This window comes from Acidovorax sp. SUPP2539, from assembly GCF_030158975.1.
Lineage (GTDB): Bacteria > Pseudomonadota > Gammaproteobacteria > Burkholderiales > Burkholderiaceae_C > Paracidovorax.
Window position 1 is genome coordinate 734,976 of record NZ_BQXJ01000001.1, and the last position, 448,212, is coordinate 1,183,187.

Consider the following 448,212-nt stretch of genomic DNA (forward strand, 5'->3'; position numbering starts at 1 on the left):
CGAACATCACGGCGATCAGCAGCACCTGCAGGATCTCGCCCTTGGCGAACGCATCGACCACCGTGGTGGGGATGATGTTCATCAGGAAGTCGGTGGTGGTGCCCATCTTGCCGGGCGCGGTGTAGGCGGCGATCGACTTGGTGTCGATGGTGGAGGCATCCACGTTCATGCCGGCGCCGGGCTGCAGCACGTTGACCACGATCAGGCCGATGATCAGCGCGACCGTGCTCACGATCTCGAAATACAGCAGGGCCAGGCCGCCGGTGCGGCCGACCTTCTTCATGTCTTCCATGCCCGCGATGCCGATCACCACCGTGCAGAAGATGATGGGCGCGATGATCATCTTGATCAGCTTGATGAAGCCGTCGCCCAGCGGCTTCATCTGCTCCCCCAGTGCGGGGTAGAAGTGCCCCAGCAGCACGCCGACGACGACGGCGAAGAGCACCTGGATGTACAGCGAGCGGTAAAGGGGTCTCTTGGGAGGGAGCGTGCGTGTCTCTTGCATAGGTCTGCGCGTACCGTCGCCAGCAGCGCTCATTTTGGAGGTGCGTGAATGTATGCCCGTGCCATGGCCTGCGCGATTGTGGAAATCCACATGGTGGGAAATACGTACATGCAGCGCGCGCCGGGGTGGTGGGAGGCTGCGCGCACCCTGCCACCATGGCGGAATGCGCCGGTTTTGGGGCGGCGATCCGGTCCATGCCGGCCGCGCGGGAGGGGCCGCCGGATCGCCGAGATGTCAGCCAGGTGACAGACTTCGCGGCCGGTGGAGCGTGCGCCGGCGCCCAGCCCTCAACGGGCCGGACAGGCGAGAAACGCCGGCAACCGCTCCGCCTGTTTCGCATACGCGGCCAGGGCGGGGTGGTCGGCGGCCAGGACGGTATCGGCGACCATGCTCTGCATGAAGTCCCACGCCACGGCGATGGTGACGCCGGCATCGGTGATGGCCTGCTCGGGCGCCGGCAGGGGTGTACGGGCCAGTTCGGCTTCGAGCTGCCCGCAGGCCGCCAGCAACTGGCCGCTTACGCGGTCGATCCAGGGGGCATGCTGCTTTTCCGCAGGACGCAGGTTCTGTTCGTACACCCGCTGCACGGCCTTCTCGCAGGCGGCCAGCGCCAGGCCGGTGAGGCGCAGATCGCGCAGCAGCGCGGGCCCGCCGAGCGGCTGCAGGCGGTGGCGCGACAGGGTGCCGGCCCACTGCAGGATCAGCCCCGAATCCATCAGCACCGTGCCGTCGTCGGCCACCAGCGTCGGGGCCTTCACCACCGGGTTGATGCGGCCGAAGGCCTCGAAGGTGCTGAACACCGAGAGGGGCAGGTGCTCGAAGAGCAGTTCCAGCAGCCGCAGCGACACGGCGACACGGCGCACATAGGGGGAGTCCAGCATTCCAACCAGCTGCATGGGAAGGGTTCCTTGAGAAAAGGGGCCGAAGAAAGCCAGGGCGCGGTCCGCGAGGACGCCGGTGGCACGGCCTTGCACGATAGGCGCGCGGCCCCTGCTGACGAAGGGCGGGGCATCGGAAATGCCGCCTCCAAACCGATGGATGATCGGAACCTCCCTTCCCGACCCCGCAACCCGGAGCGCTGGCATGACCCTCGACAAGAAAGACTGGCTGATCCTGGAGGCCCTGCAGACCGATGCCCGCCAGAGCCTGGCCGCGCTGGGCAAGCGCATCGGCCTGTCCCAGCCCGCCATGAGCGAGCGGGTGCGCAAGCTGGAGGACGCGGGCGTGATCGAGGGCTATGGGGCGCGGGTCAACCTGCGCGCCATCGGCGTGCGGCTGCAGGCCATCATCCGCGTGCAGACCGACCATGCCGGCATCGCGCCCTACGTGAAGCTCTTCGAGTCCATGCCCGAGGTCCTCGAGGCCGATCGCGTGACGGGCGAGGATTGCTTCATCGTGCGCTGCGCCATCGCAGAGCCCGAAGACCTGCAGTCCGTGGTCGATGCACTGGCCCAGCACGGCGCGGTGACCACGTCGCTGGTGCTGTCGAGCCCCGTGCGCAAGACCACCACGGTGCACGCCCTGCGGTCCCCGCGGCGCTGAGCGGGCCAGCCGGGCCGGCCCCGCGGCATCGGGGCCGTGTACGCCACTTGGCGTATTGGCGGCCCGGGGGGCAGTCTCCAGAATCCATTCCATCGACCGGACAAAGGCGCCCTGCGGGGGCCCCGGGCGAGCGGTTTGAACCCCATTCATCGGAGCTGCACCATGCAACGTCGTTACTCTCTCAAGGCCCTCGCGGCCATCGCCACGCTGGCCGGCCTGTCGGCGCTGCCGGCCCATGCCGCCGACACCATCAAGGTGGGCGTGCTGCACAGCCTGTCGGGCACCATGGCCATCTCGGAGACGGTGCTGAAGGACACCGTGCTCATGGCCATCGACGAGATCAACGCCAAGGGCGGCGTGCTCGGCAAGAAGCTTGAGCCCGTGGTGGTGGACCCGGCCTCCAACTGGCCCCTGTTCGCCGAGAAGACCAAGCAGCTGCTGGGGCAGGACAAGGTCTCGGTCATCTTCGGCTGCTGGACCTCGGTGAGCCGCAAGTCCGTGCTGCCCGTGGTCGAGGAAATGAACGGCCTGCTGTTCTACCCCGTGCAGTACGAAGGCGAAGAGCTGTCCAAAAACGTGTTCTATACCGGCGCCGCGCCCAACCAGCAGGCCATTCCCGCGGTGGACTACCTGATGAGCAAGGACGGCGGCGGCGCCAAGCGCTGGGTGCTGCTGGGCACCGACTACGTGTACCCCCGCACCACCAACAAGATCCTGCGCGCCTACCTGAAGTCCAAGGGCGTGAAGGACAGCGACATCGACGAAAAGTACACGCCCTTCGGCCATGCCGACTACCAGACCATCGTGGCCGACATCAAGAAGTTCAGCCAGGGCGGCAAGACGGCAGTGGTCTCCACCATCAACGGCGACTCCAACGTGCCCTTCTACAAGGAGCTGGGCAACGCGGGCCTCAAGGCCAAGGACGTGCCGGTGGTGGCCTTCTCGGTGGGCGAGGAAGAACTGCGCGGCGTGGACACCAAGCCGCTGGTGGGCCACCTGGCGGCATGGAACTACTTCATGTCCATCAAGAACCCCACCAACACCGCCTTCATCAAGCAGTGGAGCGACTACGCCCGCGCCAAGAAGATCCCCGGCCACATGGACAAGCCGCTCACCAACGACCCGATGGAGGCGACCTACATCGGCATCCACATGTGGAAGCAGGCGGTGGAGAAGGCCAAGAGCACCGATGTGGACAAGGTCATCGCCGCCATGGCCGGCCAGACCTTCCAGGCGCCCAGCGGCATCGTGAGCAAGATGGACGAGAAGAACCACCACCTGCACAAGAGCGTGTTCATCGGCGAGATCAAGGCCGACGGCCAGTTCAACGTGGTGTGGAAGACGCCCGGCCCGGTCAAGGCCAAGCCCTGGAGCCCGTACATCGAAGGCAACGACAAGAAGAAGGACGAGCCCGACGGAAAGTCGAAGTGAAATCGAAGTGACACCCCCCTGAGGCGCTGCGCGCCTTCACCCCCTCTCTCGCTGCGCGGGAGGGGGGACGACGCCAGCGGCCCGGCAGAGCCGGTTCCGCGGCGTCTGCTGGCTTGGGGCCGCGCTGGTGCAAACGGCGTAACGAAGTCAGAGCCGTGGTTGCAGTCCTCCCTCGTTCGCGAAAACCACCCATCCCAATGTTTCCCACCTTCTTTCACCGCCTGATCGCCTGCCTGCTGCTGTGTGCGGCGGTGCAGGCGCACGCGCTCACGCCGCAGGCCGCGCGTGCCATGGCGGCGGGCGAGACCGACGAGCGCATCGCCGCGCTGCAGCAGGCCATCGCCACGCCCGACGATGCGACGCTGGCCTTCATCCGCGCGATGGCCGACGATGCGGTCAAGATCGCGGGCGACCGTGCCATCACCATCAAGGACGGCAAGGGGCTGGACCCCGCCACCGGTGCCGAGGTGCCGGTGCCCGACGATGCGGAGGACATCGTCAACAACAACCGCATGCGCGGCGAGTTCGATGCCGCGCTGGCCTCGCTGCAACTGCTGTCGCCCGACGCGGCCCAGCGCCGCGCCGCCATCGAGTCGCTCAAGGAAGAGACCGACGCCGCGCGCCTGCCCCTGATCGAAAAGGCCCTCGCCGCCGAGAAGGACGCCGGCCTGCGCGGGCGGCTCGAAGCCATCCGCGCGCGCATGCTGCTGGCCGACAGCGACGCGGCCCACCGCCTGGAGGCCGCGCAGTACCTGGCCGCCAGCGGCACCCCCGCCACGCGCACCGTGCTGCTGGAGCAACTGCGCCAGGAGGCCGATCCCAAGGTGAAGGCGGCCATCCAGTCCGCGCTGGCCTCGGTGGAAGGCCGCCTGCAGTGGGGCGAGAAGCTCGCCGCGCTGTTCTCGGGCGTGAGCCTGGGGTCCATCCTGCTGCTGGTGGCGCTGGGGCTGGCCATCACCTACGGGCTGATGGGCGTCATCAACATGGCGCACGGCGAGCTGATGATGATCGGCGCCTACGCCACCTACGTGGTGCAGGGCCTGTTCCAGAAATACCTGCCCGGCGCCTTCGACTGGTACCTGGTGGCCGCCGTGCCGGCCGCGTTCTGCGCCTCCGCCCTCATGGGCGCGGCGCTGGAGCGCAGCGTGATCCGCTTTCTCTACGGCCGGCCGCTGGAGACGCTGCTGGCCACCTGGGGCATCAGCCTGATGCTGCAGCAGCTCGTGCGCACCGTGTTCGGCGCGCAGAACGTGGGCGTGGAAAACCCCGCCTGGATGAGCGGCGGCGTGCAGCTCATGGACAACCTGCAGCTGCCCTGGAACCGCGTGATCATCGTGGCCTTCGCCTTCGCGGTGCTGGCCGGCGTGGCCTATCTCATCGGCCGCACGCGGCTGGGTCTGTTCGTGCGCGGCGTCACGCAGAACCGGCCCATCGCCTCGTGCATGGGCGTCAACACCGCCCGCGTGGACACTTATGCCTTCGCCCTCGGCTCCGGCATCGCCGGCCTGGCCGGCTGCGCTTTAAGCCAGGTCGGCAACGTGGGGCCCGACCTGGGCCAGGGCTACATCGTCGATTCGTTCATGGTCGTGGTGCTGGGCGGCGTGGGCCAGCTGGCGGGCACCGTGTACGCGGCGCTGGGCCTGGGCGTGCTCAACAAGTTCCTCGAAGGCTGGACGGGCGCCGTGCTGGCCAAGATCGCCGTGCTGGTCTTCATCATCGTGTTCATCCAGAAGCGGCCGCAGGGCATCTTCGCGATGAAGGGGAGGGAGGCATGACCGCCCATCGTCGTCGTCATCGCCGCCCGCCGCGCCACCTGCCCCTGCCTGCCTAGAAGAAGCCCATGCCCCATCGAGACATCTCCCTTCCTGCGCCAGCGCCGCTGCTCACGCGGTCCGGCTGGTCGGCGTTCATCGTCGCGCTCATCGCCGTGTGCGCGGTGGCGCCCGTGCTCAACCTGTGGCTGCCCGCCGGCAGCCCGCTGCACCTGTCCGACTACGCGGTGGCGCTGCTGGGCAAGATCATGTGCTACGCCATCTGCGCGCTGGCCATGGACCTCATCTGGGGCTACACCGGCATCCTGAGCCTGGGCCACGGCCTGTTCTTCGCCCTGGGCGGCTACGTGATGGGCATGTACCTCATGCGCCAGATCGGCCGCGACGGCAACTACCAGAGCGACCTGCCGGACTTCATGGTGTTCCTGGACTGGAAGGAGCTGCCCTGGCACTGGGCGCTGTCGGACAGCTTCGCCGCCACCTTGGTCCTCGTCGTGGCCGTGCCGGGGCTGGTCGCCTTCGTGTTCGGCTACTTCGCCTTCCGCTCGCGCATCAAGGGCGTGTATTTTTCGATCATCACGCAGGCCATGACGTATGCCGCCATGCTGCTGTTCTTTCGCAACGAGACAGGCTTCGGCGGCAACAACGGCTTCACCGATTTCAAGCGCATCCTGGGGCAGCCGATCGCCACGCAGAACATGCGCATGCTGCTGTTCGTGCTCACGGGGCTGGCGCTGCTGGGCTCGTTCCTGCTCGGGCGCTGGCTGGTGCGCAGCAAATTCGGCCGCGTGCTGCAGGCGGTGCGCGATGCGGAGACGCGCGTCATGTTCTCGGGCTACTCGCCGCTGCCCTACAAGCTCACCATCTGGACCATCAGCGCCATGATGTGCGGCGTGGCCGGGGCGCTGTACGTGCCGCAGGTCGGCATCATCAATCCCGGCGAGATGAGCGCCGCCAACTCCATCGAGATCGCCGTGTGGGCGGCCGTGGGCGGGCGCGCCACGCTCATCGGCCCCATCGTGGGGGCCTTCCTGGTGAACGGCGCCAAGAGCTGGCTCACCGTGACCGCACCGGAGTTCTGGCTGTACTTCCTGGGGGCGCTGTTCATCGCCGTCACCCTGTTCCTGCCCAACGGCATCGTGGGCCTGCTGCGCCGCCCGTCCAAGGCGAAGGCGGCGGTGGTGGACGACGAAGCACGCGAGCCCCTGCGCAGCAGTGTAAGGAAAGAGGAGGGCGCGCAATGACCCCCGATCTGATGGAAGAAGGCGCGCGCCGCATCGCGGGCGACGCCCCTGCGGCACGCACGGGGCAGACCGAGTCCGGGGGCCGCGCGGCCGGCTTCTCGCGCGTGGCCGTGCCCGGCGAGGTGGACGTGGCCCACGGCCGCATCCTGTACCTGGAAGACGTGCACGTGAGCTTCGACGGCTTCAAGGCCATCAACGGCCTGAACCTGGACATCGCCCCCGGCGAGCTGCGCTGCGTGATCGGCCCCAACGGCGCGGGCAAGACCACCATGATGGACATCATCACCGGCAAGACCCGCCCGGACCGCGGCACCGTGTTCTTCGGCAGCACGATCGACCTGCTGCGGCACAACGAGCCGGAGATCGCTGGCTTGGGAATCGGCCGCAAGTTCCAGAAGCCCACGGTGTTCGAGCAGCTCACCGTTTTCGAGAATCTGGAGCTGGCCTTGAAGACGCACAAGGGCGTGGCCTCGAGCCTGTTCTTTCGCCTGGACTCGGCCCAGTCGGACCGGCTGGCCGAGGTGCTGCACACCATCCACTTGGCCGGCAGCGTGGCGCGCATGGCGGGCAATCTGAGCCATGGGCAAAAGCAGTGGCTGGAGATCGGGATGCTGCTGATGCAGGACCCGAAGCTGCTGCTGCTGGACGAGCCGGTGGCGGGGATGACGGACGAGGAGACGGCGCGGACGGCGGAGCTGTTCCTGACGCTGAAGGGGCGGCACTCGCTGATGGTGGTGGAGCATGACATGTCGTTCATCCGGACGATTTCGGAGAAGGTGACGGTGTTGTGCGAGGGGGCGGTGTTGGCGGAGGGGACTCTGGATCAGGTGCAGGGGGATGAGAGGGTGATTGAGGTTTATCTGGGGCGGTGACGCTGTGGGCTTTTTTGCGAAATTGCTCGATATTTACGTTCCGGGGCCGGGTCTCGGCCCGGCGGCCGAGGTACTTTTCTTTGCTTCGCCAAAGAAACGTACCCAAAAGAAAGGCGACCCTACTGTCCGTGTCCCCTGCGCTGCGCTCCGGGGCAACCTGCGGTGCTCGCGGCTGGCGGGGTCCGCGCAAACTCGCTCCACTGCGTTGCGCTCAAACAGCGCGCGGCCCTTTTTCCGCCAGCCGCTGCGCTCCTCGGCACGGCCAGAAGGGAACCCGACAGCCCCCACACAGGCCATCGCTGCGCTCGGCCTGGCCGCCGCGGCGCGCAGCGCGTGCGCGTTGGGGGCCGAGCGTAGCGAAGGCCCGTGTGGCAGATGCCCTTCTGGATGCGCCGAGGAGCGCAGGGCGCGGGGTGGGCAGGTGTGCCGCAGGACACACCTGCTTCGTGATCTGACTCGCCGTGGTTGTCCGAGCGCAGCGCGCAGCGCGAAGCGAGTTCCACGGCGCACCCCGCGCACGAGCACCGCAGGTTGCCCGGAGCGAAGCGCAGGGACGCAGCCAGCAGGGTCGCCTTTTCTTTGCTTACTTTCTTTTGGCGAAGCAAAAGAAAGTGAGTGCGCCGCCGGGCGCATACCCCGGCCCCGGAAACTAATCATCCAAAAGCTACAAAAACAATAGCAACAAGGCCAATCAACACTAGGGCATCAAGCCCAAAAGACATCAAAAGCCATGCTCACCGTCCAAAACCTCCACCAGTACTACGGCGGCTCCCACATCCTGCGCGACGTGAGCCTCACCGCCCCCCCGGGCAAAGTCACCGTCCTCCTCGGCCGCAACGGCGTCGGCAAGACCACCCTGCTCAAGAGCCTCATGGGCCTCGTCCCCATCAAAAGCGGCACCATCACTTGGGAAGGCCACCCCATCCAGTCCAGGACCCCCTACGACCGCGCCCGCGCCGGCATCGGCTTCGTCCCGCAGGGTCGCGAGATCTTCGGCCGCCTCACGGTCGAAGAAAACCTGCGCATGGGCCTGGCCTACAAGAGCGGCTCCACCCCCGTGCCGCCCCATCTGTACGAACTCTTTCCGGTGCTCAAGCAGATGCTCGGCCGCCGCGGCGGCGACCTTTCGGGCGGGCAGCAGCAGCAGCTCGCCATCGCGCGGGCGCTGGCGCCCAGCCCGCGCCTGCTGATCCTGGACGAACCCACCGAAGGCATCCAGCCCAGCATCATCAAGGACATCGGCCGTGTCATCCGCCAGCTGGCCGACCACGGGCTGGACGGGCACCCCGTGTCCATCCTGCTGTGCGAGCAGTACTACGACTTCGCCGAGGAACTGGCCGACGAGTACCTCGTGATGGAGCGCGGCGAAGTCATCGCCCGGGGCCCGGGCAGCGAGATGCAGGCCAAGGGCATCCGCCACCTCGTGGCGATCTGAACCGGAGCGCTGGCGGGCGATCGCCGCGGCCAGCGCGTGAACCCCTCGCCCTAGGCCGGCTGCGCCGTGGCCACCGCCCCGGCATCCCCCGGGGGCGAAACCAGCCCCTCCACCAGGAGCTGCGTGAACGTGTCGTGCAGGGGCGATGCCGCCGCCTGGGCCACCGTGGCGATGCCCAGCTGGTAGGCGATGCGGGGGCGGAACGGGCGCGAGGCGATCGCACCGTGCGGGCAGTGCTGTGCGAGCAGGGCGTTCACGATGGAAACGCCCAGCCCCTGGGCCACGTGGGCGCAGGCCTCGCTGATGGAGTGCACCTCCAGGGCCACGCGCGGCTGCACCCGCCGCTGGCGAAACGCCATGTCGATGTCGTGGCGTATCTGCCGCTGCCGGCCCAGCAGGATCAGGCTGGCGTCGATCAGGTCGGTGGCGCCGACCTCGTTCAGGCGTTCCAGCGGGTGGCCCCTGGGCATGATGCACACGGCCTCGGAGTCGAGGTGGGCGCGGGTGGCGAGCCCGGGCATTTCCATGGGCAGCCGCACCAGCCCGATGTCCGCGTCGCGGCTGAGCAGTGCGCGCTCCGCGTCGTTGTACGAGCCCGACAGCACTTCCAGCACCACATCGGGATGGGCCTGCATGAAGCGCCGGGCCAGCACGGGCATGAGCGTGGTCGCCAGGGTGCTGGGCACGGCCACCTTGAGGAGCCGGCGCTTGAAGCCACCCAGGCGCAACTGCTCGGCATGGCGGCGAAAGCACTGGGCCGAATCCATCAGGCCCTGGGCGTCGTGCAGCAGCGCGTGGGCTTCGGCGGTGGGGCTCAGGCGGCCTTTCTCGCGCACGAACAGGCGCAGGGCTAGGTCCTCCTCCAGTTGGGCCAGCAGCCGGCTGATGGCGGGCTGCGACAGGCCCAGGCGCTCGGCCGCGCCGGTGGTGGAGCCGCTGAGCATGATGGCGTGGAAGGCTTCGAGTTGCTTGAAGTTCATGGGCATGGAACGGTGCGCCGGCCCCCGGGATGCGCGCGCCGGCGAACGGGCGCGCGGGGCCGTCCCGCATCTTTGCACCGCTCGCGCCCCGGCGCAAACATGCGGCCCGCTGCATAGGGTCATCCGCCTTTGTCATAGCGTTGTGGCGAAGGACCCCGCTCCACAGAATCGGCAGCGTCATCCGCCAACACCGGCACGACGCCACCCAAGGAGCAAGACTTTATGAGGCCCCCATTTCCCTTCGCGCTGGCTGCCTGCGGCCTGTTCTTATCGGCCGCGCCGCCCGCTCGGGCGCAGGACCTGCAGGCGTACGGGCAGGTGCGCCTGACCGTCAACCATGTCAAGACCGGCAATGCGGGCTCGGTGACGGAGGAGCGCGACAACGCGTCGCGCCTGGGCTTTCGGGGCAAGGAGGACCTGGGCGACGGCATGGCGGCCCTGTTCGGCGTGGAGATGGGTCTGGACGCGGACACCGGAGCCGCCACCACGCCCGCCTACCGCAACAGCTACGTGGCACTGCGCGGCAGCGCGGGGACGGTGGCGCTGGGCCGGCTGGATTCCGCCAATCCGACCGGATCGCCCCTGTATTCGCAGGTGACGCGCATCACCTCGTTCGCGGCCAACGACGCCGGGGCCACGGCCATCGGCACGTCCATTCTCAACGCACGCAACCGCACCTCGAACGCGGTGGGCTACCAGAGCCCCACGTGGGGCGGCGTCAACGTGCGGGCCCGCTATTACCTGCGCGGCGACACCCGGACGCCGGATCAGGAAAACGGCGCCAAGTCGCTCGACCTGGGGCTGAACTACGCGGACGGGCCCTGGTCGGCGGGCATCGGCTACGGCCGGGACGCGCGCCCGGGCGGCCTGCTGGCCAACGAGTTTTCGAGCAAGTGGCAGGTGGGTGTGCGCTACGACTTCGGTGCCATCGAGCCCTATGTGCTGCTGGGCCGCGATGCGTATGCGAAGGCCTCGGCCACCGCGCGCACCGATGTGGACTACTGGCTGGTGGGCAGCCGGTTCTCCGCCGGCCCGCACGCGCTGGTGGTCAACGTGATGCAGCGGGACGTGCAGGCCTCCGTGCGGGGCCTTCGCAAGCGCCAGCAGGTGGCGTATACGTATGCGCTGTCCAAGCGCACGGAGTTGCAGGCGTTCATCGACCGCGACGGAATCGATTCGAGCCGCAGCAATGTGGCGGTGCGCGCCGTGGGCGCAGGAGTGCGACATGATTTCTAAGGCAAGCTGTGCGGCCCTGCGGGCCTTCTTTTCGCGCCCCGTTTCCGGGCACCGGGTCCGGCCGTTGCTGGCGGCCGGTCTGGCGGTCCTGGCCCTGTGGGGGGCTGGCGCCCGTGCGGCGCCGGCCGCCGAGTTTCCCGACAAGCCGGTGCGCATCGTGATTCCGTTCCCGGCGGGTGCCGCGGCCGACACGGCCATGCGGGTGGTGGCGCGCAAGATGTCGGAGCAGTGGCGCCAGCCGGTCATCATCGACAACCGGCCCGGCGCGCCCGGTTTCCAGGCGGTCGCATCGGCACCGCCCGATGGCCACACCCTGCTGATGGGGGCGGGCTCGGGCATGGTGACGGCACCGCTGCTGTCCAGCAAGCTCACGTACAACCCGTCGCGCGACTTCGTGCCCGTGGGGCGGGTGGTGGTCAACGTGCCCATCCTCACCACGCACCCGAGCCTGAAGGTCCGCACGGTGCAGGAACTCATCGCGCTGGCCCGCAAGGACCCCGGCGCGCTCAACTACAGCACCAGCGGCAACGGCAGCCCGGGGCACCTGTCGATGGAGTTGTTCCAGGCCGCCACGGGCACGCGCATGGTGCAGATCCCGTACAAGGGGGGTGGCCCGGCGGTGAACGAGCTGGCGGGCGGGTACGTGCAGCTGGGCATCAACGCCGTTCCCAGCGTGGCGGCGCAGATCAAGGCCGGCAAGCTCGTGCCGCTGGCGGTGGCCAGCGCCAAGCGGTCGCGCGCTTTCCCCGAAGTGCCGACCATGGCCGAGGCCGGTTTGAAGAACTTCGAATACGACATCTGGTATGCGCTGTTCGCCCCCGCGGGCACGCCGGCGGACCGGGTGCAGAACATCAGCAAGGTGCTCGGCGCAGCGCTGAACGACGCCGAGGTGACCGCCCTGCTGGTGGCGCAGGGGGCCGAGCCGGCACCTACCACGCCGCAGGAGCTGGCGCGCTTCATGCAGGAAGACACGGCCCGCTGGGCCAAGCTGGTCAAGGACCGCAACCTCAAACTCGACTGAGGCGAGCCGTCCATGAACACGATGACGATTCCGTCGGCGGACGCCGCCGCCAGCGCCACCACCACTACCGCCATCGCCAGCGGCGTGACCCGGCACACCTGCTGGGTCCCCATGCGCGACGGGGTGCGCCTGGCCACCGACGTGTACCTGCCGGCCCCCGGCGCCGGCCCGCTCCCGGTGTTGCTGGAGCGCACGCCCTACGGCAAGGATGCCGAAACCCGGCGCGAGCGCACGGCGGCCGACCCCACGCCGATGCGGCGCGGCGAAGTGGCCGAGCGGTTCGCACGGGAGGGCTACGCGGTGGTGGTGCAGGACTGCCGCGGCCGCTTCGGCTCCGAAGGGCAGTTCACCAAGTACCTGGGCGAGGCCCACGACGGCGCCGACACCATGGCATGGATCACGGCGCAGCCCTGGTGCAACGGCGCGGTGGGCACCTACGGGCTGTCGTATGCCGCCCACACCCAGACCGCGCTGGCCAGCCAGCGGCCCGCGGGGCTCAAGGCGATGTTCCTCGAATGCGGCGGCTTCGCCAACGCCTACCGCGGCGGCATCCGCCATGGGGGCGCGTTCGAGATGAAGCAGGCGGTCTGGGCGCTGCGCAATGCCCTCAGCGGCAGCAACCGCATCGGCGAAGCGGCACGCCGGGCGCTGGAGCAGGCCGACATCGGCGAATGGTTCCAGCGCCTTCCCTGGACGCGCGGCGACTCGCCCCTGCAGTGGGCGCCCGAGTACGAGGACTATCTTTTCGGGCAATGGGAGCGCGGCCGCTTCGACGACCACTGGCGCCAGCCCGAACTCTATGCGGCAGGGCACTACGCCGCGTTCGAGGGCGTGGCCGTGCTGCTGATGTGCGGCTGGTGGGACCCGTACGCCCAGACCACCACCGACAACTATCTTGGCCTTTCGCAGCGCTCACACGGCGACGTGCGCATGGTGCTGGGCCCCTGGACCCATGGCGAGCGCAGCGTGCCGTATGCGGGCGACGTGGACTTCGGGCCCGATGCGGTGCTCGACGGCACGCTGGCACCCGACTATGTGCAGATGCGGCTCGCCTGGTTCAACCACTGGCTGCGCGGGCAGCCCCTGCCCGAGGGACAGGCCGATGCCGTGCGCTACTTCCGCATGGGCGGGGGATCGGGGCGGCGCACGCCCGAAGGCCGGCTCGACCACGGCGGGGCCTGGCACCGTGCCGCCGACTGGCCCCTGCCGGGCACCACCCTGGCGCCGTGGTATCTCGGGCCGGGCGGGCTGCTGACCCGGGACGTGCCGGAGCGTGCGGGTGAGGCGACCTTCCGCTTCGACCCCGCGAACCCCGTGCCCACCATCGGCGGCTCGGTCACCTCCGGAGAGCCCCTGATGGTGGCCGGCGCCTACGACCAGTGCACGCACGGGGGCGTGTTCGGCGCGCGGGCGCCGTTCGGGCCGCTGGCCGGACGGGACGACGTGCTGGTGTTCCAGACGCCGCCGCTCGAGTGCGACGTGGAGGTCACCGGCCCCGTGGTGATCGAGCTGTGGGTTTCGTCCACGGCGCCCGACACCGACTTCACGGCCAAGCTGATCGACCAGTACCCGCCGAGCGAAGACCATCCCGAGGGGTATGCGATGAACCTGACCGACGGCATCCTGCGCTGCCGCTACCGCGACTCGTGGGAGCACCCCGGACTGATGGTGCCCGGGGAGGCCGTGCAGATCACGATCGAGCCCATGCCCACGTCCAACCTGTTCCGCCGGGGCCACCGGATCCGGCTCGACATCTCGAGCAGCAACTTTCCGCGGTTCGACGTCAATCCCAACACCGGTGCGCCCGAGGGGAGCGCGGGCCCCCGGGTGGTGGCGTTCAACACCGTGCACATGGGGCCGGGGCGCGCGTCCCGCGTGGTGTTGCCGATGCAGCCCATGGGTGGGACGCCTGCCGCGGGGGCCGGCACGGGCGGATGACGCTGGCCCGGCAGGGGGCGAAGGCGCCGTAGGGGAGAATGGCCGCCCGCCTTGACCATGGCAACGCGGGCCCTCTATGCTTGCCGTGCGAGCGCCTGCCGCGCGGCTGGGTGCCCTCCCGCCCTCCCTGCGAAGAAGGCCGGCGCGTCGCCCGCAGTTCCCAAAGGCCACCCCGAAGAGAAAGCACCGCGCTCCCATGTCCTCTTTTCCCCCTGGCGACGCCCCGGCAACCCTCCCGCACCCGCAGACCTCCGTTTCCCCTTCCTTGCCCCCCGCCGCCGGCCCGCACCTGCAGCCGCGCGAGGTGACGCTGCTGAAGATCGGCCTGCGCGACTTCTCCCAGCTGGCCGCCCAGTTGCCGCCCGACCAGTCCCTGGCCTGGGTGGAGCGCATCCTGGCCTGCCTGCACGGCGTGCTGGCGCGCTACGGCGCCGAGGTGGACCACCTCACCGGCGATGCCGGGGCGGTGGTCTTCGGACTGGCGGCGCCCGCCGAGGCACCGGGCGCCGATCCGGCCAGGAGCGGTGGCCCTGACGACGACGTGCACCGCGCCGCCATGTGCGCCCTGGCCCTGCAGATGGCCACGCGCGATCTCAACGACGCCTTCCTGCAAGACCGCCTGCCGTCCATCTACCTGGGCATCGGCATCGCCTGCGGCCCGGCCCTGGTGGGGGGCTTCGGCGGTGCGCCGGGCGTGCGCCAGTCGCCCGTGCTCTTGGGCGACGTGGTGGTGGAAGCCCAGCAACTGCGCACTTTCGCCCTGCGCGGGCAGGTGCTGGTCAGCGAGGCCGTGTACCAGCGTTGCTGGAGCATGGCCTCGGTGGCCCCGCCCATGCAGGTCTTCGTGAAGGGGCGCGACGAGCCGCTGTCCATGCGCGAACTGGTGGCGGTGCCCAGCCGCAAGCTCAAGGTGCCGCGCCAGGAGTTCCGCCGCAGCCACCGCGTGGAGGCGCGCCTGCCGTGCAGCTGGCAACTGGTGCAGGACGGCATGGTCATGCCCCATGCCGTGCCCTGCATCCTGCGCGACATGGGCTACCACGGCGCGCTGCTGGAGCTGAACGGCACCGTGCCGCTGCATGGCGAGCTGCGCCTGGCCTTCGACCTGCCGCTGGTGCACTACCCCGCCCGGGACGTGTACGCCCGCGTGGTCACCCTCAAACCGGTGGGCGATCAGTTGCTGGCGGGGGTGGAGTTCACCGCGACCAGCGCGGAGTTCGATGCGCGCGTGCGGCGGTTCGTGCAGGGGATGGTGGCGGGTTGAGGCGACGGCGCGGTGTCGCCCTAGGGCGGGCGGCAGCCGTGCTGCAACGCCGCAGGGCCCCAGCGGCTAAGAAGGCTCTTCGCTTTGATGGATTTTGATTCTGTTGCCATCGAACAGCGCTATCTGGTCGGTCCTGAAACGTGTGCCGGGCGGAAACAGCACTTCTTTTTCGTGCGGGTTGGCTGAAAAGGCCGAGATCCGCTTTCCGCTCAGTGATTGGGTCTCCCACTCCACGGACATGTTCTGCCAGGCGCCTTCCTTCGTTTCCGACGTCGCGAAAAAGCGCTGATTGACGGCGACCTTTCCCTCGCTGTACCGTGCCCGGACCCACTGCGCATCCTGGGTTTCTCCGGTGAATACGGTGGCCCCGGTGTGGGTGTAGCTGTCGGGCAGCGAGTGCAGCGCCGAAATCAGCAGCTTGGCTTGCGCCAGGCCGATCGGCTTGGGCGTGTGGGTGGATTCCAGGACATCCTGGACGTCGATGTATTCGCCGGTGGTCCACATCCGCAGGGCCACGAGGTCATCCAGTTCGACGTTTTCCAAAGCGGGATCGCCTGCTTTCACCGAGGCCATGATCTGCGCGGTCTCGTTCCACATGTATTCGGCGTCTTCTCTTCCGTACTTCGCAAAATAGGCCGCTTTGAATTCCGCCCGTTCCTCACGGGTCGAGCGGAAGTTCGAACCCTCGGACAGGACTCTTTTCATCAGCTGGTCTCTGTGCCTTTGCAGCGCCTGGGGTGATGCGTTGTGCAGCGCGCCCAGTCCGTGGCGTGGTGCCATCCCCGCGCTGGAAGTGGCCAGCGGGCGTGATGACAGGGCATGCGGCGAAGCCTGGCTTGGGCGGGGAGAGGATGCCGGCGATGGCGACGATTGCACCGAAGGGGGGGAATCATGGCGCCTGGTGGCACCGGACCCACTGTGTTTGGTAAGGCAAAGGCCCATATCGACTTTCTCCCAACAAGGAATCGGTCGACTATGAAGGCCGTGCAGAAAGTGTGAATGTTCCGCGCGAATCCTTGCGTATGAAATCCGAAGCATTTGCCACGTCGGCATGGTGCGACCGCCATGGCTGGCTGGCATTGGCACGTTCTGAGTTGGCGCTTCCTGACGCGCATTCAGGTCGCCAGCCGATCGGCCAGCCCCACCAGACTCTCCGCATGCCAGTCGTTTCCCGCCTGCGGTGACACGTCTTTCGGCCTGGCCCTCCCGAACTCCCACGGCCGCTCGATGTAGGCCGTCCGCAGCCCGCATTCCCGCGCCGCCGCCAGGTCCTCGTGGTGGGCCGCGACCATCATCACCTGCCCGGGCGCCAGGTCGAACGTGCGGGCCACGCCCTCGTACACCGAGGGATCGGGCTTGTACGCACGGAACACCTCGGCGCTCAGGATGCAGTCCCAGGGCAGGCCGGCGCGCTTGGCCATGTTCGTCAGCAGGCCGATGTTGCCGTTGGAGAGCGTGGTGATCGTGTAGCGGCGCTTCAGGCGCTGCAGGCCCTCCACGCTGTCGGGCCAGGGGTCGAGCCGGTGCCACACGCGGTTCAGGTGCTGGCGCTCGGGCTCGGTCAGGTGCTGCAGGCCGAAGCGGGGCAGCAGGCCGTCCAGGATCAGGCGGTGCAGTTCGTCGATGCGGGTCCAGCCCAGTTCGCCGCTGCGCACGCGCTGCATGGCGGGTTGGTAGCCCTCGCGCCAGGCCAGCGCGAAGGCGTCGGCGTCCACCTGCGGATAGAGGGCATGCACCTCGCGCACGATGCTGCCGTGCCAGTCCACCACGGTGCCGAAGATGTCGAAGGCCAGCACGCGCACGCCGTGCCAGGGTTGGTCGTTCATGGGGGCTCCTTGGAGGGGATGGATGCGAGGCGGCTCACCTGAGTGGCAGACCGATGCAGCCGCAGCATAGCGGGGCGTGGGGCGATGCCCCCGGGGCCTGCGGAGCACTGCGGGGCGTGATATGGTCTCCGGCCTGCGGGTTAACCCTGATCCGCCCCGCCGGCCATTGCTTCATGACCACGCCTTCCATCCCTTCCCCATCCCCCGACGCCCTGGCGGCCACGCCTTCTCCCGCCGCCCCCGCCAGGGACGACCGCACGCTGCTGCGCGCCGTGCTGGCGCTGGGCCTGGGCGGGTTTTCCATCGGCACCGGCGAGTTCGTCATCATGGGCCTGCTGCCCGAGGTGGCGCGCGACATCGGCGTGAGCATCCCGCAGGCGGGCCATGTCATCAGCGCCTACGCGCTGGGCGTGGTGATCGGCGCGCCGGTGCTGGCCGTGCTGGCGGCGGGCTGGGGCCGGCGGGCGTTGCTGATCGCGTTGATGGGGGTGTATGCGCTGGGCAATTTCGCCTCGGCGATGGCGCCCGGGTATCTGTCGCTGAACGTGCTGCGCTTCGTAACGGGGCTGCCGCACGGCACGTATTTCGGCGTCGCGGCGCTGGTGGCGGCGTCGCTCGCGCCGCCGGGGCGGCGCGCCCACGCGGTGGGGCTGGTGATGCTCGGGCTGACCGGGGCCACCCTGCTGGGGGTGCCGATCGCGGCGTGGCTGGGGCAGGTGTTCGGCTGGCGCGCGGCGTTCGTCTTCGTGGGGCTGATCGCGGTGGCCGCCATGGCCATGGTGCGCCGGGGCGTGCCCTACCAGCCGCCGGCCGAAGGCGCCAGCCCCTGGCGCGAGTTGGGCGCCCTGCGGCGCAAGCAGGTGTGGCTCACGCTGGGCATCGGGGCGATCGGCTTCGGCGGCATGTTCTCGGTGTTCAGCTACATCAAGCCCACGCTGACCGAGGTGGCCGGGTTGCCGCTGGCCGGTGTGCCGCTGGTGCTGGCGCTGTTCGGCGCAGGCATGGTGGCGGGCAACCTGGTGGGCGCCCGCCTGGCGGACAAATCGTTGATGCGCACGATCGGCGGGCTGCTGCTGTGGTCCATCGTGGTGCTGGGCGGCTTCGTGTTCGCGGCGCACCATGTGGTGACGGCGGCCGCGGCGACGTTCCTGCTGGGCACGATCGTCGCCATCGGCCCGGCGCTGCAGATCCGGCTGATGGACGTGGCCGGCGAGGCGCAGACCCTGGCCGCGGCCCTCAACCACTCGGCCTTCAATTGCGCCAACGCGCTGGGAGCCTGGCTGGGCGGCGTGGCGATCACGGCCGGGCTGGGCTGGACCTCCACCGGCTGGGTGGGCGTGCTGCTGGCGCTGGGCGGGCTGGCGGTGTTCGGCTGGTCTCTGGCGGCGGACCGCGCGGGGCGTGCGGCGGGCTGAACACGTTCTCAGGCCACGGGCGCGGCGCGGGAGCGCCGCCAGTGGCCGATGCCCGACATCACCATCACGCAGCACACGAGCCATGCCCCGCCGGTGAGCCAGCCGGCGAGCACGTCGCTGGCAAAGTGCACCTGCAGCACCACGCGGCTCCAGCCCACGGTGAACACGGTGGCCACCGCCAGCAGCACGGCCGGCAGGTGCCAGCGCGCGGGCAGCAGGCGCAGCGCCAGATAGGCCAGCATGCCGTAGGCCACCAGCGAGCTGCTGCTGTGCCCGCTCGGAAAGCTGAAGCCGTCGGCCACGGCGATCTCGTGCGTGTGCACCGGTCGCACGCGTTCGAAGGTGTGCTTGAAGCCGCGCGTGAGCAGCCCGTTGCCGGCCAGTGCCGCCGTCCAGCCCAGGGCCAGCAGGCGGTAGCGGCGCAGCCAGAGGGCGCCGGCCACCGCCACGGCCAGCACCGTCAGCACGGCGGTGTCGCCGGCATGGGTCAGGTTCGCGAACAGGGTGAGCGTGGCCACGCTGGCGGTGGCGCGCAGCGTGGCGGCCAGGGTGTCGTCGAACAGGGCCCACGCGGTGGGCGCGGCCCATTCCTGGGCGATGGCGGCCAGCGCCTGCGCGCACGCCAGCAGCAGCAGGGCGGCCACGCACAGGGTGGCCAGCAGCCGCGCGCCGGCATTTTGCGGCGCGCCCCAGCGCTCGGCCCAGGGGGCGACCCACCGGGCCCCGTGCGTGTGCAGCGGCCCGTTGGCCGCCCAGGCCGCAGCGGCGGCCACCAGCGCGATGGCCAGGCCCCCGGTCCAGACGGTCAAGGGGTGCGATCCGGCCCACAGGGCCATGGCCTGGACGTCCATCATGCGCGGGCCTCCGGCAAGGCGGGCCGCGGGGTCGGGCGTGGCTGCGCAGGGCGGGCAGGGCAGGGATGGCGGCGGGGCAGTGGCATGGAGCGCGCAGCAAGGGAGTGGATCAGGGCGGCAATGGTGGCAGGCGCGTGGCGGGCGGCCAATCCCATTTCCTGGCGATCCGTCGGGGTTTGCGGGCGGCGCCGTGGCGTGTCGGCCATGGCTGACAAGGGGTGCGCCTGCCTGCCGATGCCCCCTTGCCCGGGCCGTGTGCAGAATCGGGCGTCCCGCGGTGCGGGCACCGCCCCCCGAGCCCGATCGGATCCAGCCCTGCGCAGGGTGATACTCCCCTCGAAAGCCTTCCCGACATGCCATCCAACGACCTGCCAGCGTCCATGCCAAAGGGCCGTGGCCCGATCCATCTGGTGGTGCCCCACCGGCCCGGTGCCGACCATGGCCAGCTGCGAGCCCGCCTCGAAGGCCTGGCGCCCCTGCAAAGCAATGCCGTGCAGTGGCACGTGCCCGCGCAGCGCGCCGGCATCGTCCAGGCGGCCGAAGAGGCCGCGCTCGCCGCCCAGGCCGACGGCGGCCTGGTGGTGGCCGCGGGTGGGGACGGCACCATCAACGCGGTGGCCACCGCTGCCTGGAAGCACCAGGTGCGCATGGGCGTCATTCCGGTGGGCACCTTCAACTATTTCGCGCGCGAGCAGAGCCTGTCGCTCGACCCCGAGCAGGCGGCCAACGACATCCTGGCCGCCATGGACTCGGGCGATGCACGGCCGGTGAGCGTGGGCTTCGTCAACGAACGCATGTTCCTCGTCAACGCCAGCGTGGGGCTGTACCCGCGCCTGCTGGAGGAACGCGAGCTGGCCTCGCGCCGCTTCGGCCGCTCGCGCTGGGTGGCCATCGTGTCGGCGGTGTGGAGCTTCTTCCGTCCTGCCTCGGCGCGCCGCTGGCGCGTGGCGCTGCGCCAGCACCGGGTGGCCGATCCCACGCGTGAAGAGTTCTTCGCCTCCACGCTGTTCGTCGGCAACAACCCCCTGCAACTGGAACGCCTGGGCATTCCGCAGGCCCAGGACGTGGCCGACGGTGACCGCCTGGCGGTGTTGCTGCTCAAGCCCCAGAGCCGCGCCGCCACCGCGCGCACCGTGTGGAATGCCGCCGTGGGCCAACTGGCGCGCGACGAGGCCGTCATCAGTCTGGCGTGCGCCGAGATGGTGGTGGAGCCCACCTGGCGGCCGCACCGCGTGAAGGTGGCCTTCGACGGCGAGCGCGAATGGATGGCGCCGCCGCTGCGTTTTCGGGTGGAAGAGCGCCCGCTGTGGCTGGTGGCCCCCACCGCCACGGCCCGCGACGACGATCCCGCCGCCGAGGGCGCCGTGCCCGTGGCCGCTCCGCCCCCCACCGCCGTCCCGGAGGGCGCCCCGGTGGCCGTGCCCGGCCTGGCGGCCGGCTGAGCCGCCCGCCCCGAAGGCCGCCCATGAGCGTTCTCATGCACCTGTCGGACCTGCACTTCGGTGCGCACGATCCGCGCGTGTGCGCGGCGGTGGCCCGGCTGGTCAAGACGCTGGACGTATCGCTGCTGGTGGTGTCGGGTGACCTTACGCAGCGCGCCACGGCCGAGCAGTTCGCGCAGGCGCACGCGTTCATCGCCGGGCTGGGAGTGCCGCGCCTGCTGGTCATGCCCGGCAACCACGACGTGCCGCTGTTCGCCTGGTGGGAGCGGCTGGGCCGGGCCTACCGCCGCTACGAGCGCTGGTGGGGGCGCGACCTGGAGCCCGTGTGCGACGTGGACGGCTTCCTGGCCGTGGGGGTCAACACCACGCGCCCCTGGCGGCACGAACGCGGCAGCCTGTCGCATGCCCAGATCGACGCGGTGGCGCAGCGCCTGGCCACGGCCCCGCGCGACCGGTGGCGCATCGTGGTCACGCACCACCCGCTGGTGGTGCACCCCACGAGCGACACCGAGCACCGGCCCCACCGAGCGGGCGAGGCCCTCGCGCGCTGGCGGGAGGCGGGTGCGCAGCTGCTGCTGTCCGGCCATGCGCACGAACCGGGCCTGGCCGAGGTGCTGCCCGGCCTGTGGGCGGCCCGGGCGGGCACGGCCGTGTCGGTGCGCCTGCGCGCCCATGCGCCCAACAGCCTGGTGACGCTGGAGCACCCGGCGCCCGAGCGGTCCGGCACCGAGGCGCTGCCCGCGCGCCACCGGCTGACGCGCTGGGACTACGACGCGCGGCTGCAGGCTTTTTTGCCGCTGCCGCCCCGGGACCTCGGGAGCGCCGCAACGTAGCGCCGGCATGGCAAGATCCAGGGCGTTGTCGTCGTCCTGAATTGCCCCATGCTGATCAATTGCGTTGCCTACCAAAACGGTGCCAAGCTGGCCGATATCTCGGTCGACCACATCAGCGATTACGTCTCCCTGCCGGGCTGCTTCGTCTGGGTGGCCCTGGCCGATGCCACGCCGCAGGAGCTCGCAGAGATGCAGCAGGAGTTCGGCCTGCACGAACTCGCCGTGGAAGACGCCCAGCACGGCCACCAGCGCCCCAAGATCGAGGAATACGGCAATTCGCTGTTCGCCGTGCTGCATCTGGTCGAGCCCGACCCGGAGCAGGGCGGCATCAACGTGGGCGAGGTCGATGTCTTCGTGGGCAGCAACTACGTGCTGTCGGTGCGCAACCGCAGCAAGCTCGGGTTCCTGGGCGTGCGCGAGCGCTGCGAGCGCCAGCCCGAACTGCTGCGCACCGGATCGGGCTTCGTGCTGTATGCCCTGCTGGACGCGGTGGTGGACCGCTACTTTCCGGTGATCGACGCGCTGGAGGTGGAACTGGAGCAGATCGAGCAGCAGATCTTCACCAAGGGCGCGCCGCACAACAACATCCAGCGCCTTTACGAACTCAAGCGCCACGCCATGGTGCTCAAGCGGGCGGTGGCGCCGCTGATGGAAGGGGTGGGCAAGCTGCACGGCGGGCGCGTGCCCCAGGTGTGCATGGGCTCGCAGGATTATTTCCGGGACGTGCTCGACCACCTGAGCCGCATCAACGGCTCGATCGACGCCATGCGCGACACCATCGGCACCGCCATCCAGGTGAACCTCTCGATGGTGACGATCGAGGAAAACGAGATCACCAAGCGCCTGGCGGCCTGGGCCAGCATCTTCGCGGTCTGCACCGCGTTCGCCGGCATCTGGGGCATGAACTTCGAGGGCATGCCCGAGCTGAAGTGGACCTACGGCTACCCGGCGGCGCTGGTGCTCATCCTGAGCGTGTGCGGCTACCTGTACTACCGCTTCCGGCGGGCGGGCTGGCTCTGAGCCGCGGGTCGGTGAACGCGTGCCGGCGGCGGCCGGCCGCGGGGCATCCGGTGGCGCGCCGTGCCGGGCGCGCGGGTGTTGTCAAACGGATCGCTCCTGGGTCGCTGCCCATTGGTCAAATCGCGGCAAGATGGTACAAAAGCCGGGGAGGGAGAAATCTCTGGCGGCGACACGGCAACAAGAACCACGGCGTTCCTTCATGCAACACCTTTTCCTGACCCGCGCACTGTGCCGACTGGCTCTGGCCTGGCTCTGCTTCGCTTCCTTGGCAGGGCACGCCCAGAGCCCCCCGGCCGCCAGCGCCGGCGGACCGGGCGCATCGGCACCGGCCCCCACCCCCGCGCCGTTCATGCTGCGCGTGGTCGGCAGCCTGGGCGCCCTGTCGCAGTACACGCAGCGCGAGGCGCCGTTCTGGACGCAGGAGCTCGCCCGGCTCAGCAATGGCCGGTTCTCGTCCACCATCGTGCCGTTCGACCGCGCGGGCGTGCCGGGCATGGAGATGCTGCGCCTGGTCGAACTGGGCGTGGTGCCCTTCGGCACCGTGCTGATGAGCTCCCTGACCGCGCAGTACCCGCAGTACACGGCGCCCGATCTGCCGGGCCTCAGTCCCGACATCGCCAGCCTGCGCACCACGGTCGCCGCGTTTCGCCCCTATCTCCAGGCGTCGCTGCGCCAGGAGCGCAACATGGAGATGCTGGCCATCTACGTCTATCCGGCCCAGGTGATCTTCTGCAAGAACGCCATGACGGGCCTGGCCGACCTGTCCGGCCGGCGCATCCGCGTGGCCTCGGCCTCGCAGGCGGACTTCATCAGCGCGGTGGGCGGCATTCCGGTGCACACGGGCTTCGGCCAGATGGTGGCCAGCCTCAAGGCCGGCGACAGCGAATGCGCCGTGACCGGCACCATGTCGGGCAACACCATGGGGCTGTACGAGGTGACCCAGTACGTCTACCCCATGCCGCTCACCTGGGGCCTGTCGATCTTCGGGGCCAACCGCGATGTGTGGAACTCGCTGCCCCCTGACCTGCGCACCCTGCTGCAGCGCGAGGTGCCCCGCCTGGAGGCCGCCATCTGGGCCGATGCCGAGCGCGAGACGACCGAGGGGCTCGCGTGCAACACGGGCCGGCCCACCTGCGTGAAGGGCGCCAAGGGGGCCATGGTGGTGGTGCCGGTGTCGGCGGCCGACGATGCGCGGCGCGTGGAGATCCTGCGCACCACCGTGCTGGCGAACTGGCAGCGGCGCTGCGGCCCCGCCTGCGTGGATCTCTGGAACCGCACCGTCGGCCCTGCGCGCGGCATCACCGCCCCCCGGGCCCCGTGATGCTGTCCATTTCCAGGCGCATCCGCATCGCCGTCGGCAGTGTCGTGGCCGTGTTTCTGCTGGCCCTGGCCGGGGCGGCCGCATGGCTGGTGTGGAGCACGCGGCATGCCGCCCTGGCCGAGAGCGAGGCGCAGGTCACGCGCTTTGCCACCGGCGCCGAGGCTGCGGTCAACCGGTCGCTGCTCGGCCTGGATGTGCTGCTGGCCAGCACCGCCGACCTGATGGCGATGCGCGAGCAGGTGCACGAATCCCGCGATCCCGGCGCGGTGAGCCAGCTGCTGCGCGCGGCCGCGCGCCAGAACCTCATGGTGCGCTACGTGGCCCTGCTGGACGGGCAGCGCAAGGTGGTCGCCTCCTCGGACACGGCCGGCGGGCGCGTGGGGATGGAACTGCCCTCGGGCTTCTTCGAAGAAGTCATGGGCCAGCCCGTGCCCACGCTGGCGATCAGCGTGCCGACCATCAGCTTCGCCAGTTCCGAGCGCGTGCTGTACGTGGCCCGCCACGTGCGCGCCCTGAACGGCGAGCGTTTGATCGCCGTGGCCCAGGTGCCCACCAGCATGCTGGTGTCGGTGCTCACGCAGGCGGTGGACATTTCCGGGCTGGAGGTCACGCTGGAGCGCGGGCAGGGGCAGATGCTGCTGGGGTTCTCGGGCCGGGGCGATGCGCGCCACCGTGCGCGGGTGCATCCGCTGAGCGAGGTCGGCGTGCCCATCAGCGCCTGGGGCCAGGGCGCGCGCATCACCGGCGTGTCGTCGCTGGTGGTGGCGCGGCCCATCCTGTACCCGGATTTCTGGATCTCGGCCAGCCTGCCCGAAGCGGCGGCGCTGTCGGCCTGGCGCAGCGAGCGCACGGCCATCGTGCTCGTGGCCTTGTTCTTCGGCGTGACCGTGGCCGTGGCGGGCCTGTTCACCATCGCCTACCTCACGCGCATGAACCGCGCGCGCATGGCGCTGGCCAGCTCCAAGTCCACGCTCGACCAGGCGCTGGGCTCCATGGTCACCGGCTTCGTGCTGCTGGGCCGCGACCTGGAAGTGCTGCAATGGAACCGCCGCTTCGAGGACATGTTTCCCTGGCTGCGCGGCGTGATGACCAATGGCCTGCCGTTCCGCGCGCTGCTGGAGGCGACGGTGCTGCACCACCTGCCCGAGGCCAGTGAGCGGCAGCGCCGCGAATGGGTCGACCAGCGCCTGGCGCTGCAGCGCCACCCGCAGGGCACGCACGAACAGATGCTGCCCAACGGCCACTTCATCCAGATCACCGAGCGCGCCACGCCCGAGGGCGGCCTGATGATCTCCTACCACGACGTGACCGACCTGCGCCTGGCCAGCGCCGAGATCGAGAACCTCGCCTTCTACGACCTGCTGACCGGCCTGCCCAACCGGCGCCTGCTGCTGGACCGGCTCAACCAGGCCGCCGCCACAGCGGCGCGCTCGCGCGAGCTGGGGGCGCTGCTGTTCCTCGACCTGGACCATTTCAAGACCCTCAACGACACGCAGGGCCACGAAGTGGGCGACCTGCTGCTGCAGCAGGTGGCGGTACGCCTGAAGGATTGCGTGCGCACCACCGACACCGTGGCGCGGCTGGGCGGCGACGAGTTCGTGGTCATGCTGTGCGATCTGGCGCGCGATCCGCAGGAGGCCGCCACGCTGGCGCGGCGCATCGGCGAGAAGATCCTGCTGGCGCTGAGCAAGCCCTACCAGTTGCGGGCGCAGACGCACCACAGCAATTGCAGCATCGGCGCCACCGTGTTCGGCGACTCGCGGCAGTCGGCGGCCGAGCTGCTCAAGCAGGCCGACATCGCCATGTACCAGGTCAAGGCCCGGCGCGGCCACGGCCTGTGCTTCTTCGATCCGCAGATGCAGGTGGTCATCACCCAGCGCGCGCAGCTCGAAGTGGACCTGCAGGTCGCCATCCAGCAGGGCCAGTTCGTGCTGCACTACCAGCCGCAGTTCACCTTGCCCGGCACCATGGTGGGCGTGGAGGCGCTGCTGCGCTGGCAGCACCCCGAGCGCGGCCTGGTGGCCCCCGGCCACTTCATCGCGGTGGCCGAGGAGAGCGAGCTGATCGTGCCCATCGGCATGTGGGTGCTGCGCACGGCCTGCGAGCAGTTGGCCGAATGGCAGCGCGATCCGCGCCTGCGCAACGTGCACGTGTCGGTGAACGTGAGCGCACGGCAGTTCCGCCACCCCGACTTCGTGGCGGGCGTGGTCGAGGTGATCCAGGAGACCGGCATCCGCCCGCACCTGCTGGAGCTGGAACTGACCGAGTCGCTGGTGCTGGACAACGTGGAAGACTCGGTCGCCAAGATGCACCTGCTGCGCACCAAGGGCGTGCGGTTCTCGGTGGACGATTTCGGCACTGGCTATTCGTCGCTGGCCTACCTCACGCGGCTGCCGCTGCACCAGCTCAAGATCGACCAGTCGTTCGTGCGCAACCTGGGCGTGCGCCCCACCGACGACGTGATCGTGCAGACCATCATCGGCATGGCGCGCAACCTGGAGCTGCAGGTGATCGCCGAAGGCGTGGAGACCGCCGAGCAAAAGGACTTCCTGGCGCTGCACGGCTGCGACCTGTACCAGGGCTACCTCTTCGCACGCCCCCTGCCGGTCGAGGAGCTGGTGGAGCGCTTTGCCGGCACCGCCGCGCCGAGCGCGCCCCTGCCCGGGCCGCTCTGAACCGCCCTGACCCGGCGGCGCCTGTGCTTCGGTCCGGCCGCGTCAGCGACCCGGCCCGCAGGCGGACTGCCGGTTTACTATATTTTTAATAGCAACATGCCCTAGTATCGATTGTGCTGGAGGCCGTTTTGCCTCAGAGGGCCGTTCAGACCTTGTGGGGCCGGGACGAGGCGACGATGCCGCCCACGATCAGCAGGAACGCCGCCGCGTGGTAGGGGCGCGGCGTCTCGCCCAGGAACATCGCCGACATCACGGCGGCGAAGAGCGGCGTGAGGTTGATGAAGAACCCCGCCACCGCCGGGCCCGCGCGCTGCACGCCCACGCCCCAGCACCGGTAGGCCAGGATGGCCGGCCCGAGCGCGATGAAGGCCAGCGCCGCGGCCAGCGGCCAGCCCCATTCGATGTGCGTGTGGCCCAGGGCCCATTCGCCGCTGGCGAAGGCGCCCGACCAGGCCAGGCCGAACACCATCTGCGCCATCAGGAACGCCGCCCAATCCGAGCGCACCGTGGCCGGCTCGTGCGTGCGCGACAGCAGCCAGCTGTAGAACGCCCAGGAGATCGTCGCCAGCACCATGAACAGATCGCCGGGCACCAGGCGCAGCGCAAGCAGCTGGCCCCACTCGCCCCGGCTCAGCACCAGCAGCACCCCGGCCATGGACAGCACCGCGCCGATCAGCTGCGGGCGCCGCACGGGCGCGCCGAAGCACAGCGCGCCCACCGTCAGCATCCACAGCGGCAGGCTGGAGCCCACGAGCGTCACGTTCAGCGGCGTGGAGGTCTGCAGCGCCATGTACTGCAGCGCGTTGTAGCAGCCGATGCCCAGCAGCCCGAGCGCCGCATAGCGCCGCCAGTGCGGCCACAGCGGGCTTTGCGGCCCCAGCACGCGGAACGCCAGCGGCAGCAGCACCAGGAACGCCAGCGCCCAGCGCATGAAGTTCAGCGTGACGGGCGGCACCAGCGTGTGGACCAGCCGGCCAACCACCGCGTTGCCGGCCCACAGCAGCGGCGCGGTGGCCAGCAGGGCGATCGTGCCCGGGGTGAGTCGTTGCGTCATGGGCGAGGACTGTAGCGCCTCGCCCCGGCAGGCCGCGGCAAAACATGGCAGGATTCACCCGCTTTCCGTCAGCCGGTCGCCCGCTTTTCGTTCTCTCGTTCCTTCCCCCTTCTCAGCTTGCAGGAGTGTTCCCCATGAGCCTTGCCGTCCAGATCCGCCAGCATGGCGGCCCCGAAGAACTCCATGTCGTCGATGTGGCCGTCGGCGACCCCGGCCCGGGCGAGATCCGCATCCGCCACCATGCGGTGGGCCTGAACTTCATCGACGTGTACCACCGCACGGGCCTGTACCCGCTGCCTATGCCGGCGACCATCGGCATGGAGGGCGCGGGCATCGTCGAAGCTGTGGGCGAGGGCGTCACGCACCTGAAGGCCGGCGACCGCGCGGCCTACGCCAGCAACCCGCCCGGCAGCTACTCCGAAGTGCGCGTGATGCCCGCCAAGACCGTCTGCAAGCTCCCCGACGCCATAAGCTTCGAGACCGGCGCGGCCATGATGCTCAAGGGCCTCACGGCGCAGTACCTGCTCAAGAAGACCCTGCCCGCCGAGGGCCTGCAGCCCGGCGACCACGTGCTCTTTCACGCGGCCGCCGGCGGCGTGGGCCTGATCGTCTGCCAGTGGGCCAAGGCCCTGGGCCTGCAGCTCATCGGCACGGCCGGCAGCGACGAAAAATGCCGCCTCGCGCTCGCCAACGGCGCGGCCCACGCCATCAACTACCGCACCGAGGACTTCGCCGCGCGCGTGAAGGACATCACCGGCGGCAAGGGCGTGAAGGTGGTGTACGACTCCGTGGGCAAGGACACCTGGGAGAAATCGCTCGACTGCCTGCGTCCCTTCGGCCTCATGGCCACCTTCGGCAATGCCTCGGGCCCGGCGCCGGCGTTCCCGCCCGGCCTGCTGGGCGCCAAGGGTTCGCTGTACGTCACGCGGCAGACGCTCTTCACCCACATCGCCACGCGCGAGGCCACGCAGGCCATGGCGGACGACCTGTTCGCGGTAGTGCAAAGCGGCGCGGTCAAGATCCACATCGAGCAGCGCTACCCCCTGCGCGACGTGCAGCAGGCGCACCGCGACCTGGAGGCCCGCAAGACCACGGGCTGCACCATCCTCACCCTCGAATGAGCGGGCAGCCCGTGCCGGGCTGGGTGCCTGCCGCGCGCCGCCAGGCGCAGCAGCCCCCCGCCGCGCCGCGCCTGCCGTTCCTGGTGGCCGGGCATGCCGTGGGCTCGGTCGCCGAGGGCGTTCTGGATGAAATCGCCCTCACGCCGGGGGATTCATTGCCCTGGTTGCTATCAAAAAAGGAGCATCTCGGTGCAGCTGCATGGCACCTCGATGCCCCGGCCGGCGACGTGACTGCCGCCCTGGCGGCCCTGGCGCAGGCGCTGCGCCAGGCCGGCCGCTGCGGGGCCTGGCGCGACGAGCAACTCGCCGTGCGCAACGCCGCCGGCGAGCGCATCGGCACCGTGGAGCGCGGCGCGGTGCGCCCCTTGGGGCTCGCCACCCAGGCCGTGCACCTGGTGGCCAGTGCGCCCGACGGTCGCGCGTGGGTGCAGCAGCGCGCCTTCGACAAACCCACCCACCCCGGCCGATGGGACACGCTCATGGGCGGCATGGTGAGCGCCGCCGACACGCTGGACACCGCCCTGGAGCGGGAAACCTGGGAAGAGGCGGGCCTGCGCATCGGCGCGCTGCACGCCGTGGCGCACGGCGGCCACGTGGAGTTCGCCCGGCCCAGCAGCGACGGCGAAGGCGTGGGCTACATGGTCGAGCGCATCGACTGGTTCCACGCCACCGTGCCCGAGGGCCTGGTGCCAGAGAACCAGGACGGCGAGGTGGAGCGGTTCGAACTGCTGCCCGCCGCCGAGGTGCATGCGCGGCTGGCGCGGGGCGAGTTCACGCCGGAGGCGGCGCTGGTGCTGGCGGGGTTCTACGGCTGGTGATCCCGGAGCGCTGCGTTCATTGAAATCTTGCTTCGCATCATGGGCTGCGCGGGCAGACTGCGGGACTAAAGTGAACCCATGTTCTCACCCGAGGGAAGCACTCCATGTTCGGCCTCAGCAAATTAGGCATCGGGCGCAAGTCATCCGATGCGCAAGCACAGCCCAAAGAGGGGGACACAAAGTCCTCCGGAAGCTCTTCAGGAAAGACATCGCGCCATTCGCATGCCGCTCCACCCGGAATGCCTTCTTCTCGTGCCCAATCGGGAGCCGCTGCGTCTGAGCAGGGCGCTCGCCCCCGCACGCGGATCGGTGGGGAGTCGTCTTCGGGCCGCCCACTCAGCGTCAAGGAGCAGCGGCACCAACAGTTGATGGCGCAAGCGGCCGCGCAGGGCGGTGTCTATGCACAAGGCAGCTACACGCCCAAACCGAAAACGGAAAAACCGCCAGCCTCTGTGCCTTCTCCGTCCTCTAGCTTCACGCGTCAGGAATCTTTCGACCCCGACATGCAAACCATGATGTTCGACACGCCCGCTGCGAAGGAGTTTTATCAGCACAGGGTGAACCCTGGCGCGCACGCCCAAAGCAGTGCGTCTGCCGACGCTGCCGCGCCACCGAGCGGTCGTGTTCTTGGACGCAGCGGGCCGATCCAGAACCGCGATTACAACGCTGGGCCGGCGCCTCAGCGTTAGGGCGCTGGCGCAAGCCGCTGAGAGCGGGTTTCGAAGGCTTGGCGATGCAAGTCTTATGACGTCGCTTCGGTCGAGTGCCTTGGCTCTGCACGGGTCGGACTTCTTGTCTGCCGCTCCCGGGCCACCGTCCGCACCAAGTCCCACGCGGCCTGGGCCACCGGCGCCAGCGCCCGGTTGCGGCGGTGGACGAGCACGATTTCGCGGTCTACGCGCGGGCGCAGCGGGCGCACGGCCACCCCGGGCAGGCCCTCTGGCGGCAAGGCCAGGGTGGGCACCACGGTGATGCCCAGGCCCGCGGCCAGCATGCGGAAGATCGTGGTCGGGTGGCCGACTTCCTGCGCCACGGTGGCGGCCACGCCCTGGGCGGAAAACGCCTGGTCGATGAGGCGGCGGCTGCCCGAGGCATGGTCGAGCAAAACCAGCGGCTCGCCCGCCAGATCGGTCCAGCGCACGCTGCGCCGGCGCGCCAGGGGATGGCTGGGCGGGCAGGCCACGCAAAAGGGCTCGGTGAGGATGGCCTCGCAGGTGAGCGACTCGCGGTCGCCGGGATCGATCACCACGCCGAAATCCACCTCGCCCGACAGCACGCTCGCCAGCACGTCGTTCTGGATGCGGTCCAGCAGCACGATCTGCAGGCCCGGAATCTCGCGCTGGCAGCGGGCGATGCAGTCGGGCATCAGGTGGGCTGAAAGCGTGGGGCTGCTGGCCACGCGCACCCGGCCCCGCCGTTCGGATGCCATGCCGCGCACGTCCAGCAGCACCGCGTCCAGGTCTTCCAGCACGCGCTCCAGGCGGGCGGCGAGGCTGCGGCCCGCCTCGGTCAGCTCGACCTCACGCGTGGTGCGGTTGAGCAGCTGCAGGCCCAGTTGCGCCTCCAGTTCGGTGATGCAGCGGCTCACCGCGGGTTGTGTGAGGCCGATCTGCTCGCCCGCGCGGCTGAAATGGCGTGTGGCGGCGACCGCGCGAAAGACATGGAGCTGGCGCAGCGTGACATTCATGATTTCCAATCATAAAACCATCAGATAAATCCATTTCTCTTTGGATCGCGCGCCGGGCCTAATGGCGGCCATCCGATTGCAAAGGTTCAGTGTTCCATGGCCCGCTCCCGCTTCCTTCCCGACAATTTCACCCTCGCGCTGCTCGCCACCGTGGCGCTGGCCAGTCTGCTGCCCGCCTCGGGGCGGGTGGCCCAGGGCTTCGAGCAGGCCACGCTGGCCGCGGTGGCGCTGCTGTTCTTCCTGCACGGCGCCAAGCTGTCGCGGGAGGCCATCGTGGCCGGCCTGTCGCACTGGCGCCTGCACCTCGTGGTGGTGGCCTCCACCTTCGTGCTCTTTCCGCTGATCGGCTGGGCCCTGCGGCCGGTGCTGCAGCCGCTGGTCACGCCCGAGCTGTACCTGGGCGTGCTCTTCCTGTGCGTACTGCCGGCGACCGTGCAGTCGGCCATCGCCTTCACCGCCATGGCGCGCGGCAACATGCCTGCCGCCGTGTGCGCGGCCTCGGGCTCGACGCTGCTGGGCATCGTGATCACGCCGCTGCTGGTGGGCTGGCTGCTGCCGGGCGTTCCCATGGCGCATGGCGCGGGCGGCGCAGCGGGTGGGGGCACACACGATCTGCTGGCCAGCATCGGGCGCATCACGCTGCAATTGTTCGTTCCCTTCCTGTCGGGCCATCTGCTGCGTCCGTGGATCAGCGGCTTCGTGCAGCGCCGTGCCGCGGTGCTCAAGTTCGTGGACCAGGGCTCGATCCTGCTGGTGGTCTATACGGCCTTCAGCGCGGCCGTGATCGAGGGGCTGTGGCGGCAGATTCCGCTGCCGGCGCTGGCCGGGCTGCTGGTCGTGTGCGCGGTGATTCTGGCCATCGCCCTGGCGGCCACGACCTGGATCAGCCGGCGGTTCGGGTTTTCGAAAGAGGACGAGATCACGGTGGTGTTCTGCGGCTCCAAGAAAAGCCTGGCCAGCGGCGTGCCCATGGCCAAGGTGCTGTTCGCCTCGCACGCGGTGGGGGCCATCGTACTGCCGCTGATGGTGTTCCACCAGTTGCAGCTCATGGTGTGCGCCGTGCTCGCCCAGCGCTATGCCCGCCGGCCCGAGGGCCTCGCCCCCGCGGATCGCATCGCTGCCCATGCGGCAGCGGCCCGCGCGGCCGAGACGCCGCGGGTTCCGTAGGGGCGACGGAAGGGGGCTGATGGAAGGCGTTGCGGGGCCGGGTGGCTGGCAGAGACGGCGCACCCCCCGCTTCGCTCGGCGCGCAGCCGGTTCGCGCGGGTGGGCGCGATGGCGCCCGGGGCGTGCCATCTTGCCTTGTGCCCGCCGATGGCCGGAGGGCGTCCCTCCTCCGCCGACCCCATGCCCCGCCCCGTTCCTTCTGTTCCTTCGTCGTCCCGCCGGCCCCGTCCCGCCACTGCGCAGGAAGCCGCGACTTCCGCGGATCAACGCCCCGCGCAACGACCGCGCCTGACCGGTCCCTCGTCCCTGCCAGGGCAGGCCGGTCCGCCTCTGCCGCCGCGGCGTTCCGGGCCTGCGCTGCCGATGACGCCCGCCCGCGCTGCGCTGTGGCGCTGGGCAAGGGCCCATGCGGATGCGCCGTTGCTGAACAATGCGCCCGCGCTGTCGCGCCTGGGCATCGAGCCCGCCCGCTTGCTGGCGCCCGCGCCCGATCGCCCCGGCGCGCCCACTCCCTCGGTCCTGCCTGGCGCCCTGTGCCTGCCCATGGGGTTGCCCCTCCCCGCGGCTCCCCGTGTCGCCCTGCCAGAGGGCGATGCGGCGGCCGTGCAGCGGCGGCAGGTGGTCGATTGGTTGAGCGAACTGCGTGGGGTGGTTGCCGGCCTGCACGGGGAAGGTGCCAGCCCGGACGACGAGCCCGATGCCATCCGCAAGCTGGACAAGCTGGCCATGCCGGCGGTGGTGGCCGCGCTCAATGCGGAGGACCCGCGACTGCGCCTGGTCTATGCGCACGTCAACGAGCCCGACGACCGGGGCGTGCTCCCCGACAACGAGGGCTTCGGCTCCGCGGAGTGGACGCAGTTCCTGAAGGCTGCGCCGCCGGGGCGCTGGCGGGTCGTCCTGGACAACTCGGCCCACAACCTTGCGCTGGACGTGCGGATCGACGGGTTGCCGGGTCAGCCCGGCCGCCGTGGCTCGATCGTGCACCTGAGCCCGTCCTTGGCGGGGAACGCCGAGCCGCTCATCACGGCCGCCGAGATGGCGAGCCATCTGCACCTGCCGGACGATTGGCCTCTGGTGCTGCTGGACGTGCCAGCCCAGAAGAGCCTGCGCTCCTGCAGGATCTTTGCGCTGTCGATGGCCCTGAAGTGCCACCAGGACGCTTCCGTGGATGCCCTGCATGACCAGCGCCTGCGCGGCGCGCCGCTGCCGTTCGCTGCGGTGCCCGTCGAGGCCGAGTTGCTGCAGCCGGCCGAATACTCCAGCGACGACGACAGCTTCGGCAGAGAAAGCGATGGTGACGGCGTGGCATCTTCGGATTCAGGATCCGATGCCGATTCTTCCTCGCGGCTGCGGCGGGACGCCGGCAAGCGCGGTGCAAGCGCCGTTGCGCAAGACCGGCACCTTGCGTTAGCCGACCCTGCCGTGCCTCCGCAGGGGCCGCGGACCGGCCTGTTGGGGCACTATGCCCTGGACGCAGCGGCCTGGGTCGGTCTGCCATTCATGAAGCACGCCCAGTCCCGCAACGAGGTGCTGGCCTATCTGGCCCGGAGCCCGATGAACCCATCGGATCCCTTGAACCGCAAGGGACAGACGCTGGTGCAGCGCCACGATGCGCACCGGGTCGCGCGCTGGCCGCAAGCCGATGCGCGGCACTCCGGCCCGCTGATGCAAAGCGCATCGATCGAGCTCAAGCGCATCGCCTTCCTCGACAAGGCCTTGCAGCATGCCGCCATTTGCCCGCCGGGAGAGGTGCAGGACTTGTGCGCGTTCATGGACGGCGTGGACCGCCGTTGGCAGGACCGTTACCGCAATTGAACGCGCTGCGGCGCCCATCGCCGCGCGGGCGGGCCCGGGTGGCGGGCACCGGCCTCATTCCTTTTCTTCGCCGGGCGGCACCTTCAGGCGGTCGTTGCGGACCTCCTTCATCATGGCTTCGCCATCGGGGTCTGTGTCGTCCACCGGCACGCTGTCTTCCTGGGTGATTTCCGGCTCGTCATCGCCGTGGGGGTGCTTGGGGGTGTTCATCGTGTCTCCTGGGACGGAAATACAGGCCGGGCAGGCCCTGGCAGGGCTGGCCCGGGCGGTCGGCGAGCGCCGACTGTGCTCGATCAAGGCTGCAGCAATTCTGGCTGCGTGCGGATCGAGGTGCGATCGCGCTGGTCCTTGAGCTTGCCGAGGGCGCTGTCCAGCGCGCGCTGCAACTTGGCTTCGGCGCCGCGGAAGGCTTCGTCCACCGTGGGTGCGTTGTGGGTGGCAACGACGGGCGCATGCTGGGGCACCAGCGCTTCGATCACGCAGCGCTTGTCGTCCGCGCCGCCCCGGTCATGGTTGACGTCCGACAGGTGCACCTCGACGCGCCGCACGCCTTCGTTGAACCGCGACAGATTCTTGCGGATCTCCGCGTCCGCCCAGCGTTCCAGGCTCTCGCGGTTGTCCATGCCATTGCCCGTGTTGATGTGAATTTCCATGAGATCTCCTGATGCAGATAAGAGCGCCCAGAGTGCCTTGGGCGGTCCCGCCGCCCTGTAGGCCGAGGGAGCATGGGGCCGTGCGCAGGGTCCTTTGTCACGTTGCGTGACACCTGGGCTGAGGCTCCCCTCACATCGCTCAGCCGTGGCGCTGTGCCCCGTGGAAATCGGAAAAAAAAGCCATGCGGGTGCCTTGGCACAGGGCGGATTTGCCTGTTAAATTTCGTAAGAGGGGTGAGAGGTGCTGCAGGCGTCGAGCCATGCACCAGGAGCGGAAAACGCAGCCGTTTTCCGGACAGCGGCCCCGAGTCTTTGCCGCGACCCGAGCGTCGTTGTACGTCCTGTCCCCCGGTTCGGGAAGGGGCATCCGGCAAAGAAGTCGTTTCTCAAAAAATCAGAACGGGTTGCGCCATGCACACGATTTCTTCTTGCCCGCGGCATCGCCGCCATGCCATCGCGGCGTTGATCGCCTGTACAGCTTCTCTGCATTTCGCCGCGGCGAATGCCGCCGATGTCAGCATCACGCTGCCCCCTGGCGGCGGCTTCAGCGTGCGCAGCAGTGGCGGCACCGATGAGCGCCTTCGGGTGCAGTCCGATGGCGCGGTCCTGTTGCCTGCACTGCCTGCCTCGCCGCAGCAGGGCCAACTGGCATGTTTCGACGGCGCTTCGGGCCGCCTGGGGAATTGTTCCCCGGCCGCTGCTTCGGCCTTGGCGGGGCCCACCGGCGCGACCGGTCCGGCCGGGCCTGGCGGAGCGACAGGTGCTACGGGCGCCACGGGCGCTCAGGGGGCGACCGGCGCAACCGGGTCATCGGGCGCGACCGGCGCGACGGGGCCCATCGGATTGGCCGGCGCCACCGGTCCGGCGGGCCCGCAAGGCCTTCAGGGCGTGATGGGGGCCACGGGCCTGACCGGTGCGGCGGGCGCCACCGGCACGGCGGGTGCGACCGGGGCCACCGGCCCTGCGGGCACTGGCGGGGCAGTGAGTGCGGTGTCGATGGCTGCGCACAACACGGCCGGCTCCACCATCGCCGTTCTGCTGGGGGGCACCAATGTGCCGATGCCGCAGGCGCAGAACCTCGGCGGTGGCTTTCTCGCCAATGGTTCCAGCGACGTCTTCACGGTGCCCACCACGGGCCGCTACCGCGTGAAATACGCCATGCGCACCACCGCCTCCACCCTGGCGAGCGCCCGGGTGCTGATCAATGGCGCCTCCTATCCCGCCTTGACCGAGGTGCCCAGCACGTCGACGAACCGGTATCTCGGCGAGACCATCGTGACGCTGATCGCGGGCTCCACCTTGCAGGCCCAGTTCTATGGGATGTTGGGCTCGGTGACCTTGGACGGCGGGGCGGGCGCGACCCTGATCGTCGAGCAGATGGACTGACCCCATCCGATGGGCGCACGGGCGAGCGCCGGGCCCACCGCTTCGCTAGCGGGCGGGCAGAAGATCCGCCACCCGTTCGGCGGGCCGGCACAGGCGCACGCCCCGCGGCGATACCACGATGGGGCGGTTGATGAGTGCGGGGTGGGCGGCCATGGCATCGAGCAGCCGGGGATCGTCCAGGGCCGGATCGGCGAGTCCCAGTTCCGCATGCAGCGGGTGCTTCTCGCGCAGCATGTCGCGCGCCGGCACGCCTGCCCGCGTGACCAGCCATGCCAGCATGGCACGCGAAGGCGGGGTCTTCAGGTACTCGACCACATGCGGCTCGATGCCGCTCGCACGGATCATCGCCAGCACGTTGCGCGAGGTGCCGCATTCCGGGTTGTAGTAAATGACGACGTCGGGTTCGAGGGCGCGGTCGGGCAGGGCAGGGGAGGTCACAGGCGGGGCTCTCGGCAAGGGGTCTGGCTGCAGCAATGGCGCGGCAATCGCAAGGGGCACATGCGTGGGCGGCGAGCCCGTCATTTTCCGATCGTGGCGTCCTGCGCCGCGCCGGAGGCCGAGCGCAGGCGGCTGGGCGCCAAGGCACCGGCTGAATCCAGGATGGGATAGGCAATCGAGCAGATGTGCGAGTTGATGCGCTTGAGTTCGCTGATCAGGTCGATGTGAAGCGAGCTGGTTTCCATGCTCTGCACCGTCTTGTCCGCCAGGCGCACCAGGTGGGTGGCGGCGTAGGCGCGCTCCAGGTCGCGAAAGCGCGCTTTTTCTTCGAGCAGCTTCTGCGCGTCGCGCACCGTGCCGTTGAGGAACACGCTCATTCCCAGGCGCAGGTTGTTGATCAGGCGCTCGTGCAGCTCCGTGATCTCGGCCATGCCGGCGTCGGAGAACTGGCGGCCCTTTTTGATCTTCTTGTCTTCGATGTCCAGCAGCACGCGTTCGATGATGTCGCCGATCTGCTCCATGTTGATGGTGAAGCTGATGATGTCGGTCCAGCGCCGGCTTTCGTCCTCGCCCAGCGCCTCGCGGGAAATCTTGGTCAGGTAGTACTTGATGGACGAATACAGCTCGTCCACCTCGTCGTCCATCTTGCGCAGGCGTTCGGCCAGTTGCACGTCGTTCTTCTTGATCACATCGAGCACGCCCAGCAGCATGGTCTCGACCACATCGGCCTGGTGCAGCGCCTCGCGGGCGGCGCAGGAAATGGCCAGCGACGGGGTGGACAGGGCCGAAGGGTCCAGGTGGTGCGGCCGCAGGCTCTGCGCGCCCACGGGCTTGGGCAGCAGCCGGGTCACCCAGGTGGCCACCCATTGCGTGAACGCGATGAACCCCAGGCTGATGACCACGTTGAAGCCCAGATGGAACAGCACCACCCCCTGTGCCGTGCCCGGCATGTGGGGCTGTACGTAGCGCAGCCAAAGCCCCGCGAAGGGGGCCACCAGCGCCACGCCCATCAATTTGAAGACCAGGTTGCCCACGGTCACCTGCCGCACCTCCACGGCCGACTTGGCCGTGGTCAGCACGGCCAGCAGGCCGCTGCCCAGGTTGGCACCCAGCACCAGGCCCAGGGCCACGTCCAGCGGCACCACGTGCGACGCCGCCATAGCCGAGATGAGCAGCACGATGGCCAAGCTGGAGTACGCGATCACGGCCAGCACCGCGCCCATGACGATCTCCATCACGATGTCGCTGTTGAGCGAGCCGAGCATGGCCTTGATGATTGGCGAGGCCAGCATGGGGCCGCTGGCCTGCACCACCATTTCGAGCGCCAGCAGCATCAGCCCCAGCCCGATGAGCACGCGCCCCACGCGCCCGGCCGAGCTGGACTGGCGGGTGATGAACAGCACCACACCCACGAAGATGAAGAGGGGGGACAGCCACGACAGGTCGGTGGAGAACAGCACCGACATGAGGGCCGTGCCCACGTCGGCCCCGCGCATCACCGCCAGCGCGGCGGGCAGGGTGATGAGCCCCTGGCCCACGAACGACGAGGTCATGAGCGAAGTGGCTGTGCTGGACTGCACCAGGGCCGTCACGCCGATGCCCGACAGCGCTGCCGTGAAGCGGTTGCCCATGCTGCGGGCGAGCACGGTGCGCAGGTTGGCGCCGAACACACGCAGCACGCCCGTGCGCACCAGGTGGGTGCCCCAGACCAGCAGTGCCACGGCGGCCAGCAGATTCAACAGGTGCTTCATGAAAGGGATCGGATGCTTCACCCGGGGGCGGTGCTCAGGGCTCCTGGCCTGCCTGCCGTTCCGGGAGTGACAGCATACTCCTGAATCCATAGCAGCCGGCCAGCAACCACGGGCCTGGGCGGGTCGGACCGCTGTGCCGGGTGGCCTGGGTGGCACGGGGTGGTCCGGGTTTCGCGTGCCGGGCAAGGGCTTCGGGTGATGCGGAGCGGCGGGTAAGGCCCGTTCCTACCCTCGGCCCTTCCACTCAAGCATTCAAGGGAGAAGCCATGGTCCAGCTCACAGAAATCACCTCGCCGCCGCGCGTTGCCCGCTCCGTTGAGGAGCGCATCCAGGAGGTTGCACCGCAACGCAGGTCGAGTTCCATGTCCGCGGCAACACTGGGGCTGCAGGGCAGGGCGCTAACCCTGCAAACCAAACCCGAGGATTCGGGGCCGCCGCCCACCCGCCGCCCCCCTCCGCCGAAACTTTCCCGACCAGCCGGGGTGCTTCACCGGGGACCGGCCGTGTCCGGCACCGCTGCGTCAGCCTCGGCGACCCGTGCTGCGGAGCTTGCCGAGGCGCGCGCCGGCAAGGCCAAGGCCGTTGCCTCTCCAGGCCGCTCAGGCCCTCCCCCCGTGGAAGACACCGCCCAATGGCGCGACGTCGCAGCCGGAGCGATTCTGAAGATGGAATGGTATGTGGGCGATCCAGGAAAATCGGTGAGCGAAAGCCCGGCAGCGATGCAGATCCGGATCAATCGTCTGCTGGGCATGGCAGACCTCAAAGCCGACGCGCTCCGCTTTCAGTCGGAAATGCGCAAGCAGATGAATGGCGTGGACGGGAGCGCGGAGCCGGAGCGTTATAAAAACTGGGTACAGGCGGTATCGGTGAACCTGGAAGCGGTATTCCAGAAGGCCGAGGTGGCGGCTGAGGCTGCGGCGCATGGCATGCAGGCGTTGCTCAATGCCGTCTCCGAGGCTGGCGCTGATTCGGACTCCGACTCCGATACGGACTTTCTCGACGCGTCGGCAGAGTTTGTTTCGGACTCGGACTCAGATCCGGGCTCGGATTCGGACGTGGAGCTGGAAACCGAAGTGGACGCTGCAGCGTCTACGCATGTGACCACAGCGACAGGTATCGATACTCCGCCAGCCCTGTCCGGGCCGTCGCCGCAGGCCGAGATTTCCGGCATGCAGCCCCCTGCCCGTTCCTTGTCTGCGGAAGGGATCGGACTGGATTTCAGGCCCAGCGGAGCGGCTTCGGATCAGGAAAACGGCTTGGCGCTAAGAAATAAAATCGAACAGTTGGAGAGGCTGCAAGCAAGCCGAGACCAATTCAGCCCGGCCGACGCTGCCAGGATCGACCGGGCGCTTGACGACCTGAGCGGCCGGATGAAAGAACTGAAGCAACACCTTAGGGAAAAAGGCATTCCCGAATCGCTCTTTTTCCGCATGCCGACGCCCCTGCATGAGATCGAAGCCACGCGTGAGCGCCGCCGGCGCGAAGCCCAGGAAGCGCTGGATCTGGGTCATTACACCTTCTGAGGCGCCCGCTCTAATCGATGAGCCGTCCCCCGTCGTGGAACGGGTAGGGCCCCTCGTACCGCCCGCTGGCTGCCAGGTGGCTCACGAGCCGCCCGCCCTGCGGCAGCGCATGCACCGCGAAGCCGGGCGGCTCCAGCGTCCAGGCCGAGGCGGCGTCGGGCGCCAGGTCCAGGCACACCTGGTGCGCGGGCGATGGCACGGTCGCTGCCAGCGTCCCGCCGAAGCGCACCTGGATGGCGCGGTGCAGGTGGCCGCAGACCACCCGCTCCACGTTGGCGTGCCGCGCCACGATGGCCTCCAGCGCTTCGGCGCCTGCCAGTAGGCCGATGGCGTCCATGTGGCCGATGAGCGTGCGAAACGGCGGGTGGTGCATGGCGATCACCACGGGCCTGCCGCGGTGCGCTTCCAGTTGGCGCTCCAGCCAGTCGAGCCGTGCTTCGCACAGGCCGCCTTCGCTGGCGCCGGGCACCACAGTATCGAGCGCGATGAGCTGCAGCCCACCCACTGGCACGCTGTATTGCACGAAGCCTTCTTCGCCCAGGTAGGCGTGCTCGGGAAAGCTGGCGCGCAGTTGCTCGCGGTCGTCGTGGTTGCCGGGCAGCAGGTAGAGCGGCATGGCCCCGAGCGGCGCCAGCAGTTCGCGCAGGTGGTCGTATTCCGCCGGCCGGCCGAAGTCGGTCAGGTCGCCGGTGACCACGACGGCATCCGGGCGCTGCGGCATGCGCAGCACCGTGTCCACGGCCTGGCGCAGGTAGGGGGCAGTGTCAAGCCGGCCATAGGCCAGCCGGCCGGGCTCGCGGATGTGCAGGTCGGAGAGCTGCAGGAGCAGGGTGGTGGTGTTCATGCGGGTCATGCGCTGAGGCTTTCAGTGACGGACAGCAGGCGGTGCGTGGCGATCCGAAAGCCTACCCGCTCGCCTTCGCGCGCGGGATGGTCGCGGTGCACATCGGCCAGCAGGGGCGCATGCCCCGAAACGGCCAGCGTGAGCTGCACGCGGTCGCCCAGGAAACTGCGGCGCGTCACGGCGGCGCTGCCCCAGTCGGGCAGGGTCGGGCCCACCTCGACGTCCTCGGGGCGCACAAGCAGAGCGTCGGCCGAAGCCGAAAGGGCGTCGCAGACCTGCAGCGCCGTGAGGTGCGGCAGTCCCCGCGCTGCGCTGGGGTCCACGGCCGGCACGATGCGGTTCACCCGGCCCAGGAACGTGGCCACGAACGGGTGGCTGGGCGCGCGGTAGAGCGCCTCGCCGTCGCCCACCTGCACGATGCGGCCGGCATGCATCACGGCCAGGCGGTCGGCAATGGCCAGGGCTTCCTGCTGGTCGTGGGTGACGTGGATCGCCGTGATGTGCAGGCGGCGCAGCAGGTCGGCCAGTTCGTCGCGCAGCGATTCCTTGAGCTTGGCATCCAGCGCGGTGAGTGGCTCGTCCAGCAGCAGAACGCGCGGCCGCGCGGCCACGGCGCGGGCCAGGGCCACCCGCTGGCGCTGGCCGCCGGAGAGTTCGGCCGGGCGTTTTTTCTCCAGGCCGCCCAGGCGCACCAGATCGACGAGTTCGCCCACGGTGCGGCGGCGCTCGCTTTCGGCCACGCCGCGGATCTTGAGGCCATAGCCGATGTTGGCCTGCACCGTCATTTGCGGAAAGAGCGCGTAGTGCTGGAACACCATGCCCACGCCGCGCTGCTCGATCGGCATGCGGGTCACGTCGGTGCTCCCGAAAGCGATGCGGCTGCCCGCATCGGGGGCCTCCAGCCCGGCGATCAGGCGCAGCAGCGTGGTCTTGCCGCAGCCCGACGGTCCGAGCAGCGCCATCACCTCGCCGGGCTCCACGGTCAGGTCGGTGGGCTGCAGGCCGCGGGTGCCGTCGGCATAGGTTTTGGCGCACTGGACCACGTCCACGCGCGTGCGTTCAAGTTCCATGGTGTTTCTCGATGAAGGTGCCGATGGCCTGCAGGCCCCACAGCACGGGAAGAATGACGATCAGAAAGACCAGCGTGTAGGCCGAGCCGATCTCGATGCGCATCGATGCATAGCTGTCGGCCAGCCCCACGGGCAGCGTGCGGGTGAGCGGGGTGTGCAGCATCCAGGTGAGATTGAATTCGCCCACCGAGAGCGTGAACACCATCAGGCTGCCCGCCACGATGGCCGGCAGCACGGCCGGCACCAGCACGCCCAGAAAGCGCTGCGCGAAGCTGGCGCCCAGCGAGCGCGCGGCCTCTTCGAGCGAGCGCAGTTCGTTCTTTTGGAATGCCGATCCCACGGTGCGCACCATGAAGGGCAGCGTGAACACCATGTGCCCCACCAGGATGAAGGCGAAGCTCTGGCGGAAGCCCGAAAGCTGCCCGTAGGCGAGGATGAGCGCCAGCGCGCTGGCCAGGCCCGGCACGGCGACGGGCAGGGTGAGCAGTTCTTCGAACAGCCGGGCCCAGCGCGAGCGGCTGCGCGCCAGGGCATAGGCGCAGGGCACGCCCAGCAACAGGTTGCCCAGCACGCACAGCAGCGCCAGCACCAGGGACCAGCCCACCGTGCCGCCGTAGTTCTCCCACACCTCGCCCAGCCAGCGCAGCGTGAGCCCGCTTTTCAGGCCCACGCTGTAGTTGTTGACCAGCCCGGCCACCACCGAGAGGGCGATGGGCGCGATCATGAACAGCGCGACCAGGGCGGTCAGCGCCATCAGCAGCGCCGGGGCCTGTCTTGCGTTTCGCATGGTTTCGGCTCCTTCAGAAAGCGGTGGTGCCGGACACGCGGCGCGACACCCACAGCACCATCCAGGTGATCAGCCCGAGCGTGATCGACAGGCTGGCCGCCAGCGCGAAGTTGGCATAGTTGGTGAACTCGTTGTAGATGGTGATGGGCAGCACCTCGAACTTGGCCGACAGCGTGAACGCCGTGCCGAACGCGCCCATGGCCGTGGCGAAGACGATCGCGCCGCAGGCCAGCGTCGTGGCCGCCAGTTCGGGTATCCACACATCGCGTGCCACGCGCCAGCGCGAGGCGCCAAGGGAGCGGGCCGCTTCTTCCAGCTGCGCATCCATGCTGCCGGCCGCCGCCGTGTAGGTGGCGATGGCCCGCGGCAGCGAGAAATACAGATACGCCAGCAACAGGCCGGTGAGCCCATAGGCGAACGTGGTGCGGCCGGCGCCCAGCGCCTCCGACAGGTCGGCCACCAGCCCCTGCCGCCCGCCCAGCAGGATCATGAAAAAGCCCACGATCACGCCGGGGAACGACAGCGGCAGCGTCAGCAGCGACAGCAGCAGCGCACGGCCATGAAAGCGCTGGCGCGCGAGCGTGATGCCCACCAGCGCACCCAGCACCAGCGTGGCCAGCGTGACGGCGAGCGACAGTCCCAGCGTCTGCAGCAGGCTCTGCAGATAGCGCGCATGGGTCAGCACCGCGAAGTAGGTCTCCCAGCCCTTGGCCGCCGGCAGGGCCAGCAGCAGGGCGACGGGCAGCAGCCAGAACGCCGCGAAGAACGCCACGGCAGGCGCGGCGCACGCCAGCAGCACCGGGCGCGAGGGAGCGGAACCACCGTGGCCCATGGCGTTACTGCACTTCCTTCAGATAACGGTCGGAGAACGCCTTTTGCGCAGCCGCCATGCGGCCGTAGTCCACGGTCTTGGCGCGCGCGTAGTCGCTGGCCGGCAGGAAGCGGGCCTGCACCTCCTTGGGCATGGCATTGGCGCGCACCGGGCGCAGGTAGGCGTTGGCCCAAAGCGCCTGGCCTTCGTCGGACAGCACGAAGTCCAGCACCTTCCTGGCATCTGCCGCATGCGGGGCATTGGCCACCAGGCTCATCACGTAAGGCACGACCACGGTGCCTTCCGCAGGGATGACGAACTGCACGTTGGCCTGGTCCTTGTACTTGGCGCGGTAGGCGTTGAAGTCGTAGTCCAGCAGAACAGCGATTTCGCCCGACAGCACGCGGGCGTAGGCCGTCTGCTTGGGCACGATGGGCTCGTTCTTCTGCAGTGCCTTGAAGTAATCGATGCCGGGGGCGAAGTTGTCCATGGAGCCGCCGCGGGCCTGGTTGACCGCCACCGCGCCCACGTAGCCCACGAAGGCCGAGGCCGGATCGAGGTAGCCGATCAGGCCCTTGTAGTCGGGCTTGAGCAGGTCGGCCCACGATTGCGGCACCGGCTTGCCCTTGAGCGCATCGACGTTCACCATGAAGCCGAGCGTGCCCGAGTGGATGGTGAACCAGTGGCCCGCCGGGTCCTTGAGGCCTTCCGGAATGTCCTTCCAGCCGGCGGGCTGGTAGGTGCCCACCACGCCGTCTTTCTGCGCCTGGATGGCGAACGTCACGCCGAGGTAGGTCACGTCGGCCACGGGGCTTGCGCGCTCGGCCACCATCTGGGCAAGGGCCTGGCCGGAGTTCTTGTTGTCCGGCGGCACGGTCACGCCCGTGCGGGCCTTGATGGCCTTGAGCTGGCTGCCCCAGTCGGCCCATTCGGGCGGGCAGTTGTAGCAAATGGCGGTTTGCGCCATCGCGGCGGTGCCGCAGGCGAGGCCGAAGGCCAGCACGGTGGTGCGGATCAGGGTTTGCAAGGTGTGTTTCATCGGGGGCTCCAGAAAAGCAGAACGAAGGAAGGGATGGGTTGGGGGAGTGGGTTGCGGGATCTGTCGGTCAGGCGCCTGCGCAGGATTCGCCGGCGCGGAAGTGGTGGGGCAGCGTCAGGCTGGCCTGCGGCGTCAGCGGCGCATCGGCGGCCATGGCCTGGATCAGCAGTTCCACGCTGCCGCGGCCGATGTCCGCATTGGGCTGGGCCACGGTGCTCAGCACGGGGGTCAGGTCCTGCCCCAGCGCGATGCCGTCGAAGCCCACCACGCTGAGATCGCGCGGCACGGCGAGGCCCGCCTGGTGGGCGGCCCGCAGACAGCGGATCGCAATCAGGTCGTTGGAGCAGACCAGGGCGGTCGGGCGCTCGGCCCCGCGCAGCCACTGCGCCACGTCCTCCACCGCGGTTTCCACGAAAGGCACTTCGATCACCGGCGCCTGCGCGAGCCCGGCAGCGGCCATGCCGCGTCGAAAGCCGCGGCAGCGCTGCTGTGCGCGGTCCGATGCGGCCAACTGGCCGCTCACCATGGCGATGCGCCGGTGCCCCAGGGCCACCAGCCGTGCCACCAGGTCGGCCACGGCGCGTTCGCTGTCCACCGAGACGCAGGGGTGGCCCGGGTGCCGGTTGTAGGCCAGCACGTAGGGCAGGGCCGCCGCCGCCAGGCGCGCGAGCGCTGCGGAGGACTCTGGCTGCGAGACCACGAGGATCATGCCGTCCACGTCGCCCGCCAGCAGCAGATTCACGGCGCGCTCTTCCTGCGCGATCACGTAGTCGGTGGTGAACGGCAGGATGGCATAGCCCGCCAGCGCCGCGGCGCGCGCGATGCCTTCGAGGCATTCCGCGAACACAGGATTGAGCAGCGTGGGCAGCACCACCCCGATGACGCGGCTGCGCTGCGTGCGCAGGGTGCGGGCACTGGCGTTGGGCGCGTAGCCCAGGCGCTCGGCCACGCCGAGCACGAGGTCGCGCGTGGCGGGGGTGACCTTGTCCGGCAGATTGAACGCGCGGGACACGGTGGCGACCGAAACCCCAGCTTCGCGGGCGACGTCCTGGATGGTCATGGGAATGGAATGGGGTTGGAAAAGGCCATGTAATCGATTTCATGGCATTGGAGCGGGGCGGTGTGACGGTGTGATGACGGCGTGGGCTTACCCATGGGATTGCGCTTCGTCTGCGCACAAAATTGTTCGCACGGCGCATTCGCGAAAGGTTCCTGGTCGGACATCCTCTGGCCGGCATAGACTTGTTTTTCTCGCGATCGCGCTGGAGCTGCCATGGTTACGCCTCTTACCTCTCGCGAGGCCCGGCCTGCGCAGCGGGCCGTGGTGCCTGGCGCCGATGCGTTGACGGTGCCTCATGCCATCTCCGCGTCGGCTTCCCGAACGTCTTTTGCCGGACTGCCAGCGCGTGCGCCATCGTCCGGGGGGCTTCCTCCGCGCCAGTACTTCCCTTTTTCAGGCGCGGCAATGCACCAGCAGAGCGACGCTCGGCTGCGTCCCTACGTCATGGCCCGCGCAATCGATGGCCGGGTGGTGGACGGCGCAGACCTTGCCCGGCTGAGGCTGGCCAATCGAACGGTCGATGCAGTTCGCGAAATGCTGCCTTTAGGTCGAGGCAATGTGGCCAGCGATATCGAGCGCACGCGGGGAGAAAGCTCACGCAGAAGCGTTGCTTGCAATGCCATGACGTACCAGTTGATCCAGATGGCAGGGTGGCCACCGGTGCAGGCACGGGCTACCGCTGCACTGTTCGCGCAGGCGGGAACTTGCGACGAGCATGCTGCGCTCGGCGTCATGTTGCATGCACCCTTTATGCGGCAGGGCGAGGTGCTGTATCAAGTGACCTCTTCGCAGATCGGCCATGTGTGGGCCGAGTGGAGGCAAGAGGCGAATCCTCACAGTGCCTTTGCTTTGGTCTTGGACCCGTGGATGGATGGCCCTGCCGTGTTCGCGTCCGATGGCCAACTGTCGGACGTGCCCAAGAGCACCCAGTCTTATTTCAACTTTTCTCAGGCCTCCGGCCTGGCCGCAAAAGCCCGGACGGATTGGCTGATTGCGAGTAACGGGCAGGGGCTGGCTGCGATGTTCTTTCAGGCGCGCGCAACGGTTGCGCCGGATTACCGTTGGCCGCCCCACCACACCTATCGTGGCATGCCGGTGATCAGCCGGGCTTTCGAGTTACGCGTCCAGACCAAACTCAATCGTGCGATCGACATCGCCAAGGCCACCCAGTTCGGTGTTTCCAGCGATGCGCTAGCGGCACCACCCCGTCTGCAAAAAGCCCGGCGCAGGCTGCTCAATGACACCCTCGCAGTTGGCGTGGCCCGCGAGATGAAGCCCGGCCTCAACATTCGGGATGCGCAAAAGGAAGTGCCTGGCCTTCTGTATGGCGCGAAGTACCAACTTCGCAAAAGCCGCTGAAATTTCCGGGTGCGAGCCCTCCGCAGTCGGGCCCACCCGACCACGGCTCAGGACGAGCGCTTCACCCGCAGCAGTTCATCCAGGATCAGGCAGGCCGCTCCCACCGTGATGGCCGAGTCCGCCAGATTGAAGGCTGGAAAGTGCCAGCCCCGCGCGTGGAAGTCCAGGAAGTCCACCACGTAGCCGTGCATCATGCGGTCCACCACGTTGCCTACGGCGCCGCCCAGGATGCTGGACAGCGCGAAGCAAAACAGTTTCTGCCCGGGATGGGCGCGCAGCTGCCACACGATGAACAGCGTGGCCGCCACGCCGATGCCCGTGAACACCCAGCGCTGCCAGCCGCCCGCATCCGCGAGGAAGGAGAAGGCCGCGCCCGTGTTGTGCGCACGCACGATGTTGAAGAAGCCGGTGATGTAGGTGGCATCGCCCAGCCGGTAGTAGCCCAGGATCAACGTCTTGGTGAACTGGTCTGCGATCAGGATCAGCAGTGCCCAGACGAGCCAGGGCCACATCTTGCCGCCCGCGGAGGATGAAGACGAATAACTGCTGCGGGCCATCACGCGTGCTCCCGCGCTTCGCCGGCGCCGTACAGGTTGCTGGTGCAGCGGCCGCACAGCGTCGGGTGGGCCGGGTCCTGGCCCACATCGCTGCGGTAGTGCCAGCAGCGCTCGCACTTGGTGTCGGTACAGGCCTGCACGCTGATCCGCAGTGCATCGCCCGCCACCAATTCGATCGCGGACGTGATGAAGACGAACTTCAGGTCGTCGCCCAGGCTGGCGAGCAGCGCGTGGTCTTCGGGGGCGGCGGTCAGGGTGACCGTGGCCTGCAGCGACGAGCCCACCTGGCCGGCCGCGCGCAGTGCCTCGATTTCCTTGTTCACCGCATCGCGGATGGCGCGCAGGCGGGACCACTTGGCCAGCAGCCCTTCGTCGGCGCCAGCAATGGAGCCATAGGTTTCCAGGAAGATCGATTCGGACGTGCCGAACACCTTCCACGCCTCTTCCGCCGTGAACGACAGGAAAGGCGCCATCCAGCGCAGCATGGCGTGCGTGATCTGGTAGAGCGCGGTCTGGGCGCTTCGGCGGGCGAGGCTCTTGGGTGCCGTGGTGTACAGGCGGTCTTTCAGCACATCGAGGTAGAAGCCGCCCAGGTCTTCCGAGCAGTACAGCTGCAGCTTCGCCACCACGGGGTGGAACTCGTACACCTGGTAGTGGGCCAGCACTTCGGCCTGGAATTCGGCGGCCCGCGTGAGCGCGTAGCGGTCGATCTCCAGCATCTGGTCGAACGGCACGGCGTCGGCCTTGGGGTCGAAGTCGCTCACGTTGGCGAGCAGGAAGCGCAGCGTGTTGCGGATGCGGCGGTAGGCGTCCACCACGCGCGCCAGGATCTTGTCGTCGCCGGCGATATCGCCCGAGTAGTCGCTGGCGGCCACCCACAGGCGGATGATCTCGGCGCCGAGCTTCTTGTTGATCTCCTGCGGGTCGATGCCGTTGCCGAGCGACTTGCTCATCTTGCGGCCCTGGCTGTCCACGGTGAATCCGTGGGTCAGCAGGCCCTTGTAGGGCGCGCGGCCCTCCAGCGCGCTCGCCAGCAGCAGCGAGCTGTGGAACCAGCCGCGGTGCTGGTCGTGGCCTTCGAGGTACAGGTCGGCCTCGGGGCCGGTGTCGTGGTGCACGTTCGGGTGCGTGCCGCGCAGCACGTGAAAGAAGGTGGAGCCGGAGTCGAACCACACTTCCAGGATGTCGGTGCTCTTGGTGTAGCAGGCGGCGTCCTCGGCACCCAGGATGTCTTCGGGCGTCACGCGGCTCCAGGCCTCGATGCCGCCCTTCTCGACGATATCGGCCGCCTGGTCCATGATCTCCATGGTGCGCGGATGCAACTCGCCCGAGTCCTTGTGCAGGAAGAACGGGATGGGAACGCCCCAGCTGCGCTGGCGCGAGATGCACCAGTCGGGCCGGTTGGCGATCATGTCGTGCAGGCGGGCCTTGCCGTTCTCGGGGTAGAAACTGGTGTGCTCGATGGCTTCCAGCGCCGTCTGGCGCAGGGTCTTGGGCGCCTTGTCCTTGGTGAACACGCCTTCGCCTTCGTCCATGCGGATGAACCATTGCGCGGCGGCTCGGTAGATCACCGGGGTCTTGTGGCGCCAGCAGTGCGGGTAGCTGTGGGTGATGTCCTTGGTGGCCATCAGGCGGGAGGCAGCGCGCAGCGTTTCGATGACGACCGGCACGGCCTTCCAGATGTGCTGCCCGCCGAACAGGGGGAAGTCGGCCGCGTAGGTGCCGTTGCCCTGCACAGGGTTCAGGATGTCGTCCAGCGCCAGGCCGTGCGCGCGGCAGGAGTTGAAATCCTCCAGGCCGTAGGCGGGGGAGGAGTGCACGATGCCGGTGCCGTCGTCGGCCGTGGCATAGTCCGCCAGGTACACGGGCGACAGGCGCCGGTAGCCATGGCTGCCGTCTTCGCTTTTCACGTCGTAGAGCGGGTGTTCGAACTCCAGCCCGCCGAGCTTTTCGCCCAGCGCCGTGGCGAGCACCTGGCCGGTGAGGCCGTAGCGGGCCATGCAGTCTTCCACCAGCGATTCAGCCAGCACCAGCAGGCCACGCTCGGTGTCCACCAGCGCGTAGGTCAGCGCAGGGTTCAGGTTCAGCGCCTGGTTGGCGGGAATGGTCCAGGCAGTGGTGGTCCAGATCACCACGAAGGCATCTTTCTGCAAAGCGCTCAACCCGAAGGCGGCAGCCAGCTTGGCGGGTTCGTGCGCCTTGAAGGCCACGTCCAGCGTGGTGCTCTTCTTGTCCTGGTATTCGATCTCGAATTCGGCCAGCGAGGAGCCGCAGTCGAAGCACCAGTACACGGGCTTCAACCCCCGGTACACGAAGCCGCGCTCCATCACGCGCTTGAAGGCCCGGATTTCGCCCGCCTCGTTGGCGAAGTTCATCGTCTTGTAGGGGTTGTCCCATTCGCCGAGCACGCCCAGGCGCTGGAAGTCGCCCATCTGCTGGGCGATCTGCTCGGTGGCATAGGCGCGGCTCTTGGCCTGCATGTCGTCGCGGCTCAGGTTGCGGCCGTGCTTTTTCTCGATGGCGTTCTCGATCGGCAGGCCGTGGCAGTCCCAGCCGGGCACGTACAGCGCGTCGAAGCCTTCGAGCTGGCGCGCCTTGGTGATCATGTCCTTCAGGATCTTGTTCACCGCATGGCCCATGTGGATCTGGCCGTTGGCATAGGGCGGGCCGTCGTGCAGGATGAACTTCGGTGCGCCGCAGCGGGCGTTGCGCAGCTTCTTGTAGATGCCTTTTTCGTCCCATTCCTTCACCCAGCCCGGTTCGCGCTTGGGCAGGTCGCCGCGCATCGGGAAGGCGGTGTCGGGCAGGTTGAGCGTGGCGCGGTAGTCCGTGCCGGTGGAAGGGGTGGGGGTAGCGTTCGTGTTCTCGGACATGGCAAGACCTAAGGAGCGGGCCGTTCCGGGCCATGGCCTGGAACGCAGGAAGAGAAAGAAGATGAGGGGGCGGACGGGGCCGCAGGGCTGCGCTGCGGCACGGGGACCGTCAAATTCGGTCGCGCGTGGTCTGGCGACGGGTCTCGGCGTGCGTGGAGGCGGAGAAATACGCCCGCGCGTCATCGCAGTCCCTGGCGATGCCGCGGGTGAGGGCGTCGAAGCTGTCGTATTTCAGCTCGTCGTGCAGTTTGTGCAGGAGTTCCACGCGGACGATTTTACCGTACGCCCCTTCGGCCCCCAGATCGCGGGGCCAGTCCAGGCAGTGCGTCTCCAGCAGCACGCGGCCGCCGTTCACGTCCCGGGGATCGAGCGACGGGCGCACGCCCAGGTTGGCCACGCCCGGCAGGGGCTCGGCGGCCAGGCCGTGCACCCGCACCACGAAGATGCCGCCCGCAGCGGGCTTCCAGTGGGCAAAGCGCAGGTTGAGCGTGCGAAAGCCGTCGCCGGCGCCCTCGCGGCTGGCGCCCAGCTCACGGCCGAGCTTGCGCCCGTGCACCACGTGGCCCGAGATGGCATAGGGCCGGCCCAGCAGCCGCGCGGCGTCTTCCATGCGGCCGGCGGCCAGGGCCTCGCGCACGGCCGAGCTCGATACCCGCAGGCCATGCACCTCGTAGCTGTTCATGCGGGCCACCTCGAAGCCCTGGCTGCGTCCGGCGCCGTCCAGCATGGCGTAGTCGCCCGCGCGCTGCGCGCCGAAGCGGAAATCGTCGCCCACCAGCACGTAGCGCGCGCCCAGGCCGCGCACCAGCACGTCCTCGATGAACGCCTGCGGCGGCTGGCTGGCCAGCCGTTCGTTGAAGGGCAGCACCACGGTCTGCTGCACGCCGCAGCGGCGCAGTTCGTCCAGCTTGTCGCGCAGGGTGCCGATGCGGGCGGGGGCCAGTTCGGGGCGCTGGCGGGCGCCGGCGAAATAGTCGCGCGGGTGGGGCTCGAACGTTAGCACGCAGCTGGGCACGCCGCGGTGGGCCGCCTCGTTGTTCAGCAGCGCCAGCATGGCCTGGTGGCCACGGTGCACGCCGTCGAAATTGCCGATGGTGAGGGCGCAGGCCGATGCAATGTCGGGGTGATGGAAGCCTCGAAAGATCTTCATCGGAGTGCTTTACTTTTGATAGCGCCTTGCGCAGGTGTAGCAAGCGCTGGACGCCAATTTGTCATGAACGGAGTATATTGTGAGCCACAGGCCGGCCTTGGCACGCCGCCCGTGAGACATCAGCGTTCCGAATCCTTGTGTGCATCGTTGTTCCAGGAGGCGAGTTGTGAAGGTCTTGAAGTTGTCGGCCCAGGGGCTGCCCCAATCGTGGATTTCGCTGGAACAGGCGGTCATTCACTATGCCGCGGGCGAGGTGCGCTGGGAATCCGGCGCGCAGATCGCCCGGTTCCGCGGCGGCCACAATGCCGTGACGGGTGAGCAGTCGGTCATCGGCGTCAACAGCATCATCGGCACCAAGGGCGTGCCGTCCATCAACCCGTTCAACCTCAAGCCCAGCCTGACCAACGGCAAGCTCTTCGCCCGCGACCGCAACGTCTGCGCGTATTGCGGCGGGCACTTCCACGATGAAGACCTCACGCGCGAGCACATCGTGCCCTATGCGCGCCAGGGCGTGGACCACTGGATGAACGTGGTCACGGCCTGCCGCCCCTGCAACCACCGCAAGGGCCCGCGCACGCCCGAGCAGGCGCACATGCCGCTGCTCTATGCGCCCTACGTGCCCAGCCTGTGGGAGGACTTCATCCTGCGCAACCGCCGCATCCTGGCGGACCAGATGGAGTTTTTGATGGCGCACGTGCCCAAATCGTCCCGCCTGCTGGACTGATCGAAAAAAAGCGCCTGCGCAGGTACTTTCCCCGAGGGCCGGGCGCCGGGGCTGCGGGAATAATCCTGCCTCCTTTGTCACAACGCCCCCTGGGGGCCCAGATCGGACCGTTTCCATGCGCATTGCTTCCCGCCGCCTGTTGCTGGCCGCCGCCGTTGCCGGCTTGCCCATCCTTCCCGCTTTCGCCCAGCAGGCCAAGGAAATCAAGGTCGGCTATGCGCTGGCGATCAACTCGCACTACGGCGCGGCCGCACAGGCCTGGGCCGACACGGTCGAGAAAGGCACCAACGGCGCCTTCAAGTTCAAGCAGTTCCCCTCCAGCGCCCTGGGTGGCGAGCGCGAGCTGATCGAAGGCCTGCAGCTGGGCACCGTGGAGGCGGTGATCGTCTCCACCGGCGCCCTGAGCAACTTCGTGCCCGACGTGGGCGTGGTGGACATTCCCTTCCTGTTCCGTGACACGGCCCACGCCCGCGCGGTGCTGGACGGCCCGTTCGGGCAGGACCTGCTGGGCAAGTTCAAGGGCCGGGGCCTGATCGCCCTGGCCTGGGGCGAGCAGGGCTTTCGCCACCTGACCAACAACAAGCACCCGGTGAGCACGCCAGCAGACCTCAAGGGCCTCAAGATCCGCGTGACCGAGAACCCCGTGCACATCACGGCCTTCCGCACGCTGGGCGCCTCTCCCACGCCCATGTCCTGGCCCGAGGTGATCGGTGCGCTGCAGCAGGGCACCATTGACGGCCAGGAAAACCCGATGTCGGTGATCGTGTCAGCCAAGCTGCCGCAGGTGCAGAAATACCTCTCGCTGACCGGCCACGTCTATGCGCCCATGGCGCTGATCGTGTCGCCCAACCTCTGGTCGAGCCTCACCGATGCGCAGAAGGCCAGCTTCACCCAGGGTGCCAAGGCGGGTGCGGCGGCCTCGCGCAAGTTCGTGGACGACGTGGAGCAAAAGGGCCTGACCGACGTCAAGGCTGCCGGCATGCAGGTCGTGGAGTCGGTCGACAAGTCGGCCTTCCAGAAGGCCCTGGAGCCCGCCTACAAACAGTACGCCACCAAGTTCGGCCAGAAGACGCTGGACCAGATCACCGGCACGAAGTGATGGTGGCCGGCGCGTCCGGAGCCTGTCCGGCGTGCGCTTTTCCTCTGCCCGGCCTGGCCGGGCTTTTTCCTTTGTGATCGACCGACCGATAGATTGGCACCGGCAGGTGCCCGCCCTCCCATGCTGAACCGATTCGAGCGCGCGCTGGTGGCCTGCAACCGCTGGCTGCTCATCATCTTGCTGCTGGCCATGGCCTGCATCGTCTTCGCCAACGTGGTGCTGCGCTACACCACGGGCGATTCCATCGTCTGGGCGGAGGAGGTGGCCCGGCACCTGATGATCTGGGGCACGTTCCTCGGGGCCGGACTGGTGCTGCGTTTCGGCGGGCACGTGGCCATCGACAACCTGCACCACACGCTGGGGCAGACTGGCGCGCGCTGGCTGCGCGGACTGATCGTGGCGGGGCTGGGCGTGTTCTTCCTGGTGATGGCGTGGTTCTCGGTGCAGTACGTGTGGGCCACGCGGTTCCAGACCACGCCGGCCACCGACATCGCGTTCGCCTGGATCTATTCGGCGATGCCGGTGGGCTTTCTGCTGCTGTTGGTGCACCTGCTGTTCATGGCCCGGGGCTATGTACGGGATGGGCACTATGTCGAGTCCGACGAGATGGACGCCGAGTCCGCCGCGTCGCTGTGATGTTCCGAAGGACCTAACCATGGCCATCACCCTCTTCGTTTCCGCCATCGTCCTGATGGCGCTGGGCTTTCCCGTCGCATTCGCGCTGGCCATGTCGGCCGCGATCGCGGTGTTCGTGGGCGGGCGCTATCCGCAGCTGATCGTGTTCAAGGAGATGTTCACCGGCATCGACAGCTTCCCGCTGATGGCGGTGCCGTTCTTCATCCTCGCGGCCGAGATCATGTCTGGCGGTGCGCTCACCGTGGTGCTGCTGCGCTTCGCGGCCCAGTTCGTGGGCCACCTGCGCGGCGGGCTGGGTCATGCCAACATCCTGTCGCTCACGCTGTTCTCGGGCATCTCGGGCTCGGCCCTGGCCGATGCGGCGGGGCCCGGCTCCATGATGGTCAAGATGATGGACAAGGCCGGCTATTCGCGCGCCTACGCGGCGGCGCTCACCGCCAGTACGGCCATCGTCGGCCCCATCATTCCGCCCTCGATCATCATGATCATCTATGCGCTGCAGGACGAGCAGGTGTCGGTGGGGGCGCTCTTCATCGCCGGCTTCGCGCCCGGGCTGCTGATCGCCGCGGCCATGGCGCTCGTCAACTGGCGCGTGTGCGTGCGCCGCGACTACCGCTCGCGCGAGCCGCGGTCGAGCAGGGCGGAGATGCTGTCCAACAGCATCCGCGCCATCCCGGCGCTGATGTTGGTCGTGCTGATCCTGGTGGGCATCCGCTTCGGGATCTTCACGCCCACCGAGGCGTCGGTGGTGGCGGTGTTCTATGCGCTCATCTGCGGCAAATGGATCTACCGCACGCTGGAATGGAAGGCGCTGCCCCACATCGCCGCGCGCTCGGCCTTGCTGACAGCATCGGTGCTGCTGGTGGTGGCGGCGTCGGCCGCGTTTGCCTGGGTGCTGACGATCGAAGGCATTCCCCAGCAATTGGCGGAGACCATCGTGGGGTGGAACCTGTCGCCCGTCACCTTCCTGATCGCGGTGAACATCCTGCTGCTGCTGTTCGGCATCTTCATGGAGCCGCTGCCGGGCGTGATGATCCTGGTGCCGATCCTGGCGCCCATCTCGGCGGCGCTGGGCATCGATCCGATCCACTTCGCGATGGTGGTGATCGTCAACCTCACCCTGGGCATGATCACGCCGCCCGTGGGCGGGCTGCTGTTCGTGACCTCGGTGGCCACCAAGGTGCCGCTGGCGGCCCTCACGCGGGAACTGCCGCCCTTCCTGCTGGCGCACCTGGCGGTGCTGATCCTGCTGACTTTCGTGCCGGCCATCTCGACCTGGTTGCCGCACGCGCTGGGGTTCTGACCCCGCGCACGAGGGCATGAAAAAAGCGCGGCAACGGCCGCGCTTTTTCTTTGGGGGCGCCGTGGGCGCCCCGCCGTCAGACCGCCTTGCGCGCCGTGACGATGAAGCCCTGCACGGGCGCGTTGTTCTCGTAGCGCAGCACGGTGTCTTCCACCTCCACGGTCTCGAAGCCCGCCGCCTTGCACAGCGCCACCACATGGCTGCGCTTGTGGGCATAGCGGCCGCTGGGCTGCAGCACCATGTCGGGGCCCGCTTCGTCCGAGGTCTCGCAAGAGAAGATCAGCTCGCCCTGGGGCACCAGGATGCGCAGGGCGTTGGGAACGGTCTCGGTCAGGTCGCCCGTGTAGATGAACACGTCCAGCGCGGCCAGCACGTCGTAGATGGCGTCGGGCGTTTCCTGCAGCGCGTCGAGCAGGTTGACGTGGTGGAAACGGTCGTACACGTTGTGGCGGCCGGCCTGTTCGATCATCTTCATCGAGATGTCCACGCCGATCAGAAAGCCGTCCAGCCGGCCCAGGCACACGCCGAGCAGGCCCGTGCCGCAGCCCAGGTCCAGCAGGTTGAGTTTCTTGTCCGGAAAGCGTTCGAGGATCTTGTCCGCCACGCGCTTGGGCAGCTGGTAGCGCAGGCCGCGCACCATGTGCTGGTCGTACATCTCGGCCAGGCTGTCGAAGAGGCCGCGGTTCAACTCCGGCGGCTGGTGCTTCGGCGTCACGCCATGGGCCAGCGCGGCGTAGTAGGCATAGACCGAGTCGCCAGGGGCCAGTTCCAGCAGCGTGGTGGTGTCGGCGACGGCACGGGCGGGCGTGCCCGCGGCGAGGTGCGCCTTCACGCGGCCGAGCAGCGATTCGGTGTCGGCCGGGTTCTCGGCGATCAGGCCGCTCCACAGCTCGACGGATTCGGCGTGCGCGCCCTGGCCGCTCAGGTCGCGCGCCAGCTGGCGGCGCAGCTGCGCATCGCCCGGCACGAGTTCCAGCCCGCGGCGCAGGTGGCGCACGGACATGTCCAGGTGGCCCGCGCGGTGCGCGACGTCGATCACGCCTGCCAGCACCACCAAGTTGTTGGGCTCGATCAGGGCGACCTTCTCCGCGGTGCTCACCGCTTCGTCGAACTGGTTCTGGCGCGCCAGCAGCAGGGCCAGTTCCAGCAGGCCAGGGCCCCAATCCGGCGAGATCGCCACGGCATGGCGCAGCGCCTCGAACGCCTTGGGCAGGTTGCCGGCCTTCTCCGCCATCAGGCCCGCCAGCATGAACACGCGCGGGTCGTTGGGGGACTGCTGCTGGGCCTTGTTCAGCGTCAGCGCGGCTTTCTGGAGTTCGCCCTGGGCGATCTGCGTCCTGGCGGTTTCAAGGTGTTGGCGGTTGGGGTCTGCGAGGGGTGTTGCGCTCATGTCGGGAGGGGCAAATAGGGGGAGGCGCGCATGCTCGGCGCCTTCAGGATGGGTGGACGATTATCCCGGATTCGCTGCGGGCCCTGTTCGTGCATTGGCCGCGCTGCGACGAGGGCGTTGCACCATGCCTGCGCGGGGCCGGCCCGGGCCTGAAAAAAGGCCGCTGCGACCCGACGGGCGGCAGCGGCCTTCCACCTTTGGCGATCCGCGATCGTTCAGCGCGAGAGTTCGTCGCCCACGGCGCGCACCAGCTCGCCGCCGTCGCCCGATAGCTCCCAGAACATCATGCCGCGCAGGCGGGCCAGCTTCACGAAACGCGCCTTCTCGCGCAGGGTCTGCGCATCGTCGAAGGTCCAGAACGTGGTGCCGTCGAACAGCCAGGCCGAGCGCGCATGGGCATCCCAGTAGCGGGTGAAGCCCGGCTTGGCCTGGAGGGTCTGGTAGTCCTCAATGCCCGCCTCGTACGTGCCGGCGGGAATGCCCGTGGCCGGCTGGTACAGGCCGCGCTGGGCGTTGGTCACGCCCGTCCAGCCGCGCGAATACAGCGGCGCTCCGACGACGATCTTGTGCGCAGGCACGCCCGCCTGCAGGTATCGGCCCACGGTCTCGACTACCGAGAGTTTCTGCGTACGGGCCGGGTCGTTCGGGTTCGGCGCGAGCGCGGCTTGGTGGTTGGTGGTGCTTTCCCAGGCGCCGTGCAGGTCATACGCCATCACGTTGATGAAGTCGAGCGACCGGGCCACCTCGGCCAGTTCGATCTTGGCGGCGGTCTGCGGACCGGCCGGCGCGGCGATGGTCAGGCGCAACTGCGGATCGATCGCATCGAGCTGGCGGCGAAATTCCTGCAGCAGCAGCGTGAAGTTGCGGGTGTCTTCGGGCCGCACGGTGTTGCCCTCGGCGCCTTCCGCGGCCGGGTATTCCCAGTCGATGTCGATGCCGTCGAACACGCCGGCGGCCGGCCCGTTGCCCGTGGTGCTGCCGTCGGTCCGGCCCTTGATGAACAGGTCGATGCAGGAGGTGACCAGCGCGCTGCGGGATTCGGCGGTGAGCGCGGCGTCGGAGAACCATTTCGACCCGTTCCAGCCGCCCAGCGCGATCAGGACCTTGGTGCCGGGGTAGGCCCGCTTGAGTGCGAGCAACTGCTGGAAGTTGCCGCGCAGCGGCTGGCTGGCATCGACCCCCTGGCCGTCTACGCTCTCTTCGGCGGCCCAGGCGCGCTCCACGTCGGCGTAGGCATCGCCCAACTGGCAGACCACCGGGCCGGTGCCGCCGGCCTGCACAGGCTGCACGTTGCCGAACGCGTAGTTGATGGTGGTCACCGCCGGAACGCCGCCCTGGGCGACCAGGTCCTTGACCTTGAAGTTGCGCGCGTAGATGCCCCACGAAGTGAAGTAGCCGACGACTTCGCGCGGCGGGGCGCCGCTGCCCCCGCCAGGGCCGTGGCCCGGTCCGTGGCTCCAGGCGCTGGTGGCCACGAGGGCCATCAGGGGGATGGCGGCAATCTGTCGGATCAAGGTGCGCATGGCGGGAAAACCTCCGGAACTGTTGTTGGGGCGGTCACTATAGCGAAATTCCACCTTTTGGAATGTGTGAAATTTCCCTGCAAAATGCCGGGCCGCGAGCGCCATCAACTTGTCATGCGGGCCCGCTAAGGTCCGGCGCTGTCCACCCTTGCCATCCACCTTGTCCGAAGAGCCGTCCATGTTCAGACCCCTTGCCTGCGCTGCCATCCTCTCCGTGTGCCTTGCCGCCTGTGGGGGCAGCGACGGCGGTGCCCGCGACATCAGCGTGCGCCTGATCGGCGAGCAGACCGTGCCGAACACGCTGCAGGTGGGCGGCACGCTGGTGGGGGGGCTCTCGGGCATCGACTACGACGCCGCGCGCGACACCTGGGTGCTGGTCAGCGACGACCGCTCGGACAAGAACCCCGCGCGCTTCTATACCGCGCGCCTGCAGTTCGACCCATCCACATTCGCACCCGTGCAGTTCCTGGGCACCATGCCGTTGCGCCAGGCGGACGGCAGCGTGTACCCCGCGCGCACGGCCTCCACGGCGACCAGCCCCGTGCCCGATCCGGAGGCGATCCGCATCGATCCGCGCGACGGCAGCCTGTGGTGGACCAGTGAGGGCGATCGCAGCTTGGGCCTGGACCCGTTCGTGATGCATGCCGATGCCAGCGGCCGGGCCCTGGGCGCGCTGCCCTGGCCTGCGGCTTACCGCATGTCGCCCACGCAGGCGACCGGCGCGCGCAACAACCTCACGCTGGAGGGACTCAGCTTCTCGGCCGACGGCGCATCGCTGTGGGCCGCCATGGAGGCCCCGCTCTATCAGGACGGCCCGGTGCCCACGCCCACGGCGGGCGCGTATTCGCGCATGCTGCAGTACAACCGCAGCGGTGCGCTGCTGCGCCAGGTGGCCTATCCGGTCGATCCCATCCAGGCGGTTCCGGGCACGGGCAAGAACGCGGACAACGGCGTGTCGGAAATGCTGGCGGTGGACGACCACCGCTTCCTGGTGCTGGAGCGCTCGGGCGTGCAGGGCAGCGACGACCTGTACCGCATGTACATCCGCCTGTACGAGATCGACACCCGGGATGCGACCGACGTGAGCGGCATCGCCTCGCTGGCCTCGGGCGGCTTTACCGCAGTGCGCAAGCGCCTGGTGCTCAACCTGAACACGCTGGGCCTGCGCACGCTGGACAACATCGAGGGCATGGCCTGGGGCCCGCGTCTGGCCAACGGCCACCGCAGCCTGGTGATGGTGTCCGACAACAACTTCAACGACACGCAGATCAGCCAGTTCCTCGCGTTCGAGGTGCTGTCCGAATAGCCGGCCGCGCCAGGCCCGCCCCGTCAGGCGAAGACGCCGGCCGTGTCCTGCATGCGCGCCGATACCTCGCCCAGGTGGTGCAGCGTGTCGCCGTAGGTCATCTCCAACTGGGTGAGCCTCTTGAAGTAGTGGCTGCCGATGTATTCGTCGGTCACGCCGATGCCGCCGTGCAGCTGTACCGACTGCTGGCCCACGAAGCGCATCGACTGGCCCAGCTGCACCTTGGCGCGGGCGATGGCGCGGCGGCGCTCGTCCGCCGGTGCGTTGAGCTTGAGGCTGGCGTAGTAGCTCATCGAGCGCGCCAGCTCCAACTGCATCTTCATGTCGGCCACGCGGTGGCGCAGGGCCTGGAAGCTGGCGATCACCACGCCGAACTGCTTGCGCTGGTTCATGTAGTCCACGGTGAGCGATACCGCCTGGTCCATCACGCCCACGGCCTCGGCGCACACGCCGGCGATGCCGGTGTCCACCGCCAGGGCCAGCGCGGCCAGGCCGTCGGTGGTGACGAGGGTGGCGGGTGCGTCGGCCAGCTGCACCTCGGCCGCGCGGCTGCCGTCCTGCGTGACGTAGCCGCGCGTGGTGACGCCCGGCGCGCTGCGTTCGACCAGGAAGAGGGCGATCGCGCCATCCAGTTGGGCAGGCACCAGGAAGGCATCGGCCTGGTCGCCGGCCGGGACGATGCTCTTGAGACCGGTCAGCGCATGGCCTGATGGCGCCGATGTCGCCGTGGCTTCGCACACGTCGAGGCGGTAGCGGGCTTTGCGCTCCTGCTGCGCCAGCACGACCAGGGTCTCGCCGCTGGCGATGCGCGGCAGCCAGTCGGCCTGCACGGTTTCGGGCGCGTACTGGCCCAGCACGCTGCTGGCGATGAAGGCCTGGGCGAGCGGCTCCAGCACGATGCCCCGGCCCAGTTCCTCCAGGGCCACCATGGCGTCCACCGGGCCCTGGCCCAGGCCGCCGTGCGCCTCGGGCACGGTCAGGGCCGTGAGGCCCAGCTCGGCCAGTTCGTTGTAGGCCGCGCGGTCGAAGCCGCCGGCCGCGACGATGCCGCGGCGGCGCTCGAAGGTGTAGCCCTTGTCCACCCAGCGGCGCACCGCCTCGCGCAGCGATTGCTGGTCGTCCGAGAAATCAAAGTCCATTTTTTTCACTCCTGGCGAAGTTCTCGCCCTGGCGGGAGGGGGTGGGGTTCAGCCCAGAACGGTCTGGGCGACGATGTTGCGCTGCACCTCGTTGGAGCCGCCGTAGATGGTGGTCTTGCGCAGGTTGAAGTAGTTCGCGGCCAGCGGGGCATTGGCCACCTCGCCGCCCGGGAAGCCGCCCAGCGCGCCGGCGCCCGCATCGCCCTGCCAGCCGGCCTCCATCGCCTCTTCGATGAAGGGCAGGCTGAAGGGGCCGGCGGCCAGCATCATCAGTTCGGCATAGCGCTGCTGGATCTCGCTGCCGCGGATCTTGAGCAGGCCCGCGATGTCAAGCGAGTTCTTGCCCGATTTTTCGGCCGACAGCACCCGCAGCACCAGCATTTCCAGCGCCACGATGTCCACCTCCAGCAGGGCGATCTGGTCGCGAAAGCGCAGGTCGTCGTACAGCCCCTCGGCGCGGGCGATGCGCTTCAAGCGCTCCAGCTCGCGCTTGCTGCGGTTCACGTCGGCGATGTTGGTGCGCTCGTGGCTCAGCAGGTGCTTGGCGTAGGTCCAGCCCTTGTTCTCTTCGCCGATCAGGTTCTCGGCGGGCACCTTCACGTTGTCGAAGAAGACCTCGTTGACCTCGCACTCGCCGTCCAGCAGCTTGATGGGCCGCACCGTGACGCCGGGCGACTTCATGTCGAGCAGCAGGAAAGAGATGCCGGTCTGCGGCTTGCCTTCCGTGCTGGTGCGCACGAGGTTGAACATCCAGTCGCCGTACTGGCCCAGCGTGGTCCAGGTCTTCTGGCCGTTGACCACGTAGTGGTCGCCCACGCGCTCGGCGCGCGTCTTGACCGAGGCCAGGTCCGAGCCCGCGCCGGGCTCGCTGTAGCCCTGGCTCCACCACACCTCGCCGCTGGCGATGCCGGGCAGGAAGCGCTTTTGCTGTTCGGCATTGCCGAAGGCCATGATGACGGGCGCCACCATCACCGGGCCGAAGGGGATGATGCGCGGCGCGCCGGCCAGGGCGCATTCCTCTTCGAACAGGTGCTTTTGCACGGCGGTCCAGCCCGGGCCGCCGAACTCCTTGGGCCAGCCGAAACCCAGCCAGCCCTTCTTGCCCAGGATCTTGGCCCAGCCCTGCATGTCGCCCCGCGTCAGGCGCAGGGCGTTGTGCACCTTGTGCGAAATCTCCGGGGGGAGATGCTCTTTGACCCAGGCGCGAATCGTTTCGCGGAAGGCCTGTTCTTCGGGGGTGAATGCGAGATCCATGCGGTGTGTCTCCTCGGGCTGCCGGTTCGAGCCGATCCGCCGGTTGTAGCACGGTCGTGCTTTTTACTCCTGTCCGGGCGGCGACACGGGCGCAGCGCCTTGCGGCTCCGGTGCCTCCAGCCCCAGTTCCTGGCACAGGCGCTGCACCGTGGCGCGCAACTGGGCCACTTCGGCCTCCAGGGCGGCCACGCGCGGGGCCAGTCCCTGGGCGGCGGGGGCTTCGGCGGCCGAAGCACCGGCGGCGTACTGGCTCGCATCGACCGGGCCGCACAGCAGGTGGGCCCAGCGCTGCTCGCGGGCGCCGGGCGCGCGCGGCAACTGCACCACCAGCGGACCGCCCTTTTCTTCGCTGCGCGACTGCAGCTCGTCCAGGAAGGCCTCCACCGAGGAGATGTCGGCGAACCGGTGCCAGCGTTCGGAGTTGATGCGCAGCTCGCCCGCGGTTTGCGGACCGCGCAGCATCAGCAGGGAAAGCAGCACCGCCGATTGGTCGGGCACGCCGATGCCGCGCGGGAAGTTGTGCTCGAACTTCGTCGCCCGGTTGCCGCCGATCTCGACCGCCAGCGTGCGCAGGCGCAGCGAATCGAGCGCCTCCTGGGCTTGGGGCTCGGTCAACTGCATCACCGGGTCGCGGCTGCTCTTTTGGTTGCAGCCGGTCAGCACGCCGTTGAGCGTGAGGGGGTAGCTGTCGGGCACGGTGCGGGCCTTTTCCATCAGCGTGGCGAGCACGCGGGCCTCGGTGGGCGACAGGGGGCGGGTGCGGGGATCGAAGGGCATGGCGGGGGATAATTTCCGGCAATGAAGAACATCGTGATTTTGATCTCCGGCAGCGGCTCCAACATGGCAGCCATCGTGAATGCTTCGCGCCAGCAGGATTGGGCCGGCCGCCACGGCGCCCGGGTGGTGGCCGTGCTGAGCAACAAGGCCGACGCCGCGGGCCTGGCCTGGGCCCGGGCCGAAGGGATCGCCACGGATTCGCTGGACCACCGGGCGTTCGATTCGCGCGAGGCCTTCGATGCGGCGCTGGCCGAGCGCATCGATGCGCATGCGCCGGCGCTGGTGGTGCTGGCGGGGTTCATGCGCATCCTGACGCCCGCGTTCGTAGCGCGCTACGCCGGGCGGCTGGTCAACATCCATCCCTCGCTGCTGCCCGCCTTTCCGGGGCTGCACACGCACCAGCGCGCCATCGATGCGGGCTGTGAGGTGGCCGGCGCCACCGTGCACGAGGTGACGGCCGAACTCGATTGCGGCCCCATCCTGGCCCAGGGCGTGGTGCCGGTGTTGCCCGGCGACACCGCGCCGGTGCTGGCCGCGCGCGTGCTGGCGCAGGAACACGCCATCTACCCCCGCGCCGTGCTCAAACTGCTGCACCGGCTGGGCTGATCCGGACCGCCGGGCGGCGGCCCCCGCTCAGGACCAGCCGTCGAACACGCAGACCCGGTTGCGTCCCGAATCCTTGGCCACGTAGAGCGCCCGGTCGGCCCGCGCCAGCAGCGCGTGGGGATCGCTCACCTCTTCGAACCCCGCCGTGGCCACCCCGAAGCTGGCGGTGACCGGCCGGTGCGGCCAGGTGCTGGCATTCAATGCCGCATGCAGCTTCTCTGCCACGAGGCGGGCGCCGGTGGCGTGCGTCTGAGGCAGCACCACGCAGAATTCCTCGCCGCCGAAGCGGGCCACGAAATCGCCCGCCCGCACGTGGCTGCGGACCACCTCGGCCGCATGCCGCAGGATGGCGTCCCCGGCCGGGTGGCCCAGGTCGTCGTTGACGCTTTTGAAGTGGTCCAGGTCCACCATCACCAGGCTCAGCGGCTGCCCGGCCCGCTTGCCTTCGTCCCAGCTGGTGCGCAGCTGGCGGTCCAGGCAGCGCCGGTTCCACAGCCCGGTGAGCCCGTCGGTCATGCTCTCCAGTTCGAGGCCGGCCATGGCCTGGCGCAGCTCCAGCTGGGTCACCACCTGGCGGGCCAGCGATTCGAGCGCGCGGCGCTCGGCGTCCGTCAGGGTGCGGGGCTCGCGGTCGATCACGCAGACGGTGCCGATGGGCATGCCGTCCGAGGTCACCAGCGGCGCGCCGGCATAAAAGCGGATGCCCGGCTCGCCGGTGACCAGCGGGTTGCCGGAAAAACGCGGGTCCAGGTGCGCATCGGGCACCTCGAACACATAGTCGGGCTGCAGGATGGCATGGGCGCAGAAGGCCAGCTCGCGCGGCGTCTCGGGCGTGTCGATGCCGGTGCGCGACTTGAACCACTGCCGCTCCGCATCGATGAGCGAAATCAGCGCGATCGGCGTCTGGCACACCGCCGACGCCAGCATGGTGAGGTCGTCGAAGGCCTGCTCGGGGTTGGTGTCGAGCACCCGCAGCTTGTCCAGGGCCTCCAGGCGCTGGGCCTCGTTGAAGGGCAGGGGGGCGCCCTGGGCCGGGTCGGGGGCCGGGGGCGTGGCGTCGGCGGGAGCGTCGGGTTTCTGGGTGGGGGACATCAATGGCTTCACTGAAGGAACGACAGTGAGTGTGTACGCAGCATCCGGCCATTCCGTTGTATCCATTTGATACGGCCAGGGTCTTTTCCTGGGTCACAGAACGGGAGCAGCGTGGGCGTATCGATGCTTTTGCTATAAAAAATATAGCGATATGCCCTAGAGGATATTGTGCTGGAGCCGCTTTTGGCTCAAAGGCCAGCGGCGCAGGGTGCCGGTCCACGCAGCTCGTCCACTGACGGGCTGTGCAGCACTGCGTGGACCGGCAAAACCAGGGGCCGGGCGCCCGGTGCCTGCGGGCGCGGCTGGCTGCCGACTCAGGCCATGGCGCTCAAGGTGCTGGCGTTGCTGCTGCTGGTCCACGCGCTGGCGGCCGCCGCGTATTGCCGGCGTGCCTGTTCGGCCAGCTGGGTCAGGTCCAGCCGCTGGCCGCTGCGGGAGGCGCTGGCGGTGCCGTCGTCCTGGCCGGTACTGCTGCTGCTGCTGCTGCTGGTGGCATTGGCCGTCGCCCACTGCGTCAACTGGTCGATGAACGACGACGACTCGCTGGCGCTGAGCTGCTTGTCGCCGTCGGTGTCGATGGCATTGAACAGCGCGGTGACCGCATCGGTCGAGCTGCCGGACGTGTTGGTGGTGCTGGCTGCCGCCAGTTCCGAGGCCGACACGACACCGTCTTCGTTCGTGTCCAGCACGTCATAGGTGGTGCTGCCGGACGATGCGCTCGCGCTGCTGGCACCCCCCGCTCCACCTGGCCCGCCCGGGCCACCCGGTCCGCCGGGCGGCGGGGGCGGCATGCCGCCCGCCTGCGGTCCGCCCGCGCCGCCCTGGCCCGAGGGCCGGCCGGCATCGAACTCCGCCTGCGACAGGCTGCCGTCGCCGTCCGAATCCAGCTGGCCGAACAGTTCGTCGCTGCTGGTGCCGGTGGCGCTGGCCGTGCCGCCGGAGACTTTCTCCAGCAGGAACTGCAGTTCGTCCTGGCTCACCTTGCCGTCACCGTCGCTGTCCACCTTGCCGAACAGGTCGTCGCCGGCCTGGCCGGTCGCGCCGCTGCCGGCGTCGCTGCGCGACTGGGCGAAGTCCATGGTGGAGCGCTGCGGCAGCACGCTTTCCAGCGTCTTGGACAGCTCGTCGCTGCTCAGGCTGCCGTTGCCGTCGCTGTCGTACTTCTGGATCAGGTCCGAAGCGCTGGTGCTGCTGTCCACACCGCTTTTCTTCGCCACCTTGTCCAGCAGCCCCTGCAGCTCGGTGCCGTCCACGCCGCCGCTGCCATCGGCATCCAATTTTCCGAACAGGCGCTCCGGCGAAGGCCCGGGGCGCGAAGCCCGCTGGACGCTCGCACTGGACCACGCGCTGCCGACACTACTGATGGTCGTCATCATCGTTCCTTTCGTTCCAAGGGTTGGCGGCTGCCGCGCCGTCGTGCGTCCCGGGAGCGGGGCGCGCGCACCGGCAGCAGCCTGCAGCCCATTCTTGGAAGCGCCGGTAACGGCGGTTTGTCCCGTTTGTATCGGGCCTGGTACGAAAGGGTTCGCCAAGGCGCGAACAGCGGGGAAAAAGCCCGCCAGTTCCCGCGCAACGCCGCGCGGGCGCTGCGTACACTGGGGCGGCAACCCCGCTTTTCCGCCCGCTCCCATGCAACACATCCTGGTGGTCGATGACGACGACGACATCACCGCGCTGCTGACGCAGTACCTCGCCCGCTTCGGCTATGCCACCCATGCGGCGCGCGATGCGCAGACCCTGCGCGAGCGCATGGCCGCGCAGGCCATGGACCTCGTCGTGCTGGACATCATGCTGCCCGGCACCGACGGCATCACCCTGGCGCGCGAGCTGCGCGAGCGCTCGGCCGTGCCTATCATCATGCTCACCGCGCGCGCCAATCCGTACGACTGCGTGCTCGGGCTGGAAATGGGCGCCGACGACTACATGAGCAAGCCCTTCGAGCCGCGCGAGCTGGTCGCGCGCATCCAGAACGTGCTGCGGCGCGCGGCGGGCCGTCCCGCCGCCGCGCCCGCGGTGCCGGACGACGTGGTGCGCTTCGACGGCTGGGCGCTGCACAGCGTGGAGCGCCATCTCGTCTCGCCCTCCGGCGTCACCGTGCCGCTCACCAACGCCGAATACCGCCTGCTGTGCACCTTCCTGCGCATGCCGCGGCGCGTGTGCAGCCGCGACCAGCTCATGGAGCATGCGCGTGGCCGCACCATGGATTCGTTCGAGCGCAGCATCGACCTGCTGGTCTCGCGCCTTCGCCACAAGCTGTCGGACGACCCGCGCGCACCCGCCTTCATCCGCACGGTGCGCGGCGTGGGCTACCTGTTCCACACCCAGACCGTGCAGGGGCTGGCGGGCAGGGCGCAGTGACGCAGGCCGCGGCCACGGTGCCGACGGCGCCCGCGCGCACAGGGTGGCGGCGCTGGCTGCCGGACACCCTTTTCGGCCGGCTGGCGCTGCTGCTGTTCGTGGCCGTCACGGCCAGCCACGTGCTGGCCCTCACGCTGATGTTCGAGCTGCGCCCGGCCGGCATGGGCCCGCCACCACCACCGGAGGCCGCCATGGATGGCGATGCCGCGCGGCGCCCGCCACCCGCCCGGCCGCCCGAATCCGGCGGCCCCTCGCGCGAACGCCGCCCCGGCTTCCTGCACGCGGGCCTCGCGCTGGACATCGGGGTGCGGCTGCTGGCCCTCATGCTCGCTGCCTGGTGGGGCGCGCGCTGGCTGTCCCAGCCCATCCACCGGCTGGCCCGCGCCGCGCGCGACCTGGGTGGCGATCTCCACGGCCCGCCACTGCCCGAGGACGGCCCCGCCGAATGCCGCGAGGCCAGCCGCGTCTTCAACCAGATGCAGGCGCGCATCCGCCAGCAACTGGCCGAGCGCGACGGCTTCGTGGCCGCGGTGTCGCACGACCTGCGCACGCCGCTCACCCGGCTGCGGCTGCGCGCCGAAACCCTGCACGACGACGGCGAGCGCGAACGCTTTTGCCGCGACATCGGCGAGATGGACGCCATGATCACCGCCACGCTCGACCACCTGCGCGGCGTGGCCCATGCCGAGCCGGTGGCGCCGCTGGACATCGGGGCGCTGCTGCAGAGCCTGGTGGACGACGAGCAGGACTGCGGCCACGCCGTCACGCTGCAGGGCAGCGCGCGGCCGCTGCCGGCGCGGGTGGGCGCGCTGCGCCGCTGCATCGGCAACCTGGTGGGCAATGCCGTGCGCTACGGCGGCGGCGCCGAGATCACGCTGAGCGACGATGGCGCCGCGGTGCGCATCGCCGTGCGCGACCACGGGCCCGGCCTGCCCGAGCAGGAGCTGGACCGGGTGATGCAGCCCTTCTACCGCGTGGAAGGCTCGCGCAACCGGCACAGCGGCGGCGTGGGCCTGGGGCTGTCGATCGCGCACGACATCGCGCAGCGCCACGGCGGCAGCCTGCAGCTGTGCAATGCGCCGGGCGGTGGGCTGGTCGCCACCGTGACCCTGCCGCGCGGGGGCGGGGCCGGCCAGGCAATGCGTTTGCTATAAAAACAATAGCTATGGAGGCAATCAATCTCCTGGCGCTGGCACGTTGGCGCATCGAATCGCCCTGGCAGGGGCCCGGCAGGGGATGGCCCGCGTCGCCCGCGCTCCGGCTAAGACCGTTGGAAGAAATGGCGCAGCCGCTGCGCGATTCCCCTGGAGGGCGCATGCGCCGGCGCGGTGGTGGCCGCCGCCGCCGGCAAACTGGCCTGCGCCTTGGCCTGGGCCTTTGCCTTCGCATGGTCCTCGTCATCGAACAGATCCTGCAGGGTGACCCTCGCCGCTTGTGCCTCCAGCTCGGGCTCCTCGGCGATGGTGAACAGGGTCCGGCCTTGCAGTCGGGCCATCGCGGCTTGCACCTCGGGGCTCTCGTCGGTCTGGATCTCCTCGGCGTGTGCCGAATCCGGTAAGGGCTGCGCTGTGGGCGGCGGCTCCTGCCGGATCTCCGGGTGCGTCCCGGAAGGGGCTTGCGCCGCCGGTGGCTCCGCTGCGGGGCGGGGGATTGGGGCGGTAAAAGCCGATCCGGCGCTCACGTTCATGTAGCGGATGGCGGAGGCCACGTCGGACGCCCGCTGGCTGGCAGTGCTGTCCAGGGGCTGGCGCGGCCGGGGCGCTGCCTGCGGCCTGGAATGGCGCCCCACCAGGCCGGACAGCAGGCCGCCACCGCCGTGGCTGCTGCTGCTGCTGCTGCTGGCTTTGGGCGCCGTACCCGATGCTTTCCCGGGCGAGGTCGACGGGGCCGCGTTCGGGGTGGGGCGGGAGTGCGGCAGCAGTTTGGAAAATTTCACGGGCCAGGCCTTTGCTTCGACTGGCACAGGCCAGAGGATGAAGCAGGATGGTGTTCCTGGCGCAGTGGAATTTGCTTTGCCGCACGAACACGCCATGGTCCATCCGAAGCTGGCGTATCGCAACGGATTAGCATTAATTTGCTATAAAAATAATAGCTATCAAGGCAATCGGATCTAGGGCATTTGGCCTTTTTATGGCTTGGCCGTGGGCACGGCTTCCGGCGATGCCTGCACCCGCTGAAAGCGCGGCTGCTCCCGTCCGTCGATCACCACGGTTTCCTCGAACATCGCGGCGGGCCGCACCCACAGCCCGCGCTCGCCGTAGAGCGCGCGGTACAGCGTCATGGGCTCCAGTGTCTCGCTGTGGCGCGCGGTGTCGATCACCTCGTACAGAAGGCCCTTGTAGTGGCGATAGAGGCCGGGCGGGGTGGGGCGCAGGGCGGGAAGGTCGTCGGTCATGGATACGATGGCGGATTGGCAAACGGGGGATGGCGGGACATGGACCAGGCGGATTTCGTGCACATGGTGCGCATGAGCGAGCACGCGAGCGCTGAAGACTCCAGCGCGTACCGGCGCAGTGTCGCCGCTTTCGCGGCCCTGGGGTACGCCTGGGTGGTGGGTTGCCTGCTGCTGTCGGCGGGGCTGCTGGCGTGGGTGTTGCCCCAGTTGTGGCATGGCCGCTTTCGCGTGGCCTACGTGTGGGTGGTGCTCGGGGCGGGCGGCCTGCTGTGGACCTGCCTGCGCGCACTCTGGGTGCGCATCGATGCGCCCGATGGCCTGCCCATCACGGCGGCCGATGCGCCCGGCCTGTTCGAGGCGCTGGAGCGCATCCGCACCAAGGTCAAGGGCCCGGCGCTGCACGGCGTGTACCTGGACGGCGACTTCAACGCCAGCATCCGGCAGACGCCGCGCTGGGGGCTGTTCGGCGGCGCGGTCAACCACCTCACCATCGGCCTGCCGCTCGTCATGGCGCTGGACAAGCCGCGCCTGATGGCCGTGCTGGCGCACGAATACGGCCACCTGCGCGGTGGCCACGGCCAATTCACCGCCTGGATCTACCGCACGCGGCTGGGCTGGCTGCGCCTGCACGAGGGCCTGCGCGATGGCAGCGGGCCGGTGGCGGCGGCCACGCAGGCCTTCCTGCGTTGGTACTTCCCGCGCTTCGCCGCGCGGACGTTCGCCCTGGCGCGCCAGGACGAATACGAGGCGGACCGCATCGCCGGCCGGTTGCTGGGCCCCGACGTGGCGGCCGCGGCGCTGGCCGAGATCGAGATCAAGGCCGCCTGGCTGGCGGACGAGTTCTGGCCCGGGCACTGGCGCACGGCAGCCGCCCACCCGCTGCCGGCGGGCCCCTACGGCGCCCTGCGCCGCCTGCTGGCGATGCCGGTCGAGGCCAGCTTCGCCCAGGAGGCGCTGCGCCAGGCCGTGAGGCGCATCAGCGGCGTGGACGACACCCACCCGGTGCTGCGCGACCGGGTCGAGGCGCTCACCGGTGCGCGACCCGCCCTGCCCGAAGGCTCGCGCCGCGGCGCCCTGTCGCTGCTGGGCCGCGACCCGCAGCGCTGGATCGACCATTTCGACCGCCTGTGGTGCCAGGAAAACGCCACCGGCTGGAAGGAACACCACGCCTGGCTGACCCGGGTGCGCGAACGGGCCGAGGCGCTGAAAGCCAGCGCGGCCCGCAACAACGCCGACGAAACCGTGGAATGGGCCACGCTGCTGCGCCACCTGGACCCCGCTGCCGATGTGCGCCCCCTGTACGAGGCCGCCCTGCAGCGCAGCAGCGAGCACGCCGGCGCGCTGCAGGGGCTGGCCCGCTGCCTGCCGGCCCCCGACCGGGAGGCCCGCCTGGCCGTGCTGGCGCGGCTGTGGGATGCAGCGCCGGCCCGGCGCTGGTGGGCGGCCAATGCCGCCGTCGCTGAACTGGAGACGACGCGCCCGGGCCTGGACTACGACGCCGAAGGCCTCAAGCACTGGCGCGAGCGGCTGCGCCAGGCGGGCGAGGCCGAGGAGCGGGCGTGGGAGGAGCTGTCCACCCCGCCGTACTTCAGCCGGGTGGCGCGACACGATCTCTCGCCGTTCGAACTGAGCGAGGTGCAGTCCGAACTGGCCCGCTGCCGCCCGGTGGTGAAATGCTGGATCGTGTCCAAGGCCCTGCGGGAGTTTCCGCAGCGGCGGGCCTACCTCGTCTTCGTGCTCCTGCCGGCCATGGACGATGAGGACCGCTACGGGCTGTGCCGCTGGCTGGAGCGAACCCTCAGCCTGCCCGGGCCGGCGCTCGTGCTGTGGGCGGGGGAGTCGCCCACGCTGCAGGAGATCGAGCGCTCGGCCTTCGCGCCGGTGCTGTCGAGATAGCACCGGCGAGGGCCCCGGCAGGCCGGGGCGGCGCCAGTGGGACAATCGGGCGATGCACCCCAAAGCCCTTCTGGACGCCTGCGCTGAACTCGTCAGGCTGACCTTGACCCTCGAACACCCCGCCGACGCGGTGGTGTCCCGTTTTTTCCGTGACAACCGCTCCCTGGGCCCGCGCGAGCGCGCCACCCTCGCCGAGACCGCCTACACGGTGCTGCGCAAGAAGCTGCTGTTCGAGCAGCTCGCCCGCTCGGGCAGCGGCCCCAAGGAACGGCGCCTGGCCATCCTGGGCTTCGCGCACAGCCAGGACGAGCAGGCCCGCCGCGCCGGTGCAGGCAATGCCTCCAGCGCGCGCGACTTCCTGCGCGGCGCCCTGAACGATCAGGAAAAGAACTGGCTCGACCAATGCGATGCCGTGCCGGCGGACGACCTCATGGACCGCCACCGCCACAACCTGCCCGAGTGGCTGGTGGCGCCGCTCAAGAGCCAGCTGGGCGATGGCTTCTGGCCCCTGGTGGACAGCCTCTCGCAGAGCGCACCGCTCGATCTGCGCGTGAACGCGCTGCAGGAAAAGCGGGCCGATGTGCAAAAGGAACTGGCCAAGGCCGGCATTCCGGCCCAGCCGACCCCGTACTCCCCCTGGGGCCTGCGCGTGGACGGCAAGCCCGCGCTCACCAAGCTCGATGCCTTCACGCGCGGCGCCGTCGAGGTGCAGGACGAAGGCTCGCAGTTGCTCGCGCTGCTGCTCGATGCCAAGCGCGGCGAGATGGTGGTCGACTTTTGCGCCGGCGCCGGCGGCAAGACGCTGGCCATCGGCGCGGCCATGCGCAACACCGGGCGCCTCTATGCCTTCGACGTGTCGGCCCACCGGCTCGACGCGCTCAAGCCCCGGCTGGCCCGCAGCGGCCTGTCGAACGTGCACCCCGCCGCCATCGCACACGAGCGCGACGACCGCATCAAGCGCCTGGCCGGCAAGATCGACCGCGTGCTGGTGGACGCGCCGTGCTCCGGCCTGGGCACCCTGCGCCGCAACCCCGACCTGAAGTGGCGCCAGAGCCCCCAGGCGGTGCAGGAACTGGTGGCCAAGCAGACGGCCATCCTCGCCAGCGCCGCGCGCCTGCTCAAGCCGGGTGGCCGGCTGGTGTACGCCACCTGCAGCGTGCTGCCCGAGGAGAACGAAGCCATCGCCGAAGCCTTCGGTGCCGCGCACCCCGACTTCGTGCCGGCCGATGCGGCCGAACTGCTCACCCAGCTCAAGGTCGAGCAGGCCGGCGCGCTGTGCAGCGGAACGGAATCGGGCACTGGTTATCTGCGCCTTTGGCCCCATCTGCACCAGACCGACGGTTTTTTTGCCGCCGTGTGGACGCGCAAGCCCTGAAAGCCGTGCCGCGCACCCCCGCAAGACACCGGCGGTGTTGCGGGTATACGCGGCTTCGTGCCTGCATCGCCCCCTAAAATCATTCAGTTGCCCCCGAAAGGGGCGGCATTCACTTTGTTTGCTAGCGAAGGCTCCCTATGCTGTTACCCGACTGGGCTGTTCTGAACGCCGCCATCGACTGGCTGGGCTCCGGCCTGTGGAACCTGTCGTGGTGGCAGGTGGTGCTGTACACGCTGTTCACCACGCACATCACCATCGCGGCGGTGACCATCTTTCTGCACCGCGCGCAGGCCCACCGTTCGGTGGAGCTGGGCGCGGTGCCCTCGCACTTCTTCCGCTTCTGGCTGTGGCTGGGCACCGGCATGGTGACCCGCGAGTGGGTGGCCATCCACCGCAAGCACCACGCCAAGTGCGAGACCGAGGAAGACCCCCACAGCCCGCAGACCCGCGGCCTGGACACCGTGATGTGGCGCGGCGCCGAGCTGTACCGTGCCGAGGCGAACAATGCCGAGACGGTGCGCAAGTTCGGCCACGGCACGCCCGACGACTGGGTGGAGCGCAACGTGTACAGCAGGTTCGCCTGGCAGGGCGTGGGCCTCATGCTCATCATCAACTTGGTGCTGTTCGGCGGCCTGGGCGCCACGGTGTGGGCCGTGCAGATGCTGTGGATTCCCTTCTGGGCGGCCGGCGTGGTCAACGGCATCGGGCACTTCTGGGGCTACCGCAACTTCGAGGCGCAGGATGCCAGCACCAACCTCGTGCCCTGGGGCGTGGTGATCGGCGGCGAAGAGCTGCACAACAACCACCATACCTATCCGACCGCGGCCAAGTTCTCGGTCAAGCCCTATGAATTCGACATCGGCTGGATGTACATCTCCCTGATGCGCGCCGTCGGCTGGGCCACGGTCAAGAAGGTGCCGCCCAAGCTGCGCCTGGGCGCCGTCAAGCCGGTGGCCGACGAGCACACGCTGGAGGCGCTCATCGCCAACCGCTACGAAGTGATGGCCGGCTACGCCCGCGGTGTGCGCCAGGCCTGCCGCGAGGAACTGGCAGCGCTCAAGGCGCGCAAGGGCGACGTGTCCGTGCTGCGCGCCGCCCGCCGCTGGGCCCATCGCGATGCCGAGAAGGTGCCCGCCCGCGCCAAGCCGCACCTGGCCCAGGCCCGCGCTGCCCATCCGGTGCTCGACAAGATGATGACCATGCGCGAAGAACTGCGCCAGCTGTGGCTGAACACCTCGCAGTCGCGCGAGCAGCTCACGGCCGACCTGCAGGCCTGGTGCCACCGTGCCGAGGAGAGCGGCGTGGCGGCCCTGCGCGAGTTTTCGCTTCGGCTGCGCGCGGCGCAGGTCTGACCCTCACGGACTGCCGGGTCGGCAACGCTTCGGTTGCCCGGGGCCGACCCGTGTCGGCTGCGGCTCAGTGCGCTGCGCCGACCTCGCCGGACGCCCGTGCTCCGCTGGCCGCGGCAGCGTGCCACCGGGTCTTCATCCATGCCCAGGCCTGCGCCAGGGCGCCGGGCTGCGGCACCGCTTCGATCAATACGGCGCGCACCGGCCGGCGGCCCGGGTTGCCCAGGCTTACCCAGGCGGTGGGCGCACCGCCGTCCTGGGTGAGTGCTTGCCCGGCCACCAGCGTCTGCTGGCCCACATGCAGCACCTGCCCGCAGACCAGCGGGCCGAAGCCCAGTGCGATGTCGCCTTCCAGCGCCCGGAGCGTGCTGGCCGGGGGCAGGCAGGCCAGCACATGCTGCCCCGGCGGGATGTCCAGAACAAGGCGCAGGGCAGGGGTGGCGGAGGTGGTGGCAGTGGCGGTCGGGCGGGGGGCTTGCGTCATGGCGGACTCCTTCGGATGAGGACTCCAGCGTAAGAAAAGCCGGCCTTTTGGGGCAGGTACAAGCGCCACCGGCGGCAGGTAGAACAGCCGCGATCGGCAGGGGGCTGTTATGGTTCGCCATGTTCCATCCTGTATCTGTTCCGGTGCACCGTGCCGGGGCATGATGGGATTCCCGCTTGCCGCGCGCGGGGCCTGGCGCGCGGGTTCTTCCGATGCCTGCCATGTCCCGCTCTGCCGATCCCCGAGAGACCACCCCCCTGTACCGCCAACTGGCGGCCCTGTACGAGCAGGCGATCGCCGCCGGCAGTTTGCAGCCGGGCATGCGCATGCCGTCGGTGCGCGAGCTGTGCCAGCGCCACCAGGTGAGCCTGACGACCGCGCTGCAGGTGCTGCGGCACCTCGAATCCCAGGGCAGCGTGGAGGCCCGCGAGCGCGTGGGCTACTTCGTGCGCGAGCCCGGCGGCATGGCGCTGCCCGGCGCGCGTGAGCCCGAGTTGCTGGAGCCGCTGCCGGACGACCCGAGCGTGTTCGCCGGCATCAACGAGCGCATCTCCATGTTCCTGGAAAAGGCGCGCCGCGCCGGCCCGGTGCCGCTGGACCTGGGCAGCGCCATGCCGGCGCCCAGCCTGTTCGATGCCCGGGCGCTGAACCGGCTGGCGCAAAGCCTGCTGCGCGAGCAGCCCGATATCCTCGTCTACGGGCCCTCGGCGCCCACCACCCATGTGGAGTTCCAGCAGGCGATGGCCCGCCATGCGCTCACGTTCGGGGTGTGCCTGGCGCCTTCCGACATCAGCGCCACCCACGGCAACTCGGAGGCGGTCACCCTGGCGCTGGATGCCATCGCCGACCCGGGCGACGTGATCGCGGTGGAGTCGCCGACGTTCTTCGGCATCCTGCAGGCCATCCAGGTGCGGGGCCTGAAGGCGCTGGAGATTCCCTGCAGCCCGCACACCGGCATTTCGCTGGAGGCGCTGGAACTGGCGGCGCGCAACGAGCCGCGCCTCAAGGGCGTGGTGGTGGTGCCCCACCTGCAGATGCCCCAGGGCAGCGTGATGCCCGATGCGCACAAGGAACGCCTGGTGGCGCTGTGCGTGGAATACGGGCTGGCGCTCGTCGAGGACGACATCTACCGCGAGTTCGTCGAGTCGCCCCGCGCACTGCGGCCCGCCAAAGCCTGGGACAAGGTGGGCGATGCCGGGCAGGTGATCTATTGCGCCTCGCTCAGCAAGAGCTTCGCGCCCGGCCTGCGCCAGGGCTGGATGAGCGCCGGGCGCTGGCAGGCCCGGGTGCAGATGCTCAAGTTCGCCCGCACGCGCAACATGCAGACCTGGTCCCAGTTGCTGGCCGCGCGCAGCGTGGACTCGCCGGCCTACGAGCGCCACATGCGCCGCATGCGCACCCAGTTGCGTGTGCAGCGGGAGCATTCGGCGCGCGCCGTGGCACGGTACTTTCCGGTCGGCACGCGCCTGAGTTTGCCGCCGGGTGGGATCAGCCTGTGGCTGGAACTGCCCCCCGACATTTCCACCACGCGCCTGTACGACCAGGCCCTGCAGTGCGGCATCCGGATCGCGCCGGGCCCGATGTTCTCCAACACCGGGCGCTACGAAAACTTCCTGCGCCTGAGCTGCGGCATGCCGTTCACGCCCGAGGTGGAGGAGGCCTACCGCACGCTGGGCACGCTCATGGCCCAGCAGCGCGCCGAGCCGGCACTGCGCCGCGCGGCCTGACGCGCCCGCTGCCGGGGCAGGCGCCGATAAGCAACACACCGGCCAGCGAACATGCACGGCGCGGCGGGCATAAAAAAACCGCCCGGGGTGCCGGGCGGTTCTTGAAGGGGCCTGAGGCTGGATTACTTCAGCTTCATTTCCTTGTATTCGACGTGCTTGCGAGCTTTTGGATCAAATTTCATGATCAGCATCTTCTCGGGCATCGTCTTCTTGTTCTTGGTGGTGGTGTAGAAGTGGCCGGTACCCGCAGTGGATTCCAGCTTGATCTTGTCGCGTCCGCCTTTGCTTGCCATGGTGCTTCTCCTTAAGCTTGGCCACGTGCGCGCAGGTCTGCGAGCACGGAGTCAATACCGTTCTTGTCGATCAAACGCAGGCCGGCGTTGGAGATGCGCAGGCGCACCCAGCGGTTTTCGCTCTCGACCCAGAAACGGCGGTATTGCAGGTTCGGCAGGAACCGGCGCTTGGTTTTGTTGTTGGCGTGGGAAACATTGTTCCCGACCATCGGGCCCTTGCCCGTGACTTCACATACGCGTGCCATGAGGACACTCCAATGTTTTCAACGGCCTTCGAGCGGGTGCCCTGCGGATCGCCAGCGAAGAACGCTTTGGATCGCAAGGCCTGCCGTCGGCCTCACCTCGCCAGTTCAGGGTGGCGGTAACCCGATTGCCGTGTCCAGGATGGCGCAAAGCCCGCCCAATTTCAGCAAAGCCGCGGATTATAGCCCGCTTTGTTCAGATGACGCCATCCTGCTCGAGAAAGCGCTGCGCATCCAGCGCGGCCATGCAGCCCGTGCCCGCGCTGGTGATGGCCTGGCGGTACACATGGTCCTGCACGTCGCCTGCGGCGAAGATGCCCGGCACGCTCGTCTGCGTGGCGAAGCCCTTGAGGCCGCCCTGCGTGACGATGTAGCCGTTCTCCATGGTCAACTGGCCTTCGAAGATGGCGGTGTTGGGCGAGTGGCCGATGGCGATGAAGCAGCCCTGCAGCGCGATGTCCTCGGTGCGGCCGTCCACCGTGCTCTTGACGCGGATGCCCGTCACGCCGCCGTCGTTGCCCAGCACCTCGTCCAGCGTGTGAAAGAGCTTGAGCTCGATCTTGCCGGCCGCCACCTTCTCGTTGAGCTTGTCCACCAGGATGGGCTCGGCCTTGAACCGGTCGCGGCGGTGCACCAGCGTGACCTTGCGAGCGATGTTGGACAGGTACAGCGCCTCTTCCACGGCGGTGTTGCCGCCGCCGACCACGCACACGTCCTGCTCGCGGTAGAAGAAGCCGTCGCAGGTGGCGCAGCCCGACACGCCGCGGCCCATGAAGGCCTCCTCGGACGGCAGGCCCAGGTACTTGGCCGAGGCGCCGGTCGCCAGGATGAGCGCGTCGCAGGTGTAGGTGCCGCTGTCGCCCTTGAGCGTGAACGGCCGCTGGCTGAAGTCCACCTGGTTGATGTGATCGAACACGATCTGCGTCTTGAAGCGCTCGGCATGCTCCAGGAAGCGCTGCATCAGGTCGGGGCCCTGCACGCCGTGCACGTCCGCCGGCCAGTTGTCCACTTCCGTCGTGGTCATCAGCTGGCCGCCCTGGGCGATGCCCGTGATGAGCACGGGGCTCAGGTTGGCGCGCGCTGCGTACACGGCGGCGGTGTAGCCGGCGGGGCCGGAGCCGAGGATCAGGACTTTGGCGTGTTGCGTGTTGGACATGGAAGGAAGGTAAATGTTTGTATGCCCGCGGCCGGGCTGGATGGGCAGATGGGACCGCAGCCGCGGAGTATCAACCCGCCGCCACGGGCGGCAGGCGCCGCTTTTTCAATCGCGCCCATTGTAAGAAGCGATGAAAAGCCGGGCGCTCCACCGGGGCGCTCGATGCCGCGACCGGCGCAAAAACCGCGCAATGCGCATGGGGTAAGCTTGGCCGCGCACGTTTATGACCTACTCCCTCAATACCCTCAATGCCTCCGCAGGCAAGTCGCCGCCCCGCAGCGGGGCCGCACGTTTCGGCCACGAGATCAGCCTGGTGCTCGGTCTCGTGGCCCTGGTTTTCTGGCTGCTGGCGTTGGCGACCTATTCGGGGCAGGACGCCGCCTGGTCCACCTCGGGCGTGGGCGACGGCCGGCTCATGGCCAACTGGGCCGGCCGCTTCGGTGCCTGGCTGGCTGACAGCAGCTATTTCGCGCTGGGCTTTTCGGTCTGGTGGTGCGTGGCCGCGGCGGTGCGGGCCTGGCTGTCTTCCCTGGCGCGCTGGATGCGGGGCGGCGAAGACGCCGGCGCCAATGCGCACAGCCCGATGGTGCGGCGCGCGATGTTCTGGGGCGGCCTCGTCGTGTTGATGGCGGCCAGCACCGGGCTGGAGTGGTCGCGCCTGTACCGGCTGGAGTCCCTGCTGCCCGGCCATGCGGGCGGTGCGATCGGCTATCTCACCGGGCCTGCGGGCGTGAAGTGGCTGGGGTTCACCGGCTCGGGCCTGGTGGGCGTGATCCTGGTGGTGCTGGGCGCGGCACTGGTGTTCCGCTTCTCGTGGGGCCACGTGGCCGAGCGGCTGGGCGGGCGCATCGATGCGCTGGTGCAGCTGGGCCGGGCCAAGCGCGAGAAGGCCAAGGACGTGGCCGTGGGCAAGCGCGCCGCGCGCGAACGCGAAGAGGTGGTGCTGGAGGAACGCCACGAGGTCGAGCAGCACCATCCGCAGCCGGTGCAGATCATCGAGCCGGTGCTGTCCGACGTGCCCCAGAGCGCCCGCGTGGTGAAGGAGCGCCAAAAACCCCTCTTCACCGACATGCCCGACAGCCGCCTGCCGCAGGTCGATCTGCTGGACGGCCCGCCCGCGCAGCGCCAGGAGACGGTCTCGCCCGAGACCCTGGAGATGACCAGCCGCCTCATCGAGAAGAAGCTCAAGGACTTCGGCGTGGAAGTGCGCGTGGTCGCCGCCATGCCGGGTCCGGTCATCACCCGCTACGAGATCGAGCCTGCCACCGGCGTGAAAGGCTCGCAGATCGTGGGCCTGGCCAAGGACCTGGCGCGCTCGCTGTCGCTGGTCTCCATCCGCGTGATCGAGACGATCCCGGGCAAGAACTTCATGGCGCTGGAGCTGCCCAACGCCAAGCGGCAGTCGATCCGGCTGTCCGAGATCCTCGGCTCGCACGTCTACCACGAGGGCAAGAGCATGCTCACCATGGGCCTGGGCAAGGACATCGTGGGCAACCCCGTGGTGGCCGACCTGGCCAAGATGCCGCACGTGCTGGTGGCCGGCACCACCGGCTCGGGCAAGTCGGTGGGGATCAACGCCATGATCCTCTCGCTGCTCTACAAGGCCGAGGCGCGCGATGTGCGCCTGCTGATGATCGACCCCAAGATGCTGGAAATGTCGGTGTACGAAGGCATTCCGCACCTGCTGGCGCCCGTGGTCACCGACATGAAGCAGGCCGCCCACGGCCTGAACTGGTGCGTGGCCGAGATGGAGCGCCGCTACAAGCTCATGAGCAAACTGGGCGTGCGCAACCTGGCCGGCTACAACGTGAAGATCGACGAGGCCAAGGCGCGCGAGGAGTTCATCTACAACCCGTTCAGCCTCACGCCCGAAGAGCCCGAGCCGCTGCAGCGCCTGCCGCACATCGTGGTGGTGATCGACGAGCTGGCTGACCTGATGATGGTGGTGGGCAAGAAGATCGAAGAGCTGATCGCCCGCCTGGCGCAAAAGGCGCGCGCGGCCGGCATCCACCTCATCCTGGCCACGCAGCGCCCCAGCGTGGACGTGATCACCGGGCTGATCAAGGCCAACATTCCGACGCGCATCGCCTTCCAGGTGAGCAGCAAGATCGACAGCCGCACCATCCTGGACCAGATGGGCGCCGAGGCCCTGCTGGGCATGGGCGACATGCTCTACATGGCCAGCGGCACCGGCCTGCCGGTGCGCGTGCACGGCGCCTTCGTGTCCGACGAAGAGGTGCACCGCGTGGTGAGCTACCTCAAGAGCCAGGGCGAGCCCGACTACATCGAGGGCGTGCTGGAGGGCGGCACGGTCGATGGCGACGACGGCCCGCTGGGCGACGGGGACGGAGGCAGCGGCGAGAAGGACCCCATGTACGACCAGGCCGTGGAGGTGGTGCTCAAGGACCGCAAGGCCAGCATTTCGTACGTACAGCGCAAGCTGCGCATCGGCTACAACCGCTCCGCCCGTCTGCTCGAAGACATGGAGAAGGCCGGCCTCGTGAGCGGCCTCACCACCAGCGGCCAGCGCGAAGTGCTGGTGCCTGCCCGCGGCGGCGGCGAATGAGCCGGCGGCCCTGGAAAAGCCGGCACCCGGCCTCAGATACCGAGAACCCATGAAAAAAATCATCCTCACCGCCCTGATCGCGGCCGCTGCCCAGTGCGCCAGCGCCGACGGCCTCAAAAGCCTCGAGTCCTTCATGAAGGGTGCGGCCGCTGGCCGTGCCGATTTCACGCAGACCGTCACCGCTCCCCCGAAGGACGGCGAGGCGGCGCGCACCAAGACGTCCAGCGGCACCTTCGAATTCCAGCGCCCTGGGCGTTTTCGCTTCACCTACCAAAAGCCCTTCGAGCAGACCATCGTGGCCGACGGCAAGACGCTGTGGCTCTACGACGCCGACCTGAACCAGGTCACCCAGCGCGCGCAGGCCCAGGCCCTGGGCACCACGCCGGCAGCGCTGCTGGCCTCGGCGCCTGACCTGCAGGCGCTGCGCGCCGACTTCGCTCTGGAGTCGCAGCCCGAGCAGGACGGACTGCAGTGGGTGCTGGCCACGCCGAGGGCCAAGGACGGACAGCTCAAGAGCGTGCGCGTGGGCTTCCAGGGCGAACGGCTCGCGGCGCTCGACATCCTGGACAGCTTCGGCCAGCGCTCGGCCATCCGCTTCACCAACGTGCAGTCGAGCGCCTCGCTGCCGGTCTCGACGTTCGACTTCAAGCCGCCAGCGGGCGCGGACGTGGTCAAGCAGTGACCGGCTAAAAGTCTTTTTGCTATCGTATTTGTAGCGTAATGCCCTAGTACTGATTGCGCTGGCGGGTATTTTGATGCATGGCCTGCACCCTGGCGCCGCAGCGCACCGGATCAGGCCAGCAGCACGAGGGCCAGGCCCACGGCGGCCGGAATGGCCTGGATGAACAGGATCTTGCGGGACGCCGTGGCGGCGCCGAACACGCCGGCCACCAGCACGCACAGCAGGAAGAACACCTTCACGCCCAGGCCGGCGCCGCCCAGCCACAGGCCCCAGAACAGGCCCGCCGCGAGAAAGCCGTTGTACAGCCCCTGGTTGGCGGCCAGCACCTTGGTGGCGGCGGCCCGTTCGGCGCTCTGCCCGAAGGCGCGCAGGCCGGCGGGCTTGTCCCAAAGGAACATCTCCAGCACCAGGATGTAGACGTGGAGCAGGGCGATCAGGGCGACGACGGCATTGGCAGCGATGGACATGGGGGGGCTCCTCCTTGGGTTTTCGAATCGAAATGGGCGCCGCGGCATTGTGCGGGAAATTCCCGCATGCCCATGGGGACGACGCGCCCTAAGAGGGGACAGAGAATAATCGGGCGTCGGGGGCCATGCCGCCTGCCTTGCCGAGCTTCCTCCCGCGTAACCCCGCGCCCGGCCCGCCGCCGGTGGCTCTTGGTCTTTTGCCCCCATCGCGTTCACTTCTTCACTGAGCCTACCCATTGACCCCCAAGACCATGGCCGATCTCTTTTCCTCCGCCCCCACCGCGCCGCTCGCCGAGGCCCTGCGCCCGGCCAGCCTGGACGAGGTCATCGGCCAGTCGCACCTGATCGGTGCAGGCCGGCCGCTGCGGCTGGCGTTCGAGTCGGGCAAGCCGCATTCGATGATCCTCTGGGGCCCGCCCGGCGTGGGCAAGACCACGCTGGCGCGGCTCACGGCGAGCGCGTTCGGCTATGAGTTCATCGCCCTGTCGGCGGTGTTCTCGGGCGTGAAGGAAATCCGCGCCTCGATGGAGCAGGCCGAGCACAACCTGGCGCTGGGCAAGAAGACCATCCTGTTCGTGGACGAGATCCACCGCTTCAACAAGAGCCAGCAGGACGGCTTGCTGCCGTTCGTGGAGTCGGGCCTGGTGACCTTCGTGGGCGCGACCACCGAGAACCCGTCGTTCGAAGTCAATTCGGCATTGCTCTCGCGTGCCCAGGTGTATGTGCTGCAGGTGCTGACCGACGACGAGTTGAAGCAGCTCGTGCGCCGGGCGCAGGACAAGGTGCTCACCCACCTGCAGCTGGACGACGCGGCGGTGGACACGCTCGTGGGCTATGCCGACGGCGATGCGCGGCGCCTGCTCAACCTGGTCGAGCAGACCGACACCGCCGCGCGCGCCGCCGGGGTGCAGCAGGTGGACGCCGCTTTCCTGGAGAGCGCGCTCACCCTCAACGCGCGCCGCTTCGACAAGGGCGGCGACAACTTCTACGACCAGATCTCGGCGCTGCACAAATCCGTGCGCGGATCGCACCCCGACGCGGCGCTGTACTGGCTCAGCCGCATGCTGGATGGCGGGGCGGATGCGAAATACCTCGCGCGCCGCATCGTGCGCATGGCCTGGGAGGACATCGGCCTGGCCGACCCGCGCGCCATGCAGATTGCCAACGACGCGGCGCTCACCTACGAGCGCCTGGGCTCGCCCGAGGGCGAACTGGCGCTGGCCCAGGCCGTGATCTACCTGGCGGTGGCGCCCAAGAGCAACGCCGGCTACATGGCCTACAACCAGGCCAAGGCGTTCATCAAGAAGGACAAGTCGCGCGAGGTGCCCAACCACCTGCGCAACGCGCCCACCAAGCTGATGAAGGAACTGGGCCATGGCAAGGCCTACCGCTATGCCCACGACGAGCCCGGCGGCTACGCGGCGGGCGAGACCTACCTGCCCGAGGACATGCCCGAGCCCGGCTGGTACCAGCCGGTGCCCCGCGGGCTGGAGGCCAAGATCGCCGACAAGCTGGCTCAGTTGCGCCAGCTGGACCAGGACGCGGTCAAGGATTGAGGGGGAAGGGGAGGGCGCTGCGAGGCTGCGCACCCCCGGTCCCTCACCGGGCAGCATCTCCGCCCGGCCCACCGGCCGCCCCCTCGGGCGGGGCGGTTGGCGGCTGCTGAACCGTATAAGCCACCCGGGCCAATCCCTCGGCTGCATCACCCCGGCTAATGGTGACGTCGCCCCGCTGATGGCGCCCGAGTCCAAGGGAAAACCCCGCCAAACGTGCTAAAGGCGCACGGTTTCGACTGGCTACAATCCCGTCCACCAAACCCGCACAGCTTTGCTCCTGGCGGGTTTTTTGCTAGGTGGCATTGGGGGCTCACAAGGCACTGCCGATCTTGGCTTGCGAAGTGCGCGCGTTACAAACACGAAGGACTTTTTTTATGGACATCTTGCTGCAGCAGATCATCAACGGTCTGGTTCTCGGCAGCATGTACGCCTTGATAGCCTTGGGCTACACGATGGTGTACGGCATTATTCAGCTGATTAATTTTGCCCATGGGGAAGTGCTGATGATCGGCGCTCTCACCAGTTGGAGTTGCATTGGCCTGATGCAAGAGGCCATGCCCGGGGCTCCGGGCTGGATCATCCTTCTCCTGGCCACCCTGATCGCCTGCGTCGTCGCCGCGGCGCTGAACTTCGTCATCGAGAAGGTCGCCTACAAGCCGCTGCGCAGCAGTCCGCGCCTGGCGCCCCTGATCACCGCCATCGGGATGTCGATCCTGCTGCAGACGCTGGCCATGATCATCTGGAAGCCCAACTACAAGCCGTATCCCACCCTGCTGCCCACGACCCCGTTCCAGGTCGGCGGCGCGGTGATCACCTCCACCCAGGTGCTGATCCTGAGCGTGACGGTGGTCGCACTGGCTTCGCTGGTGTATCTGGTGAACTACACCAAGCTCGGCCGCGCCATGCGCGCCACCGCGGAAAACCCCCGTGTGGCCTCCCTCATGGGCGTGAAGCCCGACATGGTGATCTCGGCGACCTTCATCATCGGCGCCATCCTGGCGGCCATCGCCGGCATCATGTATGCCTCCAACTACGGCACCGCGCAGCACACCATGGGCTTTCTGCCGGGCCTCAAGGCCTTCACGGCCGCGGTGTTCGGCGGCATCGGCAACCTGGCCGGCGCGGTGGTGGGCGGCATCCTGCTCGGCCTGATCGAGGCCATCGGCTCGGGCTACATCGGCACCCTCACAGGCGGCCTGCTGGGCAGCCACTACACCGACATCTTTGCATTCATCGTGCTCATCATCATCCTCACGCTGCGCCCCTCGGGCCTGCTGGGCGAGCGTGTGGCCGATCGCGCCTGAGGAACCCATTGTCATGAAGCAAAACAAAACCGCACAGTGGATCGTCGGCGGCATCGCGCTGCTGCTGCTTCCTTTCATGCTGCAGTACTTCGGCAACGCCTGGGTGCGCATCGCCGACCTGGCACTGCTCTATGTGCTGCTGGCCCTGGGCCTGAACATCGTGGTGGGCTACGCCGGCCTGCTGGACCTGGGTTACGTGGCGTTCTATGCCGTCGGGGCCTACCTGTTCGCGCTGATGGCATCGCCGCACCTTTCGGAAACCTTCGCGTCGTTCGCGGCCATTTTCCCCAACGGGCTGCACACGTCGCTGTGGCTGGTCATACCGCTCGCGGCGCTGGTGGCCGCGATCTTCGGGGCGGTGCTCGGGGCCCCCACGCTCAAGCTGCGCGGGGACTACCTGGCCATCGTGACGCTGGGCTTCGGCGAGATCATCCGCATCTTCCTGAACAACCTGGACCACCCCGTCAACCTGACCAACGGCCCCAAGGGCATCGGGCAGATCGATTCGGTGAAGGTCTTCGGGCTCGACCTGGGCAAGCGCCTGGAGGTGTTCGGGTTCGACATCTCGTCGGTCACGCTGTATTACTACCTGTTCCTGGTGCTGGTGGTGCTGAGCGTCATCATCTGCTATCGCCTGCAGGACTCGCGCATCGGCCGCGCCTGGATGGCCATTCGCGAAGACGAGATCGCCGCCAAGGCCATGGGCATCAACACCCGCAACATGAAGCTGCTGGCCTTCGGCATGGGCGCTTCGTTCGGCGGCGTGTCCGGCGCCATGTTCGGTGCCTTCCAGGGCTTCGTGTCGCCCGAATCGTTCAGCCTGATGGAGTCGGTCATGATCGTCGCCATGGTGGTGCTGGGCGGCATCGGCCACATCCCCGGCGTGATCCTGGGTGCCGTGCTCCTGTCGGCCCTGCCGGAAGTGCTGCGCTACGTGGCCGGTCCGCTGCAGGCCATGACGGACGGCCGCCTCGACTCCGCCATCCTGCGCCAGCTGCTGATCGCGCTGGCCATGATCATCATCATGCTGCTGCGTCCCCGCGGCCTGTGGCCCGCGCCCGACCATGGCAAGAGCCTGACGCAAAAGACCTGAACAGCACTGAAAGTTAGAAATGGCAGAGAAATCCAACGATGTGGTGCTGAAGGTCGCCGGCATTTCCAAGCGCTTCGGCGGCTTGCAAGCCCTGTCCGACGTCGGCATCACGATTGAACGGGGTCAGGTCTACGGCCTGATCGGTCCCAACGGCGCCGGCAAGACCACGTTCTTCAACGTGATCACCGGTCTTTACACGCCCGACAGCGGCAGCTTCGAGCTGGCAGGCAAGCCCTACCAGCCCACGGCCGTGCACGAAGTGGCCAAGGCGGGCATCGCCCGCACGTTCCAGAACATCCGCCTCTTCGCCGAAATGACGGCGCTGGAGAACGTGATGGTGGGGCGGCACATCCGCACCAAGTCGGGGCTGCTGGGCGCCGTGCTGCGCACCAAGGGCTTCAAGGAAGAAGAGGCCGCGATCGCCCGCCGGGCGCAGGAGTTGCTCGACTACGTGGGCATCGGCAAGTTCGCCGACTACAAGGCGCGCACCCTGAGCTACGGCGACCAGCGCCGCCTGGAGATCGCCCGCGCCCTGGCCACCGACCCGCAGCTGATCGCGCTCGACGAGCCGGCCGCCGGCATGAACGCGACCGAGAAGGTGCAGCTGCGCGAGCTGATCGACCGCATCCGCAACGACAACCGCACCATCTTGCTCATCGAGCACGACGTGAAGCTGGTGATGGGCCTGTGCGACCGCGTCACGGTGCTCGACTACGGCAAGCAGATCGCCGAAGGCACGCCTGCCACCGTGCAGAAGAACGAAAAAGTGATTGAGGCCTACCTGGGCACCGGAGGACATTGAGAATGGCCGAAAAATCCAACAACGTGTTGCTCAAGGTCTCGGGCCTGAAGGTGGCATACGGCGGTATCCAGGCCGTGAAGGGTGTGGACTTCGAGGTGCGCGAGGGAGAGCTGGTGTCGCTGATCGGCTCCAACGGCGCCGGCAAGACGACCACCATGAAGGCCATCACGGGCACGCTGCCGTTCGCCGATGGCGACATCGAGTACCTGGGCAAGAGCATCCGGGGGCAGGGCGCCTGGGACCTGGTGAAGAAGGGCCTCGTGATGGTGCCGGAAGGCCGAGGCGTGTTCGCGCGCATGACCATCACCGAGAACCTGCAGATGGGCGCCTACATCCGCAACGACAAGGCCGGCATCGCGGCCGACATCGAGAAGATGTTCACCATCTTCCCGCGCCTGCGCGAGCGCAAGGACCAACTGGCCGGCACCATGTCGGGTGGCGAACAGCAGATGCTGGCCATGGGCCGCGCGCTGATGAGCCAGCCCAAGGTGCTGCTGCTGGACGAGCCCTCCATGGGCCTGTCGCCCATCATGGTGGACAAGATCTTCGAGGTGGTGCGCGACGTGTACGCCCTGGGCGTGACCATCGTCCTGGTGGAGCAGAACGCCAGCCGCGCGCTGGCACTGGCCGACCGGGGCTACGTGATGGAGTCGGGCCTCATCACCATGACGGGCCCCGGCCAGCAGCTGCTGAGCGATCCGCGCGTGCGGGCGGCTTACCTGGGCGAGTGAGCCCCCTGCACCGCTGCCTCCATGCGCTGCCAGCCGGCGCATGAAGGCCGGCGTCTGGAATCGGGATGAATGCGCGTGAAGCGCACGAAAAAAGGGCCCTGCGAAGGGCCCTTTTCGTTGGGGGACGCGTGCGTACCCGCGCGCTCAGTAGCGGTACTGCACGCCCACCGTGGTCATGTCCACATCGGACTTGCCATCGGCGAAGTTCAGGCGGTGGCGCTCCCATTCGACCACGGCCGCCCACTGCGGGTTGAACGCCCAACGTACGCCGGCGCCATACGACAGTCCGAAGCCGTTGTCGTCGCCGGTCGTCACGCCAAAGCCGGGGTTGCCCGAGGTCTTGGTGCGGCCGTAGGTGGTACCGACCTTGCCGAACACGTCGAACTGCTCGCTGAGCGGCAGGCGGCCGACCAGGCTGAGGTTCAGGCCCTGCGCCTTGGTCTCGCCGCCCACGCGGGTGGCGTTGCCGAAGTTCAGGTAGCCGAACTCGATGCCGAAGTTCTGGTTGAAATAGCCGCCGGTGTAGATTTTCCAGGCGGTGTCGTTGTCGTCGAACGCGAAGCCGCCCGTGCCGCTGCGCAGATCGTATTTGGACTGGCCACCGCTCAGGCCGACGTAGCCTTGCTGCGTGCTGGGAATGAACGAGTCGCGGTTGGAGGCGCGATTGGCCGTCTGCGCGTGGGCGGTGACGGCACCGAACGCAAGCGCGAGAACGCACGGAAGAACGCGAAGCGTGTGTTTCATGGGGAAATCCTTTGGCATGGCGATGAAAGAGGCGGTTGCGTCTGAGCGTCTGAAAGAGGGCGGATCAAAGACTGCCGATTCAATGTAAGCCGCGCCTCGCCAGGGTCATGTGGGCAGCGCGGCGCGATGTTTGTAGGAGTTGCCTGACACGCCCGCCGCCGCCCGTCGGCACACGATGGGCCGCAGTGCATGCAAACGGCGCGGTTAAACTCGCGCCTTTCGCAAAAGTGTCATCGTCCTGTCACATCCGTGGCGACCGTGGGCGATGGGTCCGTCTGTTCAGGAGTCCGCATGTTTTTTGGAAAGCTGTTGCCCCGCGAGGGCAATTTTTTCGAGATGTTCAATCAGCATGCTGACCGCATCGTCGAGGCCGCCCGCGCTTTTTCGCAGTTGGTGGCCAACTACAACGATCCCCACCTGCGCGACAAGTACAACCAGGACGTGGACAACGCCGAGCGCGCCGCCGACCGTGTGACCCACGAGGTCAACCGCTCGCTGCACAAGACCTTCATCACCCCCATCGACCGCGAGCAGATCCATTCGCTCATCAACACGATGGACGATGTGGCCGATCTGATCCAGGACTCGGCCGAAACCATGGCGCTGTACGACGTGCGCCACATGACCGAAGAGATCACCCGCCTGACCGACATCAGCCTCAAGTGCTGTGAACGCGTGCGCGACGCCGTCAAGCTGCTGGAGAAGATCGCCGATCCGGCCGTGGCCGAGGCCGCGCTCAAGACCTGCGAGGAAATCGACCGCCTGGAGGGCGACGCCGACCGCGTGATGCGCAGCGCCATGAGCAAACTGTTCCGCGAAGAGCCCGACGTGCGCGAGGTGCTCAAGCTCAAGGCGATCTACGAACTGCTCGAGACGATCACCGACAAGTGCGAAGACGTGGCGAACCACATCGAGGGCATCATCCTCGAGAACTCCTGATCCCGGCCTGCCAGAAGAAATACACGCTCTCTACGCATGGAAACCGTCCAAACCGCCCTGTGGGTCGTGATGCTGCTGGTGGCGCTGGCCATCCTGTTCGACTTCATGAACGGGTTTCACGACGCCGCCAACTCGATTGCCACCGTGGTCTCCACCGGGGTGCTCAAGCCGACCCAGGCCGTCCTCTTCGCCGCGTTCTTCAACGTCATCGCCATCTTCATCTTCCACCTGAGCGTGGCCGCCACCATCGGCAAGGGCATCGTGCAGCCCGGCGTGGTGGACACGCACGTGATCTTCGGGGCCCTGGTGGGCGCCATCACCTGGAACGTCATCACCTGGTACTACGGCATTCCGAGCAGCTCGTCGCATGCGCTGATCGGCGGCATCGTGGGCGCGGTCATCGCCAAGGCGGGCGCGGGGGCGCTGATCTCGGCCGGCATCCTGAAGACGGTGGCGTTCATCTTCGTCTCGCCGCTGCTCGGCTTTCTGCTGGGCTCGCTGATGATGGTGGCGGTGGCGTGGATCTTCCGCCGCGCGCGTCCGAACAAGGTGGACAAGTGGTTCCGCCGGCTGCAGCTGCTGTCCGCGGGTGCATACAGCCTGGGCCATGGCGGCAACGATGCGCAAAAGACCATCGGCATCATCTGGCTGCTGCTGATCGCCACGGGCTACGCGTCGGCATCCGACGCCTCGCCGCCCACCTGGACCATCGTGTCGTGCTACCTGGCCATCGGGCTGGGCACCATGTTCGGCGGCTGGCGCATCGTCAAGACCATGGGCCAGAGAATCACCAAGCTCAAGCCCGTGGGCGGCTTTTGTGCCGAGACGGGCGGGGCGATGACGCTGTTCGTCGCCACGGCGCTGGGCATTCCGGTGTCGACCACCCACACCATCACGGGCGCCATCGTGGGCGTGGGCTCCACCCAGCGCGCCAGCGCCGTGCGCTGGGGCGTGGCGGGCAACATCGTCTGGGCGTGGATCCTGACGATTCCGGCCAGCGCGTTCGTGGCGGCCATCGCCTACTGGGTCAGCCTGCAGCTCTACTGATCGCGATCCAGGGGTGGTTTGCTATTGTTTTAATAGCTACCGCCGCATGATTTTCTAAGGCGTTGGGCATATTTGGTGCCCAATGCCGTCACTGGGAGATCTTGCGGGCCTCTTCGATCTGGTATTCGAAGTAGCGCTGGAAGCTGAAGGCCAGGCTGGCCATCAGCACCGCGGTGCCCACCAGGAGCGACAGGGCGATGGCGAAGATCGTGAACCAGTGCGTGCGACCCGGAGCGGCGTCCGGTGCCGCGGCCGGGTTGAAGCGGGCGTTCCATTGCTCGGGCGTCATCAGTCCATAGAGGATGGCGCGCAGCGCGCAGCCCGCGATGGTGAAGCCCAGCAGCGGGATGAGCAGCCAACTGGCGTGGTCGTCCTGCCCCATCGCCTGCACGCGCTGGATGCCGTAGATGCCCAGCGCCGTGGGAATGGGCAGGAGCCAGCCCAGCATGTCCGACAGGCCGTGCAGATAGAAGCGGTGCAGCCCCAGGGGCCCTCCGACGAAGGCCAGCCATGCGGCGACGGTCTTGTTTTTCATGGCAAGGCGTTCATTCCGGCGACGTGGTGTCGCCCGCGCCCAGGGTCTTTTCCATCAGCACGATGTCGCGCCAGGCGCCGAACTTCCAGCCCACCGAGCGCATCACGCCGATCTCGGTGAAGCCGGCAGCGCGGTGTACCCCGATGGAGCCGGCATTGGCGGAATCGCCGATCACCGCGAGCAGCTTGCGAACCCCCGCCGCCTCCGCCTGCTGCGCCAGCACATCGAGCAGCTTGCGGCCCAACCCCATGTCCCGGGCGGTGTCGGCGACATAGATGGAGTCTTCCGCCGAGAAGCGGTAGGCCGGGCGGGGCTTGAACCAGTTGGCGTAGGCGAAGCCGAGAACCTGGCCATCCTTTTCCGCCACGATGTAGGGCAGGCCCCGGGCCAGCACGTCGGCGCGGCGGGTGGCCATGTCGGTTTCGGTCGGTGGGTCCACCTCGAAGGTGCCGGTGCCGTGCAGGACGTGGTGTTGGTAAATGGCGGTGATGGCAGCGATATCTTCGCTGCGGCTGTCGCGGATGGTGGGCATGTGGGGTGAAGTGGCTATAATCGCGGGCTTTGCAGCGTGTCGCTGGCCGGGTGGCCATGTCGCGTGTCTCAACGCAGCAAAAAACCATGCAGCTTTACGCTGCGACCACCCGAAGGATTCATTATGGTCGTTATTCGACTCTCCCGCGGCGGCTCCAAAGGTCGTCCGTTTTTCAACATCGTCGTGGCCGACAAGCGTGTGCGCCGCGATGGCCGATTCATCGAGCGCCTGGGTTTCTACAACCCCACGGCCAAGGAAAGCGAAGAAGGTCTGCGCATTGCGCAAGACCGTCTGACCTACTGGAAGAGCGTCGGCGCCCAGTCGTCGCCCACCGTGGACCGTCTGATCAAGCAGGCCGCCAAGAAGGCTGCCTGATCCGCGTCCTCCGGACAAAAGGCGGGTTCCGTTGGTTTTTCTGACGGGCCCCGCCTTTTTTCATTTCCGAAACCCCGTTGCACACCATGCCCAATCTGCCCGTTCTTGAGCCTGCCGAATTGCCGTCCGATGCGGTGGAGATCGGCCGCATTGCCGATGCCTGGGGTGTGAAGGGCTGGTTCAAGGTGCTGCCTTACAGCGCCGATCCGGAAGCGCTGTTTTCCTCCAAGCGCTGGTTTCTTCAGCCCAGCGAAAAAGGCGCCAAGAGCTTCTTCGAAGGCACGGTGGTGCTGGCGGTGAAGCAGGCGCGAGAACATTCCGATACGGTGGTCGCCACCGCCCAGGGCGTGGATGATCGCGATGCGGCCGAGGCGCTGCGCGGCGCGCGCATCTTCGTGCCCCGCTCGAGCTTTCCGACCGCCGCCGAGGACGAGTACTACTGGGTCGACCTGATCGGCCTGGCGGTCGTCAACCGCGAGGGCGTGGACCTCGGCACGGTGCGCGAGTTGCTCTCCACCGGCCCGCAGACCACGCTGGTGCTGGCTTACGAACACGAGGGCAAGGCGCAGGAGCGCATGATTCCCTTCGTCTCGGCCTTCGTCGACAAGGTGGAGCTGGCCGAGCGCCGCATCACGGTCGATTGGCAACCCGACTACTGATGGATCGACCGACCGATTGAAGGACGGGCCGCGTCGCCATTCCTTCGGCGGCCCTGGCCCCCTCTGCCCATGCGTTTCGACGTCATCACCCTGTTTCCCGAGCTGTTCGCGCCGTTTCTGGCCAGCGGGGTGACGCGGCGCGCGTATGCGTCGGGCCAGGTCGAGGTGCGGCTGTGGAACCCGCGCGATCACGCCGAAGGCAACTACCGCCGGGTGGACGATCGGCCCTTTGGGGGCGGCCCCGGCATGGTGATGATGGCCGAGCCCTTGTCGCGGTGCCTGGCGGCCATTCGGGCCGACCGGGCCGAGGCGGCGGGGCAGGCAGCCCCGGTGGTGCTGTTTTCGCCGACCGGGCAGGTGCTCGATCACGCGGGCGTGACCCGCTGGTCCGGCAGTGCGGGCGCCATTTTGCTGTGCGGGCGGTATGAGGGCATCGACCAGCGCTTCATCGACGCGCATGTGCAGATGCAGCTCAGCCTGGGCGATTTCGTTCTGTCGGGTGGCGAGATCCCGGCCATGGCCCTGCTGGATGCCGTCGCACGCCTGCAGCCGGGCGTGCTGAACGATGAGGGGAGCCACCAGTTCGACAGCTTCAACGAGGCGCTCGACGGCTTGCTCGACTGCCCCCACTACACCCGGCCCGAAGAGTGGAACGGCCTGCGGGTTCCTGCGCCGCTGCTCTCTGGCCACCATGTGCAGATCGAGCGCTGGCGCCGGGATCAGCGCCTGTCGATCACCGCGCAGCACCGTCCCGAGCTCATCGACGCGGCGCGCGCGCGCGGGCTTTTGGGCAAGGCGGACGAGGCCGTTTTGGCAAAGAACGGCAACTTGCTATAATCGCGGGCTTTTCGATCCTCTGGCCGGCCGCTTTCGCCTTTGCTGCGAAAGCACCCCACGTCAATCCCGACGCTTGCCAATCTTGGCGCGGACATGATCGTTGGATGCAAACATGAATCTGATCCAGACTCTCGAGCAGGAAGAAATCGCCCGCTTGAACAAGACCATTCCCGAATTCGCCCCTGGCGACACGGTCATCGTGAGTGTGAACGTGGTGGAAGGTACCCGCAAGCGCGTGCAGGCCTACGAAGGCGTGGTGATTGCCAAGCGCAATCGCGGCCTGAATAGCGGCTTCACGGTGCGCAAGATCTCCAGCGGCGAAGGCGTGGAGCGTACGTTCCAGACTTACAGCCCGCTGATCGCCAACATCGAAGTCAAGCGCCGTGGCGATGTGCGCCGTGCCAAGCTGTACTACCTGCGTGAACGCAGCGGCAAGTCGGCACGTATCAAGGAAAAGCTGCCTTCGCGTGTCAAGGCCGCGCCGGTCGCAGCCGCATAAGGCGCCTTGCGCACTGCCCCGAAGCCGCTACAGCGCAAGCCGTAGCGGCTTTTTCTTTGGCCGCTTGGCCGACCAGGCCCACTCCATGACGCCGCCAGATTCTTCGTCCCCTTCACCTTCCATGCCTTCGGTGATCGCTCCGCTGTCCTCGCTGCCGCAGTTCGACCCGCGTCGCGTGCCCGTACTGGGGGTGGACGCCCATCTCCCCCGCGTTCCCGCTGCGGCGCAAACGGCGCAAGCGCTGCGGCTGCGCTTCGCCTCGGCGCCGGCGTGGGTGCCAGAGGTCGTGCATGAGCGTGCCTTCACCGACCGGCCGCTGCGCCATGCCGCCGTGCTGATCCCGATCGTGATGCGCGAACGCGCGACGGTGCTGCTCACCGAGCGCACCGTGCACCTGTCCACGCACTCCGGCCAGGTGGCCTTTCCCGGCGGCAGCGCCGACCCGGAAGATGCCAACCCTGCCGCCACGGCGCTGCGCGAGGCCTGGGAGGAGGTCGGCCTGGAGGGGCGGTATGTGGAGGTGCTGGGGGAACTGGCCACGTACAGGACGGGCACCGGGTTCAGCATCACCCCGGTGGTCGCTCTGGTGGAGCCCGATTGCACGCTGAATCCCAATGCCTACGAAGTGGCGGACGTGTTCGAGGTCCCGCTGGACTACCTGCTCGATCCGTCGCACCACCGGCGCCATGCGTTCGAATGGGAAGGGGTCACCCGCGAATGGTTTTCCATGCCCTATGAGGATGCCGCCGGCAAGACGCACTTCATCTGGGGCGCGACAGCGGGCATGCTGCGCAATTTCTACCGTTTCATGCTGGCCTGACATCGGGCGATCTTTCCGGTGGCGATGACGGCTGGGCACCGAACCGGGCCGCTATCATTGCCCACCATGAGTTTCTTTGCCATCCTGTTCGCGTTGCTGATCGAGCAGGCACGCCCGCTGGCGCGCAGCAACCCCATCCATGCGGGCGTTCGCGCCTGGGCGCTGTCGATCAGCCGCAACTTCGATGCGGGCAAGGCCCACCACGGGTGGGTGGCATGGGCGCTCGCCGTGCTGGTGCCTTCGCTCGCGGTGCTGGCGGTGCACTGGCTGCTGTTCTACGGCGTGGGCTGGCCGGCGGCGGTGGTCTGGAATGTCGCGGTGCTTTACGTCACCCTCGGGTTCCGGCAGTTCAGCCACCATTTCACCAATATCCGAGATGCGCTGGAAGAGCGCGACGAAGACAGCGCGCGGGCCCGGCTCGCGGCCTGGCAGCAGGTGGACGTGGGCCAACTGCCCCGCAGCGAGATCGTGCGGCACGTGGTCGAGTATTCCGTCATCGCCGCGCACCGCCACGTGTTCGGCGTGCTCGCCTGTTTTTCGGTGCTGGCCGCATTGGGGCTGGGGCCGACCGGTGCGGTGCTTTACCGGCTGGCTGAATTCGTCTCGCGCTACTGGAAGGCCGGCAGCCCGCATCCGGCCAGCGCATCGTTGCAGCGCGCCTCGGCGCGGTCCTGGACCGTGATCGACTGGTTGCCTGCCCGCCTGACGGCCCTCAGCTTCGCCGTGGTGGGCAGTTTCGAAGAGGCTATCGATGGCTGGCGCTTCCATGCGCAGCGCTTTCCCAACGACAACGATGGCGTCGTGCTGGCGGCCACGTCCGGCGCCATCAACGTGCGCCTGGGCGGTGAGGCTTTGCGGGCGCGGGTGGACCCGCTCTCGCCCGCCGGCTTCGATGGTGACATCGAGGCCGCAAGCAGCGACGTCACGCCGGGGCGGGAGCCCGAAGTGGGGCATTTGCGCAGCGTGGTCGGCCTGGTCTGGCGCTCGGTCGTGGTATGGATGCTGCTGCTCGCCCTGCTGACCCTGGCCCGGTTGCTGGGCTGAGCCGGGCTTCTTTTTGAAGTTTTGCGGCGAAGTCGCTCCGCCTTTGACGCGGCCTTGTTCGTTACCGATGCCCTGCCCCCGAGCAGGTGCCACCAGGACTGTCCATGAACCGATCTGAATCCCCCTCCCGCGAGCCTTCCACGCAGGAGATGTCCGCCGCCGCGGACCGCTTCTGGGCTGCGGTCCTGGGCGAACAGGCCGATTTGCAGGGCCTGGAGTCCGTTCCGTTCATGGAGCGCCTCAATGCCCTGCTGGAGCCTTGCGTTCCCGGGGTCACGGTGGAGGTGGCCGGCGCGGGCAAGGAGGGGCCCGTGGAAGGCCTGGCCCGGCTGGTTTTTACGGCCCATGGGAGTGCCGAACGGTTTGCCGATGTGCAGGCGTTGACCGCACAGGCACCGGCGCAGTTGCCATGGCGGGTGGAGGCCTTCCGCCAGCGGATGCCCGGCGGCTTCGGCATGCGCATGGATGGATTCGACCTGGCCACCCATGAGCTGCTGGTGCGCGTGGGCCAGATCGATGGACGCATCGCATTGGCGCTTTCGTTTTCCAAGCCCGTGCCCATGGACCTGCAGGACCATGCCCGCCACATGGCGTTCATCTTGCTCGACCATATGCTGGGCGAGTACGATTTTTCGGTGAAGGTCGGGGTGGTGGAATTCGACACCGATGGGCTCAGCGACGACGCGGGCTTCGAGGACTGGGAGCCCGCGTCGCTCGATGACAGCGTTTCGCGCATCGACACCTTCTGGCGTGAGACCCTGGGCCGCTCGGCGGTCTATCCGCCCGAGCCGGTGCGCTGGGCCGCGCTGGAGGGGCGGGATGCCCAGGGCGATCCCATCATGGTGCAGGTCAATCTGAGCGCCAATGCCTTGGTGTCCCGCGCGGATTTCGGCTGGCGCGTGCAGGCCAGCCTGCCGGCGCAGGACAAGTCCGCGCTGCAGCAGGCGCAGGATTTCGAGGACGCCTGGGTCAATGCGGCCACCATGTACCAGCAAGGCATCTGCAGCCACATCGTGCTGCGCGGTGGCACCCGCACGGTGCATTGCTATGTGACCAGCGCCGACCACGCCCTGGAGGCCGCGCGGCGCGCTGCCGAAGCGGTGCCGGGCATGGACCCCCCCGTGCTGGAGGCCGAGCACGAGCCGGCCTGGAGCGACTATCTGGGGTGGTACGTCGAGTGCCGGGACTGAGCGCCGCCGTTCCGTCCCATCACCAATGCCGGTGCTCGCTCAGCTCGGCAAACAGGTTGCTATAAATCTGATAGCGATTCGCGCTGATGGAATCTGCGCCGGTGCGTGATTCGCCTTGCAATCCGTCCACCTGCGCCATGACCGCGCAGCCGGGCTCGTGCAAGTGCGTGCAGTTGTAGAACTTGCATCCCTGGGCATGCAGGCCGATGTCGGGCATGTAGCGCGGCAGATCGGCCGGTCCGATGTGGTGCAGGCCGAACTCCTGGAAGCCCGGCGAGTCGATCAGGGCGGTGCGGCGTTCGGCATCTACCCAGTACCAGGTCGTGGTGGTGGTGGTGTGCTTGCCGGAGTTGAGCGCTTGGGAGATCTCGCCTGTGAGCGCCGTGGCGCCCGGCACCAGCAGGTTGATGAGCGTGCTCTTGCCCGAGCCCGACGGGCCGAGCACCAGCGTGGTCTTGCCCGACAGGCGCTCCATCAGTGCGGCCTTGTCCACCTCGCCCGATTCGGACAGCGACAGCGGCATCACGCCATAGTGGTGGCCGTCCGCCGCGCTACCGCCCATGTGGCGGTAGGGCAGCAGCCGCTCCCACGCCCGCGCGAAGGGCTCGACCAGGTCGCTTTTGTTCAACGCGATGATCGGCGTGATGCGCTCTGCTTCCGCAGCGATCAGCGCACGGGCCAGCTGGCTCTCCGAGAACACGGGTTCGGCGGCGATCAGGATCAGCACCTGGTCCAGGTTGGCGGCGAAGGACTTGGTGCGGATTTCGTCCTGCCGGTAGAACAGGTTGCGGCGCTCCTTGACCTTCTCGATGGTGCCTTCGTCTCCCTGGCCGGCTGGCGCGGCCTGCCAAAGGACGTGATCGCCCACCACGGCCTGGCTCTTTTTCCCGCGGGGATGGCAAATGCGGCACTGGCCGTCGGGCGACTCGACCAGGCAATGGCGGCCGTGGCTGGCCACCACGATGCCGTCGAACAGGGCGCTGCGCTCAGCCATGGCGGGGAAGGGGTGTGGTCATGCGGCGAGCAGGCCATCGAAGCGCGATGCGCATTCGATGTCGGTCGCCGAGATGCCATTCACGTCGTGCGTATTCAGTCGCACCACGCAGCGGTTGTAGTGCACCGACAGGTCCGGGTGATGGTCCTGCGCGTTGGCGACGAAGGCCACGGCGTTCACGAACGAGATGGTCTCGTAGTAGTTGGTGAAGCGGTAGGTCTTTTCGATGGCCACATCTGCGCCGTCGCCGGTCAGTTTCCAGCCGTCGAGGTCGGCCAGCTTGGCGACGATTTCCGTCGCCGTCAAAGCACGTCGCGTCTGCGTGGACCAGTCTTTTTTCTTGAGCATCGAAGTCATGGTGTCGGGGCCAGGTTGGGCATGCGCGCCAGCCGTTCGGTGGCCGGCGGATGCGAGTAATAGAACTTCACGTACACCGGATCGGGCGTGAGGGTGGAGGCATTGTCTTCGTAAAGTTTCAGCAGGGCCGTGGCGAGGTCGCTGCCGTTGGTCTGGGCCACGGCATAAGCATCGGCCTCGAACTCGTGGCGGCGCGACAGCTGCGCAAACAACGGGGAAATGAAGAAGGTGAACACCGGCACCGCCAGCAAAAACAACAGCAGCGCCAGGGCATCGTTGGGCGCAGAGCCGGCCACGCCTTCCAGCGACAGGTTGGGCAGCACGCCCAGCCCCGTGTAGAACCAGCCCTGCGTGGAAAGCCAGCCCAGCAGCGCAAAGCCCGCGAGGCTCAGCGCGAAAAGGCTCACGATGCGCTTGACGATGTGGCGGTGCTTGAAATGCCCCAGCTCATGGGCCAGCACCGCCTCGACTTCGCCAGGGGACAGCTGGCGCAGCAGGGTGTCGTAGAACACCACGCGTTTGGCTGCGCCGAACCCCGTGAAATAGGCGTTGGCATGGGCGCTGCGGCGGCTGCCGTCCATCACGAAAAGCCCTTTGGTTGCAAAGCCGCAACGCTGCATGAGGGCCGTGACGCGGGCCTTGAGGGATTCGTCTTCCAGCGGCTGAAATTTATTGAACAGCGGCGCGATGAAGATCGGATACACCACCATGAGCAGCAGGTTGAACCCCATCCACGCGCCCCAGGCCCAAAGCCACCACAGGGGGCCGGCCGCGCCCATGAGCCACAGGATCAGTGCCGCGATGGGCAGGCCGATGGCCGCGCCCATCAAGGTGGACTTGGCCAGGTCTGCCAGCCACAGGCGCACCGTCATCTGGTTGAAGCCAAAGCGTTGCTCGATCACGAAGGTCTGGTAGAGCGTGGCGGGCAGGTCGATCAACCCGCTGATGGCCGCGAAGGCCGCCAGCAGCGCCAATTGCTGCACCATGCCGCCACCCAGTGCATCGAGCAGGAACTGGTTCAGTGCATCCAGTCCGCCCAGCAGGGTCCAGCCCAGCAGCACCGCGGCGCCCAGTGCCATCTCCAGCAGGCCGAAGCGGGCCTTGGTGATGGTGTAGTCGGCCGCTTTCTGGTGGGCTGTGAGTGGTATGCGGTTGGCGAACGCGGCAGGCACGGCGTCGCGGTGCCGGGCCACATGGCGGATCTGGCGCGATGCCAGCCAGAACCGGAGTGCGAGCCCCGCCACCAGAAAGGCGGCGAACAGCAGGGTGAGAAGGGTGGAGGGCGCGAGCAGCGCGGAAGGGGCAGGGGTGGGCATGTCCGGCGAGTTTAGGCCATCGGCGACAATGCCGGCCATGTCCGATATCGCCAACCCCACTGTGCCTGTGCTACCCAAATCCGACCAGAACCTCGTCTGGCTCGACTGCGAAATGACCGGTTTGAACCCGGAAACCGACCGCCTGCTGGAGATCGCCGTCGTGGTCACGGGACCGACCCTCAGCCCTCGTGTGGAGGGCCCCGTGTTCGCCATTCACCAGTCGGATGCGCTGCTCAACGGAATGGACGCATGGAACAAGGGCACGCACGGCCGCAGCGGCCTGATCGACAAGGTGCGCGCATCCACGGTGACCGAAGCCGAGGCAGAGCAACAGATCATCGAATTCCTCTCGCGCTATGTGCCGAAGGGCACGGCGCCCATGTGCGGCAACAGCATCGGGCAGGACCGCCGTTTTCTGGTCCGGTACATGCCGCGGCTGGAAACGTTTTTCCACTACCGCAACCTGGATGTCAGCACCCTCAAAGAACTGGCCAAGCGCTGGAAGCCCGAGGCCTACACCACCTTCAAGAAGGCGCAGCGGCACACCGCCCTGGCGGATGTGCACGAGTCGATCGACGAACTCGCTCACTACCGCACCCACCTGCTGGCGCTGTGAGCGCTGGGGGCGCTCATTGCGGGGCTGCAACGCACGCGGATCGTTCGATTCGGGCAGGGCGGCTCTAACGCGTTATTTAACCGATTGCATTGCGGGAAAACCCCAGCCGTGCAATAATCGCCGGCTGCGCGGAAATATCGCGCAGTTTGTGCATCTCCCTTCACACACTGGGCCTGCGGCCTGCTGAACCCTTCAGCCTGGATCCCGCGCTAATGCCCACCTGCCCAGCAACATGCTGGCGCTGGTTTCGTTTGATGGTTGATGTTTTTTAACCATTGACGAAGCCTCCGCAGGCCACGCCTGCGGCCGTCTTCGTGTGAGAAAAATATGACCGACACTTTGCAAGTGCAGGGCGAATTCGCGCCTGCTGAATCTTCCATGGCCGTTGAAACGCTGGAATCGTCCGCGATCGAAACCGGCGAATCCATCGAATCCACTGAATCCGCCGCCGTGGCGGAAGACGCGGCACCCGCGCTGCCCAACGGCTTCGTGCGTCTGGGCCTGGCCCCCGAACTGGTGCAGGCCGTGGCCGACCTGGGCTACACCCAGCCCACCGGTGTTCAGGAGCGTGCCATTCCCCTGGCCATGGGTTCGGGCGATGAGTCCAGCCAGTTCATCGACCTGATGGTTTCGAGCCAGACCGGCAGCGGCAAGACCGCCGCGTTCCTGCTGCCCGTGCTGCACACGCTGATCCGCCAGCAGGCCGAAGCCGATGCGGCCGCCCGCGACGAGTTCGACCGTTCCGTTGCCGAAGCCCTGGCCCGTGGCGAGCCGGCCCCCAAGCGCAAGCGCAAGGACCCGACCAATCCCCGCAATTTCAAGGCTGCCGCCCCTGGCGCCCTGATCCTGTGCCCCACCCGCGAACTGGCCCAGCAAGTGGCCCATGACGCCATCGAACTGGTCAAGCATTGCCGCGGCCTGCGCGTGGCCAATGTGGTGGGCGGCATTCCGTACCAACTGCAGATCGCCAAGCTGCAGAACGCCAACCTCGTGGTGGCCACGCCCGGCCGCCTGCTGGATCTGCAACGCTCGATGCAGATCAAGCTCGACCAGGTGCAGTTCCTGGTGGTGGACGAAGCCGACCGCATGCTCGACCTCGGCTTCTCGGACGATCTGGCCGAACTGAACCAGCTGACCGCCCAGCGCCAGCAGACCATGATGTTCAGTGCCACGTTCGCACCGCGCATCCAGCAACTGGCCATGCGTGTGATGCACGACAACGGCGCTTCGGTGAAGAAGATCCAGATCGACTCCCCGCAGGAAAAGCACGCCAACATCAAGCAGGTGCTGTTCTGGGCCGACAACGCCCAGCACAAGCGCAAGCTGCTGGACCACTGGCTGCGTGACACGACGATCAACCAGGCCATCGTGTTCGCCAGCACGCAAGTCGAATGCGACGGCTTGGCCAACGATCTGCAGCAGGAAGGCTTCTCGGCCGTGGCGCTGCATGGCGCCCTGAGCCAGGGCCTTCGCAACCGCCGCCTGATGGCGCTGCGCAGCGGCCAGGTGCAGGTGCTGGTGGCCACCGACGTCGCTGCCCGCGGCATCGACGTGCCCACGATTACGCACGTGTTCAACTACGGCCTGCCGATGAAGGCTGAGGATTACACCCACCGCATCGGCCGCACCGGCCGTGCAGGCCGTGATGGCCTGGCGGTGACGTTCGCCGAGTTCCGCGATCGCCGCAAGATCTTCGACATCGAAGGCTACAGCAAGCAGCAGTTCAAGTCGGAAGTGGTGCCTGGCCTGGAGCCGCAGCAACGCGCGCCGCAGGCCCGTCCCGAGTTCGGTGGCCGTGGCCGCCAGGGTGGCTACGAGAGCCGTGACGGCTTCTCGCGCGATCGCAAGCCGGCCGGCGCAGGCCGTGGCGGTTTCGGTGGCGGCTTTGCGGGCAACGACCGCAGCGGTTTCGGTGGCCGTGGTGCTCCCGCTCCCCGTGCTGCTGGTGGCGGCTACCAAGGTGCTGGCGGCCATGCCGCTCCGCGCGATGACCGCGGCTTCGGCGGTGGTGCCCGCCGCGATGGCGATGGCTATGGCCGCAAGCCCGGCTTCGGCGACGCAGCCCGTGGCAATGGCTTCGGTGGTGGCCGCAACGAAGGCGGCGCTCCGCGCGGCGACTTCGCTCCGCGTGGTGATTTTGCCCCCCGTGGCGAGTTCGCTCCCCGCAAGCCGGCGTTCGCGAAGCCCGGAGCCGGCGGCGGCAAGCCTTTCGTGCCGCACGATGCACGCAAGCGCCCTGCACGCCCTGCCCGCTGATCGGCGCGCGGACTGCCGCTGACTGCAAAAGCCAACCCTTCGGGGTTGGCTTTTTTTATGGGCGGACCACACGATGGAACGGTACGGTCGGCGTCTGCCCGACAATCGTCCGCTTGATTGGAGGTTCCCGATGCCGTCTTCTTTGCCCTCGTCCTCGGACGCGGACTTCGAACACATGTTCGACCTTGCGCCCGTGTCGCTCTGGCTGGAGGACTACAGCGCGCTCAAGCAACTCTTTGCCCGCTGGCGCAGCGAAGGGGTGCAAGACATCGCCGAGCACGTCCGAAACGACCCCTCCTGCCTGCGGCAGTACAGCCATTGCCTCAAGGTCATCAAGGTGAACCAGCGGACGCTGGAGCTGTTCGCCGCGCCGGACCAGGCCACGCTGGAGGCCTCTCTCGGACAGGTGTTTCGCGACGACATGCACGAGCAGGCCTTGCCCGAGATCCTGCAGCTGTGGTCCGGGGCGACCGAGTTTTCCAACCAGGCGGTCAACTACACGCTCGATGGCCGCCGGCTCGACGTGCAGATCCGCGGACGCATCCTGCCCGGGCATGAGGACGACTGGAGCCGCGTGCTGGTGTCCCTGGAGGACAACACCGCGCAGCACCAGGCAAGCCGTGCCCTGAAGGAGAGCGAACTGTATGCGCGCGGTCTCTTCGAGAATTCGCCGGTGTCGCTGTGGGTGGAGGACTTCAGCGCGGTCAAGCGGCTGCTGGATGACGTGCGTTCGCAGGGCATCCGCGATTTCAAGACCTTCCTCAAGGTGCACCCCGAGTTCGTGGTGCGGTGCATGCACGAAATCCGCGTGATCGACGTCAATCAGGAAACCCTGTCGATGTTCGGGGCCGACTCCAAGGAGATGCTGCTGCACCAGATCGGCAAGGTGTTCCGCGGGGAAATGCAGGAGTCCTTTGCGGAACAGTTGCTGGACCTGTGGGACGGCAGGCTTTTCCAGCAGCGCGAGGTGGTGAACTACTCCCTCTCCGGCGATGCCGTGAACATCCATATGCAATTCGCCATCCTGCCCGAGCATGCGCACGACTGGAGCATGGTGCTGCTTTCGCTGGTGGACATCACCGCGCGCAAGAAGGCGGAGGCGTACCTGGAATACCTGGGCAAGCACGACGTGCTGACCCAGCTGCGCAACCGGGCCTTCTATGTCGAGGAACTGAACCGGCTCACGCGCAAGGGCCCCTGGCCGGTGGCCGTTCTCGTGATCGACATGAACGGCCTGAAGTCGATCAACGACGAAGAAGGCCATGCGGCCGGCGACGCCATGCTGCGCCGCGTGGGCGAGGTGCTGGCCAAGGCCGTGGATGCGCCGGCATGCGCCGCGCGCATCGGCGGCGACGAGTTCACCGTGCTGATGCCCGCCACCGACGAACGCGGTGCGCATTCCCTCATGGAACGCATCAGCTCGCTGCTGGACCTGAACAACCAGTTCTACCCCGGCCGGCCGCTGAGCCTATCCATGGGAACGTCGAGTGCCTCGTCGGGCGACCAGCTGGAGGCCGCGGTGAACCGGGCGGACCAGGCCATGTACGCCGAGAAGATGCGCTACTACCAGGCCCGCGAGACGGATCGCCGCCGGGGCAACTGAGCCGGCGGCTCGCGCTGCGTCCGGCGGGGCATGCCCGTTCCGGGTCAGCCCGCCGATGCCGTGCGGCCGACGTCCGGCCAACGGTGATGCAGGTAAACCCAGGCACCCAGGCCCACGCACATCATTCCCAGTGAGGCACCGGCCAGCCACAGCGTGGAATGCATGACCAGCGGCGCGACGACCCCCGCCACCAGGCCGTTGGCGGACGACCCCACGAAGGCCTGCAGCGACGAGGCCATGCCGCGCCGCTCCGGATGCAGGTCCAGCACCAGCAGGGTGACCACGGGCACCATGAGCGCCCAGCCGAACGCAAACACAGCGATGGGCAGCAACGCCCAGGACACGTGCGCCTTGAACAGCCAGTTCGCCAGCAGGTTCAGGATGGACATGGAGAACATGATCAGAAAGCCGTGGCGGATCTGCCGCTTGGGCGCGATTCGCCCTGCCAGCCGCCCGCTGAGCCAGGCGCCGCCCATGATGCCCGAGATCGTCAGCACGAAGAACCAGAAGAAATGCGTGGGAGCCAGCCCCAGGTGGTCGCCCAGGAAGGCCGGCGCGGCCAGCACGTACAGGAACATGCCGTTGAACGGCACACCGCTGGCCAGTGCCAACAGCAGGAAGCGGGGGCTCGAGCCCAGCTCCCAGTAGCCCCGCAGCAAGTGCCGCGCATTGAAAGGCTGGCGCTGCTCGGCATGCAGCGTTTCCGGCAGCAGGCGGTAGTTGGCCAGCCAGAGCGTCGCGCCGACGCCGGTCAGGAACCAGAACACGCTGTGCCACCCCGCGTGCACGAACAGCCACCCGCCGATGATGGGTGCGATGGCCGGTGCCACACCGAAATAGATGGTGACCTGGCTCATCACCTGCTGCGCCTGGGCGGGCGGGAACATGTCGCGGATCACCGCGCGCGACACCACTATGCCCGCGCCCGCCGAAAGGCCTTGCAGCGCGCGGAAGATGACCAGCTGGCCGATGCTCTCCGACAGGGCGCAGCCGGCCGACGCCAGGGTGAACACGGCAATGCCCCACAGCACCACGGGCCTGCGCCCGAAGCTGTCCGACAGCGCCCCGTGGAACAGCGTCATGAAGGCGAAGCCGAACAGGTAGGCCGACAGCGTCTGCTGCATCTCCACCGGCGATGCGCCCAGCGCGGCGGCGATCCCCGAGAACGCGGGGATGTAGGTGTCGATCGAAAATGGGCCCAGCATGCCCAGCAGCGCCAGCAGGACGGCCAGGGCCCAGCGCGGTGCGCGCCAGATGTTGTGGGCTTCAGGGTTCATGGATTCGGTGTGGAGCAGGGGACGGGCGAAAGGGCCGTGCCGCCGTGGGGTGGGAGCGCGGTCCGCATGCCTGTCAGCACGCCCCGTCGCCGCAGGGCACAGGGTCACGATTATGGTGCAGGCTCCACTTTGGGAGGTGTGCAGGCCGCGCCGCCTGTCCCGCGGGAGACGGCTCGGCGGGTTCCCGGATAATTCCGCAGTCACGCCGTCTGCGGCACCGAAAGAACCGATATGCAAACGTCCAAGATTCCCGCCACCATCGTCACCGGCTTCCTGGGCAGCGGCAAGACCACGCTGCTGCGCCACATCCTCGACAACGCCGACGGCCGCCGCATCGCGGTGATCGTCAACGAGTTCGGCGAACTCGGCATCGACGGCGAGATCCTCAAGGGCTGCGGCATCGGCTGCGACGACGCGGGCAACGAGCGCGAAGGCGCGCTCTACGAACTGGCCAACGGTTGCATGTGCTGCACGGTGCAGGAAGAGTTTTTCCCGGTGATGAAGCTGCTGGCCGAGCGGCGCGACCAGATTGATGCGGTGCTCATCGAGACCTCGGGCCTGGCCCTTCCCAAGCCGCTGGTGCAGGCCTTCCAGTGGCCGGAGATCGCCAACGTGTTCACTGTGGATGCGGTGGTGACGGTGGTGGACACGCCGGCCGCCGCCAGCGGCCAGTTCGCCGCCAACCCGCAGGCCGTGGACGCCCTGCGCCGCGCGGACCCCAACCTCGACCACGAATCGCCGCTGCATGAATTGTTCGAGGACCAGCTCTCCGCCGCGGACCTGGTCGTGCTCAACAAGACCGACCTGGTGGACGCCGATGCGTTGGCCCGCGTGCAGGCGCTGGTGCGCGAGGAGATCCCCTCGTCCGTGAAGGTGGTGCAGTCCGAGCAGGGCCGCCTGCCGCTGGATGTGCTGCTGGGCCTGTCCAAGGCGTCCGAGGCCTCCATCGACCAGCGCCAGAGCCACCATGACCACGAAGAAGACCACGACCACGACGAGTTCGACGCGCACGTGATCGATCTGCCGGCCGTGGACCGCGACCGCCTGTTGACCGCCTTGGCGGGCCTCGTGGAGCAGCACGCCATCCTGCGCGTGAAGGGCTTCGCCGCCATTCCGGGCAAGCCCATGCGCTGGCTGCTGCAGGGCGTGGGCCGGCGCCTGGATCACCACTTCGACCGCGCATGGCGCGAGGGCGAGGACCGCCGCACGCGGCTGGTGTTCATCGGCCAGGCGCTGGATGCCACCGCGCTGCGGGCCGGGCTCGACGGCGTGGCCGCCTGATGCGGGCGCGATAGTCCGGCCCGGCCCGCCCGCATGCACCTGCTGAGCACCCGCCCGGGCGGCTTCGTCGAGGACGAGACCGTCATCACCCGCCTGGACCAGAGCCCGGCGGACATCGTCGTGCTCAGTTCGGCCGACACCACGCTCTCGCTGCTTTCGGCCGCCTGTGCCGAACTGGCGCGCACGCAGCCGGGCTTTCCCTCGGTGCGGGTGGCCAACCTGCTGTACTTGCGCCAGCCCGCGTCGCTGGACCTGTACCTGGACGAGGTGCTGCGCCACGCGCGCGTGGTGATCGTGGACCACCTGGGTTCCGAATCGGCCTGGCCCTACGGCATCCAGCAGATCGGCGCGCTCGCGCGCCGGCAGGGGCAGCGACTGGCCATGTTCTCGGGCGACCTGCAGGAAGACCCGCACCTGGTGGAGCGCAGCACGCTGCCCCCTTCGGTGTGCCATGGGCTGTGGCAGTACCTGCGCGCCGGCGGCGCGGGCAATGCGATGCAGTTCCTGCGCGCGGTGGCCTTCCACGGGCTGGACCATGGCGATGCGCCGCTGCCGCCGCGCAGCCTGCCGCAGGCCGCCGTGCATGTGCCGCCGGCGCTGGGCGTGGCGCGTCCGGCGGGGCACACCGTGCCCGGCATCGACGATTTGCGCGCGGCCTGGGTGCCGGGCGCGCCGGTGGTGGCGCTGGTGTTCTACCGCTCGCACCTCATGGCGGGCAATACCGCTGCGTTCGACGCGCTGGCGCTGGCGCTGGCCGGCCAGGGGCTCAATCCCTTGCCGGTGGCGCTCGATTCGCTCAAGGACCCGCTGTGCCTGTCCACCCTGCAGGACCTGTGCCGCCAGCATGCGGTGCAGCTCGTGCTGAACACCACGGCCTTCGCGGCGCTGGAGGAGGGGGCCGCGCTCGCGGGCGATGCACCGGTGCTGCAGGTGATCGCCAGCGGCGGAAACCGCGAGGACTGGTGGGCGGACAGCCAGGGCCTGCGCCCGCGCGACATCGCCATGCAGGTGGTGCTGCCCGAGATGGACGGGCGCATCGTCACGCGCGCCATCAGCTTCAAGGGGCTGTCGCACCGCTGCGCCTTCACGCAGGCCGACGTGGTGGCCTACCAGCCCGAGCCCGACCGGGTGGCGTTCGTCGCTGCACTGGCCCAGCGCTGGTGCCGGCTGCGGGGCCTTCCCAACCCGGACAAACGGCTGGCGCTGGTGCTGGCCAACTACCCCGGCAGCGAGGGGCGCCTGGGCAGCGGCGTGGGCCTGGACACGCCCGCGTCGGTGATCGGCATCCTGCAGCGCCTGCGCGCCGAGGGTTACGCCCTGGGCGATGCCGTGGCCGTGCCGGCCGATGGCGACGTGCTCATGCGCGTGCTGCAGCAGGGCATTGCGAACGATCCCACGCAGTGGCCGCTGCGTCCCGCCTGGCAGAGCTACGCCCTGGCCGACTATCGCGCGCGGCTGGACGCGTTGCCGGAGGGCATGGCGCAAGCCATCCACGACCGCTGGGGCCCGCCCGAGGCCGACCCGCTGCTGCGCCAGGGCCGCTTCATGATCGCGGGCCTGCGGCAGGGGAATGTGTTCATTGGCATCCAGCCGGCGCGCGCCAATGCGGCGGCGCCAGGGCAGAACACTGCCGGTGCGCAGGACTACGCAAGCTACCACGATGCCGAGCTGGTGCCGCCGCACGGCTACCTGGCCTTTTACTTCTGGCTGCGCGACGTGTTCGCCATCGACGCGGTGGTGCACGTGGGCAAGCACGGCAACCTCGAATGGCTGCCGGGCAAGAGCCTGGCGCTGTCGCAGGCGTGCTGGCCTGATGCGATCCTGGGGCCGCTGCCCCACCTGTACCCTTTCATCGTGAACGACCCGGGCGAGGGCGCGCAGGCCAAGCGCCGCAGCCAGGCGGTCATCATCGACCACCTCATGCCACCGCTCACCCGCGCCGAAAACCACGGCCCGCTGCAGGACCTAGAGCGCCTGGTGGACGAGTACTACGACGCGCTGCTGGTGGATGCGCGCCGCGCCACGCTGCTGCGCCGGCAGATCCTGGATGCGGTGCGACGCCAGCACCTGCTCGAGGAGCTGGACCTGGCCGCACCGGCCGGCGGCGCGCCGGACGACGATGCCATCCTCGCGCGCATCGACGCCTACCTGTGCGAGCTGAAGGAAACGCAGATCCGCGACGGCCTGCATGTCTTCGGCGCCTCGCCGACGGGTCGCCAGCGGCGCGACACGCTGCTGGCGCTGGCCCGCTACCCAGCTGGCGACGGGCAGGGCGCTCAGGCGGGGCTGCTGCAGGCCCTGGCCGACGACCTGTTGCCCGGCGATCCCTTCGACCCGCTGCAGATCGAGGCGGCGCAGCCCTGGCAGGGACCGCGGCCCCAAGCGTTGCAGGCAGTGGACGCCAGCCCCTGGCGGCACCACGGCGACACGCGCGAGCGGCTGGAGCTGCTCGCCCAGCAACTGCTGGAGGACGGCGCGCCGGCCGCAGCCTGGCCGCGCACGCAGGCCGTGTTAGCGCGGGTGCAGGGCACGCTGGCGCCCGCGCTGGACGCGTGCGGTGACCAAGAACTGGGGCAGCTGCTGCGCGGCCTGCGCGGGCTGTTCGTGCCGCCGGGCCCGAGCGGCTCGCCGTCGCGCGGCCGGCCCGACGTGCTGCCCACGGGGCGCAACTTCTACACCCTGGACACGCGCGCCATTCCCACCCGCACCGCCTGGGAGCTGGGCCAACAGTCCGCCCAGCGCATCCTGGAGCGCTACCTGCAGGAGCACGGCGAGTACCCGCGCACGCTGGGCCTGTCGGTCTGGGGCACGGCCACCATGCGCACGGGCGGCGACGACATCGCCCAGGCCTTCGCGCTGATCGGCGTGCGGCCCCGCTGGGCGGCGGGCAGCCAGCGCGTGGTCGATTTCGAGGTGGTGCCGCGCGTGGGGCTGGGCCGCCCGCGCATCGACGTCACCCTGCGCATCTCCGGCTTTTTCCGCGATGCCTTCCCCGGCACGGTCCAGATGTTCGATGCGGCCGTGCAGGCCGTGGCGGCGCTGGAGGCCGAGGACGCCGAGGAAAACCCCATCCGCGCCCGCATCCTCGAAGAATGCGCCGCGCTGCAGCAGCGGGGCGTGGATGCGGCCGCTGCACGCCGCCAGGCCGGCTGGCGCGTGTTCGGCGCACCGCCCGGCCACTACGGCTCGGGCCTGAACGGCCTGTTCCAGACCGGCGACTGGCAGGACGACGGCGATCTGGCCCGCGCCTACGTGGGCTGGAGCGCCCATGCCTACGGGCAGGACGCCGCGGGCGAGCCCGCGGGCGATGCGCTCGCGCGCCGGCTGCAGGGCCTGGACGTGGTGGCGCAGAATCAGGACAGCCGCGAACACGACCTGCTCGACTCCAGCGACTACTACCAGTTCCAGGGTGGCATGGCCGCCGCCGTGCGTCACCTGTCGGGCCGGCAGCCTGCCCTGTACCACGGCGACCACGCCAACCCGCAGGCGCCCCGCATCCGCACCCTGAAAGAAGAGATCGGCCGGGTGGTGCGTGCGCGCGTCACCAACCCCAAGTGGATCGACGGCGCCAAGCGCCACGGCTACAAGGGCGCCTTCGAAATGGCAGCCACGGTGGACTACCTGTTCGGCTTCGATGCCACCACGCGCCAGGTGAGCGACCACCACTACGCGCTGGTGGCCGATGCCTATGTGCTGGACGCTGGCACGCGCGACTTCGTGCGCACCCACAATCCCGCCGCCTTGCGCGACATGCTCGAGCGCCTTTTGGAGGCCATGCAGCGCGGTCTGTGGCAGGCGCCGGGCGACTACCGTCAGGCGTTGCAAGACCTGCTGCTGGAGCACGAGCAAGCGCAGGAGGGCACCCGCGGATGACACCCCACGCACCCCGATCTGCACAACAGGCCGCAACACGGCCCACAACACCGCCCCTGGCAGCCGGACCGCATCGACCGCATGGCCAAGGCCGCGATCGACGCTGACATCGCCTTCCCCACCCCTCAGCATGCAAGACGCCACTCCTTCACTGCCCGCGCTTTTTCCCTTCGCCGCCGTTGCCGGCCAGCCGCAACTGCGCCAGGCGCTGCTGCTCGCCGCCATCGATCCGCAACTGGGGGGCGTGCTGATCGAAGGCCCGCGCGGCACGGCCAAATCGACCGCCGCGCGTGCCCTGGCCGAGCTGATCGAAGGCGCGCCCTTCGTCACGCTGCCGCTGGGCGCATCGCTGGAACACCTGGCCGGCACGCTGGATCTGGAGCAGGCCATGGCCGGCAACGCGGTGCGCTTTGCGCCGGGGCTGCTGGCGCGCGCACACGGCGGCGTGCTCTACGTGGACGAGATCAACCTGCTGCCCGATGCGCTGGTCGACGTGCTGCTGGACGCGGCCGCCAGCGGCGTCAACGTGGTGGAGCGCGACGGCATCTCGCACCGCCACGCGGCGCGCTTCGTGCTCGTGGGCACCATGAATCCGGAAGAGGGCCAGTTGCGCCCGCAGCTACTGGACCGGCTGGGCCTTTGCGTGCGCCTGGCGAACGTGGTGGAGCCGGCCGAGCGCCAAGCCATCGTGCGCTCGCGCCTGGCGTTCGACATGGACCCGGAAGGCTTTCGCGCGCGCTTTGCCGACGCCCAGGCCGACCTGTCGCAGCGCCTGCGCGCGGCGCGCGAGCGCATCGCCCAGCCCGGCGCGTTGCCGTGGCCGGATGCGGTGCTGGCCGATGTCGGCGAGCGCTGCATCGCCGCCCGCGTGGACGGGCTGCGCGCGGACATCGTGATGCTGCGCGCCGCCCGCGCGTTGGCCGCGTGGGAGGGCGCCTCTGCCGTGGAGGCCTGCCATGTGGCGCCGGTCGCGGAGCTGGTGCTCGCGCACCGCCGCCACGTGGATGCCGGGGCGCCGCCACCGCCCCTGCCGGCCCCGGGGCCGAGCGCGGAGAAGCCCCCGGGTACACAGCGGGAGGGCCGCCCGAGCGAAAGTGCCACACCAGGCGATGGGAGCGAGGGAGATGGCCCTGCCGACAGCGGCGGCGCCCTTTCCACCGGGGCTGCGGACTGGGGCGCCTTGCCCCCCGAGCCCGTGGGCACCCAGGCCTTCAAACCCGTGCGGCCGCTGGTGCCGCGCGGCGGGCAGGACAGCGCACCAAAAAAAGCCTGAGCCCCCGCCCCGGGCGTGCCGCGGCGCGCCAGGGAGAACGGGGGCGGGGCGATGGAACGCCTGACCTGCGCGGCGGCGAGCCGGGGCCCTGGGACTGGCCGCGCACCTTCATGGCGCGGGGTGCGGCCGCCCAACTGCGGCGGGAGCACCTGCGGCACCAGCCCGCACAGGCCCGTACCGGGCGGCTGCATTGCTTCGTGCTGGACTGCTCGGCCTCCATGGTGGCGAGCGGTGCCCTGGCGCGCGCCAAGGGCGTGCTGCTGGCGCTGATGGGCGAGGCTTACCGCCATCGCGACGACGTGGCGCTGCTGTGCTTCGGTGGCAGCGGCGTGCAGTTGCGCGTGCCGCCCCAGCGCGCACCCGCCTGGAGCGACGGCTGGGTATCGCCCATCGGCGGCGGGGGCGGAACGCCGCTGCACGGCGCGGTGGACCGGGCGGCCCAGGTGCTGCAGGGCGCGCGCGACCGGCAGGGGTGGCTCTGGCTGCTCACCGACGCCCGCACGCGCGAGCAGCCAGGCCGGCCGGCGGTGGCGCGCGAGGCCTGCGTGGTGGACTTCGACGTGGCGCGCGTGCCCTTGCACCGGGCCGAGCGGCTGGCGCAGTTGTGGCAGGCGCGCTATTGGAGGTCGGATGGCGTGGAGGACCTTCCATCTGCTATGGAAAAGTGAGCTGCCACCGCTGAATCAGCGGCGTTCTCAGTGCCAAAATGGCCTGGAGGACAATTGATACTGGGGCATATCGCTATATTTTTGATAGCGCTCTTGCTTGTCCGTGCCATCGCTGCCGCCATGGCGGCCACGGCCCTCACGGTGGCGTGGAGCGCCGGTCCACCGATGCCAGGCAATCCAGGATTTCCCGCGCTGCCTCGTCGATGCGCGGACCCGGCCGCACCATCACGTCGAAGTGCGATTCGGCGATGCGGCAGAACCGACCGCGCTGCACCGCCTCCATGGTGCCCCAGCCCGGGCGCGCAGCGATCGGCGGCGTGCCGCGGCCTTCGTTGGTGATCAGCAGGTCGGGCTCGGCCCGCACCGCGTATTCCGGGCCCAGCTTGGGAAACGCGCCCAGGCTGCCGGGCACCACATTGCGCAGTCCCAGGCGGGCCAGCGTTTCGCCGATGAACGAGGCCTCGCTCGCCGCTGCCGAGCCGCCGTGCAGTTCGAAGTACACGCGCCGGCCTTGCCATGCGGCCGGCACCCGGGCGCGGGCTTCGTCCAGCCGCACGTCGGTGCGGTGCCACAGCGCCTCGCCCGCCCCCGGCTTGCCGATGGCCTGTGCCACCGCCTCCATGTTGCGCCGCATGTCCGCATGCGTTTTGGCGTCCAGCGCCAGCACCTTGATGCCCAGGCCCTCCAGCCGCTCGACCACGCGGTTGCGCGGGCGCACCAGCACCAGATCGGGCCGCAGCGCGATGATGCGCTCCACGTGCGCGTCCGCCAGGCTGCCCACCTGCGGCAGCTGGCGCACCGACTCGGGCCAGTTGGAGTGCCGGTCCACGCCGACGAGGCGATCGCAGGCGCCCAGGGCGCAAAGCGTCTCAGTGAGCGAGGGCTGCAGCGACACGATGCGCGCTGCCGGCCGTGGCAGCTCCACGGTCTGCTGCCGGTCGTCGGCGATGCGGATGCCCGCGTGCGCGGCGCCCGCCATCCACCAGGCCAGCAGGCACCACCACAAAGCGGACGATCGAAAGGGGTGGGAAGGGCGCAAGGCGGTAGGCAAGGGGTGGGGGCGGCATCGTGGGGGAGCGCGGTATTGTGCCGGTCCGCGGCCCTGGCCCGCGCCTTGGCCGAGCGCGCGAGGCCCAAAAAAGGCATGGCGTGCTGCGCGCTGCGCGCTGCACGCCATGCCGCTCGCCAGATCAGTGCTTGTGGTCGCCGTGGGCCGCCGGTGCCTGGCTGGCGCTTACCGCGCGCGCCTGGGCCTTCACCTCCAGGGACTCGCGCTTGCCGTCCTGGCCTTCGAAGACCAGTGTGAGCGGCACCGTGTCGCCTTCCTTCACGGGCTTGGTCAGGTCCATCAGCATGACGTGGTAGCCGCCGGGCTTGAGGTCCACGGCCTTGCCCGCGGGCAGGTCGATCGCGGGCACCTCGCGCATCTTCATCACGTCGCCTTCCATCTTCATCTCGTGGATTTCCGCCAGCGGCGCGGCGGGCGAGCTGACCGATACCAGGCGCGTGCTCTTCGCGGCGTTCAGCCGCATGAAGGCGCCGGTGGCCTTCTGGTTCGGCACCGAGGCGCGCACCCAGGCGTCCTGCACGGTGACTTGGGCATGGGCGGCCGTGGCCGTCAGAAGGGCCATGGCGATGGCGAAAGCGGAAAAGGGGGTCTTGGGCATGAAAGCTCCTTGAATGCGGAAAACGGATCAACGGCCTGCGCGGGGCTGCGCAGAAAGCCAATGCCCGCAGCGGTCCGTCAACGGGGGGGCGGGGGCAAGGCGACGGGCCGGTCAGCACGCTGGGGACCGGCCCGGTGTTCATACCGCCAGCGGAGGTGCCCGAGGGGGAAAGGGCGCACCGGCCAGCGTGGTCGGCGGAGCGCGGTAGAGCGGCGCGGGAAGGTGCGTCGGCAGCGCCTGGGCATGCGCGCTCGCCTCGATCGAGGGCGGCGGCAGGACCGTCGGCAGGCACAGCGGACACTCCAGGCCGTGGTGCGCAGGCACGGCGGCATCTTCGCCCGCGCCGGCCACCATCCACCGCGGCTCGCCACCCGCCGAGCACACCCATTCGATGCGCTGCGGGTGCACCAGTGGTGCGGCCACCGCCACGCCGAGCGACGCCACGAACCACGCCAGGATCAGGCGGGCGAGGAAGCGGACGTGGCGCAGGGCAGGCATGTGCGCTGCATTATCGCCGCGTGCTTTCCTGGCCTTCACCGCGCTGGGTCCAGGGGCTGGTGCGCCCACTAAGCGCGCACCCCGTCGATCGCAAGGCCGTCCCCGAGGGACCTCTTGCATTCGGACGGCGCGTTTTCCGACGCGATCGCCCGGGCTGCGCACGCAGCCTTGTGCGTCTTCGTCGGCCGGCCCGCCCTTCAGCGGGCGCACCGTGCCACGGTCCGCCATTCCCTCAGGAGCCTTTCATGCCCACCTCTCCCTCCTCCAAAGCCAAGACCCGCAACGGCACACCCGGTGCCACCAAAGCCCGGGGCAATGCCGGCACGGCGGAGAGCCCGGACACCGAAGCGGTCGCACGCAAGCAGGTGCGAATCCAGCGCGAGCAGGACGCGAAGGACCAGGCCAAACCCTCTCGACCTGCCGCCCCAGCCAAGAAGGGCGCTGCGGCCAAGACCGCCGCCCCCGGCGCCGGCCGTGCAGCCCCCGTGCCGCCCATGCCGCGGCAGCACCTGGAAAAGCCGGGGCGCGAGGCCGATATGGAACTGGCGCCGCAGTTCGAGGCGCCCCAATACCGGGGCAGCGGCAAGCTCGAAGGTTTCTCCGCCATCGTCACGGGCGGCGATTCCGGCATCGGCCGGGCGGTGGCCGTCCTCTTCGCCCGTGAAGGCGCTGACGTGGCCATCGTCTATCTCAACGAACACGAAGATGCCGAGGTCACGCGCCAGCATGTCGAGCAGGAGGGGCGCCGCTGCATCCTGATCCCCGGCGATGTGAAGAGCGCAGCGTTCTGCCAGCGGGCCGTGCGCAAGACGGTGTCGGCGTTCGGCAAGCTGGACGTGCTGGTCAACAACGCGGCCTTCCAGGAGCATGCCGAATCCCTGGCGGACCTGACTGAGGAGCGCTTCGACGAAACCTTCAAGACCAATGTCTATGGCTATTTCCACATGGCCCAGGCGGCGCTGCCGCACCTCCAGCGCGGGGCCGCGATCATCAACACCGGCTCGGTCACCGGGCTGCGCGGCAGCAAGGAACTGCTGGACTACTCCGCCACCAAAGGCGCGATCCATGCGTTCACCAAAGCGCTGGCCAGCAACCTGGCCGAGCAAGGCATCCGCGTCAACGCCGTGGCGCCCGGCCCCGTGTGGACACCGCTGAATCCGGCGGACCGCAGCGAAGAGGGCATCGCCGAATTCGGCAGCAAGACCCAGCTGGGCCGGCCCGCGCAGCCGGAAGAGATTTCGCCGGCCTACGCGTTTCTCGCCTCGCCCGTGTGCTCCAGCTACATCACCGGCATCGTGCTGCCGATCACCGGCACGGCGGGCGACGGAGGCTGATGCCCGCCAGGGCCTGCACGCTGATGGGTTGCGGCACGCGCCCTGCGGGTGCAGAATCGCCCGAGTGCGCCAAGTGATGGCGCCATGGCATCAGACGGTGATGTCGCCGCCGTCTTCGCCATCCCAGTAGTGGATGCGGGAGGCTTTCACCCGGATCATGACGAGCCCCTGGGTGTCGATGCCATCCTTGAACCAGTGGTCCAGGTCGGGCGTCCAGTGCTCGGCGAAGGCGGTCCGGTCGCGCACCAGCTCGGCGTTTCCCTGCACGGCCACCAGGAAGGCCTTGGCGCCCTGGAAGGCGAGCGATACCTGGGGCGCACGTTCGATGTCGGCCACCATGCGGGATTGCTCCCAGGTGAAATAGCACGACGTGCCGTCGTAATCGACCTCGCGGTTGTTGCTCATCGGCCGGCCGGCAATGGTGCCGCCGTCGGTGTGGGTGGACAGCATGGCGATGTCGATGTCGCGCATCTTCTCGGCCAGATCGGCCAGGGTCTTTTGGGTCATGGAGGGCGATCGACGGGGTTCAGCGGTCAGCGCCGAGCTGTTCCACGCGGTCATCGTTGGTGATGCTGCGTGAACCCTTGAGGTGCATCTCCACATCGGCCGCCTTGTCGCCGACGGCTTGCACGGCCTCTTTCAGTTGCAGCTCGCTCACTGCGAGCTTGTCGGCCCATTGGGTGACGAGGGCGGCGTCGTTGACGTCGATGCGATCGGGTTGCACACCTGCGGCTTGGTTCATGTCGGTCTCCTGAAGAAAAGAAAGGGGAAGACATGAACCTAAGGCGCACGCAGCGGCGGCGGCTGTAGGCAGAACGCGCCCACTGCCGGAGGGATTGCCCGACAGGACGCCGTGGCGCGCATGGAATGCAGAGGTGCTGGGTGCTTTCCACGAAGCGGCGGCGGAAATGCAAAAAGCCGGCGCTATGTTTGATAGCGTCGGCTTTTTTTGCCTTGCGGCTTGTATAAGTGGTGGGTCCTGAGTGACTCGAACACTCGACCTACGGATTAAGAGTCCGCTGCTCTACCAACTGAGCTAAGAACCCACTTTTTGAAAAGTTGTCTGCATCGCTGCAGAGCCTCGAATTATGCACCAAGATTTGAGGCGTCTGCAAGTCCCGCAGAAAAAATTGCCGTCATCACGTGCTGATCGCCGGCCGTCCGGCGGTCTTTCACATGAGCAGATGCTCGCCTGCGTTGTCGCCACCCAGGATCACGTAGTTCACCTTGCGGATGTCCATGAGCTTGCGGCCGCCGGAGTAACTGATCGAGCTTTGCACGTCCTGCTCCATCTCCACCAGCGTGCTGGCCAGCGTGCCCTTGATGGGCTCGAGGATGCGCTTGCCCTCCACGTGCTTGTACTCGCCCTTGTTGAAGTCGCTGGCCGAGCCGTAGTACTCCTTGAACAGCGCGCCGTCCACTTCCACCGTCTGGCCCGGGGACTCTTCATGGCCGGCGAACAGCGAGCCGATCATGACCATGGTCGCGCCGAAGCGGATGCTCTTGGCGATGTCGCCATGGTCGCGGATGCCCCCGTCCGCGATGATGGGTCGGGTAGCGACGCGTGCGCACCATTTGAGCGCCGACAGCTGCCAGCCTCCGGTGCCGAAGCCGGTCTTGAGCTTGGTGATGCACACCTTGCCCGGGCCGATGCCCACCTTGGTCGCATCGGCGCCCCAGTTTTCCAGGTCGATGATGGCCTCGGGCGTGCCGACGTTGCCGGCGATGACGAACGCGCCGGGCAGCTTGTCCTTGAGGTAGCCGATCATGTTCTTCACCGTGTCGGCGTGGCCGTGAGCGATGTCGATGGTGACGTACTCGGGCACGAGGCCGGCGGCGGCCAGTTGGTCCACGGTGTCGTAGTCGGGCTGCTTCACGCCCAGCGAGATGGAGGCGAAGCACCCCGCCGCATGCATGTCGCGCACGAACTGCACGTTGTCCAGATCGAAGCGGTGCATGACGTAGAAGTAGCCGTTCTGCGCCATCCAGCGGCAGATTTTCTCGTCCACCACCGTCTTCATGTTGGCCGGCACCACGGGCAGGCGGAAGCTGCGCTGGCCCAGCGTCACGCTGGCGTCGCACTCGGAGCGGCTTTCCACGCGGCATTTGCGCGGCAGCAGCAGGACGTTGTCGTAGTCGAAGATTTCCATCAGATTTCCAAGCTCCATTGAAGGACGCGGCGGAAGGATTTCCGCCACGGTGGGCGCTTGGCTTGCTGACCGGCTCTGCGGGTGCCGCCGCAATGGACGGCACCGGACCCTGCTGTGCGCAGGCACAAAAAAACCGGGCGTCAAGAAACTTGGGCCCGGTGACTGATTCTACCCGCCGCTCAAGACCCTGCTGCGCAGCGGGACTGCGCCGCGGCCACGATGCGGCCCTGCGCATCCTGCAGCCAGCCGGCGACGAACAGGCGCTCGGCATCGGTGCCTTCCGGGGTTCGCATGGAGCGGTTGTCGATCCAGGCGGATTGCTCCTTTTTCGATAGCGGGATGCCGGCGTTCCAATTGCCCTGGAGGGCATTTCGAACCACATACCGTTCGACCGGCGTCCCTGCGGTGCCCGCGGGCACCCGCTCCACCAGCACCAGCGTGTACGCGTAGCGGCCCGCCGGCAGCAGATTGCGGGGCGCGGGCTGGAAGGCGATGCCGGTGCCGAGGTAGTCGTTCATCGCCAGGCCATTGGCCACGCGCAGCCGGCCGGGCAGGGGCTGCACCTCGGCGGTGTGGGTGTCTGAAAATGGCGGCACGCCGCGGCCGAGGTCCTGCAGTCGCTGCAGGGCATCGCGCGTGGCGGCGGCGGACAGGGGGGCATCGTCCGCCAGCCCGCCGGGCACGATCCAGTCGAGCACCAGTGCACTGGCGCCGGGCGCGTGCGCAGGCGGCCCGGCCCAGCACGATTCGCAGTCGGCGTTGATGAAGCGCTCGTACAGCGCCACGGGCTGCGCCACGCCGTCGCTGGAGCAGGACGCCTGGGCCTGGGCCAGCAGCGGGGCGCCGCCGAACGTGGCCAGCAGGGCCAGGGCGGTCAGGGAGTGAAGGGGTGGGCGCATGGGCAGCGGAGCAGCGGCAGTGGTGTTGCGCGCCATGTTCCCACAGATGCGCCGGGCTTGGGTGCCGCCCGCGCATGTGGAGCCCCGGCCCCGAAGCGGCGTGGGCGGGGCGGGAGGCCGGGTGCGCGGCTTACTCGGGCTTGACGTTGGCGCGGCGCACCACGTCGCCGTAGGCCACCAGGCGCTCGGCCATCATCTTCTCGAAGCCGGCCGGTGCCATGTCTTCCGGCGCGATCACGCCGCGGCCGCGCAGGTTCTCCAGCATGGAGGGTTCCGTGGCCGCCGTGCGGATGGCCTTGTGCAGCGTGGCCACGATGGCGGGCGGCGTGTTGGCGGGCGCGGCGATGCCGGTCCACGACGTCTGGTTGAGCGGGGCCTGGCCCAGTTCGGCGAAGGTGGGCACGTCGGGCAGTTGCGGCAGGCGCTGGGGCGACGCCACGGCCAGCGCGCGCAGCTTGCCCGCCTGGATGTGCGGCAGGAAGATGACCAGGTTGTCGAGCGTGAACTGCACCTCGTTGGCCAGCACGGCGGTGATGAGCGGAGAGCCGCCGCGGTAGGGCACATGCACGGCCTGCGTGCCGATGGCCAGCTGCATCATTTCGACATTCAGCTGTCCCATGCTGCCGGCGCCGGCGCTGCAGAAGTTGAGCTGGCCCGGGCGCTGCTTGGCGTAGGCTACGAACTCGGCGAAGGTCTTCACCGGCAGGCTGGGGTGCACGACGAGCACGTTGGGCTGGCGGCCCAGGATGGCGATGTTGTCGAAGTCCTTGATGGGGTCGTAGCCCAGGTTGGGCTGCACGAGCGGATTGGCCAGGTGGCTGCTTTGCGACGAGACCACGAGCGTGTAGCCGTCGGCCTTGGAACGGGCCACGAACTGCGCGCCGATCGATCCGCCCGCGCCGGGCTTGTTGTCGATGACCATGGGCACGCCCAGGATGCGGCCGAGCGGCTCGGCGTATTGCCGCGCCATCACGTCCACCGAGCCGCCGGGCGGGAAGGGCACGACGAGCGTGATCGGGCGCGCGGGGTAGGTCTCTGCCGCGTGGCTGGCCACGGCGGGCAGGCCGGCCAGGCCCAGCCCGAGGCTGGAGGCGAGGATCTGGCGGCGGGTCAGGTGGCAGGCGTCAGGCGAGGAAGGGGCAGTGCGAACAGGCATGGCAGGGGCAATGGCAAATGAAAAGACAAAGGTGAAAACAGGGCGCGGCCTGGCCCGCCGTCAGCCCAGCGCGAGCAGGGTGAGGGCCAGCGCCTGGGCCCGTGGCACGAAGGTGGTCAGGTCGCAGAACTCGCGTTCGCTGTGGGCGTATCCGCCCACCGGGCCCAGCGCGCACAGCGAGGGAATGCCCATCGACGAGGTGATGCCGCTGTCGGCGGCCCCGCCGGTGAATTCGCCCTCGACCGCGAAGCCAACCTGCGCCGCGCTGCGCTGGTAGGCGGCCAGCAGGTCGGCCGGGGTTTTGGCCATGGGCAGCGTGCCCGTCTGCTCCACGATGCGGCCGCTGGTGCGGGGCAGCGATTCTTCTTCGATCACCGCGCGGATGCGGGCCAGCACGGCCTCGAGGTCGTTCTCGGCCGTGTAGCGCAGGTCCAGATGGGCCCGCGCCAGCGGCGCGACGACGTTGGAGGCCATGCCGCCCTGGATGAAGCCGACGTTGAGCGTCACGCCCGGCTCGCAGCCGTTGAGCGCGTGCAGCGCCACGGTCTTGCGCGCCAGGGCCTCGATGGCGCTGGCCCCTTGCGCGGGGTTGATGCCCGCATGCGCAGCCACGCCCTGCACTTCGAAATCGATGCGGTACGAGCCCTTGCGCTCGACCACCACGTTGCCTGTGATGCGGCCGGGCTCGGCGTTGAGCACGGCGCGCGCGCCCTGGGAGATTTCGCGGATCACCGTGCGGCAGGCGGGCGAGCCCACTTCTTCGTCGCACGAGAAGAACAGGTGCACGGGCGAGGCGTTGCCGCCGAACCGGGCCAGCGCCTCGGCCACGAAGACGTTCATGACCAGGCCGGATTTCATGTCCGCCACGCCAGGCCCGAAGGCCTTGCCGGCGTCCACCCGCCAGGGGCGCTCGGCGGCCGTGCCCAGGGGGAACACCGTGTCCATGTGGCCCATGAGTTGCAGGTGGCCTGCGGCCGCTGGGTTGCTGCCCGGAATGCGGGCCAGCAGGCATTCGCCCCAGCCCGGCTGCGGCAGGGTCTGCACCGCGATGCCGGCCGCTTCCAGCCGCCCGCGCAGCAGGGCCGCGACCTGCTGCACGCCTGCCACATGGCCGCTGCCGCTGTCGGTGTCCACCACCTGCCGCAGCAGATCGAACATGGCGCTTTCCTGCGAGGCCAGCCAGGCCAGCAGGGGTTGCGCAGCCGGCGGCAAGGCCTGGCCGGTGGCAGGGGAGGCGGCTTCGATGGTGGTGGTCATGGGCATCGGAAATGAAATGAATATTTCAATAATCATATATTCATGAAACAGTCATTGCAATGTGCTCACGGTGCTTCGCCATGCCGGGCCGCGCTGGATTACGCTCGCCCATCCCCGTCGACTTCCCCCATCCCTGCCATGCTCCTGACCGAACGGCTCGTCCTCCACGCCCCCACCCTGACGGCCAGCGAACGCGCGCTGGCGGACGACCTGCAGCGCCACTATCCCGACGGATTGCTCGACTCGGCCAGCGCCATGGCCGCGCGCGCGGGCACCAGCGCCTCCACCGTGGTGCGCCTGTTCGCCAAGCTGGGCTATGCCAGCCTGGCCGAGGTGCGCCGCGAAGCCCGCAGCGAGGTGACCGTGCTGCTGCAGACGCCCGCCCAGCGCACGCGCGCCACCATCGGCAGCGACCGCACCCTGGCCGAGTGCGTGGACGATGCGCTGCTGCACGACCAGCACAATCTCACCGCCACCCGGCAGGGGCTGGACATGGGCGTGTTCGGGGCGGTGGTGCAGGCCATCAGCGGCTGCCAGGGGCGCGTCTTCGTGATGGCCGAGAAAAACAGCGTGCCGGTGTCCTCCTACCTCACCACCCACCTGAACATGTGCCGGCCGCAGGTGCTGGAACTGGGAGCGGGCGCGCCCTTCGCGGTGGACCGGCTGCTGTGGACCGAGCCGCAGGACGTGCTGCTGGTGTTCACCATCCGCCGCTATTCCAACGGCGCGCTGCTGGCCGCGCAGCATTTCCGGCAGCAGGGGTGCACCGTGGTGGCGATCACCGACAGCGCGGCGGCGCCCATCGTGGCCTGCGCCCACCACAGCCTGCTGGTGGGCACGGCCAACGCGTCCCCGTTCGACTCCTACACCGCCGCGTTCTTCCTGTGCAACGCGCTGGTGTCCGCCGTGGCGCAGCAGCGGCATGGCGAAGTGGCGCAGACCCTGCAGCGCCGCGACGCGCTGTGGAAGGACTTCGAGGCCGACGCGGTGGACGGCCTGCGCCGCATGCCGCCGCTGCAAGCCCGCCCGCGCAGCGGAGGGTAGCGCCGAGCAGCCCCACGGCGGAGGGCGGCCGGTGGAGGTTCCTACAATGGCGCCATGCTCCCACACGACCTGTTTTCCGGCGCGCCAGCGCCTTTCGGTGCTGGCGACGCCGGCCCCGCGCCCCAGTCCGATGCCGCCTCGCCCCTGCTGCAGAACCTGAACGACGAGCAACTGGCCGCGGTCACGCTGCCTGCCGGGCACGCCCTGATCCTTGCGGGCGCGGGCTCGGGCAAGACCCGGGTGCTCACCACCCGCATCGCCTGGCTGCTGCAGAACGGCTATGCCACGCCCGGCGGCATCCTGGCCGTCACCTTCACCAACAAGGCCGCCAAGGAGATGGTCCTGCGCCTGTCGGCCATGCTGCCGGTGAACGTGCGCGGCATGTGGATCGGCACCTTCCACGGGCTGTGCAACCGCCTGCTGCGGGCGCACTACAAGCTGGCCGGCCTGCCGCAGGCCTTCCAGATCCTGGACACGCAGGACCAGCTTTCGGCCGTCAAGCGGCTGTGCAAGCAGTTCAACATCGACGAGGAGCGCTTTCCCCCGAAGCAGGTGCAGTACTTCATCAGCGGTTGCAAGGAAGAGGGCCTGCGCCCGGGCGACGTGGACGCACGCGATGCCGATGCCCGCAAGAAGGTCGAGCTGTACCAACTGTACGAAGAGCAGTGCCAGCGCGAGGGCGTGGTCGATTTCGGCGAACTGATGCTGCGCAGCTACGAACTGCTGCGCGACAACGATCCGGTGCGCGCGCATTACCAGCGGCGCTTCCAGCACATCCTGGTGGATGAGTTCCAGGACACCAACAAGCTGCAGTACGCCTGGCTCAAGCAGCTCGCGGGCGACGTGGCGGACGGCCAGTTCCAGGCGCGCGGCAGCGTGATCGCCGTGGGAGACGACGACCAGAGCATCTATGCCTTTCGCGGTGCGCGCGTGGGCAACATGGCCGACTTCGTGCGCGAGTTCGACGTGCAGCGCCAGATCAAGCTGGAGCAGAACTACCGCAGCTACAGCAACATCCTCGATTCGGCCAACGCTCTCATCAGCCACAACAGCAAGCGCCTGGGCAAGAACCTGCGCACCACGCAGGGTCCCGGCGAGCCGGTGCGCGTGTTCGAGGCCACCACCGACCTGGCCGAGGCGCAGTGGATGGTGGAGGAGATCCGCCAGCTCGTGCGCAGCGATGGTTTCGAACGCAAGGAAGTGGCCGTGCTCTACCGCAGCAATGCGCAGAGCCGGGTGATCGAGTCGGCCCTGTTCAATGCCGCTGTGCCTTACCGCGTGTATGGCGGCCTGCGCTTCTTCGAGCGGGCCGAAATCAAGCACGCGCTGGCCTACCTGCGCGTGCTGGAGAACCCGCACGACGACACGAGCTTTCTGCGCGTGGTCAATTTCCCGCCGCGCGGCATCGGCGCGCGCACGGTCGAGGTGCTGCAGGACGCGGCGCGCAGCGCGGGCTGCTCGCTGCACGATGCCGTCACCGCGGTGCCGGGCAAGGCCGGCGCCAACCTGGGCAGCTTCGTCGCCCTGGTCGACGTGCTGCGCGAGCAGACGCAGGGCATGACCCTGCGCGGCATCATCGAGCAGATGCTGGAATCGAGCGGCCTGCTGGAGCACTTCCGCACCGAGAAGGAAGGCGCCGACCGCATCGAAAACCTGCAGGAACTGGTGAACGCGGCCGAGAGCTTCGTCACGCAGGAAGGTTTCGGGCGCGACGCCATCGCGCTGCCGGTGGACGAGCATGGCACGCCGCTCACGCAAAGCCCGGCGAGCCAGGGCCTGGACCCGTCGCTGCCCACGACCGACGAGCCGCTGCCCAGCGGCGTGGCGGGCATCGTGGACACCGATACCGGCGAGACACTCTCGCCCCTGGCCGCCTTCCTGACCCACGCGGCGCTGGAGGCGGGCGACAACCAGGCGCAGGCCGGCCAGGATGCCGTGCAGCTCATGACCGTGCACGCCTCCAAGGGCCTGGAATTCGACGCCGTGTTCATCGGCGGCATGGAAGAGGGCCTGTTCCCCCACGAGAACGCGATGAGCGACCGCGAAGGGCTGGAGGAAGAGCGGCGCCTGATGTACGTGGCCATCACCCGCGCGCGAAAGCGCCTGTACCTGAGCCATTCGCAGACCCGGCTGCTGCACGGCCAGACGCGCTACAACATCAAGAGCCGGTTTTTCGACGAACTGCCCGAAGCCGCGCTGAAATGGATCACACCCAAGCAGCAGGGGTTCGGCACGTTTGCTCCTAATTCAGGAGCGGGCGGTGCATATGGATCTAACGCGAGAGGCGGATTTGGATCCAAGTCGGAATCGTTCGCCAGCCCGCCGGTCCCGGTGCAGAAGGCCGCGCCGTCGCACGGGCTGCGCGTGGGGCTGGGCGTGTTCCACACCAAGTTCGGCGAGGGCAAGGTGCTGGCGCTGGAGGGCACCGGCGACGATGCGCGCGCCCAGGTGAACTTTCCCCGGCATGGCACCAAATGGCTGGCGCTGTCGGTGGCCAAGCTGACCGTGGTGGATTGATTGCGCACCATGGGGCGGGCCAGCATGCGCTGCCCCGCGGCGTGCCTCAATTTCGCGCCGGAAAGGTCCCTACGAGCGCGATGATGAAGTTGAGGGAGAGATAAGGCTGCATGTTCTCGTGCGGCACGCTGTTTCCGGCCAGCCCCGTCGTAATGCCGGCCAGGTTGCCGTCGGGGGCCTGGTTGGTGTATTGGTTGTCGCGCCGGTCGGAAGCGGCCAGATACCGGCCGTTGGGCGCTGCCGAGTTGCCCGCGCCGCTGTTCACCGCCACGGTCGTGGTGTGGTTGTGCATCGGCATGTTGTTGATGTTGAGCGTGACGCTCTCCTGCCCGCCCATCTGCCCCTGGCTGTAGAAGCTTCCGCCAGGCAATTGGCCCATGCCCAGCGGTATACGGCCGCGCAGATCGGGCAGCGCAAAGGTGGTCTGGCCATTGCCGCCGTAGGTGGTGCCCAGCAGCGAGAACAATGCGCTGTTGCTGGAGATCGCCAGCAGCTGGCCCCAGCAGAAAGCCCAGTTTCGGGGCGCGTAGTTGCCTGCGAACACGGAGATTTCACCGAGGAATGGGTCTGCAGCCATGATGTTCTTCCATTAAGTCACGAGATAAGGGGTGGCCCAGCCGCTGCAGCCGGGGGCTCCGAGCGGTGCCGGGGTGCCGCGCGTGGCCCATGCCAGCTCGGTGGCAACGCCCGTTGCGGGCGTGCCGCCGCGAAGCCAGTGGGTGCCGTTGCGCTCGCCGCTCACCAGATCGTGGGGCTGGACGCCGCGGGGGCCATTGTCCGGGGCCGCACACAGGAGGGCCAGTTGTTCAACCCCCGCGCTGTTGCTCTGCCACTGCGCGAAGCGCTGCCCGGCCTCGAAGCCGAGCAGGGCCGGGCCGCTCAGGTCCGTTAGCGAACCGGCGCCCCGAGGCGTGCAACGGGCGGCGATCGACCGGCAGGCATCGGACCCGGCGTTCCAGGAGGCCACGCTGGCCCAGCCTCTCGGCAGCGCCTGGACAGCGTCCGCCGGCCCTTGCGAAAAGAGGGTGCCCACCACGGGGGGCGGGCTGTGCGGCTGCAACTGGCTCCACTGCCGCTGAAAGCGCAAGGCCTGCGCGCCGGAATACAGGCCCACCACGAAGTCGGCGCGGGCGGAATGCCAGGCCGAACGCAAGCCGGCGAACTCGTCGGAGCCGTCGGGCAGGCCGGAGACGTGCACTGCGGACACCGTGCCGCCTGCGGCCTCGAACGCGCGGCGAAATTCATGCGGAAAGTCGTAGCCGCTTTCCAGAAAGCCCATGCACAGCAGGGCGCGGCTGCCCCAGCGCCGCGGGGCTTCCTGCCCCAGCACCGCGCAGGACTGCCACAGCCCCAACGTGTGCGCAATCAGCCACGGCGAGCGGGCGGCCAGCCGTGTGGGCAGCCGGTCGGCCCCCGTGTCGCTGGCCAGAAAAGGCACCTGGTTCGCTTCCAGGAGCGGCACCAGATCCCGGGCCGACTGCATCGGCAGCCATCCTGCCAGCGCGTCGACCGCACCGGATCCGACGGCGGCACGCGCCTGCCGCAGCGCGGCCTGGGGACTGCGCCCGTAGGGCAGCGGCAGCCAACGCGGGGGGTGTTCCGAGGCTTCGGCGCCCACTTGCAGGCCGGCCAGGAACTCCGCGGAAAGGGTGGGGTAGCGCGACGATTCCGGCAGCAGGACGCCGACCGTCCGCCGGATGCCGTGTCGCGCCAGGGGCTGCTGGTCCGTCGGCGCTGCCAGGGCCGGCGCGGCGGCGCAGGCCACGGTCGCTGCCGTGGACACGGAGGCGCCCAGGAAGCCACGTCGGCCGAGTCGCGCAGGAGAGGGGGGCGAAAAAGTCATTGCGTGGTCAACCGGCTTCAAGGGCTTCGGAAGGGGTTCCGCCGGCATGCATGGAGGCCTTACCCGCCGCCGCGCGCATGGCTTCCAAAGCGCGGTAGTGGGGATCGATCCATTGCATGGCCAGTTCGTGCAGGCGAGGCGAAGCCTGGCTGTGCTTGCGCTGCGCGTCGGGTGCGAACGGGTGGTTGGGGTGCTTCGCATGGACAGCGAAGGTGAGTTCGGCCTGCTCGGTGGCCGCAGCGTCGAGCGCCATGCCGAAATGCGGCGCGACCTCCGTGAGGATGGCCGATGGAAGCTGCCGGTAGTCGAGCAGCAGCGTGCGCTCCGGCCGGAACTGCTGCACCATGGTTTCGTAGAGGGCGCCCAGGCTGCGGGCGCAATAGGCTTCGGGCCCCATGTGCAAGGCATCGTCGAACGCGATGCTGGCGGGGTTGACGCCGAGGGGCCCGCCCGGGATCAGGTAGGCCGCGCGCTGCTGCAATTGGGACACCAGCACTTCCAGTGGGTCCCGGTACAGGAAAAGCCATGGGGTGTCGGGCCAGGTTTGCGCGATCTGGTCCGCATAGCCTGTGGCCCAGCAATCGCATTTGATGACGAGGTGGCTGCGCCTTGCCCCGTGGCCCGGCCGCAGCGGCTGCGACCAGGCGCTGGCCACCGCCCTGGCCGCGGGAACCGCCAGTGCCCGATCCATGCCGGGCAGCAGGGCGTTCGCGCGCATCAGATCGTCCAGCAGCGGAGGCTCCGATAGGGTGACGTGGCTGTCCAGCGCCGCGAAGGCCTGCGTCACGAGCGTCGAGCCGCAGCGCGACACGTGAAAGACGATGCCCGAGGGCGCCAGGCCCGGCGAGGCCTGGGCCCAGTCGAGCAGATCGGACAGCGGTGTCTGCCGGCGAAACCCCTGGTGGAAGGGGTGATGCATCGCATCCTGCACCCCGTCCGAGAAGAAGGGTGCGCGCGTGACTTCGGGCGGCGCGCGCATCCAGTCCACCAGCGTCTCGCCGCCGGCCCCGGGATAGATGCGGATGGGCGACCAGCCCTCGAAATTCAGACGACCCATTGCTGCATCCATGCCTGCCGCCCAGAGGCCATGGCGGACAGGACTTCCGCCTCGGTGAAGGCCCATCCACGGGCCTGGCCTAGTTCCATGCAGGCCTGCGCGAATGCCTCCCGCGAGTGGATGCCCAGCAGGCGATCCTGCAGCGCCGGCTCGTCGAAGACCTGGTCCCGAAACCGCGCGAACCGCCACTGCGGGTCCTGTTCGGGCGGGTAGGGCCGCCCGGCATCGCCCGCGGCGATGGCCTGGCGCAGGCGGGGCGTCGCCTCGCAATCCACCACCAGATGCAGCCGCTCGACCGTGCCCCGGTTGCAAACCCGGTGCGGCAGGGAGAAATCGGCATACCACCACTCGCCCGTGCGCATGGGCACCCGCTGGCCACCCACATGGAAAAAGACTTCGTCATGCGTCTGCAGCGGCAGGTGCAAACGCACCTCGCCATCCCGCAGCCCCACGCCGGCATCGGCGTGTTCCAGGATGGTGCCACCGGGCGCCAGGCGCAGCACGCGCACCGATTTGAGCGGCGCGCCTTCCGTGATGCCGGCCACCAGGGTCCGAATGGCGGGGCATTGCGCCATCGTGGCTTCGTCCTGGAAGAAGTCCGCGGCGAACTCGCCTGGCGCGGCAGGCAGCGGCGAGCGGGATGTGCTGCGCAGGGCCGCCACGTGCCAGCCGCCGTTGTGCTTCGCCAGATTGAAATGCGGGCCCCAGAGGCTGTCCGGCAATGCATGGACCTCTTGCAGCGCCGCAGCCACTTCGGCCATGCCGTGCGCCAGCCGCCGCATGGGCGGGAAGTCGTTGGGCGCAAGGGGTGCCACGGTGGGCTGGGCGGTCATGGGGCGATGCGGGCCGTGGGTGAAGCCAGCGCCGTTACTGGGCGCAGATCGCGTAGGCCGTGCAGCTTTGCAGGTCCGAGCGATAGGAGTTGAGGGCGCGGATCGTCCAACCGAAGGTGCCCGCATTGCCGCCGCAATTGGCCACCGGGCGGCTCTCGCCCAGATAGACGCCGATGTCCTCGGGCGATGTCTGGCCGGTGCTTGCGGAATGGCCGCCGCCCAGCACCTTCTCGCCCGCATTGCAGCAGGAGGTGACGGCGCAGGCCTGTGCATTCACCGGTTGCAGCGTGATCTCGCGCACGGTGACTCCCGTGCTCACCGAGCCTGCCGCGCCGGTCGGGCCCGCAGGGCCGGTGCCACCGGTGGAGCCTGTGGCGCCCGTGGCGCCTGCCGATCCCGTGGGGCCCGTGGGCCCGGCCACTCCCGCGCTGCCCGTGGGGCCGAGGGCCCCCGTCGCTCCGGTGGTGCCCGTGGGTCCTGTCACGCCGGTCGCCCCGGTGGGCCCGGCACTGCCTGTGGCCCCGGTGGCGCCGGATAGGCCGGTGGTCCCTGTCGGGCCGGCGATGCCCGTGGGGCCGGTCGGACCCGCGATGCCGGTCGCCCCGGTGGCGCCAGCCGGGCCTGTAGCGCCCGTGGCACCTGTCGCGCCGGTGGCCCCCACCACGCCCGCACAGTTGCCGAGGGCGCCTCCGGGGCCATGGCACACCGGCGTCGCCTGCGACGGCGCCGACGCCAGTCCGGGCACCGTCACGGAGCCTGACGCCTCGTCCACGCGCAGGCGGATCTGGGTTTTGTCGGTGTTGGTCACCGTGAAGCCGCCATTGGGCGGCGGTGCAAGCACGATGTCCGCCGCCATCACTGCATGGCAGTGCAGGGCCCCAGCCACCAGGGCCGCGATCAGATGTTTGCGTTGCGGAGGAAGAAAGGACATGGGCACCCCGTGATAACCGGCGGAGTGTAAGGAAAAGTCCTAAATTTTTGCCATTTTGTAATGAGTTCGATAGTTTTTATTTTTGGTGTTCCGCGATGCAACATCTCTCAAGAGGGCGTGTGCAGGGTTTACCCGGTGATGTACCAGTGGTTGTCCACACGCGCCTTGGCCAGGCCGCTGCGGTGGAGATGGGGCTGCGGTGCGGCGCCGCGGGCGTCTTCAAGGGTGTGGTCCAGCCCGGCAGCCCACAGTGCGGTGCCGTTCACGGCGAGTGCGCAGACCTCGGGCAGCGCCACCAGGCGCTGCCAGTCCCCCTGCGGGCTGAAGGTGGCGATGCCCTGGGCGCGCGGGCAACTCACGGCCCATCCCTCGGGGGTGGCGGCGATACTGCCGCCATACCCCCGCAAACCGCCTTGCAAACCGCCCCGTGGGCCGCCAGGCCCCTGCGCGGGGACGGGCGCGGCGGCCCGCAACGCCTTGCCATCAAAGAGCGCCAGCACGGGCGCCGCCTCCCGGTCCGGCTGGCCGTCGTGTTCGGCTTGCAGGGCGATGCCCAGCACGCGGCCATCGGCGCTCCAGGCCAGGTGCCGAAGGCTCAGCCGCCGGTCGTCCAGCCGCCATTGGCCCAGCACGCCACCGGTGCGGCCATGCAGCCGCACGACGGACGAGTCCATGGTCTCCAGCGCGCGTTTCACGCGGCCGGTCTCCGGCGCGGTGGGCACGCCGCCGTTGGCGACGATCAAGGTGGGCACGCCATCGGCGAGCGTGTGGCGGTCCCAGATGAGTTCGTGCGCGTCGATGCCCTGCGTGGGCCATTCGCTCACCGCCTCCAGCCGCTCGGCGCTGCGCTGCACGACCAGGCTCTGGCCGGTGTCGGCATCGGTCTCGGTGGTGTAGAGCAGGCGTCCGTCCGGCGATGCGATCACGTGGCCGTTGAACGAGCGGGTGCCGTCCGTCCACTGCCAAACGGGTTCGCGCGGGGTGCCTGGCCACCAGCGCACCAGCCAGTCGCCGGGCCGGCGCGACGCCGCCACGATGCTCCCGTCCGGCAAGGGGCAAAGGCCGTGGGCACGGGTGGGAATGTCCAGGGTGTGCGTTGCGCGCAGCGGTGCGTCCTGGCCGGGCCGGGCCTGCAGCACACCGATGCGGTAGCTGCCGTCTTCCTGCTGCCATGCCGCTGCCAGGCGCAGCGAGCCCGCGGCGGCGGCCGGGCCGGCCCAGGCGGCGGCCAGCGGCACGGCCAGCCCCAGGCCTGCGCCGAGCCGCAGCGCCTGCCGGCGCGACAGCGGTGCCGAGGCGGCAGGGATGCCTTCCGGTCGCTTGGTTGGCATGGCGTCAGTCCCCGTCGGCGTCCGAAAACCCGATGCTCACCTGCAGCGCCGGCGCGATCTCGGCCTCGGCCAGGCGCTTGAGCGCGGTCAGCTCCTTGGCCGCCTGCAGCACCTGCGGCCCGGTGTTCTTTCCGGGCTGCGCCAGGGCGGCAAAGGCGGTGTCGATGCGCTGCGTGGACTGCAGCAACTGGTCGGCCAGGGGGTTCAGGCCCCGACCGCGCAGATAGGTTTCGAGCGGCACGAGGGCCTCGCCGGGCTTGGGCAGGGCGGCGCCCTGCGGCAGCACGGCCAGCGTGCGCAAGGCCTTCCATTCGGCGGCCCAGGCTTCGGGCGTGAGGCCGCTGGCGGCGCGCGGGTAGTCCGGCGTGCGGCTGCCCTGGGCGGCGCGCAGCGGCTTTTCCATGTGCGCCCAGCGCAGGCGTTCGATGCCGCCCACCCACTGGTTGATGAACTCGCCCATGGCCTGGGTGGAGCGCTCCTGCTCGTCCTCGGCTGCCCAGTCGGTGGTGGCGGCGCTGTCGAACGCCGCCTTGAGCGCCACGGCCTCGCGCTCCACGTCCAGCGCCGTCTCCACTGCGTACCGGCAGGCCGGCGTGGCGGGCTGGGCCGGCTGCGTCCACAGCAGCCATTCGAGGGCGGGCAGGCCCTTGGCGGGCGTGCCCACGCGCTCGAACGCCTTGGCACCCTGCGGCTGGGCCTTGATGGCGCGCTCGATGAGCGGGGGCCGGGTGGGTGCGAAGTCGATCTGGCGCTGCGTGCGCCGGGCGATCACCGGGCCCACAGCCACGGCGCCCAGGCTCTCCCACGCGAGCATGGTGCTGCGCCAGGCGCCGCGGGCGGCGTCCAGCGCCGCGCCGGCCTGTGCCGGCGGCGCATCGCACAGGGCCCGCAGCGCGGGCGGCAGGGCCTGCGCCGCGGTGGCGAACTCGCCCGCGCGGGGCAGGGCCCAATGGCCGTAGAGGCTTTGCAGGGCGTGCGTGGTGTCGTAGAACGGCACGGCGTCGTGCCGCCAGTTGGTCTGCGCGGTGGCCGCAGCGCCGGCCAGGGCGCACAGCGCCACCGCGGCCAGGCGGGGCAGGGGGCGCAGAGCAGGGGATTTCGTCATAGCGACTCCACGAATTGCACGAGCGCATCGCGCTCGGCCTTGTTCATCTTGAGCACGTTCTGCTTGGCTTCCTCGGCCTCGCCGCCGTGCCACAGGATGGCTTCGAGCACGCCGCGCGCGCGGCCGTCGTGCAGCAGGCGGGTGTGGCCGTTCACGTCCTGGATCAGGCCCGTGCCCCACAGCGGGGGCGTCTTCCACTGCCGGCCGTTGGCCGCGAAGTCGGGCCGGTGGTCGGCCAGGGCTTCGCCCATGTCGTGCAGCAGCATGTCGGTGTAGGGCCAGATGCGCTGGCCCGAGACGGCCTTGCTGGTCAGGCGCGGGAACGGCCCTTCCTTGGTGACGTAGCTGGGGCGGTGGCAGGCGGCGCACTGGGCCTGGGCGAAGAGCGCCTGGCCGCGCTGCACCTGCACGTCGTTCACCTTGCGGCGGGCGGGTGGGGCGAGCGTGGCCTGGTAGAACACCACGTCGTCGAAGGTCTTGTCGTCGATCTCCACGCCCGGCTGGCCCTGGCGGCCCGCGCTCTTGCCGCTGGGCGCGGCCAGGCAGTCCTTTTGCGCGGGCGTGCAGGCCTCGTGCGGGAAGTGGCGCGAGGTGATGCCCATGTCGCCCACGAAGGCGCCGCCGGTCTGGTGCGCGATGGTGGCCACGTTGCCCTTCCAGCCGAAGCGGCCGATCATCATCCGGGCCGATGGCGCATCCCACACGCGGTTGGGCACGCCCTTGATGGGGCCGGGCGCCTTGGCCTGGTCGGCGGCATTGGCCAGGATGTCGGCCTCGTCGATGGCCTCCAGCAGGCCCACGCCGATGATCTGCGGCGCGATGCGCGGGCTGACCATCACGTCCGGGTGCATCGGCCCGTACCCTAAGTCGGCAAAGCCGTATTTCGGGTCGAGCAGGGTGTAGGGCGTGCCGTCGGCGAACTGGCCCTGGATGGTCTGGTAGCGCAGGGTGACGCGGCCCTCGGGCTTCACGCCGGTGATGCCCGCGTTGTTGAACTGGTCGCCGTACACGGGCTCGTGCAGCGGTCCGCCGTGGCCGTCGGCACCGGGGATGGACAGGCGGATCAGCAGCGCCACCGTGGGGTCCTTGGTCTCGCCCAGGCGGTTGAAGATCTCGGGCGGCGCGCCGCGGCCGTCCTGCACATGGCAGCCGCCGCACGAGCGCGCGATGAAGTGCGGCCCCAGGCCGTCGCGCGCCTTGGTCGAGGCGGGTGCCTCCACCCAGTTGCGGCGAAAGAACGAGTTGCCGATGACGAAGCGCGTGCGCTCCTCGTCCGGCAGGTTGGCCGCGGGGAACGAGAAGGCGTTGCGCCCGGTGGCGAACACGGTGGTGTCGCCGCCGGGCTTCTCGCCCAGCGGGTCCGGGTGGCCGCTGGCCACGAGGCCCGTGGCGGCCGCCGCCAGGCCTGCGCTGGCGGTCGCGAGGCGCCAGGTGCGGCGGCGGTGGAAGGCTTTCAGGAAACGCATTGCGGGATCAGGGTTGCACGAGGGTCAGCCGGGTGATGCCGATGGCGTTGGCGGCGGCGACCAGGTCCTTGGACTGGGCGCTCAGGCTGTCGATGGTTTTCTGGATGCGCTGGCGGCCCGGCGCGTCCTTCTCGCCGATGATCTCGCGGTCGAACGGCGCCTGGATCGCCTCGGCCGCCTTCACCGACGCGGCGATCTGCTGCGTGGTCTTTTCGGCCAGGGCCGCGTCCTTGGCGGCCACCAGGTCGCGCAGCGAGGGGCCCTGCACCTGGCTGCCGTCGGCGCGCCGGTACTGGCCCAGCCACACGTTCTGGATGCCTTGGGCATTGGTCACCGCGTCGCGGTGCGTGTTGTCGGAAAAGCAGGAGTGCTCGTCTTCCTGGTCCTGGCTGTTGAGCGCGACCTCCAGCCGCTCGCCGGCCAGTTCGCCGCGCGAGAGCGAGCCCAGGCCCACCAGCATCTTGCGCACCGATTCCTGCCCGCCCTTGGCGAACTTGGCGCGGTAGTTGTTCCTGGCCTTGGGGTCCCAGGCCTTGACGAGGAAGGTGAGGTCGTCGATCAGCAGGTCGGTGACCACGGTCAGGTACTGGCGGCGGCGGTCGGCGTTCTTGCCCTTGCCATCGACGAAGTCCTCGAAGTTGCGGTCGCCCGGGCCGGTTTCCGACAGGTCCTGGCCCCACAGGAAGAACTCGATGGCGTGCCAGCCGGTGGCGATGTTCTCCTCGCCGCCGCGCTCGTTCTGCGCAGCGAGGTTCTTCTTGGTGATGGCGAATTGGCGGTTGTTCACCAGGCCGGCGTCGGGCTTGCCTTCGACGCTGTCCACGTACGACTCGTCCATGGGCCAGGCGTTGATCTGGCCTTCGGGGCCCTTGTCGTCGTCGATCGGGCCGCCGTAGAAACGGAACGCCTCGGTCTGGCCATAGAACTCGCGCGCGGCCAGCCAGGTCTTGCGGGCCTCGGCCAGCGTCTCCACCGACGGCTTGGCCGTGAAGGCCTTGATGGCGGCCTGCATGGCCTTGGCTGCGTTCAGCGTGTCTTCGTAGTTGGCGTGCACCAGCGTGGCGTAGTGGGCGGCCACGGCATTGGCGGTGGCGGGCTGGGAAGCCTGGACGGCGGTGCCTTGTGCCTGGGCCACGCCCACGGCGCCGAGCGGACTGGCGGCCAGCAGGGCGGAGAGGGCGGCGGTTCTGAACAAGGGGGTCGTCATGGGCATCTCCAGGTTGGGTAAAAACGGACCGGGCGGACGCTTTCCGGCCTGCCGGAGGCAGGGCGCCGGGCCGCGTGCCGCCGGGCTCGGGCCCGGGGCAGCGGCCGGTGGAAGCGGCAGCGGGAACAGGCGGCAAGGTGGGGGCATCCGGCCGCCGGTCGGCAGCACGGCGCCCGGTGCGCCTGAGTGAGCGGGCATTATAAGAATGCGATTTATTATCATTTGAAGACAACCCTTCGCCCCGTACCGCCATGCGCGGAGCGGCCGAGAAGGGCGGGTCTCCATGAGAGAGGCTATTTGCTATTGTTTTTGTAGCTGTATGCCTTAGAAGAATATGTGCTGGAGCCGGTTTTTGCTCCAATCTTCTGTGGCGGTGCGCCATAGGTGCCGCCGTGTGCCAAACCCATGAAAAAAGCGAGGCCAAGGCCTCGCTTTTGGGTGGGCACCGGCCGTGCCGCGCTGGCACGGGTCCGGGGCCGGAGGAGCGGCTGCGCTCAGCTCAGCTTCATCTGCGACGGCGTGCCCGTCAGGTAGCCCACGGCCGAGCCGAACTTGTCCTTGTAGTTGGCGCGCACCAGCGGGTCCAGCGTGTCCTTGACCTTGCTGTGGATGCTGCCCCAGTCGCCAGCGTGCTGGAAGTTGCTCATGATGTAGGTGAAGCCGTTGATCTCGTCCACCGCATGCAGACCGGTGGATTCGCCGCCCGCGGGCACCGACATCAGGCGCGACAGCTGCTTGGTGTCCACGTTGTACGCCCACAGGAAGTTGTTGACGTGCTGGCTGCTGTCCTCGCCGATGAACAGCGTGCGCAGCTTTTCGGAGAACTTGAGGTTGTCCGGGTTGGCGATGTTGTTCGGGTTGGCGGTGTTGCCCAGGGCGTCGGCCGTGATGTCTTCGCCGGCCAGCAGGGCCTTGGTGTCCACGGGCATCCAGTCGCTGTTGATCGCGGCGCCGGTGGTGTCCTTCTGGCCGCCGCGCAGGTTCAGCGCCATCACGGCACCGGCCACGAGCTGCTTGGGCACCGAGATGCCGTTGCCCGGCACGTTGGCCGCGTTGCCCGCCACCATCGAGGTCTGGATGTTCTGCAGTGCCGAGTAGGCGATCTTGTCCTTGGCGTTGACCGTGGTGCCTTCCATCTTGGTGAAGCCCAGGCTGGCGCCCAGCAGGGCGGCGTAGCGGTGGGTTTCCAGGAAGGCGGCGGCCTTTTCCATGCCGGCGTTCAGCTTGATCCACTCGGTCTTGCCGTTGGCGACGATCTTGGTGAAGGTCGTGTCCTTGGGGTCGGCGCTGGCGACGGTCATGATGTCCGTGGGCTTGAGCTTGCCGGCCAGGGCCTCGATCTCGGCGCTGGTGGCGGAGCCCAGCTTGATCCAGGTGAGCGGCGCGGCCGTGGCCGCGGCGGGGTCGATGGAGAAGCCCGCGCCGACCTTGGCGGCGTACAGCGTGCCGGAGGACAGGTCCTTTTCCTTGTCGGCCACGAAGACGAAGTAGGCGCTGTTGGTGGCGTCGTCACCCATCAGCGCGGTGCGCTGGTCGGGCATGACCTGCACCAGCTCGTGCGAGATGCGGCCCATGCAGAAGTGCTTCTTGATGCTGGCGGTGCCGTCGGCGTTCACCGTCACTTCGGGCATGTGGCCGTAGTGATAGGGGTTGGCCGCCGTCTCGCTGCCGTACAGGTTCTTGCTGTAGGCCTTGAACTGCGCGTTGGAGGCGATGGTGAAGGCGTCCGGCTCGTACTCTTCGCTGGACAGGTGGGTGCCCCAGGGCGACAGGCTCGCGCCGCAGGTGATCCACAGGCCGTGCACCTTGGAGGTGTCCACGTTGTGGTACTTGACCAGCGACAGCTTGCCCGTGGCGGGGTCCTGGTCCAGGCTCAGCACGGCGATGGGGGAGGGCAGCTTGCCGTACATGTCGGTCTTGCCGTCCTGCGCCCAGGTGGTGTACTCGAACTGCACCACGGCGAACACGGGGTTGCCCTTCACGCCGTCCACCTTGGCATTGGCCACGGTCAGCAGCGAGGTACCGTCCGGCGAGTCGGAGAAGAACTGGCGTTCCTTGCCGGCCACGGTGGTGTCGGTGATGGCCTTGTTGTTGATGTCCACATAGCCGCCCGCGAGGATCTTGCCGCCCTTGCCGTCGGACACCATGTCGCCCGTCACGAAGAAGGGCTGGTAGGCCAGCTGGTAGTTCTGCACCGAGTTGTCGCTGAACTTCACGCTCATCGTGGAGCCCACGGACGTGGTCGCCATGGCAGCCGGGTTGGACAGCGTGGGCGCGGCCATCGAGCTGAAGCTGGCCGATGCGAACGTGGCGCCATCGCTGCCGCCGCCGCAGGCGGTCAGGAAGGATGCGGAGGCGCTGGCGCCCAGCGGCAGCATCGGCACGCCGGCGAGGAATTGCAGGGCCTTGCGGCGGGTGGGCATCGGGGTGTGGGACATCGTTTTGTTCCGGAAAGGAGAGGGGTGCGATACGCCGCCGGCAACGGCCGTGGGGAGCGGCAGGCCGGCGAGCCAAACGCGGAAACGACGCAATGCCGCTTCCACTGCCCGGATGCTAGGAATCGCCCGTGACAGCGATTTGAAGGAATGGTGACAGCCGCGTGACGCTGGCGGCCGCGTTGACCGCTGCCTCGGGCCCCATGCAGGGGATCGGAGCGATCGACGGGCGGATGCGGGCCCGTCGGCCGGACCGGACCGCGCTCGTCCGGTCGGCGGTGGCCCGGGGGCTTTGGCCCCGTGGCCGGGCCCCGAAGGGCATGCGCGTCAGAGCGGGCCGGGCGGCTCGGCGGCGGCCTCGGACGGAGGCGAGACCAGGCGCCGCTCCGGTGGCTCGAAGCAGTCGCGGAACGAAAACACCACCGAGGTGAAGAACATCGCCGCCAGCATGAGCGCCGTCGCCACCATGATGCCGCCTGCCACGCCGCTGCCCAGGCCCAGGAGCGCCAGCAGCGTGACGCCAATGCTGACCACGATGCCCGCGCCCAGGAACACGCCCGTCCACACCAGGCCATAGACGGTGAAGGCGCTGAAGTTGCGCAGGCAAGCCACCATGCTGAAGAACAATGCCTTCACGGGCGGCACGCCGTGCCAGTGCACCAGGCCCGGCGCATGCCAGAACAGCAGCGACAGCGGCACGTACAGCGCCAGGGCCAGCCACATGGCGGCCTGGAAGTCCCCCGCCTCGGCCACCTCGCGCGTGAGCTGCTCGCCGCCCAGGTACACGCGGGCGAACTGCCCGTCGTCCACCAGGGCCGAAATCGCCATCACCGCCAGAAAGCCCACGGCGTACAGGGCGCCCAGGATGAGCATGTCGCGCAGCCGCTGGCGCCCGGTGCGAAACGCCACCAGCAGCAGCGCTGGCGTGGGAAAGCGCCCCTGCGTGGCCTCGCCCGCGGCCACCATCATGGCCAGCGTGGCCGAGGGCAGCAGGGCCAGCGCGACGGCCGGGCCGATCAGGGGCAGCAGGGTGGCCAGCGACATCGCGGCCATGGTCATGAAGAACAGGGCTGCCAGCGCCATCGGCTGGCGCCAGAAGACGCGGATGCCGAGCCGGACCCAGTCAAGGCCGGTACGGGCGGGAACGATGTGGAGTTTCATGGGTGGATTGTGGTGGAGGGGCCCCAAGCCGTGCACGGGCCAGGGACATGCGGCCGGCGGCGGGCCGCCCGCGTCCGTTCAGGCATGCACGGGGTGTGCCAGGCGTTCGCGCAGCACGCGCTCGAAGTGCGTGGGGTCGTGCGGCGTCAGCAGCGAGGCCTCGCGCGGCAGGTGGAAATCCCACAGCCGCGAGATCCAGAAACGCAGCGCGCCGGAGCGCAGCATGGCGGGCAGCAGGGTGCGCTCGTCGGCGGTGAGCGGGCGCACGCTTTGGTAGGCGTCCAGCATCGCGCGGGCCCGCGCGTCGTGGTGCGCGCCCGTGGGCAGGTCGATGCACCAGTCGTTCAGGCACACGGCCAGATCGAAGAGGAAGGTGTCCACGCCCGCGAAGTAGAAGTCGAAGAAGCCAGTCAGCTCTTCGCCGTCGAACATCACGTTGTCGCGGAACAGGTCGGCATGCACCGGCCCGCGGGGCAACGCGGCATAGCCGGCGGAGGCCGCCACGTGGTTCTGGTAGGCCAGCTCGGAGCGCAGCAGCGCGGCCTGTTCCTCGCCCACGTGGGGCAGCACGGCGGGAACGGTCTCGTTCCACCAGGCCAGCCCGCGAAGATTGGGCTGGCGGCGTTCGTAGCCGTGCCCGGCGAGGTGCATGCGCGCCAGCGTGGCGCCCACGGCGGCGCAGTGCGAGGCTTCGGGCGCCAGCTGGCTCTTGCCGCGCAGCTTGCTCACCACCGCGGCCGGCTTGCCGGCCACGCTGTGCAGGATGTCGCCGTGCTTGTCGGCCCGCGGGTCGGGCACGGGAATGCCGGCGTGCGCCAGGTGCCTCATCAGGTGCAGGTAGAACGGCAACTGCTCGGCGGTGAGCCGCTCGAACAGCGTGAGCACGTACTCGCCCTGGTCGCTGGTGAGAAAGTAGTTGGTGTTCTCGATCCCGCCCTCGATCCCGCGCAGCGATACCAGCGTGCCCAGTTGCAAACGGCGCAGCAGGTCGCGCGCCTCTTTCTTGGAGACTTCGGTGAAGACGGCCATCGCTCAGCGCAAACGAAGAAAAGGAAAAAGGAGGGGAGAGGAAAAAGGCACGGAAGTGCGAATGCAGGGAAGGCAGCCGAAGCCGCCGCGCGCCGGATCTCCCGGTGGCCGCGCCGTGGCGGGCGGCCGGGGGTTCAGAACTTCATCACGTTCCACACGCGCGGGGCGGTGTTGGTCTCGGCGCCGTTGCGTGGGCGGGTGCGGGCGCCTTCGCCGGGCTGCACTTCGTATTCGGGCATGCTGCCGGTCTTGGGCTGCACGGTGATGCTCTGCGTCTGGCCGCCCACCCGCAGCTCGTTCACGCGGCTGCCTTCGTCTTCGACCTGGATGCGCTCGACGCGCTGGTTCTGGCGGCCTGCCGATTGCTCCTGATTTGGTAGCTGCTCGCGCTGATCAGTCGTGCGCTGGGCCGCGTTTTGATCAGGGGTCTGGGCCAGGGCGGGGCCGGCGATGAGGGCCAGCAGGAGGAGGGTGTGGGCAGCGCGCATGGGGCGGATTGTAGAGCGCTGCACCTGGGGGGCGCGCAGCGCGGGGCACAATCTGCGGCTATGAGCAAACCCAAGACCCTGGTGCTGGTGGACGGCTCCAGCTATCTGTACCGCGCCTACCATGCCATGCCCGACCTGCGGGCCGTGCCGGGCGACCCCGCCAGCCCGGCCACGGGCGCCATCCGCGGCATGGTCAACATGATGCAGGCCCTGCGCCGCGAAGTGCGCGCCGACTATGCGGCCTGCGTGTTCGACGCCTCGGGCAAGACCTTCCGCGACGACATCTATCCCGAATACAAGGCGCAGCGCGCGCCCATGCCCGACGACCTGCGCAGCCAGATCCCGGCGATCCACGAGGTCGTGCGCCTGCTGGGCTGGGCCGTGCTCGACGTGCCGGGCGTGGAGGCCGACGACGTGATCGGCACGCTCGCCGTCACCGCGGCGCGGCAGGGCGTGGAGGTGATCGTCTCCAGCGGCGACAAGGACATGAGCCAGCTGGTGGATGCGCACATCACCATCATCGACACCATGAGCGGCAAGAAGCGCGACATCGCCGGCGTGACGGCCGAGTTCGGCGTGCCGCCGCACCTGATGGTGGACTACCAGACCCTGGTGGGCGACACCGTGGACAACGTGCCCGGCGTGCCCAAGGTCGGCCCGAAGACGGCCGCCAAGTGGCTCATGGAATACGGCTCGCTCGATGCGCTGATGGAGCGCGCCACCGAGATCAAGGGCGTGGCGGGCGAGAACCTGCGCAACGCGCGCGACTGGCTGCCCACCGGGCGCCAGCTGGTCACCATCCGCACCGACTGCGACCTGGAAGGGCATGTGGCCGGCCTGCCGTCGCTGGACGCGCTGACCACCGGCGCGCAGGACGCCGCGGCCCTCAAGGCCTTCTACGAACAGTACGGATTCAAGGGCTTGGCCCGGGCCATCGACATCCAGGAAACCGCCCCCGAACTGCTGGAGGAAGGGGCCGCCAAGGCGTCCAGGGGGCGTGGCGCCGCCATGGACCCCACGCCCGGCCTGTTCGACGAGCCCGCCGAAGTGGCCGCGGCCAAGGTGAGCAACCTGCAGTACGACACCGTGCTTACCTGGGAGGCGTTCGATGCCTGGTTCGCGCGCCTGCAGGCCGCTGAACTGGTGGCGATCGACACGGAGACCACCTCGCTCGACGAGATGCGCGCCGAGATCGTCGGCATCAGCTGGAGCGTGGAGGCCGGCACGGCCGCCTACGTGCCGCTCATGCACGACTACCCCGACGCCCCGGCGCAACTGCCCCGCGACGAAGTGCTGGCGCGGCTCAAGCCCTGGCTGGAGGACGGCACCCGCAAGAAGCTCGGCCAGCACGTCAAATACGACCGACATGTGCTGGCCAACCATGGCATCGAAGTGCAGGGCTACGCCCACGACACCATGCTGCAGAGCTACGTGCTCGAAGTGCACCGGCCGCACGGCCTGGGCAGCCTGGCGGAGCGGCACCTGGGGCGCAGCGGCATCCACTACGAAGACCTGTGCGGCAAGGGCGCCAAGCAGATTCCTTTCAGCCAGGTGTCGATCGAACTGGCGGCCGAGTATTCGTGCGAAGACTCCGACCAGACGCTGGACGTGCACCGCGTGCTGTGGCCCCAGCTGCAGGCCGACGACAAGCTGCGCGGCATTTACGAGCTGGAGATGGCCAGCAGCGAGGCGCTCTACCGCATCGAGCGCAACGGCGTGCTGGTGGACGCGCCCATCCTCGCGCAGCAAAGCCATGAACTGGGCCAGCGCATCCTGCAGTTGGAGACCGAGGCGTACGAGATCGCGGGCCAGCCCTTCAACCTGGGCAGCCCCAAGCAACTGGGCGAGATCTTCTTCGACAAGCTGGGCATGCCGGTGGTCAAGAAGACCGCCACCGGCGCGCGCAGTACCGACGAAGAGGTGCTGGAAAAGCTGGCCGAGGACTACCCGCTGCCCGCCAAGCTGCTGGAGCACCGCAGCCTGTCCAAGCTTAAGGGCACCTACACCGACAAGCTGGCGCAATTGGCCCATCCCTCCACCGGCCGCGTGCACACGCACTACGCCCAGGCCGTGGCGGTGACGGGGCGCCTGTCCAGCAACGATCCCAACCTGCAGAACATTCCCATCCGCACAGCGGAAGGGCGGCGCGTGCGCGAGGCCTTCGTGGCGCCACCCGGGCGTGTGATCGCCAGCGCCGACTACAGCCAGATCGAGCTGCGCATCATGGCCCACCTGAGCGGCGACGCCTCGCTGCTGCATGCCTTCACCGAAGGGCTGGACGTGCACCGTGCCACGGCGGCCGAGGTGTTCGGCGTCGAGGTCGGCCAGGTCAGCAGCGAGCAGCGGCGCTACGCCAAGGTCATCAACTTCGGGCTCATCTACGGCATGAGCAGCTTCGGCCTGGCCAAGAACCTGGGCATCGAGACCAAGGCCGCCGCGGCCTACATCGACCGCTATTTCCAGCGCTATCCCGGCGTGAAGCAATACATGGACGACACCAAGGCCCTGGCCAAGACTAAGGGCTATGTGGAGACCGTATTCGGCCGGCGCCTGTACCTGCCCGAGATCAACTCGCCCAACGGCCCGCGCCGCAGCGGCGCCGAACGCGCCGCCATCAACGCGCCCATGCAGGGCACCGCCGCAGACCTCATCAAGAAGGCCATGGTCGCCGTGCAGGATGTGCTGGACGCCGAAAAGCCGGGCGTGCTCATGATCATGCAGGTGCACGACGAACTGGTGTTCGAGCTGCCCGAGAGCGAGGTGGACTGGGTGCGCCGCGAGATCCCCCGGTTGATGGCGGGCGTGGCGGACCTGAAGGTGCCGCTGCTGGCCGAAGTCGGCGTGGGGCCGAACTGGGACAAGGCGCACTGACGCGGACGGGCTGGGGCCGGTCAGGGCCGGCCCGACTCCGGCTTTACTGCCCCATCAACGCAGGCAGCGCCTTTTCGCACGCGGCCTGGCAGAGAAACCGCTGCGTCTGGCCGGTGGCCTCGGCCGTCAGGTAACCCGCTCCTGCTGCGTGGATGCGCCACGCGTATTTCGCCCCGCCTTTCATGAGCGTGCCGGAGAAGCTGCACGGAAGGATGATCGATTCGGCATGGAATGTCGCGGCAGAGACCTCCTTGGCGCTCGAGAAATAGGTGGCTACGTCTTTTGGCGTGAGGGACAGCGTTTCGCAGCCCATGGTGTCGGCTGCGTTGTCCACCTGTCGCTCTATATCGATGACAGCAAGCCTGGTATTTGTTGGCCCGGGCCGGCTGATGTGGGTGCCCAACACAGCCAGAAGGGCTGCACTGACTAAGACAAATAGGACGGAGGAGATTCTTAGATCCTGCATCTCATGCGCCACTGAAAAGATATTTGAGCAACTGCGCGCCTTCTGCAGGTTGTTTTCGGGCTATGGCGCCGTGTGAGTAGACGTCCGCATTCAGCTTGAGGCCATACTCAGTCAATAAAAGTTGGGTAAGCCATTTGGTCTGATATAGCTGTGCGGAAGTCGGCGTCTCATAGACCTGATTGCCGGTTAGAAAGAGACCCACCACCTCGATCCCGATAGAGTCGCTGTTGGAGGGGTAACGCAGCGGGTAGACCTTCCGATTTTCGGAATCCGACACATTGGTGGCCCTACGCCCAAAACTCATGCCCCGCTCGTGCAACATTGCATTAATGTTTTTTAGATCTTCTGGTGCGCAGCTGTTTTCATTGAGACAGCGAGGTTGCAAAATGCCAACATGCCAGCACGTTTTCAGCAGGCTGGCCGTTTGATAGATTTTTCCTGATTTGTCTATCAGGAAATGTGCCCCGGTCTTTTGACCTGCTTTGTATGCGTTCAGCGAACTGCTCGCTGTCGACGAATCGGTGCGATGCAAGACAATGGACGTGACCTTTTTCAACGCGTCATGCTCGATGGACGGGAATGTTTTTACTTCAATGTTTTTGTCTGCAATCAATCCGTTTTCAAATTTCCCCAATTTCTTCCTCCCTTGATTTTTGAAGCGGCCCGAATTCTAGAGGGATCGGTTTGTCCGCTTCTGTATTGACCCAGCGAAACCTGCTCAGGTCATTCCGCTAATGCAAATGCCTCAGCGGGTGTCCTCATGTTCAGCGCCTGATGCGGGCGCTGGTGGTTGTAGAAATGGATCCAGTCCGCGATCACCCGGCTGGCGTGCTGCAAGGATTCGAATCGATGGCGGTGCACGCACTGCTCCTTGAGCGTGCGAATCACCCTCTCGACCAGGCCGTTCTGCTCGGGGCTGTGCGGCGTGATGAACTCCTGTCGCAGGCCGTAGCTCCTGACAAGCGCCGTGAAGCTGCGGCTGGTGAACACCAGGCCGTTGTCCGAGCGCAGCAGGAACGGCCGCGGTACATGTCCCAACGTGCCGAACCGCGAGATCAGCGCCTGCTCCAGCGCCGACTCGGCCGTCTTCGATCTGCCGCTGCGCGACAGGTGCCAACCCAGCAACTCCCGGCTGTGGCAGTCGATCACCAGCGCCATCGTCGCCCAACCATCACGGCCCGCCCACACTCGGCACATGTCCGTCGCCCAGCGTTCATTCGGCGCTTTCGCCACCGATGGCAATGACTCGATGCGAGGTCTGAAACCCACGGGCCGCTTGCGCACCTGCCAGCCCTTGAGCTGGAAGATGCGCTGCACGGTGTTCTTGTTGAACCCCAGCAGGTGCGCCACCGTGCGGTAGCCGAACGAGGGGTTCTCCTCGATCATGGCCTTGACTGGAGCGACCAACCTGTCCTGCAGTTTCGGTGCAGCCTTCACCGGCTTGTAATACACGCTGCGGCGCGGCACGCCGAACCACCGGCACAGCTTGCTGATCGAGACGGTGATGCCTTCGGCCTGCAGTCCCTGACGGATCGTCTCGATCACTTTTCGTCCTCGCCCAGCAGGGACTGCAATTTTTTTCGGGCACGCAACTCCAGCATCGCCTCGCCGTAGGCCTCCTGCAGATCCTTGAGCTGGCGCTCGTACTGCTCGCGCACGTCCTGTGGGTTCGCCTTCAGGGCGTTCTCCATGCCCTTGCGGCCATCCTCCACCCAGCCCTCGATCTCCGAGGGCGGCAGGTCATAGGCCCGGCTCGCCTCGGACACGCTGGTCTTGCCCTGGATGATCTCCAAAACCAACGCCGTCTTGCGCTTGGCCGTCCAGCGCTTGATCTCTTCTTCCATCAACATACTCACGGTGTCTTCCTTTCAAAGATAACACCTGAGCAGGGTTTCACTGGGTCAATACACTTCATCACAAAAGAGTCAAGGAGGGCAATCCGGTGTTACGTCCGCTCCCAGCGGGAGGTAGTAATGCGCCTTCGGCACCCATTGCCCCTTGGCGCCGCTCTCTGCGACCTTCACGTGCATGCCTTCGCTGGACAGGCAATGGTCCACGCGCAGGCGGGCCTTGCGGTCCGGCCATCGCAGTACCACGCGGTGGGCATTGGTGCGCGAGACCACCGCGTTCTTCGCCAGCAGCAGGCTCACGAAGCCTTCTTCGGGCGCCTTCTGGAATTTCGCATCCCGTTCATCCGCAGGGACCGCGTCTTCACCGCGGTATTGCAGGATGGAAGCGTCCTGTACGGCCGCGCCGGCCTCAACGCAGCACTCCGGCTTCTTGCCCATGGGCGGAGACAACCGAAGGTAGTGAAGTGCCTCGCCTTCAGGCTGCGGCTGGCCCAACACCAGCCGGGGCGCGTCGGGCCGGCGGGCGTCGAGAAGGCCCACGCGCGAGGACACGGGCGATGCCGAAGGCACGGGCTGCGCGGTGTCGGCCTGCGCGCTGGTGCCGCCGAGGACCAGCCCCGCCAGCGCCAGAAGGACCGAGGCCGTGGACCGGCTGAAAAAACGGCCGTCGGCCATCTGGCCTGCCGTACCGCTCAAGGGGCGGCGGGTGCTGCTGCAATCAGTGACCATCATCGGACCAGTGCGGCGGGTCGGACGTGAGCTTGTAGACCCCGTAGGTCGCGCCCAGGGCATGCAGTTGCGCAGCGGTGGTGACAGTGGTGCTGGTGCCTGTGGCATCTTTGAAGGCCTTCCCTGAATAGTTGGTGATCGTCATGTCGATGGCGCGGCCCTCGGAATGGCGCGAGGTGAGTGCGGGCGCATACACGATGCCATAGCCTGCCACCATCTGGTTGGCGGCGACCCGGGCAGCGCCCGCATTGACCGCACCCGTGGCACCGCGGTGGACCCATTCGATGTCCACACCCGCCATCGCGGGCACCGTGGCGGCGTCCGCGTTTTCGCGGGCGATGCGCCAGGCGTGATGCATGAGGTAGGCCCGCTCCGGCGGGCGCAGCGTGGCGGAGATGGAGACCGAGGCGCCCCCGGCTTCCAGCGCGGCGATGAACGTGTCCACCTTGGTGCGGAAACTGGCGATCAGATCGCTGGTGGAGGTACTGGTCGGGAACCGGGCAACCCACGCGCTGCCACTTGAATCTGCCATGCCTTGTCTCTTTCTGAAGGGAGGGAAGGGTGCTGGATGCAATCCAGAGGAATGGGCAACGCGGCGCGCCGACGGGATCGAAAGACGGCACGCCTCCCAGAGCCACCGGGGCCGTGGGTTGTCACGCACCGCGGCGAGCCTATCCGCACCCCATGACTGCACCGCGACATTTGTTTCCAATTGCGTCCTGCGCACAGCGGGTGCAGATGCTTTTTGATGCAATATGGTCGGCTTCGCTTCTTTCGAAAAAGCCTGCCTCTGCCATGCGCCTGCGCCACATCGAAGTCTTCAATGCGGTGATGCTCACCGGCAGCGTGAGCGCCGCCGCGCGGCTCATCAACGTCACCCAGCCGGCGGTGAGCCGCATCCTCGCGCATGCCGAACTGCAGTTGGGTTTCGCGCTGTTCCACCGCATGAAGGGGCGGCTCGTGCCCACGCGCGAGGCGCAGACCCTGTACCCGCACATCGAGCGGCTGTTCAACCAGCTCGACGACGTGCAGCGCTTGGCCAACAGCCTGCGCGGCCAGCAGCGCGAGGGCGAATTGCATGTGCTGAGCGTGCTGGCCCTGAGCCACGAGGTGATGCCGCGCGCGCTGCAGGCCTTCCGTGCGCAGCACCCGGACGTGGTGGTGCGCATCGATGCGTTGCACTCGCCGCAGATCGTCTCGGCCCTGGTGCTGCAGGAGGCCGACATCGGCTTCGTTTTCAGTGCGCTGGTGCACCCCTCGCTGGCGCAGGAGACGCTGGCGGAAGGGCGCGTGGTGTGCATCGCTCCCAAGGGCACGCTGGGTGCGGACGTGGTGCAGGCCGGCGTGGTGCACCTGGCCGATCTGGCCCACACGCCGGTGATCCGCCTGGAGGCGAACGACCCGCTCGGCACGATGGTGAACCACGCCAGCCGCGAGGCCGACGTGGGCCTGCAGGCGGCCTTCACGGTGCAGACCTACCACGCGGCGCTCGCGCTCGCGCACCACGGGTTGGGCGTGGCGCTGGTGGATGTGTGCACCGCGGCGTCGGCCGACCGCACGCGGGTGGACGTGCTGGCGCTCGCGCCGCGCATCGCGGTGCCCGTGAAGGCGCTGCGCATGGTGAATCGGCCCGCATCGCTGCTGGCGGACACCATGGTGCGCTGCATGCGCGATGCGGTGGCGCAGACGCTGGCGTCCGCCGGCCTGGCAGAGAGCGACTGACAAGCCGAGCGCGGCGGCCTTCCCCTGCCGTGAATCAGGCGGGCGCGCAGGCCTGCAGCATCTGCTCGGCCACGATGGCCGCGGTACCGAACGCCAAGGTGAAGCCCAGTGCCCCGTGCCCCGTGTTGAGCCACAGGTTGTCGGCCTCGGCGGCGCGGCCGGCGATGGGCAGGCCCGTGGGCGTGGCGGGGCGCATGCCGGTCCAGGGGTGCAGCGATGCGGCGGGCGCTTCGTGCCCCAGCACGGTGCGCACCGTGGCGCGCAGGCTGTCGATGCGTTCGGGGCGAATGCGGCGGTCGTCGCCCACCAGCTCTGCCATGCCGGCCACGCGCAGGCGCTGGCCCAGGCGGGCAAACACGACCTTGCGCCCCGCGTGCGTCACGTTCATGCGGGGCGCCCAGGGTGCATCGGCCGGGGCGTCGAGGGTGATGCTGTAGCCCTTGATCGGATAGACGGGCAGGTGCACGCCCACCATCCGGGCCACGGCCACGCTGCCGCTGCCCAGCGCCAGCACGAAACGGTCGGCTTCGATGGTGCCGGCGCTGGTGCGCACCGCCGCGATGCGCCCCTGTACCCGGTCGAACCCCTGTACCTGCGCACCCCGTTCGAAGCGCACGCCGCGCTGCGCCAGCAGGGCATGCAGCCCATCGCACACCTTCTGGCAATCGGCCGCGCACTCGCTGGGCGTGTGGATCGCGCCGGCAATGTGGGGCGCGTGGTGGGCGAGCGCGGGTTCCAGCTCCACGCAGCGCTGGGGGGACACCGAGGCCTGTTCGCTGCCCCAGGCCCGCTGCAGTTCCATCTGCCGCTCGGCCGCGGCCAGGCCATCGCGCGTGCCGTACAGCACGAGCTTGCCGGTGCTGGAGAAGTCGCATTCCAGCGCCTCGCGGGCGCGCATGGCTTCGAACCCGGCGCGGCTGCGGGCCGCCAGCGCGAGCAGTTGCGCCGTGGTGCGGCGCGAGGTGGCGCCGTTGCAGGCCGCCAGAAACTGCAGGGCCCAACGCCACTGGTGCGGGTCCCGCTGCAGCCGCACCTGCAGTGGCGATTCGCGCGACAGCAGCAGCTTGGGCAGCTGCGCCCACAGTGCGGGGTCGGCCAGGGGTTGCACGTAGCTGTAGCTCAGCTGCGCGCCGTTGCCGCCGCTGGCGCCGCCGCCCACCGGGCCCTGGTCGATCACCGTCACGCGCATCCCCTGGCGCTGCAGTTCGTAGGCCGTCGCCAGGCCCACGATGCCTGCCCCCATCACACATGCATCCATATCGCTCGATTCCCGTTGGTTGTCCGTCCTGGGCACTCTAGGGACGGGCGCGGCCTTTGAACAATGCCAAACCGCGGGGCAGGCATGCCGGGAAGTTATGCGCCGGCGCCGGGCGCGAAGATTGCATGGGGACCCTCTGGTCGATGCGGATGGCATAACTTTTCGTCATGGCCCATGCTGCCGAATGAATTGTTCAAAGCCGCACCGAGTTCCTAAAGTGCCTGGGCACCTGCACCGTTCCATTCCCCCTTTTTGTTCCCGTCAAGGAGTTCCCCATGAAGTCATTCCTGTCTGCCGCCGTCCTCGCTTGCGGCGTGTGGGCTGCGGCCACCGCAGCCCACGCCGACACCCTGCAGAAGATCGCCGACTCGGGAAAGATCACGCTGGCCTACCGTGAATCGTCGGTGCCCTTCAGCTACTTGGCGGGCCCGGGCGAGCCGATCGGCTTCTCGGTGGACATCTCCAACGCGGTGGTGAATGCGGTGCGCGCCAAGCTCAAGAACCCGGCGATCAAGGTGGAGCTGCAGGCCGTCACGTCGCAGAACCGCATTCCGCTCATCACCAACGGCACGGTGGACCTCGAATGCGGCTCCACCACCAACAACTCCGCGCGCGGCAAGGACGTGCAGTTCGCCGTGAACTATTTCTACACCGGCACCCGGCTGCTCACCAAGAAGACCTCGGGCGTGCAGAACTACGCTGACCTGGCCAAGAAGAAGGTCGCCAGCACCAGCGGCACGACCAATGCGCAGGTGATCCGCAAGTACAGCCGCGAGAACAACCTCGAGATGGACATCGTGCTCGGCAAGGACCACGACGATTCCATGCTGCTCGTCGATTCGGGCCGTGCCGAGGCGTTCGCCATGGACGACATTTTGCTGTTCGGCCTGAAGGGCAATGCGCGCAACCCCGCGGACTGGGTGGTGGTGGGCGATTCGCTGCAGGTCGAGCCCTATGCCTGCATGCTGCGCAAGGACGATCCGCAGTTCCAGGCGCTGGTGAACGGCGTGATCGGCGGGATGATGAAGTCCGGCGAGTTCGAGAAGCTCTACACCAAGTGGTTCATGTCGCCCGTGCCGCCCAAGGGCCAGAACCTGGGCCTGCCCATGTCCAAGGAACTGCGCGACAACCTGGTGGCGCAGAGCGACAAGCCCGCCAACTGATCGTCCCCCGCGCCAGCGCTTTCCGGAGGTTGTCCATGACGCCGTCGATCCCCCCGATCTCCCCGGTGCCCCGCATGGTGGGCATCCTGGGCGGCATGGGGCCGGCCGCCGGGGCCGACTTCGTGCGGCTCTTCGTGGAGGCGTGCACGCGGCGCATGGCCGCGCTCGGCATTCCCGTGCGGGACCAGGCCTATCCGGAGCACTGGCTGGCGCAGGTGCCCATTCCCGATCGCACAGCGGCCCTGGGCGACCGCACGTCCGGCGCCCACCAGCCGGCAGAGCCGATGGCGCAGGCCACGGGCCGGCTGGTGGCGCTGGGGGTGCAGGCCGTGGCGATCGCATGCAACACGGCCCATGCCTGGCATGGGGAGCTGCAGCAGCGGTTTCCGCAATTGCAGGTGTTGCACGGCATGCGCGAAGTGGCGGCCGGGCTCGCGGCTGCGCAGGTTCCGCGCGTGGCGCTGCTGGCCACGCAAGGGTCTTACGACAGCGGGCTGTACCAGGCCGAACTGCAGCGCCACGGGGTGGCCTGCGTGCTGCCGCAGCCTGGTGAGCGCGAGCAGCTCATGCAGGGCATCTACGACGGCGTGAAGGCCGGCGACTATGCGCTGGCCCGCCACCGCTTCGCGGCGGTGGCACAGGCGCTGCGCGAACGCGATGGGGTGTCGACCCTCATCATGGGCTGCACCGAAATCCCGCTGGCCCTGGACGAGGCCGCGGCGGGCGCCCGCCTGGTCAACCCGTCGCAGGTGCTGGCCGAGGCACTGGCGCGCTGCGCCTATGCCGGGATCAGGCCGCGAACGCCCGCACGTGCGGGCGCCGACGCCATCGCCTGAACGGCCATCAGCCCCACAGCGCGGGCTTGTGCACCATCAGGAAGAACACGGCCAGCATGGCCACGAAAGCCGGGTAGCCCAGCGCTTCCCACCAGCGTGCGTAGCGGGTGTAGAGCGCCGGCATCGGCGTGCCTTGCGCGGCGGCGTCCCGTGCCATGGCGGCCATGCGCCACTGCAGCCACAGCACCGGCAGCCAGCACAGGCCCGCCAGGGCATACAGCGCGATCGAGGTGGCCAGCCATGGCGTGGACAGCGGCCAGCCGGCCATCATCGCCATGGCGGCGCCGGTCACCGGCTGCACGATGCCGGCCGGCGTGGTGAACCACGTGTCGGCCCGCACCACCAGCCGCGACACCACGGCCTGGGCGGCCACGCTGCCGCTGCGGTTGGCAAAGAACAAATAGAACGCCGAGCCGAAGCCGGTGCCCACCAGCAGCACGCTGGACAGGATGTGGACCCATTTGAGTGCGAGATAGGTGTTCATGTGCGTGGTGCTTTCAGGAGGACGACGAGGATGGCGGCGATGGGCAGGTTTTTGAGCAGCGGCCCCAGCGGGTCCAGCCACAGCGCGGGCAGCAGCACCGTGGCGACCACCGTCATCACGCCCATCAAGGCCAGGGCCAGGGCATCGGTGGCCCGGCCGGGGCGCAGCCACAGCGCGAGCCCGATGGCCGTGTCGGCGGCGATGCCGCCCCACACCAGCGCCTGGATCCAGGCTTCGCTCTGCAGCCCGCCACGCACCAGCAGATCGCGGCCCTGGCCTTGCGATTCGATGGCACTGGCCAGCGCCGTGCCCAGCCACACCAGGACGAGGCTGCCGCGCAGCCAGCGGGTGGTTTCGGCGTTCATCGTGCGGACGGCGCCCAGGCGCTTTCGACCAGATGGCGGTAGTGCGTCGCTTCATGGCCCAGCAGGCGCCGCAGCGCGGCCGGGTCTGCCGTGTTGTCGCTGCCCAGCAAGGCGAGCGTTTCGCTGCACCAGGGCAGGGCCGGCACCTGGTCGCCCAGGCGGGCGCTCAGGTGGCTGAGCGCATCCGGCAGGCGCAGCACGCGGGCGGGCCCGTGGCCCGATTGCAGGCGCAGGTTGGCGATCAGTTCGGCCATGGGCACCGCCTCGGGCCCGCTGCATTCGATGAGGCCGGTGGTGTCCAGCGCGGGGCCCATCAGCGCGGCCACCGCATCGGCCAGATCGTGAACCGCCACGGGCTGCACGCGGGCCTGCAGCACCGGCCCGGGCAGCACCAGCACCGGCAGGCGTGCCAGGTTCATGAAGAGTGCGCTGCTGGCGCCACCCCGGCCGAACACGATGCTGGGCCGCAGCACCACGCCCGACACGGCCCCTTGTGCGGTCAGACCGAGCAGGTGGGTGTCGGCCGCGCGTTTGGTGGTGGCGTAGCGTGTGGCGCTGCCCGCGATGCCCAGCGCCGATATCTGCACGATGCGCCGCACGCCGGCCTGGGCGCAGGCGTCGAACAAGGCCACCGGTGTGTGCTGGTGCAAGGCGTCAATGGGGCGTGCGCGGGTGTCGCGCAGCACGCCGACGGCATTCACCACGGCGTCGATGCCTGCCAGGCGCGGCAGCCACGCGGCGGGCGCCGTGTCGTGCGCGAAATCCATGGCGACCTGGCCGGGGCGGCCTGCCGCGCGGCGCGGCGAGACGCCGCCGTGCACGGTGTGGCCCGCACGTTCGAGCGCGCGTTGCACCGCGCGGCCGATGAATCCGGTGGAACCGGTGAGAAGGATGTGCATGGAACTGCTCCGTGAAAGGTGTAAGGGGCGTCGTCAGAGCCGGCACTGGTGGTAGCCCGGCCCGCAGCGGCGGGCAGCGGCCCGGCGGGCGGCCGCGCCGCTGGCCTTCTCGAACAGGCCGTGCACCAGCCACTGCGGCAGGCGGTAGCGGTTGCGTGCCAGCACCGGGTACACCCGGTCGGCCAGCGGCCCGATGACCGGCCAGCGGGTGGCGGCGGTCAGCCAGCCCAGGCCCACGGCCTCGTAGGCCGCGCGGAACACCGCGACGCCGCGCAGCAGCCGGCCGTCGGCCTGGCGCGCATGGATCAGGGTGAGCAGGTCGTCCCGCGTGGTGCCTGTCGGCGGACCTTCGAAGTCCGGTGCCCACACGTCGGCAAAGCGCAGCAGGCCGCCGGTATTGCGCAGCATCAGGTTGCCCATCTCGGCGGCGCACAGGCGGCAGCGCGAGTCGAAGTAGAGGGTGAGGGGATAGACGGCGGGGTTGGGGGTGGCTGCGGCATTCATGTTTATTTCTTCCGAAATTTCATTCCAAACAGAAACATCAGGGCAAAAAAAGCCTAGTCCGGGGTTGCCTTGTCGGCGGCTCCGCCGCGCACGAACTTCTGCACGCTGGCCCCCAGGCGCAGCACCTTGTCGAGCGTGGCGGGGGACAGGCGCAGCATTTCGTCGGCCCACACCCCCAGCGAATCCATGAGGTGCAGCGTTTCGCGCACGCGGTCCTGGGCATCGGCGGTTTCGCTGGCGAAGTCGGGGCGGGCCACCAGTTCGCGCAGCATGCGCACGGTGGGGTCGAACTCGCGCTCCTTGCGTTCGCGCACCACGGTGCGAAACAGCTCCCACACGTCGGTGGAGGTTTCGAAATAGTCGCGCCGGTCGCCCAGCACGTGGGTGGTGCGGATGAGGTTCCAATTGAGCAGCTCCTTGAGGCTGTTGCTGGCGTTGGAACGGGCCACGCCCAGCGTCTCGCAGATTTCCTCGGCGTGCAGCGGGCGGCCATGGAAGAAGAGCAGCGCGTGGATCTGGGCCACGGTGCGGTTCACGCCCCAGGCGGTCCCCATCTCTCCCCAATGGACCACGAAGCGTTGGGCGATGTCGGTCAGTTGCATGGGTGCAGTTTAGGTTTTTTCTTTTATTTCTGTCAATACAGAAATAAACGCCATGCCAGCACCACACCTTCGCTGCACCGGCCCTGGGCGAACGGCGGCAAACCCGTTCAGCCCTACGGGTCATGCCGCCGCGCGCCGCAGGCCCTAGACTCTTGCGCTGCCGATCCTTTCACCCAACCAGGAGCCAGACCATGCTGCGTGATGACCTCAAGACCGATTTCGACGCCCTCTTGCCGGGCCAGAGCACCGAGGCGGGAGCCACCCGCCGAACCGCGATGCGCGTGGCCCTGGGTGCCGGTTTCGGCGTGGGCTATGCCGCCGCGGCCATGCCCGTGATGGCGCAGACCGCGATCCAGACGCCCGCGGACGGGCTCACGGCGGGCAAGGTCAGCATCGAGGTCAACGGCTTCAAGGTGCCGGCCTATCGTGCCGCGCCCGCCGGCAAGACCGACCTGCCGGTGGTGCTGGTGATCCAGGAGATCTTCGGCGTGCATGAATACATCGCCGACACCTGCCGCCGTTTCGCCAAGGCCGGCTACCTGGCCATCGCCCCCGAGCTGTATGCCCGCCAGGGCGATCCGCTCCAGTACACCGAAGCCGCCAAGCTGATGAGCGAGCTGGTCTCCAAGGTGCCCGACGCGCAGGTGCTCGCCGATCTGGACGGCACCGTGAAGTGGGCGGGCGAGAACGGCGGCGACCTGAAGAAGGTCGGCATCACCGGCTTTTGCTGGGGTGGCCGCATCACCTGGCTGTACGCCGCCCACGGCCCCGTCAAGGCGGGCGTGGCCTGGTACGGCCGGCTGGTGGGGCAGGCCAGCGAGCTCACGCCCAAGCACCCGGTGGACATCGCCCCGATCCTCAAGGCGCCGGTGCTGGGCCTGTACGGCGAAAAAGACAGCGGCATCCCCCTTGACACGATTGATAAGATGAAAGCGGCTCTCCAGACCGGCTCCGCCGCCGCCAAGGCGTCGCAGTTCGTCGTGTACCCCGACGCGCCCCATGCCTTCCATGCCGACTACCGGCCCAGCTTCCGCAAGGAAGCGGCCGAGGACGGATGGAAGCGGGCGCTGCAGTGGTTCAAGACACACGGCGTGGCCTGAGAGACCATCGCCGGCGGCGTTCCTGCCCCAGCGGTCCCGCCAAAGCCCTTCGGGGCTTTTTTTGCGCGCCGGGCGCGCCGAATCGATTCGATACAAAAGGCCGACAGGCCTTGCAGGGAAAGCACGAGAAGCCATGACTTTGGTAGCAATCATCCTGGCCACGCTGGCGGCCGGCATCGGCAGCGTGTGGGTGGCCGCCCTGTTGATGCGTGCGGGGCTGGGCGACGGCCGGCGCGGCGTGGGGCCGCAGCACCTGCTGAGCCTGGCGGCCGGCGCGCTGCTGGCCACGGCCTTCATGCACCTGCTGCCCGAGGCGTTCGAGAGCCAGGCCGGCGCGCACGACCTGTTCGCCACGCTGCTGGTGGGGCTGGTGTTCTTCTTTCTGCTCGACAAGGCCGAGCTGTGGCACCACGGGCACGAGCACGGTCACGGACACGGCCATGCGCATTCGCACGGGCATGCCCATGGCCATACGCACGGCCACGCCCATGACCACGCGAACGGTGATGCGCACGCCCATGCTGAAGGCGAGGTGCGGCGCGGCGGCGGCTGGGCACTGCTCACGGGCGACAGCGTGCACTGCTTCGGCGACGGCATCCTGATCGCCTCGGCCTTCATGGCCGACCTGCGCCTGGGCGTGGTGGCGGCCCTGTCGGTGCTGGCGCACGAGGTGCCGCACCACATGGGCGACCTGGTGGTGCTGCGCCAGGCCAGCGCCAACCGCCGCATGGCGCTGCTGAAGGTGTCGCTGGCCGGCGCGGTGACCGCGCTGGGCGGGGTGGTGGGGTATTTCCTGGTCGGTGAGCTGCAGGACTGGCTGCCTTACTTCCTGGCCATCGCCTCCAGCAGCTTCATCTACGTGGCGCTGGCCGACCTGATCCCGCAGCTGCAAAAGCGCTTGAGCGCGGGCCAGACGGTGGCGCAGATCGCCTGGCTGGTGGCGGGGATGACGGTGGTCACGCTGGTGAGCGGCATGGCCCACGCGCACTGACCGGCCGTGGGGTCCCCGGTGTGGCGGCGCTTGATGGTCTGGTTTTGCTATTAAATCAATAGCGGTATGCCGGCGGTTTGATTGTGCTCGCGGCCCAAAACACCTTCGGTCTTCAGCCGGCCAGTTCTTCGCGCACGGCCGCCACCTGCCGGCGCGACACGGCCAGCAATTCGGTCAGCCCGTGCAGCCGCACGGCCCAGCCTTCGCCCTCCTCGGGGTCGTAGTGCTTTTCCAGCGCCCGCACCGCGCGGCGGGCCACCAGCGCGTTGCGGTGGATGCGCAGGAATCGGTCGCCATGGCGCGCCTCCAGCTCGCTCAGCGAGCCGTCCAGGATGTAGCTGCGCACGGCGGTGCGCACCGTCAGGTATTTCTGCTCGGCCTTGAAGTACAGCACCTCGGCCAGCGGCACGCGCTCGGTGCGGCCCCGGTCCTGGATCAGCAGGGCCTCGCCATCGGGAATGGGCGCCGTGGGCGCGGGCGGGGCGCCCGGGTGCCGGGCGCGCAGGGCCTTGCCCAGGGCTTTTTCCAGCCGCTCGCGCCGCACGGGCTTGGTGAGGTAATCCACCGCGTCCAGCTCGAACGCGCTCACGGCGTGGTCCGCATGGGCCGTCACGAACACGATGGCCGGCGGGTAGGGCAGGGTGCGCATGGCATGGGCCAGGGCCAGGCCGTCCTGCCCGGGCATGTGGATGTCCAGCAGCACGGTGTCGAAGGCGCGGCCGCCCGAGGGCTGCAGCTGCGCCAGCGCGTCGGCGGCGTTGGCGGCCTCGGCGGCGGTGTGCCGCGCGTCGCAGTCGGCCAGCAGGGTGCGCAGGCGGCTGCGGGCCAGGGCTTCGTCGTCAACGATCAGGATGTGCATGGCAGGGGCGAAGGGGGAAAGGTCAGGACCGCGCGGGCAACGAAATGCGCACCTGGTAGCGGCCATTTTGCATGCCGGCGCTGAACTCGCACTGCACGTCGTGCAGCAGCCGCAGGCGGTCCCGCACGTTGGCCAGCGCAATGCCATGGCCGCGCGGCCTGCCGCCCTCGCGCTGCGGCGCGGCGGGCACGGTGTTGGTGATGACCACGATCACGCGGCTGCCGCGCAGCTCGGTCACGATGCGCAGCCGCCCGCCCGTGGCGCTCGGCTCCACGCCGTGCTTGACCGCGTTTTCCACAAGCGGCTGCAGCAGCAGCGGGGGCAGGCGGGCACCGTCGGCGCGAGCGTCCAGCGACCACTGCACGCGCAGCCGTTCCTCGAAGCGCACCTGCTCGATGTCCAGGTAGCGGCGCGCCAGGGTGATCTCTTCGCCCAGCGTGGCCGACTCGCCCTGGTCCACCAGCGCGTGGCGGAACAGGTCGCTCAGGTCCTCCAGCAGCGCCTCGGCCTTGGCCGGCTCCGCCCGCACCAGGGCGATGGCGCTGTTGAGCGTGTTGAACAGAAAATGCGGGCGGATGCGCGACTGCAGCTCCGACAGCCGCGCCGTGGTGGCCGCGGGCGTGCGGGCGCGGGCGCGAAGCACCAGCGCCGCCACCAGCGCCGCCGACAGCAGCGCGCCGCTGGCGGCACTGGCCAGCCAGGGCGGATCGGCCGCCACGCCCACCAGCGCGAGCATGCCGCAGGCATACAGCCCGGACAGCGTGCCCAGCGCCACGCCCGCCGCGTATTGCAAGGCCACCGGCAGGCGCTGCAGCACGGTCTTCAGGCTGCAGGCGGTGACCAGCCAGGCCAGTGTGGCGGGCAGGGCGCCCCCCGTCAGCAGCGACAGCCGGCCGAGCCATTCCAGGGGCGTGGCGGTGTTGAAGAGAGCGCCCACGCCCAGCACCGCCTCCACGAAAAGCACCGCGCGCAGGATCACCCCGACATGGCAGGCGTCGAACACCAGCACCCGCCGGCCCAGGGGTTGGCGGGGGTCTTCGGTCAGGGCCTGCGGCCGGGTCGATAAAATTTGCGTCTCTTGCATTGCGGCATCCGGGTGTTCCGGGTGTCTGAACCACCGGATTATTGCCCTCCATGTCCACCAGCCCCGCCTCCAGCCCAGCGTCCGCCCCCTCCCACAACCAGCTCGACACCAAGGCCCAGGCCTGGTCGGCGCTGTTTTCCGAGCCCATGAGCGACCTGGTCAAGCGCTACACGTCGAGCGTGTTCTTCGACAAGCGCCTGTGGCAGGCCGACATCGCCGGCAGCCTCGCGCACGCCGACATGCTCGCCGCGCAGGGAATCATCTCGGCCGCCGACCACGCCTCCATCCAGCGCGGCATGGCGCAGATCAAAGAGGAGATCGAATCCGGTGCCTTCGAGTGGAAGCTCGACCTGGAAGACGTGCACCTGAACATCGAGGCGCGCCTGACGCAACTGGTGGGCGACGCCGGCAAGCGCCTGCACACCGGCCGCAGCCGCAACGACCAGGTGGCCACCGACGTGCGCCTGTGGCTGCGCGGCGAGATCGACCTGATCGCCGACCTGCTCAAGGAGCTGCAGGTGTCGCTGGTGGATGTGGCCGAGCAGAACGTGGAGGTGATCCTGCCCGGCTTCACCCACCTGCAGGTGGCGCAGCCGGTGAGCTTCGGCCACCACATGCTGGCCTACGTGGAGATGTTCGCGCGCGATGCCGACCGCATGGCCGACGTGCGCCGCCGCGTCAACGTGCTGCCCCTGGGCGCCGCCGCCCTGGCCGGCACGACCTACCCGTTGGACCGCGAGCGCGTGGCGAAAACCCTGGGCATGGACGGCGTGTGCCAGAACAGCCTGGACGCCGTGAGCGACCGCGACTTCGCCATCGAGTTCACCGCCGCCGCCAGCCTGTGCATGGTGCACGTGAGCCGCCTGTCGGAAGAACTCATCATCTGGATGAGCCAGAACTTCGGCTTCATCAAGATCGCCGACCGCTTCACGACCGGCTCGTCGATCATGCCGCAGAAGAAGAACCCGGACGTGCCCGAACTGGCGCGCGGCAAGACCGGCCGCGTGGTCGGCCACCTGATGGGCCTGATCACCCTGATGAAGGGCCAGCCCCTGGCCTACAACAAGGACAACCAGGAAGACAAGGAACCGCTGTTCGATACCGTGGACACGCTGAAGGACACGCTGCGCATCTTCGCCGAGATGGTCGGCGGCCAGCCGAACCCGGCCACGGGCAAGAAGGAAGGCGGCATCACCGTCAACGCGCCGGCCATGGAGCAGGCCGCACTGAAGGGCTACGCCACCGCCACCGACCTGGCCGACTACCTCGTCAAGAAGGGCCTGCCGTTCCGCGATGCGCACGAGACCGTGGCCCATGCCGTGAAGGCCGCCGTGTCGCACAACGTGGACCTGTCGGAGCTGCCCCTGGCCGTGCTGCAGGGCTTTCACCCGCAGATCGAAAAGGACGTGTTCGACGCCCTCAGCCTGCGCGGCTCGCTCAACGCCCGCAACACGCTGGGCGGCACCGCGCCGGCCCAGGTGCGCGCCCAGCTGGCCCGCCATCGCGCCCGCCTGGCCTGATTGCTGCTCACCTCACCCTGTCCGCACACTTTCACGGAGCCCTCCATGCATCGTTCTTCCTCGCGCCGCCACTGGGTCTTGCGCATGGCCCGCGCCGCGGTCTGGGTGGGCGCCACGGCGGTCGCCGCCGTGGCCTCGGCCCAGACGCCGCCGGCCGGCCCGCCGATCCGCATCCTGGTGGGCTTTCCGCCGGGCGGGGGCACCGACGCGATCGCGCGGCTGCTGTCCGACAAGCTCAAGGACGAGCTGGGCGCCCCGGTGGTGGTGGACAACCGCCCCGGCGCGGGCGGGCAGATCGCCGCCCAGGCCCTCAAGGCCGCGCCGGCCGACGGGCACACCGTGTTCCTGTCGCACGACCACACCATCTCCATACTGCCGCAGGTGGTCAAGCACCCGGGCTACGACCCCGTGCACGACTTCGTGCCGGTCGGCGGCGTGGCCACCTTCGTGAATGCCTTTGCCGTGTCCGGCGCGTCGCCGGCCAGGTCGTTCAACGACTACGTGCAGTGGGTCACCACCCAGGGCAGGGGCAAGGGCGCGGTGGGCATCCCGGCCCCGGCCTCCACGCCGGAATTTCTGGTCAAGCTCATCGGCGAGAAGTACCGCATCGACCTGGTGGCGGCGCCCTATCGCGGCAGCGCGCCCATGATCGCCGACATGCTGGGCAACCAGATTCCCGCCGGGGTGGCTTCGGTGCAGGACTTCATCGAAAACCACAAGGGCGGCAAGGTGCGCGTGCTGGCCGTGCTGGGCACCCAGCGCCAGGCCGCGCTGCCGGACGTGCCCACGTTCGACGAGCTGGGGCTGAAAGACTTCGAGGACCTGCCCTATTACGGCTTCTACGCGCCCACCGGTACGCCGGCCGCGTTCGTCACCCGCTTCTCGCAGGCGCTGGCCAAGGTGGTCGCCCAGCCCGACGTGAACCGCCAGCTCACGGCCCTGGGGCTGACGGTGGCGTCGATGACGCCCCAGCAGCTGGCGGCGCGCCAGCAGGCCTACACCCAGGCCTGGACGCGCATCATCCAGCGCAGCGGCTTCGTGCCCCAGTGAGGGTTGCGCGCTGTCCCGCCGCGGCGCCGTAGGCCGGCCCGCTGGGCCCGGCGTTGCCCGCCTTGAGGTGACGCAGGCCCGCCATGTTCTATGCCATCCCGCTGGACAACCGCCCCACCTGGCGCAACCCGCCATGGATGACGGTGCTGATCATCCTGGTCAACCTGCTGGTCTTCTGGGGCCCGCAGCGCTGGGAGGCCAAGGCCGTGGACCGGGCGGCGCAGGTCTATCTGGACAGTCCCTTGCCCGGCATCGAACTGCCGCCTTTCGTGCAGTGGCTCAAGGACGCCGGCCACCGCGATGCCGAGCAGGCGCGGCGCATGCTGGCAGCGCACCGGGAGCACGCGCTGCTGCGGTGGATGGAGCACGAGGAAGGCTTTCAAAAGCGCCTGCACGCCGGCCTGGTCGTGCGCGCGGACGACCCGCAGTACGCCGACTGGAAGGCCGCCCGCGCCCGGTATGAGGCGGCGCTGCCCGAGCCCTTCACCCGCCGCTGGGCGCAGAGCTACGAAAAGGACGCGCCCCCGCGGCCCGTGACCTGGATCACCGCCGCCTTCCTGCATGCCAGCACGGGCCACCTGCTGGGCAACATGGTGTTCTTGTTCCTGTTCGGTTGCTCGGTCGAGGTGGCCCTGGGGCGGTGGCGGTACCTGGCCTTCTACCTGCTGGGGGCCGTGGGCGGGTCGCTGATGGCCGGGTGGGCCTACGCGGGTCAAGGCAGCTACGGCCTGGGTGCGTCCGGTGCGGTGTCGGCCCTCATGGGCATGTACGCGGTGCTGTACCGGCTGCGCCGCGTGCGATTCTTCTACCAGCTGTTCTTTTATTTCAACTACGTCACCGCGCCCGCCCTGCTGCTGTTGCCGGCGTGGATCGCCAACGAGTTGCTGCAGCACTGGCTCAGCGGCCGGGGCGTGGCCTACATGGCCCACCTGGGCGGGCTGCTGACGGGCGCCGCGCTGATGTGGGGCGCCGGACTGTTACGGCGCAAGGCGATCGAGGCACCGCCGCCCGAGGCGCCGGCCGCGCCGGACGACGGCTTCGATGCCCACGTGGCCCAGGCCCGGCAGTCGGCCCAGGCGATGCAGTTCGAGCGGGCCCTGGTGCAGTGGCGGGCGGCGGCGCAGTTGCGCCCGCGCGACGTGCCGGTGCTGAGCGCCTGGTTCAAGACCGCCAGCCTGTGGCCAGCGGGCGAGGATTTTCACCGCGCTGCCCGCCGCATCTTCCGGCTGCCGGGGCAGGACGCCGCCACGCTGGACTTCCAGCACGCCAGTTACCGCACCTACCTGGACCATGCCCGGCCCAGCGCCCGCTTGGTGCCCGACGACATGGCGGGCCTGGTGCGCCGCTTCGTGCGTGCGGGGCAGTGGAGCGACGCCGAGAAGCTGCTCACGGCCCTGCACCGCACCGCGCCGCAGCATGCGGCGCTGGGCGAACTGGTCGGCATGCTGGTCACGGCGCTGCTGCAGTCCGGGCGGCGCGAGCAGGCCATGGCCTGGCTGCCGCAGTTGCAGCAACTGGCACCCGGCAGCGCGCCGCTGCGGCTGCTCGAAGGCCGGTAGGGCGGGCCGCCTGCCAGGCAACCCTGGATTTGAAGCAAAAACCCGTTCCAGCACAATCAGTACTAGGGCGTATTGCTATTAATTCAGTAGCAAATCGATGGCGCCTGCCTGCGTCGCCTCAAGGCGTGGAGGGCGCTTCGCCGCCTGCCGCCGGCTGCGGCAAATGGGCGCGCAGCAGCCATTGCACCTCCGCCACCGAAGGGCTGTCCGCATGCCGCGCCTGCAGGGTGGCGAGCACCTTGAGCGCCATGTCGGGGCGGTTCATGCCCTGCAGCAGCACGCGGGCGACCAGTTCGTAGGCCTTGGGCACCAGCGCATGCCCCTTGAAGCGCCGGTCGAACCCGCCCAGCAGCGCGATGGCCTGCCTGGCATCGCCGCCGTTCCACGCCGTGTTGGCCAGGGCCAGGGTGTGGCCCGCGTCGGCGATCACGAACTGCGCGTCGCGCTCGCGGCAGGTGACGAACGCCTTGAGCGCCTCGGTCGTCTGGCCCGCGTTCAGCAGCAGCGGGATGAAGCGCTGGGCATGCAGCAGCAGGGTGTCGGTCTTGTCGGTCAGCGCCAGCACGCGGTGGTAGCGGCGCTGGGCGGGCAATTCGTCCCCATGCAGGCGCTGGTCTTCGTAGGCCGTGCCCAGGGCGCCCGCCAGGTCGCCGTCGGTGATCTGCTGGGCCACCAGCGCGTCGGTCGCCTCCTGCGCGATCTGCCGGGGCGTGCGCCGGTCCGGCGGGGCATCGTCGTCCAGCCCGCCGCCGGGCAGCAGGTCGATGCCGAAGGCCTCGTGGTTCTGGTACATGGCGTAGCCCAGCAGGCTGCACATCACCCAGCCGAAGTAGATGAACAGCCAGTTGCCCAGGGGCAGCAGGAGCCAGCCCTTGAACAGCGGCATCAGCAGCGCCAGCGCGATGGCCGCGCCCTGGCTGAGCAAAAACAGGAAAAAGCACAGCAGCCCATAGGGCCAGCCGATGATCCGCACCACGCCCCAGGCGGCGGCGGGGTTCAGCGACGCGAACAGGCTGCCCGTCTGCACCAGCAGGATCATGGTGGCCGGCAGCAGGAAGCTCACGGCCAGCCAGGCGAGTTCCGCCAGGCCCGTGCTGACCCGCTGCAGCCAGCCCACCACGATGCCCTGCACGAGCAGGATGCCGAACAGCTTCCAGGGCAGGGCGGTCCACTCGTCGTCCAGCCGGTCGGGGAAATCCTCGGCGCGCTGCAGGCCGCGCGAGCCCATCGCCACCACCTTGAAGCCGTAGCGCGACGCGGCCAGCAGGATGCCGACCTCGATGAGCAGCACGGCCAGCACGTCCGGCAGGAAGAACAGCACGCCGTACAGCATGCTGCACACGGCCAGCACGGTGCTGTAGAACAGCGGCTTGCGCTGCAGGGGGAAAGCGAAGAACTGGTTGAGCCGGTGCCAGAACGGCACAGGGCCCGCTGGGGCCTGGGAAGCGGAAGACATGTCGATGGAAACCCGGCGGCCGGTGTTGGTGTAAATTTGTAAAAATTGTATGCTTGCGGAACGCGGGCCAGCACAATCGCTCACACGCCGCTGCAGTCCTTTTTGGAGTCGCCATGCATTCTCTTCGGGCTTTCCCGACGCGTTCCCTTGCGACCCTGGCCCTGGCCTGTGCGGGATTCGCCGCCCAGGCGACCCCCGCCGACTCTACCGCTCCATCGGCGGTTGCCACGTCGCCCTCGGCCTATGCGCGCTGGCAGTCCAGCATGGACGCCTTCGCCGCAGCCGACAAGGAACGGCTCCCGCAGGCCGGCGGCGTTCTCTTCGTCGGCAGCTCGACCATCCGTTTCTGGACCGACGTGGCGGAGGATTTCCGCCAGTTGCCCGTGGTGATCAACCGCGGCTTCGGCGGCTCCACCATGGCGGACTGCAACCATTTCGTGAGAAACCTGGTGCTCCAGTACCGCCCGCGCCATGTGATGGTCTATGCCGGCGACAACGATCTGGCCGAGGGCCGCACGCCCGAGCAGATTCTGGAGAGCTTCCGGTCGTTCGTGCAGACGGTACGCACCGAACTTCCCGACACCCGCATCAGCTACATCTCCATCAAGCCCAGCCCTTCGCGCGTGGCGCTGATGCCCCAGATGCAGCAGGCCAACGCCCTGCTGGCGCAGTACGTTCGCACGGTGCCCAACAGCGACTACATCGACGTCTTCTCGGCCATGCTCGATGCCTCCGGCCAGCCGCGGGCGGAACTCTTCGGCCCCGACCGCCTGCACATGAACGATGCCGGCTACGACCTGTGGCGCACGGTGATCGGCGCGTTCGTGGCGCCGGCCCCCGCGATACGGGCGGGCGGCGCTTCGCCCACCGCCACGGCCGCCATGCCTGCCGCCACGGTAGCCACCGGCAGCCCCGCACTGGTGCGGGTGAGCACCAGGCGCTGAGACCCGCTCGGGTCGTCCCGGCCGGCACTGGCGCCGCTTGGCGGCAGTGCGCCGCTGGCCCCCGCGGCTGAGGGGCCGCCGCCGGCATCGGGTGCGGGCTGCACCGGGCGACCATCGTCGTTGGGCGGATTGTCCACCCACAGGCTCACGCGGGCCACGGCATAGAGGGTGGCAAAACAGGCGATCAGCAGGGCGATGTCCTGCGGCCAGGGCCGCTCGTAGTCCGCTCCCATGAAGACCAGCGTGAGCAGCACCACCACCAGGTGGGCGCAGAACACCGGCAGCGAGGCCGCGCCCAGGGTTTCCAGCCAGTGCTGGCGCGGCAGCTTCGCGGCCAGCATGGGCCCGAAGCGGATGGTCAGCGCGGTGAGGGCCATCAGGTCGATCAGGCGCAGCGGGCCCAGAGCCCATTTGTCGAACAACAGGTTGAGCTGCGGGTTGGCGTCTCCGAACGGCACCTGGCCGACCACATGCCGCCACACCATGCACACCACGGGGATGGCGCCGGCCACCCACAGCGACCAGCGCGGGAACTCGAACGGCGGCGCCTCGGGGTCGTTGCGGCTCGCGCCCATCCAAAGGCCCAGCACCCACAGGAACTGCCAGCTCCACATCACGAAGGCGCCGGTTTCGGTGAAGGGGATCGGCATGGGCAGCACCGCCGCGAAGCCGTCATAGAACCAGCGCGCCAGCCCAAACTGCGCCAGCAGCCACAGCAGCACGCTGCCGGCCATGATGGGCGCCCAGCCGCGGCGCAGCGCGAACGTCATCAGCCAGGGGCTGGCCAGCATGAACAGCACGTACAGCGGCAGGATGTCCAGCAGCGGCGGTTCGTACACCAGCAGCAGCCCGCCCACCAGGGCCTCCAGCGGGTGCAGCAGGTAGAAGGTCATCATGCCCTTGATGGCGGGCTCGTCCACGCGAATGCCGATGAAGGCGATCACCGTGAACAGGAACAGCAGCGTGGCCGCCTGACAGCCGTAGATCTTGAGGGCACGGCGCCAGAAGGCCTGGCGCATGTCCGCCACGGTCTTGCGCCAGGCGAGCCGGCCGTAGACCATGCCGGCCATGTACGCCGAGAGCAGCACGAAGCCCTCGGCCGCCGAGACGAAGCCGAACGGCTGCCCCAGCGGCTGCGTGAGCCGGGTGGGCAGGTGCGTGACGGTCATCAGGGCGAGCATCAGGCCCCGGACGGCATCGATTTCCCAGCGGCGGGTGGAGGAGGGGGGTGGCATGGGCGCGCCCGGGGTGGAATTGAAACCATTCTCACGGAGCGAGGGGGTCGGGCGGTGTAGGCCATTTACAACTGCGTCACTGCGCTGGTGGTTCGCCGCCTGCCGATGGGCTACGCTGCCGGGTTCGAAAGGGTGCCGGTCCGTTGGGCCGGGCCCGTCGCCGTTTTTGCAAAAGCCATGACAACAACGCATTCCTTCCGCGCCCTGGCGCTGGCCTTGGCCCTGGGCGCGGCCGCCCAGGCCCATGCCCTGTCCATCATCAGCTTCTCGCCCCAGGGCGAGGTGTCCCGCGTCCGGCAGGCGGTGGCCAAGTTCGATGGCCCGGCGGTCAATTTCGGCGACCCCAAGGCCCCGGCCCCGCTCTCCGTGAGCTGCTCCGACGCCGAAGCCGGCCAGGGCACGGGACGCTGGACCAGCGAGCGCGAATGGGTCTACGACTTCAAGGGCGACCTGCCACCCGGCGTGCGTTGCACGGCCCAGGTGAAGTCGGGGTTCAAATCGGCCGCCGGCGCCGAGCTGTCGGGCACGAAGAGCTATGCATTCAATACCGGCGGCCCATACGTCCAGAACATCCGCCCCGGCACCTACCAGCCCATCGACGAAGAGCAGTTCTTCATGCTGCAGCTGAACGGCCCGGCGACCCTGGCCAGCGTGCAGGCCAACGTCTGGTGCGTGGCCGACGGCGTGGGCGAGCGGGTTCCGGTGCGCCTGATCGAAGGCGCCCAGCGCGAGGGGCTGCTGGCCTCCCAGGGCCTGGACAAGACAGCCGCCAAGGAGCCGCTCAAATACGTCACCCTGGCCTGCAACCGGCGGCTGACCTCGGGCGGGCGGGTGCAACTCGTCTTCGGCAAGGGCGTGGCCACGCCGAGCGGCGTCGGCAACACCATCGAAAAGCGCTACGAGTACAAGGTGCGCGAGCGCTTCGCCGCCGATTTCCGCTGCGAGCGCGAGAACGCCCAGTCGGCCTGCCTGCCGATCCGTCCGATGTTCCTGTCGTTCAATGCACCCGTGCCGCGCAAGCTGGCCGAGGCGGTGCGCCTGCGCTCGGACAAGGAAACGCTCAAGCCCCGGATCGACGGCGAGGGCGATGGCGACACCGTGGTGAACGGCGTGCGCTTCGACCCCCCCTTCACGGCGCAGACGGCTTTCACGGTGCAGTTGCCCAAGGACTTCAAGGACGCCTCGGGCCGCACGCTGCGCAATGCCGACAGCTTCCCGCTCAAGGTGGGCACGGGCGCCATGCCGCCCCTGGCCAAGTTCGCCGCCTCGCCGTTCGGCGTGGTCGAGCGCTATGCGGAGGGCCCCAAGGAGCCCGCCTTGCTGCCCGTGACCTTGCGCAACGTCGAGGCCGCGCTCAAGGTCCAGGGCCTGGAGGCCGGCAAGCCCGCCGATGGCGCGGCGCCCGCCAAGGTGAGCACCCTGCAGCCCGGCAGCGACGCGGACATCATTGCCTGGTACCGCAAGGTGCGCCGCTACGACGGCTACCTCGTGAGCCGCAAGAGCGCTCGCCGCGACGTGAAGGGCGCGCTGCCCGCTGCGCTGGAGAGCGACAGCAGCGAGTACGTGCAGTCGCGCATGGTCTCGCTGCTGTCCGGCCAGGGTGGCGTGAAGACGCTGGACCTGCCCAAGCCGGTCAACAACGACCCGCGGCCCTTCGAGGTGGTGGGCATTCCGCTGCCCACGGGCTTCCATGTGGTGGAGATCGCCTCGCCGCTGCTCGGCAAGTCGCTGCTGGACGAACGCCACGGCGAAGGCCGCACCATGTACGTGCGCACTTCGGCGCTGGTGACCAACCTGGGGGTGCATTTCAAGCTCGGCCGCGAGAATTCGGCCGCCTGGGTGACCACGCTGGACAAAGGCCAGGTGGTGGCGGGCGCCAAGGTGCGCGTGTCCGACTGCAACGGCCGCGAACTGGCCACGGGCACGACCAACGCGCAGGGCGTGGCGCTGTTCGACGGCCTCTCACCCGAGCCTCCGTCGTGCCAGGGTGACGATGGTGGTGAACAGGCCTACTTCGTGAGTGCGCGCGCTCCGGGCGCCGATGGCGCGCAGGACATGGCCTTCACCTGGAGCGACTGGCAGCGCGGCATCGAGCCCTGGCGCTTCAATCTGCCCACCAGCATGGAGCCCCGCCCCGACGAGCGCGCCCACACCGTGTTCGACCGCACGCTGCTGCGCGCCGGCGAAACCGTCTCGATGAAGCACCTGCTGCGCACCGAGAACCGCAAGGGCTTCGGCCTGCCGGACGAGCAGCCCGACACCCTGGTCATCACCCACGTGGGCAGCGGCCAGCAATACACGCAGGACCTCACTTGGCGCAAGACCGCCACGGGGGGCTTGAGCGCAGAGAACACCTTCGCCGTGCCCCCCGCCGCCAAGCTCGGCGTGTACCAGGTGCAGTTGCAGGGCGGCTCGAACAGCCGCAACAGCTTCGAGTCGGGCCAGTTCCGGGTCGAGGAGTTCCGCCTGCCCGTGCTGGAAGGCCGCATCACGCCCACCGACAAGAAGCCCCTGGTGCGCGTGCGCTCGGTGCCCACCGACGTGCAGGTGAACTACGTGGCCGGTGGCGGCGCCGCCAACCTGCCCGTGCGCGTGTCGGCGCTGGTGCGCGGAAAATCCGCCCAGTGGAGCGATTTCGACGCCTTCAGCTTCATGCCGCCCAACCAGCGCGGCGCGCAATCGCAAAGCCATAGCGACGACGAAGAAGCGGCCGCCGGCCAGGACGCCCGCGTCATCGCCGACAAGCTCGCGCTGACGCTGGACAAGAACGGGGCCGGCAAGCTGGCCATCGACAACGTGCCCCTGGCGCGCCGGCCGCAGGAGCTGGTGCTGGAGGCCACCTACGCCGACCCGAGCGGCGAGGTGCAGACGCTGCGCAGCACGCAGACCCTGTGGCCCGCCGCCGTGGTGGCGGGCATCAAGACCGAAGGCTGGGTCTCCGCCGCGCAGAAGATCCGCTTCCAGGCGCTCGCGCTGGGGCTGGACGGCAAGGTGCAGGAGGGCGTTCCGCTGCAGGTGCAGGCCATCGCCCGCATCACCACCACCAGCCGCAAGCGCATGGTGGGCGGCTTCTACAGCTACGACAACAAGACCGAGACGAAAGACCTGGGCACCGTCTGCACGGGCAAGAGCGATTCGCGCGGCCTGCTGCTGTGCGAGACCAAGCTCGAAGAAGCCGGCGAAGTGGAGCTCGTGGCCACCGCGCGCGACAAGGACGGCAACACGTCCGAGGCGGCCTCGTCCGTCTGGGTCACGCGCCAGGGCGAGATCTGGTTCGGCGGCGAAGACCACGACCGCATCGACCTGCTGCCCGAAAAGAAAACCTACCAGCCCGGCGAGACCGCCAAGCTGCAGGTGCGCATGCCGTTCCGCCACGCGACGGCGCTGGTGAGCGTGGAGCGCGAAGGCATCATCGACACGCGCGTGGTGCAGCTCAACGGCCAGGACCCGACCGTGCAGGTCAAGATCGAGGAGGGCTGGGGACCCAACGTCTACGTGAGCGTGCTCGCCCTGCGCGGCCGCCTGCGCGAGGTGCCGTGGTACAGCTTCTTCACCTGGGGCTTCAAGGCGCCGACCGAGTGGTGGAGCGCCTTCTGGTACGAGGGCAAGGAATACGTCGCGCCCACCGCCATGGTCGATCTGTCCAAGCCCGCCTACCGCCTGGGCGTGGCCGAGATCCGCGTCGGCACGCAGGCCCACCAGATCCAGGTGAAGGTGGTGGCCGACAAGGAAAGCTACCCCGTGCGCGGCAAGGCGCAGGTCACCATCACCGCCACGCTGCCCGGCGGCAAGCCCGCGGCCGGCGCCGAGGTGGCCCTGGCCGCCGTGGACCAGGCGTTGCTGCAGCTGATGCCCAACACCAGCTGGAACCTGCTCGATGCCATGCTGCAGCGCCGCTCCTGGGGCGTGCAGACCTCCACCGCGCAGATGGAAATCATCGGCCGGCGCCATTACGGCCGCAAGGCCGTGCCAGCGGGCGGCGGGGGCGGCCACAGCCAGGCGCGTGAGTTGCTCGACACGCTGCTGCTGTGGCAGCCCGCGATCCAGCTCGATGCCAACGGCCAGGCCAAGGTGACCGTGCCGCTCAACGATGCACTCACCACGTTCAAGATCGTGGCTGTCGCCGATGCGGGCACGGGCCTGTTCGGCACTGGCGCGACCCAGATCCGCGCCACGCAGGACCTGCAGATTATCAGCGGCCTGCCGCCGCTGGTGCGCGAGGACGATCAGTTCCGCGCCCAGATCACCCTGCGCAACACGACCCAGGCCGCGATGAAGGTCGAGGTGGCTGCCCGCGCCACCCTGCTGCAGCTGGACAAGCAGAGCGTGGACATCCCGCCCGGCGAATCCCGCGAGGTGGCCTGGACCGTGACCGCCCCCGCGCAGCTGGCGCAGACGCGCACCGAGGCCATCCTGTGGGAGATCGAAGCCCGCGACACGGCGGGCGCCAACGGCGCGCGCGACGCGCTAAAGGCCACCCAGCGCATCATCCCCGCGGTGCCGCTCACGGTGCAGCAGGCCACGCTGGTGCAGGTGGACGGCAGCTTCAACCTGGACGTGAACCCGCCAGCCGATGCGCTGCCGGGCCGCGGCGGGCTGAAGATGTCGCTGCAGCCCAAGCTGGCCGAAGGCCTGCCGGGCGTGCGCGACTGGTTCGCCAACTACCCCTTCGCCTGCCTGGAGCAAAAGACCAGCAAGGCCGTGGGCCTGCGCGACGGCACCCTCTGGCAGACCGTGGTGGCGCAATTGCCCACCTACCTGGACGCCGATGGCCTGGCCAACTACTTCCCGCCCCAGGCCGGCAGCGCCAATCGGGGCAGCGACACGCTCACCGCCTACCTGCTGTCGGCGGCGCACGAGGCCTCCAGCCTGCATCCCGAGTTCGCCCTTCCGGACGAAGCCCGTGCCGCCATGGAGCGCGGCCTGACCGCGTTCGTGGAAGGGCGCATCCAGCGCGACTTCTGGAGCCCGCGCAAGGACCTGGACATGCGCAAGATCGCGGCCATCGAGGCGCTGTCGCGCTACGGCAAGGCCTCCGGCCGCATGCTGGGCAGCGTCACCATCGCGCCCAACCAGTGGCCCACGCACACGGTGATCGACTGGCTGAACATCCTCAAGCGCGTGAACGACGTGCCCCAGCGCGACCAGCGGCTGGCCGAGGCCACGCAGGTCCTGAAGGCCCGCCTGAGCTACCAGGGCACCAAGCTCATCTTCAGCACCGAGCGCGACGACTACTGGTGGTGGCTGATGCAGAACGGCGACGTCAACACCGCCCGCCTCATGCTCGCGTTGATGGACGACCCGGCCTGGAAGGACGACATGGGCCGCCTGGCCAACGGCTTCATCAGCCGCCAGCAGAACGGCGCATGGCACACCACCACCGCCAACCTGTGGGGCGGCCTGGCGCTGGAGAAATTCAGCGCCAAGTTCGAGGCCACGCCCGTCGCGGGCGTCACCCGCGCGGCCCTGGGCAGCGGCAACGCCGGCGTGGACTGGGCGAAGGTCGAGCGCGTGAAGGCGAGCGACGCCACGGGCGCGGCGCACCAGACCACCTGGTTCGGCGCACCCGCATCGCCCGGCAACTTCAAGAACAACAGCATGTTCCTGCCCTGGTCGGCCACGGGCGGCAAGGAGAACCTGGCGGTCACTCACCAGGGCACCGGCAAACCGTGGCTCACGCTGCAGTCGGTCGCGGCCATTCAGCTCAAGGCGCCGTTCGCGGCCGGCTACGCCATCAAGAAGACCATCACCCCGGTCGAGCAGGCCGTGCCTGGCAAGTACACCCGCGGCGACGTGCTGCGCGTGACGCTGGAGGTGAACGCCAGCGCCGACATGACCTGGGTGGCCCTGACCGACCCCATCCCGGGCGGCGCCACCATCCTGGGCAGCGGTCTGGGGCGCGATTCCGAGATCGCCACGCAGGGCGAGAAGCGCTCGGGCAGCGCCTGGGCGGCCTTCGAGGAGCGCAGCTTCGAGGCCTACCGCAGCTACTACGAGTACCTGCCCAAGGGCACCATCAAGGCGGAATACACCGTGCGGCTGAACAACGTGGGCGACTTCGCGCTGCCCCCGAGCCGCGTGGAAGCCATGTACGCGCCCGAGATGTTCGGCGAGACGCCGAACGCCCGGGTGAAGGTGGAAGCCGCCGCCCGCTGAGCGGGCTGTGCACGCAGTCCGCGATTGCATTCAACAGGAGAAATCTTTCCGTGGCCTACGTTTCCGCCAATTACGCAAACAACGCGCTTGCACCGGTCGGCAAATGGACCTGCGCACCCACTTCATCCCAGGCGCCGTTCACGACGACTCCTTCGGGGGCCGACACCAAGGGTACCGAGTTGTGCGGGCAATGCGTTTCGTATGTGAAACGCGTCTGCCCCACGCTGCCCTCCACGAGTGCCTGGAAGAAAGGCGCGGCGGTGAAGAACAACACCAAGCTGGTGCCCGGCACGGTCATCGCCACCTTCAATGCGGCAGGTCGATACCATGGTCATGCAGCCGTCTACGTCGGTCAGAACGCAGCGGGCATCCATGTCTATGACCAGTACGTCACCCCGCCTCGGCCCAAGCCGGTGGGACCTCGGATGTTGCGCTGGGGGGCCCATGGCAACTCGAACAACGGAGACAACTTCTATGTCGTGGACTAAGCCCCTCTTCGCCGTTTTGCTGGTGGCGATGGCCGGCTGCGGCGGTTTGCCCGCCCAGGCGGCCGGGGTCTGCCCCGCGCAACCCGGCCAGCCCTTGCGGCAGGTCGATGTGTTCGACGGCCCGGTCGAAGACCTGGCAACCCTGGTGCCCGACGTCGCGAAGGAGCGCGCGGGGCACTGGCAGCTCGGGTACGTGTATGCGGCGGGACGCACCGTCAACGTGCGCTGCCATTACGCCGATGCGCGCACGGTGGATGTTGAATTGACCCAGAAAGTGGAACGCTGCGACTACCGCATCGACGCCCGCAAGACGCTCGATCTGCGCTGCAAGTAAGCCGTTCCATGAAGCCGTTCGAGAAGCCGGCGCGGCGGCGGTAAGCGCCCGGGCTATCACATCCCGTCCTGCTCGCCAACTGCTCCTTTCGAGCGGTTGTGGTTTGCCCGTCGCACCTCCCGCGCGAAGCGCTTGCTACGGCTGAGTCCCCCTCGGAGAATGCGCAGGCCATGTCGGCGCGCCCCCAGCGAAATGCGCTGCCAGGGCACGATGCCGTGCTGGCGGACAGGCATTTTTCGAACACTTGGGGGACACGATGCGCAAGATGAATTTTCCGGTGCTTGCATCGGCGGCGGTGATGGCCATGGCGGCGTCGGTACCCGTGGGGGCCCAGACGCCGCTGCGGGCCTGGAACACCCACCCCGACGGCTACCCGGTCACCGAGGCGATGAAGAGCTTCATCAGCGAGGTGGAAGCCTCCACCCAGGGCCGCTACACCATCAAGCTGTTTTCCGATGCGGTGCTGGGCGACCAGGGCAAGGCGGTCACGATGATGAAGGCCGGCGAGATCGACCTGGCCGAATTCAACCTGGGCCCGCTGGCCGAGGCCGCACCCGGCCTGCAGGCGTTCAACCTGCCCTTCCTGTTCGGCGATGCCGCCCACATGTTCCGCTACCTCGACGGCGCCATGGGCGAGCGCCTGTCCGAGAAGCTCAAGGCCTCCGGCTTCGTGGTCCTGGGCTGGTACAACGGCGGCGCGCGCTCGTTCTACTGCGCCAACAAGCCGATCACCCGGCGCGAAGACCTGGCCGGCCAGCGGGTGCGCGTGCAGCAGTCGGACACCTACATCGAGATGGTGAAACTGCTCGGCGCCACGCCGGTGGTCGTCCCCTACAAGGAAGTGCTCGACAGCTTTCGCAACGGCACCATCGATTGCGCCGAGGGCAACCTGGTCTCCTACGAATCGACCGGCCACTACAAGCTGGCCAAATACATGCTGCTGGACCAGCACACCATCTCGCCCGAGGCCCTGGTGGTGTCCACCAAGCTCTGGAACCGGCTGAATGCGCAGGACCAGCAGGCCTTCCAGAAAGCGGGCAAGGCCTCTGCCTTGCTGATGCGCAACCTGTGGGAAAAGCGCGTGGTCTCGGCCCGTGCCAATGTGGCCAAGGAAGGCGTGCAGTTCGTGACTGTGTCCGACTTCTCGCCCTATGTGCGCCGCATGGCGCCGCTGTACAAGAAATACACCGACAACCCCGACGTCCGGGGCGATCTGCTCACCATCATCTCCAACCAGTGAGCACCGCCCGGCCCCGGCGCAGGGCGCGCGGGGGGGGGGGGGGGGGGGGGGGGGAGCGGGCCTGTTACTGGACGACGGTGGCGCGCGGCGTGCCGTGCGCGGTCCGCCGGCCCTTGAGCAGCGCGATCAGGACGTGGACCCCGAAGGCAACCGCCAGCAAGATCACGGCGCCCAGGCCCCACAAGGCCCAGGCCAGCACGGTCACGGCGCCGGCCAAGGCGGGCACGGTGTCCAGCGCTGCCTGAACCATCGGGCCGGCGGAGGCGATCATGGCCGCGAGCTCTCGGGCCAGCTCGGGCGGTATCCAGCCCCTGATCCATTCGGGCACCACCACGGCATTCATGGCAGACGTGCCCCCGGCCAGCGCGCCTGCGCTGGACACCGCCCAGACCGCCATGGCATGCATGCCCCAGCAGGCCAGCGACCAAAGGGCGAGAAGCGTTAGAGAGAGAAACCAGCTGATGGCATAAAACATGGAGGTTGTCCTTTCGAATGGGCGAGCGCCCAGTATGGCCATGGCGGCATTCGATGGACACCAGCTTTTATCGAACATAGCATTCGGTTTTTCCGATCCGGAGGCTGCATGTTGAACTACCGCCATCTCTACTATTTCTGGATGGTCGCCAAGGAAGGCGGCTTCGCCCGCGCCGCGGACCGCCTGGAGATGGCGGTGCAGACCATCAGCGCGCAGGTGCGGGATCTGGAAAAGGACCTGGGCCACCAGTTGCTCAAGCCCTCGGGCCGAGGCATGGTGCTGACCGAGGCGGGACAGGCGGCCTATGCGCGGGCGGAAGAGATCTTCCAGCTGGGGCAGGGCATTCCCGACGAGGTGCGCGAGGCGGCCAGCGCCAAGGTCGCCCGGCTGTCGGTGGGGCTGTCGGACGGCATCTCCAAGCTGGCAGCGCATGCCCTGCTGGAGCCGGTGCTCGCCACACCGCACCTTCGCCTGGTGTGCCACGAGGGCGAGTTCGACGAGCTGCTGTCCGAGCTGGCCCTGCACCAGCTGGACGTGGTGCTGGCTGGGCAGGCCGCGCCGCGAAACCCCAACCAGCGCCTGACCAGCGAGCGGATCGCGCGGTCCACGCTGCAGTGGTACGGGCCGGCATCTTTGGTCAGGAAACACGCGCGCGACCGGTTCCCCCAGTCGCTGCAGGACCTTCCCGTGCTGTTGCCCACGCCCCATTCGCCACTGCGGTCCACGCTGGACCATTGGTTCGAAGACCTCGGTGTGCGGCCCCAGGTGGTGGGCGAGTTCGAAGACAGCGCGCTGCTCGCGGTGTTCGCGGCCCGTGGGCTCGGGGTGTTCCCCGTGAGCCAGCTGGGCGCGCAGGACGTGGGGCTGGTGCGGGGCCTGCGCCTGCTGGGCGACTGCCCCGACATCGGCGAGGAGGTGCACGCCATCTGGTCGCGGCGCGGGCAGCACCATCCGCTGGTGCGCCAGATGGTCGCGGCGGCCCACGCGGTGGCCGCGGCCTAGCCTTCGGCGGGCCCGTGCGCGGCCCTGTTCAAAGGCCGGCCGCGACCGGCGCGGCCTTGGGCGCATCGGATGCCTCGCCCATGCGCCAGTGTTTGAGCGCGGCTTCCATGATCCAGGCCTCGGCGGCCGCCAGGTGGTGGTCCGCGGTCGCCGCCGTGCAGGCGAAGTGCAGCACGCGCTGCTGCAGTTCGGGTTCGGTCACCTCTGCCATCAGGGCGGCCAGCGCCGCTTCGTCGAGGTTGCCGGTCAGCAGGCGGCGCTCGCGCGCCCCCATCAAGAGGTCTTCGCACAGCGCGTGCAACACCTGGGCGAAGTCGCCGGGCGCCAGGCCGAGTTCGCCTTCGATGTCCAGCCTCTGCAGGGCGTCCGTTTCCGAACGGCTGACGTGGCCGTCCGAGATCAGCAGCAGGCCGACGATCCGGGCCGCTGCTTCGGGGCTGTTGGTGGGGTAGCTGCGCATGGAGTGTTCCTTTGTGAAGTGTTGTGGTGGCGAACGGTGTTGGGCGATCAGGCGGCGTCAGTCGCGGTAGCGGCGGTGGCGCGCCGGCTGCGCAGGGCGTGCGGCGTCGATCCGCACGGGAACGCGCACCGGTGCACGCAACGCGCCGCTGCCGTGCGACACCTGCTGTAGCCACTGCAGGGCCCGGGCGCGCAGGGAGGAGAGCAGGTGGGAGACAAGGGGCAATGGCTTCATGGGGCGATTCATGGGGGGCTCCTGTGGTGATGACAGCCTTGAATGTGCAGCCGGTTGACCGATGGAAGAAGCAGGTTTTCTGAGATGGCTGCATCGGTATGACCGAAGCCTTGCGATTGACGGGTTGGCTGCAAGGCAGCAGGTTTTTCAGAGGGTTTTGGCAGAGGAAAACTGCTGTGCCCCTGCAAGCGTGCGGGCTAAGGTGCCTGCTCCAACGAAGGAGAACGCTGATGCAGATTTTTTTCCAGTCCCGCCATCCCGAAGCGACCGCGATGCGCGATACCGTTGATCGCCGCGTGCGCTTCGTGCTCCGGCGCCTGAGTGCGCAGGTGCCGCGTGCCGATATTCAGCTGGCCGACGTGAACGGCCCCCGGGGCGGGGTGGACAAGCGCTGCCGGATCGAGCTGCGCACCGACGGCGCGGGCCCCGTGGTGGTCTCGTCGGTGGCCAGGGACTGGCTCACTGCGCTCGACGAAGCCCTGGCCCGCGCGGCCCGGCATGTGCTGCGCGTGTGGCGCCGCGCGAACGCGGCCCGCAGGCCGAGCCGGCGTTTGCCTGAGACAGGGCCATGACGGCCCGCCGGAGAGCCATGGGCGATACCCCACCGCGCGCCGTTACGGTCGGGCACTGAGCAAATTTGAGGATTGAAACATTGCCTCACCACAAAGATCGACGGGCCCGCGCCGCCGGCGCGGCCGGCAGATATAAATCCGCCGTGTCCATCGATTCTGAAAGGGGAGTTTCATGAAGCAACTATTGGCCCGCTGCGTTCTCGCGGCGGCGATCGTCCTGCCGGTGGCGGCCCACGCCCAGGTGCCGGTGGTGGAGCAGCCGGACCACGAGCAATTGCTCATGAGCCACGACTGGCGGCTGGCGTGGAACAAGCGGCTGGTCTACAACTTCTGGCGCGAGGTGTTCGAGGCGGGCCACATGGACCTGGCGCCCAAGTACATGGCCGAAGACTACATCCAGCACAACCCCACGGTGGCCACGGGCCGCGCGGCCTTCATCGCGTTCTTCTCGCAGTTCGTGCCGCCCACGCCCATCGAGCCGCGCGTGAAGGCGCCTTTGGTGGCGATCACGGCCGAGGGCGACAAGGTCATCCTGAGCTTCGTGCGCGAAATGACGGACCCGCAGGACCCGACCAAGAAATACACGACGACCTGGTTCGACATGTTCCGCATCGAGAACGGCAAGATCGCCGAGCACTGGGACGCGGCCACCAAGAACTGACGCGGTCGCCCCGACGGACCTCGGGGCGCGGCGCGCGGCCACGCAAAGTGGCCCGCGCTGCCGCCCGTCAGTCCAGCGGCCAGAACCAGATTTCCTTGGAGTCGAAATAGCAGGCCGAGCTGCAGACGGCCGCGGCGTTGGTGGACTCCACCAGATCGATGTGGCCGCCGTTGTAGCTGGCCATCTTCCAAAAGAAGATCACGCCACGCTTTCCCTGGATCTTTGCCTGCACGTTGTCGGGCGTGAGGATCTGCGGGTAGCCCAGTACGCCCCGCTGCATGAGCTGGTCGGCCAGCAATTTCGCGCCCGGCTCCACGAACCGGCCTTTGAGCGGGCCCTCCTTGATTTTCAGGCGCCCGGTGATGCCGGTGCCCGACTTCAGCAGCGCCAGGCTCATGCGGACCGCGCAGGTGTTTTCGTAGCCGGCGTTCTGCCGCTTCAACTGGCCCATGTCGTATCCGATCTCGCGGTACACGCTGTCGCCGTCCATGAATCGGGTCGGCTGCATGCGGTCGGAGGAATAGTGATGGGACTTGAGGTTCTCGAAGATGGGCTTGGTCAACGCGGGCTCCGGCAAGGGAATTGCTTGGACAGGATGGCGACCAGGGTTTTGGAGGCGCGCTGCTGCAGGGCCGGGCCTTCGACCTTCTTCAACTCGGTGAACAGGCGCTCGTCGATGGTGATGGTCTTGAGCGTGGGGTAGCCGCACCACGCACGCCCCTCGGTGGCGTCGAGCACGCCCGTGAGGTAGAGCTCGGCCTGCTGCCGCACCTGAGGAGTCTGGCTGAGGTAGGCCTGCCGGAAATCGTCCGTCGTGATCTGCGTGTTGTTGATCATCGCGTTCTGCGTGGTGGGCAGCGGGGCCGACAGGCGCGGCGGCATGGCTTGGGCGAACGCGGCGCTGCCGGCCAGGCCGGCGGCGGTTGCCATGGCAGCGGCCAGGAAGCGGGGTGCGGAAAAGCAAGGCAAAGCAGTGGCCTTTCAAAGGGGGTGGTGCGCAGTTGCGCGGTGTGCGCCGCAACGGTTCTGCAAGAGCGCATGAATGGCCCGCCAGCGCAGCGCGGGCTGCGGCCCGGGGCACGGCGAACATGAAAGCGGGAGGTCCCCTGGGGCATGGCACCAAGGCCCGCCAGAGAGGACCCGCCAGCTGGCTCCGTGACCAATGCCGGAGCGAAGTGGCGTTGCGCCAAAGGTTACACGAGGGTGCGGCGCGATGCTCGAAAGTCCCCAGGGTCCGTTCGGGTCCTGCGCGACGCGCGGCGGCTTCTGCGCGAGAATCGGAAGGGCCCGCCCTGCGTCTGCGATCCGGGGTGCGGCCATCGCCCGGTGCAACGCCGGGTGGGACGGCGTCACGGGAGGAGGCGACAATCTCCGGTCGCCGCCGGCCTGCGGGCCGGCCTCCGCTCTCCTTTTCTCCGACCCATCCTCCTTCTTCCCATGTCCATGGACTTTCTCGCGGTCGTGCGCAGCATCGCCACCTGGCGTCGCAATGGGCGGGGCCGCCACGAGGTCTGCGCCGGTATCGGAACCGCCATCGTCCGCCATGGCGCAGTGGCCGTGGGGCGGGCGCTGCTCGCGCTGGGTCTTGCCGGCATCGGCGCCCCGGCCGCCTGGGCCTTGCCCACCTTCAACGAGGTGCGTGCGGACTATCGCCCCTCCGACACGCTGGTGCTCTCGCGCGAGGGCGAGGTGCTGCAGCGCCTGCGCACCGATGCCACCGTGCGGCGCGGCCAGTGGGTGCCGCTGGCCGAGGTGTCGCCCGCGCTGCGCACGGCGCTGGTGCTCAGCGAGGACAAGCGCTTTTACGAACACAGCGGCGTGGACTGGCGCGCGGTGTCGGCCGCCGCCTGGGGCAACCTGTGGAACCAGCGCACGCGCGGCGCGAGCACGCTCACCATGCAATTGGCCGGCCTGCTCGACGGCGACTGGCGCCAGGGCGCGGGTGGGCGCAGCGTGGTGCAAAAGCTGGGGCAGACCGTGGCCGCCCAGGTGCTGGAGCGGCGCTGGCGCAAGGACCAGGTGCTGGAGGCTTACCTCAACCTGGTGCCGTTTCGCGGCGAGATCGTGGGCATCGACGCGCTCTCGCGCACGCTGTTCGGCAAGGCCGCGCACGGGTTGGACGAGCGCGAGGCCGCCGTGGCCGCCGCGCTGGTGCGCGCCCCCAATGCCCGGCCTGCCCTGGTCGCGCAGCGCGCCTGCGGGGTGCTGCGCGAGCTGCAAAAGCCCGTGGTGCCGTCCTGCGATGCGCTGGACCTGTTCACCACCGCTGCGCTGCAGCGCCGGGCCTTCGACGGCGCCGATGGCGTGGCCCCGCACTTCGCGCGCTACCTGCTGCGTCAGCCCGTGGCGGCGCAAGCGGTGCCTTCGGACACCCCGGCCGCGGACGCCGAGCCGGCGCGCCGCGAGCGCGTCACCTCCACCCTGAGCGCACCGCTGCAGCGCTTTGCGGTGCAGACGCTGCACCAGCACCTGCGCGAGCTGCGGGGCCGCAACGTGGAGGACGGCGCCGTTGTGGTGCTGGACAACGCCACGGGCGAGGTGCTGGCGTGGGTGGGGTCGTCCGGCGCTTTGAGCCAGGCCGGCGAGGTGGACGGCGTGCTGGCCCCGCGCCAGCCGGGCTCCACGCTCAAGCCGTTCCTGTACGCGCAGGCGTTCGCCGAGCAGCGCCTGACGGCGGCGTCCCTCATCGAGGATTCGAGCGCGCACATCCCGACGGCCAGCGGGCTCTACATTCCGCAGAACTACGACCGCCAGTTCAAGGGCTGGGTGTCCGCGCGCACGGCGCTGGCGGCGTCGCTCAACGTGCCGGCGGTGCGCACGCTGGTCATGGTGTCCCCCGATGCCTTCTTTCGCCAGCTGCGCGCGCTGGGGCTGCCGCTGCGCGAGAGCGGCGACTATTTCGGCTACAGCCTGGCCCTGGGCAGCGCCGAGGTGCCGCTGCTGCACCTGACCAATGCCTACCGGGCGCTGGCCAACGGCGGGCGCTACGGGCCGGTGGCCGTGACGCCCGTGCAGCAGGGCGCCGGTGCACCGCGCGCGGCCACGCCAGCGGCGCCGGCGATGGACCCGCGCGCGGCCTTTCTGGTGGGCGACATCCTGTCGGACGGCAATGCCCGCGCACGCACCTTCGGCACCGACAGCGTGCTGGCCACCCGTTTCTGGACCGCCGTGAAGACCGGCACCAGCAAGGACATGCGCGACAACTGGGCGCTGGGCTGGTCGCGCCGCTACACGGTGGGCGTGTGGGTGGGCAACGCGAGCGGCGCGCCCATGCACGACGTGAGCGGCACCAGCGGCGCCGCGCCCGTGTGGGCCGAGATCATGGGCTGGCTGCACCGCGCCGGCGCGGGCGTGCGCAGCCGCCCGCCCGCGCCGCCCGAGGGGCTGGTGCAGGCGGCCGTGCGCTTCGGCCCCGAGCCCGGCGGCGCGCGCCTGATCGAAAGCGCGCGGCAGGAGTGGTTCATCGCTGGCACGCAGCAGCCCCTTTTTGCTATCGATAACGTAGCAGAACAGCCAATGAAAGCCCTGGCGTCCGGCCCAAATCGCCCCAACCCGGCCTCCAGCGCACCCGAAGACGGCCTGCAGGCGCCGTCGCCGCGCATCCTCTCGCCCGCGCCCGGCACCATCGTGGCGCTGGACCCGGACATTCCGCCCGACCGTCAGCGGCTGCAGTTCGCGGCGACCTCGGCGCAGCCCCAGGCGCACGCCGGCCTGCGCTGGCGCATCGACGGCCGGGTGCAGGGCCGGGGCGCGCAGTGGGCGTGGCTCCCGTGGCCCGGGCGGCACCGCGTGGAGCTGCTGGACGGCGGAGGGCAGGTGCTGGACACGATCAGCCTCGAAGTGCGGGGCGCAGGACTCAAGAAATGAAACCATGCTTTGCGTTCGGCGCCTGTGCGCAGCTCCCCGACGGCCGGTGCGCGCGGCGCCGCCGGGCGCCGGCCGTGGCGTGCGGGAGGGCGGCATGACCGCCATCGCGCCGCTGCTCTTCGTCGTCATTTGGTCCACGGGCTTCCTGGTGGGGCGGGGCGTGTCGGCGCACGCCGATCCGTTCTGGTTTTTGGCCGTGCGCTTCATCGGCGTGGCCGTTCTTTTCGGCGCGGCGGCCCTGTGGGCGCGCGTGCCGTGGCCGCGCGGGCCGCGCCGCATCGCGCTGCACCTGGTGGCCGGAGCGCTCATGAGCGGCCTGTACGTGGGGCCGAGCTGGTGGGCCATGGCGCAGGGCCTGCCCTCGGGCGTGATGGCGCTGATCGGTGCGCTGCAGCCGCTGTTCACCGCGCTCATCGCGGTCACCTTGCTGGGTGGGCGCCTGCGGGCCGCCACCTGGGCGGGCCTCGCGCTGGGCTTCAGCGGCGTGGCGATGGTGCTGTGGCCGCGGCTGGCGGTCAGTGCCGGGGCGGCCGGGCTGACGCTGCCGGTGCTGCTCGCGGCGGCCGGGAGCATTCTGGCGCTCACGGTGGGATCGATGGTGCAGAAGTCGCCGCTGGCCGCTGGCGACCTGCGCAGTGCCAGCGCGGTGCAGAACGTGGGGGCCGTCACGGTGCTGGTGTTCATGGCGCTGGTCTTCGGCGAGCCGCGCTGGGACGGCTCGCCGCTGCTGTGGGGCTACTTGGCCTATGCCGTGCTGGTGCTGTCCATCGGTGGCGCAACGCTGCTGATCTGGCTCATGCGCCACGGCGAGGCCACGCGCACCGCGGCGCTGGTGCTGGCCGTGCCGCCGCTGTCGGCGCTGCAGGCGTGGTGGATCTTCGGCGAGACGCTCACCGGCCTGCAGATCGTGGGCTTCGTCGTCGCCATCCTGGGCGTGGCGCTGGCGCGCCGGTAGGCCACCCGGCGGGGCAGGAGCCGGGCAGGGCCCGCGCGTCCGGCCCGTCAAAAAATCTCAGGGGCCAGGGAAAAGTCTTCAGCATCCGTCCGGCGGGGGCGCCGCTACGATGCCCGTGCGCCGCGCTATCCCTTCGCCGTGGAGGGGCGTGGCCTCCCTATTCCATAAAAACACCCAGGAGCGTTTCCCTTGGCCGACCTGTCCAAAATCACCTGCATCGAAGACCTGCGCGTCGTCGCCAAGCGCCGCGTGCCGCGCATGTTCTACGACTACGCCGATTCGGGCTCCTACACCGAAAGCACCTACCGCGCCAACAGCGAAGACTTCCAGCGCATCAAGCTGCGCCAGCGCGTGGCGGTCAACATGGAAGGCCGCACCACGCGCACGCGGATGGTGGGGCAGGAGACGGCCATGCCCGTGGCGATCGCGCCCACGGGGCTCACGGGCATGCAGCATGCCGACGGCGAGATCCTGGGCGCGCGCGCGGCCAAGGCGTTCGGCGTGCCGTTCACGCTGTCCACCATGAGCATCTGCTCGCTGGAGGATGTCTCCCAGCACGCCGGGCCGGGATTCTGGTTCCAGGTGTACGTGATGCGCGACCGCGATTTCATCGAGCGCCTGATCGACCGCGCCAAGGCGGCGGGCGTGTCGGCGCTGCAGCTCACGCTGGACCTGCAGATCCTCGGCCAGCGGCACAAGGACATCAAGAACGGCCTGTCCACGCCGCCCAAGCCTACGGTGGCCAACCTGCTCAACCTGGCGACCAAGCCGCGCTGGTGCCTGGGCATGCTGGGCACGCAGCGGCGCAGCTTCGGCAACATCGTGGGCCATGCCAAGGGCGTGGGCGACCTGTCGTCGCTGTCGTCGTGGACGGCCGAGCAGTTCGATCCGCAGCTCAACTGGCGCGACGTGGAGTGGATCAAGAAGCGCTGGGGCGGCAAGCTGATCCTCAAAGGGATCATGGACGCCGAGGACGCCCGCCTGGCCGTGGCCAGCGGCGCCGATGCGCTGATCGTCAGCAACCACGGCGGCCGCCAGTTGGACGGCGCGCCCTCGTCGATCCATGCGCTGCCGGCCATCGTCGAGGCGGTGGGCCAGGAGATCGAGGTGTGGATGGACGGCGGCATCCGCGGCGGGCAGGACGTGCTGAAAGCCTGGGCGCTGGGCGCGCGCGGCACGCTCATCGGGCGCAGCTTCCTGTACGGGCTGGGTGCGTTCGGCGAGGCCGGGGTGACCCGCGCGCTGCAGATCATCCAGAAGGAACTGGACGTGACCATGGCCTTTTGCGGCCACACGGACATCCACCGCGTGGACCGCTCGATCCTGCTGCCGGGCACCTATCCGGTGTGAGCCGCGGCGGGCCGCTGCCTGCCGGTAGGGCTCGCCAGGGGCATTTGGAGCGAAAAAGGGCTCCAGCGCATGTTTTACTAGGGCGTATTGCTATAAGAAATATAGCTGTATGCCCCCTGCGCCGGCGGGCGCTCGCCGGCCTCCCTGGTTTGGTGCCGGCACACCGGCGTTTTCGCGGCGGGAAGGTCGCCCAGTAAGTCGCCGGTAATGCGGGGGCGCCGAACATCGGTTTTCCAGCAACCCTGTTCCCGCCCATGACCCTCGCCCTCACGCCCCTCAAGAAATGCCCGCGCGCCTGCCTGGGCGCCGCCACCGCCACCCTGTGCCTTCTGGCCGCGACGCAAGCCGCCGCGCAGGAGCGGTCCACCGACGCCGCATCCGCCACCGGTGCGCCGGACGCTGCATCCAGCTGGGGCATCGGCATCGGTGCCTCGGCCGTACGGCGCCCCTACGCGGGGGCGGAGAGCAAGAACATCGCCGTGCCGCTGCTGTTCTACGAGAGCCGCTGGCTTCGCGTCAGCGGCGCCACGGCCGACGTCAAGCTGCTGCAAAAGGAGTTCGGCCCCCAGAGCAGCATCGGCCTGACGGGGCGCCTCAAGTACGAGGATGGCGGTTACGAGGCCGGCGATTCGCCCCGGCTCGCCGGCATGGCGGACCGCGATGGCGGTGTCTGGGGCGGCGCGGCCGTCACCTGGAACACCGGCTTCGCCCGCGTTTCGGGCGAGTGGCTGTCCGACCTGTCCAGCAAAAGCAAGGGCCAGAAACTGCAGCTGCAGGTGGACCGGCGGTTCGGCTTCGGCAGCTTCGGGCTGACGCCCCGGGTGCAGGCGCAGTGGCTCGACGAAAAATACGTGGACTACTACTTCGGCGTGCGGCCCAACGAGGCGCAGCCCGGCCGCGCGCAGTACACCGGCAAGGCGGCCACCACGATGGAGCTGGGGCTGCGGCTGGACTACGCGATCCGGCCCCGGCAGACGGTGTTCCTCGACGTCAGCGTGACGCGCCTGCCCGACGAGATCAAGAACAGTCCCATCGTGGGGCGCTCGAGCATGTCGCGCGCCACCGTCGGCTACATCCACCGGTTCTGAGATGCGTGGCGCTGCGCGCATTCCCGGCGGGCCCGTGCCGGGCGGGCCGGCCTTCGGGCCGGTCAGCGGCCTGCCCTGGGGGCGAACCCCTGGCCGGGCGTGCGCGCGGCGGGGCCGGCGCGGCGGGCCGAAGGGCTTTTCCGAGGAGGTCTTCGACGACTACGTGGCAGACTTTCGCCGCTTCCTGGACGACGCCCTGGCCGCCGAGCCCTGCGGCCCGGCACGGCATCTGCGGGCCTACCTGCGCGCCATGGGGGCGAGCCTGGCGGCCCTGCGGAGCCACCAGCGCCGGGCGGTGGCTGCCGTGCTCGGCGATCCGCAGTATCCGGCGATCTGGTCGGATTTCGTCGAGGAGATGTGCGCCACGGATTCGGTGGACCTCGCCACGCACAGGGTGTGCCGGTATGCCATCGAAGGCCTGCGGCTCGACCTCGTGCAGGGGCGGGTGTCCGGCGATGGCAGCAGCATCGGCCCCCTGGTGGACCGGCTGCTGTCGCTGACGGCCCGCTGATTTTCGGGGCCTGCGCCGCGCGCAGGCCGCCAGGTATTTTTGGATGGACCCGAGGATGAACCGCATCGCACTGGTAGAAGACCACGAACGGCTGGCCGATCTCATCCGCCAGGCCATGGCGGGGGCCGGCATTGCCGTGGATGCCTTTTCCGACATCGAATCGGCCTGGCTCGCACTGCGCGACATTCCCTACGGCGCCTTGGTGATCGACCGGGGGCTGCCTGACGGAGACGGCCTGCAGCTGGTGCGGCGGCTGCGCGCGGGGGACCAGACCGTGCCCTGCCTGATGCTGACGGCCAGGGACGCGCTGCACGACCGGGTCGACGGCCTCGAATCCGGCGCGGACGACTACCTGACCAAGCCGTTTCCCATGGAGGAGCTGATCGCCAGGGTGCGGGCGCTGCTGCGGCGGCCCTCCCACCTGAAGGCGCTGGACCCGGTGTACGGCGACCTGCGCCTGGACGCGGGCCGGGGGTGCCTGGTGTGCGGCGGGGAAACCGTTGCGCTGCCGCTCACCGAGGTGCAGATCATGCTGTGCCTGCTGCGCAAGGCCGGCCAGGTGGTGCGCCGCTCGGAGCTGGAGGCCGCCGCCTGGGGCATCGCCGAGGCCGTCACGCCGAACGCGCTGGACGTGGCGCTGCACCGGCTGCGACGCAAGCTCGTGGCCGTGGGGTCGAGCGTTCAGATCTCCAATACCAGGACCCATGGATATGCCGTCCGCGAAAAGCCACTGGCCCCGTAGCTTTCGCGGGCGCCTGCTGCTGCTGTACGTGGCCGGCATACTGCTGAGCGGCGGGCTGGTCATGGCCGTCGTCATGGTGCTGCTCGAACCGCTGGAGCGGTACATGCTGCAGCACAGCGTGATCGAGCGGGCCGAGTCGGTCGCCAGGATCATCCGCTTCGACGGCGCGGGACTGCCCGTGGGCCTGGACCGATCCCGCATCGACGAATGGCCCTTCGCCAGCCTGAGCGAAGAGGTGGTGCTGCGCATCGTCGATCCGCACGGCGCGGTGTTCTACACCACCGACGGGAAAAGATTCCCGCTGGCGCCCGAGGGCCTGGGGTTCGATCCGCAGCGCAAGGGCTTCGCGCTGCAGCGCGACGGCGTGGCGATGCATGCCGCCACGGTGCCCCTGCAGCGGCCCGACCGGCTGTGGTACGTGCAGTTCGCCATCAGCGACCGCATCGTTCTGCTGTTGCAGCACAGCATCGGGTTGCCGGCGTTGCGCAAGGGCATCGTGGCCACCTGCCTCACGTTCCTCGTGACTTTCGTGATTGCCATGCACCTGACGCTGCGCCGGGTGCTCGAGCCGCTGCGCATCGCATCGCTGCAGGCGCAGCGCATCACGCCGCAGTCCCTGGGCGACCGGCTGGCGCTGGGCGATCTGCCCAGCGAACTGGTGCCGCTGGTCGATGCCTTCAACCGGGCGCTGGACCGCGTGCAGCTGGGGTTTCAGACGCAGCAGGAGTTCCTGGCGAACGCCGCGCATGAATTGAAGACCCCGCTGTCGCTGATCCGCGCGCAGGTGGAACTGGGCGGCCAAGGCGGTGGCAGGGGCGGTGGCAGCGAGCACAACCGCTACCTGCTCCAGGACATCGACCGCATGGCGCGACAGGTTCAGCAGCTGCTCCACCTGGCCGAGGCCAGCGAGCAGCGCAACTATCGGATCGAGCGGTGCGACCCGCGCTCCGCGATCCTGGAGGCCAGCGATTTCATGGACCGCGTGGCCGAGCGCAGCCAGGTGCAGATCGCGCTGTTTTTCGACGAGGGCGTGGGACTCTGGGATGCCGACCGGGGCGCGCTCTTCACGCTGCTCAAGAACCTGCTGGAAAACGCCATCCAGCACAGCCCGCCGCATCGCGTGGTGCGGCTGCAGGTGCATGGCCGGGGGTTCGTGGTGTCCGACGAAGGGCCGGGGGTGGCGCCGGAGCACCTGGACAAGCTCTGCGAGCGCTTTTGGCGGGGTGCGTCCCGGCGCGACGAAGGGGCCGGGCTGGGCCTGTCGATCTGCCAGGAGATCGTCGCCGCCCATGGCTGGACCATCGAAGCGCGCAACGGCGCGGTGGGGCTGGAAGTGCGCGTGACGCACGCATCGGCGCCCGGCCCCGGCCAGTAAGGATTCAGCAATGCGGGCGCGGTGACGATGGCGGCCCATGGGATGCGATGCACTCCATCCCTCAAGTCTCCATCACCCACTGTCACCGGAGGTACGAATGCCCTCTCGCCTGCATCCCTCAGCACCCTGGAATCGCCGCATGCCGAATGCCCGGTATGCCGTCTGCGCCTTGGCGGTCCTCAGTACCGGATGCGCCTCCCTGGCGCAGCCGGACCCGCTGGAGCCCGTCAACCGCAAGATCTTTTCCTTTAACGAAGGCGTGGACCAGGTCGTCCTGCAGCCGGCCGCCAAGGCCTACAAAACCGTGGTTCCCGACGTGGCCCAAACGGGCGTGAACAACTTCTTTTCCAATTGGCAGAACCCGTGGTCGTCAGTCAACCTGATGCTGCAGGGACGGGTGGGCGAGGGCATGACGACCCTCGCGCGCTTCGGCACGAACACCACGGTAGGCGTCCTCGGCCTGGTGGACGTGGCCAGCGGCTGGGGCATGCCGCACCGCAAGGAAGACTTCGGCCTGACCCTGGACACCTGGGGCGTGGGCACGGGGCCGTATCTGGTGGTGCCGCTCTTCGGCCCGTCCAATGCAAGGGACGTGTTCGCATCGCAGGTCGATGGCCTGGGCAACCCGAAGAACCAGATCTCCAGCGTCTCTGTGAAGAACAGCCTGACCGCCGTCCAGGTGGTCAGCCAGCGTGCCAACTATCTGGGGGCCAGCGAATGGGTGGACCAAGTGGCCCTGGACAAGTATCTGCTGATGCGCGACGCCCATCTGAAAAAGCGCAACCGCGCCGCCCAGGCGAAGGAAGCCTTAACCCAGATGGCGATGGAAGAGTCTAGCGACTCCTGGCAGGGCGGGGCTGCGGCTGACCGCTAGCGAGGCAACCCCGGTGGGCGCCGGGCGATCAGCCAGTTACCGCCTGCACGGCCGCGCCCGCGGCCGGCAGTTCGTGCGCCACTGCGCTCTTGCTGGCGTAGAACGCGCCGGCCGCCAGCAGCAGCGCGCCGGCAGCGAAGGTGGCACGGCGCTTCATGGAACGCAGGTCGCCGAAGGGAAGGGCCTTGGATCGGTTGTCTCGCATGCTGTCTCCTGGTGGGTCGGGAACGAGGGCTGCGTGCCGCAGGTGTCCTTCATACGCCGGCCGTGGCCGATCGGATTCAGAGTCCTTGTCCGAAGCAGGGCTTTGTATCCGCCAACCCACACCCACCGTATTCCGCTGCATGGCTGAGACCGCACTTTTTCTCACACAATGCGTGCATGAGCACCTCCCTCACGGACACCCAACTGATGGCCCTCATTGACCAGGTCGCGGGACGCGACGATGCCGCCCTCAAGCGCTTGTACGACCACACGTCGTCGCGCCTGTTCGGCGTGGCCCTGCGCGTGCTGCGCAACCGCGAGTGGGCCGAGGACGTGCTGCAGGAGGCCTACCTCACCATCTGGCGCGTGGCCGGCAGCTACCGCGAAACCCTGAGCCCGCCGATGGCGTGGATGGGCCTGATCGTGCGCAGCCGGGCGCTGGACTTTCTGCGCCGGCGCACGGCCGACCGGGCGCAGCTCACGCAGGAGTTCGATGACGAACTGGCGCAGACACTGCAGGCGGACCAGCCATCGCCGGCGGACATCGCGCAAGCCAGCGAGCAGGCGACCGCGCTGCACCAATGCCTGGGCCGCCTGGAGCACCGCCACCGCGAAGTGGTCAGCCTGGCGTACCTGCGCGACCTGAGCCACGGCGAGCTGGCCGAGCAGCTGAAGCTGCCGCTGGGCACGGTCAAGACGTGGATCCGCCGGGGGCTGGGCCAGCTGCGCGACTGCCTGTCGCGCTATGCGTGAGGTGCTGCCATGAATCTTTCGCAATCCCCTGAACTGCTGGACCGCCTAGCGGCCGCCTATGCGCTGGGCACGCTGCGCGGCGGTGCGCGGCGCCGCTTCGAGACCCTGGCGCGCGAGCATGCCGGCGTGCGGGCGGCGGCGCTGGTGTGGCAATCGCGCTGGTCCGGCCTGACCGAGCTGCAGGCCGAGCAGGCCCCGCCGCCCGAAGTGTGGCTGCGCATCCACAACCTGGTGCAGGCCGAAAAGGAACGCGAGGCCATGCGCGCGGCGCGGCAGGGGGCCGTCCCGGCGCGGGCCGAGGGCGACGGCCACCGTGCGGGCTCTGGTGGATGGCTGCGCAGCGTGCGCCTGTGGCGCGGGGCTGCGGCGCTGGGCGCGCTGGCCACGGTGGCCGCCGTGGTCGTCGGGCTGCAGACGCACCAGCGGCTCCAGCAGGACAGCGGGGCGCAGATCGCGCAGTTGCGCCAGCAGTTGGCGGCCACGCCGCAGGTGCGCTACGTGGCGGTGCTGGCCGATGCGAAAGCCGCGCCGTCCATGCTTGTCACGTTCGATGCGCAGAAGAACGCGCTGGTGCTGCAGCGCGTGGGCGGTTTCCAGGAAGGCAGCGACCATTCGCTGCAGCTGTGGGCGTTGCCGCCCGGCGGCGGTCCGCGCTCGCTCGGCGTGCTGGGGCCGCAGGCGCTGCTCACGCTGGCCACGCCGGAGAGCGCGGTGAAGAACGTGCCCACGCTGGCCATCAGCCTGGAGCCGCAGGGCGGCGTGCCGGGCGACAAGGGCCCGACCGGGCCGGTGCTGTTCACGGGCGCGCTGATCGAACGCATGCTGTAGCGAAACGGCCTCATATTCTGCTTTGCGGAATGGGGGTTTCGTCGGGCGTCGATTTAGGTAACACTCTGCTACAGCGCAGGTTGGCGCTCCTTTGCGGACGGACCCCCATGCACCCCATTCACTGGATCTCCACGGTGGCATGCACCACCGGACTTTGCACACTGCTGGCCGCCGCCAGCACGGCGCGGGCTGAAACCGGCAAGCTGCTGCTGACGGGCGGCGTGAGCAGCATCTCCGGCTCGGCCGGCGGCGGGCTCACCCCCTGGGCGGTGGTGGGCTCGAATGCCACCGAGGGCGAGATCGGCATGAGCGCCTTCACCACCCGCACCCGCACGCGCGATTACGGCCTCACCAGCTACGGCGCGGCGATGGGCTGGAACGAGCGGGTGGAGGTGTCGGTGGCGAAGCAGGATTTCGATGCCGCCCCCGCCGTCGCGCTGAACGGCATCGCGGCATTCGGCGTCGAGCCCGATCTGCACCTCAAGATGGACATCGTCGGGGTCAAGGTCCGCCTGCTCGGCGATGCGGTGCTCGAGGCCGACAGCGCCATGCCGCAGGTGGCGGTGGGCGTGGAGCACAAGCGGCTGCACCCTGCTTCGGCCAGCAGGGTCATCGAGTTCCTGGGGGCCGACACGAGCGGCACCGATGTCTACGTGACCGCCACCAAACTGCTGCTGGACCGCAATCTGGTGCTGAGCGCCACGCTGCGCTCCACCAACGCCAACCAGAACGGCCTGCTGGGCTTCGGCGGCTCGGCCCCGGGACGCAGCCGCCGCAGCCTGCAGCCCGAATTCTCCGTGGCCTACCTGCTGCGCCGTGACCTGGCGATCGGCGCCGAATACCGCTTCAAGCCCAACAACCTGCAGGCGATCGGCGCCTCGGCGGGACTGGGCGCCGCGCTGCGCGAGGACGACTGGCGCGATTTGTTCATCGCCTGGGCGCCCAACAAGCACATGTCGATCACCCTGGCCTACGTCAACCTGGGCCTCATCGTGCCGGGCGTGACGGGCTACCGCCGGCAAAACGGCTTGTACCTGTCGGTGCAGGCCGCGTACTGAGCCGCTGGCCGAAAGACGAGAGGAGGCCCCATGCCCATCCCTGCCACCCCCCGATTCGCGGTGCCGCCATGCCGCGCGCCGCGCGCCGCCGCCCTGGCGCTCGCGCTGGCCGCAGCCCTCGCCACGGCCGTGCCCGCTGCGGCGCAGCAGCCTGCCGCTGGTGCCACGCCACCCGGGGCCGCGGCGTCTGCTGCGGTGCCGGCCACTGCCGCGCCCGAAGGCCTTTACGACGCGCTGGGCGGCAAGCCCGGCATCGCCCGCATCATGAATGGCCTGGTGGACCGGGCATTCAAGGACGAGCGCATCGGCCCCCTGTTCAAGGAGACCAAGCCCCAGGCGCTCAAGGACAGTCTGACGGACCAGATCTGCGTGCTCTCCGGCGGCCCGTGCCGCTACGAAGGGGCCGACATGAAGTCGGCGCATGCCGATTTGCCCATCCGAAAGCGCGACTTCAACGTCCTGGTGGAGTTGCTTCAGGATGCCATGGACGAACAGGGCATCGCGTTCACCCAGCAAAGCCGGCTGCTGGCGCTGCTGGCCCCCATGCACCGGGACATCATCACTGTGCGCTGACTGGCACCAAGGCGGTGCGCTCATTGCGAGTGCACCGATCTGGTGAAAAGTCAAATTTTTTGGTATCTTTGTGTATCTGTACGCCTAATGCGTCAGCTGTCGGCGTGCGTCCGGCTGAATCAATAAAATGATGGAATCGCTAAATTTAGCTGGTAATCGGCGAAATAAGGCGTTCTCCTACGGCCCGGTATTGGATGTTTCTATCAAATCCGTGTTGTTTTAATTTTTACAACTGGTGACGCTGTTGCCAGTGAAGACCTATGACCCACTGGATCAACAACCTCCGGATTTCGCGCAAGTTCTTGCTTATCGGCGCACTGGCGTTCTTCATGTTCGCCATTCCCACCACCCTTTTGGTGCATCTCAACTGGGACACCCTGCGCACGGTGGAGCGTGAAAACCTGGGCATCGCCCCCGCCAAGGAACTGCTCAAGCTGGTGCAGCTCACGCAGCAGCACCGCGGTTTGTCGGCGGCTTTCCTGGGCGGCGATGCCTCCTTGAACACGCCGCGCCAGGCCAAGCAGTCCGAGGTCGAAGCCGCGATCGTGCGGGCCCAGGCGGCCGCTACCGGACTGCAGGACCGGGAGCTGTCCGCCAAGCTGGACGCGTTGTCGGGCGATTGGCGCACCCTGGTCGCGGGCGTGGGGGCGAAATCCATCACGGGTGCCCAAAGCAATGCCCGCCATGCCGCGCTGGTGGCGAGCGAACTGGGGCTGATCGACGATGTGGCCAACAGCTCGGGCATCTCCCTGGATTCGGAGCCCGCCAGCTATTTTCTTCAGCGGGCTGCTCTGGCCCATCTGCCGCACCTGACCGAATCCCTGGGCCAGATGCGGGCGCGCGGGGCCTTGGTGCTCGCACGCGGCGACGCATCGCCCGAAGAGCGCGCGCGCATCGAAACCCTGGCCGACCGGGCCCGCCAGCATTACGGTGATGCCCGCAAGACGCTCGAGCTGGCCTCGGGCGGCAAACTGCCGCCGCAAGTGGAAGCCGCACGCAAGGCCGCGCTGGCGGCGGCGGAAGAGGGCTTCAAGCTCGCGGACGACAACATCGTGCAGGCGGCCACCTTGTCGATGCCTTCCACGCAGTGGGTGGCGCAGATGACCCGCATCATCGACACCCAGTTCGCGCTCGTGGCCGTGTCGTTCGATGTGCTGAGCGACACGCTGGGCACCCGGATCCAGGCGCTGCGCCGGGACATGCTGCTGATGGTGACCGCCGTGGCCTTGCTGGCCGCGCTGGCGGCCTGGGTGATGTGGATCGTCACCCGCGCCACGACGCGCTCGGTGGCCGTGGCCGTGCAACTGGCCGAAGCCGTGGCGCAGGGTGACCTGAGCACCAACGTGCGCACCGAGGGCCGCGACGAGATCGCGCGCCTGCTGCAGGCCCTGGCCACCATGAACGACCGGCTGAGCGCGGTGGTGGATTCGGTGCGTGGCAATGCCGAAAGTGTGGCCAACGCCAGCGTGCAGATCGCGCAGGGCAATGCCGATTTGAGCCAGCGCACCGAAGAGCAGGCCAGCTCGCTGGAAGAAACCGCCGCGTCGATGGAAGAGCTGGGCTCGACCGTGCAGCACAACGCCGACAGCGCGCAGCAGGCCAACCAGCTGGCGCGCAGCGCCTCCGGCGTGGCGGTGCGCGGCGGTGAGGTCGTGAGCCAGGTGGTGCAGACCATGAAGGGCATCAACGACAGCTCGCGCCGCATTGCCGACATCATCAGCGTGATCGATTCCATCGCCTTCCAGACCAACATCCTGGCGCTGAACGCCGCGGTGGAAGCCGCCCGCGCCGGCGAGCAGGGCCGGGGTTTCGCCGTGGTGGCCAGCGAAGTGCGCAGCCTGGCCGGACGCTCGGCCGATGCAGCCAAGGAGATCAAGGCCCTCATCACCGACAGCGTGGAGCGCGTCGAGCGCGGCACGGCCCTGGTGGACGAGGCTGGCACCACGATGAGCGAGATCGTGTCGTCGATCCAGCGCGTGAGCGACATCGTGAGCGAGATCAGCGCCGCCACCGCCGAGCAGAGTTCGGGCGTGTCCCAGGTCGGCGAGGCCGTGAGCCAGATGGACCAGGTCACGCAGCAGAATGCGGCGCTGGTGGAGGAAAGCGCCGCCGCGGCCGAAAGCCTCAAGGCGCAGGCGCAGCAACTGGTGGACACGGTGGCCGTGTTCCGCCTGGCCGGCCACGGCCAGCCGGGCGCGCTGCGCGTGCGCTGATCGCCCAGCGCGCAGGTGCTTGCGGGGGCATCCCGGCGGGCCCGCGCAGCTGGCGGGGAGCGCGTGGACAATGGCGGACGTGACCGCCCCCGAAGAGCCCGCCGCACCCCTGCCACGCCGCATCGCCCACCTGGACATGGACGCGTTCTATGCCTCGGTGGAGTTGCTGCGCTACCCGCAGCTCAAAGGGTTGCCCGCCGTCATCGGTGGTGGCCGGCGGGCGCAGGACGAGGCCCTGGTGGCCGAGTACGCCGGCCGCGAGGCGGAGATTCCCGTCGCGGCCTTCCCGCTGCTCAAGGACTATGTGGGGCGGGGCGTCATCACCACCGCCACCTACCCCGCGCGGCAGTTCGGCGTGGGGTCGGCCATGGGGCTCATGAAGGCCGCGCGCCTTTGCCCACAGGCCATCCTGCTGCCGGTGGACTTTCCCTCGTACCGGCGCTTTTCGCGGATGTTCAAGGAAGTGATCGTGTCCATCGCGCCCGTCATGGAAGACCGCGGGGTGGACGAGGTGTACATCGACTTCACGCACGTGCCGGGCGGCCAGCGCGATGGCGGCCGGTCGCTCGCGCGGCTCATCCAGAAAAGCATCCTCGACGCCACCGGCCTGACCTGCTCGATCGGCGTGGCGCCCAACAAGCTCCTGGCCAAGATGGCCAGCGAGTTCAACAAGCCCAACGGCATTTCCATCGTCCACGAAGGCGACCTGGAAACCCGGGTCTGGCCGCTGGCCTGCCGCAAGATCAACGGCATCGGCCCCAAGGCCGACGCCAAGCTGCAGTCCCATGGCATTCACACGGTGGGCGAGCTGGCCGCGCGCCCGCGCGACTGGCTGGTGCGCCACTTCGGCAAGGCCAGCGGCGCCTGGCTGCACGAGGCCGCCTGGGGCCGCGACGACCGCCCCGTGGTGACCGAAAGCGAGCCCGTCTCCATGAGCCGCGAAACCACCTTCGACCGCGACCTGCACGCCGTGCGCGACCGCGCCGAACTGGGTCGCATCTTCACCGACCTGTGCGAGCGCGTGGCCGGCGACCTGCAGCGCAAGGGCTACGTGGGCAAGACCATCGGCATCAAGCTGCGCTACGACGACTTCAAGATCGCCACGCGCGACCTCACCATCGACCATCCCACGCAGGACGCGGCCACCATCCGCCGGGCGGCCGGGCAGTGCCTCAAGCGCGTGCCGCTGGACAAGCGGCTGCGGCTGCTGGGCGTGCGCGTGGGCAACCTGCTGACCGAGCAGGCCGCGCGTGAGGCGCCGGTGGCCCGCCAGGGGCCGGTGACGCCGGGGCTGTTCGACTGAGTGAGCCAGGCTTGCGGGCATCCGGACGGGCAGGGGCCTTCGCGCAGAGCCTCCCTGCCGCTCAATCGGGACGTGCAGCCTGGCTTCCAGTCCTTCGGCGCAGCCAGGCCCGGTAAAGCCCGTCGAGCCCCAGGCCGACCACCACGCCCACGGCATAGGCCGCCAGATCCATCGCGTTGAACCGCGACCCCAGTACCAGGTGGCCCGGCGTGGTGCTGCGGATCGCATTGATCCACGGTGCCTGGTACCGCTGCGAGAACTCCACCGCAAACGAAGTCGCCAGCGCCAGCAGGGCCAGCCGGCCCAGGGCCATGCGCGGCCAGAGGCAGGCCCAGCCGAACATCACCATCAGCGCCCACAGCGCATCGCCGGGGTACTTGCCCAGCGCTTTGGGAAACAGCACGCCGGGCCACCGGCGCGAGGCCAGTCCCAGGGCGATGCAGAGGGCGATGCCTGCCACCAGCACGGCGCGATGGCGTGGGGTGGGCGATGCGAGCGGATGGTCCATAAAAAGGCTGGAAAAGCAGGGTGCAGAAAAGCGGGTGGAGGAGGGCTGCTGAAAAGGCGGCGGTGCGCAGTATCCACCGGCCACGCCGTGCTGGCGCCCGGCAGCTGTCCGGTGTTTCGCCCCGTTGCCATCGCCGCCCGACGAACGGCGCTCAGTGCCGGCTCAAGCCGCCGGGTCCTTCTCCGGCAGCAACGCTTCCAGCACGAAACGCGTCGGCCCGCTGGCCCCCCGGTCGCTCACGGCGAGGCCGAGCTGCCGCCACAGCGCCGGGCGGAGCGGGCGGATGGCGATGCGTGGGTCGCGCGTGGCCTCGTACGATTCCTGCGGCAGCAGCGCCGCTCCGTAGCCGGCGGCGACCAGCGTGCGGATCGCGTCGTTGTAGTTGAGCTCGATGCGGGGCCGGCAATGGACGCCTGCTGCCGAGAACCATTCCGCGGTCTGCCGGTACAGGCGGGTGGAGGCGTCGTTCATGATGAGCGGCCGCTCCGCCAGCCATTGCGCCGTGAGCCGCTGCGGCGCCTTCCAGGCCGATGGCAGGAAGGCGACCACCGCCTCGCGCCGCAGGGGCGTGACCTGCACGCCGCGAACGGCCGGCTGCGGCAGCGCCACCACCGCCAGGTCCAGGCTGCCGGCCGCGAGCCGGGCCATGCTTTCGTTGGAGGTCAGCACCTGCACGTTCACATCGACCCCGGGGTGTTGCCGGGCCAGGCGCTCGAGCGCTGGCGGCAGCAGGTGCGCGATGGCGCCGGTCGAGGCCCCAACGCGCACGCGGCCCGTCTGGCCGGCGAGCTGGCGCCGAACGTCTTCGACGGCGTCGTCCGCATCCGCCAGCAGCCGGCGCGCCCGCGCGATGAACCGCTCGCCCAGGGCCGTCGGTTGCGCGGGCCCCCGCCCGCGAACGAGCAACTGGCCGCCCAGTCGCGACTCCAGCTCCGCGATCTGCACGGTGACGGTGGGGGCCGCCAGGTGAAGGGCGCGCGCCGCATTGGCCAGGGAGCCGAGATCGGCGATGGCAACCAGGGTGCGCAAGTGGTCCAGGCTCAGTTCTCGCATGTCGGCAGTTTAATTTTTCTTAACTTGGGGTTGCCGATATTTCGCTGGAGCCATCGAGGCGGTCTCCCTACGATCGCGTTCCATGAACCACCAAATCTTCATCGACGGCGACCAGGGCACCACGGGCCTGGACCTGCAGAACCGGCTCCAGGGCTCGGAATTTCGCATCCACACCTTGCCTGCGGGCTTGCGCAAGGACCCGGCCGCGCGAAAGGCGGCGATCAACGATTGCGACATCGCCATCCTGTGCCTGCCCGATGCCGCGGCGCGCGAGGCGGTCGCGATGATCGACAACCCCGGCGTGCGCGTCATCGACGCCAGCTCCGCCCACCGCACCAGCCCTGGCTGGGTGTACGGCCTGCCGGAACTGGATGCGCATCAAGGCGAACGCATCGCCAAGGCGTCGCGGGTCACCAACCCGGGCTGCTACCCCACCGCCGCAGTCGCCCTGCTGCGGCCCTTGACGGATGCGGGCCTGCTGCCCGTCGACTATCCGCTCACCATCCATGCCGTCTCCGGCTATTCCGGCATGGGCCGGGCGGGGGCCGAAGCGCACGAGGCGGGACTGGGCGCGCATTCGCTCACGGTCTACGGCCTGGCCCTGGAGCACAAGCACGTGCCGGAAATCCAGGCTTACGCGTGCCTCACGGAGCGGCCTCTCTTCGTGCCGGCTTACGGCAGCTACCGTCAGGGCATCGTGCTCACCATCGGGTTGCATGCGCGAATGCTGCCCGCACAGGCTTCGGGCGCACGCATCCACGAATGCCTGGCGCAGCGGTACCGCGATGCGGCGCATGTGCACGTGCTGCCGATGTCGGCCGAGCCGATGACCGAACGGGACCCGCAGGTCCACAACGGATCGAACGACATGGGCCTGGCCGTCTCATGGAACGAGCGCACGGGGCAGATCGTGTTGAGTGCGGTGCTGGACAACCTGGGCAAAGGCGCGGCGGGCGCGGCAGTGCAGAACCTGAGGCTGATGGTGGACGGTCCGAACTAAGTGGGAGTCCGAAGCGCCCACGGTCGGTGGGGAAGGGCTGGCACCCCATTCGTTTTCGAACCTCACGTTGCAGCGCCATTCAGCCGGCGATGGCTGCGGGTCAAAAAACCTTTGGGCGCGGATCGTTCTTATCGGACCGAATTAGAAACAACGCCTCTTGCGGGCGATGCCGTTGGACCCAACGGGGGCGTCAAGGGTGCAACCCGGCCGGTATTATTTTTTCTTCTTCTTCTTGCCTTGATCGTGGTGCCACTTGATGGCTAAAAACATGCCCGTTCCGAGCACGATGACCTTGAACGCAATGAAGACGATAGGGAACCAATCCATTTTCTGAGCACTTCCTGGCGATTGCGTGAAAAGATCAATCGTGAGGTGCATGGCCTCCAAATGCTTTTCCGGTGGTTTCGTCGGCGCCGAGGCGGGTGCCGAACCCGGCCCCGATTGTTGCACTCGGCACGGCATTTCAGGGTCGGGCGGGGTGGGGCATTTTGCCTCACCGATCAGGGGCCCGGTGTGGTGAAGGGCGGTGTTCCTTAAGCGCCGGATCTTTCCGCGAGCCGCCGCCTTGGCGCCTTCTTTTTCCTTGCCGGTTCTGGCAGGAATCACTCCCAGGCGGCGAGCAGGCGGTCGAGTAAGGGCTCGACGAGGGGCTTTCCTTGAAGCTGCTCGCGCCATCGCAGCGGAATGCCTTGCTCGCCATAGAGCAGTCCCGCCCATCCCCCCGCGACGCAGGCGGTGGTATCGGTGTCGTTGCCAAAACCGATCGCGCACCGCACGCAGTCTTCGAAGTTGCGCGTGCGAAGGACGGCTGCAACGGACGACCAAAGGCAGTCCACCACATACCCGCTTCCGCTCAGGGGATCAAACCGCCCGTTCAAAAGGATGCGAAGTTCAAATCGCTCGGATTCGGATGTGTTCTCTTCGAGGTGCTCCTGGGCCCCGTCGAGCGCCTCCACGAACGAGAGGCCCCTGAGAAGGCGGGCGGATACCAAGGTCGCCAACGCGCACGCGAGCAGCGACCTCGGGTGCCCATGGGTGGGAAGGCTTTGCCTTCTCGCGCGGTCGATCAGGACCCGGTCGTCTGCAGCGGGAAGCAAGGCCGCGGGAAGCACCCGCATGAGCGACCCATTTCCATTGTTCCTCTCTTCGCAAGGGCCGCTCTGGCTGGGCGGCACACCTCGCCGGAGGTTCGCCAAGGCTTCCTGCGTCTGGATGCCGATGTCGAACACGCGGCCATCGGGTGTCAGTTCACCGGAGGAATGCCAGGACTGCAAGCCATCAGCGAACCTGCTTTCCAGTGCGTGGTCTCCATCGAGAAGAACCTTCAGCAGATGCAGTGCTTGCGCTCCGTCATCGCTCCAGGTGCCTGCAGGCACTCCCGGATGGGCGCGGCGAAATCCATCGGGCGGTGCCATCTCGATCAAGCGGAGTTCCGGCAGTTCTGCGGCATTGGAGAACTCGTAGGGCACCCCCAGCGCATCGCCAACGAGCAGGCCGTAGACCGCGCCCCGCAGGCGCGATCGGATGGAGAGGGGTGTGGGTTGGGTCTGTGGCATGGTGGATGACAGCAGTGAGCGGCTGGGCCGTTGGCAAAGTATGCCCTTCACAAGGCCCGAGTCAGCAGCGGCCCCCGCTTGGCGCTCCCACGCCCTTTGCGAACAGCCTTTCGCCGACGACCGGGTGGCGCTGCCCTGCACCCCGTGCCAGCAACCCGCCGAAAGCGGCCGCCCCGGACGCAGGCGCGCGCTCTAGAGGCCCGGCGGCCCTGCGCGGCCACCCGCTCCCCCGAGCTGCGACGGCGTCCCACCCCGCCCGAACTGCTTCCACGCCCGGCGCAGCTGCGTATCCGAACTGAACCCCGCCAGCGCCGCCGCCTCGGTCACGTTGCGCCCCGCCCGCAGCGCGGCCTCGGCAGTGGCCAGGCGGATGCGGCGCAGGTACTGCAGCGGCGCGATGCCGGCGTGGTCCAGGAACAGGCGGGTGAGGTGGCGCGGCGAGGCGTGCGCCACCTCGGCCATGGCGGGCACGCTCCAGTCGGCCTGGGGCTGCTGGGCGACCGCGTCCTGCACGCGGTGCAGCGCGCCGTGCAGGTGGTTGCGGTGGTGCAGGAAGGGCGACATTTCCGGGTCGTGCGGGCCGCGCCGCAGCGCCACCACCATGGTCTGCGCCACCTCGGCGGCGATGGCCGGGCCGCAGGCATCGGCGATGCGGTGCAGCACCAGGTCGATGCCCGTGGTCACGCCCGCGCTGGTGTGCAGGGCGCCATCGGCCACGAAGACGCGGTTGGCCACCACGTCGCAGCAGGGCTCCACCTCGGCCAGTTCGGCCAGGTGCTGGTGGTGCGTGGTGGCGCGCCGGCCGGCCAGCAGCCCCGCGTGCGCGGCCAGCACGGCGCCGGCGCACACCGTCACCAGTTCCAGGCGGCCCGTGGCCAGCCGCAGGCCGCGCAGCCAGTGCAGCAGTTCGCGCGCCTCGCTGCGCTGCACGTCGATGCGCTGCCCGGGCAGGCCCACCAGCACCACCCAGGCGGGCTGCGGCAGCGTGGCCGGCAGCGGCGCCAGCCCGGTCAGTGACACGCCGACCGAGGTGACCGATTCGGGCGCCGGGTTGACGAAGTGCAGCACGAAGCCCGGCGGCCCGCCCCGCGCCTGCAGCACCTGGTTGGCGATGCGCAGCGCCTCGGCGGGCCCGGCCCAGTCCAGCACCAGGCTGCCGGGCAGCAGCGCGAAGAAGACGTGGATGGGCGCGCCGGGGCCGCTGCTCATCGCTGTGCGGGCGGAATCTGCCGCAGGGCGGCGGAAAAGGCCGCGTGGGCGGCCGGGTCCACGGGCCGGTGGCGCACCACGGTGCTGGCGGGGTCGTTGCCCAGGAAGTTGTTGCCCTTGTGGTTGTGCGCCGGCCGGATCGGGCGCGGGGCGAAGCCGCCGCCGCAGTTGGGGCACACGTTGCCGAGCACGTGGTCCACGCAGTCGGCGCAGAAGGTGCATTCGAAGCTGCAGATGCGCGCGTCGGGCGAGGCGGGCGGCAGGGCGGTGTTGCAGTGTTCGCAGGTGGGGCGCAGTTCCAGCATGGCGGGTGTTCTTTCGTCGTGATGGCGGAGGGGCGGGGTGGACGGGGCGGAGGAGGGGGAGGGGGAGGGGGAGGGATCAGGCCGCGGCGGCCGCGCGCTCCAGCGCCTGGGCGGCGGTGCACACGGTGGCGAAGCGGTCCTGCAGCACGGTGGCCGTGCGGTCCCGGATGTCGGCGGCGGTGAGCGTGCGGCCGTCGGGCTGCACCATGTCCCAGGTGAGCGTGGCATCGAGGGCGTAGTCCACCTGCCAGCCCAGGTCGGAGGCATGGCGGGTGGTGGTCTCGCAGCACTGCTCGGTGCGGATGCCGCTCACGATCAGGCGCTGGATGCCGTGCTGCGTCAGCCAGACGGCCAGGCCCGTGTCCACCAGCGCGCTGTGGCGCGATTTGGTGAAGGTGGCGGCGGCGTCGAACGGCGCCAGCCCCTCCAGCGGGCGCACATGGCCGGACTCGATGGCGAACGGGTTGCCGGTATCGGCGGGGCCGTCGCTGTGGAAGATGCGCACCACCGGCACGCCCCGGGCCACGCAGCCCTCGATGAGTGCGTTCTGCGCGGCCAGGTAGGGCGGAAGGCTCTGCGCGGTGAAATAGGGCCGCTGGCGGAACGATTCCTGCGCGTCGATCACTATGAGACAGGTTTTCATGGGGGCGCTTCGATGGGTGGTGGAGTATGGCGCTGATTTTGAAAGCGGCGGCGGCCCGCGTCCGGCCCGGGGCGGCCAGGGATCGATCATTTCAGGACATGCTTCGATGGCACGCGGCCGGCGGGGTTGTAGGCCATGGCGCCCAATTCCAGTTCTGGCAGGCCTAAAAAATGCTGCACTGCAACAAAACTGGTATGGTGAACCCGCTACCCCGCCGATTGGACGACCGCCCATGCCCCGCAGCTCCCGCCTGTTCTCCCTGTCCGTTTTCACCCGGGCCTACCAGCGCAACCTGAAGGCGCTGGCCCGCGCCACGCGCCCCGCGCGGGTGAAGGCGGCCGCCAAGCCCCTGCTGTCGCTGGTGAATGCCGCCACCCCCAAGGCCCGGGCGCCGCGCAAAGTGCCGCCCGGGGCCGGCGAATGGATCGGCGGCATCGCCCCCGGCCCGGCCGGCGCGCGGCGCTTTCACCTGCACATTCCCCCGGGCCTGGCCCTGGGCGCGGGCGAAAAGCTCCCCATGATGGTGATGCTGCACGGCTGCGGGCAGACGGGGGCCGATCTGGCCGCCAGTTCGCGCATGAACCGGCTCGCCGCCCGCGAGCGTTTTCTGGTGCTGTACCCCGAGCAGGAGCGCATCGCCAACGCGCAGGGCTGCTGGAACTGGTTCTCGCACCGCAACGGCAAGGCCCACGCGGAAGCGGCCACGCTCATGGCGGCGGTGGAGCAGGTGGCGCGGCGCCATCCGGTCGATCTCACGCGCGTGGCGGTGGCCGGCCTGTCGGCCGGCGCGTGCATGGCGGTGCTGCTGGCGGCCCGCTATCCGGAACGGTTCTGCGCGGTGGCCATGCATTCGGGCGTAGCGCCGGGCACGGCGGAGTCGTCCGCCCAGGCGCTGGCCGCCATGAGCGGGCGCCGCGAGGCCCTGCTGCCCGAGCCTGCGCCCCCGGTGCTGGGCATGGGACCGCCCCCGCCCGAAGGCCCGCTGCCCTTGCCCCCGCTGCTGGTGCTGCACGGCGAGGCCGACGGCGTGGTGTCGCCCCGCAACGCCTGCGCCACGGCCGAGCTGTGGGCGCAGGCTTTGGGCGCCAAGGCCGGCGCCGCGCGCATGCAGCAGCGCGGCAAGCGGCACACCACGCGCCTGACCGAGTTCAAGCGGCAGGGCCGCACCGTGGTGGCGCTGCGCGAAATCCTGGGCCTGGGGCATGCCTGGAGCGGCGGCCTGGCCAGCGTGCCCTACAGCGATCCGGACGGCCCGGACGCCTCCGCGCTGATCTGGGCGTTCGTGGTGCGGCAGTTCCCACCGGCGCCATGAGGGATTGATGGTGAAAAGAGGCTGATGCCCTAGATCTATATGTGCTGAGTGCTATTAAAAAAATAGCAAATAACGTTTCTTGGACACCCTGGTGTGGGCCGGTGCCACCACCGCAGCGAGCGCTGGCGTCAGTTCAACTGCCGACGGGCCGGCCCCGGCCGACGCAGCACAGCCTGCCCCGTGCCTTGCCCTGAACCTTCCGAGCCTTCCGCGGCCCGGTACAGGTGAAAGGCCGCCACCACCTGCTTGAGTTCGTTGGCCTGCTGCTGCAGCGAGGCGGCAGCGGCGGTGGCCTGCTCGACGAGGGCGGCGTTTTGCTGCGTGCCTTGGTCCATCTGCGAGATGGCTTCGTTGATCTGCTCAATGCCGTCGGTCTGCTCGCGGCTGGCCTGGCTGATGTCTTCGATCACGGCGGACACGCGCAGCACGCTGTCCACGAGGTTCTGCATGGTCGTGCCGGCTTCCTGCGCCAGCTGGGTGCCGGCCTTCACCTGCTCGGCGGAGTGGCTGATCAGCGCCTTGATCTCCTTGGCCGCCTCGGACGAGCGCTGCGCCAGGCTGCGAACTTCGGTGGCCACCACCGCGAAGCCACGCCCTTGTTCGCCGGCCCGCGCTGCCTCGACCGCTGCGTTCAGGGCGAGGATGTTGGTCTGGAACGCGATGCCTTCGATTACCCCGGTGATTTCGGACACCTTGCGCGACGACGCATCGATGGAGCCCATGGTCTGCACCACCTTGTCCACCACCGTGCCGCCCTGGCGCGCCACGTCGGACGCCGATTGCGCCAGCACGCTGGCCTGCCGGGCGTTGTCCGCGTTCTGCTTCACGTTGGAGGTCATCTCCTCCATGGAGGCGGCAGTCTGCTCCAGCGCGCTGGCCTGCGATTCGGTGCGGGCCGACAGGTCGTGGTTGCCGGCGGCGATCTGTTGCGAGGCGCCCGCGATGTGCTCGGTGCCGTCGCGCACGCGCTGCACGATGCGGTGCAGGCTATCGCGCATGGCCTGCATGTCCAGCAGCAGGCTGGAGTGGTCGCCCTGGCGCGTGTCCACCGCCACCGACAGATCACCCTCCGAAATGCTGCGGGCAATGGTGCGTGCGTACCCGGGCTCGCCGCCCAATTGGCGCAGCAGGTTGCGCGATATCAAGGTGCCTATCACCAGCAGCGCAGCCCCCAGCAGCGCCGCCACCAAGCCGAACCCCAGGGCGCGCTGCCAGATGGCGGCGTTGACCGTGTCGATGTACACGCCCGATCCGATCACCCAGCCCCAGGGCGCGAAACCCTTGACGTACGACGTCTTCTCGACCGGCGCTTCGCTGCCGGGCTTGGGCCACAGGTAAGGCACGAAGCCTGCGCCGCTGGCCTGTACGGTGCGCACGAATTCCATGAACAGCGGCTTGCCGTTGGGGTCCTTGTTGTCGGTCAGGTCCTTGCCGTTCAACTCGGGGCGCACCGGGTGCATCACCATGCGAGGGTGCATGTCGTTGATCCAGACGTATTCGTTGCCGCTGTAGCGCAGTGCCTGGATGGCAGCGGCCGCGCGCTTGCGGGCCTCTTCGTCGGAGAGTCCGCCCTTGGTGCTCAGGTCATGGAAGTGCGTAGCGATGCCGTGCGCCGCCTCGACCACCTGGCGCACGCCGGTCTGGCGCTCTTGCAGGATGAGCTGTCGCTCGGAGATCAGGAACCACGCCGTCATCACCGCGATGCCGAGAATGGCGCTCAGCAGGAGGAGGGCCAGTTTTCTTGCGATGGTCATGGGAACCCTTTGAGGCAAGCGATTGGGGTCGTGGGACGCTGCACGCCGTCCCACGGGCTGCGTGGCGCGCCGGACAAGCGTAATGCTGGAGTGGAAGGCGCTGGCTCGGCACAAACCCGTGGGGCGGTTTTGTGACATGGGCTTTGCGCGCGGGGGGCGGGCCGCGATGGAGGTGCGGGTGGCAGGGCAGGGCTCCGCTGCCAGGCGCAGGTCCGCGCTGCCTGGAAGATCTGCCTGAACGCGCGGCCTGGAGCGTGTGATGAACTTCCTGCCCGAGCCAGCACTTTTGCGGTGGTGGGCCGCATGAGCATCGCAAAGACAAGGAACGGTAGCCCGCCGGGCACTTTGGGCAGTCGCTCGCAGTCCCGCGAGAGCCCTGCGGAATCTCGCCCGCCAGCCGAAGCTGCGCTCCACCACCCAGCGCCGGGGCAGCAAGACGAAGCCCTTCTTCGCCTCCGGCAACGTCATGGTCTGCAGGTCGATCCCGTTGTCCTGCGCCGCCTTTGATGCAGCCTACACCCGTGTAGCCCTGGTCCGCCCAGGCACGCTGCACTGTGCGGCCCGTGGCCTGCGTCACGTCCTTGCACAGGCGGTGCAGCTGGGCACGCTCCTGTTCGTCAGCCGGCGTGACAGGCACCGCCAGCAGGTGCCCCAGCGTGTCCACGGCCATGTGAACCTTGCTGCCGCGCTCATCTGCACGTGCGCCCATTCATCACCACGGCGCTGGGCTGGCCTTGGCGACCCTGCGCCACGCGAATGATGGAGCGCAGTTCGAGACCATCGCCTCGAAGCAACCCGCGTCCAACCAGCGCCGGCGTGCTGATAGACCACCTCCCAGGGCGGCGGGACCATGGGGCTGCATCCGCCAGGGCGGTCCCGCGCGTAACAGCCAGTGCAGGCATTGAAGACTTCCCGCAGATCGTGCCCTCGCTGGGAGCGTGCCGGTCCATCAGGGGCAGATAGGGTGCCGCGAAGCTCCATTCTTCATCGCTGACGTCCCTTGGGTACGGCTCGCGGGGCATCCGCAAACGCTGCTCACGGCTTTGCTCTCACTGAGAAAAGTGCATAACACGCACTAGACGAGCTGCGCTGCCTGCAGTTCCTTCTTGAGGTACGCGTAGAACAGCGGCGCCGCCACCAGCCCGGCCGGGCCGAACACCGCTTCGGCCACGAACATCACCGCCAGCAGTTCCCACACGCCCATGTGGGTGCGCTGGCCGACCACCTTGGCGTTGATGACGTATTCGGCCTTGTGGATCAGGATCAGGAACGCCAGGCAGGCGATGGCCGCGGCCGGCGACACCGACAGCCCCACGATGGTGATGACCGCGTTGCACAGCAGGTTGCCGACGATCGGCACCAGCCCCGCCAGGAAGGTGAGCGTGATCAGCGCGGGCGTGTAGGGCAGCTGCAGGTCCCACAGCGGCAGCACGCCCAGCAGGAAGATCGCCGTCAGCAGCGTGTTGAACGCCGCGATCCAGAACTGCGCCGCCACGATCTGGCGGAAGGCCTCGCCGAACCAGGTGATGCGCGCCGAGAGCGCCTCGGCCAGTGGTCCGCGGGCCCCGTCCAGCGTGCGCACGGCGGCCAGGGCCCCGATCAGCAGGCCCACGTAGGCATGCAGCAGGCCGCTGAGCCACGCGCGGCCGGCCATGGCCAGCGCGCCCGCCTTGGCGCCCAGGTAGCCGGCGATGGTGCGCTGGATCTCCACCGCGCCTTCGGGCAGGTGCGAGGCGATGTCGGGCGGCAGCTTCAGGCGCAGCTCCAGCACCGTGCGGGCGAGAAAGTCGAGCAGTTCGCGGTACTGCTGCGGTGCCTCGACGATGTAGCTGCGCGAATGCGAGGCCGCCAGCACGATGAGCGACAGCGGCGCCAGCATGACCACGGCCGCCGCGATCACTTGGCCCGCCGTGGCGCCGCTGCCGGACGGCCGGTGCACGCTGCGCCCCGGCGGCCAGGCCAGGCGCGGCGCCAGCCAGCGCGTGAGCAGAAACCCCAGGCAGGCGCACAGCAGGCCGGGCAGCAGGCCCTGCCACATCACCAGCAGCAGGGCTGCGGCCATGAGCACGTAGCTGGCCGTGACCACGCCGCGGGGCCGGGCGGGGGGAGTGGCCAAGGCCTGGGAAGGGGCCGCCGCTGCGGTGCCCGCAGGCACGCCGGCTCCGGCCGGGCCGGGCTCGGTGGGGGCCGCCCGCACGGGGCCGGCGGCGGAGGGCGGAACGTCGTGCGGTGCGAGCGGCTCCATCATGGGCGGCGGGGTGCGGCTGAGGGGGTCAGCCCACCACCACGGGCGCGCCGTCGCCGCGTTCGGCGATGGTGCCGATCGTGTAGACCGTCTCGCCCAGCGAGCGCAGCGTGGCGGCCGTGGCTTCGGCCTCGGACGCCGAGACCACCACCACCATGCCGATGCCGTTGTTGAAGGTGCGGTTCATCTCGATGTCGTCGATGCCGGCCGTCTTCTGCAGCCAGGCGAACAGCTCGGTCTGCGGCCAGCTGCCGGCTTTCAGGTGGGCGGCCAGGCCCTCGGGCAGCACGCGCGGAATGTTCTCCAGCAAGCCGCCGCCCGTGATATGGGCCAGGGCCTTGATGCCGCCGGCCGATGCCGCATCCTGCGGCGCAGGGTGCTTGGCCAGCGCGGCCAGCACGTTCTTCACATACAGGCGCGTGGGTTCCATGACGGCTTGCTTGAACGGCTTGTCGTCCAGCGTGGCGGGGACCGACTCGCCGGCCCGCTCGATGCACTTGCGCACCAGGCTGAAGCCGTTGGAATGCACGCCGGCCGAGGCCAGGCCCAGCACCACGTCGCCGGCCGCCACGGTCTTGCCGGTGAGGATCTTGGATTTTTCGACCGCGCCGACCGCAAAGCCGGCCAGGTCGTACTCGCCGGCGGGGTACATGCCGGGCATTTCGGCCGTCTCGCCGCCGATCAGGGCGCAGCCCGACAGTTCGCAGCCCCGGGCGATGCCGCCCACCACGGCCGCGGCCGTGTCCACGTCCAGCTTGCCGCAGGCGAAGTAGTCGAGGAAGAACAGCGGCTCGGCACCCTGCACCAGCACGTCGTTCACGCTCATGGCCACCAGGTCGATGCCCACGGTGTCGTGCATGTTCCATTCGAAGGCCAGCTTGAGCTTGGTGCCCACGCCGTCCGTGCCGCTCACCAGCACCGGCTCCTGGTAGCGCTTGGGCACCTCGAACAGGGCGCCGAAACCGCCGATGCCGGCTAGCACGCCCTCGCGCATGGTCTTCTTGGCGAGCGGCTTGATGCGCTCGACCAGCGCGTCGCCGGCATCGATGTCGACGCCAGCGTCTTTGTAGGAGATGGGGGTGGAGGAGTCGGAGGAGCTCATGGAAGGGTTCGTGAGTGCTGGTGGGCCCGCGCGGCGGGCTGGAGCGGCGGATTTTAAAGGCCCCGCCCGCCTTGCCCGCCAATGCCCCCGCGGGCCGGCGGATGGCGTGGCCGCGGGTGGCCTGTGGCGCCATGGCCGGACGGGGCGCCGCGGCAGACTAAAATTCGCGCCGGCGTGTCCCGCGCGCCCTGCCATCCGGCCCTTTGCCATTCCCACTTCCATGCCGCCTCGCCCCCCACTGCCGCCCTTCGTCCCGCACCGCGCCTGCCGCTGCGGTCCGGGTGCGCGGCGCGTGTGGTGCGCCATGCCGGGGCGCGGCGCATGAAGCAGCTCGCGCTCGACATCGGCCTGGCCACCGGGCCCACGCTGTCCCGGTTCTTTGCCGGCACCAACGAGGCGGCCCTGCAGCACCTGCGGCTGGCCGTGGGCGACGGCGCCGTCGAGGTGCTGCGCTCGCCGGTGCCCACTTATCTCTGGGGCGAGTCGGGCAGCGGCAAGACTCACCTGCTGGAGGCCGTGCGCGAGGCGCTGCGCGAGCAGGGCGCCTCGGTCGGCTGGCTCGATGCCTCGGTGGCCGAGCCCACGGCGTTCGACGACCGCTGGTCCGCCGTGCTGCTGGACGAGGTGCACCTGTACAACACGGCCCAGCAGGCCGCCGCCTTCAACTGGTTCGTCAATGCCATCAGCCCCGCCGTGGGCGAGCCCCGCTGGGTGCTGGCCGCCGGCCAGACGCCGCCGGCCGACCTGCCGCTGCGCGACGACCTGCGCAGCCGCCTGGGCTGGGGCCACATCTTTCAGCTGCACCTGCTGGGCGAGGCCGAGCGCCGCGCCGTGCTGCGCCAGGAGGCCGACGCGCGCGGCATCTTCCTGGGCGACGATGTGATGGACTACATGCTCAAGCGCTTCTCGCGCGATCTGGGCAGCCTCATGCAGCTGCTGGACCAACTGGATAGCTTCGCCCTGCGCACCCAGCGCGCCATCACCATTCCCCTGCTGCGGGCCATGCTGGAGTCCGAATAGCCGCGCACGCTGCCGGTTTTGCCTCCCCCCTTCCGCCCCTTTTTCCACACCCCACACCGCATGAACCCTGAACCCCCGGCGCAACGCCCTCGGCTGGCCCTGTTCGACCTCGACCACACGCTGCTGCCGCTCGACTCCGACTACGAGTGGGGCGAGTTCACCATCCGCATCGGCTGGAACGACCCGGTGGAGTTCGGGCGCCGCAACGACGAGTTCTACGCCCATTACCAGGCCGGCACGCTGAACGTGCACGACTACGTGCGCTTTGCCATCGAGGCCGTGCGCCAGCGCGGGCCCGAGGCCGCCGCAGCGGCGCATGCGCAGTTCATGCGCGAGGTGATCGGGCCGGCCATCCATCCGCAGGCGCTGGAGCTGGTGCGCCAGCACCAGGCGGCGGGCGACCAGGTGGTCATCATCACTGCCACCAACGAGTTCGTGACCGGCCCCATCGCCCAGGCGCTGGGTGTGGACGAACTGCTCTCCATGGGCCTTGCGCGCGACGCGCAGGGCTGGTACACCGGCGCCATCGAGGGCACGCCGACCATGCGCGAAGGCAAGGTGCGGCGCATGGAAGAATGGCTGGCGGCGCGCGGCCTGGCCTGGAGCGGCGTGGAGAGCACGTTCTACAGCGACTCCATGAACGATGTGCCGCTGCTCGAAACCGTCGATCACCCGGTGGCCACCAACCCCGACCCCCGCCTGCGGGCGATCGCGCAGCAGCGTGGCTGGCGCATATTGGATCTCTTTCCCACCCAACCATGATCAAGAAGTTCATCGACAAACTGCTGGGCAAGGGCGCCCCCGGCGCCGGCCGCGGAAAGAACCGCTTCGGCAAGCGCGAGGAAGTGCCTGCCTCGGTGCACGGCATCAACCCCGAACTGGTGGACCGCCGCGCGGCCGACGTGGTGCGCACGCTCAAGGCGGCGGGCTATGAGGCCTACATCGTGGGCGGCGCCGTGCGCGACCTGCTGCTGGGCCTGCGGCCCAAGGACTTCGACGTGGCCACCAATGCCACGCCCGAGCAGGTCAAGGGCCTGTTCCGCCGCGCCTTCATCATCGGCAAGCGCTTTCGCATCGTGCACGTGGTGCACGGCCGCGGTCGCGAGCACGAGGTGATCGAGGTCTCCACCTTCCGCGCCTACCTGGACAACACCGCCATCGAGCAGCAGGTGAGCGGCAACGAAAAGACCAGCAAGCAGCAACTGGTGGGCATGCAGCACGCCGTGGACGCCAGCGGCCGCGTGCTGCGCGACAACGTCTGGGGCCCGCAGGACGAAGACGCCACACGGCGCGACTTCACCGTCAACGCGATGTACTACGACCCCGAAACGCAGGTCGTGGTGGACTACCACAAGGGCATCCAGGACGCGCAGAAAAAGCTGCTGCGCATGATCGGCGACCCGGCCACGCGCTACCGCGAAGACCCGGTGCGCATCATCCGCGCCGTGCGTTTCTCGGCCAAGCTCGCGGGCCTGGGTTTCACCATCGAGCCCAAGACGGCGGGCCCGCTGATCGAGTCGCAGGCGCTGCTGGCCGACGTGCCGCAAAGCCGCATGTTCGACGAAATGCTCAAGCTGCTGCAGACGGGCCACGCGCTGGCCACGATCGCGCAGCTCAAGAAGCTGGGCATGGCGACCGGCATCTACCCGCTGCTGGACGTGGTGGTCGAGCGTGCCGATTCCTCCTTCGTGAGCGCCGCCCTGGCCGACACCGACCGCCGCGTGGGCGAGGGCAAGCCCGTGGCGCCGAGCTTCCTGCTGGCCTGCGTGCTGTGGCAGGACGTGAAGACCGGCTGGGACCGGCGCATCGCGCAGCGCGAGCAGCCGTTTCCTGCGCTGCAGGACGCCATCGACGACGTGTTCGAGCGGCGCATCGGCGACGTATCGGGCCGCGGCAAGCTGGCCGCCGACATGCGCGAGATCTGGGTCATGCAGCCGCGCTTCGACAAGCGCGTGGGCTCCACGCCCTACAGCATGGTGGCCCAGGCGCGCTTTCGCGCCGGCTTCGACTTCATGCGCCTGCGCGCCGATGTGGGCGAGGTCGAGGAGGCGCTGGCCGAATGGTGGCAGGAGTTCCAGCACGCCGACGACATGCGCCGCGACGACATGATCGACCAGGCCCGCGAAGAGCAGAAGTCCCGCCAGCGCAAGGCCCAGCCCGTCGTGCGCCGCGTGCCCCGGCCTGCGGCGGAGGCGGACGGCACTGCCGCCTCCCCTGGCGAGGCCCGCCCGGCCGCAGCCCCCTCCCGGGGCGATCAGGAAGGGCAGGACGGCCAGGACCATGAACCCGATGGCGGCGAAGACCCGGCCGGCGACGGCCAGGCCGCCCCCAAGAAGCGCCGCCGGCGCCGCCGCAAGCCTTCGGGCGGTGGCGGTGGCGGCGGCGAGGGCGCGGCCCCCGCGGCCTCGTCCGGCCCTTCGGGCGATTGAACGGGGCGGGGCACGGCATGGCGGCGGTGTCCTTTCCTGCGGGCGGCCCCGGCACCCCCGTCTCCGCCTGGATCGGTCTGGGGGCCAACCTGGGCGATGCGCGGGCAGCGCTGCTCGGCGCGCTCGATGCCATGGCGCGATGGCCCGGCAGCCGACTGTTGCGGGTGTCGTCGCTGTACCGCAGCGCGCCGGTGGATGCCGGTGGCCCGGACTACTGGAATGCCGTGGCCGAACTGGCCACCCCGCTGGCCGCCATCGACCTGCTGCATGCTCTGCAGGCCATCGAGCAGGCGGCCGGCCGTGAGCGCCCCTACCGCAACGCGCCGCGCACGCTGGACCTGGACGTACTTCTGTACGGCGACGAGCGCATCGACACCCCGGAACTCACCGTGCCCCATCCGCGCATGGGCGAGCGGGCCTTCGTGCTGCAGCCACTGGCCGAGATCGCACCCGGGCGCGTCGAGCCCGCCCGCCTGGCCGCCGTGCAGTCGCAGCGCATCGAGCGGCTCGGACCCTTCTGGCCCTGAACAACCCCCCGCGCTCCGCAGGGAGCGCCGACGGGTCGGTGTTCGCCGCTACTGCGCTACTGTTCAGGCGGCCTCGCGCCCGCGCTGGTTCGACGAATACACATCGCCCTTCGGCAGGGTCTGGCCGGCCTGCACGGCCGCCAGCCAGTCCCGGGTCGTCGCCACCGCCGCGAAGTTGCTGTGGAACACCACGCTGAACACGCGGTGGATTTCCTCGGCGCTCACGCGGCCGGCCGCATTGGCATAAGGCAGGGCGCCGCTGGCATCACTCAGGAACTCCACGGCCAAACCCCGGTGCGCCGCTTCGAACACCGTGCTGGCGTCGCAGTTGTGCGTCATGTAGCCCACCACGGTCAGCGTGTCGATGCCGCGGGCAGCCAGCCAGTCGGCCAGGTCGGTGTTCGCAAAGACGCTGGCGAGCTGTTTTTCGATGCGGTGGTCGGCAGGCCGGCGCGCCACTTCCGGGTGCAGTTGCCAGCGGTCCGTGGCCTTGTCGAACACGGGCGCGCCTGTGGGCGCGGTGTGCTGCACCACCACCACCGGCACGCCGGCGGCCTGAGCGGCGTCCATGGCGCGGGCGATGTTGGGCAGCGTGTCCGCCACCGGCGGGTATTCGATGGGCAGGTTGCCGCCCGCGAAGTATTCGTTCTGCACGTCGATGACGACCAGGGCGCGGCGGGGAGGGGTGGGGGTGGGGGTGGAGGGCATTCTCGAAGTCCTTTTGAAGGGTGGTTGCCTGAAGCGGCGGAAGGGTCGGAGGTGATTGTTCGCCTTTCGTGTCACCGCTGAAAGTGGCTGGATTGACACCGATCGATAGAATCGGGCCATCATGCGCAGCATCTCCCAGCCCGCCCCCGATACCGTGGCCGTCGTGGCCTTCGACGGCATCAGCCCCTTTCACCTTTCGGTGCCCTGCCTGGTGTTCGGCGAGGACCGCACGGCGCAAGGCGCACCGCGCTATCGGCTGCGCGTGTGCGGCGTGGCGCCCGGCCCGATGCGTACATCTGCCGGGTTCGGCATCGACGTGGCGCACAGCCTCGCGATGCTGCGGCGCGCGCAGATCGTGGTGGTGCCGTCCTGGCACGAGAACCTGGCCCCCGCGCCCCCCGAGCTGCTGGCCGCGCTGCGGGCCGCGCACCGCCGCGGCGCGCGCATCGTGGGTCTGTGCCTGGGGGCGTTCGTGCTGGCCGAGGCGGGGCTGCTCGACGGCCGCGCCGCCACCACCCACTGGGCGCTGGCGCAGGCGTTCGCGCAGCGCTACCCGCAGGTGGCGCTCCGGCCCGAAGTGCTGTACGTGGAAGATGGCACGGTGCTGACCTCGGCCGGCACCGCCGCAGGCATCGACTGCTGCCTGCACCTGCTGCGCCAGCAGCACGGTGCCGAGGCCGCCAACTGCGCCGCGCGCCGCATGGTGGTGGCCCCGCACCGGCAGGGCGGGCAGGCGCAGTACATCCAGCAGCCGGTAGCGCCCTCGGTGCGGGGGGATCGGCTTGCGCCGCTGCTGCAGTGGTTGGGCGAACACCTGCACGAGGCGCACACGCTGGAGGCGCTGGCCGAGCGTGCCGTGATGAGCCCGCGCACCTTCACGCGCCGCTTTCGCCAGTCCACCGGGACCACGGTGGGGCAATGGCTGCAGAACCAGCGCATCGCGCTGGCGCAGCGCCTGCTGGAGGGTGGAGACCAGTCGATCGATGCCGTGGCCGTGGCGTCGGGCTTCGGCTCCGCCGTCTCGCTGCGGCAGCATTTCTCGGCGGCGGTGGGCATTGCGCCCTCCGCCTACCGGCGGCAATTCCGCGCCGCCGCCTGAAACGATTGCTATTGAAAATATAGCTGCCGGAGCACGATGGGTATGCGCTGGTGGCCGTTTTGATCCAAGGGCGGCTGCGTGCCCTGGCCTGGTCAGTCGACCTTCGCGCCGGAAGCCTTCACCACCTGCTGGTACTTGGCCCGCTCCGACGCCATGAAGGCATCGAACTGCTCGGGCGTGGTGCCCACGGGCTCGGCCATGAGGGCTGCGAAGCGCGTTTTGGTCTCCGGCGCGTTGAGGGCGGCCACGAAGGCCTTGTTCAGCTTGGCGATGACGGGCTTGGGCGTGCCGGCTGGCGCCACGAGGCCCCACCACGTCTCGATCGCAAAGCCCTTGAACGTGGCCGACAGCGGGGGCACGCCCGGCAGCATGGCGCTGGCCTGCGGCGAGGTCACTGCGAGCGCCTTGAGCTTGCCCGAGCGGATGTTGGGCGCGGCGGCGGCCAGGTTGTCGATGTTGAAGTCCACTTCGCCGGCCAGCAGCGCCAGTTGCGCGGGACTGGCACCGCGGTAGGGAATGTGCAGGGCGTAGATGCCGGCGCGCTGCTTGAACATTTCGCCGGCCAGGTGGCCTGCGCTGCCGTTGCCGCCGCTGCCGTAGTTCAGCTTGGCGGGGTTGGCCTTGGCGTAGGCGATCAAATCGGCCACGGTGTTGATCTTGAGTTCCGCCGCCTTGGCCGCATTGATGACGAGCACGTTGGGCACGCTCACCATTTGCGTGATGCCGGCAAAGTCCTTGGCCGCGTCGTAGGGCATGCGGCTGTAAAGCCAGGGGTTGACGGCATGCGTCGCCGTGGCGGCCAGGCCGATGGTGAGACCGTCCGGCGCGGCCTTGGCGACGGCATCGGCGCCGATGTTGCCGCCCGCGCCCGCCTTGTTGTCGATGATCACCGTGCCCAGCGTGTCGCGCACCCGCTCGGCCAGCGCGCGGGACGTGACGTCCAGCGGCCCCCCGGGTGCGTAGGGCACGATCAGCCGGATCGGCGCATCCTGCGCGTAGCCCAGCGGGGATGCAAACGCCGTGGCGAGGGCGGCGGCCGAGAGAAGGAGGTTTCTGCGATTCATGCTGCCATTGTGCAAAAAATTGAAAGGGGGTCCGGCGGTGCGAGGTCGCAGCGCCGTCCTACAGGTTCCGTGAGGGGGCATTTCTATAAACGTCGAAGCCGTTTCCCAGTTTGCACCCCATCACGCGCCGCCGCACCGGCGGAAAAAGGACATTCCATGCCGCAGGCCGCCCCACACGACACCGTCACCGCATCGCGCTATGCCGAGTGCATTCGCGCCTGCAACGAATGTGCCGATGCGTGCGACTACTGCGCGGCCGCGTGCCTGCGCGAGCCCGAGCCCCGCTGCATGGTGCAGTGCATCGCCCTGGACATGGACTGCGCCGCGCTGTGCCGCGTGGCCGCCGCCGCCATGGCCCGCGAAAGCGCCCACGCGCCGGAGATCTGCGCCCTGTGCGCCCGACTGTGCGATAGCTGCGCCAACGAGTGCGCCCGGCACGGCATGGCCCACTGCCAGGCCTGCGCCGAAGCTTGCCGCCGCTGTGCCGAGGCCTGCCGCGCGCTGTCGCGCTGAAGACCGTCCATCAATGCCGGTGGATGGCTATTACCGGTTGTTACTTCTGCGATACCGTGCGGAAGTGACCGCTTAAGGTCCGGGGCGTTGAATGGCGTCTCGGACCCCGCACCAAGGAGCCACCATGTCCATCCGCCTCATCACCCTCGCCGCCGCTTCGGTGGCCACCAGCCTGCTCACCGGCTGCGTCGTGGCCCCGGTCGGCCCGGGCTATTACGCCGGGTCCGGCTATTACGGCGGGCCGGGCTACTACCAGACCGAATCCGTGTACGTGGCGCCGCCGCCCGTGGTGGTGGCGCCGACCATCGGCTTCTTCGGCGTCTATGGCCGGGGCGGCTATGGGCGTGGCTATTACGGCCGGCCGGGCTGGCGCCGCTGAAGGCCGCGCACCGGGGCGCGCTCCTTGCTGCAAGCTGGCGCCCGGACCGCGTCAGCCTGAGGTGGCTCCAGAGGGTTGGGCGGAAGGCTCGCTCGCCCCGTGCTTGTCGGCCTCTGACGTGAAGGCATCCGCGTAGAACTCATCGGGGGGGAGTTGGCGTTCCGCGCTGTACACCACCCGTGCCGTATCGACCACGATGGGGGCGCCGCAGGCATAGACCTGGTGGCCCGACAGGTCGGCATGGTCGTCCATCACGGCCTGGTGCACGTAGCCCGTGCGGCCCGCCCAGGCGTCTTCCGGCAAGGCATGGGACACCACGGGCACATAGGCCAGTTGGGGCATCGTGGCCATGCGTTCGCGCACCCAGTCATCCATGTACAGATCGCCGGGACGGCGGCCGCCCCAGTACAGCGTGACCGGTCGCTCGATGCGCTTGGCCTGAATGTGTTCGAGCAGCGCCTTGATCGGGGCGAACCCCGTGCCCGAGGCCAGCAGGATGATGGGCTTGGGGCTGTCCTCGCGCAGGAAGAAGCTGCCGAAGGGGCCTTCCACGCGCAGGATTTCCTTTTCCTTCATGGCGCCGAACACGTGGTCGGTGAAGCGCCCGCCCGCCATGTGGCGGATGTGCAGTTCCAGCCCCGGCGCGTCGGCCTGCGTGTGGGGCGCGTTGGCCATAGAGTACGCGCGGCGCGCGCCGTCACGCAGGATGAATTCGATGTACTGGCCAGCGTGGTAGCGGAACGTGTCCGCTGCAGGCAACTGCAGGCGCACTTGCATGACGTCGTGCGACACCCGCGTGAGCGTGGACACGCGCACCGGCAGCTTCTTGATGGGGTAGGCGCTTTCATCGGTCACCTGGCGCGATTCGAGCACCACGTCGGTCAGTGGCTGGGCGCAGCAGGTGAGCACGAAGCCCGCGTCGGCCTCGGCCGCGCTCAGGGCCTTGGACTGGTGCTCGCCGTGGGCCACGGCGCCACTGAGCTTCTTGCACTTGCACGAGCCGCAGGCCCCGTCCTTGCAGCCGTAGGGCAGGCCCACGCCGCTGCGGATGGCGGCGGCCAGAATGGATTCGCCGGGCTGTGCGGCAAAGGCCCGGCCGCTGGGCTGTATGGTGATCTGGTGGGCGGCTGCGGCCGTCTCTGCGGGGGTCATGGAGTGGGTATCCTTGGAGGTTCTTCTCGCCAAACGGATCCGATTTTGCCCTCAAACCAAAGCCCCCTCGGGGCCCTGCCGGCGCGATTTCGCCGCCAGCGCGTGCTCATCATCGGCTGTGGCGACGTGGGGCTGCGGGCAGCCCGGGTGCTGGGCGCATCGGCCGGCGGTCCCCGGCCCCGGGTGCTGGCGCTGACTTCCAGCCCCGAGCGCAGGGCGCCGTTGCGCGCCGCCGGCATCACCCCCCTGCTGGGCAACCTGGACGATGCGCCCAGCCTGCGCCGCCTGTCCGGCCTGGCCACCCGCGTCCTGCACCTGGCGCCCCCGCCGGGCGATGCGGTGGCCGGCGCCGCCAAAGGGTATGACGGCCGCACGGTCGCCCTGGCGCGGGCGCTGCGCCTGCGCACCTTGCCGCGCGCGCTGGTGTACGGCTCGACCAGCGGGGTGTATGGCGATTGCGGCGGAGCGTGGGTGACCGAGGCGCGTCCCGTCGCGCCCGCCACGTCCCGCGCGCAACGGCGGGTGAATGCCGAGCGCGCCGTGCGCCACCTGGGCCGCAGCGCCGTGCGCGCCAGCATCCTGCGCATTCCCGGTATCTATGCGCCCGATCGCGAAGGCGGCACGCCCGAAGCCCGCCTGCGCCGTGGCACCCCGGTGCTGCTGCCCGAGGACGACGTCTACACCAACCACATCCATGCCGACGACCTGGCCCGCGCCTGCGTGGCGGCCCTGTGGCGCGGCCAGCCGCAGCGCGTGTACCACGTGAGCGATGCGAGCGACATCAAGATGGGCGATTACTTCGATCTGGCCGCGGACCTGTACGGGTTGCCGCGCCCGCCGCGCATCGCGCGCAGCGCCGCGAAGGCGCATTTGCCCGCACCGCTGCTGAGCTTCATGGGTGAGTCCCGCCGACTGGATGCCACGCGGCTGCGCAAGGAACTGCGCGTGATGCTGCGCTACCCGACCGTGGCCCAGGGCCTGCGCGCGACCTGACGCGCCCACCCGCACGCATCAGCGCGGGTGGACGTTCCCTTGCTGGTCGTAGCAGCGGAACACGTTGCAGTGCGAAATCGGGGCGGAGGGCACCGGGAGCGCGGGTTGGACCACCACCGGGCGCCGGGGCGGCAGCACCACGACGGCGGGGGGCGCGTAGTAGTCGCCACTGCCGCCGCTGTAACTGCGAGACCGTTCGACCTCCGCATAGCCCTGCGGGCCGAGGCAGTCGAGGTCCATCTGGCGCTGGGCCGCGGTCAGGCGGGCCTGGCCGTCGTAGTTGCCCCCGCCCGATTCGTTGGCCACCCGGTCGAGGTTGCGGCGCGAGCGGGCGCATTCGGGCGATCGGGACGGATCGGCTGGGGCCCGCGCGGCGGCGCGCTCACGGTCCTGGCGTGCCTCCTGCTGGGCTTCCTGGCGCTCGATCTGCTGGCGCTGCTGCTTGAGCTGCAACGCCTGCAGGGCCTGGGCCCGCTCCTCCTCGATTTCCTCGCGGCTCTTGCGGGCCTCGACCTCGCGCGCGGCCGTGCCTTTGTCGCAGGCACCGTCGGTGTAGGTGACCTTGCCGGAGGCGGGGTCGGTGCAGCGCATCACCTGGGCATGGGTGGCCAAGGGGGCTGCAGCGCACGCCGCCACCGCCAGCGCGGCGCCGAAGCGCCATGCGGCGGAGCGAGAGGCTAGAAAGGCAGGGCGCTGGATCATGGCCGTTTCCCGTGGGCGATCGGTCGGTTCAGGTCGGTGGTGCCGGGCGGTCAGGGCCGGTTCTGGGGATTTTGCTCCAGGCGCCAGCCCGGTGCCGGCCGCTGGTCTTGCGCGCCCGGCGGGCGGCGGTCTTCGCCACGCTGGCGGTCGGCCTGTTCGCGACGCTGCCGGTCCAGCTCGGCGCGCTGGCGGTCCATCTCGGCACGGCGCCGGTCGGCATCCGCACGCTGGCCGTCCCGGTCCCTGTCGCGGCGGCGGTCGGCGTCGCGCGCTTCCCGGGCCTCGCGGTCCCGGCGGTCGCGCCAGGCGCGCTCGCGGTCTTCGCGCATCTGCCGTTCACGCCAGTCGTCCCGGCGATCGTCACGGCGGTCCCAGCCATACGCCGGCACGGGCGTGGGTACATAGACGGGGTAGGCGGGCCGGCTGTAGCCATAGGCCGGCTGTTCGTACACGGTGATCGACGTCGAGCCATTGGCCGGGTAGGGATAGGACGGCGCTGCCGGATAGTTGGCGGACGGATAGGCGGGCTCGTAGTACGGGTCGCCGGGCACCGCGCAGCCCGTGGCCAGCACGGCCAGGGTGCCGGCGGCAAGGATTCGGAGGGCGGGGTGGAACATGGAAAGGCCTCGCTGGCTGGTGGCCGCGCTGCAGGGAGCGTCTGGCGGCCGATGGGTGACGGCGGCGGTCAGGCGACACGCCGCGCCCGTGTGTGACGCGCTGATGACCATTTTGGTTGACCTTGCGCGGGCGCCATTGTCAGGCTTTGCCCCGTCTTCACACGGCGGCGGGGCGCGGCGCGGCAGAGGCATTTTGCAGGCCGGCCACGGGGGCGTAATGCAGCACGGTCGGGAACGGATCGTAGAACCCGTGCAGCAGCGACTTCCACGCCTGGTATTGCGGTGACTGCCGAAAGCCTTGTTCGTGCGCCTCGACCGTGGTCCAGCGCACCAGCAGCAGGTATTCCTGCGGGCGCTCCACGCAGTGGTGCAGTTCGTGCGAAAGGTATCCGGGCATGCGGGCGATGAGGCCCTGCGCCTCGGCGAAGGCCTGCTCGAAGGCGGCGTTCTGCCCGGGGCGGATGGTGAGCGGGGCGGTTTCCAGGATCATCCGGGCAGTCTATGCGACGGCCTCCCGGATGGATGGAGATGGATCGTGCCTCTGGTGGTGTGCCATGCGCGTCCCGCTCTACACTCTGCGGCTTTGCCTTCGGACGGCCTCGGTGCGGCCGAAGGCCCCAACTGGCCGACATGACCGAAGACTCAGAATCCACCCCCGTGCAGGAACCCCGCCTGTGGAGCGACGAGCGCTGGACCGCGCGCGTCGTCAAGAACGAAGACGACGACGGCTGGGCCGTCGAGATGACGCTGCGGGGAGAGTCCGAGCCCGCGCTGGTCGGCCCCTGGACCATGGGGCGCGACAAGAAGAATCCCAAGCCGCTGGATGTCTCGGCCTTCCACACGCTGGTCAAGACCGCGTCGGAGGTGCTGCGCCGCCATGAGCAGCAACTGCATGCCCAGTTGAACAAGAGCGTCACGGTCACCGTGCGGGACCAGCGCGTGCGCGTGTTGCTGGCCATCGAGCCGGACGATGAACATCCCACCGCGACGCTGAGTGCGCATTCGGCGCTGGACGACGAACTGCTGGCCCGCGTGGGCGTGTCGCCCGGCTTCGTGCTGACCAGCGCCAGCGCGGCGGCCTGGGTGGAGAACGGCTACCCGCGGCCGCGCTGAGCGGCGGCGAGGCCGCCGTGGCCCCTGCGGCGCTGGGTTGGCTGGATTGATTGACTTACTTGGGCAGCACGCGGCGCATGGTCTCGGCCAGGTCCTCCGCGACGAACTTCGCCACGTAGCCGTCGGCCCCCACGCTGCGCACATGGTCCTCGTTGGCCGAGCCCGACAGCGAGGAGTGGATGACCACCGGAATCTTGTTCAGGCGCGCGTCCTGCTTGATGTTGCGGGTGAGCGTGAAGCCGTCCATCTCGGGCATTTCCAGATCGGTCAGCACCAGCGCGACGCGGTCGGCGGCGGTCTTGCCATCGGCCTCGGCGGCGCGGGCGATGGCGTTCAGCCGGTCCCACGCTTCCTTGCCCGACTTGGTCATTTCGTAAGGCGCGTGCAGGGCCTGCAGTTCCTTCTCGATGAGCGAGCGGGCCACGAACGAGTCGTCGGCGGCCAGGATCATGGTGCCGGGCTTGAGTTTGAGGCGGGGGCCGACCTTCTCGGGATCGACCTTGTGCTCGTCGGACGGCGAGACCATCTGCAAGATGGCTTCCACGTCCAGCACCTGCGCCAGGCGGGAGCCGTCGGTGTTGCCGTCCAGCCGGGCGATGCTGGTCACCAGCTGGCCGCCGGTGCCGCTGGCTTCGGCGGAGAGCACCTGCTTCCAGTCCAGGCGCACGATGTCTTCCACCGATTCCACGGCGAAGGCTTGCGTGGTGCGCGCATATTCGGTCACCAGCATGATGTTCAGACCGGTCTGCGGCTTGCAGCCGACGATGGAGGGCAGGTCGAGCACCGGAATGATCTGGCCGCGCAGATTGACCACACCCAGCGAGTGCGGCGTGGCGCCGGCAATGGGCGTGATGCTGGGCATCGCCACGATCTCGCGGATCTTGAAGACGTTGATGCCGAACAGCTCGGACTTGCCCAGGTTTTCGTCGATGCCCAACCGAAAGAGCAGCAACTCGAATTTGTTGGTTCCGGTGAGGTTGGTCCGCTCGTCAATTTCCTGCTGCACTGCCTTCATCGCTGCCTCCTTCGCATTGGATACGCGTGTTTACAAATTTTAGAGCGTGATGGTGTAGGCCCGGTCCTAATATTTTCCCGTGTTGCGCCCGCGCTCCGATTCAGGCGGGGCGACGCAATCTTCTTGCCAGCCGGCGAGGCAATGGGTAGCAGATGGTTTTCGAGGGCCATCTTTCAGGGTAATCCCGAGCGCCCGGCCCATGTAAAAAAGCCTTGCGCGAAGGCAAGGCTTTTTCCGGATGGTGCCGATGCCGTCGGCTGGGGTGGGCTAAACCACGTTCGCCGCGCGCAGTTGCGCAATGCGTTCGGCGTCCAGCCCCAGGCCCGCCAGTACCTCGTCGGTGTGCTGCCCCAGGGCCGGGGGCGCCCGGTGCAGCACCGGCGGCGTGGCGGACAGCCGCAGCGGGCTCGCCACCCCGGCGATGCGGCCGATGCCGTCGCCGGGCTCGCCCTGTGGCCACCGGGCCTGCTCCACGCGCAGGCCCCGGGCCTGCACCTGCGGGTCGTCGAACGCCTCGGCCAGCGTGTTGACCGGGCCGCAGGGGACGGCCTTGTCCTGCAGCAAGGTGATCCAGTCGGCCGTGGTGCGGGTGCGGGTGACCTCCTGCAGGGCGGGGACCAGCTCTGTCCGGTGCTTGACCCGCAGCGGGTTGGTGGCGAACCGGGCGTCCTGCGCCCATTCCGGCCGGCCGGCCGCCGCGCAGAACCGCGCGAACTGCCCGTCGTTGCCGATGGCCAGCAGCATGGCGCCGTCGGCGGTGGGAAAGTCCTGGTAGGGCACGAGGCTGGGGTGCGTATTGCCCTGGCGGGTCGGCGCCTGTCCGGTGGCCAGGAAGCCCGAGGCCTGGTTGGCGAGCACGGCCATGCCCACGTCCAGCAGCGCCATGTCGATGTGCTGGCCTTCGCCGGTGCGCTCGCGCACGTGCAGCGCGGCCAGGATGGCGTTGCTCGCGTACAGCCCGGTGAACAGGTCGATCACGGCCACTCCTACGCGCAGCGGGCCGGCGCCGGGCTCACCGTCGGCCCGGCCGGTGATGCTCATCAGGCCCGTCATGGCCTGGATCATGAGGTCGTAGCCGGCGCGCTCGGCGTAGGGCCCGTCCTGGCCGAAGCCGGTCACCGAGCAGTAGATGAGCCGTGGGTTGGCCGCGCGCAGGCTGGCGTGGTCCAGTCCGTACTGGCGCAGACCGCCGACCTTGAAGTTCTCCACCACCACGTCGGCCTGCTGGGCCATCTGGCGGATCAGCGCCTGCCCATCGGGCGTGGCCATGTCGATGGTGACCGAGCGCTTGTTGCGGTTGCAGGCCGTGAAGTAGGCGGCCTGCGCCGTGTCGTTGCCCGCGTCGTCCTTCAGGAACGGCGGGCCCCAGTGGCGCGTGTCGTCGCCCACGCCGGGGCGCTCCACCTTGACCACGTCCGCCCCCAGATCGGCCAGCACCTGGGTGCACCAGGGGCCGGCGAGCACGCGGGACAGATCGAGCACGCGGATGCCGGCTAGGGCGCCCGCCGGGGCTTGGGGGGTCGTGGTCATGCAGAAATCGCTTTGCTATGAAAAATGTAGCAATACGCCCTAGTACTGATTGTGCTGGAGGCCTGAAAGGCCATGAACCGCCCGGCAGCGCCCGCCCTGGCGGTCCAGGCCGGGGGCGCGTGGGTCGGTCCGCCGGTTCAGTTCGCGAAGGCAGCGATGCCGGTCTGGGCCCGGCCCAGGATCAGCGCGTGCACATCGTGCGTGCCTTCGTAGGTGTTGACAACCTCCAGGTTCACCAGGTGGCGCGCCACGCCGAATTCGTCGCTGATGCCGTTGCCGCCCATCATGTCGCGCGCCATGCGGGCGATGTCCAGCGCCTTGCCGCAGCTGTTGCGCTTGATGATGGATGTGGCCTCGACCGAGGCGGTGCCGTCGTCCTTCATGCGGCCCAAGCGCAGGCAGGCCTGCAGGCCGATGGCGATCTCGGTCTGCATGTCGGCCAGCTTCTTCTGGATGAGCTGGTTGGCCGCCAGGGGCCGGCCGAACTGCTTGCGGTCCAGCGTGTACTGGCGCGCGGTGTGCCAGCAGAATTCCGCCGCGCCCAGGGCGCCCCAGGCGATGCCGTAGCGGGCGCTGTTCAGGCAGGTGAAGGGGCCTTTGAGGCCCTGCACTTCAGGGAAGGCGTTTTCCTCGGGCACGAACACCTCGTCCATCACGATCTCGCCGGTAATGCTGGCGCGCAGGCCCACCTTGCCGTGGATGGCCGGGGCGCTCAGGCCCTTCATGCCCTTTTCGAGCACAAACCCGCGGATGGGGCCGACCGCGCCGCCTTCGGAGACTTCCTTGGCCCAGACCACGAAAACGTCGGCGATCGGGCTGTTGGTGATCCACATCTTGGCGCCCGACAGCGAATAGCCGCCCGGCACCTTCTTGGCGCGCGATGCCATGCTGCCGGGGTCGGAGCCGTGGTCGGGTTCGGTCAGGCCGAAGCAGCCGATCCACTCGCCGCTGGCCAGCTTGGGCAGGTATTTCTGTTTTTGCGCCTCGGTGCCGAACTCGTGGATCGGCACCATCACGAGGGAGCTTTGCACGCTGGCCATCGAGCGGTAGCCCGAGTCCACGCGCTCGACCTCGCGGGCGATGAGGCCATAGGCTACGTAGTTCAGGCCGGGGCCGCCGTATTGCTCGGGAATGGTGGGGCCCAGCAGGCCTACTTCGCCCATCTCGCGGAAGATGGCGATGTCGGTCTTTTCATGACGGAACTGTTCCAGCACGCGCGGGGCGAGCTTGTCCTGGCAGAAGGCGGCGGCGGCGTCGCGAACCATGCGCTCGTCGTCGGTCAGTTGCTGGTCGAGCAGGAACGGGTCGCTCCATTGGAAGGCGGCGTGGGCCATGGGGGGGTGTCTCCGGGGAAGGTTGGTTCGGATCGGTGCCGGTGTGCGAAAAGCGCATGGGCGGCCGGGTTGATGCGATGGTAGGCGCATGGATCGTGCGGTGCAAGCGAGGATGCTGCATCCAGACATGCAATCAATTCATATCTGGATGGCCAGTGGGGTGGGCGTTTCGGCACAATCGCGCCATGCGCCGAACCTTGCCCTCCACCCAGTCGCTCGCCTGCTTTGAGGCCGCTGCCCGCCATGAAAGCTACACCCGAGCGGCCCAGGAACTGGCGCTCACCCAGGGCGCCGTGTCGCGGCAGATCATGGCGCTGGAGGATTTCCTGGGCGTGGCGCTGTTTCGCCGCACGCGGCACGGCGTGGCACTCACCCCGGCGGGCACCCATTACGCGCGGCAGGTGGGCCGCTGGCTGCAGGGGCTGGAGCGCGACACGCTGGACGTGATGGCGCACCAGGGGCAGGGCGGCTCGATCGCGCTCGCCGCCGTGCCGACCTTCGCCACGCGCTGGCTGATCCCGCGCCTGCCCCTTCTGTCCAAGGCACACCCGGACATCGTCGTGCACATCGAGACGCGCACGCGGCCCTTCCTGTTCGCCGACACCGGGTTCGACGCCGCGCTGTACGCCGGCACGCCCGAGCAGGTCAGCAACTGGCCGGGCACGCAGGCCCTGCGGCTCTTGCAGGAAGACGTGGTGCCCGTGTGCAGCCCGCGCCTGTTGCCCGGTGGGCGGCCGCTCGAACCCCAGGCGCTGGCGAGCCTGCCGCTGCTGCAGCAGACCACGCGCCCCTATGGATGGCGGCAATGGTTCGAGGCGATGGACGTGCAGGCGCCGCGCGCGCTCGACGGGCCGCGCTACGAGCTGTTCTCCATGCTGGCCGTGGCCGCTTCGCACGGGCTGGGCGTGGCGCTCATGCCCCCGCTGCTTATCGAGGCCGAGCGGGCCCGGGGCGAACTGGTGCTGGCCTGCGAGCGGCCCCTGCGCGGCGAACGCGCCTACTACCTCATCACCCCGGCGCAGCCCCAGCCCCCCGTGCTGGCCGCCTTCGCCCACTGGTTGCAGGACATGGCCGCGAGTTGAGCCCCCGGGCGCCTTCCGTGCCGCCGGCCGATTGCGCGCGGGTGGCGGCGCGGCTACGCTTTGGTCAGCTGCAACTCAAGCGCAAGGCCGTGGGCCAACGAACTGCAGCGTCTGTGCAACCAACAAGGAGAAAGCTTCATGGGAACCGTTTATCACGCACCGCATTTCGACCCCACGGTGGATGAGCTCGAAGCGCTCAAGCAACTGGAGCTGGGCCGTGCCATCAGCGTGCCCGAGGCGCTCACGCACCACCTGTCGGGACGGCTCTACGAACGCGGCTACGTGGCCAAGAATCCGGCCGGCGATCTGGCCATCACCGATACCGGCCGCCAACTGATCCGCCGACAGGAAAGCTGAAGGCCCGTCGTTCCCCCTGCCTGACCCGGCCCCCACGCCGGTGTCCACGCCCGGCGCAGCCCCTCCAGCCATGGAGGGGCCGCCGGGTTTTTTGATGGCCAGGCCGAGGCAAGGCACGCCTTTCAACCGCCTTCGTCCTACAGACGACCCGCAGGAGGCGGTTTTAAGGTATCGCCTGTGCTGCTTCATGGCGTGTTGAACCCCAAGCGGCACGACAAACCCATCCGAGGAGCAGCCATGCCAAGAGGTGACAAGTCGGCGTACACAGACAAGCAAAAACGCCAAGCCGAACACATCGAAGACAGTTATGAACACCGCGGTCTCAGCAAGCCGGAGGCCGAGCGCCGGGCCTGGGCCACGGTGAACAAGGATTCCGGTGGTGGCAGGAAGTCCGGCGGCGGACGCACCAAAGCCACCCGCTGAAGCGAGGAGATCCTTCTCGCTCTCTTTTGTGCCCCCAGCGTCGTGGATGCCAGTCATAGCTTGCTTCCGATGGTCTGTTCCTATTGAAGGATTGAACATATGAAAGAAACTCTGACTGTCCTCGCCGGATTCATGCTGTTTTCCAGCCTTGGAATCGCCTACCTGGCCGCTTCGGTCATGAGCGGTCTCTGAGCTGTAGGAAACAGAGCATCTCGGTCCGCATCCCGACGCCGGCACCCGGCACCTTGTACCGCCTTCCATCCCGCCCGCCACCAACCTTCACATCCTCCATGGCTTCCCATCCTCCCGCTCCTGGCAAGGCCGATCTGCCCGTCGAGCCCGATGTGCCCGCGCCCCCGCCTGAACAGGCGGATGAACCACCGCATGTGCAGTGCGCGAGCGGCAGCGCCGCAGGGAGCCTCCGATGAATCGCGGCGGCACCGAGCGGGAGGTGTCGGACGCGGAAAAGCGCGTGGGTGCCGTGCTCGAGAAGCTGGAAGAACAGACGGACTCCGAGGTGGAGAAGATCGCCCTCGAAGACGTGGTCGACACCAATGCGGAAACCGGACGCCCCGAAGTGCGCAAGGCCGTGGACATCCGGGTCAAACCCAAGGTGCAGCGCAAGTGGACCAAATGAGCCATTCAGCCGCTTGAGCCCGGTACTGCATCGAACAATCAGTGCCGCGATCCAGTTTTAATTGAAAACTGCTTTCGAAATCTGCCGACCCGCACGCTACCCTCGCTGCGGGTTTTTTTCTTGTGTAGGCAGTTGCTGACGCCAACGGATGGCTTCGGCCCGCGCGGGCCCTGCGGATCGGGTCTTAGCCTTCAGGTCATGCAAAGCCATTTTGTTTTGCACTTACCTCACCGAAAGGAATCACCATGAATACCGATCAAGTCAAGGGCGCATTGAAGGACGTGGCAGGCAAGGTTCAACAAAAGACCGGCGAGCTGATCAACAGCCCCGAGCAGCAAGCCAAGGGCATTGCCAAGCAGGTCGAGGGCACTACCCAGAAGAACTACGGCGATGCCAAAGAGAACATCAAGGACGCCGTGAAGTAATGCCTGCGGAGGCGATGCCTCTGCGGATGAGAAAGCCCCAATGCGGCAACGCATCGGGGCTTTTTGTTTTGAGTCGGGGATAGAAGCACCGTGCATGGCTTTGCGCTGTCGAGAGCATCGGACTGCTGAAAGCAAAAAGCCCGCGAAAGCGGGCCATTCATTCAGAGTGTGCAGGATGCAGCGGGGAACAAGCTGCTATGCATTCATGGCAAGAAAGCCATGGTGCCCGGGGCCGGAATCGAACCGGCACGCCTTGCGGCGGGGGATTTTGAGTCCCCTGCGTCTACCAATTCCACCACCCGGGCGACGCGAAGATCGAAGCCGCGAATTATGGCACAGTAGCGCGCTATGAAGACCTATCCCACCATCGAAGACGCGATTGGACACACCCCCTTGGTCGCGCTGCAGCGCATCGGCGCGCAGGAGAACGCAGAGCGCGGCACCGTGGTGCTGGGCAAGCTGGAGGGCAACAATCCGGCCGGGTCGGTCAAGGACCGGCCTGCGCTGTCGATGATCCGCCGGGCGCAGGAGCGCGGAGACATCCAGCCGGGCGACACGCTGATCGAGGCCACCTCGGGCAACACCGGCATCGCGCTGGCCATGGCCGCTGCCATCAAGGGCTACCGCATGGTGCTGGTGATGCCGGAAGACCTGTCGGTGGAGCGCGCGCAGACCATGAAGGCCTTCGGCGCCGAGCTGATCCTCACCCCCAAGAGCGGCGGCATGGAATACGCCCGCGATCTGGCCGAGACCATGGTCAAGCAGGGCAAGGGCGTGGTGCTGGACCAGTTCGCCAACCCCGACAACCCGCGCATCCATTACGAGACCACGGGCCCCGAGCTGTGGGAGCAGACCGAAGGGCGCATCACCCACTTTGTGAGCGCCATGGGCACCACGGGCACCATCACGGGCGTGTCGCGTTTCCTGAAGGAAAAGAACCCCGCCATCCAGATCATCGGCGCACAGCCCAAGGAAGGCTCGCGCATCCCCGGCATCCGCAAATGGCCGCAGGAATACCTGCCCAAGATCTACGACCCGAGCGCGGTGAACGAAACGATCAACGTGGGCCAGGACGACGCCGAGGACATGTGCCGGCGCATGGCGCGGGAAGAGGGCATCTTTGCCGGCATCTCGGCGGCGGGCGCCTGCTGGGCCGCGCAGGAGATCGCGCGGCGCGAATCCAATGCGACCATCGTCTTCGTGGTCTGCGACCGGGGCGACCGCTACCTGTCCACGGGCGTGTTCCCGGCGTGAGCCGGCCGCTGGGATGCCTTGGATGGGGCGCCGCACCGGCTTTCAGGCTCAAAAAGGCCGCATGCCGGGGTATCCATTGCCTTGTCTGCTATTGAAAATGTAGCGCCTATGTACGAAACCCGTTTCTGCACCCACTGCGCCACGCCCCTGGCGCGCGTCACGGTGGCCGAGGATGGCGGCGATGTGGAGCGCCTGCGCTGCCCGGCCTGCGGCTGGACGCACTGGAACAACCCCACGCCCGTGCTGGCGGCGGTGGTGGTGCGCGACGGGCAGGTGCTGCTGGCGCGCAATGCGGCCTGGGCGGGCAAGCAGTACGCGCTGATCACGGGCTTCATGGAGGCGGGCGAGACGCCCCAGGAGGGCATCACGCGCGAGATCAAGGAAGAGACGAACCTCGATGTGAGCGCGCTGGCGCTCATCGGCGTGTACGACTTCCAGCGCATGAACCAGGTCATCATCGCCTACCACGCGGTGGCGCACGGCGAGGTGCGGCTGTCGCCCGAACTGGTGGACTACCGCCTGCTGGCGCCGGAGGCCGTGAAGTGCTGGCCGGCCGGCACCGGCTACGCGCTGGCGGATTGGCTGCGAACCCAAGGCATCGAACCCGAATTCGTGGATCTGTTCCACAGCGGCGCAGCCCCTTCCGCTGCTTAGAATGGGGCTCATTCGCCCAGGAAGCATGTGATGGACATCCACAAGGAAATCGACACCCGCGGTCTCAATTGCCCGCTGCCCATTCTCAAGGCCAAGAAGGCCCTGGCCGACATGGTGAGCGGCCAGTTGCTCAAGGTGGTCTCCACCGACAACGGTTCGCTGCGCGACTTCCAGGCATTCGCCAAGCAGACGGGCAACGAGCTGGTCGAGCAGCAGACCGTAGGCGACGAATTCATCCACCTGCTGCGCCGGCGCTGAGCGCCAGCAGGGCGGCCTTTCCGTCTCAGGAGCTGATCCGGCCCGGCACCGCGCCGACGCAGCGGTGACCGGGCCAATTTGCGTTCGCAGTGCCCTCAGTGCAGGGCGGCACCGGGCCCCGCGCCTGTTTCAGATATCCACGGTCTTGAGGTATTCGCGGAAGGCGGCACCCACCTGAGGGTGTTGCAGCGCCAGTTCCACCGTCGCTTCCAGAAAGCCTTCCTTGCTGCCGCAGTCGTAGCGCTTGCCTTCGTAGCGGAAGGCGTATACGGCCTCGCGCGCCATGAGGCGGGCGATGGCATCGGTCAGCTGGATCTCGCCGCCCACGCCCTGGGGCTGGTTGCGGATCTCGTCGAACACGCCGGGCGTGAGGATGTAGCGGCCGGCCACGCCCATGCGCGAGGGGGCGTCTTCCGGTGCGGGCTTTTCCACGATGCGGTCGATGCGGATCAGCGGGCCGCCGGCGGGCTCGCCGGCCACGATGCCGTAGCGGCGCACCTGGTCGGCGGGCACTTCCTGCACGGCCAGCAGCGAGCGGCCCTGCTTGCGGAACGCGGTGGCCATCTGCGCCAGCACGGGCTGGCCGCCGGGCAGGCCGACCATCAGGTCATCGGCCAAAAGCACGGCGAAGGGCTCGCGGCCGACCAGCGGCTCGGCGCACAGCACAGCGTGGCCCAGGCCCAGCGAGCGGGGCTGGCGCACGAAGGCGCAGTCCATGTCGCTGGGGGCGACCGAGCGCACCAGCTGCAGCAGGTCGTTCTTGCCGGCGGCTTCGAGTTCGTTTTCCAGCTCGTAGGCGGTGTCGTAATGGTCTTCGATGGCGCGCTTGCTGCGGCCGGTCACGAAGATCATGTGGCGGATGCCAGCGGAATAGGCTTCCTCGACCGCGTACTGGATCAGGGGCTTGTCCACCACGGGGAGCATTTCCTTGGGGGATGCCTTGGTGGCGGGCAGGAAGCGGGTGCCCAGGCCTGCCACGGGGAACACGGCTTTGCGGATCGCGGAAGTGTTGTCGGTCATCGATGGTCCTTCTTGGGGTCGGTCAGTCGGTGTCGTAAAGGGTGAACGTGGGGGCGAAGCCCGCGCTATCAAGCCAGCCGGGCCAGCTGGTCGCGCAGGCGGGCCAGCGTGGCGCCGAAATCGGCCACGCGCTTTTTCTCCTGGTCGATCACGGCGGGCGGTGCCTTGGCCACGAAGGCCTCGTTGGACAGCTTGGCCTGCGCCTTGGTGATCTCGCCGTCGATGCGGGCGATCTCCTTGGACAGGCGGGCCTTTTCGGCCGCCACGTCGATCTCCATGTGCAGGCACAGGCGGACATCGCCCACCACGGCCACGGGCGCGGCCTGCGCGGCAGCGGCCCAGGCGGCATCGTCCTCGAACACCTGCACCTCGCTGAGCTTGGCCAGGGCCTGCAGCGCAGGCGCGGCCGAGCGCATGAAGGCCGCATCGCCTACGGCGTAGAGCGGCAGGCGCGTGGCGGGCGAGACGTTCATCTCGCCGCGCAGCGTGCGGCAGGCGTCCACGAAGGCCTTCAGGCGCGCCACGTGGGCGATGGCGGCTTCGTCGACCTTCTCCAGCTGCGCCTGCGGGTAGGCGGCGATGCTGACCGATTCACCCGCGCGGCCGGCCACGGGCGCGACCTTCTGCCACAGGGCTTCGGTGATGAACGGGATCAGCGGGTGCGCCAGGCGCAGGATGGTTTCCAGCGTGCGGATGAGCGTGCGGCGCGTGGCGCGCTGCTCGGCCGGCGTGCCGGTCTGGATCTGCACCTTGGCGATTTCCAGGTACCAGTCGCAGAACTCGTTCCAGACGAAGTCGTAGATCGTGTTGGCCACGTTGTCCAGGCGGAACTCGGCAAAGCCCTTGGCCACCTCGGCCTCGACCTGCTGCAGCAGCGAGACGATCCAGCGGTCGGGCTGGCTGAAGGCCAGATAGCCGCCGCCTTCGCAGTCGGCCGGGGTGTGTTCCTGCAGGCCGCAGTCCTGGCCTTCGCAGTTCATCAGCACGAATCGGCTGGCGTTCCAGAGCTTGTTGCAGAAGTTGCGGTAGCCCTCGCAGCGCTTGCTGTCGAAGTTGATGCTGCGGCCGAGGCTGGCGAGCGCCGCGAAGGTGAAGCGCAGCGCATCGGCGCCGTAGGCGGGAATGCCCTCGGGGAACTCCTTTTGCGTGTTCTTGCGCACCTGGGGCGCGGTCTCGGGGCGGCGCAGGCCGGTGGAGCGCTTTTCCAGCAGGGGGTCGAGCGCGATGCCGTCGATCAGGTCCACCGGGTCGAGCACGTTGCCCTCGGACTTGCTCATCTTCTTGCCCTGCGCATCGCGCACCAGGCCGTGGATGTACACGTGCTTGAACGGCACGCGGCCGGTGAAGTGCGTGGTCATCATGATCATCCGGGCGACCCAGAAGAAGATGATGTCGTAGCCCGTCACCAGCACGGAGGAGGGCAGGTAGAGGTCGTAGTCCTTGGTGGCGTTCTGATCGTCAAGGGCTTCGGGCCAGCCGAGCGAGGAGAAGGGCACGAGCGCGGCGGAATACCACGTGTCCAGCACGTCCTCGTCGCGCGTGAGCACCTTGCCCGCACCGGCCTGGGCCTGCGCCTCGGCCTCGTCGCGCGCCACGTACACGTTGCCCGCTTCGTCGTACCACGCCGGGATCTGGTGGCCCCACCACAGCTGGCGGCTGATGCACCAGTCCTGGATGTTGTTCATCCACTGGTTGTAGGTGTTGACCCAGTTCTCGGGCACGAACTGCACCTCGCCCGAGGCCACGGCGTCGATGGCTTTTTGCGCGATGCTCTTGCCGGTCGGGTCTTGTTCGCTCACTTTGCCCATGGCCACGAACCATTGGTCCGTCAGCATGGGTTCGACCACCTGGCCCGTGCGGGTGCAGATGGGCACCATCAGCTTGTGCTTCTTGGTCTCGACCAGGGCGCCCGCGGCCTCCAGGTCGGCCACGATGGCCTTGCGGGCCACGAAGCGGTCCAGGCCCTGGTACTTGGCCGGCGCGTTCTCGTTGATGGTGGCCTGCAGGGTCAGCACGATGATCATCGGCAGGTTGTGGCGCTGGCCGACCTGGTAGTCGTTGGGGTCGTGCGCGGGCGTGACCTTGACCACGCCGGTGCCGAATTCCTTGTCCACGTAGGCATCGGCAATGATGGGGATCTCGCGGCCCACCAGCGGCAGCGTCACCGTCTTGCCGATGAGCGCGGTGTAGCGCTCGTCCTCGGGGTGCACCATCAGCGCCACGTCGCCCAGCATGGTCTCGGGGCGGGTGGTGGCCACCGTGAGGCTGCCGCTGCCGTCGGTCAGCGGGTAGGCGATGTGCCAGAGCGAGCCGTCCTTCTCTTCGTTCTCCACTTCGAGGTCGGACACGGCGGACTGCAGTTTCGGGTCCCAGTTCACCAGGCGCTTGCCGCGGTAGATCAGGCCCTGCTGGTACAGGCGCACGAAGGTGTCGGTGACCACCTTGGAGAGCTTGTCGTCCATGGTGAAGTATTCGCGGCTCCAGTCCACGCTGTCGCCCATGCGGCGCATCTGCGTGGTGATGGTGTTGCCGCTGTGTTCCTTCCACTCCCAGACCTTGGCGACGAAGTTCTTGCGCGCCTCGGGCGGCGTGGCGCCCATGTCGTGGCGGCTGATGCCCTGCTCCTGCAACTGGCGCTCTACCACGATCTGCGTGGCGATGCCCGCGTGGTCGGTGCCTGGAATCCACGCCGTGTTGAAGCCCTTCATGCGGTGGTAGCGCGTGAGGCTGTCCATGATGGTCTGGTTGAACGCATGGCCCATGTGCAGCGTGCCCGTCACGTTGGGTGGCGGCAGCTGGATGGAGAAGGCGGGCTCGCCCACCTGGGCCTGGCGCGAGCCACGGTAGCCCGCATCGCCATAGCCCCGGCGTTCCCACTCGGGGCCCCAATGGGCCTCGATGGCAGCGGGCTCGAAGGATTTGGACAGGCTTTCAAGGCCGGGTTGGTTCAGGGGCGAGCTCATGGGGTCTGGTGGGTGCAAGAAGAGGCCAACGGGCAGGCGGCTGCCTGGGCTTCGGGTCAGGAAGGGGACCGGGCATTTTAAGGCAGCAGCACCGGCGCTCCGCGGGCGCTGGGCCCGGCGGGCGGGCCGGATCTGCTATCGCTTTGTTACCTTTTGCCGAAGGCTGCAAGGGGATGTGAGCAAGATGGCTGCCGATAATCGTCGGCCTCGGAGCCATCCGGCGCACCCGCCAGGGAGTGGCCGGCTCCGTGCCGTGCCGCCAAGGTCCCATTCCCATTCCAACAAATCCGCACCCATGGCCCTTCATCCCTCGCTGCGCGCCGGTCTCGGCAAAGCCTTTTTCTGGTCGGTGCTGTCGCTGTTCGCGGTGCCGCTGGTCACCCTGTTCTTCGCGAACCATGTGCAGCGCGACCTGGACGCCAGGTTCCTCGCTGCCATCGAATCACGCATCGACGCCGCCACAGACCTGTCTCCGGCGGACCGGCAGGAACAGAAGGACTACTACCGGGCCCATCCACCCTCCACCATCTGCACCGACCGCACGCCCGATGCGCAGGAATACCGCGAGGCCATGTGCCCGCCGTACTCCAACAACTGGCAGTTCTTCGTGGCGCGCACCGTGGCGCTTTGGACGCTGGTGGCCGGCGCGCTGGTGCTGGTGGCCGCGCTGGCGCTCGGGGCGCTGGCCTTCGTCAACCGCCGGCTGCAGCACGCGAGCTTCGTGGCCGGCTGGCGCCTGATGACCGCCGCGAGCGCGCTGGAGGTGGTGGTGCAGGGCGCGATGGTGGCCTGGCTGTCGTTCTGGGTGACCGCGTATTTCTGGCACCGCTATTCGCCCAAGCTCATCATGGCGGTGGCGATCGGCGTGGCGGTGGCCGTGGTGCTGGCGGTGGTGGGCATCTTCAAGCGGGTGAACCGCCACAGCGAGGTCGAGGGCGAGCTGGTGCAGGAGGCCGACGCGCCGCTGCTGTGGCAGCGCATCCGCCACATGGCCGCGCGGCTCCAGACCGCGCCGCCGCAGCACATCGTGGCCGGCATCGACGCCAATTTCTTCGTGACCGAAGCGCCCATCCACGTGGCGGGGCAGGCGCTGACCGGGCGCACGCTGTTCGTCAGCATTCCGCTGCTGCGCCTGCTCGACCAGTCCGAGGCCGATGCGGTGTTCGCCCACGAGCTGGCCCACCTGGGCGGCGGCGACACCGAAAGCAGCGCGCGCCTGGGGCCGAAACTGGTGCAGTACGACCAGTACCACCATGCCATGCGCACCTCCGGCCTGACGGCGGTGGTGTCCCCGCTGCTGGGCCTGTACCGCCTGATCTTCGAGTGGGCCCTGGCACGCGACAGCCGGGCGCGCGAGTTCCAGGCCGACCGCATCGCCGCGCAGTTGGTGTCGCCCCAGGCCATCGGGCAGTCGCTGGTCAAGATCGCGGCCTATGCCAGGTACCGCCACAAGATCGAGAGCGACCTGTTCGACAAGGAAGAGCAGCTGGCGGGCGATCTGGGCATTGCGCACTTCATCTCGAGCGGGCTGCCGCCCTATGCGCAGTCGGCGGAGTTCCGCACCGCGATGCAGACGGCCAACGTGCCCCATCCGTTCGACACCCACCCGCTCATGCCCGAACGCATCCGCAACGTGGGCTGGGTGCTGCCCGAATCAGACTACGGCGCCATCGTGGTGCGGCCGCCCGAGCGCACCTGGGCGCAGGACATCCTCACGGCAGACGCCATCGAGCAGCGCCTGTGGAGCGATTACGAGCAGGCCTTCGCGCAGGGTCACGAACGCAGCCTCGCCTACCGCTACGAGCCAGCCACCGCCGAGGAACTGGCGGTGGTGCTCAAGTACTTTCCGGCGCGCCAGTTCGCCCTGAAGGGCGGCCACACGGTGCAGGTGAGCCATGAAGGCATCACGACTTCGGCCGATGGCGCCACGGTGCCCTGGGACGCGGTGAAGGCCATGGCCTTCAAGGACAGCATCCTGGGCGATTCGCTCACCATCACGCACCCGGAAAAAAGCCTGCTGCGCGCCAAGAGCACGAAGCTCAAGCTGCCGGGCCTCAAGAAGGACAAGCAGCGCTTCAAGGCGACGCTGGAGCACTACTGGGAGCGCCACTAGGTCATGCGCGGGCGCGAAACGCTGGACGATTGAGCGGCCGGCCCCGGCCCCAGGCTGATGCCCAGGCCGAGGCGCCGCGATGCGGGCCGGTCAGCCCTTGGCGTATTCCGGCCGGTCGTTCTGCGCAGGCTTGAGCGGCGCGGCGCTCTTGCCCTCGGCACGCTCCTTGCGCCACTGCTCCTTGCGCGCGGTCCAGTCCTTCAGGCGCTGGTGCGCCACGGTGCTGTCCTTCTCCATCTGCTGCGCATCGGCCAGTTGCGCCGACAGCTCCAGACGGATGCCGTTGGGATCGAAGAAGTAGATGCTCTTGAAGATGTGGTGATCGGTCACGCCGAGCACCTCGACGCCATGCGCCTCCAGGCGGGCCTTGGTGTTCTCCAGCTCCTGCACCGTGTCCACGCGGAACGCGATGTGGTTGACCCACAGCGGGGTGTTGGGCGAGGGCTCGGCCTTCACGTCGTCGCCCAGGTCGAAGAAGGCGATGAACGAGCCGTCCTTCAGCCGGAAGAAGAAGTGGGTGTACGGGCAGTACTCGCCCGTGCTGGGCACGTAGTCGCTCTGGATGATGTGGTAGAGCGGCAGGCCCAGGATGTCTTCGTAGAACTGCCGCGTTTCCTCGGCGTCGCGCGCCTTGTAGGCGTAGTGGTGCAGCTGCTGCACGGCGGCGGGCGGGGGCAGGGTGGACAGGTCGGGTTTCGGTCTTGGCACGGCGTTCATGGCAGTCTCCGTCGGATGGATCTGAAAATTGTACTATCCGTAATGCATTTCACCTAAGTGAATTTGCATTGCCGTTCCTGCGGCCGTATAGTCCGGCCCTTCGATCGCTCCGATCGCCGCCACCGAGGTTCTTCACCCATGCGCCTGTAAGCCCCCTCCGTTCGTTCCGCTTGCCCCACCGATCCGGGGAGGCGGCCGATTCGATGGCTTGGAGCTCGACCATGGCGACATTCAACGCGGACGCCCGTCCGCCCCGCGGTGCAGCGCGCACCGCACCCGTTTCCCTTTCCTCTTCTTCCACGTCTTCTCCCCTGGCGGCTTGCGCGCCGGGGCGGGAGGGCGCGCTGCTGCGCCTGGCCCGGGTGCAATGGCGGCGACCCGACGGCGAGGCGCTCTGGGCCGAGCCGCCCACACTCCACCTCGCCCCCGGCATCACCGGCCTGGTGGGCGACAACGGCGTGGGCAAGAGCGTGCTGCTCGCCCTGGCGGCCGGCACGCTGGCGCCGGCCTCGGGCACGGTGGAGCAGCCGGGCCGCCTGCATGCGGTGGACCAGCACCGCGCGGGCGCCACCGTGGCGGCGCTGGCGGGCATCGACACCGTGCTGGGGGCGCTGGCCCGGCTGGAGGCCGGGCAGGGCGATGAAGCCGACCTGCTGCTCGCGGACGGGCAGTGGGACTGCGCGGCCCGCTGGCGGCGCGCGCTCGACGGCGTGGGGCTGGACCACCTGTCCCCGGATCGCGAAGCGGCCTGCCTGAGCGGTGGCGAGCGGGCCCGCGTGGCGCTGGCGGGCGCTTTTCTTTCGGGTGCCGACGTGCTGCTGCTGGACGAGCCCACCAACCACCTCGATGCGCCCGCCCGGCGCTGGCTGCTGTCGGCCCTGGCGGACTGGCGGGGCGCGGTGCTGGTGGCCACGCACGACCGCGCGCTGCTGGAGGCGGTGGACCGCATCGCCGAGCTCACCCCGCAAGGCCTGCGCCACTACGGCGGTGCGTGGGATGTCTATGCGGCGCAGCGCGATGCCGAGGCCCAGGCGGCCCAGGCCGCGCTGCACCATGCGCGCGCCGAACGCGATGCCGCACAACGCGATTTGCGGCGGCAGCACGACGCGCAGATGCGGCGCGCCGCCCGGGGCCGCGCGGCAGGGCAAGACGCGAACCAGTCGCCGCTGCTGCTGGGCCTTCAAAAAAACCGTGCAGAGGCCTTCGCGGGCCGGGAGCATGTGCGCCGCGAAGAGGCGGGCGAGCGGCTGGATGCCGCCGTGCGCGAGGCCGCCGGCCGGGTGGCGCCCGCTGCGGCCCTGGCAATGCCGTTGCCGGACAGCGCCATCCCGCTGGCCAAGCCGGTGCTGCAGTTGGAGCGCGCCGTGCCACCCCTGCCGTGGTCGCCACGGCGCAGTAGCCCGCCCATCGCCATCACCGGCCCGAACGGCTGCGGCAAGACCACGCTGCTGCGCATGGTGGCGGGGCAGCTGCCGCCCGCCTCGGGACGGGTGCAGTGCATGGTGCGCACGGCCTGGCTCGACCAGCACAGCGCGGCGCTGCTGCCACCGGGGCTGAGCGTGCTGGAGCGGCTGGCGCAAACCGGCTCGCCTTTGCCGCCCGCCGCCTTGCGCACCCGGCTCGCGCAGCTGGGGCTGGACGCCGCCTGCGTGCAGCGGCCGGCGGGCACCTTGAGCGGCGGGGAGCGCATCAAGGCCGCGCTGGCCTGCGCGCTGTGGAGCGGCGATCCGGCGCAGATGCTGCTGCTGGACGAGCCCACGAACCACCTCGATGCGCGGGCCGTGGCGGCGCTGCAGTCCGCGCTGGCGTCGTTCACCGGCGCGCTGCTGGTGGTGTCGCACGACCGGCATTTTCTGCAGGCGATTGCACCGCAGGTGGTGTGGGCGTGGGAGGAGGGCGGCTGGAATCTGGATGCGGCGCCGGCGGTCGCGCTGGCGTAACGCGGCCCACGGCCAAGAGCGGAGCGCGGCCTTCAGCGGCCGCAGAGAGGGCGGTGGTCGCAGGCCCCGGCACGGCGCCTGGGCCCGGCCTTGCGTCAGGACGCCAGGACGGCGTTCTTCCAGGCCGTGGCCGCCGCCGTGGCGTCGCCGCGCTGCTCGGCCAGTTCGGCCAGGTGGCGCCACGCGCTGCAGCGCAGGCTGGCATCGCCCAATTGCCCCGTGGACTGGGTGAACAGTTGCTGCGCCTTGCCCCACAGCTGGCGCCGCAGGCAGGCCATGGCGGCCAGGTACTGCAGGCGCGCATCGCGGGGGTTGGCCTGCTGGGCCGATTCGATGCGGGCGAGCCAGGCGGCGTCGAGCGCGTCCAGGTTGTTTTCCAGGGCGCGCACCAGCTTGAGCGCCTGGTGGTCGGGAATGGCGTGCGGCAGTTCCACCATGCGTTCCCACACGGGCAGCAGCCACTGGCGCACCTGGCCGGCGTCGCCGCCCAGGGTGCTCAGGCGCTGCGCCGCATGGATGGCCAGTTCGGGCATGGCGCGTTCAGCGGGCTCCAGCGACATCCAGACCTGTTGCAGCTGGGCCGGGTCATGCGCGCCGTTCAGCAGCTCCATGGCCAGGCCGCGCACGATGCTCTGCGCCGCGGCGGGCGAAAACGCCCGGTGCTTGCCCAGCAGCCGCGCGGTCTCCAGGGCTTCCTGCGTTTGATGGGCCAGGCGCGTGGCCTTCAGCCGCGCGCGCAGCGCCAGCGTGCGCCGGGCCGCGCCCTGGGGCAGGGCGGCCAGGCGTTCGAGCGCGGCGTTGGCATCGCGCTCGTCCAGCGACCAGCGGGCCGCGCGCAGGTGCGCGCCTTCGCGCAGCTCCAGCTCGGTGACCGGCGCGCGGTCGGGAATGTTGTTGAGCGCGTTCTGCAAATGCGCCTCGCGCGTGGCGCGGTCCTGCAGGGCGTGCGAGCTTTCGGCGGCCACCAGATGGGCCAGCGTGCGCAATTGGCGGCCGTGCGGCACGGCCTCGCCCGATGCCTCCAGCGCGCTCTCTTGCGCGAGGGCGGCGGTCGCGGCCTTGCGCGAGCGGATGAAGCGCCCGGCCAGCAGCTGCGACAGCGCATCAAGCAGCGCCGCGTGCATGGAGCGCTCCTTTTGCTGTGCGCGCCAGCGCCGCGCCTGGCGGGGCAGCTCCAGCAGCGCGGCCAGGGCGCGCAGCGCCGCATACAGCGTGGCGAAGCCACCGACCAGCAGCAGCAGGACGAGGTTGAGCGAGAGATCGACGCGGTAGGGCGGCCAGAACAGGGTCACCGTGCCCTGGTTGTTGCCCGCGAACAGCGCGGCCGCGACGGCCACGCCAAAAAGTGCCAGAAACCAGAGTGCGGCGCGCATGGGTGGGCGGTCCTCCGGCGGCTCAGCGGCCCGCCGCGGCCGTGGCCAGGGCAGACAGGGTTTCGTCCAGCGGCGGCAGCTCGGCCGTGCGGATGTGCGACTGGGCCTGCTGCAGCACCGTGGCGGCCATCTGCGTGCGGCGCGACGCGGGGTCGAAGTAGCGGTTGAGCGCGGCGCTGGCGGCGGCCAGGTCGGCGCGGGCCGAGTCGAGCTGGCGGGCCAGCACGCCCAGACGGGCGTTCATGAGCTTGAGCTTCAGGTTCTCGCGCAGGAAGAATGCCTGGTCGGGCGACACCAAAATGGCCTCGGGCCGGTCGATGCGGCTCACGCGCAGCAGGCCGCGGGCCTCGTCGCGCACGACCTCCCACGCGCGCTGCAGCACGGACTGCCACCAGGGGCTGGGCGCGGCGGGCGACGCGGCGGCGTCGCCCGCGGACACCTGGGCGTTCATGCGGCGCGTGGCCGCGGCCTGGGCGACGGCGTTCTGCAGGGGCAGCTCGTCCACTTGCCGCACCAGATCGTCGAGCCGCGCGAGCAGGCCGGCGGTGTCGGTCACCTGGGCGGCGCCGATGCGCTCCAGGTCGCGGCCGATGGCACGCGACAGGGGCGCGAGGCGAGGCTGGGCGGCGCGTTCGATGCGCTGGTTGGCGCTCTTGAGGGCGGCCACCAGCGGCTCCAGACTCCCGGTCAGCTGGGCCTGCTGTTGGGCCAGGCGGATGCCGGATTCGATGTCCACCACCAGGTTCTCGTCGCGCGAGCGCGACAGGCTCTGCATCAGCTCCTCGAGCTGCGCGCGCTGCAGGGCCACTTCGCTCACGCGGGTTTCGTTCACGGTGAGCCGCGCTGCGGTTTCGCGCGAGACGTCCAGCGCCTGGTGGGCGAGGGTGCGGGCTTCGATGGCCTGGGTGCCGGAGTCGGCGGTCTGTCGCGCCAGCTGCTCCTGGATGGTGTTCAGGCGCTGCCACAGCAACACGCTGCCCAGCAGGCCGGCCGCGGCCACGAACCCCAGGGCCCAGAGCGCGTAGCGGTTGCCGCTGGCGCCTTTCGCGGGCGCTGCGGGCACGGCCGCACCGGAGGGCGGGGCGGCCAGCGGTGGGGCGGCGGGGGCGGAAGCGGGCTCAAAACTCATGGGTGCGATTCTATCGAGGCGACCACGTCGTCCAGGGCGGGCCGGCACTGGCGCACGGCCCCGAAGCCCAGGGCGTCGGCGGCCTGCGCGATGCGGGGGTGGGTGACCAGCGCGCGGGCCTCGCGCCAGTCCTGGCCGGGCAGCGCGGCGGCGAGATGGGCGATGGCTTCGGAGCTGCTGAACAGCCAGAGCGAGCCGTCCGTGGCGGCTTGCGTGGCCAGGGCCTGCTGCGCGGGCGTGAGCTGCGGCGCGGCGCGCTCGTAGGCGGCGACGAACTCCACCTGCCCGCCGGCCGCGGCGATCTGCTGCGCCAGCCATTCGCGCCCGGTGCCGCCCTGGGCGGCGTCCGACGGGCCGTCGGCCTCGCCCTGCGCGCCGCGCACGATCAGGATGCGGTCGCCGGGCTGCACCTGCGGCTGCACGCGCTCCCACAGCGATTCGGAGTCGAACTGCCCGGCCGTGGCCGCGGGCTGGTCGATCCGCGCGGCGGGCATGCCGCTGTCCCGCAGCGCCTGGGCGGTGCCGGGGCCGGGGGACCATGCTCTTGTTTTTATAGCGGTATGCCCTAGTGGATCATGCGCTGGAGGCCGATTGGACTCGAAGAAATAGCGCACGGCATTGGCGCTCACGAACATCACCGCGCGGTAGTCGCCAAAGCCCTCGCGCGCCCGGCGCAGCGCGGCGACCGCATCGGGGTGGCTGCAGCCGGCGATGGCGATCAGGGGCAGGGCCGTGGCCTCGATGCCGCGCGCGTGCAGGGCCACGACCCATTGCGCGGCATCGCGCTCGGGCCGCGTGACGATGGCGCGGCGGGCGGGGGGCGTGCGGGCGGCGAGGCTCAAGGGCGGCACCAGGGGCTGGCGGGGGTGGGGCTCAGCCCGCGGGCTGCGCGCCCTGTGCGCACAGTTGCGCCGCGGCGTCGCTGCCCAGCGCGTCGGCCTGCGCCAGCGTCTGCACCGTGCCGGAGACGGTGGCGCGCACCAGCGGCAGCACGCCGTGCGGGTCGCCCCAGGCGGCGTCGAGCTGCAGCGTGCCGTCGGCCCGCCAGTGCGAGTGCGCGGCCAGCGGCATGGAGCAGCTGCCGCCCATGGCGCGGCTCACGGCGCGCTCGGCCGTCACGCCCAGCCAGCTGGGCAGGTGGGCCAGGGGCGCCAGCGCGGCGATCACGTCCTGCCGGTGGCTGCGCACCTCCAGGCCCAGCGCGCCCTGGCCGGCGGCGGGCAGCATCTCGGCGGGCTCGAACGTGGCGCGGATGCGGTCGTCCAGGCCCAGGCGCTTCAGGCCCGCGGCGGCGAGCACGATGGCGTCATACAGCCCCTCATCGAGCTTGCGCAGGCGGGTGTCCAGGTTGCCGCGCAGCGGCTCGATCTTCAGGTCGGGCCGCAGGGCCTGCAGCAGCACCTGGCGGCGCAGGCTGGAGGTGCCCACCACCGCGCCCTGGGGCAGGTCGGCCAGGCGCGCGAAGCGGTTCGAGACGAAGGCATCGCGCGGGTCCTCGCGCTCCATCACGGCGGCCAGGTGAAAGCCGTCGGGCAGCTCCATCGGCACGTCTTTCAGCGAGTGCACGGCGATGTGCGCGCGGCCTTCCTCCAGCGCCACTTCCAGCTCCTTCACGAACAGGCCCTTGCCGCCCACCTTGCTGAGCGTGCGGTCCAGGATCTGGTCGCCCTTGGTGGTCATGCCGAGCAGCGTCACGGTGTGGCCGCGTGCCTGCAGCAGGGCGCGCACGTGCTCGGCCTGCCACAGGGCCAGGCGGCTTTCGCGGGTGGCGATCACGAAGGGGAAATGGGTGGGGGTTTCGAAGGGGTTCATCGCGGTAGGAGGGCCGCCGGGCACGGGCGCAAGGCCGGGGGTGCGCGGGGCGGGTGCGCCGGGCGGCGCGGGCAGCGGGGATGCTAGCATGGGCCCGCAGCAGCCGCCGCCCTCTGTCCATGATGCGCCCGAGCGCGCAGGAGACCTTTTCCGCATGAACGCGACCCCCCGCAAGACCGACGCCGCGCCCGCACCGGCCGCCCCCCGCAGGACCGACAAGGACCTGCCGCTGATCCAGGACATCCGGCTGCTGGGCCGCATCCTGGGCGACGTGATCCGCGAGCAGGAAGGGGTCGCCGCCTACGACCTCGTGGAGCAGGTGCGCAAGCTGTCGGTGGCCTTTCGCCGCGATGCCGACCAGGAGGCCGACAAGGCGCTCAAGAAGCTGCTCAAGGGCCTGTCGGGCGACCAGACGGTCAGCGTGATCCGGGCCTTCACCTATTTCAGCCACCTGGCCAACCTGGCCGAGGACCGCCACCACATCCGCCGCCGCACCGTGCACGAGCGCGCGGGCAGCGCCCAGGAGGGCAGCATCGAGGTGGCGCTGGCGCGCATGCGCTGGGCGGGCATCGCGCCGCGCACCATCTCGCAGACGCTGGCCAGGAGCTACGTGGCGCCGGTGCTCACCGCCCACCCGACCGAGGTGCAGCGCAAGAGCATCCTGGATGCCGAGCGCGACATCGCCCAGCTGCTGGCCGAGCGCGGCGACATCCAGGTGCGCGCGCAGCTGTACAACAGCGCCAAGGACGCGCTCACCCCGCGCGAGCTGGCGGCCAACGAGGCGCGGCTGCGCGCCCGCGTGGCCCAGTTGTGGCAGACGCGCCTGCTGCGCTACACCAAGCTCACCGTGGCCGACGAGATCGAGAACGCGCTGTCGTACTACGAATCGACCTTCCTGCGCGAGATCCCCAAGATCTATGCCGATCTGGAGCGCGAACTGGGCAACCAGCCCGTGGCGAGCTTCCTGCGCATGGGCCAGTGGATCGGCGGCGACCGCGACGGCAACCCCAACGTCAGCGCGGCCACGCTCTCGCTGGCGCTGGGCCGGCAGGCCGAGGTGGCGCTGCGCCATTACCTGACCGAGGTGCACTTTCTGGGCGGCGAGCTGTCGCTGTCGGCCCGGCTGGTGCAGGTCTCGCCCGACATGCAGGCCCTGGCCGAGCGCTCGCCCGACCACAGCGAGCACCGCCAGGACGAGCCGTACCGCCGCGCGCTCACCGGCATCTACGCCCGGCTGGCCGCCACGCTGCGCAACCTGACCGGCGGCGAGGCCGCGCGCCATGCCGTCGCGCCGCAGAACCCCTATCCCGATGCCGAGGCCTTCCTGGCCGACCTGCGCGTGATCGAGGCCTCGCTGCGTTCGCACCGCGGCGCGGCGCTGGCCGCCGAGCGCCTGCACCCGCTGGTGCGTGCGGTGGAGGTGTTCGGCTTTCACCTGGCCACCGTGGACCTGCGCCAAAGCTCCGACCAGCACGAGAAGGTGATCGCCGAGCTGCTGGCCACGGCGCGCGTGGAGCCCGATTACGCGACCCTGCCCGAGGCCGACCGCCGCGCGCTGCTGCTGCGCCTGCTGGCCGATGCCCGGCCGCTGCGCGTGGTGGGCGCCACGTATTCCGAGCACACCACGGGCGAGATCGCCATCTTCGAGACGGCGCGGCAGATGCGCGAGCGCTTCGGCCCGCAGGCCATCCGCCACTACATCATCAGCCACACCGAAACCGTGAGCGACCTGCTCGAAGTGCTGCTGCTGCAAAAGGAAGTGGGGCTGATGCACGGCACGCTCGATGCCGTGCCGCCCGTGCCGGGCAGCGGTGCCCGCGCCGCCACCACCGATCTCATCGTGGTGCCGCTGTTCGAGACCATCGAAGACCTTCGCAACGCCGCGCCCATCATGCGCGAGCTGTACGCCGTGCCCGGCTTCGCCGCGATGGTGCAGGCCAGTGGCGCCGAGCAGGACATCATGCTGGGCTACAGCGACAGCAACAAGGACGGCGGCATCTTCACCAGCAGCTGGGAGCTGTACCGCGCCGAGATCGCGCTGGTGGAACTGTTCGACGAACTGGCGGCCAGCCACCGCATCCAGCTGCGCATGTTCCATGGCCGCGGCGGCACCGTGGGCCGCGGGGGCGGCCCGAGCTACCAGGCCATCCTGGCGCAGCCGCCCGGCACCGTGCGCGGTCAGATCCGCCTGACCGAGCAGGGCGAGGTCATCGCCTCCAAATACGCCAACCCCGAGATCGGCCGGCGCAACCTGGAGACCCTGGTCGCCGCCACGCTGGAGGCCACGCTGCTGCAGCCCACCAAGCCCGCCACCAAGGACTTCCTGGAAGCGGCGGCGCAGCTGTCGGTGGCCAGCATGGGCGCCTACCGCGCGCTGGTGTACGACACCCCGGGCTTCACCGATTACTTCTTCAACTCCACGCCCATCCGCGAGATCGCCGAGCTGAACATCGGCTCGCGCCCGGCCTCGCGCAAGCCCAGCCAGCGCATCGAAGACCTGCGCGCCATTCCCTGGGGCTTCAGCTGGGGCCAGTGCCGGCTCACGCTGCCGGGCTGGTACGGCTTCGGCGCCGCGGTGGAAGCCTTCGTCAAGCAGCCCGGCCAGGACCCCAAGGCGCAGATGGCCCTGCTGCAGAAGATGTACCGCCAGTGGCCGTTCTTCGGCACGCTGCTGTCCAACATGGACATGGTGCTGGCCAAGAGCGACCTGGCCCTGGCCTCGCGCTACAGCGAACTGGTGGCCGACACGCGCCTGCGCAAGAAGGTCTTCGGCGCCATCGAAGCGGAATGGCAGCGCACCGCCGATGCGCTCACCCGCATCACCGGCGACAAGCACCGCCTGACGCACAACACCGCCCTGGCCCGGTCGATCCGCCACCGCTTTCCGTACATCGACCCGCTGCACCACCTGCAGGTCGAACTGGTGCGCCGCTGGCGCGGCGGGCAGGGCGACGAGCGCGTGCAGACCGGCATCCACATCTCGATCAACGGCATCGCGGCGGGGCTGCGCAACACCGGCTGACGGCGGGGAATTGGGCGCGGCACGGGAGGGGGCCGCGTGCCGTGGTATGGAATCTGCTTGGGTTCCGGCCATCCGGCGCGGGCCCGCGCCATGGTTTTTTCTTTCTCTCTCCAGGGTTGATGCGATCTTGAAAACGGCAATGGCAGGGTGGGCAAGGCGCCTGTGGGCGCAGGATGCGCTGGTGTACGGCGTGCGCGTGTTCATCGCGCTGAGCGGCGCCATGGCCGTGTGTTGGTGGCTGGACCGCGTGCCGCTGGTGACGCCGATCTTCCTGGGCATCATCGCCAGCGCCATCGCCGAGACCGACGACAACTGGCGCGGCCGGCTGCGGGCGCTGCTCGTCACGCTGGCCTGCTTCGCCACCGCCGCGTTCTCGGTCGAGGCCCTGATGCCGTGGCCCCTGTGGTTCGTGGCGGGCATGGCCGTGTCCACCTTCGGCTTCACCATGCTCGGCGCCGTGGGCGAGCGCTACCGCGCCATCGCGCTGGCCACCGTCATCCTGGCGCTCTACACCGCCATCAGCGTGGCGCCCGGCTCCCAGCGCGGGGGCGGCCCGGCCTTGGGCTTCAGCGTGCCCACCTGGCTGCTGGCCGGTGCCACCTGGTACGGCCTGCTGTCGCTGCTGTGGTGCGCGCTGTTCCCGCACCAGCCCGTGCGCCAGAACCTCGCCAAGCTCTACGGCGTGCTCGGCGCCTACCTGCGGCTCAAGGCCAGCCTGTTCGAGCCCGTGCGCGGCGTGGACGTGGAGCGCCGGCGCCTGGCGCTCGCCCAGACCAACGGCCGCGTGGTGTCCGCCCTCAACACCACCAAGGAAAGCATCTTCAGCCGCCTGGGCGCGCGCCGCGAGGCGCCGCCCCCCACCGGCCGGCTGCTGCGCCACCTGAACCTGTATTTCATCGCGCAGGACATCCACGAGCGCGCCAGCTCGTCGCACCACCACTACAACGACTGGGCCGACGTGCTGTTCCACAGCGACGTGCTCTACCGCTGCCAGCGCGTGCTGCAACTGCAGGGCGTGGACTGCACCCGCCTGGCCGAGGCTTTGCAGACGCACGAGCCCTTCGTGCGCGACCCCGCCGGCGAGCGCGCCATGGCCGACCTGCACGACTCCATCGCCCACCTGGAAAGCCAGCGCCAGAGCGCCTGGCAGCGCCCCCTGCGCAGCCTGCGCGCGCTGGCCCGCAACCTCGCCACGCTCTCCGGCCAGCTCGACGCCGCCACCCACCCCGATGGCGGCGAACGCCTGGGCGACAGCAGTTTGCTGGACCGATCGCCCCGGTCGCTGGCCGATGCCTGGGGCCGCGTGCGCGCGCAGCTGCACCCGGGCACGCCGCTGTTCCGCCATGCCACGCGCCTATCGCTGGCGCTCGCGGCCGGCTGCATCGCCATGCAGCTCATCGACCCCGTGCACGGCTACTGGATTCCGCTGGCCACGCTGTTCGTGTGCCAACCCACCTACGGCGCCACCGTCACGCGCGTGTCGCAGCGCGTCGCCGGCACCGCCATCGGCCTGGTGGTCGGCTGGGCGCTGCTCAAGCTCTTTCCCAGCCCGCCGCTGCAGGCGCTCTTCGCAGTGGCGGCGGGCGTGCTGTTCTTCGTCACCCGCACCACGCGCTACCTCACGGCCACCGCCGCCATCACGCTGCTGGTGCTCATGTGCTTCAACCAGGCCACCGGCGAGGCCCACGCGCTGATCCTGCCGCGCCTGCTCGACACGCTGATCGGCAGCGCCATCGCCACCGCCGCCATGATGGTCGTGCTGCCCGACTGGCAGGGCCGGCGCCTGGCCGCCGTGGCTGCGCAGGCCCTGCAGGCCAACGGGCAGTACCTGCGCGAGATCATGTCGCAGTACGCCACCGGCAAGGACGACGACCTCGACTACCGCCTGGCCCGCCGCACCGCCCACAACGCCGACGCCGCCTTCTCCACCGCCCTGTCGCACATGCTGCGCGAGCCCCGCCACGTGCGCTCGCATTCGCAGGCCGGCATGCGCATGCTGGTGCTGTCGCACACCCTGCTCAACTACCTCTCGGCGCTGGGCGCGCACCGCGGCCAACTCGCCGAAGGCGTGGACGACCCACTAGTACAGGAGGGCGCCCGCTACGCCGTCGAGCGCCTCGAAGCCGTCGCCCGCGCCCTGCGCACCCGCGACGCCCTGGAGGGCGACCCAGCCCACGGCGAAACGCTGGCCACCGCGCTGGAACAGGCCGCCGATGCCGCACCGGACACCCTGCGGCTGGTGCAGACGCAACTGGCCCTGGTGTGCCGGCAATTGGCGTTGCTGCAGGCCCTGGCTACGCAGCTGGCGGCGCGCGCTCCGGTGGCGCAGCCATAGCGGGAGCGTGGCACTCGGCCGGCGGTGCAGTGCGGATGCGGTTTAAGTTGGCAACGACAAGGGTTTGGGCTTCCAGTCTGGCGATGTGGGCCATTCCTGCGCTAACAGGGAGTCTCGGGCGCCTTTCATTGCGTCGACCACCTCAGGCTGAGTGGCTTCCTTGATGGACAGGCCCATGCTGATGGCCGTTCCGCTCGCTTCGATGTCGGCATGTATGCCTGCCTGGGTTGCAGAACGTGTGGAGGCATCTTGCAGCAGGTCCAAGTCGAGGTTCAGTGGCACGCTGCTTTCTGCGCCAGGCGCCCCTCTTCTGTCGAAATTCTCCTGTGCAAGCGCGTCGGCACGTTCGGTGATTTCGTATAGCACAGGGTCTCGGGCCACCTGCTGCACCATGTGTGCGACAACCTGAGCCAGCCAAGCTTGAGTTTCGGCACCAACGAACTCCGAGCGTGTTTCTGTGGCGGCATTCGCCAGATGAGAGTCCTCGCGCAAGTGGACTGGGGTTCTCATCCAACCGTCGAGGATGACGTCGTCATCCCTCAGCTCATTGGAATCTACGCGCCCCTCTGCCCAGGCGTGGTCTATGCCGACTGAGCGGGCGATGCGAACGGCGCTCGGCGATGGTCCATCCTGCATCAGGCTGTCGGCGGCAACACGGGCATGTTCCCCGCAGTTGCCTGAAGCAAAAGCCCGGGCTGCGACTGTCTTTGCGATGTACTGTATCGCTTCACCGGCGGCATGCTTGTCCGGAAAGTGGGCTTTCAGTTCAGCGGCGAACTGCTTGGGCCAGCACGCATTCAAGCGCATCATGCGTTGCGCCAGAAGGCTCGGTTTTCCAGCATTGGCTGGCCGGGTGTACGTCAACCCGCGCGTTAAAAATTCAACGGCGTCCCGCTGCAATTGCACGGCAACATAGGGTGCACCGTCATTCGCAGCGATGTCTGCCGCGACGTTTCCGCGCCCCAGCGCTAGTGAAGCAATGCCTCTGGCCAGCGCAGTTTGACCTTGTTTTAGCCTATCAATGGCAGCAGGATCGTCAATTCGGCGTCCTGCGGAAGCGCGTACATGCAAGTACCCGGCAAGAGAGAAGTCAACCTTTTGAAGTGCCTTTTTTGAAATCGCGCGGTCGCCGCGTGAGGCTGGATCTTGGTGCAAAGCCTGCTCGCCTGCCCGGGGTGCTGAGAGACTGCCAGTGTTGGAGCGAGGCCGCATCGTGCCGTGTCCTTGAGTAAGGTGCTGGGCCCGTGGCGGTAAAGCGGGCGAGCTTGCCTGAGAGCTAGATCTCGCCGATGTGCTGGGTTCGCTCGATGGAGCCGTGGGTGCCGAGCGGGCACGTGGTGCTTCGGTGATCTTCAATCGGTTCTCCTGAGAGGATCAGGATATTGGCGTCTCTTCATGACGCTGTGTGAGTTCACGAAGCCTCTTGCACCGTTACGAACAACGTATGAACCAGCTGCTTGGCGGGCAGAAAGAGTCTGAATTTTGCCCGCTCAATCTCCCAGCAACTTCCCACCCCCGCCCGCAAAGCCCTTCACCCGGTCGCAGACGTTTTCACTGCCCTCATCACACGGATGCGCAACTGCAAGCACCTACCCGCAGGGGCGCTGTCAATTGCCTTTTCGAGCCGGCAGCGCCAGCCGTGGCTTACCCAGCACCTGGGTCGCGACCCGCGACGCGAACCGCCGCGTCAGGAAACGCACACCGAAGCACGACAATTTGTTGAACAGTCCGGGCACTAGCGTGCGCTGGCCGCGCAGCATCCCGCGGATCGCGGCGTGCGCCACGAATCCTGCACTTTTCGTCGACGCGTTCGCGATCCACGAATAGTCGCCACCACCGGAGGCAGCGTGGAATGCCGTCTCGGTGCCGCCAGGACAGATGCAGGTCACCGACAGCGGTGTGCCGCGGTGTTCGTCATGCAGCGCTTCGCTGAAGTTGCGCACGAAGGCTTTCGATGCTGCATACAAAGCCATATTCGGCACCGCCTGGTAGGCGCCAGTCGATGCGATGTTCATCAGGTGCGAGGGTTTGCTGCTGTTCTTGTGCGCGTCGACAAAACAGCGCGAAAGCGCGACGAGCGAGGTCATGTTGAGTTGGATGAGTTCTGCATCGCGTGCCCAGTCGACTTCGTCGAAGCGCCGGAAATAGCCGAACCCGGCGTTGTTGATCAGGATGTCGATCGGGCCGCTGGTATTGGCAGCTCTCCACAGTGCAGGCACGGTATCGGGTTTGCCCAGATCCGCGATGACGATCTCGACCTTCACGCCTGTGCAGGTGGCAGCGACTTCGTCGAGCGCGTCTCGGCGCCGCGCTGTCAACACCAGATCGACGCCAAGCGCCGCCAATTCGCGAGCCATTGCCGCACCAATGCCGCTGGATGCGCCGGTGACCAGCGCACGCGTGCCTGGCTGGGGAGTGGTTTGGGTGCTCAATTCTTTCTCCTTGTGGGGCGGAATTGCCCGCGAAGTCAGGGTGGGTGAGTGCTTGCCTGGCTGGTTGTGCCTGTCTTCCCGCCCGGAAGGCGTGAGGGAGCGACGGAGGTATATCTATGATACATAAATAATATATCGTCGATATATGAATTGCCGAAGCGTGGATTGGTCTGCAGACGGTTGCCGGGGCCATGCGATGCAGATAGAGGTGCGGTATGTTTTGGTCGGTTCGACTCGCGACAAGCCGCTGGTTTATTCCCGAGGCGTCGTCTCCAATGCGCAGTCGCTGCAAGCGGCAGAAGTAACATGGCGCCGATGCGGTGTGCGGATGGACTGCGAACGTTTTGTGCATCGGTTCGCTGTGCCAGTTCGCATGAATTGCCGCCTTGGTCGCGCCGACTTTCCGCCCTCGGCATTCCTTCAAACGCGTTTTCTGAATTCACCGTGGCATCCGATACCGAGACTGCAATTTTTCAAGCTGCTGCGGCACTGCTGGACACGCACGGACCTGCAGGTCTGACGACCCGTGCCGTTTGCGCGGCTGCCGGCATCAAGGCGCCCACGCTCTACCATCACTTCGGCGGTAAAGACTCTCTGGCGATGGCGCTTGTCCGGCACGGCCGGGCCGAGTTCATGTCACGCAGGCGCTCCCCGAAAGCGTCTGACGATCTGATGAAGCAGTTGCGAACGCATTGGGACGATGCGGTCGACTTCACCTTCAAACGCCCACACCTCTACGCCCTGCTTTACGAGCAAGCCCAGCGCCATCCGGAGTTGCTCGTCGAAACCTTCGCCGACATGAAGGCGCTCGTCCAGCGCTTAGTGGATACCGGTCGCTTCAAGGTTCCGGTGGAAGATGCTGCGCGTGCCATCTTGGCCGCCTTCAACGGGGTCCTGTCCCTGCGGCAGGTGAGCACAACCACACCCCGCGAAATTGCAGGCACGAGCGACCTGATCTTCAATGCCCTGATGACGGAACTGGGCCGTGCGCCCGGCTCGGTCTCTCGTTAGCCGATGCCGTTTTCGACCTCTTTCAATCCCCCAGCAGTTCCCCCACCGCCCGCAGATCCTCCACCCGGTCGCAGATCGCCTTCACGGCCATCATCACCGGAATGCCCAGCAGCAGGCCCCACAGGCCCCACAGCCAGCCCCACACCAGCACGCTGACGAACACGGCCACCGGGCTCATGCGGCTGGTCTTGCTGGTGAGCCAGGGGGTGAGCAGATTGCCCACCAGGGTGTGGATGACGAGCGATGCGCCGCCGATAGCCAGCGCCATGTCCACGGTGCCGAACTGCAGGAAGGCGACCAGCGCCGAGGCGCCCGTCACCACCACCGAGCCGATGTAGGGCGCGAGGTTGAGCACCCCGGCCACCACGCCCCAGACGGCGGGGTTTTCCAGCCCGAGCAGGGCGTACACGGCGCCGGTGGCCACGCCCACCAGCACGCTGGTGAGCAGCTGCACCAGCAGGTAGCGCTGGATCTGGCCGGTGATGTCGTCCAGCACCGCCATGGTCACCTTGCGCCGCTCCAGGCTGTGGCCGGCGATGCGCATGAGCTTGCGCCGGAACAGGTTGCCCGATGCGAGCGCGAAGAAGGTCAGGAAGATCACCACGGTGAGCTGGCCGGCGGCCGAGGCCAGACCCATGGTGCCGCTCCACACATAGTCGCGGATGTTGAAGGGCGCGCGCTCGATCACCACGCGCTGCACGCCGCGGCGCGTCTGCGGCGGAATGCTTTCGGTGGCGGCCTGCTCGATCTGCGTGGCGGCCTTCTGCATGGTGTCCAGCGGGCTGGGCCCGCCCACGCGCTGGCGCATGGCATCGCGCACCTTGCGCGCGGCCACGGGCACCGAATCCACCAGCTCGGCCGCGCCGTCGCTGAGCGACCAGGCCGCGCCGCCCAGGCTGCCGACGATGCCCATCAGCAGCACCCCGGCCCCGAGCCAGCGCGGGATGTGCCAGCGGTGCAGGGCGGTGACCGCCGGGTGCAGCGCGGTGGTGAGCAGCACGCTCAGCATGAGGGGAATGAACACGGCGCTGGCCCAGTGCAGCAGTGCGACGGTGGCGAACAGGGCCAGCAGCGCGAGCGACATGTTGCGCACGTCGATCGGCATGTTCAGCATGAAGCCCGGCGCCCCGGGCAGGGCCGCGGCGGCAGCGGCCGCCGAGGGCATGGCGGGTGCCGGGGATGGTGATGGGTGCGGTTCGGCGTGCGGTGCTGCGGGCGAGGCCGGCAGCGCGGCGGGTGCGGAAGGGGCCGTGGAGGCGGGCGGGTTGGCCGATCCCTCCGAGGCCCTGGAGGCCAGGGGTTCGGGCGGCACATCGTCGCCCGGCTCGGGCGCGGCGGTGGGTGCGGATGCGGGGGTGGAGGGGGAGATGTCGGAGTGGTCGGGCGGGTCGCCGGCCGGAAGCTGCCCTGTCGTCGCGGAGGTGGGTGGAAGTTGGCGCGCCAGGGGCGGCGTGGGGGGCAGGGGGGCGGCGGGGCGGGACATGCGCGGATTTTGTCGCAACGCCGCTCGAACGCCGCGTAGGCGAGCACCGCAGCAGCGGGGCCGGCGCGTGCGGGAAACCCCGGGTGAAGAGGCCCCCAAGCCCCCTGGCAACGGGGGAAAAGCCGCGCTGTTCGGCCGATGCCTTGCGCGGGCGGCCGCTAGCATTTGCGGTTATGGAATCTCTCGAAAAACGTGCACGCCCGGCCGCCCGGGCCCCGGCGCAGGGCCGCGAATCCGCTGGCGTGGGGCGTATGGCACCTGCACGCTGGCTGGCGGGCGGGTGCCTGCTGTCCGCTGCCGCGCTGCTGGCCGGCTGTGCGGCGCCTGATTTGCCGCGCGACGAATTGCACGCGCCCTCCGCGCAGAAAACCGCGCGCGCCGTGCAGCACTGGGACGTGCTGGCCCGCGACGTGGCGGAGCGCACGGCGGTGCGGCTGCGCGACTGGCCGCCGGGGGAGTACCCGATCTATCTGCTGCCCGCCCAGGGCGACGGCTTCGACGCGGGCTTTCGCTCGCTGCTGGTGACGCGCCTGGTGGACCGAGGCATCACCGTTTCGACCCAGCCGACCGGCGTGCGCATGGCGGTGTCCACGCAGGTGGTGCAGCACCAGGGCGGCGGTGTGTACGCGCCGCCGCGGGTGCGGCTGTCCGAGGGCGTGGCGGTGGTGCGCGATGCGTCGGGCGCCTACGTGCCGGCGCCGGACGTGCTGCTGGTCAGCGGCACGGCGCGCACCGAAATTTTGGTGACCACGTCCATCGAATCGGACGAGCGCGTGCTGGCGCGCACCAGCGACGTCTATTCCATCGACCAGGGCGACGTGGCGCTGTACCTGCCGCGCGTGCCGGCGGTGGCGGCCACGCCGGTCAAGACGTGGCGGGTGGTGCCATGAGGCGCCGCACCGTGCTGGCCGGCGCGCTGGCGGGCGCCGCGGCGGTGGCCTTGCCGGGCTGCGCGCGGTTCTACTACGGCAGCGCGGCCGCGGGCGGCGTGCAGACCGACCTGCTCGAATTCAATCAAAAGGCCGCGGACATGCTGCTGCAGGGCGCGCCGCTCGATCCGCGCCAGCCGGTGCTGGTCTCCACGCTGGTGCACCTGGACCGGCTGAACGAGTCGTCCCGGCTGGGACGCCTGTGCTCCGAACAGATCGCCGGGCGGCTGGTGCAGCGCGGCGTGCGCGTGACCGAGCTGAAGCTGCGCGAGAACCTGGTCATGCGGCCCGGCGACGGCGAACTGCTGCTCTCGCGCGAAGTGCGCGAGGTGAGCCGCGCCCAGGCGGCGCAGGCGGTGGTGGTGGGCACGTACGCGGCCACCCCGCAGACGGTGTACGTGAGCCTCAAGCTGGTGAGCCCCGAGGGCAACGCGGTCATGGCGGCCTACGACTACGCGCTGCCGGTGGACTCGGACATCCGCATCCTGCTGGCGATGCGCTGACGGGCCGGTGGGCGGATGGGGGCTGTGGGCGGTGGCGTCCCGACCGTCACGGCGCGCCCATGAAAAAACCCGGCCAGGGCCGGGTTTTTGAATGTTTGGTTTGCTATTGATTTTGTAGCGAAATGCCCTAGTGGAATATGTGCTGGAAGGCTTTTTGGCTCAAAGCCTGGTGGAGCAGGGGCTCAATGCAGCATCAGCGCGCCGGCCGACTTGCTCTTGCCGGCACGGGCGGGCGGGTTGCACAGGCCGCAGGTGTAGTTGCGGGCGTTTTCGTACAGCTCGGTGACGAACTGGCCGCTGCACTGCGAGCAGGCGGTGCGGGTCAGCATGCCGGCGTCCACGAACTTCACCAGGCGCCAGGCGCGGGTGAAGGACAGCAGGGGTTCGATCTCGGCGGTGGTGACCTGCTCGTTGTACAGCCGGTAGGCCTTGGTGAGCAGTTCCACCGAATCCAGGTCCACGCCCTTGGACAGGTATTCGTAGATGTTCAGGAACAGCGAGCTGTGGATGTTCTCCTGCCAGGTCAGGAACCAGTCGGTCGAGAAGGGCAGTTGGCCCTTGGACGGCGACTTGCCGGCGATCTCCTTGTACAGCCGGATCAGGCGCTCGTAGGACAGCGTGGTTTCCGACTCCAGCACCTGCATGCGGGCACCCATCTGGATCAGCATGGCGGCGCGTTCGATCTGCTTGGATTCGTTGAGGACGCTCTTGACGGGTGCGGACATGGCTGGCTTTCGAAGAAGGGTGGGCGGCGGCAGGCGGGCGGGGCGGTGAGGGCAGCGGGCGCTGCGCTCAGAGCACTTCGGACACGCGGCTGGCCATCAGGATGTTGGCGTGCAGCGTGTTGGTCGCTTCGTTGCCGACCTTCTTCGGGGTGTTGTGGTTGGTGAGCAAGCTCCACACCAGGTTGTCGTCCACCCGGAAGCTGCACAGCAGCGTGTTGCGGGAGGCCAGCTTGAGCACCTGCGCGGCCGACAGCGAGGCGAGGATGTCGGCGGCGTCTTCGTTCAGGCCCAGACGGAAAACAGCTTCCGCCTTGTCCTGGCGGATCAGGGTCTGTGCCAACATCAGGTAGGTGAGGTTGGCTTCGCGGATTTCAGCGAGAAGTTGTTCGGAGGTCATGGTGAATCCTTTTCCTTTAACCGATCTGGCGGGGTTCATGCGGTTTGCATGGTTTCGCGATCCGTTGAAATGGATTGTGAATTCAGCCCAATCAAAAATTAAGTCGGGGTTTGGATGTGCAGCGTGTCTGGTCGGCACACCTGGTGTGTAGGAATTTGCCTTACAAAATCCGCAGCGGGTGTCCGACCCTGGAGAGGGGAAGGCCTGCTGCACGGCCGGCCCTCCCGCAGGGGTCAGCCGCGCTCCACGGGGCGGTCAGGAGCGCTGCACCATTCGCTCCAGCTGCCGGCAAACAGCGTGGTTTTTCCGAAACCGGCCAGTTCCATGGCCAAGACATTGGGGATGGCGCTCACCCCGCTGCCGCACTGGTGCACCACCGTGCCGGGCGCGCGGGCGCCGAGCAGGGCCTCGAACTCGGCGCGCAGTTGCGCGGCGGGCTTGAAGCGGCCATCCGGCCCGAGGTTCTCGGAGAACGGGCGGTTCAGCGCGCCGGGAATGTGCCCGGCCACGGGGTCCAGCGGCTCGACCTCGCCGCGGTAGCGGGCGGGCGCGCGGGCATCGATCACCGTCTGGCGGTCCTGCCCCAGGGCGGCCTGCACGTCCGCCGCGGTGGCCAGCTGGCGCAGGGGCTCGCCCAGCTTGAAGTTGGACTGGAAATGCGCCGGCTCGTCGCCGCTGGCGAGGTCCCCGCCCGCCGCGGTCCAGGCCTGCAGGCCGCCGTCCAGCACCGCCACCGCATCGTGGCCGGCCCACTTGAGCATCCACCACAGGCGGCCGCAGTAGTTGGCGCCGTTGCGGTCGTACACCACGGCCTGCATGCCGTTGGTGAAACCGATGCGCGAGAGCCAGGCTTCGAGCCGGTCGCGGTTGGGCAGGGGGTGGCGCCCGCCCGATGCGGGCTGGTCCGCCTCGGTGGCGACGATGGTGCCGCCCGCGCCGGGTGCGCCGTGCTTGGCGCTCAGGTCGCGGTCCAGGTGCGCGTAGAGCGCGCCGGGAATGTGCGATTCGCGGTATTGCTGCTCGCCCAGCGAGGGCTGCGTCAGGTCGAACGTGCAGTCGAAGACCATCCGCGGCGCGCCGCTGGCGATGAGGGATTGCAGTTCGGCGGCGGAGATCAGGGTGGTGTACGGCATGGGACTGAATCAATCGGTGGCGGACAAGCCCTTATTGTGGTCCGGCGCGGCGGGGCCGTGCGTCGGACAGGCCTGACGGGCGGGCGCGCCCTGGGGCCACCCGGCTGCGGCAGCGCCGGGCCGGCGGCCTCAGTGCTCTTCGGCCGGCGCGCCGGGGGCCGCGCGCGCCCGCAACACGGTGGCCACGATGCCGCTCACCACGATGAGCGCCATGCCGGCCCAGCCGATGGCGGGGATGTCGTCGCCGAACAGCAGCACGCTGTACAGCCCCGCGAACACGATGCCCGAATACTGCAGGTTGGCCACCACCAGCGTGCCGCGCGAGGTGCGCGCGCTGGCATAGGCCCGCGTCAGGCACAGCTGGCCGGCCGCCGCCAGCACGCCGATGGGCAGCAGCCACAGGCTGGGCCAGCCCGGCCAGTCGGACATGCCCGTGAGCAGCAGGCCCGCGCCGCCGGCCACCGCCGAGCCCACCGCGAAATAGAACACCGTGCGCGTCTCGGGCTCGCCCAGGCGCGACAGCGCCATCACCTGCATGTAGGCGAACGCGGCGGTGAGGCCCGACAGCAACCCGATCAGGCCGGCGAACATCTGATGCTGGTCGAGGCTGGGGCGCAGCATCATCACTACGCCGGCAAAGCCCACCATCACGGTGAACACCAGCGTGCCCTGCAGCGGCGGACGCGAACTGCTGCTCGAGGGCCGCCAGGCCAGCAGCGCGCCGCCGACCAGAAACGCCGCGATCCACACGCTGCTCATGTAGTTGAGCGTCATCGCGGTGGCCAGCGGCAGGTGCGCGATGGCGTAGAACCACGAGCCCAGCGAGACCACTCCCACCAGGCTGCGCCACGCGTGCATGCCCGGGTAATGCGTGCCCAGCTTGACCCGCTGCGAGCGCGCCAGCGCCCACAGGATCGCCATGCCGATGATGCCGCGGTAGCACACCAGTTCGGCGGAGTTGAAGTAGGCCGACGCGACCTTGACGCACACGCCCATGCTGGCGAAGAGGAACGCGGCCAACACCATCCAGAGCGCTTGCATGGGAATGAGGGGGTTTGGAGTGAAAAAGGCCGCATGCCCTAGTGGATCATGCGGCAGTAGCTATTATTTTTATAGCAATCGGATCGACGTCAGCGCTGGGGCACCGCATCGCCCATGGCGGCGCGGTACCACTCGTGGAAGTGCTGCATGCCGTCTTCCATCGGGCTCTGGTAGGGGCCGACCTCGTTGTCGCCGCGCTCGTAGAGGGCGCGGCGGCCGGCGTCCATGCGCTCGCCGATCTCGTCGTCCTCGATGCAGGTTTCCATGTAGGCGGCCTGCTGGGCTTCGACGAACTCGCGCTCGAAGGCGGTGATCTCCTCGGGGTAGTAGAACTCCACCATGTTCATCGTCTTCGTCGGGCTGACGGGGTGCAGCGTGGAGACGGTGAGCACGTGCGGATACCACTCCACCATGATGTGCGGGTAGTAGGTGAGCCAGATCGCGCCGCGCTCGGGCAGCTTGCCTTCGCGGTACCGCAGCAGCACGTCGTGCCATTTTCGGTAGATGTCGGACCCGGGCTTGCCGAAGGTGGAGGCCACGCCGACCGTCTGCACCGAGTAGTGCTTCTGGAACTCCCAGCTCAGGTCCTCGCAGGTGACGAAGTTGCCCAGGCCCGGGTGGAAGGGCCCCACGTGGTAGTCCTCGAGGTAGACCTCGATGAAGGTCTTCCAGTTGTAGTTGCACTCGTGCATTTCCACGCGGTCGAGCGAAAAGCCGTCGAAGCTCAGTTCGGCGCGCGGCCCCATGCCGGCCAGGTCGGCGCTGATGTCGCGGCCGTTGTCCTCGAACAGGAGGCCGTTCCACTCGCGCAGACCGTAGTTGTTGAGGTTCAGGCAGGGGTCCTGCGCGAAGTGCGGGGCGCCGAGCAGCTGGCCGCCGGGCGAATACGTCCAGCGGTGCAGCGGGCACACGATGTTGCCGCCCGCATGGCCCTTGCCGTGGCCCTGCAGGGTGCCGCGGCCCTTGAGCATCACGGCCTGGCGGTGGCGGCACACGTTGGAGATCAACTCGACGCCGCCCTGCGCGTTGCGCACGAGCGCACGGCCCTCGCCTTCCTGCGGCAGGGCGTAGTAGTCGCCCGCATCGGGCACGGAAAGCTGGTGCCCCACATAGCGGGGCCCGCGCTGGAAGATGGTCTCCAGCTCGCGCTGGAACAGCGCTTCGTCAAAGTAGCTTGAAACTGGTAGTTGGCTTGCGGCCTGCTGCAGTTGAAGACTTAAATCAGACATGGGTGACCTGACCTAAAGACTCCCCACAGGGAGGGTGCGTGAAGTGCACACGGAAAAAAAGAAACCGGCATGCAAGCCGGCCCGAAGGGAATGGGATTGTAGCCGGTGGGGTTATTTCCGCTCCCCCCGTATGTGTATTGGCCGGACATGCTTGAGCGCGCCGGGCAAGGCTTGCGCGCCGATGGTGTCGCCAAGGTGCCAGCCATTTTCCACGTGCCGCCCACCCGCCGCCGCCCGCCCGAAGGAGGGTGCGCCTAAAATCGCCCGTTTTACCTGCGCGTTCGCCGCCCCACGTTCCATGCCCAAGGCCTCCGCCGTTCCCCCGAAACTCCCCGAACCCGCCAGCTACGAAGCCGCGCTGGAAGAACTGGAGCAACTCGTGGGGCGCATCGAGTCGGGCCAACTGCCCCTGGACCAGATGCTCGCGGGCTACCAGCGCGGCGCGCAGCTGCTGGCCTTTTGCCGTGGCCGGCTGGAAGCGGTGCAGGACCAGATCAAGGTATTGGACGAAGGAGCGCTGCAACCATGGACGCAGGAGTGACCCCCACCATGGCGGCAGTACCGACCCCTCTCGGCCCATCCACCGTGCCCACCGCGCTTCATACCCCGTTCGACCTCGGCGCATGGAGCCATGCGCAACTGGCGCGCGTGGAGGACGCCCTGTCGCGCTGGGTGTGCAGCGATGCGCCCGCGGGCCTGGGCGAGGCCATGCGCTACGCCGTGCTCGACGGCGGCAAGCGCCTGCGGCCCCTGCTGGTGCTGGCCGCCTCGGAGGCCGTCGGCGGCCTGGACGAAGCGGCCCTGCGCGCGGCCTGCTCGGTGGAGCTGATCCACGCCTATTCCCTGGTGCACGACGACATGCCGTGCATGGACAACGACGTGCTGCGCCGCGGCAAGCCCACGGTGCACGTGCGCTTCGGCGAGGCCCGCGCGCTGTTGGCCGGCGATGCGCTGCAGGCGCTGGCCTTCGGCCTGCTCACGCCGGAGGGGCCGCAGGTGCCGCCTGCGATGCAGGCCACGCTGTGCCGCATGCTGGCGCAGGCCGCCGGTGCCGACGGCATGGCCGGCGGCCAGGCCATCGACCTGGCCAGCGTGGGCCGCGCTTTGAGCGAGGCTGAACTGCGCCAGATGCACCGGCTCAAGACCGGCGCGCTGCTGCAGGGCAGCGTGGTGATGGGTGCGGCCTGCGGGCAGGCCGCGCCGGCCGCCCTGGCTGCGCTGTCGCAGTACGGCGCCGCGTTGGGGCTGGCCTTCCAGGTGGTGGACGACATCCTCGACGTGACGGCCGATTCGGCCACGCTGGGCAAGACCGCCGGCAAGGACGCCGCGAGCGACAAGCCCACCTACGTATCGCTGCTCGGGCTCGAACGCGCCCAGGCGCACGCCGGCGAGCTGCGGGTCGAGGCGCACGCCGCGCTGGCTGCGAGCGGCCTGCCCGACACGCGCGCGCTGGCGGCGCTGGCCGACATGGTGGTGAACCGCTCGCACTGATGATGGCGGCGTGCTGCGTGCCCTGTGCCGCCATCCCCGCAGACCTCCCCGGTGGCCCCGGCGCACCGGCCCGCACAATGAACGGTCTGCAGCGCTTGCCTGCATGGCGCAAGCAGCTCCTCAAAAAATAGCCTATGTCCACGAATTCCTTTCCCCTGCTGCAGACCATCAACGACCCGGCCGACCTGCGCCGCCTGTCGCGCGCCGAGTTGAAGGACCTGGCCACCGAACTGCGCGCCTTCGTGCTCGACAGCGTCTCCAAGACCGGCGGACACCTGAGTTCCAACCTGGGCACGGTGGAGCTGACCGTGGCGCTGCACACCGTGTTCGACACCCCGCGTGACCGCCTCGTGTGGGACGTGGGCCACCAGACCTACCCCCACAAGATACTGACCGGCCGGCGCGACCGCATGGGCACGCTTCGCCAGTTCGGCGGGCTGTCGGGCTTTCCGCAGCGGGCCGAGAGCGAGTACGACACCTTCGGCACGGCACACTCCAGCACCAGCATCTCCGCCGCGCTCGGCATGGCGCTGGCCGCCAAGCAGCGGGGCGAGAACCGCCATGCCGTGGCCATCATCGGCGACGGCGCCATGACGGCGGGCATGGCCTTCGAGGCGCTGAACAACGCCGGCGTGGCCGATGCCAACCTGCTGGTCATCCTGAACGACAACGACATGAGCATCAGCCCGCCCGTGGGTGCGCTGAACCGCTACCTGGCGCAGCTCATGAGCGGCCATTTCTACGCCGCCGCCAAGAACGTGGGCAAGACCGTGCTCAAGCCCGTGCCGCCGCTGCTGGAGTTCGCCAAGCGGCTGGAGCAGCAGGCCAAGGGCATGGTGGTGCCGGCTACGCTGTTCGAGAAGTTCGGCTTCAACTACATCGGCCCCATCGACGGGCACGACCTCGACTCGCTCATTCCCACGCTGGAAAACATCAAGGGCCTCAAGGGCCCGCAGTTCCTGCACGTGGTCACCAAGAAGGGCCAGGGCTACAAGCTGGCCGAGGCCGATCCGGTGGCCTACCACGGCCCCGGCAAGTTCGACCCCCGCGTGGGCCTGACGCAGCCCGCCACGCCCCCGAAGCAGACCTTCACCCAGGTCTTCGGCCAGTGGCTGTGCGACATGGCGGCCAAGGACGAGCGGCTGGTGGGCATCACGCCCGCCATGCGCGAAGGCTCGGGGCTGGTGGAGTTCGAAAAGCGCTTCCCCGGCCGCTACTACGACGTGGGCATTGCCGAGCAGCACGCGGTGACGTTCGCCGCAGGCATGGCCTGCGAGGGCGTCAAGCCCGTGGTGGCGATCTACTCGACCTTCCTGCAGCGCGCCTACGACCAGTTGATCCACGACGTGGCCCTGCAGAACCTGCCCGTGGTGTTCGCGCTCGACCGCGCGGGCCTGGTCGGCGCCGATGGCGCCACGCATGCCGGCGCGTACGACATTCCTTTCGTGCGCTGCATTCCCAACATGAGCATGGCCTGCCCCGCCGACGAGCGCGAGTGCCGCCAGTTGCTGACCACCGCCTTCGAGCAGGACCACCCCGTGGCCGTGCGCTACCCGCGCGGCAGCGGTGCGGGCGTGGTGCCCCTGGCCAGCCTGGAAGGGTTGCCGTTCGGCAAGGGCGAGGTGCGCCGCACGGGCGCGGCGCCGCAGGGCCGGCGCATCGCCATCCTCGCCTTCGGCACGCTGCTGTACCCCGCGCTGCAGGCGGGCGAGGCGCTGGACGCCACGGTGGTCAACATGCGCTGGGCCAAGCCCATCGACACGGCCCTGCTGCTGGAAGTGGCCGCGAACCACGAGGCCCTGGTGACGCTGGAGGAGGGCACCACGCTGGGCGGCGCCGGCAGCGCCGTGTGCGAGGCCCTCAACGCCGCGGGCGTGGTGCGGCCGGTGCTGCAACTGGGCTTGCCCGATGCGTTCATCGAGCATGGCGACCCCGCCAGGCTGCTGGCGCTGCAGGGGCTGGATGCGGCAGGCATCGAGCAGTCCGTGCGCGCACGGTTCCTGGCACCGTCCGCTGCCGCCTGAGACCGCCGGACCCGTTCCGAGACCGAGACGGCCCGAGGTGGATGGGCCTTCGCAGACGCGGCGTCGGCGCTGATGCCTAGGTCCCCGAGGCGCCCGCTGTCGATCTCCGCGAAGGGCGCGCGCCCGATGCTTGCAGAACCCTGAATGGGCGAAACGGGTGGGTTCTTTCACGGGAAAACCCGCAAAACCCGCTGGGGGCATGTTCCTACAATCGTCCTCGGCCCACACAGTTTCTTGCCCTGGGCGCACGGTGCCCACCAGCGCCGGGTTCTGCCAACAATATCTCGGAGATCAATCCTCATGGATCGTCGTTCAATCATCAAGCACGCCGGCATCGTCGGCGTGCTGGCCGCGGGCGCGGCCCCTGCTGTGCATGCGCAGGCCAACATCCGCTGGCGCCTCGCTTCGAGCTTCCCCAAGTCGCTCGACACCATCTACGGAACGGCGGAGGTGTTCTCCAAGAAGGTCAGCGAAGCCACGGGCGGCAAGTTCCAGATATCGGTGCATGCCGGCGGAGAGCTGATGCCCGCCTTCGGCGTGGTGGACGGTGTGCAGAGCGCCTCCGTCGAAATGGCCCACACCGCCCCCTACTATTTCTACGGCAAGGACCCGACGTTCTGCCTGGGCTGCGCCGTGCCGTTCGGTCTGAACGCGCGCCAGATGAACGCATGGATGTACGAGGGCAACGGCCTGAAGCTCATGCGCGAGTTCTACGCCAAGTACAACATCATCAACCTGCCGGGCGGCAACACGGGCGCGCAGATGGGCGGCTGGTTCCGCAAGGAAATCAAGTCGGTCGCCGACCTGAAGGGCCTCAAGTTCCGCACCAACCCGTTCGCGGGCAAGGTGCTGGAGCCGTTCGGCGTGATCCCCCAGTCCATCCCTGGTGCCGACCTGTACCCCGCGCTGGAAAAGGGCACGATCGACGCGCTGGAGTGGGTGGGACCGTATGACGACCAGAAGCTGGGCTTCAACAAGGTCGCGCCGTTCTACTACTACCCCGGCTGGTGGGAAGGCGGCCCGCAGCTGGACTTCTACATCAACACCAAGGCCTGGGAAGGCCTGCCGGCCGAATACAAGGCCGTGGTGGAAGCTGCCGCCTCGCACGCCCACGTGACCATGCTCGCCAAGTACGATGCTCGCAACCCCGTGGCCATCAAGCAACTGGTGGGCTCCGGCACCAAGCTGCGCCCCTTCACGCAGGACGTGATGAACGCGGCCTTCAAGTCGGCCCAGCAGATCTACTCGGACCTGAACAACAGCAACCCCGAGTGGAAGAAAATCTACCCCGACTACTCCAAGTTCCTGGCCGACCAGAATGCCTGGTTCCGCTTCACCGAAGGCACGTTCGACCGTTTCATGCAGCAGCAGAAGCTGTGAGTGCTGCCGGGGCTGCAACGCCCTGGCCGAAGTGAAAAAGCCCCGCCGGGCAACCGGGCGGGGCTTTTTGCTGGGGGCTTGTTCGAGCGGTCTATCGGCGGCCGTAGGGGGCTGGCATTAGTTCACGCGGGCGGGGTGGCCGACAGGGCCTTGTCGCTGCCTTGCCGCACCACCGCCTCGCCGAAGGCCACCAACAAGGCCGGGTCGGCCGAATGCACCCAGGCGATGCTGCCGTTGCGTCGGCGCACGAGCATGCGGGGCGCCACGATGCCGCTCAGCCAGGGCCAGTGCACGATCTTGAAGGTGGCCACTTCGCGGATGTGCACCTTCTTGTCCCACAGCCACGATTGCAGCAGGGCGTCGCCCGTGAAGCGCGTGCGGCTGAACACCATCCACCAGCCCACCCAGGCGATCAGCACACCGGCCAGACAGAAGGTGGCCAGGCTGGTGAAGGGCCACTGCGCGCCGCGCAGCGCGGGCACAGACCAGGCCGCGAACGCGCCGAGCGCCACGACGATGGCCACGGCCAGCCCGCGCACCGCCGGCGGGTAGGCGGCGCTTTCCAGCCAGGTGCCCTGGGCACCGCCCGGTGCGTCCGTTGCATCCGCAGGGGGCACTTTCGGGGAGTTGCCCGTCATTGCGGCGTGCTGGCCGCGCCCTCGGCGGGTGCGGCGTCCGGTGCTGGCTCGGGCACCGGCATGGCGGGCTCGGCACCGGGTTCGGCGGCTGGGGCGGCGCTGCCCGCTGCGGGCTTTTCTCCGGTGCCGAACGGGTCATCCATGTTGATTGTGGGCTCGGCGGACGAGTCGGCCGGCATCTCGAGCTGCACCTTGTCCAGGTCGACCACCTGCTCCTTGTCCAGGAAGACGGTCACCGTCTGCGGGAAGAAGATCACGATCGCCACCAGGATCAGCTGCATGATCACCCAGGGGATGGAGCCCAGGTAGATGTCGCTGGACTTGACCGGTCTGTCGATGCGTTTTTCCTTGAACAGCGTGTCGGAGATGCCGCGCAGGTAGAACAGCGCGAAGCCGAAGGGCGGGTGCATGAAGCTCGTCTGCATGTTCACGCACAGCAGCACGCCGAACCACACCAGGTCGATGCCCAGCTTGTGCGCCACGGGGCCCAGCAGCGGCAGGATGATGAAGGCGATCTCGAAAAAGTCGAGGAAGAACGCCAGGAAGAAGATGAAGATGTTCACCACGATCAGGAAGCCGATCTGGCCGCCCGGCAGGTCGCTCAGCAGGTGCTCGATCCAGATGGCGCCATCGACGCCCTGGAACACCAGCGAGAACACGCGCGAGCCGATCAGGATGAATACCACCATGGCCGTGAGCCGCATGGTGCCGTCCATCGCTTCCTTGATGAGCTGCCACGTGAGCCGCTTGTGGATGGCCGCCAGGATCAGCGAGCCCACGGCGCCCATGGCACCGGCTTCGGTCGGCGTGGCGATGGCGTGGTCCATGAAAGGCAGGCCGCCCATGGAGCCCAGCACCGCGAAGATCAGGATGGCCGAGGGAATGATGCCGCGCAGGCACTTGCCCCACAGGGCCCAGCCGTGCAGCGTGCGCGCCGTTTTGGGCAGGCCGGGCACGTACTCGGGGCGGAAGCGGCCGAGCAGGAAGGTGTAGATGGCGAAGATCAGCACCTGCAGGATGGCGGGGCCCCAGGCGCCCTTGTACATGTCGCCCACCGAGCGGCCGAGCTGGTCGGCCATGACGATCAGCACCAGCGAGGGCGGTACCAGCTGCGTGATGGTGCCCGAGGCCGCCAGCACGCCGGTGGAGTAGCGCATGTTGTAGCCGTAGCGCATCATGACCGGCAGCGAGATCATGGCCATGGCGATCACCTGGCCGGCCACGGTGCCGGTGATGGCCCCGAGGATGAAGCCCACGATGATGACCGAGTAGCCCAGCCCGCCGCGCACCGGGCCGAACAGCTGGCCCATGGAGTCGAGCATGTCCTCAGCCAGGCCGCATTTCTCGAGCACCGCGCCCATGAGCGTGAAGAACGGAATGGCCAGCAGCAGGTCGTTGGACAGGATGCCGAACATGTTGATCGGCAGGTTGGCCATGAAGTTGGCCGGGAACCAGCCCATCTCGATGGCGAAGAAGCCGCTGAACAGGCCCAGGGCCGCGAGCGAAAACGCGACCGGGAACCCGATCAGCATGATCACGATCAGCCCCGCGAACATGATCGGGGCAAAGTTTTCCATGTGCATTCTGGTGTCGTCCTGAGAGAAGTCGGTGGGGCAGGGGCGGGCGGGTGCTTACTGCACCGGCTTCTCGTAGTGCGTGTTCATCTGGATGTCGCCGCGCAGGTAGGCCACGCGCTTGATGATCTCGGCCACGCCTTGCAGGAACATCGCGCCGAAGCCCAGGGGCATCAGCAGCGCGGCGGGCCAGCGGATCAGGCCGCCGATGTTGCCGGACATCTCGCCCGACACCAGCATGTGCCAGAAGAACGGCGCCGTCAGCCAGGTGAGCAGGCCCATCACCGGCAGCAGGAAGACGATCAGGCCGAACAGGTCCACCAGCACGGGCTTCTTGCCGCGCAGCCGGCCGTAGATGATGTCCACGCGCACGTGCTCGTTGAGCTTGAGCACCAGCGGCGCGCCCAGCATCACGGTGGTGGCGAAGAGGTACCACTGGATCTCGAGCCAGGCGTTGGAACTCATGTCCAGGCCGTAGCGGATGATCGCGTTGGTGGCGGAAATCAGAGCGGCGGCGAGCACGGCCCATCCGGCCACCTTGCTGAGCTTGGTGGAAATCCAGTCCATGCCCATGGCCAATTTGAGGAGTCCTGACACGGTTTGTCTCCTGGAGAACTTGGGGAATTATTGAAATACGGCGGCCCGGCCGCTGCGTGTGGACGCAGGGCCGGCAGTGGCGCCGATCGTACTCCCGGGCTGCTGAAAAAAGCCTGACGCTGGGGGGTGGGGTTTTCCCGTGCGGCTTGGCCCTGCGCGCCGCGCCATGAAACAGCAGGGCAAAACAAAACCCCGCGGCACAGCGCGGGGGTGGGGTGCCCAGGGGGGGCGTGGAAAGTGCCGTCTCAGCAGCCTGGCGGGCAGCGCCGTTGACGCGGCCGGGCCGGTGTCATGGAATGCGGTGGTCGTCGCCCGCGGGGCCGTCGCCCGGGCCGCGCTTGCGGGGCCACCAGTGCTCGATGCACTCGGCCGCGCGGTCCTTGCCCCCTAAGCCGAAGGCCAGCGCCAGGGCGAACACCGCGCCGCCCAGCACGATGAGGAAGCTCTGGCGCACGATGTCGCCGCCGATGCGCAGGTGGTCGAGCGCGATCAGCACGACGAAGGCCACGATCGCGTACTGCGCCAGCTTGCCGAGCAGCACGGTTTCCTTCAGGCCGCTGCGCCGGCCCTGCGCGGCCACCATCTCGCCGACGAAGCGGCCGAAGTAGGCCCCCAGCGCGAGGATGATGAGCGCGATGAACAGGTTGGGCACGAACCACACCACGCGGCTGAGCAGCGCGGTCACGTAGCTCAGGCCCAGGCCGTTGAAGGCGATGAGCAGGGAGGCGAGGATGACCAGCCAATAGACCAGGATGCCGAAGATGCTGGTGGTGTCGCCCTGCACGCCGCCTTGCTTCAGAAAGCCGTCGAGCCCGGCGCGCTGCGTGAGCACCTGGAAGTTGATCGCGCGCAGCCCGCGGGTCACGGCAAAGCGCGCCGCCTTGGCCACCAGCCAGCCGGCTGCGACGACGAGCAGGGCGATGAGAAGCCGCGGCAGGAATGCGCTGACCTGCAGCAGCATGGCGCGGGCCGGTTCCAGATGAATACTGAAATTTTCCATGGAGGGTGCCCTCAATTGATCGGGTGAACGTGGACGGTCGTTGGCGGGCCGGGTGACCGGCGCCTACGGTGCCGCAGGGGCGGGCGAGGGCGAGGGCGAGTGCGAGGCCGCGGCGCCGATGAGCGCCAGCAGCCCCTGCAGCGGCACCTGCGCCCAATCGACGCGGTTGCCGAGTTCGTAGCGCAGCTCGTACAGCGCCTTCTCGATCTCGAACAGCGCGACGATGGCGCCGTCCGGCACGGGGGCCACCTCCAGGTGGGTGCCCGGGTGCTGGGTGGCCGGGGCACTGGCCTCGGCGGCATAGGCCTCTAGAAACGCGGCGCGCGTCTCGCGCTCCCATTGCTGGGCCGCTTCGTCCAGGCGCAGCATCTCCTCGGTGGACTGGGTCATGCGCTTGAGAGCGGCCCAGCGGGCGTAGTTGAACGAGCGCAGCATGCCGGCCACGTCGCGCAGGGGCGAGCTCTTGGCGCGGCGCTGCTCGAAGGTGCGGCCGGGTTCGCCCTCGAAGTCGATGATGACGAAGTCGTTGTCGGTCACCAGCACCTGGCCCAGGTGGTAGTCACCGTGGTAGCGCGTCTTGTGGCCGGACGGGGTCACGCCGGTGCCCTGGCCGATGCGGTCCATGAGGGTGGCGCGCCGGGCCAGCAGGGCCTGGGCATCGGTGCGCGCGGCTGGTGGCAGGTCGGCCATGCGCTGCTCCAGCAGCGCCAGCGTGTCGGCTGCCTCGGCCAGGGCGCGCTCATGGAAGGCCTGAACGTCCTGCGCGGTGACCGGCTCCGGATCGAACGCCGGGTTGCCGGTGCGCAGCGCGAGCGCCCGGTGCAGGCCGGCGGTGCGGCGGCCGAGGGTTCGCACCAGCGCGAGGAAGCCTCCGTGCACGTCCGCCGTGACGCCCGAAGCGATGCGCGTGTCTTCCAGAAACCGCTCCAGGTAGCCCAGGGTGTATTCCCAGCCGTCGCCCTGGTTGGACACGTAGGACTGCACCAGGGCCAGCGTCATGGTCGTACCGTCGCCCGCGACGTACTCGACCGCGCCGCCCACCGGCACGCAGTGCTCGAAGCGCGCGGCCTCGGTCAGGAAGCGGCCCACCTCCAGTTCGGGATTGACCCCGTTGCGCACGTGCCGGTAGCCCTTGAGGAACAGCTTTTCGCCCAGGGTGACCACGGTGTTGCTGCTCTGCGCGCCCGGGCGCCCCACGGTGAGGTCGTCCAGTCCCTGCGCCATTCCGGCGAAGGCCACGGTGCTGCGAAAACGCAGCGTGCCGCCACGGTCGGTTCCCAGCTGCTCGTTGGCACCGATGGCCCGCACCACGGCGCGGCAGAAGGCCTCGTCGTGGAAGGCGTCGCCCATCACGCCCACGTTGGCCTGCTGGCGCACGCGCGCCACGCCGCCTGGCGAGAGCCGGCGCATGCGCTCTTCATCGCCTTCTTCCCAGGCCAGGGCCAGGGGAACGAAGTACGAGGCGGGCGGCGCGGACGGGGCCTCGACATTCAGGATCGGCAGCATCCATTCGTAGCCGCCATCGGTCTTCCACACGGTGTGGTCCTGGATGCGGGCGCGCTCGATGGCCGTGCCCTTGCCGGCGTACCAGCGCTGCAGTTCGATGTAGCGCGGCAGCGTGTCGGACTCGAATTGCACGCGCATGCGTTCGGCCATGCCGATGCGCCAGGGCATCACGTTTTCGCGGAAGAAGCTGGTCCAGCCGTCGAACAGCACCAGCACCGGGCGCTCCTGCAGGTCGAGCCCGTCTTGGTGCCAGGACGGCACCTGCGCCTCGGTGGACAGGCGGAACCAGTAGAACCCGTAGGAGTGCAGCGTGAGCAGGTAGGGCAGGTCGCCGATGGGCGGGAAGGTGACGCGGCCCAGCATTTCCAGCGGCGCGCGTCCCTTGTAGGTCGACAGGTCCAGCTCCACCGGCTGGGCGGCGCGAGACAGGTTGAACACGGTCAGGATCACGTCGTCGCCGTGTTCGCTGATGTAGGCGAGGATCTTGCGGTTGCCCGGCTTTAGGAAGATGCGCCGGCCACGCCCGAAGGCCCGGCTGGTCTTGCGCACGGCCAGCATGCGCCGGGTCCAGTTGAGCAGCGAGCTTTGGTCGCTGGCCTGGGCCTCGACGTTCAGCGCCTCGTAGCCGTACACGGCATCCATGATGGGCTGCAGATACAGCCGCTGCGGGTCTGCGCGCGAGAAGCCGGCGTTGCGGTCGGGGTTCCACTGCATCGGCGTGCGCACGCCGTTGCGGTCGCCCACGAACACGTTGTCGCCCATGCCGATCTCGTCGCCGTAATAGATGATGGGCGAGCCGGGCATGGACAGCAGCATGCCGTTCATGAGCTTCACGCGGTCGATGTCGTTTTCCATCAGCGGCGCCAGGCGGCGGCGGATGCCGAGGTTGATGCGCGCGCGCATGTCGGCGGCGTACATGGTGTACATGTAGTCGCGTTCCTTGCTGGTCACCATCTCCAGCGTCAACTCGTCGTGGTTGCGCAGGAAGATCGCCCACTGGCAGCCGTCGGGAATGTCGGGCGTCTGCTGCAGGATCTCGACGATGGGGTGGCGGTCTTCCTGGGCGATGGCCATGTACATGCGCGGCATCAGCGGGAAGTGGTAGGCCATGTGGCATTCGTCGCCATCGCCGAAATACTCGCGCACGTCCTCCGGCCACATGTTGGCCTCGGCCAGCAGGAAGCGGTTCTTGTATTCGGCATCGATCGCGGCGCGCAGCCGCTTGATCACCGCGTGCGTCTCGGGCAGGTTCTCGTTGCTGGTGCCGTCGCGCTCGATCAGGTAGGGGATCGCGTCCAGCCGGAAGCCGTCCACGCCCATGTCGAGCCAGAAGCGCATGGTCTTGAGCACGGCCTCCATCACCAGCGGGTTGTCGAAGTTCAGGTCCGGCTGGTGGCTGAAGAACCGGTGCCAGTAATAGGCCTTGGCCACCGGGTCCCAGGCCCAGTTCGACGTCTCGGTGTCGGTGAAGATGATGCGCGTGCCCTGGTAGATCTGGTCGGTGTCGCTCCACACGTAGAAGTCGCGCTCGGGCGAGCCGGGCGGCGCGGTGCGCGCGCGCTGGAACCAGGGGTGCTCGGCGGAGGTGTGGTTGATGACCAGCTCGGTGATCACGCGCAGGCCGCGCTGGTGGGCCGCGTCCAGCATCTCGCGGAAGTCGTCCAGCGTGCCGTACTGCGGGTGGACGTCTTCGTACTCGGAGATGTCGTAGCCGTCGTCGCGCAGCGGCGATGGGTAGAACGGCATCAGCCAGATCGTGTTGACCCCGAGGTCCTTCACGTAGTCGAGCTTGGCGGTCACGCCCTTGAAATCGCCCACCCCGTCGCCGTTGGTGTCGAAGAAGGCCTTGACGTTGAGCTGGTAGATGACCGCGTCCCGGTACCACTGGGGATCGTCGCTGGTGTCGATCTCCGTATTCTCGGGGGTGACGGCCGGCTCCGGTTCGGGCAGGGGGTGGACCAAAGGTGCATTCATGGGCGGCTCTTCTTTTTATTCAAAATGGTCGAAGTCGTCGTGGCGGCCGATGCGCCGGCGCACCACGAACACGTGGGCGGGCGAGCGGTGCGGGTCCAGCAGCACGTAGTGCGCATCGCCCTGCCAGACGAATCGCTGCTGGCTCAGCAGGTCGTGCATCTGCCAGTCGGTGGGCAGGGGTGCGGGCTGCGAGGCCGGCATGTCGGACGTGGAGGGGTCGGTGGCTGCGATGTCCGCCGCCGACAGCCGCAGCCAGCCCGACTGCGGGTGGTGCGGGTCCAGGTTGACCACGGTGACCACGATGTTCTGGCCGTCGGGGGAGTGCTTCATGTAAGCCAGCAACTGGTCGTTGTCCACATGCAGGAAGCGCAGCCTGTGGTCCGCATGCAGGGCCGGGTTCTCGCGCCGGATCTGGTTCACGCGGGTGATGAAGGCGCGCAGGTTGCCGGGGCGCTCCAGGTCCCAGTGGCGCAGCTGATACTTTTCGGAGTCGAGGTATTCCTCGCTGCCCGGCCCGCGCGGCAGGTGGTCCAGCAGCTCGTAGGCCGGACCGTAGATGCCGTAGTTGGCGGCCAGCGTGGCGGCCAGCACCAGCCGTGCCATGAAGACGGCCGGCTCGCCGCCCTGCAGGTGCTCGTGCAGGATGTCCGGCGTATTGGGCCAGGCGTTGGGCCGGAAATACTCGCGGCCCGGTCCGGTGGACAGCTCGGTGAAGTACTCCGTCAGCTCGTGCTTGGTGTTGCGCCACGTGAAGTAGGTGTACGACTGGGTGAAGCCCCGCTTGGCCAGCCCGTGCATCACCTTGGGCCGCGTGAAGGCTTCGGCCAGGAAGATCGTGTCCGGGTGGTCGCGCTGGATCTCGGCGATCACCCATTCCCAGAACGGAAAGGCCTTGGTGTGCGGGTTGTCCACCCGGAAGATGCGCACGCCCTCGCCGATCCAGTGCTCGAACACGCTCTTGAGTTCGCTCCACAGGCCGCGCCAGTCGTCGCATTCGAAGTTGAAGGGATAGATGTCCTGGTACTTCTTGGGCGGGTTCTCGGCGTACTGCACCGTGCCGTCCGGGCGCCAGCGGAACCAGTCGGGGTGTTCCTTCACGTAGGGGTGGTCCGGAGCGCACTGAAAGGCGATGTCGAGGGCTACTTCCAGGCCCTGCTCCTTGGCGGCCACGACCAGCCGGCGAAAGTCCTGCACGGTGCCCAGTTCGGGCAGGATGGCCTTGTGCCCACCCTCCTTCGCGCCGATGGCCCAGGGGCTGCCCACATCGTCGGGCCCCGCGGCCAGGGCATTGTTCTTGCCCTTGCGCTGCTCCCGCCCGATGGGATGGATGGGTGGGAAATACAGTACGTCGAAGCCCATGGCCGCGATATCGGCCAGGCGCGCCTCGACGTCACGGAACGTGCCGTGCACGCCCGCGGTGGGTGCGGCGGAGCGGGGGAACAGCTCGTACCAGGTGCTGTAACGGGCCCGCTCGCGGTCGGCCCGCAGCGGCAGGGCGTCGGGGTAGCGTACCTCGAGGCGGCGATCAGGGTGGCGGCGCATCGCCGCGGCGGCGGCTTCGTCCAACGCCAGGGCCTTGAGCATTTCTGCATCGCCCTCGGCCTGGGCGCCGCGTTCCAGGGCCTGGGCCCAATCGCTCAGGTCGCTGCGGTCGCGGGCGGCGCTGGCACGCTGGGCCGCCGCCAGGGCTTCCGTCGCGCCCACGCGCGCGGCGACGCGGATGTCCTGCGGATCGACGCGGCGTTCGAGTTCCCGGCGCCAGGATTCGAACGGGTCCACCCAGGCGGACACGGTGTAGCGGTACAGGCCCGGCTCGGGCGGGGTGAAGTCGGCCACCCATTCGTCGTTGCCGCTGGCCTCCATGGCCACTTCGGCGGCGTCTGCGGGGGCTGTGGTGGCGTTGCCATCCCGGTCGCGCCACCACTGCAGCGCCACGCGCAAGACGTCGTGCCCGTCGGTGAAACAGTGCGCGGTGATGCGGGTCGGTTCGCCGGCCACGCGCTTGGCGGCAAAGCGACCGCCGTCCACGCAGGGGAGCACGGCTTCGACCACGGCGCGCACTCGGCCGTCTGCGCCGCCAACCGGGGTCACCAGGGTGTACGGGCTTGCTGGCGACGCCGGAGAGGCATTGGCCGCAGGACGGAAAGAAGAGGGCAGGGTGTCAGGCTTTGGCATGGCGCGCAGGCTCCTGTCGGAAGATGAGGGTGGAGAGCGGCGGTAGCGTGAGGCACAGCGATTGTTCCCACTGGTGCGACCGCACAGGCGCAGCCTCCACGCCGCCCAGGTTGCCCCAGCCGGCGCCGCCGAACTCGCGCGCATCGCTGTTGAGCAACTCCTGCCAGTAGCCGGAGGACGGCACGCCCACCAGGTAGTTGGTGCGCGGCACGGGCGTGAGGTTGCAGACCACCAGCACCGGACCGGCGCCGCCTTCCTGCGCCGCCCGATGGCTGGGCTTGCGCAGGAAAGCGATCACGCTCTGCCCGGCGTCGTCGGCCTCCACCCATTGAAAACCCTCTGCCGAAAAGTCCACTTCATGCAGAGCGGGCTCGCTGCGATAGACGCGGTTGAGTTCGCGGATCAGGCGCTGCACGCCGCCGTGCAACGGGCTGTCGCACACCCACCATTCGAGTTCGCCTTCATGTGTCCACTCGCGGCGCTGGCCGAACTCGCCGCCCATGAAGAGCAGCTTCTTGCCCGGGTGCGACCACATCAGGCCGAACAGCGCGCGCAGGTTGGCGAACTGCTGCCACTCGTCGCCGGGCATCTTGTTGATCAGCGAGCCCTTGCCGTACACCACTTCGTCGTGCGAGAGCGGCAGCACGAAGTTCTCGTTGAAGGCATACACCAGCGAGAACGTGAGCTTGTGGTGATGGTAGCGACGGTTGACCGGGTCTTCCTTCAGGTAGGCCAGCGTGTCGTGCATCCAGCCCATGTTCCACTTCATGCCGAAGCCCAGGCCGTTCATCTCCACGGGCCGCGAGACCATCGGCCAGGCGGTGGATTCCTCCGCGATGCTGACCGTGTCCGGGTGGTCGCGGTAGACCGCGCGGTTCAGCAGCCGCATGAATTCGATGGCTTCCAGGTTCTCGCGGCCGCCGTGGCGGTTGGGTATCCACTCGCCGTCCTTGCGGGCGTAGTCCAGATAGAGCATGGACGCGACCGCATCCACGCGCAGCCCGTCCAGGTGGTACTTGTCGAGCCAGAACAGGCCGGAGGAGATGAGGAAGCTGCGCACCTCGTGCCGGCCGTAGTTGAAGATGGCCGAACTCCACTCGGGGTGGAAACCCTGGCGCGGGTCCGAATGCTCGTACAGGTGGGTGCCGTCGAACTCCGCCAGCCCGTGGGCGTCCACCGGAAAGTGGGAGGGCACCCAGTCCAGCAGCACGCCGATGCCGCGCTGGTGCAGGTGGTCCACGAAGTACATGAAGTCCTGCGGGGTGCCGTAGCGCGAGGTGGGGGCGAAGTAGCCGGTGGTCTGGTAACCCCAGGAGCCGTAGAACGGGTGTTCGGTGATGGGCATCAGCTCCACGTGCGTGAAGCCCAGGGACGTCACGTAGTCCGCCAGTTCATGGGCCAGTTCGCGGTAGTTCATGAACTGGCCGTTCCTGCGGCGCCAGGAACCGGGGTGCATCTCGTAGATGGACATCGGCGCATCCAGCGCGTTGCGCGGCCCGCGCGATGCCATCCAGTCGCTGTCGCCCCATTCGTAGTCGAGCGACCAGATGCGCGATGCGGTGTTCGGTGGCAGCTCCGCACACACGGCGAAGGGGTCGGCCTTTTCGAGCACGCGGCCCCCGTTGTGCGACACGATGCGGTATTTGTAGGCTTGGCCGTGCGCGGCGTGGGGGGAGGCTCCCTCCCAGATGCCGCTGCCATCGGACCGGGCGTGGAGCGCATCCGCATCGGGGTTCCAGCCGTTCCAGTCGCCGATGACCGAGACCGATGCGGCGTTGGGTGCCCAGACGGAAAAGTCCGCACCGCCGCCCTCGCTGCGCAGGTGGCAGCCCATGGCCTGGTAGAGGCGTGAATGCGTTCCTTCGCGAAGGAGATAGGCGTCGTGGGCGGTCAGCAGGGCGGTGTGGGGCAAAGGCACGGGCTTGGATCCTTGGGGGAGTGGGCGCTCCGCGGCGCAGGGCGCGCCAGCGCAACCGGTTCACAAAACCCATTGGGGCACGTACCGCGGGGTCGTCGCTGCGCGGGAGTGGCGCTTGGGTTTGTAGGACAGCGCCTATTCGGCAGGCATTGGGAACGCATGGCCCGATAGTGCCTTCCCCCGGCGTGCAGCGGCCGTGCTGCCCCTGCGCGGCGGGGGTCAAACGAGCAGCGCGACGCCCTTGATCTGCGCGAAAACCGGCAGGCCCGGGGCCAGCCCCAGGGTGCGTGCCGAGCGCTGGGTGACGCGGGCGAGCAGGGGCGTGCCCTGGGCATCGAGCGCCACCATGGCCAGCCCCGGCCCGTCCTCGCGCAGCGCCACCACCCGCGCCGGCAGCACGTTCAGGACGCTGCTGTGCACCGGCGCGGCCAGCGCCAGCGTCACATCGCGCGCCTGCACCCGAAAGCGCACGGCCGTGCCCGGCGGGTGGGGATGGGCGGTGGCCACCAGCAATGCGCCGCCCCCGGGCAGGCGAACGTCCATGAGCTGGTCCGCCGCGTCGTGGCCGGACACGGTGCCCTCGGCCACGGTGGCCGCCGTGTCGCCCTGGGCGAGGGGCAGGTCCAGCCGCGCCAGGAGCGCCTGCGCGGGGCCGCTCGCCACCACGCAGCCACCATGGAGCAGCACCAGATGCTGCGCCAGCCGGGCCACTTCATCCTGCGCATGGCTCACGTACAGCACGGGAATGTCCAGTTCGCGCTGCAGGCGCTCCAGATAGGGCAGCACTTCGGCCTTGCGCTGGGCGTCCAGCGCGGCCAGGGGCTCGTCCATCAGGAGCACGCGGGGGCTGGCGGCCAGGGCCCGGGCCATCGCCACCCGCTGGCGCTCGCCCCCCGACAGGGTGCTTGGCTGGCGGGCCAGCAGGGGTTGCAGCCCGAGCAGTTCGACGGCCTGCTCCAGCGACACCTTCCTGCGCGACAGGGGTGTGCGCCGCAGGCCGTACTCGAGGTTGCGGCGCACGTCCAGGTGCGCGAAAAGGCTCGATTCCTGGAACACATAGCCCAGCGCCCGCTGGTGCGTCGGGAGCCACAGGCGCTGTGCGTCGTCCTGCCACACCTGCCCATGAACGGCCACGCGCCCCTGGGCCCGCTCCAGGCCCGCCAGGGCCCGCAGGCAGGTCGTCTTGCCGCAGCCCGAGGGACCGTAGAGCGCCGTGACGCCCCGGCCGGGAAGGGACAGGTCCACGTCCAGCGCGAAGCCGCCCGGGCGCTGCAGCCGCAGGCGGGCCTCGATGGTGCCTTCGCCCGTGGAGGGCAACCGTCCCGCACCGGCCGTCATGCCGCGCCCCTGCCGGGCCGTGCGGGCTGCAGCCAGTGCAGCGACAGCAGCACCACGAACGAGAACACCACCATGCTCCCCGCCAGCCAGTGGGCCTGCAGGTATTCCATGGCCTCCACGTGGTCGTAGATCTGCACCGACACCACGCGCGTCACGCCGGGAATGTTGCCGCCGAGCATGAGCACCACGCCGAACTCTCCCACCGTGTGCGCGAAGCTCAGCACCCCCGCCGTGAGAAAGCCCGACCGCGCGAGCGGCATCCCCACGGTGAAGAAGCGGTCCCACGGGCCCGCGCCCAGCGTGGCGGCGGCTTCCATCGGCCGCGCGCCCACCGCCTCGAATGCCCGCTGCAGCGGCTGCACCGCGAACGGCAGCGAGTACACGACCGATCCCACCAGCAGACCGGCGAAGGTGAAGGGCAGGGTGGCCAGACCCATCGACTGCATCGCGCGGCCCACCGGGCCGTTGGGCCCCAGGGTGAGCAGCAGGTAGAAACCGATCACCGTGGGGGGCAGCACCAGCGGCAGCGCCACCACCGCCGAGACCGGGCCGCGCCAGCGCGACGGCGTGTGCGCCAGCCACCAGGCCAGTGGCGTGCACAGCACCAGCAGCGTGAGCGTGGTGAGCGCGGCCAGCCGCAGCGTGAGGCCGATGGCCACGAGGTCCTGCGCAGAAAAGGGCATCGGCAGCGTGTCGGTCCGGCGGCTCTGGCGAGGGCGTGCGGGGGCTCAGAGCCCGTAGCCGTAGGCCCGGATCACCTCGCGCGCCGCGTCGCTGCGCAGGAATTTCATCAGGGCAATGGCGGCAGGCTGGTCCTTGCCCGTGGCCAGCAGAACGGCATCCTGCCGGATGGGGTCGTGCAGCGCCTCCGGCACCTGCCAGGCCGAGCCCTTGGCGATCCTGCCGCCTTCCATGACCTGCGACAGCGCCACGAAGCCCAGCTGCGCATTGCCCGTGGCCACGAACTGGTAGGTCTGCGCAATGTTCTCGCCCGTCACGAAGCGCGGCTGAAGGCGCTCGCCCAGGCCGAGCTTTTCCAGCGTCTGCACGGCCGCCAGGCCATAGGGCGCGAGCTTGGGGTTGGCGACCGCCAGATAGGTGAAATCGCCCGTCTTGAGCACCTGGCCCTGGTCGTCCACGTAGCCCTCGCGCGGGCTCCACAGCACCAGCCGTCCCACGGCATAGGTGAAGCGCGATCCCTGCACGGCCTGGCCCTCCTGCTCCAGCCGCGCGGGCGTGGTGTCGTCGGCGGACAGAAGCACCTGGAACGGTGCGCCGTTCTTGATCTGCGCATAGAACTTGCCGGTGGCGCCGAACGACAGCACGGCCTTGTGGCCGGTGGCCTGCTCGAACGCCGCGGCGATCTTCTGCATCGGCGCCGTGAAATTGGCCGCGACGGCGACGGGCACCTCTCCGGCATGGGCCGAAGCCAGGCCCGCCAGGGCCATGCCGGCAGCGGCCAGCAGTCGGATAAGGGGGGAGGCAAATCGCATGGCGCTATTCCTTGGGTGAATAGCGGTCGAGTATAGCGACGGGTTTTCCGGGCAGCCCTGGACAGCGCGGCATGATGCGCCCATGACAAAGCGGCTTTCCCTCTCCGATGCGCTGGGCCAGGGCATGGCGGACCGGCGCATCGACATCCTGCGCCAGATCGGCGTGGGCGGATCGATCTCGCAGGCCGCGCGCGCTGTGGGCGTGAGCTACAAGGCGGCCTGGCAGGCAGTGGATGCGCTCACCAACCTGGCGGGCGTGCCCCTGGTGGCGCGCGCCGTGGGCGGCACCGGCGGTGGCGGCGCGCAGCTGACCCCGGCGGGGCACGAATTGCTGAATGCGGCCGATGCGCTGGAGGAGGCCCGCCGCGAAGTGCTTGCGCGGCTGGCGCCCGGCCCGGGCGGCGCGCCGGCACTGGCCCGGCTGGCATTGCGCACCAGCCTGCGCAACCAGTGGCCCTGCACCGTGCGGGCGCTGGAGCTCCTGGGGCCCTTGGTGCGTGTGCACTTGCATGGCGAGGCGGCGCCCGGCCTGGCGCTGCACGCGCGCATCACGCGAGAAAGCGCCGAGCTGCTGGCGCTGCGTCCGGGCCTGCCGGTGCTTGCGCTGTGCAAGGCCGCGGCCGTGCGCGTTCAGGCCGGTTCGCCGGCATCGGCTGCCGACAACGCCTGGCCGGCCAGGGCATCGCGCGTGTCGCGCGGGCCGGCAGGCGACGAGGTTTCGGCCACGCTCGATGCCGGGGTGCACATGGTGGGGTTCGCGCCCCCGTCGAGCGGCCTGCGGGTCCGTGCTCGCGTGGCGATGTCGGTGGACGAGTCGGCCGTGGTGCTGGCCGTCACGGGGTGACCGAATTTCGACTAGGCCCAGGTCACGGAGCGGTCTTGTCCAAGCTGCGCCGAAGCGCCTCGATGTCATTCGGCTGCAATGGCATGAACTCACGCACCGTGGGGGCTTCCGGCGGGGGGTGGGCGAGTTCGTTTTCGCAGCGATCCAGGTTGCCCCGGATGGCCGCCCGCGTTGCCGCCGAAAGGGTGTAGCGCTCCCGCTCCACGGCCCGGAAGTATTCGGCCAGGGTGAGGTGGGCGCATTGGGTGAGCAAGGGGATCTGTGCGCTGGCTTGATCCAGGCTGAACGCGCTGCAGGGGGGCGGGGAAAGATACAACTGGAACAGCCGCAAATGGGCATCGGGACTGGTGCGGACCACGCGCTGCATGACGGACTCCACCGTGCGCGCGTCGAAGCCGGGAACCTTGTCGCAGTAGGCGTCCATGCTGCGACGCAACTCCAGGCCGATGCGCGCGCCGTGCATGGCTTTCAGATGCCAATCGTAGGCTTGGTCGAAGGGCGGAATGCCTGCCAGGTAATTGCCGTAAGCCCACTGCGCAGGGTTGTCGCCGCTTTCGGCGCGGCGTTGCAACTCCATCAGGCAAAAGCCGTGATACGAGTATTCATCCTGCTGGTCGCAGGTGACGGCGCTATCGATCCACCACCACGCGGTCCAGGCGCCGACCAGCAAGGAAAGGACCAGAGCGATTCGGGTGCCTGCCCCCCATTTTTTCCACCGGCGAATCATCGGCGCTTCCCCATTTTCTGCATCAAGGCCCCTTTCAGCAGATCGCCGGTATCGCGCGGAGAGGTCGGGGCCGTTGCAATGGGTTGTCCATCGGGCCCCCAGGTTCGCCACACGCCTGGACGCAACAGGTCGGGAATGGGGAGCATCGCCAATACGCCCGGGAGCTTCTCGAAGGCCCCTTGCCCCACCGCAGAACCGCCCAGCGGGTAATTCCAGGTGGTTGTCGTGGGCGCCGTGACATGCGTTCGCAACACTTGGGCCAATTCACTTGCGATGCCATCGGACGTGGCTCCCGCATTGCATGCGTCGATCAAAACCGGCTCTCCGTGCCAGAGGCCGCTGCGCCGGATCGTGTCGGCCACTTCCATGCCATGGATCATTCCCTGAATGCTTTTTGCTGTGGCATGGGCAAATACATACACATAACCCGCAACACCCTTTTCCCTGAGTCCGGATTGATAGAGCACCTTATCCCCGGGCTGGATCAGGATGATCTTCTTCCTGATCGGGTCGATGGTCGCGATTTTTCGGACCCTCTTTTGCGAAGCATCGAGGCCTTCGAAGACCTGTTTGATCATTCCCTTTCCTGGTCCATATTGCATTCGCCCGTTGACCACGGGTTCTGCGGGCTCGCTCCGCAGCCATTGTTTCCATGCCATTGAAATTCGATTCGTGATGCCGTGACATGGCGAACCGCACGGGTCTTTGAATGCCACGCTCACGATTCACCTCCCTTTTTTTCTGCCCGTCTTCGCAGGCCGCGGGATGATAGCGGCATGCGCAATGGGGATGACGGTCGGGGATCGCTGGCCCGCGCTCACGGCTTCATCGGGTGCTCACTCGCCTCCGAAGCGCGGTCGGAATTCCTCGCAGAACGCCGCGTTACCGCTGATCGAGAGCGTCACCGTATGCCGCGGTGCCGCGGGCGTGCCGGCACTGGACACGAGGCGCCGGGTGGCCTCGTCGAAAACCAGGGACTGCACGGTGGAGACCTCCCGCACGGCCTGCAGGTCGTAGTCCCAGGCGGCGCCGTCCTCGATGGCGCCGTTCTGGTTCGGGAAGGTGGCGTGGGCCCAGCCCAGCACCTGTGCGATCTCCGCGTGCAGGGCCGGCAGGTGCTCTTCGGTCACGCTGGCCATGGCATCCCAGGTGCCGGTGCCTTCGTCGTCCTCGCTGTAGTCGAATTCCAGGTAGCGCAGGGTCATGGGTTTCAGGTTTTTGGAAGGAACGCGCCGGGGGTGGCGCGGCAGGGGGCATTTTCGGGCAGGTTCAGCCGCGCTTTGCCACAGAATGTGCAGCGCCCACGGATGTGGGCGGCTCCCTCGATCACCCTTCGCTCCTGTGAACCCCGCCATGCCCGACTCGACGACACCCTCTGCCACCTTGCTGTGCGACGGCCTGCGCTTTGCCCATGCGCAGGGCCCGGCCGTATTCGATGGCTTCACCGCCCATGCCGCGCCGGGCGCGACGCTGGTGCGGGGCGACGAGGGCTCCGGCAAGACCACGCTGCTGCGCCTGCTGGCCGGGGAACTGCAACCCCAGGGCGGCACCGTCTGGCGGAACGCGCGAGCGTGCAGCGACCGGGCCGCGAAGGAGTCGGGCGAGGTGTTCTGGGCCGACCCGCGCGCGACGGCGCTCGATGGCACCAGCCCGGCGGCATGGTTCGGTGCGCTGGCCAGCCGCCATCCGGCATGGGACGCTTCGGCGCTGCAGGCGCACGTGGCGGGGTTCGGGCTGGAAAGCCACCTGCCCAAGGCCATGGAGCAGTTGTCCACCGGCACGCGGCGCAAGGCGCTGCTGGCGGCCGCTTTCGCGTGCGGGGCGCCGCTGGTGCTGGTGGACGAGCCGGTGGCCGGCCTGGACCGTCCCTCGGTGCAGTACCTGCAGCAGGTGCTGGCGCAGCGGGCGGCGCAGGCCGGGCCGGGCATCGTGCTGGTGGCGCATTACGATGCGCTCGCGGGCGTGCCGTGGAACGCGGTCATCGATTTGCCCTGAGGGGGCCCGGCAACGCCCGTGCACCGCCCGCCGCGGCGCGGGCTCGCAGCCGGGGCCTTCCCGGCCTACACTGCGATCCTTCTGCGCACTTTTCCTGCTTGTTTCTTTCCCTTCCGTTGCCATTCAGGAGCCTGGTATGGACGCCCTTCTTTTCGCACCCGTGGCCGTGGCGATCGCGCTCACGCCCGGCCCCAACAATTTCTGCGGCCTGAACAACGGCATCCGGGCCGGTGTGGGCACGGCGCTGGTGGCCACCATCGGGCGTGCGGCGGCGTTCGCCATCTTTTTGACGGTGTCCGCCGTGGGCCTGGGCGCGATGCTGCTGGCCTCCGAGGCGGCCTTCACGGTCGTGAAATGGGTGGGGGCGTGTTACCTGTTCTGGCTGGGCTGGAAGGCCTGGCGCAGCCGGGAGTTCGGCGGGCTGGAACTGGTGGAGGGCCGCGAGGCCACGCCCTCGGCGGCCGCGGTGCCGATCCGCTCGCTGATCCTGCAGGAGTTCCTGCTGGGCATCACCAATCCCAAGGCGATCATCCTGTTCGCCGCGGTGTTTCCCCAGTTCATCGACCCCGCCCAGCCTGCGGCGCACCAGTTCCTGGTGCTGGGCTCGGTGTACCTGATGGCCGAGTTCGTCTCCACCGCCGTGTACGCCACGGGCGGGCGGCAGATCCGCCGGGTGATCCGCTCGCAGCGCGGCGTGGTGCGGCTGAACAAGGCGACGGGCGGATTCTTCATGGGCGCCGGCGGGCTGCTGCTCGCGGCCAACCGTTGACCTTTGGATTCGGCGGGCCGGCGGCGCTTGCTGCCGGGTCGCTTCGCCTCGGCATTCGTGGCATTCGGGCGCTACATCGCCTTGAAGCGGTGGGCGTAGAGCCGGCTCACCGCCAGGGTTTCGGGCCGCTCGCGCAGGCGCAGGTGCAGCCGCCCTGATTCGTCGCGCACGGCTGAGGCGATGGCGCTGGCGCGCACCAGGGTGCCGCGGTGCACCTGCCAGAAGGTGTTCGCGTCGAGCTGGGCAGCCAGTTCCTTGAGGGGCGTGCGGATCAGGTACTCCTGCGTGGCGGTCAGCACGCGCACGTACTTGTCGGCCGCCTCGAACACCACGACGTCCGCCACCGGCACCAGGTGGATCTGCGCGCCGCTGCTGGCCTGGATGACGGTGAGCGGGGCGGGGTGCGCCGCCGCACCGGCCATGCCCGGCGCAGCGGCCCCGGGCAGCGCCACCAGTGCGCGCAGGCGGGCCAGCGTGGCCTCGAAGTCCAGCGCGGCGGGCGCGGCCTGCCGTGCGAGGGCGGCCTGCAGCTTCTGGACGGCCTTGCGCAGCCGCTCGGGCTGCACGGGCTTGAGCAGGTAGTCCACGGCCTGGGCCTCGAAGGCCTGCACGGCGTACTGGTCGTAGGCGGTCACGAACACCAGCGCGGGAAAGGGCGTGTCGGCCGGCCAGGCGTCGGCCAGCTCGGCGGCCGCCTCCAGGCCGCTCTGGCCCGGCATGCGGATGTCGAACAGCAGCACGTCGGGCCGCAGGTCCAGCGCCTGCTGCACGGCCGCGAGCCCGTCGCCCACGGTGGCGGCGATCTGAAGGTCCGGCCAGGCCCGGGCCAGCTCCTGGCGCAGGGCGGCGGCCAGCAGCGGTTCGTCTTCGGCGATCAGGGCGCGGGGCGCGCGGGAGGGCGGCAGGTTCATGGCAGCGGGGGATTCAAGGGAAATACGGCCCTGGCGCATGTTCCACTAGGGCGTTGTGCTATCAAATTAATAGTGCCTTGCTCGCCGTACAGCGTGTGCAGCCGCTCGCGCACCTGCTGCAGCCCGAAGCTCTGGCGCGCCGGGCCGGGTGGCCCGGGCGGTGCGGTGCCGCCCGCGGCCAGCCCGGCGCCCGAATCCTGCACCAGCAGTTCCAGCAGGCCGTCGGGCAATGGCCGGGCGGCGATGTGGATGCTGCCGCCTTCCACCTTCGGCTCCAGGCCGTGGCGGATGGCGTTTTCCACCAGCGGCTGCAGCAGCAGCGGCGGCACGGGCACGCGGGCGAGCGCCTCGGGCAGGTCGAGCGTGTAGGCCAGGCGCGGGCCCATGCGCACCGACATCAGTTCCAGGTAGTCGCGCAGCCGGGCGAATTCGTCGGCCAGCGGGTGCAGCGTGGCGCGCGAGGCGCCGAGCGTGGCGCGCAGGTAGTCGATCAGGTGGTCCAGCATGGCCTGGGCGCGGGGCGGGTCGGCGGCGATCAGCACGCGCAGGTTGGCCAGGGTGTTGAACATCATGTGCGGCTCCAGCTGCGCCTCCAGCAGTTTGAGGCGCGCCTCGGCGGCGTCGCGTTCGACCTCGGCGATCTTGCCTTCCAGGAAGCGCGATTTGCCCTGGGCGTAGAAGAAGAACGACAGCGCCAGGCACGCCAGCACCGTCGTCACCATGGCCGAACTGGGGCCGCCTGCCGACGCCAGATTCAGGCCGGGGTGCATGCTCTCGCGGTAGGCATCGCCCAGGGCCGAGCCGAACTGAAAGCCGATGGAGCCGCCCACCGCGACCAGCGCCCAGCCGCGCCAGCCCAGGGGCCACGGGATGGGGCTATGGCGCGAGAGCCACAGGCGGCCGATGTCGATCAGCAGCCAGCTCGGCAGGCCGATGGCCAGGGAGTACACGAGCTGCACGTCCCACGGTCCCCGGCCGTAGGCGAGCTGGATGCCGGCGATGGCGGCGCAGAACGCGGCGATCACCAGCCCGTGGCGAATGGATTGGCGAAGGCTGAAGTGCTGCATGGCGGCGCGGGGGAAAGGAAAAGCTCCTGGTGGGCCGATTGTGGGGGCACTCCTGGCGGCGGCCGTGCGCCCGGTCAGCGCCGCTGCAGTGCCTGGCGCAGGGCGGCGCGCTCGCGCTCCAGCAGGCGGGCGTGCAGCCGCCCGCCCGGCAGCGCCAGCCACACGGCCGCGCCATGGATCGCCAGGCCCAGGCCCCAGCCCAGCGCTGGAAACACCGCCCAGTGGCGCCCCTGGTAGGCGGCGAGGGCGGCCAGCGCCAAGTTGACGCACAGGTACACGCAGGCGTGCAGCAGCCAGCCCATCTTGGCACCGGCCCGCTTGCGGGCCAAGCGGTCCAGGTCGTCCAATTCGTCCAGGGGGGCGAGATCGTCGTGGGTGTGGAAAGCGGGCATGGCAGCTCCTTGGGGGTCGGGGTGGTAGGGGAGGGGACCGCCGCACTGTGCGCCCGGCCGCGCGGTCCGGCCAGCGCCATGCGACGAACCGCCCGCCGCGCGGCGCGAACCGCTGCGCCGGGCGACAGATTTACCTTTCTTCGCACAGCAGCCAGACAATCGGTACGCAGAGCCCCTACGATTCGGCGTGCCCCCCGTGCTGCCCCGCCGGCCGCCCGGGACGGACCTTTTTCGCGACACGCCACGCCAGCCATTTCCATGAATCCACAACCACACGACGCGCCCGTTCCCAACCCGCTGCCTTCCGCCCACCGGCCGCCCTCGCGGCGGTCGCGCTGGCTCGGCACGCTGCTGATGCTGGCCGTGGTGGCCCTGCTGGGCGGTGGCGCCTGGTATCTGGTGCAGCGCAGCACCGCCCCGGCGGGAGCGATGCGGGGCGCGGGCGGTCCCGGGGGGCCGGGCGCGCCGGCGGGCCCTGGCGGTCCCGGAGGACCGGGCGGGCCCGGTTTCGGCGGCGGTGGGCGGGCCATGGTCACGGTGGGCGAGGCCACGGCGCGGCAGGCGTCGCTGCCGGTGGTCATCGACGCGCTGGGCACGGTCACGCCGGTCACCACGGTCACCCTGCGCCCGCAGGTGTCGGGCGTGCTCACCCAGGTGCTGTTCACCGAAGGGCAGATGGTCAAGAAGGGCCAGGTGCTGGCGCAGATCGACCCGCGCCCCTACGAGCAGGCGCTGATGCAGGCGCAGGGCACGCGCCAGCGTGACGAGGCGCAGCTCGACAACGCCCGCATCACCCTGGAGCGCTACCGCACGCTGCTGTCGCAGGACTCGATCGCGCGCCAGGACGTGGACACGCAGGCCGCGCTGGTCAAGCAACTGCAGGGCACGGTGATGACCGACCTCGCCCAGGAAAAGACCGCTCGCCTGAACCTCGACTACACCCGCGTCACCTCGCCCGCCACCGGCCGCATCGGCCTGCGCACGGTGGACGCCGGCAACTACGTGAGCGCCGGCGAGGCCACAGGCATCGCCACCATCACGCAGATGACGCCGATCGACGTGCAGTTCTCGGTGCCCCAGGACCGCGTGACCGACGTGCAGGCCTCGCAGCAGGGCGCGCAGCCGCTGGCTGTGACGGCGTTCGACCGCACCCGCACCACCGAGGTGGGCAAGGGGCAGTTCTCCACCCTGGACAATCTGGTGGACACCACCACGGGCACGGTCAAGGCCAAGGCCCGGTTCGAGAACGCCAACGGTGCGCTGTTTCCCAACCAGTTCGTGAACGTGCAGCTCCTGCTGCGCGAGGTGCCGGCCGTGGTGGTGCCGGTGACGGCGGTGCGCACGGGCGCCAATGGCGACTTCGTCTATGTCATCAACGAAGACCGCACGGTGTCGCTGCGAAAGGTCAAGCGCGGCCAGGCGACGGTGGGGTTGATGGCCATTACCGAGGGCCTGAAGGCCGGCGAGCGCGTGGTGACCGAAGGCGGCGACCGTTTGAAGGACGGTGCCACCGTGCAACTGCAGGGCGCGCGCGGCCCGGCCTCCGCAGCCAGCGGCGCCGCGGGCGCCCCGCCGCGCCGCGCTCGGGCCTCGGGTCCGCGCGGGGAGGGCGAGGCCCGGGGCTTCGGCCCCCGTGGCGAGGGCCGTGGACCGGAGGGCGAGCGCCGCCAGCGCCCGCCGCAGGAGGGCGCCCAGCCCGGGGCCCAGCCCGGGGCCTCCGCCCCGCAGACCCCTTGATGACCGCCCGGCCCCACCCATGAGTCCGTCGCGTCCGTTCATCGAAAGACCCGTCGCCACTGCGCTGCTGATGGTGGCCATCGTGCTGGCCGGTCTGGTCGGCTTCAAGCTGCTGCCCCTGTCGGCGCTGCCGGAGGTGGACTACCCCACCATCCAGGTGCAGACCCTCTACCCCGGTGCCAGCCCTGAGGTCATGAGCCGCACCGTGAGTGCGCCGCTGGAGCGCCAGTTCGGGCAGATGCCGGGGTTGGCGCGCATGTCGTCCACCAGCGCCTCGGGCGTGTCCATCGTCACGCTGCAGTTCGGCCTGGGGCTGGCGCTCGATGTGGCCGAGCAGGAGGTGCAGGCCGCCATCAACGCCGGATCGTCGTTGCTGCCCACCGACCTGCCCGCGCCGCCGGTGTACGCCAAGGTGAACCCGGCCGATGCGCCGGTGCTCACGCTGGCCGTCAGCTCCGACACGTTGCCGCTCACCGAGGTGCAGAACCTCGTGAACACGCGGCTGGCGCAGAAGATGAGCCAGGTGCCCGGCGTGGGCCTTGTCAGCCTGGCCGGCGGGCAGCGGCCGGCCGTGCGCATCCAGGCCGACACCAAGGCGCTGGCCTCGTACGGCATCGGGCTCGACACCTTGCGCACGGCCATCACCTCGGCCAACGCCAACAGCGCCAAGGGCAGCTTCGACGGGCCGCAGCGCTCCTACAGCATCAACGCCAACGACCAACTGGTGACGGTGGCCGACTACAAGAACCTCATCGTCACCTGGAAGAACGGCGCGCCCGTGCGCATGACCGACGTGGCCCGCGTGGTGGACAGCGCCGAGAACAACCGCCTGGGCGCCTGGGCCAACGAGACCCCGGCCATCATCCTGAACGTGCAGCGCCAGCCGGGCGCCAACGTGATCGCCACGGTGGACAACATCAAGAAGCAGCTGCCCGAGCTGCAGGCCGGGCTGCCCGCCTCGCTGAAGGTGGAGGTGCTGTCGGACCGCACCACCGGCATCCGCGCATCGGTGCATCACGTGGAGATGGAACTGGTGCTGGCCGTGCTGATGGTGGTGCTGGTGATCTTCTTTTTCCTGCACAGCCTGCGCGCCACGGTGATCGCCAGCCTGGCGGTGCCGATCTCGCTCATCGGCACCTGCGGCGTGATGTACCTGCTGGGCTACAGCCTGAACAACCTGAGCCTGATGGCGCTCACCATCGCCACCGGCTTCGTGGTGGACGATGCCATCGTGATGATCGAGAACATCGCCCGCTACATCGAGGAGGGCGAGCCGCCGTTCCAGGCCGCGCTCAAGGGCGCCACGCAGATCGGCTTCACCATCATCTCGCTCACGGTGTCGCTGATCGCGGTGCTGATTCCGCTGCTGTTCATGAGCGACGTGGTGGGGCGGCTGTTCCGCGAGTTCGCGGTGACCCTGGCGCTCACCATCCTGATCTCGGCCGTGGTGTCGCTCACGCTCGTGCCCATGATGTCGGCGCGCTGGCTGAAACCCGAGCCGCCGCACGGCGAGCGGCGCGGCTTCGGCGGCGCGGTGCAGCGCGGCTTCGACCGCGTGATCGCGCGCTATGACATCTGGCTGCAGTGGGTGCTGCGCCGCCAAGGCGCCACGCTGGTGGTGGCGCTGCTCACCATGGCGCTCACGGCGCTGCTGTACGTGGTGATTCCCAAGGGACTCTTTCCCACGCAGGACACGGGCCAGCTGCAGGCGCGCGTGGAGGCCTCGCAGGACGTGTCGTACGCCCGCATGAGCGAGTTGCAGCAGGCCGCGGCCCGCGCCATCCTGGCCGATCCGGACGTGCAGTCGCTCAGCTCCTTCATCGGGGTGGACGCGGCCAACAACACCATGCTGAATGCCGGGCGCATGCTGATCAACCTGAAGGCCGACCGCGACGGGCAGGAGGCCGTCATGCAGCGCCTGCGCGACCGGGTGCGCGCCGTGGCCGGTGTGACGCTGTACCTGCAGCCCACGCAGGACCTGACCATCGACGCCGAGACCGGGCCCACCGAGTACCGCCTGTCGATCGGCGGGGTGGATTCGGCGCAGGTCAACGAATGGACGAACCAACTGGTGGAGCGCCTGCGCACGGTGCCCCAGGTGCGCAACGCCACGTCGGATGCGGGCGCGCAGGGCCTGTCGGCCTACGTGGACATCGACCGCAACACGGCCTCGCGCCTGTCGGTCACGGCCAGTTCGGTGGACGACACGCTCTACAGCGCGTTCGGCCAACGCATCGTCTCCACCATCTTCACCGAGACCAACCAGTACCGCGTGATCCTGGAGGCGCAGCAGGAGCATCTGGACAGCCCCGAGGCGCTGGGCACCCTGCAGCTGCGCACGGGCGGCGGCACGCCCACGCCGCTGTCCGCCGTGGCCACCATCCGCGAGCAGCTCGCACCGCTGCAGGTTACCCGCGTGGCGCAGTACCCGGCCGCCACGCTGGGCTTCGACCGGGCCGAGGGCGTGTCGCTGGGCAACGCGGTCGATGCCATCCGCGCGGCGGCGCAGGAGATCGGCGTGCCGGCGGGGCTGTCGATGCAGTTCCTCGGGGCAGCGGGCGCCTACGAAAAGTCGCTGTCCAGCCAGCTGTGGCTCATCCTCGCGGCCATGGTGTGCGTGTACATCGTGCTGGGCGTGCTGTATGAGAGCTACATCCACCCGCTGACCATCCTGTCCACGCTGCCCTCGGCCGGCGTGGGTGCCTTGCTGATGCTCATGGTGACGGGCAACGACCTGGGGGTGATCGGCATCATCGGCATCATCCTGCTGATCGGCATCGTCAAGAAGAACGCGATCATGATGATCGACTTCGCCATCGACGCCGAGCGCGAGCAAGGCATGGCCCCGCAAGAGGCCATCCATCAGGCGGCGCTGCTGCGCTTTCGCCCGATCCTGATGACTACCCTGGCCGCACTGTTCGCCGCGTTGCCGCTCATGCTGGGCTGGGGCGAGGGGGCCGAGTTGCGCCGGCCGCTGGGCCTGGCCATCTTCGGCGGCCTGGTGCTGAGCCAGATGCTCACGCTGTTCACCACGCCGGTGATCTACCTGGCCTTCGACCGGCTGGGCCGCCGCTGGACGGGCCGGGGCACGGCCGCCGCGCCCGCGCAGTCCGGCGCGGCACCCTCCGGGCCCACGCCATGAACCTGTCGCGCCCCTTCGTCGAGCGCCCGGTCGCCACCGTGCTGCTGACCATCGGCATGGCGCTGGCGGGCATCGCCGCGTTCTTCGTGCTGCCGGTGGCGCCGCTGCCGCAGGTGGACTACCCGGCCATCTCGGTGTCGGCCAGCCTCGCGGGCGCCAGCCCCGAGACCATGGCCACCAGCGTGGCCACGCCGCTGGAGCGCCGGCTGGGCGTGATCGCGGGCGTGAACGAGATGACGTCCAGCAGCTCGACCGGCTCGGCCCGCGTGAGCCTGCAGTTCGACCTGAGCCGCAACATCGACAGCGCCGCGCGCGAGGTGCAGGCGGCCATCAACGCATCGCGCGTGGACCTGCCGGCCACGCTGCGCAGCAACCCCACCTACCGCAAGCGCAATCCGGCGGATGCGCCCGTCATCATCCTCACGCTGACCTCCAAGACGCGCACGCCGGGCGAGATCTACGACGCGGTCTCCAACGTGGTGAGCCAGCGCATCTCGCAGGTGGCGGGCGTGGGCGAGGTCGAGATCGGCGGCGGCTCGTTGCCCGCGGTGCGCGTGGAACTGCTGCCGTTCGCGCTCAACCGCTACGGCATCAGCACCGAGGACGTGCGCGCGGCCATCCAGGCCTCCAACGCCAACCGCCCCAAGGGCGCCATCGAAGGCGATGGCAAGCGCCTGCAGATCTACACGCCTTCGCCCTCGCGCAAGGCGTCCGACTACGCCTCGCTGGTGATCGCCTGGCGCAACAACGCCGCCGTGCGCCTGGGCGACGTGGCGCGCGTGGTCGATGGCGTGGAGAACACGCGCACGCTGGGCCTGTTCAACGGCGACCCGGCCATCATCGTGCTCATCACGCGCCAGCCGGGCGCCAACATCATCGACACGGTGGACGGCGTGCGTGCGCTGCTGCCCGACCTGCAGGCGCAGCTGCCGCAGGACATCCAGGTGTCGGTGGCATCGGACAGCACCAATTCCATCCGATCGTCGCTGCGCGAGATCGAGTTCACGCTCATGGTCTCCATCGCGCTGGTGGTGCTGGTGGTGGGCCTGTTCCTGCGCAAGGCGCGCGCCACGGTCATTCCGGCGGTGGCCACGGTGGTGTCGCTGCTGGGCACCTTCGGCATCATGTATTTTCTGGGCTTCAGCCTGAACAACCTCAGCCTGATGGCCCTCACGGTGGCCACCGGCTTCGTGGTGGACGACGCCATCGTGGTGCTGGAGAACACCAGCCGCCACATCGAGGCCGGCATGGACCGCATGGCCGCGGCGCTGCTCGGCGCGCGCGAGGTGGGCTTCACGGTGCTGTCGATCAGCCTGTCGCTGGTGGCGGTGTTCATCCCGCTGCTGTTCATGGACGGGCAGGTGGGGCGCCTCTTCCGCGAATTCGCGGTCACGCTGTCGGTGGCGGTGGCGATCTCGCTGGTGATCTCGCTCACCACCACACCGATGATGTGCGCGTGGCTGCTGCGCTCGGAAGACCCCGCCCAGGCCAAGCCCCTCGGCCGCTTCGCGCGCTGGGCCGAGCGGGGCTACGACGGCATGCTGCGCGGCTACGCCCACAGCCTGGACTGGGCGCTGGCGAGCAAGGCGCTCGTCATGCTGGTGCTGCTGGCGGTGATCGGGCTCAACGTGTACCTGTTCACCAAGATTCCCAAGGGCTACTTTCCGCAGCAGGACAACGGCCAGCTCAACGGCGGGCTGCGGGCCGACCAGAGCATCTCCTCCGACGCCCTGGCGCGCAAGCTGCGCCAGGCGGTGGGCATCATCCGCAACGATCCGGCGGTGGACACGGTGGTGGGATTTTCCGGTGGCGGGCGGGCGGGCGGAGGCTTTCTGTTCGTGAACCTGAAGCCCGTGGGCGAGCGCGCCGACAGCAGCAACGCCGTGATCGGCCGCTTGCGGCCGCAGCTGGCGCAGATCACCGGCCTGCAGGTGTTCCTGAGCCCGGTGCAGGACCTGCGCATGGGCGGTCGCTCCAGCAATTCGACCTACCAGTACACCCTCAAGAGCGACAACCTGGCCGACATGCGGCTGTGGGCCACGCGCCTGGCCGAGCGCCTGAAGCAGGAAGAGCTGCTGACCGACGTGGACACCGACCAGGCCGACAACGGCGTGGAGACCTATGTGGAGGTGGACCGGGCCAGCGCCTCGCGCCTGGGCGTGAGCGCCTCGGCCATCGACAGCGCGCTCTACAACGCCTTCGGCCAGCGCTCGGTGGCCACCATCTACGGCGAGCTGAACCAGTACTCGGTCATCATGGAGTGGGCGCCGGAATACACCAAGGGCCCGCCGGCGCTGGCCGACATCTTCGTGGCATCCAACCCGACCGGGGCCACCGGCACGGCCGCCAATCCGGGCCAGCGCGGTGCCTCCACGGGGCAGGTATTGAGCAACACCGCATCGACCATGGTTCCGTTGAGCGCCATCGCCAAGGTGGTGGAGCGGGCCTCGCCCACCTCCATCAACCACCAGGACGGCGAACTGGCCACGACGATCTCGTTCAACCTGGACGGGAACACCTCGCTGAGCCAGGCGAGGCAGGTCATCGAGCAGGCGGAGGCCGACATCGCCATGCCCACCAACGTGCGCGGCAGTTTCCAGGGCACGGCGCTCGGTTTCCAGCAATCGCAGTCGCAGCAGTTCTTCCTGATCCTGGCGGCCATCGTGGTGATCTACATTGTGCTGGGCGTGCTGTACGAAAGCCTGATCCACCCCATCACCGTGCTGACCACCTTGCCCTCGGCCGGCGTAGGGGCGGTACTGGCGCTGCTGCTGTTCAACATGCAGTTCACCATCATTGCGCTCATCGGCGTGTTCTTGCTGATCGGCATCGTGAAGAAGAACGCCATCCTCATCATCGACTTCGCGCTGGAGGCCGAGCGCGCCCGGGGCCTGTCGGCGCTGGAGGCGGTGCGCGAGGCCTGCATGCTGCGCTTTCGTCCCATCCTGATGACCACGCTGGCGGCCGCGCTGGGCGCCTTGCCGCTGGCCATCGGCTTCGGGCAGGGCTCCGAGTTGCGCCAGCCGCTGGGAGTGGCCATCATCGGCGGCCTGATCGCCAGCCAGTTGCTGACCTTGCTCACCACCCCGGTGGTCTACGTGCTGCTGGACAAGCTGCGCCGCCGCTCCGCCAACGAACACCAACTGAGCCGCGCGGCCCCGCCTGCGGGTGCCGCTGCGTCTCCACTGCAACAACCATGACATCCGCTTTTTCCTCCCTTGCCTGGGCACCCCGCGCTGTGCGCATGGCCTGCCTGGGCGCGCTGCTGCCCTTGGCCGCCTGCTCCGTGGCGCCCGTGTACCAGCGCCCCGAACTGCCCCTGCCCACCGCCTTCAAGGAAGCGGGGGCGGTGTGGCAGCCTGCCGCGCCCGCCGATGCGATCGACCGCGGCGACTGGTGGACGCTGTTTCGGGACGACGACCTGAACCGCCTCGCCTCGCAGGTGCAACTGTCCAACCAGAACATCGCGGCCGCCGTGGCGGCCTACGCCCAGGCGCAGGCGCTGGTGCGCGAGCAGCGCGCCGGCCTGCTGCCTTCGGTCAGCCTGTCGGGCAGCGGCTCGCGCGCGGGCGGCGAGGGCTCCACCCGCCGCGGCACCACGACGCAGGCGGCACTGGGTGCGGACTGGGCACCCGACCTGTGGGGGCGCCTGGGCGGCGCGGTGGACAACGCCAGCGCCAATGCCCAGGCCAGCGAGGCCGATCTGGCCTCGGCCCGGCTGTCCGCCGTGGGCTCGCTGGTGGCGGCCTATTTCCAGCTGCGCGAAGCCGATGCCGAAATCGACCTGCTGCAGGCCACCGTGCAGGGCTACGAACGCAGCCTGCAGATCGCCCAGAACCGCTACGCCGCTGGCGTGGTGGCCAACTCCGACGTACTCCAGGCCCGTACCCAACTGGCCAACGCGCGCGCGGACCTCGCCACCATGCAACAAAACCGCGCCCGCTACGAACACGCCATCGCCGTGTTGACGGGGGTGGCACCGGCCTCGTTCACGCTGCCGCCCGCGCCCTGGAACATGCGGGCCCCCGAGGTGCCCGCAGGCATTCCGTCGACCCTGCTGCAGCGCCGCCCCGACATCGCCGCGGCCGAGCGCGCGGTGGCCGCGGCCAATGCGCAGATCGGCGTGCAGCGCTCGGCCTATTACCCCAGCCTGAGCCTCACGGCCTCGCTGGGCCGCAGCGGCACCAGCGTGGGCGATCTGTTCAGCGCCTCGGGCGCGCTGTGGTCGCTGGGTCTGTCGGTGGCGCAGACGGTGTTCGACGGCGGCGCCATCGCCGCCCGGGTGGACGGTGCCGAGGCCGCCCGCGATGCCCGCGCAGCCACCTACCGCCAGACGGTGTTGACCGCCTTCCAGGCCGTGGAGGACCAGTTGACCGTGCTGCGCACGCTGCAGGCGCAAGAGCCCCTGCGCCAGGAGGCCGTGTCTGCCGCCAATCTCACCGAGCAGCAACTGCTGAACCGCTACCGCGAGGGCCAGGTGAGCTACACCGAGGTGGTGACGGCGCAGGTCACCGCGCTGTCGGCACGGCGTGCGCTGCTGCAGCTGCAAGTGAACCGCCAACTGGCTGCCGCCACGCTGGTGCAGGCGCTGGGTGGCGGATGGCAGGCCCCCTGGGAGGGTGAGGCAGGGCCGCAGTGAGCGGGGGGCGAAGCGGTGGGAAACCGGCGGTGGCCAGAAGGGTGCGACCTTCTCCCCGGCGCACCCCTGGTCCTGGCTCGGGCAATGGCGCGGTACCCGGATCAGGGTATTCAGTCGGCGTAATGAAATCGGCGTAATACTTGCTTCATGGATTGGTGTTAAACCGTGCCACCCCAGTCGCCGTTCCTTTTTCCTCCCAGACAATGACGCTCACCGAACTCAAGTACATCGTCGCCCTTGCGCAGGAAAAGCGTTTCAGCCGCGCAGCCCACCTTTGCAATGTCTCCCAGCCCTCGCTGTCGATGGCCATCAAGAAGCTGGAAGAGGAACTGGAACTCAAGCTGTTCGAGCGCACGGCGGGACAGGTGTCGGTCACGCCGGTGGGCGAGGAGATCGTCTACGAAGCCCGGCGGATCCTCGAGCATGCGGCCGCCATCCAGAAAATCGCCCAGCGCGGCAAGGACCCGCTGGCCGGCACGATCAAGATCGGCGTGTCCTATACCGTCGGCCCGTATCTGCTGCCCGAGCTGGTGCACCACTCCAAGGCCCGCACGCCGCAGATGGAGCTCATTCTCAAGGGCAGCTTCACGGAGCGGCTGATCGAAATGCTGGGCACGGGGGAGATCGATTGCGCCATCATGGCCGAGCCCTTTCGCTCCACCGGCCTGGCCAAGGCGGCCCTGTACGACGAACCCCTGATCGCCGCGGTGCCTGCCTCGCACATCCTGGCCCAGCGTGAAAGCGTCTCGACGACCGAGTTGCAGGGCGAGACCCTGCTGCTGCTGGAGGCCGACGAGGGTTTGCGGGAACACCTGGAGGCTTTGAGTCCCGAGGCCGCGCCAGCGCTGGGCGACGCAGAAGGGGTGAGCCACACCTTCGAAGGCTACTCGCTGGAGACCATCAAGCACATGGTCTCGCGCGGCATGGGCATCACCCTCGTGCCGCGGCTGTCGGTGCCGCAGGACCAGATGCATTCGGGCTACAAACGGCGCAAGGACGACGAGCATCCTGCCGAAAAACGCCGCCGCAACGACGACAGCCAGATCCGCTACCTGCCCATCCAGCAGGAGACCGGTCAGCCGCCACCCGTGCGCCGGATCGTGCTGGCCTGGCGCAGGAGCTTTCCACGCTACGAGGTCATCGCCGCCCTGCGCAATGCGATCTACGCGTGCGAGTTGCCCGGCGTCACGCCCATCCTGAGGTAAGCCGCTGCAGGCCTGGGATCAAGGGGCTTCGTTGCCGGCCACCAGCGGCGGGTAGGTTCCCGTCCCGTCGGGCCAGGCGGTGAGCACCTCGTACCCCTCGGGCGTGACCGCCACCATGTGCTCCCACTGGGCGGACAGGGATCGGTCCTTCGTCACCACGGTCCACCCATCGGACAGTTGCCGGGTCTCGCGTTTGCCCGCGTTGAGCATCGGCTCGATGGTGAACACCATGCCAGGCTCCAGCCGCAGCCCCTCTCCGCGCCGGCCGTAGTGCAGCACTTGCAGGTCTTCGTGATAGACCTGACCAATGCCGTGTCCGCAGTATTCGCGCACCACGCTGAAATGCTCCCGGTGGGCGACCGACTGGATGGCATGGCCGATATCGCCCAGCGTCGCCCCGGGCCGGACTTGCTGGATGCCTGCCCGCAGGGCTTCGTAGGTCGTGTCCACCAGGCGCCGCGCCAAGGTGCTGGGGGCACCGACGAAGTACATGCGGCTGGTGTCGCCGAACCAGCCATCCTTGATGACGGCGACATCGATGTTGATGATGTCGCCCCGCTTCAGGATCTTGTCTGCCGAGGGAATGCCATGGCAAACCACCTGATTGACGGAGGTCAGGATGGTCTTGGGGTACCCCTGGTAGCCCACATTGGCTGGAATGGCGCCCTGGACATTCACGATGTGGTCATGGCAGATGCGGTCGAGCGCTTCGGTGCTCACGCCGGGCACGACGTGGGATGCCACCATGCTGAGGACCTCCGCGGCCAGTTGCCCGGCCTGCCGGGCCATCGCGATCTGCTCGGCCGACTTGATGCGAATGTCGCTGGCCATCAGTGTTGCCCGGGCGAGGAGGGGGCGGGCTTGCCCGAGGAGGCCTTGGCAGCCACCGAGATGTCCAGTCCCCCGGCGAGCTCGGCGCGGATCAGCAACTGGCAGATTTCCCGGTGGTTCAACTCCGGATACAGCTCGGTGAGCATGCCGACGCGCATCCAGTGCTCGGCCTGCGCATTGATCGATCGGCTGAGTGCGTTGCCTGCGACGCGCAGGTTTTCATGCATCAGATCCGAAATTTTGACGATTCCCATCAGTCACCTCTATACGAAACGTATGTGAAGTATATATGTTTCATATGGTGTTTGACCGCTTCTCACCGATTGGAACCGCTGACGGGGGAAACCAAGCAACCTCCATTGGCCTTTAAGCTGCCGTTCTTTCCAAGCGCCAACGGGTGTTTACCGCGCAATTCGGTTCGCATTCGCTGAAATGAGAGCGCGCGACCCGGTTAGGCTCGGAGCCCGCGCCGGGGGCGCGTTGCCGTGCGACGGGCTGCTGTCTTACTGCCTTATTGGGTAAAAGCTTGTATGCAAGGTCCGTTTTAAACCGCCCACTCTCTCGATTTCCTAAATGGGACATCAAGAAAGCCTATCTATTGCGCTTCGACTATTGTCCTGAATGAACCAATATGTAATATTGGCAATGAAATTTTGCTTATCACTGGTCAAGGCGCGAGCATCGGTTCGATCGTAAGGAAACACTTCCATGGGTTTTAGGGATTTATGGGACACGTTACGTGCCCGCCGGCGCATGCGCTTTGAAAATACGGATGCGTTTCCAATGAGTGAAGAGTTGCACGAGCTCGAGCCCTCCACGCATTCACCCCAATCGGAGCTGGGGGTGGCCTTGATGCTGCGGCGGCGCATGGACCGCCCTCGCACGCGGATGGTGCCGGTCCTGCTGTGCTTGCTGTATCTGGCTTGCGTGCTGGTTTACTTTGGCTTGGGCGTGGTGGGTTTTTCCACGGTGCTGATGGTCGCGGCCCTCATCGCATTGCTGGTGGTCGCTTTCATGGGCCTTTTCTATTTGGGTGTGCACGAGCATTTCGCCGACCGCCAAATGCGGTTGCCCATCGTGATCGGCTCGGCGGGCGCATTGCTTCTGGTTTTTTATCTGGAGCCCGTCACGCAGATCGCCCTGGCGCCGTTTTTGTTCGTGGTCATGGCCTATGGCCTGTTCACCCTGTCGCGCAACATGGCACTGGCGGTGTGCGTCGGTATCCTCGCGGTCTACGGCGCGATCAGCGGTCTGCACTATGCCCAGAACGAAAATACCGCCTTGCTGCGCCTGGAAGTGCTGCATATCGTGTCCCTGGCACTGGCGTTACCCGCCTATGTGCTGTTGATGGGGCGTGTGCGCATGTTGCACCGGTTGCTGCAAAAGAAAAGCAGCGAAGTGCGCTCCATTACCGAAAGCGCGCGCCGCGACGCTCTGGCGGGATGCCTGAACCGGCGGTCTGTCCTGGCCGCCCTCGAAGAGCAAAAGCAGTTGGCGGACGAAAGCGGCATTCCGCTTTGCATGGCCGTTGTGGATCTGGATCACTTCAAGCGGATCAACGACGAAATGGGCCACCTGGAAGGGGACGAAGTGCTTCGCACCTTTGCCAAGCTGGGGCAGGGCGCTGTGCGGGCCGACGATTACTTCGGCCGGTACGGCGGCGAAGAATTCCTGGTGATCTTTCCCGCGACGCCCTTGCTGCCCGCGCTGAACACCTGCGAGCGCATCCGCGTGCAGGTGGAGTCGCACGCTTGGGAAAACCCCCGTCTGCGGGGCCGGGTGACGGTGTCGATCGGTGTCACCCAGTACGTGCTGGGCGAGACCGCCCTCGAGTTCTTCGCCCGCGCCGATGCCGCGATGTACATGGCCAAGCAAGGCGGGCGAAACCAGGTGGTGGTGCAAGAGCCCGTGGGGGCCGGCAGTGCGGCGAACGACGAGGAGGTGCAGGTGCCATCGCACGGCTACTTCTAGGAGAGCCTTTCCGCGGCCTTCTATCTGAGCCACACAAAAATCATCGGATTCTTTGTATTTCCATCGATTTCTGGGATGCTTCGTCGATGATCCCTGAACTCAAGACCCTCATCGCGGTCTGCAAGTACGGAACCTTCGCTTCAGCGGGGGAGCAGATCGGACTGACCCAGTCGGCCGTCAGCAGCCAGATCAAGCGGCTCGAAGACGCGTTGGGATTTCCCCTGTTCGACAGGACCGGCCGCTCTGCAACGCTGAATGCGGCCGGACAAACGACTGTCGAGCGTGCGGAGGTCATCTGCGCGCTCTTTTCAAAGCTCGGCGATCCCTCCGATGAAAGCGCCACGCAGGGGGTTCTGCGCATCGGCTCCATTGCCTCGGCGCAGCCGACGCTCGTGGCACGTGCGCTGGAGGGCCTGAGGCGCTTGTTTCCGCTGGTCCGTGTGCACGTCTCGCCCGGTGTTTCCATGCGGTTGATGGACGATCTCGATGCGGGAAAAATCGATGCGGCGGTGATGATCCGCCCTCCCTTCGGCATGCCCTCCGACATGGCGTGGCAAGCGCTGGTCCACGAGCCCTTCGTGCTGGTCGGTCCGAAGGAGGGGACGGCCCGCAAGGATTGGCGCACCCTGATCCAGGAGCGGCCATTTCTTCGCTACGACCGGGCCTCGTTCGGTGGCCGCATGGTCGAAGGTTTCCTGCGGCGCCAGGGCTTGGCGGTCAATGAGGCCATCGAACTGGATGAGATTCCCGGACTCATTCATCTCGCATCGAAAGGGGTGGGCGTTGCGGTGGTTCCGCTGGTGGAAGCCCATCTGCCGTTGCCCGATGGCGTGCGTGTGATCTCGCTGCAGGAACACACCTTCTATCGGGAGATCGGGTTGCTCCAGCGTCGGGCCCAGACCGGTTCGCCGGTCGTGGCCCACTTCTCGCGGAGCCTGGAAGAGGCTTCGCAGATCGGCCGCGTGAAGGTGCCGGCCGGGACCAAGGCGCACATCCAGGCCTCCCGTCGCCCTAAAAAGCCATAGCGTGAATGCCGCGGTGGCGCGGCATCCGTTGAGTCTCAGCCGAACTGGTGGTAAACCTTTGCGATGACTTTCCAATCGCCCCCGATCTTGATGAGCGTGAGATAGTCGTTGTAGTCGGCACCGATGGCATCCTTTTCCATATCGACCCGGATCACGGCCGTGGTGGGCGTGATGGCCAGAACGTCCAGCTGGGCCGCGATCTCCGGGGCTTTTCCGTTCTTCTGCACGAAGTCGAACAGGTTGGCCACCGGGCCTCCGAGCAGTTCACCATGGGTGAAGCCGTACATCACCGCGTCATGGTGGAAGGCCTGGGCAATCGCCTCGATGCTGCCGATCCGCAGGCCGTCGACGTATTTCTGTGCGACCGCCACCACGGCGTGATATTCGCGGGTCGGAACCGATTTGCTGTTTTGTGTCATAGGGTGCTCACGCATTCAGCGTGCCTCGTACTCTTCCATGGGTTTGTCGTTGGGGTCGGCCCAGGCGGCCCGGGTCATTTCGGTCGCTGGCAGGCCGACAGTGGCGTTCTGCGGCGGGATCGGTTTCATGAACCATTTGTCATAGAGGCGCGCCACTTCCCCGCTCCTGGCGAGTGACACGATGCTCTGATCGACCACCTTCTTGAATGCCGGATCCCCCTTGGGCAACATGATGGCGATGGGTTCGGTGCTCAGAACCTGGTCCAGCAGCTTGTATTGCCCGGGGGTTTTGCTCTTGGAGATCAGCGTTGCAAGAATCTGCCCGTCCGCCGCGAAACCGTCGGCGCGGCCAGTCTCCAGCAGCAGGAATCCTTCGCTGTTGTCCTTGGCCAGGAGTTCCGAGGCGTCGCTCTTGAGCTTTCGCAGCACCTGAACCGAGGTGCTGCCCGAGGTGGCCGCGATCGTCTTGCCCGCCAACTGTGCCGTCGACTGGATGGTGGAGCCCGACCTGACCGCGATGCGAACCCCCTAGACATAGAGCGTTGGGGCAAATGCCACGTCTTTTTGGCGTGCGAGGTTGTTCGTCGTGGTGCCGCATTCAAGCTCCACCGTGCCGTTTTGGACGAGCGCAATGCGGTTCTGTGGTGTCACCAGCTGGTACTTCACCTCCAGCCGGTCGAGTTGCACGGCCTTCTTGAGGTCGGCAATGACGCGTTCGCAGATCTCCACATGGAAGCCGGTGTATTTGCCCGGCCCCGTCGTGAACGACATGGCGCCGGATGCATCGCGAACGCCCATCGTGACCGTCGCCGACTCCCTGATCCTTTTCAAGGTGTCGGTTTGCGCAGAGGCCGAAGCTGCAAGCGCCATGAGCACCGCGGCCACGCCGGCGCGGGTGGTGAGGAAAGGATTCATCGCGTTCTCACTTGGCGAAGAGCGAACCCAGGTCTGCGAAGGCCTTCATCTCGATGGCATTGCCCGAGGGGTCCAGGAAGAACATGGTTGCCTGCTCGCCAGGTTCGCCTTTGAAGCGGATGTACGGCTCGATGACGAATTTTGTTTGCACGGCAGCCAGCTTGTCTGCCAGGGCCTGCCATGTGTCCATGGGCAAGATGGCGCCGAAATGCCGAACGGGTACGTCATGCCCGTCCACGGCGCTGCTCGCCCTGTGGCCGCATTCTTCGGGGGCCAGGTGGGCGACGATCTGATGGCCGTAGAAGTCGAAATCGACCCACTCCGGAGCGCTTCGGCCTTCAGGACAGCCCAGAAGCTGCCCGTAGAAAGCGCGGGCTTCCGCGATGTCGCGGACGGGAAAAGCAAGATGGAAAGGAATGCGTGCAGGGGTGTTTGTCATGGCGTCGTCGTGGTGTGGAAGTTCGACATGACCCAGACTTTAGAAAACAACACGCATAACCGAAAACGATATATCTTCTTGCTGACCACCAATTGAATTGATGCTCGCGCCGAGGTGAAACGGCCTTCGTGCGATCGGCCCCTGGAACCGCCCGCCGCTGTTGCGGCGCGCCGATAATCCCGGCTGTCATTTCAAGGAGCGCCAGTGGACGTCGTATTGTTGGTCAAGGCCGCCATCATGGGGGTGGTCGAGGGCCTGACCGAGTTTCTTCCCATCTCTTCCACCGGGCATCTGATCCTGGCGGGTTCATTGCTCGGGTTCGACGATGCCAAGGCCAAGGTCTTCGACATCGCCATCCAGACCGGGGCGATCTTCGCGGTGATTCTGGTCTATTGGCAGAAGATCCGGGCCACCGTGGTGGCGCTGCCCACGCAGCGGCAGGCGCGGCGCTTCGCCCTCAATGTGATCATCGGATTCCTGCCTGCCGTGGTGCTGGCGCTGATCTTCGGCAAGCTCATCAAGGAGCACCTGTTCACGCCCGTGGTGGTGGCCAGCACGTTCATCCTGGGCGGCTTTGTCATCCTGTGGGCCGAGCGCCGTTCGCCCCGCGCGGTGCGCGTTCACGAGGTGGATGACATGACGCCGCTCGATGCCCTCAAGGTGGGGCTGGCGCAGTGTCTGGCGATGGTGCCGGGCACGAGCCGCAGCGGCGCCACCATCATCGGCGGCATGCTGCTGGGGCTGTCTCGCAAGGCCGCCACCGACTTCTCGTTCTTCCTGGCCATCCCGACGCTGATCGGTGCGGGGGGCTACAGCCTGTACAAGGAGCGGCACCTGCTGACGGTGGGCGACGTGCCCTTGTTCGCGGTCGGGCTGGTGTTCTCGTTCATCAGCGCGTGGCTCTGCGTGCGCTGGCTGCTGCGCTACATCAGCACGCACAGCTTCGTGCCGTTCGCGTACTACCGCATCGGCTTCGGCATCGTGGTGCTGGTGACCGCCTGGACCGGGTGGGTCACCTGGGCGGATTGACGGGGCGCCGGCCACTCGCGCCAGTGGCGGCCTGCCAGCCCATCCGCTGAGGCATTGGTAACAGAAAGTGATAAGCTGCCCCGCGCAAGCCGGAATGCCGGGGGATAGCGGCGGCAGGCTGCCGCAGCGCCCCTTTTAGCCCCGGTTGCCCACGCCGCCAACGACAACAGTCAAAGGTTCCCGCCGTATGACGCCAAACGAGCTGCCGGGATTTCGCACGCTGCCCGCGTCGAGGGCGGCCGCCGAGTTTTCAGCCGAAGAGATGCTGGGGTTGCTCACACGCAGCGTGGGCGCCACCGTGGCGGCGGTGAACCGGCAGCAGCGCGTCGTGTACGTGAACGACGAATACGCCCGCTGGTTCGGCGCGCCCGCCTCGGAGCTGGTCGGCAAGACGCTGCTGGAACTATACGGCGACTACAACCATTCGCGCTTCATGCCGTTCGTGGAGCGGGTGTTGCGCGGCGAGCGGCTGAACTACCAGCGCCTGGTGCACAACCCCGAAGGCTTCGAGGAATGGCGCACCATCTGCCTTGCGCCCTGGCGCAACGCCCAGGGCGAGATCGACGGATTCGTCACCACGGCCCTGGATGTGCATGAACTGCAGGTGACCATGAACGCCTTGCGCGCGGCCAACCAGCGGTTGTCTTCGCACATGGACAACAGCCCCCTGGCTGTGCTGGAGATGGACCACGAATTGCGGCTGCTGCACTGCTCGCGCCGCGCCATCCAGCTGATGGGCTGGGAAGATGTGGTGCAGGTCGAGGCGCGGTCGCTGCTGGCGCTGCCGGGCACGGCGGCCATGGACGAGAACCTCACCCAGGCCCTGGCCAGCCTGCAATCGGGCCGCGAATCCCAGAACCGCGTGGAAACCTGTTTCCTGCGCGGCGACGGCACCGAGATGCATTGCGAGTGGTTCAACTCCGCGCTCACCGACGCGGAAGGCCGGGTGACCTCGATCATGTCGCTGGTGCAGGACGTTTCTTCCAAGATCGAGATCTCGCGCCAGCAGCAGTACCTGGCCAATCACGACTCGCTCACCGGCCTGTACAACCGATCGGCCTTCCACCGCCGTTGCGAACGGTCGCTGGAGGCCGCGCGCCACCAGGCCGGCACGGTGGCGCTGCTGTTCATCGACCTGGACGGCTTCAAGAAGATCAACGACGAGCAGGGCCACAAGGTGGGCGACGAGGTGCTGCGGCTCGTCGCCAAGCGCCTGGGCAACGTGGTGCGGGCGCAGGACACCGTGGCCCGGCTGGGGGGCGACGAGTTCCTGGTGATGCTGGACACCGATGTGGACCATGGCGCCCCCAACAGCCTGGGCCACCGCATCATCGATGCACTGGGCCAGCCGATGCGGGTGGAGGGGCGCGACGTGCGCGTGGGTGCCAGCATCGGCGTGGCGACGTATCCGCCCATCGAGGGTGATATCGAGGTGCTCATGGGCCGGGCGGACCAGGCCATGTATGCCGCCAAGCGCGCGGGCTCGGGCTGCGTGCGCTACGCCGAACCGCCTGCCGAGCGGCCTTGACCGGCCGGCGGCCTTGACCGGCCGGCGGCCTGGCCGGCATGCCGCCCGTCCTTGCGTGCGAGTGGCATGCGCGGCTTCATGCGCCGGATCAGTCTTTCGGAGGCGGCGGCAGCGCGATGCTCTGCGCGTAGTGGAAGAAGTTCGTCGGGTCGTACTGCAGCTTGACCTGCTGCAGCTTGGCGTAAGTGGGGGCATCCCAATAGGCGTCGGCGAAGTTCTCCAGCGTGGCATCGGGGTAGTTCTGGTACACGGCACCGCACAGCCACGGCTTGACCAGTTCCATCAGGCCCGCCAGCCACAGCTCCATGTGGGCGCGCTCTTCTTCGTCGCGCCAGAACACGTCCACCACCAGGTCGCAGTCCATGTGGCGGTGGATGAAGGCGCTGTCGGCCGCGGGGTAGCGGTTGATGGCGCCGCCATAGGGTTCCAGGTAGGCGAGCGACCAAGTGTTGGGCGAGGTGCTGAAATAGTCCACCAGTTGCTGCCACTGGGCCTGGGTGACCGGCTGCGCGATGTACGCGCTGGCCTTGGATTCGCAGATGTGGGGGGGCAGGTTGTCGGGCAACGTGTAGGGCTCGTCCTCCAGGTAGCTGTTCATGTCCGGGTAGGTGCCCGTCTTGTCCACCAGCAGCTTCGCGCTCGGCACGGCCAGCAGGGAGGCGATGGCGTGCATGCCGTCCTCGCGCGAACCGCAGAACATGCCCTGCACCATGTACACGGGCTTGCCGTTCAGGTAGCCCAGATTCATCATGTAGCCGAGCGTGTCGGGCGCACCCACCTTCATGTAGCTGGTCTGGAACAGCTCCAGCACCTGCGCGGCGTGCGCCGCATCCCAGCTGATGGACCAGGCCCACACCTGGTCGAGCGGCACCATGCGGTAGGTCACCTGCAGCACCACGCCGAAGTTGCCCCCCGTGCCGCCGCGCAGCGCCCAAAAGAGGTCCGGGTTCTCCGTTTTGCTGGCCGTCACGGTGGTGCCGTCGGCCAGCATCACGCGCATCGAATCCACCAGGTCGCTCTGGATGCCGAAGGCGCGCGAGGTGTAGCCGTAGCCGCCCCCCTGCACGAAGCCCCCCACGCACACGTTGCCGCAGGCGCCGGTGGGAACGTGCCAGCCGGTGTTGTTCATCGCGGCATTGAACTGTTCGAATTGGGTGCCGGGCAGCACATGCACGAGCGCCTGGGCGCGATCCAGCACCACGCCGCTCATCAGGCTGAGGTCGATCACCATGCCGCTGTTGACCGAGTAGCCAGCGGTGCTGTGGCCGCCCGAGCGCACGGCCACCCAGGCGTTGAAGGTGCGGGCGTAGGCCAGGCACAGCGCCACGTCGGTCTCGCAAGCGCAGTACACGATGACCCACGGATAGGACTGGAAGGCCGGGTTGGACTCCTGGCGGTCGTTTTCGTATCTCGGATCGCCGGGCACGATGATGCGCCCGAGCAGGCCGTCTTCCAGCGCGGCCAGCGCCTGCCATGGCGTGGGATCGTCTGCGGGCTGGTTGGCGGCCAGTGCGTTCAGGTGGGCGACGCGGGCGTCCTTGGCAATGCGGGCGGGACTCTTGCGATGGGCCATGGGGTGAAGCTCCTTGGGTGGTTGGACGATGGAAGGAAAAAAGGGGCTTGGGGCGGATGGGCTGTGGGGACCGGGTGGCGAGGCATCAGGAGGACAACAGCGCCAGGTCCCCGGTGTTGCGCCGCACGCAGAACTTGCCGCTCTGCTTGCCGGTGTACATGGCGGCATCGGCCAGCTTGATCAACAGGGCCGGCTCGGTGGAGTCCAGCGGCGCCAGGGCGTAGCCGATGGTCAGGCCCACGTGCAGTTCGAGATCGCCCAGCACGATGGGGGTGCGAAACGCATCGAGCAATTGGTTGCCGAGCGCATGCGCCTGCTCGGGGCTGGCCAGGTCGTTGGCCATCACCACGAACTCGTCGCCGCCGATGCGGGCGACCGTGTCGGTGTGGCGCAGGTGTTCGTGCAGGCGTGCTGTCACCGCCACCAGCAGCTGGTCGCCCACGTCGTGCCCGTGGCTGTCGTTCACCGGCTTGAAGCCGTCCAGATCGAGCATGTACACGGCCGCCAGATGCTCCGGCGTGCACCGGGCCATCGCGGCCGCCAGCGCCAGGTCGAGCCCGCGCCGGTTCGCCAGGCCGGTGAGCGGGTCGGTGTGCGCGAGCGAGCGCATGGCGTCGCGCTCGCGGCGGGCATCGCGCGCGGCCCGGCCCAGCGCCGCCGTGCGCAGCCCCAGCACGCGCATGAACAGCAGCATGTCCACCACCGTGCCGATCTGCAGGGCATGCAGCGTCCAGCCGTTGGCCGGCAGCAGGCCTTGCGACAGGCCGGCCATGGTGGCCGCCGCGATGAAGAACGCGGCGGCGGCCAGCAGCAGCGTGGCGCCCAGCGGATCGCGGCGCCGCGCGCGGGCCCAGGCCACCGGCACGCTCATCAGCCAGGGCAGGGGGCCCAGGGCAGTGAGCAGCACCATGGCCGTGCGCGTGTCGATCCCGTCCACCAGGAAGGCGGCACCCAGCACCGCGCTGACCGCGGCGCCGCCCTGCATGGCACGAAAGAAACTGCCACGCGCCTTACCCTCCAGCAGGGCTTGCCCGAGGAACAGGAAGGTGGTCGCCAGTGCCGCGAAGCCGCACAGGGTGGCGATGTGCAGTTCGATCCAGAGCTGGTCGCGCCAGAGGTATTGCGCCCCGATCCCGAAGAGTTGCAGGCAAAAGCCCGTGCTGGCAGCGACCAGCAGCGCGTAGTGCAGAAAGAGCCGCTCGCTCCCCCCGATCCATTGGCCCAGGCTGTAGATCAGCAGGCAAAGGGCCAGTCCCGCGAACAGGCCCTGCAGCATCTGCTCGGCGAGTGCGCCCGAGAGAAATTGCGGCGCCTGCGCCACGGTGGCGGGCAGGACCATGCTGCCGCCCGTGCGCACGCGCACCAGCAGTTCGTAGGGCACTCCGCCGGCCATCTCCAGGCCCATTGCCGGGGTGCGTGATTGCCAGGGGCGCTGGCTGAAAGGACGCATGTTGCCCATGGCGGCCTGCTGCACGATGCGGCCGCCCTGCGCCAGGTAGAGGTCCACCTGGTGCAGGGCGGGGTAGTCGATGTTCACGACCCACTCCGTGTTCGCCCCCGCCTGGTTGACCAGCGTGGCGCGCAGCCACAGGGCGCCCGTGTGCACTCCGAGCGATCCGCCCGTGTGGGCCGGCGCGGCGAATGCGCCAGGGCTTGCCAGGGCTTCTTCGGCGGTCAGCGCGGCGGTGCGGTCGGCCAGCACCGTGAAGGCTTGCCACAGGTTCGCGGGCGGCATGCCATCGTGCAGCACCAGCGGTGGTGCCGCCTGGGCCGCAGGGGCGAGCAATGCGGCCACTATTACCACCCACCCCGGCAGAAGGCGGCGCAGCCAGCACCGCAGGAAGGTTATAGACCACGGATGCAGGCGGGAGAACAGGCGCATGGCAGCAGTGGCAATGGGGGCGACGCGGTGGCTTGTGCGTCAGCGCACCGTGCGCGAATGGCGGGCGCACCGCCCGCCGGGAGGTGCCGGGCGACGTGTCATGTGCGCAGGCCGCCGCAGGGCGGGCAGGGGGCCTGGCTGGACTCGAAAGCGGCGCAGCGGGGGCGGGTTGTGTCGGGATAAGGCATGCTGTATCACGTTGTAACGCTGCCGCAGTGTATGAGAACTTTCTCCGCAGATTCCATTTTTTTGATGAATGCGGTGCGTTGGCCACACGAAAAGCGGTTGCCGCTGCTGCAGCGGGTGGCCATGACGCGGAGAGTGGCCATGGCGCCCCTTTCGGGCGCGGAATGTACGAGTTGCAGCCTCTGGCTTGCCTCTCAGAGCTCGCTCAGCGGCACTTTGGCGCTGCGCGGATCGGAAGCCGTACGCGCGCAGTGCGACCAGGGGGCCAGAGGCTCAGGCGGTCCGGACCGCCATGAGATTCAGCAGCGCGGCCTCGATGGCGGCGGCCGTGGTCTTGGGCTGTTCCATTGGGAAGAGGTGGCTTCCGTCGAGCACCGTCACCCGCCCCTGGGTGATGCTCAGCGTCATCGCCATGCCCACCTGCCGCACCTCAGCCGATGAGCGCCCGCCGATGAACGCCGCAGGGCAGCGCAGCGGGTGCGCTCGCAGCAGCTGCGACAGGTTGTGCGGCAGGGTGTTGTAGATGGCGGTCTCCACGGCCCGGTCGAAATGCAGCATGTGCCTGCCCTCCTGCTCGCGCAGGCCGTGCTGGATGTAGTCGCGCAGTACCTCGCCGTCCCACTGCGCGAACGCCTTCTTCTTGCGGAAATGCTCCAGCGCCTCGTCGGGGCTGGCCCACGCGTTGCGCCGGGCGCGGCTGACCTTGCCGGGCGACACCGCACCCACCAGCTGTGTCTGCTTGGCCATGCCCAGCGCACTGGCGCGCCAGCCGCTGATGAGGGGCGAGTCGATCATCAGCACGCCGCGCGCCAGTTCGGGGTGGCGTGCGGCGGCCATCACGCTCAGGAAGCCGCCCAGCGAATGCCCCACGAAGAACACCGGCCCGCCCGCGCGCTGCACCTGCTCCTGCGCGAAGTCGGCCAATTGCTGCACCAGGTGCGGCCAGTTGTTGGTGACCGGGTACTCGGGCGCATGCCCGTAGCGGTCCAGGGCGTTCACATCGAAACCCCGGCCCTTCAGGTGGCGAAACAGCACCGAGTAGGTGCCCGCCGGAAAGCTGTTGGCGTGCGAGAAGACGATGGGGAGCATGGGGCTTCAGTCAGTGGCTGCTGCCGTGGTGGCGTGCCGCCGGGGGCGTCAGACGAGCTTGTCGCGCGGGTTGGTGATCTTCTTGATCGGGCGGCTGCGCGACGGCTCGACCTTGATCGGCACCTCGGTCAGGCCGCCATGCCATGCGGGGTCTTCGATGCTGTCGAACACCTCGCGCAGCTTCTCGCCCCAGCTGTTGTGCAGCATCCGGAAGTAGGGGTTGTGCTCGTCGATGCAGACGATCTTGTCGGTGGCGAACTGGCCCACCTCATACACCACCAGGTCCAGCGGCAGGCCCACCGACAGGTTGGACTTGAGCGTGCTGTCCATGGACACCAGCGCGCACTTGGCGGCCTCGTCCAGCGGCGTGTCGGGTGTCAGCACGCGGTCGAGCACCGGCTTGCCGTATTTGGATTCGCCCACCTGGAAGTACGGCGTCTCGGACGTGGCCTCGATGAAGTTGCCCGCCGAATACACCTGAAAGAGCCGCATGCCCTCGCCCTGGATCTGCCCGCCGAACACCAGCGAGACATTGAAGTCCACGCCCGAACGTTTCAGCGCCGCGCCGTCGCGTTCATGCACGTGGCGCACGGCCGCGCCCAGCACGCGCGCGGCGTCGAACATGCTCTTGGCGTTCCAGATCGTCATCGGCTCGCCGCCCTCGCGGTCGGTGAGCTGCTCGGACTGCAGGATCTCGCGCACCGACTGGGAGATGCTCAGGTTGCCGGCGGACAGCAGCACCATGAACCGGTCGCCCGCCTTCTCGTAGATCATCATCTTGCGAAAGGAGCTGATCTGGTCCAGGCCCGCGTTGGTGCGGGAATCGGACAGGAAAACCAGTCCGGCGTTGAGCTTGATGGCGACGCAATACGTCATGGGGGTGACTTCGGAGGCAAAGGGTCGAGTGTAGGCGTTGTCGCCGTTGCGCTGCGGGCTTGCCCCAAGACGGTGCGGCAGAAACAGGGGACAAACGGTGCGGCGTGTCGCCAATGTTTCAGATGATTTCGCAATATGAAAAGGCATTCGCATGCCCGGTCGGCTGCTTCGCATGGTCGGTGGGATTCCGCCTTGCGGTTTGAAGAATGGCGAGTGGGTTAAGCGACGGATTAAGTTGTCGCCGTTCTCGCTTTCTTTACCGCTTCGAAAGGTGTTTTTTCCATGACCAATGCATCCAGGCTCGTCTCCACGGGCAGCCGCCTCCTCAAACAGATGGCATCGCAACAACCGACCGCCCAGGCGGCCAAAAAGGCCGCGTCGGGCGCCACCACCGCCGGCCAATCGCGGCCGGGTTTCGCGCCGCCGGGCTTGAATGCCCGTGCGGGAGGGGGCAAGGCCCATTCGGGCAGCGCATCGCCGCAAACCCGGGGCAGCCTCGCATCGTTCCAGTCCGGCGCTGCGTTTCAGTCGCCGCAGGGCGCATTCCCTCTGCGCCCCGGCACCGGGCTTCAGCACCTGCAAAGTGTGCGCCCCTTGAACACTGTGGCCGCTGCGGAATCCACGATCACCGCCCGCGAAGCGGCGCTGCCGGGTGTCTATACCGCCATCCCCGCAGACAACCTGCCCGAGCACGCGGACAACCAAAAGCGCCTGGAGGCTGGCGTGCAGAAGTTTTTGCAGCAAGCCTCCGTGCAAGCCGAGATCGCGGCCGGCAAGGACGTGCGCGATTGCGTGGCGGACGCCCTCCCGGGCCTGCTGGAGCAAGCCCAGCTGTCCACCGATATCTATCAGCCCAAGGACGCCACCCAGTTGGCGGGGTACGGCCGCTATCTGCTGCACAGCCACGCGAAGGAAGGAGAGTCGTTCTGCCTGCAACTGTTCGCTTTCGATGCCAGGCAAAAGACCCCCATCCACGACCATCCCAACGAGTGCGCTTCTTTCATCCTGAAGGGCAATTTGTCGGAGCGGATCTACCGACCGACCGGCGAAACGAAAGACAAAACGCCGCTGGCCGACAAGACCGACAAAAATGCGCGGCCGCAGGGATCGTGGGCTGGCTTCGGGCCTGACGAGCTGGGCGTGCCCCACAGCCTCAAGAACAAGTCCGGCGACATCGCTCTGTCGGTGCACCTGTACCGCGACATGGACGGCCTGTCCGAAGGCCAGCAGATCGCGGCCAAGACCAAGTTCGAGCGCACGCCCAAGGCACCCAAGCCCGCCGTGGCTCCGGCCGAGTAGGCTCTCCCGGGGTCGGCCGCCTGCGCGGCCTGGCTAACCCTGCACCAGCCGCTTGAGCTGGTAGAGCGCGTCCAGCGCCTCGCGCGGGCTCAGGGTGTCGGGCTGCAGTTCGGCCAGCGCCGCTTCCGCCGGGCTCACCAGCGGCCCCTCGGCCTCGGGCGGCTCGGCGAACAGGTCCACCTGCGTTTCGCCCTCGCCGGCCCGCTGCTCCAGCGCGGCCAGCGTGTGGCGCGCATGGTTCAGCACCGGGCCCGGCACGCCCGCCAGGCGGGCCACGTGGATGCCGTAGCTGCGGCTGGCCGGCCCCGGCTGGATCTCGTGCAGGAAAACGATGCTCGAGCCCGATTCGGTCGCGCCCACGTGCACGTTCACCGCGTGCTGGTGGCGCGCAGACAACTCGGTCAGTTCGAAGTAGTGGGTGGCGAACAGCGTGAACGCCTTGGTCCGGTCGTGCAGGTGCGTGGCGATGCCGCTGGCCAGCGCCAGGCCGTCAAAGGTGCTCGTGCCACGCCCGATCTCGTCCATCAGCACCAGGCTGTGCGGCGTGGCCGAATGCAGGATCTGCGCGGCCTCGGTCATCTCCAGCATGAAGGTCGATTGCGCGTTGGCCAGGTCGTCGGCCGCGCCGATGCGCGTGTGGATCGCATCGATGGGCCCCAGGCGGCACGACGTGGCCGGCACGTGGCTGCCCATGCTGGCCAGCAGCACGATCAGCGCCACCTGCCGCATATAGGTCGATTTACCGCCCATGTTGGGCCCGGTGATGACCTGCATGCGGGTGTTGGCATTCAACCGCGTGTGGTTGGCGATGAAGCTGCCGGACGAGGTCTCGGCCAGCCGCGCCTCCACCACCGGGTGGCGCCCGCCCTCGATCTCGATGCAGGGCTCGGGCGCGAACTGCGGCGCGCACCAGTGGAGCGTGAGCGAGCGCTCGGCCAGCGTGCACAGCACGTCCAGCGTGGCGAGCGCATGGGCCAGCCGGGTGAGGGCGGGCACATGCGGCTGCAGCCGGTCCAGCAGCTGCTCGTACAGCCATTTCTCGCGCGCCAGGCCGCGCTCCTGCGCCGACAGCGCCTTGTCCTCGAAGGTCTTGAGTTCCGGCGTGATGAAGCGCTCGGCGTTCTTGAGCGTCTGGCGGCGGCGGTAGTCGTGCGGCACGCGGTCCAGGTGGCTGCTGGTCACCTCGATGTAGAAGCCGTGCACCTTGTTGAACTGCACGCGCAGGTTGGCGATGCCGGTGCGGGCCCGCTCGCGCGTCTCCAGGTCGAGCAGGAAGGTGTCGCAGTGCGTCTGGATGCCGCGCAGCTCGTCCAGCTCGGCGTCGAAGCCCGGGGCGATCACGCCGCCGTCGCGCACCAGCGCCGCCGGCTCTTCATGGATGGCCGCGCGCAGCAGTTCGCCGCAATCGACCGGCGGACGCAGGTGGTCGAAGATCTGGGCCAAAAACGGCTCCGAAGCATGGAATGCCCCGGCAAGCTGCTCTGCTTTTTGTAGCGTCTTGCACAGGCCCAGCAACTCGCGCGGGCGCACCTGCCGCAGCGCGATGCGGGCCGTGATGCGTTCCACGTCGCTCACGCCGCGCAGCTCGCCGCGCAGCGCCTGCCACGCGCCGGTGCCCGAGGCCGTGCCGCGCAGCGCCGCAGTGGCCGACAGGCGCTGGCGGGCCTCGGTGCGGTCGCGCCGCGGCTCCAGCAGCCAGGTCTTGAGCAGGCGGCTGCCCATGCCGGTCATGCAGGTGTCCAGCAGCGAAAAGAGGGTGGGCGCGTCTTCGCCGCGCAGCGTGCGCGTCAGTTCCAGGTTGCGGCGCGTGGCCAGGGGCAGGGCGATCAGCTCGTCGCTCTGCTGCACGCGCACGCCGTGCACGTGGGTGAGCGATCGGCCCTGCGTGTGCTCGGCATAGGCCAGCAGCGCCGCGGCGGCGGCGTGGGCCTGGGCCAGGTCCTGCGCGCTCCAGGCGGCAAGGCTGGCCGCGCCCAGTTGTTCCAGCAGCTTGCGCTCGCCCAACGCGGCATCGAACTGCCAGTCCGGCCGCAGGCTCAAGGGGCAGGCGAAGGTGCCGTTCTGGCGCAGCGCCTTCAACTGCTGCTCGAAGCGCTCGGTCACGCCCGCGCTGTAGATGACCTCGCTCGGGCCTATGCGCGCGATCCAGGCGCCGACCTCGTCGTGCGTGCATTCGGCCAGGTGCACCAGCCCCTGCGTGACGCTGAGCCACGCCAGGCCGCAACGCGCGCGGGGGCCCTGGTGCACCGACAGCAGCAGCGATTCGGCCTTGTCGGAAAGCAGTTCGCTGTCGGTGAGCGTGCCCGGCGTGACCACGCGCACCACCTTGCGCTCCACCGGGCCCTTGCTCGCGCCCACTTCGCCCACCTGCTCGCAGATGGCCACCGACTCGCCCATCTTGATGAGCCGGCCCAGGTAGTTCTCCAGCGCGTGGAAGGGCACGCCGGCCATCACCACCGGCTGCCCGCCGGACTGACCGCGCTGCGTGAGCGTGATGTCCAGCAGCCGCGCGGCCTTCTCGGCATCGGCGAAGAACACCTCGTAGAAATCGCCCATGCGGTAGAAGACGAGCGTGTCGGGGTACGCGGCTTTCAGGGCCAGGTACTGCTGCATCATGGGGGTGTGGTGCGAGAAGTCGCTGCCCAGATGCGGCGCGGTGGGCGCGGGCGTGCCAGGGTCGGCTGGCGCTGCGGATGGCGATGCGGTGATGGGGGCGTTTTCTGCCGGCTGCTGCATGTTCTGGGTTCTCTCGACTTCACCGGGATCGCGGAGCGCGCGACGGCCGCTCGCTGCTGCAATCCCCTGCGGGGTGGCATCGCGGCACCCGCTCGGTCAGCGGCCGGCCGCGGCGAACCCGCTATTGTGGACGAGCGCTCTGGTGGAAGCGGGCCGACCCATCGGATCGGCGGTGCTTTGGCTGGCAGCCGCCGCCGTGCCCCGGGCCTTGCCAAAGCGTGGGTGGATGGATGCTGATTTCAAATAAAGCCAGAAAATAAGAAAAATATTCTCAATATGGCTCACTAACATGGTTGCTGTTACCCGGATCAACGGAAATCAAGCAACGCCATGGAAATCTACCTCGACGCCAACGCCACCACGCCCGTCCTGCCCGCCGCCCGCGATGCCGCCCTGGCCGCGATGGCGGACGACTACGGCAACCCCAGCAGCACGCACAGCACCGGCCTCAAGGCCCGCGCGCTGATGGATGCGGTGCGGGCCCGGGCCCGCCGGGTGGTCGGTGCGCCTTCGGGCCAGCTGATGTTCGTGAGCGGCGCGACCGAGGGCATCCAGACCGCAGTGCTGTCGGCCCTCAACCATGTGCGCAGGCAGCGCACCGCAGGCGGCGACGGCGCCGCGGGGCCGCAACAACTGCTGCTGTACGGCGCGACCGAGCACAAGGCGGTGCCCGAGGCCCTCAAGCACTGGAACACGCTGCTGCAGCTCGGCCTGCAGGTGCTGCCCATCCCCGTGGCACGCGATGGTCGGCACGACCTCGACTGGCTGCGCGCCCATGCGCCGCGCGCCGCGCTGGTGTGCACCATGGCTGCCAACAACGAGACCGGCGTGGTCAGCGATCTGGCGGGCATCGCGCAGGCGATGGCGGGCAGCGGCGCGCTGTGGCTCGTGGACAGCGTGCAGGCCCTGGGCAAGATGGCGCTGCAGCTGGCCGACCACCCCATCGACTACGCCACGTTCTCCGGCCACAAGCTCTATGCGCCCAAGGGCATCGGCCTGCTGTACGTGCGCGAGGGCGCGCCGTTCACGCCCATGATGGCCGGCGGCGGGCAGGAGGGCGCCCTGCGCTCGGGCACCGAGAACATGGCGGGCATCGCTGCCCTGGGTGCGGTGCTGGCGGCGCTGGAGGGTGGCACCACGTTCCAGCCCCCGCAGGTGCTGGCGGGCTACCGCGCGCAACTGGGCGCGGCGCTGGAGGCGGCCTTCCCCGGCCTCGTCTTCAACGCGCCGCCCGGGCTTTGCCTGCCCACCACGCTCAATTTCTCGGTGCCGGGCGTGGGCTCCCGGCTGTTGCTGGACCTGTTCGACGCCGCGGGCGTGCGTGTCAGCGGCGGCTCGGCCTGCAGCGCGGCCAAGGCCCAGCCCAGCCACGTGCTGCAGGCCATGCAGTTGCCGGCGTGGCAGGCGGACTCGGCCGTGCGGCTGTCGTTCGGCCCGGCCGCGGATGCCGCCTTCATCGGCGAGGCCTGCGCCCGCATCCGCGCGTGCGGCGAATCGCTGCGTGCCAGCTGCCTGGGCCCGGCGCAACCGGCCGCGCTGCCCGTCGAAGGCGTGACCCGCTTCGTGGTCGATGGCGCGTGCTGCTACCTGGTGGCCGATGCCGCCAGCCGCCGCTGCGCCGTGATCGATCCGCTGCCCGAGCTGACCGAGCGGCTGGCCCAGCTGGTGCGCTGCCAGGGCTACACGCTGGCGGCGGTGCTGGACACCCACAGCCATGGCGACCACGCCTCATCCGCCGCTGCGCTGCGTGCCGCCCTGATCGGCCACCCGGCCGCGGACGAGGCCGTGGACGCCCTGGGCTGGCCACAGCCTGCCGAGCGGATCGACCTGGGCGCGCTGCACCTCACCCGCCTGACCACGCCGGGCCACACCGAAGATGCCACGGCCTATCTGCTGCACGGCGCGCAGGGCCTGCGCCTGGCGTTCGTGGGCGACACCGTCATGCCCGGCGCGCTGGGACGCAGCGATTTCGGGCAGAGCGCGCCGCTCGCCTTCGGGCCGTCGCTGCATCGCATGGCGCAACGCCTGGGCACCCGGACGCTGCTGCTGCCCGCGCACGATGAAGACCACCGCTTCGCCACCACGCTCGCCACGGAATGCGCCGCTCAGCCGCTGCTGGCGCAGGTGCTCGACGGGCGCCTGGACGCCGCGGGTTTCGCACAGGCCAAGGCGCGGCTGGAGCAGGGCATGGCACCGCAGGAGGCCAGCGGCCAGCCCATGCTGTGCGGCGTGCGCGTGGACTCGCCGTGCGCATCCGCCGCGGGCAGCGACATGGCGCCCGCCGCGCTGCAGGCGATGCTGCAGGCCCCGCAGCCCGCCCTGCTGCTGGTGGACGTGCGCGAGCCCTACGAGCAGCGCCTGGGCCGGGCGCCCGACCTGGGGGCACCCGTGCAGCGCCAGGCCGTGCCGCTGTCGGCCCTGGTGAACGCGCTGCCCGACTGGCTGGCCCTGTCGCCCGACACGCCCGTCCTGTTCTTTTGCCGCAGCGGCAACCGCAGCGCGCAGGCCGCCAAGGCGCTGCGCCGGCTGGGCCACGCCCGGGCCTGGAGCCTGGCGGGCGGCATGGCGCTGTGGCGCAGTTGACGGGCGGTGCGCCTGGCCGGTGCGCAGGCATGGGGAAAAAAGGCCTCCAGCACAATCAGTACTAGGGCATTATGCTATTAAAAATATAGCAAATGTCGGGTGCGGCCAGATGGCGAACGGGTGTGCCTGCGGCCCAACGGCCGCAGATGCCTACCGCGCGTAATTGAGCGGCAGCGCCGTGGTGAACTTGATCTCTTCCATCGCGAAGCTGGAGCTGATGTCGCACAGGTGGTTGCTGGCGATCAGCTTCTTGTAGACCCGGTCGTAGGCCGCGATGTCGGGCACCACCACGCGCAGCAGGTAGTCGATCTCGCCGCTCATGCGGTAGAACTCGACGACCTCCGGCATGACCTGGATGGTGGCCTTGAACTTGTCGAACCACTCCTGCGTGTGGGTGCTGGTGCGCACCGAAACGAACACCGTCACGCCGACGTTGACCTTCTGCGCATCGACCAGCGCCACGCTCTTCTTGATGACGCCGCTCTCCTTGAGCCGCTGCACCCGGCGCCAGCACGGCGTGGTCGACAGCCCCACCTTGGCGGCGATCTCGGCCCCTTGCTGGTCGGCGTCTTCCTGCAACAGATCCAGTATCTTTTGGTCAATGGCGTCTAGTTTCACAGTGGGCTCGGCTGGAGGTTCGTAGGAAGGAGGGGGCTCGCCTGGGGCGGCGAACGGTGGCATCGGGGCCGGACAAGGCGCCTTCGATTCCGCCACGCGGATTCTGCATCGGCTCAGCGGTCACCGCGTGCCTTAAGGGCCCGGACGCACCCCTCGAACCCCGGCCGTACTTAGCCCTTTCAGAGGGGCGGGGTTTTTCAGCGCCGCTCAAGCGTCAGAAAAGTGTAAGGCAGGCCGGCCGCGCTCTGGTGGCTTTCGCGGGCGGTTTCCACCCATTCGGGGCCCGGCTCGGGCGCGTAGGCGTCGCCCTCGAACGCCTGCCCGATCTCGGTGGCCTCGATGCGCATGGCCAGCGGCAGGGCCTGCGCGTACAGCTGCGCGCCGCCGATCACCCAGGTGGTGGGGCCCTCGGCCTCGGCCATCCGAAGGGCCTCGGGCAGGCCCGCGGCGCGGCGGGCGCCTTCGGCCTGCCAATCCGGCTGGCGCGTCACCACGATGTTGGCGCGTCCCGGCAGCGGCCGAAAGCGCGGTGGCAGCGAATCCCAGGTCTTGCGGCCCATCACCACGGGGCAGCCGTTCGTCAGCCGGCGAAAGTGCGCCAGGTCTTCGGGCAGGTGCCAGGGCATGGTGCCGTCCTTGCCGATCACGCCGTTGGCGGCGCGCGCATAAATCAGGTGCAGGGCCATGGAAGGGGCTTTCGCAAAGACGGGAAGAGGGGGAGCCGCGCTCAGAAATGCAGGAACGCCATGGTGCCGACGCCCAGGCCGATGGCGGCCACGCCGTACATGCCGTATTCCAGCCACTTCTTGCGCGTGAGCAGCGCGATGGCCGCCAGGGCGATGGCCACCTGCAGCGCGGTGGTGGCCTGGGCCCAGCGGTGGTGCTGGTGCATCTGCGCCTCGCTCTGGTGGTCGAAGTCGAGCGACTCGCGTTCCAGCTTCTCGGCCTGCGTCTTGATCTCGTTCTTCTCGGTCTCGTAGCGGTCCAGCTTGGTCTGGTAGCTGCCCTTGCGGTCCTCGGGCGCCAGGTCGCGGGCCATTTCGGTCAGCGACTGCTTGGTGCTCTTGGACTGGAAGTAATTCCACTGGTTGGAGGCCTCCGTCTTGCGGATGGCCGCGTCGTTCTTCAGCAGCCCGGCATTGGCCTGCGTGGCCCCGCCCATGTAGGAAAAGATGGCGCCCACCGTCGCCACGATCGCGGTGAACATGGCGATCTTGCTGGTGGACGATCCGCCGCCCTCGTGCGCGTGGGCCTCGTGGGGGCCGTGGCCCTGGCTGGCATGTTCGACCGCATGGTCGTGGGGGCCGTGTACGTGAAATCCGCCGGAAGACATAGGGAGTGGATGGTGGAAGGCGTCGGGTGGGACGGGACAGACGGGGCGGAGCCCGAAGGCGCCGTCCCGTCCAAGGGTTGGCAACGGGGCGGTATCTTAGAGTGTGTCGGTGACCTACCGGGGCCGCAGCCCTCAGGCCGGTCCCGCAGGCCGCGGCAGGCGGCACCGCGCCGCGATGCCCAGGAAGTGCGCCAGCCCCGGCGTGGCCAGGCCCTCGACCTTGGCCTGGTCGTCCCACAGCCGCAGGCGCACGGCCTCTTCGGCGTGCGGGCGGCCGATGAAGGCCCGGGCCTCCTGCGCGCCGAACACACCGCCCTGCAGCACCAGGCTGCGCTGCGAGTCGGCCGACAGCGCCGACCGGTAATGCGGCCGGGTGGCGCACAGATAGCGCTTGGCGTCCACGTGCCAGCGGATGGCGTCGAGCACACGGTCCCCGAACAGGCCGCGCAGAAAGGGCAGGGCGCAGAACTGGTGCAGGTCGTCGATGCCGTGCGCGGTGGGGGTGTCGCCATGGTCCTGCAGCAGGTGGCCCAGGTCGTGCAGCAGCGCCGCGGTGACGAGTTCGTCGTCCGCGCCCGCCTGTTGCGCCAGCCAGGCGGTCTGCAGCGCGTGCGCGGTCTGCGTGACTGGCTCGCCGCTGTACTGCGTGCCGCCATGGCGCTCGAACAGCGGGGCGATGTCGTCGAAGGCCAGCGGCATGGTCAGGCCTCGGCGGTGGTGCGCGTGGTGCGCCGGCGCGCCGGGGCCGGCGCGGCAAGGGGTGCTTCTGGCGCGGGGCGGTAGTTCTGCAGGGTGCGTTCGCGGCTGTTCATCACGTGGTCGAACATCGCCTGGCCCGCGGCCTCGGCATTGCGCGCCGCGATCGCCTTGACGATCTGCCGGTGCTCGCGGGTGTACACCGCCATGGATTCGACGGTGAGGTTGCGGCGCCGGATCAGCGACAACTCCTTGATGAGGCGCCGGTAATGGGCGGTGAACTTGGCGTTGCCGGCCAGCTGCAGCAGTGCGTCGTGGAACTCCAGGTTGAAGCGGTGGAAGTCCTGCGCGTTGCCGGCCTTGGTGGCCGCGTCCATGGCATCGACCCATTGGCGCAGCGCTTTCGTCTGGGCGGCGGTACAGGTTTCGGCCAGCTTGCGGCCGATGTACATCTCCATCACCGCGCGCAGCTCGAAGATCTCCAGGGCCTCGTCCAGCGCGATGTCGCGCACGAAGACGCCGCGGTTTTTCTCGGTGCGCACCAGGCCGGCCTCGTCGAGCATGCGGAACGCCTCGCGCACCGGGCCACGCGACACGCCCAGGCGGGTGGCCAGGGTGGATTCGGTCAGCTTCTCCCCGGGCTGGAGCTCGGAGGCCAGGATCATGCGCTCGATCTCGTTTTGCACGAGGCCGGCGAGCGAGTTGCCCTGAAGCTGTGCGATGGCGGCGTTCGCGGGGCTCTGGACGGCCATGGAATCGGTTCTCCAAAAAAAGGTTTGTTTTGCAGATTGTCTACGATCTACAAAAAACAATCGGCCCAACATGGCCCTCATTTTGCTTGGCAAGAATGTCATGAGGATGACACGGGCGGGCACCAAAGTTCCACCCGTTCAACCCCTGGAGCATTTCCATGCAACGCACCCCACGGCCGCTTTCCGCGGCAATTCTCGGACTGTTCCTGGCCGTTGCGGCCGGCTCGGCCTTCGCGCAAAAGCAGCAACTGATCGTCTATACCGCGCTGGAGACCGACCAGCTCAAGGCCTACCAGGAAGCGTTCAATGCGGTGAACCCGGACATCGAGATCAAGTGGGTGCGCGACTCCACGGGCGTCATCACCGCCAAGCTGCTGGCCGAGAAAGCCAACCCGCAGGCGGACGTCGTGATGGGTGTGGCGGCCACCAGCCTGGCGCTGTTCGACCGCAACGGCATGCTGGAGCCCTACGCGCCGCTGAACATCGACGCGATCATGCCGGCCTACCGCGACAAGAAGAACCCGCCCGCATGGTTCGGCATGGACGTGTTCGGCGCCACCGTGTGCTTCAACACCGTGGAAGCCAAGAAGCGCAACATTCCCCTGCCCACGACCTGGAAGGACCTGACCCGGCCCGAGTTCAAGGGCCAGGTGGTGATGCCCAATCCGGCGTCCTCCGGCACCGGCTACCTGGACGTGGTGTCCTGGCTGCAGATGTGGGGCGACGAGGGCGGCAAGGGCGGCGGCTGGAAGTACATGGACGCGCTGCACGAGAACATCGGCCAGTACACGCACTCCGGCTCCAAGCCCTGCAACATGGCCGCCTCCGGCGAGTACGTCGCGGGCATCTCCTTCGAATACCGCGGCCACACCAACAAGGCCAAGGGCGCGCCGATCGAGCTGGTGTTCCCCAAGGAAGGCCTGGGCTGGGACCTGGAAGGCTTCGCCATCTACAAGGGCACCAAGAAGCTGGACGCGGCCAAGAAGCTGGCCGACTGGGCGTCGTCGAAAGATGCCATGAAGCTCTACGGCAAGAACTTCGCCATCACCGCCCAGCCGGGCATCGCGCCCAAGCTGGCCGGCATTCCTGACGACTATGAAGCGCGCCTGATCCGGCTCGACTTCGACCAGGCCGCCGCCAGCCGCGAGGCCACGCTGGCCGAATGGTCCCGGCGCTACGACAGCAAGAGCGAAGCGAAGAAGTAAAAAACCGATGGACAACGACGACGGCAGCTTCCTCGCGCTTCGCGGGATTCACAAGCGATTCGGCGCTTTCACCGCGCTCGGCAGCATCGACCTGTCGATCCGCCAGGGGGAGTTCGTCTGTTTTCTCGGGCCGTCGGGCTGCGGCAAGACCACCTTGCTGCGCATCGTGGCGGGGCTGGAAACCCAGACCGCCGGCCGCATCCTGCAGGCGGGCCGGGACATCTCGGTGGCGCCGCCGGCCGAGCGCGACTACGGAATCATGTTCCAGTCGTATGCGCTGTTTCCCAACCTGACGGTGGCGCAGAACGTGGCCTACGGGCTGGTCAACCGGCGCGAGGGGCGCGCGCGGATCGCGGCGCGCGTGGACGAGTTGCTGCACCTCGTCGGGCTGCCGGGCAGCGGGCCGAAGTTTCCCGCGCAGATGTCGGGCGGCCAGCAGCAGCGCATCGCGCTGGCGCGCGCCTTGGCCACCTCGCCGGGCCTGCTGCTGCTGGACGAGCCGCTGTCGGCGCTGGACGCCACGGTGCGCGTGCACCTGCGCAACGAGATCCGGTCGCTGCAGCGCAGCCTGGGCGTGACCACCATCATGGTCACGCACGACCAGGAGGAGGCCCTGTCGGTGGCCGACCGCATCGTGGTCATGAACCACGGCGTGATCGAGCAGGTCGGCACGCCCATGCAGGTCTACCGCGAACCCGCATCGCCCTTCGTGGCGGACTTCGTGGGCAAGGTCAACCGGCTGGACGCGGTGGCCGAGGGCGGCCACTGGTTCCGCTGCGGCGACAAGCGCCTGCAGTGCGTGCCTGGCGCGGGCACGGAATTCCGGCCGGGCAGCGCGGTGTCGCTGTACCTGCGGCCCGAGGACCGCGTGGTCGGTGCCGCCGTGCAGGACGACCCGCTGCAGTGCGCCGGCACCGTGCGCCACATCGAGTTCCTGGGCGGCAACTGCCTGGCCGAGATCGACGTCGACGGCCTGGGCGGACAGCCGCTGCAGCTGCAGTATTCGCTCAACCAGATGGACGAGTTCGGGGTGCGCGAAGGCACGCGCGTGCGCTTCGCCCTGCGCGCCGACCGGCTGCGCGTGTTCGCCGCCGGCGCCGCCGCATGAGCGCGGTGGCGGCGGCCGTTCGCGCGGCGCCCCTGCGCCAGCGGGTGCATTGGAGCGACCGGCTGGCCCACCTCGGCCTGCTGGGCGTGGTGGCGCTGCTGGGCGTCGGACTGGTGGCGCCGCTGCTGCTCATCCTGTCGAAGGCGCTGGATGCACCGCAGGGCGGGGCGGTGTCGGGGCTGGGGGCCTTCACCGCCTACCTGGCCTCGCCCGCCTTGCTCACCAGCCTGTGGAACAGCGTGTGGGTGTCGCTGCTGGTGACCGCCATCGTGTTGCCGCTGGCCTTCGCCTTCGCCTACGCGCTGACCCGCAGCTGCATGCCGGCCAAGGCGCTGCTGCGCACGGTGATGCTGCTGCCGCTGCTGGCGCCTTCGCTGCTGTCGGCCATCTCGCTGATCTACTGGTTCGGCAACCAGGGTGTGGCCCGGTACTTCTGGACGGCGCTGGGGTTCACCGGCATCTACGGCGCATCGGGCATCGTGCTGGCCGAGTGCTTCGCGGTGTTTCCGCACGTGCTGATGATCCTGGTCACGGCGCTTTCGCTGGCTGACGCGCGCCTGTACGAGGCGGCCGATGCGCTCGGCACCGGCACGCTGCGCAAATTCTTCACCATCACCCTGCCGGGCGCCAAGTACGGGCTGATTTCGGCCGCGCTGGTGTGCTTCACCCTGGTCATCACCGACTTCGGCATTCCCAAGGTCGTGGGCGGCAACTTCAACGTGCTGGCCACCGATGTCTTCAAGCTGGTCATCGGCCAGCACGACTTCCAGCGCGGCGCGGTGGTGGCGCTGCTGCTGTTACTGCCCGCGGTGCTCACCTTCGCCATCGACGGGCTGGTGCAGCGCCGGCAGACCGCCACCCTCACGGCACGTGCCGTGGCGCTGGTGCCCCGGCGCGCGCGCGGATTCGATGCGGCCATGGCGCTCTATTGCCTGTGCATCGCCGCCCTGGTGCTGGCCATGTTCGGCATGGCGGTGTTCGCCTCTTTCGCCAAGCTGTGGCCGTACAACCTGTCGCCCAGCCTGGACCATTACGTCGCGGGCCTGATCGATGCCGATCTGGCCGATGCCCTGGCCAACAGCCTGAAGCTCGCCTGCGGCACGGCGGTGGTGGGGACGGCCGTGGTGTTCGTCGGCGCCTACCTGCTGGAAAAGACCCGGGGCCTGCAAGCTCTGCGGCCGGTGGTGCGGCTGGCGGCCATGCTGCCCATGGCCGTTCCCGGCCTGGTGCTGGGCCTGGGCTACATCTTCTTTTTCAACGCGCCGGCCAACCCGCTGCACGGCCTGTACCAGACGCTGCCGCTGATGGTGCTGTGCACGGTGGTGCACTTCTACACGACCGGCCACCTCACCGTGGTGACGGCGCTCAAGGCGCTGGATGCCGAGTTCGAAGCGGTGTCCGCCTCGCTCAAGGTGCCGCTCTACAAGACCTTCTGGCGCGTGACGCTGCCCATCTGCCTGCCGGTGCTGCTGGACGTCTCGCGCTATTTCTTCATCAGCGCCACGACGACGATCTCGGCCGTGGTGTTCCTCTACTCGCCCGACACCCGGCTGGCCTCGGTCGCCATCCTGAACCTGGACGAGGCCGGCGACACCGGCCCGGCCGCGGCCATGGCGGTGCTGATCGCCGCCACCTCCGCGGTGGTCACGCTGCTGTACCTGGCCGCCGGCCATTGGGTCGAGCGGCGCACCCAGGCCTGGCGTGCACCGGCCCGATGAAGGCGATGACTACCTGAAAACACAGCGCGCAGCGACGAAGACCGCCCTGCCGCCTGGAAAAAGCACCATGGAAACCCACCCTACTTTCGACGTGATCGTCGTCGGCGCCGGCATCGTCGGCCTGGCCCATGCCTACACCGCCGCCCGGCGCGGCCTGAAGGTCTGCGTGGTCGAGCGCGATGCGGCCTGCGTCGGCGCCTCGATCCGCAACTTCGGCTTCATCACCGTCACCGGCCAGGGCGCGGGCGACACCTGGCGCCGCGCCCGCCGGGCCCGCGAGGTGTGGGGCGAGGTCGCGCCCCGAGCCGGCATCGAGGCCGTGCACCATGGCCTGTACCTGACGGCATTCCGGCCCCAGGCCCTGGCCGTGCTCGAACAGTTCATGGGCACCGAGATGGGCGAAGCCTGCGAGCTGCTCGGCGTGGCCGAGGCCGCCCGCCGCGCGCCCGCGCTGCAGCTGGAGGGCGCCCAGGGCGTGCTCTACAGCCCGCACGAGATGCGGGTGGAATCGCGCACCGCCATCGGTTTGCTGACCCAATGGCTGGCCGAGGCGCATGGCGTGGTGTTCCGCTTCGGCGAGGCGGTGCTGGAGGTCGCCACGCCGCGGGTGCGCACCGCGCGCGCCGTGCTGCACGCCGAGCGCGTGGTGGTCTGCACCCATTCGGACATCCACGGCCTGTTCGCCGAGCGCCTGGCGCCGCACGGCCTGCGCCTGTGCCTGCTGCACATGCTGCGCGTCATGCCCGAGCCCGGCCTGCGGTTGCCCGGCTCGGTCATGGCCGACCTGAGCCTGGTGCGCTACCGGGGCTACAGCGACCTGCCCGCCGCCGCCGCGCTGCGCGAGCAACTCCAGCGAGAAGAGGCCGAATCGCTGGCCAACGGCATCCACCTCATCGTGGTGCAAAGCGCCGACGGCTCCCTGGTGGTGGGCGACTCGCACCACTACAGCGCCGCGCCGCAGCCCTTCGCCGACGAGCGGGTGGACGACCTCATCCTGCGCCACCTGCGCGACACGGTGAAGCTGCAATCCTGCCGCGTGACCGAGCGCTGGGTGGGCATCTACCCCTCGTCGGCCACGACCGACTGCCTGATCGACCGGCCCGACGAAGCCACCCGGCTGGTGATCGTCACCAGCGGCACCGGCGCCAGCACCGCCTTCGGCATCGCCGAGGACACCTTCGGCGCCTGGTGAGCCGTCTTTCACCCAACCCTTTCCCCACCGCGCCACGATCAGGACACGACATGGGCATGCCTCCTTCCACCACCACGCTGAGCGCCGTCGTCTTCGACTGGGCCGGCACCATCCTCGACTTCGGCTCCTGCGCGCCGATGGGCGCCTTCGTGCGGCTGTTCGAACAATTCGGCATCCGGATCAACATCGAGCAGGCCCGTGGCCCGATGGGCGTCGCCAAGTGGGACCACATCCATGCCCTAAGCCTGCTGCCCGAGGTGGCGCGGCAATGGGAGCACCTGCACGGCCGACCCTTCGCCAATGCCGACATCGACCACCTCTACGAAGTCTTCACGCCCATGAATGCGGCGGTGGTGGCCGACTTCGCCGATTTCATTCCCGGCGCGCTGGACACCGTGGCCGCGCTGCGGGCCCGGGGGCTGAAGATCGGCTCCACCACCGGCTACAACCGGCCGATCATGGACATCCTGTCGCCCATCGCCGCGGCCGGCGGCTATGCGCCGGACAACCTCGTCTGTGCGGGCGACCTCGTAGCCGGCCGCCCTTCGCCGCTGATGATGTTCCGCTGCTTCGCCGACCTGGGGGTGTGGTGGCCCGCCACGGTGGTCAAGGTGGACGACACCGAGGTCGGCATCCAGGAGGGTTTGCACGCGGGCACCTGGACGGTGGGCGTCGCCGTCAGCGGCAACGCGATGGGGCTGCCGCTCGCCGAGTGGAACGCCCTGCCGCCGGCCGCGCAGCAGGCCCGCCGCGACGCGGCCGCTGGCAAGCTGCAGGGCGCGGGCGCGCATTACGTGATCGATTCGGTGGCCGACCTCCTGCCGGTGATCGACGATATCGCCGGCCGCTTGGCCAAGGGCATCCGGCCCTGAGGCGCGCTGCCCGACCCCCTTGCGCTACGATTCCGCCCTTGGCTCGTCCCTTCGGCACATGAAACAGTACCTCGACCTCGTTCAGAACATCTTCGACAACGGCAGTTGGCAAGACAACCGCACGGGCGTCCGCACCCTGAGCCTGCCGGGCGCGATGCTCCGGTTCGACCTGCAGCAGGGCTTTCCCGCCGTCACGACCAAGAAGCTCGCCTTCAAGTCGGTGGTGGGCGAACTGGTGGGCTTTTTGCGCGCGCGCCGCAGCGCGGCCGATTTCCGGGCGCTGGGCTGCAAGGTCTGGGACCAGAACGCCAACGAGAACGCGCAGTGGCTGGCCAACCCCTACCGCCTCGCCGAGGACGACCTGGGTTCGGTGTACGGAGTCCAGTGGCGCCAGTGGCCGGCCTACAAGCTGATCGACCCGGCGCTGCCGCAGGGCCCGGCACAGATCGCGGACGCGCTCGGCCGCGGCTACGAGGCCATCGGCACGCTCGGCGGCGAGGACGGCAAGCCGTCCGGCGTGCTGCTCTACAAGGCCGTCGACCAGCTCCGGCAGTGCCTGGACACGCTCATCAAGGACCCGGGCAGCCGCCGCATCCTGTTCCACGGATGGAACTGGGCGCAGTTGGACGAAATGGCCCTGCCGCCGTGCCACCTGCTGTATCAGTTCCTGGCCAATCCGGGCAGGAAGGAAATCTCGCTGTGCCTGTACATCCGGAGCAACGATGTCGGGCTCGGCACGCCGTTCAATCTGGCGGAAGGGGCGGCGCTGCTGCACCTGGTGGGCCGGCTCACGGGCTACACGCCGCGCTGGTTCACGTACTTCATCGGGGATGCGCACATCTACGAGAACCACGTGGACATGCTTCGCGAGCAGCTCACGCGCGAACCCCACCCGCTGCCCAAGCTGGTGCTGTCCGACCGCATCCCGGACTACGCCGTCACCGGCACATACGCGCCCGAATGGCTGGAGGCGGTCGAGCCGTCGGACTTCTCGCTCGAAGGCTACCAGCACCACGCCCACATCACGGCCCCCATGGCCGTGTGATATCGCGGGGTGGGCGTGCCGAAACGCCCATGGGCGGCATGGGGCGCGCCAGATGGGGGCATCAGCGGATAAGCTCGCCGGTTGCTCCCCCGATTCCAAGGAAATCCGCCCCATGCGCCTTTCACCCTTTTTGCCATTGTTCGCCGCAGCGGTGCTGGCCGCCGGCTGCGGCACCCACGTGCCGCTCACGCCCACGGCCTCCACGTCCTCTCCCGCCAAGCCGGCCGCGTCCGCTGCGACTGCTGCGGCACCGGCCGCCGCCAACCCCTGGGCCAGCGTGCAGGCGCAGGTGGGCCGCAAGCCTTCGGAGGGCACGGACTTTCTGCGCACCGGCCCCATGGGGGTGCGGGTCAAGGAACTGCTCGGTCCCGTCAACCACCCGGAGTTCCTGCAGAACATGGCCGTCAGTACGCCGCTGCGGCAGGAAGGCGGCCTGCTCTACATCACCGGCCGCCGGTCGACCCAGCCGGACGCCCAGGCGGCCGCGGTGGTGGTAAACCCTTCGCGCGACGCGATGCGCGTGTGGTTGCAGACGGGCGACGAGGAATGGGACGTGCAGGACGCCGGCGCGCCGGTGCCCCTGCCCGCCGACGTGCGCAAGGTGCTGGAAGACGCGCGGCGCTGATCCCGTCGGGCCGCCCCGGTGGCCCGGCCGTCAGGCGCCGTGCACCGGCAGCATGCAGTGCGGGTTCATCAGCCCCTGCGGGTCCAGCGCGCCCTTGATGGCTCGCATCATGGACAGCGCCACGGGCGACTGGTACTTCTCCAGCTTGTCCACCTTGAGCGCGCCCACGCCGTGCTCGGCCGAGAACGAGCCGCCGAACTGCGCCACGGCTTCGTAGACCAGATGGTTCACGCGCGCTTCCTCGTCGCGCAGGAAGGCCTTGGCATCGCCCTCGGCCGGCGCCTGCACGTTGTAGTGCAGGTTGCCGTCGCCCAGGTGCCCGAAGTTGACCAGCCGCACGCCGGGAATCTCGCGCTGCAGCAGCGCGTCGGCGTATTCGACGAAGGCGGGGATGCGCGGGATCTGCACCGAGATGTCGTGCTTGATGTTCAGTCCTTCCTCGGCCTGGGCCAGCGGAATGTTTTCGCGGATGTGCCAGAGCTGGTGCGCCTGCGCCAGGTTCTCGGCCACGACCGCATCGGTCACGCAGCCGGCCTCGAAGGCGGTTTCCAGCAGCGATTCGAAGCGCGTGCGGGCGTGCGCCTCCGACTCGCTGTCGCTGTTTTCCAGCAGCACGCCGTAGGGCACGTCTTCCTGGTCGATGAAGGGCACGCGCAGCTGCGGCATGTGCTTGGCCACCAGACTCAGGGCGAAGCGGCCCATCACCTCGAAGCCTGTCAGCCCCGCGCCCAGGTGCTTGTGTGCCAGGGCCAGCAACTGCACGGCGTGTTCCATCGACGGCACCGCGGCCCAGGCCGTCAGGCTGGCGGCGGGCTGCGGGTAGAGCTTCATCGTCGCGGCGGTGATGATGCCCAGCGTGCCTTCGCTGCCGATGAACAGGTCGCGCAGGTCGTAGCCGGTGTTGTCCTTGCGCAGGCCTTTGAGGCCGTCCCACACCTCGCCCTGCGGCGTGACGACTTCCAGCCCCAGGCACAGGTCGCGCGTATTGCCATAGCGCACGACCTGCGTGCCGCCGGCGTTGGTGGCCAGGTTGCCGCCGATGGTGCAGCTGCCCTCGGCCGCGAGACTCAAGGGGAACAGCAGCCCCGCCTTCTCGGCCGCGTCCTGCACGTTCTGCAGAATGGCGCCGGCCTCCACGGTGAGCGTGAGGTTGTCGGCGTCCACCGCGCGGATGGCGTTCAGCCGCGTCAAGCTCAGCAGCACCTGCGTGCCGGTCTCGTCGGGAATGGAGCCCACCGCCAGCCCCGTGTTGCCGCCCTGCGGCACGATCGCGGTGCCGGCGGCGGCGCAGGCGCGCACCACGGCGGCCACCTCCTGCGTGCTGCCGGGCCGCACCACGGCCAGCGCCTTGCCGCGCGCGCGGCGGCGCCAGTCCTGTTCCCAGGCGGTGAGGTCGCCTTCGGTGAGTACATGGGCGGCGCCGACGGTCTGGCGCAGGGTGTCGATCAGGGTGGACATGGTGTTCTCGAATGCTCGCGAAAAACGGGGAATGGAAGGGGGGCGTGGGGCGGGGCCGTTTTGGGGTGTTCAGGGCGTGGACGGGGCCGGTGCCGCCGCGGCAGCGGCCGCACGCGCGTGCTTCTGGCGCAGGCGCACATGCAGCGCGCAGGCGGCGAACAGCGCCAGGCACAGCGCCACTTCGACCAGCGCGAGCCACCGGCCCGGGGCCGGATCGCTCCAGGCGCGCACCACGCCTTCGGTGAAATACAGCCACACCACCAGGCTCACCCAGCGGTAGGTGTACATGCGGTGCTTGAGCAGCCCGGCCAGCGGAAACGCCAGCGGCAGCGCCTTGAGCGCTAGCCACGAGCCGCCGGGCCGCAGCGGGCTGAGCCACAGCTCCCAGGCCAGGCTGAGCACGATCAGGCCGAGCAGGCTGCCCACGGCCAGCCACCGGGTGGCCGCCACGTCGGGGGCGGCCGGTGCGCCGGTGCCGGATGCGGCGCGGGGCGCGCCAGGGGAGAGGGGGGAAGAGGCCATCGGGGTGGCATCATATCGGCCATGCCTTTAGCCCCACTCGCGCAGCGCTTCGAAGCCGTCCTGGCCGATCTGTCGCACTTTCCCTGGCGCACCACGGCGCACACCCTGCGCGAGCGTTTTCGCGAGGACCGCCTAGGCCTCACGGCCAGCAGCCTGACCTTCACCACGCTGCTGGCGCTGGTGCCTTTCTTCACCGTGGCGCTGGCCGTGTTCACCGCCTTTCCCATCTTCGGCACCCTGCAGACGGGGCTGCAGCGCTGGCTGGTGGACAGCCTGGTGCCGGACAGCATCTCGCGCCAGGTGCTGGGCTACCTCACGCAATTCGCGGCCAAGGCCAGCGGCCTGGGCGTGGCGGGGTTTTCGATTTTGCTGGGCACGGCGCTGGCGCTGGTCCTGACCATCGACCGCACCCTCAACAACATCTGGCGCGTGCGCCGGCTGCGGCCGCTGGGCCAGCGCGTGCTGATCTACTGGGCGGTCATCACGCTGGGGCCGCTGGTGCTGGCGGCGAGCCTGGCGCTCACCACGTCGGTGGCGTCCTCGGCCTCGCGCGGCCTGCACGACGCGCTGCCCGACAGCGCGCGGCTGCTGTTCGACTCCATCGAATTCCTGCTGCTGGCCGGCGGCACCGCGGCGCTGTACCGCTACGTGCCCAACACGCAGGTCAAATGGCGCCATGCGTGGTCGGGCGGGGTGTTCGTCTCGGTGGGGATCGAGGTGGCCAAGAAGGTGCTCGGCCTGTACCTGGCCTCGGTGCCCACGTATTCGGTGCTGTACGGCGCGTTCGCGACGCTGCCGATCCTGCTGGTCTGGATCTACGTGGCCTGGGTGATCGTGCTGCTGGGCGCGGTGGTGGCGGCGTACCTGCCCAGCCTGCTCAACGGGGTGGCGCGCCGGGCGAGCGGCCAGGGCTGGACCTTCCAGCTGGCCGTGGAGGCGCTGCAGGCCTTGCACCGGGCGCACGGGACACCGGCCCGCGGGCTGCGCATGAGCGCGCTGTGCCAGGCGCTGCGCGTGGATGCGCTGCAGCTGGAGCCCGTGCTGGAGGCGCTCACCGCCCTGGACTGGGTGGTGCAGGTCAACGAAACCGCCGCCGGCGTGCCCGAGACGGTGGAGCCGCGCTACCTGCTGGTCGCCGATCCCGCCGCCACGTCGCTGGAGCCGCTGGTGCAGCGGCTGCTGATCGAGCGGGCCGACAGCCTGGAGCGTTTCTGGGGCAACACGGGCGTGTCCGTGCTCAAGATGGCGGACGTGCTGCCCCGCCCGGCGTGAGTCACGGCGGGCATTTGCTATTATTTTTGTAGCTATATGCCCTAGTGGAATATGCGCCAGGGCCTATTTTTTGCCCAATTGCTGCCCGACCGCCGTGCCCGCCAGCACCGCACCTTCCAGCGTGGCGGGGTAGGGCCCGCGCACATAGTCGCCGCACGCCCACAGCCCCGGCGCGATCGCGTTGGACGGGCGCTGCAGCGCGGGCGTGCAGGCAAAGGTGGCGCGCTTTTCCACCACCGTCTGCACCAGTTCCAGCGCCGGCAGGCCCAGTTGGCGTATGGCCTGGCGCAGCACCTGCTGCTCGCGTTCGGCACGGTCGCCCTCGAAGGCGCTCACCACCAGGGCCAGCAGGCCCGGCGGGCCGCCCAGCACGCCGCGGTCGAAGGCGAACTGGGCGGGTTCCTGCGCCGAAGAGCGCAGGGCCAGCATGGGGCTCTCCAGCACGGGCCCCTGGGCGCCCGGCACCTGCGCATAGACGGTGGCGATGGCGGTGAAGCGCATCGCCTGCGCCACGGCCGCCCAGTCGTACAGCGCGGAGCACAGCTCCTTGCGCGGCGCGGCCTGCTCTGAGCCCGCGCACGCGGCCACCAGCCTGGCCGCATCACTGCTGGGCAGGGCCAGCACGGCGGTGTCGAAGGCCTCCCCATCGACCGTCCAGCCGCTCGACGGCGGTGACTGGGGCGCGATGGCCTGCACCCGGCGCGCCCGGTGCACGGTGTGGCCCTGGGCCTGCAGCCATTGCGCGGCGGGTTCAGGAAACAGCGCGCCCAGGTCGGTGCGCGGCAGCAGCAGATTGGAGCCGCCGCGCCCGCTGAAGAGCGCATCGCGCAGCACGCGCAGGAACACCGTGGCGCTGGCTTCGGCGGCGGGGGTGTTGAGCGCCGAGACGCACAGCGGCTCGACGAACTCGGCCATCAGCTGCGGCGGCAGGCCCTGGCTGATGGTCAGCACCGTATCGCCGGGCGCGCAGCGGAATCCGCCCAGGCCCCACATCCAGCGGGCGGTGGTGGTCATCAGCGCCAGCCGCTGGCGCAGGCCCCAGCCCCGGGCGGTGGCAATGCCCCACACGGCGTCCAAGGGGGGCGCGATGTCGGGCAGGCGGATGCCCTTGCCGTCGGCGAAGCGCAGCGACAGCGGCAGGCGCATCAGGGCCGCTTCCGGGTCCACGCCCACCTGCGCCATGAGGTGCAGGCACTCGGTGTAGGCGCCGATCAGGATGTGCTGGCCGTTGTCCAGGGGGGGCGGGGCGCCACGCGCGCCGAGCGCATCGGCGGCGGGCAGGGCGCGGGCGCGGCCGCCCAGCACGCGGGTGGCCTCGAAGACGGTCACGCGGTGCCCCGCCTGTGCGGCGGCCACCGCCGCCGCCATGCCGGCCCAGCCGCCCCCGATGATGGCAACACGTTGCATGGAAGAAAACCCGGTCAGAGGCGGCCCAGGGCCTGCACCTTCCAGGCCAGCCACAGCTTGCGCAGCGGGGTGAGGCTCACCCGCTGGTGCAGCACCTGGAAGCCGTCGTGCTCGATCTCGCGCAGCAGGGTGCGGTAGATGCTGGCCATCATCAGCCCGGGCTTCTGGGCGCGCCGGTCGCCCGTGGGCAGCAGGGCGAGCGCCTCGTCGTAGAGCCGGTGCGCGCGCTCGGCCTGAAAGCGCATCAGCGCGGTGAATCGCTCGGAATACTGGCGCTTGAGGATCTCGTGCGCTTTCACGTCGAACTGCTGCAGCTCGGCCACGGGCAGGTAGATGCGGCCCATCATGGCGTCCTCGCCCACGTCGCGGATGATGTTGGTGAGCTGAAACGCCAGGCCTAGGGTGTGCGCGTATTCGGTGGTGCGGTCGTCGGTCTGCCCGAAGATGCGCGCGGCCACCTCGCCCACCACGCCCGCCACCAGCTGGCAGTAGCGCGACAGGCCGGGAAAGTCGAGGTAGCGCGTCTGCTCCAGGTCCATCTGGCAGCCGTCGATCACGGCCTGCAGATGGCGCTCTTCGATGCCGTAGGCCGTCACGTGCGGCATCAGCGCCTGCATCACGGGGTGCGTGGCGCGCCCGGCGAAGGACTGGGCCACCTCGGCCTGCCACCAGGCCAGCTTGGTGCGGGCCACGCCGGCATCCGAGACTTCGTCCACCACATCGTCGACCTCGCGGCAAAAACCATAGAAGGCCGTGATGGCGGCGCGCCGCGGCGCGGGCAGGAACAGAAAGGCGTAATAGAAGCTGCTGCCCGAGGCGGCGGCTTTTTGCTGGACGTACTGTTCCGGTGTCATGGGGCGCGATTCTCCCATGGGCGCCCGGGCTCGGCGGCGAACCGGGCTGGCTCGGGGCAGGGGCCGCCCTGCGGCCAGGTCAGGGGAGGGTGCCTTCGCATTCCTGCTCGCGTTTTCGGGTGGCAGTGCCGTGCTCGAACAGAGCCTGCCTACAGTGCGTTTCAAGCGGCGATTTCCCGATGCGAGGCACGGCGAGCGACCGCCTCGAAAGGTTTTCCCATGTCCCTCAGTTCCAAGTTCGCTTCCAAGGTCTTATCGGCGGGTAACCGCTTCGTCAAGGAGGTGGCGTCGAAAACGACGGGTCAGGCAAAGACCCAATCGGGTGCCGCGCAGTCCCGGCCGCAGCAGGACACGGTGTTCTCCAAATTGAGTTCGCGTACCAATGGAGCCGCAGCCCGTCCACAAGGCTCGCAGTCGCAACAGCCCCGGGCCAACCTGCAGTCGTTCCGACCGGCCAACCAGCAGGCCGGCCTCGCTGGCCAACAGCAGCAGCGCGTGCAGACCCCGAATTACCAGCACACCACGGCGGCTGCGCCTTCTCCGCGGAAACAGCAGCCCGAGCCCGCGGGCTTGAAGATGTTCGGCGATGGGCGCAGCAATGCACCTGCATCCCAGCCGGGAGTGCACCGCACGTCGATGCGCCCCACCGGTTCATCGAGTTCGCTCAGCTCCATGAGCTCCTGGGGTTCCACGAATTCTTCGAGCTCCCTCAGTTCCTGGAGCTCCACCAGTTCCTCGGGCTCTTCGAGCCCGTCGGGCCCCTCACGCCCCACGAGTCCGTCGCGCCCCTCGACCCCGACGAGCCCGTCGCGTCCCACGATCCATGCAAGCCCGACGGGTCCGACGAGCACGGCCCAAGCTGCACGGCCTCAGCAGGCCGCGTCGTCCGCGAGTTTCGGTCGGACCAGGCCCCAGTCCTCGGAAGCCGATACGGCCCAGCCCAAATTGCAGTTCATCCGCGGAACCCGGCAGGTCAAGGCGCAATACCTGGAGGCCAAGGCCCGCATGGACGCCGTGATCAAAGAGCATCACCAAGTGGACACGGCGTTGGACAACGCGACCGACGCCATGTCCGACAAGGAGTACGACGCGCTGAGCGCCCGATATGACACCCTCACCGCGCAGAAGAAAACAGCGATCCGTGAACACAATGCCCTTCGCAACGAAATGGCGAGGATGAACATTCCTGTGGTGCACCATGTGAGCCAGGCACTGACGGCCAACCTTCCGATGCTGGAGAAACTGGCGGACCTGTCCGGCAAGTTCACCAAGGTCGATCAGACGGGCATGGCCTTCGACCTGGAGGGCACGATGCGCCGAAGCGGCGCGAAGATGGTGAGTACCTTCAGGGCCGCCCAGGAGTTCGACGAACTGTCGGGCCAGCGCGATGCGATCATCAAGAGCCAAGCTCAGCTCAAGCAATTGCTCGCCAGCGACGAGATGGACGGCCTGCGCTATGCCGATCCCAAGCTGCATGCCTCACTCAGCCAGATGGCGAAGATGGACCTCGGCCAGTCTTTCCGCAAGCTGGACGCCCTGCAAAGCGTGGCCAAGGACATCGAAGAAGCGTTTGACAGCCAGGGGCTGTCGGCGATGCTGTACTCGATTCCCAGCACGCCAGAAGAAATTCGGGAGCGCAAGGAAAAAGAGTTGCGAGAACACCAGGAGGCGATCGACCAAGGCTACATGTAAGCCGGTGGCCCGGGGGCCATCGGTTCCGGGCCCCACTGCCTGCCGCCATGGTGGCGGGCGGGCTTCAGAAGGCGATCTGCTCCACACCCATGTCGCTCGGCCGGCGCAGCGCCTCTTTCATGAACATGCTCATTGGGAGCATGCCTTGCTGCTCCACGCTGAACCACTTCTTGTACAGCGCGGCCATCTCGCCGCCCTGGATCATGCGGCGCGTCACGCGGTCCACCAGTTCCTTGAACTTGGGATCGTCCTTGCGCAGCCCGATGCTGTAGGGCTCCAACGACAGCCGCTTTTCCAGGAAATGGTAGTCGTCCACGTTCTTGCCCAGGCGGGTGAGCGGAATCCAGATGCCCGCATCGTCGGCGAAGGCGGCATCGGCCTCGCCCTTGACCAGCGCGCCGACCACGTCGATCGTGCTGTCGGCCAGCACGTAGTTGAAGTGGCGGTTGTAGGTGCGCTCGTTGGCGCGCAGCAGCCCTTCGTTGGTGGTCTTGCCCTGCACGGCGATCTTCTTGCCCTGCAGGTCGTCCAGCGTCTTGATGCCCGAGCTTTTGCGCACGAGGAACGAAGAGGTCGCCACGAAGATGTGGTGGCTGAACGCGATCTCCTTTTGCCGCGCGGCCGTGTTGGCGGTGCCGCCGCACTCCAGGTCCACCACGCCGTCCTTCACGTCGCTGATGCGGTTCTTGCCGTCCACCAGCAGGTAGTGCACGCGCAGGTCGGGGCGCTTCAACTCCTTCTTGATCTCGTCGAAGATCTGCAGGCACACGTCCACCGTGTAGCCCTTCACCGCGCCGTTGGCGTCCTTGAACGAAAACGGCAAGGACTTTTCGCGGTGGCCCAGCTTCAGCTCGCCCGAGCTGGCGATGCGCGCCAGGGTGTCTTCCGCCCACGCGGGGGCTGCGCTGCCGAACGCGGCCAGGGCCGCCATGAGCGCCCAGGGGCGCAGTCGAGAAAGGAAATGCATGGGTGGAGGCGAAAAAGGCGGATGAAGGAAGGCGGCGGATGCGCCGGCGCCCGCATGGGCGAAAACCGCAAAGTGTATGCGCGTGTAACGAAAAAGGGCAGCCTCTGCCATGGCCGCAGCGTGCGGGTGCGTCCTATTCGCCACACCGGCAACGGCGCAGCCCCGGATTGGGCGCCCTCACTCAGCACTCGACCACGTTCACCGCCAGCCCGCCGCGCGAGGTTTCCTTGTATTTGCTCTTCATGTCGGCACCGGTCTGCATCATGGTCTTGATGACCTGATCGAGAGAGACCATATGCGTGCCGTTGCCGCGCAGGGCCATGCGCGCGGCGTTGATGGCCTTGATCGCGCCCATCGCGTTGCGCTCGATGCAGGGGATCTGCACCAGCCCGCCCACCGGGTCGCACGTCATGCCCAGGTTGTGCTCCATTCCGATCTCGGCCGCGTTCTCCACCTGCGCGGGCGTGCCGCCCATCACCGCCGCCAGCGCGCCGGCCGCCATCGAGCAGGCCACGCCCACTTCGCCCTGGCAGCCCACCTCGGCACCCGAAAGCGAGGCGTTTTCCTTGTAGATGATGCCGATGGCGCCGGCCGTGAGCAGGAAGTCGGCGATGCCGTCCTCGTCGGCGCCGGGCACGAACTTCACGTAGTAGTGCAGCACCGCCGGGATCACGCCGGCCGCGCCGTTGGTGGGCGCGGTCACGACGCGCCCGCCCGCCGCGTTCTCCTCGTTGACGGCCATGGCGTAGAGGTTGATCCAGTCCAGCATCGACAGCGGATCGCGCAGCGCCTCCTCGGCGCGGCCGGACAGCGTCTGGTGCAGCTGGCCCGCGCGGCGCTGCAGCCGCATGGGGCCGGGCAGGCTGCCGTGGCTGGCGCAGCCGCGCTGCACGGCGCCGGCCATGGTCTGCCAGATCTGCAGCAGGCGCTGGCGCACGTGCGCGCGGCTGTGCCAGTGCCCTTCGTTGGCCAGCGTGACGGCGGCGATGCCCTGCCCGGTGGCGGCGCATTGGGCCAGCAGTTCGGCGGCGGTGCGGTAGGGGTGGGGCAGTCCCGAGCCCGAACCTGCTGCGCCCTGGTCCAGGGCCTCGACGCTGTTGAGCACCCGCTGGCCGCCTTCGTCCACCACGAAGCCGCCGCCCACCGAGTAGTAGGTGCGCGTGAGCAGCAGTTCGCCCTGCGCCCCATGGGCATGCAGGCTCAGGCCGTTGGGGTGGAAGGGCAGGCTCTTTCGCCGGAACAGCAGGTGCTCCTTTTCGATGAACGCGATGCGGTGCGTGCCCAGCAGGTCGATGTGGCCGCCCGTGCGGATCGCCTCGACCGTGGGGCCGATCCGGTCCGGGTCGATGCGGTCGGGCTCGTGCCCGGCCAGGCCCAGCAGCACGGCGCGGTCGGTGCCGTGGCCGATGCCGGTGGCGGCCAGCGAGCCGAACAGCTCCACCACCACGCGGTGCACGGGCGCCAGGCCCATGGAATCGCGCAGGGCGACGGCGAACTGCCGCGCCGCGATCATGGGGCCCACGGTATGGGAGCTGGAGGGGCCGATACCGATCTTGAACAGGTCGAAAACGCTGACGGACATGGCGGGCAATGCAAGGGCTGTGGGGCGCGCAGGCTAACCGGCTGGCGGGGGCCGGGCATGCTCGCTATCCCGGGGCGGCCTTGCGCGAGGCCCGTTCCTTACCGGCTCAATCAAAATCGATTGCTACAAAAAATATAGCGTCATGCCATAGTAATCATTGTGCTGAAGGCCGATTCGATGCCTGGATTCTCGGCCTCCAGGGCCGCGACTGAAGCCGCGCTTGCCGGGCATGAATTCGCCTTACATCGCCACGGCCCGGCCCAGCATGCGGGCCCAGTCCAGCGGGCGCAGGCGTGGGCGGGTGTGCAGGCTGCCGCCGTCGAGCGCCTCCACCTTGTCCAGGATGCGCAGCCCGCCCTGCACGACCAGGCGCAGCTCCCAGCCGGCGCGCCCGGGCAGGCGGTGCACCAGGGGCGCGCCTTGGTCCATCAGCCCGCGCGCCCAGGCCGCGCAGTCGTTGACCAGCGCGCGCGTGGCGGGCGTGGTGCGCAGCGTGGACAGGGCCGCGCGGTCCACCCCGTGCGCCGTGCAGTCGGCGTCGGAGAGGTAGTGGCGCCCGCGTGGTATGTCCACGCTCAGGTCCTGCCAGAAGTTGATGAGCTGCAGCGCCGAGCAGATGGCGTCGCTGCGCGCGAGCGATTCGGCATCGTGCACGCCGTAGAGGTGCAGCAGCAGCCGGCCGACGGGATTGGCCGAGCGCCGGCAGTAATCCAGCAGTTCGGCCCGGTCGGCATACACGGCGCCGTCCCGCGTGCGGGCGATGTCCTGCGTGAACGCGCTCAGCAGGTCGGCCAGCAGCGGCACGGGCAGGGCATGGCTGCGCAGCACGGCCTGCAGCGGGCCGAAGATGGCGGCCCAGCGCGCGCCGGGCGGGTGGCCGGTGGCGATGGACTGCAGTTCGGCCCCATAGGCCGCCAGGTCCGCCAGGCGCTCGTCCGGGCCGGCGTCCCCTTCGTCGGCCAGGTCGTCCGCGGCGCGGGCGAAGGCGTAGATGGCCGCGATGGGCTGGCGCAGGTGCGGCGGGCACAGCAGCGAGGCCACGGGAAAGTTTTCGTAGTGCGTCACGGCCGGCGCCTGGGGGGTGCCGGGCGGTGCGGAGCGGGGGCGGGGATCGGAGGAGGGAGGCGTCACGGCGCGATTGTCGCTTGACAAGGTGACGGGGCTTCTCATAGATTACTAACCAGTCAGTCATTAAAACGAACCGCTTTCCCGGAACCAGCATGAACACCTCTGTCGCGCCGCGGCTTTCCCGGCCGTTCCCCTCGCAGCCCCGTCACGGGGCATTTTCTTGGGTGCAGCGCGCGATGGGGGGGCTGGCCGTCGGCGCGGCCGTCCTCGCTGGGGTGGGCTGCTCCAAGCCCGAGCCCGCCCCCGAGCCGGTGCGCTCGGTCAAGCTGCTCACCGTGGGCGCCGCCCCGCTGAACACCCAGCTCGAATATGCCGGCGAAGTGCGGGCGCGCATCGAATCGCGCCTGGGCTTCCGGGTGGCGGGCAAGATCGTGCAGCGCCAGGCCGAACTGGGCCAGCGCGTGAAGGCGGGCCAGGTGCTGGCCCAGCTCGACCCGCGCGACTACCAACTGGCCGCCGACGCGTCGCGCGCGCAGGTGGCCTCCGCCGCCACGCAGCGGGACCTGGCCGCCGCCGACTACCAGCGCTACGCCGCGCTCAAGGCGCAGAACTTCATCAGCGGCGCCGAGCTGGAGCGCCGCGCCTCCACCCTCAAGGCCGCGGAGGCCTCGCTCGACCAGGCGCGTGCGCAACTGGCCTCGCAAGGCAACCAGACCGGCTACACGCGGCTGGTGGCCGACGTGTCGGGCGTGGTCACCAGCATCGATGCCGAGCCGGGCCAGGTGGTGTCCGCCGGCACGCCGGTGGTGCGCATCGCCCAGGACGGCCCACGCGACGTGGTCTTCGTCGTGCCGGAGGACAAGGTCGCCCGCGTGAAGGCCAGCCAGCCAGTGGCCGTGCGGTCGTGGTCGGGCGGCGCGCCTTTGACCGGCCGGGTGCGCGAGGTGGCGGCCAGCGCCGATGCCGTCACCCGCACCTTCCAGATCAAGGTGGCCATCGAGGGCGCCGAGGCCCCGCCGCTCGGCGCCACCGTGTACGTCACGCCCGAGGCCCTGGGCCAGGCCGGCCAGCAGGCCATCAAGCTGCCCACCAGCGCGCTGCGCCAGGACGGCCAGCAGACGGCCGTGTGGGTCTTCGACGCCGCCAGCGGAACCGTGCGGTCGCAAGCCGTGCAGATCGCCACGGCGGACGGCAACGAGGCCGTGGTGGCTTCGGGGCTGGCCCCGGGCATGCAGGTGGTGGCCACGGGCGTGCACGTGCTGTCGCCCGGCCAGAAGGTCGTGCCGTACCAGCCCAAAACGCCTGCAGCGCAATCCAGTCCAGCGCAGACGGCTGTCAATGGCGTGGCAAGTCCCGCCAGTGCCGTGGCCTCCGGCCCGGCACCCGCCGCGACCGCATCGTCCGCCCGCTGAAGGCCGCTCCATGACGCAGATCCAGCCGAAAGAGGGCTTCAACCTCTCCAAATGGGCGCTCGACCATCCGGCGCTCACCCGCTACCTGATGATCGTGCTGATGCTGATGGGCTTTGGCGCCTACTTCCAGCTAGGGCAGGACGAGGACCCGCCGTTCACCTTCCGCGCGATGGTGGTGCGCACCTACTGGCCCGGCGCCACGGCGCAGCAAGTGGCCGAGCAGGTCACCGACAAGCTCGAACGCACGCTGCAGGAGGTGCCTTACGCCGACAAGATCCGCAGCTACTCCAAGCCCGGCGAGTCGCAGATCATCTTCAACATCAAGGACTCGTCCAAGTCCGGCGACGTGCCCAATGTCTGGTACACGGTCCGCAAGAAGATCGGCGACATGCGCGCCACCCTGCCGCAGGGCGTGCAGGGGCCGTTCTTCAACGATGACTTCGGCGACGTCTACGGCGTGATCTACGCGCTGGAGTCCGAGGGCTTCAGCTACGCCGAGATGAAGACCTTCGCCGACGACGTGCGCCAGCAGCTGCTGCGCGTGCCCGACGTGGCCAAGGTCGAGCAGTTCGGCGTGCAGGACGAAAAGCTCTACATCGAAATCTCGCAAAAGCGCCTCGCGCAGCTGGGCTTGGACATGAACCAGGTGCTGTCGCAACTGGGCCAGCAGAACGCGGTGGAAAGCGGCGGCATCATCCAGACGCCGCAGGACCAGGTCCAGGTGCGCGTGGCCGGGCAGTTCGGTGCGGTCGAAGACCTGCGCGCCATGCCGATCCGCGGCGCTTCGGGCGCGCAGCTGCGCCTGGGCGACATCGCCGATATCCACCGCGGCTACGTGGAACCGCCGGCTGTGAAGGTGCGCCACCAGGGCCAGGAAGTGATCGCGCTCGGCGTGTCGATGGCCAAGGGCGGCGACATCATCCGCCTGGGCGAGGCCCTGAAGACCGCCACGCAGAAGATCGAAAAAACCCTGCCGGCCGGCGTGCGGTTCGTGAACGTGCAGGACCAGCCCAAGTCGGTGTCCTCGTCGGTCAACGAGTTCGTGAAGGTGCTGATCGAGGCCGTGGTGATCGTGCTGGCCGTGAGCTTCCTGGCGCTGGGGCTGCACAAGCGCCCCGGCCGCCATCCGCTGTGGAAGCGCTGGACGCTGGACGTCCGCCCGGGCCTGGTGGTGGGCATCACCATTCCGCTGGTGCTGGCCGTCACGTTCCTGGCCATGTGGTACTGGAACATCGGGCTGCACAAGATCTCGCTGGGCTCGCTCATCATCGCGCTGGGCCTGCTGGTGGACGACGCCATCATTGCCGTCGAGATGATGGTGCGCAAGATGGAGGAGGGCTACGACAAGGTGCGCGCGGCCACCTTCGCCTACGAGATCACCGCCATGCCGATGCTGACCGGCACGCTGATCACGGCGGCGGGCTTCCTGCCGATCGGCATCGCCAAGTCGGTGACGGGGGAATACACCTTTGCCATCTTCGCGGTCACGGTGATCGCGCTGGTGCTGTCGTGGCTGGTTTCGGTGTACTTCGTGCCGTACCTGGGCACGCTGCTGCTCAAGAAGCCGCCGCACGTGCACACCGGCCCGGACGGCCAGCCGCACGAGGCGTTCGACAGCGGGTTCTACAACGTGTTTCGCCGCTGCGTGGACTGGTGCGTGCGCTACCGCTGGATCACCATCGGGCTCACGGTGGCCACCTTCGCGCTCGGCATCGTCGGCATGGGCCGCGTGCAGCAGCAGTTCTTCCCGGATTCGAGCCGCCCTGAAATCCTGATGGACATCTGGTTCCCGGAAGGCACCTCGTTCGAAGCCAACGAAGAGGTCACGCGCCGCGTCGAGCAGCGCCTGCGGGCCGAGGCGGGCGTGTCCACCGTCAGCGTGTGGGTGGGCTCGGGCGTGCCGCGCTTTTATCTGCCGCTGGACCAGGTCTTTCCGCAGACCAACGTGTCGCAGTTCATCGTGATCCCGCAGGACCTGCACGTGCGCGAGTCGCTGCGCGTCGGGTTGCCCGAGATCATGGCGCGCGAGTTTCCCGAGGTGCGGGCGCGCGTGAAGCTGCTGCCCAACGGGCCGCCCGTGCCTTACCCGGTGCAGTTCCGCGTGGTGGGCACCGATCCCGCCGTGCTGCGCGCCCGGGCCGATGAGGTCAAGGCCATCCTGCGCGACCACCCGCAGATGCGCGGCGTGAACGACAACTGGAACGAGTCCGTCAAGGTCATGCGCCTGGAAGTCGACCAGGACAAGGCCCGCGCCCTGGGCGTTACCAGCCAGTCCATCGCCCAGGCCGCACGCACCGTCTTCACCGGCACGACCGTGGGCCAATACCGCGAGGGCGACAAGCTCATCGACATCGTGTTCCGCCAGCCGCCGGACGAACGCAAGGCCATCACCGACGTGGCCAATGCCTACCTGCCCACGGCCTCGGGCAAGTCGATTCCGCTCACGCAGATCGCTCGGCCGGTGTTCACCTGGGAGCCGGGCGTGATGTGGCGCGAGAACCGCGACTACGCCATCACGGTGCAGGGCGACGTCATCGAAGGCCTGCAGGGCGCGACCGTCACCGAAGCGCTGGTGCCCGGCCTGCGGCAGCTGGAGGCGAAGTGGCATGCGGCCGGCCAGGGCGGCTACCGCATCGAGGTGGCGGGTGCCGTGGAGGAAAGCTCCAAGGGCTCGGCCTCCATCGCCGCGGGCGTGCCGATCATGCTGTTCATCACGTTCACTCTGCTCATGCTCCAGCTGCACAGCTTCAGCCGCGCGGTGCTGGTGTTCCTTACCGGGCCGCTGGGCATTGCCGGGGTGGCGGGGGCGCTGCTGCTGCTGGGCCGGCCGTTCGGGTTCGTGGCGCTGCTGGGGGTGATCGCACTCATGGGCATGATCCAGCGCAACTCCGTCATCCTGATCGACCAGATCGAGCAGGACCGCGCGCGGGGCGTGCCCGCGTGGGACGCCATCGTGGAGTCGGCCGTGCGCCGGTTGCGCCCCATCGTGCTCACGGCCGCCGCGGCGGTGCTGGCCATGATCCCGCTGTCGCGCAGCGTGTTCTGGGGCCCGATGGCCGTGGCCATCATGGGCGGCCTGATCGTGGCGACGGTGCTCACGCTACTGGCGCTGCCGGCTATGTACGCGGCCTGGTTCCGCGTGAAAGAGCCCGATCCGCATGCGCCGAAGCCGGCCTGATCGGAGACGGTCCGCCGACAAGGTAAAATCGAAGGTTGACCAATTTCACACAGGTGGCCGGCCCTGCCGGTCGCCTGTTTTGTCTGTAAGTTTGCGCGGGTGGCGAAATTGGTAGACGCACCAGGTTTAGGTCCTGACGCCAGCAATGGTGTGGGGGTTCGAGTCCCCCCCCGCGCACCACGGTGCGGCTGCAAAAGCAGCCGTCACGGTCCCCATATTCATAGAGGAAGAGCCATGGCCGTTACTGTTGAAACCCTTGAAAAGCTCGAGCGCAAGATCACGCTGAGCTTGCCCCTCACCGCGATCCAGTCCGAGGTCGACTCGCGCCTCAAGCGCCTGGCCCGCACCGTGAAGATGGACGGCTTCCGTCCCGGCAAGGTGCCGATGAACGTCGTGGCCCAGCGCTATGGCTACTCGGTCCAGTACGAAGTGCTGAACGACAAGGTCGGCGAGGCGTTCGCCCAGGCCGCTAACGAAGCCAACCTGCGCGTGGCTGGCCAGCCCCGCATCACCGAAAAAGACGGTGCTCCGGAAGGCCAGGTCACCTTCGACGCCATTTTCGAAGTGTTCCCTGAAGTCAAGATCGCCGATCTGGCCGGCGCCGAAGTCGAAAAGCTGTCCGCCGAAGTGACCGACGCCGCCATCGACAAGACCATCGACATCCTGCGCAAGCAGCGCCGCAGCTTCGCCCAGCGCGCGCAAGCCGCTGCCGCTGAAGACGGCGACCGCGTGACGGTCGACTTCGAAGGCAAGATCGACGGCGAAACGTTCTCCGGCGGCAAGGCCGAAGACTTCCAGTTCCTGGTCGGCGAAGGCCAGATGCTCAAGGAATTCGAAGACGCCGTGCGTGGCATGAAGTCCGGCGAAAGCAAGACCTTCCCGTTGGCCTTCCCCGAGGACTACCACGGCAAGGACGTGGCTGGCAAGACGGCTGACTTCATGGTCACCGTGAAGAAGATCGAAGCCGCCCACCTGCCCGAAGTGAACGAGCAGCTCGCCAAATCCCTCGGCATCGCCGACGGCACGGTCGATGGCCTGCGCGCCGACATCAAGAAAAACCTCGAGCGCGAAGTCAAGTTCCGCCTGCTGGCCCGCAACAAGCAGGCCGTGATGGACGCCCTGGTGTCCAAGGCCGAGTTGGACCTGCCCAACGCCAGCGTGCAGGCCGAGATCGCCCGCCTGCTGGAAGGCGCTCGTGCCGATCTGAAGCAACGCGGCATCAAGGACGCCGACAAGGCCGAAATCCCGGAAGACGTGTTCCGTCCCCAGGCCGAGCGCCGCGTGCGCCTGGGCCTCGTGGTGGCCGAACTGGTGCGTGCCAATGAACTGCACGCCAAGCCCGAGCAACTGAAGGCCCACGTGGACGAACTGGCCGCCAGCTACGAAAAGCCGGAAGACGTCGTGCGCTGGTACTTCGGCGACCGTCAGCGTCTGGCCGAAGTCGAGGCCGTCGTCATCGAAAACAACGTGACCGACTTCGTGATGGGCAAGGCCAAGGTGACGGACAAGTCCGTTTCCTTCGATGAACTGATGGGCCAGGGCTGATGCGCTGCTGCCGCCGGACCGCCCGATTGCGGTTTCTGGCGGCTGGATGACATCGGGGGCTTGTGCTTGCGTGCACAAGCCCCAATTCATTTCTGGGTACAGTATCCGCATGACAGGAGAAAACATGAGTGCACTGGAAACACAAGCCTTGGGCATGGTCCCCATGGTCATCGAGCAGTCGGGGCGCGGCGAACGCTCCTACGACATCTATTCGCGGCTGCTGAAAGAGCGCATTATTTTTTTGGTGGGCGAGGTCAATGACCAGACCGCCAACCTCGTGGTGGCCCAGTTGCTGTTCCTCGAAAGCGAGAACCCCGACAAGGACATCTCGTTCTATATCAACTCCCCGGGCGGCAGCGTCACGGCCGGCATGGCGATCTACGACACCATGCAGTTCATCAAGCCCGACGTGTCGACCATGTGCGTGGGCTTTGCCGCCAGCATGGGCGCCTTCCTGCTGGCCGCCGGGGCCAAGGGCAAGCGGTTTTCCCTGCCGAACTCCAAGATCATGATCCACCAGGTGCTGGGCGGAGCCCGCGGCCAGGCGACGGACATCGAAATCCACGCACGCGACATTCTGCGTACCAAGGACCAGATGAACCGCATCCTGGCGGAACGCACCGGACAGCCCCTGGACAAGGTCAAGAACGACACCGAGCGCGACTACTTCCTCACGGCCGATGAAGCCAAGGAATACGGTCTGGTCGATCAGGTGATCGCCAAGCGCCCCTGATCGCTCCGCAAGGGAATACGCGGCGTTTTCCCCAGGGAAGACGCCGTTTTTTATTTCGTTATCATCCCGACAACGTTCCGCAACACGAGGCATTGCCCCCATGGCCGAGAAAAAAGGCTCTTCCAGCGAAAAAACCCTTTACTGCTCCTTTTGCGGCAAAAGCCAGCACGAGGTAAAGAAGCTAATCGCCGGTCCGTCGGTTTTTATCTGCGACGAGTGCATCGACCTGTGCAATGAAATCATTCGGGACGAGCTTCCAGCAGCCGACGGCACGCGCGAATCGCGCGGCGACCTTCCCACCCCCGCGGAGATCAAGGCGAACCTGGACAGCTACGTCATCGGCCAGGACTTCGCCAAGCGCACGCTGGCCGTGGCCGTGTACAACCACTACAAGCGGTTGCGCCACAAGGACAAGGCCGGCAAGGACGAGGTGGAACTGTCCAAGAGCAACATCCTGCTGATTGGGCCCACCGGCTCGGGCAAGACGCTGCTGGCCCAGACGCTGGCCCGCATGCTGGACGTGCCTTTCGTGATGGCGGATGCCACCACCCTGACCGAGGCCGGCTACGTGGGTGAAGACGTCGAGAACATCGTGCAAAAGCTCCTGCAAAGCTGCAACTACGAGGTGGAGCGGGCCCAGCGCGGCATCGTCTACATCGACGAGATCGACAAGATTTCCCGCAAGTCGGATAACCCGTCCATCACGCGGGACGTGTCGGGTGAAGGGGTTCAGCAGGCGCTGCTCAAGCTCATCGAAGGCACCATGGCCAGCGTGCCCCCGCAGGGTGGCCGCAAGCATCCCAACCAGGACTTCCTGCAGATCGACACGACGAACATCCTGTTCATCTGCGGCGGCGCGTTCGCGGGCCTGGAGAAGGTGATCGAGAACCGCACGGAGGCCTCGGGCATCGGTTTTGGGGCGTCGGTCAAGAGCAAGAAGCAACGGTCCCTGACCGAGGTGTTCACCGAGATCGAGCCGGAAGATCTGATCAAGTTCGGTCTCATTCCCGAACTGGTGGGCCGCATGCCCGTCGTGACGGCCCTGGCCGAGCTCAGCGAGGATGCGCTGGTCCAGATTCTGACCGAGCCCAAGAACGCCCTGGTCAAGCAGTACAACAAGCTGCTGTCCATGGAGGGCGTGGACCTGGAGATCCGCCCTGCGGCGCTCAAGGCCATTGCCCGCAAGGCGCTCGCTCGCAAGACCGGCGCGCGCGGCCTGCGGTCGATTCTGGAGCAATCGCTGATCAGCACCATGTTCGACCTGCCCAATGCCACCAATGTAGAAAAAGTGGTGGTGGACGAGTCCACCATCGAGGAAAACAAGGCGCCCCTGCTCGTGTACCGAGAGGCCGCCAAGAAAGCCTGAGGCGCGGCCCGCCGGTAACGCAGCAGCCGCCTGCAGTCCTCTTCGCCTGCAACCCATCGCCTTCGCTTCATCGGCGATCGTGGTGGGTTGAAAAATCTCGCTGTTGGACCATATTCCAAGCAGCTTCATGAGGATTTCCATGTCCGGACAAACCCCACTGCCTGCCACCCCCATCGACCTGCCGTTGCTGCCGTTGCGCGACGTCGTGGTCTTCCCCCACATGGTGATCCCGCTGTTCGTGGGACGCCCCAAGAGCATCAAGGCGCTGGAACTGGCCATGGACGCCGACCGGCGGATCATGCTGGTCGCCCAGAAAACCGCCGCCAAGGACGAGCCCCTCGTCTCGGACATGTTCGACGTGGGTTGCGTTTCCACGATCCTGCAGATGCTGAAATTGCCCGATGGCACCGTCAAGGTGCTGGTCGAGGGGCAACAGCGGGCACTCGTGTCTGCCATCCAGGACAACGAAACCCATTTCACCGCGACTGTGGCTCCCGTCGAAGCGCAGGAGGACGAGAGCAAGCCCAGCGAGATCGAGGCCTTGCGCCGGGCCGTGATGCAGCAGTTCGATCAGTACGTCAAGCTGAACAAGAAGATTCCGCCGGAAATCCTCACCTCGATCTCTGCCATCGATGATCCAGGGCGTCTGGCGGACACCATTGCCGCCCACCTGCCGCTCAAGCTGGAAAACAAACAGGTCGTGCTCGACCTGTCGGATGTGAAGCTGCGCCTCGAAAACCTTTTCGAGCAGTTGGATCGCGAAGTGGACATCCTCAATGTCGACAAGAAGATCCGTGGCCGCGTGAAGCGCCAGATGGAGAAGAACCAGCGCGATTTCTACCTGAACGAGCAGGTCAAGGCCATTCAGAAGGAACTGGGCGAGGGCGAGGAGGGCGCGGACATCGAGGAGATCGAAAAGAAGATCAAGCTCGCAAAGATGCCCGCTGACGCGCGCAAGAAGGCGGACAGCGAGCTCAAGAAGCTTAAGCTCATGTCGCCCATGTCGGCCGAAGCCACGGTGGTGCGCAACTACATCGAAGTGCTCACCGGGTTGCCGTGGAGCAAAAAGACCAAGATCAAGCACGACCTTGCCAATGCCGAGGGCGTGCTCAATGAAGACCACTACGGCCTCGACAAGGTCAAGGACCGCATCCTGGAATACCTCGCGGTCCAGCAGCGCGTGGACAAGGTCAAGGCTCCCATTCTGTGCCTGGTGGGGCCACCCGGCGTTGGCAAGACCTCGCTCGGGCAGTCGATTGCCAAGGCGACCGGGCGTAAATACGTGCGCATGGCGTTGGGCGGTATGCGTGACGAAGCGGAGATCCGCGGTCACCGCCGGACCTACATCGGCGCCATGCCCGGCAAGGTGCTGCAGAGCTTGAACAAGGTCGGTACGCGCAATCCGCTGTTCCTGCTGGACGAAATCGACAAGCTGGGTACGGATTTTCGGGGCGACCCTTCGAGCGCCCTGCTGGAAGTGCTCGATCCCGAGCAGAACCACAAGTTCGGCGACCACTACGTCGAAGTCGATTTCGATTTGAGCGACGTGATGTTCGTCGCCACCTCCAATTCGATGAACATCCCGCCGGCGCTGCTGGACCGGATGGAAGTGATCCGCCTGTCGGGCTACACCGAAGACGAGAAAACCAACATCGCCATGAAGTACCTGCTGCCCAAGCAGATGGGCAACAACGGCGTCAAAGATGAGGAACTGCAAGTCACCGAGTCGGCGGTGCGGGACGTGGTTCGCTACTACACGCGCGAAGCAGGGGTGCGTTCGCTGGAGCGTGAGTTGTCCAAGATCTGCCGCAAGGTCGTCAAGGGACTGCAGCTCAAGCAACTGACGCCGCAAGTCGTGGTGACCGCGGACAACCTTCCCGATTATCTTGGTGTGCGCAAGTACACCTATGGCCGCGCGGAGCAGCAGAATCAGGTGGGGCAAGTGGTGGGCCTGGCATGGACCGAAGTGGGGGGCGATCTGCTCACCATCGAAGCGGCCACGATGCCCGGCAAGGGCGTGATCACGCGCACCGGCTCGCTGGGCGACGTCATGAAGGAATCGGTGGAAGCGGCACGAACCGTGGTGCGCAGTCGCTCCCGCATGCTCGGCATCAAGGACGAGGCCTTCGAAAAGCGCGACATCCACATCCACGTGCCCGACGGTGCGACGCCCAAGGACGGGCCCAGCGCCGGCGCGGCCATGACGACCGCTTTCGTTTCGGCGCTGACCGGTATCCCCGTGCGAGGCGATGTGGCGATGACCGGAGAAATCACCTTGCGAGGCGAGGTGACGGCCATCGGTGGGCTGAAGGAAAAATTGCTGGCGGCACTGCGCGGTGGCATTAAGACCGTCTTGATCCCCGAAGAGAACGTCAAGGACCTGCAGGAGATTCCCGAGAACGTGAAGAGCGGGCTCGAAATCGTGCCGGTGAAGTGGATCGACAAGGTGCTGGAAGTGGCGCTCGAGCGCAAACCGATCGCGCTCACCGATGAGGAAATCGCTGCGGCAGTGCCTGCGTCAGAGGAAAAAACCTCTACCACTGCAGGCTCTGTGAAGCATTGATGGAAATTTGTCGAAAGCCTCCAAAAATTGCGCTACAATTCATCCCATCGATGCAAACGTTGTACAATGTGAGGCTTCGGTAAATGCGGGAATAGCTCAGTTGGTAGAGCGCAACCTTGCCAAGGTTGAGGTCGAGAGTTCGAGACTCTTTTCCCGCTCCAATTTCCAAAAAAGGGGAAGCACAGCTTCCCCTTTTTGCCAAGGGAAGCAGGTTTGGCGCGGTAGCAAAGCGGTTATGCACCGGATTGCAAATCCGTGTAGGTCGGTTCGACTCCGGCCCGCGCCTCCAGCACTGATCGCGAAAGCGGTTTTGATGCACGGAACAAGAACATTCGGTTGTTCTGGTTGAGTGGTTAAAAGTGGTGCTATAATTTGAGTCTTGCTAGGTTGGTGTAAATCAATCAAGCGACATGCGGGAATAGCTCAGTTGGTAGAGCGCAACCTTGCCAAGGTTGAGGTCGAGAGTTCGAGACTCTTTTCCCGCTCCAATTTTTATGCTGTGGACTTCCAGCGAAGTCCACAGCACCTTGATCCCACAGTGGTTTCTGTCTGTGGAGCATCCAGCAAAGTCTGCTGAAATCCACCCCCAGCCACGCACTTTTAGTACATAAATTAGTACTGAAAATCCGGGCGCTGGGTTGTCCGGTTTTCGGCTGTGCTGCTTCCATCGACGTCGGTACACCTCTCCTCATCCTGAAGGAGAGTTCGATGGCTTTGACAGATACTGCGGTGCGGCAGGCCAGGACAACTGGCAAGGACTACACCCTCAACGACGCGCACGGCTTGCTGCTCTTCGTGAGTGCCAAGGGCAAGAAGAAGTGGCACTTCCGTTTCTCATGGCTGGGCCAGCAGTCTCGCATCGCCATCGGCCCGTACCCAGAGATCAGCCTCAAGGAGGCGAGGGGCCGCCGGGATGAACTCCGAGCGCAGCTTGCCAATGGGGTCGATCCCCGCGCCCATCTTCGCCAGGCCGAAGAAAAGGCGCAGGCTGCAGCGACGCATACCTTCCAGGCAGTGTTTCAGTCATGGCGGGACTTCAAGGCATTGAGCCTGAAGGCTGGCCGGCAAAGCACGCTGTCGCAGATCAATCGCATCTTCGATAAGGACGTGCTCCCTTGGCTCGGCGCGGTCTCCATCTTTGACGTGACGCCGGCACACCTGCTGGAAGTGTTGCGCAAGATCGAGCGCCGCCATGCGCTGACCACTGCGGAGAAGGTGCGCACGTGGTTCAACCAGATGTTCCGCTACGCGATGGTGGAGAAGGGCCTGCCTGCGAACCCTGCCAGCGATCTGGACATCGTGGCCGTGCCCAAGCCGCCGGTGAGCCATAACCCGTTCCTGCGCATGGAGGAACTGCCCGCGTTCCTGCGGACATTGCGTAAGTACCGTGGCTTCAAGACCACGCGCCAGGGCATTCAATTGCTGTTCCTGACCGGCGTTCGAACAGGCGAGTTGCGCGCGGCGGTGCCCGAGCAGTTCGATCTGGAACGAGGCCTCTGGACTATCCCCGCAGTGATCGTCAAGCAACTGCAGTTGAAGATGCGCAAGGAAGGCAAGACCGTGCCGCCCTATGTGGTGCCACTCTCGACTCAGGCCATTGCCATCGTCCGCGAACTGCTCGACGCGCAGGCACGGCGGCCAGCGCAGCGATATCTGCTGCCCAATCGTGACGACCTCAAGGAGCCTATCAGCGAGAACACGCTCAATGGCGCGCTGCGTCGCATGGGCTACGAAGAGCAGCTGACCGGTCATGGCATCCGGGGCACCATCTCCACCGCACTGAATGAGCTCGGCTACCGTGTGGAGTGGATTGATTCACAACTGTCGCACGCCGACCCCAACCAGATTCGTGCCGCTTACAACCATGCGGCCTACGTGGAGCAGCGCCGTCTGATGATGCAGGACTGGGCCAACCGACTGGATCGTTGGGAGGCCGGGGAACAGGTCGAGGAAGCGGGCGCATCGCCCGTGGCCCCAGAGAGCCTGGAAGTGATCGAGGCCTATCTCAAGGCGCTTGCCTCGGGACAGTTGCGGCCCAAGGACGATGCGCTGCAGCTGTTAGGCCAACTCTTTGCCCGGGCCGGTGACAGTGGGAATGCTGCCGTGCGGGCGAGGGCATGAGCAAGCGAATGCGGTCCAGAAAGCAACTTGAAGTCACCGCGCCAATTGGCTGCTGCTCTGTGCGGGAGAGGTTCTGCCTGGGATTGACTGAGTGCCCGGTTTGCAGTGTGCCGCAATGACATGCTTGCAGATCCAAAACTTGCGCCATTAGAGATGGACTTGGCTTTGGGCCTACAGCCGTCATGTCGGTGGCGAAAGCGCACGCCAATGGCTCCAGTGGGCTGTTCTCATCATCTCTTTCAAGGGTAAGATTCGCCTCTGCGCCGTTGCATGGTCGGCGTGCTGCCCATCCCCAGGGCCCATCGGGCCACAGCGAAGTGGAATCAACCTGCGTTTTTTTCTGCCCTTGGTTCAGCTCTTTGCGAGCACTGGGGAAGGTGGATGGGCGTCTCCAGTGCAAACCGCATTGAGGACATAACCATGACCGATTCAATCCTTGTAGAGCACAAGCTCGACACTATTCATCGCCAAGCGAAACGCTTCGCGGCAAGGCTCAAGCTTCCAATCACCGTGGCCAAGGACATCTTGGCCAAGTCTTGTTACCGCTGCTCCGCGTGGACTGACTTGGTGAACCGGCTGAAGCGCCGAACGCTGGACAAAAATATCCAACTCTTGGCATCTCTGCCGAGTTCCAGCGAGGCGCTGTCGTATTTCTTTGAGCAGCGTCGCGATCTAGCAAGGTCGATGAGTCAGCACTTGCTGACCAACACCAATTTGGCGGGGATGCTCGGCCACTTGCAAGAGATTTTTGCTGTGGGCGCTGGTCCGATTTTGCTTGGAGATGTGTTGCCGACGCTCAATGCGTCGGAATGGCGGCCGGCAAACATCGGCCCCGACCCTTGGGCTGTGGTCGAGTCCGCGGTCGTCGTCAATGGAACCTGCCTACGGTTGATCGGCACGCGAACCTATCTGCCGAGGTTCTACGATTTCGGCTCTGAGAGAGGCGAGTATGCTGAACCCGTAGGAAAGCTTCGCATCGTATGGAAAGAACCAGCCGCTTGGTACCAAGCCGCCCTCGACTATCTGAATGACCCAAACGCAATAGATGTACTGCTTCCTATCATTGAGCTCACCGAAGAGATGGCTCGGCATCAGGATTGGTTTGAAACAGCGCTAGCGACGAGTAGCTATATGGAAGAATATGGTCTTGGTGACGATGATCTTGTGCCAGTGTTCGTCGAAGGGCAAAACTGCTACGTCGTGTTTGGCTATCCAGTCAATTCAAGCCCAAAGCAGGTAAACCTCACCACCATCGAACTTGCTTCGGCAGATCACAACTTTAGCCAGGTCGTCGAGCTGCATGGGAGTCCAGTCTGCCTCGAATGGATCTCGTATGACCCCAAGACCCGGATGCATCCGGGCGAGTTTGGCGAATATTTTGAAAAGCTGAAGCTGGCGATTTTAGGAGACGATGAGTTGTACTCAACGCTTCGAAAAGATGGTCAGTCCGGCATTTTGTTTGTTCGTCCCGCGACCGATTTCGATATTCGGCATGAGCTGAAGATGGAGTTCACTCATTTGGGGGATGAGATTGCATTTGTGTTGAAGACAACGAATCTGGCGCTTTGCCGCGATCTTTTGGGGAAAGTGGCGTCCAGAGAGTTGATGGTTTATTCCTCGGGCGGGAAGCGGCGCTACTTTTCTCTGCTGCTGGTCTCCAAGCATGACGGACCACCCGAGTTGAGTCTTGCATTCGAGTCGGAAAGTCCCGGCAGGGAAAGCATGTCGAATCTTGTGCACTCATTTTTTGTCAGTGAGGAAAAAGATGGGTGGGAGATTCTTTTGGAAATTGCGCCTGAATTAATCAACTTGACCGATAGAATTGGTGTTAGGGCGCTAGGTTCGGCGATAAGCCATGGATTAATCCAGCGACTTCCTGTCGACTTTATGGGTAATTTTAGTAAGCCTCCTGCGCGGTGTGACAAGATCCCGCAGGTGCCGGAGGATGTTATCGAACAGCTTGAGCGGCCATTAAATAGCGATGGCGTGGTTACATTGCGATCTGCGGATTACTCGCGCGACAATTTCTAAGGCTCTGCAGATATTAGAACTTTGGCGCAGAAATCAACCTGCTCGCAGTACTGCAGTGAGGTCAATGAACGGATGGGCTGAGGGTCCATCCGTTCAGCGCGCTTATTTCCAATAACGCAATCACCAGCACCGAGGCGATCTCCGTGCGCCGCAGACGAGAGAATGCCTCGGTCGAGGCTTCACGCTGCCGAAGACGCCGGTGCATCCACCGCCAACCCCAGGCGGTCGCTCCATACAGGACCAACCGCCAGGCGAAAAAATAGCCGGCGTGCGCTCGCAGCCAATGGCTCCAGGCTTCGATGCCGCCCAGCATTCGGATGCCCACCAAGTTCGCAGCCACGGCGATGCCGATGGCCAGCGCCGTCCACAGCAACGCGATGCCCAGCCGGCGGTTGAGCAGCCAGGCAAAGCGGCGTCCGCGCTTTTCTGTCACGAAAGGTTCCTTTCGCACAGCGCCAGATCGGATGTGCATCCGCTACCAGGCGGGTCGTCGAAGAACAATGCGTACTGCCGTCCTCCCCGCGCCGTCCGGCACCACTGCACCAGCCGGCGGATACCCGAGTACCGGCCGGGCCGGTCCGCATCGGTCGGGTCCTTCATGGCCGGGAAGAACGTCGCCGCGTGGCGCTTGTTCGCCGCGGCCACCACCCGCTCCCAGCGCTCGATCCGGTCGATGTGCTCCGGGAAGCGCTCGGCGATTGAGCGCAGCTCGGCCTTGCCGCAATGGATGCAGGGCATGCAGCCGACCCGCCCCATGCCCATGGCATACAGCGGGTTAGGTGCCAGGCCATGGTCGGCATGCTTTTTCCACACGTCCTGCACCGTCCAGTCGAAGATCGGGCGCCACAGGAAGCAGCCCGACTCGTGCCGGTTCCAGCGGGGCTGCTGTGCCCGGTGCGTGCTCTCGTCGGCGCGGATGCCCAGCCACTGCAGTACCGGGCCTCGGCGCAGCATCGGAATCACGATCTGCTCGGTGATCGGCAATTCCTTGAGCTCGGACGTGCAGAACTGCGCCATCCTCGACGGAAAGCGTCCCTTGGTGATGCAGAGATCGAGATACGGGTTGCCGGTCGGCTCGTGCAGCTGCGCGGCCTCGTGGACCAGCGCCTCGGGAATGCCCATGCGAGGCCAATGCTCCAGCACATAGGCCCGGTGCTTGGCCATCCGGGCACGAAAATCCGCCTTCACCCATTCCACCCGCGGGCCGCCGGTGCGCTCATGCAGCCGCTGCACGTACTCGTATGTCAGTTCGTGCTCGTTGCCCGTGTCCGCGAACACCGCACGAAACGGGCGGCCGGACTCGATCGCCATCAGGTATACCGCGGTGGAGTCCTTGCCGCCGGAGACATTGACCAGGTGCTGCACGCGCAGGCTGCGTCCCCCGGCGGTCACGGCGTGCTCCGCGGCTTCTGGATCTCCTGCACGCGATCACGCGTCGGGTCGCCCTGGTAGATGCCGCGCGAGCCTGCCGCACGGGTGCTGTGGCGCTGGATCAGCGCCATCGGCGAATTGCCGGCCAGTTCGCGGCGAAGCTCCAGTTCAGTCTTGAGGTTCTGGATCTCCTGCGCCAGGGCGCCGCTCTCCTGGTCCACGGCCTTGGTCGCGAGTTCGTTCGCGGCGACGTTGGGTTCCTTGCGGCCGGTGAGCAGCGTGCGCTGCAGCAGCAAGGCCTTCTCCATCACGCTCGCCAGCGCCACTTCCGAGGCCAGGCGCTTGCCCAGCAAGTCCTGGTCGGGTTCGTCGCGCAGCGCTTCGATCACGCCGCGCGTGACCGGCAGCGATGCACTGCCCGCCGCATCCAGGTTGGCGGCCGTCGTTGGCTTGGCGCCGCTCACCAGTTCCTGCAGTGCCTTGAGCTTGGTCTCGTACTCTTCCTGGATGAGTGGGGTCAGGCCCACGCCGGGCGTGGTCGCGGTCTTGTTGCAGGCCTGGCAGGTGCGCTGCTCGCGCTCGCCCAGCACGCGGGTCGCCCAGGTCGCGGCGGCCTGGGGCGAGGTCCAGGTCTGGCAGGTCAGGCGGCCGTTGCAGTCGTTCGCGTTGATCGACGAGGTGTCGGTGACCCCGCGGCCATTGAGCAGGTTGTAGCCGGCGCGCGTCACGTCGCCCACGACCTTGATGGCGGCCTGGCCCGAGCCGCCCGCGCTGCTGCCGCCCACCCAGGGCACGCCGCTGTTGCCCTTGTTCGCCTCGGCCCGTTCGATGGCCGACACCGCATCGGTGCTGGACACGGCCTGCTTGAGTGCCATGCCCTCGGAGAGCTGGTTCCATCCGGTCTGCCCGCCGGCCATGTCCGCCATGCGGTTGGCGATCGCGCGGCAGGTCATCTTCGACCGGTCGAAGTCCAGGCGTGCCTGCAGGATGCCGTTGGTCAGCAGGTTGTACAGGCCCGGGTCGGCGCGCTGGATGATCAACGCCGGCAGTGACGCCACCGCGCTGGTGGCGTTCTGGATCACGTTGCTCATGATCGACTGGAAACCGTTGGTGACGCCGTTGAGCTGGTTCTGCAGCGTCGTGGTGATGCTCATGTCACCGCACACCAAGTTGCTGTTCCAGGCCGCACCCACGCCGATGCTCTGCATGTTGCCGACCGGTCCCATGGACACGGCCCGGCCACCGCCGATGCTGTACAGCACATCGCTGCCGAGCACGTTGCCGCTGGCGTGGATGCCGTCGGCATCCATGCGCGTCTGCGCCCACGCCGCGCTGGCGGCCAGCGTCAGTGCCGCCAGGCCCGCAGGCCCGAACCGGCGCGCGGCAGAAAACTGCCATCGGGAAAAACGGTGCTTCATCGACGTGCCCTCAGAAGAAGTCCACGCTGCCCAGGAACACCTGGCCGCGCCGCTGGCAGCAGCTGTAGGGGCGCCACAGCGCCCAGGCGTAGTCGCCTCGCTGCGCCTGCACGTGGGTGTTTCTGTTCGGAAATACCGCGCAGCCGCTGGACAGGGTCGGGGTCAGTTCCTGCCACCTTCCTGTGGCGGCGTAGCTCTCCACCAGCGCGCCGGCCGGCCAGTAGCCCGCATGCGCGGTGGCGAGCAGTGGCTGGTAGACGTGGGGCTGGCCTTTGCGCGTGACCACGTCGCCCGCCCGTTGAGCGACCACCGCGCCGGCCAGATGGTCATCGCTCTGGTGCAGGAAGCCGCCGCGGGGATAGACGTTGCCCCAGAGGTCGGCCGTCGAGCGCGAGCCGATCTCTCGCATGCCAGGGGTCAGGGCCTCGGGATAGGTCATCTCCGGCACGTTGTAGCGCCAGGCCAGCGTGTCGAAGGTGCTGAGCAAATAAGGGACGAACGGCGTCCCTGCGCCTTCGCAGGTGTAGCCGAACTGGCTGGCGAACTCGCTGAAGGCCGCGCCGGCCGGGTGCCCGATCACATCCGCGTTCTTGAACTTGGCCAGGTTGTTTTCGTGGTCTTCGTTGGTCGTGCCATCGCCGCCGGCCTTTGCGGTGGGATTGGGCTGGCTCATGGCCCGCACTTCGACCCAAGGGTTCTCCCCCGTGTTGCTGTAGCTCGACACGACCGCGTCGGGGATGTAGTGCTGCACCTTGATCGAGGTGCGCACGGTGCAGCCGCTCCAAGTGCAGTACAACCAGTAGCACACGCCCACCACGCGGTAGGCCAGGCAATCCGGCGACAACGCCGAGGACACGATGGTGGCCGTGTTGAGCGCGAAGGAGGAACCTGTGCTCGCGAGCAGCGCCCCCACGACCACGGCCCGAAAGCGTCGGGAGCGCATCATGGCTGCGTGCTCCGGTAGGCCGCGATGCGTGCCAGTGCCCGGAAGACGTTTGGCTCGCCGTAGACCACATAGCGGCCATCGACCATGACCGCCGGCAGCTTCGCGATGCCAGCGTTGTAGGCATCCGCCACGCCCTGGTAGGCCTGCGCGATCTGTGTCGGTGCGGGAGTGCCGCGCGGGGCCTCTTTGAGGCGACGGCGCATGATGGCCTCGGCCCGCGCGGGATCGCTCGGCAAGCCTGCGCCCAGCGCGGCCACCAGGCGGGCAGGAGCGTCGAGCTCGGTGACGGTGATGCCCGCGGGCGCGGTGACGGGATGGGCGCTGTCGGTGAAGATCCGAATCTCGGCATCAGCGACTTGCGCTATGAGTAATAGCGCCAACAGTGCTGCCACTCGCGATGGCTGGTGTGTGAGGTGCTCCAGCGGAGGGAAAGGAAGCGATGGCATGGGGTGCTCAAAGAAACGTTCGGAGCTCCAAGTCGAACCGATCCCTCCAAGGCAGGCCATCGACAAACCGATGCGCCGCGGCACCGCGTTGTTCGCAAGAAAACGGGCGCTCGAAAGGAGCGCCCGTGGATCAAAGAAAGCCAGCCTCGGCAAAGGAGTAGAGATCGCCCTTGCTAACAAGGAGGTGGTCAAGGATCCTAATGTCTACCACCTCTAGCGCGACACGTAGTCGAGCGGACGCGCACAAGTGATGAATTTTCGGTTTAGACAGGCCAGCGCCCTATTATCAGGCACGCCCGCAATCCCCTCTACCTGGCCTTGGATAAAATGCGCCAATAACCGCCATACGGTCTCCGGCCTCTGGCAAGAGATGCGTACAAGGCTTATAGTGGATTGAAGTGCTATAACGAACGCTAGATTTAATCTGTGGTTTCAAGTCTTCTGGCACGAGGGATGGGTGACAGGGATCTATCTGAAAGGAGAGGTGTAGTGCGATTTGTCGTTGAATTTAGAGAAGGCGACTCGCCTACTACAAATCGTTATCCCCATGCTGTCCTGGTCCAGGATAATTGGGATGATTACGGTTACAAATCTACGTTTCAGGTCACCTTGCATCTCTCTGCTACTGAGGTCATAGAGCTTGGCAGCATAAAAATCATCCAGGGTACCAGTACTGGTGGTTACACCAAGATGCCGCGTGAATCGTTCGCGCAACTGCCGGAAGGGCACGCCTCTCTGGGTGCCGACCTCGAATACTATGAGACGCTCTACAAACTCGGGCCAGATGTATTTAGGCCGTACCTCAAGGGGCTTCGGGACGTCGCATTCAACGATGAGGCGAAGGCGAATGTCGAAGATAGCGAAGGCTACCGCGTGTCTATGCTCCGGTTCAGTGGGGCTGAACGGACGATTGCGGATGCTACTCGGTTGCTTCGTGCCACAACCTTACCAACGAAGCGGCGAAGCGCAGGCTTTCGAGTCAAGTTCAAAACCAGGGTTGCTAGCAACTCCAATTCGTTCACGGTCCAGTTCGATTTTCGGAGAAGGGGTATTCTTCCAAACCGAATCAATGCCTTGATCGGCTACAACGGGACTGGTAAGACGCGCCTTCTGTCCAACTTGGCGATTGTAGCGAGTGGCTATGGGTACAGCACCAAGGAAGATGTACTGCAAGACGCAGCCGGTAGGTTTGTCGGAACGGCGCCACCATTCAAAACCGTGGTAGTCATCTCATATAGCGCCTTTGACACTTTTGTAATTCCTGGTCAGAACCAAGTGGAGAAGGATAGGCTACAGCATGAGGGCGAGCTGTTCGGTTATGTTTACTGCGGGCTGCGGGAACGGTCTGGCAATGCGATGCATGGCGAACAAACCTATCGCCTCAAGACCCCAGCGGAGATCCAGGTCGAGTTCTTGTCGGCGCTTAGCCGTGTTCGGGAGGCAGAGCGACTCCAAAATCTCCTTGATGTTTTGAAGCCGCTTCTTCGCGATCCGTCATTTCAGCGGATCGGGCTTACGCAACTGTACGCTAATTATGACGACGATGATATCTCCGGGCTGTTCCAGAGCCTGAGTAGTGGTCATAAGGTCGTTCTGAAGATCGTGACGGAACTTACCGCACATATCTCGGGTTCTGAACCGACCCTCGTCCTAATCGATGAGCCGGAGACACACCTTCACCCGCCATTACTGGCTGCTTTTTTGAAAAGTGTGCGCGCGTGCCTCGAAATTTTTGATGGATACGCGATCATTGCTACCCATTCGCCTGTTGTACTGCAGGAGACCCCATCGAAGTATGTGCGGGTCTTGCGCCGAGCAGCCGACCAGAACCGGATTGTGGCGCCAGCAATCGAGACATTCGCGGAGACCATCGGTGTGATTACCCAGGAGGTTTTCAATCTTGGCGATGGATCTACGGACTGGCATGAAACCCTGAAGACGCTGGCTCGCCGGAACACGCTCAATGAGATCGAAGAAATGTTTGGCACGCGGCTCGGATTCACAGCGCGCTCCTACGTACTTAGTATTCGTGATGATATCGAGGGGTAGCTCATGCGATCAATCCCGCTACTTAACGTTGATCCTATAGCTGTATTCAACGATATCGCTACAGCAAAACATCCGCCGCGCCGCGCGCGAATGCGAGCCGCACGGGCCGAGGTTCTTGTTGCTTATCAACGTTACGAGGACGCAGTGCCGGAAGTTGGCGCCTTAGTAGCCATCGGCCTTACAGACGCGCAAAAGGAGGCGATGCAACACGCATATGCTGTTGAGACACTGCCAATGACGGAGCTACGCGGTAATCTTCTAAAAAGGATTATCGTCGCTCGCTGTCCATTTTGCGGCCTTAGCGAGTCGTCGACACTCGATCATTATCTGCCGAAGGAGAAGTACCCAGAGTTTTCTATTTTTCCGAGGAATCTCGTGCCGAGCTGTGGGGTGTGCAACACTCGCAAAAAGGACCGAATTCTCGAGGACGGCACTGACGTAAGGATGTTCCTCCATCCATGTTTTGACGCAATTCCAGATGTGGAGTTTTTGACCGTCCGAACGCGCCTGGAAGGGGATTCGCTAGTGTTGTCATATCGGTTAACCCGACCGGATGGGATGGCGACTAGGACGTTTATGCACTTGCGTTCTCACTTTGACAAGTTGGATCTCGCTGATCGCTATCGGCGCATGGGGCTTGAACACCTGGGTGGTCAGTACCCCGCGCTTCGGCGGGCATATGGAGCCGCCGAAGATGCGGTAAGGGTCGCCGAAAAGCTCAGCGAGGTCGCGCAAGATTTTGAGGAAGTGTCGGGGCCGAATAACTGGTTGGCGAAGCTCTATCGCGCTTTAACAGGCAATGAGGCATTCTGTGACGGTGGGTTTGAGGCAATCCGCGTCCAGCCTCAGGTCTATTGAGCAATTTTCACTGAACCTCAGCGCGGCAGTCTCTGCTGCAAACCTCCAATGCTCCGTTACATAGTCCATCCTGAAAAAACCACAAGTCGTTGATCTTGCTTGCAGGTCGTCTGGTTGATGGCCGCAGCATTTGCAAGGTATGGTTTTGCCTATGTATGTTTTCTTGCGCCTTCCACCGAGGAGTCCGATGGGCCCGAAGCCTTAGAAGCCGCAGAGCGGCGAGTTGTTCCATCTCCCGTCTGGACGAGTTGATCAACATGCGTCACCCCACTGGTCGAGCTGGCCGCACTGATCGACTGGGACGAGATCGAGTGCGTCTTCGCAGTCGCGTTCTTATGGGCCCGATTCGGGCCGCCGATGCAGGCGGTCGTCGCAGCATTGTTCGCCCAAACGGTGACCGCTGAGCTGTCTGCGATTGAGAACGGAATTATTCAGGGCGGACTATGAAGTGATAGCCTTGAAACGACGCACTCCCATTCTAAAATGGCGCATCAGTGTTTTTTATTCCATGCAAGGTATCGCGAAGGCTCAAAGCCTACCCGATACTAGAGGTGTGAAACTCCCAGGGTTTCTTAAAATTCTGGGTTTCATGCCTTACGCCCGTCGTTCGAGCAATAAGCTTAAGCGCAGCATTCAGTTCGTCGAAAGAGTTACGAGGAGACTTTGGTACAACTCAGGCTGCGAGTCGCCAGTCGCGCGTCCAGCTGTAGACGACTGCTGTGATCAAATATGCTGTCCTTTCATGTGCCTTGACTGGGTAAAGCGATGCGATCAGACTGAGGTATCCAGCCAGCGTGCGAATGAGGACGCCGAGACCTCTATGACAATCGCTTCGAGCCCGGAGCTTCTTGGCGTCCGAGCGATGATGCAAGCTTATTGATGTCGCAGGACGATGCTGTAATGGGTGGTTCTGGCCTCAGCTTCGCTCCGGCTAGCGAGCCAGCGAGGAATATCGATTCATGCGCACAAGGCGCGTCATATGGCTGAGATACTTAAATATCCTGAGAAAATAACTAAAGATGGCTGAATCCGAGAACACTAAAAGGCCCATCATCCTAGATGCGGAAAAAATCCGACGGCCAATGCTTCTGAATATTTTTGACGGCACGCCGCTCTATGGGCTGGATGAAGAGTATGTGTTCTTCTACGACGAAACCAATAATGTACGAAAGTTTTGGATCACGGACGATGGGTTCAATCAAAAACCCACCAATTTCGTTCTGGCTGGATTGGTGCACAAAAAGTCCACTCCGATAACGGGAATCGAAGGGCTGATTTCTTCACTTCACATTCAAAAGTCCGCCACAGAGATAAAATTCAATCAACTAGCAACAGGGAGCTATCTTGGAGTACTTAATTCCAAACGCATCCAAACTCTTCTGGGGTGGTTGAATGATAAAGAAATTTTCATTCACTATGGCAAGTTGAATCTGCTGTATTGGTCGCTAGTAGATATTATTGACTCTGTTTGGGATGAGCCGGGGCTGCGCGAATACATGCCCTATGTGATGCACATCAAAGGCGAGCTATTCAATCTCGCCAACGCGGATTTGGATAAACTTGTTCCGCTGTTGAAAAAATATCGCTTCCCCAATGTAAAGCGAGCCGAGATCAAAGTATTTATGCTTGAACTTGTCGCGCACCTCGATTCAGTGGCGAAGAAGCCGCTTACTGACATCTCGGAGCTGGTTCTGATGATGATCCGTAAAGCGTCTAATCTAGAAGAACCACCATTTATTATTGACAACGAAGATGATATTTTGATTGAGGATTTCCATGGGCATTTCCTCAGATCACTTTACATCTACCCGACCAGCACCCACATATTTGACCAGGAAAGTGAAGTGCAGCAGGATCTTGCAAACACCCAAGTCCGTTTCAAGGACAAGTTCGTTGACTACTCATTTGTAGATTCTCAAGACAGGATTGAGGTACAGCTTTCGGACGGCATTTGTGGACTCTTAGGTAGCCATTTCAACTTCTTGGAAGAAAATACCTTTGAGGAGCTGATAAAAATTAAAGATAATCTAAATCCACGGCAAAAGACAACTCTATATTTGCTTCAGCAACTCATTGATAAGTCAAATTCTCAGAGTAATGGATTCATGCATCGCATTTCGCCAGTAGACAGTGACTACAAGAATGACTTCTTCTTGCACAATTGCCCGCTACCTCCACACGTGCTTTTATAAAGAAGGCGCTATATAACGATAATAATTTCCACAAACTACGGCCTTCAGTTCGTCCTGTTAGGGATATCCTGCAGAACCTCCTGGCAAGTCGGATAGAAGCAGGCCAGTCATGGTATCTTTACAAGCCTTGACGCAAAGCAGCTTGATCTGGGCCTGAGCATTAGGGATGGTCTGATCAACGGGGCCGGAAAATGAAGCAAGCCACATCCGCCGCGCTGAGGGCGCTCAAATCCTCGATTGTTTGCCGTTTTCGGCGCGTTTGCGGGGTATTGCCCGTATTACAGGCACACCTTCCCCGCAGCAGGAATTAACTCTTTGCGCGTCAGCCACAGATTCGACAGGGCAAACAGCGTCAGCATCTGTGCGGTGTTCTTCGCCAAACCGCGATAGCGCACCTTGGCGTAGCCAAACTGGCGCTTGATCACCCGAAACGGGTGTTCCACCTTCGCACGCAGGCTGGCCTTGGTGTGCTCCCAGCGCTTGGCCAACTTCAGTTCGCGCTTGTTCTTGATCTGCTTCAGCTTCGAGCGCTTCTCCGCGATCAGGTAGCGTAGCTTGCGCTTGCCCTTCATCTCATCGCGCTTCTCAAGCCCGGTATAACCGCTGTCCCCGCACACCGTGGCTTCCTTGCCGTGCAGCAGCTTGTGCGCTTGCGTGATATCGGCCACGTTAGCCGCCGTGCATTCGACGTGGTGCACCAGCCCGGAGTCCTCGTCCACCCCGATGTGCGCCTTCATCCCGAAGTAGTACTGGTTGCCCTTCTTGGTCTGATGCATTTCAGGATCGCGCTCGCCTTCCTTGTTCTTGGTCGAACTGGGCGCAGCGATGATCGTGGCGTCCACGATCGTCCCGCCGCGCAAGCTCTGCCCCTTGCGCGACAGGTGCGCGTTGACCCGATTGAACAGCTTGCGCGCCAAATCGTGCCGCTCCAACAAATGACGGAAGTTGAGAATCGTCGTCTCGTCCGGCACCTCATCCAGCCCGCCGATCTTGGCGAAACGGCGCATCGACACCGTGTCGTACAGCGCTTCTTCCGCCGATGGATCGCTCAGCCCATACCACTGTTGCAAAAAGTGGATGCGCAGCATCGTTTCCAACCGATACGGCGGGCGCCCCGGCTGCCCCGACTTCGGGTAGTGCGGCTCGATCAGCGCCAGCAGGCCCTTCCACGGCACGACCTGGTCCATCTCGGCCAAGAACACCTCACGCCGCGTCCGCTTGCGCTTGCCGTTGTACTCCGCGTCACCGAAGGTCAGTTGCATCAAAATCGTCTGCTCGGGTTGTTGATCGATTGTGGCAGGATCAGGTGGAGTTGTTCAGACCTTCCTTAAGGTAGCACCGCAGAACCTTCGGATGCAGGGGCAGTACTTGGATCGCGAGACAGGGTTGCACTGCAACACATTCAGGTATTACGAACCGGAGGTGGGAGCGTTCACGACGCCAGACCCGATTGGGTTAGCGGGTGGAATGAACTTGCATCAATATGCGCCGAATCCGATTGCTTGGGTGGATCCTTGGGGTTGGCAAAACGAGCCTGTACGAGTATATGAGGATGCTCCATATCATGGCACGACTGATAATTCTGTTAAAAGTAGAGCTCCTACAAATGGGCAAGCCGCATTGAATAATCCAGTTCAGGTCAAGCCTACGTCGCCGCGCCGGGTGGGCGTTGATGTGGTTAATAAGGAGATTGTTGTTATTGACAGAACGCAAGTAAATGTGGATGGAAGTGAAAAATATCACGGGCATGTGCGGCCGTATGGTGATTTGCATGTGGATCAGCAAAATGCTCTAAAGAAAGCTAAAAAGATCGATAAGAAGGGTAATATCATCGACTGTAAACCTGGGTAGATAAATATGACTGATGCTATTTTTAATAAGTTGGAAAGTGATTTGGCGTCAAATGATAAAAATTTAATAACTACTGCAATGCTTTATATGGCGCACAATTTGGCGGATTTTGATTGGACGCAAGAAAAATTGATCCATCTTTTGGAGGAGAATGACCAGGATATACGGGGGCTCGCATTAACATGCTTGGGGCATGTGGCGAGAATATCTGGAAGGATTAATGAAAAATTAGTATTTCCTGTGTTGCGTGAAATGCTAAATGATGAGATTCTGGGGGGGCGGGCGCAAGATGCAATTGATGACATTGAGATGTTTGTGAAGTAGTCCTCAATTGATTTCGAAGATCAATAAAATATAGCGAGCAGTCCTCTTTAGATCCAATTGCAAAATAATTCCATTGCGATCCGGCAGGCAGTCGGGAACTCTCAAAATTCAATTCCAGCCACTCAACGCCTTTATAAATCAACGAGGTACGACGTCCAAACTTGTAAATTCAAAGGTTTTGAGAAGTTCCCTTAAGTAATTAGTTGCCACAAAAAGTGAATCGGGCTCACTTTGGTGTTTGTCAGCGCATTTAGCTTCAGGTCGACGATGAGCATCTGTTAGTCAGCGAGACGCATTCTGGAATGCTGCCGGAGTTCTTTTTTTGAGCTCACGAGCAAGTCCAGAGCCGACAGCAGTGCATCCCCATTGATCGGTCCGGTAAGAACCATCGACTTGGCACTTCGCTTATCCTCCAATCGCAATAGCGGTGTCTCGCTAAAACCTGCTTGACGCGCTTCCTCGACCTGACGCTGCACGATTGCCTGTGGACGCGGACTGCCCAGACAAGCCTGCAGGGCGGGCGTCATGCCAGGGTAGGCCGTGCCGGCCCGCAGACCTTGGCCTTCACCCTGCGTGTTTTTGTAAATCCACTCCACGGCGCTCCAGAAGCCGGCCTGTCCTTCGACTTCACCCGCGCACTCGGCCAACCGCGCTTCCTTCCCAGCGGCCGGTTCGTGCATGGGGAGCGGCAGGTGGTGCCACTGCAGGTTGACGTCAGGGTTCGCATCGATCCACCGCTTGAGCTGCGGAAAATACCTCTGGCAGTACGGGCACTCCAGGTCCGCATACAGCGTGACCGTGAAGCGCGCATCGGCCCGCCCATGGATCCACGGCGGTCCCGCCGGCAGCGGTGGTGCTTGGGTCGCGGTGGCCGCAGGCGTCGCGCCCTGCCTGGGATGCAGCGGCCAGACCGCCAGCACGATCGCCGCCACCACCAGCACGATGGCCAGGACCGTAGGCCATTCCAGGCGCTGGAGGAGGGCGCGCCAGCCGGAGAAACGCTGCATGTCCGCTCTCCGTTTCAGCCCAGCGCATCGAGCGACAGCGGCTCGATCCCGCGCGCCCGGTCGATCTTCTCGGCCACGCGCAATGCGGCATCCAGTTCGCTGATCCCGTGCTGCTGCATCAGCGCGAAGCGCTCGGCCTTCTCTTCCGGTTCGGTCATAGCGAGTGCCAGATAGAGGCTGGGCGGCACCGCACGGAACAGCAGCTCCATCGACTTCGACAGCACCACGCCCTCGGTGAACTTGCCTGCCTCCTTGCGTGCCGACAGCATCAGCGCTTTCTGCGCCGCGTTGAGCTCGCGAAACCGCGCGATCTTCTCGACCTCGTCCGGCGGCATGGACAGGCAGATCCACCACTCGATCATGTTGAGCATCGGTTCCGCGGCGCGCGGCAGGTCGTCCAGGTTCTGCGTCGCCAGCCAGTACCAGGCGCCGAGCTTTCGCCACATCTTGGTGATCTTGACCACGTAGGGCGCCAGCAGCGGATTGCGGGTGATGATGTGTCCCTCGTCGGTCACGTTGATGATCGGCCGGCCCAGGAATTGGTCGCGCTCGGCGAGGTTGTTGACGGTGTTGATCAGCGAGATGTAGGCGATCGACAGCTGCGCGTTGTAGCCCTCGCGCGCAAACGTCGCCAGATCGACGATGGTGATGTCGGCCTCGGGCCAGGGGGTGCCGGGGCGGTCGAACATCTCCCCGTCCACGCCCTGGCAGAACATGTCCATCGCATCGCCCATCTCCAGCAGCCGGGTGCGCCGGCTTTCCGGCAGGGTGCTGTCGCGGCCGCGCTCGCGCAGCGCATCGCGCACGTCGCGGGTCAGCACCGTGCGTGCCGATGCCGCGCAGCGGCGGGCGGCATCCAGGATGCACTGGCGGATCAGGCTGCGGTCGGCGCGCGTCATGCGCGCCTCCTCCTTGTCCTCCCCGCCGGTGATCATCAGGCGCGCGGTGATCTCCAGCTCTCCCAGCACGTCGCGCTGTTCGTCGTGATCGGGAGCGGGGGCGCCGTGCTCGCGGTCCTCGTCCAGGGCATCGGCGTCCAGGGTCTGCACCTGGCTTGGCGTCTCGACGAGGCGCCGCGCATCGGCGAACGGCGCAAGGCGGACGCCGGCGCCGGGAGCGAGCTTGACCCGATGCACCGTCAACCCGAGTCGCTTGGCGAAGTCGCCGAACAGGCCGAAGCTGTTGCCGGCTTCCACCACGAAGAGACGTGGCCGGTAGATCGCCATCACCTGGTTGAGCAGGTTGTTGAGCGTGGCGCTCTTGCCCGAGCCGGTGGGCCCGAACAGGAACAGATGGGCGTTCATCTGCCGGTCCAGGCGGTTGAGCGGATCGAAGGTCACGGTGCCGCCGCCGCGGTTGAAGAGCGTGATGCCCGGATGGCCCGTGCCCTGGCTGCGGCCCCACACGGGGGCCAGGTTCGCCGCGTGCTGCACGAACATCAGCTGCGTGTACCACTTGCGCGTGTCCTTGGCCGGATCGAACACGCACGGCAGCCACCGCAGGTAGGTGTTGAGCGGCGCCACCTCGTCGTCCTCGCGCACTGGCTGCAGGCCGGCGCCGAGCATCACGTTGGCCAGCTGCACGCCGCGCTCGTCCAGCTGCGCCAGGTCGCGCCCGCGCAGGTAGAAGGCGAGGGCGCCGTGGTAGAGCTTGTGGGCGCTGCCGATCAGCCCGCGTGCCTCCTGCACGTCGCGCCGCGTCTGTTCGGAGGCCAGCGTCTCGCCCACCGCCTTGCGTGCCAGGTGGTTGAGGTGGGATTCGAGCACGTCCTGCGGCGTGGCGACCAGCGTCAGGCACGCCACCGTGTCCTCCGGCATCTGGTCGAACAGCGCGTTGACCGCATCGCCGCCCTTGCGCGTCTCGCCGGTGAGGTGGCCCGTGCCCGGTGCGGTGCGCAGCCGGTCCATCACCACCGCACGGTGCGGCATGCCGTCGAACCACCAGAGCCCGTTGGCGACATCGGACCGCGGCGCCCCGAAGAAAAGCCGCTGCGCGAAGTCGGTGCCGCTCGCCAGTTCGATCTCGCCTTCCTCACTCTCTTCGTCGGTCGGATAGCGCGTGAGCTCGTAGAAGCGCTCCCGGTCCTGGGCCGTGTCGCCCAGCAGCGTCGGGCAGGGGTTGAACCAGCGCAGCAGCCAGGCGTGGATGTCGGCCGCGCCCAGGCGCTGCGCACGCACGCCCGCGTTCGACAGGCCGCCCTGCAGCCGGTCGCATACCGTCGCCAGGGCCTGCTCCGGGGACGGGCCACGGCGCTGGGCACTGGTGCCCGGCACACGGCGGTGCACCACCATGCGCACGCGGCGTGCCTGGCCGCGCCAGGGCAGGCGCGTCACCGCCGTGTCCTCGAACAGGCCGCCCGGTTTTGCGACCGCGCGCAGGTGGTGGGCAAGAAAGCGCTGGTAGAACGCGGTGAACGCGGTGCTCCGTGCCCGCGGCTGCAGGTAGGTGTCCAGGTCGCGCAGATAGCCCTCCCAGTCGGCTTCGTCCTGGGCATAGAGCTGCACCACCCACGGGTGATCGTCCAGCTCGTCGAACGCATCCTGCAGCGCGTTCTCCAGCGCATCGCGCGCCTGCCACAGCCAGTGCATCTCGCGCCCCTCGGTGCCGATCGGCGTCAGCTCGAAGAACGCCGCCACGGAGACCCCATCTTCCAGCAGCACGCTGCGCGATTCGGGCAGGTACTCCACCCACGGCAGCAGGTCCACGAACGAAGGGGCCACGCCGTAGAGCGCGCGCTCGTCGGCCAGCGTGGCGCGCGGCCGGCCCGGATCGCGTGCACGGGCACCCGGCGCGGGAATGCCGTGCGCTGCCAATTCGGCGACGTGCCGCTCCCAGGCATCCGGCCCCCCGGAATCGCTCCCCGCAGGATCGCGGCGGGCCTCGGCCCCGGCGTCCTGGCGGACCCACGGCCAGCGCGGTCGCCGCAGCATCAATAGTCCTCCACGCGCTCGCCCGGCATCGCGTATTGGATGCGCTGGTACAGCGGGAACACCGTGCTGTAGCCGGGCACAGGCACCGGATCGGTGCCCGCCAGGTGCGGGAAGACGTACATCACCAGGTCGGGATTCGGTAGCCGGTGGAACTGCCGATAGATCTCGTTCTGCGCGGTGCGGGTGTACGCCGTGTTCTCGGCCGGCATGGCCTGCCGGTCGGCCTCGGTGAGCGGGCGGCGCAGCACCTGGCGCGCATCGAGCAGTTGCCGCGCGGCCGGCCCGTTGGCGCTGCCGCCACCGCCGCCCGTCTCCTGGTCCCAGACATCCCGCATGGTGCGATCGCCGTGGGACAGCAGCGCTTCCTTGTGGGTGGCGCATCCCGTGAGCAGGGCCAGCGACAGGGCGAACAGCGCCCCCCCGGCTGCCGTGGGCTTAGTCCAGGTCCGTCGCATGCGCGCCTCCGAGGGTGTGGTTGACCTTGCGTCCCTGCGCGTCGTAATCGATCTGCAAGGGTTGTTCGAGGTGGATGGCGACCTGGGCGCCGGGCGGCACGTAGACGGCGGCGAATGCCTGGCCATAGAGCTTGTTCACCCACTGCGACATCTCCTGCACGCCAGCGCCCAGGATGCGGCCCATGGCTTCGTTGCCGGAGATGCCCACCGTGCCCAGGGCGCCAGTGCCGTTGCTGACCACCGCCACGTTGCCACTGTCGCTCTTGATCAGCGAGGCGGCGCCGGCGCCAGCGGCGGTGATGAGGGCCTGCGAGCCGAGGTACTGTTGCGCGTTGCTGCGGCGTTCGCCGCTGACGCAGGGGATGCCGTGCGGATCGCTGATCCAACCCAGGCCGCCCAGGATGGGGCCGTGGCCATCGGCGGCGTTGCCCGTGCCCGCGTTGGCTTGGGTATTACCCCCCTGGCCCTTGTCCTCGGGCACCGTCCGGATCGTGCCGTCGCGAAACACGAACGTTACGGAGCGGATCTGGCCGCGCACGCACGACAGCGTCCAGTCGCCGGATGCGGTGCCGCTGACCACGGCGCCCGCCACCTCCGGCAGGTCGATGCCGTTGGCGGTCAGGTTGTCCGGCCCGACCAGGACCTTGAACGGATAGGGATCGTTGACGGTACCATCGACCGGCACGCGCCCGATCAGGGCCGTCATCGCGACCGACCCCATGAGCGTCGCATTGGTGGGGACCGTGTAGACCGCCTTGGCCGAGGCCTTCGCCGACGCGCCGGCATCGGCCAAGGCCGCCGCCGAGGACGGGACCGATGGGTTGCCGGCGGTGTCGGCGGCACCGAAGCGCATCGGAAACCGGTCCGCCTTGCCGGTCGCCGCCGCACCCTTGGCGCCTTCCGGCCGCGCATCGTCGGGCTCGATCCAGCGCACCCCGCGCGAGCCGGCGGCCGTGCCGAATCCCTTGCCATCGCCCTCTTCGAGCCCGAGGCCGACCGGCAGGTCCGCATTGCCGTTCTTGCCGCCCATCTGGTCGAGCTTGTGCTGCAGGTCCTGCAGCAGCCCCTGGGTCTGCTGCTTGTCGTCGGCCACTTGGTCGCGCTCTTGCTGCAGGCGGCTGCGCTCGCTGTCGAGCGCGGCCTGGATGCGTTGGTCGATGGCGCTCTCACGCTGACGCAGGCGCTCGTTCTCGGCGCGCTGGTTCTTGTTGTCGCCCAGCGAGGTCTGCAGCTCGTTGCGCAACTGCTTGACCTGCGCCACGAGCGTGGCCACCGTGTCGCGCGGCGTGTCGCCATCGATGCCGAGCGCCTTCATCTCCTCCGGGGTGAGCTGGGCCGCCACCTCGCCCGAGGCCGCGCGATCGGTCTTGCCCCCAGAAAACACCTGGATCCCCACGAACACCAGCAGCGCGGCCATCGGGATCATCAGCCACTTGAGCAGGCCGTTACTTTGCATGCGGGTCTCCCGGGGAGGGCTGCGCATCCGCCTCGTTGCCGGAAGCGTGCGGCAGGTTCTGCGCGGCGTCGATGCGGCTGATGCGCGGCAGCAAGGCGTCGGCCAGGCCACGCCCGCGCGTCACCAGGTACAGCACCGTGGTATCGGTCGGATCGCCCGCCGGTCCGAGGCCCGGGTGCTGGAACGTCGCGGCCACGAAGTCCCCGAGCAGGGTGCGCGGATCGAGGTCGATCCAGCGCGGCGAGGTGTTGGTCAGTCGGACCGCGGTGACCCATTGGTATTCCATGCGCCAGGCGGCGAGCGGCTGCGCCCGCACGGGCAGGGCCGGCGCCAGGGTGTCCAGGTCCAGGCCGCGGCGCAGGGTGGCCTGCGTGATCCCGCGCACGGGCTCCACGGTGCGCAGGGGCGCGTACAGGTTCTGCGCGGCGTAGCGGGTGAGCACCACCGCGATGGGGGTTTCGCGCCGGGCAATGGATGCGGCCTCCGGTGTCGATGGGGCCGTGGCATCGGCTGGCGGTTCGGTGTCGGCGGCGGCGATCGCACGATCGTGCGCGCCATAGCGGGGACCCGGTGCCTCGCCCTCGACGATGCGCACCGGCTCCAGCGGCGCCTGTCCGTCCTTCGCCGGCTCGGCGGCGATGTCCAGCAGGATCAGTGCACCGCTGTCGGCGTCCTGCAACTGCAGGCGCGTCGGTTCGATCGCCTCGCTGGCCTTGAGGTAGATCGCGCCGCCCGCGCTCTGCACGCGCAGGCGTTCGGCGATCGCGTCCGGCACGCCGACACGCACGTTGCGGTCGATGAAGAGGACGCGCTCCTCGCCGATGCGCAGCGGCACGGCGAGCGGCAGGCGCTCCCAGCGCAGGATCTGCAGCGCGTGCGCCGCGGGCGCGCCGCCCCACAGGACGCAGGCGCCCAGCGCCAGGGGCAGGACGAAGCGCTTCATGGATGGCCTCCGGACGGCGTGGGGGTTGGGGTGGTGGGCGCGAGCGTGGAGGGCAGCGTGGTGGGGGCTGTCGCCGAGGCCGCAGGGGCGGGCGGCGCGATGCGCTGTGGTGTGCCGCTGTAGCAGTCCAGCGCGAGCCCGAACGGGTTGCGCTCGGGATCGACGTCCAATCGGACGACCTTCAGCGGATAGCGCACCAGCGCCCGCTTGACCTGCTCGCCGCCGTAGTACTCGTCGGCGCTGACGTCCAGGGTGACCACCCAGTCGCGCTCGGACAGCACCTTGACCCGCGCCGCGGGATCGTCGCCGTAGCCGCGGCCGGGCAACTCATAGAGGCCGCGTACGCGCTGGCGCAGCTCGCCGTTGTTGCGCCGGCTTTCGTAGTCCTGCTGCAGCAGGGCCTGGCAGGCGGGGGTGAGGTAGGCGGACAGGGCGCGCAGGTTGCGTGGGTAATCGTCCTCGCCATTGGTGGGCCAGCGGTTGAGCTGCTGGAAGACGTAGAGAGCGAACGCATACACGCTCTCCGGCGGCACGTCCCACCACTTGCGCGTGCTGCCCGAGCGTAGATCCGGCGGCACGTGGATCGTGAGGTGGCGCGGCGCGTTCCACCAGCCCAGGCCCAGCAGCAGCGCCAAGGCGAACAGCGCCGCGCCGCCACGCTGCAGGGTGGTGACGTGGGCCTGCAGGTGCGCCACTTCGTTCTTGAAGCGGCTCATGGCGTGCGGCCCCGCGGCCGGGGGCGCCGAATACGCGACGTCCGGCGCGTGGTCCAGCCACCCGTGCGGGTCACCAGGCCACGGCCACCGAACCGCACCGCCCAATGGGGATGGCGCAGCGCCAGCTGCCACTGCATCTGCCGGTACAGCCAGGTGTCCGGGCGCCCGCGCTTTTGCCGGCGCAGGAGACCGCCGCCGATGAACACGCCCGCGGCGATGCCCGCCACGATCATCGTCGGCACCATGGCAACGCTGCGCGTGAGCCAGGCCAGCGGCAGGCCTGCGATCAAGCCGGCCGCGGCGGACAGACCCGCGCAGATCCAGAGCTCGTCGGCGGTGAGGCCGCGCACGACCACGGGCTGGCGGTTCAGGCGATGCGGCAGGAAGGCTACGAGGCCGTCGCGCGGCGTGTCAGGGAGCGCCATTACAGGATCGCCGTGGCCTTGGTGAGCAGCCAGATGCCGACCACCAGGAGCATCGCGCCCACGGCCACGGTCAGGCCGAACTGGCCCCACGTCGCGCGGCCGGTGTGGATTTCCGAGTAGCGCGTATAGGCGTGGTAGCAGACGCCGATGAACATCGACGCCACCACGAGCAGGGCCACCAGCAGCACGATGTCGTAGCCGTAGTTTTGTAAGGTTTTGAGGATGCCGCTGCCGGCACCGCGCGAGGGGTCTTCCATGGTGGGAAGGCCTGAGGCGCGTGCTGCCTGGGCCAGCGGCAGGAGGGTGGCCGCGAGCGCGGTGCCAGCCATGCCCGCAGCACGGCAGCGAAGGCGAGTGGAAGTGTTCATGGCGAATCCTTCGGCGTCATCAGGAAAGCAGGAAGAAGCTCAGCACCACGTACATCGCGAGGAACCGGGCGATCACGCCCAGGAACTGCCTTTGCGAAATCCGGTGCTCGGCCCAGCCGACATAGGCCGTGCGCATGGCCCACCCCCCCCACAGCAGCAGGACGGCGAACAAGAAGCTCAGCACCAAGGCCGAGACGGCCGAAGGCGTGAAGCCGCCGTTGGCCTGGAACGCGGCGATCTGGTCGGCGCTCGCGGTCATCGCGATCGCTCCTGCTGCGGTGAAAGGTTGGTGGCCTCGCGGGTGGCCTCGCGGGTGTAGTTGCCCGCCAGAGACGACGGGTCGCGCTGCTGAGCGCGCTGGGGCGCCAGGTAACTGGCAAAGCCCGCCCGCATGCGGCGCACGTCGTCGCGCAGGCGGGCGTAGTCGAAGTGGTATCGGTCCGGCTGCACAGCCGCCGTGGCGTCCGATGCCAGGGCGATGCGGTCCACCTGGTCGAGCAGCCGCATGGCGCTCGCCAGTTGCTCGCGCTCGATGGCGGGATCGGCGTGCGCCGATGCGACGCCGCCACAAAGGAGTGCCACGGCCAGCACGCCGCACAGGGGGAGGTGGACGGGAGCGTCGTGGCTGGCCGTGGCACGCGAGGTCATGTCGGGTCTCCTTGGGCGATGGGAGACTTGATGCTGCAGGCTGCACCGGCCGCGTGCTTGCAACAATGGGGAAAGCCCAAGGACCGGTTTTTTCAGCGGCGCAGTGGCTATCAGGGCGTGCTGCTCAAGCCAGTCTGGCGAGATGCTCCTGGCCAGTGTTCTGCAGAAGGCGGTACGGTCTGTCTACCGCCTGCTCGACGGACCTATGATCGCGACCCATGAAAAAAGTCAATTCAGAGACACAGCGCAACATTTCCTCCGCTCTCCAACTCTGGCAAGCCTTCGAGTACCTCAACCCGCAAAAGCCTCCTGAGGTAAAGCGCGAAAAAAACCTTTGCAACTGGGAAATTCCTGTAGACAGCCCCTCCGACCACGACATGCCGTGGGTCGATCCAGAGAAGCGGGACGATCTCGATAAGTTGTTTATGGTGAGGGAAGACTCCACGAAGCGCTTCCTCCTCTATGCGGGCGTGCTACCCGGGGAGGTGTACACGAACGCAGCGCGAGTGATTCTGGACACACCGGCGATTCATGACGACGAAAAACCGAGCCCAGCAAATGCCGCATCGCTCGTCTTGGCCATCGATGATGAGGGCTACGTGGCTGGTCTCCCCTTCGTCAGCTCGACGCCGTGGGCTCTTGGCAACCTTGCGGCTGCTAGCCGCAAGGGGACACGGTTCGATTTCAGGGGTTTCTTTGGCACCGATGGCGCCGAAGCTGCCACGGTTGAAGCCCTGAAGGCGCTGCTGGTGAAAAGAACTCTGCTTCCACCCCAGGCCGACAACAGCAGGGAACTGTCCACGGTCTCCTCCCTTCTGACGAGTGAGCAGGATGAGGCCAAGGCCGAGGAAATTCGCAAGACGTATCGAACCATCACTGCCGACGATGTTCGGGCAATGACGGCGCTGCTTTTCAAGAACCTGGGGTGGGCTCCGTCCAGTGAGGCGCCGTGGGTCATCAAGACGCAGAGCGTGGGCAAAAAGAGCAAGAAGGAAATGGATGACCCGCTCAACAGCTTCTACGCAGAGGAGGTGGAAACGGTTCAGAGGGCATTCTTGGCAGGGGACACTGGAGCCGCGCTCAACCAATTCCTGGCCAGCATCGAGTCGCCTGAGCGCGTGGATCTGGACGCGAAGGGCGACAAAGCGCCCTTGGTGGACGGCTTGCATCCCAGCAAGCTGCCGCTGGCCGCATGGCCCGGTAGCCACCCGCTGGTGACCGCTCAACAGTTCGCGGTGAACACGATCCATCGTGATCTCGCCAGCGCGGGCCTGTTCTCGGTCAATGGACCACCAGGGACCGGAAAGACCACCATGCTCAAGGACATTGTGGCGACCGTGGTTCAGCAGCGCGCAGATGCGCTGATGGCCTTCAATCACCCCAACGATGCCTTCAGCGAGGAACTGAAAGTCGAGGACCACAAATACAAAGTCTGGAAGCTTGATGCCTCGCTATGCGGCTACGGCATGGTGGTCGCCAGTGCCAACAATGGCGCAGTAGAGAACATCAGCCTGGAACTGCCAGGGCTGAGCGCCATTGATGAAGCGGTCAAACTGGATTATTTTTCTGAAGTCTCTGATTCGATGGGTTTGAAGAGGAAGGAGAGTCGGCCGGCGTCTCCACAGACGTGGGGATTGATATCTGCCGCCTTGGGCAACTCTACCAATCGCAACGCTTTCGCAAGCACGTTCTGGTTTCCGAACAAGGAATGTAAAAAGCTGCCCGATGGCACGCCCAATCCTCTTGCGCAGGTGTCCTTGCCTGAGTGGGTCGACAATCAAAAAGCCAGCGCTCCGTCCTGGCAAGATGCAAAGGCGCGCTATCAATCGGCCCGCCAGAGAGCGGCAGCGGAGGTCAAAGAGGCCGCTGATCTGGCGGACACCTTAGAGCGTTTGCCTCGAAGCCAGGACACGCTGGTCCAGCTGCAGGCCCAGGAGACTGAACTCCAGGGTGAGCTGGTGCAGCTTGAATCCGCAGCAAGCAAGGCGAAGCAGGCCAGCGATGCAGCGGTGGCTGCTTTGGTGGTATCGACCTCGCGCTTGGAGCATGCCCAGGCCTTGGCCGCATCCAAGGCCAAGCACGAGGAAGCCGTTGCTCTTGCCTCCGCGCACGTGACAAGCCGGCCCGTGGGGGATGTGAATGCGCTGATGATGGAGATGGCCGAAGCTGAAAGTGAAGAGAAGGCCAGCCAGCGCAATCTTGTCAATCATGACCGGTGCAGGCCAGGGCTTCTGACGCGATGGTTCTCGCGGGACAAGGTGGCCGAGTGGGAGGCGAGGCATCGGCAATTGAATGACCTCATCGAGCGAGCGCAAAAAAAGTTTCAAGACGCACAGAAGCTGATGCACTCGATCGAGCACTGGGATACGAAACTCCGTTCCCTGCACGAGCAGGAGCAGAAATGCAAAAGTGCGGTCAACGCCGCATGCCATCGCATGGAGAACGCTGGGTTTCCCCGCATCACCAGCCTCTCGGTTGTTGCGGCCGAACATGCGAAATGTCAGGGCAATGCGAGCGCCTGCAGGCACGAGTTGCAGCGAGTTACCGGCCTGTTCCAACAGCGCACATCGACGCTGGACGAACTCAGGAGCACCCAGGCGCAGTTGAGCGGCAAGATTGCGACGATGGTCAAGAAATTGGAGGCAGCTTCCTTGCGGGACTCCAGCCGAAAGGCCTGGCATCTGTTTGCGCTGTCCCGCGACGAATTCCACCAAGTCTCGCCATACCAGGACGATGGCGCCCTCTTCAACGCGCGCCGTGAGCTCTTTGTGGCAGCCATGGAACTGCACAAGGCATTTGTCGTGCACGCATGGAGCAAGCTCAAGCCAACCTTGTCGGTGTTCATTGACCTCCTGCAAGGGAAGCTCCATGGCTGGCGGGTACAGGGTGGTGTCATGCCCTTGTGGGATGCTTTTTTCGTTACCGTTCCGCTGGGCTCGACTGCGTTCGCATCGTTCCCACGCCTCTTCAAAGGCGTCAAAGGCAATGACCTTGCATGGGTTCTCATCGATGAAGCGGGCCAGGCGACTCCCCAGCAGGCCATTGGTGCGATCTGGCGTTCCAAACGGGTGGTGATTGTTGGCGATCCAATCCAACTCGAACCCGTCGTCAACATTCCTCAAGAGCTGGTGGCTCCACTCCAGGCCTATTGCGACACGTTGCCGAAGTACGTGCCACCGGATGCTTCCGTTCAAACCCTTGCTGATCGGTCAAATCGTTATGGCACCTTGATGGGCTCCAAGGAGGATGGAACCGACATCTGGCTCGGATCTCCCTTGGTGGTGCATCGTCGTTGCATCAATCCCATGTTTCAGATTGCCAATGCCATCGCGTACGAAAACAGGATGGTTTACGGGACTCGTGAAGATGCAAGCTTCGCCGCAACTCCCAGTGCTTGGCTTGATGCATCCAACGATGACGCGCAAGGACACTGGATCGAGTCCCAAGCCAAGCGAGCGCTGGAAGGCATAGAAAAGCTTACAGACGGCAAAGTTCGGGATGAAAAAGGGAAGCTCCGGATTTATGTCATCACCCCCTTCAGGCTCGTCGGTGAGCGCATGCGAGACCTGTTGAGGGTTCGTTTTGGCAGGGAAACAGCGCAAGAAATGTGTGGCACGGTCCACACCTTCCAAGGCAAGGAGGCCGACTTCGTGATTTTTTTGCTGGGTGGCGACCCGGCCCGCCGCGGCGTCATCTCCAGCTACGCGGGCCGAAAGCCGAATCTCGTCAACGTCGCCGTCACTCGCGCAAAGAAGCGTCTCTACGTGATCGGCAACAAGGAGTTCTGGTGTAGCGCCTCAGACTTCAACGACTATTACAAGACCATGGAAAGGCTGATGTGAAAGGAGGGTCCCGCAGGAATCGCCTTAGAGCGGGCTGCTACGCGGTCGACCCAGGCATGCCGCGTCTGCGGCACGCAGCCAGCCTCAGGTGCGGTGGACTCGAGTGCCGTCCATAGCGACAGGTGTTCTCCACGGTGCTCTTGCACCCGCTTCAAGCCACGCCCATGGGCCTTGGGCGAGAGCTTGTTCGACGTCTTCATGGCTTCAATCTTCTCAAGAGTTGAAGCCGTATCCTCAAAAGTGGAAGCGATTCAGGACCAGCGCTTGGTCTGCCGCGCCCAGCGCGTGTGCCAGTTCCCGATGGGCGCGCTGCAGCGTCGCCTTGCTCGCCTGGGCGCGGGTATCGCTGGGCAATGCGAAGGGGCAGGGCCGTTCTTCCTTGCCTGACCGGTAGGTCAGAACGAGTTGCCCGTGGTCCGGCCACGGCGTCAGGAACCAGGCCGGTGCGCGTTCCTGCACCGCAGACACATCAGTGCCGCACCTCCTTTCCTTCTGACGCCACAGCCTGGGCGGAGATCTCCAGCGCCATAGGCCTGCGAATGCAGAACTACGTCATGCCATGACTCCCTGACCGTCACGGTCGGCGGGGCTGTCGGCCGTTCTCTTTTGTTCTTCACCTCCCTCTGCGTTTCCTACTTTTCATGGATGCAGATGGTGAGCAACGCCCAGCGTGGGCCTGCTTGGCAAGCGCGGCAACTGTGATGGTTCTCAGGCTTTCGGTCGTGCGTGCGGACCGGGGTGGGGATGACTTCCTCTCCATTCGTCTTCTCTAGTGCGCTCATTCATTGGCCTATGCATGTCTGGAAGGGCTTTTGAGCGCCTCTTCCACTGCGCCCACCCATCCAACTCAAAACAACAAGGGAATTGCTGTGAGAAATCTGATCAATCTGGTGGTGTCAGCCGCCGTTGCGCTGTGTCCAGTCATCGCGATTGCGGGTGTGCAAGGGGGACAGGCGGGTACGGCAAATCTGCAGTCGCCCAACTCCGTTGACCTGATGGAAATCTGTGCCAACGTTCCCATTCCGGAAGGCTGGGTGGTAACGTCGATTCGCGCCGGCTGTGGATCCGGCAATGGCCTGTATGAAATACGCAGGGTGGACCCGGCTCGCGGCACGATGAACATGTGCGGCCTGACGGCGGTGCCACGGGGATGGGCGGTGACCTACATCCAGGGCGGCTGCATCGCTGGTGTTCCCAACTACCAGATCCGGTATGCAGCGCCGAACAGCATCAGTTTCTCCATGTGCAACGTTCCCGCCTCCAGCGTTCCGCCGGGATGGGTCGTCACCTCCGTCGCGAAAGGGTGTGGGCTACCGGGATACGCCTATTGGGAAATTCGCGAGGCCCGCCCTGAACTGGGAACCATGGAGGTTTGCAACGTGGCGCCGGTACCGTCTGGTTGGGTGATCCTGGCGCAAAGAACCGGATGCATCGCGCCCAATGCGTTACTGACGATCAAGTACATGCCGTGATGGCCGTGGAAGTGGAAGGTCCAGAGCCTTCCACTTCCATCCGGTAGTTGGCGCCTCTGCATTGCAGTGGCACCGCGTGAAGGCTGTAGCAGTTTGTTGCAATGTGGCAGGAGCCTTGGACAACTGGGTCGTCCGCTCAAGCGTTGATGGGAAATTACGCACCCTGTTAACCCTTGTGGATCGCTACATGAAAATCTTCAAGCCACTCCTCGGCGCAGCCGTGTGCGCGCTCGCTGTCTTCGCGGCCAACGCCCAGGTCCACCGCTGCACCGACGCAGCAGGCAAGACTGTCTACGCGGATGTCCCATGCGCCGCAAACCAAACGGGCGAGCTGCTGGAACGTCCTAAAAGTGCCGACGAAATCACGCGGGAGCGCGCGCAGGCGGCAGGGGCCATTGAGCGAAAACACCAGGATCGAATGGCAGAGCGCGATGAACAGGAGTTTCAGCGGCGCCAGCGTGCAGAGGCATCGTCGGTCGCGCAAAACGGGACCTCGGTGTCCTCGGCCGACACCCCCGCCTGCCGCAGCGCACAGAAGGAGCTGGAGTTCGTATCGAGCATCCGGACGCTCTCACAGGACGAGAAACGAATGCGGACCAATGCGGCCATTGCGCAAGTCAATGCCAGTTGCGGTAGCAACACCCCGCTGATGCAGGAACCCCCGAAGATCATCACCACCCCGGTCCCGACGATCGCCAGTTGCGACGCAGGCTTTTGCTACGACACGGCAGGCGCGATCTATCGCAAATCCGGTCCGGACGTCCTTACCGGTCCCACCGGGCGAACCTGCAGCCGCGCCGGGACCGGATGGAACTGCCAATGACCTGAGCTCTGCTGGAGCGGCGGCTACCTGGTGCAGCGCATGCGGTATCCATCACCCTGTGGCGGTGCTCGTCCTGATGCCTGCCGTTCGGCCGGTTGCATTCGGCCAGTCCATCCAGACTGGTTTCAGGTTGCGATCTGGCCTCTCAAGCCGTGGTGACGGGCTTCACCGGCGAAGCGATGCCGTCCCCTACCATTGGCCAATGACCAGCTTCTCTTTGCCGTACGGTGCGCAGCTTGACCTCGATCAGATGCTGGCGCGCTCGGAACAGTTGCACGAGCACATCTTCAAGCTCCTGGGTGAGCACGGCTTCCATGGTGCTCCACGCTCGCAGGTTGCAACGGGCATGTGCTTCGTGGCTTTGGAACATGCAGAGGGACTTCGCGCCCTCATGGAACTAGCGCTCGCCACTTCGGCGGTAGCCCTCATGCGGCTTCAGTTCGAAGCGCTGACGCGGGCGGCGTGGCTCCTCTATGCCGCACCCGATTCAGCGATCGAAAAGCTGCTGGCACCGCTCACCGTCGAGAGCGAGAAGGCCGCGAAGAACCTGCCCAGCGTCAGCGAAATGATGGAGGACATGCGTAAGAGCATGGGGAGCCCAGGTGAAGGAATTTCTGTGGGTGCCTATCAAATGCTCGCGCACTTCAAAGACATGACCTGGTCGGCCATGAACTCGTTCGTTCACGGCGGGCTGCATCCGCTGCGCCGCGTCGAGGAAGGGTTTCCATTGCCATTGGCTTTGCAGATCCTGCGCAATTCGAACGGTCTGGTCACCATGACCGGAATGCTGCTGGCGGTCCTGACCGGCGATTCACTGATCGCCAGTGCGATGTCCCGGATCCAGCCCGACTTCGCCGACTGTCTGCCGGAGTTGCAGGAGCCGGGCCTCGGAGCCTGATGGCGCCTACAGGCGGTCTTCGATTACATTTCGGGAAAGGAGGGGTTGGCAGGTGGCGGGTTGCTGTCCGGTCGATCCAAGGTTGGGTACCCCTTGCCGGCTCGCCACTGCAGTTTTTAGGTGGCAGCCCACTCATGCAGGAGTGCGTCGATGCGTTGGCACCTTGGCATTGCAATGGCCTGTTTCTCCTGCACTTTGGTCGCGTGCCATCGCGATGCAGAGACGGCCAGCCCCTCGGCGCCTCCGCCCAAGGCCGATTCATCCGCGCTCCCGTCGCCCGCGGCGCCGACCAACCTGCCTCCTGCATGGCCGACCGGCGATGCCATGACTTTGGCTGTGACACCTGATCCGGGTGCCACCTCCATGACCAAGGTCCTCTATGAGCGTGGCGACATCGTCCTGGAGCAGGTGTGGCCGGATGGCACGCGGGAGCGTTGGTGGTACACACCCGACGGTGCCGCGCGCCACGTGGGCCGGGACGGCCGGGAAAGAGCGGGAGACGCACGATGACGCGATTTCTTCTCGCCGGGCTCCTTTACCTGACGGTTACGACTGCGTACGCACAAGTCCAATGCGGCAACCCGGTTTCCGGAAGCGACGCGAAATATGCCGAGGACTATGCGCGCAACGTCACCCGTCCACTGATCGAGCACAACGCGGGCGGATTGGGGCCGATCCTTTGGGCCTACATCGCGGGACAGGCGCGTGGGGAGAGCCTGGGCCACATGCGTGACCAGGACGGCAATTTCATTCCCAAACCCAACAACAACCTGTGGAACGTGCAGACGCCGGAGACCAAGGAGTGTTCCTCGACGACGGCAGTCGGTTGCCTGAAACACAATCTGGAAAAGCCTTTTGCTGCCAACAAAGAGGCAGCGCCGGTCGGGCAATGCTGGTCGGAGAATGGCAATCCCATGCAGTGGGTCAAGGTGTGTTTTCCCAGCTATCCGACGCTGGAGTCTGCCGCAGACGCCTACCTCACACAGCGTCCCAACTACACGAAGGATCTGCAAAGCCTCGCCAAGGGCAACCCTACCAGGGAGGCATTCTTCAATGCACTGAAAGGTGCCTACTGGTCAGATCAAGCCACTAAACCCGACTACAAAAAAGACACCCTCGACGCCATTGATCGCGTACTCCAGGGACTCGCAACGCTGCGACAGAAAGACACGCACGCGCTGGCGGGCGCTTCGGCCGAAATCAATGCCTGGTGCGCCCAGGCGGGTGTGGGCGATGCGGCCGAACGCAAGGCGCTCAGCGACAAGCAGGACAAGTTGGTGGCATCGCTCGCCGCCGTGTCCAAGGTGTGCAGCGCGGAGGCGGGTGCCAGTCCACCGGCCACCAACCCGTCCATCGGAACCTGTCGCATGCAGGCCCCGCCGCCGCCTGCACCGGTTCCAGCTCCCGGTGGCGGCCAAGCACCCGCTGGCGGCGCAAAGGGCACTGGTGAGCCGCACTACCGCCTGCCCGGTGGGCAGACGCTGACCACCCAGCGGGCCGGCGAGTTCTGGCTGCTAGATGCCTCCGATGGCACCCGCATTCAGGTGCGCCAGAGTCCATGGCGCGAGAGCCGGAGCGTGTCCGCCATTTCAGCTGTCGCGGCCCAGGTGGGTGCCCATCGTGTCCACATTGATGTCGATGGGCGCGTTCTGATCGACGGTAAGCCGGTCGCCTGGCAGCGCAAGTTCGTTCAGTACCCCATCGGCCGTGATGCGGCCTTGGGGCTTTGGGGCAATGGCGAGCGACCCTCGACCGTTGCGATCCTGTGGACCCACGGACGCGTGCTGCGCGTGCACCTGCGCAGCAGTTGGCTGGATCTGGAGACCGGCTGGACCCAGGGAACGCGCCAGGACGGCGAGAGCGGTCTCGTCGGGCGGGCTTCCAGTACGAGGGATGGACAGCTTATTGGCCGAACAGGTGGCAAAGGCTTGCTGCCCGATCGCGATCAAGCCGACGCCTTCGTATCGAGCTGGCGCATTGCGGAGAAGGACAGCCTGTTCGCGTATGGACCCAGCCAGTCCTTCGCCACTTTCGATCTGCGCGACTTCCCATCTGCACCCGCACAGCCGACTGCTGCCGAACTGGAGGCCGGCCGCAAGGCTTGCGCACAGGCAGGTGTCCCGCTGGATCGCCTTGAGGTCTGCGCCTTCGATCTGACCGTGACCGGTAACCATGAGTTCCTGCAATCCCATCTTTCCGAAACACCGCCGCCTGCGCCCCCCCAGCCCCCGGCCAAACCCACGAATCCTGCGCTAAAAGCGGCCTTCCGGCTTGATGTGGGCCATGTTGTCGAAACACTGCCCAATGGCCGACTCCATCCCATCACGATCGGTGCGGGCGAGAGCCGCACTTACCGCATCGATGCCAATCGCGGCAACAAAACGGTCTACCTGCACGTCTATACGCACGACCTGTCATGCCTGGGCGAGTCGGATTTCGATGGCACCACGCCAGGCTTGCAGGTCTTCAATGCCAAAGGAATCGCCGTCTCCAAGGCGGTCGAGATCTGCAGCGATACCATGAGCGAGAACGTGGAACCGGGTGACTACTACTTGGTGGTGCAGGGCGCCATTGCGGGCGGCCCCGTGTCCTTCAAGGTCGAGGCATTTGCATACTGACGTGGGAACAAGATGGTGATTTGCAACCCATCCACTGTGTTTGGGAAAGTATCGCGGCGCTCAACGGCATTTCTCGGAACTACCCACAATTCCATTTTCATTCTTTGGATGCACCAATGAACGCGGTTCTTCAGTGGGCTGGCTGGTTAGCGACCGCCACGCTGTCCACCGCAGTCTACGCTGATGCGAAAACGCCCCTGGCACTTGACCCCGCCCAGTGCCAGCCTCTGGACGCGGACCCGTCCCTGCCGACGGTCTGGGAGCCCTACCGCGGCGCGGTGCGCGCCTGCCCGCTGGTGCAGGGTGGCGCCGCCGGGAATGCGCCGGCCAAGGCCGCCAAGGTGCGCCTGCTGGCCGTGTTCACCGACGCCCACTACCGCGGCCTGCCGCCCGATGCGCCGTGGGGACGCTTTCCGCTGCCCCTGCTGGTGGACGACACCGGCCGCTGCGTCGGCAAGCTGTCCCACCTCTTTCCCGCGGACCCGCCCGAGGAACTGGAGGTGGTCCCCAGCCGTTGGCACGACGGCGTGCCGCACGAGATCCAGTTCCAAGTGCGCTCGCCCGCCGTGGGCGGCGACTACCACCTGCCCACCCTGCGATGGGACGCCAGGAATCGTCTGTACCGCACAGTCTCCGGAGTGGCATCGGTCAAGCCAGAGACGCCCCCACCGGACCCGTGCCCGTAGAGGCCAAAGGCTAGCACCTGTCCCTAGAGCGCCTTGGGCAGCTTGGGCGGCCTGACCAAGCTGACCAGCCTGGATGCCATCGCCACGTCCGCTCCCAGAGGAAGGTAGTAATGCGCCTTCAGTACCCATTGCCCCTTGGCGCCGCTCTCTGCGACCCTCACGTGCATGCCTTCGCTGGACAGGCAATGGTCCACGCGCACGCGGGCCTTGCGGTCCGGCCATTGCAGCACGACGCGGTGGGCATTGGTGCGCGACACCAAGGCGTTCTTCGCCAGCAGCAGGCCTACGAAGCCTTCTTCGGGCGCCTTCTGGAATTTCGCGTCGCGCTCGTCCGCAGGGACCGTGTCTTCACCGCGGTATTGCAGGATGGAACCGTCCTGCACCGCCGCGCCGGCCTGAACGCAGCACTCTGGCTTTTGGCCCATGGGCGGAGACAGCCGAAGGTAGTGAAGTGCCTCGCCTTCGGGCTGCGGCTGGCCCAGGACCAGGCGTGGCGCGTCGGGCCGGCGGGCGTCGAGAAGGCCCACGCGCGAGGACACAGGCGATGCCGAAGGCACGGTCTGCGCGGTGTCAGCCTGACCGCTGGTGCCGCCGAGAAACAGCCCCGCCAGCGCCAGAAGGACCGAGGCCGTGGAGCGGTTGAGAAAACGGCTATCGGTCCTGTGGCCTGCCGTGCCGCTGCAGGGACAGCGGGTGGTGCTGCGCGCAGTGCCCATCATTGGATCAATGGGGTGGATCGGAAATGGACGTGTAGACACCGTCGGTCGCGCCGAGGGCATGCAGTTGCGCGGCGACGGTGACGTGGTGCCTGTGGCATCTTCTGGAAAAATTTCCCTGAATGGTGGGCGCTGTCATGTCCAATGGCGCGAGTTGGGTGCGGGTGCCTACACGATGCCATAGCCCAACACCATCTGGCTCCCTGCTGGATTTCGTGGGCGGTGGGGAAAACCGCTTGCTGCTCGTCTTTTAAAAGACATTCGCTGCGAGCGGGCACCGCTATGCCGCGAAGGAGGAGGGCGGCGGCGTCGCCTGTTTGGCTGCGGCGGCGTGGCGGACCCACTTTCTGCCGGATTCGTTTTTTCATCCAACACGGTCTCATCCTTGAAACACATACCCGCCCACGCACCAGACGATCCGATCAGCTACCAGTGCCACTACCTGGATGCGGGAACCACGGATTGGGACCTCTGGGTCAGCATCGGCTTCCATTCGCCGGGATACCACGATGCCGATGCCCTGCATATCGTCTGCGGCTTCCATGATGACGAGGACGAGGTCGCAGAAGGAATCCATCTCGAACGCAAGGACCAGTCGCAAGGCGGTACGGGACTGGCCGAGGACGTGCTCCTGCTGGCGGACCGGATACGCGTTTCCTTGACCGATCGTGGCATGGCGATCTTGGGATTCGACTGCCGAACGCTCGAGTTTCTGTTTCCCCGGGAGCTTGGCAATGCCGGGAAAGTCGCCGAACATTTTGCCCGGATGCTGGCCGAAGCCAATGGCGCGCAGATCCGTATTGGCTGAGGCGACATTCCCCTTGTCGATGTCTGGCGCTTTTCTCTCCAGTCTACGCACCACCGCGCGTGGGAACTGCCACGCCGCAAGTCCGAGGAGTGGCGTTGGCTCTGCGTGTGCCCTGGAGAGTAACGGTGCCATGCACCCCGTACGCATGGCGCGTGCAGCGGCGCGCGCGCGTGGCCGGGTGGTCTTTCGGTCCGCCATCGCTGGACGGGTGCGCGCCGCGCTTTTCCGGGGCCGCCCTGATCCAGTCGAAAACGGCTCAGCATGGCGGGATGCTTCAGGCAGGGACTCCAACGACCCGTATATGGCCAGCGGGCCATGATGCGCTCGAACTTCGGTCATGGGCTCCGGCGCTTCGGCGCCGACGGCTTGGCGGCGCTGGTCCTGGGGCTGCTCACGACGCCTTTCGCCTATGTCGCCACGGGCGTGCTCGGCGACTTCTCCTGGCAGTTCTCGCTGCTGTTCGTACCGCCATTGCTCGCGGGCGTGGCATTCCTGGCACACGAGTTGTTGTCGCGCGGATCGGGCGCGAAGCCCTCATCGCTGCAGCGCGTCCTCGCCGTGGCCGCCTGGGGGTTCGTGCTGTGCTTCGTCACTATCGTGTCCGGCGCCAGGTTACAGCAGGGCTGGGAGCGCGTAGGCGGACTGTGCGTGCTCTGGCTGGTGTGTAGCGTGCTGGCTTTTCCCGCCGTGGTTTTCGGAGGACGCGATGCCAGATTGTCGCTTGTTGCTCGCGGCTGGTGCCACTCCGGCTGGGTCTTCGTGCTGTTGGCTGGCGGCATCGTTGGCCTAGCTGTTTACTCCCTCGTCTTGCCGGCGCGCTTTCCGTGAGGGCGCACGCCGGCGCGAGCGTGCCGCGGCGATACGGCGCCCAGGGCGTGATCAATCAATCCCTGCTGTCATAGCATGGTTACCTGCTCCATCTCAGGTCGCTTGCACAGCCTTAGCGGTCAGAGATACTTCTTGAACGACCCGGCTGCGACATCCACTGCCACGCCCAACAGCACTGCCGCAGGGAGTAGGATCGCCGCCGGATGCACGCTCATCGGCAAGGCCAGGTAGGTCACCCAGGGCAGCACTGCCAGCGGCACCAGGCTGGCCCGCGCCCGGTGGTAGAGAAACCCCGATTCGCGCCCCGCGCCGAAGCGCCGGATATCCCGGCGAACCAAACCATCCACGAGCCCCACAAAGGCGGCCAGTGCAAAAAGCGGCAGGGTCAGGCACAGCACCAGCAGCCGAACCAGGAACACCAACACGGTGTAGGCCGCCGCAATGAGGTAGCCCTCGGCATGCGTGGATACCGTGGCCACGACCTGCGGTAGGCTCCATGTGCGGCCGGATGCACCTGCACGCGCCTGGCGCGAGGCGTCTTGCATCCACTCCAGTAGCCCGCTGCGCACGAACGCCCATTCGTAGGCGTGCTGGACCCACTGGTGCGCCGTGCGCCCCGGCTCCTGCACCAGCGCGCTGCGCACGAAGTAGTCCGACAACTGGTCCAGCTCGTGGCCGAGCATGGCCTGGGCGTGGTGCCAGCCCTGGTCCGGCCAGAAGACCGCCATGCCGATGCATTCGACCACGATGCACAGGAACAGCGAACCGCACAGCACGCCGAAGCAGCGAAACGGCAGGGTGATGAGACCGAGGATCAGTCCCTGTTGCCGCACCTGCTGGCGCTGCGCGGTGGCGGCGACGTCGCTCATGGCGCGTTTGTTCCGGCGTTGTCACCGCCGGCAGTCTCCGGTGCAAACCCCGCGAGAAGGTCGTCAGGCAGTGCGGCATCCTGCGATGCCGGCGCGCCTTGTCCATCCCACCACGCGCCCGCCTCTACGTAGTGTTGCCGCATGTGGCCCGCCAGTTCCTGCAGGTCTCGCGGCATTGCCTCGTCGGGATCTGGCGCGGGAAGGGGCATGCGGACTTTCCAGAGGTTGCCGCCCTCCATCAGCGCGAACGCCTGGCCCTTCGGCAGCGCCACCACGTGCGCAGGCTCGATCAGCGGCACACTCGTGCTGGCGATGCGGTCCTGGGTATTGCTCGTGAATGCGGTGCTGCCCGTGGGGTCGGAGCTGTCGGTGGCACCGCTCGAGACCGACGTGGCGAACACCTCCACTTTGGGCAACTGCCGGGTCAGCAGTTCCGCCGTGGCGGTCTCGCGCACGCGCAGCATGATGAGGTTGTTGAAATTGCCCACCACCTGGCCGGCCTTGGCGCGGTTGCCGATGCGTGCCTCGATGTCGGAGAGCGTTTGCGTGTAGGCGGTGACCTGGATGCCCGCACCACCACCCTTGTTGACCATCGGGATGAACTCGTCGCCCATCAACTCGTTGAATTCGTCCGCGTGCACGTTGATCGGGATCTTGGTGTTCGCGGATGCGCCCGGCAGTCCATCGTCCACGCCGAACTTGTACAGATGCCCCGCGACCGAAACGAGGTCGGAGAACATCGAATTGCCCACAGCGGCGGCGACTTCGGCATCGGACAGCGCGTCCAGGCCCACGTAGACCAGCGCACGTTTGCGGATGATCTGAAGCCAGTCGAAGATCGGCCGGGGGTCGGACAGGTCCGCATAGTTCGGCGCCAGCAACTGCGCGATCTTGCCGGTGGTGAGTTTTTCCAGCAGCGGCAGCAGGCTTGCCACGATCTTGTCGAAGTACGTGCGGTCGTAGCGCACGGCGCTGCGCAGGCCGTCGAGTACCGGGTCGTAGGTCCGCACCTGGGACAGGTACTGCTCCAGCGCCACGACACGTTTTTCCCGACCGATCATGTTGCGCGGGATGTTCTTCTCGTTCAACTTCGCTTCGAGCTGGACGATGATTTCCCAGGCCTTCGGCTCGTTCCGGGCGAAGTAGTGCTGGGCATACTCGATGAACAGCGCATCGATGTTCACCACATGCCGCTGGATCAGCAGGTAGTCCGGGCGCTGCCCCAGTTCGACGAGCGCGCGGGCAATGATGTTCACGAACCGCCATGCAAATTCTCTGAAAGCGGCACTGTTGCCTTCGCCCGAGAGCTGTCCCGCGATGCGGGTCGCCACCTCGGAAATGCGCCCAAACCGCCCGATGGCGTTGTAGCGTGCCGAGATGTCCGGCCATCCCAAGTGGAACACGTAGAACTCGCCCTCGCGCCCGGCACGGCGCGCCTCCACGTACATGCGCTTGAGCAGATCGGCATCGCCCTTGGGGTCGAACACGATCACCACCTCGTGCTCGCCCGTGCTGCTGCGCCTGCGGATGTCCTGGGTGATGAACAGCTCGGCCAGCCGCGTCTTGCCGACGCGCGTGGTGCCGAGCACCAGCGTGTGGCCGACCCGCTCGCCCAGCGGTAAGGTCACGTCGACCTCCTGCGGCTCGATGCCGTGCAGGCGGGGCATGCCGCCCACCGGCGGCAGCGGCCGGGCCGGATTGAGCGGATGGTCCCAGCCGGTGAAGCGTGCCAGGTGTGGCCATGGCGGCGGTGCGAACTCCAGCCGCGCCTCGCAGCGCCGCGCGAGCTGGTAAATCCGCGTGGGTTCCACGTAGCGCCGGAACTCCGGGCGGTAGGTCTGCATCAGGCGGTGGGTGTGGCGCTGGTCCCAGCGGAAGCCTCGACCGAGGAACAGACGCTTCTGGCTGACAGGCACCTGTTTGCTGGCCATCACATACCGGGGCAGGCGTCGGATGTTGCGGCGATAGCGCAGGATGGCCCATGCCTGCCGAAGCCGCAGGGCACCGAACACCAGGAAGGCGAAGGCGCTGGCAAGACCGAGGAGGGGGTTCAGCGCCAGCGACCACGGGGCCACCAGGCACACCAGCGCGGCGCCGGCGCAGACCGCCACGGTGTATAGCTCCACCGCGGGGCGCAGCAGCACCTCCACCGCGTGCGCCTGGGCCATGTCACTGCTCGATGCCGGTGGCCGTGACGAGCACGGGGTAGTGGCGCAGCCCCAGTCGCTGGGCCAGGTCGTCCCCGGACGCAGGCGAGAGCGTCATGCCCGGTGCCAGCCGTCGCAGCGCGTCCAGCGCCTGCGGCGATGCCACATTCACGACCAACCCGCTGGCGTGCAGTTCTCGCAGGCGAACGAGCCGCTGCTGCAGCCATTCGCGCGAGCGCGCATCGTCGCCGATAACGAAGAACGGCGTCAGTCCCGATGCTTGAAGCGGGCGGCGCTCGACCACTCCTGGCGTAAGCCAACCCGAGCGCACCGGCAGCATGGCGGCTTCCCCGCGAGGACCGGTGGTTGCGCCGGGCAATGGCAGACGATGTGGCGCATCCGCTGGTGCCGAAGAGCGTACCGGCAGGCCCAGGTCATCGTAGTAGGGCTGCGCGGGAGCCCCGCCGCGGTCCTCCACCACGATCAGCGCAGGGCGCGGCGTGGGCAGACTGGCCGGCGCCGACGCGGCCCGGATCGCGGGGGGCAGCGTGCTGAGTGTGGCCAGCGCGAGCAGGCCGCCGGCAGCGTGGAATCGGTGGATGTTCATGGCGAGGAACCTCGATGGCCGTTCAATGCGGCGAGTGCTTGGGGGCTGCCCAGCACCCGGACCAGATGGCGGTGCACGCTGCCGCGGTATCGCATGGCGGGCGGACCGCCGGCCGGTCGGTGGTAGCGGCCGATCGCCAGCAGCCAGTCTTCACCGGGCGTGTGCTGCTCGCGCAGGATCTCGGCCGCGATCGCGAGATTGCGGTAGGGATCGAGCAGGGCACACGGTTGCGCGACCCGCTGGCCGTGGTAGCCGACATTGACCTGGCCCAGCCCGACGTCGATCCGCTGTGCCGGCGTCCGACGCAACGCCTGGCGCAGCCCAAGGCACGCGTGGGCGCGCGTGGCATAGCGCTGCGAGGCTCCGGCCACGTTGAGCGTCCACGGCCATGGCACCTGCCGGCCTCGCAGCCGCGTTCCGCTTTCTTGCAAGGCCACCGCATACAGCACGGGCGAGGGCACGCCTGCCTGGGCCGCGGCGAGCTGATAGGCCGGCGGCGGCAGTTCCTGCGACCGCGCTTGGGTGGTGCCGCACGCACCCAGCGCGAATGCCAGAGACAGCCACCAAGTGGGGCATCGGCCCGTCATTGCCGCTGCCATTGGCCGCCGACCTCGCGCACCACGGCCGGCAGATCGCCCGGCAGGCCGAGCGACAGCCAGCGGCCGCCGTCGTGGTTGAGCGTGATGGTGCGTGCGCGCACCCGTGCCGGATCAATGCCTGCCTGGGTGGCCCAGCGGCGGATGCGGTCGTCGTCACCGCGGCTGCCGACCACATAGACATCGAAGGCCGTACCGGCCGCCTGCAGTTGCAACGCCCGCTGGTTGCAGGGCGCGCAACCGTCCTTGACGAAGACCGCGATGCGTCCGGGCTCCGCGGCGCCGGGCATGCCGGCCTTGCTGGTGTCCGCCTGCATACCCTGTACGCCTTGCAGGCTCACGCGCTCCTGCCCGGGATGCAGGCGTTCCCAGGCCGCGTCGTAGGCGCGCTGGTAGCTCAGGGTCTTCTCGACCCGCCGTGCCTCTGCCTGCACCTGCAGCTCGGCATAGCGGCGGCGTTCCTGGTCGGAACGGGCCTCGATGCCCAGCGCGGTGAGCGGATCGAGGCCCGGCGAGTAGGTGCCCAGCGGCCCCTGCATCAGCGCCCGGTAGCGCGACCACTCTTCGGCGCGCAGGTTCCACTCGCGCGCCTGGCGTTCGTCGTCGCGCGCCTGGTCCAGCGGGCGGGACTCGCTCTGGCGGATGCGGGACTCGGCGCTGCCCGGTGCCTGGGCCAGCGCCTGGGCGTTCGCCGCCAGGGCCAAGGCCAGGCCCGCGATCACGAGGGCAGGGCGAGGATCGTCCATCTTGCGCCTACCGTGCGTGCACCGGCACGCGGCGCGCCTGGTCGCGCACCGTGAACAGCGCGGCGCCCGGCTCGATCCCGTCCAGCCGCCAGTCTCCTTCCTGGTCGCCAGCACGCAGCAGCCGGATCTGCGCGGGCGAGGAAGCACCCGGCGGGGCGATGGCGAGGAAGGGCACCCCGGCCCGCAGTTCCGTGCCGAGCACCGCGAAGGGTGGCGGCGCCGGCGTGGCATGTCGTGCTGCACCGCTTGCGGATGCACGTGTCGGTCGGGTGGCGGCCTGGCGTTCGGCCAGTTGCTTTTGCAGTGCGTCGATGCGCGCCGTCTGTGCGGTCACGTCGTCCGCGCGGGCCATGCTGCCCTGCGCCTGCTCGATGCGGGCGATGCGTTCGCCGATGGCCTGCTTCTCCGCTGAGAATGCCGATTCGGTGACTGGTGCGGGCTGGCGCCGGGCTTCATCGAGGGCCCCGCGCAGTTGCGCCACGCTGCTTGCCAGGCTCTGCACCTCCGCATCCCGATGGGCGTTGTGCGTCTCCTGTGCCAGACGAGACAGCCGCACGGTGTTGGTCACCGTGGCGACGCCCAAAAGGAGCACGGCGGCACCGACCGCCACCCAGGGCCAGCGCATGCGGGCGCGCCCGCTCGGCGGATGGGAAATCATGGGCGCTCCCTGTGGTGTTCGGGGGCGAGGTCCGCCAGCGGCGGCAACGTGCAGGTGCCAGCGGTGCCCTCGGCGGACGCTTCGGCGGCTCGGTGGAAACACACCTGCCGGGATACGTCATCGACGTAGAGTCCCCAAGCGTTGCCAGCCATGGTCAGCAGGGCGTCGCGCAACGTAAGTGGTCCCAGGTGCATGTGCGCGGCGGGCAGCGGCTGGGCATACAGCTCCGATCTCGCTGCGCCGTCTGTGCACAAACGGTATCCCGAGTGCCGCAACAGATATTGCAAGCCTTCTCCCACGGTGGTCTGGGGCGATGGCGGGAGCGTGATGTCGACGACCTGCAGGAGCAGGTCGCGTTGGGCGATCTCGGGCACCAGTTCCACCAGCGTATAGCGGCTCTGGCGAACCACTGGGGTAGCGAGGGAGAGCGTCGTATCGGTCGCAGGCATCAGGGCCACTGGAGTAGCCGCTTTATCCTCCGTTGCGGTGACGGTGGCGCAACCGCCCAGCATGGCCAGGGTGAGTGCGCCAGCAACGGCCATGGCATGACTGCGGTCGAATTCGGACAGAGAGATCGCCTGCATTTGGAACATCTCGAACAACTGGGTTGTCGTGACGATCCATCTGATCGGCGCTCGCGTCAGTCATCAATCCGAAGTCCGCACCTGCGCTTTGATTGTGCTGCCTTCTCCAAGCCTGCGAGTTTCAAAAGCTGCGCGAGCAGCTCAGCGTGGGGTGGATTGGCGCAAGGCGATCACGCGAAACTGGCTCTGATTGCCATAGCGCGCGCCTTTCTTCTCTAGCTCGGCGCATAACCTATCTTCGCCGCAGGGCACGAGATTGGCGCGCGCAACACGATCCAGATAGTCGATTTCTGCCCGGCGCTGCGCCGCTTCCGCGATGACCGCCTTCGTGCTGTACGCAGCGTAGCCTGCGACGATCACACTCAGGACACCCGACAGCAGCAGTGCGATCGATGCGATCCACATTCGTCGCATGGTTGTGGTTTCCAAGGCGTGCTGCGCTTTCGCATAGCGCTGGGTGGCCTGCTGAAGCGTCTGTTCCGCGTTGCTCATCTTCTTGTTGAAGCGCTCCGCCGCCGGTTCCAGCGTCTGCGTCAACGCCTGCTGACTCAGTTGCGTCAGGCGGGGCAGCGCGGTCTCAACCACCCGAGTGACCCGCTGATCAGCGTTGTGGACGGCGGACTGCAGCAGCTGTAGCTGCTGCCGCACCAGATCTTCCAGCGCATGCTCTCGCCGCTGCAGTTGCCCGATCAGGGCCGCCATGGCCTGGATCGATTCTTTTAGCGTGCGTTCCGACCCGTTGGCATCGGGTAGTGCGGAGGTGTTCTGCATGTCCATAGTGTTCTCTCGATGATTCAGCTTGCTGCACGTGTTCCGGCTATCCACCGCCGCCTCCACCTCCACCTCCACCATCTCCGCCACCACCACCGTCACCCTGCGGACCTTGCATCGCCGGTCCGTTGGCGAACTGCGGCAGTGTCATCACCATCACCGGGCCACGGCTGGTCTGCACCTCTGTCGAGACGTCCATGTTCAGTGCCTGGCGCGTACTCGCCTGCTCCTGGGCTTCCTGCATTGCCTGGGCACCCAGAAATTCGTGCCCTTGTTTGGCAAGGGCCTGGCTGTAGGGACTGTTGGCGACACGTTTCAAGGCCTGTTCGATCGCCAGTTCGTTCTTGCAGTCGATGGCGTACAGCAACTCGTCCACATCCGGATCGCCGGTGATGTTTTTACGTTGGGGCTGCGGCCGATCTTCCTGCTCGTCAGCGGCAAGAGACTGTGGCGCGGTGTTTGCCGGCGGGGCGCGTGGTGGTCTCAGTCCAGAGGGGCCATCCGGATCGTACCCATCACGCAATTCCAACTCGGTAAACGGCCGCTCACCACGGTCCACGCGCGCCTGCCGCGCTTCTGCGACGCGGTTTTCTGTTTCGAGCTCCTGTTCGAGTTGGATGCGCAGCTCACGCATGGAGCGCTCTATTTCCTCCCAGGAGTTCGGATCGACGGGCACAGCGGCAGTACGGTCGTGCTCATCTGCCAAGGACGCGGAAAGCGGCTCGCGCGCATCGGCCGCGCCCTCGGGCGCGTCGGCGAAGCCGCCAGCGGTCGGCATGTCCAGCGATGGCCCTGTCGCTTGTGCGAGGTGTGCGGACACTGGCAACGCTGCAGGGGGATCTGATGCTTCCGGTGCTTGAGCCGTTGGAGTGAGCGTCTGTTGCTCGTCGCGCTGTTCTGCGGCGACCGGCGTGGCGAGCGATGGCGCGGAAGGTGGGGTCGCTGCCTGGGCCAGGTATGCGTCCGCCGGCTGCTCGGGCTGCTGCGCCGGTGCATCTTGCTGCGCCTCCGAGGCTTGCGCCGTCATCGGCTGTTGGCCGCTACGAAGGTCCGCAACCTGCTGCTGATCTGCCGGTGCTGTCTGCGCGATCGCCGCGCTCTGTGCTGTCTGCTGCTGGACATCCTGCGTGCGCTCTTCTTGCGCTTGTTGGCTTTGCGTCCGCTGCTGCGCTACGTCGGATGCCTGTGCTTGCGCAGGCTCTGCCAGCTGCGCCTGGGGCCGTTGGGCGACGTCATCCGGGGTAGGCCGCTGCTCGGGCTGGCGCGGCGATGCGTCCTGCGCATGGAGCGACGACGGCTCGCGCGAGACGGCTTCCTGTGCCTGCTCCTGCTCGCGTTGTGGAGCCGCTTGGGCGTGCAGCGGCTGTTGCTCGGCATGTTGCACCGTCTGCGCCTGCAGGCGTTCCTGCTGGCTCTGCTGGGCGTCTTGGGCCTGGCGTGTTTCCTGCTCGCGCTGCTGCGTCTCCTGGGCCTGCTGCTGCGCTTGTTCGCGCTGTTGGGTGTCGTGCGCCTGCTGCTGGGCTTGTTCGCGTTGCTGAGCGTCCTGTACCTGGCGTTCTTGCTGCTCTAGCTGTTGCGATTCTTGCCGGCGAAGTTCCTGCAATGCATGCGCCTGCAGCGCCTGAGCGTCCTGCGCTCGGTCTTCGTACGAGGCTTGCTCCTGCAGTGCGTGCGCGCGTGCCTGCGCCAGCTGTTGGTCTTGCGCTTGCCGGTCCTCCTGCTGCCGTTCCTGACGCTCCTGCGCGGCGCTGGCGGCCTGGCCCCGCGCCTGCACGTCGAGGGCATGCTGGTTGGAGGGGGCGGAAGACGACGTGTCCGCATCTGCGGATCCGTCCGATGAGCGAGGCGCAGAGGCCAGCTGCTGTATCGGCAAGGCTGGGTTCTGCCCCGCCTGTACCTGCTGCAACGCCTGGCGGATGTCTTCGCTGCTGGTGACTGCCACGATGCGCTCCACGCCATCGGCGCTGCGCTGCAGATGCGCGATGGGGCTATCGGCGCCAAACGTGCCACCAGGGCCACGCTGCAACTGCAGCGCGCTATCGCCGGTGAGGCCCTCGGTCTCGCGTGTGCGTTGCGTCGCCAGGTCGATCGCTTCGCGCCATTGCGGCTGCAACTCGGTGCCGACGATGCGATAGCGGTAGAGCGTCTGCTCGCCTTGTACGTTCTGCGGAGACTGCCGGATGGCGGCAATGGCCTGCGCCTGCTCGGCCAGTGCCGGTTGCAGCATCGCGCGCGTGGTCTCCAGTTCCAGCACGCGGTTGCCATCGGGTGGGCCGCCGTTGCTGGTCCACTGGCCCTCGATGTCGCGGTAGTAGCGCTGGCCGTTCGAGGCGGTCAAGGCATCCGGATCGGGCAGCGCCTGCTGCACTGCTGGCGACATCGGCAGGCCATCGGCCGCCCAGCCGTTGCGGTGGTGCGCCAGTTCGTAGCGCGCGGCAATGGCGCCGGGACTGTTGGCGATGTTGCGGGCGATGGTGTCCTGCGCCTGCGCGTCCAGTTCGGCAGCGCGGTGCGGCAAGGCGGTCTCCTGCACGTAGCTGCCGCGATCATTGGCGCCAGCGATCTCGGCCTTGACCAGCCGATGCCACTGACCGTCCGTTGCATCGCGTCGCCAGTCGGCGCTGCTCAGGCTGGGACGGTCAGTGGCATTGGCCGGCTGGCGATACGGATCCTGCGGAGCGGGCGCATCTTTGAGGGCGAGCGCTGCAGCGGCGTTGGTGGCCTGGTAATTGAGTTCGCGTGACTTCTCGTAGCTGGCGACGATGGGGGTGGAGGTGGGGTTGTCTATCCCGTCATTGGTGGTGTCGGCCTTGCCCTCGCGCGCCCAGGCGGTGCCGTTGAACGACCACTGCGTGCCCTCGCGATCGGTCTGGGTGTAGATGGCGCGGTTGTCGAGCAACGCGGCGGCCTTCTCGCCAGCGGTACTCAAGAAATACGCATCGGCGGCGATCAGCACCATCGGCCCGGCGCCCGAGCTACCCAGCGCGTAGGCAGCGGCGGTACCGCCGGCCCAGCCACCGACGTTGCGGCCGGCAAAGTGCGCAAGCTCCGATTGCGCGGCGAGCGGGTTGTCCTGGCCGAGCAAGCGTGTGGCGCGCTGGCCGGTCATCACCGTGTCGGCGGCGGTGGCGAGCAGGCCGGCGGTGCGCAGTGCCTGGCCTGCAGATAGATCGCCGGCCAGCAGCTCGGCGGTGGCGAAGCCGCGTTGCGAGCGCGGGGCAACTGTGGAATGCGGATCCAACGCGGTGGAGCTGGATGCCATTGGCACCGTGCGTGGGGGCTGCGCTACGGCCGCGTTGCTGGCAAACGCTTGACTGACCTGATCGGTGCCCTGCGCTGAAAGCGTCAGGCGTCCACCTGCCTGCGCCTGCTCGACCGATTCCCCCAACAACTGTCGACCGATTGCCGCATCGCCTTTGACTGTCTTGAAGCCCGGTTGATCGATCGCGTGAAGACTGTGGATGAGATTGGGTTCGGACTTGAGTACCGCAGGCCAACGTGCTTCCGGACCCGTCAGCTTGATGGCTTCATCGATCTGCAGGCTGTGGGTTTGCTGGTAGGCGGGCAGCTTCTTGAAGAAATCTCGGTTGAACTGGTTGGCCTGCTCTACCGTCATTCCGATGGGCGTGTTGGTCAGCAGATCGTTGTTCACCATGGCCACTTTCAAAGTGGCGCAAAGCCTGTCCACGTCCTTGGCGACTCTCGTGGCCGCCCCACGATCGCCAGCCATTGCCGCTTGGCCATCAGAGCTCTTTTGGAGGAAATTCAGTTCTTGTCTCAGGCCCTGGGAATACTGTCCGAGAGGGCCGCCATTGTGAGGAGAGACGTCAAGCTGCAGCGCCAGTTGCTTGTCCGCCGGGAGGTTCAGCAGATTGGCGTCGCCATCCAGACTGAAAAGCCCCACATTGGAGAGCTTCTTGAGCAGAGCGCTGTCTCGGAATGCTTGCTGCTCAACAAGGTGGTGTCCCTGAAAAACCGGCTTGTCATTCTTGGCCACGGTCCGAAATTCCGAGTCGGCATATCACAGTGAGTGCAAGCCACTAGAAATCGGCGGCGTCCTTCCACCACAGGCCATCGGAGCTAGGTTTCACTCCAATTCCCGCGCTTCGTATCGCTTCATACATCGTGCGATCACAGATCACGCTGGATGGATCCTCTCCCATCCTGAAGACATGGGCATCCCCAATCAATTCCTGCTTGAAGAATAGCTTCGCTCCTCCCGAAAACGTAATCATCTCCACGTCTTGATTGGCAGCGTGATCCCGGGCGATTCGCGTTTGAAATTCAGAGCTGGATTTGTCCAGCGCAAAAATGGTCCGAACCACGTCGCACAGGTAATGCTGCGGGCCCTTCGAGCCGTCCGGCAATGTGTAATCGCAGGGGACGAATGCAAAGCCCTCGGCGTCCACTGACTCGAAAGCGCGCTTGAGCCGCTCCGAAACCAGCCAGTAACCACTGAATCCTCCTTCGAGATCTCGAGGGCGCCTTTTTGAATTGCGCTCGTGAGCCAGAACCGGTGTTTCCGCGAGCGTCGGAAATCCGCCTTCCACGGGCCGGATGATGAGGCGTGGAGGTGTCAGAAGGGCTTCTTCGTTGGAGATTTCAACATCGGTTCCAGGACCTCCGCCGCGGATGTCCGGATCTAGGAGGTAGAAGCGTCCCTTTTGAGAATTTTGATTGCTATTCATTGGGTCACTTCAATTGATTTTTGTGCCATTCGATGATTGGTGACGACTTATTGGAAGTGAAACATCAAAGCTGCAGTGTTAACCCATTCGACCAGCTTGCCACCAGCCAAGAGGAGCTTCACCACAATCAGGGTGGATCAGCAATTGCTGTATCTTCAAGCCAGACACCCCAGCAATCTCGTAGTTTTCCGAAACTACGTTCGGACAGAGCATCGCGCTACACGCGATCACAACGCACGAGTCGACTGTTGTATGGCGTTCTCACGCCCGGAGAGCCCGAGGCATGCCGGACACCTGGACTTCGATAGGATGCCAGTTCGGTTGATGGCGCGCAGTAGGGGAAGTCTGACCGCCTCGCTTGCGGCAAGCCAGTACCGTGATGTCGTTCTCGGCTATCAAGGTGACGCATCGCGGCGCGTACAGCGCCCGCGGTCTGGATACCAGCTGCTGAGGATATCGATCGTGTTCTTCTCCCTCAGAGCCCCGCTTGCGGCGACTCACTTGCAGTACGCCAGGGCCGTCACCCGGTACTTCTCGGTAAAGCTGCGGGGGCTGGGGTTTTCCGTGGCACCGACGCTGGCAAGGTTGAACCCGTTCGGGCAGTGCCTTCGGAGAGCGCTCTCGCAAGGAGGCGCGGTCGTCGCGTCGAACGTGTTGCCAGGCTCGTTGCAGGTGGCGAGGTAGCCGCCATCATCGCGGCTCTTGAACGAGCCCAGCCAACTGTCGAAGCGATGCATGCTCCTGTCCATCGAAGCGCAACCAGCCAAGGCCAGGATCAGTGCGATCAGGATTGCCCGAGCGACGAAGGATTGCGGCAGCATCTGCGTCCACCGTAAGGTTCCGAAAACTAGTGCGCGGCACGCAGCGCACGCGATCGATGCTATGCCGTCACTCGACCTTGAGTGTGAAGTTGGCGTTAATCGACCAACTGCCGCCGCTGTTCTCGAAATTCAGTGCCGTCTGGAAGCTGCCCGCAGCCGGGGAGCTCCAGCTCGCGTTCCATGCCCCGGCCGTACTCCTGCTAATCGCGGCGCTGGCGCCGTTGGCGAACTTGAACTCGGTGCCGATGGAGTCATTGGAAAACGAGAACGACGCATCGCCCACGGTAACCTTGCCCGATCCGCTGAGCTCTCCGCCCGGGGCGAACGAGGCGCTCAACTCGAAGTTCTCCAGGCCAGTTCTGAACCCCACGCGGCCATCCATGGACGTGCCGTTGGTGGAGGCGGAGCCGAAGGCATTGCCTCGCTCGACATTGACCTCGGCGCCGCCGGTCTTCACCCGTCCGTTGAATCTGGTGGTGGAAATCTGCCCCTTGAAAGTCGCTCCGACGATGCGCCCGTTGTCCCTCCACACATCCGCCTTGAACGGGATTTCATCATCGGGAAGGGGCTGGCCTGGTGTCGGGGGACGTGCGTTCGGTGCTGCGTCCTGGTTGGACGTGGCTGCAAGAGTGCGGGAAGAGATCATCCTGTTCTCCAAGGTCGTTCTACACGCTAGAAAGTGTCGGACGTAGTGCTTCCGCCGTCGTAACGGCTGGTAAGCGCGCTTGGCTGGTGCGCGGGCAAAAAAACGGCTCCCGAAGGAGCCGCCAAGGGTCGTCACAAGATCAATGCACCAGCTGCCGTGCCAGTGCCACTTCCACCGAATCGCCATCCTGGTTCAGCACGTCGAGCCCCGATTCCGGGATGTCCCCCGACGTGCTCTGCGCCACCATGATCTTCTTGGCCATCAACTCCAGGCAGGTCATCTGCGAGGTGGCGCCGTAGCCCAGGTAGATCACGCGCACCGACTGCGTCTGGCCGATGCGCCAGGAGCGGCGTGCGGCCTGTTGCAGCGAATACACGTTGTAGCCCGATTGCAGGAAGACGATCGTCGGAAACTCCAGCAGATCCAGCCCGGTCTTCACCAGTTCCGGATTGGTGATGAGCACGTCGATGCCGCGGTCCAGCTGCTCGGCGATCCAGTCCTCGCGGCGGGAGGCTTCCACGCTCGCGCGCAGTACCGCCACCTTCAGGCCTTCCATCTCCAGCAGCCGCTTGAGCCGCGCCGTCGTGTCGCGCGTGCCGGTGTACACCGTGTAGACCAGGGTCTTACGGCCCAGTGCCTTCTCCTGCCGGCAGATCTCGACCAGTTCCCGTTCCTTGGGCATGGCGTCCAGTTCGTGGAACTGGGCCGGCACGAACGCCAAGGTGCCGCGCGTGCGGGGATGCACCACCGTCTCCGACCGGAAACACGTGTCCGGCCAGGCCAGCAGCACGTTGAGGACCACACCCAGCAGCGTCGTGTCGCGGCGTGCCAATGCCTGCCGCAATTCCGTAGTGAGCCGGCCTGCCAGGTTCTGGTAGGCCGATGCCTGCGCCGGGTTCATCGCCACTTCTCGGAACTCTTCGTCGTAGGGCGGCAGCACGTCGCCGCCGATGTCCTTCAACTTGAGGAACACCGTGAACGGCAGCACGCAGCGCAGCACGCCCTTCGGCCCGAAGCCCGGTGCCTTGACCGTGCGCACCGACACCTTGGAGCCCTTGGCCGTCTTGTGCGAAGTGCCGGTGCTCTCGGAATAGATGTCCTTGAGCACACCGTGGTCGCGCATGAATGCCATCGCGGCCGAGGTCATCGAGCCGCTTTTCGAGGGCCGGTAGCCGTCTTCGATCATCCGCCCGGGAAGGGCACGGAACAGCAGATAGAACAGGTCGTCGCCATAGCCACCCATCAGCGTGCCGGTCAAATTCAGCGTCTTTCGCGCCTTCGCCGCCAGCACGCCCATCGCCTGTCCCTGGGCCGAGCCGCCGTTCTTGTACTCGTGCGCCTCGTCGGCGATGAGCAGGTCGAACGTGCCTTGCGGCAGATAGCGTTTGATGAACTCGGACGGCTGGTAGCCGCCCTCGCCGAAGCCGAACTCCATGTTCGCCATCGCGCGCTCCATGCGATGTGCCTGGCGGTCCGAGAAGACCAGCTCGCCGCGGTCATCCATCAGGTTGATGAACTCGTGGATGTTGTCGCCGAGCATGGAGGCGAGAAAGCCGTCGCCGAACGTGCGCATCAGCCGCTGCGCGGTGACCTGTCCGATGGTGGGAATGCGCTGCAGCGCCTTGAGCACCGCGCTGGACTGATCGGTGGCCGACAAGCTGCGCGGGCGCATCAGCGTCCACAGGGGCGAGCGGCATCCGCCGCAGGTGCGGCGGGTTTCCTCCGCATCGAGTTCAGCGGTGCCGATGGGCTCGCCGTCCTCGTCGGTGATGACGGTGCCGCAATGCGGGCAGGTGCCGACGTCGCCGTGGCGGGTGCGCCGCACCGCGAAGGCGGGCTTCCAGTGAAAGCCCATCCGCATACGCACGCGCCCAAGCACGAAGTACTCCTGCGCATGCGCTGGGACCTGCAGCTGCTCGCGCAGCTTGAGCAACTTGACCAGTGTGTCCGGGCCGTTGAGCACCCAGACCTTGGAGCCAGCGACCGTCTGCTGGATTTCGCGGCGCCACTTGTAGACGAGGTGGGGCGGGGAGAGCACCAGCGTGCGACGGTAGCCTTCGGCGTGCAGCACGGCGGCGGTGGCGATGCCGACGGTGGTCTTGCCGCAGCCCATCTCGCCGTTGACGAACGCGGCGCGTTCGCCGCGGTTGACGAGCAACTCCGTGACCGCGTGCACGACGTCGGCCTGCGCGGGGAAGAGCCGGCGCTTGAGGCCGGAGAGCACCGATTGCCGGTGCATGCGCACCTGCCCGGTGTACACCGGCGGGTTCGCACCGTTGAGGGCCTGCAGCAATTCGTCGCCGAACTCCGAGACGAAGTCGGTGAGGGCGATTGTGAGCGGGGACGATGCGTCGTCCAGCAGTTCGCCCTGCATGGGCGCCGCATCGTTGGAATCGAGATCGAGGGACATGGTGATGCTCCAAAGAAAAAAAGGGCATGCACCCGCCCCGAGGGGCAGGTGGCATGCCCCGGGGATGGGAAGAGCGACGGCGAGCCGTCAGGAAAGCGAGATCAGTTCTCGGACGGCAGCACGACGTGGGTCGCACTGCGGTCCGCCAGCGTGAAAACGTGGAGATTCAATTCGCGGGTGACGACATAGAACGAGCCCAGGCGTTCGCCTGCGGGCAGCGCGGCGTTGTTCGCATGCCAGGCCTCGTCGGAGACATCGCCCCAGTCACCGCGCATGTGGCGTTGGACAGAGGGCAGGGGGTCCAGCCGGCCCTCGCGGACCAGCCGGTAGACCCCTTCGCTGTAGACCAGCGCGCCGATGGGAAACAGCGGGTTGTGGCGCTGCGGGATGCGATGAGAAGACGACGACATGGAAGGCTCCTTTCAAAAGCGGAGCACGCCCGGCCCGGGGCCGCGACGTGCCCCATGGGGTGAATGAAAAAAAAGCGGAACCGCTCAGCGGGGATCCGGTTCCTCCGGCAGCCGCACGACGGTGCGGTGGCGCGCCTCGTCGGTGAGGACGAGCAACGCCAGCCGGGGCGTGATGCGGTACTGCGATTGCAGGACGCCGCCTGCCTGGAGCGCGCCTTCATTGGCGCGGCGCCGGGCTTCATCGACCTCGCCCCAGTCGCCGCGCATGTGGCGCTGCACATAGGGCAGGGGATCGAGGAGGCCCTTGCTGTCCAGCCAATGCACCTGCTCGCTCAACTGGAGCTGGCACACGGAGAACAGCGGGGACGGCACGGATGCACGCCGCTGGCGTGCGAAGAGACCTTGCAGCATGGAATGACTCCTTGGGTTGGAAAGAGGCGGCGAGGCCGCCGATGGGATCGAACGTCAGCGAATGGTCAACACCTCGCCCCGGGTCGGGGAGGACGGCGTCAAGTCCCACGCGCGGATGACCGGCACGAACTTGTCGGTGAGGATGCGGGTCTCTGCGACGGAGCCGTCGTCCCGCTCGGTGTACTGCCTGGCGAGCGTTTTCTCCTTGTGCGTGTCGCCCTTGACGGCCAATACGCGGCCGGTTTTGGAGGTGACCACGCCAGAGATCGCACCGGCTGCGAGCGCCAAGGCGAGATGCCAGGAGGACAAGGCTCGCGCCGGCGGGCGCAAGGCCTGCTGGGCGGCGCCCAGGTGCGTCTGCACCGAAGGCCACAGCCCTTGCAGGCGGCCGACTTCCTCGGCGAACTGCGCCGGCTCCATCGTCACGCGGTAGAAATGCTCCGGCGATGCCGGGCTGGCAGGCACGGTGTACGGCAGGAACGGCCATTCGGTCGGTATTGGATCGGCTTCCACGTCGCCATGCCCGACCTGCACCAGCAGGCCGCGCGCAGCTTTCGCTTCGTCTGACGCCTGATCGCGCTGGCGGACCCGGCGACCGAAGACCACCACCTGGCGGAACTGCGTCTCCACCGCTCGGCAGACCCGCAGGCCGTCGAAGTGGCGTGTGAGCCATCCGACCAGTTCGGCATCGAGCACGTAGCTCGGCACGATGAAGACCAGCACGCCGCCGTACTGCAGCAGCGGCAGGCAGCGCTGGTAGAAGAGCTTTTCCAGCCGCGCACGGCCTTGGCCCTGGTAGCCGATGTTGCCGTTGGCGTCCCGGGACAGGTCGCCGTAGGGCGGATTGAGCCAGAGCAGGCCGAAGGCCTGGCGGGAGATCATCGTGTCCATCAGGTCGCCGTGCAGGCAGTGGTCCACCAGCGAACGCGCGTGGGCCGCGCGCTCGCCGTCGTATTCGACGGCATACGCGGTGACCTGCTCGCGCCCGAGGGCGTGGGCAGCCTCGGCGATCGCCACGCCTTCGCCGGCGCAGGGATCGAGGATGCACATCGGACCGCTGGCGGGGGCGAGGGCGGACAGCACCCGCTCCAGCGTCGGTTCGTCGGTCGGGAAGTAGCCCGCCTTGATGAAATTACGCGCAAGGCGCGGAAACATGAGTGCCATGGAATGCTCCTGTTGCGGTGAGAAAAAAGGAGGAAGGGCCTGCGTTGCAGGCCCATCGAGGGCGTCAGGCGCGCCGCCGAAGCGGCTCCGCCGGGAGGGCGTCTTGCGCGCAGGCGCGGAGAACATCGCGGCGGATCAACTCACCCAATGCTCGGGCGAGCACGGGCACATCCAGGGCCAGCCGATGGCCTTCGAGCGGCCCGAGCGCCATCGGAAGGCGGCTCAGCATCGCCTGGGTGGACAGCAGTTCCAGCACGGTGTCGCGCCAGTGGTCGAGCAGGGGCAGCGGACAGGTCTGCTGCACCAGCGTCCACAACCGTTCGGTGGACGCGGCGTCGGCCTTGGGGATCAGGGCGAGCGCGCTGGCGTTCGCTTTATCGGGCTGCACGCAGCGGCGATCGAACAGCCACAGGTGGACCATGGAGCCGAACAGGGTGCGGCGGAAGGCGCGCGTCGTGCGCTTTTCCAATTGCTCGACGTTGCCGACGAACACGGGAAGCGCAGCGCCTTCGCCGGTGACCAAGTGGAACTGGTCCAGGCCCTGTGCGTCGCCTGGCAATGTCAGGCGCGCCAGAAACTCCTGGATGGCGGTGTCGCGTGCCCAAACGGACAGGAAGACGAGTTCGCCCTGTGCGTCGCAGACGCAGGCATCGACCATCAGGTCGGCGCATTCGTCGATGCGGTAGAGGGTCGGGGTGGACGAAGGGTTTGCGGGCATGGTGGTGTCCTCGGATGAACGGGAACAGCACCGCCCGCCGGGGCAAGTACTGCCCCAGGGGGTGGAAAAAAGCCGCTCAGTCCGGCGTGAACTGCCGGGTGTGCGGGTTGAAGTGAAGCGCCTGGTCTGCCGAGGTGATCGGCGTGAAACCCTCCAGGTAGATGTGGTGGAGGTACTGGTCGCGGTAGGTCAGTGCCCGTCGCGCCTGTTCCTCGGTGAGACCGCTGCGGATCAAGGTCTCCCGCATTTCCTCGTCGCTGGACACTTCGTCGTTGGACAAACTCCCTTCAACGAGTGCCAACAGGGCGGGCGAGAGCGCCGCCAGGATCGGGTCCATGTCGGCTCCTTCGCTCAAGCGGTCAGCGCCGCGGCGGGTGCCGTGGCCATCGTGGGCGTGCGACGCCGCGCGTGGTGGGCGCGAACGCCTGCACGCCAGTCGGCGCACTGCTCTGGCGCGAGGTCGAGGTAGGAGAGCGGGCACGAGTAGTAGTACGGGTGCATGGACTCGTCCAGGGGCTTGTGGCCCCATTGGTCGCCGCTGCGCTTCAGCAGATCGCAACGGATGGTGCGCAGGGACTGGCCCGGTGCGAGATCACGATGCACGCCTTCGGCCTTGGCGGTCACTTCGGCGACGGACCAGAGGACATTGCCGCGCAGCGCGTGGGCGATGACCTTCACGCTGGCGCGCTCGGTCTCCTGCGGTGCGATCAATTGCGCGATCAGTTCAGACCGCGATTGGGGAGAGAAATACCAGCCCATGAGAGGCCTCCTGAGATAGAAGAGCCGGAGGTCTCCCCCGCGGGGAAGAACCCCGGCGGGTGGTGAAAACGCCGCGTGTGTGGCGATGGAGCGAAGGGCCAGTCTTCAGTACGAACCGCAACCGGCGGGACAGCAACCCAGTTCGATGCCGTGCGAGCAATGGCCGTTATCCGCATTCCAGTCCTGGGATTGCTGCCGTTCGGCAGGTGTTGCGTAGTCCCATTCCCGTGCGATTTTCAGAGCCTGTGCGCGCTGGTCTTCGGGCAATCGACCGGCTTGCGCATCGATCGCCGAACTGAAGCGTTCGACGTAGTAGTCGTGAGACAGGCCGCAACCCTTGTTGGCTTGCGCGGCGAGTGCCTCGCAGACCGTGCGCCACGCGGGTTCATCGAACGCGTCGGGCGTGTGACCAATGGGATGTGATTGAGTACTGCAGTCGATCGTTGACATGGTGAAGAACTCCAGAAAGAGGCCAGAGCCTCCCTTCCGCGCGGGAAGGCGCTCCAGCGGGTGGATGAATCACCGCGGATGCGGTGCAGAGACTTACGCCGCCTGGGGTTCCGGCTGGCGTTTCCATTCCTGTGACCTGAAATCCAGCGCATAGCCCAGCGAGCCCAGGCGTGCGATCTGCATGCGCAGCGTGCGACGGTCGATGGTCGAGTCCAGCTTGACGAACTCGCCCAGGGGCCACAGCACACCGAACAACGCAGCGTCCTCGCTGTCGGCACTACCGGCGGTAGTGGTGTCAGCCGCGGCAGTGGATGGCGCGTCCATGCCGAACGGCGTGGTATCGATCAGCGGATCTTTCGATGTCCGCACGGGTGCGGGCTTGGACGCGGGACTTGGCTCGGGGACCGGTACCGGTGTGGCAGTGGCCGGTGCACCCAGGTCCTCGTCCAGCGGATCGACGTCCTGCGGCGCAAAGCTGCGGACTTCGTCGCGGCTCAACTGGTCCAGGCCCGAGAGGGTCATTCCGTCGAGGTTGGCCCGGATTTCGAAGCGCATGCCGCCGGCGGTGGGATACGCCTTGGGATAGATGTAGCGGATGGCGAAGCTCCCTTCGTACTTGCCTTCGGGGTACTGCTCCAGTTCCGCGTCCTTCACGGCGAACTCGCCAATCGGCGTGACGAGCCGACCGACGTTGAACGGGCCGTTGCGGCCACGGATGGTGCGCAGCGTCAGCTGGCCGGTAACGATGTGGGGTTTCGTGGACAACGGCGGTTGGTTGGTGGCCACCATGGGATGTCTCCTCGGAAAATGTGATGGGCGCCTGAGGGCACCCCGGCGATGTACAAGAAGCGGACCCGCCCGCGAGGGGCGAGGTCCGTGGGGCGCTAGGCCTTGAGTTGGCGCAGGCCTTCGGCCAGCATCCACAGCGCGCGGTTCAGGCGCAGGTTCTGATCGATTCCTCGTACCTCTCGCGTGCGCTGGCGACGGCCATTGGCCGTTCGCGCGGACAGACCACCCTTGACCAGGTTTTCCTGGACCCGGTTGAACACGGACCACAGGTCTGGCCGCCGATCGTCGAAGCGGCGCGGCGAGAGCAACTGACCCTCCGCGACCGGTGCAGGCTTGTCCGGATCGTCGTACTTGAGCGCCAGTGCGGAGCGTGCGAACACCTGCGCCTCGCCCTCGTCCAGGGTCAAGGCACGCATGGCATCGCGGGATGCCCGCACGGTGTCGAAGCCGTCGAGCACCTTGAAGGCGCCTTCGATCACCTGGCCCGACACGTCGCCTTTGTGGGGCACGCGGATGTCGGCGGCGGTGTCGCCGCAGACTAGGCCGTTGTGGCAGACGAAGCGGTACATGCCGGCGAGCATCTGGTAGCTGCTGGTGCCGTCGTGGCTGTTGACGAGGATGATCTCGTTGGCCTCGGCGCCGTTGATCTGGCTCGCATGGCGCATGCGGATCAGGTGCTTGGTGAACTCGCGCCGATCCTCGCTGCGGACGCGCGCCTGGCACACCATGAAAGGCTCGAAGCCTTCGGCGCGCAGCTTGGAAAGCACGGTCGCGGTCGGAATGTAGGCGTAGCGGTGGGACCGGCTGCCGTGGGGTTCATCGGCGAAGATGGAGGGCGCAACGGCGCGGATCTGGTCGTCCGACAGCGGGCGGTCCGCGCGCAGCACGGGGGAGTGGTGCGAAAAGCGGGTGGCAAGAGACATGTCCGTTCTCCTTGAACAATGCAGCAGCCCGCAGGCCGCGGGATGGCCGTGCGGGATGCGTGGGATGGAACGTGCGAACGCATGCACCTCCGGGGAAGGAGCTGCATGGGCTGCTGGGGAGGAAAGACAGGGCCCCGGTGACGGGGCCCTGTCGGTTCAGCACGAGGCGGCCAGGGCCGGCTCGTGTTCTTCGGTCTCGCGCTCGGCGGACTCGGACGGCGGGACGCCGGCGTCGTCGTCGGCAGGGCCGGCGGCGTCGCAGGCGCTGTCGTCCTGCGCCACTGGCGCCTCGGTGGTCGCGGGGACCTCGGGATAGACCTTCTGGCCGTCGATCTTGATCATGCCGACGTGGATCAGCTTGGACTCCAGGCTCGCAGCCGCTTCGCCCGCATGCTCGCCCCGGGTGCGGATGTAAGGATCGATCTTCATGTCGTTCAGACGGAAGGCGATCAGTACCTTGCGCTCGGCCTCGATGGCCTGCACGCAACGCCGCACCAGGTGCTGGGCATCGTCGGTTTCGACGATCGCGTCGATGTAGCGGTATTCCGGTTCATCGACGGGACCCGCCAGCGCGGCAATGGAGCATGAAAGAAACGCATCGCGGTCCTTCGGAGTGACTTCCTTGGGACGGTTGAGGTAACCGATGCCGCGGGTGATCAGTTCGTGCACATCGACCGTTGCCAGTTCGGTGCGCTCAATCGGCTCGGCTTTCAGCAGCCGGCCCTTGATGCTCGCTGCCGGCTCGCCCTTGCGATCACCGCTCGGACGGATGTATGGATCGCCCCACAGGTCGCCGATCCGGAAACGGACCAGCGGACGCTGGCGGGGATCGTCGACACCGATGTAGCGTTCGACCAGCTTCTTGGCCTCGGCACCCGAGACCTTGACATCGAAATACCGGTAGCTCGGATCCTTCGCAGGACCGATCAACGCGGCGATCGTGCAGGCCAGGAACGGCTGAGCACGCCGGCCCCCCTTGACGGGAACTTCGCGGGCCCGCTGCACGTAGCCGATGCCCGAGGTGTGGAGGTCGAAGTAGGACTTCGTGTTGGATGGGGTGTTCATGGTGGATCTCCATGGGAAGAAAGCGGAGACACACCGACCCCACGCTGCGGGGAGAGTGCGTAACCCCGCGGTGGGTTGATGAGGCGATCTGCATCCACCACCGGGCAAGCCGGTGGCCGTTCGCATGAAGGATGCGTTGCGAACTGGTCCGGTCACGCAGCGGATGGGCTGCGCGCAACCTCGAAGACCGGAGGTTGCCTGGCATGTCACCGACATCGGTCGGCAGGCATGCGCGAAGCGTCGTGCGTCTTGAGCTGGTGCGCTACTGACAAGGGGTGCTGGCATCCGACCGCATTGCCGGAAAAAGAAAAAGCCCCCGCGAGGCGGGGGCTGAGAAAGAGAGCGGCGGGATCAATGGTCGGCTGGGGCGGGTGGCAGGGCCTGGAGGGACAGGTGGGTCGATGTGGCCGACAGCTCCAGATCGTCTTCGCTGTCCAGAATGCGGGCCAGCACGCCTTCGGTCGGATCGAGGTATTCCCCGAAGTCGTCGCCGCCCAGTTCGGCGCGCGCCCGATCCCACCAGTCATCGAAGGGATCAACATTGGGGTTGCAACCGACCGCATAGGCGATCAGCTTCTGGTGGCCATCGGGCCGTCGCTCGCCGCGCTCGGCGAGCCAGTACACCCCCTGGTCCTTGACCAGGATGACACGGCACTGTTGAGCGATCGCTTCGGCCAGCACCGGCCGCAGATCGTTGCCCCGGAATCGAAGGGACATGGGGGACTCCTGAAAAAATAAAGGAAGGCTCCTCGCCGGGTGGGCGAGGAGCGAGGCAGGTGTTATCGCCAGACGGGTGCGATCACGGCACGCGCTGCACGCGGATGCGGCGCCAGCTGCCGTCGTCGATCAGCCCCTCCAAAACCCGGCCAAGGTCGTCGAAGAACACGTCCTCGATGCGGTCAATGCATTCGCCACCGCGGTGCAGTTCGATCGCGTACTGATCCGCCCCGCGGTTGTACAGCACGCGGACGTCGCCCGTGAACTTGCCCGTGGAGACGGTGAAGCCGATGGCCGGCGGCGTTTGGATGATGTTGGCGGGCGTCGGGTCCACCCAGGTGAAATCCCGCGCGCCTGCATCGACCAGCATGTGCGTGATGCGACGAAACCCGTCCGGTGCCGGCAACTGCTCCAGCTGTTCGATCAGCGCGGCCAGTTCGGGGCAGCGGGGCTTCGGGATGGGCAGCTTGGCAGGCGCGGAGCCCAACACCGTGGTGTGTACCGAATAGGTGAGACCGTCAACCGTCCGTTCGACCTGCTTTTCGGGCGTGTCCGCCCGAAGGCCATCGAAGCGGCGCCTGGCATAGGGCTCGACGTGCACCTTGGCGCCTTCATCGGGCACGTCGGTCACCAGCGCCCGGTCGAGCACCGCGAACTCGGCTCGGCCCGTCTTAATGACGATCGCTTCGTCGGTCCTGGCAATGACCTTGCCGTCGAAGGGCTTCGGATCGACGGGAATGCCCAGGATCGAGACCTTGGGTTCGCCGTCGAAGACCTGGAACTTGAAGCGGTGGACGTTGGACGGCACGTGGCCGCACACCAGGGTGGGCAACTGTGCGCGGAGGGCTTGGGTATCCATGGAAGACTCCTTGAGACATCCAAGGGACTTCCGCCCGCAAGGGAGGCAGATCCCTTGTGGGTTGGCGTGGAAGGACGCACGACGCGTCCGAAGAGGGATGACCTGTGCGGCGAACCGCACCGCAGCCTGGATAGGTCATGGCTGCTGGGGAAATGCCGCCGACGAATCGGAGGCGCGGCCTTTCGGGATCACTGCTCCCCGTCAATGCAAAGGCCTTCGATCAGATGCCAGACGACACGGCGTTGCAGTTGCCTGCGATGGGCGGCATTGCGGATGCCGGCCATCAGTCGGTCCGTTTCGCGCGCGATGGCGGTGGCGCCCTGGTCGAAATCGCCGCTGGATAAAGCGGCCCTGATCAGGTGGCCGAGCTGCAGCGTATCGCTGGAGGCGCTGTGAAACAGGAGGTCGATCAGGCCATGCTGGTCCAGCGACTGGATCTGGCGGTAGTAGTCGCCCGAAGGGGGTTACTCGGCCGCGGTGAGCCGGGCATCGAGATCGAGAGGGCTCTGCCCCACGCCGCGTGCGATCGCCAGTGGATCGGGGGCGTCGGCGACGACTGGTTCGTCCAGAGCGGTGAGTACCGCCCGTGGCGACAGCGAATCCGCACATTGCTCGTGCACCGTGGGCGTCTCGCTCCGGCAGATCGCTTCGGCCTCAGTGTTGCCGATGGGAAAGCGCGTGATCTCGTGATCGGCGGCACCTTCGGTGTCGTAGTCCACGACTGCGAATGGCGGCAGCGGCAGGTGCTCCGGCCAATCCTGGACGAGGATCGCCTGGACGAGGCCGCCTTCGAGAACGATGGCGAAAGAGGAATTTCGTGACATGGTCCACTCCTTGGAAAGAGGTGGAGGGACACCGCCCCCGAAGGAACGGATGTCCCTCGATGGGTTGAAAAGAAATACCTGGGTGGTGCGCTGGTGGCAGCTCACCATCCGACGTAGTTCAGCACCAGATCGGCGATGACCTGGCGCCGCTGCAGATCGAGGCCGCCCAGGTCGGCGAGGCCCTCGAAGCCGCAGCGGCGCAGCATGGCTGCGCCTTCGCGGGCGTTGTAGAAGCTGACCATCGCCGACAGGAACATGCGCTGGCCGCTGCTCAGCACGCCGAGGGCGTCGCCGAGCCGCAGCAAGTTCGGGCGCAGGTCCCACTTGCTGCGGGCGCGCTGCAGGCCTTCGTGCGTGCCGTCGCCGAACCACTCGGGTCCAGCGATTTCTACGCCGCGCTTCCAGGCTTGGAAAAACGCATCGGGTGCCGCGGCGAAATGCCGTTCCTCACGTTCGATCTGTTCGACGACTTCCGGTGGGAGAAGCGGGTGCATGAGAGCTCCTTCGATGGATCACGGGATGGGCAACTGGGACCAGCCACCGCGCTCCAGCGCCTGCTGGGCGGCGGCTTCGCTGCGGAAGTACTCGCTGGACTCGCGCGAGACGGGACCTTCTGCGTCGCGCGTGCCGATGTAGTGGCCGGCGGCGCTGTGCAGGACCTGCAGCGGCAGGTACTTGCCGGCGTAGGCCAGGGCGAGGCAGCCGAAACGCGTTGGCTGGGACGGGGTATCGGCGCTGGTTGGCTGGGACAGGTGGGACATGGGCGAACTCCTGGAAGAAGCGAGATCGAGCAATCCCTGACGGGATGGCAGCTCCCGCAGGCGGTGGATGAATCGGCATCGGCGTCATCAGGACGCGTGTCCGCGGACTCGATGCGATGGCGGACGGGCGGATCGCGCGGTAGGAACTCCGCGGCAGCCTCGGGGATCCTGGCTGCTGGCATGGCGCTGACGGCGTCAGCGACACATGCAGCCAGCTTCGCGCGCGCGCCTGGCCGCGTCGGCCGGAAATCGGAATCCCGCGCCGTCCGGATTGCCGAGGCAAAAAAAAGCCCCGCATCGGAATGCGGGGCCATGGGGAAGGGGATGGAAAGGGTGGTGCGAAATCAGGCCAGTTGCAGGCGTGCAATGCGGGGATGCTCGCGGTGCTCTGCCTGCCACAGGTCGTAGGCCGCCTGTTCGGCCAGGTATTGCCGGGCATTGCCCAGGCCCGCCAGTTCGAGCCGGTGGGCGAGGTCGGCGCTGATGGCCGCACGGCCGTTCAGCACCGTGGACAGCTGCCCGCGGGAGTAGCCGATGTGCCGCGCTAGGCCCGACACCGACAGCTGGGCCGCGGGGAGCACGTCCTCGCGCAACGCTTCACCCGGGTGGGGAGGATTGTGCATAGCCATGAAGGCCTCCTGCTCAGTGATAGTCGAGGTAATCGACCAGCTGCACGTCGGAGCCGTCGAAGCGAAAGTGACGCGCCAGTTGCCGGACACGCTGACCGACCAGTGCCCGGCCAGCTTCCCCTTCAAGGGATGCAGCCGGTTGCCGGGACGGTCCATGTCGGCCGGGACCTGGGCCACGCCCAGGGAGGCCAGCAGGCGCCGCAGACGGGCGACATGGTCGGCGCGAACGCCGGCCGTGTCGCCACGCTGGTGCAGTGCCCGCAGTCCCTTGTGCCGAATGGACCGGATCACGGTCTTTGAATTGTGAGGTGATGCCTTACACCCTGCAAGGGTTGCTGGTAGAGGTGCATGGGAGGTTCTCCTGTGAAATGGACGTGCGCGCGACCGCTTGTGCAGTCCCGCCGATCGCTTTGGAGCACGGGAGGCTTTGGAGGCGATGGCGGTGCGGGCGAGGGGCAGGCACCGCGGCGGATGGGGTCATGCGGTCACCGCTTGGAGCTTTCCGGTCGCATCGAAGATCAGTCGGACCGTGGCGCCCGCCAGCTTCGGCTGCGCGCTGTAGCGCAGCACGTCGGGCAGCAGGGCATCGAAGACGCGATCCGGCGCAGACGAGCAACCCACGGCGATGAAGGTCCGCAGGGTCTTTGCGTCTTCATCCTCGCGGTTCTCCTCATAGCGATCCTCGAAGACGTAGTCGCTGACCAGCCGGGTCGCATCCGATGCCCGGGCCGTGAGGTAGAGCGTGCCGTCCTTGCGGATGGCTGGCACGGCGTAGCCCGATTCGCCTTCCAGGCGAACCTGCAGCGTGCCGACGAGCGCCAGTTCGACTTCGCCGTCGGCCAGCCAGGGGCTGGCATCCCGATGCAGGACTGCATCCGCATCGACTCGGACCTGCTCCGGGCGGATGGCTCGGACCAGTGAATGGACCCAGTGCCCGTTGTCCAGGCCGGATGCTTCCAGCAGGAACGCCTGGGCCGCTTCCAGATAGACCTCGGCCGTGAGCCCGTCGCATCGGTCGGCATCGATCTGCCAGACGCCCAGTTCCTGCAGCACCGTGCGAGAGACGACGCCCTCGGCTTCGCGGCGCTCCCAGTAATGACGAAACCCTGCGGGCTCTTGTTGCCAGTCCCGAAACCACCCGCGGGGCACGAACGACAGGTCGTTGAGCAGGTCGGCATTGGACGACTGCAGGCACACATGGGCGTAGTGCTCGACGAACTCGCTTTCCGCCAGTGCGGCCTTCTTGTCCATCAGTGCCTGGCGATAGGCCTGGTCGACCGCCGCCTGGATGCGTCGGCAATCCTGGGTCTCGTTCAGCAGATGCTGCCGGTCCGGCAGCTTGGCGAGCGTGTCGTCGGGCAGCAGCACGACTTGGTGAAGGCTGTGGTTCGCCCCGGTCTCGATGGGCAGGCCTTGCAGGAAGCATCGCCACTGCGTTCGGGCACCGGTGAGATCGATCAAGATTTTTCCCATGGACGTCTGCCGCCAATCCAGCGACGCAGACGCGAGCGGGCGGGGGATTTCGGTGCCGTTGAGCCACACCGGCACCGGGAAGGCTTCGCACAGGCGTTTGAGCTCCCATGCCACCCAGTCGTGAAGCCGGTCGCTGGGGTGCGGCGGCTGGATGCCGTCGAGGCGAATCACGGTGCCTTGCAGATAGGCGTTCGTTGGCACGACGGCGATTGGCGCACCCGCGAGGATGTCCGCTGTTCGCGCATTGAACATGGCACCGCGCGAATGCACGCTCAGGTGCTCGGCGAAGTACAGCGTGGAGAGCGCCCCCATTCCGAACGCGTTCTCGTTGGATCTGAGCGGCTCGTCCCAGCCGGATTCGGCGATGAAGATCAGCGATTGCAGGTCGGCAATGCCGCCGCCGTTGTCGTGGATGGCCAGGCTGCTCTGATCGACGGTGATCCGGATCTCGCTGGCCTGCGCGCGGCGGGCGTTCTGCAGGAGCTCGCCGAGCATCGAGCGTTGATTGAAGGCGTGGCGTAGGTTGGCGATCAGCTGGTGCTGGTTGGTTTGAAGGTGAATGGTATGCATGTATGGCTCCTTGAAGATGGCGCGCATTGCGCGCAAAGGCACACGTCCGCACGCTCGCATGCGAGCGCGAACAGGACATTCGCCGAGGGGAACGAAGTGGACCGAATGGTCAAGAGAGGAGGTGGCATCAACGCCCTGGGGAAGGGCGTGCGTCCGTGGGCTTGATGCAAGACGGACTGGTGGATCGTGCGGGAGACATTCCGCTGCAGCCCGGGGATCCTGACTGCTGGCATGGCGCTGACGGCGTCAGCAACGCATGAAGCCAGCATCTCGCTGGCGGGTCTCGGCGTGGGCGGTGAATCCGATGTCGCCGTGGTCCGCATTGCGGGCCAAAAATGTAACTGCTCCGAAGTGCCGGGCCGTAGCGGTATGGCTGGAGTGGCGGAAATGCGGAGAAGTGGCCTACGTTAGCTCACCTGCTGCATCGAACGGCAGTGTCACGCTGGCGTTGGTCAGCCCAGTCTGCTGGGTAGCACAAGTTGTGAGAAAACGCGAAGCCACGGCTTGGCAGCCTTCGGAGAGTCGACTTGGTGAGGGGCGGATTTGCCGGAAGCGCGGGGCTTGCGCGGTAAGTCACTTCAGTTTCGTTCTTGCCTCATTGGCGCCGCAGTCGATGCGTGCGCGACTAAGACAGCTGTGCGCTCCGCTCGCGCAGCGTCGGCATCTTCAGAGTTGATGGGGGGGATGCCAAGTTCTAGAAGGTCTTGCGGGCGCAAAAAGGACACGCTCCTGCAGCGCACGCTTGAGGAGCCATCTAATGGCTGGCTGAGCCGGAGTGCATGTTCAGCTGTGGCGCTTGAGCCCGACAAACTCCAGCATCAAATGGTGGCAGGTGAAGTCTTGGGGATACGGCTTTCCGAGTGGGGCCGTCCGAACGTGATAGGACATCCGATGAGCCCGTGTCGATGAAGGGCCACTCACCGGGTGCAGCGTGCATCCCAACTTCTTGCCGATGCCGTCCAGTGCTTCCGACGTGTCCCCGCTCAGCAAATAGCCCAGCATGGCTGCCGAACCGGAAAAAGGCGCATACCGGCAGGTAAGGAACTGCTGCCTGACGTCATCTAGGTACTCCGAGATCCTTCCGGCGGTCTCCAGCACCTTCGCCTCCAGGGGCCACATCAACCGTTCGTCCGACCGCAGCACAAACGCGATGTCGTACTGGGGCGGCTGCGCCGGCGGTGCCGCCATGGTCTCGTGTTCATAGGCGCCATGCTGAACTCGAAAAGGTTCATCGCCCGACATCGCATCGTTGATGCGAGCTTCCAGTCGCTGAGTGATGCTGCGTTCCAGATCGCGCGTGTCAATGGTTGGCGGCGACGCCCGCATGTCGTCGTAAGCTGTCCAGACCAGGGCCAGAAGCGTGTCTGCGGGTGCCTGCATCCACGCCCGGGCCAACGCGACAAAAGCTGGGTCTGCAGGGATCATCATTGGATGGATTGAGAAGTACCGTCTTGCTGCTGCATTCGAAACAGATCAAGCGAGGCTTCGTCCGCGTCGTTCAGGGCCGCAGACCTTGTCCAGTAGCGATGCACGTTGGGTTTGACGATGATGATCATCGGAATGCCTTGACTCGCGTCATATAGGCGCACCACGCGCTTGGTATATATCCCCAATCGCCCCCCAGTGTCTTTCCCGTCCTGCAGATCCAGTCGTTCCAATTCTTCCAGAAGTGCTAGGGTGGTCATCTTCCGCCATTCGACGGGAGGGACTGATGAACGTCCAAGTTCAATGGACACCATCTGATACGGCAACGCCTTATCGTCCGGGGTGCAGAAAATGGTCGCACTCACGGCCTTGTCGGTACCAAAACCCGCCTTGAGCACGCGCATGAAGTAGGTGCAATAGTCCTGGAGATTGGCATCTGACGGGGCTCGCTCTTCCATACGCTTATCCCTGGCCTTTGTGCGTCCCTTCTTCTCTTGAAAATCGGCGAGCACTAACTCGCAAAGATCCTCGACCAGCACCTGCTCCGCATCCTTCAGGGCGAACGCGCGGTACACGATCTCGTCGATGCCCTCATAGCTTTTTGCCTTGTTAGTCCGAGCCGGCAGTGGGTAAGGGATGGGGATGTCCAGCAGTTCGTTGGTTAGCGCTGCGGGGCGGTAGGCGGCAATCCGCCCGCTGGTGAGCTTGAGGAAATAAACGGCCAGCAGGCTGTTCACGGCGAGGCAGGCGGCATCAAGGAACGCCTGGGGGCCATGGATCGACACGTAGTTGTCATTGAACACGGCCGCCGCTCTGCTATTCGATTGGGCCAAGCGGGCCTGGAATCTGGCATGACCCTTCTGCAGGCCTTTCTTCAGAATGAGTTGGGGCCATTCGAAGGCTGCGAAATTGGTAGAGTCCTTGGAATGCAGGCGAAGATCTCGCGCCGGAGCCAACAGGTCCGTGTCTAGGTGCATAAGCGATCCGTCGGGAAACGTGGTTTGGTCAAACAGCGGCCGTCCATTTAAGTCAGGCTGAGGCCGGGTTCGGTCACCATAGATGAAGCCTTGCCGCGTCAGCACCTTGATCGATTCGCCAGGATTGGAAATGGTGGGGTGTCGCACCAGCCGCTTGAGCAGGGCGCGGTCGCGAGGCGAGCCCCACATGAGTACCGTCCAGATGGTCGGATCGTTCAGTGCTTCGTGGACATACAAAGCACGACAATCCTGGGGTTCAATCACGATGGTGAACTCGTCGGTGAGTGGCTTAAGCCGCTTTGGACTGACGTACGAGATACGGTCGCTCCCTGCCGGTCGGCGGGGAGACAGAACGACGATGCACGAGGGCGAAACGGACGTCTTGGTCGTGTGTGACTTGCGCTTGAATACGTCGAATCGAAGCGCTGCCAGATTCACCACCTCCTCGACCCGGTGTGCCTGGAACAACTGCTGGCGGAACTCGCAGGACTTGAAACTCGTGTTGAACAAGAAGGCGCTTGCCGACTGAATCATTGCCACGCGCCCCGCCGGTTTCAACAGCTGCGCTGCCTTGGCCAGGAAGAGACCCCCGATGTCTTTGTTCGCGACCGTCCAGTTCCTCCCGTCGGCATGGGCCCAGTCCTTTGCCTGTGCAGTCGCGAGATCCTCGCCCCATGGTGCATTGCCAATAACGAGGTCATAAGTCTGGTAGCTGACCTGCGTATTGATAGCAGGGTTCTGCTCCGCAAAGAAGTCGCTGCACAGCAACCGGCGGCCTCGCATGCTCGGAAACACGACCTGCGTCCAATAGTGGCGCGGCTCGATCTCGTCGCACATAGCCAGATAGAGGCTAAAACAAGCAACGCGCACGGCGTGCGGGTCGATATCCACGCCAATCAGGTTGCGCTCCAGCAGTCGCCGCAGCAGTTCGGCGCGCACCGGTTGGCCTGGGTTGGCCAGCCTCCAGCGATGGACCAAGCGCTGGAAAACCTTGACAAGAAAGATTCCGGATCCGCATGAGGGATCCAGCACCTTGAGATCCCAGTCCATCCCGTCCCAGGGCAGCACCTTGTCCAACACGAAATCGACCAGATGCGGTGGCGTGTAGAACACGCCGCCGTCGGCCGCGCGTTTATCGACGAAGGTCTCATAGATGCTGCTGATGAACTCCAACGGAATGACGTCGAACGAGTACTGTGGCCACAGGCAATGCTGGCCAGAAGGCATGTCAACATCGCCCCGAATGAAATCGGCCAACAAAGACAGATGCTTCTTACTGACGATGCGTTTTTCCGCTGCCCAGCCTTCTGCGCGGGCTTGCGGCGTATCGCCTTTCCCTGGGAAGAGGTCGCCATTGAAGCGCTCATTGAGCCAATCGAACAACGCGTAGGTGTCTGTGTAGCTCGAAAGAATACTGTCGAAGCCCGCATGTGACTTGCGCAGCAAACCTTCCGCGTGAAGCCGGGCAAGCTTGGATGCTGTAAGGGCTGGATTTCCGTCCACGTCCTTTCGATCAAATAGGAACTGGACAAAAATGATCCGTGCAAGCAGATCATGGCAGACATCGTCGTCGTTCAAGCCGATCTCCGCGAGAAGCTGCCTAACGTGCCTCAGGTTTCCAAGCAGCAATTGATCTGCGCGCCCGTCTCGATCGAAACGCCCAGCGTATTTGGAGAAAAACACCCCAGACACCAGATTGATCCAATGCAAAGCCTGCACTGCGATGCGCTCGAGCACTAGGGCTTTAGAGTCGGCAAGCTCTTCCGCAGTGACCGTGTGGACTATCCGGTCCGTGGGCCGCTGGCCGGAGACAGGCGCCTCGCAGCATGTCCACACGCGCACCAGGCTGGGTTCGACGGTGATCAGGGCCGGACAATGAGAGAAGTTCCATGCCAACCGGTGAAGTTCACCGAGGGTTTCATCCGAAGCCGGTTGCGAGAACTCGACCACGACCGCGATGGGTGGCTCGGTACTCGCAGCGCTTGGCATAGCGGCGAGAACACCAATGCGGCAATTTTGAGCCGAGGCCTCCCCAGTCAAAGCGCGGCCGATTTTCTCTTGTACCAGAGCAGCAAACTTCGCGGCGCCCGCGCCGTCCGGTCGCAGGATTTGCTCGGGGCGGTTCCAACCTAGACTTGCATGGAGCCAGTCCAGGGTGAAAACAGGCTGATTGATCACGATGGCAGCTCCAACTGCTCTTGCTTGTCGCCACCGAAACGCCCAGGCTTGGCCCCGCCCCTTGGCTTCTTGGGCGTCCGGTCAATCTTTGCTAGCACTTCTTCGAAGCCGATGCCGCGCCCTTTCAACTCCGACAGCAGCTTGGCAATGACTGCTAAATGGGTGGGCACCCTGCTAACACGGGCATAGTTTGACACGGAGTTCTTGTTCATCCCTATGAGTTCTGCGAACGCGCGTACGGTGAGTCCAGCCAGGGCCAACTCAGCAAGGAAGTCATCGTAGGTCATACAGCGGTCGCATCCCTCAAGATACACATTATTTTATGTCGAGTGGCACACAAAATAGTGTGCAGCTCAGAGACTATCCCTCTTCGTGACGGTATTGACAAGCGTGCCATTCCCCAGCTCTCCGAGCGCTCACCCATGCATCTCTGGGCAAGCCCCTTTTCTAAGCGTCTGGAAGTCGGTTCCGGGAGCCTTCGGCACATCGCTCGACCGCGCATGGGCGCCACCGGGAACCTGCCCGGCGCAGGGTCGGGTTTGCTGACGACCCGTCAGGAGGCCCCGGACAAAGCGCGCTGCAGCCGTGGCCCCAACCACGCCACGCACGGTACGGCCATCGAGTTTCCGATGGCCTTGTAGCGCGGCGCGTCGGCCGCCGGCTTGCCCCGGTAGGGCACCTGCGTGTAGTCGTCGGGCATGCCTTGCAGGCGCTCGCATTCCCTGGGCATCAGCCGGCGCACCCGCCAGTGCAGGCCATGCAAGCCGGCGGTTGGCGCTTCGCAGAGGAAGTGCGCTTCATAGCCGGGTGCCGGCGCGCGGCCAACGCCATCGCCTTCGCTGGTGTGCAGCGACAGCGGTGCTTGGCTGGTATCCCGGCCGCGCAGGACCATGCTCAACACCATGGGACGCCCTTGGCCTGGCTTGCCGCCGCCCGTGGACAGCGTGCCGGTGATCTGGCCGTGGCCGGACTCCCAGCGCAACTCGCTGCGGGAGTTTTGCGCGAAGGCGATCGCCGGTACCACGCCGGCATTGGCGTGGCTTGCGCAATGCCCTCCGGCGCGTAGCGTCGGCGACAGTCCCAGTGCCGCATCGGCACCGCATCCTTGTGCAGTGAAGGCGATGATTGGGACACCCTTGCCGGTGCCATCCTCGCCGCACCCCTTGCCACCGTTGGCTGTGTTCAGCGTGTGGCTGATGAAGCCGGCCACCGACTGCACGAGGACCGTCTCGGTGCACAGGTCGTGCCGGGGGCCGGCGGCCATGAGGCAGGCCGCGACATCGGCGGGGCCCTGGCCGTTGCCGAAGCCGAGCGACAGGGTGACTTGGCCGTAGGGCGATTTCAGCCCTGTCGTGCCGCCTGCGCGCGCAGGGCGTGGTCCAGCAGCGCCGGTAGCGTCCTGCCACCGTGCGCAGCCCGGCGAAGGATCCCCGCGCAGGCCTTCGCGCTCAAATAGTATTTCGGCGGGATCGATGTGGTCTCCACCACTTGCCACAAGAAACACACGGCGGCGGCGCTGGGCGACGCCGAAATATTGGGCGTCGAGCACGCGCCAGGCGATGCGCCGGCGCGGTCCAGACACACAACCTGCGTTCGTCCATCGGGGCCCTGGCGGTTCGAGCGCACGGTCTTCGCCGGCCAGTGCGCCCAGCAGGCAGCCAAAGGCATTGCCGCGATCGCTGAGGACGCCCGGGACGTTTTCCCAGACGAGCGTGGCCGGTGGGCGGCGGGCACGGTTGCGGACTTGGTCGATGGCATTGGCGATCTCCACGTAGGCCAGGGTGAGGGCGCCGCGGGGATCGGCGAGCCCCTGGCGGGCGCCGACGACGCTGAAGGACTGGCAGGGCGTGCCGCCCACCAGGATGTCGGGCGCGGCAATGGCGCGGGCGTGGATGCGGTGCGCCAGCTGCGCCATGTCGCCGAGGTTCGGTACGCGCGGGTGGCGGTGGGCGAGCACCGCGCTGGCAAACGGATCGGTCTCGGCGAACCACGCCGGCACCAGGCCGAGCGGTTGCCAGGCGAGGCTGACTGCCTCGATGCCGCTGCACACGCTGCCGTACGCCAAAGTGGTGGTTGGGGGATGGTGGGTCATGGGGGTCTCCTGTTCGTGTTGGGGGGAAGTCAGGAGAAAGGCGCCGGAGACCATGGGTCTCCGGCTCGCGAGGAAGCGACCACCCGTGGACTGGCACAGCACGCGGTCGTCGGTAGAACCGTTCGCTGTCGCAGCCTTCACCCGGCCCGTGTCGTGGCTGGGGCCGACAATCCCTGGCACGCATCCGCGCACAAAGGGCACCTGTTGTTTCGCCGGTAGGCGCCGGCATGGACTGCCGTCGACCCAGCGGGTCTCCGGGCGGCTCGCATCGCAAGGCGCCGGGGGACCCGCCGGAACAACGGGAACACGCGATGAGGTCGTCCCGCTGGCGCGGGCTTGGCAAGAAGGCGCCTTCACGCCGGCCGGCGCACACACGCCGAAGCCAACGGGCACACCTTGCAGAAGGCTTAAAGCGTGCTGGGTGCCTCGCGGGGCGCGAGGACAACGCATCGGCGCGGAGGGCGATGCGATCGGGTGGAAGGGCCTGTCGGGCGGCTAGTGAGAGCGCCGGCTCGGGGTGCGTTCTGCGCCGGCTTTGCCGCTGCTGGCGCGGCGGGTCTTGGCAGGGCTAATTGGGAGCGTGCCCTTGCAGTCGGGGTAGCGCGAGCAAGACCAGAAAGCGCCGGTCTTGCCGCTGCGCTGGCGCGTGGGCGCGCCACACAGCGGGCAGTGGGGACCCTGGGGAAGGCGGATGGCCAGCGTTGCGCCGCGGTACTGCTGCACCAACTGCGCGACCCAGGCGGACTGCTTCTCGACGAACGTGTCCAGGCCCATCTGGCCTGCTTCAATCATATCCAGCGCCTGCTCCCAGATCGCGGTCGTGCCGGGATCGGCGATCGCCGGCGGCACCGCATCGATGAGCGTCATGGCGGTGTCCGAGGCGCGGACTGCGCGTCCTTTCCTGAGCAGGTAGCCGCGGGCGAGCAGGCCGCTGATGATGTTGGCGCGGGTCGCCTCGGTGCCGATGCCCGTCGTTTCCTTGAGCTTCTGCCGCAGACGTGGATCGGTGACCAGCTTGGCGATGCCTTTCATCGCCTTGACCAGCTCGCCCTGCGTGTACGGCTTGGGCGGCAAGGTCTTCAGTGCCTTCAGTGCGACATGGCGGACCTGACAAGGTATGTTCGCCTGCAGCGCCGGCAACACCTGGCTGCATTGCGTGTCCTCCCCATCGTCTTCGGACGGTGCCGGGGCCGCCAATGCCTGGCGCCACCCGGTGACGACGATCTGCTTGCCGATGGCCCGCAGAGACTGGCCGCCGCATGCGATCCGCGCCTCGGTGCGGTCGAACTCGTGGAACGGCAGGAACTGCGCGAGGTAGTGCGCGCGGATCAGCCGATAGACGGCCAGTTCCTTCTCGCTCATCGTGGACAGCGTCGCCGGCTCCAGTGTGGGAATGATGCCGTGGTGGGCGGTGACCTTGCCATCGTTCCACGCGCGCGAGCGCTGGGTGCGGTCCAGCTGGTCGATCAATGGCCGCACGCCGGGATCGGTGGCGAGCACGGCTTCGAGCACGGCCGGCACGTCGGCCAGCATGCTCTCCGGCAGGTAGCCCGAATCCGAGCGCGGGTACGTTGTGGCCTTGTGGGTCTCGTAGAGGCTTTGCGCGATGTCGAGCGTTTCCTGCACATCGAGGCCCAACTGCTTGGAACACACTTCTTGCAGCGTGCCGAGATCGAACGGCAACGGCGGGCCTTCGCGAACCCGTTCGGTGTCGACTGAGATCACCTGTGCGGCGCCGGCTGCGCGCATGCGATCGGCGGCCTGTTGGGCGACGGGCTGCTGCAGGCAACGACCGGTGTCGTCCGTGCAACCGTCTGGGGGAATCCAGTTCGCTGTGAACGACCGACCCGCGTGGGCCAGCGTAACGTCGATGGCCCAGAACGGGAGGGAGACGAATCGCGCGATCTCGCGGTCGCGATCCACGACCAGCTTCAGCGTCGGTGTCTGGACCCGGCCCACCGACAGCACGCCCTCGTAGCCGGCCTGCCGGCCGAGCAGGGTGAACAGGCGACTGAGGTTCATGCCGATCAACCAGTCGGCACGGGAGCGCGCGAGCGCGCAGTGGTAGAGCGGCAGCGTCTCGTGCGAGGCCTTCAGCGCACCCAGCGCCTTGCGGATCGATGCATCGTTGAGCGCCGACAGCCACAGCCGCTGGATCGGGCCGCGGTAGCCGCAGTACTCGATCAACTCGCGGGCGATCATCTCGCCCTCGCGGTCCGCATCGGTGGCGATCACCAGTTCGGTGGCCTGTGCCAACAGTTGCCGGACAACTTTGAATTGCACGGCGGTCTGGGTCTTGACGACCCACTGCCAGTGCTGAGGAAGAATGGGCAGCGTCTCCAGCGCCCAGCGCCGGTACTGCTCGTCGTAGACCTCCGGGGGCGCCGCCTCGATCAGGTGGCCGATGCCCCAGGTGACCTTGATGCCCGGGCCGCCGTAGCAGCCCGCCTCGCGCTGGTGTGCGCCCAGGGCCTTGGCGATGTCCTTGCCTTGGGACGGCTTCTCGCACAGAACCACGCGCATGGTGCCTCCCGAAGGTACGTGACGGTCATCGAATGGCCATCAGCATTCCGGGCTTGCGTGCGCACCACAGCCAACAACGCGCGCGCCGCGGTCACCGCGTTGCGCTGCCTTCGAGGCAGCGCATTCGCAGGTGTCGACCGCGGTGTGGCGTTGCGCATGGCTCAATCGCCGGCGGTGCCCGGCTTCGGGCTGAGTGCCACGGACTCCAGGCGGTAGGGCAGGATGCCGACGCTGCGCGCGTTGATCCGGTACGTGGTCCGCGGCTGGTTGTCGCTGTCGGTCCAGTCGTCGCGCTCCTGGCGGCCGCGGACCATCACGCGCATGCCTTTGGCGAAGAGCGTGGCCCAGTGCTCGGCATCGCGGTGCCACCACTCCACCGGCGCCCAGTACCCGCCGCGATCATCGAACGAACCGTCCTTGTTGGGAACGGGATTGTCGAAGTACACGTTCAGGCGCAGGACGCGGCGCGGCTCGTCGTTGCCGTTCGGGTACTCATCGAACTCGGGGGGCGAGCCGATGTTGCCTTCGCCGCTGAAATACGTGCTCATGGGATCAGTCTCCAGGTGGGTTGAAAGGACTGCAGGGCAGGCGCCGATGCAGGTGTCGCGAATCGATCCAGCGTCCGGTCTGGCGCAGGTTCCCGCCGCGGCGGTATGTCCTCGTGCAGGCCGCCGCTGCGTTCATGGCGCAGGATCTGCGGTGTGGAGAGGCAGGCCCTTGCGGCGCAGATGGCAGGCATGGGCTTGCTCCAGTTTGGCGGCGCAATCGAGGGCCTGGCGCCCCAGCGTGTGCAGCAGGCTCACCTGCATGTTGAGCACCACGCGCTCCACCTCCATCGCGTAGAGGTCGTCGACCAGGCTGTCCGGCGTTGCCGGGTTCTCCATCAGGCCTTGCCAGAGCGCCACGCCCATCGCCGAGCGATCGTGGCTGCGCCAGCGCAAAAACCGCGTGCCTGCGCCAGTGGTCTGCTGGGCCATCTGGGCCGGCAGCAGCAGGAAGGGGTACCGGCTTGCCTGCGCCAGCACGCGCTGCTGCGCCAAGGCGGCGAGATCGTCCCGCAGCGCGTGGCACTCGCTGGCCCAGTGCGCCAAAGGTCCCTTACCTTTAAAAGGCTGTAAAAGGCCTTTTAGAGAGGCAGCCTGTCGCAGATTACGGAAGTCCGCCTGTTCCAGGGGCACGAAGCGGCGGCCTGGTGCGCTGGTGTGTGATGCGTGGGTCATGCCGGTGTGCCCCCACCATCCTCGCCGTCCGATACGGTCGACGGACTGGCGTCGTCGCCGCTTGGCAGAGCGCGGCCATCGCCCTCGATGGCGAACGCGCCGTCGTCGCCATCGCCATCGCTGTCATTGTTGACTTTGCTGCGCGCGGTCGCCGCCAGCGACGAGCGCCGCACGATCGGTGGCGCATAGCGGGAGCGGCGCGTGCCTTCGAGCACCTCTTGCGGCAGTTCGCCGAATTTCTCCAGCGCCGCGCGGGCAGCGGCGTTCTTGGCGGCGAAGTCGTCGCGCGTACAGCCGGAGTAGCGGTACTGCTGCGCCAAGGAAAAAAGGCTGCGCAGGGCATGAGCGCCCTCGTTGAGCCAGCGCTCCAGGGTCGAGCGGTCGATGAGCGCCGTGTGGTGCGCCAGGATCAGCTTGCGCGCCAGCTCGTCGTAGTCGGCCAGCAGGTACACCGCCATGAAGCCGAGTTGCGCGTTGACGAACAGGGGCAGCCGGATGGGCTGCACGTTGAGGTTGTCGCCCAGCGACAGGGCGGGCGGTACGTCGGCGAGGGCGCTGTCCACCTGTTCGCGCAATTGCCGCAGGGCGATGTCGGTCTGCGCGAGCTTCTCCTCGATGCGCAGCATCCACCAGTCCGAATACGGATCGTCCTGCTCCGCGCCGCGCTTCATCTTGTTCATGACGGCGATGTAGCCGTTGAGGCCGACGATGCCGGGCCGTCCTTCGGCGGCGGCGCGGCCATGCCAGATGCGGGAGGCGTGGTGGGTGTGCAGCGTCAGCGACATCGCGCTGCGCAACGATCCGAGATTGAGCTGCAGAGCAGGGGACTGGGGGGATTCGGCCATGGGACGACTCGCTGGGGGATGTACGAGCCGCCAGCGTCGTCGTTGCAAGGGAAGGCTGTCCGTGAACAAAACGCAGCCCATGGCCGCCTGTTTTGCACGGCTGCTGGCGATGCTTGGCGCGTGCGAATTCGCGCATGCCTGCGTGTGGACGTCAGCGCCTTGGTGGCAGGGAAGGCTCCCTGTTGCGCCTATACCCTGGGTCTAGCGCCATGGACGGCCTGGAATGTCTGCGGACCCCGCGCGGGTCGTGCGCGATCCCCCGTAGCGCTTGCGCGTCGCCCTACGCCGCAGGAAGGCGGTGTGTTCCGTTGATACCCGGGGTCTAATTCCGCCAAGTGCCATGGCGTTCCGCTCATGGGCTGCGCAGAATGGCCCGCAGCCGGTCCAGATGGGCCTGTACCACCTCGCGGCTCGCAGGCCTGGGAGCCGCAGGGGGCGGTGGTGCCGCCGGTGGTGATGGCGCGGTCGCAGGCGCGCCGCCGTCGGTGCCGCCCCTGGCACCGGCCCAGGCGTTGAATTCGCCGCGAAGCGCTTTCTGGATGATGCCGAACAGGTAGCCCGCCGGGTTGCGCACCGCACTGTCCCGACAGCGCGCCGCCCACTCGTCGACCACCGCCTGGCGCTGCGCCGCCGGCACCTGTTCCAGGGCCACCAGCGCACCGGCTTGCTGCTCGTCCTTCAAGCGGAGAAACAACGCGGGCAGGCGTAGGTCCGTGCGCGCCTGCACCCGCGGTACCGTACGTATTTCTGAGAGAGAACTACTACGTACGGTACGGTCCTGCTTCGGATTCCGAAGGGGGGCCTGCGACGCGGTTTGGCGACCGGCTTCGGAATCCGAAGCGGGGGCGTCGGCCATCCGAAGGCGGTCGTCGACACCGCCTTCGGATTCGTGGGAGGGCGCCTCCTGTGGACAAGTTTCTGTGCCGTGCAAGGCGTCCATCCCGCCACACGCCAGCCGATCGGCAAGCACTTGCAGCCGCGTGGGCAGCACGCGTCCGTTGAGCAACGGGTCCTCGGCGATTTCCTGCAGCGTGTGCAGGCCGACCTGCTGCACGGCCTTGCTGGCGTGCGTCAGGGCCTGGCTGACGAGGCCGAGGTAGCCAGCGTCCAGTTGCATCGCCTCGAACGGCGTGAGCGGTTCATCGTGGAGCACGTACAGGTTGCCCAGGATGCGCCCGGTGCGCGGGTCGCGTCGGCGGCGCACCAGGCTCAGCCAGCGCGTGAGCCGCAGCAGCGTGAGCGCGCGCGCGACGGTTTCTGTCGAGGCCTTGGGTCCGCAGGGCATGGCCGACAGGTAGGGGCGCAGCTGCTCGTAGGTGGGCAATGCGGTGAGTCCATCGCCTTGCAACTGCAACCGGAACACCTGCCACGCATTGCGCTCCAGCGGCGTGAGCCGTCGGTCCAGGAAGAGCGCGCGGGGGACGCTCTCCTGGCGGTTGCCGCTGTAGAGGAATCCGTCCTGAAACGCGGGTACGGACGGCGCGGCGGGAGGGGCTGGCAGGGCTGCATCAGGTGCACCGGCCTGGACCTGCCGCCAGGCGTCATCGAGCACGGCCGAGAGCGGGCGCGGACCGGCCGGCCGGGGCGTCCCCGACGTCGCCATGGCCCTACACCAGTCCTTGCGCGATCCAGCCCTGTATCGCAGCCCACACGACCGACAGCGGGAGGTCCATGTTCTGGGCCAGGTCCATTGCCAGGTCGAGCATCGCCATGTCGTCTTTGAGCGCGACGCCTTGCTCGCGCGCAGCGGTGCGCCAGCGCGCCCACAGGTCGGCATCCTGCGCCTCGCTCAGTACGGGGTGGCGTCCCTTGCGTTTGGGCAGCCCGAGGATCTCGCGGCGCAGTGCCACTTCCTGGTGCGACAGGCCGTAGAAGGTGCTGACCATCTCCGTGCTCGCGCCCAGGCGCAGCATGCGGTCCACCGTGGAGATCTCACGCTCTACATCCTGCACCTGGCCGAGCAGCCGCCGTACGACCTCGCGGTTGACCGTGACCGAGCACCACGATACTGACGCGTTGAGCAGCACGCTCACCAAGTCGGGCCGCTTGAGCGCGGCCAGCTCGGCATCACCGAAGCCCATGGACCGGGCGCGGCGCAGCTGGCCGTTGCGCAGGTCGTGCAATGCTTGGGCGATCACTGCCTGGTTGAGCGGGTGGGGTGCGGTCATGGCAGCAGGCCGGTCAGGTGGGCATGGCGTCGGCGCCGGCCCCTATTTCGGCCAGCCGGCGTGCCAGCCGCAGCAAGCGAAACAGCTTCACCAGGCCGCTGTCGCTGAGCCGCGGCGTGGTGCCGTGGGGGCGCAGCAGGGGCGTCAGTGCCTCGGCCAGCGTACAAGGCGCGGCAGGGGCTGCTGGTCCCGTGTAACCCACCTCCAGCGCATGCAGCAGCGCGAGCATGGCGTGGGCCAGGGGCGCCACCGCAGCGGGGTCTTCGTCGCATGCGAACCCCAGTGCGTAATCGGTGGCGGCGATGCGGTCGGCCGCACCGCCTTCGGCAGCGATCTCGCGCGCGAACTGTGCGATGTGCACGCGCAGGCGATCGGGGGTGTCCAGTCCGGGATCGATGTGCCAGACGTCCGAGATCGGGTACAGGCCACCGGCCTGCACGGGAATCGCCTGCACGACGTTGTCGGCGAAGGAGGGCGATGCTTCGCCGTGGTGGTCGGCAACCAGCTTCTGCAGGGATTGCAGGCGCTCGGTGCTCGCGGCAGGGGAGACGACGTGCTCTTGCACGCGCGCCGCCATCGGATCCGGCGTGTCGCGGGGCGAGGCAGGTGCGGCATGCTCCGCATCCCGTGCGCCGGCGGCGCGCGGAGTGGGGTCGGATGGCGCGCGGGGTGTTGCAGGGGGCGTTGCAGGGCGTGTGGAGGCCGCTGCCTGCGATGCAGTCGCTGCCACGCCGCCCGGGCTCGGTAACGGGGCCGGCACACTCAGCAGGGCCCGCTGGCGGCTCTCCACACCGGCGATGTCCAGGGCCAGCGTGTCGTAGTCCGCCTCCAGCCACTGCGCCATCTGTCCGATCAACTCGTCCTGCACACGCTCGTAGGAAAACCCATCGGGCATTGCATCGAACCCCGAAAGCACCTCCTGGAACAGGTCCGCGAAGTCCATCGTCGGCGCCTGCGCCGCCGTACGCTGCGCCCAGGCGTGCTCGCCGGCCTTGCGCAGCAGTGACAGCCGCTCGACCTGATGGCGCCCCAGGCCGGCGTAGAGGACCGAGGGAATCGCGGGCAGCAGGTATTGCACGGCATCGCGCATGCGGCTGATGTGGGGCTGTGGCACGGGGTAGCCATCGGCCGCCAGGCGCCGCGCCAGCTCCGCCTGCGTCATCGCCTTGCCGCCATTTTCCTGTTCGTAGAGTTCGCGGGCCTTCTCCACGCCGAGCGCCCGCTCGATGAAGGTCAGGCTCCCATGCAGCTCGTTTTCGGCCAGGTGGCCGGTGAGGGCGATGATTTCGCCCCGGGCCGGCCACGGCCGGAACAGGCAGGGGATGCGGAAGAACCGTTCGTCCTTGGTCTCGGCCCACAGCTCGCGCAGGATCGCCAAGCGCGTGTTGCCGCCGTTGCGGATGGTGTAGTGAGCCTCGCCGGGCCGGCGCGTGATCGCGGGCGCCGCATCGAGTCCGCGCTCGCGGATGGAGGACTTGATCTCGGCGTAGAGCGGATTGACCGTGACGCGCGGGTTCAGGTCGTAGGGGCGCAATTGGTCCAGCGTCACCACCATCGGCGTGTCGGCGATGGGGTCAGTCAGCGCCGAAGTGGCCGGTCCCGTGCGATGAAACGCCTGTGCCAGCAAATGGTCGGCAAGGCCGGAGTCCTGGCGGGTGGCCATCACGGCCCCGTCTCGCGCGCGTGCACTGCGCGACACCGGCAGCTTGCGGTGCCTTGCCGCACTCGCGGCAGTGTGCCGAAGCTGGAGGGCGCGCCCAGAAGGATGCAAGGCATGCCGCGTTTGCACAGGCATCGGGATGCGTCCGAGCGAATCACGAGCTCCCAGCCCTCGGCTTGGGCGAAAGCAATCAAGCGGCGCAGGGCGTGCCGCATGGAGCGCAGATCAGGCAGGGAGGACATATGGAAATTTCCCGGAGACCCGTAGGAAGCGCTCGCGCCACTGCGGAAACAACTCGCTGGCCAGCGCGCACTGGCTTTCCAGGGCAGCCGGTGCGGCGCGGCCGTTCGGGCGCCGGTACTCCATGCGGTGGACAGGAAGGCCGCGCAATGCCGCCCGTGGATAGGCCTCGATCGCCGGGATCGGCGTTTCCAGGATCTGGATGCCGGAGCGTTGCTGGAAGACTTCGCGCAACGCTTGCTGGATCTGACGCGCATCCGCGGAGACGGGGTGTATGCGGTTGATGAGCAGGCGTAGGGGCGGCGGCTCGATGCCCAGACGCTGGTATGGAGCGATCTCCTGCATCAGTTGCAGGGTGCCGCGCTGCAGTTCGCGCGCCGCCAGGATCTCAGGGGTGACCGGGGAGAGGGACAGGTCTGATGCCAGCACCGCCATCTCCAGCAGCACGCTGCGTGCGCCCTGCGTGTCGATCAGCAGCAGGTCGTATTGCTCCTGGAACGCGGGCAGCAGGTTGCGCAGTCGAAGCCGCCCGTCTGCGGCATGCAGCAGCAAGGTGTTCAACTGGCCTTGGCCATCGTTGGACACGATGATGTCCAACCGCTCGATCGACGAGCGTGAGGCCAGCTGCCCGAGGTTGCGCTCGTTCCAGGCCAGCAGCTCGTAAATGCCGCCCGGCGCGCGATGGGTGAGCGTGAAGTAGCTCGACAGCGTGGGTTGGATATCCAGGTCGAGCAGCAGCACTCGCAGGCCGGCATCGGCGGCGAAGCCACCCAAATTCGCGGCGGTCGTGGTCTTGCCGACACCACCTTTGGTCGAGATGATCGACACCACCTTCATGCCCAGGACCTCCGTTCGGCATGCAAAAGCGCGGGGGCAAGGCGCGTCATGCGCGCTCCCGGTCGGCGAGCCATTGGTCGATCTCCGCTTCGTACCAACCGACCGCGCGCACGCCCAGACGCACCCGCTGAGGAAACTTCTTGGCCTTCATCAGGCCGTAGATGTGCGCCCGTTTGATTCCGGTCCGGGCTTCGACCTGTGACCGGCGCAGGATGCGGCGGTTGGAGGGCGTGTCGGGGGATGGGTTTTGCAAAGACATGGTGGCCATTCCTGACGCTCGCTGGCGTTGTTCGGACAGGTGGCCAGTGGAATCCGAATCAGTCCCTTTGGACACCGTAAATGCGGTTTTCCCGACCGCACATACGGTCTTGCGCTGGTGGTGGCTGACGTGTGTTGACCTGGCGCTTGGCGCGCGCGAATTTGCCTTGCAGCGTGCGTTCGGTCAGTCCCATCAACCCGCCGTTGTGGGCCACCAGAGCGCTGATCACGGCCTCCTGGGTGCGGAAGTTGGAGTACGGTTTTCCCGAGGGGGACTTGCCCAGCAACAAGTCCATGAGCGCGCCAATGATGTTCAGGTAGGTCGTTTCCGCGCGATCACTGAGCGGCGACGCTGGTGACTGGGGCGCTGGGGCCGCAGCTTGCCGCGACAGTAGCGCCTCATAGCGCGCTTGCAGGGACCGGGTCTGCTGTTGGCACTGGCGCAAAAGTGCATGCGTTGCGGCCTGTTCCGCCAGCATCGCCTGGCCGGCTTCCACGGTGATGATCGGATGGGCGGCACGCTCCGCTGCGGAGAAGAGAAAGCGCGGCCGTTGTCCGGGATAGCAGCGCTGCATCCATTGGCGAAGATCAGTGTGCCGCACGGTCAGGCCTTCCAGATCGAAGTGCAAGGGCACCCCGGTTGTGGGCGTCGCACGGCGGGCGGTTAGGCCGTTGTATCCATACGCCAGTTCCTCGTTGAGGATGCCGTCGTAGATGCGTTCGGCATTCAAACTCAGCGTGGGCCAGCGGGGGAAATCATGGAGGGTGGGAGTCTGTCGATGCCCAAGGACATCCAGGATCATGGCTTCGTGGCGGTGCAGGCCACTCCATCGGATGGCCGCTTCGATCGGGCGGTAATACACTTTGCATAATGGGCTTGATCGGGCTTCGTTTCTCGAGAGCATCTGTCGCAACTCCATTGCGAACTCCTGCTTCCCCCTGTCGCGCGTGATCTGTCCTTCAGCTTTCCATGGCAAGGTGGTCCCTGGCGGATGCGCGCTCGAGTGCTGGATCAGGACCTGTGCCCGTTCCATCCATCCGCATTGTTGGTAGGAGTCCGAACTACGGGAAAAACGCTGTATTGCAGCGCGGGTGGTACCGGGAACGCGTGTTGTTCTTGCCGGCACGCGATGCCTCCCGCATCGCACGTGCTGTTTTGTTCCGCCAGATAGAATCTATGTTGGTCATCGCCGGGTAAATCCCCCCGCAGTAGGTGTCATGTAACGCGCTGTGTGGCTTCTTGATCGCCGCTATCAGCGACGATCGAGTGGGGCTGCGCATGTGCTTACCAACGTACGCCCTCCAGGGGATTCCAGCTGGTACTGCCCTTGATCTTATGAAGGTAGTAGCCGTAGTTGGCGGTCATGCCCACCAATAGGGCATATGCAAAGCTGAAGGCACGCAGCACGTATTCCGGCAGGAAAGCGCAGATGAAGCCCACCACGAACGACACGCCGATCAGGACCAGCGCCTTGCGCCACATGCCCAGAACGAAGTAGTAGATGAATCCGAAGAAGAACGCATAGAAATTCATGTTGAGCTTGATCTTCTGGCCCAACGACAACGTGCTGGACCGCATCGCTGCTTTGAAGGTGGAGGATTTCGGCTCGCCGTAGCGGTCATAGAAATCGAATCGAAACTGCCATTTGGGGCTGTATTGCGAATAGTCCTGGGCCATATCGTTCATCGGTGCGTGTCCTGCGGATGGAATGGGTTGGGTGGTGTCGTGCAAGGCGGCGCCGGCCCGCGTGCTAGCGCATCAGCCTTGCAAGCCACCCTTTCTTGGGCTGTGCCAGTTGTTGGGCCAGCACGTAGTTCTCGCGCACATCCGGCCTGTCGTCATGGGCGAGCGATGCCTCATAGGCGCAGACTGCGGCAGGAAAGTCGCCCGCATCGAAATGGCTGTTGGCCAGCATCATGTGCAGCTGCGCCACCGACTGCGGGTCGTCGCGTGTGATCGCATCGGTGATCCGTTCCGAGGCGCGTCGGCCTGCTGCCAGCGTGGCCTGCACATCCTTCAGCACGTAGTGGCAGTTGGCCTGGTAGTAGCAGGTGTAGAAGTCCAGATAGCCACTGTGCTCTATGGCGTTGTAGTCCTGCAACGCCTGCAGCGGGTCGTTCAAGTGATACAGCAGCAGGTAGCCGCGCGCACCGAGTGCATTGCGAAACACCCGGGCATTCTGGGCCGCGGCGGCATCGTGCACCAAGCTGCCGTAGGAAGCGAGCGCCTGTGCATAGGCCTGCCGGTTCACCAGCAGACTGCAATGTGCCAAGCGCAGTTCAAGATCCTGCGGACTGTCCTGCAATGCCTTCTCGATCAATTCCTCGTCCATCGCCGATGGGGATGTGTCGCCGAGTTGCGATGCAGCCGGTGCCCGATGCACCGACAGCTTGGCGTAAATGGCCAGGCACTCTTGCTGCATGTCCTCCGGCAACGACTGGTAGGTCTCATCGGCTGCGTCGATGATCTGCAACACGTCCTCGCTCTGGCCGATGCGGTTGAGGTAGCTGCAGGCCGTCTGCGCACAATCGAAGAACAGGGCTGGTTCCAGCTCGTAATGCTGCAGCAGCGTCAGCGAACTGTCGGCCGCTTCCTTGGCCATGCCGAGGTGGCGATAGGTGTCGCGCAGGTTCTGGCGCAGATACTGAAACTCGCTGTGCTCCAGGCCCTGTTGAATCAGTTTCAAGGCGTCTTCGTGCCGGCCCTGGGCGTTATACAGCTGACCCAGGTTGTTGCAGCACATCGCGAACGTATGGCCGTCGGCATTGAAGAAATTGCCTTCGTGGTGGACCAGGCAGAGGGCATACAGGGCGCTGCAGCGCTCGTACAGCGCGACTTGAATGGCTGCGATGTACGCTGCATCGGCCGCGTCATCGATGTCGGCCAGCCATTTGCCCAAGGTCACGCCAGCGCGGTAGTAATTGCTCGCCTCGTCGTCGCGCAGGTCCAATGGCAGCTCCCGGAAGCTGCGGCCTTCGGGACGCCGTGCCATCTCGAACAGGCGCACCTGCAGGTCGACCTGCGGCTGCAATGCATTCGATTGTCGATAGGCCGCAATGGCGCGCGGATGGTCGCCCATCCAGTAGCACGCACTGCCCGCCAGGCGATGCGCCAACGCATTGCCTGGTGCGAGATCGATCGCTTTCTGTGCCCACTCCCTTGTGCTGTGCAGGGCAGTTGCCCGGTTGGCGATGAACTGGTCGCTGCAATCGAGATAGATCGAGCATTGCATCAGCCAGGGCCACTCGGCGCCCTCGCCGCGCTCGGCGGCAGCGCGGCACTGCTGAAAGACCGCCGCAATCGTCTCGTCTTCCAGGTGGCTGAACACCGTGCTGCCAGACCACAGCCGGCACAGGTGCGCGTAATCGCCGCGGGCAAGCGCTTCCTGGCCGGCTTGGATCAGTGCGTCCATTGGGCAGTCCTCTGCTGGAAGGCCGGCGGTTGGACACGTGTGAAAGAGAGGAGACGGTGCTCGGCGCGAATTTCACTGTTCATGCGATGGTCTGTAAGAAGTCTTGAACGTGTTTCGTCAATCGACAGGTCCCCATGCCACGGCATCGGCCGTGCATCCAGATCGGCATGGGGTGTGAGCAGCAGGTAGGCGCATCGCATGAGGACCGGCACCCGCTGCGTGGGCGCCGGTCTCCGGTGCCTGACTCAGGCGCGGCCGAGGCTGACGTCAGGGCGTCCGTTGGCGAAAAACGCGCTGGCCGCCGGGCGCAGCAGGAAGAACACCACCACCGCAAACAGAATCGCCCCGGGAATCAGCGCCAGCTTCATGGGCGATGTCGCGAATCCGATCACCAACCCGATGACGCCCCAGCCGATGTAGAGCGTTCGTCCCCAGGCCTTGCCCTTGAGAAAGGCGAGGGCGCAGACCAGCTGCACGGCCATGCCCAAATAGCCGATCGCATACTGAAGCCACAGGGGCAGAACGCCCTGGCGCATGATGTTTTCTGCTGCGGGGTTTCCGTGGGCCATCACGAAAGAGGCGACCGACAGCACGCAAGAGACGATCAACAGCCAGGCAATCACGGTGAGGGAGGTGGGACGGGGTGCTTTCATTTCCTTTCCTTGGGGTGGTGTGAACGAACGCCCATTGGGGCGGGTGGTGCGGGAGGCGTTGCGTCGGGTTGCACTCGGCCGGTGCGGAGCGATCGTCCCGGGCAACGTCACTGCTCGGGTGGCGGCCTAGTAGAGCGGCGTGCCACCGAACTTCTGGGTGTACTGGAGAGTCAATCGCCGTCCGGTCGTGTCGAACCAGGACGTGTCGTAATACGGGTAGACGGTCGCGCTGCGGTCCACCGGCGGCATCGCATCGAAGAGGTTCGTCGCGGCGAGCGACACTTGCGCACGCGCGTTGAAGCGGTACTGCAGCGTGCCGTTGAAGCGGTAGGTCGCAGCGATCCAGGGGCTGGCTCCGCTGCCTGCTTGGTAAATCTCCAGGGACGAGTCCTCACTTGGGAGGCGTCCCAGGCGCTGGCCCTGCAGGCTGGCGGCCCACGCATTGCGGGACCAGAGCAGGGTGGCGTTGGCTTTCGTGCGCGGTGCGTCGTAGCCACTGTTGACCGCGAATGCGTCCTCTATGGCGCCACCGCCTTGGAGCTGGATCCGGTGCTGGTGCACCAAGGTGTAGCTGCCGATGAAATCGAGCGCTCCTGCACGCGTCTGGATCCGGTAACGCAGGCTGGCATCCACGCCGCTGGTGGTTTCCCGCGCTACATTGATCGGCGCTACGGAGACCGCATAGAGGGCACCCTCTGCGGTCCGCTCCACGCGCTCGACCGCCTGGCGGCATGCACTGGAGGCCGGGTCCCGTTGTCCGAGCCTGCAGTCGGCCTCATCGCGCAAGACGCGGTCTACGCGAAGGTCCTGCACCTGGTCGCGCATGTCGATCGAGAAATAGTCCATCGACAGGTCCAGGCCCTGCTGGGGGGACCACACCACGCCTGCGGTCCAGGCCGTGCTCGTTTCCGCCTTGAGATCCCGGTTGCCGCGGCGGCGACGCACCAGCGACTCGTCGTTGAAGCGGCACGCGGCGGTGCTGGCCTGGGCATCCTGGGTGGCACAGCGGTAGTAGTCCACGCTTGTGGCTTCGTCGTTGCCTTCGCCTGCATAGAGGTAATGCAGGTCGGGGGCACGAAAGCCTGGTCCATAGGAACCCCGCAACAGCAGGCTGTCGCGGGGGCGCCATTCCAGTCCTGCGTTCCAGGTGAAGCGACCGGGATGCCGTCCCGTGTAGCGGTACTGGTCGTAGCGGCCGGCCAGGCTGACGTTCAAGCGCTCGGTCGCCGGCAAGCGCAACTCGCTGGCCAGCGCCCAGCGATCACGGCTTCCGCTGCCATCGGCATCGCGCCAGCTGTAGTAGTAATACTGCGTCGCCAGGGGATCGGGGTGCAGGTCGTAGGACTGCCCGCCGACTTCGGCCGTCACCGACAGTGCGGCATTTCCGCCTGGAAAGGCTCCCAGCTGGGTATTCGTCAGCGTGGCCGAGAGGGTGTCCGTGCGCGAGCGCGGCGTGTACTGCGTGCGCTCCGCAATGGCCTCGTATTCGTCGCGGCGCAACGGGGCATACAGGCGAGCGGGATCGGCATCGAACATTGCGGTAGTCGAGCCGGGATCCGTGCCGGTCGGTTGCCCGAGGAACAGCCCGTTCGCACGTGCAGCCACGATGCGTGGCCAACTGATGCGTGCCCGGTACTGCGAATGGCTCAGGGTCGTTTCGTAGGACCACGCTTGGCCAAGCTGCCCCTTGATGCCGGTGGCGATGCTCAAGGTCTTTTGCCGGGTATCGATCATGTTGCGTGCCAAGCCTCCCATTTCCTCGGGGGTGAACTGGCGGCTCCAGTACTCGACCTGGCCCGTCGCACGGTTGTAGAAGTCGCCTTGCTCGTTGCCGTCGGCGTCCATGTAGGCCCAGCTGGGCACATCGCGCAGCAGCGAGACTGCGTGCGAGCCGAACTGAAGTTCGGCGAACCAGTGCGATGACGCGTCCAGCGCGTAGCGCAGCGACGCATGCGCATTGAATCCCTGGCGCCGATTCAGCACGGTGCCGTAGCCGATGGATGCGGGGCTGCCGCAGTAATAGCCGGGGCCACGCTGGCCGGTCGCTGGATCGACGGCAGCTTGCCCGGGACGCGCGCTATAGCCGGTGCTGTTGCCGTTGAGTTCCTCCAGCGGCGCGCAGACCGATTCGCCCGGATCCAGGTAGGCACCGGAGGCATCGGTGCGCAAGAAGGTGCGGCGTGGCGCAGCCGCGCGCTCGGTCGTTGCGTCGCGGGTGGAATCCTGGCGGCTGCGCTGGTAGGCCCAAAGCGGTTGTCGGGAGGTGAGCTGTAAGCCAAAAATGCCGTCGAAGGCAGCGTGCGAATAACCACTGGAAATTGCCAGTTCCAACGACTGCGCATCGCCGCGGTCCGTCTGGCCCACGTGCGCATCCACCGTGGTGCCGTCGGCGCGCTGCTTGAGGATGAAGTTGATGACGCCGGCGATGGCATCGGAGCCGTAGACGGCCGATCCACTGCCGGTCAGGACCTCGATGCGTTCGATCAGGCCCAGCGGCAGGCCGGAGACATCGGCGAAGTTGCTGCGCCCCATGAAAGGCATCGGGAAGTCCGCGATGCGTTGCCCGTTCACCAACACCAGCGTGTGGTTCGGTCCCAGGCCCCGCAGATCCACCTGCTGCGATCCCGGACTGTAGTCGGCGTTGCCGAGAGACTGCTCGCTCTGTGTCTGGCCGATGTTCTGGGTCATGGCGCGCAGCACCTGCGGCACGGTACTGAAGCCGCCGGCCTGGATCTGCTCGGCGGTGATGACCGCAAGCGGTGCCGGTCCTTCGACCTGTGAGCGGGCAATGCGCGAGCCGGTGACCTTGATCGCCTGCAGCGCGATCGGCGCCGGTGTGCGAGGGCGCGCTGCCTGCGGCCATGGCGTCGTAGCGGGTGTGCTCGCCGGTGCCGGTTGCAGCAATACCGCGCCGGAAGCATCGCGGTGCGCCATGAGGCCAGTGCCGCGGAGCAACTGTTCCAGCGCTTGGTCAGCGCCCGCTGCGCCATGGGCGCCGGGGCTGGAGACACCTTCAACCTGCTGCGGCTGGTACAGCACCTGCGTCCCGGCACGGCGCGACAGGGTGTCCAGCGCCACGCTCAGCGGGCCGGCGGGGATGTCGATCGTGGTGGGTATGGCGATTGCCTGCAGCGCGGGCACTGCACAGCAGATCAAGCCGAGCCATTGCGAGCACGCACGAAGCGACATCCGGTCCTTCTTTCCCATTCACGGCGCACCGTTGCGCCCGCTAATAAAGACGAACGAATGCGCTGTATCCCCACCGACAAAAGCGTGGCACCACGCAGGCGGCGCTCAGCGGGCGTGAAGGATGACCTGTTCGGCGCGCGATTCGGCGCGTATCGGATAGCTGCGCTCGAGCAGCCGCGCGAACCCGTCGGTGTTGCGCCAACTGAAGCGCCCGCCGATGCGCAGCTCTCCCAACTGGGGATCTGCCAGGACCAATGGACGTGTGCTGAAGCGATTGAACTCGGCCACCGCCTCGCGCAGCGGCGCATTGACGAAGCTGAGATAGCCCGATCGCCAGTCCACTTGCTGCTCTGCTTCGGCGATGGTGCTGGCGCGAACGAGCACGCCATGGGGACCGGCCACGGCAATCCCGCCCGCAGCGATGAGTACCGGCGATTGCGGTTTGCCATCCTTTGGATCGGTCTCCAGGCGTACCGTTCCCTCGGTGACGATTACCCGCAGTTCGTCGGCATCGCGGCGCACGGAAAACTGCGTGCCGACGGCCACGACGCGGCGTGTGCCGACCTGCACGACGAATGGGCGGCTCCTGTCCTTGGCGACCTCGAAGAAGGCTTCGCCCCGCTGCAGCGCAATCTGCCGTTCACTGCCCCCGAGATCGACGCTGATCCGCGTATCGCTGCCGAGCGTGGACCGTGAGCCATCGGCCAGGGCCAACGACCGCAGTGTGCCTGGCATGCTCTGGTAGGAAAGCCCCGCTCGTGGCGGCGCAGGTGGGGCACGGTCCAGGAACAGGGCGCCGGCAATGGCCATGCCACCGACCAGTGCGACAGCGAGCGGTGCCTTCCAGCGGCGCCTGGGCCGAGCGGGGCGGGACCATGGCTCTGTGCGCGCGAGCGTGCCATCGGCGGTACCGGCGACTGCATTCCCGGCAAAACGGCCGCGCGGCGGCGGGCCGCCCTTCGGAAGGCCGGCGGCGATCGCCTTCAGGCGCCCAGCTTCCCGCCAGGCTGCATCCAGGCGCAAGAACGCAACGCGATGCGTAGTGGACTGTGCCAGCCAGGCGTCGAGTTGCCCCTGGTCGGTCGCATCCCACGGGCCGCTCTCGCGCCGCGCCAGCCATTGCGCGGCGACCTGTTCAATCTGCCTGCTGTCCATCGCGCGTTGACTTGAGTGCCTTGACGGGCGTCGGAAGCGGGGACGTCGTGGAGCCGTGGAAATAGTCCGCCAGCAGGCGCACGCCCTTGGCCATGTGTTTTTCGACGGTCTTCTCGCTGATACCCAACTGCACGGCGACCTCCCTTTGCGACAGTTCCTGCACACGGCGCAGCCACACCACTTCGCGGCAGCGATCTGGCAACCGGTCGAAGGCGTGGACAAGGCGTGCGAGCAACTGGCGCCCACCCATCCAGCGCTCCGGGGTGCACTCATCTACTAAGACGAGCAGGGAGTCTGGATCACCCACTGCCTCGATCGATACCACCCGGCTGCGCCTGATGCGATCGGTGACGAGGTGATTGGCGGTGCTGAAGAGAAAAGCCCGCGGGATGTCGGGAAGTTTGCGGCTCGCCGACTCGTACACGCGGGCATAGATCTCCTGGCGAAGATCGTGGACGTCATCAGGATTGGGCCAGCAACGCCTCAGATAAGCGATCAAGGCCGTTTCGTGGATGAGGATGTGCTGGACGAACCATTCGTCGACGGCGCTAGACATCCGTCCAGATTAGCCCAAATCAGTGCTGTTCGCACCAGCGCTCCCGTCTCGATCGGGAGGTAGGGAAATCTGCCTCTCGCTCGACTACGTTAAGTGAAGCGCTGCGAATTGAAGTCCGGCACAGCGGCTCTTGGTGCAACAACCGCAGTGATGCAATCGCAGGAGCAGGCGCAAGCACGGCAGCAGCATGGCTATCGCGGTCTACGTCATTGGAAGACATACGTTGGTGCGCGAAAGCATCGAGATGGTCCTTTCCCACGAGCCCGGAATCGATGTGCGCCGTGGTGCTGGCTCGGGCAAGGAGGCACTGCAAAAGATTCGCATGACATGCCCGGACGTGGTGCTATGCGATATGACGTTGCCGGACGCCCGCGCCATCGATGTCATCCCGCATCTGATTGGGGATGACGGTATGCCGCGCGTCGTCGTCCTGTCAGAGATGGATGATGGACCCTGGCCTGCGCGCGTGATGCGTGCGGGAGCATCGGGTTGCATCAGCCTGAGGAGTGAAGTGCGCGAGCTGATAAAAGCCGTGCGTAAGGCCGCTGCCGGTCACTCCTATCTCGGAAGCGCTATTGCGCAGAACCTGGCTTTCGATTCACGCCCATCGAGTGGTGATCCATTCGACATGCTATCCCCTCGTGAGCTGGCGGTGGCATCTTTGCTCATCCAGGGCCAGCGGCCAAAAGAGGTCGCTCGGCGTTTAGGCGTGAACTCCAAAACGGTGGGAACCTACAAGGCGAGATTGCAAAAGAAACTAGGGGTCTCCCACACCATCGCGCTGCTGCAGCTAGCCAAACGCTATGACCGATTGAGCTCATTCGACTTGGCTTGGCTACAACCACGATGAAAGGTGCAATCTCGAAATAGTGCTTGTTCATGCTGATCGCGCGAATGGAACGCCATGCATGCGTGCATGAATCGCCTGTCTTGAGTCCCGCCTGTCGGACCGGCATTTGAATCATTGCAGCGCGTTCAAGTCATGCAGATCGGGAACTATGGCGTTGTCGTGGGTGGCTTGAACGCCGCAATCCTCACTTGGACGCCCACGCGCCGACACTGAGAGAGCTCACGATCAACCCAGGAACGGCTCACCAGAAAGGTGCTGGTGCCGACATCCTCGTCGGTCGGAACCACATCGGTGGTGAGATCCACGGCGTCTGTGCTGGAGGCCAGTAACCGCCCCTCGGTCAACGGATCCATTGCGCTATCACGTTCGTAGCGCTCTCCCGATCTAACGAGGTTGACAAGGTAGATCGCCTTGCCTTCATGCCAGATCATGGACAACACACTCATGCCCGGATCGGCCGTCTCCGGCCGGTCCAGTCGCCGCTGTACGAAACAGAACGTGTTCGCGCGAGCGTAGCGTTTCGTTTCAGTCAAGAACGCACGCAGCGTAGCGCGGCTCGGCATGCGCTGTGCGTCGGGCCGGGAGAACGACGGGTCGGTCGCGGGATAGGGGACGGTTTGCGGGGCAGATGCTGCCTGCGCAGGAGATAGCGCTGCGATCGCAGGAGATGCAGCAGCCAAGGCGAGTGCCAGCCCAAGGCTGGAAGAACTGAAGCCTGCAATGGTGGTCATGGTCCTGCGGTTCGTTGATGGCTGCGGTGGGGAAGGCTTGCCAAAAGGTGCCAGCAGGCCGGCATTCCCGTTGGGGGATATCGAATGTCGACACGGGCATGCTGCCTCAAAGCCCGTCAGGCTCGAATGCGTGTGCGGGCAGCCTCTGCGCGCACCAGGGACAGAAATTCGCAAACGCGTAGTGCTCATTGATCAGCCAGCACGGGTCGAGACGGAACAGCTCGAACGAGAATCGAATCTCGGCCGCAGGATCTGTCACTGCCTCGAACATGTGGAGACAGCAATATCTTGCTTGCCGTTCCCGGTGTCGGATGCGTTCCGGGGACTGCGCATCCAGCCAACTGCTGAGCCAACTCTGGCATGCCGGGCAGCCCTCCACATGGACTGCCGCCTCATAGGCCTGTCTGTTGGGGAAATTTTCCTCTTCCACCAAAATCGCACCTTCGAAGGTCAGTTTCAGGGCTGGATCTGTCTCGATCTGGCGGTGCATCGTCGACACGATGTGCCTGGCGGCAGTGCAGGTATTGGGGTTCATTGGCCGTGGCGCAGTCAGGCTCGTGGTGGAAAGGGGGAAACCTCGCGCAGCGCTGAGGTCGAGGTGCCACAGGTTTCGACGATGTAGTCGGGAGACAGCCAATTGCCGGACCAAAAGCGCGATCACAGTAGCTCGGCATCACAAGCCTTGGTACAGCGTTGCATATGGCATCGGTGGTCATATGGCGATTGCTCAATCGCGCTTTCGCGCGCGGGCTGATGGCGCGATTGTCCTACGCCGTCGCAGGCCCATGCGCAGCGCGAACACCAGCGCGGTAACGAACACTCCCGCACCCAGGTACGCCTGAAGGTAGTAGCTCCAGCCTCGCTCTGCAGACAGGTAGGGGCCGATGTCGGGCGAGTGCATTTCCAACAGCAGTCCAGTCAGCCAAAACGCAGGCAGAACGGTGGCCAAGGCCCCCACCCAAGGCCGCCAGGCGATGAGCGCGCCACACACACCCGACGCGGCAAGCGCGATGATCCAGACATCCGTCGGGGAGGGCATCTTGTCGCTGACTTCGGCGACAGCCAGGGCCGGCGTCAACGAAAGAGCCAGCCCAGCCAGTCGATGAAATGAAGTCGAGTGAACAATGCGTAGCATTTGTGCAGGCCTGGCTCTCGTTTGCGCCTTTCCAGCGGACCGATCAGGATCGGGCCGCCCACGCTAGCCGCAGGAACTGGACCAGGCAAGCGGTCAGGGACGCTGGCGCACTGGCCGAAGTAGCCAGCGCTGCAAAGCGCGACACCCCGAAGCGGTTGCTTGAATCCTGCGGGTGGGGAAATCGACCTCTCGTTCGTCTTGATACAGGCAGGGCGGTTGAGTTCGTGAAGCCAGCACGTGGTGTGTGATCCAGCTGCTGAGCCTTGAGTCCTGAACCTCTCCGTACGTTCCCTGACCTATCCACCAAGGAAGATGTTGATGAAACTTCGCTACCGCCTGCGCCAGTTGACTGCCACGGCCGTGCTCTTTCCCGTCCTGTTTGCCGGTGCTGTTGCGACGGTCCATGCAGACGCGCCTCGCGCGGAAATCGCCACGCAGGTGAAGACCTATGCGTCCACCGATGGCGTCAAGGCCTGGACCTTGCGTTACGGCCCGCGCGAGAAGAACCAGGCACTGATCCAGGTCACCGATTCCGACAGCACGATCGACAAGAAGATTTTGCTCGCAACGACCAGCACCACGGCCAAGGACACGCGTTACACGGTCCAGCTCAACGGACGCCCCTACGTGCTGCTGATCCTCAATGGGAGCGCGGGCGAGCTGTATGTCCCCGGCTCGCAGAAGTCCACCTGGGTGCGCTATGACGAAGATCTGTCCGCGCAGAGCAACCCGGAGCACTACCTGACGGACTACGAGCAGCAAGGCAAGCCGTAACCGCCCGGGCTGCGTACTTGCCTTGCAAGGCGAGGTGAGAAGGATCCTGCTGCTTGCGTGCCGCAGGATTCTGCCGCAGCCAATCGGTCTTCCCACTGCCATACCGTTTTACCAAGGCAGCCAATCCGAGAGTCCGCTCGCGCATGCAGGGCGGCGCCGAAGCGCAACAGCGCGAGCCCGGCCCCTCATCGGTCGCCACCGAGGCAAAGGTCGTTCATTCTTGCCCGTCGGAGTCCGGTTCCATGCCCCATCGTGTGCCTTCCATTGTTTCAACCGGCATGGCCGCTGCCTTGCTTGTCCTTGGTGTGTCCGCTCCCGCATCGGCAACCGATGCGCGCGAGCATGAGGCGCCCATTTCCGTCTCGGTTTCCGCGCGACCGCTCGGCGAGGCGCTCAACGAGTTTTCCCGGCAAGCCGGCATGCAGTTGCTGGCGCCGCCTTCGCTGACGGCGGGCAGGCAATCGGTAGCCGTCTTCGGCCGTTTGAGCCGTCGCGAAGCCCTGCACCGGATGCTGGCTGGCACAGGGCTCGCCGCCGAGATCGACCTGCAAGAACGCCTGGTGGTGCTGAGGTCCGCGGCACTACCCGCCGCCACCTCGCTTCCGACGCTCCAGGTCACGGCGGATGCACAAGTGCCCGAGCCCATCGGCTATGCGGCGCAGCGAAGCCGGACGGCCACCAAGACCGACACCGCGATGCTGGAGACACCGCAGTCGATCTCGGTGATTGGGCGCACCGAAATGGATGCGCGCGGCTCGCTGGACCTGATGGACATCGTGGCGCAGACGCCCGGTGTCTCGGTGGCCGCGTACGGACCGGACAACCGCGGCTGGGAGTACATCGCGCTGCGCGGCTTTCCGGGCAACACCAGCAGCTACAGGGACGGCTTGCCACAGACGCAGTTCGGCGTGATCTATCGCCTGACCGAGCCGTATGGGCTGGAGCGCGTGGAAGTGCTGCGCGGCCCTGCGTCGGTACTGTTCGGCCAGGGGGATGCGGGCGGTGTCGTCAACCGTGTGAGCAAGGCGCCGGGTGCGGACGCTGCGCGCGAGATCGAGGTGCAGGTCGGCAGTTTCGACCGCAGGCAAGTGGCATTCGATGTGGGCGGTGCTCTGGGCGATGGCAGCGACGTGGGCCTCCGGTTGGTGGGCGTGGGCTTGGACAGCAATGACCAGGATCGGTATCCCAATGGTGAGCGCATCAACCGCACACGCGTTCATCTCGCCCCATCGTTGCGTTGGCGGCCTACGCCCACCACCTCGCTCACACTACTGGGGGAGTTCATCAAGGATCGCTCGGGCGAAGACCCGTACTACGCCAATTTTGTCGATCCCGACGGCCGCCTGCGCCGCATCAAATACGGCGATCCGTCGTTCAGCCGCTTCCAGCAGAACCAGTACTCGCTCGGCTACCAGTTCGAGCATGCATTCCAGGGCGGCTGGACGTTGCGCCAGAACACGCGATACACCGACATCGCGCTGGAGCGCGATGCCCTGTGGGGCGATGCACTGCAGGGGGACGGACACACACTGTCCCGCAGCACGCGCTCCTGGGACGACGGACTGAAGCAAGGGTCCGTCGACACGCAGGTGCAGGGTAGTGCGCGCACCGGATCAGTCCAGCACACACTGCTGTTCGGGCTGGATTGGAACCACCTCGAAGGCAGGGCGCTGCGCTTTCGGGGCACGGGACCCAATCTGGACTTGCTCTCTCCGGTCTACGGGATGGCCGTGCCGGCACCGCGCACCCCCATGGCGGATTTCACCCAAGACATGGATCAGATCGGGCTCTACGCACAGGATCAGATCCGCGTTGGGGACCGTTGGGTCACCACGCTGGGCGGGCGCCGGGACCGCGTTACGACCACCACGGCCAACCGCCTGAACGCGCAACGCACGGGACAACGGGACGACGCCTTCAGCGGCCGCATCGGCGTGAACTACCTGCTGGGCCGCGGATGGTCGCCCTACGCCAGCTATGCCGAATCGTTCCTGCCCACCAGTGGCGTGGATGCCGACAACAAACCGTTCCAGCCCAGTCGCGGCAAGCAGGTGGAGGCCGGCATCAAGTACCAGCCCGAGGACGGCAGAAGTCTGTTCACCGCAGCGTTGTTCGATCTTAGAAAGACCAACGTGGTCACGTACGACAGCATCACTTCGGACGCACGTCAGATCGGCAAGCAGCGCTCGCGCGGCTTGGAACTGGAAGCCAAAGGCGCGTTGTCTCCGAAGCTGCAGCTCGCCGCATCCTATACCTGGCTCGATCTCGAGGTGACCGATAGCGCGGACGTCACCGAAGTCGGCAAGATCCCGCCCACGGTGCCCAAGCAGACTGCATCGCTTTGGCTGGACTACGCGCTCGCTGGAGGCTTCGGTGTGGGCGCGGGTCTCAACTACGTGGGGGAGCGCCAGAACGACGAAGCCAACACTTCGGCAGAGGGCGGATTCACCCTGCTGGCAGCCATGCTGCGCTATGACACGGGAAAGTGGCGGATGGCCTTGAACGTCACCAACCTGCTCAACCACCAATACAACACCATCTGCTACCACGGCGAGTGCTACCTGGGAAAAGAGCGCACCTGGACCGCCAGTGCCAAGTACCGGTTCTGAGCGTTGCATGGGCGCCCGATGCAGGCGCTGCAACATGGCGACTCCCTTGCTCAAAGCATGGGATTACCATGATGGAGATAAAAATGGCTTATCTAAAATATAAGAAATAACATTTGAATACACATATTCCCTCGTAGGGGAAGGGCGTATGTTATCGGTTGCACGTTAATATCCGCGCCAATTGATACAACTGCGTTTCCTTCACGGGTACGCCCATGGAAAATGACCCGGCGCGTTACGATTCAAACTCCCGTTGGCGATCAACTGCAATTCAGGCAGTTGAAGGGGGAGGAGGCCATCAGTCAATTGTTTCGTTTCGATATCGACTTGTTGAGCGACAGCAAGGGGATCGATCCCAAGGCGTTGCTGGGCAAGAACGCCACCGTCGTGGTGGAAACGCAGGGGGGTGGGGTGCGACATCTCGATGGAATCGTCACGCGATTTGGTATGCAGGGTGAGGATCATCGGTATTACGCCTACCGGCTCGAACTGAGTCCCTGGCTTTGGCTGGCCACCCGCAAGAGCGATTTCAAGATTTTTCAGGGAAAGACTGCCCCGGAAATCATCGAGCAGGTCTTGGGGAAATATGGTTACCCCATGGAAAAACGCCTGACGCGCAGCTATCGCACCTGGGATTACTGCGTCCAGTACAACGAAACCGATTACCAATTCGTCTCGCGCCTCATGGAGCACGAGGGCATCTATTACTTCCATCAGCACAATGCGGGCCAGCACACGCTGACCCTGGCCGACGACATCGTCGCCTCGCACAGTCCGTTGCCAGGGGCGGCGGTGATTCCGTTCTACCCGCCGGAGAAGGCGGCGGTCGCTGATAAGGAAAACATCCACGCCTGGCAACTGAGTCAGAGCATCCACTCCGGACGGCACTACAACGACGACTACGACTTCACCAAACCCCGGGCGGACCTCTCCAACATGCGTCAGACCCCGCCGGGCCATGCGCACGACAGCTACGAGATGTACGAATGGCCTGGGGGCTATACCGACTTTGGCGACGGTGAGGCCTATGCCCGTGTTCGTCTGCAAGAGAGCCTGACGGGTCACAGCATCGTGCGTGGGCAATCGCGCCACAGGGCCCTTGCACCTGGCTATACCTTTACGCTGGAGAACTACCCCCGCGAAGACCAGAACCAGCAGTACCTGCTCACCAGCCTCGAGTACCACTTCAAGGAAAATCCCCAGGTCAGCGCCGCGGCGCCCGGGCCGAAGGGCACGCCGCAGGAGGAGGGTTCGTTTCAGAAGTTCACCCTGCAGGCGCAGCCGACCACGTTGCCCTATACGCCGGCGCGCACCACGCCCAAACCCAAGACCACCGGCCCGCAGACTGCTGTGGTCGTCGGTCCGCCCGGCGAAGAGATCTGGCCCGACCAGTACGGGCGCGTCAAAGTGCAGTTCCACTGGGACCGCGTGGGTGCGATGGACGAGAACTCCAGTTGCTGGGTGCGCGTCTCCAGCAGTTGGGCCGGCTCCGGCTTCGGGGCCATGTTCATCCCGCGCATCGGCCACGAGGTCGTGGTGGATTTTTTGAACGGAGACCCCGATTACCCGATCATCACCGGCTGCGTCTACAACGCCAACAACATGCCCCCGTGGTCGTTGCCCGGCAACGCCACGCAATCGGGCATCAAGACCAAATCGAGCAAGGGTGGCGCATTTGGCGACGGATTGAAGAACGGAGCGGGCGATGCCAATGCCATCCGATTCGAAGACAAGGCCGGGGCCGAGCAGCTGTGGCTGCACGCGCAGAAGGACCAACTATCCGAGGTGGAAAACGACGAGGACCGCTGGATCGGCCACGATCTGCGTACCGTGGTGGACCACGATGAAACCCGCACGGTGCACCACGACCGCGTGACCACCATCGACAACGACGAAACCCAGACCGTCCACAACGACCGCAAGCGGCGCGTGGACCATAACGAAACCCTGTCCGTGGGCGACAACCGTCGGCGCGACGTGGGGATCGATGAGACGGTGAGCATCGGCAAGAACCGAACTCAGACCATTGGTCGCAACGAGAAAGACAAGATCGGCAATAACTGGTCGATCAAGGTGGGTAGTTTCAAGACCGAGACCATTGGCTTGGCTTATCTGCAGAACGTGGGCCTGGCCAAGATGATGAACATCGGAGCGGCCTACAACGTGAACGTGGGCGCGGCCATGGTGGTCAACGTGGGGCTGACGCAGAGCACCAACGTGCTGATGGGCCGCTCGGTCACCGTGGGGCAGAGCCAGACCACCAAGGTGGGAGAAAACTGGAGCCAGACGACCGGCAAGGTAATCCGCATCGAGGCAGGCGATTCCATCGAACTGGTATGCGGCGCCTCGGTGATCAAGATGGAAAAAGGCGGGCAGATCACCGTCAACGGCAAGGAAATCGATGTGGTGGGGACCAAGCATATTGGCCTGGATTCCAAGCGCATCGACCTCAATTGAATCGACGCCATGGCACTCCCATCGCACACCTTGCCCAGCCCTATCGATGCTGCGGGCGTTCCAGAAGTCATCAACCATACGCCTTGGCCGAGCCAATACTTCCAGCATGTGGATCCGCAGGGGGACATCTTCCATGTGGTGGTCACACGCATCTCGTACTCATTGCTCCAACTTCAGGAAAAGAACGGACGCATGGAGCCGGTGCTGCTGCCGCCCGAGCAGCAGCTACCGCTGTGCCAAGCGGACCAGTTCCAGGGCAAGGTCAACGAAAGTAGCCTTCTGCAAGAGAGCGACTACGCGCCCTATAAGCCCAGGTGCGACGTGCTTTTGGTCAATGCAACAGCACATTCGCCGGAAGGCACGCCGCTGGCCCGTTGGCCAGTGGGATTTCGCTTCGGAAGCGCCATCGAAAAGACCTTCCATGTCACCGGCCCGCGCCGTTTTGCCCGGTCCGTCGCCGCACTGGGCATGCTCCAACTGACCGATCCCGAGCCGACTACCCGTGTGCGCTTGCGCTACGAAACTGCCTTCGGCGGCCCCAACGTCATCCGCCAGGAAAATGCCTTGCAGGCCTGTGCGGACGGCGAACTGGACGGCGGCATGCCCGACGCATCGCGGCAATTTGCACGGAAGGCGCATTCGCAACTGCCGGCGCTGTACCCCGCCAACCCTATCGGTTGCGGGCGGTTGCCCGACGCGGTGGTGCAAGCCAACGAGGCGTTGGACAGACTCCGGCGCGACGGTGCCTCGCTGGGATCCCCGCCCATCACCGATGCATCGATGTCCGACGCCGAACGGCCCGCACCGCAGATCGAGGCATTCAATCGCCCCTATACCGGGCAGGACGACTATCCCGTCGTGGGTGTCGGGCCGGTAGGCCGCTGGTGGTCCCCGCGGGTGGCGCTGGCCGGCACCCACGACGAGCGCTGGAAGCAGACCCAGTGGCCCAGGAGCCCGCTCGACCACGACTACCGCTACTGGAACTGCGCACCCGAGGACCAGCAGATCGACTATCCGCAAGGCGGTGAGGAAGTGGTGTTGGTGCATTTCACGGCGGCAGCAAGGCACAAGGGCCCCTACCGTTTCACGCTGCCCCGCCAGGACTTGCAGTTGCTGGTGCGGTTGAAGGTCGGTGTGCTGATGTTCGCGCCGATGCACATCGACACCGTGATCCTGGATCTGGAAGCGGGCACGCTCAGCATCGTGCGTCGCGCTGTCGTCAGCGCCAAGACCGATGTGCGGCAGTTGGAATTGGGCACCTGGCCTGCAGGCACTGGCATGCAACTCGATGAGGCGATGCAGCAAGCAGCGCAGGCCACGCAAAAAACCAGGGGCGCCAGCCATGGCCAATGAAAACATCGTCGCCAAGGACGGGCGCTTTCGCGTCGTCTCGCTCGCGCCCGACGTCTGCCTGACGCCCAGCAAGAACGGCGTGCCGGTGCCATATCCCATCACCCACCAGCTGGATCAAAGCCAGCATTGCTCGCCCAACGTCTTCTTGCAGGGAAAGCCGGTGTATCTGCACAACCAGAGCTATGTGGACAACGTGATGGGCGATGAACCTGGACAGGGAAAGGGGGTGGTCAGCCAGACCAACGTCTTCATCAGTCACGACATCGACCACAGCAAATCCGTGTACGTCAACGGGCGGGCCATCGTGCGTACCGCCGACAAGATGTGGATGAACTGGAAGAAACCGTAACACCCTATGGCGTCCAAAAGACCCCGGCCGCCAGAGGCCGAAACACGCAACGCGCGCGTCAAGCCCAATAACTATCCGTCACCGGGTCCGATCGGCAACACCACGGGCATCGTGGTCCCGGACACCGCGCCTAATCCGCACGGCAACAGCGCCCCACCTATCAAGCCCACCGAGCCCGAGAAAAGCTGGTGGAGTCGCTGGGGCAGCGACGTGGTGCATACCGGGTTGGATGTCGTCGGGCTGATTCCCGGGGCCGGCGAAATCGCGGATGGCGCCAATGCTTTGATCTATCTGGCGGAGGGCGATAAAGTCAATGCTGCCATCAGCGCGGCGGCCATGATTCCTGGCGCGGGCATGG

403 protein-coding genes, 6 tRNA genes and 5 pseudogenes (2 of these 414 running past the window's edge) are annotated in these 448,212 nt (G+C 67.5%); 180 read left to right on the forward strand and 234 right to left on the reverse strand.

The window, feature by feature from the left end; genetic code table 11:
- Positions 1–505, reverse strand: partial view of a dicarboxylate/amino acid:cation symporter gene (locus tag AVTE2539_RS03285; RefSeq protein ID WP_272564701.1) — the start only. The gene continues 848 nt to the left of window position 1, outside the view; only the first 505 of its 1,353 coding nucleotides appear in the window; it begins with the start codon at positions 503–505; its stop codon lies beyond the left edge, outside the window.
- A gap of 287 nt (positions 506–792) precedes the next feature.
- Positions 793–1,401, reverse strand: a complete 609-nt coding sequence (locus AVTE2539_RS03290; RefSeq protein ID WP_284408346.1) for a glutathione S-transferase — start codon at positions 1,399–1,401, stop codon at positions 793–795.
- Positions 1,402–1,588: 187 nt separating this feature from the next.
- Between AVTE2539_RS03290 and AVTE2539_RS03295 the strand changes: the two genes are divergently transcribed.
- The 6 genes from AVTE2539_RS03295 to urtE all read left to right on the forward strand — a co-directional run bounded on the left by AVTE2539_RS03295 (position 1,589) and on the right by urtE (position 8,801).
- On the forward strand, positions 1,589–2,047 hold the full coding sequence (locus AVTE2539_RS03295; protein WP_284395294.1) for an Lrp/AsnC family transcriptional regulator: 459 nt from the start codon (positions 1,589–1,591) through the stop codon (positions 2,045–2,047).
- A gap of 162 nt (positions 2,048–2,209) precedes the next feature.
- A complete protein-coding gene (gene urtA / locus AVTE2539_RS03300; RefSeq protein ID WP_284395293.1) occupies positions 2,210–3,478 on the forward strand; it encodes an urea ABC transporter substrate-binding protein in 1,269 nt (422 codons plus the stop codon).
- Between the two features lie 197 nt (positions 3,479–3,675).
- Positions 3,676–5,253, forward strand: coding sequence for an urea ABC transporter permease subunit UrtB (gene urtB / locus AVTE2539_RS03305; RefSeq protein ID WP_284408347.1), 1,578 nt, complete (start codon positions 3,676–3,678; stop codon positions 5,251–5,253).
- A 65-nt stretch (positions 5,254–5,318) separates the two neighbouring features.
- Positions 5,319–6,494: an urea ABC transporter permease subunit UrtC gene (gene urtC / locus AVTE2539_RS03310; RefSeq protein ID WP_284408348.1), complete on the forward strand. Its 1,176-nt coding sequence runs from the start codon at positions 5,319–5,321 to the stop codon at positions 6,492–6,494.
- The gene (gene urtD / locus AVTE2539_RS03315) at positions 6,491–7,366 is read left to right on the forward strand and encodes an urea ABC transporter ATP-binding protein UrtD (RefSeq protein ID WP_272564690.1); all 876 of its coding nucleotides are present in this window, start codon (positions 6,491–6,493) and stop codon (positions 7,364–7,366) included. The genes urtC and urtD overlap by 4 nt, the downstream gene beginning before the upstream one ends.
- A 730-nt stretch (positions 7,367–8,096) precedes the next feature.
- Positions 8,097–8,801 (forward strand): urea ABC transporter ATP-binding subunit UrtE, encoded by a 705-nt coding sequence (gene urtE / locus AVTE2539_RS03320; protein ID WP_284408349.1) that lies wholly within the window; start codon positions 8,097–8,099, stop codon positions 8,799–8,801.
- 50 nt (positions 8,802–8,851) lie between these two features.
- Here the strand turns inward: urtE and AVTE2539_RS03325 are convergent, their stop codons facing one another.
- Positions 8,852–9,781, reverse strand: a complete 930-nt coding sequence (locus AVTE2539_RS03325) for a LysR family transcriptional regulator (protein WP_284408350.1) — start codon at positions 9,779–9,781, stop codon at positions 8,852–8,854.
- A 222-nt stretch (positions 9,782–10,003) separates the two neighbouring features.
- Here AVTE2539_RS03325 and AVTE2539_RS03330 point away from each other — a divergent pair, with 222 nt between their 5' ends.
- The 4 genes from AVTE2539_RS03330 (at position 10,004) to AVTE2539_RS03345 (ending at position 15,237) form a co-directional block, all read left to right on the forward strand.
- The gene (locus AVTE2539_RS03330) at positions 10,004–11,017 is read left to right on the forward strand and encodes a porin (RefSeq protein ID WP_284408351.1); all 1,014 of its coding nucleotides are present in this window, start codon (positions 10,004–10,006) and stop codon (positions 11,015–11,017) included.
- The gene (locus AVTE2539_RS03335) at positions 11,007–12,038 is read left to right on the forward strand and encodes a Bug family tripartite tricarboxylate transporter substrate binding protein (protein WP_284408352.1); all 1,032 of its coding nucleotides are present in this window, start codon (positions 11,007–11,009) and stop codon (positions 12,036–12,038) included. Before AVTE2539_RS03330 ends, AVTE2539_RS03335 begins: the two co-directional genes overlap by 11 nt.
- Positions 12,039–12,059: 21 nt before the next feature.
- Entirely contained in the window at positions 12,060–13,976 is a 1,917-nt protein-coding gene (locus AVTE2539_RS03340) for a CocE/NonD family hydrolase (RefSeq protein WP_284409404.1), read from the forward strand.
- Between the two features lie 196 nt (positions 13,977–14,172).
- Positions 14,173–15,237 (forward strand): adenylate/guanylate cyclase domain-containing protein, encoded by a 1,065-nt coding sequence (locus AVTE2539_RS03345; protein WP_284408353.1) that lies wholly within the window; start codon positions 14,173–14,175, stop codon positions 15,235–15,237.
- A gap of 66 nt (positions 15,238–15,303) precedes the next feature.
- On the opposite strand, the gene xopAI is transcribed toward AVTE2539_RS03345, so the two are convergent.
- On the reverse strand, positions 15,304–16,317 hold the full coding sequence (xopAI, locus tag AVTE2539_RS03350; RefSeq protein ID WP_349817194.1) for a type III secretion system effector XopAI: 1,014 nt from the start codon (positions 16,315–16,317) through the stop codon (positions 15,304–15,306).
- A 35-nt stretch (positions 16,318–16,352) separates the two neighbouring features.
- A complete protein-coding gene (locus AVTE2539_RS03355) occupies positions 16,353–17,063 on the reverse strand; it encodes a haloacid dehalogenase type II (protein WP_284408355.1) in 711 nt (236 codons plus the stop codon).
- A gap of 173 nt (positions 17,064–17,236) precedes the next feature.
- Here AVTE2539_RS03355 and AVTE2539_RS03360 point away from each other — a divergent pair, with 173 nt between their 5' ends.
- Entirely contained in the window at positions 17,237–18,478 is a 1,242-nt protein-coding gene (locus AVTE2539_RS03360) for an MFS transporter (protein ID WP_272564680.1), read from the forward strand.
- Positions 18,479–18,486: 8 nt separating this feature from the next.
- Here AVTE2539_RS03360 and AVTE2539_RS03365 read toward each other — a convergent pair whose 3' ends face one another.
- The gene (locus AVTE2539_RS03365; protein ID WP_284408356.1) at positions 18,487–19,332 is read right to left on the reverse strand and encodes a phosphatase PAP2 family protein; all 846 of its coding nucleotides are present in this window, start codon (positions 19,330–19,332) and stop codon (positions 18,487–18,489) included.
- Positions 19,333–19,685: 353 nt separating this feature from the next.
- Between AVTE2539_RS03365 and AVTE2539_RS03370 the strand changes: the two genes are divergently transcribed.
- The 5 genes from AVTE2539_RS03370 (at position 19,686) to AVTE2539_RS03390 (ending at position 26,623) form a co-directional block, all read left to right on the forward strand.
- Entirely contained in the window at positions 19,686–20,774 is a 1,089-nt protein-coding gene (locus AVTE2539_RS03370) for a diacylglycerol/lipid kinase family protein (RefSeq protein ID WP_284408357.1), read from the forward strand.
- Between the two features lie 23 nt (positions 20,775–20,797).
- A complete protein-coding gene (locus AVTE2539_RS03375; RefSeq protein ID WP_284408358.1) occupies positions 20,798–21,607 on the forward strand; it encodes a metallophosphoesterase family protein in 810 nt (269 codons plus the stop codon).
- Between the two features lie 48 nt (positions 21,608–21,655).
- The gene (gene corA / locus AVTE2539_RS03380) at positions 21,656–22,627 is read left to right on the forward strand and encodes a magnesium/cobalt transporter CorA (protein WP_284395265.1); all 972 of its coding nucleotides are present in this window, start codon (positions 21,656–21,658) and stop codon (positions 22,625–22,627) included.
- Positions 22,628–22,826: 199 nt separating this feature from the next.
- The gene (locus AVTE2539_RS03385; RefSeq protein ID WP_502868855.1) at positions 22,827–23,948 is read left to right on the forward strand and encodes a TRAP transporter substrate-binding protein; all 1,122 of its coding nucleotides are present in this window, start codon (positions 22,827–22,829) and stop codon (positions 23,946–23,948) included.
- Positions 23,948–26,623 carry a bifunctional diguanylate cyclase/phosphodiesterase gene (locus tag AVTE2539_RS03390; RefSeq protein ID WP_284409409.1) on the forward strand — a complete coding sequence of 892 codons (2,676 nt, stop codon included), beginning with the start codon at positions 23,948–23,950 and terminating at the stop codon, positions 26,621–26,623. Before AVTE2539_RS03385 ends, AVTE2539_RS03390 begins: the two co-directional genes overlap by 1 nt.
- 145 nt (positions 26,624–26,768) lie before the next feature.
- On the opposite strand, the gene AVTE2539_RS03395 is transcribed toward AVTE2539_RS03390, so the two are convergent.
- Complete coding sequence (locus AVTE2539_RS03395; RefSeq protein ID WP_284408359.1) at positions 26,769–27,677, reverse strand: DMT family transporter; 909 nt, start codon at positions 27,675–27,677, stop codon at positions 26,769–26,771.
- 134 nt (positions 27,678–27,811) lie between these two features.
- Between AVTE2539_RS03395 and AVTE2539_RS03400 the strand changes: the two genes are divergently transcribed.
- The 3 genes from AVTE2539_RS03400 (at position 27,812) to AVTE2539_RS03410 (ending at position 30,305) form a co-directional block, all read left to right on the forward strand.
- Positions 27,812–28,798, forward strand: a complete 987-nt coding sequence (locus tag AVTE2539_RS03400) for a quinone oxidoreductase family protein (protein ID WP_284408360.1) — start codon at positions 27,812–27,814, stop codon at positions 28,796–28,798.
- Positions 28,795–29,616: an NUDIX hydrolase gene (locus tag AVTE2539_RS03405; protein ID WP_284408361.1), complete on the forward strand. Its 822-nt coding sequence runs from the start codon at positions 28,795–28,797 to the stop codon at positions 29,614–29,616. The genes AVTE2539_RS03400 and AVTE2539_RS03405 overlap by 4 nt, the downstream gene beginning before the upstream one ends.
- Before the next feature lie 104 nt (positions 29,617–29,720).
- Entirely contained in the window at positions 29,721–30,305 is a 585-nt protein-coding gene (locus tag AVTE2539_RS03410) for a hypothetical protein (RefSeq protein ID WP_284408362.1), read from the forward strand.
- A 53-nt stretch (positions 30,306–30,358) separates the two neighbouring features.
- Here AVTE2539_RS03410 and AVTE2539_RS03415 read toward each other — a convergent pair whose 3' ends face one another.
- Positions 30,359–31,303: a LysR family transcriptional regulator gene (locus tag AVTE2539_RS03415; RefSeq protein ID WP_284408363.1), complete on the reverse strand. Its 945-nt coding sequence runs from the start codon at positions 31,301–31,303 to the stop codon at positions 30,359–30,361.
- A gap of 96 nt (positions 31,304–31,399) precedes the next feature.
- Between AVTE2539_RS03415 and AVTE2539_RS03420 the strand changes: the two genes are divergently transcribed.
- Positions 31,400–32,470 carry a bile acid:sodium symporter family protein gene (locus AVTE2539_RS03420; protein ID WP_284408364.1) on the forward strand — a complete coding sequence of 357 codons (1,071 nt, stop codon included), beginning with the start codon at positions 31,400–31,402 and terminating at the stop codon, positions 32,468–32,470.
- Between the two features lie 363 nt (positions 32,471–32,833).
- The gene (locus AVTE2539_RS03425; RefSeq protein ID WP_284408365.1) at positions 32,834–34,285 is read left to right on the forward strand and encodes a YopJ family acetyltransferase; all 1,452 of its coding nucleotides are present in this window, start codon (positions 32,834–32,836) and stop codon (positions 34,283–34,285) included.
- Positions 34,286–34,339: 54 nt separating this feature from the next.
- On the opposite strand, the gene AVTE2539_RS03430 is transcribed toward AVTE2539_RS03425, so the two are convergent.
- Together AVTE2539_RS03430 and AVTE2539_RS03435 are read right to left on the reverse strand one after the other, a co-directional pair.
- Positions 34,340–34,495, reverse strand: coding sequence for a hypothetical protein (locus AVTE2539_RS03430; RefSeq protein WP_284407664.1), 156 nt, complete (start codon positions 34,493–34,495; stop codon positions 34,340–34,342).
- A gap of 83 nt (positions 34,496–34,578) precedes the next feature.
- Entirely contained in the window at positions 34,579–34,938 is a 360-nt protein-coding gene (locus AVTE2539_RS03435) for an HPF/RaiA family ribosome-associated protein (protein ID WP_284395245.1), read from the reverse strand.
- A gap of 411 nt (positions 34,939–35,349) precedes the next feature.
- Between AVTE2539_RS03435 and AVTE2539_RS03440 the strand changes: the two genes are divergently transcribed.
- Positions 35,350–36,324: a BclA C-terminal domain-containing protein gene (locus tag AVTE2539_RS03440; RefSeq protein ID WP_284408366.1), complete on the forward strand. Its 975-nt coding sequence runs from the start codon at positions 35,350–35,352 to the stop codon at positions 36,322–36,324.
- A gap of 45 nt (positions 36,325–36,369) precedes the next feature.
- Here AVTE2539_RS03440 and arsC read toward each other — a convergent pair whose 3' ends face one another.
- Entirely contained in the window at positions 36,370–36,762 is a 393-nt protein-coding gene (gene arsC / locus AVTE2539_RS03445; RefSeq protein ID WP_349817195.1) for an arsenate reductase (glutaredoxin), read from the reverse strand.
- Between the two features lie 80 nt (positions 36,763–36,842).
- On the reverse strand, positions 36,843–38,513 hold the full coding sequence (locus tag AVTE2539_RS03450) for a Na/Pi cotransporter family protein (protein ID WP_284408367.1): 1,671 nt from the start codon (positions 38,511–38,513) through the stop codon (positions 36,843–36,845).
- Positions 38,514–38,779: 266 nt separating this feature from the next.
- Here AVTE2539_RS03450 and AVTE2539_RS03455 point away from each other — a divergent pair, with 266 nt between their 5' ends.
- Positions 38,780–40,036 (forward strand): hypothetical protein, encoded by a 1,257-nt coding sequence (locus AVTE2539_RS03455; RefSeq protein ID WP_284408368.1) that lies wholly within the window; start codon positions 38,780–38,782, stop codon positions 40,034–40,036.
- Positions 40,037–40,046: 10 nt separating this feature from the next.
- Here the strand turns inward: AVTE2539_RS03455 and AVTE2539_RS03460 are convergent, their stop codons facing one another.
- From AVTE2539_RS03460 to AVTE2539_RS03490, 6 genes are all read right to left on the reverse strand, one after another.
- On the reverse strand, positions 40,047–40,889 hold the full coding sequence (locus AVTE2539_RS03460) for a phosphodiesterase (RefSeq protein ID WP_284408369.1): 843 nt from the start codon (positions 40,887–40,889) through the stop codon (positions 40,047–40,049).
- Entirely contained in the window at positions 40,886–41,950 is a 1,065-nt protein-coding gene (locus tag AVTE2539_RS26290; protein ID WP_349817196.1) for an ABC transporter ATP-binding protein, read from the reverse strand. Before AVTE2539_RS26290 ends, AVTE2539_RS03460 begins: the two co-directional genes overlap by 4 nt.
- Positions 41,940–42,737 (reverse strand): ABC transporter permease, encoded by a 798-nt coding sequence (locus AVTE2539_RS03475; RefSeq protein WP_284408370.1) that lies wholly within the window; start codon positions 42,735–42,737, stop codon positions 41,940–41,942. Before AVTE2539_RS03475 ends, AVTE2539_RS26290 begins: the two co-directional genes overlap by 11 nt.
- Before the next feature lie 13 nt (positions 42,738–42,750).
- Positions 42,751–43,569: an ABC transporter permease gene (locus AVTE2539_RS03480; protein ID WP_284408371.1), complete on the reverse strand. Its 819-nt coding sequence runs from the start codon at positions 43,567–43,569 to the stop codon at positions 42,751–42,753.
- A gap of 4 nt (positions 43,570–43,573) precedes the next feature.
- Positions 43,574–44,587: an ABC transporter substrate-binding protein gene (locus AVTE2539_RS03485; RefSeq protein ID WP_284408372.1), complete on the reverse strand. Its 1,014-nt coding sequence runs from the start codon at positions 44,585–44,587 to the stop codon at positions 43,574–43,576.
- Between the two features lie 67 nt (positions 44,588–44,654).
- On the reverse strand, positions 44,655–45,647 hold the full coding sequence (locus tag AVTE2539_RS03490) for a LacI family DNA-binding transcriptional regulator (protein ID WP_284408373.1): 993 nt from the start codon (positions 45,645–45,647) through the stop codon (positions 44,655–44,657).
- Positions 45,648–46,052: 405 nt separating this feature from the next.
- On the opposite strand from AVTE2539_RS03490, the gene AVTE2539_RS03495 reads away from it, so the two are divergent.
- A complete protein-coding gene (locus AVTE2539_RS03495) occupies positions 46,053–47,006 on the forward strand; it encodes a hypothetical protein (RefSeq protein WP_284408374.1) in 954 nt (317 codons plus the stop codon).
- Between the two features lie 47 nt (positions 47,007–47,053).
- On the opposite strand, the gene lspA is transcribed toward AVTE2539_RS03495, so the two are convergent.
- From lspA to AVTE2539_RS03510, 3 genes are all read right to left on the reverse strand, one after another.
- Entirely contained in the window at positions 47,054–47,563 is a 510-nt protein-coding gene (gene lspA, locus AVTE2539_RS03500) for a signal peptidase II (protein ID WP_272564652.1), read from the reverse strand.
- A complete protein-coding gene (gene ileS, locus AVTE2539_RS03505; protein ID WP_284408375.1) occupies positions 47,563–50,436 on the reverse strand; it encodes an isoleucine--tRNA ligase in 2,874 nt (957 codons plus the stop codon). The genes lspA and ileS overlap by 1 nt, the downstream gene beginning before the upstream one ends.
- Before the next feature lie 109 nt (positions 50,437–50,545).
- On the reverse strand, positions 50,546–51,586 hold the full coding sequence (locus AVTE2539_RS03510) for a bifunctional riboflavin kinase/FAD synthetase (protein ID WP_272564649.1): 1,041 nt from the start codon (positions 51,584–51,586) through the stop codon (positions 50,546–50,548).
- Positions 51,587–51,752: 166 nt separating this feature from the next.
- Between AVTE2539_RS03510 and AVTE2539_RS03515 the strand changes: the two genes are divergently transcribed.
- From AVTE2539_RS03515 to AVTE2539_RS03530, 4 genes are all read left to right on the forward strand, one after another.
- The gene (locus tag AVTE2539_RS03515; protein WP_284408376.1) at positions 51,753–52,310 is read left to right on the forward strand and encodes an HNH endonuclease; all 558 of its coding nucleotides are present in this window, start codon (positions 51,753–51,755) and stop codon (positions 52,308–52,310) included.
- 115 nt (positions 52,311–52,425) lie between these two features.
- Positions 52,426–53,409: a TRAP transporter substrate-binding protein gene (locus AVTE2539_RS03520; RefSeq protein ID WP_284408377.1), complete on the forward strand. Its 984-nt coding sequence runs from the start codon at positions 52,426–52,428 to the stop codon at positions 53,407–53,409.
- A 120-nt stretch (positions 53,410–53,529) separates the two neighbouring features.
- Entirely contained in the window at positions 53,530–54,045 is a 516-nt protein-coding gene (locus AVTE2539_RS03525) for a TRAP transporter small permease (protein WP_284408378.1), read from the forward strand.
- A 19-nt stretch (positions 54,046–54,064) separates the two neighbouring features.
- Complete coding sequence (locus AVTE2539_RS03530; protein WP_284408379.1) at positions 54,065–55,348, forward strand: TRAP transporter large permease; 1,284 nt, start codon at positions 54,065–54,067, stop codon at positions 55,346–55,348.
- Positions 55,349–55,424: 76 nt separating this feature from the next.
- On the opposite strand, the gene AVTE2539_RS03535 is transcribed toward AVTE2539_RS03530, so the two are convergent.
- Both AVTE2539_RS03535 and AVTE2539_RS03540 read right to left on the reverse strand, forming a co-directional pair.
- Positions 55,425–56,738 carry a tetratricopeptide repeat protein gene (locus AVTE2539_RS03535; RefSeq protein WP_284405784.1) on the reverse strand — a complete coding sequence of 438 codons (1,314 nt, stop codon included), beginning with the start codon at positions 56,736–56,738 and terminating at the stop codon, positions 55,425–55,427.
- 215 nt (positions 56,739–56,953) lie between these two features.
- Positions 56,954–58,261 (reverse strand): glycoside hydrolase family 18 protein, encoded by a 1,308-nt coding sequence (locus AVTE2539_RS03540; protein WP_284408380.1) that lies wholly within the window; start codon positions 58,259–58,261, stop codon positions 56,954–56,956.
- A 178-nt stretch (positions 58,262–58,439) separates the two neighbouring features.
- Here AVTE2539_RS03540 and AVTE2539_RS03545 point away from each other — a divergent pair, with 178 nt between their 5' ends.
- Positions 58,440–59,567 (forward strand): esterase-like activity of phytase family protein, encoded by a 1,128-nt coding sequence (locus AVTE2539_RS03545; RefSeq protein ID WP_284408381.1) that lies wholly within the window; start codon positions 58,440–58,442, stop codon positions 59,565–59,567.
- Between the two features lie 23 nt (positions 59,568–59,590).
- Here AVTE2539_RS03545 and AVTE2539_RS03550 read toward each other — a convergent pair whose 3' ends face one another.
- The 3 genes from AVTE2539_RS03550 to AVTE2539_RS03560 all read right to left on the reverse strand — a co-directional run bounded on the left by AVTE2539_RS03550 (position 59,591) and on the right by AVTE2539_RS03560 (position 62,737).
- A complete protein-coding gene (locus tag AVTE2539_RS03550; protein WP_284408382.1) occupies positions 59,591–60,706 on the reverse strand; it encodes an acyl-CoA dehydrogenase family protein in 1,116 nt (371 codons plus the stop codon).
- A 48-nt stretch (positions 60,707–60,754) separates the two neighbouring features.
- Positions 60,755–61,960 (reverse strand): acyl-CoA dehydrogenase family protein, encoded by a 1,206-nt coding sequence (locus tag AVTE2539_RS03555; RefSeq protein ID WP_272548712.1) that lies wholly within the window; start codon positions 61,958–61,960, stop codon positions 60,755–60,757.
- A gap of 63 nt (positions 61,961–62,023) precedes the next feature.
- A complete protein-coding gene (locus tag AVTE2539_RS03560; protein WP_284408383.1) occupies positions 62,024–62,737 on the reverse strand; it encodes a YceH family protein in 714 nt (237 codons plus the stop codon).
- Between the two features lie 21 nt (positions 62,738–62,758).
- Here AVTE2539_RS03560 and purN point away from each other — a divergent pair, with 21 nt between their 5' ends.
- Positions 62,759–63,343: a phosphoribosylglycinamide formyltransferase gene (gene purN, locus AVTE2539_RS03565; protein ID WP_272564637.1), complete on the forward strand. Its 585-nt coding sequence runs from the start codon at positions 62,759–62,761 to the stop codon at positions 63,341–63,343.
- A 27-nt stretch (positions 63,344–63,370) separates the two neighbouring features.
- On the opposite strand, the gene AVTE2539_RS03570 is transcribed toward purN, so the two are convergent.
- Both AVTE2539_RS03570 and xopAW read right to left on the reverse strand, forming a co-directional pair.
- A complete protein-coding gene (locus AVTE2539_RS03570; RefSeq protein WP_284408384.1) occupies positions 63,371–64,435 on the reverse strand; it encodes a sensor domain-containing diguanylate cyclase in 1,065 nt (354 codons plus the stop codon).
- Between the two features lie 314 nt (positions 64,436–64,749).
- Positions 64,750–65,808, reverse strand: coding sequence for a XopAW family type III secretion system calcium-binding effector (gene xopAW / locus AVTE2539_RS03575; RefSeq protein ID WP_284408385.1), 1,059 nt, complete (start codon positions 65,806–65,808; stop codon positions 64,750–64,752).
- 256 nt (positions 65,809–66,064) lie between these two features.
- On the opposite strand from xopAW, the gene AVTE2539_RS03580 reads away from it, so the two are divergent.
- Together AVTE2539_RS03580 and AVTE2539_RS03585 are read left to right on the forward strand one after the other, a co-directional pair.
- Positions 66,065–66,793: a response regulator gene (locus AVTE2539_RS03580; RefSeq protein WP_284395201.1), complete on the forward strand. Its 729-nt coding sequence runs from the start codon at positions 66,065–66,067 to the stop codon at positions 66,791–66,793.
- The gene (locus tag AVTE2539_RS03585; protein WP_284408386.1) at positions 66,790–67,947 is read left to right on the forward strand and encodes an ATP-binding protein; all 1,158 of its coding nucleotides are present in this window, start codon (positions 66,790–66,792) and stop codon (positions 67,945–67,947) included. The genes AVTE2539_RS03580 and AVTE2539_RS03585 overlap by 4 nt, the downstream gene beginning before the upstream one ends.
- Before the next feature lie 107 nt (positions 67,948–68,054).
- On the opposite strand, the gene AVTE2539_RS03590 is transcribed toward AVTE2539_RS03585, so the two are convergent.
- Together AVTE2539_RS03590 and AVTE2539_RS03595 are read right to left on the reverse strand one after the other, a co-directional pair.
- Complete coding sequence (locus tag AVTE2539_RS03590; protein WP_284408387.1) at positions 68,055–68,729, reverse strand: hypothetical protein; 675 nt, start codon at positions 68,727–68,729, stop codon at positions 68,055–68,057.
- A gap of 192 nt (positions 68,730–68,921) precedes the next feature.
- The gene (locus tag AVTE2539_RS03595) at positions 68,922–69,188 is read right to left on the reverse strand and encodes a DUF1653 domain-containing protein (protein ID WP_284408388.1); all 267 of its coding nucleotides are present in this window, start codon (positions 69,186–69,188) and stop codon (positions 68,922–68,924) included.
- Positions 69,189–69,227: 39 nt separating this feature from the next.
- Between AVTE2539_RS03595 and AVTE2539_RS03600 the strand changes: the two genes are divergently transcribed.
- The 3 genes from AVTE2539_RS03600 (at position 69,228) to AVTE2539_RS03610 (ending at position 73,811) form a co-directional block, all read left to right on the forward strand.
- Positions 69,228–71,084, forward strand: a complete 1,857-nt coding sequence (locus AVTE2539_RS03600) for a M48 family metallopeptidase (protein WP_284408389.1) — start codon at positions 69,228–69,230, stop codon at positions 71,082–71,084.
- A 52-nt stretch (positions 71,085–71,136) separates the two neighbouring features.
- Positions 71,137–72,459, forward strand: coding sequence for an RsmB/NOP family class I SAM-dependent RNA methyltransferase (locus AVTE2539_RS03605; protein WP_284408390.1), 1,323 nt, complete (start codon positions 71,137–71,139; stop codon positions 72,457–72,459).
- A gap of 137 nt (positions 72,460–72,596) precedes the next feature.
- Positions 72,597–73,811: a DesA family fatty acid desaturase gene (locus AVTE2539_RS03610; RefSeq protein WP_284395190.1), complete on the forward strand. Its 1,215-nt coding sequence runs from the start codon at positions 72,597–72,599 to the stop codon at positions 73,809–73,811.
- 64 nt (positions 73,812–73,875) lie between these two features.
- Here the strand turns inward: AVTE2539_RS03610 and AVTE2539_RS03615 are convergent, their stop codons facing one another.
- Positions 73,876–74,292, reverse strand: a complete 417-nt coding sequence (locus AVTE2539_RS03615) for a hypothetical protein (protein ID WP_284408391.1) — start codon at positions 74,290–74,292, stop codon at positions 73,876–73,878.
- 221 nt (positions 74,293–74,513) lie between these two features.
- Here AVTE2539_RS03615 and AVTE2539_RS03620 point away from each other — a divergent pair, with 221 nt between their 5' ends.
- Complete coding sequence (locus AVTE2539_RS03620) at positions 74,514–76,019, forward strand: aminotransferase-like domain-containing protein (protein ID WP_284408392.1); 1,506 nt, start codon at positions 74,514–74,516, stop codon at positions 76,017–76,019.
- A 122-nt stretch (positions 76,020–76,141) separates the two neighbouring features.
- On the opposite strand, the gene rpmG is transcribed toward AVTE2539_RS03620, so the two are convergent.
- From rpmG to trxB, 3 genes are all read right to left on the reverse strand, one after another.
- Entirely contained in the window at positions 76,142–76,312 is a 171-nt protein-coding gene (gene rpmG / locus AVTE2539_RS03625) for a 50S ribosomal protein L33 (protein WP_008904999.1), read from the reverse strand.
- Positions 76,313–76,323: 11 nt separating this feature from the next.
- Entirely contained in the window at positions 76,324–76,557 is a 234-nt protein-coding gene (rpmB, locus tag AVTE2539_RS03630; RefSeq protein WP_087496789.1) for a 50S ribosomal protein L28, read from the reverse strand.
- Positions 76,558–76,750: 193 nt separating this feature from the next.
- On the reverse strand, positions 76,751–77,710 hold the full coding sequence (gene trxB, locus AVTE2539_RS03635; RefSeq protein ID WP_272564625.1) for a thioredoxin-disulfide reductase: 960 nt from the start codon (positions 77,708–77,710) through the stop codon (positions 76,751–76,753).
- A 223-nt stretch (positions 77,711–77,933) separates the two neighbouring features.
- On the opposite strand from trxB, the gene AVTE2539_RS03640 reads away from it, so the two are divergent.
- Both AVTE2539_RS03640 and lolA read left to right on the forward strand, forming a co-directional pair.
- A complete protein-coding gene (locus AVTE2539_RS03640; protein ID WP_284408393.1) occupies positions 77,934–80,276 on the forward strand; it encodes a DNA translocase FtsK in 2,343 nt (780 codons plus the stop codon).
- Positions 80,277–80,325: 49 nt separating this feature from the next.
- A complete protein-coding gene (gene lolA / locus AVTE2539_RS03645; protein ID WP_284408394.1) occupies positions 80,326–80,958 on the forward strand; it encodes an outer membrane lipoprotein periplasmic chaperone LolA in 633 nt (210 codons plus the stop codon).
- Positions 80,959–81,068: 110 nt separating this feature from the next.
- Here lolA and AVTE2539_RS03650 read toward each other — a convergent pair whose 3' ends face one another.
- Positions 81,069–81,425, reverse strand: a complete 357-nt coding sequence (locus tag AVTE2539_RS03650; RefSeq protein WP_272564622.1) for a DUF1304 domain-containing protein — start codon at positions 81,423–81,425, stop codon at positions 81,069–81,071.
- Between the two features lie 251 nt (positions 81,426–81,676).
- Here AVTE2539_RS03650 and AVTE2539_RS03655 point away from each other — a divergent pair, with 251 nt between their 5' ends.
- The 5 genes from AVTE2539_RS03655 to AVTE2539_RS03675 all read left to right on the forward strand — a co-directional run bounded on the left by AVTE2539_RS03655 (position 81,677) and on the right by AVTE2539_RS03675 (position 86,911).
- On the forward strand, positions 81,677–82,981 hold the full coding sequence (locus tag AVTE2539_RS03655; protein WP_284409412.1) for a replication-associated recombination protein A: 1,305 nt from the start codon (positions 81,677–81,679) through the stop codon (positions 82,979–82,981).
- A gap of 374 nt (positions 82,982–83,355) precedes the next feature.
- On the forward strand, positions 83,356–84,285 hold the full coding sequence (locus AVTE2539_RS03660) for a branched-chain amino acid ABC transporter permease (protein WP_272564621.1): 930 nt from the start codon (positions 83,356–83,358) through the stop codon (positions 84,283–84,285).
- Positions 84,286–84,298: 13 nt separating this feature from the next.
- Entirely contained in the window at positions 84,299–85,378 is a 1,080-nt protein-coding gene (locus AVTE2539_RS03665) for an ABC transporter permease subunit (protein ID WP_284408395.1), read from the forward strand.
- 19 nt (positions 85,379–85,397) lie between these two features.
- Positions 85,398–86,180, forward strand: a complete 783-nt coding sequence (locus AVTE2539_RS03670; protein WP_272548690.1) for an ABC transporter ATP-binding protein — start codon at positions 85,398–85,400, stop codon at positions 86,178–86,180.
- Positions 86,181–86,182: 2 nt separating this feature from the next.
- Complete coding sequence (locus AVTE2539_RS03675; protein WP_272564618.1) at positions 86,183–86,911, forward strand: ABC transporter ATP-binding protein; 729 nt, start codon at positions 86,183–86,185, stop codon at positions 86,909–86,911.
- 144 nt (positions 86,912–87,055) lie between these two features.
- Here the strand turns inward: AVTE2539_RS03675 and AVTE2539_RS03680 are convergent, their stop codons facing one another.
- Complete coding sequence (locus tag AVTE2539_RS03680; protein WP_284395121.1) at positions 87,056–87,655, reverse strand: outer membrane beta-barrel protein; 600 nt, start codon at positions 87,653–87,655, stop codon at positions 87,056–87,058.
- Positions 87,656–87,946: 291 nt separating this feature from the next.
- Here AVTE2539_RS03680 and AVTE2539_RS03685 point away from each other — a divergent pair, with 291 nt between their 5' ends.
- Both AVTE2539_RS03685 and AVTE2539_RS03690 read left to right on the forward strand, forming a co-directional pair.
- Positions 87,947–88,594: a DUF47 domain-containing protein gene (locus AVTE2539_RS03685; protein ID WP_092740846.1), complete on the forward strand. Its 648-nt coding sequence runs from the start codon at positions 87,947–87,949 to the stop codon at positions 88,592–88,594.
- A gap of 36 nt (positions 88,595–88,630) precedes the next feature.
- Positions 88,631–89,641, forward strand: coding sequence for an inorganic phosphate transporter (locus AVTE2539_RS03690; protein ID WP_272564616.1), 1,011 nt, complete (start codon positions 88,631–88,633; stop codon positions 89,639–89,641).
- Between the two features lie 88 nt (positions 89,642–89,729).
- Here AVTE2539_RS03690 and AVTE2539_RS03695 read toward each other — a convergent pair whose 3' ends face one another.
- Positions 89,730–90,176 (reverse strand): TM2 domain-containing protein, encoded by a 447-nt coding sequence (locus AVTE2539_RS03695; protein WP_284395115.1) that lies wholly within the window; start codon positions 90,174–90,176, stop codon positions 89,730–89,732.
- A gap of 10 nt (positions 90,177–90,186) precedes the next feature.
- The gene (locus AVTE2539_RS03700) at positions 90,187–90,708 is read right to left on the reverse strand and encodes a GNAT family N-acetyltransferase (protein ID WP_284408396.1); all 522 of its coding nucleotides are present in this window, start codon (positions 90,706–90,708) and stop codon (positions 90,187–90,189) included.
- Between the two features lie 123 nt (positions 90,709–90,831).
- Between AVTE2539_RS03700 and rpsP the strand changes: the two genes are divergently transcribed.
- From rpsP to AVTE2539_RS03735, 7 genes are all read left to right on the forward strand, one after another.
- Entirely contained in the window at positions 90,832–91,083 is a 252-nt protein-coding gene (gene rpsP, locus AVTE2539_RS03705) for a 30S ribosomal protein S16 (RefSeq protein ID WP_272564613.1), read from the forward strand.
- 86 nt (positions 91,084–91,169) lie between these two features.
- Positions 91,170–91,742 carry a ribosome maturation factor RimM gene (gene rimM, locus AVTE2539_RS03710; RefSeq protein WP_284395110.1) on the forward strand — a complete coding sequence of 191 codons (573 nt, stop codon included), beginning with the start codon at positions 91,170–91,172 and terminating at the stop codon, positions 91,740–91,742.
- A gap of 69 nt (positions 91,743–91,811) precedes the next feature.
- Positions 91,812–92,579, forward strand: coding sequence for a tRNA (guanosine(37)-N1)-methyltransferase TrmD (trmD, locus tag AVTE2539_RS03715; protein ID WP_284408397.1), 768 nt, complete (start codon positions 91,812–91,814; stop codon positions 92,577–92,579).
- 112 nt (positions 92,580–92,691) lie between these two features.
- Positions 92,692–93,078: a 50S ribosomal protein L19 gene (gene rplS / locus AVTE2539_RS03720; RefSeq protein ID WP_272548681.1), complete on the forward strand. Its 387-nt coding sequence runs from the start codon at positions 92,692–92,694 to the stop codon at positions 93,076–93,078.
- Between the two features lie 121 nt (positions 93,079–93,199).
- Complete coding sequence (locus AVTE2539_RS03725; RefSeq protein WP_284408398.1) at positions 93,200–93,898, forward strand: CoA pyrophosphatase; 699 nt, start codon at positions 93,200–93,202, stop codon at positions 93,896–93,898.
- A 66-nt stretch (positions 93,899–93,964) separates the two neighbouring features.
- Positions 93,965–94,942, forward strand: a complete 978-nt coding sequence (locus tag AVTE2539_RS03730; RefSeq protein ID WP_284395104.1) for a CobD/CbiB family protein — start codon at positions 93,965–93,967, stop codon at positions 94,940–94,942.
- A 104-nt stretch (positions 94,943–95,046) separates the two neighbouring features.
- Entirely contained in the window at positions 95,047–96,132 is a 1,086-nt protein-coding gene (locus tag AVTE2539_RS03735; protein WP_284408399.1) for a hypothetical protein, read from the forward strand.
- A gap of 19 nt (positions 96,133–96,151) precedes the next feature.
- Here AVTE2539_RS03735 and rsgA read toward each other — a convergent pair whose 3' ends face one another.
- Genes rsgA through AVTE2539_RS03750 form a run of 3 tightly spaced genes read right to left on the reverse strand, consistent with a single transcriptional unit; the run spans position 96,152 to position 98,799 of the window.
- Complete coding sequence (gene rsgA, locus AVTE2539_RS03740; RefSeq protein WP_284408400.1) at positions 96,152–97,126, reverse strand: ribosome small subunit-dependent GTPase A; 975 nt, start codon at positions 97,124–97,126, stop codon at positions 96,152–96,154.
- Positions 97,127–97,144: 18 nt separating this feature from the next.
- The gene (locus AVTE2539_RS03745) at positions 97,145–97,483 is read right to left on the reverse strand and encodes a 4a-hydroxytetrahydrobiopterin dehydratase (RefSeq protein WP_284408401.1); all 339 of its coding nucleotides are present in this window, start codon (positions 97,481–97,483) and stop codon (positions 97,145–97,147) included.
- Positions 97,480–98,799, reverse strand: coding sequence for a M48 family metallopeptidase (locus tag AVTE2539_RS03750; RefSeq protein WP_284408402.1), 1,320 nt, complete (start codon positions 98,797–98,799; stop codon positions 97,480–97,482). The genes AVTE2539_RS03745 and AVTE2539_RS03750 overlap by 4 nt, the downstream gene beginning before the upstream one ends.
- A 37-nt stretch (positions 98,800–98,836) precedes the next feature.
- Between AVTE2539_RS03750 and orn the strand changes: the two genes are divergently transcribed.
- The 3 genes from orn (at position 98,837) to AVTE2539_RS03765 (ending at position 103,274) form a co-directional block, all read left to right on the forward strand.
- Positions 98,837–99,415 (forward strand): oligoribonuclease, encoded by a 579-nt coding sequence (gene orn, locus AVTE2539_RS03755; RefSeq protein ID WP_284405812.1) that lies wholly within the window; start codon positions 98,837–98,839, stop codon positions 99,413–99,415.
- A gap of 327 nt (positions 99,416–99,742) precedes the next feature.
- Entirely contained in the window at positions 99,743–101,671 is a 1,929-nt protein-coding gene (locus AVTE2539_RS03760; RefSeq protein WP_284395092.1) for a DEAD/DEAH box helicase, read from the forward strand.
- A gap of 130 nt (positions 101,672–101,801) precedes the next feature.
- Positions 101,802–103,274, forward strand: a complete 1,473-nt coding sequence (locus AVTE2539_RS03765; RefSeq protein ID WP_284408403.1) for a sensor domain-containing diguanylate cyclase — start codon at positions 101,802–101,804, stop codon at positions 103,272–103,274.
- A 44-nt stretch (positions 103,275–103,318) separates the two neighbouring features.
- Here AVTE2539_RS03765 and AVTE2539_RS03770 read toward each other — a convergent pair whose 3' ends face one another.
- The gene (locus AVTE2539_RS03770; RefSeq protein WP_284405815.1) at positions 103,319–104,551 is read right to left on the reverse strand and encodes a multidrug effflux MFS transporter; all 1,233 of its coding nucleotides are present in this window, start codon (positions 104,549–104,551) and stop codon (positions 103,319–103,321) included.
- 231 nt (positions 104,552–104,782) lie between these two features.
- On the opposite strand from AVTE2539_RS03770, the gene cobW reads away from it, so the two are divergent.
- From cobW to AVTE2539_RS03790, 4 genes are all read left to right on the forward strand, one after another.
- Positions 104,783–105,832 carry a cobalamin biosynthesis protein CobW gene (gene cobW, locus AVTE2539_RS03775; RefSeq protein WP_284405816.1) on the forward strand — a complete coding sequence of 350 codons (1,050 nt, stop codon included), beginning with the start codon at positions 104,783–104,785 and terminating at the stop codon, positions 105,830–105,832.
- 33 nt (positions 105,833–105,865) lie between these two features.
- The gene (gene cobN / locus AVTE2539_RS03780) at positions 105,866–109,705 is read left to right on the forward strand and encodes a cobaltochelatase subunit CobN (protein WP_284408404.1); all 3,840 of its coding nucleotides are present in this window, start codon (positions 105,866–105,868) and stop codon (positions 109,703–109,705) included.
- A gap of 130 nt (positions 109,706–109,835) precedes the next feature.
- Positions 109,836–110,978, forward strand: coding sequence for a magnesium chelatase ATPase subunit I (locus AVTE2539_RS03785; RefSeq protein ID WP_284408405.1), 1,143 nt, complete (start codon positions 109,836–109,838; stop codon positions 110,976–110,978).
- Positions 110,979–111,088: 110 nt separating this feature from the next.
- A complete protein-coding gene (locus tag AVTE2539_RS03790; protein ID WP_284408406.1) occupies positions 111,089–111,646 on the forward strand; it encodes a vWA domain-containing protein in 558 nt (185 codons plus the stop codon).
- 136 nt (positions 111,647–111,782) lie between these two features.
- Here the strand turns inward: AVTE2539_RS03790 and AVTE2539_RS03795 are convergent, their stop codons facing one another.
- From AVTE2539_RS03795 to AVTE2539_RS03805, 3 genes are all read right to left on the reverse strand, one after another.
- Complete coding sequence (locus AVTE2539_RS03795) at positions 111,783–112,685, reverse strand: ABC transporter substrate-binding protein (protein WP_502868859.1); 903 nt, start codon at positions 112,683–112,685, stop codon at positions 111,783–111,785.
- 151 nt (positions 112,686–112,836) lie between these two features.
- The gene (locus AVTE2539_RS03800; RefSeq protein WP_284408407.1) at positions 112,837–113,313 is read right to left on the reverse strand and encodes a copper chaperone PCu(A)C; all 477 of its coding nucleotides are present in this window, start codon (positions 113,311–113,313) and stop codon (positions 112,837–112,839) included.
- Positions 113,314–113,451: 138 nt separating this feature from the next.
- Positions 113,452–113,811, reverse strand: a complete 360-nt coding sequence (locus AVTE2539_RS03805) for a hypothetical protein (protein ID WP_284408408.1) — start codon at positions 113,809–113,811, stop codon at positions 113,452–113,454.
- 245 nt (positions 113,812–114,056) lie between these two features.
- Here AVTE2539_RS03805 and AVTE2539_RS03810 point away from each other — a divergent pair, with 245 nt between their 5' ends.
- Positions 114,057–115,145 carry an SDR family oxidoreductase gene (locus AVTE2539_RS03810; RefSeq protein WP_284408409.1) on the forward strand — a complete coding sequence of 363 codons (1,089 nt, stop codon included), beginning with the start codon at positions 114,057–114,059 and terminating at the stop codon, positions 115,143–115,145.
- Between the two features lie 90 nt (positions 115,146–115,235).
- Here the strand turns inward: AVTE2539_RS03810 and AVTE2539_RS03815 are convergent, their stop codons facing one another.
- The 7 genes from AVTE2539_RS03815 to AVTE2539_RS03845 all read right to left on the reverse strand — a co-directional run bounded on the left by AVTE2539_RS03815 (position 115,236) and on the right by AVTE2539_RS03845 (position 120,607).
- Complete coding sequence (locus tag AVTE2539_RS03815; RefSeq protein ID WP_272564591.1) at positions 115,236–115,652, reverse strand: pyridoxamine 5'-phosphate oxidase family protein; 417 nt, start codon at positions 115,650–115,652, stop codon at positions 115,236–115,238.
- A gap of 19 nt (positions 115,653–115,671) precedes the next feature.
- Complete coding sequence (locus tag AVTE2539_RS03820) at positions 115,672–115,887, reverse strand: DUF3606 domain-containing protein (RefSeq protein WP_272564590.1); 216 nt, start codon at positions 115,885–115,887, stop codon at positions 115,672–115,674.
- A gap of 228 nt (positions 115,888–116,115) precedes the next feature.
- Positions 116,116–116,191 (reverse strand) — tRNA-Lys (locus AVTE2539_RS03825).
- Positions 116,192–116,317: 126 nt separating this feature from the next.
- The gene (locus AVTE2539_RS03830) at positions 116,318–117,295 is read right to left on the reverse strand and encodes a GMP reductase (protein ID WP_284395067.1); all 978 of its coding nucleotides are present in this window, start codon (positions 117,293–117,295) and stop codon (positions 116,318–116,320) included.
- Between the two features lie 179 nt (positions 117,296–117,474).
- Positions 117,475–118,194, reverse strand: a complete 720-nt coding sequence (locus AVTE2539_RS03835; protein WP_284395065.1) for a hypothetical protein — start codon at positions 118,192–118,194, stop codon at positions 117,475–117,477.
- 130 nt (positions 118,195–118,324) lie between these two features.
- On the reverse strand, positions 118,325–119,350 hold the full coding sequence (locus AVTE2539_RS03840) for a Bug family tripartite tricarboxylate transporter substrate binding protein (RefSeq protein ID WP_284408410.1): 1,026 nt from the start codon (positions 119,348–119,350) through the stop codon (positions 118,325–118,327).
- A gap of 60 nt (positions 119,351–119,410) precedes the next feature.
- Complete coding sequence (locus tag AVTE2539_RS03845) at positions 119,411–120,607, reverse strand: M20 family metallopeptidase (protein WP_284408411.1); 1,197 nt, start codon at positions 120,605–120,607, stop codon at positions 119,411–119,413.
- 138 nt (positions 120,608–120,745) lie between these two features.
- On the opposite strand from AVTE2539_RS03845, the gene AVTE2539_RS03850 reads away from it, so the two are divergent.
- Both AVTE2539_RS03850 and AVTE2539_RS03855 read left to right on the forward strand, forming a co-directional pair.
- Positions 120,746–121,651 carry a MurR/RpiR family transcriptional regulator gene (locus AVTE2539_RS03850; protein WP_284408412.1) on the forward strand — a complete coding sequence of 302 codons (906 nt, stop codon included), beginning with the start codon at positions 120,746–120,748 and terminating at the stop codon, positions 121,649–121,651.
- Positions 121,652–121,705: 54 nt separating this feature from the next.
- Positions 121,706–124,168, forward strand: a complete 2,463-nt coding sequence (locus tag AVTE2539_RS03855; RefSeq protein ID WP_284408413.1) for a UvrD-helicase domain-containing protein — start codon at positions 121,706–121,708, stop codon at positions 124,166–124,168.
- A 46-nt stretch (positions 124,169–124,214) separates the two neighbouring features.
- On the opposite strand, the gene AVTE2539_RS03860 is transcribed toward AVTE2539_RS03855, so the two are convergent.
- The 13 genes from AVTE2539_RS03860 to AVTE2539_RS03920 form a co-directional block, all read right to left on the reverse strand.
- A complete protein-coding gene (locus tag AVTE2539_RS03860; RefSeq protein ID WP_272564558.1) occupies positions 124,215–124,745 on the reverse strand; it encodes a phage tail protein in 531 nt (176 codons plus the stop codon).
- A 12-nt stretch (positions 124,746–124,757) separates the two neighbouring features.
- Positions 124,758–126,011 (reverse strand): ABC transporter substrate-binding protein, encoded by a 1,254-nt coding sequence (locus AVTE2539_RS03865; RefSeq protein WP_284408414.1) that lies wholly within the window; start codon positions 126,009–126,011, stop codon positions 124,758–124,760.
- Positions 126,012–126,018: 7 nt separating this feature from the next.
- A complete protein-coding gene (locus tag AVTE2539_RS03870) occupies positions 126,019–127,068 on the reverse strand; it encodes a sulfotransferase family protein (RefSeq protein WP_284408415.1) in 1,050 nt (349 codons plus the stop codon).
- Entirely contained in the window at positions 127,056–127,901 is an 846-nt protein-coding gene (locus AVTE2539_RS03875; protein WP_284408416.1) for an aspartyl/asparaginyl beta-hydroxylase domain-containing protein, read from the reverse strand. Before AVTE2539_RS03875 ends, AVTE2539_RS03870 begins: the two co-directional genes overlap by 13 nt.
- 34 nt (positions 127,902–127,935) lie before the next feature.
- Positions 127,936–128,832, reverse strand: a complete 897-nt coding sequence (locus tag AVTE2539_RS03880) for a hypothetical protein (RefSeq protein ID WP_272564554.1) — start codon at positions 128,830–128,832, stop codon at positions 127,936–127,938.
- A 128-nt stretch (positions 128,833–128,960) separates the two neighbouring features.
- The gene (locus tag AVTE2539_RS03885; protein ID WP_284408417.1) at positions 128,961–130,163 is read right to left on the reverse strand and encodes a DUF1513 domain-containing protein; all 1,203 of its coding nucleotides are present in this window, start codon (positions 130,161–130,163) and stop codon (positions 128,961–128,963) included.
- Between the two features lie 4 nt (positions 130,164–130,167).
- A complete protein-coding gene (locus tag AVTE2539_RS03890; RefSeq protein WP_284408418.1) occupies positions 130,168–131,268 on the reverse strand; it encodes an imelysin family protein in 1,101 nt (366 codons plus the stop codon).
- Entirely contained in the window at positions 131,265–132,734 is a 1,470-nt protein-coding gene (locus AVTE2539_RS03895; protein ID WP_284408419.1) for a di-heme oxidoreductase family protein, read from the reverse strand. Before AVTE2539_RS03895 ends, AVTE2539_RS03890 begins: the two co-directional genes overlap by 4 nt.
- A gap of 7 nt (positions 132,735–132,741) precedes the next feature.
- Positions 132,742–133,941, reverse strand: a complete 1,200-nt coding sequence (locus tag AVTE2539_RS03900; RefSeq protein WP_284408420.1) for an imelysin family protein — start codon at positions 133,939–133,941, stop codon at positions 132,742–132,744.
- A 494-nt stretch (positions 133,942–134,435) separates the two neighbouring features.
- Positions 134,436–136,379, reverse strand: a complete 1,944-nt coding sequence (locus AVTE2539_RS03905) for a PhoX family protein (protein WP_284408421.1) — start codon at positions 136,377–136,379, stop codon at positions 134,436–134,438.
- A gap of 324 nt (positions 136,380–136,703) precedes the next feature.
- A complete protein-coding gene (locus tag AVTE2539_RS03910; RefSeq protein WP_284408422.1) occupies positions 136,704–137,537 on the reverse strand; it encodes a BPSS1780 family membrane protein in 834 nt (277 codons plus the stop codon).
- A 78-nt stretch (positions 137,538–137,615) separates the two neighbouring features.
- Positions 137,616–138,566: a homoserine kinase gene (locus AVTE2539_RS03915; RefSeq protein ID WP_284408423.1), complete on the reverse strand. Its 951-nt coding sequence runs from the start codon at positions 138,564–138,566 to the stop codon at positions 137,616–137,618.
- Between the two features lie 134 nt (positions 138,567–138,700).
- Positions 138,701–139,054 carry a hypothetical protein gene (locus AVTE2539_RS03920; RefSeq protein ID WP_284395038.1) on the reverse strand — a complete coding sequence of 118 codons (354 nt, stop codon included), beginning with the start codon at positions 139,052–139,054 and terminating at the stop codon, positions 138,701–138,703.
- 60 nt (positions 139,055–139,114) lie between these two features.
- Here AVTE2539_RS03920 and polA point away from each other — a divergent pair, with 60 nt between their 5' ends.
- Positions 139,115–141,925 carry a DNA polymerase I gene (gene polA, locus AVTE2539_RS03925; RefSeq protein ID WP_284408424.1) on the forward strand — a complete coding sequence of 937 codons (2,811 nt, stop codon included), beginning with the start codon at positions 139,115–139,117 and terminating at the stop codon, positions 141,923–141,925.
- Positions 141,926–141,968: 43 nt separating this feature from the next.
- Here the strand turns inward: polA and AVTE2539_RS03930 are convergent, their stop codons facing one another.
- From AVTE2539_RS03930 to AVTE2539_RS03955, 6 genes are all read right to left on the reverse strand, one after another.
- A complete protein-coding gene (locus tag AVTE2539_RS03930) occupies positions 141,969–142,259 on the reverse strand; it encodes a hypothetical protein (protein WP_272564543.1) in 291 nt (96 codons plus the stop codon).
- A 133-nt stretch (positions 142,260–142,392) separates the two neighbouring features.
- Positions 142,393–143,025 (reverse strand): peptidoglycan recognition protein family protein, encoded by a 633-nt coding sequence (locus tag AVTE2539_RS03935; protein ID WP_284408425.1) that lies wholly within the window; start codon positions 143,023–143,025, stop codon positions 142,393–142,395.
- Positions 143,026–143,114: 89 nt separating this feature from the next.
- Positions 143,115–143,936, reverse strand: a complete 822-nt coding sequence (locus tag AVTE2539_RS03940; protein ID WP_284408426.1) for an IS3 family transposase — start codon at positions 143,934–143,936, stop codon at positions 143,115–143,117.
- Positions 143,933–144,247 (reverse strand): DUF1153 domain-containing protein, encoded by a 315-nt coding sequence (locus AVTE2539_RS03945; RefSeq protein ID WP_284408427.1) that lies wholly within the window; start codon positions 144,245–144,247, stop codon positions 143,933–143,935. Before AVTE2539_RS03945 ends, AVTE2539_RS03940 begins: the two co-directional genes overlap by 4 nt.
- A gap of 69 nt (positions 144,248–144,316) precedes the next feature.
- The gene (locus tag AVTE2539_RS03950) at positions 144,317–144,973 is read right to left on the reverse strand and encodes a hypothetical protein (RefSeq protein WP_284408428.1); all 657 of its coding nucleotides are present in this window, start codon (positions 144,971–144,973) and stop codon (positions 144,317–144,319) included.
- Positions 144,960–145,502, reverse strand: coding sequence for a hypothetical protein (locus AVTE2539_RS03955; RefSeq protein WP_272564540.1), 543 nt, complete (start codon positions 145,500–145,502; stop codon positions 144,960–144,962). The genes AVTE2539_RS03950 and AVTE2539_RS03955 overlap by 14 nt, the downstream gene beginning before the upstream one ends.
- Positions 145,503–145,765: 263 nt before the next feature.
- On the opposite strand from AVTE2539_RS03955, the gene AVTE2539_RS03960 reads away from it, so the two are divergent.
- Positions 145,766–146,692, forward strand: coding sequence for a LysR substrate-binding domain-containing protein (locus AVTE2539_RS03960; protein ID WP_272564539.1), 927 nt, complete (start codon positions 145,766–145,768; stop codon positions 146,690–146,692).
- A 34-nt stretch (positions 146,693–146,726) separates the two neighbouring features.
- Here AVTE2539_RS03960 and AVTE2539_RS03965 read toward each other — a convergent pair whose 3' ends face one another.
- A complete protein-coding gene (locus AVTE2539_RS03965; protein WP_284408429.1) occupies positions 146,727–147,950 on the reverse strand; it encodes a D-amino acid dehydrogenase in 1,224 nt (407 codons plus the stop codon).
- A gap of 275 nt (positions 147,951–148,225) precedes the next feature.
- On the opposite strand from AVTE2539_RS03965, the gene AVTE2539_RS03970 reads away from it, so the two are divergent.
- Together AVTE2539_RS03970 and AVTE2539_RS03975 are read left to right on the forward strand one after the other, a co-directional pair.
- Positions 148,226–149,113 carry an amino acid ABC transporter substrate-binding protein gene (locus AVTE2539_RS03970; protein WP_284408430.1) on the forward strand — a complete coding sequence of 296 codons (888 nt, stop codon included), beginning with the start codon at positions 148,226–148,228 and terminating at the stop codon, positions 149,111–149,113.
- Between the two features lie 35 nt (positions 149,114–149,148).
- Positions 149,149–149,949 (forward strand): aspartate/glutamate racemase family protein, encoded by an 801-nt coding sequence (locus tag AVTE2539_RS03975; protein WP_284408431.1) that lies wholly within the window; start codon positions 149,149–149,151, stop codon positions 149,947–149,949.
- Between the two features lie 7 nt (positions 149,950–149,956).
- On the opposite strand, the gene AVTE2539_RS03980 is transcribed toward AVTE2539_RS03975, so the two are convergent.
- The 5 genes from AVTE2539_RS03980 to AVTE2539_RS04000 are packed head-to-tail and all read right to left on the reverse strand — an operon-like array spanning position 149,957 to position 152,803.
- Positions 149,957–150,433 (reverse strand): DUF2269 family protein, encoded by a 477-nt coding sequence (locus AVTE2539_RS03980; RefSeq protein WP_284408432.1) that lies wholly within the window; start codon positions 150,431–150,433, stop codon positions 149,957–149,959.
- A complete protein-coding gene (locus tag AVTE2539_RS03985) occupies positions 150,430–150,798 on the reverse strand; it encodes a DoxX-like family protein (RefSeq protein WP_284408433.1) in 369 nt (122 codons plus the stop codon). Before AVTE2539_RS03985 ends, AVTE2539_RS03980 begins: the two co-directional genes overlap by 4 nt.
- Positions 150,795–151,697, reverse strand: a complete 903-nt coding sequence (locus AVTE2539_RS03990; protein ID WP_284408434.1) for an NAD-dependent epimerase/dehydratase family protein — start codon at positions 151,695–151,697, stop codon at positions 150,795–150,797. The genes AVTE2539_RS03985 and AVTE2539_RS03990 overlap by 4 nt, the downstream gene beginning before the upstream one ends.
- Positions 151,698–151,730: 33 nt before the next feature.
- A complete protein-coding gene (locus AVTE2539_RS03995; RefSeq protein ID WP_284408435.1) occupies positions 151,731–152,201 on the reverse strand; it encodes a thiol-disulfide oxidoreductase DCC family protein in 471 nt (156 codons plus the stop codon).
- A 53-nt stretch (positions 152,202–152,254) separates the two neighbouring features.
- A complete protein-coding gene (locus AVTE2539_RS04000; RefSeq protein ID WP_284408436.1) occupies positions 152,255–152,803 on the reverse strand; it encodes a GbsR/MarR family transcriptional regulator in 549 nt (182 codons plus the stop codon).
- A 191-nt stretch (positions 152,804–152,994) separates the two neighbouring features.
- Between AVTE2539_RS04000 and AVTE2539_RS04005 the strand changes: the two genes are divergently transcribed.
- Positions 152,995–153,903: a dienelactone hydrolase family protein gene (locus AVTE2539_RS04005; RefSeq protein ID WP_272564527.1), complete on the forward strand. Its 909-nt coding sequence runs from the start codon at positions 152,995–152,997 to the stop codon at positions 153,901–153,903.
- 133 nt (positions 153,904–154,036) lie between these two features.
- Positions 154,037–154,894: a ZIP family metal transporter gene (locus AVTE2539_RS04010; protein ID WP_284408437.1), complete on the forward strand. Its 858-nt coding sequence runs from the start codon at positions 154,037–154,039 to the stop codon at positions 154,892–154,894.
- Positions 154,895–155,006: 112 nt separating this feature from the next.
- Here the strand turns inward: AVTE2539_RS04010 and AVTE2539_RS04015 are convergent, their stop codons facing one another.
- Both AVTE2539_RS04015 and AVTE2539_RS04020 read right to left on the reverse strand, forming a co-directional pair.
- Positions 155,007–155,753 (reverse strand): LytR/AlgR family response regulator transcription factor, encoded by a 747-nt coding sequence (locus AVTE2539_RS04015; protein WP_284408438.1) that lies wholly within the window; start codon positions 155,751–155,753, stop codon positions 155,007–155,009.
- A gap of 22 nt (positions 155,754–155,775) precedes the next feature.
- Positions 155,776–156,837 carry a sensor histidine kinase gene (locus AVTE2539_RS04020; protein WP_284395006.1) on the reverse strand — a complete coding sequence of 354 codons (1,062 nt, stop codon included), beginning with the start codon at positions 156,835–156,837 and terminating at the stop codon, positions 155,776–155,778.
- Between the two features lie 50 nt (positions 156,838–156,887).
- Here AVTE2539_RS04020 and argH point away from each other — a divergent pair, with 50 nt between their 5' ends.
- From argH to AVTE2539_RS04035, 3 genes are all read left to right on the forward strand, one after another.
- On the forward strand, positions 156,888–158,357 hold the full coding sequence (gene argH, locus AVTE2539_RS04025) for an argininosuccinate lyase (RefSeq protein WP_284408439.1): 1,470 nt from the start codon (positions 156,888–156,890) through the stop codon (positions 158,355–158,357).
- A gap of 84 nt (positions 158,358–158,441) precedes the next feature.
- A complete protein-coding gene (locus AVTE2539_RS04030) occupies positions 158,442–159,407 on the forward strand; it encodes a Bug family tripartite tricarboxylate transporter substrate binding protein (protein ID WP_502868886.1) in 966 nt (321 codons plus the stop codon).
- 83 nt (positions 159,408–159,490) lie between these two features.
- Positions 159,491–160,966, forward strand: coding sequence for a rhomboid family protein (locus tag AVTE2539_RS04035; RefSeq protein WP_284408441.1), 1,476 nt, complete (start codon positions 159,491–159,493; stop codon positions 160,964–160,966).
- Positions 160,967–161,084: 118 nt separating this feature from the next.
- Here the strand turns inward: AVTE2539_RS04035 and AVTE2539_RS04040 are convergent, their stop codons facing one another.
- Positions 161,085–162,422, reverse strand: a complete 1,338-nt coding sequence (locus AVTE2539_RS04040; protein WP_284408442.1) for a tetratricopeptide repeat protein — start codon at positions 162,420–162,422, stop codon at positions 161,085–161,087.
- Between the two features lie 113 nt (positions 162,423–162,535).
- Between AVTE2539_RS04040 and AVTE2539_RS04045 the strand changes: the two genes are divergently transcribed.
- On the forward strand, positions 162,536–163,366 hold the full coding sequence (locus tag AVTE2539_RS04045) for an SGNH/GDSL hydrolase family protein (RefSeq protein ID WP_284408443.1): 831 nt from the start codon (positions 162,536–162,538) through the stop codon (positions 163,364–163,366).
- Between the two features lie 194 nt (positions 163,367–163,560).
- On the opposite strand, the pseudogene AVTE2539_RS04050 reads toward AVTE2539_RS04045, so the two are convergent.
- A pseudogene (locus AVTE2539_RS04050) lies at positions 163,561–164,847 on the reverse strand (OpgC domain-containing protein); the annotation flags it as partial.
- On the opposite strand from AVTE2539_RS04050, the gene AVTE2539_RS04055 reads away from it, so the two are divergent.
- From AVTE2539_RS04055 to AVTE2539_RS04070, 4 genes are all read left to right on the forward strand, one after another.
- A complete protein-coding gene (locus tag AVTE2539_RS04055) occupies positions 164,779–170,757 on the forward strand; it encodes an alpha-2-macroglobulin family protein (protein ID WP_284408444.1) in 5,979 nt (1,992 codons plus the stop codon). The pseudogene AVTE2539_RS04050 and the gene AVTE2539_RS04055 sit on opposite strands and share 69 nt — an antisense overlap.
- Before the next feature lie 50 nt (positions 170,758–170,807).
- Positions 170,808–171,245, forward strand: coding sequence for a BPSL0067 family protein (locus AVTE2539_RS04060; RefSeq protein ID WP_284408445.1), 438 nt, complete (start codon positions 170,808–170,810; stop codon positions 171,243–171,245).
- Positions 171,232–171,579, forward strand: coding sequence for an STY0301 family protein (locus AVTE2539_RS04065; RefSeq protein ID WP_284408446.1), 348 nt, complete (start codon positions 171,232–171,234; stop codon positions 171,577–171,579). Before AVTE2539_RS04060 ends, AVTE2539_RS04065 begins: the two co-directional genes overlap by 14 nt.
- Positions 171,580–171,877: 298 nt before the next feature.
- Positions 171,878–172,819 (forward strand): TRAP transporter substrate-binding protein, encoded by a 942-nt coding sequence (locus AVTE2539_RS04070; RefSeq protein ID WP_284409414.1) that lies wholly within the window; start codon positions 171,878–171,880, stop codon positions 172,817–172,819.
- A 64-nt stretch (positions 172,820–172,883) separates the two neighbouring features.
- Here AVTE2539_RS04070 and AVTE2539_RS04075 read toward each other — a convergent pair whose 3' ends face one another.
- The gene (locus tag AVTE2539_RS04075; protein ID WP_284408447.1) at positions 172,884–173,294 is read right to left on the reverse strand and encodes a hypothetical protein; all 411 of its coding nucleotides are present in this window, start codon (positions 173,292–173,294) and stop codon (positions 172,884–172,886) included.
- A gap of 108 nt (positions 173,295–173,402) precedes the next feature.
- Between AVTE2539_RS04075 and AVTE2539_RS04080 the strand changes: the two genes are divergently transcribed.
- Complete coding sequence (locus AVTE2539_RS04080; RefSeq protein WP_284408448.1) at positions 173,403–174,296, forward strand: LysR substrate-binding domain-containing protein; 894 nt, start codon at positions 173,403–173,405, stop codon at positions 174,294–174,296.
- Positions 174,297–174,324: 28 nt separating this feature from the next.
- On the opposite strand, the gene AVTE2539_RS04085 is transcribed toward AVTE2539_RS04080, so the two are convergent.
- Together AVTE2539_RS04085 and AVTE2539_RS04090 are read right to left on the reverse strand one after the other, a co-directional pair.
- The gene (locus AVTE2539_RS04085; RefSeq protein ID WP_284408449.1) at positions 174,325–174,756 is read right to left on the reverse strand and encodes a TerB family tellurite resistance protein; all 432 of its coding nucleotides are present in this window, start codon (positions 174,754–174,756) and stop codon (positions 174,325–174,327) included.
- Between the two features lie 57 nt (positions 174,757–174,813).
- Positions 174,814–175,002 (reverse strand): hypothetical protein, encoded by a 189-nt coding sequence (locus tag AVTE2539_RS04090; protein ID WP_284408450.1) that lies wholly within the window; start codon positions 175,000–175,002, stop codon positions 174,814–174,816.
- A 218-nt stretch (positions 175,003–175,220) separates the two neighbouring features.
- Between AVTE2539_RS04090 and AVTE2539_RS04095 the strand changes: the two genes are divergently transcribed.
- Together AVTE2539_RS04095 and AVTE2539_RS04100 are read left to right on the forward strand one after the other, a co-directional pair.
- Complete coding sequence (locus AVTE2539_RS04095) at positions 175,221–175,562, forward strand: HPF/RaiA family ribosome-associated protein (protein WP_284408451.1); 342 nt, start codon at positions 175,221–175,223, stop codon at positions 175,560–175,562.
- 172 nt (positions 175,563–175,734) lie between these two features.
- Positions 175,735–176,223: a nuclear transport factor 2 family protein gene (locus AVTE2539_RS04100; RefSeq protein WP_272564504.1), complete on the forward strand. Its 489-nt coding sequence runs from the start codon at positions 175,735–175,737 to the stop codon at positions 176,221–176,223.
- Between the two features lie 67 nt (positions 176,224–176,290).
- On the opposite strand, the gene AVTE2539_RS04105 is transcribed toward AVTE2539_RS04100, so the two are convergent.
- Together AVTE2539_RS04105 and AVTE2539_RS04110 are read right to left on the reverse strand one after the other, a co-directional pair.
- A complete protein-coding gene (locus tag AVTE2539_RS04105) occupies positions 176,291–176,785 on the reverse strand; it encodes a T6SS effector amidase Tae4 family protein (protein WP_284405864.1) in 495 nt (164 codons plus the stop codon).
- On the reverse strand, positions 176,782–177,153 hold the full coding sequence (locus tag AVTE2539_RS04110) for a Rap1a/Tai family immunity protein (RefSeq protein WP_284408452.1): 372 nt from the start codon (positions 177,151–177,153) through the stop codon (positions 176,782–176,784). Before AVTE2539_RS04110 ends, AVTE2539_RS04105 begins: the two co-directional genes overlap by 4 nt.
- A 627-nt stretch (positions 177,154–177,780) precedes the next feature.
- On the opposite strand from AVTE2539_RS04110, the gene pbpC reads away from it, so the two are divergent.
- From pbpC to AVTE2539_RS04150, 8 genes are all read left to right on the forward strand, one after another.
- The gene (pbpC, locus tag AVTE2539_RS04115; protein WP_284409416.1) at positions 177,781–180,090 is read left to right on the forward strand and encodes a penicillin-binding protein 1C; all 2,310 of its coding nucleotides are present in this window, start codon (positions 177,781–177,783) and stop codon (positions 180,088–180,090) included.
- A gap of 94 nt (positions 180,091–180,184) precedes the next feature.
- Entirely contained in the window at positions 180,185–181,045 is an 861-nt protein-coding gene (locus AVTE2539_RS04120; RefSeq protein ID WP_272564499.1) for a DMT family transporter, read from the forward strand.
- 189 nt (positions 181,046–181,234) lie between these two features.
- Positions 181,235–182,395 (forward strand): alpha-hydroxy acid oxidase, encoded by a 1,161-nt coding sequence (locus tag AVTE2539_RS04125; RefSeq protein ID WP_284408453.1) that lies wholly within the window; start codon positions 181,235–181,237, stop codon positions 182,393–182,395.
- 254 nt (positions 182,396–182,649) lie between these two features.
- Entirely contained in the window at positions 182,650–183,483 is an 834-nt protein-coding gene (locus tag AVTE2539_RS04130; RefSeq protein ID WP_284408454.1) for a MipA/OmpV family protein, read from the forward strand.
- A 1-nt stretch (position 183,484) separates the two neighbouring features.
- Positions 183,485–183,994 carry a hypothetical protein gene (locus tag AVTE2539_RS04135; protein ID WP_284405869.1) on the forward strand — a complete coding sequence of 170 codons (510 nt, stop codon included), beginning with the start codon at positions 183,485–183,487 and terminating at the stop codon, positions 183,992–183,994.
- A 55-nt stretch (positions 183,995–184,049) separates the two neighbouring features.
- Positions 184,050–184,736, forward strand: coding sequence for a response regulator transcription factor (locus AVTE2539_RS04140; protein WP_284408455.1), 687 nt, complete (start codon positions 184,050–184,052; stop codon positions 184,734–184,736).
- Positions 184,699–186,111, forward strand: coding sequence for a sensor histidine kinase (locus AVTE2539_RS04145; protein WP_284408456.1), 1,413 nt, complete (start codon positions 184,699–184,701; stop codon positions 186,109–186,111). The genes AVTE2539_RS04140 and AVTE2539_RS04145 overlap by 38 nt, the downstream gene beginning before the upstream one ends.
- Positions 186,112–186,250: 139 nt before the next feature.
- Positions 186,251–186,985: an MlaA family lipoprotein gene (locus AVTE2539_RS04150; RefSeq protein WP_284408457.1), complete on the forward strand. Its 735-nt coding sequence runs from the start codon at positions 186,251–186,253 to the stop codon at positions 186,983–186,985.
- A 28-nt stretch (positions 186,986–187,013) separates the two neighbouring features.
- Here AVTE2539_RS04150 and AVTE2539_RS04155 read toward each other — a convergent pair whose 3' ends face one another.
- Positions 187,014–187,190 carry a hypothetical protein gene (locus tag AVTE2539_RS04155; protein ID WP_284408458.1) on the reverse strand — a complete coding sequence of 59 codons (177 nt, stop codon included), beginning with the start codon at positions 187,188–187,190 and terminating at the stop codon, positions 187,014–187,016.
- A gap of 176 nt (positions 187,191–187,366) precedes the next feature.
- Here AVTE2539_RS04155 and AVTE2539_RS04160 point away from each other — a divergent pair, with 176 nt between their 5' ends.
- From AVTE2539_RS04160 to AVTE2539_RS04185, 6 genes are all read left to right on the forward strand, one after another.
- Positions 187,367–187,942, forward strand: a complete 576-nt coding sequence (locus tag AVTE2539_RS04160; protein ID WP_272564487.1) for an RNA polymerase sigma factor — start codon at positions 187,367–187,369, stop codon at positions 187,940–187,942.
- 9 nt (positions 187,943–187,951) lie between these two features.
- The gene (locus AVTE2539_RS04165) at positions 187,952–188,770 is read left to right on the forward strand and encodes an anti-sigma factor (RefSeq protein ID WP_284408459.1); all 819 of its coding nucleotides are present in this window, start codon (positions 187,952–187,954) and stop codon (positions 188,768–188,770) included.
- Between the two features lie 107 nt (positions 188,771–188,877).
- Positions 188,878–189,828: a DUF3034 family protein gene (locus AVTE2539_RS04170; RefSeq protein WP_284408460.1), complete on the forward strand. Its 951-nt coding sequence runs from the start codon at positions 188,878–188,880 to the stop codon at positions 189,826–189,828.
- 30 nt (positions 189,829–189,858) lie between these two features.
- Positions 189,859–190,401 carry a group I truncated hemoglobin gene (locus tag AVTE2539_RS04175; RefSeq protein WP_284408461.1) on the forward strand — a complete coding sequence of 181 codons (543 nt, stop codon included), beginning with the start codon at positions 189,859–189,861 and terminating at the stop codon, positions 190,399–190,401.
- Positions 190,402–190,661: 260 nt separating this feature from the next.
- The gene (locus tag AVTE2539_RS04180; protein ID WP_284408462.1) at positions 190,662–192,614 is read left to right on the forward strand and encodes a methyl-accepting chemotaxis protein; all 1,953 of its coding nucleotides are present in this window, start codon (positions 190,662–190,664) and stop codon (positions 192,612–192,614) included.
- Between the two features lie 70 nt (positions 192,615–192,684).
- The gene (locus AVTE2539_RS04185) at positions 192,685–193,917 is read left to right on the forward strand and encodes a DNA polymerase Y family protein (protein ID WP_284408463.1); all 1,233 of its coding nucleotides are present in this window, start codon (positions 192,685–192,687) and stop codon (positions 193,915–193,917) included.
- Positions 193,918–193,978: 61 nt separating this feature from the next.
- Here AVTE2539_RS04185 and AVTE2539_RS04190 read toward each other — a convergent pair whose 3' ends face one another.
- On the reverse strand, positions 193,979–194,425 hold the full coding sequence (locus AVTE2539_RS04190; RefSeq protein WP_284408464.1) for a ribosomal maturation YjgA family protein: 447 nt from the start codon (positions 194,423–194,425) through the stop codon (positions 193,979–193,981).
- A gap of 162 nt (positions 194,426–194,587) precedes the next feature.
- Positions 194,588–195,478, reverse strand: a complete 891-nt coding sequence (locus AVTE2539_RS04195) for a LysR family transcriptional regulator (RefSeq protein WP_284408465.1) — start codon at positions 195,476–195,478, stop codon at positions 194,588–194,590.
- An 82-nt stretch (positions 195,479–195,560) separates the two neighbouring features.
- Here AVTE2539_RS04195 and argC point away from each other — a divergent pair, with 82 nt between their 5' ends.
- On the forward strand, positions 195,561–196,478 hold the full coding sequence (gene argC, locus AVTE2539_RS04200) for an N-acetyl-gamma-glutamyl-phosphate reductase (RefSeq protein ID WP_284408466.1): 918 nt from the start codon (positions 195,561–195,563) through the stop codon (positions 196,476–196,478).
- A gap of 213 nt (positions 196,479–196,691) precedes the next feature.
- Here the strand turns inward: argC and AVTE2539_RS04205 are convergent, their stop codons facing one another.
- From AVTE2539_RS04205 to AVTE2539_RS04225, 5 genes are all read right to left on the reverse strand, one after another.
- Complete coding sequence (locus AVTE2539_RS04205) at positions 196,692–197,084, reverse strand: hypothetical protein (protein WP_284409480.1); 393 nt, start codon at positions 197,082–197,084, stop codon at positions 196,692–196,694.
- Positions 197,081–198,034 carry an ADP-ribosylglycohydrolase family protein gene (locus AVTE2539_RS04210; RefSeq protein WP_284408467.1) on the reverse strand — a complete coding sequence of 318 codons (954 nt, stop codon included), beginning with the start codon at positions 198,032–198,034 and terminating at the stop codon, positions 197,081–197,083. The genes AVTE2539_RS04205 and AVTE2539_RS04210 overlap by 4 nt, the downstream gene beginning before the upstream one ends.
- Before the next feature lie 192 nt (positions 198,035–198,226).
- Positions 198,227–199,243, reverse strand: coding sequence for a GlxA family transcriptional regulator (locus tag AVTE2539_RS04215; RefSeq protein ID WP_284408468.1), 1,017 nt, complete (start codon positions 199,241–199,243; stop codon positions 198,227–198,229).
- Complete coding sequence (locus AVTE2539_RS04220) at positions 199,240–199,548, reverse strand: DUF1272 domain-containing protein (RefSeq protein WP_272564472.1); 309 nt, start codon at positions 199,546–199,548, stop codon at positions 199,240–199,242. The genes AVTE2539_RS04215 and AVTE2539_RS04220 overlap by 4 nt, the downstream gene beginning before the upstream one ends.
- A 76-nt stretch (positions 199,549–199,624) precedes the next feature.
- On the reverse strand, positions 199,625–200,191 hold the full coding sequence (locus tag AVTE2539_RS04225; protein WP_284408469.1) for a cysteine hydrolase family protein: 567 nt from the start codon (positions 200,189–200,191) through the stop codon (positions 199,625–199,627).
- 232 nt (positions 200,192–200,423) lie between these two features.
- Here AVTE2539_RS04225 and AVTE2539_RS04230 point away from each other — a divergent pair, with 232 nt between their 5' ends.
- A complete protein-coding gene (locus AVTE2539_RS04230) occupies positions 200,424–201,503 on the forward strand; it encodes an extracellular catalytic domain type 1 short-chain-length polyhydroxyalkanoate depolymerase (protein WP_284408470.1) in 1,080 nt (359 codons plus the stop codon).
- 128 nt (positions 201,504–201,631) lie between these two features.
- Here the strand turns inward: AVTE2539_RS04230 and AVTE2539_RS04235 are convergent, their stop codons facing one another.
- The 4 genes and pseudogenes from AVTE2539_RS04235 to purM form a co-directional block, all read right to left on the reverse strand.
- Positions 201,632–203,257 (reverse strand): methyl-accepting chemotaxis protein, encoded by a 1,626-nt coding sequence (locus AVTE2539_RS04235; RefSeq protein WP_284408471.1) that lies wholly within the window; start codon positions 203,255–203,257, stop codon positions 201,632–201,634.
- Between the two features lie 260 nt (positions 203,258–203,517).
- Positions 203,518–204,279, reverse strand: a pseudogene (locus AVTE2539_RS04240) (IS5 family transposase); the annotation flags it as partial.
- A gap of 53 nt (positions 204,280–204,332) precedes the next feature.
- On the reverse strand, positions 204,333–205,319 hold the full coding sequence (locus AVTE2539_RS04245) for an AI-2E family transporter (RefSeq protein ID WP_372588278.1): 987 nt from the start codon (positions 205,317–205,319) through the stop codon (positions 204,333–204,335).
- A 211-nt stretch (positions 205,320–205,530) separates the two neighbouring features.
- A complete protein-coding gene (gene purM / locus AVTE2539_RS04250; RefSeq protein ID WP_284408473.1) occupies positions 205,531–206,604 on the reverse strand; it encodes a phosphoribosylformylglycinamidine cyclo-ligase in 1,074 nt (357 codons plus the stop codon).
- 321 nt (positions 206,605–206,925) lie between these two features.
- Here purM and hda point away from each other — a divergent pair, with 321 nt between their 5' ends.
- The 4 genes from hda to folK are packed head-to-tail and all read left to right on the forward strand — an operon-like array spanning position 206,926 to position 210,580.
- On the forward strand, positions 206,926–207,624 hold the full coding sequence (gene hda / locus AVTE2539_RS04255) for a DnaA regulatory inactivator Hda (protein ID WP_272548576.1): 699 nt from the start codon (positions 206,926–206,928) through the stop codon (positions 207,622–207,624).
- 60 nt (positions 207,625–207,684) lie between these two features.
- The gene (locus AVTE2539_RS04260) at positions 207,685–208,386 is read left to right on the forward strand and encodes a histidinol-phosphatase (RefSeq protein ID WP_284408474.1); all 702 of its coding nucleotides are present in this window, start codon (positions 207,685–207,687) and stop codon (positions 208,384–208,386) included.
- Positions 208,383–210,053 carry a polynucleotide adenylyltransferase PcnB gene (gene pcnB / locus AVTE2539_RS04265; protein WP_284408475.1) on the forward strand — a complete coding sequence of 557 codons (1,671 nt, stop codon included), beginning with the start codon at positions 208,383–208,385 and terminating at the stop codon, positions 210,051–210,053. Before AVTE2539_RS04260 ends, pcnB begins: the two co-directional genes overlap by 4 nt.
- A 17-nt stretch (positions 210,054–210,070) precedes the next feature.
- Complete coding sequence (gene folK / locus AVTE2539_RS04270) at positions 210,071–210,580, forward strand: 2-amino-4-hydroxy-6-hydroxymethyldihydropteridine diphosphokinase (RefSeq protein ID WP_284408476.1); 510 nt, start codon at positions 210,071–210,073, stop codon at positions 210,578–210,580.
- Positions 210,581–210,643: 63 nt separating this feature from the next.
- Here folK and AVTE2539_RS04275 read toward each other — a convergent pair whose 3' ends face one another.
- Entirely contained in the window at positions 210,644–211,288 is a 645-nt protein-coding gene (locus tag AVTE2539_RS04275; RefSeq protein ID WP_284408477.1) for a cysteine hydrolase family protein, read from the reverse strand.
- A 121-nt stretch (positions 211,289–211,409) separates the two neighbouring features.
- Between AVTE2539_RS04275 and AVTE2539_RS04280 the strand changes: the two genes are divergently transcribed.
- Positions 211,410–212,387 carry a GlxA family transcriptional regulator gene (locus AVTE2539_RS04280; protein WP_284408478.1) on the forward strand — a complete coding sequence of 326 codons (978 nt, stop codon included), beginning with the start codon at positions 211,410–211,412 and terminating at the stop codon, positions 212,385–212,387.
- A 92-nt stretch (positions 212,388–212,479) separates the two neighbouring features.
- Here the strand turns inward: AVTE2539_RS04280 and AVTE2539_RS04285 are convergent, their stop codons facing one another.
- The gene (locus AVTE2539_RS04285) at positions 212,480–213,451 is read right to left on the reverse strand and encodes a tripartite tricarboxylate transporter substrate binding protein (protein WP_272564462.1); all 972 of its coding nucleotides are present in this window, start codon (positions 213,449–213,451) and stop codon (positions 212,480–212,482) included.
- Between the two features lie 156 nt (positions 213,452–213,607).
- On the opposite strand from AVTE2539_RS04285, the gene AVTE2539_RS04290 reads away from it, so the two are divergent.
- Together AVTE2539_RS04290 and AVTE2539_RS04295 are read left to right on the forward strand one after the other, a co-directional pair.
- Positions 213,608–213,964 carry a four-helix bundle copper-binding protein gene (locus AVTE2539_RS04290; RefSeq protein WP_272564461.1) on the forward strand — a complete coding sequence of 119 codons (357 nt, stop codon included), beginning with the start codon at positions 213,608–213,610 and terminating at the stop codon, positions 213,962–213,964.
- 124 nt (positions 213,965–214,088) lie between these two features.
- Positions 214,089–214,343 (forward strand): hypothetical protein, encoded by a 255-nt coding sequence (locus AVTE2539_RS04295; RefSeq protein WP_284394909.1) that lies wholly within the window; start codon positions 214,089–214,091, stop codon positions 214,341–214,343.
- Between the two features lie 51 nt (positions 214,344–214,394).
- Here AVTE2539_RS04295 and AVTE2539_RS04300 read toward each other — a convergent pair whose 3' ends face one another.
- Positions 214,395–215,495, reverse strand: a complete 1,101-nt coding sequence (locus AVTE2539_RS04300) for a CDP-6-deoxy-delta-3,4-glucoseen reductase (protein ID WP_284408479.1) — start codon at positions 215,493–215,495, stop codon at positions 214,395–214,397.
- A gap of 45 nt (positions 215,496–215,540) precedes the next feature.
- Here AVTE2539_RS04300 and AVTE2539_RS04305 point away from each other — a divergent pair, with 45 nt between their 5' ends.
- The gene (locus tag AVTE2539_RS04305; RefSeq protein ID WP_284408480.1) at positions 215,541–216,488 is read left to right on the forward strand and encodes an NAD-dependent epimerase/dehydratase family protein; all 948 of its coding nucleotides are present in this window, start codon (positions 215,541–215,543) and stop codon (positions 216,486–216,488) included.
- 18 nt (positions 216,489–216,506) lie between these two features.
- On the opposite strand, the gene AVTE2539_RS04310 is transcribed toward AVTE2539_RS04305, so the two are convergent.
- The 3 genes from AVTE2539_RS04310 to AVTE2539_RS04320 all read right to left on the reverse strand — a co-directional run bounded on the left by AVTE2539_RS04310 (position 216,507) and on the right by AVTE2539_RS04320 (position 218,297).
- A complete protein-coding gene (locus tag AVTE2539_RS04310) occupies positions 216,507–217,190 on the reverse strand; it encodes a DUF4124 domain-containing protein (RefSeq protein ID WP_284408481.1) in 684 nt (227 codons plus the stop codon).
- Positions 217,191–217,240: 50 nt separating this feature from the next.
- The gene (locus AVTE2539_RS04315; RefSeq protein ID WP_284408482.1) at positions 217,241–217,807 is read right to left on the reverse strand and encodes a hypothetical protein; all 567 of its coding nucleotides are present in this window, start codon (positions 217,805–217,807) and stop codon (positions 217,241–217,243) included.
- Positions 217,808–217,964: 157 nt separating this feature from the next.
- Positions 217,965–218,297: an antibiotic biosynthesis monooxygenase family protein gene (locus tag AVTE2539_RS04320; protein ID WP_284394897.1), complete on the reverse strand. Its 333-nt coding sequence runs from the start codon at positions 218,295–218,297 to the stop codon at positions 217,965–217,967.
- 140 nt (positions 218,298–218,437) lie between these two features.
- On the opposite strand from AVTE2539_RS04320, the gene AVTE2539_RS04325 reads away from it, so the two are divergent.
- Positions 218,438–218,920: a hypothetical protein gene (locus AVTE2539_RS04325; protein WP_284408483.1), complete on the forward strand. Its 483-nt coding sequence runs from the start codon at positions 218,438–218,440 to the stop codon at positions 218,918–218,920.
- 55 nt (positions 218,921–218,975) lie between these two features.
- Here AVTE2539_RS04325 and AVTE2539_RS04330 read toward each other — a convergent pair whose 3' ends face one another.
- The 3 genes from AVTE2539_RS04330 to AVTE2539_RS04340 form a co-directional block, all read right to left on the reverse strand.
- Positions 218,976–219,935, reverse strand: coding sequence for a chemotaxis protein (locus AVTE2539_RS04330; protein WP_272564454.1), 960 nt, complete (start codon positions 219,933–219,935; stop codon positions 218,976–218,978).
- Positions 219,936–220,202: 267 nt separating this feature from the next.
- Positions 220,203–221,465 (reverse strand): CaiB/BaiF CoA transferase family protein, encoded by a 1,263-nt coding sequence (locus AVTE2539_RS04335; protein WP_284408484.1) that lies wholly within the window; start codon positions 221,463–221,465, stop codon positions 220,203–220,205.
- A gap of 137 nt (positions 221,466–221,602) precedes the next feature.
- A complete protein-coding gene (locus AVTE2539_RS04340; RefSeq protein WP_284394888.1) occupies positions 221,603–222,799 on the reverse strand; it encodes an acyl-CoA dehydrogenase in 1,197 nt (398 codons plus the stop codon).
- A gap of 185 nt (positions 222,800–222,984) precedes the next feature.
- Here AVTE2539_RS04340 and AVTE2539_RS04345 point away from each other — a divergent pair, with 185 nt between their 5' ends.
- The 5 genes from AVTE2539_RS04345 (at position 222,985) to AVTE2539_RS04365 (ending at position 225,723) form a co-directional block, all read left to right on the forward strand.
- Complete coding sequence (locus tag AVTE2539_RS04345) at positions 222,985–223,881, forward strand: LysR substrate-binding domain-containing protein (protein ID WP_284408485.1); 897 nt, start codon at positions 222,985–222,987, stop codon at positions 223,879–223,881.
- A gap of 138 nt (positions 223,882–224,019) precedes the next feature.
- Positions 224,020–224,238 (forward strand): hypothetical protein, encoded by a 219-nt coding sequence (locus AVTE2539_RS04350; protein WP_284408486.1) that lies wholly within the window; start codon positions 224,020–224,022, stop codon positions 224,236–224,238.
- A 237-nt stretch (positions 224,239–224,475) separates the two neighbouring features.
- Complete coding sequence (locus tag AVTE2539_RS04355) at positions 224,476–224,661, forward strand: hypothetical protein (protein ID WP_284408487.1); 186 nt, start codon at positions 224,476–224,478, stop codon at positions 224,659–224,661.
- A gap of 424 nt (positions 224,662–225,085) precedes the next feature.
- The gene (locus tag AVTE2539_RS04360) at positions 225,086–225,298 is read left to right on the forward strand and encodes a hypothetical protein (RefSeq protein ID WP_272564447.1); all 213 of its coding nucleotides are present in this window, start codon (positions 225,086–225,088) and stop codon (positions 225,296–225,298) included.
- A gap of 245 nt (positions 225,299–225,543) precedes the next feature.
- Positions 225,544–225,723: a CsbD family protein gene (locus tag AVTE2539_RS04365; RefSeq protein ID WP_272548548.1), complete on the forward strand. Its 180-nt coding sequence runs from the start codon at positions 225,544–225,546 to the stop codon at positions 225,721–225,723.
- A 220-nt stretch (positions 225,724–225,943) separates the two neighbouring features.
- On the opposite strand, the gene AVTE2539_RS04370 is transcribed toward AVTE2539_RS04365, so the two are convergent.
- Positions 225,944–226,028 (reverse strand) — tRNA-Leu (locus AVTE2539_RS04370).
- A 43-nt stretch (positions 226,029–226,071) separates the two neighbouring features.
- Here AVTE2539_RS04370 and cysM point away from each other — a divergent pair.
- From cysM to AVTE2539_RS04385, 3 genes are all read left to right on the forward strand, one after another.
- Positions 226,072–226,977 carry a cysteine synthase CysM gene (cysM, locus tag AVTE2539_RS04375; RefSeq protein WP_284405903.1) on the forward strand — a complete coding sequence of 302 codons (906 nt, stop codon included), beginning with the start codon at positions 226,072–226,074 and terminating at the stop codon, positions 226,975–226,977.
- A 108-nt stretch (positions 226,978–227,085) separates the two neighbouring features.
- Positions 227,086–227,631: an NUDIX hydrolase gene (locus AVTE2539_RS04380; RefSeq protein ID WP_284394869.1), complete on the forward strand. Its 546-nt coding sequence runs from the start codon at positions 227,086–227,088 to the stop codon at positions 227,629–227,631.
- Between the two features lie 30 nt (positions 227,632–227,661).
- The gene (locus tag AVTE2539_RS04385) at positions 227,662–227,889 is read left to right on the forward strand and encodes a sulfurtransferase TusA family protein (RefSeq protein ID WP_272548545.1); all 228 of its coding nucleotides are present in this window, start codon (positions 227,662–227,664) and stop codon (positions 227,887–227,889) included.
- Between the two features lie 129 nt (positions 227,890–228,018).
- On the opposite strand, the gene galU is transcribed toward AVTE2539_RS04385, so the two are convergent.
- Both galU and AVTE2539_RS04395 read right to left on the reverse strand, forming a co-directional pair.
- Positions 228,019–228,909 (reverse strand): UTP--glucose-1-phosphate uridylyltransferase GalU, encoded by an 891-nt coding sequence (gene galU / locus AVTE2539_RS04390; RefSeq protein WP_272564407.1) that lies wholly within the window; start codon positions 228,907–228,909, stop codon positions 228,019–228,021.
- 68 nt (positions 228,910–228,977) lie between these two features.
- Positions 228,978–231,872, reverse strand: a complete 2,895-nt coding sequence (locus AVTE2539_RS04395; protein ID WP_284408488.1) for a valine--tRNA ligase — start codon at positions 231,870–231,872, stop codon at positions 228,978–228,980.
- Positions 231,873–232,167: 295 nt separating this feature from the next.
- On the opposite strand from AVTE2539_RS04395, the gene AVTE2539_RS04400 reads away from it, so the two are divergent.
- Positions 232,168–233,985 carry a M48 family metallopeptidase gene (locus AVTE2539_RS04400; RefSeq protein WP_284408489.1) on the forward strand — a complete coding sequence of 606 codons (1,818 nt, stop codon included), beginning with the start codon at positions 232,168–232,170 and terminating at the stop codon, positions 233,983–233,985.
- A gap of 90 nt (positions 233,986–234,075) precedes the next feature.
- On the opposite strand, the gene AVTE2539_RS04405 is transcribed toward AVTE2539_RS04400, so the two are convergent.
- Positions 234,076–234,702, reverse strand: a complete 627-nt coding sequence (locus AVTE2539_RS04405) for a VOC family protein (protein ID WP_284408490.1) — start codon at positions 234,700–234,702, stop codon at positions 234,076–234,078.
- Positions 234,703–234,923: 221 nt separating this feature from the next.
- Here AVTE2539_RS04405 and AVTE2539_RS04410 point away from each other — a divergent pair, with 221 nt between their 5' ends.
- Entirely contained in the window at positions 234,924–236,642 is a 1,719-nt protein-coding gene (locus AVTE2539_RS04410; RefSeq protein WP_284408491.1) for an ATP-binding cassette domain-containing protein, read from the forward strand.
- A 95-nt stretch (positions 236,643–236,737) separates the two neighbouring features.
- Here the strand turns inward: AVTE2539_RS04410 and AVTE2539_RS04415 are convergent, their stop codons facing one another.
- The 4 genes from AVTE2539_RS04415 to hemC are packed head-to-tail and all read right to left on the reverse strand — an operon-like array spanning position 236,738 to position 240,956.
- Positions 236,738–238,015: a heme biosynthesis protein HemY gene (locus AVTE2539_RS04415; RefSeq protein ID WP_284408492.1), complete on the reverse strand. Its 1,278-nt coding sequence runs from the start codon at positions 238,013–238,015 to the stop codon at positions 236,738–236,740.
- 22 nt (positions 238,016–238,037) lie between these two features.
- A complete protein-coding gene (locus AVTE2539_RS04420) occupies positions 238,038–239,144 on the reverse strand; it encodes a uroporphyrinogen-III C-methyltransferase (protein ID WP_284408493.1) in 1,107 nt (368 codons plus the stop codon).
- Entirely contained in the window at positions 239,141–239,986 is an 846-nt protein-coding gene (locus tag AVTE2539_RS04425; RefSeq protein WP_284408494.1) for a uroporphyrinogen-III synthase, read from the reverse strand. Before AVTE2539_RS04425 ends, AVTE2539_RS04420 begins: the two co-directional genes overlap by 4 nt.
- Before the next feature lie 31 nt (positions 239,987–240,017).
- Positions 240,018–240,956, reverse strand: coding sequence for a hydroxymethylbilane synthase (gene hemC / locus AVTE2539_RS04430; protein ID WP_284409418.1), 939 nt, complete (start codon positions 240,954–240,956; stop codon positions 240,018–240,020).
- 154 nt (positions 240,957–241,110) lie between these two features.
- On the opposite strand from hemC, the gene ppc reads away from it, so the two are divergent.
- Positions 241,111–243,978: a phosphoenolpyruvate carboxylase gene (gene ppc, locus AVTE2539_RS04435; RefSeq protein WP_284408495.1), complete on the forward strand. Its 2,868-nt coding sequence runs from the start codon at positions 241,111–241,113 to the stop codon at positions 243,976–243,978.
- A 139-nt stretch (positions 243,979–244,117) separates the two neighbouring features.
- Positions 244,118–246,313 (forward strand): YccS family putative transporter, encoded by a 2,196-nt coding sequence (gene yccS / locus AVTE2539_RS04440; RefSeq protein WP_284408496.1) that lies wholly within the window; start codon positions 244,118–244,120, stop codon positions 246,311–246,313.
- Positions 246,314–246,355: 42 nt separating this feature from the next.
- Here yccS and AVTE2539_RS04445 read toward each other — a convergent pair whose 3' ends face one another.
- Both AVTE2539_RS04445 and AVTE2539_RS04450 read right to left on the reverse strand, forming a co-directional pair.
- Positions 246,356–247,468, reverse strand: coding sequence for a hypothetical protein (locus tag AVTE2539_RS04445; protein ID WP_284408497.1), 1,113 nt, complete (start codon positions 247,466–247,468; stop codon positions 246,356–246,358).
- A gap of 452 nt (positions 247,469–247,920) precedes the next feature.
- Entirely contained in the window at positions 247,921–248,745 is an 825-nt protein-coding gene (locus AVTE2539_RS04450) for an SDR family NAD(P)-dependent oxidoreductase (RefSeq protein WP_284408498.1), read from the reverse strand.
- A gap of 444 nt (positions 248,746–249,189) precedes the next feature.
- Here AVTE2539_RS04450 and AVTE2539_RS04455 point away from each other — a divergent pair, with 444 nt between their 5' ends.
- On the forward strand, positions 249,190–249,756 hold the full coding sequence (locus AVTE2539_RS04455; RefSeq protein WP_284408499.1) for a TetR/AcrR family transcriptional regulator: 567 nt from the start codon (positions 249,190–249,192) through the stop codon (positions 249,754–249,756).
- Positions 249,757–249,778: 22 nt separating this feature from the next.
- Here AVTE2539_RS04455 and AVTE2539_RS04460 read toward each other — a convergent pair whose 3' ends face one another.
- Complete coding sequence (locus tag AVTE2539_RS04460; protein ID WP_284408500.1) at positions 249,779–251,239, reverse strand: AI-2E family transporter; 1,461 nt, start codon at positions 251,237–251,239, stop codon at positions 249,779–249,781.
- 251 nt (positions 251,240–251,490) lie between these two features.
- Here AVTE2539_RS04460 and AVTE2539_RS04465 point away from each other — a divergent pair, with 251 nt between their 5' ends.
- Both AVTE2539_RS04465 and AVTE2539_RS04470 read left to right on the forward strand, forming a co-directional pair.
- Positions 251,491–252,129: a hypothetical protein gene (locus AVTE2539_RS04465; RefSeq protein WP_284408501.1), complete on the forward strand. Its 639-nt coding sequence runs from the start codon at positions 251,491–251,493 to the stop codon at positions 252,127–252,129.
- Positions 252,126–252,671, forward strand: coding sequence for a FlgO family outer membrane protein (locus AVTE2539_RS04470; RefSeq protein ID WP_284394834.1), 546 nt, complete (start codon positions 252,126–252,128; stop codon positions 252,669–252,671). The genes AVTE2539_RS04465 and AVTE2539_RS04470 overlap by 4 nt, the downstream gene beginning before the upstream one ends.
- A 182-nt stretch (positions 252,672–252,853) precedes the next feature.
- Here the strand turns inward: AVTE2539_RS04470 and flhC are convergent, their stop codons facing one another.
- The 5 genes from flhC to AVTE2539_RS04495 all read right to left on the reverse strand — a co-directional run bounded on the left by flhC (position 252,854) and on the right by AVTE2539_RS04495 (position 257,196).
- A complete protein-coding gene (gene flhC / locus AVTE2539_RS04475; RefSeq protein ID WP_272564393.1) occupies positions 252,854–253,396 on the reverse strand; it encodes a flagellar transcriptional regulator FlhC in 543 nt (180 codons plus the stop codon).
- 67 nt (positions 253,397–253,463) lie between these two features.
- Positions 253,464–253,793, reverse strand: coding sequence for a flagellar transcriptional regulator FlhD (flhD, locus tag AVTE2539_RS04480; protein WP_092740590.1), 330 nt, complete (start codon positions 253,791–253,793; stop codon positions 253,464–253,466).
- A gap of 233 nt (positions 253,794–254,026) precedes the next feature.
- The gene (locus AVTE2539_RS04485) at positions 254,027–254,926 is read right to left on the reverse strand and encodes a sulfurtransferase (protein WP_284405919.1); all 900 of its coding nucleotides are present in this window, start codon (positions 254,924–254,926) and stop codon (positions 254,027–254,029) included.
- A gap of 129 nt (positions 254,927–255,055) precedes the next feature.
- The gene (locus AVTE2539_RS04490) at positions 255,056–255,967 is read right to left on the reverse strand and encodes a DMT family transporter (RefSeq protein ID WP_284408502.1); all 912 of its coding nucleotides are present in this window, start codon (positions 255,965–255,967) and stop codon (positions 255,056–255,058) included.
- Positions 255,968–256,056: 89 nt separating this feature from the next.
- Positions 256,057–257,196, reverse strand: a complete 1,140-nt coding sequence (locus AVTE2539_RS04495; protein WP_284408503.1) for an aromatic ring-hydroxylating oxygenase subunit alpha — start codon at positions 257,194–257,196, stop codon at positions 256,057–256,059.
- Between the two features lie 298 nt (positions 257,197–257,494).
- On the opposite strand from AVTE2539_RS04495, the gene xseB reads away from it, so the two are divergent.
- From xseB to AVTE2539_RS04515, 4 genes are all read left to right on the forward strand, one after another.
- The gene (gene xseB / locus AVTE2539_RS04500) at positions 257,495–257,737 is read left to right on the forward strand and encodes an exodeoxyribonuclease VII small subunit (protein WP_272564389.1); all 243 of its coding nucleotides are present in this window, start codon (positions 257,495–257,497) and stop codon (positions 257,735–257,737) included.
- 8 nt (positions 257,738–257,745) lie between these two features.
- Entirely contained in the window at positions 257,746–258,687 is a 942-nt protein-coding gene (locus tag AVTE2539_RS04505) for a polyprenyl synthetase family protein (protein ID WP_284409420.1), read from the forward strand.
- Positions 258,688–258,821: 134 nt separating this feature from the next.
- On the forward strand, positions 258,822–260,711 hold the full coding sequence (dxs, locus tag AVTE2539_RS04510; RefSeq protein ID WP_284408504.1) for a 1-deoxy-D-xylulose-5-phosphate synthase: 1,890 nt from the start codon (positions 258,822–258,824) through the stop codon (positions 260,709–260,711).
- A gap of 300 nt (positions 260,712–261,011) precedes the next feature.
- On the forward strand, positions 261,012–262,091 hold the full coding sequence (locus tag AVTE2539_RS04515; protein WP_272548513.1) for a TRAP transporter substrate-binding protein: 1,080 nt from the start codon (positions 261,012–261,014) through the stop codon (positions 262,089–262,091).
- 122 nt (positions 262,092–262,213) lie between these two features.
- On the opposite strand, the gene AVTE2539_RS04520 is transcribed toward AVTE2539_RS04515, so the two are convergent.
- The 10 genes from AVTE2539_RS04520 to modA all read right to left on the reverse strand — a co-directional run bounded on the left by AVTE2539_RS04520 (position 262,214) and on the right by modA (position 276,304).
- Positions 262,214–262,729, reverse strand: coding sequence for a hypothetical protein (locus tag AVTE2539_RS04520; protein WP_284408505.1), 516 nt, complete (start codon positions 262,727–262,729; stop codon positions 262,214–262,216).
- Complete coding sequence (locus tag AVTE2539_RS04525; RefSeq protein ID WP_272564386.1) at positions 262,726–264,312, reverse strand: TRAP transporter large permease; 1,587 nt, start codon at positions 264,310–264,312, stop codon at positions 262,726–262,728. The genes AVTE2539_RS04520 and AVTE2539_RS04525 overlap by 4 nt, the downstream gene beginning before the upstream one ends.
- Before the next feature lie 48 nt (positions 264,313–264,360).
- Positions 264,361–264,900: a TRAP transporter small permease subunit gene (locus tag AVTE2539_RS04530; protein WP_272564385.1), complete on the reverse strand. Its 540-nt coding sequence runs from the start codon at positions 264,898–264,900 to the stop codon at positions 264,361–264,363.
- A gap of 289 nt (positions 264,901–265,189) precedes the next feature.
- Entirely contained in the window at positions 265,190–265,900 is a 711-nt protein-coding gene (locus tag AVTE2539_RS04535) for a mechanosensitive ion channel family protein (protein WP_284408506.1), read from the reverse strand.
- A 63-nt stretch (positions 265,901–265,963) separates the two neighbouring features.
- On the reverse strand, positions 265,964–269,380 hold the full coding sequence (treS, locus tag AVTE2539_RS04540; RefSeq protein ID WP_284408507.1) for a maltose alpha-D-glucosyltransferase: 3,417 nt from the start codon (positions 269,378–269,380) through the stop codon (positions 265,964–265,966).
- Between the two features lie 15 nt (positions 269,381–269,395).
- Entirely contained in the window at positions 269,396–271,555 is a 2,160-nt protein-coding gene (locus AVTE2539_RS04545; protein ID WP_284408508.1) for an alpha-1,4-glucan--maltose-1-phosphate maltosyltransferase, read from the reverse strand.
- A complete protein-coding gene (gene glgB, locus AVTE2539_RS04550) occupies positions 271,542–273,467 on the reverse strand; it encodes a 1,4-alpha-glucan branching protein GlgB (RefSeq protein WP_284409422.1) in 1,926 nt (641 codons plus the stop codon). The genes AVTE2539_RS04545 and glgB overlap by 14 nt, the downstream gene beginning before the upstream one ends.
- 225 nt (positions 273,468–273,692) lie before the next feature.
- A complete protein-coding gene (modC, locus tag AVTE2539_RS04555; RefSeq protein ID WP_284408509.1) occupies positions 273,693–274,811 on the reverse strand; it encodes a molybdenum ABC transporter ATP-binding protein in 1,119 nt (372 codons plus the stop codon).
- Positions 274,808–275,494, reverse strand: a complete 687-nt coding sequence (gene modB / locus AVTE2539_RS04560; protein ID WP_284408510.1) for a molybdate ABC transporter permease subunit — start codon at positions 275,492–275,494, stop codon at positions 274,808–274,810. The genes modC and modB overlap by 4 nt, the downstream gene beginning before the upstream one ends.
- A 45-nt stretch (positions 275,495–275,539) precedes the next feature.
- On the reverse strand, positions 275,540–276,304 hold the full coding sequence (gene modA / locus AVTE2539_RS04565) for a molybdate ABC transporter substrate-binding protein (protein ID WP_284408511.1): 765 nt from the start codon (positions 276,302–276,304) through the stop codon (positions 275,540–275,542).
- Positions 276,305–276,386: 82 nt separating this feature from the next.
- Here modA and AVTE2539_RS04570 point away from each other — a divergent pair, with 82 nt between their 5' ends.
- On the forward strand, positions 276,387–277,148 hold the full coding sequence (locus AVTE2539_RS04570) for a TOBE domain-containing protein (protein ID WP_284408512.1): 762 nt from the start codon (positions 276,387–276,389) through the stop codon (positions 277,146–277,148).
- Positions 277,149–277,170: 22 nt separating this feature from the next.
- Here the strand turns inward: AVTE2539_RS04570 and AVTE2539_RS04575 are convergent, their stop codons facing one another.
- The 3 genes from AVTE2539_RS04575 to AVTE2539_RS04585 all read right to left on the reverse strand — a co-directional run bounded on the left by AVTE2539_RS04575 (position 277,171) and on the right by AVTE2539_RS04585 (position 279,080).
- The gene (locus tag AVTE2539_RS04575; protein WP_284408513.1) at positions 277,171–277,818 is read right to left on the reverse strand and encodes a hypothetical protein; all 648 of its coding nucleotides are present in this window, start codon (positions 277,816–277,818) and stop codon (positions 277,171–277,173) included.
- A 53-nt stretch (positions 277,819–277,871) separates the two neighbouring features.
- Positions 277,872–278,453: a DUF8616 domain-containing protein gene (locus tag AVTE2539_RS04580; RefSeq protein WP_284408514.1), complete on the reverse strand. Its 582-nt coding sequence runs from the start codon at positions 278,451–278,453 to the stop codon at positions 277,872–277,874.
- Between the two features lie 258 nt (positions 278,454–278,711).
- Entirely contained in the window at positions 278,712–279,080 is a 369-nt protein-coding gene (locus AVTE2539_RS04585) for a hypothetical protein (RefSeq protein ID WP_284408515.1), read from the reverse strand.
- Between the two features lie 148 nt (positions 279,081–279,228).
- Here AVTE2539_RS04585 and AVTE2539_RS04590 point away from each other — a divergent pair, with 148 nt between their 5' ends.
- Together AVTE2539_RS04590 and AVTE2539_RS04595 are read left to right on the forward strand one after the other, a co-directional pair.
- Entirely contained in the window at positions 279,229–279,870 is a 642-nt protein-coding gene (locus AVTE2539_RS04590; RefSeq protein WP_284408516.1) for an ABC transporter ATP-binding protein, read from the forward strand.
- A gap of 136 nt (positions 279,871–280,006) precedes the next feature.
- The gene (locus AVTE2539_RS04595) at positions 280,007–280,639 is read left to right on the forward strand and encodes a LysE family translocator (protein WP_284408517.1); all 633 of its coding nucleotides are present in this window, start codon (positions 280,007–280,009) and stop codon (positions 280,637–280,639) included.
- A gap of 71 nt (positions 280,640–280,710) precedes the next feature.
- On the opposite strand, the gene AVTE2539_RS04600 is transcribed toward AVTE2539_RS04595, so the two are convergent.
- The 3 genes from AVTE2539_RS04600 to AVTE2539_RS04610 all read right to left on the reverse strand — a co-directional run bounded on the left by AVTE2539_RS04600 (position 280,711) and on the right by AVTE2539_RS04610 (position 283,009).
- The gene (locus AVTE2539_RS04600) at positions 280,711–281,550 is read right to left on the reverse strand and encodes a LytR/AlgR family response regulator transcription factor (RefSeq protein ID WP_284408518.1); all 840 of its coding nucleotides are present in this window, start codon (positions 281,548–281,550) and stop codon (positions 280,711–280,713) included.
- Positions 281,547–282,617 (reverse strand): sensor histidine kinase, encoded by a 1,071-nt coding sequence (locus AVTE2539_RS04605; RefSeq protein WP_284408519.1) that lies wholly within the window; start codon positions 282,615–282,617, stop codon positions 281,547–281,549. The genes AVTE2539_RS04600 and AVTE2539_RS04605 overlap by 4 nt, the downstream gene beginning before the upstream one ends.
- Positions 282,618–282,691: 74 nt before the next feature.
- Entirely contained in the window at positions 282,692–283,009 is a 318-nt protein-coding gene (locus AVTE2539_RS04610; RefSeq protein WP_284408520.1) for a 2TM domain-containing protein, read from the reverse strand.
- Between the two features lie 258 nt (positions 283,010–283,267).
- Between AVTE2539_RS04610 and AVTE2539_RS04615 the strand changes: the two genes are divergently transcribed.
- The 5 genes from AVTE2539_RS04615 (at position 283,268) to AVTE2539_RS04635 (ending at position 293,732) form a co-directional block, all read left to right on the forward strand.
- Positions 283,268–284,746, forward strand: a complete 1,479-nt coding sequence (locus tag AVTE2539_RS04615) for an efflux RND transporter periplasmic adaptor subunit (RefSeq protein ID WP_284408521.1) — start codon at positions 283,268–283,270, stop codon at positions 284,744–284,746.
- Between the two features lie 19 nt (positions 284,747–284,765).
- The gene (locus tag AVTE2539_RS04620) at positions 284,766–287,888 is read left to right on the forward strand and encodes an efflux RND transporter permease subunit (protein ID WP_284394809.1); all 3,123 of its coding nucleotides are present in this window, start codon (positions 284,766–284,768) and stop codon (positions 287,886–287,888) included.
- Positions 287,885–291,088 (forward strand): efflux RND transporter permease subunit, encoded by a 3,204-nt coding sequence (locus AVTE2539_RS04625; RefSeq protein WP_284408522.1) that lies wholly within the window; start codon positions 287,885–287,887, stop codon positions 291,086–291,088. Before AVTE2539_RS04620 ends, AVTE2539_RS04625 begins: the two co-directional genes overlap by 4 nt.
- Entirely contained in the window at positions 291,085–292,527 is a 1,443-nt protein-coding gene (locus AVTE2539_RS04630; protein WP_284408523.1) for an efflux transporter outer membrane subunit, read from the forward strand. The genes AVTE2539_RS04625 and AVTE2539_RS04630 overlap by 4 nt, the downstream gene beginning before the upstream one ends.
- 203 nt (positions 292,528–292,730) lie before the next feature.
- Positions 292,731–293,732 (forward strand): hydrogen peroxide-inducible genes activator, encoded by a 1,002-nt coding sequence (locus AVTE2539_RS04635; protein WP_272564353.1) that lies wholly within the window; start codon positions 292,731–292,733, stop codon positions 293,730–293,732.
- An 18-nt stretch (positions 293,733–293,750) separates the two neighbouring features.
- On the opposite strand, the gene map is transcribed toward AVTE2539_RS04635, so the two are convergent.
- Both map and AVTE2539_RS04645 read right to left on the reverse strand, forming a co-directional pair.
- A complete protein-coding gene (map, locus tag AVTE2539_RS04640; RefSeq protein WP_284408524.1) occupies positions 293,751–294,563 on the reverse strand; it encodes a type I methionyl aminopeptidase in 813 nt (270 codons plus the stop codon).
- Complete coding sequence (locus AVTE2539_RS04645; RefSeq protein WP_284408525.1) at positions 294,563–294,817, reverse strand: ParD-like family protein; 255 nt, start codon at positions 294,815–294,817, stop codon at positions 294,563–294,565. The genes map and AVTE2539_RS04645 overlap by 1 nt, the downstream gene beginning before the upstream one ends.
- Before the next feature lie 454 nt (positions 294,818–295,271).
- Here AVTE2539_RS04645 and AVTE2539_RS04650 point away from each other — a divergent pair, with 454 nt between their 5' ends.
- Positions 295,272–296,534, forward strand: coding sequence for a GGDEF domain-containing protein (locus AVTE2539_RS04650; protein ID WP_284408526.1), 1,263 nt, complete (start codon positions 295,272–295,274; stop codon positions 296,532–296,534).
- Positions 296,535–296,620: 86 nt separating this feature from the next.
- Positions 296,621–297,559 (forward strand): LysR family transcriptional regulator, encoded by a 939-nt coding sequence (locus tag AVTE2539_RS04655; RefSeq protein WP_284408527.1) that lies wholly within the window; start codon positions 296,621–296,623, stop codon positions 297,557–297,559.
- Positions 297,560–297,594: 35 nt separating this feature from the next.
- On the opposite strand, the gene AVTE2539_RS04660 is transcribed toward AVTE2539_RS04655, so the two are convergent.
- From AVTE2539_RS04660 to AVTE2539_RS04670, 3 genes and pseudogenes are all read right to left on the reverse strand, one after another.
- Complete coding sequence (locus AVTE2539_RS04660) at positions 297,595–297,993, reverse strand: nuclear transport factor 2 family protein (protein WP_284408528.1); 399 nt, start codon at positions 297,991–297,993, stop codon at positions 297,595–297,597.
- Positions 297,994–298,893: pseudogene (locus tag AVTE2539_RS04665) on the reverse strand (amino acid ABC transporter substrate-binding protein).
- Positions 298,894–298,900: 7 nt separating this feature from the next.
- Positions 298,901–299,332: a VOC family protein gene (locus AVTE2539_RS04670; protein ID WP_284394800.1), complete on the reverse strand. Its 432-nt coding sequence runs from the start codon at positions 299,330–299,332 to the stop codon at positions 298,901–298,903.
- 204 nt (positions 299,333–299,536) lie between these two features.
- On the opposite strand from AVTE2539_RS04670, the gene AVTE2539_RS04675 reads away from it, so the two are divergent.
- Both AVTE2539_RS04675 and AVTE2539_RS04680 read left to right on the forward strand, forming a co-directional pair.
- Positions 299,537–300,361, forward strand: coding sequence for an undecaprenyl-diphosphate phosphatase (locus AVTE2539_RS04675; RefSeq protein ID WP_284408529.1), 825 nt, complete (start codon positions 299,537–299,539; stop codon positions 300,359–300,361).
- Positions 300,362–300,548: 187 nt separating this feature from the next.
- A complete protein-coding gene (locus AVTE2539_RS04680) occupies positions 300,549–301,889 on the forward strand; it encodes a diguanylate cyclase domain-containing protein (protein WP_284394798.1) in 1,341 nt (446 codons plus the stop codon).
- 88 nt (positions 301,890–301,977) lie between these two features.
- Here the strand turns inward: AVTE2539_RS04680 and AVTE2539_RS04685 are convergent, their stop codons facing one another.
- The 4 genes from AVTE2539_RS04685 to AVTE2539_RS04700 all read right to left on the reverse strand — a co-directional run bounded on the left by AVTE2539_RS04685 (position 301,978) and on the right by AVTE2539_RS04700 (position 307,495).
- The gene (locus AVTE2539_RS04685; RefSeq protein ID WP_272564340.1) at positions 301,978–303,462 is read right to left on the reverse strand and encodes an FAD-binding oxidoreductase; all 1,485 of its coding nucleotides are present in this window, start codon (positions 303,460–303,462) and stop codon (positions 301,978–301,980) included.
- 85 nt (positions 303,463–303,547) lie between these two features.
- Positions 303,548–305,344: a diguanylate cyclase gene (locus tag AVTE2539_RS04690; protein WP_284408530.1), complete on the reverse strand. Its 1,797-nt coding sequence runs from the start codon at positions 305,342–305,344 to the stop codon at positions 303,548–303,550.
- A gap of 459 nt (positions 305,345–305,803) precedes the next feature.
- Positions 305,804–306,619 (reverse strand): alpha/beta fold hydrolase, encoded by an 816-nt coding sequence (locus tag AVTE2539_RS04695; protein ID WP_284408531.1) that lies wholly within the window; start codon positions 306,617–306,619, stop codon positions 305,804–305,806.
- Between the two features lie 48 nt (positions 306,620–306,667).
- Positions 306,668–307,495 (reverse strand): proteasome-type protease, encoded by an 828-nt coding sequence (locus AVTE2539_RS04700; protein WP_284394794.1) that lies wholly within the window; start codon positions 307,493–307,495, stop codon positions 306,668–306,670.
- Positions 307,496–307,777: 282 nt separating this feature from the next.
- Between AVTE2539_RS04700 and AVTE2539_RS04705 the strand changes: the two genes are divergently transcribed.
- Positions 307,778–308,794, forward strand: a complete 1,017-nt coding sequence (locus tag AVTE2539_RS04705) for a cysteine dioxygenase (RefSeq protein ID WP_284408532.1) — start codon at positions 307,778–307,780, stop codon at positions 308,792–308,794.
- Between the two features lie 33 nt (positions 308,795–308,827).
- Here AVTE2539_RS04705 and mutS read toward each other — a convergent pair whose 3' ends face one another.
- Positions 308,828–311,410 (reverse strand): DNA mismatch repair protein MutS, encoded by a 2,583-nt coding sequence (gene mutS / locus AVTE2539_RS04710; RefSeq protein WP_284409424.1) that lies wholly within the window; start codon positions 311,408–311,410, stop codon positions 308,828–308,830.
- Positions 311,411–311,626: 216 nt separating this feature from the next.
- Entirely contained in the window at positions 311,627–311,821 is a 195-nt protein-coding gene (locus AVTE2539_RS04715) for a hypothetical protein (protein ID WP_284408533.1), read from the reverse strand.
- Between the two features lie 39 nt (positions 311,822–311,860).
- On the opposite strand from AVTE2539_RS04715, the gene AVTE2539_RS04720 reads away from it, so the two are divergent.
- A complete protein-coding gene (locus AVTE2539_RS04720) occupies positions 311,861–314,113 on the forward strand; it encodes an aminotransferase class V-fold PLP-dependent enzyme (protein WP_284408534.1) in 2,253 nt (750 codons plus the stop codon).
- A gap of 150 nt (positions 314,114–314,263) precedes the next feature.
- On the opposite strand, the gene AVTE2539_RS04725 is transcribed toward AVTE2539_RS04720, so the two are convergent.
- From AVTE2539_RS04725 to AVTE2539_RS04745, 5 genes are all read right to left on the reverse strand, one after another.
- Positions 314,264–314,731 (reverse strand): Lrp/AsnC family transcriptional regulator, encoded by a 468-nt coding sequence (locus AVTE2539_RS04725; protein WP_272564333.1) that lies wholly within the window; start codon positions 314,729–314,731, stop codon positions 314,264–314,266.
- A gap of 197 nt (positions 314,732–314,928) precedes the next feature.
- Positions 314,929–315,417, reverse strand: coding sequence for a dihydrofolate reductase (locus AVTE2539_RS04730; RefSeq protein WP_284408535.1), 489 nt, complete (start codon positions 315,415–315,417; stop codon positions 314,929–314,931).
- A gap of 41 nt (positions 315,418–315,458) precedes the next feature.
- Positions 315,459–316,064 (reverse strand): DUF4337 domain-containing protein, encoded by a 606-nt coding sequence (locus AVTE2539_RS04735; RefSeq protein WP_284394789.1) that lies wholly within the window; start codon positions 316,062–316,064, stop codon positions 315,459–315,461.
- 132 nt (positions 316,065–316,196) lie between these two features.
- Positions 316,197–316,763 (reverse strand): phosphonate degradation HD-domain oxygenase, encoded by a 567-nt coding sequence (locus AVTE2539_RS04740; protein ID WP_284408536.1) that lies wholly within the window; start codon positions 316,761–316,763, stop codon positions 316,197–316,199.
- Between the two features lie 2 nt (positions 316,764–316,765).
- A complete protein-coding gene (locus tag AVTE2539_RS04745; RefSeq protein WP_284394787.1) occupies positions 316,766–317,512 on the reverse strand; it encodes a phosphonate utilization associated transcriptional regulator in 747 nt (248 codons plus the stop codon).
- Positions 317,513–317,670: 158 nt separating this feature from the next.
- Between AVTE2539_RS04745 and AVTE2539_RS04750 the strand changes: the two genes are divergently transcribed.
- The 7 genes from AVTE2539_RS04750 to AVTE2539_RS04780 all read left to right on the forward strand — a co-directional run bounded on the left by AVTE2539_RS04750 (position 317,671) and on the right by AVTE2539_RS04780 (position 325,277).
- Positions 317,671–318,717: a putative 2-aminoethylphosphonate ABC transporter substrate-binding protein gene (locus tag AVTE2539_RS04750; RefSeq protein WP_284408537.1), complete on the forward strand. Its 1,047-nt coding sequence runs from the start codon at positions 317,671–317,673 to the stop codon at positions 318,715–318,717.
- Positions 318,718–318,724: 7 nt separating this feature from the next.
- Positions 318,725–319,825 (forward strand): putative 2-aminoethylphosphonate ABC transporter ATP-binding protein, encoded by a 1,101-nt coding sequence (locus tag AVTE2539_RS04755; protein ID WP_284408538.1) that lies wholly within the window; start codon positions 318,725–318,727, stop codon positions 319,823–319,825.
- Entirely contained in the window at positions 319,822–321,543 is a 1,722-nt protein-coding gene (locus AVTE2539_RS04760; RefSeq protein ID WP_284408539.1) for a putative 2-aminoethylphosphonate ABC transporter permease subunit, read from the forward strand. Before AVTE2539_RS04755 ends, AVTE2539_RS04760 begins: the two co-directional genes overlap by 4 nt.
- A 67-nt stretch (positions 321,544–321,610) precedes the next feature.
- Positions 321,611–322,735 (forward strand): TIGR03364 family FAD-dependent oxidoreductase, encoded by a 1,125-nt coding sequence (locus AVTE2539_RS04765; protein WP_284408540.1) that lies wholly within the window; start codon positions 321,611–321,613, stop codon positions 322,733–322,735.
- Between the two features lie 50 nt (positions 322,736–322,785).
- Positions 322,786–323,607: a phosphonoacetaldehyde hydrolase gene (gene phnX, locus AVTE2539_RS04770; protein ID WP_284408541.1), complete on the forward strand. Its 822-nt coding sequence runs from the start codon at positions 322,786–322,788 to the stop codon at positions 323,605–323,607.
- 58 nt (positions 323,608–323,665) lie between these two features.
- Positions 323,666–324,652 carry a thymidylate synthase gene (locus AVTE2539_RS04775; protein ID WP_284408542.1) on the forward strand — a complete coding sequence of 329 codons (987 nt, stop codon included), beginning with the start codon at positions 323,666–323,668 and terminating at the stop codon, positions 324,650–324,652.
- A 112-nt stretch (positions 324,653–324,764) separates the two neighbouring features.
- Positions 324,765–325,277 (forward strand): Ivy family c-type lysozyme inhibitor, encoded by a 513-nt coding sequence (locus AVTE2539_RS04780; protein ID WP_284408543.1) that lies wholly within the window; start codon positions 324,765–324,767, stop codon positions 325,275–325,277.
- A gap of 30 nt (positions 325,278–325,307) precedes the next feature.
- Here the strand turns inward: AVTE2539_RS04780 and AVTE2539_RS04785 are convergent, their stop codons facing one another.
- Both AVTE2539_RS04785 and AVTE2539_RS04790 read right to left on the reverse strand, forming a co-directional pair.
- Positions 325,308–326,735: an FAD-binding oxidoreductase gene (locus AVTE2539_RS04785; RefSeq protein WP_284407721.1), complete on the reverse strand. Its 1,428-nt coding sequence runs from the start codon at positions 326,733–326,735 to the stop codon at positions 325,308–325,310.
- A 69-nt stretch (positions 326,736–326,804) separates the two neighbouring features.
- Positions 326,805–327,257 (reverse strand): DUF2069 domain-containing protein, encoded by a 453-nt coding sequence (locus tag AVTE2539_RS04790; RefSeq protein ID WP_284408544.1) that lies wholly within the window; start codon positions 327,255–327,257, stop codon positions 326,805–326,807.
- 21 nt (positions 327,258–327,278) lie between these two features.
- Between AVTE2539_RS04790 and AVTE2539_RS04795 the strand changes: the two genes are divergently transcribed.
- Complete coding sequence (locus tag AVTE2539_RS04795; protein WP_284408545.1) at positions 327,279–328,529, forward strand: YihY family inner membrane protein; 1,251 nt, start codon at positions 327,279–327,281, stop codon at positions 328,527–328,529.
- 63 nt (positions 328,530–328,592) lie between these two features.
- On the opposite strand, the gene hpnE is transcribed toward AVTE2539_RS04795, so the two are convergent.
- The 3 genes from hpnE to AVTE2539_RS04810 form a co-directional block, all read right to left on the reverse strand.
- Entirely contained in the window at positions 328,593–329,936 is a 1,344-nt protein-coding gene (gene hpnE / locus AVTE2539_RS04800) for a hydroxysqualene dehydroxylase HpnE (RefSeq protein ID WP_284408546.1), read from the reverse strand.
- Between the two features lie 14 nt (positions 329,937–329,950).
- Positions 329,951–330,790 (reverse strand): presqualene diphosphate synthase HpnD, encoded by an 840-nt coding sequence (gene hpnD, locus AVTE2539_RS04805; RefSeq protein WP_284408547.1) that lies wholly within the window; start codon positions 330,788–330,790, stop codon positions 329,951–329,953.
- A gap of 509 nt (positions 330,791–331,299) precedes the next feature.
- A complete protein-coding gene (locus AVTE2539_RS04810; RefSeq protein ID WP_284408548.1) occupies positions 331,300–331,563 on the reverse strand; it encodes a hypothetical protein in 264 nt (87 codons plus the stop codon).
- A gap of 172 nt (positions 331,564–331,735) precedes the next feature.
- Between AVTE2539_RS04810 and AVTE2539_RS04815 the strand changes: the two genes are divergently transcribed.
- Positions 331,736–332,482, forward strand: a complete 747-nt coding sequence (locus AVTE2539_RS04815) for a hypothetical protein (RefSeq protein ID WP_284408549.1) — start codon at positions 331,736–331,738, stop codon at positions 332,480–332,482.
- Positions 332,483–332,546: 64 nt separating this feature from the next.
- Here the strand turns inward: AVTE2539_RS04815 and AVTE2539_RS04820 are convergent, their stop codons facing one another.
- From AVTE2539_RS04820 to hpnC, 3 genes are all read right to left on the reverse strand, one after another.
- Positions 332,547–333,449 (reverse strand): amino acid ABC transporter substrate-binding protein, encoded by a 903-nt coding sequence (locus tag AVTE2539_RS04820; protein WP_284408550.1) that lies wholly within the window; start codon positions 333,447–333,449, stop codon positions 332,547–332,549.
- 181 nt (positions 333,450–333,630) lie between these two features.
- Positions 333,631–335,031 (reverse strand): L-serine ammonia-lyase, encoded by a 1,401-nt coding sequence (locus tag AVTE2539_RS04825; RefSeq protein WP_284408551.1) that lies wholly within the window; start codon positions 335,029–335,031, stop codon positions 333,631–333,633.
- Between the two features lie 240 nt (positions 335,032–335,271).
- Positions 335,272–336,201 (reverse strand): squalene synthase HpnC, encoded by a 930-nt coding sequence (hpnC, locus tag AVTE2539_RS04830; protein ID WP_502868862.1) that lies wholly within the window; start codon positions 336,199–336,201, stop codon positions 335,272–335,274.
- A 50-nt stretch (positions 336,202–336,251) separates the two neighbouring features.
- Here hpnC and AVTE2539_RS04835 point away from each other — a divergent pair, with 50 nt between their 5' ends.
- The 12 genes and pseudogenes from AVTE2539_RS04835 to AVTE2539_RS04890 all read left to right on the forward strand — a co-directional run bounded on the left by AVTE2539_RS04835 (position 336,252) and on the right by AVTE2539_RS04890 (position 351,048).
- On the forward strand, positions 336,252–337,511 hold the full coding sequence (locus AVTE2539_RS04835; RefSeq protein ID WP_502868863.1) for an efflux RND transporter periplasmic adaptor subunit: 1,260 nt from the start codon (positions 336,252–336,254) through the stop codon (positions 337,509–337,511).
- Positions 337,512–337,521: 10 nt separating this feature from the next.
- The gene (locus AVTE2539_RS04840) at positions 337,522–340,689 is read left to right on the forward strand and encodes an efflux RND transporter permease subunit (RefSeq protein WP_284408553.1); all 3,168 of its coding nucleotides are present in this window, start codon (positions 337,522–337,524) and stop codon (positions 340,687–340,689) included.
- A gap of 93 nt (positions 340,690–340,782) precedes the next feature.
- Positions 340,783–340,869 (forward strand) — tRNA-Leu (locus tag AVTE2539_RS04845).
- Between the two features lie 54 nt (positions 340,870–340,923).
- Positions 340,924–342,234 carry a trigger factor gene (gene tig / locus AVTE2539_RS04850; protein ID WP_272564309.1) on the forward strand — a complete coding sequence of 437 codons (1,311 nt, stop codon included), beginning with the start codon at positions 340,924–340,926 and terminating at the stop codon, positions 342,232–342,234.
- 124 nt (positions 342,235–342,358) lie between these two features.
- Positions 342,359–342,967 carry an ATP-dependent Clp endopeptidase proteolytic subunit ClpP gene (gene clpP / locus AVTE2539_RS04855; protein WP_092740460.1) on the forward strand — a complete coding sequence of 203 codons (609 nt, stop codon included), beginning with the start codon at positions 342,359–342,361 and terminating at the stop codon, positions 342,965–342,967.
- A 100-nt stretch (positions 342,968–343,067) separates the two neighbouring features.
- Complete coding sequence (gene clpX / locus AVTE2539_RS04860) at positions 343,068–344,333, forward strand: ATP-dependent Clp protease ATP-binding subunit ClpX (RefSeq protein ID WP_092740458.1); 1,266 nt, start codon at positions 343,068–343,070, stop codon at positions 344,331–344,333.
- Between the two features lie 139 nt (positions 344,334–344,472).
- Positions 344,473–346,896 carry an endopeptidase La gene (gene lon, locus AVTE2539_RS04865; protein ID WP_284408554.1) on the forward strand — a complete coding sequence of 808 codons (2,424 nt, stop codon included), beginning with the start codon at positions 344,473–344,475 and terminating at the stop codon, positions 346,894–346,896.
- 85 nt (positions 346,897–346,981) lie between these two features.
- Positions 346,982–347,057: transfer RNA gene (locus tag AVTE2539_RS04870), tRNA-Gly, on the forward strand.
- Positions 347,058–347,111: 54 nt separating this feature from the next.
- Positions 347,112–347,185 (forward strand) — tRNA-Cys (locus tag AVTE2539_RS04875).
- 123 nt (positions 347,186–347,308) lie between these two features.
- A tRNA-Gly gene (locus tag AVTE2539_RS04880) sits at positions 347,309–347,384 on the forward strand.
- 220 nt (positions 347,385–347,604) lie between these two features.
- A pseudogene (locus AVTE2539_RS04885) lies at positions 347,605–348,858 on the forward strand (tyrosine-type recombinase/integrase); the annotation flags it as partial.
- A 579-nt stretch (positions 348,859–349,437) separates the two neighbouring features.
- Positions 349,438–351,048 (forward strand): hypothetical protein, encoded by a 1,611-nt coding sequence (locus AVTE2539_RS04890; protein WP_284408555.1) that lies wholly within the window; start codon positions 349,438–349,440, stop codon positions 351,046–351,048.
- Between the two features lie 61 nt (positions 351,049–351,109).
- Here AVTE2539_RS04890 and AVTE2539_RS04895 read toward each other — a convergent pair whose 3' ends face one another.
- The 6 genes from AVTE2539_RS04895 to AVTE2539_RS04920 all read right to left on the reverse strand — a co-directional run bounded on the left by AVTE2539_RS04895 (position 351,110) and on the right by AVTE2539_RS04920 (position 355,440).
- Complete coding sequence (locus AVTE2539_RS04895) at positions 351,110–351,481, reverse strand: hypothetical protein (RefSeq protein ID WP_284408556.1); 372 nt, start codon at positions 351,479–351,481, stop codon at positions 351,110–351,112.
- Entirely contained in the window at positions 351,478–352,413 is a 936-nt protein-coding gene (locus tag AVTE2539_RS04900; protein ID WP_284408557.1) for a phosphoadenosine phosphosulfate reductase domain-containing protein, read from the reverse strand. The genes AVTE2539_RS04895 and AVTE2539_RS04900 overlap by 4 nt, the downstream gene beginning before the upstream one ends.
- Positions 352,414–352,436: 23 nt before the next feature.
- On the reverse strand, positions 352,437–353,837 hold the full coding sequence (locus tag AVTE2539_RS04905; protein WP_284408558.1) for an integrating conjugative element protein: 1,401 nt from the start codon (positions 353,835–353,837) through the stop codon (positions 352,437–352,439).
- Between the two features lie 10 nt (positions 353,838–353,847).
- Positions 353,848–354,780 carry a TIGR03756 family integrating conjugative element protein gene (locus tag AVTE2539_RS04910; RefSeq protein ID WP_284409430.1) on the reverse strand — a complete coding sequence of 311 codons (933 nt, stop codon included), beginning with the start codon at positions 354,778–354,780 and terminating at the stop codon, positions 353,848–353,850.
- On the reverse strand, positions 354,780–355,289 hold the full coding sequence (locus tag AVTE2539_RS04915; protein ID WP_349817203.1) for a TIGR03757 family integrating conjugative element protein: 510 nt from the start codon (positions 355,287–355,289) through the stop codon (positions 354,780–354,782). Before AVTE2539_RS04915 ends, AVTE2539_RS04910 begins: the two co-directional genes overlap by 1 nt.
- Positions 355,290–355,359: 70 nt before the next feature.
- Positions 355,360–355,440, reverse strand: a complete 81-nt coding sequence (locus AVTE2539_RS04920; RefSeq protein ID WP_284409432.1) for a hypothetical protein — start codon at positions 355,438–355,440, stop codon at positions 355,360–355,362.
- 278 nt (positions 355,441–355,718) lie between these two features.
- Between AVTE2539_RS04920 and AVTE2539_RS04925 the strand changes: the two genes are divergently transcribed.
- From AVTE2539_RS04925 to AVTE2539_RS04935, 3 genes are all read left to right on the forward strand, one after another.
- Complete coding sequence (locus tag AVTE2539_RS04925; protein WP_274342027.1) at positions 355,719–357,278, forward strand: AAA family ATPase; 1,560 nt, start codon at positions 355,719–355,721, stop codon at positions 357,276–357,278.
- 3 nt (positions 357,279–357,281) lie between these two features.
- Positions 357,282–358,136, forward strand: coding sequence for an HNH endonuclease (locus AVTE2539_RS04930; RefSeq protein ID WP_284408560.1), 855 nt, complete (start codon positions 357,282–357,284; stop codon positions 358,134–358,136).
- A 1,019-nt stretch (positions 358,137–359,155) separates the two neighbouring features.
- Positions 359,156–360,328, forward strand: a complete 1,173-nt coding sequence (locus tag AVTE2539_RS04935; protein WP_284408561.1) for a hypothetical protein — start codon at positions 359,156–359,158, stop codon at positions 360,326–360,328.
- Between the two features lie 278 nt (positions 360,329–360,606).
- On the opposite strand, the gene AVTE2539_RS04940 is transcribed toward AVTE2539_RS04935, so the two are convergent.
- Positions 360,607–361,590 (reverse strand): IS5 family transposase, encoded by a 984-nt coding sequence (locus tag AVTE2539_RS04940; protein WP_284408562.1) that lies wholly within the window; start codon positions 361,588–361,590, stop codon positions 360,607–360,609.
- A gap of 76 nt (positions 361,591–361,666) precedes the next feature.
- On the opposite strand from AVTE2539_RS04940, the pseudogene AVTE2539_RS26340 reads away from it, so the two are divergent.
- Together AVTE2539_RS26340 and AVTE2539_RS04950 are read left to right on the forward strand one after the other, a co-directional pair.
- Positions 361,667–361,852, forward strand: a pseudogene (locus AVTE2539_RS26340) (RHS repeat-associated core domain-containing protein); the annotation flags it as partial.
- Between the two features lie 333 nt (positions 361,853–362,185).
- Positions 362,186–362,503 carry a hypothetical protein gene (locus AVTE2539_RS04950; protein ID WP_284408563.1) on the forward strand — a complete coding sequence of 106 codons (318 nt, stop codon included), beginning with the start codon at positions 362,186–362,188 and terminating at the stop codon, positions 362,501–362,503.
- A gap of 278 nt (positions 362,504–362,781) precedes the next feature.
- Here the strand turns inward: AVTE2539_RS04950 and AVTE2539_RS04955 are convergent, their stop codons facing one another.
- Genes AVTE2539_RS04955 through AVTE2539_RS05000 form a run of 10 tightly spaced genes read right to left on the reverse strand, consistent with a single transcriptional unit; the run spans position 362,782 to position 371,451 of the window.
- Positions 362,782–363,510 (reverse strand): DsbA family protein, encoded by a 729-nt coding sequence (locus AVTE2539_RS04955; protein WP_284408564.1) that lies wholly within the window; start codon positions 363,508–363,510, stop codon positions 362,782–362,784.
- A 14-nt stretch (positions 363,511–363,524) separates the two neighbouring features.
- Positions 363,525–366,440, reverse strand: coding sequence for a conjugative transfer ATPase (locus AVTE2539_RS04960; protein WP_284408565.1), 2,916 nt, complete (start codon positions 366,438–366,440; stop codon positions 363,525–363,527).
- Positions 366,440–366,895 (reverse strand): TIGR03751 family conjugal transfer lipoprotein, encoded by a 456-nt coding sequence (locus AVTE2539_RS04965; RefSeq protein WP_284408566.1) that lies wholly within the window; start codon positions 366,893–366,895, stop codon positions 366,440–366,442. The genes AVTE2539_RS04960 and AVTE2539_RS04965 overlap by 1 nt, the downstream gene beginning before the upstream one ends.
- The gene (locus tag AVTE2539_RS04970; protein WP_284408567.1) at positions 366,876–368,351 is read right to left on the reverse strand and encodes a TIGR03752 family integrating conjugative element protein; all 1,476 of its coding nucleotides are present in this window, start codon (positions 368,349–368,351) and stop codon (positions 366,876–366,878) included. The genes AVTE2539_RS04965 and AVTE2539_RS04970 overlap by 20 nt, the downstream gene beginning before the upstream one ends.
- On the reverse strand, positions 368,341–369,294 hold the full coding sequence (locus tag AVTE2539_RS04975; protein ID WP_284408568.1) for a TIGR03749 family integrating conjugative element protein: 954 nt from the start codon (positions 369,292–369,294) through the stop codon (positions 368,341–368,343). Before AVTE2539_RS04975 ends, AVTE2539_RS04970 begins: the two co-directional genes overlap by 11 nt.
- Complete coding sequence (locus AVTE2539_RS04980) at positions 369,291–370,010, reverse strand: PFL_4703 family integrating conjugative element protein (protein ID WP_284408569.1); 720 nt, start codon at positions 370,008–370,010, stop codon at positions 369,291–369,293. The genes AVTE2539_RS04975 and AVTE2539_RS04980 overlap by 4 nt, the downstream gene beginning before the upstream one ends.
- Positions 370,007–370,435 (reverse strand): TIGR03750 family conjugal transfer protein, encoded by a 429-nt coding sequence (locus tag AVTE2539_RS04985; protein ID WP_274342036.1) that lies wholly within the window; start codon positions 370,433–370,435, stop codon positions 370,007–370,009. The genes AVTE2539_RS04980 and AVTE2539_RS04985 overlap by 4 nt, the downstream gene beginning before the upstream one ends.
- A complete protein-coding gene (locus tag AVTE2539_RS04990; protein WP_502868864.1) occupies positions 370,435–370,803 on the reverse strand; it encodes a TIGR03745 family integrating conjugative element membrane protein in 369 nt (122 codons plus the stop codon). Before AVTE2539_RS04990 ends, AVTE2539_RS04985 begins: the two co-directional genes overlap by 1 nt.
- Before the next feature lie 19 nt (positions 370,804–370,822).
- Positions 370,823–371,062, reverse strand: coding sequence for a TIGR03758 family integrating conjugative element protein (locus AVTE2539_RS04995; RefSeq protein WP_284408570.1), 240 nt, complete (start codon positions 371,060–371,062; stop codon positions 370,823–370,825).
- Positions 371,059–371,451, reverse strand: a complete 393-nt coding sequence (locus AVTE2539_RS05000; protein ID WP_284408571.1) for an integrative conjugative element protein, RAQPRD family — start codon at positions 371,449–371,451, stop codon at positions 371,059–371,061. The genes AVTE2539_RS04995 and AVTE2539_RS05000 overlap by 4 nt, the downstream gene beginning before the upstream one ends.
- Positions 371,452–371,669: 218 nt before the next feature.
- On the opposite strand from AVTE2539_RS05000, the gene AVTE2539_RS05005 reads away from it, so the two are divergent.
- The 7 genes from AVTE2539_RS05005 to AVTE2539_RS05035 all read left to right on the forward strand — a co-directional run bounded on the left by AVTE2539_RS05005 (position 371,670) and on the right by AVTE2539_RS05035 (position 381,790).
- Positions 371,670–375,293 carry a DEAD/DEAH box helicase gene (locus AVTE2539_RS05005; RefSeq protein ID WP_284408572.1) on the forward strand — a complete coding sequence of 1,208 codons (3,624 nt, stop codon included), beginning with the start codon at positions 371,670–371,672 and terminating at the stop codon, positions 375,291–375,293.
- 183 nt (positions 375,294–375,476) lie between these two features.
- On the forward strand, positions 375,477–375,680 hold the full coding sequence (locus AVTE2539_RS05010; RefSeq protein WP_284408574.1) for a hypothetical protein: 204 nt from the start codon (positions 375,477–375,479) through the stop codon (positions 375,678–375,680).
- Between the two features lie 425 nt (positions 375,681–376,105).
- Positions 376,106–376,765, forward strand: coding sequence for a hypothetical protein (locus AVTE2539_RS05015; RefSeq protein ID WP_284408576.1), 660 nt, complete (start codon positions 376,106–376,108; stop codon positions 376,763–376,765).
- A 187-nt stretch (positions 376,766–376,952) separates the two neighbouring features.
- Positions 376,953–377,588: a DUF4124 domain-containing protein gene (locus AVTE2539_RS05020; RefSeq protein WP_284408578.1), complete on the forward strand. Its 636-nt coding sequence runs from the start codon at positions 376,953–376,955 to the stop codon at positions 377,586–377,588.
- Positions 377,589–377,790: 202 nt separating this feature from the next.
- Positions 377,791–378,486, forward strand: coding sequence for a DUF6988 family protein (locus AVTE2539_RS05025; protein WP_274342043.1), 696 nt, complete (start codon positions 377,791–377,793; stop codon positions 378,484–378,486).
- 506 nt (positions 378,487–378,992) lie between these two features.
- Positions 378,993–381,104 carry a hypothetical protein gene (locus AVTE2539_RS05030; protein WP_284408581.1) on the forward strand — a complete coding sequence of 704 codons (2,112 nt, stop codon included), beginning with the start codon at positions 378,993–378,995 and terminating at the stop codon, positions 381,102–381,104.
- Positions 381,105–381,220: 116 nt separating this feature from the next.
- Positions 381,221–381,790 carry a hypothetical protein gene (locus AVTE2539_RS05035; protein WP_284408583.1) on the forward strand — a complete coding sequence of 190 codons (570 nt, stop codon included), beginning with the start codon at positions 381,221–381,223 and terminating at the stop codon, positions 381,788–381,790.
- 23 nt (positions 381,791–381,813) lie between these two features.
- On the opposite strand, the gene AVTE2539_RS05040 is transcribed toward AVTE2539_RS05035, so the two are convergent.
- Positions 381,814–382,509 (reverse strand): hypothetical protein, encoded by a 696-nt coding sequence (locus AVTE2539_RS05040; protein ID WP_284408585.1) that lies wholly within the window; start codon positions 382,507–382,509, stop codon positions 381,814–381,816.
- A 382-nt stretch (positions 382,510–382,891) separates the two neighbouring features.
- Here AVTE2539_RS05040 and AVTE2539_RS05045 point away from each other — a divergent pair, with 382 nt between their 5' ends.
- Entirely contained in the window at positions 382,892–383,314 is a 423-nt protein-coding gene (locus AVTE2539_RS05045) for a hypothetical protein (RefSeq protein WP_274342047.1), read from the forward strand.
- A 315-nt stretch (positions 383,315–383,629) separates the two neighbouring features.
- Positions 383,630–384,142, forward strand: a complete 513-nt coding sequence (locus AVTE2539_RS05050; RefSeq protein ID WP_274342048.1) for a hypothetical protein — start codon at positions 383,630–383,632, stop codon at positions 384,140–384,142.
- Positions 384,143–384,261: 119 nt separating this feature from the next.
- Here the strand turns inward: AVTE2539_RS05050 and AVTE2539_RS05055 are convergent, their stop codons facing one another.
- The 25 genes from AVTE2539_RS05055 to AVTE2539_RS05175 all read right to left on the reverse strand — a co-directional run bounded on the left by AVTE2539_RS05055 (position 384,262) and on the right by AVTE2539_RS05175 (position 407,950).
- Positions 384,262–385,011 (reverse strand): TIGR03747 family integrating conjugative element membrane protein, encoded by a 750-nt coding sequence (locus AVTE2539_RS05055; RefSeq protein ID WP_284408588.1) that lies wholly within the window; start codon positions 385,009–385,011, stop codon positions 384,262–384,264.
- Positions 385,008–387,179 carry a type IV conjugative transfer system coupling protein TraD gene (gene traD, locus AVTE2539_RS05060; protein ID WP_284408591.1) on the reverse strand — a complete coding sequence of 724 codons (2,172 nt, stop codon included), beginning with the start codon at positions 387,177–387,179 and terminating at the stop codon, positions 385,008–385,010. Before traD ends, AVTE2539_RS05055 begins: the two co-directional genes overlap by 4 nt.
- Position 387,180: 1 nt before the next feature.
- Positions 387,181–387,765 (reverse strand): integrating conjugative element protein, encoded by a 585-nt coding sequence (locus AVTE2539_RS05065; RefSeq protein ID WP_284408593.1) that lies wholly within the window; start codon positions 387,763–387,765, stop codon positions 387,181–387,183.
- Positions 387,762–388,352, reverse strand: coding sequence for a lysozyme family protein (locus AVTE2539_RS05070; RefSeq protein ID WP_284408595.1), 591 nt, complete (start codon positions 388,350–388,352; stop codon positions 387,762–387,764). The genes AVTE2539_RS05065 and AVTE2539_RS05070 overlap by 4 nt, the downstream gene beginning before the upstream one ends.
- A complete protein-coding gene (locus AVTE2539_RS05075) occupies positions 388,349–389,107 on the reverse strand; it encodes a TIGR03759 family integrating conjugative element protein (protein ID WP_284408597.1) in 759 nt (252 codons plus the stop codon). Before AVTE2539_RS05075 ends, AVTE2539_RS05070 begins: the two co-directional genes overlap by 4 nt.
- A 7-nt stretch (positions 389,108–389,114) precedes the next feature.
- On the reverse strand, positions 389,115–389,765 hold the full coding sequence (locus tag AVTE2539_RS05080; protein ID WP_284408599.1) for a hypothetical protein: 651 nt from the start codon (positions 389,763–389,765) through the stop codon (positions 389,115–389,117).
- The gene (gene pilL2, locus AVTE2539_RS05085; protein ID WP_502868887.1) at positions 389,762–390,349 is read right to left on the reverse strand and encodes a PFGI-1 class ICE element type IV pilus protein PilL2; all 588 of its coding nucleotides are present in this window, start codon (positions 390,347–390,349) and stop codon (positions 389,762–389,764) included. Before pilL2 ends, AVTE2539_RS05080 begins: the two co-directional genes overlap by 4 nt.
- A gap of 141 nt (positions 390,350–390,490) precedes the next feature.
- Positions 390,491–391,126 (reverse strand): hypothetical protein, encoded by a 636-nt coding sequence (locus tag AVTE2539_RS05090; RefSeq protein ID WP_284408603.1) that lies wholly within the window; start codon positions 391,124–391,126, stop codon positions 390,491–390,493.
- A 40-nt stretch (positions 391,127–391,166) separates the two neighbouring features.
- Entirely contained in the window at positions 391,167–395,117 is a 3,951-nt protein-coding gene (locus AVTE2539_RS05095; RefSeq protein WP_284408605.1) for a hypothetical protein, read from the reverse strand.
- 43 nt (positions 395,118–395,160) lie between these two features.
- On the reverse strand, positions 395,161–395,808 hold the full coding sequence (locus AVTE2539_RS05100; protein WP_228316116.1) for a DUF1629 domain-containing protein: 648 nt from the start codon (positions 395,806–395,808) through the stop codon (positions 395,161–395,163).
- A 497-nt stretch (positions 395,809–396,305) separates the two neighbouring features.
- Complete coding sequence (locus tag AVTE2539_RS05105) at positions 396,306–396,629, reverse strand: hypothetical protein (RefSeq protein ID WP_228316117.1); 324 nt, start codon at positions 396,627–396,629, stop codon at positions 396,306–396,308.
- A 67-nt stretch (positions 396,630–396,696) separates the two neighbouring features.
- The gene (locus AVTE2539_RS05110) at positions 396,697–397,275 is read right to left on the reverse strand and encodes a hypothetical protein (RefSeq protein WP_284408610.1); all 579 of its coding nucleotides are present in this window, start codon (positions 397,273–397,275) and stop codon (positions 396,697–396,699) included.
- 139 nt (positions 397,276–397,414) lie between these two features.
- Positions 397,415–399,685: a helicase-related protein gene (locus tag AVTE2539_RS05115; protein WP_284408612.1), complete on the reverse strand. Its 2,271-nt coding sequence runs from the start codon at positions 399,683–399,685 to the stop codon at positions 397,415–397,417.
- A 101-nt stretch (positions 399,686–399,786) separates the two neighbouring features.
- Positions 399,787–400,095, reverse strand: a complete 309-nt coding sequence (locus tag AVTE2539_RS05120; protein ID WP_284408613.1) for a hypothetical protein — start codon at positions 400,093–400,095, stop codon at positions 399,787–399,789.
- 84 nt (positions 400,096–400,179) lie between these two features.
- A complete protein-coding gene (locus tag AVTE2539_RS05125) occupies positions 400,180–400,506 on the reverse strand; it encodes a methyltransferase (RefSeq protein WP_228316121.1) in 327 nt (108 codons plus the stop codon).
- A gap of 54 nt (positions 400,507–400,560) precedes the next feature.
- Positions 400,561–401,670, reverse strand: a complete 1,110-nt coding sequence (locus AVTE2539_RS05130) for a DUF6094 domain-containing protein (RefSeq protein WP_502868865.1) — start codon at positions 401,668–401,670, stop codon at positions 400,561–400,563.
- Positions 401,671–401,734: 64 nt separating this feature from the next.
- The gene (locus AVTE2539_RS05135; RefSeq protein ID WP_284408619.1) at positions 401,735–402,388 is read right to left on the reverse strand and encodes a hypothetical protein; all 654 of its coding nucleotides are present in this window, start codon (positions 402,386–402,388) and stop codon (positions 401,735–401,737) included.
- Positions 402,389–402,464: 76 nt separating this feature from the next.
- Entirely contained in the window at positions 402,465–402,725 is a 261-nt protein-coding gene (locus AVTE2539_RS05140; protein ID WP_284409436.1) for a hypothetical protein, read from the reverse strand.
- 14 nt (positions 402,726–402,739) lie between these two features.
- Positions 402,740–403,147 carry a hypothetical protein gene (locus AVTE2539_RS05145; protein WP_284408621.1) on the reverse strand — a complete coding sequence of 136 codons (408 nt, stop codon included), beginning with the start codon at positions 403,145–403,147 and terminating at the stop codon, positions 402,740–402,742.
- Positions 403,148–403,252: 105 nt separating this feature from the next.
- Positions 403,253–403,597: a hypothetical protein gene (locus tag AVTE2539_RS05150; protein ID WP_284408622.1), complete on the reverse strand. Its 345-nt coding sequence runs from the start codon at positions 403,595–403,597 to the stop codon at positions 403,253–403,255.
- 93 nt (positions 403,598–403,690) lie between these two features.
- Positions 403,691–404,386: a DUF3275 family protein gene (locus AVTE2539_RS05155; protein WP_284408624.1), complete on the reverse strand. Its 696-nt coding sequence runs from the start codon at positions 404,384–404,386 to the stop codon at positions 403,691–403,693.
- A gap of 95 nt (positions 404,387–404,481) precedes the next feature.
- A complete protein-coding gene (locus AVTE2539_RS05160; protein WP_284408626.1) occupies positions 404,482–405,309 on the reverse strand; it encodes a DUF932 domain-containing protein in 828 nt (275 codons plus the stop codon).
- A gap of 156 nt (positions 405,310–405,465) precedes the next feature.
- Positions 405,466–406,374, reverse strand: coding sequence for a DUF3577 domain-containing protein (locus AVTE2539_RS05165; RefSeq protein WP_284408628.1), 909 nt, complete (start codon positions 406,372–406,374; stop codon positions 405,466–405,468).
- Between the two features lie 351 nt (positions 406,375–406,725).
- Entirely contained in the window at positions 406,726–407,091 is a 366-nt protein-coding gene (locus tag AVTE2539_RS05170; protein WP_284408630.1) for a DUF3085 domain-containing protein, read from the reverse strand.
- An 82-nt stretch (positions 407,092–407,173) separates the two neighbouring features.
- Complete coding sequence (locus AVTE2539_RS05175) at positions 407,174–407,950, reverse strand: GTPase (RefSeq protein WP_284408632.1); 777 nt, start codon at positions 407,948–407,950, stop codon at positions 407,174–407,176.
- Positions 407,951–408,087: 137 nt separating this feature from the next.
- On the opposite strand from AVTE2539_RS05175, the gene AVTE2539_RS05180 reads away from it, so the two are divergent.
- Positions 408,088–408,294 (forward strand): hypothetical protein, encoded by a 207-nt coding sequence (locus AVTE2539_RS05180; RefSeq protein WP_284408634.1) that lies wholly within the window; start codon positions 408,088–408,090, stop codon positions 408,292–408,294.
- Between the two features lie 120 nt (positions 408,295–408,414).
- Here the strand turns inward: AVTE2539_RS05180 and AVTE2539_RS05185 are convergent, their stop codons facing one another.
- The 25 genes from AVTE2539_RS05185 to AVTE2539_RS05310 all read right to left on the reverse strand — a co-directional run bounded on the left by AVTE2539_RS05185 (position 408,415) and on the right by AVTE2539_RS05310 (position 437,596).
- Entirely contained in the window at positions 408,415–408,774 is a 360-nt protein-coding gene (locus AVTE2539_RS05185; protein WP_284408636.1) for a hypothetical protein, read from the reverse strand.
- A 101-nt stretch (positions 408,775–408,875) separates the two neighbouring features.
- On the reverse strand, positions 408,876–409,268 hold the full coding sequence (locus tag AVTE2539_RS05190) for a hypothetical protein (protein ID WP_284408637.1): 393 nt from the start codon (positions 409,266–409,268) through the stop codon (positions 408,876–408,878).
- A gap of 18 nt (positions 409,269–409,286) precedes the next feature.
- Positions 409,287–409,535, reverse strand: coding sequence for a hypothetical protein (locus AVTE2539_RS05195; RefSeq protein ID WP_284408639.1), 249 nt, complete (start codon positions 409,533–409,535; stop codon positions 409,287–409,289).
- Between the two features lie 344 nt (positions 409,536–409,879).
- Positions 409,880–410,455, reverse strand: coding sequence for a HigA family addiction module antitoxin (locus tag AVTE2539_RS26300; protein ID WP_349817198.1), 576 nt, complete (start codon positions 410,453–410,455; stop codon positions 409,880–409,882).
- Positions 410,456–410,641: 186 nt separating this feature from the next.
- Positions 410,642–412,234: an ATP-binding protein gene (locus AVTE2539_RS05210; RefSeq protein ID WP_284408643.1), complete on the reverse strand. Its 1,593-nt coding sequence runs from the start codon at positions 412,232–412,234 to the stop codon at positions 410,642–410,644.
- A gap of 756 nt (positions 412,235–412,990) precedes the next feature.
- Entirely contained in the window at positions 412,991–413,635 is a 645-nt protein-coding gene (locus AVTE2539_RS05215) for a hypothetical protein (protein ID WP_284408645.1), read from the reverse strand.
- Positions 413,632–416,787: an HsdM family class I SAM-dependent methyltransferase gene (locus tag AVTE2539_RS05220; RefSeq protein WP_284408647.1), complete on the reverse strand. Its 3,156-nt coding sequence runs from the start codon at positions 416,785–416,787 to the stop codon at positions 413,632–413,634. Before AVTE2539_RS05220 ends, AVTE2539_RS05215 begins: the two co-directional genes overlap by 4 nt.
- Positions 416,784–417,074 (reverse strand): XRE family transcriptional regulator, encoded by a 291-nt coding sequence (locus AVTE2539_RS05225; RefSeq protein ID WP_284408648.1) that lies wholly within the window; start codon positions 417,072–417,074, stop codon positions 416,784–416,786. Before AVTE2539_RS05225 ends, AVTE2539_RS05220 begins: the two co-directional genes overlap by 4 nt.
- A gap of 266 nt (positions 417,075–417,340) precedes the next feature.
- The gene (locus AVTE2539_RS05230) at positions 417,341–418,879 is read right to left on the reverse strand and encodes a DNA cytosine methyltransferase (protein ID WP_284408649.1); all 1,539 of its coding nucleotides are present in this window, start codon (positions 418,877–418,879) and stop codon (positions 417,341–417,343) included.
- Between the two features lie 495 nt (positions 418,880–419,374).
- The gene (locus AVTE2539_RS05235; RefSeq protein ID WP_284408651.1) at positions 419,375–421,402 is read right to left on the reverse strand and encodes a DNA topoisomerase III; all 2,028 of its coding nucleotides are present in this window, start codon (positions 421,400–421,402) and stop codon (positions 419,375–419,377) included.
- Positions 421,403–421,563: 161 nt separating this feature from the next.
- Positions 421,564–421,950 carry a single-stranded DNA-binding protein gene (locus AVTE2539_RS05240; protein ID WP_228316139.1) on the reverse strand — a complete coding sequence of 129 codons (387 nt, stop codon included), beginning with the start codon at positions 421,948–421,950 and terminating at the stop codon, positions 421,564–421,566.
- Positions 421,951–422,082: 132 nt separating this feature from the next.
- The gene (locus tag AVTE2539_RS05245) at positions 422,083–422,622 is read right to left on the reverse strand and encodes a DUF3158 family protein (protein ID WP_284408655.1); all 540 of its coding nucleotides are present in this window, start codon (positions 422,620–422,622) and stop codon (positions 422,083–422,085) included.
- Positions 422,619–423,467 (reverse strand): PFL_4669 family integrating conjugative element protein, encoded by an 849-nt coding sequence (locus AVTE2539_RS05250; RefSeq protein ID WP_284408657.1) that lies wholly within the window; start codon positions 423,465–423,467, stop codon positions 422,619–422,621. The genes AVTE2539_RS05245 and AVTE2539_RS05250 overlap by 4 nt, the downstream gene beginning before the upstream one ends.
- 352 nt (positions 423,468–423,819) lie before the next feature.
- Positions 423,820–425,070, reverse strand: a complete 1,251-nt coding sequence (locus AVTE2539_RS05255; RefSeq protein WP_284408658.1) for an STY4528 family pathogenicity island replication protein — start codon at positions 425,068–425,070, stop codon at positions 423,820–423,822.
- Positions 425,071–425,074: 4 nt separating this feature from the next.
- Positions 425,075–425,635, reverse strand: coding sequence for a DUF2857 domain-containing protein (locus AVTE2539_RS05260; RefSeq protein WP_284408660.1), 561 nt, complete (start codon positions 425,633–425,635; stop codon positions 425,075–425,077).
- 13 nt (positions 425,636–425,648) lie between these two features.
- Entirely contained in the window at positions 425,649–427,298 is a 1,650-nt protein-coding gene (locus AVTE2539_RS05265; protein ID WP_284408662.1) for a ParB family protein, read from the reverse strand.
- 222 nt (positions 427,299–427,520) lie between these two features.
- Complete coding sequence (locus tag AVTE2539_RS05270) at positions 427,521–428,372, reverse strand: ParA family protein (protein WP_284408664.1); 852 nt, start codon at positions 428,370–428,372, stop codon at positions 427,521–427,523.
- A gap of 46 nt (positions 428,373–428,418) precedes the next feature.
- Positions 428,419–428,631, reverse strand: a complete 213-nt coding sequence (locus tag AVTE2539_RS05275) for an AlpA family transcriptional regulator (protein ID WP_092741013.1) — start codon at positions 428,629–428,631, stop codon at positions 428,419–428,421.
- A gap of 58 nt (positions 428,632–428,689) precedes the next feature.
- Positions 428,690–429,433, reverse strand: a complete 744-nt coding sequence (locus AVTE2539_RS05280) for a hypothetical protein (RefSeq protein WP_502868866.1) — start codon at positions 429,431–429,433, stop codon at positions 428,690–428,692.
- A gap of 482 nt (positions 429,434–429,915) precedes the next feature.
- Positions 429,916–430,317 carry a DUF2628 domain-containing protein gene (locus AVTE2539_RS05285; RefSeq protein ID WP_228316145.1) on the reverse strand — a complete coding sequence of 134 codons (402 nt, stop codon included), beginning with the start codon at positions 430,315–430,317 and terminating at the stop codon, positions 429,916–429,918.
- 64 nt (positions 430,318–430,381) lie between these two features.
- Positions 430,382–432,043, reverse strand: coding sequence for a tetratricopeptide repeat protein (locus tag AVTE2539_RS05290; RefSeq protein WP_284408667.1), 1,662 nt, complete (start codon positions 432,041–432,043; stop codon positions 430,382–430,384).
- Positions 432,044–432,288: 245 nt separating this feature from the next.
- Positions 432,289–432,696, reverse strand: coding sequence for a hypothetical protein (locus AVTE2539_RS05295; RefSeq protein ID WP_284408670.1), 408 nt, complete (start codon positions 432,694–432,696; stop codon positions 432,289–432,291).
- A gap of 126 nt (positions 432,697–432,822) precedes the next feature.
- Positions 432,823–435,885, reverse strand: coding sequence for a TonB-dependent receptor (locus AVTE2539_RS05300; RefSeq protein WP_284408672.1), 3,063 nt, complete (start codon positions 435,883–435,885; stop codon positions 432,823–432,825).
- Positions 435,886–435,990: 105 nt separating this feature from the next.
- Complete coding sequence (locus AVTE2539_RS05305; protein WP_284408674.1) at positions 435,991–437,040, reverse strand: FecR family protein; 1,050 nt, start codon at positions 437,038–437,040, stop codon at positions 435,991–435,993.
- Complete coding sequence (locus AVTE2539_RS05310; RefSeq protein WP_284408676.1) at positions 437,021–437,596, reverse strand: RNA polymerase sigma factor; 576 nt, start codon at positions 437,594–437,596, stop codon at positions 437,021–437,023. Before AVTE2539_RS05310 ends, AVTE2539_RS05305 begins: the two co-directional genes overlap by 20 nt.
- 187 nt (positions 437,597–437,783) lie before the next feature.
- On the opposite strand from AVTE2539_RS05310, the gene AVTE2539_RS05315 reads away from it, so the two are divergent.
- Positions 437,784–438,446: a LuxR C-terminal-related transcriptional regulator gene (locus tag AVTE2539_RS05315; protein ID WP_284408678.1), complete on the forward strand. Its 663-nt coding sequence runs from the start codon at positions 437,784–437,786 to the stop codon at positions 438,444–438,446.
- Positions 438,447–438,592: 146 nt separating this feature from the next.
- On the opposite strand, the gene AVTE2539_RS05320 is transcribed toward AVTE2539_RS05315, so the two are convergent.
- The 3 genes from AVTE2539_RS05320 to AVTE2539_RS05330 form a co-directional block, all read right to left on the reverse strand.
- Positions 438,593–439,177: a hypothetical protein gene (locus AVTE2539_RS05320; RefSeq protein ID WP_284408680.1), complete on the reverse strand. Its 585-nt coding sequence runs from the start codon at positions 439,175–439,177 to the stop codon at positions 438,593–438,595.
- A 106-nt stretch (positions 439,178–439,283) separates the two neighbouring features.
- On the reverse strand, positions 439,284–439,712 hold the full coding sequence (locus tag AVTE2539_RS05325; RefSeq protein ID WP_274340476.1) for a hypothetical protein: 429 nt from the start codon (positions 439,710–439,712) through the stop codon (positions 439,284–439,286).
- 192 nt (positions 439,713–439,904) lie between these two features.
- Positions 439,905–440,312: a hypothetical protein gene (locus tag AVTE2539_RS05330; protein WP_284408684.1), complete on the reverse strand. Its 408-nt coding sequence runs from the start codon at positions 440,310–440,312 to the stop codon at positions 439,905–439,907.
- Between the two features lie 318 nt (positions 440,313–440,630).
- Here AVTE2539_RS05330 and AVTE2539_RS05335 point away from each other — a divergent pair, with 318 nt between their 5' ends.
- From AVTE2539_RS05335 to AVTE2539_RS05360, 6 genes are all read left to right on the forward strand, one after another.
- Positions 440,631–441,086, forward strand: coding sequence for a hypothetical protein (locus tag AVTE2539_RS05335; RefSeq protein ID WP_228316155.1), 456 nt, complete (start codon positions 440,631–440,633; stop codon positions 441,084–441,086).
- 290 nt (positions 441,087–441,376) lie between these two features.
- A complete protein-coding gene (locus AVTE2539_RS05340; RefSeq protein WP_284408687.1) occupies positions 441,377–443,695 on the forward strand; it encodes a TonB-dependent siderophore receptor in 2,319 nt (772 codons plus the stop codon).
- A gap of 222 nt (positions 443,696–443,917) precedes the next feature.
- Positions 443,918–446,152 (forward strand): type VI secretion system Vgr family protein, encoded by a 2,235-nt coding sequence (locus AVTE2539_RS05345; RefSeq protein ID WP_284408689.1) that lies wholly within the window; start codon positions 443,918–443,920, stop codon positions 446,150–446,152.
- 9 nt (positions 446,153–446,161) lie between these two features.
- On the forward strand, positions 446,162–447,505 hold the full coding sequence (locus tag AVTE2539_RS05350) for a DUF2169 family type VI secretion system accessory protein (RefSeq protein ID WP_284408691.1): 1,344 nt from the start codon (positions 446,162–446,164) through the stop codon (positions 447,503–447,505).
- Positions 447,495–447,854: a DUF4150 domain-containing protein gene (locus tag AVTE2539_RS05355; protein WP_228316159.1), complete on the forward strand. Its 360-nt coding sequence runs from the start codon at positions 447,495–447,497 to the stop codon at positions 447,852–447,854. Before AVTE2539_RS05350 ends, AVTE2539_RS05355 begins: the two co-directional genes overlap by 11 nt.
- A gap of 6 nt (positions 447,855–447,860) precedes the next feature.
- Positions 447,861–448,212, forward strand: partial view of a hypothetical protein gene (locus AVTE2539_RS05360; RefSeq protein WP_284408693.1) — the 5' portion only. It continues 638 nt past the right edge of the window; 352 of the gene's 990 nt are visible here — the first part of the coding sequence; the start codon lies at positions 447,861–447,863; its stop codon lies beyond the right edge, outside the window.

Bases quoted from the DNA above. Each gene is read 5' to 3' on its own strand.
- AVTE2539_RS04010 (WP_284408437.1), top strand. From the start codon at position 154,037: ATGACTTTGGTAGCAATCATCCTGGCCACGCTGGCGGCCGGCATCGGC.
- AVTE2539_RS05030 (WP_284408581.1), top strand. From the start codon at position 378,993: ATGACGCGATTTCTTCTCGCCGGGCTCCTTTACCTGACGGTTACGACT.
- AVTE2539_RS03955 (WP_272564540.1), bottom strand. From the start codon at position 145,502: ATGGCAGATTCAAGTGGCAGCGCGTGGGTTGCCCGGTTCCCGACCAGT.
- AVTE2539_RS03950 (WP_284408428.1), bottom strand. From the start codon at position 144,973: ATGATGGTCACTGATTGCAGCAGCACCCGCCGCCCCTTGAGCGGTACG.
- AVTE2539_RS03335 (WP_284408352.1), top strand. From the start codon at position 11,007: ATGATTTCTAAGGCAAGCTGTGCGGCCCTGCGGGCCTTCTTTTCGCGC.
- AVTE2539_RS03595 (WP_284408388.1), bottom strand. From the start codon at position 69,188: ATGACCGACGACCTTCCCGCCCTGCGCCCCACCCCGCCCGGCCTCTAT.
- AVTE2539_RS04630 (WP_284408523.1), top strand. From the start codon at position 291,085: ATGACATCCGCTTTTTCCTCCCTTGCCTGGGCACCCCGCGCTGTGCGC.
- AVTE2539_RS05190 (WP_284408637.1), bottom strand. From the start codon at position 409,268: ATGCACCCGCTTCTCCCACCGGAAGTCGTCGAACAGATCGAACGTGAG.
- AVTE2539_RS05100 (WP_228316116.1), bottom strand. From the start codon at position 395,808: ATGAATAGCAATCAAAATTCTCAAAAGGGACGCTTCTACCTCCTAGAT.
- AVTE2539_RS03620 (WP_284408392.1), top strand. From the start codon at position 74,514: ATGTCCCGCTCTGCCGATCCCCGAGAGACCACCCCCCTGTACCGCCAA.
- xopAW (WP_284408385.1), bottom strand. From the start codon at position 65,808: ATGACGACCATCAGTAGTGTCGGCAGCGCGTGGTCCAGTGCGAGCGTC.
- AVTE2539_RS05055 (WP_284408588.1), bottom strand. From the start codon at position 385,011: ATGAGCGACGTCGCCGCCACCGCGCAGCGCCAGCAGGTGCGGCAACAG.
- AVTE2539_RS03915 (WP_284408423.1), bottom strand. From the start codon at position 138,566: ATGGCCGTCTTCACCGAAGTCTCCAAGAAAGAGGCGCGCGACCTGCTG.
- AVTE2539_RS03810 (WP_284408409.1), top strand. From the start codon at position 114,057: ATGCCCACCTCTCCCTCCTCCAAAGCCAAGACCCGCAACGGCACACCC.
- hpnC (WP_502868862.1), bottom strand. From the start codon at position 336,201: ATGAGAAGCCCCGTCACCTTGTCAAGCGACAATCGCGCCGTGACGCCT.
- AVTE2539_RS04825 (WP_284408551.1), bottom strand. From the start codon at position 335,031: ATGTCCGTCAGCGTTTTCGACCTGTTCAAGATCGGTATCGGCCCCTCC.
- AVTE2539_RS04350 (WP_284408486.1), top strand. From the start codon at position 224,020: ATGGGAACCGTTTATCACGCACCGCATTTCGACCCCACGGTGGATGAG.
- AVTE2539_RS04215 (WP_284408468.1), bottom strand. From the start codon at position 199,243: ATGAGCAGCGGCCCCGGCGCGCCCATCCACGTCTTCTTCGCGCTGCTG.
- AVTE2539_RS04730 (WP_284408535.1), bottom strand. From the start codon at position 315,417: ATGGCCCTGCACCTGATTTATGCGCGCGCCGCCAACGGCGTGATCGGC.
- AVTE2539_RS05215 (WP_284408645.1), bottom strand. From the start codon at position 413,635: ATGATGATCCCTGCAGACCCAGCTTTTGTCGCGTTGGCCCGGGCGTGG.
- AVTE2539_RS04780 (WP_284408543.1), top strand. From the start codon at position 324,765: ATGCGCCTTTCACCCTTTTTGCCATTGTTCGCCGCAGCGGTGCTGGCC.
- AVTE2539_RS03765 (WP_284408403.1), top strand. From the start codon at position 101,802: ATGCCGTCTTCTTTGCCCTCGTCCTCGGACGCGGACTTCGAACACATG.
- AVTE2539_RS03790 (WP_284408406.1), top strand. From the start codon at position 111,089: ATGGCGCGGGGTGCGGCCGCCCAACTGCGGCGGGAGCACCTGCGGCAC.
- AVTE2539_RS03970 (WP_284408430.1), top strand. From the start codon at position 148,226: ATGAAGTCATTCCTGTCTGCCGCCGTCCTCGCTTGCGGCGTGTGGGCT.
- AVTE2539_RS03725 (WP_284408398.1), top strand. From the start codon at position 93,200: ATGCCTTCGGTGATCGCTCCGCTGTCCTCGCTGCCGCAGTTCGACCCG.
- AVTE2539_RS04075 (WP_284408447.1), bottom strand. From the start codon at position 173,294: ATGTTTTATGCCATCAGCTGGTTTCTCTCTCTAACGCTTCTCGCCCTT.
- AVTE2539_RS03610 (WP_284395190.1), top strand. From the start codon at position 72,597: ATGCTGTTACCCGACTGGGCTGTTCTGAACGCCGCCATCGACTGGCTG.
- dxs (WP_284408504.1), top strand. From the start codon at position 258,822: ATGTCCACGAATTCCTTTCCCCTGCTGCAGACCATCAACGACCCGGCC.
- AVTE2539_RS04955 (WP_284408564.1), bottom strand. From the start codon at position 363,510: ATGCAGCGTTTCTCCGGCTGGCGCGCCCTCCTCCAGCGCCTGGAATGG.
- AVTE2539_RS03290 (WP_284408346.1), bottom strand. From the start codon at position 1,401: ATGCAGCTGGTTGGAATGCTGGACTCCCCCTATGTGCGCCGTGTCGCC.
- AVTE2539_RS04420 (WP_284408493.1), bottom strand. From the start codon at position 239,144: ATGAGTTTTGAGCCCGCTTCCGCCCCCGCCGCCCCACCGCTGGCCGCC.
- AVTE2539_RS04095 (WP_284408451.1), top strand. From the start codon at position 175,221: ATGCAGATTTTTTTCCAGTCCCGCCATCCCGAAGCGACCGCGATGCGC.
- AVTE2539_RS03550 (WP_284408382.1), bottom strand. From the start codon at position 60,706: ATGGACTTTGATTTCTCGGACGACCAGCAATCGCTGCGCGAGGCGGTG.
- AVTE2539_RS03420 (WP_284408364.1), top strand. From the start codon at position 31,400: ATGGCCCGCTCCCGCTTCCTTCCCGACAATTTCACCCTCGCGCTGCTC.
- AVTE2539_RS03660 (WP_272564621.1), top strand. From the start codon at position 83,356: ATGGACATCTTGCTGCAGCAGATCATCAACGGTCTGGTTCTCGGCAGC.
- AVTE2539_RS03760 (WP_284395092.1), top strand. From the start codon at position 99,743: ATGACCGACACTTTGCAAGTGCAGGGCGAATTCGCGCCTGCTGAATCT.
- AVTE2539_RS04140 (WP_284408455.1), top strand. From the start codon at position 184,050: ATGAACCGCATCGCACTGGTAGAAGACCACGAACGGCTGGCCGATCTC.
- AVTE2539_RS05170 (WP_284408630.1), bottom strand. From the start codon at position 407,091: ATGTCCCTTCGATTCCGGGGCAACGATCTGCGGCCGGTGCTGGCCGAA.
- AVTE2539_RS04290 (WP_272564461.1), top strand. From the start codon at position 213,608: ATGCCGCAGGCCGCCCCACACGACACCGTCACCGCATCGCGCTATGCC.
- AVTE2539_RS03405 (WP_284408361.1), top strand. From the start codon at position 28,795: ATGAGCGGGCAGCCCGTGCCGGGCTGGGTGCCTGCCGCGCGCCGCCAG.
- AVTE2539_RS05225 (WP_284408648.1), bottom strand. From the start codon at position 417,074: ATGACCTACGATGACTTCCTTGCTGAGTTGGCCCTGGCTGGACTCACC.
- AVTE2539_RS03340 (WP_284409404.1), top strand. From the start codon at position 12,060: ATGACGATTCCGTCGGCGGACGCCGCCGCCAGCGCCACCACCACTACC.
- AVTE2539_RS05175 (WP_284408632.1), bottom strand. From the start codon at position 407,950: ATGGATACCCAAGCCCTCCGCGCACAGTTGCCCACCCTGGTGTGCGGC.
- AVTE2539_RS05070 (WP_284408595.1), bottom strand. From the start codon at position 388,352: ATGACGGGCCGATGCCCCACTTGGTGGCTGTCTCTGGCATTCGCGCTG.
- AVTE2539_RS03870 (WP_284408415.1), bottom strand. From the start codon at position 127,068: ATGGGTCGTCTGAATTTCGAGGGCTGGTCGCCCATCCGCATCTATCCC.
- AVTE2539_RS04310 (WP_284408481.1), bottom strand. From the start codon at position 217,190: ATGATCCAGCGCCCTGCCTTTCTAGCCTCTCGCTCCGCCGCATGGCGC.
- AVTE2539_RS03580 (WP_284395201.1), top strand. From the start codon at position 66,065: ATGCAACACATCCTGGTGGTCGATGACGACGACGACATCACCGCGCTG.
- AVTE2539_RS05005 (WP_284408572.1), top strand. From the start codon at position 371,670: ATGAAAAAAGTCAATTCAGAGACACAGCGCAACATTTCCTCCGCTCTC.
- AVTE2539_RS05290 (WP_284408667.1), bottom strand. From the start codon at position 432,043: ATGGACGCACTGATCCAAGCCGGCCAGGAAGCGCTTGCCCGCGGCGAT.
- AVTE2539_RS03525 (WP_284408378.1), top strand. From the start codon at position 53,530: ATGCTGAACCGATTCGAGCGCGCGCTGGTGGCCTGCAACCGCTGGCTG.
- modC (WP_284408509.1), bottom strand. From the start codon at position 274,811: ATGACGGCCGGTGCGGGACGGTTGCCCTCCACGGGCGAAGGCACCATC.
- AVTE2539_RS03530 (WP_284408379.1), top strand. From the start codon at position 54,065: ATGGCCATCACCCTCTTCGTTTCCGCCATCGTCCTGATGGCGCTGGGC.
- AVTE2539_RS04965 (WP_284408566.1), bottom strand. From the start codon at position 366,895: ATGCGACGGACCTGGACTAAGCCCACGGCAGCCGGGGGGGCGCTGTTC.
- AVTE2539_RS04415 (WP_284408492.1), bottom strand. From the start codon at position 238,015: ATGCGCGCCGCACTCTGGTTTCTGGCACTTTTTGGCGTGGCCGTCGCG.
- AVTE2539_RS03690 (WP_272564616.1), top strand. From the start codon at position 88,631: ATGGAAACCGTCCAAACCGCCCTGTGGGTCGTGATGCTGCTGGTGGCG.
- AVTE2539_RS03965 (WP_284408429.1), bottom strand. From the start codon at position 147,950: ATGGATGCATGTGTGATGGGGGCAGGCATCGTGGGCCTGGCGACGGCC.
- AVTE2539_RS03835 (WP_284395065.1), bottom strand. From the start codon at position 118,194: ATGCGCCCACCCCTTCACTCCCTGACCGCCCTGGCCCTGCTGGCCACG.
- AVTE2539_RS03770 (WP_284405815.1), bottom strand. From the start codon at position 104,551: ATGAACCCTGAAGCCCACAACATCTGGCGCGCACCGCGCTGGGCCCTG.
- AVTE2539_RS04990 (WP_502868864.1), bottom strand. From the start codon at position 370,803: ATGAACACTTCCACTCGCCTTCGCTGCCGTGCTGCGGGCATGGCTGGC.
- AVTE2539_RS03495 (WP_284408374.1), top strand. From the start codon at position 46,053: ATGCACCAGCAGAGCGACGCTCGGCTGCGTCCCTACGTCATGGCCCGC.
- AVTE2539_RS05180 (WP_284408634.1), top strand. From the start codon at position 408,088: ATGGCTGCTGGGGAAATGCCGCCGACGAATCGGAGGCGCGGCCTTTCG.
- AVTE2539_RS04395 (WP_284408488.1), bottom strand. From the start codon at position 231,872: ATGAGCTCGCCCCTGAACCAACCCGGCCTTGAAAGCCTGTCCAAATCC.
- AVTE2539_RS04570 (WP_284408512.1), top strand. From the start codon at position 276,387: ATGACAAAGCGGCTTTCCCTCTCCGATGCGCTGGGCCAGGGCATGGCG.
- AVTE2539_RS03840 (WP_284408410.1), bottom strand. From the start codon at position 119,350: ATGCCTGTTCGCACTGCCCCTTCCTCGCCTGACGCCTGCCACCTGACC.
- AVTE2539_RS04080 (WP_284408448.1), top strand. From the start codon at position 173,403: ATGTTGAACTACCGCCATCTCTACTATTTCTGGATGGTCGCCAAGGAA.
- AVTE2539_RS04915 (WP_349817203.1), bottom strand. From the start codon at position 355,289: ATGGCCTGCCTTGGAGGGATCGGTTCGACTTGGAGCTCCGAACGTTTC.
- lspA (WP_272564652.1), bottom strand. From the start codon at position 47,563: ATGGCCCGCAGCAGTTATTCGTCTTCATCCTCCGCGGGCGGCAAGATG.
- AVTE2539_RS04985 (WP_274342036.1), bottom strand. From the start codon at position 370,435: ATGGCGCTCCCTGACACGCCGCGCGACGGCCTCGTAGCCTTCCTGCCG.
- AVTE2539_RS04995 (WP_284408570.1), bottom strand. From the start codon at position 371,062: ATGACCGCGAGCGCCGACCAGATCGCCGCGTTCCAGGCCAACGGCGGC.
- AVTE2539_RS05080 (WP_284408599.1), bottom strand. From the start codon at position 389,765: ATGATTTCCCATCCGCCGAGCGGGCGCGCCCGCATGCGCTGGCCCTGG.
- AVTE2539_RS04175 (WP_284408461.1), top strand. From the start codon at position 189,859: ATGCCCATCCCTGCCACCCCCCGATTCGCGGTGCCGCCATGCCGCGCG.
- AVTE2539_RS05050 (WP_274342048.1), top strand. From the start codon at position 383,630: ATGATGCGCTCGAACTTCGGTCATGGGCTCCGGCGCTTCGGCGCCGAC.
- AVTE2539_RS05160 (WP_284408626.1), bottom strand. From the start codon at position 405,309: ATGTCTCTTGCCACCCGCTTTTCGCACCACTCCCCCGTGCTGCGCGCG.
- AVTE2539_RS04135 (WP_284405869.1), top strand. From the start codon at position 183,485: ATGCGTGGCGCTGCGCGCATTCCCGGCGGGCCCGTGCCGGGCGGGCCG.
- AVTE2539_RS04505 (WP_284409420.1), top strand. From the start codon at position 257,746: ATGGCGGCAGTACCGACCCCTCTCGGCCCATCCACCGTGCCCACCGCG.
- polA (WP_284408424.1), top strand. From the start codon at position 139,115: ATGAGCAAACCCAAGACCCTGGTGCTGGTGGACGGCTCCAGCTATCTG.
- AVTE2539_RS03415 (WP_284408363.1), bottom strand. From the start codon at position 31,303: ATGAATGTCACGCTGCGCCAGCTCCATGTCTTTCGCGCGGTCGCCGCC.
- cysM (WP_284405903.1), top strand. From the start codon at position 226,072: ATGAAGACCTATCCCACCATCGAAGACGCGATTGGACACACCCCCTTG.
- AVTE2539_RS05265 (WP_284408662.1), bottom strand. From the start codon at position 427,298: ATGGCCACCCGCCAGGACTCCGGCCTTGCCGACCATTTGCTGGCACAG.
- modB (WP_284408510.1), bottom strand. From the start codon at position 275,494: ATGCCCTTTTCTGCGCAGGACCTCGTGGCCATCGGCCTCACGCTGCGG.
- AVTE2539_RS04715 (WP_284408533.1), bottom strand. From the start codon at position 311,821: ATGTTAGTGAGCCATATTGAGAATATTTTTCTTATTTTCTGGCTTTAT.
- AVTE2539_RS03390 (WP_284409409.1), top strand. From the start codon at position 23,948: ATGCTGTCCATTTCCAGGCGCATCCGCATCGCCGTCGGCAGTGTCGTG.
- rimM (WP_284395110.1), top strand. From the start codon at position 91,170: ATGCCCAATCTGCCCGTTCTTGAGCCTGCCGAATTGCCGTCCGATGCG.
- rpmG (WP_008904999.1), bottom strand. From the start codon at position 76,312: ATGGCAAGCAAAGGCGGACGCGACAAGATCAAGCTGGAATCCACTGCG.
- cobW (WP_284405816.1), top strand. From the start codon at position 104,783: ATGCAAACGTCCAAGATTCCCGCCACCATCGTCACCGGCTTCCTGGGC.
- map (WP_284408524.1), bottom strand. From the start codon at position 294,563: ATGGCCAGCGACATTCGCATCAAGTCGGCCGAGCAGATCGCGATGGCC.
- AVTE2539_RS05295 (WP_284408670.1), bottom strand. From the start codon at position 432,696: ATGAAAGCACCCCGTCCCACCTCCCTCACCGTGATTGCCTGGCTGTTG.
- AVTE2539_RS03990 (WP_284408434.1), bottom strand. From the start codon at position 151,697: ATGCACATCCTTCTCACCGGTTCCACCGGATTCATCGGCCGCGCGGTG.
- AVTE2539_RS03650 (WP_272564622.1), bottom strand. From the start codon at position 81,425: ATGTCCATCGCTGCCAATGCCGTCGTCGCCCTGATCGCCCTGCTCCAC.
- AVTE2539_RS04680 (WP_284394798.1), top strand. From the start codon at position 300,549: ATGACGCCAAACGAGCTGCCGGGATTTCGCACGCTGCCCGCGTCGAGG.
- clpP (WP_092740460.1), top strand. From the start codon at position 342,359: ATGAGTGCACTGGAAACACAAGCCTTGGGCATGGTCCCCATGGTCATC.
- AVTE2539_RS05065 (WP_284408593.1), bottom strand. From the start codon at position 387,765: ATGAACATCCACCGATTCCACGCTGCCGGCGGCCTGCTCGCGCTGGCC.
- pilL2 (WP_502868887.1), bottom strand. From the start codon at position 390,349: ATGCAGGCGATCTCTCTGTCCGAATTCGACCGCAGTCATGCCATGGCC.
- AVTE2539_RS04605 (WP_284408519.1), bottom strand. From the start codon at position 282,617: ATGCAGCACTTCAGCCTTCGCCAATCCATTCGCCACGGGCTGGTGATC.
- AVTE2539_RS04090 (WP_284408450.1), bottom strand. From the start codon at position 175,002: ATGAATCGCCCCATGAAGCCATTGCCCCTTGTCTCCCACCTGCTCTCC.
- AVTE2539_RS03880 (WP_272564554.1), bottom strand. From the start codon at position 128,832: ATGTCCTTTCTTCCTCCGCAACGCAAACATCTGATCGCGGCCCTGGTG.
- AVTE2539_RS04150 (WP_284408457.1), top strand. From the start codon at position 186,251: ATGCCGAATGCCCGGTATGCCGTCTGCGCCTTGGCGGTCCTCAGTACC.
- AVTE2539_RS03920 (WP_284395038.1), bottom strand. From the start codon at position 139,054: ATGCGCGCTGCCCACACCCTCCTCCTGCTGGCCCTCATCGCCGGCCCC.
- AVTE2539_RS04615 (WP_284408521.1), top strand. From the start codon at position 283,268: ATGAATCCACAACCACACGACGCGCCCGTTCCCAACCCGCTGCCTTCC.
- AVTE2539_RS05040 (WP_284408585.1), bottom strand. From the start codon at position 382,509: ATGATGGGCACTGCGCGCAGCACCACCCGCTGTCCCTGCAGCGGCACG.
- AVTE2539_RS04745 (WP_284394787.1), bottom strand. From the start codon at position 317,512: ATGGCCGTCCAGAGCCCCGCGAACGCCGCCATCGCACAGCTTCAGGGC.
- AVTE2539_RS05130 (WP_502868865.1), bottom strand. From the start codon at position 401,670: ATGGCACTCATGTTTCCGCGCCTTGCGCGTAATTTCATCAAGGCGGGC.
- AVTE2539_RS03750 (WP_284408402.1), bottom strand. From the start codon at position 98,799: ATGCCCACCCCTGCCCCTTCCGCGCTGCTCGCGCCCTCCACCCTTCTC.
- AVTE2539_RS05255 (WP_284408658.1), bottom strand. From the start codon at position 425,070: ATGGCGACGTCGGGGACGCCCCGGCCGGCCGGTCCGCGCCCGCTCTCG.
- AVTE2539_RS04705 (WP_284408532.1), top strand. From the start codon at position 307,778: ATGACCAATGCATCCAGGCTCGTCTCCACGGGCAGCCGCCTCCTCAAA.
- AVTE2539_RS03995 (WP_284408435.1), bottom strand. From the start codon at position 152,201: ATGAATGCCGCAGCCACCCCCAACCCCGCCGTCTATCCCCTCACCCTC.
- AVTE2539_RS03885 (WP_284408417.1), bottom strand. From the start codon at position 130,163: ATGCCAACCAAGCGACCGGAAGGCATCCCTGCCGCCTCGGCACCGCTG.
- AVTE2539_RS04590 (WP_284408516.1), top strand. From the start codon at position 279,229: ATGCCCGACTCGACGACACCCTCTGCCACCTTGCTGTGCGACGGCCTG.
- AVTE2539_RS04660 (WP_284408528.1), bottom strand. From the start codon at position 297,993: ATGCGTGAGCACCCTATGACACAAAACAGCAAATCGGTTCCGACCCGC.
- AVTE2539_RS03745 (WP_284408401.1), bottom strand. From the start codon at position 97,483: ATGACTTCGATGCTCAAGAAAAAAGACTGGTCCACGCAGACGCGACGT.
- AVTE2539_RS04155 (WP_284408458.1), bottom strand. From the start codon at position 187,190: ATGCGAGACAACCGATCCAAGGCCCTTCCCTTCGGCGACCTGCGTTCC.
- AVTE2539_RS04645 (WP_284408525.1), bottom strand. From the start codon at position 294,817: ATGGGAATCGTCAAAATTTCGGATCTGATGCATGAAAACCTGCGCGTC.
- AVTE2539_RS04230 (WP_284408470.1), top strand. From the start codon at position 200,424: ATGCCCCGCAGCTCCCGCCTGTTCTCCCTGTCCGTTTTCACCCGGGCC.
- AVTE2539_RS05125 (WP_228316121.1), bottom strand. From the start codon at position 400,506: ATGCTGCAAGGTCTCTTCGCACGCCAGCGGCGTGCATCCGTGCCGTCC.
- AVTE2539_RS03460 (WP_284408369.1), bottom strand. From the start codon at position 40,889: ATGACCCGCATGAACACCACCACCCTGCTCCTGCAGCTCTCCGACCTG.
- AVTE2539_RS03365 (WP_284408356.1), bottom strand. From the start codon at position 19,332: ATGATGGACGTCCAGGCCATGGCCCTGTGGGCCGGATCGCACCCCTTG.
- AVTE2539_RS04765 (WP_284408540.1), top strand. From the start codon at position 321,611: ATGGAAACCCACCCTACTTTCGACGTGATCGTCGTCGGCGCCGGCATC.
- AVTE2539_RS04210 (WP_284408467.1), bottom strand. From the start codon at position 198,034: ATGCCACAGACCCAACCCACACCCCTCTCCATCCGATCGCGCCTGCGG.
- AVTE2539_RS04325 (WP_284408483.1), top strand. From the start codon at position 218,438: ATGACCGAAGACTCAGAATCCACCCCCGTGCAGGAACCCCGCCTGTGG.
- AVTE2539_RS04275 (WP_284408477.1), bottom strand. From the start codon at position 211,288: ATGCCCTCCACCCCCACCCCCACCCCTCCCCGCCGCGCCCTGGTCGTC.
- AVTE2539_RS03355 (WP_284408355.1), bottom strand. From the start codon at position 17,063: ATGAACGACCAACCCTGGCACGGCGTGCGCGTGCTGGCCTTCGACATC.
- AVTE2539_RS03370 (WP_284408357.1), top strand. From the start codon at position 19,686: ATGCCATCCAACGACCTGCCAGCGTCCATGCCAAAGGGCCGTGGCCCG.
- urtC (WP_284408348.1), top strand. From the start codon at position 5,319: ATGCCCCATCGAGACATCTCCCTTCCTGCGCCAGCGCCGCTGCTCACG.
- AVTE2539_RS03860 (WP_272564558.1), bottom strand. From the start codon at position 124,745: ATGGCTGCAGACCCATTCCTCGGTGAAATCTCCGTGTTCGCAGGCAAC.
- AVTE2539_RS03425 (WP_284408365.1), top strand. From the start codon at position 32,834: ATGACGCCCGCCCGCGCTGCGCTGTGGCGCTGGGCAAGGGCCCATGCG.
- AVTE2539_RS05240 (WP_228316139.1), bottom strand. From the start codon at position 421,950: ATGAGCACGTATTTCAGCGGCGAAGGCAACATCGGCTCGCCCCCCGAG.
- AVTE2539_RS04820 (WP_284408550.1), bottom strand. From the start codon at position 333,449: ATGCATTTCCTTTCTCGACTGCGCCCCTGGGCGCTCATGGCGGCCCTG.
- AVTE2539_RS03785 (WP_284408405.1), top strand. From the start codon at position 109,836: ATGCAAGACGCCACTCCTTCACTGCCCGCGCTTTTTCCCTTCGCCGCC.
- AVTE2539_RS04225 (WP_284408469.1), bottom strand. From the start codon at position 200,191: ATGAAAACCTGTCTCATAGTGATCGACGCGCAGGAATCGTTCCGCCAG.
- AVTE2539_RS04465 (WP_284408501.1), top strand. From the start codon at position 251,491: ATGGCACCTGCACGCTGGCTGGCGGGCGGGTGCCTGCTGTCCGCTGCC.
- urtD (WP_272564690.1), top strand. From the start codon at position 6,491: ATGACCCCCGATCTGATGGAAGAAGGCGCGCGCCGCATCGCGGGCGAC.
- AVTE2539_RS05135 (WP_284408619.1), bottom strand. From the start codon at position 402,388: ATGCCCGCAAACCCTTCGTCCACCCCGACCCTCTACCGCATCGACGAA.
- AVTE2539_RS04495 (WP_284408503.1), bottom strand. From the start codon at position 257,196: ATGTCTGATTTAAGTCTTCAACTGCAGCAGGCCGCAAGCCAACTACCA.
- AVTE2539_RS05285 (WP_228316145.1), bottom strand. From the start codon at position 430,317: ATGAACGATATGGCCCAGGACTATTCGCAATACAGCCCCAAATGGCAG.
- AVTE2539_RS05230 (WP_284408649.1), bottom strand. From the start codon at position 418,879: ATGACCCACCATCCCCCAACCACCACTTTGGCGTACGGCAGCGTGTGC.
- AVTE2539_RS05105 (WP_228316117.1), bottom strand. From the start codon at position 396,629: ATGCTGCCGCAATCCTTCGTCGCTCGGGCAATCCTGATCGCACTGATC.
- ileS (WP_284408375.1), bottom strand. From the start codon at position 50,436: ATGTCCGAGAACACGAACGCTACCCCCACCCCTTCCACCGGCACGGAC.
- hpnE (WP_284408546.1), bottom strand. From the start codon at position 329,936: ATGCAACGTGTTGCCATCATCGGGGGCGGCTGGGCCGGCATGGCGGCG.
- AVTE2539_RS05075 (WP_284408597.1), bottom strand. From the start codon at position 389,107: ATGGACGATCCTCGCCCTGCCCTCGTGATCGCGGGCCTGGCCTTGGCC.
- AVTE2539_RS04030 (WP_502868886.1), top strand. From the start codon at position 158,442: ATGGCCCGCGCCGCGGTCTGGGTGGGCGCCACGGCGGTCGCCGCCGTG.
- AVTE2539_RS03680 (WP_284395121.1), bottom strand. From the start codon at position 87,655: ATGAAACACACGCTTCGCGTTCTTCCGTGCGTTCTCGCGCTTGCGTTC.
- AVTE2539_RS03430 (WP_284407664.1), bottom strand. From the start codon at position 34,495: ATGAACACCCCCAAGCACCCCCACGGCGATGACGAGCCGGAAATCACC.
- AVTE2539_RS03325 (WP_284408350.1), bottom strand. From the start codon at position 9,781: ATGAACTTCAAGCAACTCGAAGCCTTCCACGCCATCATGCTCAGCGGC.
- trxB (WP_272564625.1), bottom strand. From the start codon at position 77,710: ATGTCCAACACGCAACACGCCAAAGTCCTGATCCTCGGCTCCGGCCCC.
- rpsP (WP_272564613.1), top strand. From the start codon at position 90,832: ATGGTCGTTATTCGACTCTCCCGCGGCGGCTCCAAAGGTCGTCCGTTT.
- AVTE2539_RS03960 (WP_272564539.1), top strand. From the start codon at position 145,766: ATGCGCCTGCGCCACATCGAAGTCTTCAATGCGGTGATGCTCACCGGC.
- AVTE2539_RS03655 (WP_284409412.1), top strand. From the start codon at position 81,677: ATGGCCGATCTCTTTTCCTCCGCCCCCACCGCGCCGCTCGCCGAGGCC.
- AVTE2539_RS03490 (WP_284408373.1), bottom strand. From the start codon at position 45,647: ATGACCATCCAGGACGTCGCCCGCGAAGCTGGGGTTTCGGTCGCCACC.
- AVTE2539_RS04220 (WP_272564472.1), bottom strand. From the start codon at position 199,548: ATGCTGGAACTGCGCCCCACCTGCGAACACTGCAACACCGCCCTGCCG.
- AVTE2539_RS05300 (WP_284408672.1), bottom strand. From the start codon at position 435,885: ATGTCGCTTCGTGCGTGCTCGCAATGGCTCGGCTTGATCTGCTGTGCA.
- AVTE2539_RS04020 (WP_284395006.1), bottom strand. From the start codon at position 156,837: ATGCAAGAGACGCAAATTTTATCGACCCGGCCGCAGGCCCTGACCGAA.
- AVTE2539_RS05260 (WP_284408660.1), bottom strand. From the start codon at position 425,635: ATGACCGCACCCCACCCGCTCAACCAGGCAGTGATCGCCCAAGCATTG.
- AVTE2539_RS04835 (WP_502868863.1), top strand. From the start codon at position 336,252: ATGAACACCTCTGTCGCGCCGCGGCTTTCCCGGCCGTTCCCCTCGCAG.
- AVTE2539_RS05305 (WP_284408674.1), bottom strand. From the start codon at position 437,040: ATGGACAGCAGGCAGATTGAACAGGTCGCCGCGCAATGGCTGGCGCGG.
- AVTE2539_RS04700 (WP_284394794.1), bottom strand. From the start codon at position 307,495: ATGACGTATTGCGTCGCCATCAAGCTCAACGCCGGACTGGTTTTCCTG.
- AVTE2539_RS04285 (WP_272564462.1), bottom strand. From the start codon at position 213,451: ATGAATCGCAGAAACCTCCTTCTCTCGGCCGCCGCCCTCGCCACGGCG.
- AVTE2539_RS03485 (WP_284408372.1), bottom strand. From the start codon at position 44,587: ATGAAACACACCTTGCAAACCCTGATCCGCACCACCGTGCTGGCCTTC.
- AVTE2539_RS03730 (WP_284395104.1), top strand. From the start codon at position 93,965: ATGAGTTTCTTTGCCATCCTGTTCGCGTTGCTGATCGAGCAGGCACGC.
- orn (WP_284405812.1), top strand. From the start codon at position 98,837: ATGTCCGATATCGCCAACCCCACTGTGCCTGTGCTACCCAAATCCGAC.
- AVTE2539_RS03910 (WP_284408422.1), bottom strand. From the start codon at position 137,537: ATGAAACTCCACATCGTTCCCGCCCGTACCGGCCTTGACTGGGTCCGG.
- AVTE2539_RS04330 (WP_272564454.1), bottom strand. From the start codon at position 219,935: ATGAAGGCAGTGCAGCAGGAAATTGACGAGCGGACCAACCTCACCGGA.
- AVTE2539_RS05345 (WP_284408689.1), top strand. From the start codon at position 443,918: ATGACCCGGCGCGTTACGATTCAAACTCCCGTTGGCGATCAACTGCAA.
- AVTE2539_RS03805 (WP_284408408.1), bottom strand. From the start codon at position 113,811: ATGCCTGCCCTGCGCCACGTCCGCTTCCTCGCCCGCCTGATCCTGGCG.
- AVTE2539_RS04595 (WP_284408517.1), top strand. From the start codon at position 280,007: ATGGACGCCCTTCTTTTCGCACCCGTGGCCGTGGCGATCGCGCTCACG.
- AVTE2539_RS04315 (WP_284408482.1), bottom strand. From the start codon at position 217,807: ATGTTCCACCCCGCCCTCCGAATCCTTGCCGCCGGCACCCTGGCCGTG.
- AVTE2539_RS04360 (WP_272564447.1), top strand. From the start codon at position 225,086: ATGAATCGCGGCGGCACCGAGCGGGAGGTGTCGGACGCGGAAAAGCGC.
- AVTE2539_RS03670 (WP_272548690.1), top strand. From the start codon at position 85,398: ATGGCAGAGAAATCCAACGATGTGGTGCTGAAGGTCGCCGGCATTTCC.
- AVTE2539_RS04145 (WP_284408456.1), top strand. From the start codon at position 184,699: ATGGATATGCCGTCCGCGAAAAGCCACTGGCCCCGTAGCTTTCGCGGG.
- AVTE2539_RS04790 (WP_284408544.1), bottom strand. From the start codon at position 327,257: ATGGCCTCTTCCCCCCTCTCCCCTGGCGCGCCCCGCGCCGCATCCGGC.
- AVTE2539_RS04365 (WP_272548548.1), top strand. From the start codon at position 225,544: ATGAATACCGATCAAGTCAAGGGCGCATTGAAGGACGTGGCAGGCAAG.
- xopAI (WP_349817194.1), bottom strand. From the start codon at position 16,317: ATGCCAGCCAGCCATGGCGGTCGCACCATGCCGACGTGGCAAATGCTT.
- AVTE2539_RS04655 (WP_284408527.1), top strand. From the start codon at position 296,621: ATGATCCCTGAACTCAAGACCCTCATCGCGGTCTGCAAGTACGGAACC.
- AVTE2539_RS04545 (WP_284408508.1), bottom strand. From the start codon at position 271,555: ATGCCAAAGCCTGACACCCTGCCCTCTTCTTTCCGTCCTGCGGCCAAT.
- AVTE2539_RS04750 (WP_284408537.1), top strand. From the start codon at position 317,671: ATGCAACGCACCCCACGGCCGCTTTCCGCGGCAATTCTCGGACTGTTC.
- AVTE2539_RS04625 (WP_284408522.1), top strand. From the start codon at position 287,885: ATGAACCTGTCGCGCCCCTTCGTCGAGCGCCCGGTCGCCACCGTGCTG.
- AVTE2539_RS04690 (WP_284408530.1), bottom strand. From the start codon at position 305,344: ATGCGCCTGTTCTCCCGCCTGCATCCGTGGTCTATAACCTTCCTGCGG.
- AVTE2539_RS03395 (WP_284408359.1), bottom strand. From the start codon at position 27,677: ATGACGCAACGACTCACCCCGGGCACGATCGCCCTGCTGGCCACCGCG.
- trmD (WP_284408397.1), top strand. From the start codon at position 91,812: ATGCGTTTCGACGTCATCACCCTGTTTCCCGAGCTGTTCGCGCCGTTT.
- phnX (WP_284408541.1), top strand. From the start codon at position 322,786: ATGGGCATGCCTCCTTCCACCACCACGCTGAGCGCCGTCGTCTTCGAC.
- AVTE2539_RS03700 (WP_284408396.1), bottom strand. From the start codon at position 90,708: ATGCCCACCATCCGCGACAGCCGCAGCGAAGATATCGCTGCCATCACC.
- AVTE2539_RS03985 (WP_284408433.1), bottom strand. From the start codon at position 150,798: ATGAACGCCGAAACCACCCGCTGGCTGCGCGGCAGCCTCGTCCTGGTG.
- AVTE2539_RS04930 (WP_284408560.1), top strand. From the start codon at position 357,282: ATGCGATCAATCCCGCTACTTAACGTTGATCCTATAGCTGTATTCAAC.
- AVTE2539_RS04760 (WP_284408539.1), top strand. From the start codon at position 319,822: ATGAGCGCGGTGGCGGCGGCCGTTCGCGCGGCGCCCCTGCGCCAGCGG.
- AVTE2539_RS04160 (WP_272564487.1), top strand. From the start codon at position 187,367: ATGAGCACCTCCCTCACGGACACCCAACTGATGGCCCTCATTGACCAG.
- AVTE2539_RS04460 (WP_284408500.1), bottom strand. From the start codon at position 251,239: ATGTCCCGCCCCGCCGCCCCCCTGCCCCCCACGCCGCCCCTGGCGCGC.
- AVTE2539_RS05335 (WP_228316155.1), top strand. From the start codon at position 440,631: ATGAAACTTCGCTACCGCCTGCGCCAGTTGACTGCCACGGCCGTGCTC.
- AVTE2539_RS05280 (WP_502868866.1), bottom strand. From the start codon at position 429,433: ATGATCCTGGATGTCCTTGGGCATCGACAGACTCCCACCCTCCATGAT.
- AVTE2539_RS03400 (WP_284408360.1), top strand. From the start codon at position 27,812: ATGAGCCTTGCCGTCCAGATCCGCCAGCATGGCGGCCCCGAAGAACTC.
- AVTE2539_RS04610 (WP_284408520.1), bottom strand. From the start codon at position 283,009: ATGCCCGCTTTCCACACCCACGACGATCTCGCCCCCCTGGACGAATTG.
- AVTE2539_RS04355 (WP_284408487.1), top strand. From the start codon at position 224,476: ATGCCAAGAGGTGACAAGTCGGCGTACACAGACAAGCAAAAACGCCAA.
- AVTE2539_RS03845 (WP_284408411.1), bottom strand. From the start codon at position 120,607: ATGACCACCACCATCGAAGCCGCCTCCCCTGCCACCGGCCAGGCCTTG.
- AVTE2539_RS04000 (WP_284408436.1), bottom strand. From the start codon at position 152,803: ATGCAACTGACCGACATCGCCCAACGCTTCGTGGTCCATTGGGGAGAG.
- AVTE2539_RS03850 (WP_284408412.1), top strand. From the start codon at position 120,746: ATGCTCCTGACCGAACGGCTCGTCCTCCACGCCCCCACCCTGACGGCC.
- AVTE2539_RS03685 (WP_092740846.1), top strand. From the start codon at position 87,947: ATGTTTTTTGGAAAGCTGTTGCCCCGCGAGGGCAATTTTTTCGAGATG.
- AVTE2539_RS05090 (WP_284408603.1), bottom strand. From the start codon at position 391,126: ATGGACATGCAGAACACCTCCGCACTACCCGATGCCAACGGGTCGGAA.
- urtE (WP_284408349.1), top strand. From the start codon at position 8,097: ATGCTCACCGTCCAAAACCTCCACCAGTACTACGGCGGCTCCCACATC.
- AVTE2539_RS04295 (WP_284394909.1), top strand. From the start codon at position 214,089: ATGTCCATCCGCCTCATCACCCTCGCCGCCGCTTCGGTGGCCACCAGC.
- AVTE2539_RS05110 (WP_284408610.1), bottom strand. From the start codon at position 397,275: ATGATCTCTTCCCGCACTCTTGCAGCCACGTCCAACCAGGACGCAGCA.
- treS (WP_284408507.1), bottom strand. From the start codon at position 269,380: ATGAATGCACCTTTGGTCCACCCCCTGCCCGAACCGGAGCCGGCCGTC.
- AVTE2539_RS04410 (WP_284408491.1), top strand. From the start codon at position 234,924: ATGGCGACATTCAACGCGGACGCCCGTCCGCCCCGCGGTGCAGCGCGC.
- AVTE2539_RS04735 (WP_284394789.1), bottom strand. From the start codon at position 316,064: ATGTCTTCCGGCGGATTTCACGTACACGGCCCCCACGACCATGCGGTC.
- AVTE2539_RS26290 (WP_349817196.1), bottom strand. From the start codon at position 41,950: ATGGAACTTGAACGCACGCGCGTGGACGTGGTCCAGTGCGCCAAAACC.
- AVTE2539_RS04515 (WP_272548513.1), top strand. From the start codon at position 261,012: ATGGATCGTCGTTCAATCATCAAGCACGCCGGCATCGTCGGCGTGCTG.
- AVTE2539_RS04635 (WP_272564353.1), top strand. From the start codon at position 292,731: ATGACGCTCACCGAACTCAAGTACATCGTCGCCCTTGCGCAGGAAAAG.
- AVTE2539_RS04100 (WP_272564504.1), top strand. From the start codon at position 175,735: ATGAAGCAACTATTGGCCCGCTGCGTTCTCGCGGCGGCGATCGTCCTG.
- AVTE2539_RS03450 (WP_284408367.1), bottom strand. From the start codon at position 38,513: ATGAAGCACCTGTTGAATCTGCTGGCCGCCGTGGCACTGCTGGTCTGG.
- urtA (WP_284395293.1), top strand. From the start codon at position 2,210: ATGCAACGTCGTTACTCTCTCAAGGCCCTCGCGGCCATCGCCACGCTG.
- AVTE2539_RS03640 (WP_284408393.1), top strand. From the start codon at position 77,934: ATGACCTACTCCCTCAATACCCTCAATGCCTCCGCAGGCAAGTCGCCG.
- rpmB (WP_087496789.1), bottom strand. From the start codon at position 76,557: ATGGCACGCGTATGTGAAGTCACGGGCAAGGGCCCGATGGTCGGGAAC.
- AVTE2539_RS03480 (WP_284408371.1), bottom strand. From the start codon at position 43,569: ATGGGCCACGGTGGTTCCGCTCCCTCGCGCCCGGTGCTGCTGGCGTGC.
- AVTE2539_RS03345 (WP_284408353.1), top strand. From the start codon at position 14,173: ATGTCCTCTTTTCCCCCTGGCGACGCCCCGGCAACCCTCCCGCACCCG.
- AVTE2539_RS03695 (WP_284395115.1), bottom strand. From the start codon at position 90,176: ATGAAAAACAAGACCGTCGCCGCATGGCTGGCCTTCGTCGGAGGGCCC.
- AVTE2539_RS03820 (WP_272564590.1), bottom strand. From the start codon at position 115,887: ATGAACCAAGCCGCAGGTGTGCAACCCGATCGCATCGACGTCAACGAC.
- lon (WP_284408554.1), top strand. From the start codon at position 344,473: ATGTCCGGACAAACCCCACTGCCTGCCACCCCCATCGACCTGCCGTTG.
- AVTE2539_RS03535 (WP_284405784.1), bottom strand. From the start codon at position 56,738: ATGAGCGCAACACCCCTCGCAGACCCCAACCGCCAACACCTTGAAACC.
- AVTE2539_RS04890 (WP_284408555.1), top strand. From the start codon at position 349,438: ATGACCGATTCAATCCTTGTAGAGCACAAGCTCGACACTATTCATCGC.
- AVTE2539_RS04130 (WP_284408454.1), top strand. From the start codon at position 182,650: ATGACCCTCGCCCTCACGCCCCTCAAGAAATGCCCGCGCGCCTGCCTG.
- hda (WP_272548576.1), top strand. From the start codon at position 206,926: ATGAAGCAGCTCGCGCTCGACATCGGCCTGGCCACCGGGCCCACGCTG.
- AVTE2539_RS03455 (WP_284408368.1), top strand. From the start codon at position 38,780: ATGGTCCAGCTCACAGAAATCACCTCGCCGCCGCGCGTTGCCCGCTCC.
- AVTE2539_RS05020 (WP_284408578.1), top strand. From the start codon at position 376,953: ATGAAAATCTTCAAGCCACTCCTCGGCGCAGCCGTGTGCGCGCTCGCT.
- AVTE2539_RS05350 (WP_284408691.1), top strand. From the start codon at position 446,162: ATGGCACTCCCATCGCACACCTTGCCCAGCCCTATCGATGCTGCGGGC.
- AVTE2539_RS05275 (WP_092741013.1), bottom strand. From the start codon at position 428,631: ATGTCTTTGCAAAACCCATCCCCCGACACGCCCTCCAACCGCCGCATC.
- AVTE2539_RS03560 (WP_284408383.1), bottom strand. From the start codon at position 62,737: ATGCCCTTCGATCCCCGCACCCGCCCCCTGTCGCCCACCGAGGCCCGC.
- mutS (WP_284409424.1), bottom strand. From the start codon at position 311,410: ATGATGCAGCAGTACCTGGCCCTGAAAGCCGCGTACCCCGACACGCTC.
- AVTE2539_RS04935 (WP_284408561.1), top strand. From the start codon at position 359,156: ATGGCTGAATCCGAGAACACTAAAAGGCCCATCATCCTAGATGCGGAA.
- corA (WP_284395265.1), top strand. From the start codon at position 21,656: ATGCTGATCAATTGCGTTGCCTACCAAAACGGTGCCAAGCTGGCCGAT.
- AVTE2539_RS03295 (WP_284395294.1), top strand. From the start codon at position 1,589: ATGACCCTCGACAAGAAAGACTGGCTGATCCTGGAGGCCCTGCAGACC.
- AVTE2539_RS05235 (WP_284408651.1), bottom strand. From the start codon at position 421,402: ATGCGCGTGGTTCTGTGCGAGAAGCCGTCCCAAGGCAAGGACATCGCC.
- AVTE2539_RS03410 (WP_284408362.1), top strand. From the start codon at position 29,721: ATGTTCGGCCTCAGCAAATTAGGCATCGGGCGCAAGTCATCCGATGCG.
- AVTE2539_RS04525 (WP_272564386.1), bottom strand. From the start codon at position 264,312: ATGCACATGGAAAACTTTGCCCCGATCATGTTCGCGGGGCTGATCGTG.
- xseB (WP_272564389.1), top strand. From the start codon at position 257,495: ATGCCCAAGGCCTCCGCCGTTCCCCCGAAACTCCCCGAACCCGCCAGC.
- AVTE2539_RS04040 (WP_284408442.1), bottom strand. From the start codon at position 162,422: ATGTCTTCCGCTTCCCAGGCCCCAGCGGGCCCTGTGCCGTTCTGGCAC.
- rplS (WP_272548681.1), top strand. From the start codon at position 92,692: ATGAATCTGATCCAGACTCTCGAGCAGGAAGAAATCGCCCGCTTGAAC.
- AVTE2539_RS04470 (WP_284394834.1), top strand. From the start codon at position 252,126: ATGAGGCGCCGCACCGTGCTGGCCGGCGCGCTGGCGGGCGCCGCGGCG.
- AVTE2539_RS04740 (WP_284408536.1), bottom strand. From the start codon at position 316,763: ATGCCGCTGGCCTTCGACGACATCGCCCCGCTGTTCGAGCGCCATGGC.
- lolA (WP_284408394.1), top strand. From the start codon at position 80,326: ATGAAAAAAATCATCCTCACCGCCCTGATCGCGGCCGCTGCCCAGTGC.
- AVTE2539_RS05185 (WP_284408636.1), bottom strand. From the start codon at position 408,774: ATGTCACGAAATTCCTCTTTCGCCATCGTTCTCGAAGGCGGCCTCGTC.
- AVTE2539_RS04035 (WP_284408441.1), top strand. From the start codon at position 159,491: ATGTTCTATGCCATCCCGCTGGACAACCGCCCCACCTGGCGCAACCCG.
- AVTE2539_RS03375 (WP_284408358.1), top strand. From the start codon at position 20,798: ATGAGCGTTCTCATGCACCTGTCGGACCTGCACTTCGGTGCGCACGAT.
- AVTE2539_RS05115 (WP_284408612.1), bottom strand. From the start codon at position 399,685: ATGTCCCTCGATCTCGATTCCAACGATGCGGCGCCCATGCAGGGCGAA.
- AVTE2539_RS04120 (WP_272564499.1), top strand. From the start codon at position 180,185: ATGACCGCCATCGCGCCGCTGCTCTTCGTCGTCATTTGGTCCACGGGC.
- AVTE2539_RS04190 (WP_284408464.1), bottom strand. From the start codon at position 194,425: ATGGACCATCCGCTCGCATCGCCCACCCCACGCCATCGCGCCGTGCTG.
- AVTE2539_RS04110 (WP_284408452.1), bottom strand. From the start codon at position 177,153: ATGGCAACCGCCGCCGGCCTGGCCGGCAGCGCCGCGTTCGCCCAAGCC.
- AVTE2539_RS03555 (WP_272548712.1), bottom strand. From the start codon at position 61,960: ATGGATCTCGCATTCACCCCCGAAGAACAGGCCTTCCGCGAAACGATT.
- AVTE2539_RS04235 (WP_284408471.1), bottom strand. From the start codon at position 203,257: ATGACCATCGCAAGAAAACTGGCCCTCCTCCTGCTGAGCGCCATTCTC.
- AVTE2539_RS04785 (WP_284407721.1), bottom strand. From the start codon at position 326,735: ATGTCCACCCTGATCGACACCCTGCGCCAGACCGTCGGCGCCGCCCAT.
- AVTE2539_RS05315 (WP_284408678.1), top strand. From the start codon at position 437,784: ATGGCTATCGCGGTCTACGTCATTGGAAGACATACGTTGGTGCGCGAA.
- AVTE2539_RS04185 (WP_284408463.1), top strand. From the start codon at position 192,685: ATGGCGGACGTGACCGCCCCCGAAGAGCCCGCCGCACCCCTGCCACGC.
- AVTE2539_RS03815 (WP_272564591.1), bottom strand. From the start codon at position 115,652: ATGACCCAAAAGACCCTGGCCGATCTGGCCGAGAAGATGCGCGACATC.
- AVTE2539_RS04245 (WP_372588278.1), bottom strand. From the start codon at position 205,319: ATGGCCGCAGCCCTGCTGCTGGTGATGTGGCAGGGCCTGCTGCCCGGC.
- AVTE2539_RS04620 (WP_284394809.1), top strand. From the start codon at position 284,766: ATGAGTCCGTCGCGTCCGTTCATCGAAAGACCCGTCGCCACTGCGCTG.
- AVTE2539_RS05145 (WP_284408621.1), bottom strand. From the start codon at position 403,147: ATGGGCTGGTATTTCTCTCCCCAATCGCGGTCTGAACTGATCGCGCAA.
- AVTE2539_RS03975 (WP_284408431.1), top strand. From the start codon at position 149,149: ATGACGCCGTCGATCCCCCCGATCTCCCCGGTGCCCCGCATGGTGGGC.
- AVTE2539_RS04975 (WP_284408568.1), bottom strand. From the start codon at position 369,294: ATGAAGCGCTTCGTCCTGCCCCTGGCGCTGGGCGCCTGCGTCCTGTGG.
- modA (WP_284408511.1), bottom strand. From the start codon at position 276,304: ATGCGATTTGCCTCCCCCCTTATCCGACTGCTGGCCGCTGCCGGCATG.
- AVTE2539_RS04195 (WP_284408465.1), bottom strand. From the start codon at position 195,478: ATGCGAGAACTGAGCCTGGACCACTTGCGCACCCTGGTTGCCATCGCC.
- yccS (WP_284408496.1), top strand. From the start codon at position 244,118: ATGGCAGGGTGGGCAAGGCGCCTGTGGGCGCAGGATGCGCTGGTGTAC.
- AVTE2539_RS04335 (WP_284408484.1), bottom strand. From the start codon at position 221,465: ATGACCACGACCCCCCAAGCCCCGGCGGGCGCCCTAGCCGGCATCCGC.
- AVTE2539_RS04065 (WP_284408446.1), top strand. From the start codon at position 171,232: ATGTCGTGGACTAAGCCCCTCTTCGCCGTTTTGCTGGTGGCGATGGCC.
- AVTE2539_RS04910 (WP_284409430.1), bottom strand. From the start codon at position 354,780: ATGCGCTCCCGACGCTTTCGGGCCGTGGTCGTGGGGGCGCTGCTCGCG.
- AVTE2539_RS03735 (WP_284408399.1), top strand. From the start codon at position 95,047: ATGAACCGATCTGAATCCCCCTCCCGCGAGCCTTCCACGCAGGAGATG.
- AVTE2539_RS03330 (WP_284408351.1), top strand. From the start codon at position 10,004: ATGAGGCCCCCATTTCCCTTCGCGCTGGCTGCCTGCGGCCTGTTCTTA.
- AVTE2539_RS04650 (WP_284408526.1), top strand. From the start codon at position 295,272: ATGGGTTTTAGGGATTTATGGGACACGTTACGTGCCCGCCGGCGCATG.
- AVTE2539_RS05250 (WP_284408657.1), bottom strand. From the start codon at position 423,467: ATGGCCGAATCCCCCCAGTCCCCTGCTCTGCAGCTCAATCTCGGATCG.
- AVTE2539_RS03435 (WP_284395245.1), bottom strand. From the start codon at position 34,938: ATGGAAATTCACATCAACACGGGCAATGGCATGGACAACCGCGAGAGC.
- purN (WP_272564637.1), top strand. From the start codon at position 62,759: ATGAAGAACATCGTGATTTTGATCTCCGGCAGCGGCTCCAACATGGCA.
- flhD (WP_092740590.1), bottom strand. From the start codon at position 253,793: ATGACCTCCGAACAACTTCTCGCTGAAATCCGCGAAGCCAACCTCACC.
- AVTE2539_RS04840 (WP_284408553.1), top strand. From the start codon at position 337,522: ATGACGCAGATCCAGCCGAAAGAGGGCTTCAACCTCTCCAAATGGGCG.
- AVTE2539_RS03830 (WP_284395067.1), bottom strand. From the start codon at position 117,295: ATGGAAATCTTCGACTACGACAACGTCCTGCTGCTGCCGCGCAAATGC.
- AVTE2539_RS04260 (WP_284408474.1), top strand. From the start codon at position 207,685: ATGAACCCTGAACCCCCGGCGCAACGCCCTCGGCTGGCCCTGTTCGAC.
- AVTE2539_RS04320 (WP_284394897.1), bottom strand. From the start codon at position 218,297: ATGATCCTGGAAACCGCCCCGCTCACCATCCGCCCCGGGCAGAACGCC.
- AVTE2539_RS05025 (WP_274342043.1), top strand. From the start codon at position 377,791: ATGACCAGCTTCTCTTTGCCGTACGGTGCGCAGCTTGACCTCGATCAG.
- AVTE2539_RS04535 (WP_284408506.1), bottom strand. From the start codon at position 265,900: ATGGAAAATTTCAGTATTCATCTGGAACCGGCCCGCGCCATGCTGCTG.
- folK (WP_284408476.1), top strand. From the start codon at position 210,071: ATGGCGGCGGTGTCCTTTCCTGCGGGCGGCCCCGGCACCCCCGTCTCC.
- pcnB (WP_284408475.1), top strand. From the start codon at position 208,383: ATGATCAAGAAGTTCATCGACAAACTGCTGGGCAAGGGCGCCCCCGGC.
- AVTE2539_RS04775 (WP_284408542.1), top strand. From the start codon at position 323,666: ATGAAACAGTACCTCGACCTCGTTCAGAACATCTTCGACAACGGCAGT.
- AVTE2539_RS03800 (WP_284408407.1), bottom strand. From the start codon at position 113,313: ATGCCCAAGACCCCCTTTTCCGCTTTCGCCATCGCCATGGCCCTTCTG.
- AVTE2539_RS03900 (WP_284408420.1), bottom strand. From the start codon at position 133,941: ATGACGACCCCCTTGTTCAGAACCGCCGCCCTCTCCGCCCTGCTGGCC.
- AVTE2539_RS05195 (WP_284408639.1), bottom strand. From the start codon at position 409,535: ATGTCCCACCTGTCCCAGCCAACCAGCGCCGATACCCCGTCCCAGCCA.
- AVTE2539_RS04380 (WP_284394869.1), top strand. From the start codon at position 227,086: ATGTACGAAACCCGTTTCTGCACCCACTGCGCCACGCCCCTGGCGCGC.
- AVTE2539_RS05245 (WP_284408655.1), bottom strand. From the start codon at position 422,622: ATGACCCACGCATCACACACCAGCGCACCAGGCCGCCGCTTCGTGCCC.
- AVTE2539_RS04585 (WP_284408515.1), bottom strand. From the start codon at position 279,080: ATGACCCTGCGCTACCTGGAATTCGACTACAGCGAGGACGACGAAGGC.
- urtB (WP_284408347.1), top strand. From the start codon at position 3,676: ATGTTTCCCACCTTCTTTCACCGCCTGATCGCCTGCCTGCTGCTGTGT.
- AVTE2539_RS04950 (WP_284408563.1), top strand. From the start codon at position 362,186: ATGACTGATGCTATTTTTAATAAGTTGGAAAGTGATTTGGCGTCAAAT.
- ppc (WP_284408495.1), top strand. From the start codon at position 241,111: ATGAACGCGACCCCCCGCAAGACCGACGCCGCGCCCGCACCGGCCGCC.
- AVTE2539_RS03545 (WP_284408381.1), top strand. From the start codon at position 58,440: ATGTTCAGACCCCTTGCCTGCGCTGCCATCCTCTCCGTGTGCCTTGCC.
- AVTE2539_RS05155 (WP_284408624.1), bottom strand. From the start codon at position 404,386: ATGGTGGCCACCAACCAACCGCCGTTGTCCACGAAACCCCACATCGTT.
- AVTE2539_RS03665 (WP_284408395.1), top strand. From the start codon at position 84,299: ATGAAGCAAAACAAAACCGCACAGTGGATCGTCGGCGGCATCGCGCTG.
- AVTE2539_RS04165 (WP_284408459.1), top strand. From the start codon at position 187,952: ATGAATCTTTCGCAATCCCCTGAACTGCTGGACCGCCTAGCGGCCGCC.
- AVTE2539_RS04340 (WP_284394888.1), bottom strand. From the start codon at position 222,799: ATGGCCCACGCCGCCTTCCAATGGAGCGACCCGTTCCTGCTCGACCAG.
- tig (WP_272564309.1), top strand. From the start codon at position 340,924: ATGGCCGTTACTGTTGAAACCCTTGAAAAGCTCGAGCGCAAGATCACG.
- hpnD (WP_284408547.1), bottom strand. From the start codon at position 330,790: ATGACACCGGAACAGTACGTCCAGCAAAAAGCCGCCGCCTCGGGCAGC.
- AVTE2539_RS04685 (WP_272564340.1), bottom strand. From the start codon at position 303,462: ATGGCCCATCGCAAGAGTCCCGCCCGCATTGCCAAGGACGCCCGCGTC.
- argH (WP_284408439.1), top strand. From the start codon at position 156,888: ATGTCCACCAGCCCCGCCTCCAGCCCAGCGTCCGCCCCCTCCCACAAC.
- AVTE2539_RS03570 (WP_284408384.1), bottom strand. From the start codon at position 64,435: ATGTCCCCCACCCAGAAACCCGACGCTCCCGCCGACGCCACGCCCCCG.
- AVTE2539_RS04055 (WP_284408444.1), top strand. From the start codon at position 164,779: ATGACAACAACGCATTCCTTCCGCGCCCTGGCGCTGGCCTTGGCCCTG.
- AVTE2539_RS03615 (WP_284408391.1), bottom strand. From the start codon at position 74,292: ATGACGCAAGCCCCCCGCCCGACCGCCACTGCCACCACCTCCGCCACC.
- AVTE2539_RS04280 (WP_284408478.1), top strand. From the start codon at position 211,410: ATGCGCAGCATCTCCCAGCCCGCCCCCGATACCGTGGCCGTCGTGGCC.
- AVTE2539_RS03855 (WP_284408413.1), top strand. From the start codon at position 121,706: ATGCTCCCACACGACCTGTTTTCCGGCGCGCCAGCGCCTTTCGGTGCT.
- cobN (WP_284408404.1), top strand. From the start codon at position 105,866: ATGCACCTGCTGAGCACCCGCCCGGGCGGCTTCGTCGAGGACGAGACC.
- AVTE2539_RS04600 (WP_284408518.1), bottom strand. From the start codon at position 281,550: ATGAACCTGCCGCCCTCCCGCGCGCCCCGCGCCCTGATCGCCGAAGAC.
- AVTE2539_RS03895 (WP_284408419.1), bottom strand. From the start codon at position 132,734: ATGCGTTTCCTGAAAGCCTTCCACCGCCGCCGCACCTGGCGCCTCGCG.
- AVTE2539_RS04015 (WP_284408438.1), bottom strand. From the start codon at position 155,753: ATGCACATCCTGATCGTTGACGACGAAGCCCTGGCCCGCAGCCGCCTG.
- AVTE2539_RS03440 (WP_284408366.1), top strand. From the start codon at position 35,350: ATGCACACGATTTCTTCTTGCCCGCGGCATCGCCGCCATGCCATCGCG.
- AVTE2539_RS05210 (WP_284408643.1), bottom strand. From the start codon at position 412,234: ATGCGCGCCATCTTCAAGGAGCCATACATGCATACCATTCACCTTCAA.
- AVTE2539_RS05000 (WP_284408571.1), bottom strand. From the start codon at position 371,451: ATGACCTCGCGTGCCACGGCCAGCCACGACGCTCCCGTCCACCTCCCC.
- AVTE2539_RS04180 (WP_284408462.1), top strand. From the start codon at position 190,662: ATGACCCACTGGATCAACAACCTCCGGATTTCGCGCAAGTTCTTGCTT.
- AVTE2539_RS04520 (WP_284408505.1), bottom strand. From the start codon at position 262,729: ATGACGGGCAACTCCCCGAAAGTGCCCCCTGCGGATGCAACGGACGCA.
- AVTE2539_RS03475 (WP_284408370.1), bottom strand. From the start codon at position 42,737: ATGCGAAACGCAAGACAGGCCCCGGCGCTGCTGATGGCGCTGACCGCC.
- AVTE2539_RS04400 (WP_284408489.1), top strand. From the start codon at position 232,168: ATGGCCCTTCATCCCTCGCTGCGCGCCGGTCTCGGCAAAGCCTTTTTC.
- AVTE2539_RS04300 (WP_284408479.1), bottom strand. From the start codon at position 215,495: ATGACCCCCGCAGAGACGGCCGCAGCCGCCCACCAGATCACCATACAG.
- AVTE2539_RS05270 (WP_284408664.1), bottom strand. From the start codon at position 428,372: ATGAAGGTGGTGTCGATCATCTCGACCAAAGGTGGTGTCGGCAAGACC.
- AVTE2539_RS05035 (WP_284408583.1), top strand. From the start codon at position 381,221: ATGAACGCGGTTCTTCAGTGGGCTGGCTGGTTAGCGACCGCCACGCTG.
- AVTE2539_RS03600 (WP_284408389.1), top strand. From the start codon at position 69,228: ATGGACCAGGCGGATTTCGTGCACATGGTGCGCATGAGCGAGCACGCG.
- AVTE2539_RS05320 (WP_284408680.1), bottom strand. From the start codon at position 439,177: ATGACCACCATTGCAGGCTTCAGTTCTTCCAGCCTTGGGCTGGCACTC.
- traD (WP_284408591.1), bottom strand. From the start codon at position 387,179: ATGGCCCAGGCGCACGCGGTGGAGGTGCTGCTGCGCCCCGCGGTGGAG.
- AVTE2539_RS04580 (WP_284408514.1), bottom strand. From the start codon at position 278,453: ATGATCAAACAGGTCTTCGAAGGCCTCGATGCTTCGCAAAAGAGGGTC.
- AVTE2539_RS04170 (WP_284408460.1), top strand. From the start codon at position 188,878: ATGCACCCCATTCACTGGATCTCCACGGTGGCATGCACCACCGGACTT.
- AVTE2539_RS05310 (WP_284408676.1), bottom strand. From the start codon at position 437,596: ATGTCTAGCGCCGTCGACGAATGGTTCGTCCAGCACATCCTCATCCAC.
- rsgA (WP_284408400.1), bottom strand. From the start codon at position 97,126: ATGGCTGAGCGCAGCGCCCTGTTCGACGGCATCGTGGTGGCCAGCCAC.
- AVTE2539_RS04970 (WP_284408567.1), bottom strand. From the start codon at position 368,351: ATGCAAAGTAACGGCCTGCTCAAGTGGCTGATGATCCCGATGGCCGCG.
- AVTE2539_RS03875 (WP_284408416.1), bottom strand. From the start codon at position 127,901: ATGACCGCCCAGCCCACCGTGGCACCCCTTGCGCCCAACGACTTCCCG.
- AVTE2539_RS03890 (WP_284408418.1), bottom strand. From the start codon at position 131,268: ATGACGAAATCCCCTGCTCTGCGCCCCCTGCCCCGCCTGGCCGCGGTG.
- AVTE2539_RS05355 (WP_228316159.1), top strand. From the start codon at position 447,495: ATGGCCAATGAAAACATCGTCGCCAAGGACGGGCGCTTTCGCGTCGTC.
- AVTE2539_RS03675 (WP_272564618.1), top strand. From the start codon at position 86,183: ATGGCCGAAAAATCCAACAACGTGTTGCTCAAGGTCTCGGGCCTGAAG.
- AVTE2539_RS03510 (WP_272564649.1), bottom strand. From the start codon at position 51,586: ATGAAGATCTTTCGAGGCTTCCATCACCCCGACATTGCATCGGCCTGC.
- galU (WP_272564407.1), bottom strand. From the start codon at position 228,909: ATGACCGACAACACTTCCGCGATCCGCAAAGCCGTGTTCCCCGTGGCA.
- AVTE2539_RS03520 (WP_284408377.1), top strand. From the start codon at position 52,426: ATGCGCATTGCTTCCCGCCGCCTGTTGCTGGCCGCCGCCGTTGCCGGC.
- AVTE2539_RS04960 (WP_284408565.1), bottom strand. From the start codon at position 366,440: ATGCTGCGGCGACCGCGCTGGCCGTGGGTCCGCCAGGACGCCGGGGCC.
- AVTE2539_RS03865 (WP_284408414.1), bottom strand. From the start codon at position 126,011: ATGACTTTTTCGCCCCCCTCTCCTGCGCGACTCGGCCGACGTGGCTTC.
- AVTE2539_RS04405 (WP_284408490.1), bottom strand. From the start codon at position 234,702: ATGAACGCCGTGCCAAGACCGAAACCCGACCTGTCCACCCTGCCCCCG.
- clpX (WP_092740458.1), top strand. From the start codon at position 343,068: ATGGCCGAGAAAAAAGGCTCTTCCAGCGAAAAAACCCTTTACTGCTCC.
- AVTE2539_RS04980 (WP_284408569.1), bottom strand. From the start codon at position 370,010: ATGAGCCGCTTCAAGAACGAAGTGGCGCACCTGCAGGCCCACGTCACC.
- AVTE2539_RS03385 (WP_502868855.1), top strand. From the start codon at position 22,827: ATGCAACACCTTTTCCTGACCCGCGCACTGTGCCGACTGGCTCTGGCC.
- AVTE2539_RS04345 (WP_284408485.1), top strand. From the start codon at position 222,985: ATGCGCCGAACCTTGCCCTCCACCCAGTCGCTCGCCTGCTTTGAGGCC.
- flhC (WP_272564393.1), bottom strand. From the start codon at position 253,396: ATGTCCGCACCCGTCAAGAGCGTCCTCAACGAATCCAAGCAGATCGAA.
- AVTE2539_RS04905 (WP_284408558.1), bottom strand. From the start codon at position 353,837: ATGAAGCACCGTTTTTCCCGATGGCAGTTTTCTGCCGCGCGCCGGTTC.
- AVTE2539_RS03360 (WP_272564680.1), top strand. From the start codon at position 17,237: ATGACCACGCCTTCCATCCCTTCCCCATCCCCCGACGCCCTGGCGGCC.
- argC (WP_284408466.1), top strand. From the start codon at position 195,561: ATGAACCACCAAATCTTCATCGACGGCGACCAGGGCACCACGGGCCTG.
- AVTE2539_RS05140 (WP_284409436.1), bottom strand. From the start codon at position 402,725: ATGGACCCGATCCTGGCGGCGCTCTCGCCCGCCCTGTTGGCACTCGTT.
- AVTE2539_RS04755 (WP_284408538.1), top strand. From the start codon at position 318,725: ATGGACAACGACGACGGCAGCTTCCTCGCGCTTCGCGGGATTCACAAG.
- AVTE2539_RS04670 (WP_284394800.1), bottom strand. From the start codon at position 299,332: ATGACAAACACCCCTGCACGCATTCCTTTCCATCTTGCTTTTCCCGTC.
- AVTE2539_RS05330 (WP_284408684.1), bottom strand. From the start codon at position 440,312: ATGCTACGCATTGTTCACTCGACTTCATTTCATCGACTGGCTGGGCTG.
- AVTE2539_RS04940 (WP_284408562.1), bottom strand. From the start codon at position 361,590: ATGCAACTGACCTTCGGTGACGCGGAGTACAACGGCAAGCGCAAGCGG.
- AVTE2539_RS05120 (WP_284408613.1), bottom strand. From the start codon at position 400,095: ATGTCGTCGTCTTCTCATCGCATCCCGCAGCGCCACAACCCGCTGTTT.
- AVTE2539_RS04045 (WP_284408443.1), top strand. From the start codon at position 162,536: ATGCATTCTCTTCGGGCTTTCCCGACGCGTTCCCTTGCGACCCTGGCC.
- AVTE2539_RS04085 (WP_284408449.1), bottom strand. From the start codon at position 174,756: ATGCGCAGCTACCCCACCAACAGCCCCGAAGCAGCGGCCCGGATCGTC.
- AVTE2539_RS05150 (WP_284408622.1), bottom strand. From the start codon at position 403,597: ATGTCAACGATCGACTGCAGTACTCAATCACATCCCATTGGTCACACG.
- AVTE2539_RS04720 (WP_284408534.1), top strand. From the start codon at position 311,861: ATGGAAATCTACCTCGACGCCAACGCCACCACGCCCGTCCTGCCCGCC.
- purM (WP_284408473.1), bottom strand. From the start codon at position 206,604: ATGAGCTCCTCCGACTCCTCCACCCCCATCTCCTACAAAGACGCTGGC.
- AVTE2539_RS03605 (WP_284408390.1), top strand. From the start codon at position 71,137: ATGCACCCCAAAGCCCTTCTGGACGCCTGCGCTGAACTCGTCAGGCTG.
- hemC (WP_284409418.1), bottom strand. From the start codon at position 240,956: ATGAACCCCTTCGAAACCCCCACCCATTTCCCCTTCGTGATCGCCACC.
- AVTE2539_RS03980 (WP_284408432.1), bottom strand. From the start codon at position 150,433: ATGAACACCTATCTCGCACTCAAATGGGTCCACATCCTGTCCAGCGTG.
- AVTE2539_RS04385 (WP_272548545.1), top strand. From the start codon at position 227,662: ATGGACATCCACAAGGAAATCGACACCCGCGGTCTCAATTGCCCGCTG.
- AVTE2539_RS05165 (WP_284408628.1), bottom strand. From the start codon at position 406,374: ATGAACACCCCATCCAACACGAAGTCCTACTTCGACCTCCACACCTCG.
- AVTE2539_RS04070 (WP_284409414.1), top strand. From the start codon at position 171,878: ATGGCCATGGCGGCGTCGGTACCCGTGGGGGCCCAGACGCCGCTGCGG.
- AVTE2539_RS03905 (WP_284408421.1), bottom strand. From the start codon at position 136,379: ATGTCCCACACCCCGATGCCCACCCGCCGCAAGGCCCTGCAATTCCTC.
- AVTE2539_RS04005 (WP_272564527.1), top strand. From the start codon at position 152,995: ATGCTGCGTGATGACCTCAAGACCGATTTCGACGCCCTCTTGCCGGGC.
- AVTE2539_RS04490 (WP_284408502.1), bottom strand. From the start codon at position 255,967: ATGCAAGCGCTCTGGATGGTGTTGGCCGCGTTCCTCTTCGCCAGCATG.
- AVTE2539_RS04695 (WP_284408531.1), bottom strand. From the start codon at position 306,619: ATGCTCCCCATCGTCTTCTCGCACGCCAACAGCTTTCCGGCGGGCACC.
- AVTE2539_RS04485 (WP_284405919.1), bottom strand. From the start codon at position 254,926: ATGCCGTACACCACCCTGATCTCCGCCGCCGAACTGCAATCCCTCATC.
- AVTE2539_RS03540 (WP_284408380.1), bottom strand. From the start codon at position 58,261: ATGCGCACCTTGATCCGACAGATTGCCGCCATCCCCCTGATGGCCCTC.
- AVTE2539_RS05325 (WP_274340476.1), bottom strand. From the start codon at position 439,712: ATGAACCCCAATACCTGCACTGCCGCCAGGCACATCGTGTCGACGATG.
- AVTE2539_RS04795 (WP_284408545.1), top strand. From the start codon at position 327,279: ATGCCTTTAGCCCCACTCGCGCAGCGCTTCGAAGCCGTCCTGGCCGAT.